This is a genomic window from Nocardia sp. CA-128927 (assembly GCF_050955855.1).
Taxonomy (GTDB): Bacteria; Actinomycetota; Actinomycetes; order Mycobacteriales; family Mycobacteriaceae; genus Nocardia.
This window is the reverse complement of record NZ_CP192087.1, coordinates 6,006,459-6,467,831: the sequence shown is the minus strand read 5'-3', so window position 1 is coordinate 6,467,831 and position 461,373 is coordinate 6,006,459. Positions and strand designations below refer to the sequence as shown.

General features: G+C 65.8%; 361 protein-coding genes and 13 pseudogenes (2 of these 374 running past the window's edge). 214 read left to right on the top strand and 160 right to left on the bottom strand.

The window, feature by feature from the left end; translation table 11 throughout:
* The 5 genes and pseudogenes from ACQPW1_RS30045 to ACQPW1_RS30025 all read left to right on the top strand — a co-directional run.
* Positions 1-403, top strand: the final stretch of a protein-coding gene (locus ACQPW1_RS30045; RefSeq protein ID WP_433655141.1) for a type I polyketide synthase. Its footprint begins 9,092 nt before the window's first position; the window shows 403 of its 9,495 coding nt (coding positions 9,093-9,495); its start codon lies off the left edge, out of view; the stop codon is at positions 401-403.
* 33 nt (positions 404-436) lie between these two features.
* Positions 437-11,755, top strand: coding sequence for a type I polyketide synthase (locus ACQPW1_RS30040; protein WP_433655140.1), 11,319 nt, complete (start codon positions 437-439; stop codon positions 11,753-11,755).
* Positions 11,756-11,807: 52 nt separating this feature from the next.
* Positions 11,808-18,462 (top strand): annotated as a pseudogene (locus ACQPW1_RS30035) (SDR family NAD(P)-dependent oxidoreductase).
* Positions 18,463-18,513: 51 nt separating this feature from the next.
* Complete coding sequence (locus ACQPW1_RS30030) at positions 18,514-24,108, top strand: type I polyketide synthase (protein ID WP_433655139.1); 5,595 nt, start codon at positions 18,514-18,516, stop codon at positions 24,106-24,108.
* Positions 24,109-24,198: 90 nt separating this feature from the next.
* Positions 24,199-25,236, top strand: coding sequence for an LLM class flavin-dependent oxidoreductase (locus ACQPW1_RS30025; RefSeq protein ID WP_433655138.1), 1,038 nt, complete (start codon positions 24,199-24,201; stop codon positions 25,234-25,236).
* A gap of 563 nt (positions 25,237-25,799) precedes the next feature.
* On the opposite strand, the gene ACQPW1_RS30020 is transcribed toward ACQPW1_RS30025, so the two are convergent.
* Both ACQPW1_RS30020 and ACQPW1_RS30015 read right to left on the bottom strand, forming a co-directional pair.
* The gene (locus ACQPW1_RS30020; RefSeq protein ID WP_433655137.1) at positions 25,800-27,359 is read right to left on the bottom strand and encodes an ISL3 family transposase; all 1,560 of its coding nucleotides are present in this window, start codon (positions 27,357-27,359) and stop codon (positions 25,800-25,802) included.
* Positions 27,360-27,470: 111 nt separating this feature from the next.
* A complete protein-coding gene (locus tag ACQPW1_RS30015) occupies positions 27,471-27,623 on the bottom strand; it encodes a hypothetical protein (protein ID WP_433655136.1) in 153 nt (50 codons plus the stop codon).
* A 75-nt stretch (positions 27,624-27,698) separates the two neighbouring features.
* Between ACQPW1_RS30015 and ACQPW1_RS30010 the strand changes: the two genes are divergently transcribed.
* From ACQPW1_RS30010 to ACQPW1_RS29995, 4 genes are all read left to right on the top strand, one after another.
* A complete protein-coding gene (locus tag ACQPW1_RS30010; protein WP_433665366.1) occupies positions 27,699-27,857 on the top strand; it encodes a helix-turn-helix domain-containing protein in 159 nt (52 codons plus the stop codon).
* Positions 27,858-27,945: 88 nt separating this feature from the next.
* Positions 27,946-28,374: a hypothetical protein gene (locus ACQPW1_RS30005; RefSeq protein WP_433655135.1), complete on the top strand. Its 429-nt coding sequence runs from the start codon at positions 27,946-27,948 to the stop codon at positions 28,372-28,374.
* Positions 28,263-28,829 (top strand): transposase, encoded by a 567-nt coding sequence (locus tag ACQPW1_RS30000; RefSeq protein WP_433655134.1) that lies wholly within the window; start codon positions 28,263-28,265, stop codon positions 28,827-28,829. Before ACQPW1_RS30005 ends, ACQPW1_RS30000 begins: the two co-directional genes overlap by 112 nt.
* Positions 28,830-29,717: 888 nt before the next feature.
* Positions 29,718-29,993 carry a hypothetical protein gene (locus tag ACQPW1_RS29995; RefSeq protein WP_433655133.1) on the top strand — a complete coding sequence of 92 codons (276 nt, stop codon included), beginning with the start codon at positions 29,718-29,720 and terminating at the stop codon, positions 29,991-29,993.
* A gap of 237 nt (positions 29,994-30,230) precedes the next feature.
* On the opposite strand, the gene ACQPW1_RS29990 is transcribed toward ACQPW1_RS29995, so the two are convergent.
* The gene (locus ACQPW1_RS29990) at positions 30,231-31,442 is read right to left on the bottom strand and encodes a PucR family transcriptional regulator (RefSeq protein ID WP_433655132.1); all 1,212 of its coding nucleotides are present in this window, start codon (positions 31,440-31,442) and stop codon (positions 30,231-30,233) included.
* 268 nt (positions 31,443-31,710) lie between these two features.
* Between ACQPW1_RS29990 and ACQPW1_RS29985 the strand changes: the two genes are divergently transcribed.
* The 5 genes from ACQPW1_RS29985 to ACQPW1_RS29965 all read left to right on the top strand — a co-directional run bounded on the left by ACQPW1_RS29985 (position 31,711) and on the right by ACQPW1_RS29965 (position 35,065).
* On the top strand, positions 31,711-32,151 hold the full coding sequence (locus ACQPW1_RS29985; protein WP_433655131.1) for a DUF6841 family protein: 441 nt from the start codon (positions 31,711-31,713) through the stop codon (positions 32,149-32,151).
* 62 nt (positions 32,152-32,213) lie between these two features.
* Positions 32,214-33,167, top strand: coding sequence for an alpha/beta hydrolase (locus tag ACQPW1_RS29980; protein ID WP_433655130.1), 954 nt, complete (start codon positions 32,214-32,216; stop codon positions 33,165-33,167).
* A gap of 100 nt (positions 33,168-33,267) precedes the next feature.
* Positions 33,268-33,930: a hypothetical protein gene (locus tag ACQPW1_RS29975; RefSeq protein ID WP_433655129.1), complete on the top strand. Its 663-nt coding sequence runs from the start codon at positions 33,268-33,270 to the stop codon at positions 33,928-33,930.
* Positions 33,931-33,965: 35 nt separating this feature from the next.
* Positions 33,966-34,334, top strand: a complete 369-nt coding sequence (locus ACQPW1_RS29970) for a helix-turn-helix transcriptional regulator (protein WP_433655128.1) — start codon at positions 33,966-33,968, stop codon at positions 34,332-34,334.
* Between the two features lie 137 nt (positions 34,335-34,471).
* Positions 34,472-35,065 carry a hypothetical protein gene (locus tag ACQPW1_RS29965; protein WP_433655127.1) on the top strand — a complete coding sequence of 198 codons (594 nt, stop codon included), beginning with the start codon at positions 34,472-34,474 and terminating at the stop codon, positions 35,063-35,065.
* 57 nt (positions 35,066-35,122) lie between these two features.
* Here ACQPW1_RS29965 and ACQPW1_RS29960 read toward each other — a convergent pair whose 3' ends face one another.
* From ACQPW1_RS29960 to ACQPW1_RS29935, 6 genes are all read right to left on the bottom strand, one after another.
* Positions 35,123-35,743 carry a DUF305 domain-containing protein gene (locus ACQPW1_RS29960; RefSeq protein ID WP_433655126.1) on the bottom strand — a complete coding sequence of 207 codons (621 nt, stop codon included), beginning with the start codon at positions 35,741-35,743 and terminating at the stop codon, positions 35,123-35,125.
* On the bottom strand, positions 35,740-36,339 hold the full coding sequence (locus ACQPW1_RS29955) for a Kelch repeat-containing protein (RefSeq protein ID WP_433655125.1): 600 nt from the start codon (positions 36,337-36,339) through the stop codon (positions 35,740-35,742). The genes ACQPW1_RS29960 and ACQPW1_RS29955 overlap by 4 nt, the downstream gene beginning before the upstream one ends.
* 14 nt (positions 36,340-36,353) lie before the next feature.
* Positions 36,354-36,692 (bottom strand): hypothetical protein, encoded by a 339-nt coding sequence (locus ACQPW1_RS29950; RefSeq protein ID WP_433655124.1) that lies wholly within the window; start codon positions 36,690-36,692, stop codon positions 36,354-36,356.
* A 184-nt stretch (positions 36,693-36,876) separates the two neighbouring features.
* The gene (locus ACQPW1_RS29945; RefSeq protein ID WP_433655123.1) at positions 36,877-38,151 is read right to left on the bottom strand and encodes a YhgE/Pip domain-containing protein; all 1,275 of its coding nucleotides are present in this window, start codon (positions 38,149-38,151) and stop codon (positions 36,877-36,879) included.
* A 3-nt stretch (positions 38,152-38,154) separates the two neighbouring features.
* Positions 38,155-38,952 (bottom strand): thioesterase family protein, encoded by a 798-nt coding sequence (locus tag ACQPW1_RS29940; RefSeq protein ID WP_433655122.1) that lies wholly within the window; start codon positions 38,950-38,952, stop codon positions 38,155-38,157.
* A gap of 390 nt (positions 38,953-39,342) precedes the next feature.
* On the bottom strand, positions 39,343-40,113 hold the full coding sequence (locus ACQPW1_RS29935) for a nuclear transport factor 2 family protein (protein ID WP_433655121.1): 771 nt from the start codon (positions 40,111-40,113) through the stop codon (positions 39,343-39,345).
* A gap of 139 nt (positions 40,114-40,252) precedes the next feature.
* Here ACQPW1_RS29935 and tnpC (ACQPW1_RS29930) point away from each other — a divergent pair, with 139 nt between their 5' ends.
* Together tnpC (ACQPW1_RS29930) and ACQPW1_RS29925 are read left to right on the top strand one after the other, a co-directional pair.
* Positions 40,253-41,824 carry an IS66 family transposase gene (tnpC, locus tag ACQPW1_RS29930; protein ID WP_433654008.1) on the top strand — a complete coding sequence of 524 codons (1,572 nt, stop codon included), beginning with the start codon at positions 40,253-40,255 and terminating at the stop codon, positions 41,822-41,824.
* A 219-nt stretch (positions 41,825-42,043) separates the two neighbouring features.
* Positions 42,044-42,520, top strand: coding sequence for a MarR family winged helix-turn-helix transcriptional regulator (locus ACQPW1_RS29925; protein WP_433655120.1), 477 nt, complete (start codon positions 42,044-42,046; stop codon positions 42,518-42,520).
* A 223-nt stretch (positions 42,521-42,743) separates the two neighbouring features.
* Here the strand turns inward: ACQPW1_RS29925 and ACQPW1_RS29920 are convergent, their stop codons facing one another.
* A complete protein-coding gene (locus ACQPW1_RS29920) occupies positions 42,744-43,328 on the bottom strand; it encodes a TetR/AcrR family transcriptional regulator (protein ID WP_433655119.1) in 585 nt (194 codons plus the stop codon).
* An 83-nt stretch (positions 43,329-43,411) separates the two neighbouring features.
* Between ACQPW1_RS29920 and ACQPW1_RS29915 the strand changes: the two genes are divergently transcribed.
* From ACQPW1_RS29915 to ACQPW1_RS29875, 9 genes and pseudogenes are all read left to right on the top strand, one after another.
* A complete protein-coding gene (locus ACQPW1_RS29915; protein ID WP_433655118.1) occupies positions 43,412-44,356 on the top strand; it encodes an NAD-dependent epimerase/dehydratase family protein in 945 nt (314 codons plus the stop codon).
* 109 nt (positions 44,357-44,465) lie between these two features.
* Positions 44,466-44,876 (top strand): annotated as a pseudogene (locus tag ACQPW1_RS29910) (transposase); the annotation flags it as partial.
* Positions 44,877-45,136: 260 nt separating this feature from the next.
* A complete protein-coding gene (locus tag ACQPW1_RS29905) occupies positions 45,137-46,447 on the top strand; it encodes a lipase family protein (RefSeq protein ID WP_433655117.1) in 1,311 nt (436 codons plus the stop codon).
* 45 nt (positions 46,448-46,492) lie between these two features.
* The gene (locus ACQPW1_RS29900) at positions 46,493-47,692 is read left to right on the top strand and encodes a phthiocerol/phthiodiolone dimycocerosyl transferase family protein (RefSeq protein WP_433655116.1); all 1,200 of its coding nucleotides are present in this window, start codon (positions 46,493-46,495) and stop codon (positions 47,690-47,692) included.
* Positions 47,689-48,885, top strand: a complete 1,197-nt coding sequence (locus tag ACQPW1_RS29895) for a nucleotide disphospho-sugar-binding domain-containing protein (RefSeq protein WP_433655115.1) — start codon at positions 47,689-47,691, stop codon at positions 48,883-48,885. Before ACQPW1_RS29900 ends, ACQPW1_RS29895 begins: the two co-directional genes overlap by 4 nt.
* The gene (locus ACQPW1_RS29890) at positions 48,882-49,874 is read left to right on the top strand and encodes a ketopantoate reductase family protein (protein WP_433655114.1); all 993 of its coding nucleotides are present in this window, start codon (positions 48,882-48,884) and stop codon (positions 49,872-49,874) included. The genes ACQPW1_RS29895 and ACQPW1_RS29890 overlap by 4 nt, the downstream gene beginning before the upstream one ends.
* Positions 49,875-49,911: 37 nt before the next feature.
* Positions 49,912-50,387 (top strand): annotated as a pseudogene (locus tag ACQPW1_RS29885) (IS5 family transposase); the annotation flags it as partial.
* 520 nt (positions 50,388-50,907) lie between these two features.
* Positions 50,908-51,675, top strand: coding sequence for an SDR family oxidoreductase (locus tag ACQPW1_RS29880; protein ID WP_433655113.1), 768 nt, complete (start codon positions 50,908-50,910; stop codon positions 51,673-51,675).
* A gap of 100 nt (positions 51,676-51,775) precedes the next feature.
* The gene (locus ACQPW1_RS29875; protein ID WP_433655112.1) at positions 51,776-53,332 is read left to right on the top strand and encodes an acetolactate synthase large subunit; all 1,557 of its coding nucleotides are present in this window, start codon (positions 51,776-51,778) and stop codon (positions 53,330-53,332) included.
* Positions 53,333-53,699: 367 nt separating this feature from the next.
* On the opposite strand, the gene ACQPW1_RS29870 is transcribed toward ACQPW1_RS29875, so the two are convergent.
* Positions 53,700-54,167: a DUF6632 domain-containing protein gene (locus tag ACQPW1_RS29870; RefSeq protein WP_433655111.1), complete on the bottom strand. Its 468-nt coding sequence runs from the start codon at positions 54,165-54,167 to the stop codon at positions 53,700-53,702.
* Between the two features lie 815 nt (positions 54,168-54,982).
* Here ACQPW1_RS29870 and ACQPW1_RS29865 point away from each other — a divergent pair.
* Positions 54,983-55,420 carry a DUF6841 family protein gene (locus ACQPW1_RS29865; protein ID WP_433655110.1) on the top strand — a complete coding sequence of 146 codons (438 nt, stop codon included), beginning with the start codon at positions 54,983-54,985 and terminating at the stop codon, positions 55,418-55,420.
* Positions 55,421-55,583: 163 nt separating this feature from the next.
* Here the strand turns inward: ACQPW1_RS29865 and ACQPW1_RS29860 are convergent, their stop codons facing one another.
* The gene (locus tag ACQPW1_RS29860; protein WP_433655109.1) at positions 55,584-55,724 is read right to left on the bottom strand and encodes a hypothetical protein; all 141 of its coding nucleotides are present in this window, start codon (positions 55,722-55,724) and stop codon (positions 55,584-55,586) included.
* Here ACQPW1_RS29860 and ACQPW1_RS29855 point away from each other — a divergent pair.
* The 6 genes from ACQPW1_RS29855 to ACQPW1_RS29830 all read left to right on the top strand — a co-directional run bounded on the left by ACQPW1_RS29855 (position 55,723) and on the right by ACQPW1_RS29830 (position 59,125).
* Positions 55,723-56,067 (top strand): hypothetical protein, encoded by a 345-nt coding sequence (locus ACQPW1_RS29855; RefSeq protein WP_433655108.1) that lies wholly within the window; start codon positions 55,723-55,725, stop codon positions 56,065-56,067. The genes ACQPW1_RS29860 and ACQPW1_RS29855 overlap by 2 nt on opposite strands.
* A gap of 298 nt (positions 56,068-56,365) precedes the next feature.
* Positions 56,366-56,896, top strand: a complete 531-nt coding sequence (locus ACQPW1_RS29850; protein ID WP_433655107.1) for a nuclear transport factor 2 family protein — start codon at positions 56,366-56,368, stop codon at positions 56,894-56,896.
* A 209-nt stretch (positions 56,897-57,105) separates the two neighbouring features.
* Positions 57,106-57,363 carry an SDR family oxidoreductase gene (locus ACQPW1_RS29845; protein ID WP_433655106.1) on the top strand — a complete coding sequence of 86 codons (258 nt, stop codon included), beginning with the start codon at positions 57,106-57,108 and terminating at the stop codon, positions 57,361-57,363.
* Between the two features lie 633 nt (positions 57,364-57,996).
* Positions 57,997-58,179, top strand: coding sequence for a hypothetical protein (locus ACQPW1_RS29840; RefSeq protein WP_433655105.1), 183 nt, complete (start codon positions 57,997-57,999; stop codon positions 58,177-58,179).
* Positions 58,180-58,311: 132 nt separating this feature from the next.
* Positions 58,312-59,025 (top strand): beta-ketoacyl synthase N-terminal-like domain-containing protein, encoded by a 714-nt coding sequence (locus ACQPW1_RS29835; RefSeq protein WP_433655104.1) that lies wholly within the window; start codon positions 58,312-58,314, stop codon positions 59,023-59,025.
* A complete protein-coding gene (locus tag ACQPW1_RS29830) occupies positions 58,937-59,125 on the top strand; it encodes a hypothetical protein (RefSeq protein WP_433665365.1) in 189 nt (62 codons plus the stop codon). Before ACQPW1_RS29835 ends, ACQPW1_RS29830 begins: the two co-directional genes overlap by 89 nt.
* A gap of 86 nt (positions 59,126-59,211) precedes the next feature.
* Here ACQPW1_RS29830 and ACQPW1_RS29825 read toward each other — a convergent pair whose 3' ends face one another.
* Complete coding sequence (locus tag ACQPW1_RS29825; protein WP_433655103.1) at positions 59,212-59,472, bottom strand: hypothetical protein; 261 nt, start codon at positions 59,470-59,472, stop codon at positions 59,212-59,214.
* Positions 59,473-59,566: 94 nt separating this feature from the next.
* Positions 59,567-59,986: an Hsp20/alpha crystallin family protein gene (locus tag ACQPW1_RS29820; RefSeq protein WP_433655102.1), complete on the bottom strand. Its 420-nt coding sequence runs from the start codon at positions 59,984-59,986 to the stop codon at positions 59,567-59,569.
* A 477-nt stretch (positions 59,987-60,463) separates the two neighbouring features.
* Between ACQPW1_RS29820 and ACQPW1_RS29815 the strand changes: the two are divergent.
* Positions 60,464-60,931, top strand: a pseudogene (locus tag ACQPW1_RS29815) (NaeI family type II restriction endonuclease); the annotation flags it as partial.
* On the opposite strand, the gene ACQPW1_RS29810 reads toward ACQPW1_RS29815, so the two are convergent.
* From ACQPW1_RS29810 to ACQPW1_RS29800, 3 genes are all read right to left on the bottom strand, one after another.
* Positions 60,906-61,976: a hypothetical protein gene (locus tag ACQPW1_RS29810; protein WP_433655101.1), complete on the bottom strand. Its 1,071-nt coding sequence runs from the start codon at positions 61,974-61,976 to the stop codon at positions 60,906-60,908. The pseudogene ACQPW1_RS29815 and the gene ACQPW1_RS29810 sit on opposite strands and share 26 nt — an antisense overlap.
* 71 nt (positions 61,977-62,047) lie before the next feature.
* A complete protein-coding gene (locus tag ACQPW1_RS29805; RefSeq protein ID WP_433655100.1) occupies positions 62,048-62,653 on the bottom strand; it encodes a hypothetical protein in 606 nt (201 codons plus the stop codon).
* Positions 62,654-62,723: 70 nt separating this feature from the next.
* Positions 62,724-63,551: a pentapeptide repeat-containing protein gene (locus ACQPW1_RS29800; protein ID WP_433655099.1), complete on the bottom strand. Its 828-nt coding sequence runs from the start codon at positions 63,549-63,551 to the stop codon at positions 62,724-62,726.
* Between the two features lie 57 nt (positions 63,552-63,608).
* Here ACQPW1_RS29800 and ACQPW1_RS29795 point away from each other — a divergent pair, with 57 nt between their 5' ends.
* Both ACQPW1_RS29795 and ACQPW1_RS29790 read left to right on the top strand, forming a co-directional pair.
* The gene (locus ACQPW1_RS29795) at positions 63,609-64,703 is read left to right on the top strand and encodes a nucleotide disphospho-sugar-binding domain-containing protein (RefSeq protein ID WP_433655098.1); all 1,095 of its coding nucleotides are present in this window, start codon (positions 63,609-63,611) and stop codon (positions 64,701-64,703) included.
* An 84-nt stretch (positions 64,704-64,787) separates the two neighbouring features.
* Entirely contained in the window at positions 64,788-66,785 is a 1,998-nt protein-coding gene (locus ACQPW1_RS29790; protein ID WP_433655097.1) for a hypothetical protein, read from the top strand.
* Here ACQPW1_RS29790 and ACQPW1_RS29785 read toward each other — a convergent pair.
* Positions 66,782-68,476 (bottom strand): hypothetical protein, encoded by a 1,695-nt coding sequence (locus ACQPW1_RS29785; protein WP_433655096.1) that lies wholly within the window; start codon positions 68,474-68,476, stop codon positions 66,782-66,784. The two genes, ACQPW1_RS29790 and ACQPW1_RS29785, sit on opposite strands and share 4 nt — an antisense overlap.
* A 172-nt stretch (positions 68,477-68,648) precedes the next feature.
* Here ACQPW1_RS29785 and ACQPW1_RS29780 point away from each other — a divergent pair, with 172 nt between their 5' ends.
* Complete coding sequence (locus ACQPW1_RS29780; protein WP_433655095.1) at positions 68,649-70,655, top strand: NB-ARC domain-containing protein; 2,007 nt, start codon at positions 68,649-68,651, stop codon at positions 70,653-70,655.
* A gap of 102 nt (positions 70,656-70,757) precedes the next feature.
* Here the strand turns inward: ACQPW1_RS29780 and ACQPW1_RS29775 are convergent, their stop codons facing one another.
* Positions 70,758-72,173 (bottom strand): FAD-binding oxidoreductase, encoded by a 1,416-nt coding sequence (locus tag ACQPW1_RS29775; protein WP_433655094.1) that lies wholly within the window; start codon positions 72,171-72,173, stop codon positions 70,758-70,760.
* A gap of 280 nt (positions 72,174-72,453) precedes the next feature.
* Between ACQPW1_RS29775 and ACQPW1_RS29770 the strand changes: the two genes are divergently transcribed.
* Entirely contained in the window at positions 72,454-72,804 is a 351-nt protein-coding gene (locus ACQPW1_RS29770; RefSeq protein ID WP_433655093.1) for an AfsR/SARP family transcriptional regulator, read from the top strand.
* Here ACQPW1_RS29770 and ACQPW1_RS29765 read toward each other — a convergent pair.
* A pseudogene (locus ACQPW1_RS29765) lies at positions 72,787-73,870 on the bottom strand (IS630 family transposase). The gene ACQPW1_RS29770 and the pseudogene ACQPW1_RS29765 overlap by 18 nt on opposite strands.
* Positions 73,871-74,093: 223 nt before the next feature.
* Here ACQPW1_RS29765 and ACQPW1_RS29760 point away from each other — a divergent pair.
* Together ACQPW1_RS29760 and ACQPW1_RS29755 are read left to right on the top strand one after the other, a co-directional pair.
* Complete coding sequence (locus ACQPW1_RS29760; protein ID WP_433655092.1) at positions 74,094-74,324, top strand: hypothetical protein; 231 nt, start codon at positions 74,094-74,096, stop codon at positions 74,322-74,324.
* Between the two features lie 269 nt (positions 74,325-74,593).
* A pseudogene (locus ACQPW1_RS29755) lies at positions 74,594-74,680 on the top strand (hypothetical protein); the annotation flags it as partial.
* 13 nt (positions 74,681-74,693) lie between these two features.
* On the opposite strand, the gene ACQPW1_RS29750 reads toward ACQPW1_RS29755, so the two are convergent.
* The 3 genes and pseudogenes from ACQPW1_RS29750 to ACQPW1_RS29740 form a co-directional block, all read right to left on the bottom strand.
* Positions 74,694-76,658, bottom strand: a complete 1,965-nt coding sequence (locus ACQPW1_RS29750; RefSeq protein WP_433655091.1) for a glycosyltransferase family 2 protein — start codon at positions 76,656-76,658, stop codon at positions 74,694-74,696.
* Between the two features lie 223 nt (positions 76,659-76,881).
* Positions 76,882-78,075 (bottom strand): annotated as a pseudogene (locus ACQPW1_RS29745) (IS110 family transposase).
* Positions 78,076-78,784: 709 nt separating this feature from the next.
* Positions 78,785-79,249, bottom strand: coding sequence for a nuclear transport factor 2 family protein (locus tag ACQPW1_RS29740; protein WP_433655090.1), 465 nt, complete (start codon positions 79,247-79,249; stop codon positions 78,785-78,787).
* An 832-nt stretch (positions 79,250-80,081) separates the two neighbouring features.
* On the opposite strand from ACQPW1_RS29740, the gene ACQPW1_RS29735 reads away from it, so the two are divergent.
* The 19 genes from ACQPW1_RS29735 (at position 80,082) to ACQPW1_RS29645 (ending at position 100,123) form a co-directional block, all read left to right on the top strand.
* Positions 80,082-80,297 (top strand): lipase family protein, encoded by a 216-nt coding sequence (locus ACQPW1_RS29735; RefSeq protein ID WP_433655089.1) that lies wholly within the window; start codon positions 80,082-80,084, stop codon positions 80,295-80,297.
* Positions 80,298-80,389: 92 nt separating this feature from the next.
* Positions 80,390-80,758, top strand: coding sequence for a lipase family protein (locus ACQPW1_RS29730; protein WP_433655088.1), 369 nt, complete (start codon positions 80,390-80,392; stop codon positions 80,756-80,758).
* Positions 80,759-81,571: 813 nt separating this feature from the next.
* Complete coding sequence (locus ACQPW1_RS29725; RefSeq protein ID WP_433655087.1) at positions 81,572-82,504, top strand: LysR family transcriptional regulator; 933 nt, start codon at positions 81,572-81,574, stop codon at positions 82,502-82,504.
* Between the two features lie 141 nt (positions 82,505-82,645).
* Positions 82,646-83,284 carry a response regulator transcription factor gene (locus ACQPW1_RS29720; protein ID WP_433655086.1) on the top strand — a complete coding sequence of 213 codons (639 nt, stop codon included), beginning with the start codon at positions 82,646-82,648 and terminating at the stop codon, positions 83,282-83,284.
* Positions 83,285-83,457: 173 nt separating this feature from the next.
* A complete protein-coding gene (locus ACQPW1_RS29715) occupies positions 83,458-84,123 on the top strand; it encodes a 7-cyano-7-deazaguanine synthase (protein ID WP_433655085.1) in 666 nt (221 codons plus the stop codon).
* 5 nt (positions 84,124-84,128) lie between these two features.
* A complete protein-coding gene (gene queD / locus ACQPW1_RS29710) occupies positions 84,129-84,494 on the top strand; it encodes a 6-carboxytetrahydropterin synthase QueD (protein ID WP_405164530.1) in 366 nt (121 codons plus the stop codon).
* Positions 84,491-85,243, top strand: a complete 753-nt coding sequence (locus tag ACQPW1_RS29705) for a 7-carboxy-7-deazaguanine synthase QueE (RefSeq protein WP_433655084.1) — start codon at positions 84,491-84,493, stop codon at positions 85,241-85,243. The genes queD and ACQPW1_RS29705 overlap by 4 nt, the downstream gene beginning before the upstream one ends.
* A gap of 1 nt (position 85,244) precedes the next feature.
* The gene (gene folE / locus ACQPW1_RS29700) at positions 85,245-85,862 is read left to right on the top strand and encodes a GTP cyclohydrolase I (protein ID WP_433655083.1); all 618 of its coding nucleotides are present in this window, start codon (positions 85,245-85,247) and stop codon (positions 85,860-85,862) included.
* A 14-nt stretch (positions 85,863-85,876) separates the two neighbouring features.
* Positions 85,877-86,605, top strand: coding sequence for a class I SAM-dependent methyltransferase (locus ACQPW1_RS29695; protein ID WP_433655082.1), 729 nt, complete (start codon positions 85,877-85,879; stop codon positions 86,603-86,605).
* Positions 86,589-87,875, top strand: coding sequence for a diaminopimelate decarboxylase (lysA, locus tag ACQPW1_RS29690; RefSeq protein ID WP_433655081.1), 1,287 nt, complete (start codon positions 86,589-86,591; stop codon positions 87,873-87,875). Before ACQPW1_RS29695 ends, lysA (ACQPW1_RS29690) begins: the two co-directional genes overlap by 17 nt.
* Positions 87,872-88,987, top strand: coding sequence for an aminotransferase class I/II-fold pyridoxal phosphate-dependent enzyme (locus tag ACQPW1_RS29685; RefSeq protein WP_433655080.1), 1,116 nt, complete (start codon positions 87,872-87,874; stop codon positions 88,985-88,987). The genes lysA (ACQPW1_RS29690) and ACQPW1_RS29685 overlap by 4 nt, the downstream gene beginning before the upstream one ends.
* Positions 88,988-89,036: 49 nt before the next feature.
* A complete protein-coding gene (locus ACQPW1_RS29680) occupies positions 89,037-90,050 on the top strand; it encodes an isopenicillin N synthase family dioxygenase (protein WP_433655079.1) in 1,014 nt (337 codons plus the stop codon).
* Positions 90,051-90,055: 5 nt separating this feature from the next.
* Positions 90,056-90,880: a 2,3,4,5-tetrahydropyridine-2,6-dicarboxylate N-succinyltransferase gene (locus tag ACQPW1_RS29675; protein ID WP_433655078.1), complete on the top strand. Its 825-nt coding sequence runs from the start codon at positions 90,056-90,058 to the stop codon at positions 90,878-90,880.
* A gap of 42 nt (positions 90,881-90,922) precedes the next feature.
* Positions 90,923-92,161 carry an ATP-grasp domain-containing protein gene (locus ACQPW1_RS29670; protein WP_433655077.1) on the top strand — a complete coding sequence of 413 codons (1,239 nt, stop codon included), beginning with the start codon at positions 90,923-90,925 and terminating at the stop codon, positions 92,159-92,161.
* A complete protein-coding gene (locus tag ACQPW1_RS29665; RefSeq protein ID WP_433655076.1) occupies positions 92,161-95,985 on the top strand; it encodes an amino acid adenylation domain-containing protein in 3,825 nt (1,274 codons plus the stop codon). The genes ACQPW1_RS29670 and ACQPW1_RS29665 overlap by 1 nt, the downstream gene beginning before the upstream one ends.
* A complete protein-coding gene (locus ACQPW1_RS29660) occupies positions 95,982-96,593 on the top strand; it encodes a thioesterase II family protein (RefSeq protein ID WP_433655075.1) in 612 nt (203 codons plus the stop codon). The genes ACQPW1_RS29665 and ACQPW1_RS29660 overlap by 4 nt, the downstream gene beginning before the upstream one ends.
* Positions 96,590-97,762: an MFS transporter gene (locus ACQPW1_RS29655; RefSeq protein ID WP_433655074.1), complete on the top strand. Its 1,173-nt coding sequence runs from the start codon at positions 96,590-96,592 to the stop codon at positions 97,760-97,762. The genes ACQPW1_RS29660 and ACQPW1_RS29655 overlap by 4 nt, the downstream gene beginning before the upstream one ends.
* 394 nt (positions 97,763-98,156) lie before the next feature.
* A complete protein-coding gene (locus tag ACQPW1_RS29650; protein ID WP_433665364.1) occupies positions 98,157-99,656 on the top strand; it encodes an ATP-binding protein in 1,500 nt (499 codons plus the stop codon).
* Between the two features lie 26 nt (positions 99,657-99,682).
* Positions 99,683-100,123 carry a response regulator gene (locus ACQPW1_RS29645; protein ID WP_433665363.1) on the top strand — a complete coding sequence of 147 codons (441 nt, stop codon included), beginning with the start codon at positions 99,683-99,685 and terminating at the stop codon, positions 100,121-100,123.
* 173 nt (positions 100,124-100,296) lie between these two features.
* Here ACQPW1_RS29645 and tnpC (ACQPW1_RS29640) read toward each other — a convergent pair whose 3' ends face one another.
* On the bottom strand, positions 100,297-101,688 hold the full coding sequence (gene tnpC / locus ACQPW1_RS29640) for an IS66 family transposase (RefSeq protein ID WP_433655073.1): 1,392 nt from the start codon (positions 101,686-101,688) through the stop codon (positions 100,297-100,299).
* Positions 101,689-102,581: 893 nt separating this feature from the next.
* On the opposite strand from tnpC (ACQPW1_RS29640), the pseudogene ACQPW1_RS29635 reads away from it, so the two are divergent.
* Positions 102,582-103,701: pseudogene (locus tag ACQPW1_RS29635) on the top strand (IS630 family transposase).
* Between the two features lie 47 nt (positions 103,702-103,748).
* Here the strand turns inward: ACQPW1_RS29635 and ACQPW1_RS29630 are convergent.
* From ACQPW1_RS29630 to ACQPW1_RS29600, 7 genes are all read right to left on the bottom strand, one after another.
* Positions 103,749-104,630 carry a formylglycine-generating enzyme family protein gene (locus tag ACQPW1_RS29630; protein WP_433655072.1) on the bottom strand — a complete coding sequence of 294 codons (882 nt, stop codon included), beginning with the start codon at positions 104,628-104,630 and terminating at the stop codon, positions 103,749-103,751.
* Positions 104,627-105,961: an MFS transporter gene (locus tag ACQPW1_RS29625; RefSeq protein ID WP_433655071.1), complete on the bottom strand. Its 1,335-nt coding sequence runs from the start codon at positions 105,959-105,961 to the stop codon at positions 104,627-104,629. Before ACQPW1_RS29625 ends, ACQPW1_RS29630 begins: the two co-directional genes overlap by 4 nt.
* A gap of 33 nt (positions 105,962-105,994) precedes the next feature.
* Positions 105,995-107,767 carry a sulfatase-like hydrolase/transferase gene (locus tag ACQPW1_RS29620; protein ID WP_433655070.1) on the bottom strand — a complete coding sequence of 591 codons (1,773 nt, stop codon included), beginning with the start codon at positions 107,765-107,767 and terminating at the stop codon, positions 105,995-105,997.
* A complete protein-coding gene (locus ACQPW1_RS29615; RefSeq protein ID WP_433655069.1) occupies positions 107,767-108,984 on the bottom strand; it encodes an FAD-dependent oxidoreductase in 1,218 nt (405 codons plus the stop codon). The genes ACQPW1_RS29620 and ACQPW1_RS29615 overlap by 1 nt, the downstream gene beginning before the upstream one ends.
* A complete protein-coding gene (locus ACQPW1_RS29610; protein ID WP_433655068.1) occupies positions 108,981-109,550 on the bottom strand; it encodes a DUF6790 family protein in 570 nt (189 codons plus the stop codon). The genes ACQPW1_RS29615 and ACQPW1_RS29610 overlap by 4 nt, the downstream gene beginning before the upstream one ends.
* 507 nt (positions 109,551-110,057) lie before the next feature.
* A complete protein-coding gene (locus tag ACQPW1_RS29605; protein WP_433654852.1) occupies positions 110,058-110,222 on the bottom strand; it encodes a hypothetical protein in 165 nt (54 codons plus the stop codon).
* Complete coding sequence (locus ACQPW1_RS29600; RefSeq protein ID WP_433654850.1) at positions 110,219-111,352, bottom strand: IS701 family transposase; 1,134 nt, start codon at positions 111,350-111,352, stop codon at positions 110,219-110,221. Before ACQPW1_RS29600 ends, ACQPW1_RS29605 begins: the two co-directional genes overlap by 4 nt.
* A gap of 883 nt (positions 111,353-112,235) precedes the next feature.
* Here ACQPW1_RS29600 and ACQPW1_RS29595 point away from each other — a divergent pair.
* A complete protein-coding gene (locus tag ACQPW1_RS29595) occupies positions 112,236-113,012 on the top strand; it encodes a transposase family protein (RefSeq protein WP_433655067.1) in 777 nt (258 codons plus the stop codon).
* Here the strand turns inward: ACQPW1_RS29595 and ACQPW1_RS29590 are convergent.
* Positions 112,974-113,429 (bottom strand): hypothetical protein, encoded by a 456-nt coding sequence (locus ACQPW1_RS29590; RefSeq protein WP_433655066.1) that lies wholly within the window; start codon positions 113,427-113,429, stop codon positions 112,974-112,976. The two genes, ACQPW1_RS29595 and ACQPW1_RS29590, sit on opposite strands and share 39 nt — an antisense overlap.
* Positions 113,430-114,049: 620 nt before the next feature.
* The gene (locus ACQPW1_RS29585; RefSeq protein ID WP_433655065.1) at positions 114,050-114,733 is read right to left on the bottom strand and encodes a GAP family protein; all 684 of its coding nucleotides are present in this window, start codon (positions 114,731-114,733) and stop codon (positions 114,050-114,052) included.
* Between the two features lie 226 nt (positions 114,734-114,959).
* Here ACQPW1_RS29585 and ACQPW1_RS29580 point away from each other — a divergent pair, with 226 nt between their 5' ends.
* On the top strand, positions 114,960-115,463 hold the full coding sequence (locus ACQPW1_RS29580) for a GrpB family protein (RefSeq protein ID WP_433655064.1): 504 nt from the start codon (positions 114,960-114,962) through the stop codon (positions 115,461-115,463).
* A 188-nt stretch (positions 115,464-115,651) separates the two neighbouring features.
* Here the strand turns inward: ACQPW1_RS29580 and ACQPW1_RS29575 are convergent, their stop codons facing one another.
* From ACQPW1_RS29575 to ACQPW1_RS29560, 4 genes are all read right to left on the bottom strand, one after another.
* Complete coding sequence (locus ACQPW1_RS29575; RefSeq protein ID WP_433655063.1) at positions 115,652-116,014, bottom strand: hypothetical protein; 363 nt, start codon at positions 116,012-116,014, stop codon at positions 115,652-115,654.
* Positions 116,015-116,273: 259 nt separating this feature from the next.
* Positions 116,274-118,340, bottom strand: a complete 2,067-nt coding sequence (gene mdoH / locus ACQPW1_RS29570; RefSeq protein ID WP_433655062.1) for a glucans biosynthesis glucosyltransferase MdoH — start codon at positions 118,338-118,340, stop codon at positions 116,274-116,276.
* A gap of 127 nt (positions 118,341-118,467) precedes the next feature.
* A complete protein-coding gene (locus ACQPW1_RS29565; protein ID WP_433655061.1) occupies positions 118,468-119,544 on the bottom strand; it encodes a hypothetical protein in 1,077 nt (358 codons plus the stop codon).
* A 537-nt stretch (positions 119,545-120,081) separates the two neighbouring features.
* On the bottom strand, positions 120,082-120,777 hold the full coding sequence (locus ACQPW1_RS29560) for a DUF998 domain-containing protein (RefSeq protein WP_433655060.1): 696 nt from the start codon (positions 120,775-120,777) through the stop codon (positions 120,082-120,084).
* 688 nt (positions 120,778-121,465) lie between these two features.
* On the opposite strand from ACQPW1_RS29560, the gene ACQPW1_RS29555 reads away from it, so the two are divergent.
* Both ACQPW1_RS29555 and ACQPW1_RS29550 read left to right on the top strand, forming a co-directional pair.
* Entirely contained in the window at positions 121,466-122,272 is an 807-nt protein-coding gene (locus tag ACQPW1_RS29555) for an SDR family oxidoreductase (RefSeq protein WP_433655059.1), read from the top strand.
* Between the two features lie 120 nt (positions 122,273-122,392).
* Positions 122,393-123,286, top strand: a complete 894-nt coding sequence (locus ACQPW1_RS29550; protein ID WP_433655058.1) for a helix-turn-helix transcriptional regulator — start codon at positions 122,393-122,395, stop codon at positions 123,284-123,286.
* Between the two features lie 467 nt (positions 123,287-123,753).
* On the opposite strand, the gene ACQPW1_RS29545 is transcribed toward ACQPW1_RS29550, so the two are convergent.
* Both ACQPW1_RS29545 and ACQPW1_RS29540 read right to left on the bottom strand, forming a co-directional pair.
* Positions 123,754-124,095 carry a hypothetical protein gene (locus ACQPW1_RS29545; protein ID WP_433655057.1) on the bottom strand — a complete coding sequence of 114 codons (342 nt, stop codon included), beginning with the start codon at positions 124,093-124,095 and terminating at the stop codon, positions 123,754-123,756.
* The gene (locus ACQPW1_RS29540) at positions 124,092-125,297 is read right to left on the bottom strand and encodes a helix-turn-helix domain-containing protein (protein WP_433655056.1); all 1,206 of its coding nucleotides are present in this window, start codon (positions 125,295-125,297) and stop codon (positions 124,092-124,094) included. The genes ACQPW1_RS29545 and ACQPW1_RS29540 overlap by 4 nt, the downstream gene beginning before the upstream one ends.
* A gap of 217 nt (positions 125,298-125,514) precedes the next feature.
* Between ACQPW1_RS29540 and ACQPW1_RS29535 the strand changes: the two genes are divergently transcribed.
* From ACQPW1_RS29535 to ACQPW1_RS29495, 9 genes are all read left to right on the top strand, one after another.
* Positions 125,515-125,877, top strand: a complete 363-nt coding sequence (locus ACQPW1_RS29535) for a hypothetical protein (RefSeq protein ID WP_433655055.1) — start codon at positions 125,515-125,517, stop codon at positions 125,875-125,877.
* A gap of 44 nt (positions 125,878-125,921) precedes the next feature.
* Positions 125,922-126,371: a DNA-directed RNA polymerase subunit beta gene (locus ACQPW1_RS29530; RefSeq protein WP_433655054.1), complete on the top strand. Its 450-nt coding sequence runs from the start codon at positions 125,922-125,924 to the stop codon at positions 126,369-126,371.
* On the top strand, positions 126,368-126,607 hold the full coding sequence (locus ACQPW1_RS29525) for a hypothetical protein (protein ID WP_433655053.1): 240 nt from the start codon (positions 126,368-126,370) through the stop codon (positions 126,605-126,607). The genes ACQPW1_RS29530 and ACQPW1_RS29525 overlap by 4 nt, the downstream gene beginning before the upstream one ends.
* Positions 126,604-126,912 (top strand): hypothetical protein, encoded by a 309-nt coding sequence (locus ACQPW1_RS29520; RefSeq protein WP_433655052.1) that lies wholly within the window; start codon positions 126,604-126,606, stop codon positions 126,910-126,912. Before ACQPW1_RS29525 ends, ACQPW1_RS29520 begins: the two co-directional genes overlap by 4 nt.
* Positions 126,912-127,709, top strand: a complete 798-nt coding sequence (locus tag ACQPW1_RS29515; RefSeq protein WP_433655051.1) for an SAM-dependent methyltransferase — start codon at positions 126,912-126,914, stop codon at positions 127,707-127,709. The genes ACQPW1_RS29520 and ACQPW1_RS29515 overlap by 1 nt, the downstream gene beginning before the upstream one ends.
* 168 nt (positions 127,710-127,877) lie before the next feature.
* Entirely contained in the window at positions 127,878-128,333 is a 456-nt protein-coding gene (locus ACQPW1_RS29510; RefSeq protein WP_433655050.1) for a hypothetical protein, read from the top strand.
* Between the two features lie 10 nt (positions 128,334-128,343).
* Positions 128,344-128,628: a hypothetical protein gene (locus ACQPW1_RS29505; protein WP_433655049.1), complete on the top strand. Its 285-nt coding sequence runs from the start codon at positions 128,344-128,346 to the stop codon at positions 128,626-128,628.
* 810 nt (positions 128,629-129,438) lie between these two features.
* Positions 129,439-129,663: a hypothetical protein gene (locus tag ACQPW1_RS29500; RefSeq protein ID WP_433655048.1), complete on the top strand. Its 225-nt coding sequence runs from the start codon at positions 129,439-129,441 to the stop codon at positions 129,661-129,663.
* A 135-nt stretch (positions 129,664-129,798) separates the two neighbouring features.
* The gene (locus ACQPW1_RS29495) at positions 129,799-131,091 is read left to right on the top strand and encodes a GAF domain-containing protein (protein ID WP_433655047.1); all 1,293 of its coding nucleotides are present in this window, start codon (positions 129,799-129,801) and stop codon (positions 131,089-131,091) included.
* A 10-nt stretch (positions 131,092-131,101) separates the two neighbouring features.
* On the opposite strand, the gene ACQPW1_RS29490 is transcribed toward ACQPW1_RS29495, so the two are convergent.
* The 3 genes from ACQPW1_RS29490 to ACQPW1_RS29480 form a co-directional block, all read right to left on the bottom strand.
* Positions 131,102-131,764, bottom strand: coding sequence for a CPBP family intramembrane glutamic endopeptidase (locus ACQPW1_RS29490; RefSeq protein ID WP_433655046.1), 663 nt, complete (start codon positions 131,762-131,764; stop codon positions 131,102-131,104).
* The gene (locus tag ACQPW1_RS29485; protein ID WP_433655045.1) at positions 131,761-132,657 is read right to left on the bottom strand and encodes an NAD(P)H-binding protein; all 897 of its coding nucleotides are present in this window, start codon (positions 132,655-132,657) and stop codon (positions 131,761-131,763) included. Before ACQPW1_RS29485 ends, ACQPW1_RS29490 begins: the two co-directional genes overlap by 4 nt.
* A gap of 153 nt (positions 132,658-132,810) precedes the next feature.
* Positions 132,811-133,119 (bottom strand): hypothetical protein, encoded by a 309-nt coding sequence (locus ACQPW1_RS29480; protein ID WP_433655044.1) that lies wholly within the window; start codon positions 133,117-133,119, stop codon positions 132,811-132,813.
* A 757-nt stretch (positions 133,120-133,876) separates the two neighbouring features.
* On the opposite strand from ACQPW1_RS29480, the gene ACQPW1_RS29475 reads away from it, so the two are divergent.
* The 8 genes from ACQPW1_RS29475 to ACQPW1_RS29440 all read left to right on the top strand — a co-directional run bounded on the left by ACQPW1_RS29475 (position 133,877) and on the right by ACQPW1_RS29440 (position 141,940).
* Positions 133,877-134,746: a MerR family transcriptional regulator gene (locus ACQPW1_RS29475; protein WP_433655043.1), complete on the top strand. Its 870-nt coding sequence runs from the start codon at positions 133,877-133,879 to the stop codon at positions 134,744-134,746.
* Between the two features lie 324 nt (positions 134,747-135,070).
* Complete coding sequence (locus ACQPW1_RS29470; RefSeq protein ID WP_433655042.1) at positions 135,071-136,186, top strand: polyprenyl synthetase family protein; 1,116 nt, start codon at positions 135,071-135,073, stop codon at positions 136,184-136,186.
* A gap of 12 nt (positions 136,187-136,198) precedes the next feature.
* The gene (gene crtI / locus ACQPW1_RS29465; protein ID WP_433655041.1) at positions 136,199-137,713 is read left to right on the top strand and encodes a phytoene desaturase family protein; all 1,515 of its coding nucleotides are present in this window, start codon (positions 136,199-136,201) and stop codon (positions 137,711-137,713) included.
* A gap of 10 nt (positions 137,714-137,723) precedes the next feature.
* Positions 137,724-138,695 (top strand): phytoene/squalene synthase family protein, encoded by a 972-nt coding sequence (locus ACQPW1_RS29460; protein ID WP_433655040.1) that lies wholly within the window; start codon positions 137,724-137,726, stop codon positions 138,693-138,695.
* Between the two features lie 8 nt (positions 138,696-138,703).
* A complete protein-coding gene (locus tag ACQPW1_RS29455) occupies positions 138,704-139,057 on the top strand; it encodes a lycopene cyclase domain-containing protein (RefSeq protein ID WP_433655039.1) in 354 nt (117 codons plus the stop codon).
* On the top strand, positions 139,054-139,383 hold the full coding sequence (locus tag ACQPW1_RS29450) for a lycopene cyclase domain-containing protein (RefSeq protein WP_433655038.1): 330 nt from the start codon (positions 139,054-139,056) through the stop codon (positions 139,381-139,383). Before ACQPW1_RS29455 ends, ACQPW1_RS29450 begins: the two co-directional genes overlap by 4 nt.
* Positions 139,380-140,954 carry an FAD-dependent oxidoreductase gene (locus ACQPW1_RS29445; RefSeq protein ID WP_433655037.1) on the top strand — a complete coding sequence of 525 codons (1,575 nt, stop codon included), beginning with the start codon at positions 139,380-139,382 and terminating at the stop codon, positions 140,952-140,954. The genes ACQPW1_RS29450 and ACQPW1_RS29445 overlap by 4 nt, the downstream gene beginning before the upstream one ends.
* A complete protein-coding gene (locus ACQPW1_RS29440) occupies positions 140,954-141,940 on the top strand; it encodes a DUF5914 domain-containing protein (RefSeq protein ID WP_433655036.1) in 987 nt (328 codons plus the stop codon). The genes ACQPW1_RS29445 and ACQPW1_RS29440 overlap by 1 nt, the downstream gene beginning before the upstream one ends.
* 66 nt (positions 141,941-142,006) lie before the next feature.
* Here ACQPW1_RS29440 and ACQPW1_RS29435 read toward each other — a convergent pair whose 3' ends face one another.
* Positions 142,007-142,501, bottom strand: coding sequence for a DUF6764 family protein (locus ACQPW1_RS29435; protein ID WP_433655035.1), 495 nt, complete (start codon positions 142,499-142,501; stop codon positions 142,007-142,009).
* 313 nt (positions 142,502-142,814) lie between these two features.
* On the opposite strand from ACQPW1_RS29435, the gene ACQPW1_RS29430 reads away from it, so the two are divergent.
* Positions 142,815-143,342 (top strand): MarR family winged helix-turn-helix transcriptional regulator, encoded by a 528-nt coding sequence (locus ACQPW1_RS29430; RefSeq protein WP_433655034.1) that lies wholly within the window; start codon positions 142,815-142,817, stop codon positions 143,340-143,342.
* Between the two features lie 185 nt (positions 143,343-143,527).
* Entirely contained in the window at positions 143,528-144,571 is a 1,044-nt protein-coding gene (locus ACQPW1_RS29425; protein WP_433655033.1) for a fused (3R)-hydroxyacyl-ACP dehydratase subunits HadA/HadB, read from the top strand.
* Between the two features lie 23 nt (positions 144,572-144,594).
* Here the strand turns inward: ACQPW1_RS29425 and ACQPW1_RS29420 are convergent, their stop codons facing one another.
* Positions 144,595-145,587, bottom strand: coding sequence for a hypothetical protein (locus ACQPW1_RS29420; protein ID WP_433655032.1), 993 nt, complete (start codon positions 145,585-145,587; stop codon positions 144,595-144,597).
* A 221-nt stretch (positions 145,588-145,808) separates the two neighbouring features.
* Here ACQPW1_RS29420 and ACQPW1_RS29415 point away from each other — a divergent pair, with 221 nt between their 5' ends.
* Positions 145,809-146,657, top strand: a complete 849-nt coding sequence (locus ACQPW1_RS29415; protein ID WP_433655031.1) for an HpcH/HpaI aldolase/citrate lyase family protein — start codon at positions 145,809-145,811, stop codon at positions 146,655-146,657.
* 104 nt (positions 146,658-146,761) lie between these two features.
* Here the strand turns inward: ACQPW1_RS29415 and ACQPW1_RS29410 are convergent, their stop codons facing one another.
* The 9 genes and pseudogenes from ACQPW1_RS29410 to ACQPW1_RS29370 form a co-directional block, all read right to left on the bottom strand.
* Entirely contained in the window at positions 146,762-147,505 is a 744-nt protein-coding gene (locus ACQPW1_RS29410) for a maleate cis-trans isomerase family protein (RefSeq protein ID WP_433655030.1), read from the bottom strand.
* Positions 147,506-147,568: 63 nt separating this feature from the next.
* Positions 147,569-147,943: an SDR family NAD(P)-dependent oxidoreductase gene (locus ACQPW1_RS29405; protein ID WP_433655029.1), complete on the bottom strand. Its 375-nt coding sequence runs from the start codon at positions 147,941-147,943 to the stop codon at positions 147,569-147,571.
* Between the two features lie 67 nt (positions 147,944-148,010).
* Positions 148,011-148,355: pseudogene (locus tag ACQPW1_RS29400) on the bottom strand (SDR family oxidoreductase); the annotation flags it as partial.
* Complete coding sequence (locus ACQPW1_RS29395; RefSeq protein WP_433655028.1) at positions 148,352-149,269, bottom strand: hypothetical protein; 918 nt, start codon at positions 149,267-149,269, stop codon at positions 148,352-148,354. The gene ACQPW1_RS29395 and the pseudogene ACQPW1_RS29400, both read right to left, overlap by 4 nt.
* On the bottom strand, positions 149,266-149,955 hold the full coding sequence (locus tag ACQPW1_RS29390; RefSeq protein ID WP_433655027.1) for a hypothetical protein: 690 nt from the start codon (positions 149,953-149,955) through the stop codon (positions 149,266-149,268). The genes ACQPW1_RS29395 and ACQPW1_RS29390 overlap by 4 nt, the downstream gene beginning before the upstream one ends.
* Positions 149,952-151,073: a Rieske 2Fe-2S domain-containing protein gene (locus ACQPW1_RS29385; protein WP_433655026.1), complete on the bottom strand. Its 1,122-nt coding sequence runs from the start codon at positions 151,071-151,073 to the stop codon at positions 149,952-149,954. Before ACQPW1_RS29385 ends, ACQPW1_RS29390 begins: the two co-directional genes overlap by 4 nt.
* Complete coding sequence (locus ACQPW1_RS29380; RefSeq protein WP_433655025.1) at positions 151,067-152,032, bottom strand: alpha/beta hydrolase family protein; 966 nt, start codon at positions 152,030-152,032, stop codon at positions 151,067-151,069. Before ACQPW1_RS29380 ends, ACQPW1_RS29385 begins: the two co-directional genes overlap by 7 nt.
* Positions 152,029-152,838 (bottom strand): oxidoreductase, encoded by an 810-nt coding sequence (locus tag ACQPW1_RS29375; RefSeq protein WP_433655024.1) that lies wholly within the window; start codon positions 152,836-152,838, stop codon positions 152,029-152,031. The genes ACQPW1_RS29380 and ACQPW1_RS29375 overlap by 4 nt, the downstream gene beginning before the upstream one ends.
* Positions 152,839-152,858: 20 nt before the next feature.
* Positions 152,859-154,472: a nitrilase-related carbon-nitrogen hydrolase gene (locus ACQPW1_RS29370; RefSeq protein WP_433655023.1), complete on the bottom strand. Its 1,614-nt coding sequence runs from the start codon at positions 154,470-154,472 to the stop codon at positions 152,859-152,861.
* Between the two features lie 252 nt (positions 154,473-154,724).
* Here ACQPW1_RS29370 and ACQPW1_RS29365 point away from each other — a divergent pair, with 252 nt between their 5' ends.
* From ACQPW1_RS29365 to ACQPW1_RS29355, 3 genes are read left to right on the top strand one after another with little or no spacing between them, the layout of a single operon-like run.
* Positions 154,725-155,843, top strand: coding sequence for a hypothetical protein (locus ACQPW1_RS29365; RefSeq protein WP_433655022.1), 1,119 nt, complete (start codon positions 154,725-154,727; stop codon positions 155,841-155,843).
* Positions 155,840-156,433: a GPS-CTERM domain-containing protein gene (locus ACQPW1_RS29360; protein ID WP_433655021.1), complete on the top strand. Its 594-nt coding sequence runs from the start codon at positions 155,840-155,842 to the stop codon at positions 156,431-156,433. The genes ACQPW1_RS29365 and ACQPW1_RS29360 overlap by 4 nt, the downstream gene beginning before the upstream one ends.
* A 17-nt stretch (positions 156,434-156,450) precedes the next feature.
* Positions 156,451-157,032 (top strand): neocarzinostatin apoprotein domain-containing protein, encoded by a 582-nt coding sequence (locus ACQPW1_RS29355; RefSeq protein WP_433655020.1) that lies wholly within the window; start codon positions 156,451-156,453, stop codon positions 157,030-157,032.
* Between the two features lie 55 nt (positions 157,033-157,087).
* Here ACQPW1_RS29355 and ACQPW1_RS29350 read toward each other — a convergent pair whose 3' ends face one another.
* Genes ACQPW1_RS29350 through ACQPW1_RS29330 form a run of 5 tightly spaced genes read right to left on the bottom strand, consistent with a single transcriptional unit; the run spans position 157,088 to position 162,780 of the window.
* Positions 157,088-158,497: an aldehyde dehydrogenase family protein gene (locus ACQPW1_RS29350; RefSeq protein WP_433655019.1), complete on the bottom strand. Its 1,410-nt coding sequence runs from the start codon at positions 158,495-158,497 to the stop codon at positions 157,088-157,090.
* Positions 158,494-159,639: an FAD-dependent oxidoreductase gene (locus tag ACQPW1_RS29345; RefSeq protein WP_433655018.1), complete on the bottom strand. Its 1,146-nt coding sequence runs from the start codon at positions 159,637-159,639 to the stop codon at positions 158,494-158,496. The genes ACQPW1_RS29350 and ACQPW1_RS29345 overlap by 4 nt, the downstream gene beginning before the upstream one ends.
* Entirely contained in the window at positions 159,636-161,024 is a 1,389-nt protein-coding gene (locus ACQPW1_RS29340) for an aldehyde dehydrogenase family protein (RefSeq protein ID WP_433655017.1), read from the bottom strand. Before ACQPW1_RS29340 ends, ACQPW1_RS29345 begins: the two co-directional genes overlap by 4 nt.
* Entirely contained in the window at positions 161,021-162,295 is a 1,275-nt protein-coding gene (locus ACQPW1_RS29335; protein WP_433655016.1) for an acyl-CoA dehydrogenase family protein, read from the bottom strand. Before ACQPW1_RS29335 ends, ACQPW1_RS29340 begins: the two co-directional genes overlap by 4 nt.
* The gene (locus ACQPW1_RS29330; protein WP_433655015.1) at positions 162,292-162,780 is read right to left on the bottom strand and encodes a flavin reductase family protein; all 489 of its coding nucleotides are present in this window, start codon (positions 162,778-162,780) and stop codon (positions 162,292-162,294) included. The genes ACQPW1_RS29335 and ACQPW1_RS29330 overlap by 4 nt, the downstream gene beginning before the upstream one ends.
* A 126-nt stretch (positions 162,781-162,906) precedes the next feature.
* On the opposite strand from ACQPW1_RS29330, the gene ACQPW1_RS29325 reads away from it, so the two are divergent.
* Positions 162,907-163,692: an IclR family transcriptional regulator gene (locus ACQPW1_RS29325; RefSeq protein WP_433655014.1), complete on the top strand. Its 786-nt coding sequence runs from the start codon at positions 162,907-162,909 to the stop codon at positions 163,690-163,692.
* 13 nt (positions 163,693-163,705) lie between these two features.
* Here the strand turns inward: ACQPW1_RS29325 and ACQPW1_RS29320 are convergent, their stop codons facing one another.
* The 3 genes from ACQPW1_RS29320 to ACQPW1_RS29310 are packed head-to-tail and all read right to left on the bottom strand — an operon-like array spanning position 163,706 to position 166,338.
* Positions 163,706-164,413 carry a hypothetical protein gene (locus ACQPW1_RS29320; protein ID WP_433655013.1) on the bottom strand — a complete coding sequence of 236 codons (708 nt, stop codon included), beginning with the start codon at positions 164,411-164,413 and terminating at the stop codon, positions 163,706-163,708.
* A gap of 15 nt (positions 164,414-164,428) precedes the next feature.
* Positions 164,429-165,109: an isochorismatase family protein gene (locus tag ACQPW1_RS29315; RefSeq protein WP_433655012.1), complete on the bottom strand. Its 681-nt coding sequence runs from the start codon at positions 165,107-165,109 to the stop codon at positions 164,429-164,431.
* A 14-nt stretch (positions 165,110-165,123) separates the two neighbouring features.
* Positions 165,124-166,338 (bottom strand): CaiB/BaiF CoA transferase family protein, encoded by a 1,215-nt coding sequence (locus tag ACQPW1_RS29310; protein ID WP_433655011.1) that lies wholly within the window; start codon positions 166,336-166,338, stop codon positions 165,124-165,126.
* 136 nt (positions 166,339-166,474) lie between these two features.
* Here ACQPW1_RS29310 and ACQPW1_RS29305 point away from each other — a divergent pair, with 136 nt between their 5' ends.
* Entirely contained in the window at positions 166,475-167,368 is an 894-nt protein-coding gene (locus ACQPW1_RS29305; RefSeq protein WP_433655010.1) for a hydroxymethylglutaryl-CoA lyase, read from the top strand.
* Between the two features lie 4 nt (positions 167,369-167,372).
* Here ACQPW1_RS29305 and ACQPW1_RS29300 read toward each other — a convergent pair whose 3' ends face one another.
* Genes ACQPW1_RS29300 through ACQPW1_RS29290 form a run of 3 tightly spaced genes read right to left on the bottom strand, consistent with a single transcriptional unit; the run spans position 167,373 to position 170,829 of the window.
* Entirely contained in the window at positions 167,373-168,779 is a 1,407-nt protein-coding gene (locus ACQPW1_RS29300; RefSeq protein ID WP_433655009.1) for an MmgE/PrpD family protein, read from the bottom strand.
* Positions 168,776-169,642 (bottom strand): cyclase family protein, encoded by an 867-nt coding sequence (locus tag ACQPW1_RS29295; RefSeq protein ID WP_433655008.1) that lies wholly within the window; start codon positions 169,640-169,642, stop codon positions 168,776-168,778. Before ACQPW1_RS29295 ends, ACQPW1_RS29300 begins: the two co-directional genes overlap by 4 nt.
* Positions 169,639-170,829 (bottom strand): CaiB/BaiF CoA transferase family protein, encoded by a 1,191-nt coding sequence (locus ACQPW1_RS29290; RefSeq protein ID WP_433655007.1) that lies wholly within the window; start codon positions 170,827-170,829, stop codon positions 169,639-169,641. The genes ACQPW1_RS29295 and ACQPW1_RS29290 overlap by 4 nt, the downstream gene beginning before the upstream one ends.
* A 137-nt stretch (positions 170,830-170,966) precedes the next feature.
* Here ACQPW1_RS29290 and ACQPW1_RS29285 point away from each other — a divergent pair, with 137 nt between their 5' ends.
* Complete coding sequence (locus ACQPW1_RS29285; protein WP_433655006.1) at positions 170,967-172,436, top strand: dihydroorotase; 1,470 nt, start codon at positions 170,967-170,969, stop codon at positions 172,434-172,436.
* On the opposite strand, the gene ACQPW1_RS29280 is transcribed toward ACQPW1_RS29285, so the two are convergent.
* Positions 172,437-173,330, bottom strand: a complete 894-nt coding sequence (locus tag ACQPW1_RS29280; protein WP_433655005.1) for a DUF4437 domain-containing protein — start codon at positions 173,328-173,330, stop codon at positions 172,437-172,439.
* Between the two features lie 81 nt (positions 173,331-173,411).
* Here ACQPW1_RS29280 and ACQPW1_RS29275 point away from each other — a divergent pair, with 81 nt between their 5' ends.
* From ACQPW1_RS29275 to ACQPW1_RS29265, 3 genes are all read left to right on the top strand, one after another.
* Entirely contained in the window at positions 173,412-173,981 is a 570-nt protein-coding gene (locus ACQPW1_RS29275; RefSeq protein ID WP_433655004.1) for a TetR/AcrR family transcriptional regulator, read from the top strand.
* Positions 173,978-174,721 carry a maleate cis-trans isomerase family protein gene (locus ACQPW1_RS29270; RefSeq protein ID WP_433655003.1) on the top strand — a complete coding sequence of 248 codons (744 nt, stop codon included), beginning with the start codon at positions 173,978-173,980 and terminating at the stop codon, positions 174,719-174,721. The genes ACQPW1_RS29275 and ACQPW1_RS29270 overlap by 4 nt, the downstream gene beginning before the upstream one ends.
* Positions 174,722-174,814: 93 nt before the next feature.
* On the top strand, positions 174,815-176,512 hold the full coding sequence (locus tag ACQPW1_RS29265; protein WP_433655002.1) for a threonine/serine ThrE exporter family protein: 1,698 nt from the start codon (positions 174,815-174,817) through the stop codon (positions 176,510-176,512).
* A gap of 9 nt (positions 176,513-176,521) precedes the next feature.
* Here ACQPW1_RS29265 and ACQPW1_RS29260 read toward each other — a convergent pair whose 3' ends face one another.
* Both ACQPW1_RS29260 and ACQPW1_RS29255 read right to left on the bottom strand, forming a co-directional pair.
* Positions 176,522-177,139, bottom strand: coding sequence for a class I SAM-dependent methyltransferase (locus ACQPW1_RS29260; protein ID WP_433655001.1), 618 nt, complete (start codon positions 177,137-177,139; stop codon positions 176,522-176,524).
* A 189-nt stretch (positions 177,140-177,328) separates the two neighbouring features.
* Positions 177,329-177,658, bottom strand: coding sequence for a hypothetical protein (locus tag ACQPW1_RS29255; protein WP_433655000.1), 330 nt, complete (start codon positions 177,656-177,658; stop codon positions 177,329-177,331).
* Positions 177,659-177,920: 262 nt separating this feature from the next.
* Here ACQPW1_RS29255 and ACQPW1_RS29250 point away from each other — a divergent pair, with 262 nt between their 5' ends.
* The 3 genes from ACQPW1_RS29250 to ACQPW1_RS29240 are packed head-to-tail and all read left to right on the top strand — an operon-like array spanning position 177,921 to position 179,917.
* Positions 177,921-179,231, top strand: a complete 1,311-nt coding sequence (locus ACQPW1_RS29250; protein ID WP_433654999.1) for a helix-turn-helix domain-containing protein — start codon at positions 177,921-177,923, stop codon at positions 179,229-179,231.
* Positions 179,228-179,812 (top strand): GNAT family N-acetyltransferase, encoded by a 585-nt coding sequence (locus tag ACQPW1_RS29245; RefSeq protein ID WP_433654997.1) that lies wholly within the window; start codon positions 179,228-179,230, stop codon positions 179,810-179,812. The genes ACQPW1_RS29250 and ACQPW1_RS29245 overlap by 4 nt, the downstream gene beginning before the upstream one ends.
* A gap of 6 nt (positions 179,813-179,818) precedes the next feature.
* Entirely contained in the window at positions 179,819-179,917 is a 99-nt protein-coding gene (locus ACQPW1_RS29240; protein WP_433654996.1) for an HNH endonuclease, read from the top strand.
* 20 nt (positions 179,918-179,937) lie between these two features.
* Here the strand turns inward: ACQPW1_RS29240 and ACQPW1_RS29235 are convergent, their stop codons facing one another.
* The gene (locus tag ACQPW1_RS29235; protein WP_433654994.1) at positions 179,938-181,167 is read right to left on the bottom strand and encodes an alpha/beta fold hydrolase; all 1,230 of its coding nucleotides are present in this window, start codon (positions 181,165-181,167) and stop codon (positions 179,938-179,940) included.
* A gap of 378 nt (positions 181,168-181,545) precedes the next feature.
* Positions 181,546-184,875, bottom strand: a complete 3,330-nt coding sequence (locus ACQPW1_RS29230; protein ID WP_433654992.1) for a tetratricopeptide repeat protein — start codon at positions 184,873-184,875, stop codon at positions 181,546-181,548.
* 323 nt (positions 184,876-185,198) lie between these two features.
* Between ACQPW1_RS29230 and ACQPW1_RS29225 the strand changes: the two genes are divergently transcribed.
* From ACQPW1_RS29225 to mug, 4 genes are all read left to right on the top strand, one after another.
* Positions 185,199-185,627: a hypothetical protein gene (locus tag ACQPW1_RS29225; protein ID WP_433654990.1), complete on the top strand. Its 429-nt coding sequence runs from the start codon at positions 185,199-185,201 to the stop codon at positions 185,625-185,627.
* 328 nt (positions 185,628-185,955) lie between these two features.
* Positions 185,956-187,080, top strand: a complete 1,125-nt coding sequence (locus tag ACQPW1_RS29220) for an FAD-dependent oxidoreductase (protein WP_433654988.1) — start codon at positions 185,956-185,958, stop codon at positions 187,078-187,080.
* 25 nt (positions 187,081-187,105) lie between these two features.
* Positions 187,106-187,234: a hypothetical protein gene (locus ACQPW1_RS29215; protein ID WP_433654986.1), complete on the top strand. Its 129-nt coding sequence runs from the start codon at positions 187,106-187,108 to the stop codon at positions 187,232-187,234.
* A gap of 153 nt (positions 187,235-187,387) precedes the next feature.
* Positions 187,388-187,951: a G/U mismatch-specific DNA glycosylase gene (gene mug, locus ACQPW1_RS29210; protein ID WP_433654984.1), complete on the top strand. Its 564-nt coding sequence runs from the start codon at positions 187,388-187,390 to the stop codon at positions 187,949-187,951.
* Between the two features lie 206 nt (positions 187,952-188,157).
* Here mug and ACQPW1_RS29205 read toward each other — a convergent pair whose 3' ends face one another.
* Complete coding sequence (locus ACQPW1_RS29205) at positions 188,158-188,745, bottom strand: CGNR zinc finger domain-containing protein (protein ID WP_433654982.1); 588 nt, start codon at positions 188,743-188,745, stop codon at positions 188,158-188,160.
* A gap of 78 nt (positions 188,746-188,823) precedes the next feature.
* Here ACQPW1_RS29205 and ACQPW1_RS29200 point away from each other — a divergent pair, with 78 nt between their 5' ends.
* Positions 188,824-190,242 (top strand): MFS transporter, encoded by a 1,419-nt coding sequence (locus tag ACQPW1_RS29200; protein ID WP_433654980.1) that lies wholly within the window; start codon positions 188,824-188,826, stop codon positions 190,240-190,242.
* A gap of 84 nt (positions 190,243-190,326) precedes the next feature.
* Entirely contained in the window at positions 190,327-191,448 is a 1,122-nt protein-coding gene (locus tag ACQPW1_RS29195) for an epoxide hydrolase family protein (protein WP_433654978.1), read from the top strand.
* A gap of 522 nt (positions 191,449-191,970) precedes the next feature.
* On the opposite strand, the gene tnpC (ACQPW1_RS29190) is transcribed toward ACQPW1_RS29195, so the two are convergent.
* Both tnpC (ACQPW1_RS29190) and ACQPW1_RS29185 read right to left on the bottom strand, forming a co-directional pair.
* Complete coding sequence (gene tnpC / locus ACQPW1_RS29190; protein WP_433654008.1) at positions 191,971-193,542, bottom strand: IS66 family transposase; 1,572 nt, start codon at positions 193,540-193,542, stop codon at positions 191,971-191,973.
* 44 nt (positions 193,543-193,586) lie between these two features.
* A complete protein-coding gene (locus tag ACQPW1_RS29185; RefSeq protein WP_433654976.1) occupies positions 193,587-193,991 on the bottom strand; it encodes a hypothetical protein in 405 nt (134 codons plus the stop codon).
* Between the two features lie 621 nt (positions 193,992-194,612).
* Between ACQPW1_RS29185 and ACQPW1_RS29180 the strand changes: the two genes are divergently transcribed.
* The gene (locus ACQPW1_RS29180) at positions 194,613-195,734 is read left to right on the top strand and encodes a tetratricopeptide repeat protein (protein WP_433654975.1); all 1,122 of its coding nucleotides are present in this window, start codon (positions 194,613-194,615) and stop codon (positions 195,732-195,734) included.
* 659 nt (positions 195,735-196,393) lie between these two features.
* Here the strand turns inward: ACQPW1_RS29180 and ACQPW1_RS29175 are convergent.
* The 5 genes and pseudogenes from ACQPW1_RS29175 to ACQPW1_RS29155 form a co-directional block, all read right to left on the bottom strand.
* Positions 196,394-196,807, bottom strand: a pseudogene (locus ACQPW1_RS29175) (alcohol dehydrogenase catalytic domain-containing protein).
* Positions 196,808-196,841: 34 nt separating this feature from the next.
* Entirely contained in the window at positions 196,842-197,720 is an 879-nt protein-coding gene (locus ACQPW1_RS29170) for a universal stress protein (protein ID WP_433654973.1), read from the bottom strand.
* 14 nt (positions 197,721-197,734) lie between these two features.
* Positions 197,735-198,121 carry a hypothetical protein gene (locus ACQPW1_RS29165; RefSeq protein WP_433654972.1) on the bottom strand — a complete coding sequence of 129 codons (387 nt, stop codon included), beginning with the start codon at positions 198,119-198,121 and terminating at the stop codon, positions 197,735-197,737.
* 244 nt (positions 198,122-198,365) lie between these two features.
* The gene (locus ACQPW1_RS29160; RefSeq protein ID WP_433654971.1) at positions 198,366-198,536 is read right to left on the bottom strand and encodes a hypothetical protein; all 171 of its coding nucleotides are present in this window, start codon (positions 198,534-198,536) and stop codon (positions 198,366-198,368) included.
* Between the two features lie 540 nt (positions 198,537-199,076).
* Positions 199,077-199,727, bottom strand: a complete 651-nt coding sequence (locus ACQPW1_RS29155; RefSeq protein ID WP_433654969.1) for a hypothetical protein — start codon at positions 199,725-199,727, stop codon at positions 199,077-199,079.
* Between the two features lie 675 nt (positions 199,728-200,402).
* Between ACQPW1_RS29155 and ACQPW1_RS29150 the strand changes: the two genes are divergently transcribed.
* On the top strand, positions 200,403-201,323 hold the full coding sequence (locus tag ACQPW1_RS29150) for a CAP domain-containing protein (protein ID WP_433654967.1): 921 nt from the start codon (positions 200,403-200,405) through the stop codon (positions 201,321-201,323).
* A gap of 251 nt (positions 201,324-201,574) precedes the next feature.
* Positions 201,575-202,570 carry a hypothetical protein gene (locus tag ACQPW1_RS29145; protein ID WP_433654965.1) on the top strand — a complete coding sequence of 332 codons (996 nt, stop codon included), beginning with the start codon at positions 201,575-201,577 and terminating at the stop codon, positions 202,568-202,570.
* 199 nt (positions 202,571-202,769) lie between these two features.
* Here the strand turns inward: ACQPW1_RS29145 and ACQPW1_RS29140 are convergent, their stop codons facing one another.
* From ACQPW1_RS29140 to ACQPW1_RS29130, 3 genes are all read right to left on the bottom strand, one after another.
* On the bottom strand, positions 202,770-203,441 hold the full coding sequence (locus tag ACQPW1_RS29140) for a DUF4232 domain-containing protein (RefSeq protein WP_433654963.1): 672 nt from the start codon (positions 203,439-203,441) through the stop codon (positions 202,770-202,772).
* 228 nt (positions 203,442-203,669) lie between these two features.
* Positions 203,670-204,548: an alpha/beta hydrolase family protein gene (locus ACQPW1_RS29135; protein ID WP_433654961.1), complete on the bottom strand. Its 879-nt coding sequence runs from the start codon at positions 204,546-204,548 to the stop codon at positions 203,670-203,672.
* Positions 204,549-204,686: 138 nt separating this feature from the next.
* Positions 204,687-206,780 carry an acyltransferase family protein gene (locus ACQPW1_RS29130; RefSeq protein WP_433654959.1) on the bottom strand — a complete coding sequence of 698 codons (2,094 nt, stop codon included), beginning with the start codon at positions 206,778-206,780 and terminating at the stop codon, positions 204,687-204,689.
* A gap of 218 nt (positions 206,781-206,998) precedes the next feature.
* On the opposite strand from ACQPW1_RS29130, the gene ACQPW1_RS29125 reads away from it, so the two are divergent.
* Both ACQPW1_RS29125 and ACQPW1_RS29120 read left to right on the top strand, forming a co-directional pair.
* The gene (locus ACQPW1_RS29125) at positions 206,999-207,850 is read left to right on the top strand and encodes an alpha/beta fold hydrolase (RefSeq protein WP_433654957.1); all 852 of its coding nucleotides are present in this window, start codon (positions 206,999-207,001) and stop codon (positions 207,848-207,850) included.
* On the top strand, positions 207,843-208,442 hold the full coding sequence (locus ACQPW1_RS29120) for a TetR/AcrR family transcriptional regulator (RefSeq protein WP_433654955.1): 600 nt from the start codon (positions 207,843-207,845) through the stop codon (positions 208,440-208,442). Before ACQPW1_RS29125 ends, ACQPW1_RS29120 begins: the two co-directional genes overlap by 8 nt.
* On the opposite strand, the gene ACQPW1_RS29115 is transcribed toward ACQPW1_RS29120, so the two are convergent.
* On the bottom strand, positions 208,393-209,406 hold the full coding sequence (locus ACQPW1_RS29115; protein WP_433654953.1) for a zinc-binding dehydrogenase: 1,014 nt from the start codon (positions 209,404-209,406) through the stop codon (positions 208,393-208,395). The two genes, ACQPW1_RS29120 and ACQPW1_RS29115, sit on opposite strands and share 50 nt — an antisense overlap.
* Positions 209,407-209,467: 61 nt before the next feature.
* Between ACQPW1_RS29115 and ACQPW1_RS29110 the strand changes: the two genes are divergently transcribed.
* The 5 genes from ACQPW1_RS29110 to ACQPW1_RS29090 all read left to right on the top strand — a co-directional run bounded on the left by ACQPW1_RS29110 (position 209,468) and on the right by ACQPW1_RS29090 (position 215,465).
* The gene (locus tag ACQPW1_RS29110) at positions 209,468-209,776 is read left to right on the top strand and encodes an ArsR/SmtB family transcription factor (protein WP_433654951.1); all 309 of its coding nucleotides are present in this window, start codon (positions 209,468-209,470) and stop codon (positions 209,774-209,776) included.
* Between the two features lie 290 nt (positions 209,777-210,066).
* A complete protein-coding gene (locus tag ACQPW1_RS29105; protein ID WP_433654949.1) occupies positions 210,067-210,705 on the top strand; it encodes a DUF998 domain-containing protein in 639 nt (212 codons plus the stop codon).
* 382 nt (positions 210,706-211,087) lie between these two features.
* Positions 211,088-212,554 (top strand): condensation domain-containing protein, encoded by a 1,467-nt coding sequence (locus ACQPW1_RS29100; RefSeq protein WP_433654947.1) that lies wholly within the window; start codon positions 211,088-211,090, stop codon positions 212,552-212,554.
* Positions 212,548-214,002: a condensation domain-containing protein gene (locus tag ACQPW1_RS29095; RefSeq protein WP_433654945.1), complete on the top strand. Its 1,455-nt coding sequence runs from the start codon at positions 212,548-212,550 to the stop codon at positions 214,000-214,002. The genes ACQPW1_RS29100 and ACQPW1_RS29095 overlap by 7 nt, the downstream gene beginning before the upstream one ends.
* A complete protein-coding gene (locus ACQPW1_RS29090) occupies positions 214,002-215,465 on the top strand; it encodes a condensation domain-containing protein (RefSeq protein WP_433654943.1) in 1,464 nt (487 codons plus the stop codon). The genes ACQPW1_RS29095 and ACQPW1_RS29090 overlap by 1 nt, the downstream gene beginning before the upstream one ends.
* A 15-nt stretch (positions 215,466-215,480) precedes the next feature.
* On the opposite strand, the gene ACQPW1_RS29085 is transcribed toward ACQPW1_RS29090, so the two are convergent.
* Positions 215,481-216,176, bottom strand: coding sequence for a hypothetical protein (locus tag ACQPW1_RS29085; RefSeq protein WP_433654941.1), 696 nt, complete (start codon positions 216,174-216,176; stop codon positions 215,481-215,483).
* 534 nt (positions 216,177-216,710) lie between these two features.
* On the opposite strand from ACQPW1_RS29085, the gene ACQPW1_RS29080 reads away from it, so the two are divergent.
* The 6 genes from ACQPW1_RS29080 (at position 216,711) to ACQPW1_RS29055 (ending at position 224,038) form a co-directional block, all read left to right on the top strand.
* Positions 216,711-217,973: a lipase family protein gene (locus ACQPW1_RS29080; protein ID WP_433654939.1), complete on the top strand. Its 1,263-nt coding sequence runs from the start codon at positions 216,711-216,713 to the stop codon at positions 217,971-217,973.
* A 124-nt stretch (positions 217,974-218,097) separates the two neighbouring features.
* Positions 218,098-219,576 (top strand): cellulase family glycosylhydrolase, encoded by a 1,479-nt coding sequence (locus ACQPW1_RS29075; protein WP_433654937.1) that lies wholly within the window; start codon positions 218,098-218,100, stop codon positions 219,574-219,576.
* Positions 219,577-219,617: 41 nt separating this feature from the next.
* Positions 219,618-220,610, top strand: a complete 993-nt coding sequence (locus tag ACQPW1_RS29070) for an SGNH/GDSL hydrolase family protein (protein ID WP_433654935.1) — start codon at positions 219,618-219,620, stop codon at positions 220,608-220,610.
* Positions 220,611-220,644: 34 nt separating this feature from the next.
* On the top strand, positions 220,645-221,844 hold the full coding sequence (locus tag ACQPW1_RS29065; protein WP_433654933.1) for a phthiocerol/phthiodiolone dimycocerosyl transferase family protein: 1,200 nt from the start codon (positions 220,645-220,647) through the stop codon (positions 221,842-221,844).
* Entirely contained in the window at positions 221,841-223,037 is a 1,197-nt protein-coding gene (locus ACQPW1_RS29060; protein ID WP_433654931.1) for a nucleotide disphospho-sugar-binding domain-containing protein, read from the top strand. The genes ACQPW1_RS29065 and ACQPW1_RS29060 overlap by 4 nt, the downstream gene beginning before the upstream one ends.
* Positions 223,034-224,038 (top strand): ketopantoate reductase family protein, encoded by a 1,005-nt coding sequence (locus ACQPW1_RS29055; RefSeq protein ID WP_433654929.1) that lies wholly within the window; start codon positions 223,034-223,036, stop codon positions 224,036-224,038. Before ACQPW1_RS29060 ends, ACQPW1_RS29055 begins: the two co-directional genes overlap by 4 nt.
* Positions 224,039-224,118: 80 nt before the next feature.
* On the opposite strand, the gene ACQPW1_RS29050 is transcribed toward ACQPW1_RS29055, so the two are convergent.
* Positions 224,119-225,000: a transglutaminase-like domain-containing protein gene (locus ACQPW1_RS29050; protein ID WP_433654927.1), complete on the bottom strand. Its 882-nt coding sequence runs from the start codon at positions 224,998-225,000 to the stop codon at positions 224,119-224,121.
* Between the two features lie 309 nt (positions 225,001-225,309).
* On the opposite strand from ACQPW1_RS29050, the gene ACQPW1_RS29045 reads away from it, so the two are divergent.
* Positions 225,310-228,690, top strand: coding sequence for a condensation domain-containing protein (locus ACQPW1_RS29045; RefSeq protein WP_433654925.1), 3,381 nt, complete (start codon positions 225,310-225,312; stop codon positions 228,688-228,690).
* Positions 228,687-231,491 carry an excinuclease ABC subunit UvrA gene (uvrA, locus tag ACQPW1_RS29040; protein ID WP_433654923.1) on the top strand — a complete coding sequence of 935 codons (2,805 nt, stop codon included), beginning with the start codon at positions 228,687-228,689 and terminating at the stop codon, positions 231,489-231,491. Before ACQPW1_RS29045 ends, uvrA begins: the two co-directional genes overlap by 4 nt.
* On the opposite strand, the gene ACQPW1_RS29035 is transcribed toward uvrA, so the two are convergent.
* Entirely contained in the window at positions 231,484-232,887 is a 1,404-nt protein-coding gene (locus ACQPW1_RS29035) for an aldehyde dehydrogenase family protein (RefSeq protein WP_433654921.1), read from the bottom strand. The genes uvrA and ACQPW1_RS29035 overlap by 8 nt on opposite strands.
* A gap of 304 nt (positions 232,888-233,191) precedes the next feature.
* Between ACQPW1_RS29035 and ACQPW1_RS29030 the strand changes: the two genes are divergently transcribed.
* The 14 genes from ACQPW1_RS29030 to ACQPW1_RS28965 all read left to right on the top strand — a co-directional run bounded on the left by ACQPW1_RS29030 (position 233,192) and on the right by ACQPW1_RS28965 (position 250,701).
* A complete protein-coding gene (locus tag ACQPW1_RS29030) occupies positions 233,192-234,301 on the top strand; it encodes a sugar phosphate nucleotidyltransferase (protein ID WP_433654919.1) in 1,110 nt (369 codons plus the stop codon).
* 1 nt (position 234,302) lies between these two features.
* A complete protein-coding gene (locus ACQPW1_RS29025) occupies positions 234,303-237,068 on the top strand; it encodes a nucleotide sugar dehydrogenase (RefSeq protein WP_433654917.1) in 2,766 nt (921 codons plus the stop codon).
* Positions 237,061-238,047, top strand: a complete 987-nt coding sequence (locus ACQPW1_RS29020; protein WP_433654915.1) for an NAD-dependent epimerase/dehydratase family protein — start codon at positions 237,061-237,063, stop codon at positions 238,045-238,047. The genes ACQPW1_RS29025 and ACQPW1_RS29020 overlap by 8 nt, the downstream gene beginning before the upstream one ends.
* Positions 238,044-240,272 (top strand): aminotransferase class I/II-fold pyridoxal phosphate-dependent enzyme, encoded by a 2,229-nt coding sequence (locus tag ACQPW1_RS29015; RefSeq protein ID WP_433654913.1) that lies wholly within the window; start codon positions 238,044-238,046, stop codon positions 240,270-240,272. The genes ACQPW1_RS29020 and ACQPW1_RS29015 overlap by 4 nt, the downstream gene beginning before the upstream one ends.
* Complete coding sequence (locus ACQPW1_RS29010) at positions 240,269-242,104, top strand: beta-galactosidase trimerization domain-containing protein (protein WP_433654911.1); 1,836 nt, start codon at positions 240,269-240,271, stop codon at positions 242,102-242,104. Before ACQPW1_RS29015 ends, ACQPW1_RS29010 begins: the two co-directional genes overlap by 4 nt.
* Positions 242,101-243,171 carry an alcohol dehydrogenase catalytic domain-containing protein gene (locus ACQPW1_RS29005; RefSeq protein WP_433654909.1) on the top strand — a complete coding sequence of 357 codons (1,071 nt, stop codon included), beginning with the start codon at positions 242,101-242,103 and terminating at the stop codon, positions 243,169-243,171. Before ACQPW1_RS29010 ends, ACQPW1_RS29005 begins: the two co-directional genes overlap by 4 nt.
* A gap of 92 nt (positions 243,172-243,263) precedes the next feature.
* The gene (locus ACQPW1_RS29000; RefSeq protein ID WP_433654907.1) at positions 243,264-244,199 is read left to right on the top strand and encodes a 3-oxoacyl-[acyl-carrier-protein] synthase III C-terminal domain-containing protein; all 936 of its coding nucleotides are present in this window, start codon (positions 243,264-243,266) and stop codon (positions 244,197-244,199) included.
* Positions 244,200-244,222: 23 nt separating this feature from the next.
* Positions 244,223-245,620 carry an ATP-grasp domain-containing protein gene (locus ACQPW1_RS28995; protein WP_433654905.1) on the top strand — a complete coding sequence of 466 codons (1,398 nt, stop codon included), beginning with the start codon at positions 244,223-244,225 and terminating at the stop codon, positions 245,618-245,620.
* Positions 245,613-246,926, top strand: coding sequence for a diaminopimelate decarboxylase (gene lysA, locus ACQPW1_RS28990; protein WP_433654903.1), 1,314 nt, complete (start codon positions 245,613-245,615; stop codon positions 246,924-246,926). Before ACQPW1_RS28995 ends, lysA (ACQPW1_RS28990) begins: the two co-directional genes overlap by 8 nt.
* 4 nt (positions 246,927-246,930) lie before the next feature.
* Positions 246,931-247,215 (top strand): acyl carrier protein, encoded by a 285-nt coding sequence (locus ACQPW1_RS28985; RefSeq protein ID WP_433654901.1) that lies wholly within the window; start codon positions 246,931-246,933, stop codon positions 247,213-247,215.
* A 56-nt stretch (positions 247,216-247,271) separates the two neighbouring features.
* The gene (locus ACQPW1_RS28980) at positions 247,272-248,105 is read left to right on the top strand and encodes a hypothetical protein (protein ID WP_433654899.1); all 834 of its coding nucleotides are present in this window, start codon (positions 247,272-247,274) and stop codon (positions 248,103-248,105) included.
* A gap of 18 nt (positions 248,106-248,123) precedes the next feature.
* On the top strand, positions 248,124-248,816 hold the full coding sequence (locus ACQPW1_RS28975) for a 4'-phosphopantetheinyl transferase family protein (protein ID WP_433654897.1): 693 nt from the start codon (positions 248,124-248,126) through the stop codon (positions 248,814-248,816).
* Between the two features lie 220 nt (positions 248,817-249,036).
* Positions 249,037-249,705, top strand: a complete 669-nt coding sequence (locus tag ACQPW1_RS28970) for a LuxR C-terminal-related transcriptional regulator (protein ID WP_433654895.1) — start codon at positions 249,037-249,039, stop codon at positions 249,703-249,705.
* Between the two features lie 39 nt (positions 249,706-249,744).
* Positions 249,745-250,701, top strand: coding sequence for an alpha/beta hydrolase (locus ACQPW1_RS28965; RefSeq protein ID WP_433654893.1), 957 nt, complete (start codon positions 249,745-249,747; stop codon positions 250,699-250,701).
* Here ACQPW1_RS28965 and ACQPW1_RS28960 read toward each other — a convergent pair.
* The 9 genes from ACQPW1_RS28960 to ACQPW1_RS28920 form a co-directional block, all read right to left on the bottom strand.
* Positions 250,698-251,351 (bottom strand): hypothetical protein, encoded by a 654-nt coding sequence (locus tag ACQPW1_RS28960; RefSeq protein WP_433654891.1) that lies wholly within the window; start codon positions 251,349-251,351, stop codon positions 250,698-250,700. The two genes, ACQPW1_RS28965 and ACQPW1_RS28960, sit on opposite strands and share 4 nt — an antisense overlap.
* A 27-nt stretch (positions 251,352-251,378) precedes the next feature.
* Entirely contained in the window at positions 251,379-252,041 is a 663-nt protein-coding gene (locus ACQPW1_RS28955; RefSeq protein ID WP_433654889.1) for a LuxR C-terminal-related transcriptional regulator, read from the bottom strand.
* Between the two features lie 261 nt (positions 252,042-252,302).
* Entirely contained in the window at positions 252,303-253,067 is a 765-nt protein-coding gene (locus ACQPW1_RS28950; RefSeq protein ID WP_433654887.1) for a thioesterase II family protein, read from the bottom strand.
* Positions 253,064-253,876: a PhzF family phenazine biosynthesis protein gene (locus ACQPW1_RS28945; protein ID WP_433654885.1), complete on the bottom strand. Its 813-nt coding sequence runs from the start codon at positions 253,874-253,876 to the stop codon at positions 253,064-253,066. Before ACQPW1_RS28945 ends, ACQPW1_RS28950 begins: the two co-directional genes overlap by 4 nt.
* Positions 253,857-254,972 carry a fatty acid desaturase gene (locus ACQPW1_RS28940; protein WP_433654883.1) on the bottom strand — a complete coding sequence of 372 codons (1,116 nt, stop codon included), beginning with the start codon at positions 254,970-254,972 and terminating at the stop codon, positions 253,857-253,859. The genes ACQPW1_RS28945 and ACQPW1_RS28940 overlap by 20 nt, the downstream gene beginning before the upstream one ends.
* Positions 254,973-254,984: 12 nt before the next feature.
* On the bottom strand, positions 254,985-255,665 hold the full coding sequence (locus ACQPW1_RS28935) for a TenA family transcriptional regulator (protein WP_433654881.1): 681 nt from the start codon (positions 255,663-255,665) through the stop codon (positions 254,985-254,987).
* A gap of 5 nt (positions 255,666-255,670) precedes the next feature.
* Positions 255,671-256,537 (bottom strand): aspartyl/asparaginyl beta-hydroxylase domain-containing protein, encoded by an 867-nt coding sequence (locus ACQPW1_RS28930; RefSeq protein ID WP_433654879.1) that lies wholly within the window; start codon positions 256,535-256,537, stop codon positions 255,671-255,673.
* Positions 256,534-257,424: a chlorinating enzyme gene (locus tag ACQPW1_RS28925; RefSeq protein ID WP_433654877.1), complete on the bottom strand. Its 891-nt coding sequence runs from the start codon at positions 257,422-257,424 to the stop codon at positions 256,534-256,536. Before ACQPW1_RS28925 ends, ACQPW1_RS28930 begins: the two co-directional genes overlap by 4 nt.
* A complete protein-coding gene (locus tag ACQPW1_RS28920) occupies positions 257,414-260,023 on the bottom strand; it encodes an amino acid adenylation domain-containing protein (protein ID WP_433654875.1) in 2,610 nt (869 codons plus the stop codon). The genes ACQPW1_RS28925 and ACQPW1_RS28920 overlap by 11 nt, the downstream gene beginning before the upstream one ends.
* 221 nt (positions 260,024-260,244) lie before the next feature.
* On the opposite strand from ACQPW1_RS28920, the gene ACQPW1_RS28915 reads away from it, so the two are divergent.
* Positions 260,245-262,623 (top strand): non-ribosomal peptide synthetase, encoded by a 2,379-nt coding sequence (locus ACQPW1_RS28915; protein ID WP_433654873.1) that lies wholly within the window; start codon positions 260,245-260,247, stop codon positions 262,621-262,623.
* Positions 262,624-263,512: 889 nt separating this feature from the next.
* On the top strand, positions 263,513-266,635 hold the full coding sequence (locus ACQPW1_RS28910) for a BTAD domain-containing putative transcriptional regulator (protein ID WP_433654871.1): 3,123 nt from the start codon (positions 263,513-263,515) through the stop codon (positions 266,633-266,635).
* Here the strand turns inward: ACQPW1_RS28910 and ACQPW1_RS28905 are convergent.
* Positions 266,607-267,650 carry a TauD/TfdA family dioxygenase gene (locus tag ACQPW1_RS28905; protein WP_433654870.1) on the bottom strand — a complete coding sequence of 348 codons (1,044 nt, stop codon included), beginning with the start codon at positions 267,648-267,650 and terminating at the stop codon, positions 266,607-266,609. The two genes, ACQPW1_RS28910 and ACQPW1_RS28905, sit on opposite strands and share 29 nt — an antisense overlap.
* Positions 267,651-267,889: 239 nt before the next feature.
* On the opposite strand from ACQPW1_RS28905, the gene ACQPW1_RS28900 reads away from it, so the two are divergent.
* Positions 267,890-268,735: a phytanoyl-CoA dioxygenase family protein gene (locus ACQPW1_RS28900; RefSeq protein WP_433654868.1), complete on the top strand. Its 846-nt coding sequence runs from the start codon at positions 267,890-267,892 to the stop codon at positions 268,733-268,735.
* Complete coding sequence (locus ACQPW1_RS28895) at positions 268,728-269,513, top strand: class I SAM-dependent methyltransferase (RefSeq protein ID WP_433654866.1); 786 nt, start codon at positions 268,728-268,730, stop codon at positions 269,511-269,513. The genes ACQPW1_RS28900 and ACQPW1_RS28895 overlap by 8 nt, the downstream gene beginning before the upstream one ends.
* Before the next feature lie 57 nt (positions 269,514-269,570).
* Here ACQPW1_RS28895 and ACQPW1_RS28890 read toward each other — a convergent pair whose 3' ends face one another.
* The 5 genes from ACQPW1_RS28890 to ACQPW1_RS28870 are packed head-to-tail and all read right to left on the bottom strand — an operon-like array spanning position 269,571 to position 273,979.
* Positions 269,571-270,248: a cyclase family protein gene (locus tag ACQPW1_RS28890; protein ID WP_433654864.1), complete on the bottom strand. Its 678-nt coding sequence runs from the start codon at positions 270,246-270,248 to the stop codon at positions 269,571-269,573.
* The gene (locus ACQPW1_RS28885) at positions 270,238-271,461 is read right to left on the bottom strand and encodes an argininosuccinate synthase domain-containing protein (protein WP_433654862.1); all 1,224 of its coding nucleotides are present in this window, start codon (positions 271,459-271,461) and stop codon (positions 270,238-270,240) included. The genes ACQPW1_RS28890 and ACQPW1_RS28885 overlap by 11 nt, the downstream gene beginning before the upstream one ends.
* Before the next feature lie 33 nt (positions 271,462-271,494).
* A complete protein-coding gene (locus tag ACQPW1_RS28880; RefSeq protein WP_433654860.1) occupies positions 271,495-272,382 on the bottom strand; it encodes an ABC transporter permease in 888 nt (295 codons plus the stop codon).
* Positions 272,322-273,080, bottom strand: a complete 759-nt coding sequence (locus ACQPW1_RS28875; RefSeq protein ID WP_433654858.1) for an ABC transporter permease — start codon at positions 273,078-273,080, stop codon at positions 272,322-272,324. The genes ACQPW1_RS28880 and ACQPW1_RS28875 overlap by 61 nt, the downstream gene beginning before the upstream one ends.
* A 2-nt stretch (positions 273,081-273,082) precedes the next feature.
* The gene (locus ACQPW1_RS28870; protein WP_433654856.1) at positions 273,083-273,979 is read right to left on the bottom strand and encodes an ABC transporter ATP-binding protein; all 897 of its coding nucleotides are present in this window, start codon (positions 273,977-273,979) and stop codon (positions 273,083-273,085) included.
* A 255-nt stretch (positions 273,980-274,234) separates the two neighbouring features.
* Here ACQPW1_RS28870 and ACQPW1_RS28865 point away from each other — a divergent pair, with 255 nt between their 5' ends.
* A complete protein-coding gene (locus ACQPW1_RS28865; protein WP_433654854.1) occupies positions 274,235-275,554 on the top strand; it encodes a hypothetical protein in 1,320 nt (439 codons plus the stop codon).
* 7 nt (positions 275,555-275,561) lie between these two features.
* Here ACQPW1_RS28865 and ACQPW1_RS28860 read toward each other — a convergent pair.
* The 4 genes and pseudogenes from ACQPW1_RS28860 to ACQPW1_RS28845 all read right to left on the bottom strand — a co-directional run.
* Positions 275,562-275,990, bottom strand: a pseudogene (locus tag ACQPW1_RS28860) (tetratricopeptide repeat protein); the annotation flags it as partial.
* A gap of 30 nt (positions 275,991-276,020) precedes the next feature.
* Entirely contained in the window at positions 276,021-276,185 is a 165-nt protein-coding gene (locus ACQPW1_RS28855; RefSeq protein ID WP_433654852.1) for a hypothetical protein, read from the bottom strand.
* The gene (locus ACQPW1_RS28850) at positions 276,182-277,315 is read right to left on the bottom strand and encodes an IS701 family transposase (protein WP_433654850.1); all 1,134 of its coding nucleotides are present in this window, start codon (positions 277,313-277,315) and stop codon (positions 276,182-276,184) included. Before ACQPW1_RS28850 ends, ACQPW1_RS28855 begins: the two co-directional genes overlap by 4 nt.
* Positions 277,316-277,360: 45 nt before the next feature.
* Positions 277,361-279,601, bottom strand: coding sequence for an ATP-binding protein (locus tag ACQPW1_RS28845; protein ID WP_433654848.1), 2,241 nt, complete (start codon positions 279,599-279,601; stop codon positions 277,361-277,363).
* Positions 279,602-279,805: 204 nt separating this feature from the next.
* On the opposite strand from ACQPW1_RS28845, the gene ACQPW1_RS28840 reads away from it, so the two are divergent.
* From ACQPW1_RS28840 to ACQPW1_RS28825, 4 genes are all read left to right on the top strand, one after another.
* Positions 279,806-281,482 carry a hypothetical protein gene (locus tag ACQPW1_RS28840; RefSeq protein ID WP_433654846.1) on the top strand — a complete coding sequence of 559 codons (1,677 nt, stop codon included), beginning with the start codon at positions 279,806-279,808 and terminating at the stop codon, positions 281,480-281,482.
* A gap of 60 nt (positions 281,483-281,542) precedes the next feature.
* Entirely contained in the window at positions 281,543-282,031 is a 489-nt protein-coding gene (locus ACQPW1_RS28835; RefSeq protein WP_433654845.1) for an OsmC family protein, read from the top strand.
* A 107-nt stretch (positions 282,032-282,138) separates the two neighbouring features.
* Positions 282,139-282,708 (top strand): hemerythrin domain-containing protein, encoded by a 570-nt coding sequence (locus ACQPW1_RS28830; RefSeq protein ID WP_433654843.1) that lies wholly within the window; start codon positions 282,139-282,141, stop codon positions 282,706-282,708.
* A gap of 189 nt (positions 282,709-282,897) precedes the next feature.
* Positions 282,898-283,770, top strand: a complete 873-nt coding sequence (locus ACQPW1_RS28825) for a TIGR03621 family F420-dependent LLM class oxidoreductase (RefSeq protein WP_433654841.1) — start codon at positions 282,898-282,900, stop codon at positions 283,768-283,770.
* 46 nt (positions 283,771-283,816) lie between these two features.
* Here the strand turns inward: ACQPW1_RS28825 and ACQPW1_RS28820 are convergent, their stop codons facing one another.
* A complete protein-coding gene (locus tag ACQPW1_RS28820; RefSeq protein WP_433654839.1) occupies positions 283,817-284,284 on the bottom strand; it encodes a VOC family protein in 468 nt (155 codons plus the stop codon).
* Between the two features lie 112 nt (positions 284,285-284,396).
* Between ACQPW1_RS28820 and ACQPW1_RS28815 the strand changes: the two genes are divergently transcribed.
* On the top strand, positions 284,397-285,383 hold the full coding sequence (locus ACQPW1_RS28815; RefSeq protein ID WP_433654837.1) for a helix-turn-helix transcriptional regulator: 987 nt from the start codon (positions 284,397-284,399) through the stop codon (positions 285,381-285,383).
* Between the two features lie 18 nt (positions 285,384-285,401).
* Here ACQPW1_RS28815 and ACQPW1_RS28810 read toward each other — a convergent pair whose 3' ends face one another.
* The gene (locus ACQPW1_RS28810; protein WP_433654835.1) at positions 285,402-285,875 is read right to left on the bottom strand and encodes an SRPBCC family protein; all 474 of its coding nucleotides are present in this window, start codon (positions 285,873-285,875) and stop codon (positions 285,402-285,404) included.
* A gap of 99 nt (positions 285,876-285,974) precedes the next feature.
* On the opposite strand from ACQPW1_RS28810, the gene ACQPW1_RS28805 reads away from it, so the two are divergent.
* Complete coding sequence (locus tag ACQPW1_RS28805) at positions 285,975-287,006, top strand: LLM class flavin-dependent oxidoreductase (protein WP_433654833.1); 1,032 nt, start codon at positions 285,975-285,977, stop codon at positions 287,004-287,006.
* Between the two features lie 5 nt (positions 287,007-287,011).
* Here ACQPW1_RS28805 and ACQPW1_RS28800 read toward each other — a convergent pair whose 3' ends face one another.
* From ACQPW1_RS28800 to ACQPW1_RS28780, 5 genes are all read right to left on the bottom strand, one after another.
* Positions 287,012-287,740, bottom strand: a complete 729-nt coding sequence (locus ACQPW1_RS28800) for a hypothetical protein (protein WP_433654831.1) — start codon at positions 287,738-287,740, stop codon at positions 287,012-287,014.
* 258 nt (positions 287,741-287,998) lie between these two features.
* Positions 287,999-289,681, bottom strand: coding sequence for a dipeptide ABC transporter ATP-binding protein (locus ACQPW1_RS28795; RefSeq protein WP_433654829.1), 1,683 nt, complete (start codon positions 289,679-289,681; stop codon positions 287,999-288,001).
* Complete coding sequence (locus ACQPW1_RS28790; protein ID WP_433654828.1) at positions 289,678-291,360, bottom strand: ABC transporter substrate-binding protein; 1,683 nt, start codon at positions 291,358-291,360, stop codon at positions 289,678-289,680. Before ACQPW1_RS28790 ends, ACQPW1_RS28795 begins: the two co-directional genes overlap by 4 nt.
* A complete protein-coding gene (locus ACQPW1_RS28785) occupies positions 291,360-292,352 on the bottom strand; it encodes an ABC transporter permease (RefSeq protein ID WP_433654826.1) in 993 nt (330 codons plus the stop codon). The genes ACQPW1_RS28790 and ACQPW1_RS28785 overlap by 1 nt, the downstream gene beginning before the upstream one ends.
* An 11-nt stretch (positions 292,353-292,363) precedes the next feature.
* Positions 292,364-293,266, bottom strand: a complete 903-nt coding sequence (locus ACQPW1_RS28780; RefSeq protein ID WP_433654824.1) for an ABC transporter permease — start codon at positions 293,264-293,266, stop codon at positions 292,364-292,366.
* Positions 293,267-293,532: 266 nt separating this feature from the next.
* Here ACQPW1_RS28780 and ACQPW1_RS28775 point away from each other — a divergent pair, with 266 nt between their 5' ends.
* The 7 genes from ACQPW1_RS28775 to ACQPW1_RS28745 are packed head-to-tail and all read left to right on the top strand — an operon-like array spanning position 293,533 to position 301,371.
* Positions 293,533-294,006, top strand: coding sequence for a MarR family winged helix-turn-helix transcriptional regulator (locus tag ACQPW1_RS28775; RefSeq protein WP_433654822.1), 474 nt, complete (start codon positions 293,533-293,535; stop codon positions 294,004-294,006).
* A 10-nt stretch (positions 294,007-294,016) separates the two neighbouring features.
* Complete coding sequence (locus ACQPW1_RS28770) at positions 294,017-296,614, top strand: MFS transporter (protein WP_433654820.1); 2,598 nt, start codon at positions 294,017-294,019, stop codon at positions 296,612-296,614.
* The gene (locus ACQPW1_RS28765) at positions 296,611-297,432 is read left to right on the top strand and encodes a YceI family protein (protein WP_433654818.1); all 822 of its coding nucleotides are present in this window, start codon (positions 296,611-296,613) and stop codon (positions 297,430-297,432) included. Before ACQPW1_RS28770 ends, ACQPW1_RS28765 begins: the two co-directional genes overlap by 4 nt.
* A gap of 14 nt (positions 297,433-297,446) precedes the next feature.
* Complete coding sequence (locus ACQPW1_RS28760; protein WP_433665362.1) at positions 297,447-298,448, top strand: FecCD family ABC transporter permease; 1,002 nt, start codon at positions 297,447-297,449, stop codon at positions 298,446-298,448.
* A complete protein-coding gene (locus ACQPW1_RS28755; RefSeq protein ID WP_433654815.1) occupies positions 298,445-299,485 on the top strand; it encodes a FecCD family ABC transporter permease in 1,041 nt (346 codons plus the stop codon). The genes ACQPW1_RS28760 and ACQPW1_RS28755 overlap by 4 nt, the downstream gene beginning before the upstream one ends.
* Positions 299,486-299,496: 11 nt before the next feature.
* Positions 299,497-300,336: an ABC transporter ATP-binding protein gene (locus tag ACQPW1_RS28750; protein WP_433654813.1), complete on the top strand. Its 840-nt coding sequence runs from the start codon at positions 299,497-299,499 to the stop codon at positions 300,334-300,336.
* 15 nt (positions 300,337-300,351) lie between these two features.
* Positions 300,352-301,371, top strand: a complete 1,020-nt coding sequence (locus ACQPW1_RS28745) for an ABC transporter substrate-binding protein (protein WP_433654811.1) — start codon at positions 300,352-300,354, stop codon at positions 301,369-301,371.
* Positions 301,372-301,429: 58 nt separating this feature from the next.
* Here ACQPW1_RS28745 and ACQPW1_RS28740 read toward each other — a convergent pair whose 3' ends face one another.
* A complete protein-coding gene (locus tag ACQPW1_RS28740; protein ID WP_433654809.1) occupies positions 301,430-302,098 on the bottom strand; it encodes a dioxygenase in 669 nt (222 codons plus the stop codon).
* A 1,064-nt stretch (positions 302,099-303,162) separates the two neighbouring features.
* Between ACQPW1_RS28740 and ACQPW1_RS28735 the strand changes: the two genes are divergently transcribed.
* The 3 genes from ACQPW1_RS28735 to ACQPW1_RS28725 are packed head-to-tail and all read left to right on the top strand — an operon-like array spanning position 303,163 to position 331,999.
* Positions 303,163-304,860 (top strand): fatty acyl-AMP ligase, encoded by a 1,698-nt coding sequence (locus tag ACQPW1_RS28735; protein WP_433654808.1) that lies wholly within the window; start codon positions 303,163-303,165, stop codon positions 304,858-304,860.
* Positions 304,857-306,194, top strand: coding sequence for a MupA/Atu3671 family FMN-dependent luciferase-like monooxygenase (locus ACQPW1_RS28730; RefSeq protein ID WP_433654806.1), 1,338 nt, complete (start codon positions 304,857-304,859; stop codon positions 306,192-306,194). The genes ACQPW1_RS28735 and ACQPW1_RS28730 overlap by 4 nt, the downstream gene beginning before the upstream one ends.
* Positions 306,195-306,217: 23 nt before the next feature.
* The gene (locus tag ACQPW1_RS28725) at positions 306,218-331,999 is read left to right on the top strand and encodes a non-ribosomal peptide synthase/polyketide synthase (RefSeq protein ID WP_433654804.1); all 25,782 of its coding nucleotides are present in this window, start codon (positions 306,218-306,220) and stop codon (positions 331,997-331,999) included.
* 55 nt (positions 332,000-332,054) lie between these two features.
* Here the strand turns inward: ACQPW1_RS28725 and ACQPW1_RS28720 are convergent, their stop codons facing one another.
* Complete coding sequence (locus ACQPW1_RS28720) at positions 332,055-333,311, bottom strand: lipase family protein (RefSeq protein ID WP_433654802.1); 1,257 nt, start codon at positions 333,309-333,311, stop codon at positions 332,055-332,057.
* A 469-nt stretch (positions 333,312-333,780) separates the two neighbouring features.
* On the opposite strand from ACQPW1_RS28720, the gene ACQPW1_RS28715 reads away from it, so the two are divergent.
* The 3 genes from ACQPW1_RS28715 to ACQPW1_RS28705 all read left to right on the top strand — a co-directional run bounded on the left by ACQPW1_RS28715 (position 333,781) and on the right by ACQPW1_RS28705 (position 336,818).
* The gene (locus ACQPW1_RS28715) at positions 333,781-334,089 is read left to right on the top strand and encodes a hypothetical protein (protein ID WP_433654800.1); all 309 of its coding nucleotides are present in this window, start codon (positions 333,781-333,783) and stop codon (positions 334,087-334,089) included.
* Positions 334,037-334,585, top strand: a complete 549-nt coding sequence (locus ACQPW1_RS28710) for an ATP-binding cassette domain-containing protein (RefSeq protein WP_433665361.1) — start codon at positions 334,037-334,039, stop codon at positions 334,583-334,585. Before ACQPW1_RS28715 ends, ACQPW1_RS28710 begins: the two co-directional genes overlap by 53 nt.
* 85 nt (positions 334,586-334,670) lie before the next feature.
* Positions 334,671-336,818, top strand: coding sequence for a DUF6461 domain-containing protein (locus ACQPW1_RS28705; protein WP_433654798.1), 2,148 nt, complete (start codon positions 334,671-334,673; stop codon positions 336,816-336,818).
* A gap of 314 nt (positions 336,819-337,132) precedes the next feature.
* Here the strand turns inward: ACQPW1_RS28705 and ACQPW1_RS28700 are convergent, their stop codons facing one another.
* A complete protein-coding gene (locus ACQPW1_RS28700) occupies positions 337,133-337,636 on the bottom strand; it encodes a DUF6299 family protein (RefSeq protein ID WP_433654796.1) in 504 nt (167 codons plus the stop codon).
* Between the two features lie 26 nt (positions 337,637-337,662).
* Between ACQPW1_RS28700 and ACQPW1_RS28695 the strand changes: the two genes are divergently transcribed.
* Complete coding sequence (locus ACQPW1_RS28695; RefSeq protein WP_433654794.1) at positions 337,663-338,079, top strand: hypothetical protein; 417 nt, start codon at positions 337,663-337,665, stop codon at positions 338,077-338,079.
* A 28-nt stretch (positions 338,080-338,107) separates the two neighbouring features.
* Here ACQPW1_RS28695 and ACQPW1_RS28690 read toward each other — a convergent pair whose 3' ends face one another.
* Positions 338,108-338,917, bottom strand: coding sequence for an AraC family transcriptional regulator (locus ACQPW1_RS28690; protein ID WP_433654792.1), 810 nt, complete (start codon positions 338,915-338,917; stop codon positions 338,108-338,110).
* Between the two features lie 376 nt (positions 338,918-339,293).
* Between ACQPW1_RS28690 and ACQPW1_RS28685 the strand changes: the two genes are divergently transcribed.
* The 4 genes from ACQPW1_RS28685 (at position 339,294) to ACQPW1_RS28670 (ending at position 342,446) form a co-directional block, all read left to right on the top strand.
* The gene (locus ACQPW1_RS28685; protein WP_433654790.1) at positions 339,294-340,496 is read left to right on the top strand and encodes an acyl-CoA dehydrogenase family protein; all 1,203 of its coding nucleotides are present in this window, start codon (positions 339,294-339,296) and stop codon (positions 340,494-340,496) included.
* A gap of 29 nt (positions 340,497-340,525) precedes the next feature.
* The gene (locus ACQPW1_RS28680) at positions 340,526-341,221 is read left to right on the top strand and encodes an SDR family oxidoreductase (protein WP_433654788.1); all 696 of its coding nucleotides are present in this window, start codon (positions 340,526-340,528) and stop codon (positions 341,219-341,221) included.
* 233 nt (positions 341,222-341,454) lie between these two features.
* Positions 341,455-341,694 carry a hypothetical protein gene (locus ACQPW1_RS28675; protein WP_433654786.1) on the top strand — a complete coding sequence of 80 codons (240 nt, stop codon included), beginning with the start codon at positions 341,455-341,457 and terminating at the stop codon, positions 341,692-341,694.
* Between the two features lie 8 nt (positions 341,695-341,702).
* Positions 341,703-342,446, top strand: a complete 744-nt coding sequence (locus ACQPW1_RS28670) for a TetR/AcrR family transcriptional regulator (RefSeq protein ID WP_433654784.1) — start codon at positions 341,703-341,705, stop codon at positions 342,444-342,446.
* Positions 342,447-342,463: 17 nt separating this feature from the next.
* Here ACQPW1_RS28670 and ACQPW1_RS28665 read toward each other — a convergent pair whose 3' ends face one another.
* Both ACQPW1_RS28665 and ACQPW1_RS28660 read right to left on the bottom strand, forming a co-directional pair.
* On the bottom strand, positions 342,464-343,540 hold the full coding sequence (locus ACQPW1_RS28665) for a sensor histidine kinase (RefSeq protein WP_433654782.1): 1,077 nt from the start codon (positions 343,538-343,540) through the stop codon (positions 342,464-342,466).
* Positions 343,533-344,228, bottom strand: a complete 696-nt coding sequence (locus ACQPW1_RS28660; RefSeq protein WP_433654780.1) for a response regulator transcription factor — start codon at positions 344,226-344,228, stop codon at positions 343,533-343,535. The genes ACQPW1_RS28665 and ACQPW1_RS28660 overlap by 8 nt, the downstream gene beginning before the upstream one ends.
* Before the next feature lie 143 nt (positions 344,229-344,371).
* Between ACQPW1_RS28660 and ACQPW1_RS28655 the strand changes: the two genes are divergently transcribed.
* The 3 genes from ACQPW1_RS28655 to ACQPW1_RS28645 all read left to right on the top strand — a co-directional run bounded on the left by ACQPW1_RS28655 (position 344,372) and on the right by ACQPW1_RS28645 (position 346,729).
* Positions 344,372-344,947 carry a M15 family metallopeptidase gene (locus ACQPW1_RS28655; protein ID WP_433654778.1) on the top strand — a complete coding sequence of 192 codons (576 nt, stop codon included), beginning with the start codon at positions 344,372-344,374 and terminating at the stop codon, positions 344,945-344,947.
* Entirely contained in the window at positions 344,947-346,269 is a 1,323-nt protein-coding gene (locus tag ACQPW1_RS28650) for a DoxX family protein (protein ID WP_433665360.1), read from the top strand. Before ACQPW1_RS28655 ends, ACQPW1_RS28650 begins: the two co-directional genes overlap by 1 nt.
* Before the next feature lie 82 nt (positions 346,270-346,351).
* Positions 346,352-346,729, top strand: a complete 378-nt coding sequence (locus ACQPW1_RS28645) for a nuclear transport factor 2 family protein (RefSeq protein WP_433654776.1) — start codon at positions 346,352-346,354, stop codon at positions 346,727-346,729.
* A 44-nt stretch (positions 346,730-346,773) separates the two neighbouring features.
* Here the strand turns inward: ACQPW1_RS28645 and ACQPW1_RS28640 are convergent, their stop codons facing one another.
* From ACQPW1_RS28640 to ACQPW1_RS28585, 12 genes are all read right to left on the bottom strand, one after another.
* Entirely contained in the window at positions 346,774-347,949 is a 1,176-nt protein-coding gene (locus tag ACQPW1_RS28640) for a glycosyltransferase (RefSeq protein WP_433654774.1), read from the bottom strand.
* Positions 347,950-347,964: 15 nt separating this feature from the next.
* Positions 347,965-349,299, bottom strand: coding sequence for a glutamate-1-semialdehyde 2,1-aminomutase (locus ACQPW1_RS28635; protein WP_433654772.1), 1,335 nt, complete (start codon positions 349,297-349,299; stop codon positions 347,965-347,967).
* 14 nt (positions 349,300-349,313) lie between these two features.
* Positions 349,314-349,904 carry a YdcF family protein gene (locus ACQPW1_RS28630; RefSeq protein WP_433654771.1) on the bottom strand — a complete coding sequence of 197 codons (591 nt, stop codon included), beginning with the start codon at positions 349,902-349,904 and terminating at the stop codon, positions 349,314-349,316.
* Between the two features lie 4 nt (positions 349,905-349,908).
* Entirely contained in the window at positions 349,909-351,300 is a 1,392-nt protein-coding gene (locus tag ACQPW1_RS28625; protein WP_433654769.1) for a glycosyl hydrolase family 28-related protein, read from the bottom strand.
* Positions 351,297-352,622 (bottom strand): Wzz/FepE/Etk N-terminal domain-containing protein, encoded by a 1,326-nt coding sequence (locus tag ACQPW1_RS28620; protein ID WP_433654767.1) that lies wholly within the window; start codon positions 352,620-352,622, stop codon positions 351,297-351,299. Before ACQPW1_RS28620 ends, ACQPW1_RS28625 begins: the two co-directional genes overlap by 4 nt.
* Complete coding sequence (locus ACQPW1_RS28615) at positions 352,613-354,004, bottom strand: hypothetical protein (RefSeq protein ID WP_433654765.1); 1,392 nt, start codon at positions 354,002-354,004, stop codon at positions 352,613-352,615. The genes ACQPW1_RS28620 and ACQPW1_RS28615 overlap by 10 nt, the downstream gene beginning before the upstream one ends.
* A 27-nt stretch (positions 354,005-354,031) precedes the next feature.
* Positions 354,032-355,036, bottom strand: coding sequence for a CgeB family protein (locus tag ACQPW1_RS28610; protein WP_433654763.1), 1,005 nt, complete (start codon positions 355,034-355,036; stop codon positions 354,032-354,034).
* Positions 355,033-356,286 (bottom strand): lipopolysaccharide biosynthesis protein, encoded by a 1,254-nt coding sequence (locus tag ACQPW1_RS28605; RefSeq protein WP_433665359.1) that lies wholly within the window; start codon positions 356,284-356,286, stop codon positions 355,033-355,035. The genes ACQPW1_RS28610 and ACQPW1_RS28605 overlap by 4 nt, the downstream gene beginning before the upstream one ends.
* A 61-nt stretch (positions 356,287-356,347) precedes the next feature.
* Positions 356,348-357,499: a glycosyltransferase family 4 protein gene (locus tag ACQPW1_RS28600; RefSeq protein ID WP_433654761.1), complete on the bottom strand. Its 1,152-nt coding sequence runs from the start codon at positions 357,497-357,499 to the stop codon at positions 356,348-356,350.
* The gene (locus tag ACQPW1_RS28595) at positions 357,496-358,587 is read right to left on the bottom strand and encodes a glycosyltransferase family 4 protein (protein ID WP_433665358.1); all 1,092 of its coding nucleotides are present in this window, start codon (positions 358,585-358,587) and stop codon (positions 357,496-357,498) included. The genes ACQPW1_RS28600 and ACQPW1_RS28595 overlap by 4 nt, the downstream gene beginning before the upstream one ends.
* Positions 358,588-358,616: 29 nt before the next feature.
* On the bottom strand, positions 358,617-359,459 hold the full coding sequence (locus tag ACQPW1_RS28590) for a glycosyltransferase family 2 protein (protein WP_433654759.1): 843 nt from the start codon (positions 359,457-359,459) through the stop codon (positions 358,617-358,619).
* Positions 359,456-360,553, bottom strand: a complete 1,098-nt coding sequence (locus ACQPW1_RS28585) for a class I SAM-dependent methyltransferase (RefSeq protein WP_433654756.1) — start codon at positions 360,551-360,553, stop codon at positions 359,456-359,458. Before ACQPW1_RS28585 ends, ACQPW1_RS28590 begins: the two co-directional genes overlap by 4 nt.
* Positions 360,554-360,636: 83 nt before the next feature.
* On the opposite strand from ACQPW1_RS28585, the gene ACQPW1_RS28580 reads away from it, so the two are divergent.
* Positions 360,637-361,209: a dTDP-4-dehydrorhamnose 3,5-epimerase family protein gene (locus ACQPW1_RS28580; protein ID WP_433654754.1), complete on the top strand. Its 573-nt coding sequence runs from the start codon at positions 360,637-360,639 to the stop codon at positions 361,207-361,209.
* Here ACQPW1_RS28580 and ACQPW1_RS28575 read toward each other — a convergent pair.
* The 4 genes from ACQPW1_RS28575 to ACQPW1_RS28560 are packed head-to-tail and all read right to left on the bottom strand — an operon-like array spanning position 361,193 to position 364,888.
* Complete coding sequence (locus ACQPW1_RS28575) at positions 361,193-362,221, bottom strand: NAD-dependent epimerase/dehydratase family protein (RefSeq protein ID WP_433654752.1); 1,029 nt, start codon at positions 362,219-362,221, stop codon at positions 361,193-361,195. The two genes, ACQPW1_RS28580 and ACQPW1_RS28575, sit on opposite strands and share 17 nt — an antisense overlap.
* Positions 362,222-362,223: 2 nt before the next feature.
* Complete coding sequence (locus ACQPW1_RS28570) at positions 362,224-362,874, bottom strand: PIG-L deacetylase family protein (protein WP_433654750.1); 651 nt, start codon at positions 362,872-362,874, stop codon at positions 362,224-362,226.
* Positions 362,871-363,668 carry a glucose-1-phosphate cytidylyltransferase gene (locus ACQPW1_RS28565; RefSeq protein ID WP_433654748.1) on the bottom strand — a complete coding sequence of 266 codons (798 nt, stop codon included), beginning with the start codon at positions 363,666-363,668 and terminating at the stop codon, positions 362,871-362,873. The genes ACQPW1_RS28570 and ACQPW1_RS28565 overlap by 4 nt, the downstream gene beginning before the upstream one ends.
* Positions 363,665-364,888, bottom strand: a complete 1,224-nt coding sequence (locus tag ACQPW1_RS28560; RefSeq protein ID WP_433654746.1) for a methyltransferase domain-containing protein — start codon at positions 364,886-364,888, stop codon at positions 363,665-363,667. The genes ACQPW1_RS28565 and ACQPW1_RS28560 overlap by 4 nt, the downstream gene beginning before the upstream one ends.
* Positions 364,889-365,582: 694 nt before the next feature.
* Between ACQPW1_RS28560 and ACQPW1_RS28555 the strand changes: the two genes are divergently transcribed.
* The 5 genes from ACQPW1_RS28555 to ACQPW1_RS28535 all read left to right on the top strand — a co-directional run bounded on the left by ACQPW1_RS28555 (position 365,583) and on the right by ACQPW1_RS28535 (position 373,472).
* The gene (locus ACQPW1_RS28555) at positions 365,583-366,971 is read left to right on the top strand and encodes a sugar transferase (protein ID WP_433654744.1); all 1,389 of its coding nucleotides are present in this window, start codon (positions 365,583-365,585) and stop codon (positions 366,969-366,971) included.
* A 30-nt stretch (positions 366,972-367,001) separates the two neighbouring features.
* Positions 367,002-368,327, top strand: a complete 1,326-nt coding sequence (locus ACQPW1_RS28550) for a polysaccharide pyruvyl transferase family protein (protein ID WP_433654742.1) — start codon at positions 367,002-367,004, stop codon at positions 368,325-368,327.
* A 96-nt stretch (positions 368,328-368,423) separates the two neighbouring features.
* Positions 368,424-371,117 carry a hypothetical protein gene (locus tag ACQPW1_RS28545; protein ID WP_433654740.1) on the top strand — a complete coding sequence of 898 codons (2,694 nt, stop codon included), beginning with the start codon at positions 368,424-368,426 and terminating at the stop codon, positions 371,115-371,117.
* A gap of 11 nt (positions 371,118-371,128) precedes the next feature.
* Complete coding sequence (locus ACQPW1_RS28540) at positions 371,129-371,992, top strand: hypothetical protein (protein WP_433654738.1); 864 nt, start codon at positions 371,129-371,131, stop codon at positions 371,990-371,992.
* A gap of 250 nt (positions 371,993-372,242) precedes the next feature.
* Entirely contained in the window at positions 372,243-373,472 is a 1,230-nt protein-coding gene (locus ACQPW1_RS28535; protein WP_433654736.1) for an acyl-CoA dehydrogenase, read from the top strand.
* A 36-nt stretch (positions 373,473-373,508) separates the two neighbouring features.
* Here ACQPW1_RS28535 and ACQPW1_RS28530 read toward each other — a convergent pair whose 3' ends face one another.
* From ACQPW1_RS28530 to ACQPW1_RS28515, 4 genes are all read right to left on the bottom strand, one after another.
* Entirely contained in the window at positions 373,509-374,384 is an 876-nt protein-coding gene (locus ACQPW1_RS28530) for a sigma-70 family RNA polymerase sigma factor (protein ID WP_433654734.1), read from the bottom strand.
* 12 nt (positions 374,385-374,396) lie between these two features.
* A complete protein-coding gene (locus tag ACQPW1_RS28525; protein WP_433654732.1) occupies positions 374,397-374,549 on the bottom strand; it encodes a hypothetical protein in 153 nt (50 codons plus the stop codon).
* Between the two features lie 41 nt (positions 374,550-374,590).
* Entirely contained in the window at positions 374,591-375,595 is a 1,005-nt protein-coding gene (locus ACQPW1_RS28520) for a LysR family transcriptional regulator (RefSeq protein WP_433654730.1), read from the bottom strand.
* 622 nt (positions 375,596-376,217) lie between these two features.
* Positions 376,218-377,573, bottom strand: a complete 1,356-nt coding sequence (locus tag ACQPW1_RS28515) for a hypothetical protein (RefSeq protein WP_433654728.1) — start codon at positions 377,571-377,573, stop codon at positions 376,218-376,220.
* 176 nt (positions 377,574-377,749) lie between these two features.
* On the opposite strand from ACQPW1_RS28515, the gene fabG reads away from it, so the two are divergent.
* Complete coding sequence (fabG, locus tag ACQPW1_RS28510; RefSeq protein ID WP_433654726.1) at positions 377,750-378,532, top strand: 3-oxoacyl-ACP reductase FabG; 783 nt, start codon at positions 377,750-377,752, stop codon at positions 378,530-378,532.
* A 135-nt stretch (positions 378,533-378,667) separates the two neighbouring features.
* Here the strand turns inward: fabG and ACQPW1_RS28505 are convergent, their stop codons facing one another.
* Positions 378,668-379,426, bottom strand: a complete 759-nt coding sequence (locus tag ACQPW1_RS28505) for a TetR/AcrR family transcriptional regulator (protein ID WP_433654724.1) — start codon at positions 379,424-379,426, stop codon at positions 378,668-378,670.
* Between the two features lie 139 nt (positions 379,427-379,565).
* Here ACQPW1_RS28505 and ACQPW1_RS28500 point away from each other — a divergent pair, with 139 nt between their 5' ends.
* A complete protein-coding gene (locus ACQPW1_RS28500) occupies positions 379,566-380,216 on the top strand; it encodes a carboxymuconolactone decarboxylase family protein (protein WP_433654722.1) in 651 nt (216 codons plus the stop codon).
* On the top strand, positions 380,213-381,634 hold the full coding sequence (locus ACQPW1_RS28495) for an amidase family protein (RefSeq protein WP_433654720.1): 1,422 nt from the start codon (positions 380,213-380,215) through the stop codon (positions 381,632-381,634). The genes ACQPW1_RS28500 and ACQPW1_RS28495 overlap by 4 nt, the downstream gene beginning before the upstream one ends.
* A 21-nt stretch (positions 381,635-381,655) precedes the next feature.
* Here the strand turns inward: ACQPW1_RS28495 and ACQPW1_RS28490 are convergent, their stop codons facing one another.
* From ACQPW1_RS28490 to ACQPW1_RS28475, 4 genes are all read right to left on the bottom strand, one after another.
* Entirely contained in the window at positions 381,656-382,012 is a 357-nt protein-coding gene (locus ACQPW1_RS28490) for a hypothetical protein (protein WP_433654718.1), read from the bottom strand.
* A 174-nt stretch (positions 382,013-382,186) separates the two neighbouring features.
* Positions 382,187-382,507, bottom strand: coding sequence for a hypothetical protein (locus ACQPW1_RS28485; protein ID WP_433654717.1), 321 nt, complete (start codon positions 382,505-382,507; stop codon positions 382,187-382,189).
* 196 nt (positions 382,508-382,703) lie between these two features.
* A complete protein-coding gene (locus tag ACQPW1_RS28480) occupies positions 382,704-383,666 on the bottom strand; it encodes a GlxA family transcriptional regulator (RefSeq protein WP_433654715.1) in 963 nt (320 codons plus the stop codon).
* A gap of 51 nt (positions 383,667-383,717) precedes the next feature.
* On the bottom strand, positions 383,718-384,119 hold the full coding sequence (locus ACQPW1_RS28475) for a nuclear transport factor 2 family protein (RefSeq protein WP_433654713.1): 402 nt from the start codon (positions 384,117-384,119) through the stop codon (positions 383,718-383,720).
* 359 nt (positions 384,120-384,478) lie between these two features.
* Between ACQPW1_RS28475 and ACQPW1_RS28470 the strand changes: the two are divergent.
* Both ACQPW1_RS28470 and ACQPW1_RS28465 read left to right on the top strand, forming a co-directional pair.
* A pseudogene (locus tag ACQPW1_RS28470) lies at positions 384,479-386,770 on the top strand (MMPL family transporter); the annotation flags it as partial.
* A gap of 87 nt (positions 386,771-386,857) precedes the next feature.
* Positions 386,858-387,682, top strand: a complete 825-nt coding sequence (locus ACQPW1_RS28465) for an MSCRAMM family protein (RefSeq protein ID WP_433665357.1) — start codon at positions 386,858-386,860, stop codon at positions 387,680-387,682.
* A gap of 4 nt (positions 387,683-387,686) precedes the next feature.
* Here ACQPW1_RS28465 and rph read toward each other — a convergent pair whose 3' ends face one another.
* Positions 387,687-390,320 carry a rifamycin-inactivating phosphotransferase gene (rph, locus tag ACQPW1_RS28460; protein WP_433654711.1) on the bottom strand — a complete coding sequence of 878 codons (2,634 nt, stop codon included), beginning with the start codon at positions 390,318-390,320 and terminating at the stop codon, positions 387,687-387,689.
* Positions 390,321-390,447: 127 nt separating this feature from the next.
* Here rph and ACQPW1_RS28455 point away from each other — a divergent pair, with 127 nt between their 5' ends.
* The 21 genes and pseudogenes from ACQPW1_RS28455 (at position 390,448) to entS (ending at position 409,695) form a co-directional block, all read left to right on the top strand.
* Positions 390,448-391,017, top strand: a complete 570-nt coding sequence (locus ACQPW1_RS28455) for a TerD family protein (RefSeq protein ID WP_433654709.1) — start codon at positions 390,448-390,450, stop codon at positions 391,015-391,017.
* 115 nt (positions 391,018-391,132) lie between these two features.
* Entirely contained in the window at positions 391,133-391,324 is a 192-nt protein-coding gene (locus ACQPW1_RS28450; RefSeq protein WP_433654708.1) for a DUF1059 domain-containing protein, read from the top strand.
* Positions 391,257-391,520: pseudogene (locus ACQPW1_RS28445) on the top strand (alcohol dehydrogenase catalytic domain-containing protein); the annotation flags it as partial. The gene ACQPW1_RS28450 and the pseudogene ACQPW1_RS28445, both read left to right, overlap by 68 nt.
* A gap of 49 nt (positions 391,521-391,569) precedes the next feature.
* On the top strand, positions 391,570-391,764 hold the full coding sequence (locus ACQPW1_RS28440) for a zinc-binding dehydrogenase (protein ID WP_433654706.1): 195 nt from the start codon (positions 391,570-391,572) through the stop codon (positions 391,762-391,764).
* A 32-nt stretch (positions 391,765-391,796) separates the two neighbouring features.
* Positions 391,797-392,294, top strand: coding sequence for a hypothetical protein (locus ACQPW1_RS28435; protein WP_433665592.1), 498 nt, complete (start codon positions 391,797-391,799; stop codon positions 392,292-392,294).
* 183 nt (positions 392,295-392,477) lie between these two features.
* Positions 392,478-393,119, top strand: a complete 642-nt coding sequence (locus ACQPW1_RS28430) for a TetR/AcrR family transcriptional regulator (protein ID WP_433654704.1) — start codon at positions 392,478-392,480, stop codon at positions 393,117-393,119.
* Positions 393,119-394,402, top strand: a complete 1,284-nt coding sequence (locus tag ACQPW1_RS28425; RefSeq protein WP_433654702.1) for a glycosyltransferase — start codon at positions 393,119-393,121, stop codon at positions 394,400-394,402. The genes ACQPW1_RS28430 and ACQPW1_RS28425 overlap by 1 nt, the downstream gene beginning before the upstream one ends.
* Positions 394,402-395,037, top strand: a complete 636-nt coding sequence (locus ACQPW1_RS28420; protein WP_433654701.1) for a TetR/AcrR family transcriptional regulator — start codon at positions 394,402-394,404, stop codon at positions 395,035-395,037. The genes ACQPW1_RS28425 and ACQPW1_RS28420 overlap by 1 nt, the downstream gene beginning before the upstream one ends.
* An 88-nt stretch (positions 395,038-395,125) precedes the next feature.
* Positions 395,126-396,259, top strand: a complete 1,134-nt coding sequence (locus tag ACQPW1_RS28415) for a phosphotransferase family protein (RefSeq protein ID WP_433654699.1) — start codon at positions 395,126-395,128, stop codon at positions 396,257-396,259.
* A gap of 50 nt (positions 396,260-396,309) precedes the next feature.
* Positions 396,310-397,395, top strand: coding sequence for a TIGR03857 family LLM class F420-dependent oxidoreductase (locus ACQPW1_RS28410; RefSeq protein WP_433665356.1), 1,086 nt, complete (start codon positions 396,310-396,312; stop codon positions 397,393-397,395).
* A 15-nt stretch (positions 397,396-397,410) separates the two neighbouring features.
* Positions 397,411-398,427, top strand: a complete 1,017-nt coding sequence (locus ACQPW1_RS28405; RefSeq protein ID WP_433654696.1) for an endonuclease/exonuclease/phosphatase family protein — start codon at positions 397,411-397,413, stop codon at positions 398,425-398,427.
* Between the two features lie 121 nt (positions 398,428-398,548).
* Positions 398,549-400,417, top strand: a complete 1,869-nt coding sequence (locus tag ACQPW1_RS28400; protein ID WP_433654694.1) for an ABC transporter ATP-binding protein — start codon at positions 398,549-398,551, stop codon at positions 400,415-400,417.
* Positions 400,418-400,422: 5 nt separating this feature from the next.
* Positions 400,423-402,156 carry an ABC transporter ATP-binding protein gene (locus ACQPW1_RS28395; protein ID WP_433654691.1) on the top strand — a complete coding sequence of 578 codons (1,734 nt, stop codon included), beginning with the start codon at positions 400,423-400,425 and terminating at the stop codon, positions 402,154-402,156.
* Entirely contained in the window at positions 402,153-403,283 is a 1,131-nt protein-coding gene (locus tag ACQPW1_RS28390; protein ID WP_433654689.1) for a FecCD family ABC transporter permease, read from the top strand. Before ACQPW1_RS28395 ends, ACQPW1_RS28390 begins: the two co-directional genes overlap by 4 nt.
* Complete coding sequence (locus tag ACQPW1_RS28385; protein ID WP_433654687.1) at positions 403,280-404,335, top strand: FecCD family ABC transporter permease; 1,056 nt, start codon at positions 403,280-403,282, stop codon at positions 404,333-404,335. The genes ACQPW1_RS28390 and ACQPW1_RS28385 overlap by 4 nt, the downstream gene beginning before the upstream one ends.
* Positions 404,332-405,174, top strand: a complete 843-nt coding sequence (locus ACQPW1_RS28380) for an ABC transporter ATP-binding protein (protein ID WP_433654685.1) — start codon at positions 404,332-404,334, stop codon at positions 405,172-405,174. Before ACQPW1_RS28385 ends, ACQPW1_RS28380 begins: the two co-directional genes overlap by 4 nt.
* On the top strand, positions 405,171-406,007 hold the full coding sequence (locus tag ACQPW1_RS28375; protein ID WP_433654683.1) for a siderophore-interacting protein: 837 nt from the start codon (positions 405,171-405,173) through the stop codon (positions 406,005-406,007). The genes ACQPW1_RS28380 and ACQPW1_RS28375 overlap by 4 nt, the downstream gene beginning before the upstream one ends.
* A 136-nt stretch (positions 406,008-406,143) precedes the next feature.
* Positions 406,144-406,551, top strand: a complete 408-nt coding sequence (gene panD / locus ACQPW1_RS28370) for an aspartate 1-decarboxylase (protein WP_433654681.1) — start codon at positions 406,144-406,146, stop codon at positions 406,549-406,551.
* Between the two features lie 37 nt (positions 406,552-406,588).
* On the top strand, positions 406,589-406,831 hold the full coding sequence (locus ACQPW1_RS28365) for a phosphopantetheine-binding protein (protein ID WP_433654679.1): 243 nt from the start codon (positions 406,589-406,591) through the stop codon (positions 406,829-406,831).
* A gap of 96 nt (positions 406,832-406,927) precedes the next feature.
* Positions 406,928-408,433, top strand: a complete 1,506-nt coding sequence (locus ACQPW1_RS28360; RefSeq protein ID WP_433654678.1) for a tryptophan 7-halogenase — start codon at positions 406,928-406,930, stop codon at positions 408,431-408,433.
* A gap of 2 nt (positions 408,434-408,435) precedes the next feature.
* Positions 408,436-409,695: an enterobactin transporter EntS gene (entS, locus tag ACQPW1_RS28355; RefSeq protein WP_433654676.1), complete on the top strand. Its 1,260-nt coding sequence runs from the start codon at positions 408,436-408,438 to the stop codon at positions 409,693-409,695.
* Positions 409,696-409,780: 85 nt separating this feature from the next.
* Here entS and ACQPW1_RS28350 read toward each other — a convergent pair whose 3' ends face one another.
* The 4 genes from ACQPW1_RS28350 to ACQPW1_RS28335 all read right to left on the bottom strand — a co-directional run bounded on the left by ACQPW1_RS28350 (position 409,781) and on the right by ACQPW1_RS28335 (position 428,396).
* Positions 409,781-414,337, bottom strand: coding sequence for an amino acid adenylation domain-containing protein (locus ACQPW1_RS28350; RefSeq protein ID WP_433654674.1), 4,557 nt, complete (start codon positions 414,335-414,337; stop codon positions 409,781-409,783).
* Complete coding sequence (locus tag ACQPW1_RS28345; RefSeq protein ID WP_433654672.1) at positions 414,334-419,637, bottom strand: amino acid adenylation domain-containing protein; 5,304 nt, start codon at positions 419,635-419,637, stop codon at positions 414,334-414,336. The genes ACQPW1_RS28350 and ACQPW1_RS28345 overlap by 4 nt, the downstream gene beginning before the upstream one ends.
* A 111-nt stretch (positions 419,638-419,748) precedes the next feature.
* A complete protein-coding gene (locus ACQPW1_RS28340) occupies positions 419,749-420,750 on the bottom strand; it encodes an ABC transporter substrate-binding protein (RefSeq protein ID WP_433654670.1) in 1,002 nt (333 codons plus the stop codon).
* A 38-nt stretch (positions 420,751-420,788) separates the two neighbouring features.
* Positions 420,789-428,396, bottom strand: a complete 7,608-nt coding sequence (locus ACQPW1_RS28335; RefSeq protein WP_433654668.1) for an amino acid adenylation domain-containing protein — start codon at positions 428,394-428,396, stop codon at positions 420,789-420,791.
* 314 nt (positions 428,397-428,710) lie between these two features.
* On the opposite strand from ACQPW1_RS28335, the gene ACQPW1_RS28330 reads away from it, so the two are divergent.
* On the top strand, positions 428,711-429,637 hold the full coding sequence (locus ACQPW1_RS28330; protein WP_433654666.1) for an AMP-binding protein: 927 nt from the start codon (positions 428,711-428,713) through the stop codon (positions 429,635-429,637).
* A 7-nt stretch (positions 429,638-429,644) separates the two neighbouring features.
* On the opposite strand, the gene ACQPW1_RS28325 is transcribed toward ACQPW1_RS28330, so the two are convergent.
* The gene (locus ACQPW1_RS28325) at positions 429,645-431,543 is read right to left on the bottom strand and encodes a sigma factor-like helix-turn-helix DNA-binding protein (protein WP_433654664.1); all 1,899 of its coding nucleotides are present in this window, start codon (positions 431,541-431,543) and stop codon (positions 429,645-429,647) included.
* 288 nt (positions 431,544-431,831) lie between these two features.
* On the opposite strand from ACQPW1_RS28325, the gene ACQPW1_RS28320 reads away from it, so the two are divergent.
* On the top strand, positions 431,832-432,824 hold the full coding sequence (locus tag ACQPW1_RS28320) for a sigma-70 family RNA polymerase sigma factor (protein WP_433665355.1): 993 nt from the start codon (positions 431,832-431,834) through the stop codon (positions 432,822-432,824).
* Positions 432,825-432,872: 48 nt separating this feature from the next.
* Here ACQPW1_RS28320 and ACQPW1_RS28315 read toward each other — a convergent pair whose 3' ends face one another.
* Both ACQPW1_RS28315 and ACQPW1_RS28310 read right to left on the bottom strand, forming a co-directional pair.
* Positions 432,873-433,823, bottom strand: coding sequence for a zinc-binding dehydrogenase (locus tag ACQPW1_RS28315; protein ID WP_433654662.1), 951 nt, complete (start codon positions 433,821-433,823; stop codon positions 432,873-432,875).
* Positions 433,824-434,048: 225 nt separating this feature from the next.
* Positions 434,049-435,353 carry an FAD-binding oxidoreductase gene (locus ACQPW1_RS28310; RefSeq protein ID WP_433654660.1) on the bottom strand — a complete coding sequence of 435 codons (1,305 nt, stop codon included), beginning with the start codon at positions 435,351-435,353 and terminating at the stop codon, positions 434,049-434,051.
* A gap of 171 nt (positions 435,354-435,524) precedes the next feature.
* Here ACQPW1_RS28310 and ACQPW1_RS28305 point away from each other — a divergent pair, with 171 nt between their 5' ends.
* Positions 435,525-436,268: a glycosyltransferase gene (locus tag ACQPW1_RS28305; RefSeq protein ID WP_433654658.1), complete on the top strand. Its 744-nt coding sequence runs from the start codon at positions 435,525-435,527 to the stop codon at positions 436,266-436,268.
* A gap of 42 nt (positions 436,269-436,310) precedes the next feature.
* A complete protein-coding gene (locus tag ACQPW1_RS28300; RefSeq protein ID WP_433654656.1) occupies positions 436,311-438,269 on the top strand; it encodes an alginate lyase family protein in 1,959 nt (652 codons plus the stop codon).
* 7 nt (positions 438,270-438,276) lie between these two features.
* Here ACQPW1_RS28300 and ACQPW1_RS28295 read toward each other — a convergent pair whose 3' ends face one another.
* On the bottom strand, positions 438,277-440,097 hold the full coding sequence (locus ACQPW1_RS28295; protein ID WP_433654654.1) for a glycosyltransferase family protein: 1,821 nt from the start codon (positions 440,095-440,097) through the stop codon (positions 438,277-438,279).
* A 94-nt stretch (positions 440,098-440,191) separates the two neighbouring features.
* Entirely contained in the window at positions 440,192-440,809 is a 618-nt protein-coding gene (locus ACQPW1_RS28290; RefSeq protein WP_433654652.1) for a TetR family transcriptional regulator, read from the bottom strand.
* A 171-nt stretch (positions 440,810-440,980) separates the two neighbouring features.
* Between ACQPW1_RS28290 and ACQPW1_RS28285 the strand changes: the two genes are divergently transcribed.
* The 7 genes from ACQPW1_RS28285 (at position 440,981) to ACQPW1_RS28255 (ending at position 448,704) form a co-directional block, all read left to right on the top strand.
* Complete coding sequence (locus ACQPW1_RS28285) at positions 440,981-442,192, top strand: phthiocerol/phthiodiolone dimycocerosyl transferase family protein (protein ID WP_433654650.1); 1,212 nt, start codon at positions 440,981-440,983, stop codon at positions 442,190-442,192.
* 222 nt (positions 442,193-442,414) lie between these two features.
* Entirely contained in the window at positions 442,415-443,164 is a 750-nt protein-coding gene (locus ACQPW1_RS28280) for an IclR family transcriptional regulator (protein WP_433654648.1), read from the top strand.
* A 155-nt stretch (positions 443,165-443,319) separates the two neighbouring features.
* Positions 443,320-445,032 (top strand): amino acid adenylation domain-containing protein, encoded by a 1,713-nt coding sequence (locus tag ACQPW1_RS28275; protein ID WP_433654646.1) that lies wholly within the window; start codon positions 443,320-443,322, stop codon positions 445,030-445,032.
* A gap of 113 nt (positions 445,033-445,145) precedes the next feature.
* Positions 445,146-445,961, top strand: a complete 816-nt coding sequence (locus tag ACQPW1_RS28270) for a hypothetical protein (RefSeq protein ID WP_433654644.1) — start codon at positions 445,146-445,148, stop codon at positions 445,959-445,961.
* Between the two features lie 224 nt (positions 445,962-446,185).
* Positions 446,186-446,467, top strand: coding sequence for a hypothetical protein (locus ACQPW1_RS28265; RefSeq protein WP_433654642.1), 282 nt, complete (start codon positions 446,186-446,188; stop codon positions 446,465-446,467).
* Positions 446,457-447,506, top strand: a complete 1,050-nt coding sequence (locus tag ACQPW1_RS28260) for a polyprenyl synthetase family protein (RefSeq protein ID WP_433654640.1) — start codon at positions 446,457-446,459, stop codon at positions 447,504-447,506. The genes ACQPW1_RS28265 and ACQPW1_RS28260 overlap by 11 nt, the downstream gene beginning before the upstream one ends.
* A 25-nt stretch (positions 447,507-447,531) precedes the next feature.
* Positions 447,532-448,704, top strand: coding sequence for an oxygenase MpaB family protein (locus ACQPW1_RS28255; protein WP_433654638.1), 1,173 nt, complete (start codon positions 447,532-447,534; stop codon positions 448,702-448,704).
* A 6-nt stretch (positions 448,705-448,710) separates the two neighbouring features.
* Here the strand turns inward: ACQPW1_RS28255 and ACQPW1_RS28250 are convergent, their stop codons facing one another.
* On the bottom strand, positions 448,711-449,436 hold the full coding sequence (locus ACQPW1_RS28250; protein WP_433654636.1) for an MspA family porin: 726 nt from the start codon (positions 449,434-449,436) through the stop codon (positions 448,711-448,713).
* Between the two features lie 188 nt (positions 449,437-449,624).
* On the opposite strand from ACQPW1_RS28250, the gene ACQPW1_RS28245 reads away from it, so the two are divergent.
* Complete coding sequence (locus ACQPW1_RS28245; protein WP_433654634.1) at positions 449,625-450,236, top strand: TetR/AcrR family transcriptional regulator; 612 nt, start codon at positions 449,625-449,627, stop codon at positions 450,234-450,236.
* 50 nt (positions 450,237-450,286) lie between these two features.
* On the opposite strand, the gene ACQPW1_RS28240 is transcribed toward ACQPW1_RS28245, so the two are convergent.
* Complete coding sequence (locus ACQPW1_RS28240; RefSeq protein WP_433654632.1) at positions 450,287-450,583, bottom strand: EthD family reductase; 297 nt, start codon at positions 450,581-450,583, stop codon at positions 450,287-450,289.
* A gap of 133 nt (positions 450,584-450,716) precedes the next feature.
* The gene (locus tag ACQPW1_RS28235; RefSeq protein WP_433654631.1) at positions 450,717-451,463 is read right to left on the bottom strand and encodes a helix-turn-helix domain-containing protein; all 747 of its coding nucleotides are present in this window, start codon (positions 451,461-451,463) and stop codon (positions 450,717-450,719) included.
* Between the two features lie 186 nt (positions 451,464-451,649).
* Between ACQPW1_RS28235 and ACQPW1_RS28230 the strand changes: the two genes are divergently transcribed.
* Both ACQPW1_RS28230 and ACQPW1_RS28225 read left to right on the top strand, forming a co-directional pair.
* Positions 451,650-452,606: an FAD-dependent oxidoreductase gene (locus ACQPW1_RS28230; protein ID WP_433654630.1), complete on the top strand. Its 957-nt coding sequence runs from the start codon at positions 451,650-451,652 to the stop codon at positions 452,604-452,606.
* 196 nt (positions 452,607-452,802) lie between these two features.
* The gene (locus tag ACQPW1_RS28225) at positions 452,803-453,942 is read left to right on the top strand and encodes a hypothetical protein (RefSeq protein WP_433654629.1); all 1,140 of its coding nucleotides are present in this window, start codon (positions 452,803-452,805) and stop codon (positions 453,940-453,942) included.
* Here the strand turns inward: ACQPW1_RS28225 and ACQPW1_RS28220 are convergent.
* Positions 453,939-454,409 (bottom strand): VOC family protein, encoded by a 471-nt coding sequence (locus ACQPW1_RS28220; protein ID WP_433654628.1) that lies wholly within the window; start codon positions 454,407-454,409, stop codon positions 453,939-453,941. The genes ACQPW1_RS28225 and ACQPW1_RS28220 overlap by 4 nt on opposite strands.
* Positions 454,410-454,477: 68 nt before the next feature.
* Here ACQPW1_RS28220 and ACQPW1_RS28215 point away from each other — a divergent pair, with 68 nt between their 5' ends.
* Positions 454,478-455,128, top strand: a complete 651-nt coding sequence (locus ACQPW1_RS28215) for a TetR/AcrR family transcriptional regulator (protein ID WP_433654627.1) — start codon at positions 454,478-454,480, stop codon at positions 455,126-455,128.
* A gap of 24 nt (positions 455,129-455,152) precedes the next feature.
* On the opposite strand, the gene ACQPW1_RS28210 is transcribed toward ACQPW1_RS28215, so the two are convergent.
* From ACQPW1_RS28210 to ACQPW1_RS28200, 3 genes are all read right to left on the bottom strand, one after another.
* Entirely contained in the window at positions 455,153-456,340 is a 1,188-nt protein-coding gene (locus ACQPW1_RS28210; RefSeq protein ID WP_433654626.1) for a DUF2306 domain-containing protein, read from the bottom strand.
* A 108-nt stretch (positions 456,341-456,448) separates the two neighbouring features.
* A complete protein-coding gene (locus ACQPW1_RS28205; RefSeq protein WP_433654625.1) occupies positions 456,449-457,111 on the bottom strand; it encodes a TetR/AcrR family transcriptional regulator in 663 nt (220 codons plus the stop codon).
* A 148-nt stretch (positions 457,112-457,259) separates the two neighbouring features.
* Entirely contained in the window at positions 457,260-458,156 is an 897-nt protein-coding gene (locus ACQPW1_RS28200) for a LysR family transcriptional regulator (RefSeq protein WP_433654624.1), read from the bottom strand.
* A gap of 94 nt (positions 458,157-458,250) precedes the next feature.
* Between ACQPW1_RS28200 and ACQPW1_RS28195 the strand changes: the two genes are divergently transcribed.
* Together ACQPW1_RS28195 and ACQPW1_RS28190 are read left to right on the top strand one after the other, a co-directional pair.
* Positions 458,251-459,105, top strand: a complete 855-nt coding sequence (locus ACQPW1_RS28195) for an alpha/beta fold hydrolase (protein ID WP_433654623.1) — start codon at positions 458,251-458,253, stop codon at positions 459,103-459,105.
* Entirely contained in the window at positions 459,102-459,923 is an 822-nt protein-coding gene (locus ACQPW1_RS28190) for an LLM class flavin-dependent oxidoreductase (RefSeq protein ID WP_433654622.1), read from the top strand. Before ACQPW1_RS28195 ends, ACQPW1_RS28190 begins: the two co-directional genes overlap by 4 nt.
* A gap of 10 nt (positions 459,924-459,933) precedes the next feature.
* Here ACQPW1_RS28190 and ACQPW1_RS28185 read toward each other — a convergent pair whose 3' ends face one another.
* Together ACQPW1_RS28185 and ACQPW1_RS28180 are read right to left on the bottom strand one after the other, a co-directional pair.
* The gene (locus ACQPW1_RS28185; protein WP_433654621.1) at positions 459,934-460,569 is read right to left on the bottom strand and encodes an O-methyltransferase; all 636 of its coding nucleotides are present in this window, start codon (positions 460,567-460,569) and stop codon (positions 459,934-459,936) included.
* A gap of 142 nt (positions 460,570-460,711) precedes the next feature.
* A protein-coding gene (locus ACQPW1_RS28180; protein WP_433654620.1) for a TIGR03084 family metal-binding protein crosses the window boundary here: on the bottom strand, positions 460,712-461,373 show its 3' portion. Its footprint extends 112 nt past the window's final position; only the last 662 of its 774 coding nucleotides appear in the window; its start codon lies off the right edge, out of view — the gene reads right to left on this strand; the stop codon is at positions 460,712-460,714.

Sequence of the window (461,373 nt, the reverse complement as noted above, 5' to 3'; positions counted from 1 at the left end):
GATATCCCCCGATCGAGCGTTCAAGGATGCCGGATTCGACTCGCTGTCGGGTACCGACCTTCGCAACCGGCTCAGTGCCGCCACCGGACTGCGCTTGACTCCGACACTAATTTTCGATTACCCCACACCGGCAACGCTGGCCACTTATCTCTGCGGCGAACTGGTCACCGGTCCCACCTTATCCAGCACCTCGCTCGACACCGAGTTCGACCGCCTCACGGCCGTGTTGTCCGCCATGGATCCAGCCGACAACGGACGCAGGCGGGTTCTCACCAAACTCGAAGCGCTACTGGCGCAATGGCAGCGCGAGAACACCGGCACCGGGGATGGGGTCACCGCGGCGCTCGACGCGGCGACCGATGAAGAGATTCTTGCATTTATCGACACCGAACTCGGTGCCTGACCGACTACCTGAGGCCAAGAGGAGTGACACCAGATGGTGGAACAGGACAAGCTCCGCGACTACCTCAAGCGTGTGACGGCGGAGTTGCATCACGCTCGCCAGCACATTCGCAGCCAGGAAGTCGCCAGACGAGAACCGATTGCGATCGTGGGGATGGCCTGCCGGTACCCGGGTGGTGTCAGTTCGTCACAAGAGCTGTGGCAGTTGGTTTCCGAGGGCGTGGACGCAACCGGAGACCTGCCGTCGGATCGAGGCTGGGATCTCGACCGCTTGTACAATCCTGATCCCGATTCTCCGGGCACGTCCGCCACTCGACGGGGCGGATTTATCTACGACGCCGGCGAATTCGATCCCGAATTCTTCGGGATCAGCCCCCGGGAGGCCGCGGCGATGGACCCGGCGCAACGGTTGTTGCTCGAGGTGGCGTGGGAGGCTCTGGAGTCTGCTGGGCTGGACCCGTTGCCGTTACGGGAGAGCAGGACAGGGGTATTCGCCGGTGCGATGGCATCGGATTACGGCCCGCGTTTGAGCGACGGCGACCGCGCCAGTGGCGGCTATCTGCTGACCGGCACGGCAAGCAGCGTTGTGTCCGGGCGGGTCGCGTACACGCTGGGGTTGCAGGGTCCGGCAGTGACGGTGGACACGGCCTGCTCGTCGTCGCTGGTGGCGATTCATCTGGCGTGTCAGTCGTTGCGGTCCGGTGAGTCGGACCTGGCGTTGGCCGGCGGGGTGACCGTGTTGTCCACGCCGGGACTGTTCGTCGAGTTCTCGCGCCAAGGCGGGCTGGCCCCTGATGGGCGGTGTAAATCGTTCGGTGCCGCCGCAGATGGCGCCGGGTGGTCTGAGGGTGCGGGTGTGTTGGTGTTGGAGCGTTTGTCGGAGGCCCGCAGGAATGGTCGCCGGGTGTTGGCGGTGGTGCGGGGTTCGGCGGTGAATCAGGATGGTGCATCGAATGGTTTGACGGCACCGAATGGTCCGTCGCAGGAGCGGGTGATTCGTACGGCGCTGGCCGATGCTGGGCTTGTTGCTACGGATGTCGATGTGGTGGAGGGGCATGGCACGGGCACCAGATTGGGGGATCCGATTGAGGCGCAGGCGATTTCGGCGACGTATGGTCAGGATCGGGCCGCGGATCGGCCGGTGTGGTTGGGGTCGGTGAAGTCGAATATTGGTCACACGATGGCTGCTGCGGGTGTGGCGGGTGTGATCAAGATGGTGCAGGCGTTGCGTCATGGGGTGTTGCCGAAAACTTTGCATGCGGATGAGCCGACTCCGTTCGTGGACTGGTCCGCCGGGGTTGTGGGCTTGTTGACCGAGCAGGAGGCATGGCCGCAGACGGGGCGTCCGCGTCGGGCAGGGGTTTCTTCTTTCGGGATTTCGGGGACCAACGCCCATCTCATTCTCGAGCAAGCGTCCCCTGACGAGGAGTCCGTCGGTGCGGCTCCTCCCGTTGTTGGTCTCGTGGCCGGTGAGGGTGGGGTGGATATCGGTGACGGTGGGATGAATGGCGTTGTGCCGTGGGTGATATCGGCAAAGAGCGCTGAGGGGTTGCGGGCTCAGGGGCGACGATTGTGGTCTTTCGTCGATGCTGATCCGGAGGTGGCTGTGGCCGATGTGGGTTTTTCGTTGGTTACCACCCGTAGTGCTTTCGATCATCGTGCGGTGATTGTGGGGTCGTGTCGACCCGATTTCTTGAGCGGCCTCGATAGTTTGGCCCGTGGCGGGTCGGCTCCCCACGTGGTCCAGGGTGTCGGGTCAGGTGTCGGGGGCCCGGTGTTCGTGTTCTCCGGACAAGGGTCGCAATGGGTGGGGATGGGTCGGGAATTACTGGAGTCTTCGCCGGTGTTCGCGGAGCGGTTGAGGGAGTGCTCGGTCGCGGTGGGTGAGTTCGTGGAGTGGTCGGTGTTGGATGTGGCGCGGGGTGTGGCTGGTGCGCCGTCGTTGGATCGGGTGGATGTGGTGCAGCCGGTGTTGTTCGCGGTGATGGTGTCGCTGGCGGCGTTGTGGCGGTCTTATGGGGTGGAACCGGTTGCGGTGGTGGGGCATTCGCAGGGTGAGGTGGCCGCAGCATGCGTGGCCGGGGCGTTGTCGCTGGAGGATGCGGCGCGGGTTGTCGCGCTGCGCAGCAAGGCGATTGCGCGGGTGTTGTCAGGTCGAGGCGCGATGATGTCGGTGGCGCTGCCGGTTGACGAGGTGGAACAACGGGTGGCCCGATGGGGTGGGCGTGTGTCGCTTGCGGCGGTGAACGGGCCTGGATCGGTGGTGGTGTCCGGCGGGGCAGACGAGCTCGAGGAATTGCGGGTGGGATTGTCCGACGAACAGATTCGTACGCGGGTGCTGCCGGTGGATTACGCGTCGCATTCGGCGCAGGTGGCCGATATTCGCGGCGAACTGTTGGAGGTATTGGCGTCCGTCACACCCGTGGAATCGACGGTGCCGTTCTATTCCGCGGTGACGGGGCAGGTGATGGACGCTCGGGATTTGGACGCACAGTACTGGTATACGAACCTGCGCGAAACAGTGCGATTCGAGTCGGCTACGCGCGCGTTGGTGACCGATGGCTACGAGGTATTCATCGAGTGCAGTCCGCACCCGGGTTTGGTCGTGCCGATCCGGGAGACGCTCGACGATCTCGGGTCGTCCGGTGTGGTTTCGGGGACGTTGCGTCGGGATGAGGGAGGGCCGGCCCGGTTCTATGCCGCAGTCGCCGAAGCCTATGTCCATGGTGTGCACGTCGATTGGGCCGCGGTGTTCACCGGCGCGAGCGCCCGGCGAGTGGAGTTGCCCACCTACGCTTTTCAGCGGCAGCGGTTCTGGCTGACCGGCGGTAGTGGCGTCGGCGGCATGTCCGCGGCGGGGTTGGGGGCGGCGGCTCATCCGTTGCTGGGCGCGGCGATCCAGCTGGCCGACAGCCACGGCGCGGTATTGACCGGAAGGTTGTCGCTCGGGTCGCATCCGTGGCTGGCCGATCATCGGGTGTCGGGCCGGGTGCTGCTCCCGGGGACAGCGTTTGTGGAGTTGGCTGTGCGCGCCGGTGACGAGGTCGGTTGCGGCGTAGTGGAGGAGTTGACACTGGAGACGCCGCTGATTCTGTCCGACACCGGGGCAACGCACATCCAGGTTGTCGTGGGAGATACCGACGGGGCTGGACGCCGAGCGTTGACGGTGCATTCTCGGTCGGTGGGCAGTGCGGCCGATACACCATGGGCCCGGCATGCCAGTGGGTTACTTGCGGTCGCCGCCGAGCCGGCCGCGGCGGAGTTCGATTTCGTCGAATGGCCGCCCGTCGGTGCGACGCCGATCGCCCTCGAGGGTGTGTATGACGGGTTGGCGCAAAGCGGTTATGGGTACGGGCCGCTCTTTCAGGGGCTGCGCGCGGCGTGGCGGCGTGGCGGCGAACTTTTCGCCGAGGTCTGCCTGCCCGATGGATTCGATCCAGTCGCTGGAGGTTTCGGTCTGCACCCGGCGCTGTTAGACGCGGCGTTGCATGTGGCGGTGGCGCAGAAGAGCGGGGATGTCGAGGCGATGTTGCTTCCGTTCACGTGGTCTGGGGTGTCACTACATGCGGTGGGTGCCTCGATGTTGCGGGTACGGGTCGCCACTATCGGCCGCGACACGGTGTCATTGCAGGCGTGCGATGGTGCTGGCGCACCGGTGATCTCCGTGGAGTCGCTGGTGTTGCGGCCGCTCGCAGCCGGGCAATTCGATTCGATAAGCGGTAGCGATCACGAGTCGCTGTATCGCGTGGACTGGATAGACCTGCCTGTGCCGGATCTGGCGGATGCGGGGCAGTGGGTGGTGGTGGGGCAGTCGAATGTGACCGCGGCACTGTCCGAAGCCGGTGTCGTGGTGCGGCACTGTGTGGATCTGTCGTCCGCTGCGGGGGAAGGGGGCGCCGATGTGGTGGTGGTCGATTGCCTGGCAGTCGGTTGGACCTCGGTCGATGTCGCGAGGGTAGTTCATGAAGTTCTGAGATTGGTGCAGGAGTGGTTGGCGCAGAAGCGGTTCGCTTCGTCTCGATTGGTTTTGCTGACTCATGGTGCGATGAGCACCGAGCAGGGCGACGACGTCACCGATCCGGCGCATGCGGCGATCTGGGGACTGGTGCGTTCGGCGCAGACCGAGCACCCCGACCAGTTCGTTCTGGTGGATCTCGACGGCGAGCAATCGGTCGCCGCGTTGCCGATGGCGTTGGCCGCCAATGAATCACAGCTCGCGCTGCGCGCCGGCACGATACGGGTACCCCGGCTGACACGTGCCGGGCGGGACGCGATGTTGGCGTTGCCCACCGACTCGGCGGGGTGGCGAATCGAATCCGGCACGCAGGGAACGTTGGATTCGCTTGTTGTTGTCGACTCGGCTGCCTCGGTCCCGCTGCTCGGCGGACAGGTCCGGGTATCAATGCGCGCGGCGGGCATGAACTTCCTCGATGTTGCCATCACGTTGGGCATGGTGCCTCGTGACAGGGTCATCGGTGCAGAGGGTGCGGGCGTGGTGGTGGAGGTCGGGCCCGGTGTGCGCGGGCTGGTGGTCGGTGATCGAGTGATGGGTCTGTTCGCGGGTGCGTTCGGCCCGGTCGCGGTGACCGATCAGCGGCTGCTGGCGCGTGTTCCTGCCGATTGGTCGTTCGTCACGGCAGCGTCGGTGCCAGTGGTGTTTCTGACCGCCTACTACGCATTGCACGACTTGGCGGATCTGCGGGCTGGTGAATCACTGCTGGTGCACGCCGCGGCGGGCGGGGTGGGTATGGCTGCGGTCCAGTTGGCCCGACATTGGGGTGCGCAGGTCTTCGCTACCGCGAGCCCACCGAAGTGGGAGACCGTGCGTGGGCTCGGTGTCGGAAGCGAGCGTGTCGCGTCGTCCCGTGATCTGGGGTTCGAGCAGCGGTTCCTGGATGCCACCGCCGGCCGGGGCATGGACGTGGTGCTGGGCTCGCTGGCGGGGGAGTTCGTGGACGCCTCGCTGCGCTTGCTGCCGAGCGGTGGCCGCTTCGTGGAAATGGGCAAGACCGATATCCGTAGCGCGGACGCCATCGCCGCACAGTATCGCGATGTCCGATACCAGGCATTCGACCTAGGGGCGGTAGATCCGGACCGAATCCAGAGCATGCTGGCCGCATTGCTGGAACTCTTCGATCGTGGGGTGCTCAACCCATCACCGGTGCGGGTGTGGGATGTACGGCGCGCGCCGCAGGCGATGCGGTATCTGAGTCAGGCGCGTCATGTGGGCAAGCTCGTACTGACCGTGCCCCGGTCGTTGGATCCAGCGGGCACCGTGTTGATCACTGGCGCCACAGGCACGCTGGGCGGGTTGGTGGCGCGGCATCTGATCACCGAATGGGGCGCGCGGCATGTGTTGTTGATCAGCCGCAGCGGACCCGATGCCTCCGGCGCGGGCGAACTGGTGGCCACGCTGTCCGGGCTCGGGGCGCGAGTTCGGATCGAGGCATGCGATGTGGCCGACCGCCCCGCCCTGGCCGGGTTGTTGAGCACGGTGCCGGTGGAACATCCGCTGACTATGGTCGTGCACGCGGCAGGTGTGCTCGACGACATTCCGGTGGAGTCGCTGACACCGCAACAGCTCGACAGAGTGCTGAGCGCCAAGGTCGACGGCGCGCTCAACCTGCACGAGCTCACGTGTGCGGCCGATCTGGCCGCGTTCGTGTTGTTCTCCTCGGTGGCCGCCACGTTCGGCACTGCCGGACAAGGCAACTACGCCGCAGCAAACGCGTTTCTCGACGGCCTGGCGCAGCACCGCAGAGCGCGCGGGTTGCCTGCTACTTCGGTGGCGTGGGGTCTGTGGGCAGAAGGGACGGGCATGACCGGGCACCTGACCGCCCGGGACCTCGAACGGCTCGCCGAGACCGGTGTGGCCCCCCTGGCCACCGAGCAAGGTCTGGCATTGTTCGATGCAGCCTTGCTAGGTGATGACGCGATGCCGGTGGCGGCCCGCCTCGATCTCGGTCCGCTACGCGCACGTCCAGATGACGAGCTCACCGCTCCGCTGCTACGTGGCCTGCTGCGCGGACCGACCCGACGATCCACCGCCGCCGCTGGCAGGGACAGTTCGTCGTCGCTGGCGCAGCGGCTTGCCGGGATGCCAGCGGATGAGCAGCAGCGAGCTGTGCTCGAGTTGGTGCGTGCCGCGGCGGCGGTCACGTTGGGGCACACAAGTCCCGAGGTGGTGCCCGCCGACAGGGCTTTCAGGGAGGTCGGGTTCGATTCGTTGACGGCTGTGGAATTGCGTAACCGGATCAGTACTGTCACCGGGTTGCGTTTGCCGTCGACGTTGATTTTCGACTATCCGACGCCTATGGCGCTCGCCCGGCATTTAGTGGTCGAGCTCGTCGGCGCGGACACTGCCGCGCCTGTGGTGGCTGTGGTGGCGGACGAGCCGATCGCGATTATCGGCATGTCGTGCCGGTATCCCGGCGGCGCGGATTCACCGCAGCAGTTGTGGGCGATGCTGTCGATGGCCACCGATGCGATCGGGGTCTTTCCCACCGGCCGAGGATGGGACCTCGACGGGTTGTATGACCCCGATCCTGACCGGTCGGGAAAATCGTACGTGCGCCAAGGCGGATTTCTCAGTGGCGCCGCCGAGTTCGATGCGGGGTTCTTCGGGATCAGTCCGCGTGAAGCCTTGGCGATGGATCCCCAGCAGCGGCTACTCATGGAAACAACGTGGGAGGCGATCGAACACGCTGGTGTGGTCCCGAACTCGTTGCGGGGCAGCAAGACCGGAGTGGTCGTGGGCATAATCCCCCAGGAATACGGTCCCCGTCTGCACGATCTGGACCGAGGCACCGACGGTTACCTCATGACCGGCCGTGCCACCAGTGTTGCCTCGGGACGGCTCGCGTACACCCTGGGGTTGGAAGGGCCTGCGGTGAGTGTGGATACCGCGTGTTCGTCGTCGTTGGTGGCGATTCATCTGGCATGTCAGGCGTTGCGTTCGGGTGAGTGCGAAATGGCGTTGGCTGCTGGGGTGACGGTGATGGCCAGCCCATTCGAGTTGCTTGAAATGAGTCGGCAGCGGGGGCTTTCGGTGGATGGTCGGTGTAAGGCGTTCGGGGCTGGTGCTGATGGTTTGGGTGTGGGTGAGGGTGTGGGTGTGTTGGTGTTGGAGCGTTTGTCGGAGGCCCGCCGGAATGGTCGTCGGGTGTTGGCGGTGGTGCGGGGTTCGGCGGTGAATCAGGATGGTGCGTCGAATGGTTTGACAGCGCCGAATGGTCCGTCGCAGGAGCGGGTGATTCGGGCGGCGTTGGCGAATTCTGGTGTGGCTGCCACGGATGTGGATGTGGTGGAGGCGCATGGGACGGGCACCAAGTTGGGTGATCCGATTGAGGCGCAAGCGATTCTGGCGACGTATGGTCAGGGTCGGCCGGTGGATCGGCCGGTGTGGTTGGGGTCGCTGAAATCCAATATCGGTCACACTCAAGCCGCGGCGGGCGTGGCGGGTGTGATCAAGATGGTGCAGGCGATGCGTCATGGGGTGTTGCCGAAGACTTTGCATGTGGATGAGCCGTCGCCGTTTGTGGATTGGTCTTCGGGGGCGGTGGGGTTGTTGACCGAGCAGCGGCCGTGGCCGGAGACGGGGCGTGCGCGTCGGGCGGGGGTTTCTTCTTTCGGGATTTCGGGAACCAACGCCCACCTCATTCTGGAACAAGCACCGACTGAGTCCGAAGTTTTCGACCGGACCGAGTCTGCCAATGGCGGGACGGTCGCCGATGATGCGGCGTCCGGTGCCGACGGAGTGGGTGCTGTTGTGCCATGGGTGATTTCGGGTAAAAGTGCTGAGGCGTTGCGGGCGCAGGCGCGACGGTTGCGGGCTTTTCTCGATGACGGTGTCGACTCGGGGATGGGTGTGGCCGATGTGGGTTTGTCGTTGGTGACTGCGCGTAGTGCGTTTGATCATCGTGCGGTGGTTGCGGGGTCGTCCCGGGAGGATTTGGTTCGGGGGTTGGATGTGGTGGCCGCGGGTGATGTGGCCGCCGATGTGGTAACGGGAGTTGTGTCCCGGGACCCGGGCAAGGTGGTGTTCGTGTTTCCGGGGCAGGGTTCGCAGTGGGTGGGAATGGGGCGGGAGTTGGTGGAGTCCAGCCCGGTGTTTGCGGTGGAGTTCGATCGGGTGTGTGGGGAGTTGGATCGGTGGCTGGGTTGCGAGGAGTCGTGGGGCGCGGGGGCGGGATCTTCGGTGCGGGAGGTGGTGTTGGCGGGGGATGGGACGCCGGAGGCGGGTTTGTTGGATCAGACGGTGTTTACGCAGGCGGGGGTGTTCGCTGTCGAGGTCGCGTTGTATCGGGTGTTGGAGTCATGGGGGATGACACCGGATTATCTGGTGGGGCATTCGATTGGTGAGGTCGCGGCGGCGTATGTGGCGGGGGTGTTGTCGTTGCGGGATGCGTGTGTGTTGGTGGCGGCGCGGGGCCGCTTGATGCAGGAGCTCGCGAGCGGGGGGGCGATGGCCGCGTTGGGTGTCGATGACGCGGAGGTGGCGGCGTTGCTGGCCGGTTTCGAGGATCGCGTGGGTGTGGCGGCGGTGAACACTCCGGGTTCGGTAGTCGTTTCTGGGGATGGTGAGGTGGTAGCCGATCTCGCCGCACGAGTCGCTGAGCGGGGTGGGCGGACCAAAATGCTGGGCGTGTCGCATGCGTTTCATTCCCCGCTGATGGATCCGATGCTCGACCCGTTCCGGGAAGTTTTGGCGGGGTTGGAGTTTCATGCCCCGTCGGTGCCGATCGTGTCGACGGTGACTGGTGAGTTGGCTACGGTCGAGCAGTTGTGTTCACCGGAGTATTGGGTGGATCACGCGCGTCGTACGGTGCGTTTCGCTGACGCGATCGCATGGTCGGTCGCGCAGGGGGCGACGGTTTTCTTGGAGGCCGGCCCTGGGGGTGCTTTGAGTGCTGCGATCACCGAATCGTTGCTCGATGGTGGGTCTTCGCTCGATGGGGAAAACGCGCATGACAATCAACAACGTTCGTTGGTGGTTCCGGTGCTGCGTCGCGAGTGGCCCGAGATGTTGTCGGTGTTGACCGCGGTGGCCGAAGCTTATGTCTGCGGTGTGGGTGTCGATTGGGCGGTGGTGTTCGCTGGTATGAACGCGCGGCGGGTTGAGTTACCCACCTACGCATTTCAACGGCAGCGGTTCTGGCTGGAATCGGTCAGCGCTGAGTCGGGCGCTGTTTCACCGGTGGCGGACGCGCAGTTTTGGGAAAGCGTGGAGCGGGAAGAAATCGAGGCGCTGGAGTCGACATTGGGGGTGCGGAGGGGGCAGTCGCTGGGGGAGGTGTTGCCCGCGTTGGCGTCGTGGCGTCGGCGCTGTCGTGATCAATCGACCGTCGAGTCGTTGTGGTATCGGGACAGTTGGAAACCGCTGTCCGACAGGAAAAGCACGACATTGTCGGGGACCTGGGTCGTGGTGGTTCCCGCTTTCCATAGTGGGCATGTGTGGGTCGCCGGTGCTGTCGAGGCATTGGCTGCCCGTGGCGCCGAGGTGGTGCGGTTGGTGGTCGAGAACGCCGATGTCGATCGTGCGGGCTTCGCTGAACGGATGCGCGATGCGCTGGCGGGCACGACGGTATTGAGTGGTGTGCTGTCGTTACTCGCGTTGGATGAACGCCGTCATTCAGTCTATCCGGCTGCTCCCCAAGGCTATGCCCTGACCCTGGCGCTGCTGCAGGGGATGGTCGATACAGGTGTCGACGCCTGCTTGTGGTGCGCGACGTGCGGCGCGGTGTCGGTCAGCGGGTCGGAAGCTCTGAATCATCCTGTCCAGGCACTGGTTTGGGGGCTGGGCCGAGTAGCGGCATTGGAGCAGCCGCAGCGGTGGGGCGGGCTCGTCGACCTGCCCGACAGTGTGGACGAGCAGGCGCAGGCACGACTTGCGAGTGTGTTGGCCGGGCTCGACCGCGAGGATCAAGTGGCCGTACGGAACTTCGGAACGTTCGGTCGCCGCTTGGTGCGCGCTCCTGCGCGGAAGTCCTCGACTGTGCGGGAGTGGAAGCCGTGGCGTTCGGTGTTGATCACTGGCGGCACCGGGGCGTTGGGGGCGCATGTCGCTCGCTGGTTGGCCCGCAATGGTTCCGAGCATGTGGTGTTGACCAGTCGCAGTGGGCCGCAGGCGCCGGGCGTGGCTGAATTGTCGGCCGAACTCATCGGTTTGGGGGTCGAGGTAACCGTCGCCGCGTGTGACGTCGCTGATCGGGCGGCCCTCGCGGAGTTGATCGCCGAGGTGTCGCCATTGAACGCGATTGTTCATACCGCAGCGGTATTGGACGACGGTGTGCTTGATTCGTTGACCATCGAGCAGGTTGATCGCGTGTTGCAGGTGAAGATGGACGGCGCATGGAATCTGCACGAACTCACTCGCGACATGGACTTGTCGGGTTTTGTGTTGTTCTCCTCGATGGCCGGTACCGTCGGAATGCTCGGCCAAGGAAATTACGCGCCGGGAAATGTCTATCTGGATGCGTTGGCGCAATGGCGCCGAGCGTCAGGGTTGGTGGCGACGTCGGTGTCGTGGGGATTGTGGGCCGGCGGCGGGATAGGTGACGACAAATCTTCTGAAACGGCGCATCGTCATGGGGTGCTGGCGATCGAGCCGGAATTGATGACCATGGCCCTACGGCAGGCCCTCGAGCAGGACGAAACGTCCGTGACCGTTGCTGGAATCGACTGGGAACGATTCTTCGTCGCATTCACCGAGACTCGGTCGAGCCCACTGCTCGCAGACCTGCCCGAGGCGGAGAGATTCGGGCAGTCGGGTACTGATGCCATAGGGATTGCTTCCGCGGGGCCGTTCTTAGCGGATCGTATTGCCGGCCTCGGCGCGGTCGCGGGTGAACAGATGCTGCTCGATCTGGTGTCCGCAGAAGTGGCCAGAGTGCTGGGCTACACCGCATCTCAGCGCATCGACATGGAGCAGGACTTCAAGAGTCTGGGGTTCGACTCGGTGACGGCCGTGCAGTTACGGAACCGGTTGACCGCGGCCGCTGGTCGGCCGTTATCGGTGACGTTGGTGTTCGACTATCCCACGATCAGCGCGCTGGCCCGCCATTTGTTCGGAGAACTGGCAGACGGTCGAACCCAGACGACCGAGCCGATGTTGGACGGATTGGAACGCTTGGAGATGGCGATGTCCGCCGACTCACTCGGGCTGACCCGGATCGCCTCGGACGAGCAGGGCCGTACAGCGATCACCGTACGACTGCGAGCACTGGTCACGAAGTGGACCGATATAGCCCTCGCCGAGAGTGCGACAGAGACCGAGATCAGCGCGGCGGACAAGTTGAAATCGGCATCCGAGGACGAGGTATTCGCCTTCTTTGGACAGTTCGGGATTTCATGAAATATCCACGATTCTCAGGAAACTACGCTTACCGGGTTTGGAGTGATATCGGATGGTGAACGAGCAGAAGTACCGTCACTTCCTCGAGCGCGCGGGGGTCGAGTTAGCGGACGCGCACAAACGGCTACGGGAAATCGAGGCAGCTCGGCGGGAGCCGATCGCGATTGTCGGTATGGGTTGCCGGTATCCCGGTGGCGCGGATTCCCCGAAGCGGTTGTGGGAGGTGCTTTCTGCGGGCATGGATGTGGTCGGGGAGTTTCCCGTGGGTCGTGGTTGGGACGTCGACGGGTTGTATGACCCCGATCCTGACCGGTCGGGTAAATCATATGTCCGGTATGGCGGATTCCTTTACGATGCTGCCGAGTTCGATGCGGGGTTTTTCGGGATCAGTCCGCGTGAGGCGTTGGCGATGGATCCGCAGCAGCGGTTGTTGCTGGAGACCGCGTGGGAGGCGGTCGAACACGCTGGTCTGGTCCCGAACTCGTTGCGGGGCAGCAAGACCGGGGTGTTCGCTGGGGTGATACCCCAGGAATACGGTCCACGTCTGAACGATCCGGACCGAGGCACCGAGGGCTACCTCTTGACTGGTCGCACCAGCAGTGTCGCCTCGGGACGGCTGGCCTACACCCTGGGGTTGGAAGGGCCGGCGATGACGGTGGATACGGCGTGTTCGTCGTCGTTGGTGGCGATTCATCTGGCGTGTGCGTCGTTGCGTTCGGGTGAGTGTGATATGGCGTTGGCTGGTGGGGTGACGGTGATGGCCAGCCCTTTCGGGTTGCTCGAGATGAGCCGCCAGCGGGGGCTTTCTGGAGATGGCCGGTGTAAATCGTTTGCCGCGTCGGCGGATGGGTTCGGTATGGCTGAGGGGGTGGGTGTGCTGGTGGTGGAGCGGTTGTCGGATGCGCGGCGGGAACGGCCACCATGTGTTGGCGGTGGTGCGGGGTTCGGCGGTGAATTCCGATGGTGCGTCGAATGGGTTGACTGCGCCGAATGGTCCGGCGCAGGAGCGGGTGATTCGGGCGGCGTTGGCCAACGCCGGTCTGGCTACGGCGGATGTGGATGCGGTGGAGGCCCACGGGACGGGCACGAAACTGGGTGATCCTATTGAGGCGCAAGCGATCCTGGCGACGTATGGGCAAGACCGACTTGCGGATCAGCCGGTGTGGTTGGGGTCGGTGAAATCCAATATCGGTCATGCGGCGGCGGCGGCGGGTGTGGCGGGCGTGATCAAGATGGTGCAGGCAATGCAGTATGGGGTGTTGCCTGCGACGTTGCATGTCGATGAGCCGTCCCCGTTCATCGATTGGTCGTCCGGCGCGGTGGAGTTGCTGACAGAGCAGCGGCTGTGGCCCGAGACCGCCCGCCCGCGCCGGGCGGGGGTCTCCTCGTTCGGGATCTCGGGGACCAATGCGCATTTGATCCTCGAACAGGCGCCTGCCAGTGACGCCGATGCTGACGGTGCGGCTCCCTCTGTGGTTGGCGGTGTCGTGTCGGGTGCGGGCGAGACGGCTGTCGGTGGTGTGGATGGTGTTGTGCCGTGGGTGATTTCGGGTAAGAGCGAGGATGCTTTGCGGGCGCAGGCGCAACGGCTGCGGGCTCGTGCGGATGCTGATTCGGGTGTCGGTGTGGCGGACGTGGGTGTGTCGTTGGTGGCGACTCGTAGTGTGTTCGATCATCGCGCGGTGGTGCTGGGGGAGTGCCGGAAGGATTTCTTGCGGGGTTTGGATGTAGTGGCCGGTGGGGGTGCGGCTGCTGATGTGGTGGCGGGAGCTGTGTTCCCGGGCGCGAGCAAGGTCGTGTTCGTGTTTCCTGGTCAGGGCTCGCAGTGGGTGGGGATGGGGCGGGACTTGCTGCAGGCAAGTCCGGTCTTCGCTGAGCGGATGGAGGAGTGTGCGCAGGCTTTGGGGGAGTTCACTGACTGGTCGCTACTGGATGTGGTGTGTGGGGTGGAGGGTGCGCCGTCGTTGGATCGGGTGGATGTGGTGCAGCCGGTGTTGTGGGCGGTGATGGTGTCGTTGGCTGCGGTGTGGCGGTCTTTGGGGGTGGTGCCTGCGGCCGTGGTGGGGCATTCGCAGGGTGAGGTCGCGGCGGCGTGTGTGTCGGGTGCTCTGTCTCTGCAGGATGGGGCGCGGGTTGTTGTTGTGCGCAGCAGGGCGGTTGGTGAGGTGCTGGCAGGGCGCGGTGGGATGGCGTCGGTGTCGTTGCCGGTGGAGGAGGTGGGTGAGCGGATCGCTGGCTGGGGTGCTCGGTTGGGTGTGGCGGTGGTGAATGGTCCGTCGTCGGTGGTGGTGTCGGGTGAGCCAGGTGCGCTGGACGAACTGGTGGCCGCGTGCGCGGATAGTGGAGTCCAGGCGAAGCGGATTCCGGTGGACTACGCGGCTCATTCCGTGGGGGTCGAGTTGATTCGTGATCGGATATATGAGGGGTTGGCCGGGATAGTTCGTGGTGTGTCCGAGGTTCCGTTCTATTCGAGTTTGACTGGTGGTTTGATCGATACGGTGGAATTGGATGCGGGGTATTGGTACCGGAATTTGCGGGACACAGTACGTTTCGATCAGGCTGCGGGTGCTTTGGCGCAAGATGGTCATAATGTTTTCATTGAGTGCAGTCCGCATCCGGGGTTGACGCTGTCGGTTGGTGACACGTTGGACCGTTTTGGAGTTCCGGGCGTTGTGGTGGGGTCGTTGCGTCGTGGTGAGGGTGGTTTGCGGCGTTTTCTGCAGTCGGTAGCGCAGGTGTTTGTGTGTGGTGTTGCAGTGGATTGGGGCAGTGTGTTCTCGGGTGTAGGGGCTCACCGGGTGGAGTTGCCGACATATGCGTTTCAGCGGCAGCGGTTCTGGCTGGGGGCTGGTTCTGGTGTTGGTGATGTGTCGCCGGCGGGGTTGGGGGTGGTGGATCATCCGTTGCTGGGTGCTGTGGTGGAGCTGGCTGATGGTGCTGGGGTGGTGATGACGGGCCGGTTGTCGCTGGGTTCGCATCCGTGGTTGGCGGATCATGTGGTGGCGGGTTCTGTGTTGTTTCCCGGTACTGGCTTTGTTGAGTTGGCATTACATGCTGGTCAGCTTCTTGGTTGTGGCGTGATTGATGAGCTGGTGATGGAGGCGCCATTGGTGTTGCCTGAGCGGGGTGGGGTCGATCTACAAGTAATGCTGGGAAGCCCGGATGAATCGGGACACCGTTCCCTGAAAATTCATTCCCGTGTTCAGCGGCCGGGTGGCGAGGTCTTCATAGACGAGGACGAGCCATGGATGCTGCATGCCAGGGGGACGGTGACATGTGACGCCAGGACCGAGGGTTTCTGGGATGTCGAGCAGTGGCCACCGATGGGCGCGCAGCCGGTGCCGGTAAATGGTTTATACGATGGATTGGCTGATCTGGGTTACCTGTACGGGCCGGTATTTCAGGGTGTGCAGGCGATGTGGCGAGACGGGGGGACGGTTTACGCTGAGGTGATTTTGCCCGCCGACACCGATACCCGCGCTGATGGGTTCGGTGTGCATCCGGCGTTGTTGGATGCGGCATTGCACCCGATGGGATTACCTGTCAGCGATGTTCGCCATGACAAGCGTTCTGGGGACAGCCATTTGCTGCCGTTCTCATGGTCTGGGGTGCGGCTTCACGCCTCCGGTGCGAGTGCCGCGCGGGTGAGACTGTTGATGACCGGTTCTGACACGGTGACCGTGACGCTCGCCGATTCCACCGGTGCCGTGCTGGCCACTATCGACTCGCTGGTGTGTCGCCCGATCGCCGCTGATCAGTTGAGAAGTTCCCAGAACCCGGTGGGTGATCCGCTGGTGCGGAACTCGTTGCTACGAGTGGATTGGTCACCGGTTTCCCTATCAGCCGCATCCGGTGAACGGAAGTGGGCGGTTCTCGGTCCGATCGTTCGCGGCCTGGACGATTTCGGGTTGTCTGGTAGCCCACGGTTCGCCGATGTCGCGGCGCTGGGCGTGGCTATCGAAGCGGGGCAGCCCGTCCCCGACACGGTGATCTTGCCGCTTATCGGGCCCGAGGGCGATGTGGTTGACAGGGTTCATGACGCGGTCAACGCGGTGTTGCGGACAGTGCAGGCCTGGTTGGCCGATTCGCGGTTGGCCGATTCGCGGTTGGTAGTGCTCATCCGGGGAGCCGAAACCCAGTTCGAGGATGCGGGTGCCACAGGGTTCGCGGCTGCTGCGGTGCGAGGGCTGATCCGCTCCGCGCAGTGGGAGAACCCCGGCCGCCTCGGACTCCTGGATCTGGGTGACACCGCCGCCGAGGCCGTTTCTGCCGTGCTGGCCGCGGCCCTGGCCAGCGGGCAACCAGAACTGGCTTATCGGGGCGGCACTATGCGCGCACCGCAATTGGTCCGGGCGAATGTCGCCGAGCGTCTGATATTGCCGGTGGGTACGTCGGCGTGGCGGGCTGGGATTACCGGTTCGGGAACGCTGGACGGTGTCTCGGTGGTGGCTTGTACGGAGGTGGCGGCGCGGCTGGGAGCGGGGCAGGTCCGGGTGGCGATGCGGGCCGCGGGCATGAACTTCCGTGATGTGGTGGTGATGAGTCTGGGGATGGCTCCGGATGAAATCGCCCAGGGGATGGGTCATGAGGGCGCCGGGGTGGTGCTCGAGACGGGGCCGGAGGTGACCGAGTTCGCCTGTGGTGACCGGGTGCTGGGCGTGGTCCCCGCAGCGTTCAGTTCGGTGGTGGTAGCCGATGAGCAAATGCTGGTACGGCTGCCCGCTGGATGGTCGTTCGAGCAGGGCGCCGCAGTGCCGGTGGCGTGGTGCACGGCATGGTTCGGGCTGGCTGATCTTGCCGGGCTGGCCGCCGGGGAATCAGTGCTGATCCATGCCGGCACGGGAGGTGTGGGCATGGCTGCGGTGCGGCTGGCTCAGCGGTGGGGAGCGGAGGTCTTCGCGACGGCGAGTCACGGGAAGTGGGACACGTTGCGCGGGATGGGTCTGGACGAGGACCACATCGGTGATTCCCGCACTGTGGAGTTCGAGGAACGTTTCCGTGCGGTGACCGGCGGACGTGGTGTGGATGTCGTGCTCAATTGTCTGGCGGGGGAGTTCACCGATGCCTCGCTGCGGTTACTGGCGCTAGGCGGCCGATTTGTGGAGCTGGGCAGGACCGACGTCCGCGACGCCGACCAGATCGGTGCCGACTATCCGGGGGCGTGTTACCGGGTGTTCGACCTCGCCGAGGCGGGGCCCGCGCGGATCAGGGACATCCTGAATGAGGCTGTGGGCCTGATCAGCCAAGGCCAGATACCGCCGGTTCCGATCACGACCTGGGATATTCGGCGGGTTCGGCAAGCGATGCGATGGATGAGCCAAGCCAAGCACACCGGCAAGATCGTGCTTGCCATACCCCCCACGCTGGATTCGCACGGGACAGTGCTGATCACGGGTGGCACCGGGACTTTGGGGGGAATTATTGCCCGGCATGTGGTGACGGCCTATGGGATAACGAATGTGCTGTTAGTCAGCCGCCGGGGCTGGGACGCGCCGGGCGCACCAGAGCTGTCGGCCGAACTGGACGCCTTGGGTGCCACGGTGACCATTGTCGCGTGCGACATCGCTGATCGGGCGGCCGTGGCCGAGTTACTGGCCGCGATCCCGGGCGAGCACCCGTTGACTGCGGTTATCCATGCGGCGGCGATTCTCGATGACGGCTTGGTGCCTGATCTCACCGCTGATCGAGTTGACGCGGTGCTGCGGCCCAAGGTCGACGCGGCTTGGCACCTGCACGAGCTCACTCAGGACAAAAATTTGGCGGCGTTCGTGTTGTTCTCGTCGCTATCGGGGGTGCTGGGCCTGCCAGGACAGGCCAACTATGCCGCAGCCAACACGTTCCTGGACGCGCTGGCCCAGTATCGGCAGGCGCTGGGCCTGGCCGCGTGCTCTCTGGCGTGGGGATTCTGGGCGCAAACCAGTGCGTTGACTGGTCGTCTGGGCCAGCTCGATCTGGTCCGGGGGAGCCGGACCGGCATCGTGGCGATAGCCACCGAGCAGGGGCTGGCTTTGCTGGACGCCGCACTGGGTTCGGGTGAAGCGAATCTGGTACCTGCCCGGCTGGAAATTGCGGCGCTTCGCTCCCAATCCGAAGCCGGGACACTCCCGCTCATTCTGCGGGGCTTGGCACGTGGCCCGGCCCGCCGTGCCGCCGCACCGGATACCACGGACGCGTCTTGGGCGCATCGCCTGGCCGTTCTGCCTGCGGATGAGCGCGCAAGGGCATTGTTCGAGCTGGTTCGGACCCAGGTGGCCACCGTGCTCGGCCACATCACCGCCGAGACGATCGACCACACGCAGGCGTTCAAGGACATGGGCTTTGACTCGCTGACCGCAGTGGAGCTGAGGAACCTGTTGACGGCGGCCACCGGGCTACGTCTGCCGCCCACCCTGGTATTCGACTACCCCACCATCACCACCCTGGCCGAACACCTACTGCGCGAAATCACGGGCACCGCACCGGCGCAGGTCGTGCCGACCACCACCGACGCCTTGCGGCACATCCAGACGGAACTCGATCGGCTGGAGCCCACCCTGGCGGTCGTGGCCGAAGACACCGAAGCGAGGGACCGGCTCGGCCTGCGATTACGCGACCTGCTGGTGAAACTCGGTGATTCGCGAGAAGCGTCTAACGGCAGAGGTGAAGCAGCCGAATTGAACGCCGCCTCGGACGACGAACTCTTCACCTTTATAGACGAACAGCTATGAACGAAGAAACCGCGAATGCTCCAGCGGACCGGTGTGAAAGGACCACGTGACATGGTAAACGAGGAGAAGCTCCGCGAATACCTCAAGCGGGTGACGACGGACCTGCACGCCACAAGAAAACAGCTGTTGGCGACGGAGAAGCAGGCTCGGGAGCCGATCGCGATCGTGGGGATGGGGTGTCGTTTCCCCGGCGGCGTAGCCTCTCCGGAGGATTTTTGGGAAGTAATTTCGGGCGGTGTGGATACGGTAGGGGCGTTTCCGTCGAATCGCGGTTGGGATCTGGCTAAATTGTATGATCCTGATTCTGTCAGATCGGGTACTTATTATGTACGCGAGGGTGGGTTTCTACACGATGCCGATTGCTTTGACCCGGAGTTTTTCGGGATCAGTCCGCGTGAGGCGTTGGCGATGGATCCGCAGCAGCGATTGCTCCTCGAGGTGGCATGGGAGGCGGCTGAGAATGCGGGCGTGGATCCGCTGTCCTTGCGGGGTGGCAAGGTCGGTGTTTTCGCGGGTTTGGGAGCACAGGAGTATGGCCCCCGTCTGCATGACTCGCTCGACGGGACCGATGGTTACCTGTTGACTGGGCGTACGGCCAGTATCGCTTCAGGTCGGATCGCTTATCTTTTTGGTTTGGAGGGTCCCGCGGTCAGTGTTGATACGGCGTGTTCGTCGTCGTTGGTGGCGTTGCATTTGGCGTGTCGATCGTTGCGTGCTGGGGAGTGCGATATGGCTCTTGCCGGTGGAGTGACGGTGGCTGCCACTCCGCTGGTATTTGTGGAGTTCAGTCGTCAGGGTGGCCTTGCTCTGGATGGCCGGTGTAAGGCCTTTTCGGCTGCGGCTGACGGTATGGGTGTGGCTGAGGGTGTGGGGTTGCTGTTGGTGGAGCGGTTGTCGGATGCTCGTCGGAATGGGCATCGGGTGTTGGCGGTGGTGCGGGGTTCCGCGATGAATTCCGATGGAGCCAGTAATGGTTTGACCGCACCGAACGGTCTCTCTCAGGAGCGAGTGATTCGGGAAGCGTTAGCCAATGCTGGAATGTCGACACAGGATATTGATGTGGTAGAAGCCCACGGTACGGGCACGAAGCTGGGTGATCCCATCGAAGCTGGAGCCCTGCTCGCGACCTATGGCCGGGATCGGCCTGTCGGCCGACCAGTATGGCTCGGTTCGGTGAAGTCGAATATTGGTCATACGGCTGCTGCTGCGGGTGTCGCTGGGGTGATGAAAACGGTGTTGGCGATGCGTTATGGAATACTGCCGAAGACGTTGCACGTGGATGAGCCGTCGCCATATGTGGATTGGGCCAGTGGCGCGGTGTCGTTGCTGAGGGAGCGGATTGCGTGGCCGGATACGGGTTCTCCGCGCCGGGCTGGGGTGTCCGCGTTCGGGATCAGTGGTACCAACGTCCATCTTATTCTGGAACAGGCACCCGATCCCCAGCCGGAGCCAAGCCTGACCGGGGCATCCGGTCTTTCCCGTGCCAGCCTCGCCCCCGTAGATGGGAGCGTGGTGGCGTGGGTGGTGTCGGGTAAGTGTGCCGCGGGGTTGCGGGACCAGGCGCTGCGGCTGGCTTCTCATGTGGATGCTGATCCGCTACTCGATCCGGTCGATATCGGGTTTTCTTTGGTATCGACCCGGTCTGCGTTCAGTCATCGCGCGGTGATCCTGGGGCGGGAACGTGCCGATTTCCTTCGGGGCCTGAAGGCCGTGGCCGATGGTGACATCGGTGTCGCCGCCAATGTCGTTCAGTCGGTCGCATGCAGGGAACCGGGTAAGACGGTATTCGTGTTTCCGGGTCAGGGTTCGCAATGGGCAGGGATGGGTCGCGAACTGTTGGAAACCAGCCCGGTCTTCCGCGACCGGATGCTCGCGTGTGGCGAGGCGTTAGCTCCTCATGTGGAGTGGTCGTTGCTGGATGTCGTCCGTGGGGTCGCGGGGGCACCCTCGCTGGATCGGGTCGATGTGGTGCAGCCGGTGCTGTTCGCGGTCATGGTGTCACTGGCGGCGGTGTGGCAGTCGCGGGGGGTGCAACCGGACGCGGTGGTGGGACATTCCCAGGCGGAGTTGGTCGCGGCATGCGTGGCGGGCGTTGTGTCGCTGGAAGACGCGGCGAGGATTGTGGCGGTGCGTAGCCAGTTGATCGGTGCGGAGTTGTCCGGTAGGGGTGGCCTGGTAGTGCTATCGGTATCGGAGGAGCGGGCCCGCGAGTTGATCGTGGCGTGGGGGCCTCGGCTGACTGTCGCGGCGCTCAACGGCCCGACACTGACGGTGATTGCCGGTGACTCGGAAACCTTGGACGAACTGATCGCTGCCTGCGAGAAAGACGGGGTACGTACCCGACGGGTCCTCATCGACTATGCGTCGCACTCTGATCACGTCGAGGTTATCCGGGACAAGATATTCGAACAGATTACGGATGTGGCGGTGCACCCGGCCCGGATCACCTGGTTGTCCACGGTGACCGGGCAACCGGTGGACACCGATGTGCTGGGCGTGGACTATTGGTATCGCAATCTGCGGGAGACCGTGCGCTTCGCCCCGGTAATCGAATCCCTGGCCAAGGACGGATATCGAATATTCATCGAGGTCAGTCCCCATCCGGTGTTGCTCGAGAGTGTTCATGACATCCTCGAATCCGCCACCTATCCTGCTGAGCCGGTGGTGGTGGGTAGTCTGCGGCGGGCACAACCGGAGGCTTTGTCGCTGTGCACCGCCCTCGCCGAGGTGTATACGCACGGTGCGTCCGTCGACTGGAGCACGATCTTCGCTGACACGGACGCCCGGCAGGTGGAACTACCGACCTATGCCTTCCAACATCAGCGATTCTGGCTGCAAGACGACCAGCCCCTGACCGTCGCCGCTGCCACGGCCCAGGAGACAGGCCTCTGGCAGGCAATCGACTGTGACGATCGCGCGACGCTCGCCCAGACACTCCACCTCACCAGCGATGAGGAAAAAGCGGCGCTGGACCGTATGGTTCCCGCGCTCTCGGCATGGCATCGTGATACTCGTGACCACAACGCCGTTCGGCAATGGCGTTATCGCGTTGCCTGGAAGCCCCTCGCCGACGGTATCGCCGCGAATTCTGTCGAACTCACCGGAGCATGGTTATTCATCGTCCCCGCCAGCCACATCGATCACCCATGGACCAAGGCGCTCACTGTCGCCTTGACCGACCATGGTGCCCACGTCGTCCCCGTTACCCTCACCATGAACGAGACCGATCGCAGCGCTATCGCCGATCACCTGGGGAACACACTTGCCAACCTGCACACGCCAGCGGAAGCGGTCTTGTCCCTGCTGGCACTCGACGAACAACCCCACCCGCGATATCCGGCGCTACCCAACGGTCTCGTGGCCACCGTCGGGCTCATCCAAGCTCTCCGAGACACGGCCACGCCGGCACCTCTCTGGCTGGCCACCCAGGGCGCGGTCAGTACCGTCCCCGCCGACCTTCTTACCCACCCCGGCCAAGCCCACGTCTGGGGCGTGGGCTTGACCGCCTGCCTGGAATACCCGGACACCTGGGGAGGGCTCCTGGATCTCCCCGACACCCCGACACCCACCGTCGTCGGGCGCACCCTGCGCGCACTCGCAGACTCACACCCGGAAGACGAACTCGCTGTACGCCCCACCGGTATCTATGGCCGACGGCTCGAGCACGTACCGGGCACCGACTCTGCCCCTACCCCCTGGGCGCCGTACGGAACAGTCCTCGTCACCGGGGGAACAGCTACCCTCGGCGGTCACCTCGCGCGCTGGCTGATCGGCAACGGCGCTCAACACATCATCTTCGCCAGCCGCCGCGAAGGCCCGCGCTCGTCAGTCGCCGACGAGCTACGCGCCGAACTCGCGGGCCTCGACGTCTCCACTGTCGTCACCGAATGTGACACGACCGACCGCGAGGACTTCGCGCGGCTGCTGGACAGCGTGCCCCAGGAATACCCGTTGGCAGCCGTGGTGCATGTAGCGGATGTACTCGACGAGGCCAGGCTGGACAGTCTTGTACCAGCCCAACTCGACGCAGTCGTCGGTTCGGCGGTGGCGACGGCCATGAACCTGCACTCTCTCAGCTCGGAGACCGGGTTGTCCGCTTTCCTGCTGTTGTCCTCCGCGGCTGGTCTCGTGGGCAGCCCCGGACAGGCTCAGCAAGCGGCCATCAGTACCTTCTTCGACGCCCTCGCCCAGTACCGCCGCATGCAGGGCTTGCCGGCCACGTCAATCGGATCGGGCCCGTGGGATGACCAGACCTTCGGCGGCGGTGCGCCGGAACGGGATCTGTCCCGGCAGGGAATCGAAGTCATGGCACCGCCGCTGGCCGTCATAGCGCTGCAACAGACACTGGATGGCAACGACACCGCTGTCACGATGGCGAACGTCGCCTGGGAGCGGTTCGCGTCTACGCTCACTCTTGTTCGCCCCAGTCCTTTACTCAGCGCACTTCCTGAACTGGCGCGGGAACATGACCCGGCCGAAACCCCTCGGCAGCTGGTTGATACTGGTGCGAGCTTCCGTACGCGACTAGCGGGACGCTCCGAGGCCGACCAACAGGACTTGCTCCTGGAGCGGGTTCGGGCCGATCTGGCGGCGTTACTGGGTCATTCCTCGATCGGTGAAGTCGCCGCCGACGAAGATTTCCTGAAAATGGGTGTTGATTCGATCATCGCGGTTTCGCTGCGAAAAAAGATCAAGGCAGCCACCGGGATCCAGCTTCCCGTCACTTTTACTTTCGACTATCCCACGCCGGCCGCGTTGGCCGCCCGGCTGCGGACGAAATTTGCGGAAACTATCTCGAACAGCTCGGCTGCCGATTCCGCTGAGGGTGATACCGGAAGTGTCGGACCCTTATTCGACTTGGCTATGAGCCAGGAGAAGTATGCCGAGGCGATGGACCTGCTGAGCGTGACAGGACGCATGAGGAAGAAATATCGACGGATATCGGAGTTGTCCAATCGCCCGTCTCCGGTTTACCTTGAACGCGGTGCGGAGGGGCCGATGATTATCTGCCTGAACACGGTAACCCCGACGAAGGGGCATTTTCATTATGCACGCTTTGCTTCCACGTTCCGTGGAATTCGAGATGTCGTTGTGCTCGACTCGCCGGGATTCATCGAAGGCGAGGAGTTGCCGGACAGCGTTGACGTGCTCGCGGAAACTCAAGCGGCGGCCGTCCTCGAATGTGCCGCAGGCAAGCCTTTCGTGCTGGTAGGGCACTCCTCTGGTGGTTGGATAGGGCATGCTGTCGCCAGCGGGCTGGAAGCTCGAGGAGTTCAACCAGCCGGGCTTGTATTCATTGATACTCGGTTTCTCGGTGGCATAAGCTTTGGTTTGGTCGGTATATTCATGTCCACCGTACTCGACTACTGGGGCGATTACTGGTCCGCTGAACACGCGCCTCTGTCGGCATTCGGGACCTACTTGGATCTGTTTGCGAAATGGAAAAGGCCGACTTTGACGACTCGGGTTCTGACGATTCAGGCGACAAAAAATCCTTTGAAATATCTCGATGTAGAATTGCTCATGCCAATGGATATTCATGTAAATGAGACGCGTGTCAAGATGGCTGGAGATCATTTCACTGTCCTGTTGGACGACAGGCTTTGTCGCGAAGTAGCGACATTGGTGGGCGAATGGTCCAAATAAGCAGGGATCATGAAAGTCATGAACGTGAAATCTTTGCGCCGTTGCTAACAATTTTATGCGTAATACTCAATCTGATCTAAGGAGACCAGCATGTCGCATTTTGGAGTCAGTATCCCGATGCGTGGTTTACCGATGCGCAAGATTCCCGAGTACGCGCGACGGGCCGAAGAGGCGGGCTTCCGTTCCCTCTGGGCTATTGAGGTGAACCGGAGTCCCTTCACTCAACTCGCCATGGCCGCGGCCGTGACGAGCCGGATCGGTCTCGGGACCGCGGTAGCCCAAGCGTTCCCCCATTCCCCTTTCGCGATGGCCAACATCGTCGCGGATATCGATGAGATATCCGAAGGGCGCGCTATCCTCGGCATCGGTCCCGGTGTCCCTGCTTTATTGAGGGTTCTACATTCCGACGATGCGCAAAATCTGGTCGGGAGGATGCGAGAGTTCATCGATGTCGTCCGCACTTCTTGGGAATATCAGAATTCCGAAGGCGACGTGTCCTGCGAAGGAAGACATTACAGCTTCCGGGGCTCTTCGATCGACCCCTTCCGCAGTCGTTCTCTCGCACGCCCGCGTATCCCCATGTATTTGGGAGCGATGGGCCCACAGATGTTGCGTCTCGCCGGAGAGAAGGCGGATGGCGTGATCGGTGCACTCTTGTCACCCAGCTACATCGAAGACCACATACGACCCAACCTCGCGCGGGGAGCCGAGCGTTCGAACCGGGACCCCGCGTCAATTGAAATCGTGTCGCTCGCGATCTGTGCCGTCTCCCACAACCGTGAAGAGGCGATGCGACGGGCCCGCCTCCAAGTCGGCGCTTACCTGGCCCTCCCCTCCGTGACCGACTCGGTCGTCAAGTTCTACGGTTTGGAACGGGAACAGGAAGCCTTACGTATCGCTCTCTACAAATCCGGATTCGCCGCTCTCGAAGAAACGGATGACAAGTTGGTCGAAGCATTCGCCGTCGCTGGCACCCCGAAGGAAGTAAAGGGCCAACTCAAAGAATATCAACGCACCAACCCGCACATCATTCTGCACGCTCCGTATATGTCACCCCTGACCGACGAAGAAATCGAGGATGGATTTCGTTCCATCCTCGACGCGTTCGCCGATTCAGGCCAGGAATAAGCCCGGATCGGGGCAATCTCGGTGCAGCGATGTCAGCCTGAGATATTGGACGGCGCGTCGTGGCGTGAGCTGATGCTCGGGCGATCTCGAGTGGTTGGTGTTAAAACGGGACGCCCGGTTTTGTCAAGTCAAGTGAATCCCTTATTCCTCCGGGGTGACGCTTCGCGGACGTGAATATGGTGTCGGGTGCCCGCGGATGCCGATGCTTACTTGGATGCGTGAGTCAGTCAATGAGCCAGGCGCTGAGGCCCGACCTCGAGGGGCACGACTGTTGCTTCGCGCACGCCGGTCAGAATTTCGGTTCCCTGATCGACACTCCGGGCAGCCCGCCCCTTGGAATGTGCGGAGCCGGTTGGAGGACAGGCAATTGAAGACGAAACCGGAAGTGATTCCCGACGAGGATCGCGAGCGGTGGTCAAGCGGGTCTGCGCGATCGACCGAACTCAACTCAACTCAACGATGACGGGAGCTAGTGCCTCGTCCAGATAGGTTCCCTCGGTAATGTCAACGGAACGCGAATCCCGGATCTGGCACAAATTTGGTGATTCGGTCGGTCGGGTTACTCAGTCGCTCAACAGGATTCGCTTCCGGAGTAGGTCTGGTTTCGCGCGCCCGAACATCTGGCGTTTGATCATCTTGATGCGGTTGACGTGCCCTTCGACCGGTCCACTGCTCCAGGGCAGGGTCAAGCCAGCGGTGACCGCATCGAGGTCGCGGCGCAGGCCGCGGACGAACGAGTGCAGGGCGGGCAAGTCGTCGGCATCGACGGCGGCCATCCATCGCTCCAGCTCACGGCCACGAAGGTGGACCATCATCGTCGCGAAGGCTCGGACGTGACCGGCCAAGGCGGTGAGCTCGGCGCTTCTGGCGAGGATCGCGTCGAGCCGCTGCTGATCGTCGGGATCGAGACGGGCAGGATCGCTCATGATCCAGCTCACCACGCGACGGACCGACGGTGGCTTGGAGACTGCGCGGGAAATGTGACCGGTGGTGCGGAATGGGTGCAGGTAGTTGAGCAGGATCTTCGGGCCTCCGCGGTAGCCGAGTTCCTGGATTTCGCGGAACAGCTGAGTTGCGTTGGTGCAGCCCTCATTCCATCGCTGCTGTAAGTATGGCTTGAACTCCTCGAGCAGACTCCGGCGCTGGCCAGTGCCGTTGTTGACCAGCAAGTCCTCGACGCTGGCGGCACGGGCGAAACGCCGCACGGTTCCTCGGGCAAGCCCGAGCTGGACGCCGATGGCTCGGATGCTCAGGCCGTCGCCGAGCAGTGCGTGGACTGCAGCGTAGCGTTCGCGGGTCCGGACAGCCCACTTGTCCGTCCTGTCCGTTGGTGGCTCGACCACGCCGGAAGTCATCGGTATTTGCTGCTGGCGCGCGATCATCGGCTCGACCTCGCACTCACCGACGGCCGTGGTGCCCAAGCAATCTCGGTGTCGGGCCACGACGTGTTCGACCGCTTCGCCGAGGTTGTGCCAGATGTGCCATCGGTCAGCGACTTGCAGAGCATCGGGTGCCCCGGCTCTCACGCCCTCGGCGTAGGCACCGGCGCGGTCCCGGCACACGATCTCGACGCCGGGATGAGCACGCAGCCACGCGGCAAGAGTGTCGGCGGTGCGGTCGCCGAGCACGTCAACCGGACGTCGGGTTTCGATATTGATCAGGATCGGTCCGTAATGGTGTCCACGGCGCAGAGCGAAGTCGTCGACCCCGAGTACGCGGGGTGTGACCTGGTCCGGATCGGGAAGCGCCCGGATCTGCCGCAACAGTGTCATCCGGCTGACCGTGGCTGCCAGATGACCGGTCATCCGGGCACCCGGACGGCCACCCAATGCCAGTGCGACCGCGCATAGCAAGCGCTGCAGCATGGTCATGCGTCGGGCATGCCGCCCCGCCAATCCTGGCAGTTGCTCGGCGAAAGTCCTCCTGCCGCAATCGGAGTTGCCGCAGAACAACCGCCGCACCCGCAACCGAATCTCCACCTCGCGGCCGGTGATCGCGGTGTCGGACAACCGCCGCCGGTAGCGACTATGGACCCGCTGCGATGACATTCCGCAGCCCGGACAAGCGGTTGCCTCGTCACGGGTGCTCACGTCGAGGATTACCCGAACCCCGGTCGAGGTCATGCCGTCGATTTGCAGCCCATCCAGATGGGGGAACAAGACCGCGAGCGGTCCAAGATCAGAACACCGGCGACATGATCGATCATCAAGCGCCCGTTGGCAATCCAGGTCGGGTCAATCACGCAAACCGTGCCAGATCCAGTATTCACGTGCTGTCGACAGGTAACCGGGTGTCGTATCGATCGGGTCCGGCCGGTCGGTGATGCTGCTGGCGGAGGTGATGCCGGTGGCTCGGAAGCCGGAAGTGTTTGTGCGGTCGGTGACCATGAAGAGGGTCGAAAGCTGGCGAAGATTTCTCGGACGAGTAAGCAGCCGGTTCGGATGCGGCGCGCGATCGTAGTGATGGCCTCGGCTCAAGGGCAGCCGGTGGGATTGATCTGTCGGTTGATGCAGGTCTCGGAAGGCTATGCGCGCCAAGTGATCCACGAGTTCAACGAACAAGGGTTCGCGGCACTGGACCCAAAATGGAGCGGGGCAGGCCGAGCAAGACCGACAAGATGACGCGTGAGCGTATCGGTCAGATCGCTCGGTGCTGTCTCCGTGATCCGGGGTGGCCGTTCTCGGTGGGAGCCTGTCCAAGCTCTGTGATGTGTTGCGCCAGAACAAGATTGCTGACATCAGCCGCGAGACGCTGCGCCAGATCCTCAAAGCCGAGAGGGTGTCGTGGCAGGCCACAGCGACCTGGAAAGCAGGCAAAGACCCCGAATTCACCGACAAGATGGCCCGAATCCTCGACCTCTACGACAACGCGCCCGCCGACGGGCGAGTGTTCTGCGTGGACGAGTTCGGGCTGCCGAACCTGCAACCGCGCGCCGGTCGCGGCTGGTATCCCCGACGCCGGCCCAAACGGCTGCGCGCGACCTATCACCGCACCCACGGGGTGCGCACCTGCTCGGCGCACTCGATTTGGCCACCGGCAAGATCTGCTGCCGCATCCGAGAACGCAAGCGCTGGCAGGAATTTCTGGCCTTCCTCAAGACCCTTCGCCAACGGTGGCCGGGCGAGAAGCTGCACCTGATCATGGACAACTTCTCCCCGCACAAGCGGGCCGAAGCCCAAGAGTGGGCCGCTGCCGACAACGCCGAGCTGGTGTTCTTACCCACCTACTCCTCGTGGCTGAACTGGATCGAGTCCGAGTTCGCCGCGCTGCGCTACTTCGCCCTCAACCGCACCGACCACCACAGCCACGGCGAACAAGACGACGCCATCGCCGCCTACATTCGCTGGCGAAACCAGCACATCGACCCAAACGCGACTTCGCCGTCAACTCCAAGATCCGGCTGCCCGATTACCTGCCCTACGTTGCTTGACGAGGCACTAGCCGCAGAGCGCGTGGTTCGCGCACATGGTGGCCGGCCGCTGATGGGGCGAGACATTCATCGCGCAAGGCAATGTGCACTTCAAAGGCGTATACAGCACCGAACAGGTCGGTCAGTACGCACACTATTGTCACGGCAGTACCCGCCGAGGTGACTGACGACGAGCCCGTCGTTGCAAAAGCGTGTCGGCCGAGCTGATCAGCTCGGCCGACAGCAGCGCTCATGCTTACGCGGTGGTGTAGACGCAAATGGCGAATGCGTAAAACCTTACTTGACCGACAGCCCGCCACCGTGCTGATCGGCGCGGGCCGTCACAGCACAGGGCGGCAGGGTCGTCATCCCATCCCGAGGGTACTGAGCACTAGTGAGGCAAACCCCAGGACAATGGCACCGCCAGCAACCACTGGAGCTATTACGGAGCCGACAAACGGAACCGCGAAGGGCAAAAGTGCAGCCCCGATAAGACCCCCAACGGTTACCGCCGTCGAACCCATCAAACCGACTGCTGATCCCATGCGCTTTCCCTTCCGTTCGTTCGCGACTCGAGGTGTCGATCAGAGAATAGCTAGAAAGGCAGAGCAATCCGCGTGGCTGTAAGACCGTGTCAAAATCTGGATCGAGGCAGGTCAGCGAGGCTAATGTCAGGTTAGGTTAACACCCAGGAACCATCCTCCTCCAAGTAACACTCCGATCTTCCGCGCAATCGCAGAATTCGAACCGATGTATCCGATCATCACCGGCCTACGATCAATCCCCTACTACAACTCGGCACCGGCAGCATCGCTGCCGGTGGAGCAGATCAGCAACCCGGCACCCCTATTACCGCACCGACCTTCCTGGACGCTGCACTGGCTGCACGTCGGTGTCACTGGACATGGTCCGGATGTCGTGGTTCTGTCCGGTGGGCCGGGCTGTTTTCTACCGCGAGAACGACGGGCTGGCACTTCGGGGGGATGCGGCGTGGTATCCGGAAACCAGGGGTGTTGGACGCTCTGAGGGTGGGCCGCACAACCTCGGTCAGGCAGTCGCCGATATCGTAGCGGTGCGGCGAGCCGGAGGTTTCGACGGCTGGGTTGTACTCGGCCATTCCTGGGCTCGGACCTGGTGCGTTACGCGCAGGATCATCCTGAGCGGGGAGATGCCGCCGAGCACGTATCCGGTCGTCCGTTCGGCCTTCGCCGACCGAGTCAGGTCCATTGTCGGCGTCGACGGGCACGGATTGCGCAAGGACCGCACCTGGTTCCAGGCATACGAGTCCTCGCGGTATCTGGAAGCCGACATCGAGATCGACGGGAACCAGGCGTTCACGGCGCACTGAGCGCGTCGTTCGTGCAGTGGATTCGCGAACCCGACGTGCTCCGCTGGCTGGCCGACTCCACTGTCGTCATGACATTCATTCCCCGCAGCATGACATCCGCCCGTCATGGCCACTGCGGCAACTCGTCGCGTTATCCCGCACGGCAGATTCGAGGAACTACCCGGAGTTGAGCACAACCTGTCGGTGCCTGCAATGGTTCGGTTTTCGGCGCGTGCGGAAAGGTTGCGTATCGAGAGGTCAGCTCTTTTCCGCGACGAACCCCTCTTCGTCATGCTGCACAACTGTCTCCACGGCGAGATACAGCTGAGCCGCATCGCGTGGGTCGGTCAATCGACGGCCGGTCAGCTCTTCCAAGTGCCGAAGCCGGTAACGCACGGTGTTGCGGTGGCAGAACAGCGCCGTAGCCGCCACATCGGTTGAACCACCGGCGGTGAACCATGCTCGCAGTGTCTCCAAGAGGGAGGCGCGTTCGTGCTCTGGCAGGGCGAACACTGAGCCGAGGACTTGGACTGCGAGGTAGCGGGCGGTATCGGAGGCGGTCGAGGCGAGTGTGGCGATCGGATCATCGCCATAGTGGCGAACCTCGGCGGTGCCGGACGACGCGCAGGCCGCCGCGATCCGCGCGCGTTGATGTGCGAGCCCAGCGTCGCTGATCTGCTCGAACACCGGGCTGACGCCGACCCCGGCGTGCTGAACTCCGGCGAGTGCCTTGTCCAGATCCTGCGCCGAAGCGCGCGGCCCCAGCGTCAGCACCGCGGCCAGCTGATCGGAGGAAACCCGCCACACCGAAGCAATGCCTCCGCGGGTTAGAGCTGAGGCGCAGATGTGGTCGGTCTCGGGTGCTGGTTCGTCCACGATCATCACCTGGAACTGTCCATGCTTGGCCAGGCCGAGAGCATCGGCTGCGGCCCATCGAGCGCCGAGCTCTGATCCGCCTTTGAGAAGGGTGTCGAGTTGGTGGTTGCGTTCGGTTTGTTGTTGACGGGTGCGCGATGCGACCGCCTCGCCGTAGGCCTCGCGCAGTTCGGTCGAGTAGTCGTCCAAAACAGTCCACAAGACGGTCGCCTGCGACAGGACAGCCTCGGCGTGGCGGCGATCGGCAAGGTCTGCCGTGGCGGCCAAGGTTTCCCAGATGAAGCGTCCGCCGATCCGGAACCCGTGCAGTACTGCCGACAACGGCACGCCTTGCTCCGCCCGCCGCCGCCCGAGTCCGCGCACCACCCGCGGGTCGAGCGGCGCTTCGCCGGCCAGGTACCGATAGAACTCGGTCAGCATGTCCACGCAGACCTGGTAAGCGTCCTCGGCCGGAACCAGCACACCCACCGCCAGTTCCGCCTCCGCGGCGATCACCCGCCGCGATAGCTCCGCCGCGAGTTCATCCACCTTCGTCAGCGCCGTCACACCGTATTCCACCAGCTCACGGGGCATGGCAGAAGCCCGAGCGGTCATGTCAGCACGATACCTTCCATCGATACTCAGTTCGTCCTCAGCGCGGGGTGTGTTCGCGGCCGCAGTGGCGATGAACGCTGTAGGCGCCTGGCTCCAGGCGAGCGCACAGACGGCTGAGGCCGATGATGCCGCCTGATTGTGCGTGCGCACAGATCGGGTTGGATTTTGCGCGCTCTGGCGCCAACGACCTTTTTGCACTGCCGTGGCATCGTCGATCGGGTAGGCAGACGTCGACCGAATGGATCGACTCATCGGAAGGGTGATTCGTATGGGTATCGACACGGCTGTGAAAGACGATATTTTAACATTATTCGACCGGTATGTCAGCGGCTGCGAAAAGATGGTTTTCGAGTACGGGGACGAAGAGGCCAACATTCGGGACCTCTGCCGGGACTGTATGACCTGGACCTGGACCGGAACGAACGAGTCGGGTTACCTGGGTCAAGCGGGTATCGACGCGAGGATCCCCTACTACATGGAATACATCGAGACCATGCGATGCAATGAATACGCGGGGCATACCATTACCGACCGCACGGTCGACCTGATTAATGATCGCGCCGCCCTGGTGGAAATAACGTGGAATCGCTACAACGGCGAAGGCAAGGTCTTCCATGTTATCCGCTGGGTGTATTTCGTGGTCAAGACCGACCTGGGCTGGCGCATCGATGCTTGTGCTTCGCGCCAAAATCCTGCACCCGTGGCTTGATCGTTCGTTCCGGCAGTCGGCACCACGATCTGCGAGCCATCGACATCGGAGGTAGTTGCGATATGGATCATATTCCGCCGCTCGATATCATCGCTTTGCGCCAGACGCTGGTCGCCAGGGGAGTGAACCCGAACATCAATCCGCCCGTTGCAGAGTCGCGGCAGGCTCAGGAAGCGTACGGGCTGTCCGCGCCGTTCCCCGACGGTATGGCTCGTTCGTCGTCGACGCTGGGTGGCGTGCCCACTGAGGTCCTGTACCCGGTGAGCGGGCGGACGCGAGGCGCGCTGCTGTACTTCCATGCCGGTGGCTATTCCAGTGGTAGCCCGGCCGGTCACGCGGCGCTCGTTGGCAACCTCGCACAGCGGGCCGGGGTAGCCGCCTACGTTGTCGACTACCGGCGCGCGCCGGAGAACCCGTACCCGGCAGCGGCCAATGACGCATTCGAGGCCTACCGCGGGCTGCTCGCCCTCGACGGCGTTACCGCCGACAGGGTGATCGTCGCGGGAGATTCCGCAGGCGGTGGACTTTCGCTGATCGTCGCGCAACGTGCCGCGGCCAGCGGACTACCGACACCTGCTGCCGCCTATCTCATGAGCCCATGGGCCGACCTCACCCAGTCAGGCAAGTCGTACGCCATATCGGCAGACCACGACCCGATGCTCAGCCGAACCGCGCTGTCCGATCTCGCCGATATCTACCTCGGCGACCACGATCCCACCGATCCGCTGGCCTCACCGGTATTCGGCAAGTTCAGCCACGACCTGCCACTGCTGCTTCACGTCGGCTCCGACGAGGTCTTGCTGAGCGATTCCCTGGCCGTCGCGTCCCGAGCCGCCCTCGGCGGGTCGGCGGTCACGCTCAAAGTCTGGCCGCACATGATCCATTGCTTTCCCTGGTTCCACCACGAACTCGCGGCAGGCCGCCAAGCAATCGACGAGGCCGCCGAGTGGATCACGACCATGCTGCCGGAACAGCAGCCGTCCGATCAGGAAGCGGTCGAATTGCAATCCGCCTGATCTCGACCATTCGGCGCGTGCGATGCCGATAATTGTTGGCGAGCACAGTCTTTGATCGACTGCGTATACCGGAACTCGAGTCGACAACATAGGGAACGGTATGGTAATTGTTCTGGACACCGACCAATTCGATCCGTGCGACCGGGCGGATGTGGTGGCGTCCGCCCTGCAGGAGGTGTCCGTGCCGGCGTACATCATGCACAGCCCCTGGCGCGGTTCGGTCTACGCGCGTCACGAAAGCTGGCAGTTCGGGCAGCTTCGTATGCATCGAGCTGTAATGTCCGGTTTGGCCGTGGCTCGAACGCCGAAACAGATTCGGAATTCACCTATTTCGTTGCTCGCGGTCCAACTACAGCAATACAGCAGTGTGCGTCTGACTTGCGCCGAGACTCAACATGAGATCGCGCCGGGTCAGCTGGCCAGCCAGGATCTCGATCTGCCGTACGAGATCGACTGGCGCGGTGGGCAAGGGCTGTCGGTGTTCGTCTCGCGCGAGCAACTGGGTCTGTCGGTCGAGACGATCCGCACCGCCCTGATTCGGCCACAACGTAGCCCGTTGTATCGCTTTCTCGCCAAGCACATGGCGCTGACCAGTGACGTCGGCGACAAAGATAGGGAGCGATGTCGGGGCTTCGGCTGTTGGCGATGCTTGTGTGGAGCTGGTGCGCGCCTTCCTGATGTCGGTAGCCACTCACCGCAAGGAAAATGGCACCGCTGTTCCCCAAGATATTTCGGTTACCCAGATTCGCGCATACGTGCGTAGCCAACTGTCCGATCCCGACCTGAACGCGGCCATAATTGCTCGCGCCCACAACATTTCGGTCCGCTATCTATACAAAGTATGCGCCCGCGCGGGACTCAGCCTCGAGAAATCGATCATTACCCAACGACTCGTGCGCGTCCGCGACGACCTCGCTCGACCCTACACTCGCCATCGGACGATCGCAGCGATTGCCTACAGTCCGAGGCCCTGCGCACTTCACCCGGCGATTCCGCGCCGCCTACGGCATGACGCCCAGCGACTGGCGACGAGAAGCCCTCGAACGGTCTGATCGCACCGAGGCGCCGCCGCGCCACACTTGGCAGCGGGCGTCTCGGCTCGTCGGCGTTGACGGCGGCTTCGAGGAAGATTGCGCATTGTCCAGATCGAAGCATCGTTGTGCATGAGCACAGAATTGGGTTGGGTTTGGGCGCCCTGGCGCCAACGACCTTTTTGCGTCGCCGTGGCATTGTCAATTGTGTAGTCAGATGCGTCTCGATCCAAGGAAATGCTAGTTGATCAGCGTCGAGTGAGAGGCAATCACATGAATTCCAGGAAATTCGTATCGACATCACTTGTAGCCATCGCGGCCACCCTCGTCGCAGCAGGCACCGCGCACGGCGAATCGGAAATTCCCTTCATTGCCGGCGGCAGTGATCGAGGTGTGAACTACACCGCCACCTTATCCGACGATCACCTCGGCGTGACCACGCACCTGAGCTCCGGCAAATTCGACGTGGCACCCGATGAACAGTCGGTAACGGTGACCGCAGCCGACGGTACTCTCCTGGCGCAATTACCCATTACATTCAATACTGCAGGACGTGAGGGTCGGCTGCTGCCCGAGATCGACAGGGACGGCACCACGCTTACGCTGCGTCCTGCTGGTAACCAGATCGCGGTTACCGATGTCGCATTCAACGACAGTATGCGCAATATGGTACAGCCACAGCTGAAGGACGCCGGTTTGATCGGCGGGCTGGTCTTCGGTCTGATCTGCGGGTTCGTGGGCGCCATCACCTTCGGGATATTGGGCCTGGCGTTCTTCATCGTCGGCGCGGTACCTGCCGCGATCATGGGTGCGGTCGGTGTGGGCGCCTTCTGCTTCTCCGCCTTCGGAGCCATGACCCCATTCTGATACCCGGTCAGTGCGAGGAACTGTATTTTCGCGTCGAAAGTGTCGGATCTTCTCGTATCAATGTTGAGCTGACAAATAGTCGATCTGCGCGATCTCTATTTGCTGGGCGGACACCATGGCCGACGCCAGCTGCTTGACCTCAGACAGTGACGCGTGGTCGGCGGCGAACTGCGCCATGACGATTCCTCCGTGGTGATGGTTCAGCATCAGGCGAAGGAACTGCTGGTCGGCATCGGCGGGTGTCATAGTCGCCAGCTCGGTCAGGTCCGGCCCGGACGCCATGCCTGGCATCACTTGCGGATGGAACGTGTCGGAGTGGTCAGGGTGCTGCCGATGCGGCATCCACGCCATGGGATGGCTTGCCTGTTCTGTCATGTTCCACAGCAACAGCCACCCCTTCAGCTGGCCCATCTGCAGTTGCTGCGCGGTGAGTATGTTGCGGGCAAGCACACGAATTTCCGGTGCTGCGGATTGCTCGAGGACGATTAATGACATCGTCACCGCTTGGCTGTGGTGTTCGGCCATATCCCGGGCGAATCCGATGTCGACGGGGCCGGGTTCGTGGGTGCTCGACGCCGATGGGCTCGGTCCGGTAGAACGGCCGATCCAGATACCCGCGGCGGTGGCTGTAAGCACCACGCAGGCGATGGCGGTCAGCTGACGCGCACGCACGGTCATGGAACGTAGACCTGCATATCGGCCTCGGGAAGATAGACGCTGTAGGACGCTCCGCCGACGATATAGATCTTCCCATCCGCTGCGACGCCCTGAATTCCGTGACGCCCGCGCTTCATGGGCTCTCGGGTCGACCATCTCAGCGAACGTGTGTCGAGTACCTCGTTATCGGTGAAGGACGGGCCGATTCCTGCACCACCGATGGCGTAGATCATGTCCCCGATCGGTACCACAGCGAGACCGCCACGCCCGTGTGGGATGAGTGCGATCGTGCTCCAGCTGCCTTTCGAGAAGTCGAAGACGTCGGTCGGGCGAATGAAGGCCGGTTGGACGACGAACCGGCCACCGACCGCGTAGAACTTGTCCCCGACGATGGCGGCGCCCAGATGCTCGCGTGGGTTGGGCAGATCTGGTAGTGCGGTCCAGGTGTCGGTTGCTGGGCATTCATCGAAATAGCCGAAAGCGAGGTAGTCGCGCTGCCCGCCCGCCACGTAGATCTTGCCGTCGCGCACAGCGGCACCGGTGGCGCCTCGAATCCGCTGCAGCGGCATCCGGGCACGCTCGGTGAGCTTGTTGGTTTTCGGATCGTATTGCCACACAAGACCGTTCGGGATCAGCGCGGCACCCTCGAGCCCCCTAAGTAGTAGATCTTGCCGCCCGTCGTCACGGCTTGCAGATGATGCACCGGCACCGGGAACGGAGCGACTTCGGACCAGGCGGCGGTCGGTATGTCGAATCGAAACTGCTTGTCGGAGAACAAGCCGACCTGGCCAGGTAAGCCGAGGCCACCCGCAACATAGATGTTGTCGTCTAGCATTACCGCCCCGACCTCCTGGATCGCGGCAGGAGGCGCCGGTGCCCACTGCCAGTCGGAGGTCAGATTGGCCGATGACGGCGGGGCAATCGCGCACGCCAAAGCTACGCACATGGCTTCGGTGAACAGTATCCGCATCGCTACGACCTCTCTGAGCAGGTCAACCAGCGTGGCTACAAGCATTCCCTAGCGAAATGCCGCTATGAATGTAGCCATGGAGTAGCGCTCGCTGGTGGATCGACGCGGACCGAGTTCGACGGCGTGGTCGAACCGCCCGGGTGGGGTCGACAGCGTTGCCCCGGATGTGGCGATGGATTCGCGCCTATCGTGCGGAGTCGATGGTTTCGGAAGGGAGGGGTGCGCTCTTCGCGAGGTCGGGGTGTCTGGTGAAGGACGGGACGCGGTCGAACAGGTGGGTGGCGACGAGTCCGGTGGTCGCTCCGATGCCGCCGACGATGGCGACGTGGATCCACGCTGTGCGCAGGCCGGACAAGGGGGAGGAGTTGTAGTACAGGATTGATCGCAGACCGGTGATGATCGGACGCATCGGTTCGAACGTGGCGATTACGCGGAAGAATTGGGGGATTGCTTGGAGGGGAATGGTTCCCGCCGAAGAGGTCATGGCGAGGGCTACGAAGAAGAACATGTTGACCAGCGGGGCGAAGGCTCCGAATATGGCGAACACCGTGAGTGCGCCGATGCCGATCGCGGCGATGGTTGAGGCCGAAAACAGGAACAGCTGCGTAGGTGCGGGGATCGGCATATCAAGTCCTTTGCCCGCGACGAGCTGGATGATGCCGGCGCCGAGCGGGGCCGCGGCGATCATCACCGACCATTTGACGAGCAGGATATGCAGTCGAGGCAAGTGGGTGTATTGGCGTCGCTGAACCTTGGGCCCCAGTTCACTGGGGGTGAAGCCGCTGGCTGAATCAACGATCGGGTGGATCACAGAGGCACCGACGAAGCCGAGCAGCACCAGCACCATGGCGTAGTAGAAGATGCTGGTGCCTGAACCTGTATGGGCGGGAAGGGGTTCCAGCGGAGCCGTGAGTACGGCGAACGGGGTAGCGAGCGCGGTCGCGGCCGACACGGTGGGCGGGTCGAGGGCAATGGTTTTTCCGAAACCCGTGTCGACCGCGGAGATCACGGGCGCCACTTGTCCGGTAAACAGTCCTGTGCTCATAGCGCCGGTTGCTGGGGCGGTGTCGAGGTGTACGACAGCGCGCGCGGGCGGTCCGGCGGCTACGGTTGTCAGGCGCGCGATCTCGGCGTTGAAGTCTGCGGGGATGCGCACTGCGCCGAAGATTTTGCCCGTGCCGATCTTTTGCTGTTCGTCCTGGGCGGTCATCGGGATGAGGTCGATGGCGTTGTGGTTCACGGCGCTCGAGATGGCGTCGCGGATTTGGTCGGCGGCGTTGTTGGCGGTGCTGGTCTGTGGTTCGACGACTATTCCGATCGGGAGGTCGCGTAAATTGCCACTGGGATTGATAGTGCCGCCGAGGTAGACGGCAGGCAACGCGGCGGCGAGTATGAGCAAGAGCAGCAGCGGCGGTAGCCAGGTCGCCGGGTGGCGAGCGAAGTCATGGGTAATTCTCATGGTTCAGCCCAGCCCGATGCTGGCCAGCTGGGTCGCTTGGGCGACAAGACGCCCAGTGCTATCCCAGACATAACATGATTCATCGACCCGCCGCCCTTCGATCAGATGAGCCTTCTGCAGAATCCGTACCGGTCCAGGTGCTGGCAAGGCGCGCACGTATGCGGACAGCTGCAGAGTGGGTACCCATCCGCCGTCAGCTATATCCAGTGTCGCGGGCGGGAACGAATCCACCGCGAACAATAGCGAGAAAGGATCGAAGCGCTCATTGTCGGGCAGTGTCAGCCATCCACGCAGTTCTCCGCGTCCAGTCGGCCCCTGTGTGACGAAGCGCATGCTGTCCGGGTCGAGTCGAGCATCGATCTCGGCCATGATCGCCGCCGGCATGCCATTCGGCATGGTGGAAGGAATTCTGGTGCAGTCCGCGAGGATTGCCTTGGTGGGTTCCGGCGCTCGTCGCCAGAATTCCTGAGTATCGGCTTTCAGGGTGCCCATGATGAGAAGTGCATCGACGCATATGATTCCGTGTTGGACCAGTCGTGCGCGCAGCTGGCTCGCACCGGTGCCAACGCGCACTACTTCGACCTCGATCTCGACCGTACCGATATCGGGAGGCCGCAGGTATTGGGCGGAAGCGGCGAGCACATCGGGGTGCGCCGACGCACCGGCTGCCGCACGAGCGACGATGGCGAGAAGGTAGCCGCCGTTGGGAACATGGCCGACAGTCCATCGAGAACTGACCTCGGCGGTAAAATGGCTCTGCGATTTACGTGTGACAGCGGTAACTGCCGAGAAGGTATTCATCAGGCCCCTTTCCTGTCTCGCTGTTCAACGCTGCGGCTCGCATGACTCCGGTGACAGATCGAGGTCGGTGAATTGCGCCTACCCCTGTCGCAATAACGGTCGAACAGTCGCGACGGAAGAGCTCTGGTTTTGTGTACCTACGATGCTGCCTAGAGAACTGCAGAAGGTCATTGGCGCTGGGGCGCGCGGAGACAGTGATGTTTTGTCGCCGGGCACAATCCGACTCCGCGAACCACCGTCGACAAGATCTAGCGGCAGGCATCCGGATGGATCCAAATCTGTGGGCGCCTGTCTCCCCGAGCTCTACCTTTGGTCGTCGCCGAACATCGTTGGACGATGTTGGTCGAATGGTCTCACCCCGGCCTCGGCGTGATCAGAGGCGACAGTAGGTCAGAACAGGGGGTTGCGGTGGGCGAGCGTGGCGGGGGTTCGGCGGATGACGTCCCAATGTTCGACGATCTTGTCGTCGGTGACGCGGAACAAGTCATAGAAGACGATAGAGATGTCGTCTCGCATTGCCTCGGACATGGTCAGGACGAATTCGCCGTCGGCCAGCGCGTAGTGCAGAACCGGGTCGTGTATGGGCATCCCGTAGGCGGCGTCCAGTTCGAGCGAGGCGCGCAACGCGTCGACCCCATCGGCGATGGTGGGATTGTGCTGTGCGAAGTGCTCGGTGGCGACGAATTCGCCGATGCGATCCAGTTGCCGGTCGAACAGGACGGTCTGCACGAAGCCCACGGCGACCTTGCGGCTTGCCTCGGTCAGTTCCGGGGCGGTGGCCTGAGTCGGGCCGTCGACTTGGGTCCGACCGCTCGTGGTGATGGTGACGACAGGTTGTCGCACCGCCCAGTGCTCAGCGAGCTTGCCCGCTTCCACACGAAAGACATCGAACGCCACCACCATCGGACCAACGGTGTCGATGTACTCGTAGACGCCGTGTAGCGCGACCATATCCTGATCGCCGATCACTCGCTCAAGTCGATAGTCGAAAATATGGGGTTGTTGACTGAGTACGAAGTGACGCAACCCGTTTGCACCACTCGGGGACTGTGCGCTGTTCTCGCGATAGTCAGGGGCAGCCCAGCGATCCGCCGCACTGAGATCCACGTCCACGAGCATTTCCTTGGCGGCCTGCACAACGATGTCCTTGTTTCTGTTCATCGCATTGCTCCGTTCGGTCGATGTTCGGAACACGGGCTGCCGTCGGCGGTAGGGGTCCGCGACCATTGGCAGTTCAGTTAGAGAATTAATCGTAAACATTCAGCCGGTTCGGTAGCTGGATGGTTGTCGGGGGCGTGCGGTGTCGCAGTTGGTGGTATCGGTGCTGGTGGTGCACGATGTGGGGGTGCCGGTTGAGCTGGGAGTCGAGGAGCTCAGAGAGCTTCTGGCGCAGCGTGATCGGCAGGTTGACCGACGTGATGAGCAGATCGCGGCGCTGACCGCGGCAGTGACGGCGTTGTCGGAGACGAATGCGGAACTGGTCGCTCGGGTAGCGCGGCTCGAGCATTTACTGACTCGGAACTCGGGTAACTCCTCGATGCCGCCGTCGCGGGACGACGATCCGGGCCACAAACCCCCGGCGGAGAAACAGAAGAAGCCGAACCCTGCTGTCCAGCAGCGTAAACGGGGCAAGCAGCCGGGGTCCCCTGGCACGAATCTGGCGTGGACCCAAGACCCGAACGCGACGGAAAACCTGTTCCCGCAAGGCACATGCGATTGTGGTGCGGACCTGGCCGGTGGCCAGGATCTGGGAATAGTGGACCGGTATCAGCGCCACGACATCCCGGAGGTGACCGTGCGCGTCACCCAGTTCGACTGCCACGAGGTCGCCTGCGGGTGCGGGCGCACCCACGCCGCGTCGCGCCCGGACGGAGCCCGGTCGGGCCCGGTGGGTTACGGCCCGAATCTGCAAGCTCTGGCCGTCTATCTCCTTGTCGTACATCATCTTCCGGTCCAACGATGTGTGGCGTTGCTGGCAGCGTTGACCGGTGCCGCACCGAGTGCGGGGTTCGTGCACGCCATGCTGGCCCGCACCGCGGCCACATTGGGTGCGGTGCAGGCACGCATCCGGGCGTTGATCGTGGTGTCGCACGTGGTGTGCTGCGATGAAACACCGATCCGGGTCGGCCCGGCCGCCCCGAAGGCGGGGAAGAAGAAAGCCGACAAGTATCTGCTGGTCGCTGCCACCGATCTCTATACCCATTACCTGCTCGGTGGCCGTGACCTCGAGACGTTCAAAGCGTTCGTGCTCAAAGACCTCGCCGCCGCCGGCGCGATCGTGGTGCACGACCGCTACGTCAACTACGACTCCGACCACCTCGGAGCGCTCATCCACCAGTTGTGCTGCGCCCATCTTCTCCGAGATCTCACCGGCGCGGCCGAGGTTTATCCCGACGCCGAATGGCCCACCCAGGTCGCGGACTCCCTGCGCGGGCTGATCCATCACGCCAATCTGGCACGCGCGGAGAACCTTTCGGCGATCGAGAAGGGCGCGGCCCAGGAGTTGATCACCCGGCTGCGGGACGGGGTGAAAGTCGGGTTGTCCGAAACCGTCCGCCACGGTGACCGGCCCGGGGAACGCAAAGCCCGCCTGCTGCTGCAATGCCTGCGCGACCGCGAAGCCGACGTACTGCGCTTCACGACCGACTTGCGCGTCCCACCCACCTCCAACCAAGCCGAACGCGACCTGCGGCCCGCGAAAATTCAGCAGAACATCTCCGGGCGCCTCACCAGCGAAGACCGCACCGAAGACCGGTGGCGCATCCGCGGATACGTCTCCACCGCCATTAAACACGGTCACGCAGCCCTCGACGTCCTACGCGACGCCCTGACCGGACGTCCCTGGATCCCACCCGATCCTGTCCCCGTCTAACCACTCCCAGACAGCAACCCGACCGCACACCGGCCGGGCACACCCTCACACCCGAAAACCGCAGGTCAGCAACGGCGCTGAATGTTTACAATTAATCAAGTGATTGATGATGTCAAGTGTGATAGCCACTACACCGCTGTATATCGTACAAGTGTCGTCTTCAGTTAAAGAGTTAACTTTTGCGTCATGATGTGCGTTGTCTGGTATAGAATCGGTGGCATGGGCAAACCGCCGTTGTTGAGCGACACGCAGCGTCAGTTATGGCAGAAGGTGGCAGTACTGCTGTTCGAGCTTCCTGCGGCGCTCGAGACTCAGTTGCAATACAGCGCGGGCATGACACATTTCGAGTGGAGCGCACTCGCGCTACTGGCCCAGGCGCCGGCTCAGACGCTTCAGCTCAGCGCGCTGGCCCGCGTGGCGCATTCTTCACTTCCCCGGACCTCGCAGGTGGTGACGCGGCTGGAAAAGCGCGGCTGGGTGCGGCGCGACCCGAGCCCGCACGATTACCGTGCGAGGCTGATTGTGTTGACCGATCTCGGCCGCGCCGAACTCGCGGCCGCCCGGCCAGGCCACCACCAGACGATCCAAGCCCTTGTGTTCAACGGACTCGACACCACGCAGGTCGAGCATCTCGATGCCCTCTGCGACCGGCTGCTCGGCAACATCGATACCTATCGCGACACCGCGGGGACCTGACCCGATCTGGTTGGTGCTTCAGGAGTGGGTCTTCTTCACGGCAAGCAGTAGTAAGCGAAGGTGGTGGTCGGGCGGGGCGCGGCGATGCGGATCCTGCCGCAGTTCGGTGTATTGGACCAAGCTGGTTGGCTGATGGTAGTCCGGTTCAGGATCCCCCCAGCGGCCGCTCGTGGAGCGTCACAATGTCATCGGTTGGCTACAACGGAACGGGATCACGGACCGGTTACATCTCGGTTGCCGCGATCGCGAGATCGACCAGATCCGGACGGACGTCCTCGAGCGGCTCGGTCGAGCATTCGGCACGCGCGATGATCAGCGCGCCTTCCACAGTTGAAAGCATGAGCGTGGCCAGCCGGGCAGCTCGGTCGGGCGGTGCGCCGTACTGCACCAGCGCGGCTGCCAGTGCGGCACGCCACTGCCGGTAGGTCTCGCGACAGGCGACGGTCAGCGCTGCGGATCGAGGTGTCGAATCCAGTGTCACCGCGCTGACCGGGCTCCCGCCGAGATAGCCGGTGCGCACCAGCCCTTCGCTCAGTCGGTCGGCCAGTAGTTCACAGAACTCGCGGGCATCGCCGGATCGCGCCATTGTCTCCCGGATGAGGTCGGTGAACTCCGCTGCGGACTCGGCGATCGCGGCTACCGCCAGCTCCTCCTTCCCGCCCGGGAACAGGTAGTACAAGGACCCGCGTGGCGCGCCGCTGGCGGCGACGATCTCGCTCATTGCGGTGGCCTGATACCCCTGCCGCTGCAACAGCTCGCGGGTGGCGGCCAGCAGGCGCCGCCGGGAATCGGATGGTGGGCGTGGCACAGCACACATCATACTATGTTGATCGTTCCACTTACTGGCGTACTCTGGGATGAGTCAATCGACAACGACTATGAGGAGGGCTCATGAAGGTCTTCGTCACAGGGGCTACCGGGTTCTTGGGTCGTCGTGTGGTACACCGGCTGGTCGGTGAGGGGCATGAGGTGGTGGCGCTGGTCCGTGGTGGCGGCCGCGAGGTGGAGGGTGCCACTGTCGTCACCGGCGATTTAACCGACGTGACACAGTGGCAGGACCAGCTGTCGGGTATGGATGCGGTCGCCCACCTGGGCGGCCTGGTCACGGCCTGGTCGCCCTGGCATGAGTACGAGAAGGCCATCGTGGTGCCGACACGCGATCTGCTCGTGGCGGCCGACGCCCACCACGTCCGGCGCTTCGTCTACATCAGTAGTGAGGCGGTACTGCAGCATGGCCAACCGCTGCTGGACATCACCGAGGCGCAGCCAGCGCCGGCGCACCCCAGTTCGGGCTATGGGCGCGCCAAAATCGAAGCGGAGCAGGCGATTCGAGCGCATCGAGGTTCCATAGAGACCATCGTGCTGCGGCCGCCCTTCATGTGGGGGCAGGGTTCGGCACAGTTGGCCGAGTTCGCCGCCCGTGCCCGAGCGGGCAAGCTACCGCTGGTCGATCACGGCACGGCCGCCTTCGAACATGTTCATGTCGACAATGTCGCCGCGGCCGTGGTCGCCGCGCTGACCGAAGGAACCTCGGGCGCTACCTATTTCGTCACCAACGGGCAATCCATGCCGATCCGCGAGTTCCTGGTCGGTGTCCTGGGCGCCCAGGGCGCGCCCATGCCACAGCGTTCGATACCGTCGCGCGTGCTGTATCCGGTGGCGCGTGCGAGTGAGTGGTTGTGGTCGAAACTGCCGCTGCCGGGACGGCCGCCGATCACGCCGTTCGAAGTCGAATTCCTATCGCTGCCAAGGCGTTACGATATCGACAAGGCTCGTCACGAGCTCGGCTACAAGCCGATCGTCACCTTTGCCGAAGGCATCGCCGCTCTCTCCTGACCACACCGCGCACCCATCAACACCTGCCGATGTTTCGCCGGTGTGGGGCGATTGCTTAGAGTGTGTCTTACGTGGTTGTGATTCGCTAGCTCGTGTTGGTTGATCTGTTGTGGTGGAGCAGCTTTCGCTACGGCGGGTGCCGGATGAGTTGTGGGCCTTGGCTGAACCGTTGATCCCGGGGTTCGCCCCTCGACCTCGAGGTGGTGGCGCCGCGCCAGTGGACGACCGCGCGGTGCTCACCGCGATCGTGTACGTGCTGACCAGTGGGCTGCGCCTGGCGGTATCTGCCACCGTCGTTCGGGGTCACGGTTCCCACCGCGCACCCTCGCTTCACCGACTGGACCAACGCCGGGCTGTGGCGCAGGCTACACCGCGCTGTCCTCGATGAGTTGGGCAGCGCGGGCTTGATCGACTGGTCACGCGCGGTCTGCGACGGCGCGTCCGTGCGGGCCGAAAAAGGGGATCCCTGACCGGCCTGAACCCGGTCGACCGGAGCAAGAGCGGATCGAAGATCCACCTGCGCAAGCTCGGAGGTAATGGCCGAAGGCCAGCCAGTTTCCGAGGATTGAGAATCAGTTCATCCAATTCGTACAGTGCCGGCCAGCTTCGGGCTACACACAATGGAGACACGGCAATTTACTGGCAACGATTGCTTTGATCTGTTACCTGCGTGGGATATCATCCAAAACACCTGATAGATGACCCAGATCCCCCGCCTACTGAACGCCGAGCGCATGCGAACCTGTGTTTCACGTTCCCGCGCCAAGCGCAGCAGCTATCTTGACCGAGCGTCATGCCCACCGCTCGAGCTCGAACGCTTTCCCGTGTTGTGCCGAATCGGAGGACGATATGAGCTTTCTGCCCGTCGGGAGTATCGCGGCTCGCAGGTTCACCTGGGCCGAAGCCCGCCGCACACTGGTAATTCCGATCGCCGGGATCGTCTGCGCGGCCTCGGTCTGGGTGGGCATATCGGCACATGCGGCGCCGCCCGATAACGATTCGTTCTACGACCCGCCCGCCGCTCTGGCGGACATCACCAACGGGCAAATCATCAGGCAGCGCGACACTACTATCGCGCAGGGCGGGATCCCGATCCCTGGCTTGCGCGGTACCCAGTTACTATACAAGACAACGGATTCCGCGGGTCGGCCGATCGCCACGGCGACGACGATCCTGATCCCTCCGGATGTGCGGCCAGGCGCGCCGCTCCTGAGCTATCAGTTCTTCGTCAACGGCCTCGACGCCTCATGCAACCCCTCGCGCCAGCTGACCGGTGGGATGGTGATGACCTTTCCCAACGATCTAGCGTCGGCTTTGGCCCGCGGATGGGTGGTGGCAGTGCCCGATTTCGGTGGGCCGTCGGTGGCAATCAACGCCTACCGGCTGAGCGGTCAAGCCGTGCTCGACGGTATCCGAGCTGCCGAATCGGCGGAGAATGTTCGCCTGTCCGGCCCTCGGACCGATGTTGTCCTGATGGGCAGTTCGGGAGGGGGCTACGGCAGCCTCACCGCCGCCGAGTTACAGCCGACCTATGCCCCCGAGCTATCGATTCGTGGGGTCGCCGCCGCCGAACCTCCCACCGATTTCGAGAAGGTCCTGCGCAATTTGGACGGGGCACCGTTCTTCGGTAACGCCGTGATCATGTTGCTGGAGCTGGTTCGGGAATATCCCCAGATCGACCTCAGGCAGTTTTTGAACCCCGAAGGCGTCTCCATGTACAACGAGTTACAGGGCACCTGCCTGCTCGAGGATCTGGCGCGCTTCGCCTTCCATCGTATTTCGGACTATTCCTCTGTCCCCGACCTGTATTCGGAACCCACGATATCGACCATGCTCGCCGAGAACCGCCTCGGCCAGCAGCGGCCGGCAATACCGGTCTACCTCGAACAGGGTGTGCTCGACGAGGTTGTTCCGCCTGGTCAATCGGCACAGCTCGCCGATCGATACTGCTCTATGGGTGCGGTCGTTCGACAGGTCACCTCCTTTCGCGGTGATCACAATACAACCGGAATATTGTGGTCGAACGACGCGATGAACTATTTGCAGAACAGGCTCGACGGGCAGGCGCCACCGACCTCCTGCCATCCGTGACCATTCCTCTTTTCCCAGCAGTGGCACCATGTGCGGAGGGATGAAATGAACACCGAGCAGTTCACTCTTCTGTTGGCCGATCCGTCCGACGGCGAACGCTATTTTCTGTCCGGAGATGCCCGAGTCGTGATCGCCGCGGTCGTCGGCGGAGATCTGAATGTCGCGCGTATGCTCGCGGCCTACGACGCGCTGGCGCTGGAGTATCCGGTGGTGTCGTGCCGTCTCGTCGACGCTGGTAAGGCGGGTGGTTATCTGGTGGCCGACGCTGGGACCGCGTCCTCGGTATCGGCCAGCGACGGAGACGACTACTGGAATCACGTCGTGCCACCGGTCGACAAGACGCGCAATATGGTTCGCCTCGACATCGTCGGATCCGGTCGGCGGTATCTTGTTGCCCTCGTCGCCCACCACGCGATCTGGGATGGGCGTCTAGTCGCCGAGGTCTTCGCGCGGTTGTGGTATCGCTATGCCGATCCCACCGCCGAGATTCGCGCCCCTCGCCTGCAGCACTGCGTTGAGCAGGTGTTGCGCGAACACGGATTCGCCACCGTGACGGCGGAGGAAGTCGACGATGTTCTGCGGCGTCGCGCAAAGCGGTACGCCACCGTGGCTCTCGAGCCCGGTTGTCCGGCGGGTCGGCACCGGGTGCGGTTGACCGAGACCGTGACCGGCCGGGTGATCGAGGCGGCAGAGAAGGCGCGCACCTCGGTGCACGGCATACTGTGTGCTGCGATACTCGTCGCCGAGCGCCGGTTCCTGGGCGGAAGCGATGCGTTGCCCATGGCGATTCGAACCTATGTCGACCTGCGCGACGTCCTGATTCCACCAGTCGCGTCCGCACAGGTGCGCAACCTGGTCGGATCGTCGTGGTCGCAGGCGATGATCGCCCCCCACAGCGAGATTCTCCAGGTAGCAGTCACCCTGCAGGAGCAACTCACCCGCGACCTCACCGGCGGTGTGCTCGGATTTGAGGCGGCCGATCCCGGACGAGACTGGAATCCGGCGGTCGATGTGTCCGGTGTATCCAATATGGGCGTCCTAGAGGACCTGCCGCCCGGCGATGTCACCATCACCGATGTGCGGGGGTTCACCGAAGACGGTGGTGTGCCGCCGTGGTGCTACTTCGTCAACACCTACGCCAACCGGTTGTCCATCGAGTTGGTCTGGTTTCCGGACACCATGTCCGCCGATACCGCCCAGCGGATTCTCGCGGAAGTGGCAGCACAACTGGAACTGAAACGATGACCGAGCCCGCGGCGCACATCGGATTCGCGGTGCCCTCCAGGTCGGGTCACTTCATCACCTCGCTGGCATTGGCCCGCGCGCTGATCTCGCGGGGACATCGTGTCACCTATATCGGCACCAACGATTTCGCGGACCAGATCACCGCGGCCGGAGCGTCGCTGATCAGATCTTCCAGCTACGGCAGGGTGTTCAGCGATCCCTACGCGCGCGGGGGACAGGTCGGCGCCTTTGGTGCGGCCACCGTGGAAGCGACGTTCGAGCTCGACAACGACCTCGTCCGATTGGCCGATCATTTCCGGACCGATCCGCTGGATGTCTTGTGCGTGAATTTCATCTCGCACCTCGGCTACGGTCTAGCGGAAACGCTGGGTATCCCCAGAGTCGGGCTGTACCCGACCTTCGCAGTCGACGACCAACTCTTCGCCCGAGTCTACGGTGCGTTCGATCGGGAGCCGGGCGAGCGGGCCGACCGGGACGCCGCCTGGCAGAGAGCAGGGATTTCGCCTCCGGAGACCATGTGGATCGTTCCGCCCGCCGACCGGCTGAACCTCGTCTCCATCCCGCGTAGCTTCCAGATATTAAGCGACCGTCTGGACGATACCTTCCGATTCATCGGTCCCAGCCTCGCCGGACACCCAGACATCGACGCCTGGCGGCCGCCGAATATCGGTCGGCCCAATGTATACATCTCGTTGGGCACTGTCTTCAACGACAATGTGCCGTTCTTCCGGCGCTGCATCCGCGAGCTCGGTGACCGCGACCTCAACGTCGCGATGTCCGTCGGATCCACCGTCGATATCGGCGAACTCGGGCCGATACCCTCGAATTTCGATGTACGGCCGCGTTTTCCACAGATCGCCGTGCTGCGTGGCAGTGATGCGTTCGTCAGCCACGTCGGCACGGGCTCGATGATGGAAGCCATCCTGACAGGCACCCCGATCATCGGGTTCCCGCAGAATCATGAGCAATCCCTGTATGCCGACAAGGTCGTAGAGCTGGGGCTCGGCCTGTACCCACGCACGATCGGGCATTCGCTACACGAACTCGTTGCCCGAACCCTCGATTCGGCGTGTTTCCGGCTCAACCTCAGCGAAATGCGCCGAAGATTGGAAGCCGAAGACGGAATCGCTGTAGGAGCCCAAGCCGTCGAAGCGCTCGTCGCGAATACGACGATCCCGCGGAGCGGAAGATGAAAATTCTGGTCGTCGGTGCGGGCGGCGTCGGTGGTTGTCTCGCAGGGATTTTAGCTTGCCGGTCCGAGAACACCGTGACGATTGTGACCCGTGGCGAGACGAAGGAGGCTGTCGAGGACCGCGGACTGGTGTTGGTCGACAACAGTGGACTTCGGAGCGTCCACAGTGTCGACGTCATCGGCCCCACCAACGCGGTCGGGGTGTCCGACGTCATAGTGTTGTGCGTCAAGACCTGGCAACTCGACTCAGTCCTCTCCCTCGTCACCGCGGCGATCGGACCGGATACGCTGGTCGTCACCACACAGAACGGTTTGAGTACCGGCGATTACGTCGCCGAGGTGATCGATCAGGCAGCCATCATCGTGGGGGCCTGCGTCATGATCGCTGAGCGGACCGCGCCAGGCATATTCCAGTGTCTCAGTTACCCGCCTCATCTCGAGGTGGCACCGTACACCAAGCCCGATGCCGCGCGGAGGCGACGGCTAGACACCGTCGTCGAAACTTTCCGCCGCGCCGACATCGACACGACCGTGTCGCCGAATCTCGAGCTCACCCTCTGGCGCAAACTCATGCTCACCGGATCGTTCGCCGGCGTCGGCGTACTGACTCGCAAGTCCGCTGGTGGAATTCGTGCCCACGCGCCGACCATGCGCCTGCTGCAGGAGGCCATGCGGGAGGTCGCTCTGGTGGCAAGGGGCTCGGGCGTCGCCGTCACCGATGACCACATCGCCATCGCAATCGGGCAGTTCAATCGCTTTCCGCCGACCAGTGTCACTTCCATGCACCGGGACATGGCCGCCGGAAGCCCCTCGGAACTGATCGATCTGAGCGGAGCAATCGTCTCGGCCGCACAACGCGCGGCGGTTCCGGCACCGATCCACACGCATATCCTCGAGTCCCTGCTGCCGCAAGAGTCGCGTGCCCGCGCAGGTACGCATGTTCCCCCTCTGCCCGCTCACTGTCAGCCGTCACGTATGTCCCCACGTTGAGGCGGTTTTTGATCGACTGGTCCGTGCGGGCCGAAAAAGGGGATCCCTGACCGGCCCGAACCCGGTCGACCGGGGCAAGAGCGGATCGAGGATCCACCTGCTGTCCGACCGTGCCGGCCTGCCGCTGGCGGTAGCGGTGTCCGCCGCCAACACCAACGACGCGGATGCTCTCAAGCCCCTGGTCAAGGCCATCCCGGCGATCAAGATCCCCCGCGGCCCGCGCCGCCGCAAACCGGGCAAGCTGCACGCCGACAAGGCATATGACCACGTCGAACTGCGAGAATGGGTCCGCGACCGAGGCATCGCGGTTCGCATCGCCCGCAAAGGCATCGAGTCCAGCCGCAACTCGGCAAACACCGATGGGTCATCGAACGCTCGATCGCCTGGCTGTTCGGCCACTACAGACTCAACATCCGCTACGACCACAAAGCCACGCATTTCATCGCCTTCCTCATCCTCGCCGCCACCATCACCTGCTACAAGAAACTCGCCAAGGCGAAACCAGCGACGTGAGACACGCTTTTAGCGATCTCGGGTAGTCAGGAAGTGCGCAATGAGAGATTTGACAGAGAAACGCAGATTCGGTGTCGAAGGTCGTGCGATGCACTTATCGCACTGCGACAGGACGTGGTGGGCGAGGTCGGCACGACGAGGGCTCGTCACGAGGCGTGGGCTAGCCTCAGATTGTGCCTGGCGACAAACTGGTGCCGGATCTGTGCGGTCCGGCGCCAATGACCGCCAGCGTTCCTTCCGGCACAATCGGAGGCACACATTCAGCTGGTAGTCTGCAAAGCTTCTATGCCAGACAGTCCGCACCAGGCTCGGCAAGCCGTCGAGGGAGACATGGGCGTGGATTTCGATGTTTTCCCTTATTTGAATGATCATCGGAGCCGGTGTGCTAGGCATAGCATTGGAGGAGCCGGATCGCCTGATATCCCCGGCCGAGCATTCGTATATCCCGGTAAGCGGGATGGCTTGCAGAGCACGACCCAGGCTACATAGTCGATCGGTATCGGAAGGGAGAAGTGTAACCATGACACACATCATCGACGGTTCTGTCGTCCTCATCACTGGTGCGAACGGTGGCCTCGGAGAAGAATTTGTCGCTCAGACTCTCGCCCGCGGCGCAAGGAAGGTTTACGCCACCGCCCGTACAGCACGCGATTGGAGCGATCCTCGCGTCGTGCCGCTCATTCTCGACGTCACTGACCCCGCCTCCGTAGCGGCTGCTGCCGAGGCCGCAACGGATGTCACTGCCGTCGTCAACAACGCAGGCATCAACTTCCCCAGCGAACTATCGGAGGCCGTCATCGACGACGCCCGCAGGATGTTCGATACCAACTTCTTCGGTGCCATCGACGTGGCCACAAGATTCGCGCCCACGCTGCACCGCAACGGCGGTGGAGTGCTGCTCAACGTACTGTCTCTGGCCAGCTGGGTGAGTATCGGCGGCGCCTACAGTGCCTCGAAGGCCGCCCTGTGGTCGGCAACGAACACGTTGCGCCTCGAACTAGCACCGCATGGAACGCAGGTCGTCGGGCTGCATCTCGGGCCCACCGACACCCCGATGAACGCGGGCTACACCGCACCAATGAACGACCCCGCCGACGTTGTGCGGATCGCGCTCGACGGCATCGAAGCCGGAGAATTCGAAATCCTTGCCGACGACATCTGCGCAGAAGTCAAGCAGAAGCTCGCAGCGCCAATCGAAACGATGTATCCGCAACTGGTCGAGGTTACTGGTGGGCGAGTTGGTGATCGCGACGTCACCCACCGTACCCAGGGTTCTTTGGTCAATTGATGAACCACGAGGAGTGCAAAACACAATTCGCGGTACCGGCTCGGTCCTCGTGTGAGCAGGAATCGGAATGTCAACCTCCTTTCGACGGAAGGACGTCACGATGAGCACTGGTGCGCACGCATTGATCAAAACCCTGGCCGACAGCGGCGTCGAGGTGTGTTTCAGCAATCCAGGCACCTCGGAAATACATTTTGTAACCGCTCTCGACACAGCGGCGGAAATGCGCGCAATCCTGTGTCTGTTCGAAGGTGTCGCCACCGGCGCCGCCGACGGATACTCGCGGATCGCAGAAAAGCCTGCCGCAACGTTGCTGCACCTCGGGGTGGGACTGGGTAACGGGCTTGCCAATTTGCACAATGCCCGCCGCGCGCACAGTTCCGTTGTCAATATCGTCGGTGACCACGCGACCTATCACCGGAAGTACGATGCCCCATTACAGTCCGACATCGAATCCCTTGCAAAATGGCCACAGGGATGGGAACGCGAATCCAAGTCGTCAGCCGACATCGGGCAGGATGCCGCAGACGCGGTGGCCGCGGCCCGCGCCGCACCGGGTCGTGTGGCGACGCTGATATTGCCCGCCGATATCTCCTGGAGCGATGGCGGCACGGTGGGCTTCCCCGTAACGCCTAAGCCTCCCGCCGCGCCCGACCCGGACGTCGTCGCCGCCATCGCCGACATCTTGACCAACGGCGGACCTGCGGCGTTGTTGGTCGGCGGCCCGGCTGCCCGGGCAGCCGGACTGGCCGCAGTCGGCCGCATCGCACAGGCGACAGGCTCCACCGCGTTTGTGGAGACTTTCCCGGCCCGGATGGAACACGGTGCCGGTGTCACGAACGTCGAGCGCCTCGGCTTTTTCGCTGAGGCGGCCATAGCGCAACTCGCCGGGATCAAACATCTCATCGTGGCGGGCACCCCGCCGCCGGTGGCGTTCTTCGCCTACCCGGACAAACCCAGCTACCTCGTTCCCGACGGAGCGACCGTGCACACACTCGCCACCCTCGACGACGATGTCGTCGCCGCCTTGGAACTGCTGGCCGAATACGTCGCCGCCGATAGCGCACCGATACCATCCGAGCCCGCCGTGCCGGCACTGCCCAATGGTGACGTAACCGTCCAGAACTGGGCCGACGTCGTCGCCGCGCTCCTGCCGCCGGATGCCATCATCTCCGACGAGGCCACCACCTCGGGCATCATGCTGCCTACCGCCACTGCGGGCGCACCCCGGCACGACGTTCTCACCCTCACCGGTGGAGCAATCGGACAAGGCTTACCCGTCGCGATCGGGGCGGCTGTCGCCGCGCCCGACCGACCGGTCATCGCGCTGCAAGGCGACGGCGGTTCCATCTACACCATCTCGGCGCTGTGGACGATGGCGCGGGAAAACCTCAACATCACAACGGTGATCCTCAACAACAGCGCCTACGCAATCCTGCGCATCGAACTGCAGCGCGTCGGTGCGGGGGTCGCAGGCCCGAAAGCGAACGACCTGTTCGACCTGTCCCGCCCGGCCATCGACTTCGTCAGTATTGCCGAAGGATTCGGCGTGCCTGCCACCAGGGCGACGACCTGCGAAGAATTCGCCGAACAGTTCCAGCGGGCTGTCGACGAGCCCGGCCCGCACCTGATCGAACTGATCATCCTGCCGACGGCATGACAGCAAGAGGATCTGCCCGGTCGGCGCACCTCGCCGAGCTCCAGAAAGAGCGGTTCGGCTTCGACGACCGGAAGCGTAGGCAATGTCTCGATATCGCGTCCCATTTTCGCACTGGGTAGTGGTCCAGGCCGTGTTGGCCCTTGGCCACCTGGAAGTACTCCTCGACCGCCCCTCTGGCTCCGGCGACGGCCAGGATCTGCTCGCGGGTGACGGTGTCGGGGTGCAAGCACAGGTAGTAGGCGATGACAGTGGGGTCGTCGATGGCGCGTCGCGCCAGCAGCGAGTATTCGTCACCCTCACGCGAACGTCGATGGCCCGGTACACCGAGCCATCGACGTCGTCGCCGAGGCCGCACAAGGGTGCTGAGTCACTGCTGTGTGCGTCCCTCAGCTGAGGTGATTTGCCGACGCACCGGCAACCACAACACCATCAACGGAAGGATGCAGACCAGGATAAGGGGAATGTCTCCGAGCAGGTGGGCGTGTTCGCCGGTCATCACGATCGCCATGACGACCATGGTGACGCAATGGGCGACATTGGCCACGATGGTGAAGTTGATGAACAGCCAGTTCTTAGCCGGGTCATCGGCCGCGAACCAGAGGAAGATGCCCCAGACGATGTAAATCGAGCAGAGCATGTTCTCCGTGGCGTCCTGATCGTGACCCCAGCGGAGCAGGGCATAGCTCAGGCTGCCGGGCTGGACCACGCCGGCCGTACGGAGAGCCCACGCGCTACAGAAGAATGCGATGAAAATGATGGCGATCACGCGAATTACGGTGGGAAACACGCGTATCGCGAAATCCGAGCTGATCTTTCCCGCCGAGCCCGCCGCCATAGTGCTCTCCTTGGATCCATAAGCGTAGTCAGGGTAACCACGACCGGTGACCGGCCGGTCTGCACGCTACCCTCGCAGTGGCGTCCGCTGAGGTTGCCGACAATGATTCCGCCGTGCAACCGCGTGTCGCCCGATTCAGATCACCTTTAACCTCTGGCTAGCGCTGACCGCGCACAATCCGGGCAAGATCGTGCCGGACCGGGCCATCGCCACCGCGGTCGGTGTTGACTGCGTCGCCGACCTGGCGTTGCTGCGCACCCAGCCGGTGCGTTCGGGTTGGTGGCTTCCGATAGTGCCTGCCGCGGCTGGGTCACCACCCTGGCGTCGGACGCGCCGAAAGGCCTGTCTGCCATCGTGAAGCCGCGCCGGTGCCCGTGCGGTGGCATGAAAAAGTGCCGGAACCGGTGCCCCCCGATCATGGCACCGACGCCGGGCATCCGGTGGCCATCGATCTGGACGCCACCCCTGCTCGACTGCCACAGTGACGGGAGTATGCCGCTACCACGTTCAAACTGACAGCTGAATTGTGTCCAGCGACAAAAGTAGGGTCTATGGGCGTGCGCGCACCAAAGACGGGGGGTCAACAACCTCGTAGTGCCATAAACCGATGAAACAGTTCGCAGTGCTACGCCTTTCGCAATGCTCTTAGAGTGACTCGAACCGAAATAATATTGTTGTATCCTGTAGGGGAGTGGAAGTCTGAGCAGACGGTCGATGCGAGCTGATTTGCACGCGAGAAACGGTCGATGTGTCCCCTCGGTGCAGTGACCAGCGGGACGTGATATTCGGCCTTCCTAGCCCGGAAAGGAAATTAGATGTCCCTATATAGTGCAGTCGAGGACGAGGTCAACAAATGGTATGACACCTACACTGAGCGATTCGAGACGCTGCTCGCAGAGCAAGGGCCTTTAGCGGAGATCCGGGCCTTCTGCATGGAAACCCAGACGCCGGGGGTTACTGCCACCACCGGCGACAAGCACCAGGGCCGATCTGATATCGAGGACAGGATCGCCTATTACACCGACCTCTTCGCAAGCCTCTGGCGTGATGGCTACGCTAGTGAGACTGTCACCGATCGGACCGTGGACGTACTCAACCCGAGGGCTGCTATAGTCCAGCAGACCTACACTCGTTATGACGGCGACGGCACGGTCATCCACACCGTTCGTTGGGCTTATTTCCTCGTCAAAACCGATGCGGGCTGGCGTATCGATTCTTTTGCGACCCGTGGTTCCGCCCCTCTTCGTACCTGATGCAACTGGACCAACGCTCGGCCTGAGCTTCGACTGCTTAACAGGGGGCTCCACTCCTTCGGCTTGATCTAGCGTCGGCCAATCATGGTAACGGCGCCTGACCTACGGCAGGATTGGCGAAAGGTGGGCAAGTCTGGCCCCGCGGTCGCAAAGAGGTGCCGCGTCACTGCTGTGTGCGCCCCTCAGCTGAGGTGATTTGTCGACGCACCGGCAACCACAACACCATCAACGGAAGGATGCAGACCAGGATAAGGGGGATGTCTCCGAGCAGGTGGGCGTGTTCGCCTGCCATCGTGATCGCCATGACGACCATGGTGACGCAATGGGCCAAATTGGCCACGATGGTCGATGAACAGCCGGTTCTTGGCTGGGTCATCGGCCGCGAACCAGAGGAAGATGCCCCAGACGATGTAAATCGAGCAGAGCATGTTCTCCGTGTCGTCCTGATCGTGACCCCAGCGGAGCAGGGCATAGCTCAGGCTGCCGGGCTGGACCACGCCAGCCGTACGGAGGACCCACCCACTACAGAAGAATACGATGAAATGACGGCGATCACGCGAATTACGGTGGGAAACACGCGTTGCGCGAAATCCGAGCTGATCTTTGCCGACGAGCCCGCCGCCATAGTGCTCTCCTTGGGTCCATAAGCGTAGTTGAGGTAGTCACGACCGGTGATCGGCCGGTCTGCACCGTACACGTGCAGTAATATCCGCTGACGTTGCCGACGACGATTCTGCCGTGCTACCGCGTGTCGACCGATTCAGACCACTTCTAGAACTCTGGCTGGTGCTGACCGCGCACAATCGTCGCTAATCAGCCGCACGGCAATCACAGGCGACGCTCGCGGCGGGGGCCCCGGTTCAGCGAGGCACCGGCAAGAGGGCGAGTGTCCGATGGGGGGACAGCAGTCGTGCGGCGGCGGCTTGTTTGTGTGCAGGCACAACAATGGGGCTGATACAGGCGGCCTCGCGCCAACGACGTTTCTGGGTCGCGGTGGCAGTGTTGAAGGTGGAAGCAGCCCCAATACTCGTTGCCGTGCAGGAAAGTCCAACCACATCAAAGGAGCGCGCGATGTTCAATGACGCTAAGGAGATCGTTAACGAGCTCTACTCGCGGATCGGCGTGGGCGACCCAGAAGCGGCGGCGGAGCTGTTCGCAGAACCGGTGGACTGGGACATTCCTGGTGCTCCCGGTGTGGTGCCGTGGATCGGGACCCGCCAATCGCGCGCCGAGATCGTCGAGTTCTTCACCAGCCTCGATACGAAGTACCTCATCCGGGACTACTTCACCATCGACCGGGTCGTCGCCGACGGCGACCACGCCGTCGCGATCGGTCGACTTCGAGCGACTGTACGCGACACCGGCAAGGTGATCGTTTCACCGTTCACCATTCACTTCACCGTTACCGGCGGCCAGATCACCCACTTCCTGATGTTGGAAGACAGCTGGAACGTGGCAGAAGCCTTCACCAACTGAGCAGGAATTCCAATCTGATAGCAGGTAGCTCGATCAGGGCCAACGGTAATGTCGACCGCCAGGTAAATCCCGGGGCTGCCGGCCTGCAGTGGGCGTGCCTCGGTGCGATTGATGCGAAGCCTGACCACCTTCACCGAACAGAGCTGAATCGTGACCGTCAGCGGTAATCACCCGCCAGCGTGGTCAATTCGTCGAGTGCCCGATAGGTTTTGTCTTCGGGTTCGCTGGGCAACAGCGTGTTCACCTGGTGTACGTCGGCCTCCGGTGGGGTCAACGCCATTCAACCCGGGATCATCAACGACACTGCGTCCTGGGACGGCAACACCGACGTGCTCGAGTCGATCAGTTCCCGCACTCCGACCGGCCGACTTGTCACCACGGCCGACATCGTCGACGCTACGGCGTTCCTGATCCGAAACCCGGCCTTGAACCGGGTGAATCTGACCGTCGACGGCGGAATGATGTAGCGAGCACGATTGCCCTGCTTCAGTACCGAGGACGTCGTCCAAAGGCAGTGCTGCGTGCACGTAGAGCGCCGAGCTGCTGTGCTCGCGCTCCGCGGGCGGCGGTCCCCATAGTCCCTCGCGGGATCGGCGAGCAGATGAGGCCAGGGAATCTATGGTCCACCGGGCCTCACGACTGCTGCAGTGCCAGGTGTTGATCGATTGGCGGAGAGCAGGTTACTGCGCGAACTGTAGGTATCTGCACCGCTGTGGCGGGCTTGCTGCGTGACCCGTGATCCTTCGATTTCGCTGGACGGGAATCGGCGCCCTCTCTCCCGGCCGACACGTCTTGGATGGGTATGGCCGAGTATGGCCAAAGAAATTTGGGCCCGATCACCTCCTGAATTTGGCGTTGTGACCGTTGACGGATTTGTGTACCGAAGCGGTTGGTTCGAGGTGGCAAATCGAGTAGTGAAAAGAGGGCCAATGTGTGTTGCCGCGAAGGTCGAAGGGGCCGCCTAACCTCAACTGATAGGACAGCCGATCCGGACTTACAGTTGATCTCAGGATGGGTTGGCCACCATCGGTTTTCGCGGAGGTGTCGTCACGGCAACCATAGTGATTCACCGGAGTGGATGCCTGGCTCCCTGTGGGCGCATGGTCAATGAAGACCTGTCCGATGACGACGACGACTTCGGCATGGTCATCCACGTACATCGCTATTCCTGTGGGTGTCGCACGGTACGTCGCGACTACCACGACGGCAGCGTCGGCGAGCGCACGGTGCGGCACGACGGTAAGAAGGTCGCGTCGCAGCTTAGGCCGGAACAAGGGTGTTAGTGCGGGGCAGCGGCAGACCGCGAAGGGCGGCAAGGGCATTCTATTCGAACATCTTCGGGGCCGATCGGTGCCCACGATTGTGACGAAACCTTATGTCGGCGTCTGCGGCTGTGGTCTGCGAATGCCGCGCGGATGCTGCCCGACGAGTCGATCTACTGCGAACAAGGAGTTATCGGCGTGCATGTAGGTTCCCCAGCCTTGGGCTCGAGCTCGAGCCGGTATGAGTCGGCGGCGGTAACTTCGTCAACCGAGCTACTTCGGATCATGATGCGTTCCCGTGTATTCGACCGGCGTGCCGGGATTCTTTTCCGGCAGGGGACGCCCTGCTCGTCCGGTCTGGTCGCGGTGCACATGGCCTGTCAGGCGCTGGCGACCGGGGAGTGTGATACAGCGCTGGCGGGTGGGGTGATGTTGATGACCTCGCCGGAGACAATGCACTACGAGGAGCAATGGCTGACCTCGAAACGAGGACACTGCTTCGCCTTCGATGAACGAGCTGACGGCTTCGTACGCGGCGAGGGCCGCGGGATGCTGCAGCTCAAACGGCTCGACGACGCGATCCGCGACGGTGACCGGATACTCGCGGTTGCTCGGGGTTCGGCGGTGACAAGCGACGGCCAATCCGAACGCCTGACGGCGCCGTCGACCGTGATGCAACAGGGGGCGTCCCGATTGGCACTCGCTCGTGCCGACGTCGTGGCAGGGCAGATCGGATCTGGTCGAGGCACACGACGCGGGAACACCGACCGGCGATCCGATCGAATACACCTCGATCAACACCGTATATGGCCGCGGTCCCGGCCGGTACGCCTTGGGGTCGGTGAAAACCCATTTTGGGCACTCTGAGCCTGCTCTCAATAGGCTAGCGCAACACTTGATTCTCGCGATGAACCGGGATGTGGTTTGTGATGACGAGGACGGCGTTGTCGGAAGCGGAGATCGATGAGGTGTGGCAGCGGTGGCGGTCGGGCCAAACGGTGAAAGTTCTTGCCCGCGAGATGCGTCGACATCCATCGACGGTGCGTGATCTGCTCAAACGGTGTGGCGGGGTGCGGGCAGCGCCCCGTCGCCGTGGTGAGTTGCGGCTGAGTTTGGGCTGAGTAGCTCGCCCGGCTGCGGGATGGTGCCCCCGCAGCGGCACGAAGTACTCCCAAGCATCAGGTTCTTCGGCGCCCTCGCCCCCGGGTACTTCAACCCGGGTGCGGGGACCACGGACACCCGGGCGAGGGCGTCGCGCAGGATCTCCTCGACCTCGGCGAACAATGGCCCGAGGTCGGGGGCGAGAACCAGCACCCGGGTATCGCAGCGGCCGAACGACCTGTTCCGGTGTTGTTTCAGGTCATGACGCTGCCTTCCTTGGAAAAGGACGAGCGCCGGGCCCCACTGGTCAAGCGTTGATCGCCTCACGGCGGTCGCTGTGTTCGATTTCGATCTTGCGTGGCTTCGCTTTCTCCGCAACTGGGATCGCCAGGCGCAGTACATTGTCGGTGTAGTCGGCGCGAATATGGTCGGTGTCGAGGCCTTCGCCGAGGAACAATTGCCGGCCGAACACACCGCGGGAGCGTTCCGCCGCGATCATCGATCGCCCCGTGTCCAGCTCTGGGCGTTCGGCTCGAATGGTCACCACGTTGCGCTCGATGTCCAAGTCCAACGACTTGGGATCGATACCGGGCAGATCGAACTCGACCAGGAACTCATCGCCCTCGCGCCAGGCATCCATCGGCATCACCGTGGGACGGGCCGCCGTGCCGAACACCTGTTGCGTGAGACGGTCCAGATCACGGAAAGGATCGGTACGCATCAGCATGGTCGCCACCTCCAACTCACTCCATTCTCTTCTCGTAGTTCCAGATAATCTGTGTCATCTGGCATAGGTTTGTTCTAGCACTATAGACAGGAGAGCGCAAGCACCTAGACTGGAAAATCGGCCACAGTGGTTGCGAACCTTGAGCGCGATCTCTGGCGTACCGAGAAAGAGCGAGATGCGGCCAGGAGCGCACTTGCGATGGCGAAGAGCAGGATTCGCGATCTCGAATCACAACATGCGGTCGAGGTCCCAAGGCGCCCCCCCTGCCGCACCAAGTACGCGACCGGAGCGGACCGCATCCGCCGTCGTTCCCCACGCGACTACCGCTGATCTCGACACCCTTGAGCGTGAGCTCCGCAGCGCGGACCCGGACGGACGCAAGATGGCGGCTGCGCTACGTCGCGCGCTGACTTCCCGCGGGATGGAAGTCATACCGGCCGATTCCGATGGGATCAGCTCAGTAAGGTCGAGCGAGCAACTATGGGCATTCGAGTCGAGCGTGAGCTGAGGCGTGAGTTCGGATTCGAGCCGGGATCGCGACTCGGCCTTGCACTCGGCGGCATCGAGTTCGATTGCAAGTACTCGATGAAGCCGACCGGATGGATGATCGCATCCGAAGCGCAGGGCAGCATCTGCCTTCTGCTCACCGCCGATGATCGAACGTCGACGTGGAGCGCCGGTCTCCTCCGAGCCGATCCGGAATTGGTCAGCAATCATAGAACCTCGATAGGAAGGCACCCTCACCGCGGAAGGCTGCAAGGGCATACGGTGCTGCACCGGCATGCCGCGTCGCCGAACAACGTCCTTGTGCACCTTCCACAGCCGGATATCGACGCGATCTTCGCGCCTCGGTCGGCCAAAGAGAGAATCGCCGAGTTGTTGCGGCGGGCGCAGCGCCAACCGATTTCACGCACTACAGCTACTGATGCGGTGCGATCGCATTGACATCGACGGAATAGGTATTTCCTGCGCACTTGACCGTCCATTTACCCATTAGGTCATCGATCGTCTTATTGCGCGAGATCAGGTGATAGGCCAATGATGCGAACAGGCGACTCGGAAGGTCCGATGCGTTCACCTGAAGTTGCCGGTCCTGATTACCGACTATCCAATGACCGTTGCCGGTCGGGGCTGCGGCGATCTCACAGCCCGGTAGTCGGGCAAGGGTACTGCAAATCCATGTAACGGTGTCCTCACCTGCAGCGCCGATGATGATGTCGGCTAGTTCGAGCCAGCGTCGCTGGGGTGCTCGTACACCCACGGCCAAATGCGTGTTTCTGCGAACTTTGGTATTGGTGTGCAGCCGCTCGGCTGAGAAGCGGGTGATGGTGGCAGATCGCTTGGCGTCCATTTCGACGTGCACTACATGAGCGTCAGCGCCGGTCAGCGGGGTCGGGGGTAGTGGGAGGGCTGCTATGTCGGCGGGATGGTCGGGCTCAGGCAGCCGCATCGTCTGATACATCGCTTCCCGCAACAACTCCGCGCTGGCGTCGGGCGCTGAGGTGGTCAGTGCCCCGATCGCCGCATACCTCTCCGGTTGATGGTCGTCTATCGCTTGACGCGCCTGGTCAGCGAGGTCGCTGTTCCGGTCGAGTAGTGGAGCCGTTGACAGCAACCGGGCAATTGGTGAACCCGGATCGACGGTGTGAACGGGTGCGGTGGCCAGCAACAGCGGATTTCCCAGTGCTGCTGAGTAGAACGGCACCGAACCATGATCTCCAACCACGAGATCGGCGGCAACTACGCCGGCCCGCCAGTAGTCGACGTCGTCAGGAACGTGAGCACCTGCCCGCTCTGCACCGGACAGATACTGGCTGACTTGCCATCGTGAATGATGTGCGCGAATGTTGGGGTGGAGGGCGAGCATGACTCGGAATTCGTCCGCGGGCAGTTCTGCGGTCAGTCTTCGGGGCAGGGCGGGGTCGGTGGCGAGTAACGAGTCTGGCCCCCACGTGGAGGAGATGACGACGAGCTTCTGCCCGGAAGTCAAGCCTAGGGCACGTCGATAAGTTGCGCGGAGCGGTCCGCTGGCGCGGAGCCGGTCGTAGCATATGTCGCCCGCTAAGAGCGTACGGGGAATGGCTTCAGGGCAAGCCTGTTGTAGGCGGTCGCGTTGTTCGGCATGGGATAGGACGATGACCGAGGGGACGACGCGTCCATTGTGCAGAAGCCAATCGGGTGATAAGCCGAAGACGCTTTGTTCTTTGTTCTTTGTTCTTTGTTCTTTGTTCTTTGTTCTTTGTTCTTTGTTCTTTGTTCTTTGTTCTTTGTTCTTTGTTCTTTGTTCTTTGTTCTTTGTTCTTTGTTCAGGTATTTATTGTATCCCATGCCATGTGGCACGACAAGTAGCGGAGCCTGGATTTCATGCAAGCTCCCCCCGTAGCTTGCCGATACCGCCAGATCGAATGATTGGGATACCGCAGCGTGCCAAGGTATCTCGATGGCGCCTCGGGTGTTGATGAATTCACTTGTGTCGGTATCGAACACTGAGGAGCCGGTTCGCGTGAAGATGATGCGGATCCGTGGATCCGGTGCGAGTATTTCGATCGTGTCGAACAAGCGGGTGGCTGCGGTTGTGTTGTGTACCACCGCGAGCACGGTTCGGCAGTTGGGATAGGTCGACCAGCGACTGCTGCTAGGTGATGGATGCTGTTCGACGGATGGCACAACGCATGATCGTAGCTGTGCAGCGGGCAAACGTTGTTCGTCCGCAGGAATGAGTCGGCGAGCAGGGAACTTATGGCAGTTGGGTGTCCGGACTGGTTCGTGACTGTTCCAGTTGCGCGGCGGTGATACCGACGGTGCTGGTGAGGTCGGCGCCTGCGAGTGCGGTGTTGCTGAGGTCGGCGCCGGTGAGGGTGGCACCGATGAGCTTGGCGCCGATCAGTCGTGCGCCGGTCAGCCTGGCGCGAGTGAGGTTCGCGCCGGTTAGATCGGCCCCGACCAGGTCGGCGTTGGTGAGATCGGCGTCGATGAGTGTGGCGCCGCGTAGGTCGGAGTCGGTGAGCTCGGCGGCCGTGAGTCGGACACCGGTGAGGGTGGTTTCGCGCAGGTTGGAGCGGGGGAGTCGGACTCCGGCGAGGTTCATCGGCGGCTCGGTCACGGAGGGGTTGCGTCGTTGAAGGACAGACAGGACCGCGGCGACGTCTGCGGGCAGATCTTCGTCCGGGTCCGGCCGAGAGCGTGGGCCTGCATGCTGACGCAGGAAGTCCGCACAGGTGTCCAGGACGCGAATGCGGTCTATAGGTGTGAAGTGCATGATGCGATCGAGCTCACGCACGCCGCCCGCCCGTACAGTCAAATCGGTGGAGCCCAGATGGCCGATGGCGGCGCTGAAGCTGTCGGTGTACTGCTTGTCCTTGTCCAGGTAGTGCTTTTTGATGCCGTACACGGCAACGGCGGCGGTCACGCCGATCCCGACCAACTGAATGAGTTGATTGCGAAAGCTTTCGGCGTTCTTCGCATCGCCGGCGAGCCACAGCGGACCTTGATAGGCGAGCCATGCGAGCGTGAAGATCAGGATGATGACCGCAGCAGTAGTCAGCCAGCGTTTCGGTTGTCTCATGTGGCCATTTCAGCAGGAGTTCGCCTCGAGCGTGTGGGCCGGGAGATGATGTCGGGCATGGGGATGCTATTCGTACCGTATTCGGCATGGGGACACGTAGCGCCGATGCTTGCGGTGGTCGCCGAGCTGACCGCGCGCGGGATCGCGGTTCGCGTGTTAGCCGGATCGGCATACCGTGGTGCGGTTGAATCCGTTGGCGCCGTGGCCGTCGTGCCGGAGGTTGAGCATGAGGTCCGGGTGCCCGCCGAATGCGGTCCGGCTGCGTGGGCGGAGCGCGGCAGGCTGCGTTATCAGCGGCGAATCGCTTGGGCGACAACCGAAGTCGCGCTGATCCGGGAGCTGCGTACGGACCCGCCCGACGTATGCGTGGTCGATCCGCATATGCCATGGGCGCATCGGATAGCCATCCGCTCCGGGGCCGCGGTGGTGCGGTTGTGGACCACACATGCGCGTCGATCCCGTGGCAACATGCCGGTACTGGTCAATGCATTGCGGGAATTGCAGCCTGCGCGCTGGCGTTTCGGGCAGGAGGTGCATTTCGTCGGGCCACTCAACGGTTTCGCGGGGCCGCTCAACGGGTTCGCGCCGGAGGGCGCCGATACAGAGATCGCCGAGTTGGCCGGGCTCGAGGGGCCGCTGCTGGTGGTGGCGCCCGGCACAGTCTTCGAGCGGTCCGCCACGTACTTTCGTGGCATCGCCGAGGCATTCGCCGGGTCGGAGTGGACCGTGCTGTTGGCTACTGCCTGGCTGCCGGTGCCAGAGGTGGGCACGCTGCCGGAGAACGTCCTGGCGCGGCAGTGGATACCGCAGTCCGCGGTGCTGCGCCGCGCGGATGTATTCCTGACCCACGCTGGAATGAACTCAGTACAGGAGTCACTGCTCGCTGGTGTGCCGATGCTGCTGGCGCCGCGCAGTCGCGAGCAACGGCAAACCGCCGCGCGGTTGCGCGCACTCGGTGTCGGCCAGTCGCTACACTGCGATGGAGGAGTTGTGCAGCAGGCGCTGCGACTGGCTTCGGATCCGTTGGTGCGCAAGGGATTGCAGCTGATACAGGCACGTATGCCAGAGTCCTCCGGGAAGGTCAGGGCAGCCGATCTGCTGCTCGAAATTGCCGACCCGGTCGGTAGCACGCGGTCGTGGCGGACGCCATGACGCGCGGTGCCCGTGGATCCGATGTCGGGTTGTCAGCGACCGGATAGGGTCGTATCGGCGTGGCGGACGAGGAGTGGAGCAGACGTGACCGGAGTGCACAGGGCACTACCGTCGAAACCGCTGTGCGTCGGGCGCGGGAACGAGCTCGATACGGTACGTGTCCTCGACGATCGAGCGGCGACCTCCGGTGCACCGCTGCTCGTCGCGATCAGTGGTGGCAGCGGGATCGGTAAGAGCACGCTCATCTTGACTCTCGCCTACGAATTGGGCGACTCGTATCCGGATGTTCTCTATCATGCGCTCGGCTCGGCCGGTGCGTACGGTGCCCCGTCCGCCGCCGATGTGCTGGCGGATCTGCTCGTCCAACTGGGCGTGCCGTGGCAGGGTCTGCCCGAACCAGCGCTGCGGTTGCCGGTGTTTCGATCGATGATCGCGAAGCGGCGGTTGCTACTCATTCTCGATGATATCGAGTCGGCAGGTCAGGTACTCCCGCTGCTCGGAGACGTGCGCAAGGCCGGGGTGATCGTCGCAGGCGAACGACACTTCGACCAGCTCAGGAACGAGGGCTTCCAGCCCCTCAGGCTGCGTGGGTTTCGCCAAGCCGACGCGGTCGACTACCTCGTCGCAATGGCCGGTTCCGTTGTCGGAGAAACTGATCCGGCGGTGCTGCATCGATTGGTCGCGCTCTGTGGTGGGGTGCCGTGGATGATCGCCGCGGCCGCCGCCCGGCTCGCCGATGGCGACGAACCAGCCGAGGACTATGTGGCTCGACTCGAACAGGCGGCCACCGAGGACGAGATCTCCGAGGATCTGCGGGTGGACAGCACCTCGGTCTTCGACGCCGTGTGCGAAGCGAGTTACCGCGGCCTGACCGAGAACGAGGCGCGCGCCTACCGGTGGTTGAGCTTGCTGCCCGGCCCGGAGTTCGACCACGATGCGGGCGCCGCGATCCTGGAGCTACCTGTTCCCCGGGCTAAACGGCTCATCCGTGAGCTGGTCGAGAGATCGCTGGTGCGGGAAGTGGACGAGGGACGTTTCGAGTATCCGCACGTCATGCGCAGACATGCGCTCGGTAAGTCACGCGAACAGGATCGAACGCCCACTCCGGGGATGCTGACCGAACGGGCGATCCAGTGGTATACCGAACGCGCGGTCGTGCTGGCGAACACGATCACCGCACGGCCGATCGCGGCCGCGACGCCAGCTCGCATTTTCCAGCAGAACGCGCGGGAGGATCGAGAGGAATCCGCAGTAGAACGCGCGTACAGCGAATTCGCCGCCCGCTGGCAGTCGTTCGTCGCTGTCGCATGGCGGGCGGTGGAACTGGGGCTCGAACAGGCTGCTCTTACCCTGCCAATGGCGATGTGGCCGTTCGCGTATCACACTGCCAGAGTCACCGACCTCATCGATGGTTACCGGGCACTGGCCGAGATGTCCGTTGATCCTGCCGCGAGGTGGGCGGCGCTCGATGACACCGCGACGCGCTGGCAGCTGTGGCGTGACCTCGGCGCCCTTTATGAACGCAGCGGTGAGCAGGGGGACCTGGACACGGCGGTGGAATACTTTCAGCGCGCCGCCTTGGTGGACTATCCGCCGGGGCGGGCGAGTTGTCTTGAGTGGCAGGCGATAGTCCGTGCGCGTCAGGGCCGCGCCGAGGAAGCTTTGTCCTTGGTTGACGACGCTTGGGCCGCTGTTCCACTGCTCGGCGACACTTTCCAGGAAGCGCGTTCCTATGCGCTTCTCCGGATGCACCGCGGTCGCTTCCTAATCGCGCTGGATCGGGGTGTCGCCGCTGAGCCCGACATTATCGACGCCGAACGCTATTTCGATTCGCAGCCGACCGACGTGCACAATGCCGCTCGGTGTCGCGCGTTACTCGGAGACAGCGCGGCGCAACGCGGAGCCACAGCCGAGGCCCGCGGACGGTGGGAGGAAGCGGTCGCGGAATTCGCCAGATACGGCTTACGCGCCGAGGCTGCCGCGACACACGACAAGCTCGCTGGCCTTGCCGAGCACGAGGGTCGGGAGGTCGACGGGCGGGCGCATCGAGAGCAGGCGCTTCGGTTGCGCATAGATATCTAGGTATGCACCGCGAGCTCGTAGCGGGCATTGCCGATTTCCAAGGTTGTCGCGAGTGCCATGTCCGTCAGTGGGTGCCCGGTGTCGATCCAGGCGAACAACGCGGAGGCAAGCGCGTCGACCGGTGCGCCGGGTGCGGAGACCGTGACGAGTTCGCCCGCGCGCGTCAACGCGATGGATGCGTCACCGTCGACGATAGCCGCGACCATGCAGAAAGGGTTGCGGCGCAATACTTCCCGCAGCCAGGCGGGTGCGTTACCCGCTGCGTCGGTGGACCTGCCGATCAACACGTCAGCGCGTTGGCGTAGTGAGCGCAGTGGGTAATCGATGGAGCAGCACAGATGCCAGGAACAGCCGTCGGCATTGCGACGGACGGCGTCGTGGCCGAACACGCTGCGATGAGCTTCGGCGGGATGCCGAACAACTCGGATCACTCGTTGCGGGTGATCGACATTGGCGACGACTCGGTCCGCGACCGAGCTGAGTGCGGCCGGGGGCGCCGGGGCGGGCAGTATCTGCGACAACACCTCTGCCGACGGCGGCGCGAGGTCGAGCAGCTGATAGAACAGGGACCGTAGCCGATAGAGCGCGCGACCGGGTTCCGTGGTGACAAGCGCGGCGACTCCGGTGAATCGCCGCCTGTCGTGGTCGGCGATAGCGGCGTCGAGGAGGTGGCGGTACGGACCTGCGGCGGGCAGACGATCGGCGGTCGCACCCAGCGCGGAAATAGCGGTGCCGTCCGGTACGTCAGGAAAGGTGGCGAGCAAGGTCGGCCGGCCGATCGATGCGCTATAGCCGGTGACCGAGCCGTTGTCGCCGATGACGACGTCGGCCGCGATCAATCCTGTTCTCCAGTCATCGATTTCGGGCAGGATTAGCAGGCCGCTGCGTAGGCAGTCGGCGAACCACTGACGGATCTGTCCTGGGCCGTGACGGTGGGAGATGTTCGGGTGGAGCGCCGTGGCTACCGCGTAAGAGTCGCGTGGAAGTTCGGCGAGCAGCGCGCGGAGCAGATCGAATCGAGTGCCCACGGCCGAGCTGGCAGACCACGTGGAGGAGACATAGACCAAGGTGCGATCGTCGATTCCGAGTGAGTCACGATACCGAGTTCGGAACGGCAGGCTCGCGGTGATCCGGTCGTAGCACGGATCACCTGCCACGAAGGCCGTTGGCAATGCTGCGGGCGCCGATTGCGCGAGTTGGCTGAGCTGGTCGGTGTGCGACAGCACCAGAGCGTGGGCGAAGGGCAGGCCGTCATGCAGCACCCATTCGGGCGACATGCCGAAGACGTTCCTGGTTCCTGGTTCCTGGTTCCTGGTTCCTGGCGAGTATTTAGTATATCCGATTCCGTGCGACAGGATTACAAGTGGCGCAAGAACTGTCGACACATTGTCGTGATGACTCGCCGATATCGCGAGATCGAATGGTAGATCCACTACCTCCGCCCACGGCAGGTAGATCATTCCTGTCGCGGAGATCTGCGCGACGAGTTCGTGGCGAAAGGGATCGGATTCTGTGGCAGTAAAGAACATCTGCACCCGCGGGTCGCTGTCGAACGCCGGAACGATATCCAGCAATCTGCTCAGCGTGGTGATGTTGTGGGCGATCAGCAGTACCGCGTGTCTCGCGGGGACAGTGGCCCACTCGCTGGCGTTGGCGTTGAGTGGCAGCACCAGGTGCGTTCGGCTCACCACGTCGTGTCTGCTCCTCCTCGAACCTCCGATCGCGCATTACGGTAGCCGATCAGAATATCTCGGAGCCAGCCGGAGCGGGTGGCACTGAACGGCGACGGATTTGCTCAGTGCGTTGTCCGCTGCGCCACCAGGTCGGACGGTAGGCTTCGAACGGCGAAGGGGAGGTGTGATCGTGACAGCAACGAGACGACCGATGCAGATCCCGTCACGTAACAGCAACCACATTGATCGTGAACCCGTGCTGGCGACCGCGCAGCAGCTCGTCACGGACAGTGCAGGCAACGTGACAGTGGTGTTCGCCGGTCTACCTGGTATCGGGAAGACCGCAACGGCAAGCGAACTCGCGCATCGGCTCCGGGATCGCTATGTCGATGGGTTGTTGTTCTGCACGCTGTCCGAGGGAGCCGACCATGAGGGCACGGAATCAGAGGTGCTGGCAGCGTTTCTCTCAGCTCTGGGTGACAGGCCGGAGGACATCCCGGATCGCCTCGACGCCAGGCATGGACGTTATCTGACGCGGACCGCAGGCCTGCGTCTCCTCGTCGTTCTCGATGGCGCGATGACCGCGGGACAGGTTCGGCGACTGCGACCGGCCGACGGGAAGTCGTTGACCGTGGTCACCGAACGCAATCCGGCTACCGATCTGAGTGTCGGTGGCGCAAAGGTTTTCGAACTCGATCCGTTGAGCGATTCGGATGCGCTCGACCTTCTCGGCCGGATCGTCGGCGCGGAGCGAATCGCCGAGGAGCAGGAAGCGGCAGCTCGTATTGTCGCGTTGTGCGACAACCTGCCGTTCGCGATCTGCGTGATCGGTTCACTACTGGCCCAACATCCTCGCCGTCGAATCGGTGTCCTGGCAAGCGCGTTGAACAATGAACATCGCCGCTCATCTGCTCTGTCGCTGTCACAAGTATTCGACGCGGCTTATCGGTCACTGTCGGGTCCGGCGGTTCGCTGCTATTGCGCTCTGGGAGCGCGTACGTACGACGGATGGATTCAGGAGGCCACGCTCGGGGCTGTCGTTGGGCTGGCGGATGACGAAATCACTTGGGCGATGATGGAACTCGCGGATCGCTACCTGGTCACCGAGCGAGATGGCGGCTACCGGGTGCGTGAGATGGTGCGCGTGCACGCCCGCGGCGTCCAGAACCGCGCAGATGCCAGCCTGACAGGGGAGGAGGACCGGATGCTCGCTTATTACGACCGAAGGATCATCGCCGCCGACGTGCTCCTGGCGCCGGGACGACCGTGGCGCACCCTGCTGTTTCCTGAAACGGACTTCCCCGGCCCGGACACGGCAGAATTCGAGAATGCCGCGACAGCGAGATCGTGGCTGCGATCCGAGCTCTCCAACATCAACGTCGCCCTCATACAGGCATTCGACGACGGTCGCGACGAACTCGTCGCGCGCTGGTGCGTGCTGCTCTGGTCGTTTCATGAGAAGGACAAGCACCTGGGCATCATGCGGACGATGCACGATTTGGGGATCGGCGCTGCGCATCGGTCCGGACGCGTCGCGGTGGACAGCCTCATCCGTACCCAGCTGGGCTTCCGGAGCTATTGGTTACGGGACCTCGCCGACGCGGCCGCCGCATTCGAGGGTGCGCTGCGAGTCGCGCGTTTAGTTGAAGCAGTGGACATTCGGGCGCAATTGAAGGCGTCCGCGCTGGAAGGGCTCGGCCTGGCGCAGTTGGCGCAGAGGGAGATCGAGCAAGCGCGGACCGCGCTCCGGCACAACTACGAACTCGCCGCGGCGATCGGCGATGTGCGTCGAAACGCCCTCGCCGCACTACATCTGGCAAAGGTCGAAGAACCCGACCGCGCTTACGTCCTATTGGATGCCGCGGCGCACGGGTTCACCGAGCTCTCGGGCGACGAGACGGAGAATCACGGTAAGGTGCTGACTTGGCGGGGCCGAAAGCTGGTCGAGCAGAACCGGTTCGACGAAGCCGAGCAGCCATTGTTACACGCTCTGGAGATCATGAGGTCTCGGCACCGCCGGTTCGACGAGGCGGAAGTTCTTGTAGCCCTAGGTGATCGAGCGCTCGGGTTGGCGGATCAGCGCAGCGCGCTCGGCCATTACCGCGCTGGGCTCGGCATCTACACCGAACTCTGTTTCGCAGAGCAGATGGCCGAAGTCGAAGCACTCATCGTCAGGGTGGAGCAGGGGTTGCCGTGACAGATCAGTGCGTGTGCAGGCGCCGGGCCCCGCGGCGGCATCGCGGGGCTGGCGTCGGTGACGGAAAGCAGGTGGCCGTGACCTGGTTGCGGTCCTGCCGCCCTACAGGGCATCCGTGCCCGGGAGCGGGAAGATATTGTGATTGTTGGCGCGGAACAAGTTCTCGGGGTCGTATCGTTGCTTGACTCGTTGCAGGTCGGCTAGGACGAGTGGGCTGAACAGGTTTTCGGCGAGTGCTTCGCGATGGGTGAAATTCGGGTACAGCAGGCTGGTGGACCATGGGCTGAGGTCGGTCATCAGCGCGCGTAATGTTTGACTGCCGGTCTCGATCACGTCGGGCGGTCCGACCGTTGCCGCCCAGACGGTGAAGGCGGCCAGGCGTGCGCCGGCAGTGCTGGGGAGCCCGGAGTCCTTGCCCAGCGCGCCGCCGAGGTGCCGGATCTCTACGACGGTGACCGGGTTTGCAGCGGCGGGGCCGACTCGCGCAAGCAGCGCGGTGATGGTGTCGGGAGTGAGCTCTGATAGCAGGGTGCTTTGGTCTTCGTAGGGCGCGGGGTCGGTGGGGTCCTGGTGTAGTTCGGCATAAGTGTCATAGGGCCGTGGCGCGATCGTGTCCGCGAGTGGTTCACCGATTCGGCGCAACGGGGAGAGCAGTTCTTCTGCGGCGGCAGGTGCGCCGATAAACGCCACCCGCACGTGAACGACGAACTTTCCTCGCAAGAGCTCCGGAAGGTCGGGCAGGGGCGGGAAATTCAGCAGGGCGACCGACACCGACAGCGCGTCTGGGGCTTGGGCCGCGACGTCGTGGTAGGCGCGCAGCACTGCTTCAGCCTGTTCGGCGGGGTAGAAGATCGCGCCTCCGTAGAACGTGCTCACGGGGAACAGCGCGATTTCCAGGGCGGTGACGACGCCGAAGTTGCTGCGCCCTCCACGTAGCGCCCAGAGCAGGTCGGGATCGGACTGCTCGGTCACGTGGCGCAGTCGGCCGTCGGCGGTGACCACATCGATTGCTCGGACGTGCTCGGAAGCCCACCCGTAGAGTCGGCCGAGTACCGGGCTGAGCCCACCGCCGAGCGTGTAGCCGATGACTCCGACACCGGCGCTGGAGCCGTTGAGCGGGGCCAGCCCGCTGCTTTGCGCCGGTCCGACGACGTCGCCCCACAGCGCACCCGCCTCCACCCGGGCGGTCGCGGTTGCCGGATCGATCTGCACCGAGTGCATGGCACGCGTGCTGATGAGCAGGCAGCCGTGGGAGGTAGTGGTGGGGAAGGGCTGGTGTCCGGTCGACAGGACACCGACCGGCAGTCGGTGAGTCGCCGCGAAGGCGACCGCGGCCTGGACGTCCCCGGGCGTCGCGGCGGCCACGACGAGCGCGGGGCGGTGCACCGAGCGCAGGTTGAACGCGGCGATCTCGTGGGAGTAGGTGGGATCGCTGGGGAGGGATACCGTGCCCGTGACCTGAGACCGGAGCGTTTGGACTGCTCCGGGCGGCAGGGTGGTGCTGGCGTCGTGGGTCATGTTCTGGGCCGTCCATTTGGTGAGGGTGGTCGAGGTGAAGGCGTGTGCCCCACGAGGTCGATCTAAGGCTGTGCCGCTGTTTCGGTGCTTTCCCGCCGCTGAGCGGAGGCTGTTGCAGCAGAAGGCAAGTGGCTCACGGACGGGGCATAGCATCGTCGGCCCCGTCCTTCTTACCCGGGTATCGGTGGGCCGGTTTCGTATTCGCACGGCATAGTGACGTATGCACTTTCGATTGCTCGGGCGCCTCGAGCTCACGGCGGCCGATGGATCTCCTGTTGCTATGTCGGGTTCCCTGGCTCGTGCGATAGTCGGTCGGCTCGTCCTCGCCGGCGGGCGGCCGGTTCAGCGCGACACCCTCATCGACGAGTTGTGGAGTGATCGTGATGTGCGGAATCCGGTCAACGCGCTCCAGGTTCAGATCACGAAACTGCGTGCCGCCCTTGCTGAACGCGGTGAAGACGGGCGTCTGGGTATGCGCGCCGGGGGATACCAACTCGCCCTCGGTGCCGGCGACCATGTCGACGTCATCGACTTCGAGGGCCGCGTGCGCAGCGGCCGGGAGCGGTTGCGTGCTGGGGCGTACCGGGAGGCCGACGAGATTCTCCGGACCGGACTAGTGTCCTGCGCCTGAAATTCGTTGAAGATATTTCGCCAGGGAGTTGAGGATTTCCTCGGCGGTCTTCTTCCATACGAACGGTTTTGGGTTGTCGTTCCATGTGGTGATCCATGCGTTTACCTGGCGTTCGAGTGATTGGACGCTGGTGTGCACGCCGCGACGCAGGAGTTGGTCGGTGAGGTAGGCGAACCAGCGTTCGACCTGGTTGAGCCAGGATGAGCCGGTCGGGGTGAAGTGCAGGTGAAAGCGCGGGTGTCGTGCCAGCCACTGGTAGACGGCCGGGGTTTTGTGGGTGGCGAGGTTGTCGCACACGATGTGCACGTCCAACTCGGTCGGCACTGCCTTGTCGATGGCGACCAGAAGCTTCTTGTACTGGGCTGCGCGGTGGTGTCGGTGCAGCTCGCCGATCACGGTGCCGTCGGCGACGTTGAATGCGGCGAAAAGTGTTGTGGTGCCGTGGCGTTGGTAGTCATGGGTGCGTCCTTTCGGGCATGCCTGGCATCGTCGGCGATACTGGCTGGGAACGGTCCAGTGCCTGGATCTGGCTCTTCTCGTCCACGCACAGCACCACGGCCCGCTCGGGCGGATTGTGGTACAGGCCAACAACATCGACGACTTTCTCCACGAACAGCGGATCTGTCGAGAGCTTGAATCCGTCCTGGATATGCGGTTTGAGGTCGAACCTGCGCCAGATCCGCCCGATCGTCGATTTCGACAATCCGCTGTGGGCTGCCATCGAGGCCCGCGACCAGTGCGTCGCGTTCACCGGGCTCGAAGCCAACGTGTCGGTGAGGACCTCTTCGACCTGGTCGAGCAGAATCGACGGCGGCCGACCCGGCCGCTGCTCATCGGCCAAACCAGCCAACCGCGAGGCCACGAACCGTGACCGCCACTTACCCACCGTGGGCGCCGATACCCCCAGCCGCGCAGCGACTTCGGCGTTGGTCGCAGGCTCGGCGCACGCCAACACGATCCGGCATCGCAACGCAAACGCCTGCGACGAACTCGCCGCCCGCGCACCACGGGCCAACGCCGCCCGCTCCTCATCACTGAGTACCAATTCGGCCTTCGGTCGCCCCATCACCAGACGCCGAACCTACGCCCCACCAACACATCCCGGAACTAATTCAACGAAGTTCAGGCGCAGGACACTAGTTCGCGTTGGTCACGCTGGATGAACAAGCTGTATCCGCGCGGTGAGCTTCTGGTCGAATTCACGACCGTTATCCCCCGGCTACTACAACCGACCCGAAATGAATGCCTAGATCTTCGACGCCGACGGCTTCTACCGGACCGCCGGCGTCATGGCTGAAACCGGGCCGGACCGGCTGGTATACGTGGATCGACGCAACAATGTCCTGACGTTGTCGCAGGGAGAGTTCGTCGCGGTGTCGAAACTAGAGGCTATCTACACCAGCAGCCCACTCGTTCGCCAGATCTACGTGTACGGTAACAGCGAGCGCGCGTATCTGCTGGGCGTGATCGTGCCCTCGTACGGTGCCCTTGCCGCACATCCGGACCCCACCGGGTTTTGAAGGGGGCGATCAATGAGTCGCTGCGGCAGATCGCCAAGCTGAACTCCTACGAAATCCCCGGTGACTTCCTGATCGAGTCCGAATCGTTCAGTGTCGATAACGGTCTGCTGTCGGGCGTCGGAAAGTTACTGCGCTCTGAGCTGAAACAACCGTACGGTGCACGTCTCGAACAACTCTACGCGGAGCTGGCGGAAGGGCACGAGGACGAGTTGCGGGCCCTCCGCCGCGAGGGCCGGGATATTCCGTTGCGGGAGCTGCTGAGCCGGGCTGTGCGGGCGTTCTCAGGCTGCGAAACAACGGATTTACGGCCAACTGTGCACTTCGCCGAGCTGGGCGGCGATTCGCTGTCGGCGCTCGCGCTGTCGAATCTCAACGCCGCGTTGGGCGACGCCTTTGAAGTTCGTATTCGGACAGCAGTGACGCCAGGGGCGCGGCGAGGTAGCGCAGTCCAGTGGCTGCGACACCGAGTTCGATGACGATTAGCAGCCCGTGATGTGCGCACGTGAATGCTGTCCCCGCCACAGCAAGCATGCTGGTGGCGATTATCGCTTCGACATGGGTGGCGGCGAATCCTCGCTGCCACGACGATGCGGTGTCGAACTTATCGGTGCGCTGCCAGGGGCGGTGGTGGGTGAAGATTCCAGAGACGACACCTACTGTGCGAATCCAACCCAGCGCCGCTGAGGAGAGCATGGCCAGTATCGTCTCGCGGCGTGACGCGCGCACGTGATAGCGCCACACACACCAACGCATAGCCAGGGAGGCGCTGGCGCCGAGCGCCAGCACCAGCCACAGTTGGGACGGAACAGGGGGCTGCTCTGCTCGTACGATCATTGTGGCCAGTACTATCAGCTGCAGCGGCACGGCGGCTGCGGCGAGCAGCTCGGCCGCTATGTCGAGGGCGAAGGTCATATAGAGGGTTTTCTGGAATCCCGACAAACCTCGCGCACCGCCCCACCTGGTGGGTAGATACAGCCGCCAGTGGCGTTTGAAGGCCTGCACCGGACCATAGGTCCATCGGTAGCGTTGCTTCTTATAGGCGGCGAAGGTCTCAGGCACTAGGCCCTTTCCGTAGCTTGTGCGCAGCATATATCCGGTGTATCCGGCAGCGTGCAGGCGTATCGATATTTCGGAGTCTTCGGTGAGTGCCCAATGTGCCCAGCCCCCGACTGTTTCGACCGCACGGCGGCGAAGTATACACGATGTGCCGGCTGGGAAACCGACACCGAATTCACTCGCGCTGCGGAAGATAGTCCTGAACCCGAACAGATATTCCCAGTGGCATCCGGTCAGGAATCGGTTGCCGGCCCAGTTGTGGAAGTCGTAGCTACATTGCACGAATGCCACAGCCGGATCGGTGAAGTGGCCGAGCAGATCGGCGAGGAAATTCGGTTCCATCCGATAGTCGGCATCGACCAGGGCGATGAACTGGGCCTCGGCTGATGTGTGCGCTAATGCGAAGTTCAACGCGCCAGCCTTGGCACCGCTCAACCCGGTGACGTGGTGGAAGTGAAACCGTGCGCCCAACCTCGCGCAATGTTCGGCGACCGGCCGCCACAGTCGATCGTCGTCGGTGTTGTTGTCCACCACGACGACTTCGAAATCGTCGTAGGCCAACCGGGCGAGCGAGTCCAGCGTGGCAATGACCACCCCGGGCGGCTCGCAATGACACGGCAGATGAATCGAGACCTGACCGCCGCTGGGCATCTGGGGCGCGACTGGCACGCTAGGCCGCCGCCAATCGTCGCGCAGCAACACCTGCATAGCCCGGTATCCTGTTGAGGCTGTCGAGGGCAGCACGACAATCCCCAAGACACACAGCGTGCCGAGCAGGATGCGGGTGAGGGTACTGACCTCGACCGTGGCGACGTAGCGGACGCTCCACGCCGCACCGACCAGCATCGAAAGCGCCGATACCACGATGAAAAGCGTGCCGGGTAGATGCGCTCGCCACCACCGCAGTCGGGGTGAGCACAGGCCACCCGCCGTCACCGCCATCAGAACGAGCAACCAGCTGCTGAGTCCTGCCACCGCCACCGCGACCAGGGTCGCGGTGATCCAGGTGCCCCCTACCGCCGCCCGATCACATTGATGGACCGGTCCGCCCCGCTCGCGTACGTATACATGGGCGGCGATGCCGATGACTGCGCCGAGTACAGCAACCGAATTGAATGCGAAAGCCGTAGTGAACAATGTCCCGATCACGATCCTCCTTGGTGACGGAGACGGATAAATTCGACATGTTCGAACACCAGAAGAGGAACTTCGGACGGCGAGCCACGAGATCGATTGCACGATGCTGCGCTGAGGGCATGTCTTACGGTCGCAGCCCATTCTCGCTGTGCAACCGGTAAATCTCGACAACCGACACGGCCCTCCCAGCTCGTGCGACCTGCTCGCGGGATAGTTCCAGGCGGGCGTGCTGTCCAATCGGGGCTAGCCGAAGGGGGTCGGTCCAGAAGAGTGGTGTCAGCGCGCTGTGCAGTCTCGCCATGTCCGATCTTCGTGCCGCAGCGGCGGCCGTTGTATATGTGTATGACCGGGTTCGCGTCGACATTCAAGCGGTCGTGTGTCTCGAATCTCGGTAGGGCTCTTTGGTTTTCAGCATGGCGTAGAGGGCATCGCAGCGTCGTCGGGCCAGGCAGATGAGGGCGGCGTTGTGTTTCTTTCCTTCGTCACGTTTTCGCGTGTAGTAGGCGCGACTGGCCGGGTCGTGCAGGGCGGCGAACGCGGACAAGAACAGGGCGCGTTTGAGTTTGTGGTTGCCGGATCGAGCGGGGTGCTCGCCGCGGATCGAGCTGCCGGATCGGTGGGTGACCGGGGCGATGCCGCGTAGGAGGCGAGGTGCCCGGCCGAGGCGAAGGCTGAGCCGTCGCCGACTTCGAGCAGGATGCGGGCTCCGGTCCTGACTCCGACGCCGGGCATCGAGGTCAGGACCTTGGCAAGAGGGTGATCATCTAGCATCCTCTCGATATCTTCAGCGACGCTCTTGCATTGCAGCAGAACAGTTTTCAGAGAATCGGCGAGTTTCGGCAGCACGATCTCGGCGGCGTTTGCGCCGGGAACGGTCACCGTCTGCGCGGGCAGCGCGGCCAGGATCTCCTCGACCAGCCGCGCGCCCATACGCGGTGCATGTCTGGTCGCGATCGTGGTGAGTTTGCGTCTGCCCGCCGCTCTGATTCCTTGCGGCCCGCCGCAACGCGACAGGATCTCCAGAACAGCCGGATGCGAGATACGCGGTCCCAGAACGCGTTCGAGCGCTGGGTGGATGCTGGTGAGCAGGCCGCGGATCCGGTTGCTGGTGCGTGTCGCCTCGCCTGCGAGGTCGTCGTCGAACCTGACCAGGACGCCGAGTTCGGTGAGGGGTTTCGTCGCCGGTGTCGACGCGGCGCAGTGTGTGGGGCATCGTGCGGGCCGCGTCGGCGATGATGTAGGCGTCGCGGGCGTCGGTTTTGGCTTGTCCTGGATAGAGATCGGCGATGCGCCGCATCGACAGGCCGGGCAGGTAGGCGACGTCGTGGCCGCAGGCGCGGGCGACGGTGACCGGTAGGGCACCGATGGTGTTGGGTTGGTCGACCACGATCAATAGCGGGCCGCGGGCGGCGAGCTGGTCGAAGACAGCCCGTAGCCGTGCTTCGTCGTTGGGCAGTGCCTTGTCGAACAACCGCTTGCCGCCGGTGTCGAGACCGACCGCGTGGTGTTCGCCTTTACCCACGTCTATGCCGCAGAACACGGCATACGCCTGTGCCATTTCGCTTTTCCTCATCGCGTCGCAAATCCGGAACGGTCGCCGATCAAGCGTCAACGCCCGGCACCCACGTTACGAAGAGACCTACGATCAGCCCTGTCCCCATTAGCGGTCCGTCGACGCCACCAGAACCCGGCGACACCACCCCCCGGATCATGCGAAAGACAGGGGGAAGAAGTCATACCGGGCCTGGCGACTGTGGCCCGGTCTCAGGGCCACGAATAAGGTAACGGGGGGATATGCCGGGAGTGTGTTCGGATATCGCGATGCGAAGCGGCCGGAACGGGAGCGTCGGCCGCCGCCATCAGCGGATATGTCAGTGCGGCGCTGTCGTGGCCGAGGCCAAGCGCTGGTGTCGACCGACATCCCAGGAGAATCTCATCTTCGGCAATGTGAAAGTCTGGATCAAGTCGTACCTCGAAGCTGGGTGTGGCGAGGTTTCTTGATCGTCGGGTTCAGCATGCGTAGTGAGCGGGTTGACAGTCGCGGCGAGAACCCCGGCCAGTACAGCACCCAATGAGTCAGGGCGTCTGCGCTTTCACGATGCCATCGATTGAGTGCGATCAACCAGCGGCACGCCGGACACGCCACCGCGTCGCCCGGCAGCCAACGTGGTGAAGCCGAGAGAGTGCCATTTGGAATCGATCGTGCGGCACACCGATGGCTGTAGTCGGCTGGTCGCGCGGAGGATCGGGTGGTGGGTTCGGGTTGGTCATAGCGGTGGTGGTGCTGGTAGGTCGTCGGGGTTGATCATGTCGAAGGCGATCAGTTGGGTCAGCGGGTTGTGGTAGATGACCCAGGTGGCGATCTTGCCCTCACGAAAGTGCAGGCGCAGCAGATAGTTGTTGCGGTAGGGGCGCCCGGTCGCCTGCACGACCATGTCACCTTCGAGTTCGACCACCCAGTTGTCCGGGTCCAGCATCGCCTCGATGCTGACCACGTTCTCGGCGTACTTGGAATACCGGGAGGTCGCCGACAACATCGAACGCATCGCGCCTTTGCCGGTGGCGTGGTTGGGGAATCCCGGCGGCTGGAACATGCTGCGCATCTCGACATCGTCGGTGCACAATTCGAGGACCCCGTCGACGTCTCGGGCCGAGGAGGCCGCCATCGCCGCGTTGATGGTGGCGAGCATGCCGGACCGCTCGTCGGTGACCGTATCGTCGTGCTTAGCCATGCCTTACCCTCCGTCTGGATCGGATGCATTCACTCCCGTGGAGCGGCGACGCCGTTGCTCACCGTAGCCCGGAGCAAGGTCGTCACGCCCGAATCGTGTCGTGGGTGTCTCCTGAAAGTTGCTGATCAGCGAGTGTGGCGGCCGTGATGCCGGAGCGCTTCGCGCTGCTCGGGTGTGCCCGAATCCGGATTGTCGGCGCGGTGTGGGTGGCCATCGTCGGTAGCGTTGATACGGTCCGTTTGGTGACCATCCCTCGGGTGTTGTATGCCTGCGCTGCGGTATTGGCGATCACGGGTTCGTTGACTGCGCTGTCGTCGGCTCCCGTGACGGCTGAACCGGTGGTTCCGTCGGACGGCCCGTTCTATGTGCAGCCGGAATCACTGGCCGGGAAGTCGATGGGTGAAGTCGTCGACAGTCGCCCGGTCCAGCTTCCGGATGTTCCCACCGCGGTGCGGTTCTCGGCGTGGCAGCTGAAATATGTCAGTCAGAACGGCACCGGAACGCCGTGGGCGACGATGGCCATCGTCGTGCGCCCGGATCATCGGACCGAACCGGCAGCACTACTGGCCTACCAGGCACCGATCGATGCCCTGGATTCGCGCTGCAATCCGTCCTATCAGCTACGTGCGAATGCGGGGTATCAGAACACGACTGACATGCGTAAACAAGTGCAGAACATCGGTGCCGTGCTGGAACGTGGCTGGACGGTGGTGGTCTCGGACTTCCTCGGTCCCGAGAACCAGTTCGGGGCGGGCTACGTCGAGGCCCGCAATACGGTGTCCGCGCCGCGGAGAATTTCGCTCCTGCGGGGCTTTCCAGGACTGCGACGCCGGTGGTGGTGTATGGCTATTCCGGTGCCGCGCGCGCTACAGAGTTCGCGGCCGAACTCGCGCCCGACTACGCGCCCGAGCTCGACATCCATGGTGTGGCCGCTGGAGGCTTGCTGCTGGCCGATGTCGCTGCGACGGCTGAGCTCATGAGGAGTGGATTGTTCTCTGGTATCAGCATGTCGGCCCTGTTCGGGCTGGCCGCGCCTATCCCGAGCTGAACATCGCGTCCTCTTTTCCTGATCCCGTTCTGCGACAGTCACTGTCGAGTCTGCGTGCCCCGCAACTGCTCTTGCGCTACGCTTTCAGCCGCGTGCAGGACTACACCGTCGGCGGCCTCTGGCCCCTGGACATCCCCGGAGTCGAGAACGTGGTGGAGGCCTTACAAGCCGGGCATTACGGGACACCCGTCGTGCCGATGTACGTGTATATCGGAATGAATGAAGAAATCGCGCCCGTCTCCGGAAGTGATCACCTCGTCGCGGACTACTGTGCTCGCGGAGTCGACGTCACCTACACGAAATACCCTGTCCTCGAACATGCTTCGGCCGAACTCGTCGCCGTCGGAGCAGCTGTGGACTGGCTCGCTCAACGACTGACCGACACACCTACTACTCCCACTTGCGGCGCACCCGAACACGCCAAGATCGGATTTCCAGGCACCGAGACCGGGGCAGCCTGATATTCGCGATCTCTGGACGTCCACTTAAGGCGCGGCCGCGGGAGCGGCAGTTGGTGAACGAGCGGTGCCGACCACCTGGTCGAAAGCCCGCTCCAACAAGGGCATCTGTACTGCCGTGCGAAACGGTTGGGTCGTATCCTGGCAATCGCACCATCGGCTTGGTCCAGGTAACCGGATCGTCGGGCGTGCACCCGGTATTGGGGCACATGATGTCGAGAGGCAGTGCCGGGGGCACGGGAGAACGTTGCCGCGATGCGATCGCCGTCCCAAGCAGGGTGTGGTCCCGGCTGGTGTCGACAATAGGGGCGCATGCCGCGCAGGCAACCGCAAGGACTCGGTGGTCGACGTGGAGGGAGAAGCTCGCGCCCCGAACCGCCGCCCATGCGCACTAGGAAGAATTCGCGTACTACAAACTCTGGGCGGACGCTTCGAAGGCGCGAATTCCGTTGCCAACCAATATGGTTCAGATGACCACCTGGCGCCGAGGAACCGATAATCATGACCGATAATGTGCGGCGCTCGGCCGCTGGTGGGTACGGTTGTGTGCGTCGCGCCCCGGGTTGCTCGGGTCGCTAACTTGAGCTTGCCGCAGATCAGAGTCCTGCCGTCGCGTCGCGCTCCGGCGGACGGTGGGGCCGTCCGTGGTTGTGCGCCAGGGCGTTTCGGCAAGCGTCAACGTTTCTCAGCTGGATGACAGCGCAATCGCGTTGTTGGACAGACGATTCGCAAACCTGATCGTGGTGCGCGTCGGTCCCGTAGAGTTTCGTCGGTGGTCGACTACTCGAACCTCGTCTGTTACCCGGTGTACGTGTCGTGGATCTAGATGAGGCGGTGACCGGTGTCAGGCTGCGCAACTTCGATTTCAATCTGCTGATCCCGCTGCACGCGTTGCTGATGGAGCGCAGTGTCACCAGGGCGGCGGAGCGGATGTTGATCGGCCAACCGGCGATGAGCGCGTCGTTGAGTCGGCTGCGGCGCGTGTTCAACGACCCGCTGCTGGTCCGGATCGGCCGCCGGATGGAGTTGACGCCCCTCGCGGAATCGTTGCTACCGCAGATCGATGATCTGCTGGCCGGGCTCAGATCCCTGCTCGGTACCGGGGCGCGTTTCGAGCCGGCCAGTGACCATCGGGTGTTCACCATCGTCGCTAGTGACTACGTGATCGCGGTATTGCTCCGGCCACTGATTCGGGAATTGGGGGTCGATACGCCGAACGTCCGGATAAAGATCGTCCCGGTGGGGCCCGCCATGGTCGACGAGTTGCGCAGGAACCGATACGACCTGTTGATCTGGCCGTCCGGTGTGCCGTTCGAGGAGTTGTCGGCCTTTCCGAACCTGACGCTGTTCACCGACGAGTTCGTCGCGGTGGTGGACGAGCATCATCCGGAGGTCGGGTCGGAACTGCCCACCGCTCAGTTGTCGGCGCTGCCCTATATCCGTGTCGGGGGCCCGAGCGTCACGGTGAGCGACGCGTACCTGGACGAGCGCGGCGTGCACCGGCAGGTGGCGGTCACCACGGAAAGCTTTCTCAGCGGGGCGGTCCTCGTGCCGGGGACCCGCTTGGTGCTGATCATGCAGCGACGACTGTACGAGCAGTTCGGCCGAGCCATCGGGCTGCGGGCGGCGCGACTGGATCCCGGCTACCCGTTGTTGACCGAAGCGATGTACTGGCACCCGGGTCATACCATCGACCCGGGCCATCGCTGGCTGCGTGAACGTGTCCAGCGACTGGCCGCGAACCTGTAAGGCTTCGTCATCGCGACGCCGTCGCCCATCGTTGCCGTCGATGCCTGCCATCGTCGGCATGTTACTTCTGCACGGCAGCACAGCTTCGTAATCTGGTGTCTTATAAGTCAATTCAGGAACACTATCTCGAATTGAGAATTCATGTCGACACCCGACGTCGTGGTGACGGTGTACGACGATGACCCACTTTCCCGCGCAGGCGTCATTGCGCTGCTCGAGCGGCGACGCGACACCGTCGTGCTGCTCGATCCCGACGCGGACGGCGATCGCCGGAACGGGAATGTGGGTCTGGTCGTCATCGACCTATTGGACGAATTCGCACTCGCCAGATTACGGAAACTGGTCATCGATACCGACCGAAGACTCGTGCTGGTCACCGGCGAGTTGGATGAGGCGCAGGTGCAACTGGTCATCGATGCCGGCGTGCAGAGCGTGATCTGGCGACATCAGGTGACCGCCGAGCGATTGGCGAAGGCGGTGGAGACGGCGTCCCGAGGGGAGGGACATATCCCCGGCGACCTCCTGGTCAAGGTGCTCGCCCAACTGCGCAGAATACGCCGCGACGGCGCCGAGAAATCGGCCGAGACCGGCGGGCCGACCAGGCGCGAGCTCGCGGTTCTGGAACTCATCGCGGACGGGCTGGATACCAAGGAAATCGCGGAACAGCTGTCGTACTCCGAACGTACGGTCAAAGGCGTGCTGCACGAGTTGACGACGCGGCTGCGACTGCGGAACAGGGCACACGCGGTCGCCTTCGCGGTCCGGGAGGGCTACATCTGAGCCCGGACGTGATTGCCCGAAAAGTCTGTCCGAGTGGACGTTTCGCTACCCCGCCCACATCCGACAGGATAGTAACCAGCGCGGCCTGAACAGGGCGATCGAAATCGGCTGCGAAATCGTGCTCGACATGCGGAGAGACGCTCGGTGGTCTCTCATTATGAATGGATCCCGAAATGCCGAAATCGGTGGTGTTGTTCTCTGGCGGTGTCGAGTCGACGGTGCTTGCCTATCAACTGCAAAAGCAGGGACATGATCTGCACCTGCTGGCAATCGATTACGGGCAACGTCATCGGAACGAGCACGCGTTCGCGCTCGGCACCGCCGAGCGGCTGGACGCTTCGTTCGACGAACTCGATGTGCGCGGTATCGGCGCGCTGCTGCCGGGCAATTCGCTGACCGATCAGCGGGTCGACGTGACCGATTACGAAGCGGCACCGCTCGGTGTGGCACATGTGGTACCCAACCGCAATGCGGTGCTGCTCGCCATCGCGGTCGCGAGAGCCGTTGTGGTGCACGCGGATCGAGTTGTCATCGGCTCGATCGCGGGCGACGCGCGCACCGGGGATTGCTCGAAGGATTTCATTGCCGCGTTCAACGCGATGGAGCGGGTGGTCACGGCGGACTTCCCCGAGCAGATCGCCGTGGTGGCACCGCTGATCGGCATGGAGAAGTTCGAGGTGATCCGTCTCGGTGAGTCGTTGGGGGTTCCGTGGGACGAGACCTGGAGTTGTTTTCGGGGTGGTGACGCCCAGTGCGGAACCTGCGCGACCTGCTATGACCGCCGGTCCGCATTTCGTAAAGCAGGAGTGGACGACCCCACTCGTTACCTGAAGGACTGATCGCAATGTTACGTATCACCAAGGACTTCCAGTTCTCGGCGAGTCACCGGCTGGATCACCTGCCCGCCGACCATCAGTGCGCGCGGCTGCACGGGCACAACTACGTCGTGCAGTTGGAACTGTCCGCGGCCTCGCCGGACGACCTCAACGAAGCCGGTTTCGTGCGTGACTACGGCGATCTGTCGGATTTCAAGAAGTGGATCGACGCGGAAATCGACCATCGGCACCTGAACGACGTGGTCCCCGACCGGAATCCGTCGGCGGAGAACCTGGCCGTGTGGATCTACGAGATCTGGTCGGCCCGCTTCGCCGAGATCAGCGCCGTCCGGGTATCGGAGACGCCGAAGACCTGGGCGGAGTACCGCCCGTGACCGATCCGGCGGTGCTCGATCAGGGTGAAAAGCGTTCGGACCGTGCGCTTGTCGTCAACGAGATCTTCGGCCCGACGGTGCAGGGCGAGGGGCCGTCGGCGGGCAGGCGGTGCGGATTCCTGCGGCTCGGTGGCTGCAACCTCTCGTGTCACTGGTGCGACACGCCGTATACCTGGGACTGGCGCGGCGTCAGCGATGCCGGTGCGGCCTTCGACCCGCACAAGGAACTGACGGCGCGTTCGATCGAGGACGTGCTCGCGGAATTGCTCGCCATGCGGGTGCCCCTGGTGGTGGTCAGCGGTGGTGAGCCGATGGCGCAGCAGGACAGGCTGATTCCGTTGCTGCGGGAACTGTCGGTCCGCGGTATCGCGGTGGAGATCGAGACGAACGGCACGGTCATCCCGTCCGACGCCGTGCTCGGGCTCGGCGTGCGATTCAACGTTTCGCCGAAACTGAACCACTCCGGCGATCCGGAGCATCGGCGGATCAAGCCGGTCGCATTGCGGAAACTCGGCGAAACACCGGGTGTCGCATTCAAATTCGTGTGCCAATCGCTCGCCGATTTGGCCGAGGTGGCCGCACTACGGGACGACATCGGTCTCGAGAATATCTGGATCATGCCCGAGGGAAAGACTCAGCAGCAGATCGGCGACAACATGCGGACGATCGCTGACGAGACGGTGCGGCGCGGGTGGAATCTGACCACCCGGCTGCACATTCTCGCCTGGGGCGACAAGCGAGGAGTTTAGAATGGCTGTGACGCTGGAGCCGGAACATGTCGGCGATTATCAGGACGAGCCGGATCGCAATCCCGATCCGCTGGAAGCGATCGCCCGGAAACTGCTCATCGCCATCGGCGAGGATCCGGACCGGGAGGGGCTCGCACAGACGCCGCGTCGTTACGCGCGTTGGTGGCGGGAATTCTCCCAGTACGACCCCGGGAGCATCGAGACGTTGTTCGAGGGATTCACCGACAACCAACTGGTTTTCGTGTCGGACATTCGCGTCTGGTCATTGTGTGAACACCACCTGCTGCCCTTCAACTGCACACTGAGCATCGCCTACCGCAGCGACAAACGACTGCTCGGCCTGTCGAAGTTCGCCAGAATCGCACACAAGCACGCGCACAAATTGCAGGTGCAGGAACGCCTGGTATCCGATGTGGCCACCGAGATTTCCGACGTCACCGGTTCGGCGGACGTGGCGGTGATCGGCCGTGGCGAGCACCTGTGCATGACGATGCGCGGTATACGCACCGGCGCTCAGATGACCTCGGCCTTTTTCAGCGGAGTCTTCGAGACAGACGGCCCGGAACGGTCCCAACTACTTGCCCTGGCGCATACGTCCGGTGGTCAATCCCGTTGGTGAGAATGGACGAGAACATGAGCACCTCAGTCAGCGCCCTGCAGAACTTCTATCTTTCTCGAAATGCCGATGAGCCGAGCCTGTTCCAGGTATGGGAGCGGGGTGAGGCGCGCGGTGATTCCGTGACGCCGGCCACCTACTCGGCCGCCTATCGGGCGTGGATGCATTACAAGCTCGTAGTCGCGCTCAAGGAGAGCGAGACCGATCGGCTGTTGAGCCTCGGCAGCGGCAACGCGGCGATAGAGCGTGCCATCGTGCACGACGGCTACCGCGTGCTCGCCGTCGACGCGATGCAGGAGGCGGTCGAGCTGGCCCGCTCCAAGGGCGTCGACGCGGTGTGCGCGGATGTGCTGACCTGGTCGCCGGACGGCGCCTGGCCGGTGGTGTACGCCGATGGCCTGCTGGGGCATCTCTACAACGCCGACGAGGGCCTGCGGCCGGTGTTCGATCGGGTCCGCTCGTGGTTGGCCGAGAGTCCTGGTCCCGGCACGTTCATCGTGTCCAACGACAGCCCCGCCGAAACTTATGCGGCGCAGGCCGCGCCCGGTGTTCCCGGTTTTCACTGGCTCTCCGCGCACTACCTGCGCGCGGAAGCGTTGCGGGCCGGTTTCACCGAGGTCACCGTCGACACGTTCGACTACGACCGGCCGCTGTCGGGTCGGCGAACTCGCGCGGTGATCACCGCGAACCTCGAATCGCCCGCACCGGAGGAGCACGCGCGTCATGCCGATGAGCAAGGACTTTGAACGTCGCCTCGACTCCGTATTACCCACGGTCGCAGCACGTTTCGGCACGCCGTTTCACATCTATGACGAGCGCGGCATTCAGGAGACGTGCTCGGCGTTCGAGGCCGCGTTCCAGCACACGGCCTACCGTGAGCATTTCGCGGTGAAGGGGCTACCCAACCCGGTCATGCTGCGCATGCTGGCCGACCGCGGGCTCGGCTTCGACTGCAGCTCACTGCCGGAGCTGACCCTGGCCGCCCAGGCGGGCGCGGTCGGCCACGACATCTGCTTCACCTCGAACAACACCAGCCGAGTCGAACTCGAGGCCGCGCTGCGGCTCGGGGCGCTGATCACCGTGGACGACGTCACCGTGTTCGACAAGCTGGTGGCGATCGGCGACGTACCCGAAACCCTTTGTTTCCGAGTACATCCCGGCACCGGTGGCGCCGAGGTCGGTGAGTCGTACCTGGGCAAGGCCGAGTCGGCCAAGTTCGGTGTGCCGGTCGACCGGCTGGTCGAGCTGTGCGCCCGTGCGCGTCAGCACGGTGTGCGGTCGATCGGCCTGCACATGATGCTCGGCTCGGGTTTCCTGTCCTACCAACCGTTTCTGCGCAGCCTGGATCTGCTGCTGGAGCAGGCCGACCGGCTGCACGAATCCCTAGGCGTGGCCATCGAATTCGTGAATCTCGGTGGCGGAATCGGTATTCCGTACCGGCCGACCGAGGACGTGTTCGATCTGCCAGGGCTCGGTCGTGCCATTCACGACCGGCTGGCGCGGTGGGAGCGCCGCCACGGCGTGCCGCGCCCGCGGGTGCTGTTCGAGAGCGGACGCTTCGTCACCGGACCGCACGGCGTCCTGGTCACCCGGGTGGTCAACCGGATGAGCAAGGGCCGCGAGTACGTCGGCGTCGACGCGGGCATGAGCGCGCTCATGCGCCCGGCGCTGTACGGCGCGTACCACCACGTCACCGTGCCCGGCGGCGCGGACCGGCCGCTGGAGATCGTGGATGTGGTCGGGTCGCTGTGCGAGAACAACGACAAGTTCGCACAGCAGCGGGAGCTGCCCGCGACGCGTGAGGGCGACTTCGTGCTCATTCACGACACCGGGGCGCACGCGCTGTCCATGGGGTTCGCCTACAACGGCCGACTTCGCCCGCAGGAGTTGCTGTTTCGTCGTGACGGCAGCGTCGAGCGGATTCGCCGGGCGGAGAACGAGGGCGACTACTTCGCCACACTGGACTTCGCGCCACTGCGGCTGGCGCCGAGCGAACTGCCGGTGGGTGCGGTGTGACGGTCGGACGGGTGTGGGGCAGGGCGCAGCTGCTGGCGTTGGCGGCCGAGCATGGCCATGTGCCGCTTGACCTTTCGCTCGGCGTCGCCGCGGATCCGGAGCCGGTGCCTGCCGCCGCCGACGAGCGGCGGGGAACAGCCGCGCAGTACCCACCGAGCCGAGGCACGGCGGAACTGCTTGCCGCGGTGAGCGGATACCTCGAGCGCCGGTTCGGCGTGTCTGTGCCGGTGGACTCGGTGGCCGTCTGCGTCGGGGCCAAGGAGTTCATCGCCACGGCGCCACTGTTCCTGCGCGACAGCCGCGCCGGTACGGACGCTCGCGATACCGTGCTGATTCCGGCTCTCGGTTATCCGCCGTATGAGCTGGGTGCACGACTGGCCGGGCTCCGACCGTACCGGGTGCCGGCGGATTCCGAGTTCCGGATGCGCCTGGACCTGTTACCGGAAGATGTTGCGGCGCGGTCACTTTGCCTGTGGGTGAACAGTCCCGCGAATCCGACCGGCGTGCTCGAGCTGCTGACCCGGTGCGCCGAGTGGGGTAGAGAACACGGTGTGCTCGTGCTGTCCGACGAGGCGTACGCGGACACCACGTGGTCCGGCCCGCCGCGCACGATCCTGTCCGGTGGCTTGGCTGGGGTCTTGGCGGTGCACAGTCTCTCCAAGCGATCCAACGCACCGGGGCTGCGCGTCGCGAGCTACTCCGGTGATCGGCGATTGGTCGAGGAACTGGCCGACCGCAGGCGCGCGGCCGGTCTCATGGCGGCCGATCTCGCACAGGCGAGAGCGGCGCTGCTGTTCGGCGACGATCGGCAGGCCGCGGCGCAACAGGTACGCAACCGGCGCCGGGTCGCGGAGCTCGTCGCGGAGCTGAATGCCAACGGTCTGACGTGTACCGCGCCCGAAGGCGGCCTGTTCGTCTGGCTGAGTTTGCCGGACCGCGACGCCGCCGCCTTCGTGCGCGACGCGGCCATCCACGCGGGAATAATTCTGGCGCAGGGTGATTCGTACGGACCGGCGGGGCACGGACACGTGCGGATCGCCGCCGTGCACGACCGCGCCGTGGTCGCGCCTCGGCTCGCGCTGCTGTCGGAGCGGTTGGTCGGCGTGTCATGAGTTGGCCGAGTCGAACCCACATCCATCTGCACCAGTGAAGAGGAACCACATGACGAACGTCCTTCCTGTCCTGGACCTGCGGGATGCCGACCGGGGACCGTCGGCGCGTGCGCTGTTTCTGGCGCAGCTATCGGCCGCAGTGCACGACGTCGGCTTTTTCCAGCTCGTCGGGCACGGCGTCGACAACGGCGCCGAGATCCTGCAGCTGACCAGAGAATTCTTCGACCGCCCGGAGGCGGAGCTCGCCGAGCTGAGCATCCTCGGATCGCCGCACCTGCGCGGGTACTCCGAGGTCGGCCGGGAGCTCACCAAGGGTGCGCCGGACCAGCGACGCCAGCTCGACATCGGCCCCGAACGTGAGCCAGGGCCGGTCGGCCCCGGTGCCGCACCGTGGGCGTGGCTCGCGGGCCCGAACCAATGGCCCACCGCCATGCCGGAGCTCGAACCGGCGATCACCGACTGGATGGCCGCCCTGACGGGGCTGTCCTACCGGCTGCTCCGGCTCATCCTCGCCTCGCTCGCCGCGCCGGAGGACTTCCTGGACGACGTCGTCGCCCCCGATCCCCAGGTGCACATGAAACTGCTGCACTACCCCGGACGTGGCGACGAACGGCCGTCGGACGACCAGGGTATCGGCGTGCACAAGGACTACGGTCTGCTCACCCTGCTGTTGCAGGACGACCATGGCGGCCTGCAGGTCTCGCTGACCGAGGGCGAATTCCTGGACGTGCCGCCGATTCCCGGCGCGTTCGTGGTCAATCTCGGCGAGCTGCTGGAGGTTTCGACCCGCGGCTACCTGCGGGCCACCACGCATCGGGTGGTCAGCCCGCCGCCCGGGGTCGATCGCTATTCCACCCCGTTCTTCTACAACCCGCGGCTCGACGCGGTCATGCGTCCGCTGCACACCGACGCTGTCCAGAACGCAGCGGGCGTGGTGGCCGACCCGGAGAATCCGCTCACGGCCAGCTACGGGGCGAACGTGCTCCGCGGCATGATGCGGGCCTTTCCGGAGTTGATCGCGCTGCACCATCCCGAGGTGCTCGATCGCTCCGCGTCACGGTGATGGCGATGCCGAGCGAGATCCCCGAGGCCGTCGACGAGTTGTGGGAGCGGCGCGCAGACCTCACCGCGAGCGACCCGGCCGCGCTGCCCGTCGTCGTCGCGGCACTGGACCTGCTGGATTGCGGCGCGGCCGCGGTCGCGTGGGTCGAACCCGACACCGACCAGGTGGTCGTGGACGAACGGGCCCGGCGCGCTATCTTGTTGTCGTTCCGGCTGTTTCCGATGCGTGAGAGCGCGGTCGGACCGTTTCGCCAGCACGACCGGATGCCGTTGAAGTCGGCATTCCCCGGCGTCCGGCTGGTGCCCGGCGCCATCGCCCGCTACGGCTGTCACCTCGCCGCGGGCGTCGTGCTGATGCCGTCGTTCGTGAATATCGGCGCGCGGGTCGGTGCGGGGACGCTGGTCGATACCTGGGCGACGGTCGGGTCGTGCGCGCAGGTCGGTGCGAACGTGCACCTGTCCGGCGGGGTCGGGCTCGGTGGCGTACTGGAGCCGGCCGGCGCGGTGCCGGTCGTGGTGGAGGACGACGCGTTCGTGGGTTCGCGTTCGATCGTGGTCGAGGGAGCCCGGGTGCGGCAGGGCGCCAAACTCGGTGCCGGCGTGCTGCTTACCGGCACCAGCCGCGTCTTCGATGCCGAGACAGGTGCGGAACTGCCGCGCGGCGAGGCCCCGGCCTGGTCGGTGTGCGTGAACGCCACCAGGATTCGCGCGTTTCCCGGCGGCGATTTCGGGGTGCCCTGCCTGCTGGTGATCAACCGGTTGGCACCGGGCGAACGGCACGACAAGTTGCTGCTGGACAGCCTGTTTCGAGAACACGGCAGTGCCGCCTGAGTCGCTGCCCACTATCTGTTTCGACCGAGGAAAGAGCGCGTTATGAGCACTGATCGTCCAGCTGTCGTGTTGGTGGATCCGACTCGCAATGGTGCGGGCTACAAGACGGCCGCCCGCGACCTGGGGTTCACCGTCGTCTCGCTGTACACGTGCGAATACACGACCGCCGCACCGGATCACGCCGACGGAGACGACCTGACTTTCTACGCGCGCGACCCGGATCAGGCAGTGCGGGTGCTGACCGAAGCCGGATTGTCGATCCGGGCGATCGTGCCGGCGATGGAGGTGAGCACGCATCTCGCGGACCGGATCGCACAGCTGCTCGCGTTGCCGGGCAACGATCACTCGCTGGCCTGGGCGCGGCGCAACAAGGCGGCCATGCGCGAACATGCGCGCGCCGTCGGCCTGCGCATTCCGGAATTTCGCCTGGTGCATTCCGCGGCCGAAATCGTCTCGGCGGCTGCCGATATCGGCTTCCCGGCGATACTGAAGCCCACCGCGAGCGCCGGTTCCCGGGGCGTGACACTGTTGCCCGACGCCGAGGCAGTAGCGGACCTCGATCACCTCGAAACCCTCGATGCCTTCGACGTGCCCATCTCGGAATGGTTGGTGGAGCGCTACATTCGGGGCCGCGAGATCTCGGCGAACTACTACAGCTTCGAGGGCGAGCACCGCCTGGTCGACATGTGGGAATACCTGCAGCCCGACGATCGCGACTACGACTTCCCGATCTGGGACAACCTGCAGCTCGACGACACGCACCCCGAGTGGCACCGCGTCGACGAGTACGTGCGGACCGTCCTCGACGCCTTCGGTATCGAGCGCGGCCCCAGCCACGTCGAGGTCAAGTGTGCGGCGGACGGCATCTACCTGATGGAGATCGCCGCCCGCCTGCCGGGCGGTCCGATGGTCGGAATGTGGCTCGAGCACAGTGAGTTCCGTCCTTTCCACGACTCGATCCGGTGTTTTCTCGGCGCGCGTCCGCTGCTGTTCGACGCGCCGGTCGAGTTCACCGCCCGATGCGGTGCCCTCGCGATCCACAACGAGGAGGGCCCCGGCACCTTGATCGCCATCCACGGACTCGACGTGGTGCGCGACCTGCCCGGCATCGACGAGGTGCTGGTGGACTGTCGACCCGGTGACCACGTCCCGGTCACCAGGGACGATCTCACGATCCCGCTCGGATTCTACGTGTCGGGCGCGGACAGCGACGAGGTGTTGCGCACCCTCGCGACCATCCGCGCCGAGGTGTCGCTGGAAATCGCGCACGGGCAGGCATGATGACTCGGTTCACGGTGGCCCAACGGCGCTTGCGCGGTGAGGTGCGAGACCTGCTTTCCCGCAACAATATTCGGGCGGAGCTGGCCGGGTTGGGCAGCGCGGCCGAGGGGAGCCCCGAGCGTCATCCTCGGCTGCTGTATCGGCAGCTCGGCGCGGGCCGCTTGATCGCGCCGCACTGGCCGGTGCGCTACGGCGGCCGCGGGCTGGGGTGGGTGGAGGCGGGTATCGTCGCCGAAGAGCTTGCCCTGCACGGCGTGCCGGACACCGTGATCGTCAACGGGATCTACAACGTGGGGCAGGTCGTGTTGCTCGCAGGCACGCCGGCCCAACGACAGCGCGTGCTGCCCGGACTCGCCTCGGGGCGCAGTCTGGCCACCGCACTGCTCACCGAGCCAGAGGCGGGTTCGGACCTGGCCTCACTGCGCAGCGTGGCGACCAAGACAGCGACCGGGTGGCTGCTGAGCGGGACCAAGGTGTGGAACGCCAAGGCGCATCTGGCCGACCTGGCGATCTGCGCGGCCCGCACCGGCGAGGGCGACGGTTACGCGGGACTCAGCCTCTTCCTTGTTCCGCTGCACGCCAACGAGATTCGGACCACCGCGTTGGACACGATCAACGTCGAGACGCTGTACGAGGTCACCTTCGATCGGCTGCCGGTCGATGACGATCAGTTGCTCGGCCGGGTCGGGGAAGGGTGGCCACTGCTGGTCGGCGCGCTGACCTTGGAACGAGCCGGGCTCGGCTATCACGGGCGTGCCCGCCGGTGGCTCAACGCATCGGTCGAGCACCTGCGGCAGATCGACGGGCCCCTCGGCGTCGAGACCGACCATCGAATGTCAGGGCTGGCGCGCCGAACCCAGGCCGGTCGCGAACTGGCATGGCATGCGGTGCGGGTCCTGGCCGCGCAGGGAACCGAGGCCGCCGCGGTGCCTGCCGCGGTCGCGAAATGGTTCAACACCGAACTCGCCGCCGATATCGTCGACCATGCTCGTTCGGTCGACGGGGAGCTGTCCGGCGGTGCGGCGGAGTCGAGTTTGGTTGCGGCGCAGCGGGAAGCGGTGGGTCTCACCCTTGCGGCAGGTACCTCGGAAATGATGCTCTCGATCATCCAGGCGAACCTGCGCGGGCTACTCGGGGGCCCGGCCGACGGTGCCGCGCAACCGGCCGGAGTGCGAGACCTGTTGGGGGCGTTGCGATCCGCCTATCGGCTCGGTGACGCCGGGTCCGCGTCGCCCGATCTCGGCCGAGTGGCGCTAGGGCGCCTCGACGCCGAACGTGCGATCGGCGCGGGAACCGAAGTGCTGGTCGCGGCGGTGGAACACGGGTACGACAGCCCGTTGCGGCCCGGCCCGCTCAAGGTCGAAAGCCGACTCGGCGGCGGGTGGTCCGTCCGGGGGACCCGCTGGGCGCAGGCTGGTGGCGACGGCACCGGGCCGATCGAATTGCTGCTCCCGCTGGTGCTCGACGATTCGACGATCACGGTCGCGGTGGTACCGGCGACACGGACCGGCGTTGTCGTCGAGCCGGCGTGGGTGCCGGAGTCGCCGGTGTCGTGTCGAATTCAGCTCAACGATGTGCGGATCGAGCCGGGTGACGTGCTGCGGTCGTCCGACTATCCGGCGGCCCTCGCGCACGCCCGGCTGGTCGCCGCGGGGTATCTGCTCGGCGGCTGTCGCCGGATGCTGCGTACGGCATTGGAACGGACCGACTCTCGCCACCAATTCGGGCGTCCGCTGTCGGCGAACCAGTCGGTCGGGCACGCCTTGGCCGCCGCGTGGGCACGGACTCAGGGCGCCTGGCTGCTGACCGAACGACTGGCGGCGGATCTGAACGATGGTGTCGTCGCCCCCGAAGAGGTTGTCGGCGCCGTAGTCCTCGCGGCCGAGGCGACCGCCGAGGTGACCCGGCTCGCGACGCGGGTGTGCGGTGCCCACGGCCTCCTACGCCGGGGGCCGATCCAGGACTTCGCTCGCCTCGCGCGGTATCCCGCCGCGGCGCTCGGCGCGCTCGCTGCCATGCGCGCCGAGGCCGCCGACGGCACGGTGACGCTGCCGATCGATGCGGCCGAAACTGTTGATGCCGTTGTAGATTCGATGACATTCGCCGCGAACACTCCGGAATACCGGCTCGTCGAACGACAGGCGCGGCGGACGCCGACCGCGGTCGCACTCGTCTGCGGTGGCGAGCAGGTGGCCTACGCGGACCTGAACGCTCGAGCCAATCGCGTCGCGCACGCCCTGCGCGAATACGGCGTCGGACCGGACGTACCGGTCGGCGTCTGCGTGGAGCGGTCGGTCGATCTGGTGGTGGCGGTGCTCGGTGTGCTCAAATCCGGCGGCGCCTACGTGCCGCTCGATCCGGCGCATCCGCCGAATCGCCTGCGCGACATGATCGATGACGCCGACCCGGCCGTCGTGGTCACGCACGACTGGATGCGTGAGTGGCTGTCCGACGAACGCCTGCTGCTCTGCCTGGATACCGACGAATCGTTGCCGGCGCAGCCGGTCACCGACCTGCCCGATACGCCGCACCCCGGCAACCTCATGTACCTCATGTACACCTCGGGATCGACCGGGCGGCCGAAGGGCGTGATGGTGTCGCACGCGGCCATCGCCAACCGAATGGCTTGGGACCGGGCGACATTCGCACTGTCCGACGCCGACGCGGTGCTGCAGCTGACGTCCATGAGCTTCGACCCGTCGGTCTGGGAGATCTTCGCGGCACTCACCAACGGTGCCCGCCTGATCATCCTGCCGCCGAAGGCCAACCTCGATCCGCGGGCCGTGGTCGACGTCGTGCTGGCCGAGCGGGTGACCGCGCTGACGGCGGTACCGTCGCAGCTCGCGCTGTTGACCGAGCAGCAACCCGGTCTGCTGGACTGTCCGTCGCTGCGGTACGTGTTCTGCGGCGGGGATGTCCTCCCGGAAGCGCTGGCCCGGCGGTTTCCGCCGGACCGGTCGCCCACGCTCTACAACATGTACGGCCCGACCGAGGCCGCGATCGACGCCACCGCGTGGCGATCCGGGCGATTCGAGGGGTCGGTGCCGATCGGGTATCCCATCGACGGAGTGTCGGCGTTCGTGCGGGACGGCGAGCTGAACGAGGTCGGCGACGGGGAGGTCGGCGAATTGTGGATCGGCGGAGACGGATTGGCCAGGGGCTATTGGGGCCGACCGGCTGAGACCGCCGACGCCTTCCGGCCCGATCCAGCGGGTGCGCCGGGCTCGCGCGTCTACCGCACCGGGGATCGGGTGCGGCGCACGGCGGGCGGCCTGGAGTTCCTCGGCCGGATCGATCGTCAGGCGAAGATTCGCGGGCACCGCGTCGAGCCCGCGGAGGTCGAGGTCGCACTCCGGCGGTTGCTCGACCTCGCCGAGGTCGCGGTGGTCGCGGTGCACGGGCGGCTGTGCGCGTTCGTGGTCGGCCCGGCGGACGTCGACGTGCACGAGCTGCGCGCGCGGCTGCGCGGACGACTTCCGGATCACCTCATGCCTGCCCGCCTGGAGTCTGTCCCGGAACTTGTCCGTGGTCCGTCGGGGAAGGTCGACTACGCGCGACTGCGCGACCTGGCCGACCCGCCGATCGATCGGCCTCCGACGGGTAGTCCCGTCGATCGAGCGGAAGCTTTGACTCGACTTGTCGCGGAACTGCTCGGGCTCGCGGAGGTCACAGTGCACGACGAATTCTTCGCGCTGGGTGGGGATTCGCTGAGCGCCGCGCAATTGGTCACGCGGGCGACGCGAGACCTGAAGCTGCCGCTGACCCTGGACATGCTGCTGGACGCACCGGCACTGGGCGAACTCGTCGCCATGGCCGGCGCATGAGTGCGGCGAGCATCAGGCTCCTGTGTTTCCCCGCGGCCGGTGGCTACGGCGCACCGTATCGGGCGTGGCGCACGATGCTGCCCCCCGAGGTGGACGTTCATCCGATGGACCTCCCCGAGGGCTGCGCCGACGTGGATTCCCTTCTCGCGGCACTTGATTCGTCCGTCGTGGCCCTGGCCGATCGCCCGACGGTGCTGTTCGGCCACAGCTTCGGCGGTCTGGTGGCGTACGAACTGGCGCAGCGCCTCCGCGATGGCCTGCCGCTGGTCCGCCTCGCGGTCTCCGCCAGTGCGCCACCGCATCTCGCTGCCGTGGCGCGCGGCGCTTTCGTTGCCGACTCGGCTCGGGTGGCGGCGTGGTTCACGCTGGCCGACGGATACCGTCATCGCCCGCGTCCGGCGTTGGATTGCCCGATCTCGGTCTTCGGCGGGCTGAACGACGTGACCGTGCAACGCGCCGAACTTGCTGCCTGGCAAGAACATACGGTCGGCTCGTTCCGGCTGCGGATGCTGCCCGGCTCGCACGATCTGTTGCGGGAGGGTGGCACGTATGTGGCCCGGGCACTCGCCAGGGATCTCCTGGACGATGCCGGCCAGGCCGCCATATGAAGGCCGCCTATCGAGTGCTGTTCGCCGCGCCGGGCAGCGGCCGGCTGCTGTCGGCCAGTCTGGCGTCGAAGCTGCCCATCAACGCTTTCTCGGTCAGCGCACTACTGCTGTTGTCGCCCCGATACTCCTACGCCGCAGCGGGTTTGGTGATCGCTACGATGCTGGTGGCGAACGCGGCGAGCAGCCCGGCGCGCGGCAGGCTCGCCGATCGGCACCCGGTGCCTGTCGTACTCGGGGTGTGTCTCGTCGGCTACCTGATCGGCATCGGCGGACTCTGTGTCTGCGCGGCGGCCCGGCTGTCCCTCGGGCTCGTGCTGGCCTCGGCCGCGTTGATCGGGTTGTCGTTTCCGCCGGTGAGCATCCTGTTGCGCGGCCACTGGGTGGCGATCGCGGGGGAGGGGGGCCTCACCGCGGCGAATTCGGTGGAGTCCGCGCTGATGGACCTGACGCTCATCACCGGGCCTGCGCTGGCCGCCTGGCTGAGCGTCTCGGTCTCGCCGTTCGCGCCCTTCGTCGCGACCAGCGCGCTGATGGCGGTCGCGGTGGTATTGATGTCGACGGTGCGTGTCGGCCCGCACGCGCCGACGGAGCACACCGGCGATTGGGCCGGGCCGCTGCGGGTTCGGCCGCTGCGCCGGGTACTCGGCGCACTGCTGTTCTTCTCCGCGGCACTCTCGGTGATCGAGGTGGTGCTGCCCATCTATGCTCAGGAACACCACGTCAGCGGATACAGCGGCGGATTCCTCGCGGCCCTTTCGGTGGGCAGCATCGTCGGCGCGTTGGTGCTCGGTCCGATGTCCTCGCCGAGGCGACCGATACTGCCTGCACTACTCGGCCTGTTCGTCGTCGGCGCGTTGGTGCTCGGGTTCGCAATGACCATCGGGCCGATCGCGGTGCTGTTCATTTGTCCGCTGGCGGGATTGGCGATCGGAAGCACGTTCACCCACCTGTACACGGCGGTATGGACGGTGGGACCGGACGGCTATGCGAACGAAACGCAGGGTTGGGCGACCAGCCTCACAACGACCGGTTTCGCAGCCGGATCCGCCGCCGGTGCCGCGGTCGTCGGACTCACGGGTGCACCGACCTTCGTAGTACTGACTGCACCCGCGGCTCTGGTCGCGGCTGCACTGGTCCTCCGCAGTACACCCATACCAGTCATCCGTTAGGGGACCAGCTCATGGCAGGTCTACACGGAGGGGGAATCAGCAGCGGCCGGTCTGTCACAGGGAACGACAGTGCGCCGCCCTGCATTGGTCACGGATGAGTTCGGATCGACCGGGACCGGTTAGTATTTCGATACTTCGCGGTCCAGCAAACGGCTGTTGAGTGCGATGACGCGCGCCTAGGTGCGCCTGTGTCTGGATTCGGAGGTTTCTCTGTGGAGAGCCCGCGCTCCCCGCTTCTACTCCCCGTTGTGCGGTGGATCGACGCTGCAGCGGTGTCAATGTGCTCATCGGTGATTGGTCGACAACGGGTGCAACAGTGACAACCCGACCGGACCGCGAGCGCGGGGTCGGGCGCTTCACCGTGCAAACGTGGTTTCAGCTGGTTTTGGGCGTGATGGGGATCGTGGTCGTGCTCGCCGCAGCCGCGGGCGCGCAGGTGATCACGAACACCACCAACGCGACCGACCGAGTGCTCAACCAAACTCAGCCCGCCTTGCTGCAGGCCACCCGCTTGCAGAACGCGCTGATCAATCAGGAAACCGGCGTCCGCGGTTACGCCCTCACCGGTGATCGGCAGTTCCTCGAGCCCTACTCCGACGGGCTAGCGGAACAGGCCCGCGCCGCCGATCAAATCCGCGCCCTCGTGGCCGGATCCCCCGCACTGCTCGCAAACTTGGACGCAGTGCAGCGTGCCGCGGACAACTGGCGTTCCAACTATGCGCGCAACTCTGACGCCGGACCTGCGGCGTTGACCGCTACCTCAGCGCAGGGCAAGGCGCTCTTCGACGAACTGCGCACCCATTTCGATACGCAGGGCACCGATCTGTCCGCGGCGATCGCCGCGGACCGGCGCGCACTCGAACATGCCCGCTCCCTGCGCAACTGGGTACTCGCGCTCATGGTCGCACTCGCGCTGCTGACCGGGGCGATACTGACCGTGCTGGCACGTCGCCTTGTCGCCCGGCCACTCTCGGCCTTGGCGTCGGCATCGCTACGAGTGGCCGACGGGGATTTCGATCACCACATCGACATCGCAGGCCCGGCCGATGTCGCCACGGTCGCCGACACGGTGGAGCGGATGCGCCGAAGGGTGGTGTCGGAGCTGGCGTCCTCACGCGCGCAGGAAGCGGTTCTGTCGCAACAGAAGACAGAGCTCGACCTTCAGGCCGAGGAACTGCGGCGCTCCAATACCGAACTCGAACAGTTCGCCTACGTCGCCTCACACGACTTGCAGGAACCTTTGCGGAAGGTCGCCTCGTTCTGCCAGCTGCTGGACAAACGCTACGGCGACCAGCTCGACGAGCGCGGCAAGCAATACATCGACTTCGCCGTCGACGGCGCCAAACGCATGCAGGTCTTGATCAACGATCTGCTCACCTTCTCCCGGGTCGGGCGAGTCGCCGAAGCTACTACCCGGGTCGATTTGCGTGCCTCGCTGGATACCGCGGTAAGCAACCTCTCCTCAGTTGTCGAGGAGACCGGCACCCGGCTGGAGTTGCCCGCCCAGATGCCCGAGGCTGTGGGCGATGCGACGTTGCTGACGATGTTGTGGCAGAACCTGATTGCCAACGCCATCAAATTCCATGCCCCCGACCGTATCCCGTTCGTCCGAGTGGATTGTGAACTCGACACCGCATCGGGGATGTGGGGTATGTCGGTGACCGACAACGGGATCGGCATCGCGCCTGAGTTCACCGAGCAGGTGTTCATCATCTTTCAGCGCCTGCACAGTCGAGAAGAATACGGCGGCACCGGAATCGGTCTCGCCGTGTGCCGCAAGATTGTCGAGTACCACGGCGGCAAGATCTGGGTCGACACCGCGCACACTGAAGGAACCCGGTTCCGGTTCACCTTGCCCGTCGTCTCCGAGGACGACCCCGCTAACCTGGCCTAGCCGGCCGTTGAAGGAGTTCTGCTGTGATGATCTCTACCCGACCCGTCGATATCCTGCTCGTCGAAGACGACCCCGGCGACGAACTCATGACCCGGGAAGCGTTCGAAGAGCACAACATCGCCAGCAACCTTCATGTCGCGCGGGACGGGCAGGAAGCCCTGGATTTCCTTTTCCGCCAAGGCGATCACCTCGACGCCCCGCGCCCGGACCTGGTGCTGCTGGATCTGAATCTGCCCAAATACAACGGCAGGCAGATCCTGGCGAAGATCCGCGCCGATGACGAGCTGTCCGACATGCCGGTGGTCATCCTGAGCACCTCCTCGGCCGAGGACGACGTGCTGAGCAGCTACCGGCTGTTCGCCAACGCCTACGTCACCAAACCCGCCGACCTCGACCAATTCACCTCCGCCATCAAGCAAATCGACGAATTCTTCGCCCAACTTGCCCGTCTGCCTCGTCGCAGATAACTACCGTCCCCGCCACGACCAAGAACCCGGTAATCGGACCGGTACTGTCGGAGATCAACGCTGGCAAATGAACCGCGAAGTCGCTGTTACCGGTTTGGCCTGCCACCCGTGAAGGGAACCGATGGACGCTCGCACGTCACTGCCGAACCCACTCGAGTTCGACTTGTAACCATTCAGGCTGTGGCTGGGTTCCAAGGGTTTCCGCTGATGGTGGCGTGGAGACCATCCAGGATGGGGGCGCCGTTTTTGCGCATGGTGGAGATGTAGCTGCGGATTCGCAGCCACGCTCGTGCCCCGTCGCTCGAGCGATGGCAGCCTGAGATCTTCAGCTGGGTTTTGACGGGTCGAAGATCGCGCTCGGCCTGATTATTTGTGAAGCCGACCTGCAAGTCGCGGGCGAAGCGCAACACCTCGTCCTCGCGGGACTTCAACCTGGTCAACAGGTTCCGGGTCTTGGACTGTTTCAGGCCGGCGCGACGGGGATTATCGGACAACCCGCACAACACCGCATGGCGCCACCGGTGCAGCAGTGGGTCGAGGACCTCGGCCGCGATGGCCGACCGGCCCAGCGCTCGTGCCTGGTGGGCGGCGGTGTTGAGCCCGTACAACGCGTCCAGCGCCGCGGTGGGCCAGGCGTTGGACGGATCGGCCTCACCGGCGGCGACCAACTCTCGCGCGATGTGCGCCCCGCACAAGGCGTGGACGGCGCCAGCGTAGTCCTTGCCGTCATACACCGACAGCGAATCATGCACGCACACACCGGTATAGCCGGGCAGGATCCCGAATTCATCCACCGCGACCCGTCCCCGGGACTTGTGCAGGAAATAGGCGGTCAACGTCGCGGTCGAGGCCACGTGCAGCCACATCTTCGAGCCGTTGACATTGATCGAGGTCTCATCCACATGCAGCAGATACGCCGCCATCAACTGCGCCCGGATCAACGCGTCGGTGTCGGCAAGTGCCTCACCGGTCGCGGCGATCACCGAACTGATCCACCCCGTCGACGGCCGCGCCCCGGTCACATCCGCGATCAACTCCGCGGCCCGCGCCACCGGAACATGCTGATATACCACGAGATAGCAAGCCAACGCCCGAAGATTCGGGCCGTACTGAACCGGTGCACTCACCCCGTCCGGGGCCGTCGCCGCGGTGACATGACCGCACCCGCACCGCACCGAGTGCAGGCGGTGCTCGAACACCGACGCCGCGATCACCTCGGGAATGTCGACCACCTGCCGCGCAGCCACTTTCACCGACTCTCGACCAGCCAGACCGCCGCCACAACTACCACACGCACCCGGCACGTAATCGCAGGAATCATCGGCAATCTCTTTGCGACGCAACGTGACACCCTGATCGCCGGACTGCTTGCCCGGCTTACGACCAGCCTTGCGCTGCTGGGCACGAGACAGGCTGCGGTTCAACCGATCACCAGAGGGCGCACGGTTGGAGTTCTTCGAGTTCTGCTTCGACTGCCGCTCGAGCTCAACGATCCTGGCCTGCAACTCCCCGATCAACCGCGCCTGCTCGGCCACAACCATGAGCAGTTGCTCAACAGTGGGCACGGGATCGGACACCCAGCAAGCTGACCAGTTGCCGGGCCCATAGTCAAGCCGCCACACCACTCAAACCATCAGTCGCACAGGCTGAATGGTTACCTTTCCAGGCAAGGGGTTCACGGTAGGGTGAATTTCTATGAGAATCAGAAACCAATACCTAATCCATATTTAAAATAGCCTGAACCACTACGTTCTATTGGTAATATAGAAAGGAATTCCGGTGCGCATAATTCCAGGTGAATTGCCGGTTAGATTCGATCGAAAATTTCATATGAGCTATGTGGGAAGTCATGCGCAGTTGCTGTTTCGTAGTGGTCGGAGTGGTTATCATGGGGGGCAATCCCTCAGGTACGAGTCGGTAGTAGACATTCTATTCAAAAATGTTGCAGCCATTGCAGTAGCGGAGAGCTATGCCTCATTGGAGGTTTCGCTCGCGAATGACACTGAGATGGAAAGATTTCGTCAATTCATGAACTGCGAGATAGGGGACCGTAATCTCTATTCCCTGCGGGGTGGAACTATAGCTGGATACGTGCTTGCCGGTGCTCTGTACTGGGTCGATGACCCAGCAGGTTCCGTAGATGAATCCAGTATAATTGTCGAAACTCCGCAACGCTCTGAGAATATGGTGGTTATGGGTCATAAATGACAAATATTCGCCTCATGTAAGGCAAGGGTGATTGGAATTGGACGGCCTTAACTCTTTGGTTAGCCTGGATTTTTCACGAAATGTGATGCCCGGAGGTGTGTGAAAACGCGAAAGTGCCTGCCCTGCAATGCATAATGGGACTTCTCTAGGGTTTCATGACCTGGACGGGCTGAAGCTAGTGTCCTGCGCCTGAAATTCGTTCAATTTATTCCGGGATGTGTTGGTGGGGGCGTAGGTTCGGTGCGTGGTGATGGGGCGACCGAAGTCCGAATTGGTGCTCAGTGATGAGGAGCGGGCGGCGTTGACCCGTGGTGCGCGCGCGGCGAGTTCGTCGCAGGCGTATGCGCTACGATGCCGAATCGTGCTCGCCTGCGCCGAGCCCGCTCCCAACACCGAAGTCGCTGTGCGGCTTGGGGTTTCGGCACCGACGGTGGGTAAGTGGCGGTCACGGTTCGTTGCCTCGCGGTTGGCTGGTTTGGCCGATGAGCAGCGGCCGGGTCGGCCGCCGTCGATTCTGCTCGACCAGGTCGAAGAGGTCCTCACCGACACGTTGGCGTCGAGACCGGTGAACGCGACGCACTGGTCGCGGGCCTCGATGGCAGCCCACAGCGGATTGTCGAAATCGACGATCGGGCGGATCTGGCGCAGGTTCGACCTCAAACCGCATATCCAGGACGGATTCAAGCTCTCGACCGATCCGCTGTTCGTGGAGAAAGTCGTCGATGTTGTTGGCCTGTACCACAATCCGCCCGAGCGGGCCGTGGTGCTGTGCGTGGACGAGAAGAGCCAGATCCAGGCACTGGACCGTTCCCAGCCAGTATCGCCGACGATGCCGGGCATGCCCGAAAGGACGCACCCATGACTACCAACGCCACGGCACCACAACACTTTTCGCCGCATTCAACGTCGCCGACGGCACCGTGATCGGCGAGCTGCGCCGACGTCACCGCGCAGCCCAGTACAAGAAGTTTCTGGTCGCCATCGACAAGGCGGTGCCGGCCGAGTTGGACGTGCACATCGTGTGCGACAACCTCGCCACCCACAAAACCCCGGCCGTCTACCAGTGGCTGGCACGACACCCGCGCTTTCACCTGCACTTCACCCCGACCGGCTCCTCCTGGCTCAACCAGGTCGAACGCTGGTTCGCCTACCTCACCGACCAACTCCTGCGTCGCGGCGTGCACACCAGCGTCCAATCACTCGAACGCCAGGTAAACGCATGGATCACCACATGGAACGACAACCCAAAACCGTTCGTATGGAAGAAGACCGCCGAGGAAATCCTCAACTCCCTGGCGAAATATCTTCAACGAATTTCAGGCGCAGGACACTACGCGGCCTTTCGATTGTGGGCCGCGGGATTCCAGTAGCAGTTGGGTCTGCTGGTTGGTCGGAGTGGACCCAGTAGGCGGCTGGCTCACAAGGTGGCGGCGGTGCGGAAGCCGGCGTTGCCCATGGTGGAATCCGGGGTGTTCGAGGATCGGGCGGCGGTGCGGTATCTGGTGCAGTAGCTGTCGTGGCAGAGGTATGAGCCGCCGCGCAGGACTCGCGAATGTCCGGTTGCGGGGCCTTGCGGATCGCGAACGTGGCCCGCTCGGGCGTCGTGGGTGTAGGTGTTGGGGGAGAAGTGGTCGGCGCACCACTCCCAGACGTTTCCGGCTGTTTGCCAGAGTCCGTACCCGTTGGGACGGTAGGTGCGCACCGGTGCGGTGGTGTGGAATTCGTTCTCCTGCATGGTGGTTGGGAAGGTGCCCGACCAGATGTTCGCCCGCCACCGGCCGCCGGCATCCGGTGGTTCGTCACCCCACGGATAGCGGGCCCCGGGCAGGCCACCGCGCGCAGCGAATTCCCACTCCGCTTCGGTCGGGAGTCGACGGCCGGCCCAGTCGCAGTAGGCGACGGCGTCGTGCCAGGAGACCTGCACGACCGGATGATCGCCACGGTCGTCGATGCCGGAATGCCGTCCCTGTGGGTGCCGCCAGTTCGCTCCCCGTACCCCTATCCACCAGGGCGTACCCGTGGTGGGGCGGATGAGTTCTGTCTCGTCGGCGGCCAGCACGAGGTGGAACACGGCGGAGTACCCGAACTTTTCCGCGTCGGTTTCGTACCCGGTCTGTTCGACGAAGGTCGCGAAGGCGGCATTGGTGACGGTGGTCGTGTCGATCGTGAACGGCGAGAGTTCCACGGTGTGTACGGGTGTCTCCCCGTCGGCGTGGAATCCGTCGCGGTGTGGGTCACCCATCGCGAAGGTCCCGCCGGGCAGGTCTGCCTGTTCGATCGGGTGCCGGGCGGGGTTCATCCGGCCGCCGCGGGTCGGGCTTGCTCGATCAAGAGGGCGCGTTGCCGTTCGACATCGCGGGGATAGGTGCGATAGAGAAGGGTGCAGAAGGCGGCGTTGACGAGCATGAGAATGCCTGGGATCCAGAGCATTACGCCGCGTAGGCCGATCACATCGGTGAGCAGGCCGGCGGCGAGGTTGAACAGTGCGTAGGCGAGGGCTTCGAACACTGACAGCAGGAGCGCGAAGGCGGCGCCACGCATTTCGGGCGGTACGACGGCGGCCACGATGGGCCGGTTCACCCCGGGGTTGAGGCCCTGCATGAAGCCGAGCACCGCCCAGAATCCGGCGAAGACTTCGATGCCACCCCAGTCGTGCTGGGTACCCACCACCGCGACGACACCGAAGCCGAGCTGGGCGAACTGCAGGACGATGATACGGCCGATCCTGGGCAGCCGGCTTTGCAGGAAGTCGGTGGCCAGGCTGCCGCCGAAGGTGCCGAGCAGATAGCCGATGCCGAAGGGCAGGGTGACGATGGACGCGACCGCGGTGGTAAAGCCGTAGGTGTGGACCAGGAAGACGATGCCGAAGCTCATGATCAGCAGGTGACCCGAGATGAGCCGCTGGATCAGCATCAGGACGAAGGTGGGGATCCGGAGCATCTGCCGGACCTTGGTCCAGGTGATCCGGCTGTCCTCGGCCTGCCGGGCGGTCGGCGTGGCGATCTCGCTGGCGCCGACGGCGGGGTCGGTGAAGAACACGGCCAGCAGCACGGCGGTGAGCACGGTGACGGCACCCCAGGCGAAGAATCCGTAACGCCAGCCGTCGGGCACGCGGGACAACTGCCCGATGACCGGTCCGAGCACCGAGCCGAGGAGCGAGATCGCGCCCCAGGTGTAACCATTGGCGCGACCGCGCGCGGCATCGTCGAACAGATCGGCGGTGATTTCGCTGGCGATCGGCAGTGCCGCGGCGATGAACACGGCCGACACTCCGTACAGGACGATGAGCTGGGTGTAGCTCTGCGCGAGACCGGTTGCGGCGGTGGCGATTCCGGCGAGTCCGGAGGCCACGGCGAACGCGATCTTGCGGTTGGTCCTGCGCGCGACCCACGCCCACAGCGGCCCGAAGACGATGCTGATGAACTTCCCGATGGAGGTCAGGTAGCCGACCGCGGCCGCGGGCGCGGCCACCGCCTGGACGATGACCGGGGCGAGGGTGCTGAGCACACTTGATTCGTTGTTGTCGGCCCAGAGCGGAGCGACGACGAGGGCGAGTTTGCGCCAGCGGCCGGGGACGATCACCGGGGTGCCGGTGGTTGCCGGGGACGCCGGTATGACGATGTCTGTCAACGGAATACCTCACTGAGGGTGGTGGGGGACCGGTCAGCTTTCGGCCAGTGCCCGATCGAGCTGGTGCAGGGTTCGCCTGGTCAGCACCGGGGTGAAATCGGCCAGGTCCAGAAGGGTGACCGAGCTGGTCTGCTCGGCAATGCGGGTGATCGCGGGTCCGAGCGCGGCCTCGACGATCGCGCGGGCGCCCGCGGTGGCGAGGAGTTCGGTGATCGGCGTGTTCACCCCCGGTCGCCCGGTGGGGAAGTCCGCCGGAATCGGTAGCGGGGCAACGGCTTCCTGGTAAGCGCGCAGTTGAGTCCGGGCCAGTAGGTGCCGGGAATCGGCGGGCCCCTCGACGGGAAGTCCGAGGCGGGTGAACTGGGAATCCGGCGCGTTGTTCGCCCGCATGAGTTCCAGCAAGAGGTCGATCATCCGCAGTTCGAGGTCGTCGTCGATCATCGGATTCGCTTGGCGGGGATCGCTTTCCAGATCGAACAGGGCCGTGCCGAAATCGAACGGGTCGCCGACGGCGAACCCGGGGACGCGCAGCACCGGGACGTTCTTGGTGAACGGGAGCGGGCCGACCAACTGTGCGTTCTCCAGTTCGGCCGGGGTGAAACGGGATGCCATGTGCGTGGGCATCAGCGTGTGCTCGAACAGCGGCGCGTTGCCCGGCGCGGCCGGAGCCCGCAGGTACACGTACCGCCCGTCGGTGACATTGACGTGCCCGCCGAAGATCCCGAACAACGCCCCCGCTCGGTGCTTGCCCGGCACCGGGTCGCGCAGCAGCGCAAGCAGGGACCGGCCTTGCATATCCGCGGTCGGCTGGAGACCGAAGAAGTCCAGCAGGGTGGGGCCGAAGTCGATGGTCTGAACCAGTTCCCGGCAGGTGCCTGCTTTCGTCCGGGCCACCGGATCCCAGACGAACAGTGGCGTGTGGATGTTCTCGTCGTACCAGGGCTGTACGTTCTTGCCCCACCAGCCGTGCTCGCCGAGCAGGAACCCGTGGTCGGTGCAGACGATCAGCAGTGTGTCGTCCCACAGGTCGAGCTCGTCGAAGACGTCGAGGACGCGACCCAGCGACGCGTCGCACATCGTCAGCAGCGCGGCGTACTCGGCCCGCGCACGGTCCACGGTTTCCGGATCTTCGGCCACTCGCTTGTAGTCGGGCCACGCCGGTGACTGCCCCGCCGCGTCCAGCGCGGGATAGTGGCGCTGGAATTCACGGTGGGAGAAGTAAGGTTCGTGCGGGTCGAAGCACTCGATCTGCAGGAACCACGCGTCCTCGGCGTGATTGGTGCGGAGGAACTCGAGGCCGGCGTGCACCGTCCGGATCTGCGGGTGATCGGCCGGTTCGGTCAGGTACTGCCGGTTGACGAGATCCTGCCGCCACAGCTGGTTTCGGACCCGGCGCGGGCTCTGCGGTTGCGGTGGATCGGCGACCTGCCCCTTCCACGCGTCGCCCTCCTGCCCGCGGAAGAACTCGAAGGTGCGGAATCGGCTGTGGTATGTCGCTCCGCCGTCCTCCCAGTAGTGCGGATGGTCGGTGACCAGATGCGAGTAGACCCCCGCCGCGGACAGCAACTCCGGCACGGAGTCGTCGAAGGGTTCCAAGGGGCCCCAGGAACGGTGCAGGAAGTTGTGGCGGCCGGTGTGCATCTCGCGGCGGGCGGGCATGCACGGCATCGAGCCGCCGTAGCAGTTGTCGAATCGCACGGTGTGCGCGGCGAGCCGGGTGAAGTTCGGGGCGTGTACCCAATCGGCACTGTAGGGCGGCAGGAACCGGCGGTTGAGGCTGTCGAACAGCACCAGGACCGTGCGCATCAGTTGCCCGCCTCGGATGGTGCGGCCATCGAGGGCGCAGCTGTGTCTCCGGCCGCGGTCTCGGGCGTCCAGGAGAACGTGTCGCGCAACGAATTCAGGTACGAGGAGCGCGGTGTCAGCCACACGAGGGTGTTCCGGAACGCGACCTTCAGCGGATTGCGCCATTGCGCGACCCGCCCGGCCGCAGCGGAGGCCCGCGCCAGTTGCTGGGTGCGGCCACGCCGCGCCAGGTCGTAGTCGGCTATCACGGATTCCACGGTGGACTCGGTGGTGGCGAGCGCGTTCAGCGTCGCGGCGTCCTCCAGCGCCTGTGCCGCGCCCTGCCCGAGGTCGGGGGTGATCGCGTGCGCGGCGTCACCGAGCAGGATTACCCGGCCGGTTGCGTAGCTGGGCAGCGGTGTTTCGAGGGAGTAGATGTCGTGTCGCAGTAGCGATTTCAGGGGGGTGGCGGCGATCAGGCGGGGGATCGGGTCGTGCCAGTCGCGGAAGAGTCGCGCGACCGTGTCGATGTTCGCGTGGGCGTGGGAGTTCGGTGGGGCCGACAGCGTGGCGTACCAGTAGACCCGTCCATCGGTGAGCGGCATGACGCCGAATCGCCGACCCCGCCCCCAGCTTTCGATCAACGAGCGGCCCACTTCGATGTCGGCGGCGGCCTCGGCGGGTACCACGCCGCGCCAGGCGAGGTACCCGGCGTAGACCGGTCCCGGATGGTCGGGAAACAGCCGAGCCCGTGTCGGACTGGCGATGCCGTCCGCGGCGACGATGAGTTCCGCACCGAGCGTTGCGGTTTCGCCGGTGGGACGCCGGAACGTCACGGCGCCCGCGTCGGGATCCACCTCGGTGACCTGGTGGCCGGTGCGCAGGTTGGTATGCCGCAGCGCCCCGATCAGCACGGCGTGTGCGTCGGCCCGGTGCAGCATGTACCCGGAGACACCGAACCGGCGGACGACCTCGGTGACATCGCCGCGCAACAGCCACCTCCCCGATGCGGTCCGAATCCCCGTGGCGCCCCGCGCGGCGTCCAGCGACCGGAGCTCTTCGGCCAGTCCCAGCCAGTTCAGCGCTCGCACCGCGTTGGGTGCCAGCATCAACCCGGCGCCGACCGGGCGGAACTGCTCCGCCCGTTCCAGCACCGTCACCCGCCAGCCGGCGCGCTCGAGGCCGAGTGCCGCGCTCAACCCGCCGATTCCGCCGCCGATCACGATTGCCGTGTTCATGCCCGCCTGCTCCCGGCTGCGTGCGATGAGTCACTCATGCTGCTGGACAACAGCGTTGACGTCCCAGGCTGCTGTGTGGACAGTCGTTGGGCGCGGTAGGCGAGGGCGATCATGACCGCGGGGAACAGCAGATCGCAGACCAGAACGCCACCGGTGTTGCCGGGAGCGTGGTCACCGTGGGCGAACCACTGGTAGACGTGGCCGATCAGCGCGCCCCACAAAAACATTCCGGCTCCCAGACCGATCGTGATCCGCTCACGAGCCGAGGCCGAGACCGCACGGAAACCCATGACCGCAAGTCCGAGGTTGGCGAAGGCGATCTCGAACTGGAACGGGGTCGAGTCGAAACCGATCGCGGTGGCCATGACCTCCGGAACCGTGAGGAACGTGAACGTCATCCACAGGCTGCCGAAGCCGAGCGCGACCACAGCCCACCACCGCTGCCAGGTCTCCAACGCGGCTGCGCGAGAAGGACTATGTCGGGTAGCGACGAGCGCGCCGACGACCGCGACCAGCGGCCAGAACAAAGGGACTGAGGTCTGGGCGAGGTAAGCCATGCTGTTCATACCTTGAGTCTTGCATAGTTAATATTAACTACGCAAGACTCCTGCGTGGTCCGAATCCTGGATGGCGGTTCCGCCTGAAAGATCTTCTCCGCCATCGGTATCCGCTCCGCGTCGTTGCGCGATGGTTGGGCCCCGCATCAGGCCCATGGCAGCGGCCGGGCAGATCGACCACGCGATCCAGCCGCGCTGTCCGGGTCGACGACGTAGTGCCGCGTGGATCCCCCACCCGGCGGTGCCCCGCTCCCGCCCGCTACGCGGTGGGAATAGGGGCGAGGTAGAACCGCGTCGCCGCGATCCGCCTGTCCCGGATGATCATGATGGCGGTTCTCCTAGGACGGCCGGTACGCCATCGGGCCCGGTACCCGTCATCTCCCACTCCGACCACAGCTCGCCTTCGGACTCGGCCCGGCGCAGCACCCGGGCCTCGATGTCCGGGATGCGGGCCAGGATGCCCCGCCAGTTGGTGGGGTGGGGCGGGGATCCGGTCTGTTAATACTGCAACGACACTCAGTTGAGGGGGTGTCCGCGGCGTCGGTAGTGGGAGAGGCGGGCTTGGTATTGGCGGCGGCGTCGCCATCTCGACCAGGCCCAGGTGTGATCGGTGTCATGGTGGCGGGTGAGGACGAGTGCGACGAGTAGTCGGCGGATCTCCGGTAGTGTCAGCGCGATCATGCCTTCGTCGTGGTCGACGAGTCCCCTTTTGCGGCAATGGCTTTGGACGCGGCCAGCCAGGCCAGGGCGAGCATCGACAGGGTGATGTGGGCGTACCAGGCCCGCCAGGATCGGACCTGGTAGTGGTCGAGTCCGGCCTCGCCCTTGGCTTGTTGGAACGCTTCCTCGATGTGCCAGCGAGACCCGGCCGTGAAGGCCAGATCGACCAGCCGCGCCGAGGCTGGGCCGTAGCAGAGGTAGTAGGCGATCTCGGTCGGGTTGCTGATGCTGCGCCGCGCCAGCAGCCAGTGCCCGCGCCCACCTGCCCAGGTGCCCTCGATCTGGCGGCGCGCCCAGTCGAATTCCCGGGGCCCGTGCGCGCCGGCACCGACCGAGAGCCGCTGCCACGTCGAAGCCTTGAACTCGGCGACCAGGGCGTCAGCGCGGGCACTGCGGTCGGCGCGGGTGGTGATCTGCTGATCGCATCGGGTGGCCATCACATAGAACACGTCACGTTCTTCGAGCCAGTCACGCAGGTAACCAGCCTGGCCGTAGGCTTCGTCGGCGGTGAACCATCGAAACGGCACCCCGGCGGCGAGTATCCGCTCCAGCATGGCGATCACCTGCCGCGGTTTGGTGGCGAACTCGACCTCGTCAGGGATGCCCGCGCCCCGGCAGCGGTCACGGTCACCGGTCCACGACTGGGGCAGATACAGTTCCCGATCGATCAACGCGTGCCCGTGCGTGGACGCATACGCCAGAAACACTCCGATCTGGCAGTTCTCGGTGCGTCCGGCCGTTCCCGAGTACTGCCGTTGCACCCCAGCCGATTTCACACCCTTCTTCAGGAACCCGGTCTCATCGGCTGCCAGCACCGCCTCCGGATCACCGAGATGTTCGATGACGTAATCACGCACGTCGTCGCGCACACCCTCGACATCCCAGTCCGCCTTCCGCAACAACCGCTGCATCCCCTGTGGGCCTGCCTCCCCGGCATGCTCGGCCACGGTCCACCCGTTCTTGCGTTCCAGACCCGCGACCAGCCCCGACACATATTCACCCGCCCGAGCACGCGGCTCAGACCGCGTGAACCGGGCCCCGATCCTGCTCATCAACGAATCAAACTCCGCCACAACACGATCCAACACCACACAACAGAACTACCAGCAACTACTCAACTGAGTGTCGTTGCAGTATTAAGTCTCAGTTGATCCTGACCACGTACTTGCCCCGCCCGCCTCCAGCACCCGAACTACATCCTCGCCGCCTATATGGCCTCGGGCACATGACAACTCAACGCGCGCACATGCCGATTACAGGATGTCAACCCGATGCGATCGGAGGGCGGATTGGCAGCCTCCGGCATTCACATATCCGGTAGCTGAATAGCGGACGTTCCTCGGACAACCAACGGGGTGACGTAGGGACGTCACCCCGTTGAGTGCGGTTGCTGCGGTTCTGTTCTGATGTGTGGTTGTGCAGGTCACCTGCGAGACCACTCATCGGCGGATCCCGTCACCGGCCCCGATCGGAAGATGTTGATGCGGACGAATTTTGAGGTCACCGTAACGGGATGATGATAGGTTGCGGCGCGCCGTTTCGTGTGCTCGCACACGGGCGGGACCTAACCAGTCGATTACACACTCACTTCTTGTCGCCCAGAATCCAGTGTTGCTCCGGTGCATCTGTCTTGCGCTCGGCCATCACCCAACGCTCAGGGTGTTGCACAGGGCCCGCATCCCCGAATGCTGTCCTGTCTTCGTAGGGGGGCTCCCAAGTGAGCACACGCTCAGGATTTCCCTGCTCGAACAGGAAACCGTCCTCGGTCTGCCACACGGTCGCGTTGCTGGCGGTATTGCCGATGAGTTCAACGTACGCAGGCCCGCTGTGATGGGCGCTAGTACTGAGCCTTTTTCATCCTGCTTGATGCGGGACTGCGGGATCTGTTGCCCTGCAAGGTAGTTCGACTGGACGTATGGCGAAGCCCCTGGTAGATCGGTTGTTTACCACAACCTCCGAACACCAAGGGCTTCGATGCTTTTCTACCGTGCCGCGCTGCCGTTGTCACGTCAGACCCTCGACTACGTGGCCGGGGTGATCCGGCGACACCGTGGCGCGATCGGGTCGGTGTGGCGGCGGTTGAACCCGGGCCGGCAGGTGTTGCTGGTGCTGGCTTACCTGCGTAAAGGCGAAACTTTCGGTGATCTGGGAGCCGGGTTCGGGGTGTCGACTACGACGGCGTGGCGGTATGTCGAGGAAACCGTGGAACTGCTGGCCGGGCGTGCTGTGGGTCTGCGGAAGGCGTTGCGGCAAGCCAGGACTGACGGACATGCCTACCTGATCCTGGATGGCACGCTGATCGCTATCGACCGAGTGGCCGCGGATCGGCCGTTCTACTCGGGCAAACACCGCCACCACGGCATGAACGTGCAGGTGATCGCGACACCTGACGGTGACATCGCGTGGGTATCGGGCGCGTTGCCCGGCAGCGTGCACGATCTGAAGGCGGCCTGGATCTGGCGGATCTGCCACGAACTCGAGGCCGCTGGCTGGATCACCTTGGCGGACAAGGGATATCAAGGCGCTACCGCGCTGCTGACCCCGTACAAGGGTAAGAACAAGCCGGAATCCCAGAAGGCCGCCAACCGCGCGCACGCACGACTACGCGGCTGCGGCGAACGAGCCAACGCCCAGCTCAAGAGCTGGCGGGTGCTGCGGAAACTCCGCTGCTGCCCCGACAAAGCCGGACAGCTGGTCAAGGCCATCCACGTGCTACAGGATCGCGAAATCCGGACTGCCCGACAAGGATGAAAAAGGCTCACTGTAGTCAGACCCTACGGTGAGGGCGAGTTCTCCGTCGCTGCCTTCCTTGGCGTTCGCCAAGTGGTTACGCGGTCCGCTGTAGTGGCTTCCGCTGGTGTCGAAATACCACAATTGCTGCTGATCTTTGGTGTTGCAGTCGAACATACCGAGATTGTTGCGACGGTCGTAGAAAATCCAGGCCAGGCACAATCCTGTCTTCTGGTGTTTGATGTGGAACTTTCCTTCGGGAAATCCGTTGTTGGTAGCAGGTTCGGCGCTTCGCGCCACGATGTGGTCGGCCAGCCGGATCGGTGTCGACGACACAGGAGCGGTGATGACGGCCAGCGCGGCAGCCCCCATACCCGCACTGACTACCGTCGCTAACGTGTGTGTCACGACGGCTGAAACAATCCTGAGTACATCCATTGGACAGCGTCCTCCTTCTGATCAGCTCTTGTCTGCTCGCGTGTACTACGCCCGTAGCGACAGTCGAGGGACGCCCGCCGCCACACGCCAGCACGTATTCGTTGCCGCAGCGATTCCGGACCGGACGACACACCCGGGATAGCCAAAAACTGCGGTAGTCGAACTCGATACCAGCGCAGAAGAAGAAAAGGCCCGCTACACCACGAGGCCGACCGTGCCGCTCGACGACCGCGGCTACCTCGCGCTGTACCTGGCGTGACCGGACTACACCCGTGGGAGGCGAGCGAACCTCAACAGCAACGGTGCAACAGCCCGGCACGCTGCGCCGAGCGAGGTCAGAATTCGCGCAACTCGGCGGATGGACTGCCGAGGGTCTGCTGAGCCAATGCGACCGCTGGCAGGAGTGGATGGACGGAACGTACTTCGCCAAGTCCGACCGCCCCGCCTCGACAACCCGGAGCCGCCACCCTCGGCCTTCTAGGCCATCCGGTATTGCCGCGACCCGCGCGTTGGTCGGCCGTCCAAACTAGTTGGCCAACAGCGCTTCCTGGTGCGCGCTCATGCCGAGTTGCGTGCGTTCGCTGGAGATGCGCAATACGTGCGTACCCGCCCGGTTCCTCCTATAGCGACGAGTAGTTCCTGAGCGCGTCCCACACGAGCACGGCGCCGAAGATCAGGAAGAGGATGCGAACCGATATCGTGCCGAAGCGGTTCAGCGCTCGGACTACCGTGCGGTAGAACCGCTGCGCCCCGGCAGAGCGTCGTGTCGCGGTGAACAGCACCACAAGCGGCGGCAAGAGTGCGATCAGGCAATACGCGCCCACGATCAGGGGCCACAGCGCTGGCCGTGGTTCTCGCACTGAGAGCATCGCCAGCGCCGCCAAATACGGGACAGCGGTCGGTGCCTGCACGATGCCAACACCGGCACCTACCAAGCCGAGCAGCGCAGGTCTTCGGCGTGCCTCTATCGCCCAGGACGGCATCGCATCCACCGAGCCACTCGGCAGCCGGATGCCACCGAGAATGAGGAGAATTACGCCGACGACGAGTTCGGCCCAGTATCGAACGGTCGGCGTGATGTCGAAGTCGACCAGATCAGTCAGGAAGCTCAGTCCGAGGACAGTGCAGATGCCGAAAGCGGTTGTGGCGACGAAGATTCCCGCGATGAAGCTCAAAGCTCCCGGGACGGGCGAGCGACGGCTCAGGCGGCTGTCTACGACCACCCCAGCGGTGATCCCTACGTTCAGGACATGTAGGGAATCGAGGAAGGCGAACCCCGCAAGCGCCAGTAAGAAGATCAGCATGACGCAACCGACCCTACGGGAGGTGCCGGTCGATGCCGCCGTCGTGAAGGTCTGCCGGTAGACGCCATCGACGTACCGTTGGAGCTGTCGGGCACTTTAGAGTTGGTCAGCCAGACGCACTGAAATGCCACGTACCGCGTGGGCCGAATAGGCCATCCGGCAGCTGGTCAGCCGCACCGCACCCCCGATGGCGTATCGTATTTCGCCGAGACTTGGGAAGGTGCGCGTGAACGCTCGAGTGGAGATCGCCGAGTACGATCCGCAGTGGCCTATCACCTTCGATGAACTCGCCGGTGAGCTCGCCACCGCGCTCGGATCACTCGCACTGCGCATCGAACACGTTGGTAGCACTGCGGTTCCGGGCCTGACAGCCAAACCGATCATCGACATCGACGTGGTCATCGAGTCCTGGGACCTTCTTCCTGACGTCACCGAGTCATTGTGGCCGCTCGGCTACCAGCACGTAGGGAACCAGGGCATTGCACAGCGGGAAGCATTCATCACTCCGCCCGACCGCCCGGCTCACCATCTCTACGTATGTGCGGCCGACAGCGGTGAACTCGACCGCCACGTCACGTTCCGCAACGCGCTGCGCAACCACCCGGACACTGCCCGCGCCTACGCGCAACTGAAGAAAGACAACGCTCTCCGGTTCGGTGCCGACCGCGTCGCATACACCGAAGCCAAATCCGTGTTTGTTGAGGACGTGCTCACCCGGTCCCGCCTCTGAACACGGCTGTCAGAGAACACCATCAGAGCGGTGACCAGTTGAGCCATGCAATTCCGAGGTGGTGCAGCCGGACGAAGCTGCAAGCCCACACACGGTATTGCCGAATGCCGTGCGGTCCGAAGCGGCCGCGCGACCAGCCCGAAGATCAACGGCCCGAGAGCACTCGGACCACGTCGAAGGACAATGCATCATTGCCGCTGAGGCGCGGTCGAGCTCCATGCGAGGAGGAGCAAGACGGCGATGGCGGTCGTTTGCGACATCAGCTGACCCATGAGCGTGCCCGAGCTGATCATCGACCAAATAGCCCCGGCCAGGAGCGGGCAGGCGATGGCAAGACGGACAACTACGCGACGCTTTGTCCAGCGTTTCCGCGGGCCACGTGTCGCAGCCGGTTCCTGCCCGAAAACCGAAAGAAACATCACCAGGGCAGCGCCGATCATCGCGAAGGCACTCAGGCGAGTCGCCACATGATCGTTCAAGTCTCTGCTGCCAACCAACCTGGTCGACGCAGCTAGGTACAGGCCGATGACGACCAGCGTCGCAACCCACATGATTTGTGAATAGCGCTTCTTCCGCCCTGCTGACACTGTCGATCCCGCCCCACCTACACCCACAGCAGGAGCCTACAAGGCCGACGGTTGCACTGCACCAGCAAAGCGCGCTCATGACACCGGGCCAGGCCGCCCTTCGGATCGCAGAAGCCATCAAGAGCTGAAGCTCGCATGCGGTGCCCATAACGTCCTGTATTGCCGCGACCCGCGCGGAAAACCAGGGACAAACGCTGCCCAGCAGTTGTGCTCGCGACACTGCCTAGTTTCGGGTGAGCTGCTGGACGGGCATCGGCATCGGGACGGGATCGGGGAATCGGATTGCCAACGCCGACGGTGGGTTGTTGTGCCACAGCCGATATGGATCTCGAAGTAGAGCGAACTTCTCCGTTTCGGTCAGTGTTGCCGCCGTCCGGTCGCCGAGATACTTCTCGGCCGCCGCGGCGGCCTCGGTCCGTTCGTCAGGGGTCAGTGGTGCCGAATGGGCCAGGAACGCGCGATGCACAGCGATCGCGGAATCCTCGTGCAGCACAGTTTGCCACGCCGATACCGGGAGCTGCTGCCGGAGCGTGCGTGCTAGTTCTTCGGAGCGGGCGATGATCCGAGGCGTCTCATACTCTTCTGGCGTTCGCAGTATTCCCGCACGCCTGGCGAGCGCGCCGACGCGACAGGAATCAAACACTTGCGCAATGGGAATGGTGCAGATCCAGCAGATCAGTATCGGTGCCAGCCACCAGGTGGCCCAGGAGTCGGTGGCGATCAGTAGCAGCGCGGCTGCGATACCGAAGAGGGTGTGGCAGAGATAGATCCGGCGCGTTCCGTGGCTGAGCGCGGTGTTGACGGACCGCCTCGAGGTGGTCCAGCCGATATCTCGTCCGGCGGCAATTTCTACCACGTACAGCGCGTGTGTGAGCACCCGATTCGGTGTGTTGAACAGCCAGATCAGCTGATCGAGTATCCCATTGCCGAGGGCGGCGAGCAGTGGCGTGCGGCGCGGAGTTGTGGAACGGATCGAGATCCCGAATCCCACGGCGGGGACGCCCGCCCAGGACTGTCGAGTCGCGAAGTCCCACGCGAGAAGCGGGAGGACGACCGCGCCGGCCGCATAGCCGGGCGCATGCGCCGACCCGATGATGACAGCACTCAAAACCAGCAGTACCGGTGGCGACATGTCTCGCAGCGCGGCGGTCGCGAAGCGGATCCTGCTGATGAGAGCGAGTTTCGGCGTCCACAGCAGCCGCAAATTTACGAAGTCGCCCTGAAACCAGCGGCGGTCGCGCCGGAAGTATTCCGGAAGCGTGGCGGGGCATTCCTCGTAAGAGCCTGCCAATTCGGGCACCAGCCACACTTGCCACCCGGCCCGAGTCAACAACGCGGCCTCGACGAAGTCGTGGCTGAGCAACTCGCCGCCGAAGGGTGGTTTACCCGGCAGCGTCGGGAGTCCGCAATGCTGCATGAACGGCGCGATCCGAATGATCGCGTTGTGCCCGATGTAGGGGCACGCGCCGCCCTGCCAGACCCGTTCGCCCCATTGGATGATCCTGGTGTTACTGAAGATGGTGAACTGCTGCAAGCGCGCCCACAGCGTCCGGCCTTTCACATAGTCGGTGGCGGTCTGCATTATCCCCGCGCGCGGGTTGTGTTCCATGAGACCGACCAAGGCGAGCATGCACTCCGCTGTCATCAGGCTGTCGGCATCCAGGATCACCATGTATTCGTAACGGCTGCCCCATCTTTCGCAGAACTCGGCGATATTCGCAGGCTTCTTGCCCTTCTTACGGTGCCGCCGCCAGTAGTAGAGACCTTCGGCGGAATCAGCCACGTGCTGCCAGGCCAGCTCCTCCTCGACCCAACAGTTCGGATCGTCGGAGTTGCTGACCACGTAAATGTCGAACAGGTGCTCGGCGCCGGCATCTCGCAGCGACTCCCGCATGGCGGCGATATTGCCGAAAACCTCTGCTGTGTCCTCGTTTTTGATCGGCACGACGATGGCCGAGCGCACCGTCAATTCCGTGGGAGACTGCACCACATGCCAGGTCAATCCGTTGGCAGGGCGTCGCAGGGCCAGGGCGAGGGCACCGAGGAACCAGGTGTGCGCACCGATGCTGAGGAACACCGCGAATGGGATGAACAGCACGAGCACCGTCACCAGCGCGGTGCCGGACACTCCGGCGGCTCGGAGCAGGCGATGGTAACCCGCGAACAGCAACAGCAGGCTCAACGGCCACCCCAAGCAGATCACCACCAGACCAGCAGGCCGGGTGGCGGCCGAACGCACAGGGCTGTATTCGGAGAGCGGGACACTGAGCTGTTGCTCGTCAGCCGTCACGGCAGGTCCTCTACAGTTGGTCGAGCAGAACACGATGCGCGGTTCCCCTCGACACTGAGCTACCGACCGGAGCAACATGTAGGTAGTCAAAGACGTTAGCACGCAATGATTTCCGGTGCCCAGCTGTTCAGAATGTCAGCATTCGGTCGACGCTCGGGTGTAGTTCTGCGGCAAGGTCGATGAATTCCGCACGGTGGGATGCGGGAACATACTCCCGAAGAAGCTCGTGGAACTGGCGGCGGACGACTGAGATGTCGTAATGGGCGGCCATGTATTCCTGTAATCGTGATGCCCGTTTCCGGGCCTGGTCGAATGCGGCAGCGAACTCGGCGGTCGACAACTGCTCGAACCCGTTGACGAGCACAACGTTCGGTGCCAGTTCATTGGTGCCGCAGTCCGCTCGGCGCACGATGGCCGGTACGCCGAGGGTGATCGCCTCCGACGCCATGCGACCCCACGAATCGGTCATCGAATTGACTAGCATGACATCGATCGCCGCGTAGAAAGAACTCATCCAGTCGGGCTGATCGTAGTGGCCGAACCGGAGGTGTAGTCGAGCTGAATCGCTTGTCCCCGAACGTGTTTGCCAATCGATGCGGACCGACTCGACGCTCTGCCGGTCATCCGCCGGTATGGCACTGCACAACAAATGCGCGTCTATGCGCTGACGTAGGAACCAGGTGGCAATCTCGTCGATGCCCTTTTCCGGGAAGAGCCGGCCGCCCGCGCCCACCAAGATGTCGTCCTCGCCGAGCCCGAGACTGGCCCGCAGTTCGGTACGACCGGCTCGTCGGATCAGCATGTTGTGCGCCAGAGGCAGGATCTGGATATCCATGGTGCGTAGCAGCGGCACGTCCCGTACGAGATTATCGCGACCGGTGGTGGTGAAGGTGTAGGGCACGATCGTGTGCCCCGATGCGAAGAGTTCGGCGACAAACGATTCCGGTTGCAGGCCGGAAGAGATCAGCATGCGCACGGCGTTGGCAGCATCGTCGCCGAAGTGCTCCAGTTTCCATAGGACGAGCTGACCAGGCGGCAGCATTCGGAGCAGCGACAGGTTGCGCCTATAGAAGTTGCCGATACGCAGCCACATCGGGCGTTGTCGCTGTATTTCGAGATATATCTCCTGGTCGGTGCGGCGGTTCCATTCGAGGTCGTCGTAGCTGCTGGCGAGGCGTTCCCAAATCCTGGGCCGCGCGGACATAAGGTCTCCTCCCGGCCGACTCACCGTCGGCCATGGACCCGGAAGCGTAGCTCGATTCGATGCGGACTGACACCGTGAATGTCCCGTGCGCCAACAAAGTTCGCGCGAACACCGACAAGCCGGCGATCGATCTCGTCGACCACCTCAGCGATGAGTTCCTCGGTGCAGAGCAGTCGCCCGCGGTGCGGCGTTCAGCAGGGCACAGTCCATGGCCCCGTCGGTCGACCCTCGCAACTTCCGCATCTAGCCGACACCCCGTCGCGCCGGTCTCGACTTGACGCGCGCGGGGCGAGGCCGTGCGCCAACATGATCTCGGATTGAGCACTGGCGGCCGACTTTTCCGCCGAGAGCGGCTGACGTCCGGAAATCAGCGTAGACGTTCTGCATGCATCGCATCCGTCCAAGCTGACTTCAGTCAGGCTGAGTGAGCGATAATGCCGCGACCCGCGCGTCCGGTCGGCTGCAACCGGAGGGCGGCAGTCGATCTCGCGAACGTCCACTTCTTCGGGTCGATCGGGTGCGCTATGCCGCAGCGGATTACCTGGCCGAGTCGGCCAGAGATGCTGCGGGCGTGCCGCTATGTCGTGCTCGCGTGGTGACCATCCGCAGCCCCAGCAGGATCGGCCAGATCACCAGGGGGAAGGCGGCGATGCGCTCCCGGAGGCCGAAGTGCGCGGGGCCACCGAGCTCGGCGATCATCGCGACGGATGCGATGACCGCGATGATTCCGGCGATCACGCCCACCCAGCCCAGGAGCGACCAACCCGGAGCGCGTCGCAATGACAGGCCGAGCACGAGTATGGCCGCTTGACCGACCAGGATCGCGGTGAAGGAACCGATGACATGCAGTGGGGTACTGGTGTCTTCGGGATTGAGCCCGACCAGCAGCAGACCGAGACCGGATATCACATACAAGCCCAGGCCCACGCGAACCCCACGTGATCGGGGAAACGCCCCGCGGCCGAGCAACGCGCCCCCAGCCAGGCACACTCCGGCAATCACCCAGGACACGTTCGTGGCCGTATGCCACGGCGAGCACACCCATGCCTCGACTTGGTCGGAATGATGGCACGTGACCGCGCCGAGGTCGCTGATGGCGTAGCGGGTCCGGCTATAGGGAGTGGTCCACCGGCTTTCGGAGACGATCAGCATCACGAAGTACTGCACCAGCGAGATCCACGCGAGCGCGGCGACGAGCACCTTCCCGCTGCTGTTCGGTGACGATGAAGTCATCGGAACTCCTTGTCTCGGTGCCTGACGGTCCATCCCGCAGGCAAGTAAACAACCGTCCGCAAATGCGATCGAAAGATCGTTCCCGGATGAGTCAAACACCTGATGGCCACGACATTCGATACGAGGCACACGCCGGTGTGTCGGTGATCGAGCTGGTACTCCGGTGGATTGCGGCGACCGCCCGATGAAGGCGGTCTTGGAGGTTCTGAACCAGTGGAATGTGGGTGGTGATGACGCAGTCCGAACATCCGCACACAGCCGCATATCGCGCGATCAGCGGGCCGAGTGGTACTGCGGCACAAAACATCCGGCATTTCCGATGTGCGGATGTCCGGAGGCGAACGTCGATTCCACCGCGAGGAGAGCTGGGCAGACCGGCGGCCACCCCATGCCCGAATCCGCAACTCAGCCCCAACACGGCCTGCACGACCCCGAAACGATCAACCGGGAATCAAGCCGGTGGATCCGGGCTGAGTCAGCGCACCAGGCAAGAGGGGGTCTCACAGTACCTGTATCACCAGGGTCTCCCAGGCGTCCGAAACGCCTGTCAACCTTGGTTGAGCGCGAAAGCGCCGACAACACTCCATGGACACGCACTACAGCTTTACCCCCCCATCAGTTCAATTCAGCTGCCCCGAATGCGCGACCGGGTCGGCGCATTCTTCCACGACAGAAGCGACGGAGACCAATGGCGGACAACCAATTCACCACTCACGCAGACCTTTTCGATCTGAGTGGGAAATACGCACTTGTCACTGGCGGCACCAGGGGCATTGGGATGATGATCGCGCGCGGCCTTCTGCAGGCGGGCGCCCGCGTCGTCATCAGCTCACGCAATGAGGACACGTGCGCGGAGGCACAGCATCTGCTGTCTGAATTCGGCGACGTTCATGCAATCCCCGCCGACCTGTCCAGGCACGACGAGTGTCAGCGCCTCGCTGATCTTGTCGAGGTCGGCTCGGAACGCCTGGACATCCTCGTCAACAACGCGGGAGCGATGTGGCGCGAGCCGTTGGAGACGTTTCCGGACGAGGCATGGGACGCAGTGATCGACCTCAATCTCAAGTCGCCGTTCTGGCTGGTGCAGGCGCTGCTGCCCGCACTTCGCAGGGCGGGCACCGCCGGTGATCCCGCGCGGATCATCAACATCGGCAGTATCGCCGCCATCCACGTCGCCCAGTCGCCCAACTACTCGTACGCCAGCAGCAAAGCGGCACTCCATCAACTCACCAGAGTGCTTGCCAGAGAGCTTGGCCCACAGCACGTCACGGTGAACGCGGTAGCACCGGGAGTGTTCCCGTCGCAGATGATGGCGTCCACGCTCGATGCCGTCGGCGACACGATCGCGGCGGCGGCCCCTCTGCGTCGGCTCGGCCGCGACGACGACATGGCGGGTGTCGCCGTGTTCCTCGCTAGCCGGGCTGGGTCCTACCTCACGGGCACCATCATCCCGGTAGACGGCGGCATCGCCACGACCGCATCGGGTACCCCCTAGGCGTTGGCGCGAGGCTTTTGCCGGCGGCGACGGGCCCTCGTGAATACCTCCAAGTCGGGTCTCAACGGGGGGTACCAGCAGTACCTCCCTTCGCCCGCGGACAGGGCCTAGGGTGAAGGGGTGGTCAAGATCGATCTGCGCACTGAGATCAAGGAGTTCCTGAGCTCGCGTCGCGCGCGGATCGCGCCCGAGCGGGCCGGACTGCCCGCCTATGGCGGCAACCGCCGGGTCAAAGGTCTGCGCCGCGAGGAGGTAGCTCTACTGGCGGGGGTATCGGTCGACTACTACGTGCGTATGGAGCGCGGCAGCCTCACCGGTGCCTCCGACGGGGTGCTCGACGCGTTGGCCTCTGCCTTGCAACTCGACGAGGCCGAGCGCGATCACCTATTCCACCTTGCGCGGCAGTCCAGCGCGCCCGGCGGTCCACGCCGCCGGCGACTCGCCGTGACGGTGCGTCCGGCGCTTCAGCAGGTGCTCGACGCTATCACCGATGCGCCGGCGTGGATTTGCAACGGCCGTTATGACGTGCTGGCCATGAATCACCTTGCCCGCGCGCTGTATTCACCGGTGCTGGCCGACACGCGACGGCCGGCGAACACCGCGCGGTTCGTGTATCTAGATCCCGAAGCGGCAAAAACGTTCTTTGTCGACTATGACCGAATCGCCTGCGATGTGGCCGCGAAGCTACGCATGGAAGCGGGCCGCAATCCGCACGACGAGGAGCTGATCGCCCTGGTCGGTGAATTATCAACGCGCAGTGAACTATTTCGGCAGCGGTGGGCATCTCAGGACGTTCGGCTGCACCGGTCCGGACGCAAGCGTGTGCACCATCCGGTCGTGGGCCGGCTCGACCTGGACGTCGAGTCGATGGAGATGCCTGCCGAACCCGGCCTGCTCCTCAACGTCTACACCGCACCCGCGGGCACACCGACCGCTGACAATTTAGCGCTCCTGGCGTCGTGGGCGGCCACCCAGCAGACGCTGGCGACCGAGCTCGAAGCACACAACGGATAGTCCACCCCTTCAGCTGTACTAGTCAGCGGACCATGACGTGGGGCAACAATCTGCTGGAAAGTAAACACGGGAGTGAGACAAAAATCTGTGTGGACACGCGCGTGAACCGTTGAAGACGGCGCTGTGGCGGCGCGATGACACCCGACGCCGTGTCGGTGACGGGCTGATCCCATCACAGCGATGCCGGGCCAATGCAACTCGAATGCGATTGCGGAAACTGCTGCGCTGGATGGAATAGCAGTAGGGGGATGCCTACGACAACGCGCTAGTGGCCCGTCACGGGGCCTTGGCCGGGTAATCGGTCCAGGTTCGGATCGGTGAATCAGACTCACCAATCGACTGCTTCGACGGTATTGAATCCGTCCGACCACTTCAAGCGCCTCGACGAACGCTTCACGGCAGGACAGAACACTGGTTACTGGGAAACCACCGTCGGTGAATGCAACGTGCGGCTTGACGCACGGGGCCTATGTCCGATTTGTCGACGGGATGCTGCCGAACAGGTGCGCCTTCACTCTTCGGGAACCCGTGCGCCACGACGTGACGAGGCTCGCGGCCTCTCGCCCGGTCAGACCAAGGCCAGTCACCAACTCGATGGGCACTTCTGCCGCCGACCCGACAAGATCGACGAGTACGCGGTTACGGTGCTGGATAGCTGCGTGCACGTCGGACTGCGCCAACCGGAACCGGTCGGATCTTTCAGGCACACGCCCGCCCTCGGCGCGGGTGAACGTCTCGCCGGTCGCAAGCAGGGCGGAGCGGGCACTGTCGATCCGCGCCAGTGCTTCCTTCATCCGCTGCTCACTCACACGACCACGATATCGCGAGCGCACAGTCTGCGGTCGAGCTGCTGGACTGCCCGCGTGGTCGACCAGGGTGACAGCGCCTTGTGGCCGTCCTGGATCGCCTTCGACAGGCGCGGGCTGCGGTTTTTCCTGGTGAGGTCCGCGGCGTCGCCGACGACAGACGCTGCCTCCTCGATCTCGTCGAGCTGCACCAGCGAACGCTCCAACTCGAGCAGCGATATCGCACGGTCGCGGGTGTAGAGCGGATCCATGAGTACGAGTGAGCGCCGGGACGCATCGGCCGCCGCCGCCGGGTCTCCGAGGAGGTAGAGGCAGTTGCCCCGGTAGCTCTCGATCATCCCGGCGGAGACGAAATAGGCGCGGGACTCGCTCGGGTGGCAGGGCTGCAGGCCCTCGATTGCGCAGTCGGCTTCGTCGAGCGCGGCGAGACACGCTTGTTGCTGTTTGGCGCCCGCTGCGGCTTCTGCCGCGCGCATTGCCACGTAGGCCCGCAACCGCTGATCGTCGGTCTGTGCCACCCAACTGCGTGCGGCGACGGCGTGATCGAGGGATACGCGCGGGCGCTCCTGCCAGATCGCGAGTTGGGACAGATGACACAGCATGTACGCACCGAGGTCAGCGTCCTCAGCCTCGTGCGCATCTTCGCGTGCATCGTTGTAGAGCCGCGCCGAGGTTCCGTAATCGCCTTCGTCCCACGCAAGACATCCAGCGAACCCGGTCAGTTCGGCGTTCAGCGCCAGGACATGCGGACGCAGCTCGGCAGAACAGTCACTCAGCATGGCATCGGTGAGCTGTTGCGCGGAGATCACGAGGCCCTGAGCGGCGGGACTGCCGAGTTTGTCATCCAATTGCTGCGCGGCGTACAGCGCCGTTCGGACGTTCTCCACATCGGTGAGGTCCGCTTGCCCGGTGCCGGTCGCCAACCAGCGGACCCGCTCCTGATCCTCGAGTCCGATCGCAGCTAGCCCTCCGACGACAGCACCGACTTTGAATAGCTGCCGACGGTCCACTGGTTCCTCCTGGGGGCTCAACTGACTGGTTAGGCGCAACTGACCGCGAAATGCGGCGGCGACGGCCGGGGTCTGCCACGACAGCAACGTGTCGAGCGCTGCTTGCCAGTCGACCCGGATCGGCCGGCCTGCCTCCCAGTGCCGAACCGTTCGGCCGTGAACGCCGAGTTTCGCCGCAAATTGGGGCTGACTCATGTGGAGGACATTGCGCAGCGCAAGGCTCTCCTTGCCAGTCCATACACCGAAGGTAGCCATCCTGACCCCCTGGAACGTAGTGGTCAGGCCCACTTTATCGGCGAACGCCCGCCGCGCGCCCTCTAACGCCCTCATAGCGCCCTCAGGTACAGGGCGACGCTGGCACCAGCCCCGATGTCGGGTGCTGCCGAATCGAAACGAGCAGGAGGCGCGAGCGATGGGTTCGGACGACGAAGAAGGCCACGACCAGGCGACGGCGCAGCAGGTTTACTACGCGGACTTGTTCCACCTCGAGCAATTCGGCACGCCTGAGCAGGTCGCCGAGTTCTCGGCCGGTGGGCCACCGCCGCCCACAAAGGCGGACGGGATAACGGGCAAGATCCTGTTCTACGAGGCAAACCCGCCCACACTCGAAGAGTTCGCCGGGCTGCTCGAAGAGATGGAAATAGGCGGCTGGATCGCCAGCGAGATCCGGGAGAAGGTCGCGGGGCTGCCTCGTGCGGATGGTGTCGCTGAGCTGAAAGCTCGCATGGTCGAACGGGATACAGGCAACCAGCACGCACCGGCGGAAGCCGAGTGATCGGGATGGACAACACCAACACAGCCCAATCCAGGCGTGATGCGGTGTTGGAATCTGCTTGCCGGTTCTATGTCGTCACGTGCGGATTGCCCGCCGTTGTGCGGCCGGATTTGGGGCGGATCGTGTTCCGTGCCGGAACGGTCGGCGCGATCACAATGCCAGCCCACATCGGCGCACGGGTCAGAGTGTGCATCGAGGAGCGGCCCGGCTGGGCCTGGCCGATCGTTTCGCATCCACGCTCGAAACGGTGGACGTTCCTGGTCGGGCCGAACCTCCCCAGCGACGACGTTGCGTTGTTCGCGGAGATGTTCCGCCACAACGTATCGATCGCGCCGATGGGCGCCGAAGTCGCGCTGCCGTCACCGTTGCGTTCCGACGAGCTGAGCTGCCGAGAGTGGGTGTGTCAGCCCCGCGACGGATTCCGGCCGCCAGGCACCGCGGTAGTCGAGGCGATCCGCTGCTGCCTTTCCCCACACTGGCCGGTGGCCGGATGACGCCCAACGATCGGCCTTCGCTCCAGGCCCTCCTCGACGCGATTTTGGCGATCAAACCCCCACTCGATCAGGTCTTGGCGATCAAACCCCCACTCGACGAGGTCTTGGCGATCGAACCCAGCCTCGACCATGACGCGCTTCCCGATCTGCCGACTCTGGATGACGCGCTTGCCCGCGAATTTCCGCCCACCGCAACACCGTTCGACGTCAACACCGTGCAGGAGACTCCTCGATGATCGATGACAACCCGGCCCACGACGACACTCTCCACGTTCGTGCCGCACCACCCGCGGAGGAGCAGGGGTGCGCCGACGCGGGCGGCGGCGCACCCCGCAACAGCGCCTCGCACCTGGGGTGGCGAGTGTTGCTCGCCGCCTCGATCATCGGCGCGACGCTCACGATCGGTTGGCTGCTCATGCCGGTGACCGGATACGCCCACGGTGACGCGCAGACCGGCATCATCCCGGCAATCGTCTGCGCCGCAGCGGTCGTTCTGTGCGGGGTCAGGGTGCGCGTCGCGGCGAGGCGTGGGTACCGGTGATGGACCAGACATCGCCGCCAGCTCGGCCGCCGCAACCGTTCGACATCGATCTGGCGAACTCTGCTCGTGTGTGGAACTACTTGCTGGGCGGGAAGGACTTTCACGAGAGCGACCGAGACAGGGCCGATGAAATGCTTTCTCGCGCACCCGAAATCAAGACCGTGGCCTGGTTCGCCCGGAGTTTCACGCTCAAAGCGGTCCAGATGGCCGCGGACGCCGGTATCCGTCAATTCATCGACCTCGGCTCAGGTATCCCGAGCCCGCCCAACGTGCACGACGCGGCTCGGGAGATCGAGCCGACGGCGCAGGTGGTGTACGTCGACTACGACCCAGTCGTGCGGGCCCACTGCGACGCGCTGCTGGCCAAACCACGCGGTATCTCGGCACTGCTGGGCGACATCCGCCGCCCCCACGACATCCTCGACCAGATCAAGATCCACACCCAGATCGATTTCAACGAGCCCGTGGCCATCACCATGATCGGTGTCCTGCACTACGTGATGGACGAGGAGGACCCTGCCGGGATCCTCGCCACCTTCCGCGATCACATGGCACCAGGCAGTCTCCTGGCGATCACTCACGGCTCCTCCGATTCTGACCCGGAGATCCTCCGGGTGCTCACCGGCACCATCGGCACTTCAGCCCAGGTCACCTTTCGGCCCGCCGCGCAGACGGAGGCATTCCTCGCCGGCTTCGAGTTGCTTAAACCTGGTGTGGTGCCGGTACAGGACTGGCTGGGCCCCGGCCTGCCGGAAACCCGGATGGTGATGGACGGTGCCATCGGAATGCTGCCGTAGGCGGCTGGCGCTTCTGATGACCAGCAACGACACGGCTTCCGGGGTCCTGGTCACCACTGACGGGACCGGAGCACCTACGCCCGCTGGGTCGACAGCGGATTGCGGCCCCGAGCCCCACGGCAGTACTGAGCGGTACGAGGCCGCTCGGGGGAGAAGGAGTGAAATATCATGCGCGACAACGTTTTTAACAGGACATCCGGTCGGTTGATCATCGCGTGCGCCGCGATGGTTCCCATGTTCGTCGCCGCCGCGCTCGCCCCAGCTGGCGCGCACGCCGGGTACGAAGCCGCCGAGCGCGGTGGTGCCTGCGCATTCGCGTTCAACCGGGAGCCCTACCTACTGCACAATGCCGTCGTCGTGGGCGGCGTAGTGGAATGCAGTCCCGCCCCATTCCAGTTCTACATCGAGTTGCAGCTCTGGCATCGCTCGGGCACGAGCAATCCACGGCCGAAGGGGGACGCGGCCGTTTCCATGCAAATCCCTGCCCCGCGCCTCAACGTCGCCGCGATGGCGTTGGACTGCGTACCCGGCGTGTGGCAGGGCCGGATCGTCATGCGGGCTACCTGGGACACCGGGACCGATGAGGCCCGCAAGGAGACCCTGCCGACCTTCATCCAGTGCTAGGTTGACCCTGATGAAGCTGCTCTTTATCGGTAGCGGCCATGCCACCTGGTCACAGCGGTGGTTCCGGCTGCGCTTCAATCTCCGCTACCGGTTCCGGCGCGCCCTCCGCGAGCCCGGCTACACCGGCGAGAAGCAGTGCAACCCGAGCCGCGAATACGGCGGCTGGGTCATCCGCCCAGCCGCTGGCTGGCGACGCCTGCGATGGATAACCCCGCCACTGCACTACACGCGCGCCATCCCCGCTGACGACACCTACGGCGTTGGCTCGTGGATGCTGGAAAAGCTGGAGAAGTAGCTCCGGCCCCGGCGGAAAACCCCACCCGATACCCCTTCCGGTGGGGTTCCGACGCGTCCAGGGCCGGAATCACTCTGGCCTGATCAGTGCCCATGCCGAGCACCATTACCGCGTCTCGACCCGGGGGCACGGCATGCGAGCTTCAGCTCTTGAAGGTTTCTGCGATCCGAAGGGCTGTCACATACGTCAGCGAACGTACGCACATCAGCGTAAGACGTTCTGCGTCATGTCTGTACGCGCTGACTCAAGTCAGGACTAGTGAGCGATGATGCCGCATGGCGCGCGTTGGTCGGCTGTCCAAACTTGTTGGTCGGCACAGCTTCCAAACGGGCGCACATGCCGACTGCTGCGTGTCGTCCTCATTGGGGCGCAACCGGTTTGGTGTTGCAGCGTCCTTTGTCATGGGAACGTCTGCAGCGGTCGGTATCGGGCCGACCAGTAGGAGGCAACGCCACGTCCGACGACCAAGACACGCGCAAAGTCATTGATGTGGGCGTGATCCCGTCGACCGTGATCGAAGGCGACACATCGGCGGCGACGCCGGAGTCCGAGGACGGCGGCAGAGAGAACCATCCGGGGGCCAATGCGCGTCGATGTCGAATTCGCCACGACTAGGGCGACGACAGCCTGCGGTTGCCATCTGCGGCCATTGGTGATCGGGAAACCATGTCTGCCAATCCAATTCACAACAGCCGACACGTCAGCGCCGCCCGCCAGCCGTCCGCGCTCCTGATGGCAGGGCGGATCTCGGCCGCGCCTAGCCCGCGTCCTGGCGTGCGCCGCAGAGTTCGGTCCGTAGGGTGAGCTCTCGTGGAATCAGAGACCAAGCTCGAGGACTTACGGTCCGCGCTCTCGTGCGTTTACGAGAAGCTCGGCGCCGAGAGCCTTACCGAGCCCGACAGTGTCGAGCTGGTGGGCCGCGCCGAGGTGATTCAGGATCAGATCGACGCGATCCAGTATGTCATCGGCGACGAGGAGCTCGCACTCACGCCGAACCAGCCCGCGCCGCCACCTTCGAGCGATCGACTGTTCTGAATTGCCAGCGTCCATTCGCGTGATACCGGAGGCGGATCACGCTCGTGGCCGGGCGCGGTAGCGTTTCGCTGAGGTTGTTCCCCGTCGACGTTCGGGCGATCATTCGAAATACTTGCAGCAGAGAGGCGAGCCGATATGACGGCGGTAACCGGCCAGTGGCCGACCGATGGGGTGCGGACGGACGCCGAGCACACGGCCGAGCAGGATCTGCGCGCCCTGTTCGGGCAGTCCCTCCCGGGATTCGCCTCGTTTGCGGGCTCGGAGCATGTGCTGGAGACCGCGAATCCGGCGTTCCTCGCCGCGCTGGGTGCAGCGCGTGCGGGTACCGGGCTCGCGCTCGCGGAGATCGCTCCCGGGCTGGTCGATCAGGGTGTTATTGCGGTGCTGGACCAGGTATTTCGCACCGGTGAGTCGTGCACCAGCCGGGATGTCGCGGTCGGGCCGGCCGCCGGTGCGCAGGCGCGGGATGCCTTCTTCGATTTCACCTACGAGCCGCGCCGTGACGGTGCGGGTGCGGTGATCGGGGTCCGGATGATCGGTGTGGAGACTACACAGATCAAGCATGCCCAGCGGCTGATGATCGAGCAGCGTGCCTTGGTGGAACAGATCGCTCGGCAAGCGCCGCTGGCCGAGGTGCTGGACGGGATGGCGCGTTGCATCGAAGATCTCGCGCCGGAGCAGCTGCTCGTCTCCGTGCTGCTCGCTGATCGCGACGGTCGGCACCTGCGTCATGGTGCCGCACCGAGCCTGCCGGACTGCTACAACGAAGCCATCGATGGGATCGCGACCGGTGAGGGTGTCGGCTCGTGCGGCACCGCCGCGCACCGCCGCGAACCGGTCATCGTCACCGACATCGGCACCGACCCGTTCTGGGACGACTTTCGTGAGTTGGCCGGCCGGGCGGGACTGGCCGCGTGCTGGTCGACGCCGATCCTGGCCCGCGACGGTAGCCTGCTGGGCACGTTCGCCATGTATCACCGCGTTCCGCGCGTTCCGCAGGACAGCGACTTCGCCCTCGCCCGCGTCTTCGCCGACACCGCGTCACTGGCCATCGAACGCCACCACATCGAACAGGCGAAGGCGGCCGCCGAAGCACGCGCCGAAGCCGCCCGCGACGAGCTGACCCAAGCGCTGCGTGCGGAGAGCACGTTGCGCGCCGAGGCGGAGGAGCGAGCCGAGGCGGCCGCCGAACTCGCCGCCCGGATGCGCACCGCGGCGGCCGCGCAGGCCGCCGCACCGCACCCGGAGCGCTGTCAGCTCGGCGGTCCCGAAAGCTGCACCGCGGCGGCCGAACTGAAGATCGCCGATTCCTGGGGCGACGCGGCGTGGGGGTGCACCTCGCACGTCGAAGAAGCCATTCTCAACGTGCGGTCGGTGTTCATCGCCAGCGAGGAACTCGGCGGCTTGGCGGCTTATCTCAACCGCTGACCGCTCCGGATCAGGCGGGTCTCCCGCCCGGGTCTGCCCGCGAGCTGTCTCGGAACAGTCGCGGCAGGTAGTGCAGTATCAGGGCGGACCAGGTCAGGTGGGTCAGTAGCGGCGCCTGTATGCCGCCGGTGGCTCGGCGCTGCAGGCCGAACAGGGTGCCCATGAGGACTGAGGCCAAGACCAGTGCGGGATTGCGGGTCGCGGCGGTGGTGCAGGCGTAGATACCGGTCGAGACCAGGACCGGATGCTTGCCTGCGACCGAGTAGACCGGCCCGCGGAAGAAGATCTCCTCGGCAGCGCCGTTGGCGAGGGTGATCAGCAGTACCTGCGGCGTGGGACCTTGTTCGGCGTAGCTCAAGACGCTGGTGATTGCCTTGCGCAGGAAGGGAATTCGGCGGGCGATCAGGCCGCAGCCCCAGAACACGGCGAATGTCCCGGCACCGATCAGGACGGGACCGAGTACCGGGCGCCGCGAGTCGGTGTCCTCGGTGTGGGGCGTGCGTCCACCCAGTGTCCAGGTCGCCGCGGTGGCGAGGGTGAGACGGTAGAACCGGGCGGAATCAGGTTCGGCGGCGAACGAGGCACCGAGCAGACCGGTGCCCGCGAGCGCGACCGCCGCGACTCGACGTCGACGCGCGGCGAGCGGGCGAGCGGGTCCGGGTCTGCGGCTCATGCGGTCAGATCGGCTTCGGCGCGCTCGTCGAGGGCACGCCGCACGGCATCGTCGTAATCGAGCGGTTCGAAGGGCACCAGCTCTCGAATGCTGTTGTCCCGGACCACCACTTCGTTGGTCATCGAGTCGACGAGCGTGCGCCCCGTGGTGGTGTCGACATCGGTCACCAGCGACAGCCACAACGACGACAGCTGCGGGGAGAGCAGCGGAACGGGCACGACCACCAACGGCCGTTTCTCGATCCGGGCGACCCGGCGCAGCATGTCGACGTACTCGAGGACGTCGGGGCCACCGATCTCGAAGGTCCGCCCGGCGGATTCGGGCTTCTCCAGGACGCCGACCAGATAGCGGACCACATCGTCGATCGCGATCGGCTGGGTCCGGGTGCGTACCCAGCGGGGTGTGATCATGGCAGGCAGGTGTTCCACGAGTTGGCGGGTGATCTCCCAGGAGATACCACCGTGGCCGACAATGATTCCCGCCCGCAAGGTGGTGACCGGCACGCCGGCCGCGCCGAGCAGCCCCTCGACCTCGCGCCTGCTGCGCAGATGCGCGGACAGGTCGTCGTTGTCCTCGCCGAGGCCGCCGAGATAGATGATCCGAGGCACGCCCGCGTCGGCGGCGGCGCGGCCGAAGTTGCGGGCGGCTTCGGTGTCCCGGCGCTCGAAATCCGATTCGGCCAGCGAATGGACCAGATAGTAGGCGGCGGTGCAGTCGGCCATGGCGGTGCGCAGTGAGCCGATATCCGCGACGTCCGCGCCGACCGGGGCGCCGATGCCGCGATAGGACTCGGGGTGCCTGGTCATGGCGCGGACGGGATGGCCGGCGTCGGCCAGTTCCGGACATAAACGCCTACCGACGAAGCCGGTCGAACCCGCGACGAGCACTGTCATCAGAGCGTCCTGTCCGTAGTTCGGGCGTGGAGTCGATTGTTGCCGGGTGGGGAGAGTTACATTCGCCACGCTACTCAGGGCTGTCGGTCAGCGCATCAATTATGCATCGCTTGTGACAGGTCAGACATTGATCAGCTGTAGTCACCCCCGGCGCTAGGTCGAAATGCGTTGGAGATCGCTGATCAGCCAGCGTCCGTCGGGTTGCTCTTCCGCGGTGACGATTGTCGCGATCAGGGTAAGTGCTGGGTTCGGCGCGAGATCGCTGGTCGAGGACTGTTTGACATAGCCGATGCCGAGCGCGGTGGTGCCGGTGATCGCCCGCAATCCGCAGTTGAATTCGATCACCTCGCTACGACTATTGGTCGCAAACAGATAATCGCGGGTCGCGCGTTGAGTATCGATCAGCTGCTGGCGATGTGCACCGGTCGCGGAATCAATTGCTCCTGCGAAATACTCATCCAACGATTGAGCGTGATAGGTCAACGTGTGATTGATGTAGTTGTGAATAGAATGCAATGCGGCGATGTGGCGACTGCCGATGCGTGAGATCTCCGGAGCGAGGTCGGCCGCGGGCGCGCTCCTTGTCGTGATGGTGCTGACGGACGCTGCGGGGCGCTTGTGCTGGTACTCGCCGTGGTGGCCGTCTCGGCAACGACGGACTGTGCATCCCCGGGATTGCGGAGGAAAGCGGTCGAGCCGACGGCGATAGCGCTCAGCGGTAGCACGCTTGCGATAGTCGCCAACTTACGTCTCCCGATACGCCGCCGGGCAGGCTGAACTTCGGGAAAAGGAGGAAGTGATACCGGAGCGAACGGGGGTGGCTCGTTTTCGATCACAGGGTTTCCTCACTGTTGGTCGGCCGACCGCGCGATGGTACCCACGCCGGTGCGGCTCGGTGAAAGGTTTCATAAACTCCACGCCTCGCTGGGAAATTCGGTCAGGTATACGAACTATGCGTCGATAGTGAATATGTTCCGGTTTGCGAGGTCTGCCGATGGGTGCCGAGTGCTGGGTAGTCACCCCGAGACACTGGGCCTGCGATCGGTGAGCGGCACCCGCGCGAGTCCAGTCCGAGCACTCGCCCCCGACACGCGTCGGCCGACGCGCCAGAGTGCGTTTCGATGCACCGATTGTGCATCGATACTATGATCGGTTTCATGAAATCGGCCGCGGATGCCTCGCGCGCGTCGCCTGAATCGCTCGGCGACGCGAGCCTGAGGTGACCGGCCGCGGCGACTTCGACGAGGCGGCGGCCGAATATACGGTGGGGGTGGTGGCGAGCAGGCTCGGCATTCCGGTGGCGACACTGCGCAGCTGGAACAGGCGATACGGGCTTGGGCCGTCGGGGCATATGCCTGGCCGGCATCGGCACTACGCCCCGGACGACCTGGCGATGATCGAGCGAATGGTGGACCTGGTGCGGGCCGGCGCCAGTCCGGCGAGTGCGGCTCGGGCTGCTCGCGCGACCGTCGCGCCGGTGCTCGGTGACGTGGCGCCGGTGCTTGCCGCTGGGCGCCGGCTGGACGGAGTGGAATTGCTGGCCACGATTTCCGCTCATCTCGCCCGCTACGGTGTGGTCGCGACCTGGAACCGGCTATGCCGTCCCGCTTTCGCGGAAATCGTTGGGCGCCAAGCGCGCGACGGTGGGTTCATCGATGTCGAGCATCTGCTGTCCTGGGCGGTCGCGACAAGTCTGCACCGGACCGTTGCTATGCCCGGCCGCCGTGCCGAGCACAGAGCGATCGTGCTGGCCTGCACCGCAGACGAGAATCATGCGTTGCCGCTGGAAGTGCTGCGCGCCGCGCTGGCGGAACGCGGGCTGGTCGCTGTGTTCTTAGGGCCTTCGATGCCGGACAGCGCCTTGACGGAGGCGTTGTCGAGGCATGATCGGCCGCCGCTGGTGGTGCTGTGGTCGCAATCGGTGCCGACCGCGCGGGCCGGGGCGATTCGTGCGGCGACGGCCGGTTCGAGTTGTGTGTTGCCGGCCGGACCGGGCTGGTACGGCAGTGATCTGCCTGCCGGGGTTCGGCATGTGAATTCGCTGGAGGACGCGGTCGAGCAGATCGTGGGCGTGGTCGCCGGTTCCTGAGGGCGTCCGGTGGCGTGGTCCGGCGTGTGGCGCACTACATGCTTGTCGATTTGTTAAGTTTCTGAAATAGTCGGAGCGTGCGCATCGTTTCTGCATCATTTGACGTACGATGGATCGAGACCGGACTTGCCAGGGACTGTTCCCGAACGAGTCGATGCTGCGCGCGGTATGGAGTGGGGCCGCACCGCGCGGTGTGGCCCGCTGGTGTGCCGCAGACGCCCGTCGGCGGCGTCGAGATGCGTTGCGGCGGAAGTGATCAGGTCTCCGGCCCGATGACGATGTGTGCCGAATCCCGCTACCGGACGAGCGAAGGATTGTGAGGCTATGAGTGCCAAGCTTTTCGATACGAGTCCGCCGTCCATGAGCGACGCGAACGCGCTCGGACCCGGCGCGGGATTCGAGGCCTGGTACGCGGGCAATCGTGCCGGGGTGCTGCACGAGCTCGACACCTTCTTACGGAAGGTGGACATCGAGGATCTGCGCGACACGGGTGTCGACGCGATTCTGCGCCAGTACGTGGTCGGCGGCAAATGCGTGCGATCGACGTTCATGTACCTGGGTTGGTTGTGCGGTGCGCAGCCGGATCCGGCAGCACTGCGCGCGGCCGCGTCCTTGGAGCTGCTGCACGGCTTCGCGTTACTGCAAGACGATGTGATGGATGACGGCGTGTTACGGCGCGGATCGGCCGCCGCGCATGTGCGGCTCACCGACGGCCACCGCGAGCGTGGCCTGCCCGGCTCTGCTGCCCGGTTCGGCAATTCGGCGGCCATATTGCTCGGCGATATGTGTCTGGTGTGGGCCGAGCAGATGCTGCGGGACAGCGGGATTCCGGATGCGGCACTGCGACGAGTATGGGCCGGCTACGACGCCATGCGGATCGAGCTGGCGATCGGCCAGTTCGCTGATCTGGCCAACGACGTGCGCGCCACACCGACCATGGATTCCGTGCTGGCCATCGCTCGCGCGAAGTCCGGCAATTACACGGTGCTGCGACCGCTGGAGTTGGGCGCGACCATGGCCGGGTGTCCGGAACGGACGCTGATGATGCTGGCCCGCTACGGAACTCGGATCGGCGAAGCTTTCCAGCTCCGTGACGATCTACTCGGGATCTTCGGGTCTGCCGCGACCACCGGCAAACCGGAGGACAGCGACCTGGGACAGCACAAGGCGACCAGCGTTGTGGTCGCCGCGTTGGAGGCCGGGGGCATCGCGGTCCGGCGGGAACTGACCGAATTACTGAGTCTGCCCGAACTGGACGCGCCCGCGATCGCTCGATGCCGCGCATTGATCGCGGCCTCCGGCGCCCCCGACCGGATCGAATCGATGATCACGGATCGAGTGGCCGAGGCCCGCGCCGCGCTCGCCGACGCCGGACTCGACCAGGACCGATATTCGGCGCTGGAACAGATGGCGCTGCTGTGTACCGCACGGCAACAGTGACGAGGAGGATCGATGCGTACAGTGACGGGATCCAGCGACCACGTGGTGGTGGTGGGCGCGGGCCTGGCCGGCCTGTCCACCGCAATCCATCTCGCCGGACGGGGTCGGCGCGTCACGGTGGTGGAACGCGAGGCCGTGCCGGGCGGGCGGATGGGCCGCCTCGACCTGGACGGCTATCGAATCGACACCGGCCCAACGGTATTGACCATGCCCGAGCTGCTCGACGAAGTGTTCGACGCGGTAGGGGAGCACACCCGTGATCGCCTGAGCCTGCACCCGGTGACTCCCGCCTATCACGCGGTCTACGCCGACGGCCGCACCCTCGACGTGCACAGCGACCCGGACGCGATGGCAAAGGCGGTCACCGAATTCGCGGGCGCCGAGCAGGCCGCGGGATATCGGCGACTGCGTGACTGGCTGAGCCGGTTGTACCGCGCTGAGTTCGATCGGTTTATCGCAGCCAACTTCGAATCGCCATTGTCGATGCTGACTCCGGCGTTGGCCCGGTTGACCGCATTGGGTGGGTTTCGCCGCTGGGACCGCAAGGTCGCCGATTTCATTTCCGATCCGGACTTACGTCGAGTCTTCACCTTTCAGTCGCTCTACGCCGGTGTGGCGCCGGACCGTGCGCTCGCGGCCTACGCGGTGATCGCCCACATGGACACGATGTCCGGGGTCTATTTCCCGCAGGGTGGGATGCGCTCGGTCCCCGACGCGCTGGCCGCCGCGGCGGTCGCCGCCGGGGTGGAGTTCCGATACCAGAGCACGGTCACGGAATTGGTGCGCTCAGGTGGCCGCGTGAGCGCCGTGCACACGGACCAGGATGATCGGATTGCTTGTGATGCAGTGGTTTTGACCACCGAATTGCATCGCACCTACGAATTGCTCGGCCATCGACCGCGACGTCCCGGTGGGGTCCGATCGGCACCGTCGGCAGTCGTGCTGCACCTCGCCTGTGACCGTCAGCCGGATCTGCCGCATCACTCACTGCTGTTCGGCAGCGAGTGGGAGAGTTCGTTCCGGGAGATCATCGACGAGGGCCAGGTGATGTCCGACCCGTCGTTGCTGCTGACCCGCTCGACCGCGGGGGACCCGGCCCTGGCCCCGGCCGGCCGAGACCTCCTGTTCCTGCTGGCGCCGGCGCCCAATCTACAACGCGGACAGATAGATTGGCCCACGCGGCGAGGAGCCTACGCCGAGCAGATCCTCGATATCGCGCAGCGCCGCACAGGTTCTCGCTGGCCGGATCTCGAGGTGCTGCGGGTTGTCACGCCGACGGACTGGGCGGACCAGGACATGCTCGACGGCAGCCCGTTCGCGTTGGCGCACACATTTGCGCAGACCGGGCCGTTCCGCCCGGCCAACATGATCCGCGGCCTCGACAATGTGGTGCTCGCCGGCGGCTCCACCGTGCCCGGGGTCGGGATCCCGCCCGTGCTGATCTCCGGTCGCCTCGCCGCCGACCGTGTCACCGGACGCGCCGGTATCCGGCGCCGTGCCGCCTCGCCCATCCACCCTTCGTCCTGATCGGAAGACTATGACGCTCAGGGAACTAGCCGCGGCGGGCATCACCGATCCGTCGCTCCAAGAATCCTATCGATGCTGCCGTACGCTGAATGCTCAGCACGGCAAGACCTTCTTCCTCGCGACCAGGCTGCTCGCCCCCGACCAGCGGCCGGGCGTGCACGCGCTCTACGGATTCGCGCGCCGCGCGGACGACATCCTCGACGAGTTCGATCCCGCCCGCACGGCCGGCGATCGTGCGGCCGACTTGGACGCGCTCGCCGGGCATTTCGTCAGCGGGGACAGCGACGGCGACCCGGTGCTCGCCGCCGTGCTGCACACAGCGGACCGCTACGGCATCGAAGCACACCTGTTCGACGCGTTCCTGGCATCGATGCGGATGGATCTGACCATCACCGATTACCCGGACCGCGCCGCACTGGACACCTACGTATACGGGTCCGCCGAGGTCATCGGCCTGCAATTGCTGCCGATACTCGGAGTCACCGAAACCATCTCCGACGCTGCGCCTTACGCGGCCGCACTGGGTAAAGCCTTCCAGCTCACCAACTTTCTGCGCGACGTCGACGAGGACCTGGCCCGCGACCGGGTCTACCTGCCCGCCGACGAACTCGCCGCGCACGGTGTCGACCGAGACCTGCTGGCCTGGTGCAGCCGCCGTCGGCGAGCCGAGCCGCAGGTCCGGCGAGCATTGGCCGAGCAGCACGAAATCGCCAGGGAGATATACCAGTTCGCGCGCGGCGGTCTCGATCGACTGGCACCGCGCTCGCGTCCCTGCGTGGCGACCGCGTCGACGCTGTACTCGGAGATTCTGGCGCGCATCGAGGAGGCCGATTTCGAGGTCTTCGGCCGGCGCGCCAGGGTGGGCACCGGCCGCAGAGCGCGCGTCGGCGTAGCGGGCTTGGCGCGCGCCTGGTGGGCTCGGCATGCGCCATCGAAGTCGCCCTTGTCATCGGATATGTCGCGACCGCGCGAGCGGACCTAGGAGCCGATATGGCGCATTGGCAGTACCTCCTGATATTGGTCCTCTGCCTGGTACTGACGGCACCGCTGGAATTCCTCGGTCCGGGCGTCTATCGCCGACCACGGCTGCTACTGGCCGCGATCGCGCCCGCGCTGGTCGTTTTCGTGGTGTGGGATCTGCTCGCCATCGCAGGCGGGGTCTGGAGCTACGATCAGCGATTCGTCCTCGGTGTGCAGCTACCCGGATCCATGCCCGTCGAGGAATTCCTGTTCTTCCTGGTGATTCCGCTCTGCGGGCTGCTGACCTTCGGCGCCGTGGAGACGCTGCTCGCGCGCGGACGCCCGGCCCGCGCACGGATTCGGGATCGTGGGGCCCGCCGATGAGCGACGGGATCGGCTACACACTGCCCGCTGTGCTCGCCGTCGTGGCCGTCTGCCTGCTCGAGGTCGCGGTGTTGCGCACCGGACTGCTGCGCAAGCGCGCGTATTGGTTGTCGATGCTCATCGTTTTCGGATTTCAGATCCCGGTGGACGGCTGGTTGACCAGGCTCGACGCGCCGACCGTCCGCTACAACCCGAATCACATTCTCGGCCTTCGGTTTCCGTGGGACATCCCGATCGAGGACTTCCTGTTCGGTTTCGCGCTCGTGACGGCGGTGCTGCTGAGCTGGGAACGTGCCCGACAGCACCAGGAAGGACAGCGGCGATGACGGCAGCACCGATCGGCCGGGACCCGCGCCGCGTGCGTTATCCCGCACGGCCTGGCCGACGCGACGTCGGCCAGAACGGTCATCGCCCGGTGGCAGTCGTGGTCGGCGCCGGAATCGCGGGGCTGGCCGCCGCCACCGGACTCGCCGAACGCGGGTTCCGGGTCGAGGTGGTCGAGCGGGAGCGCTACCTCGGCGGCCGCGTCGGCGGCTGGACCGAGCAGCTCGCCGGCGGCGCGCCGGTCGGTATGAACCGCGGCTTCCACGCCTTCTTCGCCCAGTACTACAACCTGCGGAAGTTGTTGTCCCGCAGCGATCCCACGCTGTCCGCACTACGCCGGATCGGCGACTATCCGCTCATCGACGCGGCCGGCCGCCGGGATACTTTCCGCAACCTGCCGCGCACGCCACCGTGGAACGCGCTCGCCTTCGCGCTGCGCAGTCCCACCTTCCGGCTGCGCGACCTCGCCCGCATCGATGCGCGCGCGGCCGCTCCGCTGGCCGCGGTGTCCGTGCCGGATATCTATGACCGGTTGGACCACGTCGACGCGGAAACGTTCTTGCGGCACATCAACTTTCCGGAGGCCGCCCGTCATCTGGCGTTCGAGGTATTCTCCCGCAGCTTCTTCGTCGAGCCCCAGCACATGTCCGCGGCCGAACTGGCGACCATGTTCCACATCTATTTCCTCGGCTCCAGCGAAGGTCTGCTGTTCGATGTGGCGCGGGACAATTTCGATGCCGCCTTGTGGACGCCGCTCGCGGATCATCTCGGCGGTACCCCGACGCCGCATCGACCGGGTCGGGTCGAGTTCCACACCGGAGTGGCCATCACCGAGGTCGAATCGAGGGGAGCCGGATTCGTGCTGACCGCGGATACCGGCGCCACCCTCGAAGCGGACGCGGTGGTGCTAGCTGTCGACGCCGCCACGTTGCGCGAACTGGTGGCGCGGTCGCCGACCTTGGGAGATCCCGAATGGCGCTCGCGGATAGCGGAATTGGGTAGTGCGCCGGCGTTCGCCGTGCTGCGGCTGTGGATGAATCGACCGTTGCGTGCGGACCGGCCGGGCTTTCTCGCTACCGGGAATCTGGATCCGCTGGACAACATCAGCGTCCTCGATCGGTACGAGCACACGGCCACGGACTGGGCTCAGGACAACGGTGGCAGCGTGGTCGAATTGCACGCGTATGCGGCGGCTGATCAAACGCCCGCGCCCACAACGCAGCTGGCGATACGGGACAAGCTGGTAGCGCGTCTGCACGAGATATATCCGGAATCTGCCGACGCCCAGATCGTCGGCGAGCACATGCTGTGGCGTCAGGACTGTCCACGGTTCGCACCCGGCGACTTCGCGCGGCGTCCCGGGGTGCGTACCCCGCATCCGCGGCTGATGCTCGCCGGTGACGGCATCCGGGTGGAGCTGCCGGTCGCGCTGATGGAGCGGGCGGCGACCACCGGCTGGCTTGCCGCCGATTTCTTGTCCCAGGAGTGGGGCGGCGCTGGGCATTCGTTGCAGACCGTGCCGGCCCGCGGTCGATCGACCCTGCTGCGCAGCTTCGCGGAAAGGCAGTCATGATGGGTAATAGTTCACCGCTGCAACGGTTTTCCCCGGAGAAGTGGTCGCGGCAACGACCCACTTACCAGGATGCGGATCCGCGAATCATCGCGAGCGCGCTGCGGTGGTCTCAGCAGTTGCCGAGCGGCAATTGGTATGCGTTCGCGGCGAGCCGGAGCATCCGTGGCGACCGGCCGTTCGGCACGACGATTGCCGGCGTCGAGATCGTCGCGTGGCGCGATCGCGAAGGCGCGCTACAGGTGGGCCCCGGGGCTTGCCCGCACCTCGGCGCGCCATTGGACGCCGCACAGGTCGATGACGCCGCACTGATCTGCCGCTGGCACGGGCTGCGCGTGGGGTCCACCGGCGACACCGCTCGCTGGTGCCCGTTTCCCAGTCATGACGACGGGGTGCTGGCGTGGGTACGCCTGGACGCGGTCGGTGGCGAGACACCAACGGACGCACCTATTCTCGGCGCACGCCCCGCCGATTCGACGATACACGCGGTAACCCGGTTGACCGGCACCTGCGAACCACGCGACATCATGGCCAACCGCCTGGACCCGTGGCACGGCGCGTGGTTCCATCCCTACTCGTTCGCTCGCCTGGACGTGACGCAGACGCCGCGGCGCGAGGGCATCACCGAGGAAACCCACCGGTTCCTGCTCACGGTGACCTTCCGGGTGACGCGCCGCCTCGGGGTCCCGGTCGAAGCCGAGTTCACCTGCCCGGACCCGCGCACCATCGTGATGCGCATCATCGCCGGTGAGGGTAAGGGCAGTGTCGTCGAAACCCACGCCACACCACTGGGTTCCGGACCGGACGGACAAGCCCGCACCGCGGTGGTCGAGGCCGTGATCGCCGACTCCGACCGCGCCGGCTTCCGCTTCGCCCACCATGCGCTTCCCCTGCTGCGCCCGCTGATGAACCATGCCGCCAACCGGCTGTGGCGCGACGACATGGCGTACGCCGAACGCCGATACCAGTTGCGGCAGCAGCGTTTTTGAGTGTCCTCCGACAGGGGAGCAGGTTGCCGGTGCCAACGAGCCGCCCGGCAACCTGCCTGTCGAACGTCAGCCGAGCGACAAACAACCCTGGAAGGTCTGGAAGTCGCCCGCGAAGCCGAGCCCACCGGAACACGTCGGGCCGGTGACGCCGTTGACGAGCACACTGGCACCCGGCCCGGCGATACCGATGGCCAGGCCCGGCCGTACGCCGATCGTGGTCACGGTAGCTCCCGGTCCCACCGCGATCGCGGCGGGACCGGACAACTGTGCCGAGCTCGAGGTCGCCGACCCACCGTTCTGTGCGATAGCCAGCGACAGACTGGTCGGTGCCGCGTCGGCGGAAGCCGAGCCGTTGAGGCCATACGCCGCAGCGGCCCCGCCGCCCGCGCTGGTCGCGGAGCATTGCGCGCCCGCGGCCGTCACCGAGGTAGCCGCGGCTCCCGGTGCCGGGCACGCGGTATCGGCGGCCGCGGCCTCGGGGGCGACCAGCGCAAGCGCGCACACCGCGGTGCCCGCCCCGATGAGAGCTGCCGCGCTGCGGCGAGTGAATGAGATGTTCATGCTGTTCTCCTGCGGTGTGGCCGCCGGGTTTCACAGGGCTGATACGGGCGTCCAGCCCGACGGCCACGCCGAAATCTGTTGTGCGGTTGAGGATCACCGCGGCGGCGCATCCCGGCGCGGTATCTCCACTACCGTAGCGAACAAACGATGCAAAATCGATGCATTGGCCGGATTGGTTCGGGCTGCTGACATAGGTCGGAGATCGAGGTCGATGGGGGTGGCGGCTTCGGCGTCAGCGCGGTACTCTTGACAACTCTCTCAGAAACTTAATTGTTAAGCAATGGAGGTAACTGGCGGGGTTAGTCTTACCGTTGTGACAGAACCTGACTGGACGGTGCAGGGTTCCGCTTCCGCTCGGGAGGGGCAGCGCGAATCACTGGAGACCGAGATCGCGGCGGACATCCGCGCGCTGACCGCGATCTCTGACCAGCTCGGTCATGTCTTTGCCCGCTCGAACAATTTGCGCCCCAACGACTTCCGGGCGCTGCTGCACATCGCCACCGCCGAGTTCGCGGGCCGGCCACTCACGCCAGGGCAGTTGGGCCGCTTGATGGGCATGAGTTCCGCCGCGGTGACCTACTTGGTAGAGCGGATGATCCAGTCCGGCCACCTTCGCCGCGAGACCGATCCGACGGATCGCCGCCGGATCATCCTGTATCACGACGAACAAGGAATGGCCGCCGCCCGCGACTTCTTCCTCCCGGTAGGGGCCAGTACCCGATCGGCCATGGCCGAACTCCCGGACCAGGATCTGCACGCCGCACACCGCGTGCTCACCGCGGTGATCGCCTCGCTGCATACCCATTTCGACCACGTGATCGCGTCACCGGGGCCGTCGTAGGTTCTCATATCGGCGCAGGCTGGATCGGCGCGGAAGTGTTCGAAGGCGTCGATTCTGACGATCCGGCCGACCGAAGTGTGGCTTGAATCACAATCGTTGAGGGAGTTGCTGGGCCGGGCAGTCCGGGGTGCTGGCCCATGCGACTACTACTCGACATGGTTGACGCGAAATGAGAGGCCTCGGCAGTGGAAATCGATACCCCGCGTACGTTGGAAACCGAACCGGTAGCGCGTATTCGGGCGATCGTCGGACGCCATTATCGAGTGGACGACTACTACGAGGTCGGCCGCGAGAAGATCCGCGAATACGCGCGCGCGGTGCAGGATCACCACCCGGTGCACCGGGACCTGACGGCAGCGGTCGACTTCGGCTATCCGGACCTGGTTGCGCCGCCGGCTTTCATCTGCCTACTCGGCGGCACCGTACAGAAGATCTTGACCGACGTGCTCGACGGCTACAACTTGACCACGGCCATCCAAACCGATCAGACGATTGATTTCGATCGCCCTGTCCTCGCCGGTGATCGACTGACCAGCAACCTGTCGCTGCAATCGTTCCGGCAGGCCTTCGGCGGTGATCTCATGGTCGTGCGCAACACGGTCACCGATCAGCACGGTGCGCAGGTGCTGGTCGCGGATACCGGGCTCGTCGCTCGCTCGGCGCCCACCGAGCGCGACCGCGCGGTCGCCGGCGCGTTGACCGCGTTGGTGCGCGGCGATGTCGTTTCGGCCGCCGGTCCGATGAGTACTTACACCCCGATCGACGAAATGCGCTGGCCCCGACCGGAACCGCATCGAAGCCGGCGCGCGCTCCCGTTCGCCGCAACGCTGGTCGGCACCGAACTGCCGCCCGGATACGTCGATGTCTCCCTCGGCGATCTGGTCAACTACGCAGGCGTGTCCGGTGATCCGAATCCGATTCACTGGCACGCGGATGCCGCCAGGATGGTCGGACTGGAGGATGGTGTCATCGCGCACGGGATGCTTTCGATGGCTTTCGGCGCCGCCTTCGTCACCTCGTGGTTGGGTGACCCGGGCGCTATCCGGCAGTACAGCGTCCGGATGACCAGCCCGGTCCGGCTCGAAGCCAACGCGCGGGCGCGCATCGAATTCCGCGGGCGGATCAAGTCGGTCGACACCGAGTCGCGAACCGCCGTGGTGGCACTCACCGCGTCGCAGGGCGGATCCAAGATCTTCGGTCGGGCCACCGCGACGGTCCAACTCCGGTGATCGCGTGACGGTTGCGCACGCGATCAGGAAGTGCCCGACAGGATTTGGGCGTCGGGTGCGGCCGCGACCCGGGCGACGGCGGCGCGGGCGGTCTGTGCATCGGTGAGTGGTGCGTCGGGCGGGTAGTAGTCGGCGGATCGGCTGCCGGCGAAATAGTCGCCGATCCAGCCGAGGGCGAGGGTGCGCAGGGTGGTGATGTTCACCGATTCCGGTGTGCCGCACAGCATGCTGCCGATCGTGTCGACGCTGGTCCCTTCGGCGTCGGTGTGCACGCCGGTGCTGATGCGGATGCCGAGGTAGGAGCGATGCAGCGTGGATTGCAGTGCGCCGGTGCCGCTGCCGAACGCGTTGCACAGCGACGGCGGACCGGAGACGGTGAGGATCGGCAGCGAAGTGTCGTCCAGGTCGGCCAGGGCTCGATCGGTGTTGTCGCCGACGAAGGACTTGACCGGGTCGAGCAGCACCAGCCCGCGTAGCCCGGTCCAGTTGCCGGGATGATCGCGGTGTAACCGATGGGCGACGTACTCGACGGCCTCACCGCCGGCCGAGTGGCCGACGAAGGTGTATTGCTCGGGCAGCCGGAGCTCGGGCCGGCCCGCGTGCGCGGCTGCTGCGGAAAGGCTTTGGGCGAGTGCGTTGCCGGGGTCGTGCGTGGTGGCGAAGAGCGTGGCGATCGCGCCGAGGAACTCGGTGTTGCCGGTGAGGTTCTGCAACGTGCAGCCCGCGAAGTCGATGAACGGCAGGCTCGGTGTGAAGACGAGATAGCCCGCCTCGGCGAAAGCGGTTCCGAGACCGGCGATATTGATATTGCTGCGGGCAAATCCGTGTTGCAACCAGATCAGGCCCTTGGGTGCGCCGGTGGGCAGCTGCCAGTCCACCGGAACCGGCAAAGTTGTTCCAGCGCAAGGGATGGGCATGGTCTCATGCCTCGTCGTGGATTCGGCGCGGGCCGTGGGTCCGGCGGCGAGGACGAGACACAGGGCGATGGCGGCGGTGGCCGGACCTCGGAGGTTCATCATGACTCCAGTGACGCGCACGCTGTTTCCTGATGCGAAATAGCGTTTCTTTCTTGGTGTCAATTAGCGCTCGAGTTCCGGGCGCTGTCAACTGCTCTGGTTCAATGTTTCGTCTAGGGAAACGCTGTTGCCAAACTGTCGACCCTGTGGGTACCGTCTGGAGAGCGTGCAGTCACCGATCTCCGGATGACGTGTAGGCCCCACGGACGGAAGGTGTGCCGGTGAGATCGGCGTTGTACGTGCCGGGCAGCCGCCCCGAACTGTTCGACAAGGCGATGTCGAGTGGTGCCGACGTGGTGCTCATCGATCTCGAGGACTCGGTTCCCCCGGCCGCCAAAGATCGGGCCAGGACCGCGGTTGCCGCCTGGTTGAGCGAGATTCGCGCGAGCGGACCACGGATCTGGGTGCGGGTGAACCCCGGCTCGATCGGCGAGGCCGATCTGGCGGCGGTGGCGGTGGCAGGTGTGTCCGCGGTGTGCCTGGCCAAGGCCGAGTCCACTGCTCAGGTCCACGTCGCGGGCGCGGTGTTGCGTGAGTTCGAGCCGTGTCCCGGCGGCATCCGGATCTGTCCGATATTGGAAAGCGCGTCCGCTGTGCTGGCTGCCCACGAGATCGCCGCCGCGCCACGCGTCGACCGTTTACAACTCGGCGAGGCGGACCTGTGCGCCGAGATCGGTGTCGATCCGAGCCCCGACGATCGAGAGCTGTGGGCAGTGCGCTCGCAGGTGGTGCTGGCCAGCGCCGCGGCGGGCATCGCACCCCCGCTCGGCCCAGTCCGCACCGATTTCGGTGACCTCGAAGCACTGAAGGTCTCGACGATGGCATTGGCGCGCATGGGCTTTCGAGGCCGCGCCTGCATCCACCCCGCCCAGGTCGCGGTCGTGAACGAGGTGTTCACACCGGACCCGGCCGACATCGAACAGGCGCATGCGCTTGTGGCCCGGTTCGACGCCGCGGGCGGGGCAGCGCTGGACGACGAGGGCCGCATGGTGGACCTGGCAGTGGTCAGGCGGGCGCGGCGCTTGCTGGCGAACTCCCGGTCCGGTGGCTGTGCGATTGCTCGTGATTGAAACGGGGAGATGGAGACGGCGATCCGCGGCTGACGTGGCGCCGACTGCCCGGGTAGTCAGGTGATTCGCGGCATCGTTACCGTGGTTTGTCGGCGAGATGGAGATCAATGATCGCGCAGCAGCGCACCAGCACCGTCGATACGATCGTGGATACCATTGTCGCGCAACGCCATCCACCAAGTCGCCGCATTGATCGCGATAACAGGCTTACCGAGCCAGCGCTCTGCCGCGTCGGCCAGGCCGACCATGGACAGGTTGGTGCCGCATTGGACGAGCGCGTCGATGTGATCGCCGTCGACCTCGCGCAGCGCATCGCGCAACTGTGCTTCGGTGACGTGGGCGATAGAAACCGCAGTGGGACAGCGCAGCCCCTTGATCGCGGCCACTTCGAATCCCAGCTCGCCGAAGAACCGCACTACGTTCTCGTCGCCGATCGGTTGATACGGCGTGACGACTCCGATGCGCGTCGCGTTGTTCAACGTCAGCGCTCGTCGGCACGCCTCCGCCCCGGTGGCCACCTGTAGCCCGGTCGCGTCGTGGATCTGCCGCACGAACTGCTGGTTGCCTTCGACACCACCCCAGAAGGTCTCGGCCGACATACCCATGACCATGTAGTCGGGCTCGCAGGTGAGCACGCGGGCGCACGTCGCGTCCATTTCGGCGCGGATCTGGTCGAGCAGCCGGTCCATGCCCGCGTCGTCACCCATGTTCTGGTCGCGGATATGGATGCGGCCGAAGTGCGTGGTAACTCCCGGCACGCCCATGCGGGCGAAGTCGGGTTCCACCACGGTATTCGTCGAGGGGGCCAGTACCCCGAACTTCGCTCTCCAGCCCAATACATCAGGCATAGTGCCGCTCCTGGTTCTCGATGCTGTTTCCGATACCGCCTGGGTGGCCCCGTGCCATGGTGTTCATTCGGCGAACAGGTCGCGCCGCCGCACCGGCGCAAGGGCGAATCGGCCGATCACCTTCGGTGTGGTCAGCCAGCGGACATGTGCCCCGTTGCGAGCGGGGGCGACAGCGCGTTCGGCCAGCCAGGGCGCCACCGTGTCGACCCGGTCGGCCAGAATGTTGAAGATCTTGCGCGCCTTGGCCAATTCCGCCGGATCGGCGTAGCCGTGGGTCAGCAGATCGGTGACCACCATGCCCGGACTGAGCAGGCCGACCGAGACGCCCGGCGGGACTTCCTTGGCCAGCGCTTCGGTCAGATAGGTGAGCGCTCGTTTGCTCGCGCCGTAGACCGACAGCCCCGGTACTGTGCGGCCGTCGCTGCCGAGGCCTTCCATATTTCCAGACGTGCCCGCCGCCGGCGCCCACCATGCCCGCGATAGCGACGGCGGCGCCGTTGATCGCGCCGACCAGGTTGGTAGCGACCACTTTTCGGGCCTCGTCGGCGGGTAGTTCCCAGACCGGGGCGCGGATGTGAGAGATGCCCGCGTTGTTGATCCAGACGTCGATCCGACCGAAGCGGGCCGCGGCCGCATCCCAGAGCGCTTGCAGCTCAGCGCGATCGGTGACGTCGGCGGGAATCAGCAGCGCGGTGTCGGGCAGGTCCGACCGCAGCCGATCCATCCGCTCGATGTCGGTGCCGCACAACGCGACTCGATGGCCACGATCGAGTAGCGCACGGGCGATGCCGAGCCCGATGCCGCGGGTGCCACCGGTTACTACGACGGTGCGCGTCGTTTGCTCGCTCATGTGCGCACCAGGACGCCGTGCAGCACAGCGCTGAGACTGTTGTGCTCGAACAGTTCATAGACCACGGCAAGCTCGGTACCTGCACCCATTCCCGGTGCGGCGTCCATCATGAATTCTCTTCCGTTGATCTTGCTGCCGTCGGGCAGGTGCAACACCGGGTAGTTGGCGCGCCCGTACGCGGTTGCGTTGCCCCAGGCACCGGGTCCCTCGTGGAAGGAGCGGACGCCGTCGCGGCGCACGGTCGCCTCGTAGGTGCGGTCGAGCGCTCCGTGCCAGGTAACGCGATGCTCGGCGGTCAACAGGCTCAGCGGAGTGATCTCGAGGTCGACCCGTACGGTGCCGCGGCGTTGCTGATCGACGCCCCACAACTCGCAGTCACCGGAATAGCAGCAGTCGTCCTTGGTGGGCAGGACGAACGGCGTGGCACCGCAGCGAGTTTCGCGCTCGACGAGTTCGTCGGCCAGGCCGGGGTCGCGGGTATAGACGCCGTTGAACACGCCGACCATGGCCGGCCCCTGGTACAGCACCGAGGAATACACCTGAGTATCGCCGAGTGTCTGATTCCACGTGTTCAAACCCGCCTGCCAGCCGGGACCGTAATAGTGGGCGTCGACGAATCCGCCGTAAGGCCTGCCCGCGCCGTAGAAGTCGGGACCGGTGTAGAGCCGATCGTCGTCGGAATCGACCACCCCGAAGGCGAACGGCGCCCCGAGCGCGAACCGCCCGGCGAACTCGCCACCGCCGGTGAGACCGCCGTCCATGTAGTAAGTCGTTGTCCCGTCGGCGAATACCGACGAACGGCGGATGTCCTCGAAACCACGCCAGACGCCGTCCGCGGCGAACAGTGATGGCCTGCCGACCCATTCGCCGGCGATGCGCTGCTGCCACTGGCTCGGCGCTTCGGCGGCGGTCATCCGAGCAGCTCCGACCGCACTCGCTCGGCTTGTTCGTCGCCGAGCAGGCGGGTCACCTGTGCCCACACCGGATCTACCTCCGGGCTGAACAGATTCGCGCGGTTGGCGCGGTCACGGGCGGCGACATCGCCGTCGACCGCGGGAACGCCCTTGTCTACCAGGGTGAGCCAGTGCTGGAGATAGTCGTCGACCGTGGTGCCGAGGGCGCGGAAGGCGGTTTCGGTGGCGCGGCACACGACCATCCACGGCGACATCATCGCCCGCTGCCGAGGCCCGACTGCCGCCGCGGATACCCCCTCGATCTGCCAAGCCGCCTCCAGCAGCGGGGTCAGCGGCAGGAACGCGGCATCGAGGTAGGCGAGGTGCACCGCGAGGTCGGTGCGGGGGATGAGATCGAGATGCATGGCGTGGTATTCCGCCGACCGCACCGAGTCCAGCGTGAAATGCGGGACCGCGGAATCGGCCGGCGTGAAGGCGAAGATCATATGGCTGTCCAAGCCGATCGCGGGGACCACCAGGTCGACGGTGACGAGCTTGTCGATCGGGTCACCGTGCAACACCCGGAGCCTGCCGACCGGCTCCGGTGACATCGGACTGGTCAGCGAGAGGTCTTCGGCCGTAACGAGTTCCAGAGCTGTGCTCAGCCGCCGCAGGGTGCGCTCGCTGAGTTCGGTGGGCAGGCTCATTGCGGTCGTCTTCCGTTGCGTGCCTTGTGCACCCAGGCCTGATCGAGTTCGGGATTGTCGCGGCGGGCGGGGGAGGCGATGACGGTGGCCGTGCGGCGCGGTCCGTCACCGGTGATGATGTCGTCGTCGCCGAGCCACCAGCCGTCTTTGATCAGCTGGGTTCGCCTGCGCCGGTAGGCGATCTGCAAAGCGTCGCTGCGTACATGCAGCTCATCGGCGAGGTCGAACGGGAGCAACTCCGGTCGCTGCGATTCGACCACCGGTTTGTCTTGCAGCAGAATGTCTTTGATTCTCCGGCGGGTGTCGGCGTCGGCCCAGCGGCCGGTGAAGAAGTTGCGGTAGCCGAGGATCTTGACCAGGGTGCGGTCCTGCGACAGCGGAATGTTGAAGTCGTAGAGCAGCAGATCGCCGATAGGCAGCCGGATATGTAGCTTGACCACGTTGGGCAGGTACCAGCCGTTGGTGACCGTCACGAATTCGGGCCGGGGCTTGTTCCGGAACAGCAGTCCCCACAGTCCGCTCGGCGGCGGCGGACTGAGCTGTATATCGGCCTCGGCGGACCAATCATCCTTGCGGATGGTGAAATTCGGTATCTCGGGTTTGTCCGGGTTGCCGAATCTGGTGCCGTGCACGAAGGGGGTATGTGAGGCGTCGACGACGTTCTCGAAGGTCCGTTCGTAGTTGGCCTCGACCTCCATCTCGAACTGGACCATCCGGAAGGCCGGATCGTCGTGCACCGGGATGTCCGGTATCGGTGGGCGTTGTGGTTCGGGCAGGTCACCGAGGAAGGCCCAGACCATGCCGTAACGCTCCTGGGTGGGGTAGGCGTCGACCCGGGCCTTCTTCGGGATGAGCCGGTCCTCGGCGTTCGCCGGAATCCGTACGCACGCGCCCTCGGCGTTGTACTGCCAGCCGTGGTACGGACAGGCGATACAGTCCCCGGTCAGGGTGCCCATCGACAGCGCACCACCGCGGTGTACGCACAGATCCGACAGGCAGACCGCGCTGCCCGCCGTGGTGCGATACAGCACGAAGTCCTGACCGAGGCAGGTCACCTTTTTCGGGGTCCGACCGACCCGGTCGGCGAATTCCAGTGCGTACCAGAAGTTTTTCAGCATTGTTCGGGCTCCGATAGTTGGGGTCGCAGCACACCCGCGTCGGTGAATTCGGCGAGTTCGGTGCGGGCCGTCGCCGAGCCACCCAGGTGGGTGCGCAGGAACGCAGAGCTCAGTCGAGCGAACGGCGCGAGCGCGTCCGCATCGTCCGGACCGTCGAGGAAGGCCCGTGCGGCGGTCGGATCGACGTCGGCGATGCCGAAATGGTTGGCCTCCGGTACGACCGCGAGCAGATGCTCGCCTGGTGGCAGTGCCTCGTCGAACGTCCTGGCCACCGGATCGGGGCGATGGTCGCCGTCTTCGCCGTAGCGATCGGCACTGCCCTTGATCACGCCGTCGTTGGTGCCGACCCCGAGCAGCACCGGGCAGTCGACTTGGGCGGGCAGCACGGTGCCTGCGGGCCAGCCGAGCATGGTCGCCACCATCGTGTGCGCGCCCCACGCGAAAACCGCGCGGACCGAAGGAAAGAAGCGCGCGGACTGCAGCACGACGGTTCCGCCCGCGGAGTGCCCGCCCAGCGCGACGCGATTCAGGTCGAGCGTGCCGGCCAGCGGGCCTTGATCGTTCAACTCCGCGACCGCGGCGAGGATCGCGCCGATCGTCGGGCAAGTGGGTCTGGTGCCATAGGCCTCGGGCCGGGCCGCGTCCAGGTCGACGCCGACGGTCAACCCCCGCTGACCACCGAACAATTCGGCTACCCGATCGAAAGTGACCACCACGAAACCGGTTTCGGCGATCGCGGTGGCGAACCTGCGATACGAGTCCTGACCGACGTTGACTCCGGACAGAAACAGCACCACCGGATACGGTGCGGCCGCCGGATCGGGTGCGAAGACTCCGGAGAGTCGTTCGGTGTCGGAGCCGGTGCTGATCGCGGGGTAGTAGACCTTCAGGTGCGCGGTGTCGAAGGGCGCCTCGCCCGCGGTACGCGCCGACCACCAGAGCGAACGAACGATACTCATGCGACCGGCCTCGGCAGGATGCGGTCGCCGCCCCACAGCGCACGCACCAGACGCTGGGTCAGGTCGGGCCCGAACATTCGCTCGCCCATCACATTCGCCGGATCGCGTTCGGCGATGTTGCGGCGGATCGCCAGATCCCGGTCGGCGAGTGCTGCGCGCCGTTCGGTGGGGACCGGTTCGGCGGCATCGACCCAGCTGAGCCACTGGTCGACCCGCGCGGTGAGTAGCTCGGCGACGGTGTCGCGATTGTCGCGGTTCGCCGGGAAGGAGTAGCAGTACGCGGTGGGGGACAGGCTGGCCCGGATGAACCCGGTACGGCTGGTGAACCAGGTGAAATCGGGATGTTCTTCCTTGAACGCCAACCACGGCGCATCGTTCTCGGCATAGTAGCTGTCGAAATAGGCTCCGTCGCCGACCAGATCACCGCGTGGGATCGCGTCGACGTAGAACCAGCCCTGCGGCCACAGCAGCAACGCGATGCCGAGATGCGGAACGCTGACCCGCGGACCGAGCCAGGCGGTGAGATGCAGGTTGACGAAACCGGTTGCGGGGTCGCCGATCCAGGAATGCACGAGCCAATCGATCTCGGGCCCGGAGTAGGCGGCCAAGCTGCCCGAAGGGCCGGTCGCCGGGTCGCCATAGCTGTCCAACTCCTCGGTGGACGGGTCCCGGGTGAGATCGAAGCGCTCGGCGATCCGGGACTTCAACCCGCGCAACAACTCCCGCCACTCCTGGAAGGTTTCGGTGACGTCTGTCCTGGCGGACGCGTCGACCATCTGCTCGACGTGTTGCACGGTTTCACTCATCGTCGCTCCGGGTTGTGTTGTCACTGAGCTTCTTTCGCCATGGTGTCCAGCGGCCAGGACGGTCGGTCGGCGACCAGATCGGTGCCCTTGGATACGTTGCGATGCACGGCTTCGGCGGGTCGCACGATCGCCCGCACACTCGTCGAGCCGGGGGGCACGCCGGTCACGACCGGATGGCTGATCACGCCGGTGAACGGTCCGCTCCACGCGGTCCAGAGCGTGAAATCCGGGCTGAGCGCATAGATTGCGCCGACGAGTCCGCCCGTTTCGGCAGTGCCCGCCGCCACTATGTTCAGCCTGTTTTCCGCCGACCGCTCCGCGAGTCCGAGCGGCAGTTCCCACGGTTCGGTGGGCGAGCAGGGCACCGCGACGACGTCCGCGTCCTGAACTGCGGCCAGGCGGAAGGATTCCGGAAACAGCGCGTCGTCTCCCACGACGAGGGCCAGTCTGCCCCAAGGCAACTCGAAGACGGTCAATTCGCCACCGGGGTCTGTGAGCCATGGATGGCGATTCGTCGGGTGCAGTTGTGCCTGGTGGCCGACCACTCCGTCGGCGTTGACCAGCACACCATGGTGCGCATCACCGGCACGCACGCTGAGTACCGCGTGCGCAGTCGTGTTGCGCAGTGCGCGAACGACTTCCGGAATCGGCACGGTCGCGAGTTCGGGCAGCACGATGAGGTCGACACCGTCGGCGGCGAGGGCGGCCAGTACTTCGGTGTCCGCCCCCGAAACAGCGGTCGACAGCGTCGGCGCCCCGGCCGGTGCGCGACGTACGCGCGCTGCGCCGGACAATGAGGCGTAGACCTCGGGCCTGCGTGCGGCCAGGATGTCGGTGCCGTCGCGGCGGCGCTTGTCGTCGGCCGTGGCGACATCGATATCGGCGACCACGATGGCCTCGCCGGTGACCGGTGCCATGGCGACCGGAATGCCGTCCGGGCCGACGATCTGGCTTTCGCCCGCGCCGTGCAACCGATCCGGCGGCACGCCGAGCCGGGCGGCGATCGCGGGAAGCTGCTCGGCCGGCAGGAGCGGGCCGACCTTGTTCGCCGCCACCACCCACACCCTGTTCTCGGCGGCGCGTACCGGAATGTGCAGGCTCGCCTCATCGATGGCGAACGAGTTGAGGCTGTTGAGCAGCAGCTGCGCACCGCGTAGCGCCAGCGACCGGGTGACCTCGTTGATCACGCCCTCCATGCAGGCGTACATGCCGATGCGGCCCAATGGTGTTGCGATGACCGGTGATTCGCTTTGCCCGGGATCGAGATAGTCGTTCTCCGCACCCATCAGCATCTGTTTGTCGGACTCGCCGAGCAGCTCGCCGTCGGGTCCGAACAGCAGACCGGTGCCGGTGGTGCGGCCGCCGGCGCGGGCGAGCGTGACGCCGATCTTCACGTAGAGCCGGTGTCGTCGTGCGCGCTGGGCGATCGCGGTGAGGAACGGGTCGCCGACGGTGCACGCCGTTCGGTGCGCGTGCGCGCGGTCCGCGTACCAAGATAGATGGTTACAGAATTCGGGAAGGACGACCAGTTCCGCCGCCGCGGTGGCGGCCTCGTCGATCATCCGGAGGCAGGCGTCGAGGTTGACCGCGACATCGGTTCCGGCGGCGAGCTGTGCGGCCGCGACTCGGGTCATGAACCAGGACCCTTCCACTCGAAGCTGTTTCGCAGGACATCATGTTTCGTACAACGAAACGATGTTTCCATCGTGGTCTCGATTCTGTACCCCGGCGAAGGATCTGTCCAGGGGTGGTCCGACATTTCACGCGGCCGTAATTCCCGGAAACGTCGCCTTTTTCGCTTGTCTTGACACTGGTCGGTGCCGCGGGTTCAATATGGCAATCGTGAAACTGCGTTTCCCTCAGTGGAACGCGAGTGGAGGTTGAGGATGACGAGGCATCGCGCAGGAGCGGCCGCGCTCTGTGCGATCGCGGCCGGGCCGGTAGCCGGTGGACAGCTGGTCTTGCTCGGAAAGCCGTTGGGCGGCACGATCGGCGTGCCCGGCGCGGTGGTCGGCTACATCGTGCTCACCGCCGTTGTGCTCGGTCTGCTCGCCGCGGCGCTCTGGCTGTGGCGGTTGCGGTCGTCTGCCGGAACAGCAAGTGCGTGTGGGGTTCTCGCGGGATTCGCGGTGATCGTCGCGGGCGCGGTCGACAGTGTCGTGGTGTTCACCATCGCGGTGCTCTTGGCCGGTGCGGTGACCGGGCCATTGCTGGCCGTGGGCCGGGCGCTCGCGTTCGACCTCGGGCGCGGAGGTCTGGTGCGTGTGCACGCGGCGGCCATGGTGGGGATGGCCGCCGCCGCGTGGCTTGCGGGCCGTTACTACGAGGATCCCGGCGGCGGGCTGATCATCACTGGTGCACTCACCTCCGTGCTGGGGCTGGTAACCGGGCTACTTGCGCGCTGCGGCGCCGGCGCGCTCCCGCCGGGACGCCTAGCGGCGATCGGTGTCGGCGTCCGCTCGGCGTTACCCGGGTATCTTGCGGCCGGAATCGCGATCGGCGGCGCCACGCTGCCCGCGCTGCACCTGTTGTTGTTCCGGTGGAACGAATTCGGGGCCGCGCAGTGCATGTGGTTGTCGGTCGCCGCCGCACCCGCGGTCGTCGCGATCATCGTGCCCGGGCGGCGACCGGATGCCGTGCCGGTGCTGTTGATCCTGGCGGCGGGCGGGATGGTGCTCGTCGCGACCGCGCCCGGGCCGGCGACGCTGATCATCGGTCTCGCGCTCACTCTTTCGGCGGGTACGCGGGCGGTGACGGCACTGGACGAAGGTGTGTGCCTGAGCACGGTGCGTGCCGAGCGAATTGCCGTCGCGGGCGTCACCGCCGCGGTCGCGGTGCTCTCGGGGGTGGCCGCGCTCGGAGTTGTCGATCTGCTCGGTCGGCTCATCGGCGCCGGATCCGCGCTGACCGTGTCGGCGCTCTGCGTGCTCGTCGTGGTGTGGTTGCCGGTCCGGCGCAGTGCCCGACAGCGGATGCGCGCGGCAGTCGAAAGCGGCGTGTCATGAGAATGCTCGCCGGTGCGACCCGTGCCGCCGTAGTCGGATTCCTCAGCGGATACCTGGTGGTGTCGCCGCTGACGGCCACCGCTGACGAACCGGCCGAAATCCAGGTCAGCACGACTGTCGACCTGGTCGAGGATCAACGAATAACAGTGCAGGGTAGGGGCTTTCAGGCGGGTCTCGCCGCCGTCGCGGTCGGCATGTGCAAACAGGGCTTCAGCAATGGGCTGAAGGACTGCGACTTGGACGGCGGCGCGGCCTTCGTCAATATCGGCGGCGACGGTACCTTCGGCCCGCTGACTTTGACCGCGCACCACCGATTCCACGACATCGACTGCACCGATCAGCCGTGCGTGATCGCCGCCGCGCCATTGCCCGGCACCGAACCACCCGCGATCATCGCGGCCAATTCCGCCGCGGTGTCGGTGGTTTTCGCCGGCTCGCGGCTACCGACGGCCGCTGCGGCACCCACCTCGACCGCGACAGCGCAACCCGAGGCAGACACCGAAGGGCCATCCACGGTGCTGTGGGCGGCAACCGCGGCCCTACTCGTCCTAGTCGCCGGCTCGGCGTTCGCCGATCGGCGGCGACGGTGAATCCATCAGGAGGAAGTATGAAGCACATCGCCACCAGACTCGGGATCCTCGCAGGCGTAACCGTCGCCGCGGTGTTCGGCGCAGGCCTCGCCGCGGCCGCCCCCGCATTGCAGGTGAGCCAATCCGCCGGACTGACTGCGGGGCAGGCGATCACGGTGACCCTGGACGGCCTGCCCGCGAACATGGCCGCCGTGGCGGTCGGCCAATGCAAACCGCAGATCACGGGTCCGGGGGACTGCAACTTGCCTGGTTCGATGCTCGGCGCCGCTGACGGGCAGGGCAATTGGCAACCCAACGGAGACAAGCGGTCGATCACTCTGGTGGCCAATGTCGGCGGCATCGACTGCACCGCCGCGCCCGGCGCGTGCACGATCAGCGTCACCAGCCTGACCAACGCCACCGAGATCATCGCCTCGGTTCCGCTGACCTTCGGACCAGCGGTGGAAACCCCGAAACCCACCGCGGCAAGCAGTGCGTCAGTGGACCCCGACGACTCGGACGGCAACACCGCCGCAGCGATCGGCATCGGTGTCGGCGCAGTGGTGATCATCGCAGCGGTCGTCCTCGTCGTCGCGCGCCGACGCGGACGGAACAACTGAGAGCACGGACGGCCCCGCGAACGGAGGTATCTCCGGAGGATTGCCGCGACCGCTGTCAACCAGGATAAGCGCCGGCCGGTAGACCCGCACCGCCCGCGCGAAAGGCGGCGGGTGCGTGGGTGACCGTGGTCTGGACGTATTCGAGCAGGCCTTCTTCGGCGTATTCGCGGCCGAAGCCGCTGTTCTTGGTTCCACCGAAGGGGGCGTGTAGCGACATGCCGGTGCGGTTGTGGGTGTTGATGAAGGTGAAGCCTGCTTCGATGCGGGCGGCGACGGCGAAGGCGTGTTCCTCGTCGGCCGACCAGACCGATGCCGCCAGGCCGAGTTCGGAATCGTTTGCGCGAGTGAGGACTTCGGTCTCATCGCGATAGGTGAGGATCGGGACAGCGGGGCCGAACTGTTCCAGGCGAACCAGGTCGGCGTCGTCGGGCACCCCGAGCGCGAGAACCGGGTCCAGGAAGTAGCCGTCGCTGGGCGGCGCGGCGGCGAGCGGAATGATGCGCGCGCCTCGGGTTTCGGCATCGGTGACGAGTCCGCGCACGCGTTCGGCGGCGGTGCGGGTGACCACCGGGCCCATGGTGGTGTTCCCGTCCATCGGCTCGCCGACGATCAGGATGCGTTGTGCGGCAGCAATATACGATTCGACGAACTCGGTGATCCTGGTCTCGGGTACGTATAGGCGTTTCGCGGCCATGCATACCTGACCTGCCGTGGCAAAGGAGGCGAGGACGAGTCGCTCGAAGTCGTTCGGCGTCAATGCGAAGTCGTCCAGGAAGATGGCCGGGTCGTTGCCGCCGAGTTCGAGCAGTACCGGGGTGAGCGCGCCGCCCGCGGCCGCCGCGATCGCACGTCCGGCCTGCTCGCCGCCGGTGAACGCGACCTTACGCACCAGCGGGTGAGTGACCAGCGCCCGTCCGGTATCCGCGCCGCCGTGCAAAACCGTTGTCGCGGGCAAGAGTTCGGCCGCCGCGGACACGGTGAGCGGCGCCAGCGGGGACGGTTTCAGGATCACCGAGTTCCCCCCGGCGAGCGCGGGCCCGAGCTTGAGCATCGAGAGGATGATGGGCGCGTTCCACGGCGTGATCGCGGCGACCACGCCGAACGCTCGCCGCGCCGGTGTGATTCGGCCCTGTGCATCGTCGGTGCCGCGAAGGTGCAGGACTTCGGCCGCGTGATCGCGGACCCAGCGCAGATAGGTTGCGGCGAAACCGATTTCACCGCGGCAGTCGGAAACCGGTTTGCCGGATTCGCGCGCCAGCAGCGCGGCCAGCTCGATCTTGCGGGCATCGAGTGCGTCCGCGGCGCGGCCGAGTACGGCGAGCCGAGTCGCGACCGGCTGTCGCGACCACTCGTGAAAGTCCCGGTGCGCGTTGCGCACTGCGGCGTCGACCGCTTCCGGCGGCGTCGGGTTCACCGTGCCGACGATCTCGCGCGGGTGGGCGGGGTTCTCCCGCTCGATGCTCACGGCCGCGGTCCGAGCGAGTCGAGCAGGCAGGCCCGACGCAGATACGCGCGGGCGGCGGCGGGGTCGGCGGCCAGCGCCCGCAACTGCTCGCGCTGGCTGCCGTCGGTTCCGCGCAGCCGGTTCCAGTTGTCATGGCTGGTCCGTTGCACGTGGTCGACCGCGACGGTACGGCGCTGTGCCGCAACCTCGTCGAGCCGTCCGTCCGGGGCGCCGCCGAGGATATCGGCCAGCGCGGTCGCGAACTGGACGGCGTCGTGGATGCCGCTGTTCATCCCCATTCCGCCGAGCGGGTTGTTGAGGTGTGCGGCGTCGCCCGCCAGCAGGACCCGGCCGTGCCGGAATCGTCCGGCGACTCGCTGATGCACCCGATACAGCGAGGCGTGCGCTATGTTCCACGGCCTACCCAAATCGGCGACCGCGTCCAAACGTTGTGGCAGTCTGCGCGATTCGTACTCGTCGTCGGTGTCGGCGGGAGTCGGCAGCAGCACCCGCCAATGGTGCGGGGTGCGCAGCAGCACCAGCCATTCGTCCGGGTCGAAAATGTAGTTGATCGGCGCGATGCCGGGCAGCGCGCGCTCCAGATCCTCCTCGACCGAGGCCACCAGGAACCGCTCCGGATAGGTGCTGCCATCGAAGGCGACGCCCAAACCGTGCCGGACCGCGGAGTGCGCACCGTCCGCGCCGATCACCCAGTCCGCATGAATCGGGCCCATGCCAGTGCTCAGCACCACTGAATCGTCGGTGTGGCGCAATCCGTTCACCCCGCAGCCGAAGCGCACATCGGCGGTAGCGAGGGCGTCCAGCAGGATCGGGGTGAGCTTGCTCTGCTCGCATTGCACCCGGAACGGGAACGGGGTGTCCTGGCTCAGCACGGCGAGATCGAGGGTGGCGATCTCGCCGCCGCGACGGTCGCGGTACTGAAAGGTCGACGCGACGATTCCCTTGTGCAGCAGCGTATCCAGGACGCCGAGGTCGCGCAGCATCTCCAGGGTCGGCGGATGGAACGTGGAAGCCCGCGACTCGGTGGCGAGCTCGTCGCCCTGTTCGAGCACGGTGACCGGAATCCCGCGACGAGCCAGGGTCAGTGCGGCGGTGAGTCCGACCGGCCCGGCGCCGACCACCACGATCGCCGGGGTAGTCATGAGGTGTGCAGTGCGAAGCGGCCCTCGACGCCGACGACGCGGGCGCCGGTGAAGAAGCGCAGTGTCTCGGCCGTGCCCTCCTCGCCGAGTCCGGACAGCCCCCAGGCGGGTCGTGGGGTCATCAGGTGCAGGCTCATGATCGAAGAACCGTTCACCTTCACCTCCCCGGCGCGGATCCGGCGCGCGACGCCGAGCGCTTGTTGTTCGTCGGCGCCGCAGACGTAGCCTTCCAATCCATAAGGGACCGCGTTGGCCAGTGCCACCGCTTCCCCGATGTCGGCATAGGTGACGACGCCGGCCACCGGGCCGAAGACCTCCGCGGTCAGGTCGCTGTCCAGAAGTGTTGGGGCGAGATAGTTTCCGGTCTCCGGCATGCTGCCGAAGCTGCGCGCCTCGCGGCCATCGAACGAAGCCCGCACGGTCTGCACATGTTTCGCGTGCAGCAGTGGTCCGAACTCGGTCAGCGGATCCATCGGTGCCCCGACCCGTAGCGCCGCGAGCCGCTTTCCGATCCCCTCGACCAGATCGCCCGCGCGCTCCGCCGGCAGGATCAATCTGCCCAGGGCGCGACACCATTGGCCGTTCAACGTGGTCAGCAGTTCGGCGGCGATCCGAGTGGCGGTGTCGAAATCGGCGTCGGGCAGCACCACCAGCGGATTGTTCCCGCCGAGTTCGAGCTGACACGGACGGAAGAGCGCGGCCGAGGCGGTCGCGATCGAGCGTCCGCCGGTGAGTCCGCCGGTGAACGAGACCGCCTTGATCCGGGGCGAGGCGGCCAGCTGCGCGCCGACCTGCGCTCCGCCCTGCACCAGCTGGAACATTCCCGCGGGCACGTGCTCGGCTATTGCCTCGGCCAGCACCACCGAACTGTAGGGCGCCAGTTCGCTGACTTTCAGGATCACCGGGCAGCCCGCGGCGAGGGCGTTGGCCACTTTGTGCGCGGCCATGGGCGCGGGCGCGTTCCACGGAACCAGGCACAGTGCCGGGCCGAGCGGTAGCCGATGCACTTCGACGCCGTCCTGGTCCTGGCGCAGTGCTCCGGCGCGGAGTTGTTCGGCCGCGAGCCGGAACGAGCCGGACACGATCGCGGCCAGCGGAACCGTTTGGCTGATAGGTACACCGGTTGCGCGGGCGTCCAGTTCCGCGATCCGTGGCAACCGCGCGTCCAGATCGGCGGCAATCGCGTCGAGCATGGTCGCATCGATCCGGCCGGCGGCGGCTTCGGCGACCGCGAGCGCACGCTCGACGCGGTCGGCTGCCGTGGCGACTGCTCGGGCGACAGGTCGGCTGGTGGCCGGATCCTGCAGTGCAACACCGAGATCGATGTCCGGCGCGCCCCATTCGTCGTCGATCAGGTCGGTGATCGCGGGTAGGTCGGTGCTCATCGGTCCGCGCTCGCCGGTGCGGTGGCGAACAACTCGTTCGCCTTGGCGTCGGTGACGATGCGGGCGACTTCGAGCATGCCGCGCTCGGCGGGGAAGGTCATCACCAAGCCCATCGCCAGGTCCCGCAGCGCCCGGCCCGCGACTCCGCTCATCGCCGCGGCGGAGGTCCCGCCGGCTTTGAACGCGCCGAGTGCGACCTGAAAGCAGGCTTCGGTGACCGCGCCTTTGCCCAGACGCCACTGGGTGAACACCTCGGGCTTGGGTTTGATCGGCGGTTGGGCGGTCTCGATTGTCAGCTGATAGCGCAACCACAGGTATGCGGTCTGCAACTGCTTGGTCATCTCACCGATGAGCACCTGATGTACCGGCGAGGAAGCGATCGGGTCGCCGGTGTCTGCGAAGGTCTTCGTGGTGGTCGCGGCCAGCGTCTCGTCGTAGACGTGCTGCGCGCACCCGGTGTAGACCGCCGCGATGGCGAGCTGGTTACCGACGAAACTGCCTCTGCTCATGGTGAGCATCTTGGTGAACGCGCCCGGCACTGCCAATGCTTCATCATCCGGGATGAACACCTCGTCCAGGCGGATGCCGTTGTTGGCGGTGGCGCGCATCCCGAGTCCGTCCCACGGGGCGCGCACCCCGACGCCGGGCGCATCCCGGGGGACGAAGAAGGTCGCGAGCCCTTCCGCGGTGTCGTATCCGTCGAGTTTGGCCGAGGTGAGATAGAAGTCGGCGACACCGGTCGCGCAGCCGAATGACTTCTCGCCCTGCAACATCCAGCCGCCGTCGACCTTGCGTGCGGTAGTGGCGATGGTGATGTTCGCGGCGGCGGTCTTGACCGCCTCGGAGGCGAAGTTCGCCAGCCAGCTGCCCTCGGCCATCCGGGTGAGCACCTTCTCGGCGAAGGCGCGCACGACCGGAATCTCGTCGTCGGCGAACAGTCCGGCGTCGATCGCCTCCAGCGGAAGCAGCCCGCGCGAGGCGCTGGTGTTGTGGAAGAAGAACGCCAGCGCGGTAGAGGGGCAGGCGGTGCCCATGGCGAACGTGGCCGCGGCCAGATCGCGGAGAGTGCCGCCCAGTCCGCCGAACTTCTCCGGCACCACCAGCCCGAGCAGGCCCGCGTCGCGGAGCAGCCCGACATGGCTGGGTGGAAAGACGCCGAGCCGATCGGCTTCCTCGGCGGCCGCGCGCAGCGCGGGTAGCACCGCGTCGACCCGTTGGGCGCGTTCGCGTTCGGCGTCGGTCATGTCCTCGACGAGTCGTTCACCGATCATCGGACTATCCCCTCGTGGTACGTGCGGTCGTGATAGATGAGTGGCGCGATGGGCCGCGGGGTGGCGGCGTCCTGCACCGCACCGACGATGATGGTGTGGTCACCGGCCAGGTAGCAGGCGGTGAGGGCGCAATCGAGCCAGGCGACGGCGTCGGTGAGGACGGCGGCGCCGGTATGTGCGGTGTCCCACTGTCCGGTGGCGAAGCGATCCGTCGCCGCGTTCCAGACGGTGGACGCGAAACGCCGGCCGATGTGTTCCTGATCGCGCCCGAGTACGTTGGCCGCGAAAATGCCACTCGCACGGATCATTCGGCACGTCGTGCTGGTGGAAACCAGGCATATCGAGATCAGCGGCGGATCCAGCGCCACACTGGTGAACGAGCTTGCCGTCATGCCGTGCCTGCCACCATCCGACCGGACCGTGGTGACTACCACGACGCCGCTGGCCCACTGCGCCAATACCGCGCGGAGATGATTGGGTTCCACCGCTGTTCCGTTTCGATAGTGGAAACACTGTTACGCACAAGGTAACGCCCGGCGTGGGGTCGGCGCAAGCGAACCGGGATGGCGATGGTGTTTCCCATCGGGAAATCCACCGCTTACACTCGGGGCGTGTCCGAAACCGAGTCCGACAACCAGAGCCGGTCGATCGCCGCGGTCGAACGAGCCATGGACGTGCTGTTGTTGTTCGGCCGCAGCGGCCGGGCCGATCTCGGCGTCACCGAGATCGCCACCGAGCTGGGCATCACCAAGGCCGCGGTGCACCGCATCCTCACCGCGCTGCGCAATCGCGACCTCATCGCGTTCGAACCCGCCACGCGCCGTTACGCGCTCGGGCATGCCGCCATCGCGCTCGGCCGGGCGTACCTGGCGCGCACCGACCTTCGGGTGATGGCCGCACCGGAGCTGCGCAGGCTGGCCGCGGTGACGGGGGAGACCGCCACGCTCTCGATCCGACGCGGCGACACCCGCATGTACGTGGATCAGGTTGTGCCGGAACAGGAATTGCGGATGGAGGTCGCACTCGGGGTGCCGTATCCGCTGTACGCGGGCAGCTCCTCCAAGGTGATCCTGGCGCTGCTGCGCAAGGACGAGATCGACGAGTACCTGGGCCGGCACGAGTTGACCGCGTTCACCGACGCGACGATCACCTCGGTGCGTAAGTTGCGCACCGAGCTGAACGCCACCAAGAAACGTGGTTACGCGATTTCGCTGGGGGAGCGGCAGATCGGGGCAGCCTCCATTGCCGCGCCTATCCTCGACCACGACGGCGGCGTCGTGGCCGCGATCAGCGTGTGCGGGCCGCTGTCGCGTTTCCAGCCACGGATGGACGAGTGTGTCCCCATGCTGCTGAAGGCGGCGGGAGCGGTATCTGCTCAGTTGGGTTACACGCCATAACCGTTGCGAGGACTCACAATTGCGCCCCGGGCTTGAGCACGCCCAGCGCCGCTGCGGCGAGCACGCTGCCCCAGATCAGCCACACGTACGGTAGGCAGCCGTCGACGCTGCGCCGCAGGGTGCGCTCGACAGGATCGCTGGAGCCTTCGGTCATCAGGGTGCCGAACGCGGGCCCGAAGGGGCGCAACGTCATTCGGATACCGAGTCCAGCCGAAACGGCGACCGTGTACAGCAGGATCTTGGCACCGAGCCAGCGTGGGTTGGTCGTCACACCGAACGGGTCTTGGGCCAGCAGGGCGTAGCCGCCGGTACCGGCCAGCACGGTGATGACCGCGAATCTGATGAGGAGATCGGCTCGCCGTACCGCGGCGCGCCGTCCGTGCGTGCGGTGGGTGAGCACGGTCAGCGTCAGCCATCCGGCGCCGAAGATCCACACCAGGACAACGAACCACCAAGGGAGCAAGTCGATTCCGAACACAGTCGCACCGTGCGGCTGCAATGCCATCAGCGTGACGCCGCTGGGCAGGAACAGGACGAGGCAGACCTTGGGTCCGAGATCCAGGCCGCTCATGATCGCCAGCGCCGTCGCGCGGGCCGAGGCGCTGAGCTCGGGATCGATCACGAACCGGCTGGAATAGAACACGCCGAGATCGCCGCCGAGCCAGAACACGAACAGCACCAGATGCAGCACGATCCACCAACCGTGCGGGTGTTGACCCATGGAATCCTCTTGTCGTTAAGTGAGTTCCGCGTCGGCCGCGGTCTCGGAAGTCGGTGGTGCGTGGTCGTCGACGGCGGCCGAGCGCAAGACCGCGAGGGCTTCGGCCAGACTCAGCACGTCGGCGTACTTGATGTCCAGATCGAGCAGGCTGGCCTCGTGCAGTGGGGCGGCGCGATCGCCGCAGGCGTCGGCGACGACCAGCGGCCGGAAACCGTGCTGCAGCGCGTCGGTAGCGGAGGCGCGCACGCATCCGCTGGTGGTGAGGCCGACGATGACGAGGGTGTCGATGCGCGCGGCGGTCAGCGTCGCGGCAAGCGGTGTGGCGTGAAAAGCGCTGGCGTACTGCTTGGTGATCACCGTGTCGCCGGGTGCCGGGGCGGGGTCGTTGAGGAAGTCGCCGAGGGGGTTATCAGCCTCGAATACCCGCAGCGCCGGCACCTTGCGGCGGAAGAGCCCGCCGTCGGGGCCGCCGGGCTCGAAGCGGACCCGGGTGAAGATCACCGGCAGGCCGGAATACCTTGCCTGTGAAACAATTTCGGCGGCGGCCCGCACGGCGGCATCGACGGGCGCGCGCAGCGGCGAGCCGTCGGTGAGATAGGCCGCGCAGATGTCGACCACCAGAACGGCGGGGGAGCGTCCCGCGCCGAGGCGGGCGCTGTAGCCGGAACGGCGGTAGTCGGCGGCGCGCTCGGTCATCGGTGCTCCGCTCCTCAGATGACGCCGTCGGCGGCGAGCTGTTCGAGGTCGTCCGGGTCGAGGCCGAGCAGTCCGCCGTAGACGTGCTGGTTGTGCTCGCCGAGTTCGGGGCCGGGATGCCGGACGGCTCCGGGGGTTTCGCTCAGCTTCGGGAACACGTTGTGCATCGGCAGTTCGCCGAACTCCGGGTGGGCGAGCCGGACAATCGCCTCGCGGGCGGCGAAATGCGGGTCGGCGAACATGTCTCGCGCGGTGAAGATGCGGCCGGCGGGCACGCCCGCGGTGTGGAGTCGATCGAGCAGCCGGTCGGTCTCGATGGTCGCGGTCCACGCGCCGATCAGTTCATCGAGCTCGGCCATCCGCGCGCCGCGGGCGATGTGGGTGGAATACCTTGCGTCGCCGGCGAGTTCGGGGCGGCCCATGGCCTCGGCCAGCCGGGCGAAGACGGTGTCCTGGTTGGCGGCGACCAGGATCATCTCGCCGCCCGCCGTGGGATAGACATTGCTGGGCGCGACATTCGGCAGCACCGGTCCGGTGCGTTCGCGCTGATATCCGGTGATCGCCCATTCGGGCAGTAGCGATTCCATCATGGCCAGCACCGCTTCGTAGATCGCCGAGTCCACCATTTGGCCGCGTCCGGTATTCGCCCGATGGTGCACCGCGGCGAGAGTGCCGATGGTGGCGAACACCGCGGCGAGCGAGTCGCCCAGAGAGATACCCGTTCTGGCCGGTGCATGGCCGGGATCGCCTGTGACATAACGTATTCCGCCCATCGCCTCGCCGATCGAGCCATATCCGGCACGCGGTGCGTAGGGACCGGTCTGGCCGTATCCGGTCACGCGCGTCATGATCAGTCCGGGATGATCGGCGCGCAGCCGGTCGAATCCGAGACCCCAGCGTTCCATCGTGCCGGGCCGGAAGTTCTCGATGACGATGTCGGCGTGCTCGATCAGCTGCCGTGCCAGTCGTTGCCCGGCGGCTTCGCGAAGGTTGCAGGTCACCGATTTCTTGTTCCTGGCCACCACCGGCCACCACAGCGACTTGCCTTGCGACTGGTCGCGACCCCACTGCCGCATCGGATCACCGGTTCCCGGGGGTTCCAGCTTGATCACCTCGGCGCCGAGGTCGCCGAGCAACTGACCGCAGAACGGGCCGGCGAGCAGCTGCCCCATCTCGACGACCCGCAGATCGGCAAGCGGCCCTGTCGATTTCGTCGATTCGGCTGCCATGTCGCAGTCTCCATCCTGTTGCGCACCCGGACGCTCGTGTCGATTTCGCGAGGGGCGGATCACGATCGCCGGAATTGGATACAATGTATCCCTGAGTGGAACAAAGTGGCAAGGTGGGTCGCACCGTGGAGGGCAAGTGAAGGTCACGTTGGTCGAGGTCGCGCCGCGGGACGGCCTGCAGAACGAACCGGAGATCGTGTCGGCGGAGGACAAGATCCGGCTGGTGCAACGCTCCGTCGACGCCGGTTTGCGCCGGATCGAGGCGGTCAGCTTCGTCGATCCGCGGCGAGTGCCGCAAATGGCGGACGCGGAGGCGGTCATGGCCGCTGTGCCGCGGATCGATGGAGTGTCCTATGCGGGCCTGGTATTCAATGACCGAGGCTTGGACCGGGCACTGGAAGCGGGCGTCGATGAGATCAATGTTGTTGTGGTGGCTACGGATTCGTTCAGCATGCGTAATCAAGGATGCTCGACCGCGCAGGGAATCGAGCGTTGGGCGACGTTGGCGGCGAGGGCACGGGAAGCGGGGCTGTTCCGCACAGTGACGATCGCGGCGGCATTCGGCTGCCCGTTCACCGGGGAAGTCCCCGAAGCTACTGTGCTGGAACTGATCCGCCGCGTCGCCGAGGCCGAACCCGACGAGCTCGCGTTGGCCGACACGATCGGCGTCGGCACACCGGATCGGGTGCGGGCGCTGGCGGCCGGTGCGGCGCGAATCGCGCCGGACGTAACCCTGCGATGCCATTTCCACAACACGCGAAATACCGGCTACGCCAATGCCGTTGCGGCGCTCGAGGCCGGAGTTCGCGTGCTCGATGCCAGCACCGGCGGCATCGGCGGGTGCCCCTTCGCGCCGGCCGCGACCGGCAATATCGCCACCGAGGACGTCCTGTACGCCCTGGATCGGATGGGCGTGCAGACCGGTGTACGGATCGAGCCGGTGCTCGAAACCGGTCTGTGGCTGGGCGAATTGCTCGGCAAACCGGTGCCCGCGCTGCTCGGCCGGGCCGGTCTGTTCCCGCCTCGCTGACCGATCAGGTCCGTAGCAGTGACATCAGCCCGACGAGGTCTGGTTGTTCGGCGAGATCGAGCACCAGTCCGGTGATCCGGTCGATGCGGCTCCCGGACAACACCTGCTCGGTGTTCAGGCGGAACTTGGCGGCGAGCTCGTCGGCGGACAGCGGATTTCCCGGACCGCCGCGGTTCACCTCCACTCGTTCGGTGCGCACGCGCCCGTCGCGCAGCCATGCGGTGAGCACCGCCGGGAACTGATGCGGGAATATGGCGTCGCACCGAGCGTCCGCGACGCAGGTGACGCGGCCCGCCAAGGCAAGCCGTTCCGGGGCGGCTGCCGCGGTGTCGGTGAAGTCCTGATGGAATACGCCGAGACCACCGCCGCCGAGCAGTGCGGCTGCAACGGTGTACGGACCGGAAAATGCCGCGTGGTAACCGGATTTCGGGTGCACCTTGTCCGCATGCGGTTCGCCGATGGTGCGCAGCACGACGGTCGGTGCGCCGAGTTCGAGACGATCGATGTCCTCGGCGGCGATGCCTTTGGCCCGTAATCGAAGCGCCGCGTCGATGCCCGCGTGCGTGAAGTGGTTGCAGGGATAGGGTTTGAAGAACACCGTCGGCAACTCCCACCGCGCACCGAGGCCGTCGAGAATCGCGGCCGGATTGCTCTGCTCACCGCAGAAGGCCTGGAGCAGGCCGAATCTCCCCTCGAACACGGTCGGCGGTCCGGTCAGCCCGGCGCACGCGAGCTCGGCCGCGACGACCGCGGCATGCGCGGCCCACCCGCAGTGCACCCGTTTCACAGTTCCACCGGTTCGATTGGCCTCCAGCAGTCCCGAACCCATACTCGCCGCGATGCCGAGCGCGTGCCCGACAACCGTCGCATCGGCGCCGGCCAGCATCGCGGCCGCCGCGGCACCGCCGAGCGTGCCGCAGATGGCGGTCGCGTGCAGTCCGCGTTCGAAGAAGATCGAATTGCCCAGTGCCGTGTCATAACCCGCCATACCGACCCGGACGGCTATCTCCACCCCCACCGCGACGGCATCGAGCAGGGCCGCGCCGCCGGCGCTGCGGGCCTCGGCGACGGCGAGGGCGGCCGGGACCACGGTCGCCGACGGATGCAATACCGACGGCAGGTGTGTGTCGTCGAAATCCAAGGCGTGCGCCAGGGTTCCACCGAGTAGTGCCGCGCTCGCGGCAGGCCATCGCCCCGGTAGCCCGAGTGCCGTCGACCGTGGTCTGCCACCCCACTCCTCGACCAGCGTCGCCACCGCGCGTGCGGCCGTTGTGTCGAGCGCGGCCACGCTGTTGCCCAGCACATCGAGGATTCGTCGTGCGGCGTCGGCGCGTAGCTCGTCGTCGAGGCCACTGTCGCGGGCGGACGCGGCGAAGGCGGCCAGCCGCTGCACGATCGTCGGCTGGCTCATCGACTCACCGCCGCGAGCGGTCGAACCGGCGAGCCGGTGCCGCCGACTATGCGCAACGGGGCGAGCAGAAAGGCGAATTCGCTGATCCCGCTCGCGGCGAGGTCTTCGAGCGCGAGATGTTCGATGATGTAGATGCCGAATTCGACCAGTAGAACTCGGTGCACGGGTAACACGCGGTGCCCGGTTCCAGGCGGAATGCACTCGTAGGCAGTGGTATCCGAACCGGTGGCGATCACGTCGCGAACGGCCAGCCAGTGCGCCGCCTGGACACCGAGTCCCGGCACGCCGGTTTCGGTGCCCAGGTATGCATGCGGATCATCGAACAGCCGCGACCAGCCCGTCCGAATGAGCACGACATCGCCTGCTCGCACCCTGACTCGCGCCTGCCTGGCCGCCGACTCCAGATCGTGTGGAGTGATCTCGTAACCGCCAGGGAGCGTGTCGATCTCGCGCAACCGGGCGATATCGAGCAGCAGGCCGCGACGCAGCAGGCCCGGCAGGTGCTCGGCGCCGTGCGTGCTGAACCCGCCGCCCCGCTGCGCCTTCTGCGCATCGATCCCGCCGTGCAACGCGCCGTTGTGGCTGACGTGGCTGAGTGCGTCGATGTGGGTGCCGACATGCCCGCCGGTGACGATGATCTCGTTCGCGGCCGAACCGCCGTCCGGGCGGACCGTGTCACCGTGCCTGCGCGCCAGGGTCATTCGGAAGCCGGGATGATTCGGTGAGCACGGCATGCCGGTGAAGAAGGGCTGACCCAACTCGATCAGCTGTAGGTTGCCGCGGACCGCGGTGATCAACGGATCGCTCTCGGCGGCAGCGTGTTCGGGTGCGGTCCGCTCCGGGGTGGGCTCGGTACTGCTCATCGAATCACTCCGGCGGATCGTAGCTCGGCGAGCCCGGCCTGATCGACGCCGTAGCGTTCGAGTACTTCGTCAGTATGGGCTCCCAAAGGGGGTCCGGTCCAACGTATTTCGCCCGGAGTGTCCGATAGTCGGAACAAGATGTTCTGCATGCGCACCTGGCCGAGCTCGGCATCGGGCAGGGCGATGATCGAGCCGAGGGCCCGGAACTGCGGATCGGTGAATACGTCGGCGGCTGTGTAGATCGGCGCTACCGCGGCCTCGGCCTGCTCGAACGCGGTCAGCACTTCCTCGGTGCTGTGCCGGCCGATCCAGCCACCGACCGCGGCATCCAATTCATCAGCGTGCGTTGCCCGTTCGGCACCGGTGGCGAACCAGGGTTGGTCGATCAGATCGGGGCGTCCCACCAGCCACAGCACCCGCTCGGCCACCGATTGCGCGCTGGTCGAGACCGCGACCCAACCGCCGTCGGCGGTGCGATAGGTGTTGCGTGGGGCGTTGTTCGCGGATCGGTTGCCCATGCGTGGTTGTAGTTCGCCGAGTTGGTCGTAGGCGATGATCTGCGGACCGAGCAGGGTGAGAATCGGTTCGATGATGGCGAGATCGATCTGCTGCCCGGTGCCGTCGCGTTCCCGCGCTCGCAAGGCCGTCATGATCGCGAAAGCCGTTGTCAGTGCCGCGATTCCGTCGGCGAGGCCGAACGGCGGCAGGGTCGGCGGGCCGTCCGGTTCGCCGGTCACGGCCGCGAATCCGCTCATCGCCTCGGCCAAGGTGCCGAAGCCGGGACGCCGGGCGTACGGTCCGAACTGGCCGAATCCGGTGACCCTGGCCAGGATCAGCCGCGGATTGAGCGCGCGCAGTTCGGGATAGCCCAGGCCCCATCGTTCCAGGGTTCCCGGGCGGAAGTTCTCGATCACGACGTCGGCGTCGGCGACCATGCGCCGGAAGATCTCCTGGCCGCGCGCTTCGCCGAGATACAGCGTCACCGACTTCTTGCCGCGGCCGAGCAGCTTCCACCACAGTCCGACCCCGGCACGCTGGGCGCCATGACCGCGCACCGGGTCGCCGCCAGGGTGTTCGATCTTGACGACCTCGGCGCCGAAGTCGGCCAGCAGCGTGGCCGCCAGCGGGCCGGCGAACAGGGTCGCGATGTCGAGTACTCGGATTCCGGCCAGCGGTTGCGGCACCATCGGTCCTCCCTTGCGCCGCAATCTGTTTCCCGCACCGAAACGTTGATGCGAACTCGCGGCGTTGACTACCAGCGCATCGTACTGCGAAGATCGGCGAATTGGAAACAGCGTTTCGTACAGAGAAACCGGAGAGTGTCGTGCCCGAACTCCTGATCCGCAATGCCCGTGTTGTCCGTGCGAGCGATACGTCGCCGGACAACGGAGAGCCACTCGACATCGCTGTCTCGGCGGGCGTGATCGAGGCGATCGGTCCCGATCTGCCCGCCGGTGCGCGGACGCGGGTGGTCGACGCGCATGGCCTGCTCGCCTTCCCCGGTGTCGTCGATGCGCATCAGCACTGGGGCATCTACCGCGACCTCGCAGCCGATACCGAGAGCGAAAGCCGCGCCTGCGCGCAGGGCGGCGTCACCACGTCGCTGAGTTATCTGCGGACCGGCCGCTACTACCTCAACCGTGGTGGTTCGTATCGTGATTTCGTCCCCGAGGTCCTCAACCGGATGGCGGGACGATCACTGGTGGACTACGGCCTGCATCTGGCTCCGATGACCGCCCAGCACATCGACGAAATCCCGTACCTGGTCGAGGAATTCGGTATCACCTCGTTCAAGATCTTCATGTTCTACGGCGGCCACGGACTGCACGGCCGATCATCGGACCAGTCCGACTTCCTGATGATCCCGCCGGACGAACGCTACGACCTGGCCCATTTCGAGTTCGTGATGCGCGGCATCCAGCGCGCCCGCGAACGATTCGGCGACCATCTCTCGTTGTCGCTGCACTGCGAGACCGCCGAGATCATGGCCGCTTACACGGCATTGGTCGAACAAGACGGCACGCAGAGCGGGCTGCGCGCCTATAGCGCTGCACGTCCGGCGCATTCCGAGGGGCTGGCGATCACCATCGCGTCCTATCTCGCGCACGAGACCGGCCTGGCCGACATCAACCTGCTCCACCTATCCTCGGCGAAGGCGGTCGACGCCGCGATGACGATGGCAAAAGCCTTCCCGCGGGTCAACTTTCGCCGTGAGGTCACCATCGGTCATCTGCTCGCCGACGTCGACACCGCGCACGGCATCGGCGGCAAAGTGAATCCACCGTTGCGCGAGCGCTCCGATGTGGAGGCGCTGTGGCGGCACCTGCTGGCCGGCGATATCGACTGGGTGGTCAGCGATCACGCGTGCTGCCGGGACGAGCAGAAGTTCGGTGCCGACCGTGCCGACGTGTTCCTGGCCAAATCCGGCTTCGGTGGCGCCGAATACCTGCTGCCCGGCCTGGTCGGCGAGGGACTGAAGCGCGGCCTGCCGCTGGGCCGGATCGCCGCACTGACCGCGGCGAACCCGGCCCGGCGCTATGGGCTGGCGGGCAAAGGCGACCTCGCCGCGGGGTTCGACGCCGATATCGTGCTGGTCGACCCTGCCGTGCGGTGGACGGTACGCGCGGCGGATTCCGAATCCGCCCAGGAATACACACCTTTCGAAGGCTTCGAGATGAATGCCGCGGTCACCGACGTGTTTCTGCGCGGCAGCCACATTCTCCGTGACGGCGAGTTGCACGGTGGCGCGCACGGCCGGTACCTGCGCCGCGGCCGGCCGTGCGCGGCGTTATGACTACTGATAGGTGGGGTCGGCCCACTGCCCGATGGAGCGCGAGCGGACCGGCTCGACCGGGCGCGGTGCGAGGCTGTGCGGCAGGTCCGGGCCCCAGTTGGTCGGTGTGCCCGACACCTCGATCTTGGCGTTGTCGGTATACCAGTCCACGAGATCGGCATCCGAACGCACGATCCACGTGCAGCCCCGTTCCGCGTCGGCGGTGAAGTCGCCGTGGCGGATGCGCGCGGGCCGCCAGAAATAGGTGCCGGGCCACATCTTGCCGAAGTTGTAGTCGAATCCGCCGTCGATACAGTACGCCTCCTCGCTGCACGGGTGATGGGCCAAGGGTTCTTCGCGCCAACCCGGCTTGGCCTTGATGAGACGGGTGTAGAAGCCGGTCTGCTGGTCGCGGTGCAGGAGCTTGATATAGAGCCCGGGGACCGGAGTGCCGCCGAGATCGAAGCGCATCGGGCTGCCGTCCTTGACGTCGATCCACGGCATCGTCGCGGTGTCGAGCACGACCAGTTCCTGGTCGGCGCGGACGAAGTCGCGGTCACCGTCGGCCGGCTCGAACCGGTGGTCTCCGCCTTCCCGAAAGAGCAGGATCTCGGTGTCGGCGGTGACGGAAATCGGCGGTGTCCATACACCTTTCGGTGCCATCCAGAAGCCCTCGGGGCCTAGTACGGTGTCGCCGATCGTGACCTGTCCGGACAGCACGAACCATTCGGTCTCGGCGTGCTGCACGCCGGCCGGCCGCGACCAATCGCTGGTGAAACGAACCTTGAGCGAGGCGGATCCGTCTTCCTCGTCGTAACTGAGGTTGCGTTGCTCGGCGCTGCCGGTGGCGTGCTGGAACTCGGCGGTGTGCTGGATCAGATCGCGTTCATCGATCAGTTCGACATGTGGACGCATGGGTCCTCCTCGGGCGAGCGGTAATACCGATACAAAATGTACTGTTTATTAATATTCAAAACAAGATGTATCGTTTATTGGGTGAGCAAGCCCGGACGCCCGGTCGGCCCCGCCGCCGACACCGAGGAGATCGTGTTGACCGCTGCCCTGGAACTTGTACTGACGGAAGGGGGTTCGGCGTTGACGCCGCAGCGCCTGCACGCGGTGACCGGCGTCGCCCGGACGACGATCTACCGGCACTGGCCGACGCCGCGCGACGTTCTCGCGGCCCTCATCTCGGTCGCTCCGCATCAGGCGGCGGAGCCGAGCGGCGACCCGGTCGCCGACCTGCGCGCCGAACTGGATCTGCTCTGTGATCGGTTGCGCGACAAGCCAGTTGGTGCGTTTCTGCGCGCGTTGGTCACCGCATCGTCGGCCGATCCGGAGTGCGTACCGCTGCGTCGACGTTATGTCTTGGACCTGCTCGCCCCGATCCGTAGATCGGTCCGCGCGATCGGCGTCACCGACGAAGGCGAGGTCGACGAGGCCGCCATGGCGATCGTTTCGCCGCTACTCGTCGACACGCTGCTGCTGGACCGAGCCGCCGGGCGGGAACGAGCCCACCGCGCGGTCGACGATGTACTGGCCCGGCTGGTGAGCTCGATCCGATGACCAACGCGGTCGGACCCCGAGCTGTCTTCGGTGTGATCGTGCCGAGCACGAATACCGTTGTCGAACACGATTATTGGCGGGCCGGACTGCCCGGAGTCGCCTATCGCGCCGGCTCGATGTACATCCCGGATCCGGTGATGAGCAACGACGACGACTTCCGCGCGCTGCTCGGCCAGATCCGCGCCTCGATCGACACCGCGGTGCGCGATGTGCTCACCGCCGAACCCGATCGGATGGTCATGGGCATGTCCGCCGAGACGTTCTGGGGCGGGGTCGCGGGCAACGCGGCGTTCGAGCAGCGACTGCGGGACCGGACCGGATTGCCGGTGACCACCGGGGCCAGTTCGTGCCGCGCTGCCTTGCGTGAACTCGGTTGCCGGCGCATCGCGGTCTTTTCGCCGTATCAGCCGGTCGCCGACGTCGAGGTGGGCCGGTTCTTCACCGAGGCGGGCTTCGACGTCGCCGCGATCACCGGACTGCGCTGCCCGACCGCCATGGACATCGCCCGGGTCGGCGGCGACCGGTTGCGGGAGATCGTCGCCGCGGTCGACGGACCGGACGTCGAAGCGATCGTCCAGGTCGGCACCAATCTGTCCTTCGTCGGACTGGCGGATCAGCTGGAAAGTGAACTCGGCAAACCCGTGGTCGCGATCAACGCCGCCACCCTGTGGCACGCGCTGCGCGAGCACGGGCTCGACGACCGGGTCGAGGGAGCCGGACAACTGCTGGGTGCACACTGACCGCACATGGCAACGGGAGTTAGTGTCGTCACAATTCGCGATCTTGTCATTGCGGACGGGTACTGAATAGCGATGCTGGTGTGAGCGGTGCACATGAGCGGTAGCACTGTCGAGGGCGGGCTCGAACAGCTTCCGGGCCCGAAGGTCGAGCACACTGCGGCGGCGTTCGCTGGTTTCATCATTCTGTCCAGGATCGGATTGGAGATCATGCCCAGGATGGGCCGTTTCCGTATCGGGCGCACTCCCGAACCGGCCGATCGGCCCGGGATCGGCGGGCGCGGCCGGTCCCGCGTGCTCGCACCGAAGCGGCGGTCTCGCACGTCGGTCACCAATACGGCGGACGGGGCCCGGCGTCCTGCTCGGCAGCGTCGACCACGGGTGACCACGGCCGAACAGCGGCGCGATATCGCACTGCTGCTGCGCGGAAGTATCTACGCGGGAGTGTCGCCGTCGCCGACAGCTACCGGAGAAGAGTATTCGCCCCGCCAGGTCATCGATTTCTGTCTGGATCTGGGCGAGGTGATGTTGTCGTCGGGAGCCGATGCGCGCAGTGTCGAGGTGGCCATTGTCGCGGTGTCGGCGACTTGGAATCTGGCGGCGGTCGAACTCGACTTTCCCGGCTCGTCGATCCACATGGTGTATGCCGTGCCCGACGAGCCGACCATCGCCGGATTGCGGGCTGTGCGTGACACGGGCGCCGACCTGCACCGGCTCAACAACGTGTACGGCGTTGTCGACGATATCGTCGGCCATCGGACCGACATGACTCGAGCCAGCCAGCGACTTGTCGAGGAGATGCGGTCGGATCCGCGATGGCCATATCGTGTTGTCGCGGGCGCAATGGGAGTTCTGGGCATTGTCGTCGCGCTGCAAGCAGGCGGGACCTACCGGTCGGCCGCCGGCGCGTTCGTGCTGATGTTCGTGCTGATGTACCTCGGTCGGATCCTCGGGAGACGTTATCTTCCAACATTTTTCGTCGCGGTAGCGCAAATGGCGCTGGCGACGACGGCCGGCAGTTTGGCGATGGCATACAGCCCGATCAATCCGGGCGAAGCGGCCAGTATGGTCGCGGCGTGTGTGGTGCTGCTGCTGCCACACCCGTCGATCGTCGCGACGGCGCAGGACGCGATATCCGGATTTCGGAGCCTGGCTCTGGTGCGCGGGCTGGGCATCGGCCTGGTGGTGCTCGGGATGGTCACCGGCATTCAGGCGGGCTTGATTTCGACCCGGTGGGCCGATCTCGAAGTCGATCCGTCGGCGATCCATTTGACTGGCTTGACGCCGTTCTGGGCGCTCTTTGCTTCGGCGATCGCGGCCGCGGCCAATGCCTTCGCTCAGGGGGCGACCGCGCGGGTGGTTCCTATTTCTATGGCGGTGGCGGTATTCACCCAGTTGATAGTGCAGTTGTGTGCTCGTGCGCACATCGGCCTGCAGATGTCGTTGATGCTCGGCGCGGCGATACTCGGCGCGCTCAGCACATGGACGGCCGCCCGGCTGCGCATTTCGCCGGCATCGATAGTTGTTCCCGCATTCTGCGGCGCCCTACTGCCATCGCTGACAGTTGCCCACTCATTACTGCAGTTCATCGGGCATTCGCCAGGATCAGGAGTGGCGTTCGCTCTTTCTGTACTCACCACCTTGGCCATAGGCGCGGGCCTGGTCTTGGGCAACATCGTGGCCACGGGTGGGGCGCGTCGTATGGTCAGCACTCGAACCCGGATCCGGTCGGCGAGCCTCGATACCGAGCCGCGAGCGACTGTCCCGGAGGCCGACGGGCGACTGGATTCGTAACCCTGCTCGTCATTCACCCTCGCGCGAGAATACCGCCACCAGAAAGTCGGACTCGTCGGTGAACGGGCGTAGGTCCCACGTCGAGAGCCGCAAGTCCACGGTGAGTCCGGCGGCCTCGGCGTCGGTCAGGAACTGCGGGAATTCGTAACCGCGATCGGCACCGAACCCCGCGATCACCCAGCCGGACGGCGCGAGATGGCGTGCGAATCCGGCCAGCACCGCCTGCCGGGTGGATGGCGCCACGAATGTCATGACGTTGCCCGCGCACACGACGACATCGAAGTCGGCGGCGATACCGCGGCTCGGCAAGTCCAGCTCGGCGAGATCACCGACTATCCAGGTCGGACCCGGATAGTCCTGCTCCGCCGCGGCGATCAACACCGGATCGACGTCGACGCCGACCACGACATGGCCGACGCGGTGCAGATAGCCACCCACACGTCCCGGGCCGCACCCCGCGTCCAGGACCCGGCTGCCGCGCTCGAGCATCGCGTCGACCAGCCGCGCTTCCCCGAAGATGTCCGTGCCGTCGGCCGCCAGAGCCCGGAATCGCTCCACATAGAACGTCGAATGCGCCGGGTCGGCAGCGGTGAGCTGTTCCCACTGACTGGGGGTGCGTCCGCTCATGGTCAGTTCCTCCTCGCTCGGGCCCGTGCCCGGTTCACTGTGCCACCGTCGTGCTGATCGGTAGCGCACGGCCCGCACGTGCCGGCGCTGGTGCGAAGACTCGGCAGGATCCGCTGCGCGGCGGCGTTTGGTGCGACCCGGTCTCACGGAAGTCCGGCGCGCGGACGGCTCGGTGTTCTCCATGGCGGATCACTCGGTCCCGGACGCTGGTTGTCGTTCGTCGGAATCCCGTTCGACCATGCGAGCTTTCAGCTCGGCGACACCGTCTGCGCGCGGCAGTTCCGCGACCTTCTCCCGGACTTCGCTGGTGATCCAGCCGCCCATTTCCATCTCGGCGAGCAGCCCGGCGAACTCTTCGAGTGTGGGCGGGTTCGCCTCGTAGAACAGGATCTTGCCGGTTACCCCGTCTGCCTTCCTGGGCGGTGGTGGCCCGCTGGCCGAGAACTCGGCGACCTCTTCGGGTGTGCCGTGGTGCTCGAGGTGGTACCGCCGTGCGTAGTAGTGCTGCTGCGGTGTCACCCCCCAACGGTGAACGCAGTTCGTCGTCCATACCCATCGCTTGCGCCTCCTGCTCGCTCATCGGTTGCAAAGCGCCCGACGCCGAGGCGGTGCACATCCGACGGACTCAATGTGGGTCGGTGTGTGGTGAGGGAAACGCCGTCTGCTGGGCGTCGGGGCTTATTCGAGCCTCGCTGACCAGGAGTTTCGATCCCAGCCACAGAACCGCACGTGAGCGATACGCTTGCGACACGGTTCGTTGTCGGCGCGAGCGGGGGCAGCGATGATCAATAACTCGTGGACGCGCGTTGAGGTCTTGGCGCTACGCGTTGATGCGCTGCGGCTGACTCAAGAGCATTTCGCCGAAAGGATCGGCTTCAAGCCGCCTACGATCCGGAAGTGGGAACGTGCCACCAAGGACCGGCCGGTCCGAGGAGAGTCCGCGCAAGCCCTGGACACTTTGCTGGCGCGGCTGGACGACGATCAGCGGGCGCGGTTTCGTGCGGCGACGGTTGAGCGTGTCGTCGTTGGCACAACTGCGGCCGGCCTGTCTGTCGACGGATCACTCGACGTACAAGAAGCCGAGGACGACAGGGTGAAGCGGCGAGAATTCGGAGTTCTCCTCACTGCGGTGCTGGTCGACAGTTCGATTTCCACCGGGAGTCGTATCGGGCTCGGCGATGCGCCGCGAGTCATCGAAGCCGTTGCACGGCTGAGGAGTCGCGAGCAGGCAATTGGCGGCGTGACTCTCGTCGAGGAGGCCGTTGCGTGCCTCGAGTTCGCGAAGCATCAGCTGGATACGTGCGCCTTTGACGAGAAGACCGGTAGAGCATTCATGAGTGCGGTGGGCAATCTCGCCACGACAACTGGGTGGCTTGCCTACGACGCAGATATGCATGGCCTCGCGCGACGTTGTTATGTCGATGCGTTCTCGCTGGCGAATCAAGCCGGTGACAACGGTCTGACGGTGCACGTGTGCCTCAATGCCGCGAGCCAGTTGATTACCCTCAGTCACAGAGGTCAGGGAAATCCGCACCGGGCGCTGAGCTTGGTTACCCGTGCGCGAGATCTGACCCGAAATGATCCTCCCGGCCGGGTCCACACGCTGATCGCAACGCGAGAAGCCCAGGCATACGCAGTCATGTGTGATCGAATCAGATTCGGGCGGGCAATTGCGAGAGCGTGGCGCGAACTGGATTTTGCGCTGGAGCACGAGTCGGTCGATGAGTGTGCGGAGTGGCTACGGTTCGTGAACTCGGCCGAGGTTCGGTGCCACGAAGCCCGCGGGTTCGGTGAACTCGGACAGCTCGCAAAATCTGCCGATTTGTCTGCAGGACTGGTGCTCGATCAAGCAGGTGTTCGCAACGCTGCGAACTACCGGGCAGGCTGGGCGGCTTCCCTGGCGAATGTGGGAGATATCAACGGTGCTGTTGCGCAGGGTCTTTCGGTCGTGGGTGACCTCGAGGGGGCGGTGTCGTCCACGCGGACATTGCGCCTGCTCGAGCCAGTTCGTAAGGCTGTGGGCGACCGGTCCGGTGACGAATTCCGGGAACGATTCGATGAGTTGGCGCGGAAGGCGGCGATCGCGGTATGAGCATCGGTCGAGCAGAAACACTGCACGGCATCGAGTTTCAGCATTGCACCGCCGTGCAGGCGCGTGAACAGCGAGACGTGGTCGAGGCGCTCTTTCGAGGCTCGTATGCCAAGTCCGGCAATGCGTTCAGCACGCCTGAGTCGTTCATGCGGCGGTTCGACAGTTACACCGATCCTGGTCGCAGCGGTGAATTCGAGCTCGTGATGGCTCGATTCGAGGGGAAGCCGTGCGGCCAGGCGTGGGGCTGGCCGCTGCCGGCGAAGGCCGCGTGGTGGGGTGGACTGAGTCTGGACGACGGTGATGTTGCGGCATTCACGGTTGAGGATGGTTCACGCACATTCGCGCTCAGCGAGATCATGGTGTTGTCCGAGTTGACCGGACGAGGGATCGCTCGTGCTCTACACGACGAACTACTCGGCGGTCGTCCCGAGCGACGTGCGACACTGCTGGTTCGACCCGAAAACAAGCGGGCGTACAACACCTATCGCAAGTGGGGCTGGTATCGAGTGGGGACGCTGCGGCCGAGCTGGCCGGACGCGCCCACGTTCGATGTTCTGATTCACGACCTCGGAGCTGCCTGACACGCCATGCCGGTGTCCAAGGGCAGGCTGACCGCGCCCGGCAACCTTCAGACCTTGTGCTGGCGGTGCAACCGCACCAAGTCGAACAGGGTCACTGCCAGCTGACCAGCTACCCTGACGACCCGTCAGATCCGGCCGCGGACGAGGTCGATCAACCGTCCGAGCACGTGATCGCTCGACGCGCGCAAGCCGTTGTGCTCGTACTCGTTGGTGATCCACGGCCGCAGCGTCGGGATCAACCGCGCGGTCTCTTCGGAAAACGCCCGCTCGACATACATGTCGTTGGCGTAGATCGCGGCCGCCGCCGGGACCGTGCACTCGCGCAGCACGTCGGCGTCATACAGCCGCGGCCACTCCTGTGCGGCGAGCAGCTCGGCGGTCTGCTTCATCGGCCGCAGACCGTGGACATCGTCGAAGACCCAGGGGAACACGTGCTCTCCGGTGAACAGCGTCCGGTCGGTGCGGAACTCGTCCGGCAGCACGCGCTCGGCGGACCAGCGGGTGGCGAATCCGTCGGAGAAGGACGACTCATGGATCACCGAGTACAGCGGATTGCGCGCGGTGAACGGCAGCGAGTTGGCGACGTCGTGCGCGAAGGCGGGGGACTTCGGGTCGCGTTCTAGCAGGTAGTGCAGCGCCTCCTCGCCGCCGCTGGCACCCAGGACGTACCCGAGCTGCCGGAACAACCGCGCGGTGAGCTGACTGCCGTCGGGCAGGACGACGGCCCCGTCGTCGAGCATCGGCAGCAGCGCCTCGACCCGGCCGCGATCACCCGGATAGCGGAGGTAGTACTGGCGGTTGCGCTCGATCAGGTTGGCGAACGTCGTGGTGTAGACCTCGTCGGGATGCCGCGCGATCGGCGGCAGCCCGCCGGTGAAGAAGGCCTCGGCCAGGCCTTCGGGAGCGAGGGAAAGGTACGCGAGCGTGCAAAACCCGCCGAACGACTGCCCGAGCACGCTCCACTTCTCGACGCCCAGCTGCCGCCGCACGAACTCCGCGTCGCGGACGATCGCGTCGGCACGGAAGTGGGTGAGGTATTCGGCCTGCTCGGCCGGAGTGCCGGACAGTGTGCCGACCGGCGTGGACCGTCCGGTGCCGCGCTGGTCGAGCATCAGCACCCGGTACTCCTGCAATGCCCGCGGCAGCCAGCTCGGCGCCCCGCGCGACGGCCGCGGCGCCTCGTGCCCGGGCCCGCCTTGGAGGTAGACGAGAAACGGCCGGCCGAGCCCGTCCGGATCGGCGATCTCCCGAGCGAACACGGTGATCTTCGGGCCGTCAGGGCGGGAATGGTCGAGGGGGACGGAGAACTCGTGCTCGGTGAGCACCAGGCCGGGGATGCGCACGCTGGTTGCCATACGGGCGATTCAACCAGAACGGGCGCGCCGTGTTCAGGCCGCTAGGTCGATCCGAGCAGTGGCACACCGCATGGAGGCATTGCTTCCCCGAACCGTATGGCCGCGTGACGATCTCCTCGCCGCGGCGTTGATGGCAGCCAACCACTCAACGTCCGGTATTCACCGGAAGTCGTTGCGTGTCAAGCGGTCCCGGCATAGTGGTATTTGGGTGTGCCAGGAGTCGATCGGGCCGATGATTTGGTCTTCTCGCACGTGTCCGCGGTCAGGACCGACAACACCGGTCACACACAGCAATTCCTACGCCAGCGCGGGACTGGCCAGCTCAGGTTTCAGTCCCAGAACACGGTATCGAGTCTTGGGATCGGGGGCAGTCGCCGATCATTCGTCGGTGTCAGCAGCGCGGCCGCCCCGTTCGCGGAGCAGGTCACCGAGGGAGGCCATGCCGTCGGGGTCGCCGGCGTCGGCGGCGCGTCGGTACCAGGTTTCTGCGTCGGTGAGGTCGCCGCGTTCGCGCAGTAAGTCGCCGAGGGCGATCATGGAGTAGGTGCTACCGAGGTCGGCGGCGCGTTGGAACCAGGTTTCTGCGTTGGTGAGTTCGCCGCGGGTCTTGAGCAGTAAGCCAAGCCGATTCATGGCGTAGGTGTTACCGGTACCGGTGCCGAGTTCGGCGCTGCGTTGGTACCAGGTTTCTGCGTTGGTGAGTTCGCCGCGGTCGTGGAGTAGGTCTCCGAGGGAGGCCATGGAGTAGGTGTTGCCGAGGTCGGCGGCGCATTGGTACCAGGTTTCGGCCTCGGTGAGGTCGCCGCGGTCGCGCAGTAGGTCGCCCAGGAAACCCATACCGTTGGCGTCGCCGAGGTCGGCGGCGCGTTGGTACCAGTTTTCGGCGTCGGTGAGGTCGCCGCGGGTCTTGAGCAGTAAGGCGAGTCTCTTCATGGAGTAGGTGTTGCCGAGGTCGGCGGCGCGTTGGTAGCAGTTTTCGGCGTCGGTGAGTTCGCCGCGTTCGCGCAGCATGTCGGCGAGGGAGGCCATGGAGTAGGTGTTGCCGAGGTCGGCGGCGCGTTGGTACCAGTTTTCTGCGTCGGTGAGTTCGCCGCGTTCGTGGAGCATGTCGCCGAGGGAGGCCATGCCGTTGGCGACGCCGGCGTCGGCGGCGCGTTGGTACCAGTTTTCGGCGTTGGTGAGTTCCCCGCGGTCGCGCAGTAGGTCGCCGAGGGTGATCATGGAGTAGGTGTTGCCGAGGTCGGCGGCGCGTTGGTACCAGTTTTCGGCCTCGGTAAGATCGCCGCGGTCATGCAGCAGGTCGCCCAGGAAGTCCATGCCCGCGGGGTCGTCGGCGTCGGCGGCGCGTTGGAACCAGGTTTCGGCGTTGGTGAGTTCGCCGCAGGTCTTGAGCAGTAAGCCGAGCCGATTCATGGCGTAGGTGTTACTGATACCGGTGCCGAGTTCGGCGCTGCGTTTGTACCAGTTTTCGGCGTCGGTGAGGTTGCCGTGTTCGTGGAGTAGGTCGCCGAGGGAGGCCATGGAGTAGGTGTTGCCGAGGTCGGCGGCGCGTTGGTACCAGTTTTCGGCCTCGGTGAGGTTGCCGTGTTCGTGGAGTAGGTCGCCGAGGGAGGCCATGGAGTAGGTGTTGCCGAGGTCGGCGCTGCGTTTGTACCAGGTTTCGGCGTCGGTGAGTTCGCCGCGGGTCTTGAGCAGTAAGGCGAGTCTCTTCATGGAGTAGGTGTTGCCGAGATCGGCGGCACGTTGGTACCAGTTTTCTGCGTCGGTGAGGTCGCTGCGTTCGCGCAGTAGGTCGCCGAGGGAGGCCATGCCGTTGGTGTCGCCGGCGTCGACGGCGCGTTGGTACCAGGTTTCTGCGTTGGTGAGTTCGCCGCGGTCGCGCAGCATGTCGCCGAGGGAGGCCATGGAGTAGGTGTTGCCGAGGTCGGCGGCGCGTTGGTACCAGTTTTCTGCGTCAGCGAGGTCGCCGCGGTCGCGCAGCAGGTCGCCCAGGTAGCTCATGGCGAAGCTGTAGCTAGTTTCGGCGGCGCGTTGGTACCAGTTTTCGGCTTCGGTGAGGTCGCCGCGGTCACGGAGCAGGTGGCCCAGAGAGGTCATGCCGTAGGTGTCGTCGGCGTCGGCGGCGCGTTGGTACCAGTTTTCGGCCTCGGTGAGGTCGCCGCGGTCACGAAGCAGGTGACCGAGGGAAATCATGCCGTAGGTATTGCCTGTGTCGGTGGCGCGTTGGTACCAGTTTTCTGCGTCGGTGAGGTCGCCGCGGTCACGTAGCAGGTGACCGAGGGAAATCATGGCGCCAGTGTGGTCGAGGTCGGCGGCACGGCGGTACCACGTTTCGGCCTCGGCGAGGTCGCCGCGGTCACTCAGCAAGTGGCCGAGAGAGGCCATGCACGAGTCGTCGCCGGCATTGGTACCGCGGCGCAATAGCTGATCAGCCACTGCGTAGTGGTGCAGTAGGTGCGCCTGGCGACCGATCGCCCAGATGATGCGGATATCTGTCTCATCGGCGGCGATGTCCCAAAAGGCTTCCGGGACGTTTCGTGCAGCGTGGTTCTGTCCCTCGTCGGCGGCGACCAGGTAGTCGAACGGTCGGTAGCCGCGAGACTTGCCGAGGGACTCGGTGGTCAATGCCGCGACGCGGCCGACGTCCTCTGCCGGTTCACGTGCGCTCTTGAGGGCATTGTTCACCTCATCCTGGGTGGGATCGAGGTCAGGTCGTTGCTGGGCGAGACGCTTCAGGGCCAGTTCGAGGAGGGTGACTTCGGGGATCGGGTCCGGGTGTCCGATCCGGGTCCAGTCGATGGCGACCTCGATGACGGCGCGGAGGACGGGAGCTTTGTGGCGGGCGACGTCATAGCGGCGCAGAAGTTCCGGCGCGCTGGACAGCATCTCGGCCAACCCATACCGGTCGAGATCTAGCGCGGGGTAGTTTGTCGCCGCGATGGCTTGTTCGGCCGGATTCTCACTGGTCGAGGCAAGTTCGATTTCGAATGCCTGGTTGAGTACGACACGGGTATGGCGAGTGAGTTCACCTGTGCTGCCGCGTAGACGCTCCAGAGCTTCGCTGCGCAAGGTCGCAGCCACCACGGTCCGTGCTGGTCGGTCGGTCAGGTGCGCCAGCAGTGCGGGTGTCAGAGGCTGCTCAGTGGTGAAGAAGTCCTGCACGTCGTCGAGCCAGATGACGATGTCGTCGGTCGTGTGGGTGAAGCCCGGATGCTCCGGTATCCGATACAGCGTCTCCGGCAACGGAACTATTACCCTGGCCTGCGGAAGGGTGCGGAGGACGGCCTCGAATACCGTGCGGGTCTTTCCGACCTTGGAAGGTCCGGTGAGTATCACCATCCGCTGTTCGGTCAGCGCGAGGTCTAGCCGGGTGTCAACGTTGTCGGCGGTGCGCGGAACGTAGGCGTCATGCTCCTCGCCGGGCCCGCTGTCTTGCCCGTACCGGTTCCTCGTAGCGCCGAGCCGGTATGGGTTCAGATTACAGACCTGCGGTAGGCCTCCGGTGCCGTCGAGTTCGCTGACGAACCCCGCCCATCCCTGCAAATTGGCGGTCGGCGTGGAAGGCGCTACTTCCGCAGGACGCGTGTAAACCGTGACTTTGGCGTTTCCTGCGCTAGTGACGTTGATATTGCCTGTTCCGTCTACCTGAACCCCTTGCTCAACCGCAGCAGGAGGATCTGCGGGACGCTTGTCGGCATCGCTGTTCACGGCACCGGTCCTTGCGTCGCCGGGGCACCGCAACAGAGGCGGAGCCAGTCGACAGAACTTGTCACAGCCAGCTTGGGTTGCACAGCAGGGGAGTCGTTGGTTGCTGCACCGCGTGCCATGGGTGTCGACGATTTCCGCATTGCCCGCCCCCGCTCGTAATCGCTGATGCACTGGAATCGTAGAGCCGGGTACGTCATAGCGCGGAGACGATGCTCAAAAAAAGATTCGCAAGCTGTGGGTATCGGTCGTTCGATCGACAGTGCGGGGGTGGGATGGTGGCTAAGCTGCTGTCACTGTGAGTTTTTCGGTGAAATGGGGTCCGCGTGGACGAGATCGTGTTGGCAGCGGGTACCGCGTTGACAACGGCGATGACTACCTCGGGTTGGGAATTGCTCAAGGCTTCGGTGGTGGGGTGGTGGCAGCGGTTCCATCCCGAGGACGCCGAGCAGGTAGGCACGGACCTGGACCGGTTGCACCAGGACGCAGTCGCTGCGCGGGACAGCGGTGACACAGTGCTGCAGGAGGCGCTGGTGTCGGACTGGCGGTTGCGGCTGCACCGTCTGGTCAACGGCAACCCTGAGGTGCGTGATGAGCTCGAGCGGCTGCTCGACGAGCAACTGACCCCTGCGCTGGAGGAATCCGATCAGCAGCGGGTGAGGTCTCTGGTTCAGAAGACCAACGTAGCGGGATCGAACAACATCACCGTGGTCAGCGGTCGGGACACCCGCTACAACAGCCCCCCGTCTGCCTGACCGTCCCTGAAACCGCACTCTGATCAACTCCCCTGCCGGGCCATGCTGCGGGGTGCTGGCGCATCTCGTGGGCTAGCACCTGCACCGCTTCCCTGATCGTCGCAACACTGGTCACTTCCGCGCGGCAGGCGAGTCGCCGACGAACCCCTTGCTCGTGTGCTGTGGAGAACTGCAGTGGGGCTGGGGGATTCGGCGCAGGTGTGACCGGTGTCGCGAACATCGACGCGGTGAGTGCGGGACGATTCAGCTTGACACGAACTAAGTTCGTTGAGTAGAACTTAGTTCGTAAGCAAGAACTGGGTTCGTTTCGATGTTGTGGAGGTGCGTGATGCGAGGTTCCGTTGTCGGAGCCGGTCTGGGAGGTCTGGCTCTCGCGCAGGGTTTACGTGGCGCCGGGATCGAGGCGCAGGTATTCGAGCGCGACCCGGGGATCGTCGCACGATTCCAGGGCTACCGGCTGGTGCTGAACCCGACCGGTTTCCAGGCGGTGCGTAACTGCCTACCGGAGCGCTGGCATCCGCTGCTGGACGAGATCGTCATGGATGCTTCGGCTGAGCAGTTGATCCTGGACCCGCAGCTGAACGAGATCGGCAGGCTCGGTGCGGGCCGGACCGGGATCGTGGTCGATCGTCAGGTGCTGCGGCACCTGCTGCTGACCGGGCTCACCGTGCACACCGACGCCGCACTCACCGGCTACGAGGTTCTGGCCGACGGCACCGTTCAGGCCGCGTTCGGTCGCCGTGACCCGGCCATCGCGGATCTGCTCGTCGGCGCGGACGGGGTGACGTCGGCGGTGCGTGGGGTGCTCTCGCCGCAGACCGTTCCGACCGATACCGGTGTGCGGTTCGTCATCGGCCGCACCCCGCTGACCGACGAGTTCGCGGGCCTGTCCAAGGCTTACGGCTCGAAGATCGCCGGCGACGGCGTCAGCCTGCTGCTGGGCGCGATGCGCTTCCGTACTCCGCCGAAACAGGCCGCCGAACAACTGGCCCCCGAAGTCGTCCTGCCCGACATCGGCGACTACGTGCGCTGGGCCATGATCCTGCCGCCGCACGGCTCGCTCGAGGATCTGAGCGCCCAAGACGCCGTGCTGTCGCGGATGCAAGGCTGGCACCCGCTACTACGCGCGCTGATCGAGCAAGCCGACCCGGACAACAGCACACTGCTGTCCATCCGGGTGGTCAAACCCGGAAAGCGTTGGACCCCAGGCCCGGTCACGCTACTCGGCGACGCGATCCACGCCACCTCCCCGACCGGCGGCAACGGCGCGAACACCGCGCTACGCGACGCCGACCTGCTGCGCCAGTGCCTGATCGAAGCCGACCAAGGCCGCCAAGACCTGCACACCGCGGTCGACGAATACGAACGGCAGATGTTCGACTACGGCGCCGAGGCCGTGCAGAGCAGCCTCGACAAACTGCCCGCCTTCGCCCCCACGGCGAAACTGTCCTGACCCCGGCATCCAAAGGTGTGAACTCGTGCGGGAACAGGTTGTGCCGTCACCGGAGGCTGCGCATCGGGTCGCGGTCCTGAGTTTGGATGGTGTCGGGACGTTCGAGTTGGCGTTGGCGGACGGCGACTTCACCGGCCCGTACGTCGTCGGGTAATCGACCACGAGTCCCGCACTGTTCTTCGAGAAAACGTGCTCGATGAGACACGCCGCCACGTTCCGGCCTCGTCGGTATTGGACCAGCGAGTGTTGTGTCGTCCTTGGCGTAGCCGCAGCAGGTGGCCGGCCGGGCACCCGGCAGACTGAGGGGATGGGTTCTGGTTCGTCAGCTCGGCCGTCGCCCGCGGATCTGGCCGCGGCGCAGGACAAGACTATTCCCGATGTGATCGGGCCCGGCTTGCATGTGCTGTTTTGCGGAATCAATCCGGGCCTGTGGTCCGGGGCCACCGGATATCACTTTGCTCGTCCGGGAAATCGGTTCTGGCCGGCACTGCATCGATCCGGCTTCACACCGCGCCTACTGCGGCCCGACGAACATCGAGAACTGCTGGCGCTGAGCTTGGGGATAACGAATGTGGCCGCACGCACGACCGCCAAAGCCGAGCAGCTGACCGCCGACGAACTGCGCGCCGGTGGACGCGCCCTGGTCGATCGGGTCGAGCAGTATCAACCTCGAGTGCTGGCAGTACTCGGTATCGGTGCCTACCGCACGGCTTTCGGTCGTCCGCGCACCACGGTCGGCCCCCAACCCGAGCGGGTCGGTGCTACCGCGGTGTGGGTGCTGCCCAACCCGAGTGGGCTCAACGCCCACTACACGCTCGACGCCCTCGCCTCGGAATTCCGCGCGCTGCGCGAAGTGGTCGAAACCGGCTGACCTACTCCGCGCGAATTCGCTTAGGTGCAGGCCTATTTCGTCGATCGCGTGCTTGGCGGAACGTGTCGAAACATCGAGAAGTCTCCGCCACCGCCCTTTTCCCATTCAGCAAAGCTTTCCGACGATCACACCGTGGCCGGTTAATGTGATATCGCCGCACTCGGTCGGCACCGGGAGCCGACCTGGCAGGGGGCATGTGCCGACACTCAGCTCGGGCTCTGCCGACTCCGGTAGGCCGCGACGCTGGCCCGGTGCGCGCAGGTTCGGGTGCAGTACTGCTTCGAGCCGTTGCGCGAGAGGTCCGCGAAAGTGGCCCGGCAGGTCGGTCTGGCACATACGCCCAGACGAGTCGGACCGAGCGTGGCGATCACGGAGGCCAGTGCGCTGAGCGTGGTCGCGGCAAGGTGCGCCGAGTAGCGGTCGGTGTCGGAGGTGACCTCGGTCCACCAGCGGTCGTGATCGTGGCGCAGCGCCGGGGTGGCGTGGTTGCGACGCAGGCCGCCATTGATCAGGGCTGCAGCCCCAACCGGGTCCGTGCTCGCTTGTTCGAGCACGGCACGAACCGTCTCGCGCAACGAGCGGACCTCCGCTAGGTCGGCGCGGGTGAGACGCTGCCGCACGCCGTCTGCGGCCGAACTCGGCGACTCGACCGGTCCGGCGGGGGAATGCTCATCGCGGAAGTCCCGGAGCTGCTCCACGGTCTCGAGCGCGTCCTCTCCCTTGATCGGCCTCAAGGTGTTGGCAAGATCGACGGCCGTCTGCACCGCCGATGGGCTGTAACACGCATCAAGCATTTGACGTGTCTCCTCGCTGTTCCGTATCGTGACACCCATAGTAGCTTTCACATGTCACAACATGCTGGGGAGACGACGATGACGCAGACAATCCCGTCTGGCGGGACCCTCAGCAGCGAATCGAACCACGCCCCCGACGGGCGCTGGCTGGGGCTGGCCCTGGGGATACTGGTGCTGCCACAGTACGTAGCACTGGGAGCACCGGCGGTGGCGCTGCCGGCCATCGGCCGCGGGCTCGCGGTGCCGTTCGGGGCCACGGCATGGATCCTCACCGCATGGTCGCTGACATCCGCGCTCGCGATGCCGGTCGCGGGTCGGCTGATGGCCCGGTGGAGCCCCTTCCGGGTACTCGTCGCCGGAGTCGTAGCACTCGCCGCGGGCTCGGCGCTCGCGGGAGCAGGCCCGACACTGCCGGTCGTGATCGTCGGTCGACTGATCGGTGGCGCCGGAGCGGGTGCGACCGTGATCGCCGTTTTCGCCGTGGCCACCGCCCTTCCCGGGCGGGAACGGATCCGCGCGCTGGGAATCATCGCAGCCGCCAGCGCGACGATGTCGGCGTGCGGGACCCTGCTGGGCGGGGCGGTCACCGCATGGCTGGGGTGGCGTGCGGTGCTCGCGATCCCGGTCCTCGCACTGCCACTCCTGCTGATCGCATTGGCGGGTAGGCGCACGTTAACGCGGATCGGTGGCGGCGAGCGGGACGGCTCGGCCGGGCGACTCGACATCGTCGGCGTGGCCGTGCTGTCGGTACTCGCCGGCTCGTTGATCACGTTGCTGCAGGCACACTCGGTCGGCCTGCCCGCTCCGGTTACGCTCGCCGTGGCTGCCGCCGGGGCACTCGCCGCGGTGGGACTGTGGTGGCGCGTGCGACGCACGCCCGACGGGTTCGTGCCTCGGCGGGTGATCGCGGCCCGCGGCTTCCTGTCGGCCGGGCTCGTCGGCGGGACGATCTTCGCCGGCTACTACGGGGTGCTGTTCCTCGCCCCGTCCCTGATCGAGCAGGCCACGGGCGGTGGACCGCTCGAAGCCGGCGCGCTCTTGGTCCCGGCGGCCGCCTGCTCGGTGCTGGCAGGACGGCTGGTCGGCGCCTTGACCGACCGGTTCACCGGTTGGCAGGTGTCGGCCGGGCTTGCGGCACTCACCGTCGTCGGCGTGCTCGTGGTCGCGGTCTTCACCGGGCCGATTCCGGTTGTCGTCGGCGCGGCGCTGACCGTGTGTGGCTTCACCGGCGCCCAGGCCGTACTGGTTAGCCTCGCACCGGAACTGGTCGCCGCGCCCGACCGCGACACCGCACAGGGCCTGCTCAACTTCATGATCTTCCTGGGTGGCGGGATCGGTCCGGCCGCTGTCGCGGGCCTGTCCAGCATCGCGTCGGTGCCGGTGGCCCTCGCCGTGCTCGCGGCATTCCCTCTGGCCGGACTCGTCCTCAGCCTGACCCGGCGCCCTGGTGCCGGCCGCCGACCCGAACCTGACCACACGCGTGGAAGCCAGCGATGACGGTCCACCCCTCCGAGCCGGTCGACGGCTTCACCCTGACCCACACTCGATCCGATAAAGCCTTACCGAGGAAGAGAGTCCGCTATGTCTGCCGAGCCATTCGAGGTCAGCATCACCGAAGCCGAGATCGCGGACCTGCGTGAACGATTGCGACGGACACGGTGGCCCGAGCCCGAGCCGGTGGACGACTGGTCACAGGGTTTGCCGCTGGCGTATGCGCAGGAGCTTTGCCGCAGCTGGGCCGAGGACTACGACTTCGGGTTCGCCGAGCGGCTGAACGTTTTCCCGCAGTACCGCGACACAATCGACGGGCTGGGCATCCACTTCCTGCACGTCCGCTCGCCGGAGCCGGACGCATTCCCGCTGGTGCTCACGCACGGGTGGCCGGGTTCTGTGCTCGAGTTCCTGGAGGTCCTCGGCCCGCTGACCGACCCGCGCGCGCACGGCGGAGACCCGGCGGACGCGTTCCACGTGGTCGCGCCGTCGTTGCCCGGGTACGGCTGGAGTGACAAGCCGTCGACGACCGGGTGGGGCGTCAAACGCATCGCGCGCGCCTGGGACACGCTGATGCTTTCGCTCGGGTACGAGCGGTACGGCGCGCAGGGCGGTGACTGGGGTTCGGCGGTGTCCGGCGCGCTGGGCGAGGTGGCGCCCGAGCGGGTCGCCGGCGTGCACCTGAACCTGGGGTCCGTGGCGGCGGGCACGTTCGACGACCCGACGCCCGCGGAACTGGCGAACCTCGCGGCCGAGAAGGAGTTCCGGCGCACCGGCCGGGGGTACTCGGGCCAGCAGGCGACCCGGCCGCAGACGCTCGGCTACGGCCTCACCGACTCCCCGGCGGGCCAGGCCGCCTGGATCGCCGAGAAGTTCTGGGCCTGGACGGACAACAACGGCCACCCCGAGGACGCGTTGTCGCGGCAGCAGATCCTCGATGAGATCTCGGTCTATTGGTTCACCGCGTCGGCAACGTCGTCAGCGCGCCTGTACTGGGAGAGCTTCGCCAACTTCCGGGACAAGGTCACCGCGCCGTCCGGGCTGTCGGTCTACCCGCGCGACATAACCCGCCCATCGCGGCGGGAGGCCGAGCTCCGGTTCACCGACCTGCGCTGGTTCGAGGAACTGCCGCGCGGTGGCCACTTCGCCGCACTGGAGCAACCGGAGTCGCTGGTCGAGCAGGTGCGCGGGTTCTTCCGCCTCTTCCGCTGACTGCCCGTTCCATCCCCGGGAGGCCCGCGCCCGGGGGATGGCACGCCGATCGGTCCATTGTGCAGCAATATGATTCGGCATTACCTCGATTGGCTGATCGCTGAAATCGTAGGCGGCAGCAGCCGAATCGCCGCTCTGAATCGCGTCAGCGACGCCGTCGTTGCCATTGCCAGATCCCGTGGTCGAGATCTGTCGGTGAGACGTTCATTGCCTCTGCCGCGGAGCGAACTGCCTCCACTGCGAACTGCGATGTCACCTGGGCGCGGGGTACTCGCAGGGTGTCCGCGACGAATCGCATGATCATTCGGTCAGGTTTCACGCCGGGGAGTCCCGCTAGCATCTGGACGTAGTGCCAGGTGATGCCGGACTTTTGCCCTGAGACGTTCAGCCAGGATTCTCGAATCTCGTTGAGACGCATTGGGCGCTCGGCGGCGTAAACATTCAGCGCCGTTGCTGACCTGCGGTTTTCGGGTGTGAGGGTGTGCCCGGCCGGTGTGCGGTCGGGTTGCTGTCTGGGAGTGGTTAGACGGGGACAGGATCGGGTGGGATCCAGGGACGTCCGGTCAGGGCGTCGCGTAGGACGTCGAGGGCTGCGTGACCGTGTTTAATGGCGGTGGAGACGTATCCGCGGATGCGCCACCGGTCTTCGGTGCGGTCTTCGCTGGTGAGGCGCCCGGAGATGTTCTGCTGAATTTTCGCGGGCCGCAGGTCGCGTTCGGCTTGGTTGGAGGTGGGTGGGACGCGCAAGTCGGTCGTGAAGCGCAGTACGTCGGCTTCGCGGTCGCGCAGGCATTGCAGCAGCAGGCGGGCTTTGCGTTCCCCGGGCCGGTCACCGTGGCGGACGGTTTCGGACAACCCGACTTTCACCCCGTCCCGCAGCCGGGTGATCAACTCCTGGGCCGCGCCCTTCTCGATCGCCGAAAGGTTCTCCGCGCGTGCCAGATTGGCGTGATGGATCAGCCCGCGCAGGGAGTCCGCGACCTGGGTGGGCCATTCGGCGTCGGGATAAACCTCGGCCGCGCCGGTGAGATCTCGGAGAAGATGGGCGCAGCACAACTGGTGGATGAGCGCTCCGAGGTGGTCGGAGTCGTAGTTGACGTAGCGGTCGTGCACCACGATCGCGCCGGCGGCGGCGAGGTCTTTGAGCACGAACGCTTTGAACGTCTCGAGGTCACGGCCACCGAGCAGGTAATGGGTATAGAGATCGGTGGCAGCGACCAGCAGATACTTGTCGGCTTTCTTCTTCCCCGCCTTCGGGGCGGCCGGGCCGACCCGGATCGGTGTTTCATCGCAGCACACCACGTGCGACACCACGATCAACGCCCGGATGCGTGCCTGCACCGCACCCAATGTGGCCGCGGTGCGGGCCAGCATGGCGTGCACGAACCCCGCACTCGGTGCGGCACCGGTCAACGCTGCCAGCAACGCCACACATCGTTGGACCGGAAGATGATGTACGACAAGGAGATAGACGGCCAGAGCTTGCAGATTCGGGCCGTAACCCACCGGGCCCGACCGGGCTCCGTCCGGGCGCGACGCGGCGTGGGTGCGCCCGCACCCGCAGGCGACCTCGTGGCAGTCGAACTGGGTGACGCGCACGGTCACCTCCGGGATGTCGTGGCGCTGATACCGGTCCACTATTCCCAGATCCTGGCCACCGGCCAGGTCCGCACCACAATCGCATGTGCCTTGCGGGAACAGGTTTTCCGTCGCGTTCGGGTCTTGGGTCCACGCCAGATTCGTGCCAGGGGACCCCGGCTGCTTGCCCCGTTTACGCTGCTGGACAGCAGGGTTCGGCTTCTTCTGTTTCTCCGCCGGGGGTTTGTGGCCCGGATCGTCGTCCCGCGACGGCGGCATCGAGGAGTTACCCGAGTTCCGAGTCAGTAAATGCTCGAGCCGCGCTACCCGAGCGACCAGTTCCGCATTCGTCTCCGACAACGCCGTCACTGCCGCGGTCAGCGCCGCGATCTGCTCATCACGTCGGTCAACCTGCCGATCACGCTGCGCCAGAAGCTCTCTGAGCTCCTCGACTCCCAGCTCAACCGGCACCCCCACATCGTGCACCACCAGCACCGATACCACCAACTGCGACACCGCACGCCCCCGACAACCATCCAGCTACCGAACCGGCTGAATGTTTACTCGGCGGCGTCTCGAAGATCCTGCGTAGTGACTACGATGTGGCGGCTTAGAGCTTGCGCCGCTTCGTGAACGGCGACAGCCTTCAGCGGCGCGCCAGCGTGAGTGGAGATCTTGTTCTGGTTTCCGATCCGGCGGGCCCAGGCGGTGGGGTCGCCGACTTCGTGGAATGTTGCCAGGAGCGCATGCACGCCGTCGGTATACGGGTCGTGGCCTCGACTTCTGCGGAAGTCGCAGTACCTATGGATGACCTTCTCGACGCTGGGGTAGGTGACACCAGTCGACTGAACCGAGTCGACTACGCAGAGAGCTAAGCTGTTCGGATATCCCAAGGGCGCTTTAGAGTCACGGAACTGCTCGCAGTTATCGGCCAGGACGCGAACCTGCTCGACTGTCGGTGGCATACCGTCAGGCTCTCACGAGTTGGGCGCCACTCGACCCTCAATCCGTGAGGTTCATTCAGCGGAGTCCCGTGTTGCCGACGGATGGGGCCGAACGACTCGGTCGGGCATGCCGTAGGGCCCTATGGCCGACGGTGTGCGGCGGAAAGACTGAGCACTGGGCACACGTTCCGAAGTGACGCAATGAATCTCCCATCGATCCGGAAATCCATGACCGGCATTCATGGATCGGGTCAGGTGTGAATCGTTTATTGCCGGGATCGATGAGTCCTGACAACCGGTTCGATCCGCGCACCCGGCGGAATCGAGGCGACACCTAGGCGCCTGGTTCTCGACCGGCAGGCCGAGTCGGAAGACCGTCCGAGAGGAGACATGTCATTGGGAACACCAATCGGCTGCTGATGCCGGCAGCGGGAGTCACATCCTCGAACGAATCGCAGTCGATCATTGCGAGCCGCTGCGAACTCTGTAGTGGCACAATTAATTTGAGAGGAAACATGTCATGGTGTACCAATCGCCTGCTGATTCCTGTGGCGGGCCGTTGACCCTACTGATCGGTCCCGCCGCCGTCCTCGCCGACCGAATCGGTGCCAATCGCTATGAGCCGGTACAGATCCGGTAGTGATGTCGATTCGGGATCGGTTGCGGGCGAGGTGTGCCCGGCTGCGGATGCGGCTGGCCCGCTACTGGCAGGTGAATGGTGATCTCGACGAGGCGGTCGGGCACGGCCGCGGCGCGCTACGGCTGGCCAGGGCCGCCTCGTCGGGGCCCGCGCTGCTGGTTGCCGAGGCAGCGTTGACGGTGGCCGGGATCGAGCTGGACCGTGCCGAATACCCGGTCGCGACAGCGCATCTGGTCGAAGCCGTACGGTGGCTCGAGCGGATACCGGAGAGCGCCGAGCGGGACCGGCTGCTCGCCCGGGTCCTGGTGGCGCTGGCCGATTGCCATCGCCGCACCGGCGACTACCGGCAGGCCGAGCACGCCCTCGGCCAGGCGCTGCTGTTGGCCGAAGCCGCTGGCGGTGCGTTGCTGGGCGCTGTGCTCACTCAGCTCGGCATCACCGCCAAGGAACTGGGCGCCTTCGACCGAGCGGCGCAACATTACGCCCGTCTCCGGCAGTTCTACGACGAAACTGGCGCCACCCCAGCTGAATTCGCCGCCCTGAGCCATAATCTGGCCGGACTCGCCCATGCCCGTGGCGACTACTCGGACGCCGAAACCTATGCCCGCCGCGCGGTCGACACCCGCCGCGGTACACCGCGCACCAATCCGGTCGATCTCGCCCAAGACCTCGCCGTTCTCGCAGCGGCTCTGGCCGGCCAGGGTCGCCACGAACAGGCCCGCACCCTGCTCAACGAGGCTCTGGCGATCTGCCGGACGGCACGTCCACCACGCCACTACGAGATCGCCGTCCAGCTCCACAACCTCGCGGCCATCGAACAGACACTCGGCGACACCGACACCGCCGACCGCCACTACCGGCAAGCCCTGGCCATCAAGGAACGCCTCCTCGGCAGCGACCACCCCGAAATCGCGCTGCTCACCAACAATCTCGCGACCCTCCTACACCAGCAAGAGCGTTATACCGAAGCTGCCGCGTACCACCGCCGCGCCCTGGCCATCGCGACCCACACCTTCGCACCTGAGCACCCCGTCGTCGTCGCCATCCGCCACAACATCGCCCGCGCCGATGCCGACCAGTTGAGCGGTAGCCCCCCGCTCGCACGAGTCCTGCCGGACCCGTGAACCGCACGCGTGCCGGACGACATTGCTGCCCGCCTCACACAGGACCTCTGCAGTGACAGCCCGACCGCGAACAGTCGCTGAATGACGTGATCGCGCCCGGTCGGCGATCAGCTCGAGCACCTCGTTCGGTTCACTGCCGCCCAGCAGTTCGGTGGCCACGTCCTGGGTCGCCTCGAGCCATTGTTGACGGACGCGGGACTGTTCGTATAGGCGTGCGTTGGCGATGGCGGTACCGGCGGATCCCGAAGGCGCGGTGGTCCAGGTGCTCGACGACGTTATACCTGGCGGCGACATGCGGGACTACCTGCGTGAGTTACCGGCGAGAGCATCGCTGAAGGACCTTCGGCTGGCAATGCAAACAGAAGACAGACTCCACACCTGGGCGGAAAGTCTCTGCGCCGCGGCCGAGATCGGGGTACCTCCCACAGACCGAGCGGCCCGGGAATGGATTGAGGCCATTGCGGCGGCGGTCCCCCGAGTGTTGCTGTTGATGACCATGCGAGGCCGCCGACTCCCAACTGACCGAGCCTGGACATGCCTCGAGTTGCTGATGATTCGAAGCATGCTCGAACATGTCCGAGAAGCAATTCCGGACGCCGAATGGAGACTGCTCTACGAACCGGTCTCGCCTATCCTTCCTGATCCGGTTCGTAGCTTCCTTATGCCGTAAAGAAATAGACGGCTAGAGGAGCACTGCTGTGTTGTGTGCATGGGCCGGGTGAGCCTCGAATTCCTCGGACAGTGCTTCGCCGGTGTGCAGCCGCCTGACCGTAGCGGCCTTCCTTGCAGAATCGGCACGTACCGCAAGCCGAGATACACGAGATCAGGACGCGGTCACCGACTTTGCGGGAGCGCACACCGGCACCGACTTCGGTCACCGTGCCGACCGCTTCGTGACCGAGAATGCGTCCTGGGATGACGTCGGGGACATCGCTTTTGAGGATGTGCAGATCGGTCCCGCAGATTGTGACCGCGTCCACCCGCACGATCGCGTCGGTGCTGTGCTGGATCTCGGGGTCGGGGACTTGCTCCTAGCTGGGTTGGCCTGGGCCACGAAAAGTCATGGCATACATGGGTTTTCTCCTATGGTGAAGGGTGGCCGGGAGGTCAGTTCGGTGGGCGGGCGACGATGACCGGGCAGTGCGCGCCGTGCAGCACCGCTTGGCCGACCGAGCCGAGGGCCATCCCGGGGAAGCCGCCGTGGCCGTGGCTGCCGACAACGATCAGCTGGGCGAGTTCGGCGGTTTCGAGCAGATACTTGGCAGGGTGCGCTTGCGCGATGAGCCGGGATACCTGAACGTCGGGGTATTTCTCCTGATAGCCCGCGATGGTCTCGGCGAGCAGTGCCTCGGCCTCCTGGCGCATGTCGATGCGCGGGATGTAGTGGCTGAACCCCGACCAGGTGAGAACCGCGAGCAGCGGAGCATCGCGGCGGGACGCTTGTTCGAACGCGACGTCGAGCGCGTGCGCACCGCCCGCGGAACCGTCGACGCCGACGACCACTGGACCGTGCGCCTTTTGGGGTGTGTCGGCTGTCGCCGCGGGGATCACCGCGACCGGGCACAGCGCGTGTCTGGCCAGTGACGTGCTCACCGACCCGAGCAGAGCCCGGCCGGCAGCGCCGTATCCGTGGGTACCGACGACGAGCAGTCGCGCGTCCGCGGATCGATCGCGCAGCACCGGAATCGGTGCTGCTGCTACGACAAACGTGTCGATGTCGAGGTCGGCGATCGGTGCGGCCGCCTCGGCGGCGGATTCGCGTGCCTTGTCGGTGATCATGGCGCCGGCTCGGCGGTAGTCGTCATAGTCGATGCGGGTGAAGGCCAGGCTGGGACCGAAGTCCGTCGGGACGTCGATCGAGTACACGATGTGCAGCGGTGCGCCGCGGCGTGCTGCGTCGCAGGCGGCCCAGCGCACGGCGTCGATCGCGGCCGCGGAGCCATCGGTACCGACGAGGACTGGATGGTTGAGAGTGTTGGGGGACATCTGATTTCGACTTTCTAGACGTGGTGTGCGAGATGGTCGTGCTCGACGTGGGCGAGGCGTTCGGCCCAGGCGCGGACCCGCGCCAGTTCGCCCGCGCCGAGGGGTCCGGTCATCCCGTCGACGAGGAAGTCCATCGGATCGCCGGCGAGCTCATACCCCAAGCGCCGCAACCGTTTACCCGCACCGCGTGCGGCAGACCCCGGCAGCCAGGACGGCTTGGCGATCTTGGTGCTGAACGCCGCCGCCCGGCTGCCTGCGGGTACGGGCAGCGCCGCGTCGAGCCATTCCCGAATGCCGATGTCGATCACGACCGGTGCGTCGGTGCGTCCAGCGGCGTCGCGCCGGGTTCGCTGCCTGCTCAAACGGAGGAAGTATTCGACGATCACCGAGCCTCTACGCATTACGCACCGGCCCTATAACGAACCCCGCCGTCCGACGTAATAGATGCCGCGCCAAACGGGCAACCCCGTCCTCTATCGCCATGGAGACCTCCAGGATCGTGTCAGGCGCGAGTTGTGCGCAGCAACTCCGACGCCTCATTGTGTTCGACACGACCCGTGCGCGGTATCGGCTATACGCAGGACACTGCAATCGCCGCGTGTAGGCATCGCTGCCGGAGTGGCACCTATACGAATCCCGCCATAATCACGCGGCGGAGCCCACTGCCGGTATCAGTCGGTCACCCGGCAATTCTCTCCCGAGATCTGCGGCTTGGGGGACAGTGCTGTCGGTGGAGGCGTGGTCGTAGTTGGAGGTGCCGCTGTCGTTGGAGGTGCCGATGTCGGTGGAGGTGCCGCACCAGCTTTTCTCGGGCATGGTGGCAATAGTTCTTGCTGTACGAGGATCTCCATCGCGTCCTTCGCTGTGTCCAGCGAACTCGGCGCCGTCCCGGCTAGCACCTGACGTCTGCCGCTTTCCTCTAGGTCGGTCACCTTCAGCGGCGTGCACGCTGACGACAGCTTGCTGCCCGGTGTCGCCGGGTAGGGGAGTCCGTCGGGGGTCAGGCAAACGCGGTAAACCGTTTCGTCGGATCGCTGGTCATGGGCCGACCCGCGCTGAATCACCACCGATCCGTTGGCGGCGCCGACGTAGTAGTTCCAGAACAATGTCCGGTAGCCGAACACCAAGCCGGCACCGACAGCCACCGTCACCGCGAGCAGGACCGCGAGTCGGACCAAGCGCCGTCCGCGAAACAAGCCCTGACTGCGCGGCGCTGGTGAGCCAGCCGCCTGTCGCATCGGTGAGGGCGGCGGTGCTGGTGGTGGTGGCTGTATGTATGCGGCCGTCGTCGCGACGGGCAGCGGTTTGGTGACGACCCCCGCGCGCGTCTCGCGTTGTGGCTTCGAACGGATACCGCTATGCGGCAGATGATTCGGGTGATGTCCGCGAGGGGGTGTCGTCGGGTTGTGGTTTGGTCGATGTGGCGTGGTGGCGGGGCTGGGGAACAGGGGTGTGTCGGCGAGGTCGCCGGTGCGTTGGTCGGGGGAGTGGACCTCGGGCCGGGGTGGATCGCCGGGTTCGTGGTCGAGGTGTTGCTGGGTGAGTTCGCAGACGCGGCGCAGGCTCATCGGGGACTATGCGGGAGCTTTCGGGGGCGGCTGTGCGCAGGGTGTAGGCGAGGTCGGCGACGCGGAGGCTGGTTTGTGCCAAGCCTGGTTTGTGGGTGTCGCGTACGAGCAGGCAGTAGGCGCGGTCGGCGCCGAAGAACGCGCCGTGTCCGACGTAGGCGAACAGGATCAGCAGGCCTCGGCCGTGAGCACTGCCGGTCCGTTGTATGTGGTGGGCGAGGAAGTGGTCGATGCGGTCGATGTGTTCGGCGGCGGTGGTGTCGGCATCGAAGAGCCACAAGACATTTCCCGCGGGTAGGGCCATCCCGTTGGGGTTGGTGAGGTAGCGGCGTAGTTCGGTGGCGGTGTTGGTGAACGCGGGCGCGGGGTCGAAGGTGTCGAGCCGGGGCCAGTGACTCGCACCGCAGAGGATGGCGACGGTTCTGGTCGGGTCAGGCACGATCGCTCTCGTGGTCAGTGGTGGAAGAACTCGCGCAACAGTTGTTCGGTGCGGGCGTTGGCGGGGCCGGTGATGGTGAGGGTTTCGGACAAGCTGTCGGAGAGGTCCCCGCATTGTTCATCGGCAACCGAGGGTTCGACATCGGGAGCCGCGGTCGATGGGAACGATCAGCGGTGAGCACATCGGTGCTGAAGTCGAATGTGGCGTGGGGTGGCGGTCGAAGTCGCGAGATTCGGCGTTCCATCTTGTGGGCGGTTTCCGGCGCCAGATTCGTTTGGGTAATCGAGTCCATTTTGGACCGTGCGCTGGGTTGATGGACTCGACCTGCTCCGTATGGGTCGTTTTCGACGCAATCCGCTCCCCTCGGCGAAGCGCATCACTCGATCACGCGATGGCCGTGCTGCCACGAATTGTGTTGATTATCAGCAGGATCCACGGTGGGCAGGACGGTCCGGCCGCTGGATCGCGGTGGCGGTTTCAGGCTGACCTTGACTCGCATTACCGAGACCTAATGTAACTCGGCAGACGCGTCATCGGCCTCTACGCTTCGGTACTGATCAGCATGTGGATCAAGGTGGCTTCAACGCTGATCGGAACTGGATCAGAGCGAGTACGGAGAATTGTGAGAATCGTGGTCACCTCCATCGAATCGCCAAATGTCCAGCGGGAGCGGCTATGTCGATGAATACAGGGTTGAAGATGCGGAGTGCGGTGCGGGCGCTCGTCGGTCGGCGGTCACGGGCCGCGTTCGGCGCGGTGTGCGCGGTAGCTGTTGTCGCGGGTGGAACGATGGTCGGCCCGGCCGCCGCGGAGCCGGACGAGACGGTGACGGGGACCGTCGAGTCGCCGAATGGCCGCTGGCCGGTCAATGTGCGGTCCGGTCCGAGTCTGCGGAGTTCGAAGGTCGGCCGAGTTCGGCACGGCAACCGGGTGACGATCGTGTGCACGGCTCGCGGCGACCGCGTCAAGGGCAAATGGGCTGCCACCGACGTGTGGGACAAGCTCGACAACGGTCGGTGGATCAGCGACGCCTTCGTCGACACCGGAACCGACGAACCGGCGGCACCCGACTGTTCGGGCGGCGATCCCGAACCGACGAAACCAGAAGTGCCGACAAAACCAGAAGTGCCCGAGGAGCCGACGAAACCGGAGGAACCCACGAAACCGGACCCGGGGGAGGGTGCGACGGCGTGGGAGCAGCAGATCCTCGACCTCACCAATGCCGAGCGAAGGAAGAAGGGTTGTCAGCCACTACGACTGGATGAGCGGTTGACCCGGGCCGCGCGCCTGCACAACCAGGAAATGCGCGACCGAAGGTACTTCGATCACATCAGCCCCGATCCCAGCCACCCCTACCCCGAGCATCGGGCGAAGGCACAAGGCTACCGTGGTGAGGTCTCGGAGATCATCGCCCTGGGAGCAAGTAACCCCCGAGAGGCCATGCAGGGCTGGATGAGCAGTTCGGGTCACCGGGAGGAACTGCTCAAATGCTCCTGGACATCGGTTGGTATCGGTGCCCTGAAAGGCACTACCGGGCGCGGAAATTCGTTGCTCGACACGGGACCGTGGTGGACTCAGATGTTCGGTGCACGCTGACCACGGCTTGCCGCAGCGCCCACGCGCGCGTGTTGCGGCACTTGGGATCTCACGTTGCCGGCCGGAGTGGACAACTTTGTCGCCTATATCGTTCAGCTTCGTCGCCATAATCGGATTGTTAGGTCGACTTTATGCGAGTTAAGGGACCGAGATGTGTTGTGTCACAGGTAGTCCCGGCAATGAGCGGAGTTGCCCGCACGGCTTATAACGTTGCGGAATCGAAGCGGTAACAATGCGAGCAGATCGGGATGATGAGCGAAGAGCAGAAAGGCACCTCTGAGGAAAAGGCCGGCCTCAAACCGTCGCAGGTGACCGCGGCAGCGCTTGCGGCGGTCACTGCGGCTTTCCTGGGATCGACGCTGGGGGTGGCCGGCACCGTGGCGGGTGCCGGGATCGCGAGCGTGGTGTCCACGGTAGGTGGTGAGCTGTACCTGCGCTCGATGCGCAAGACGAAGGAGGCGGCGCAGCGCACCAAGGAGATGGCGCTGGCGCGGGCTGACTCGAGTACGCGGGAGCAGGTCGGGCCGGTTCAGCAACCGTGGCAGGTGTCCGGACAGCGTATGGTCGGCTACCCTCCGAGCGCGCCGCACCAGGCAGGGCGTAGGAACGATGTGCGTCCAGGAGCCGGTGCCGGGTACCAAACCCCGTGGGGGCAGCGACATCCCACGTACCACACGGCGCCAGGAATCAGTGCCGGACGGCCCGTCGACGGGGACCCCACCGTATTCATTCCCCGGCTGAATCGCGAGTCGCCGGTCGAGGGTGCCGGGACCGGCGAAGAGCAGGCACGTCGCCGGTACAGCCTGCGCTGGCCGTTGATCATCGGCACCAGCGTGGTGGGGTTCGTCATCGCGATTCTGGCGATCACCGGCTTCGAGGGCGCCATCGGGAAGTCGATCTCGGGCGACGACGTCACCACCGTCGGCCACATATGGAGTGGTGGCGGGGGTGGCCAGCCTGAGCAACCGCCGACGAGCGGAGACAACGAGCCAAGTCAGAGCCGGGTGCCGACGACCACGACCCCGCAGAACGGCAGCGACACCGAAAAACGGCCGACGACTAGCAGTTCGACACCGTCGACGAGCGTGCCGAAGTCATCGACGCCGTCGACAAGCGTGCCGAGGTCAACGAACACATCGCGGACCCCGAGCTCCCCGCCGAGCAACAGCAATAACGCCCCGGGCGGTGGGGACCAACGCCACGGTTCGGATGGGGCGTCGGAGGCGCCTAAACCGAACGTCCAGTAGTAGCCGCTGGGCGCGCGTGGAATGAGTTCAGTGCGGCACGGTCACCGGCTCAACGCAACTTTCGGCCCGCGCGTACGCGGGTTGCTCCCGGCCGCAGTGGCCGGGATTGCGGCAACCGCAACGGTCTGGCACGGGAGAGGTTTGCTGTGGTTTCCCAGGAGCGGGATGGCCGCACCCATTCGACGGAAGGAAACAGGGCCTACAGCGGGGTGATCGCTCGGACGACGAGCATGCGCTGGGGGCTGGGGCAGATCAGGTTGTCCCAAGGGAGCCATAGTGATTCGGTGTTGTCGGGCGGGTAGACGCGCAGGGTGTTGGTGCGTAGGGCGGCGCACTCGTTGATTTGCTTGGGGTAGGAGATGAATTCGAATTGGGCTGCGCCGCCTGGGGGGAGTGTGACCGGGGCAGGTTTGGGTGCGTCCGGGCCTTGGTCTCGAACGGCGGGTTCGCCTACCGGGTCACCGGTGGGGCCGTTGGTTTGCGAGATGCCGGGGAATCCTTGTAGGACACAGGTTCGCGAGGTGGAGTTGATGAACCTCAGGAACCAGGTGCCGCCGATCGGGCCGCCGACGCCCTTGTCCAGGCGAAGTTGGGCGGTTATGCATTTCGGGGGCGCGGTGTCGGCGGGCGACGGCGGGTCAGCGACGACGGTTCTGGTCGTGGGCACGGCGGTGGTCTCGGGGGCGGCGGTGGTCGCGGGGACGCTGCCGCCGGGCTCACTCGTGTTTCCCGGTTGGGTGGGCTGCCCGGTTTGCGCTGAAGGCAGCGGGGTTCGGGTCGCCGGGGTGGGCATCGAGGTTGAGTCGCAACCGCTGGCGGTGATGGCGATGCCCACCGCGAAGCCGGCGACGATCAGTGACTTGATCCGCATGAGGTCCCCTCGAGTTCGGTTACTGCAATCGTTCGGTATGCAAGCTGCACATCGGGCCTGGTCAGTCCCCGTTACGTCACGCGTCGGCACGGATCTGTGTAATCGTCTGCAAATCAATGCAATTCGCCGTAGCTTTGCCCGAAACTCCCTGCTCCGGAAATGTTCGAACAAAGTGTTAACGCCAGCCCGTGCCCCAGAAAGTGGGGGCCATACGCGACGGGTCACGCTTCAGCGGAGCATTGCCGCATGGTCGAGAATGGTTTCGCGTGCGGCGCGCCACGCCGGTGACGTCACGTCGGCAAACTCGCCATGACCGATTCCGTCGAGGATCTGTAGGTCCGCGGACTCGCCCGCGCTGGTGGCGGCGGAGACATAGCGTCGGCTCTGATCAGGTGAAACGACACGATCCCGGTCGCCGTGCAGGGCGCTGATCCGTACTCCGTGGGGTAGGTGCGCGATAGGTGAAGCCAGCTGATAGTGGTCGGGAACATCGTCCGGCAGGCCGCCGAGTAGCTTGCGCACGAACCCGTCGCGTCCATTGTTCACCGCGAATACCAGATCCAGCACCGCCGCCATCAGTGTGGCACTCCGAATACGCACTGCCGCAATCGTTTGCCTGTTGTCGGTGAACCCGGTGTGCCGTCCGGCCGCCCACGCCGCTAATTGCCCACCCGCTGAATGCCCGGCCAAATGGACCCGCTGCAGATCAATTCGATTGCCGGACTTCGGGTTCACGATGGTGGCGAGGGCCGTCAGGGCGTCATCGACGTCGGTGAGCGTGACAGGCCATCCACCGGCGCCATCGACTCGCCGATACTCGATGTTCCACACCGCGACGCCCCGTTGGGCCAGCGACAATGCCAGCGGCGCAACGTGTTCGAGCGTTCGATTCTGCGACCATCCGCCGCCGTGGATCAGCACGACTACGGGGTATGGTCCGACTCCGGTCGTGGGGAGATACAGGTCGCCGAACGTGTCCGGGAAAGTGCCGTAAGCGATGCGCAGCGGGCTGGCTGGTGCCGGATCGAAGGCTATCGCGGCGGGGAAGGCCTGTTCGGTGGCGGTGTGTCCGGCTATGCCGACAACGATCGCCAGCACCGTTGCCACGGCGAGTCTCCGGGCTCGACGAGCGGCGCCCCCGACCACGATCGAACCCACCTCCGAGACACCGACGACATCGTTGACAACCTACGCGCAGCTGGAATGTCGCGCACTACGGTGCGGATCGAGATCTCACGGCGGTGGCTACCACCAACCGAGCAGCGGCTGCAGCTGGCGGCCCAGCTCGTCGGCCAGCGAGCGAGAGTAGCTGGCGGTCAGGTGATGTTCGTCGTGGTAGATGAGGATATTGCCCTCGGAGACCGGGCACACCGCGGTCTCGCAGACCGCGTCGGTGAGGTCGACCGGGAAGACGTTCGGGAACGCGGCGGCAGGCTCCAACTCCGGATCGATGGGATCGAGTGCATCCGTGCGGGTCATTCCACAGCCGATTCGATCCCCGCCCTTGGCCAAGCAGTCGATGGCCTTGTATCGGACGCCGTCGCTCCGAAGCCACGGTGTGTCTCGAATCGCGATCACATTGAGGTCGCGTTGGCCGAGCGCCGACCAGACGTCGAGGTACTCGGGCGGCGTCTCGTCACCGATGTCGTCGCGCGGCCGGGTACCGGTGGTGAACACCCAATCCGGTCGATCGGCGGCGAGCTGTTCGATCACCTGCTGGGACCACTCGCGGCAATCGGGGATCAGTTCGCCCTTGTACATCGCGTCCTCGGCGAGGTTGAGCGGGCAGCCCATCTTCAGATAGACCTGGATGCGGAAGGGATGTCGGTCTGCCAATGTTTGCAGCGCCGGTATCCAGTGCTCGGCGTGCGAGCTGCCGACCACGGCGAGGGTTCGGTCGGCGCTCGGGTCGCCGTAGGTGCAGGTGATGATCTCGGCGTTGTCCCAGTCAGCGATGCAACCGTCCATGCTGGGTGGCGGCACATCGGCGGGTGCTTCGAAAACCGTTGGCCGCATTCGTGCGTGTGGTGCCGATACACCGGACGCGAGGGCCTCTGCTCCTGGGTAGATGGTGGGATTCAAGGCTTCGACCTGCTGGGGCGGATTGAATCCGACCGCCACATGCCAGATGGTCGTCGCCGCGATCATCGGAACGGCCGCGACACACACGACAACGGTGGCGGTGCGCCGAGCCGGCACCGAGTGATTCGGGATATCGGTGCGCTGCGAGCGCAGTCGCAACGGTTCTTCGACGACTCGGTGGGTGGCCCAGGCCAGGACCACGGACGCCGCGATGATGCCGAGACCGCCGAGCAGTCCGGCACTGGGGTGGCCGAGTTCGGCGAGATAGAAGATGAGGATCGGCCAATGCCACAGGTACAGCGGGTAGGCGATGTCGCCGAGCCAGCGGACCTGAGGGGTCGACAAGAGCCGATTGAACAGCGGACGCTCATCGGCGGAGACATTGTTGCCCGAGATGATCAGCGCCGCCGCGGCACCGACGGGCAGCAGGGCGGCAGGACCTGGGAAGCGGTTGGCACCATCGAGGATCAACCATCCGCACAGCGTGACTCCGGCCAGGCCGAGTCCGGCCAGAGCGACTCGTAAGGCCTTCGGCAGACGCAGATATGGGGCGGCGATAGCCAGGCCCGCGCCGACGAGTAGTTCCCACGCTCTGGCGAAGCTGTCGTAGTAGTTCCAGCCCTGATGGGTCGCCGTCCCGATGGTCGCGATACCGAACGACACGACAGCCGCCACGACGACCACCCCGCCCAACACGGGCCGCAGCCGTGCTCGCCCGATGCGACGGCACACCCAGGCAGCAGCCGCGGTCACGACGAGGGCGACAAGGTAGAACTGGCCCTGTACCGACATCGACCACAGGTGTTGCAGGGGGCTTACCGATGGATCCGCGGCCAGGTAATCCGACCACGTCAACGCGAGTCGCCAGTTCTGGTAGTAGAACATCGAGGCCAATGTCTGCGCGGCCACGTCCGACCATTGGGTGTAGGGGCGCAAGGCCACGGTTGCGGCCACGATCGCGGCCAACACAACCACCATGGCGGGAACCAGTCTGCGAATCGTGCGCCGCAGTGTCGGAACTACGCCCACCGATCCGCTCGATTCGGCCCGGCGGATCAGCAGTCCGGTGAAGAAGAACCCGGACAGGACCAGGAAGACATCCACACCACCGGAGACCCGACCGAACCACACGTGGAACACCACCACCAACGCGATCGCCAGTCCACGCAGGCCGTCCAGGTCCGCGCGATAGCCGATCGCTTCGGATTTGCCAGTTCTGGTGGAGTCCGCCCGGCCAACACCGATGTTTCGGGTCAAGGCCTCTCCCGTCGTGTCTTGGCGCGGGCAACGGCAAACCGGGGCGGGTAGACGGGCTCACCGTGTGGAAGGGCCCATGGCGAATGTGGAATGGACACTGTACGAAGGTTACGTCGATGACGTCGCACCGCCGAATCCGCGTCCGAAGGGTTGACGCCCGAGGCTAATGCTATTAGCTTTAAGGCTAACGAAGTTAGCTTTTCTCGGAGGGTAAGACCATGACGCAGTATGTGGACATCGACGGCGGCCGGATCGCGTACGACGAGATCGGCACCGGCCCGCTGGTGGTGCTGTCGCACGGGATGGGCCTGGACCGGCATGCTTATCGGCAGCTGATCCCGCTGCTGGTCGGTGCCGGATACCGGGTGGTCAACACCGATATGCGTGGCCACGGCGAGTCGAGCATGCAGTGGGCCTCGGTGACCGGCAAGGAGGCCATCAGCCGGACCGACGTGGCCGAGGATCTGCTCGCGGTCATCGAGAAGCTGGGCGGTGGGCCCGCGGTCATCGTCGGGAACTCGCTCTCAGGCGGATCGGCCACCATCGCTGCCGCGCGGCGGCCGGACCTGGTGCGCGCGATCGTGGAGATCAACCCGTTCACGCTGACCCAAAAGACCGATATCGGAGCGCTTTTCACCAACTCGCGCCACCGGCGCGGCATGTTGCCGCTGATGGGCACGATGATCTTCAAGAGCGTCGGCCAGTGGTTGAAGTACCTGAGCGTGGCCATTCCGGTCAAGCCCGCCGACTACGACGAGTACCTGGCCGCGGTCGCGGCGAAGCTGCGCGAGCCGGGCCGGATGGCCGAGTTCATGAAGACCGGTAAGTCGACGCCCGCGGACGCGGAAGCTCAGGTGCCCAACGTAACTCAGCCCACGCTGATCATCATGGGCTCCGCCGACCCTGACTTCCCGAGCCCACAGGCCGAAGGCGAACGCATCGTCGCCGCGCTGCCGGCCGGGTTGGGCAGCCTCGCCGTGATCGACGGCAGCGGACACTACCCGCAATTCGACGCCGCCGAGCGGACCGCCGAGGTGATCCTGCCATTCCTGAAGGAACACCATGCCTAGGGTGGGCCTGAGCAAAACCGACGTCGTCGCCGCCGGGGCAACTCTCGCAGACGACGTCGGTTTCGCCAACCTCGCACTGGGCACGCTCGCCGAGCGGCTCGGAGTGCGCACCCCATCGCTGTACAAGCACATCGACAGCCTCGCCGACCTGCGGCACAGCATCGCCACCCTGGCCATCACCGAACTCGACCAGCAGGTCCGCGACGCCATGCACGGTCGCTCCGGAACCGAGGCGCTGGCCGCGTTCGCCAACGCCTTCCGCGACTACCTTGTCGCGCATCCAGGCCGCTACGCCGCCAGCATCGGGGAGGAGTACACCGGACCGGAAGATCCCATGCTGCACGCAGGTTCACGGATAATCGAGTCCCTGGAAGCAGTCCTGCACGGCTACGGCATCGACGAGAAGGACATGGTGCACGCGATGCGCGCGCTACGCGGCGCCCTGCACGGATTCGCCACGCTGCAGACGTCCAATGGCTTCCAGTGGAGCGAAGACACCGACGACAGTTTCGACTGGATGATCCGGTTCATCGACCAGGGGCTCACCCAAATCGGTTCCCGCGCAACGCCGCAGAACGGGCAGGATCGGTGACAGCGATGGCGATCTTGCCGCGCGGTCGTCCGCCGACAGTGCCACCTTCCAGCAGTGTGTGCGCCTGTGCGATGTCGGCCAGCGGTAGCACGGCGCCGAGCACCGGCCGGAGTTTGCCCTGGTCGACCAGCTTGCCGAGGGCCTCGAGCTTCGCCCGGCCGGGGCTGACGAAGAGGAAGTGGTAGGTCGCGTTCACGCCCCACGCGGCGAGTAGGTTCTGCGGTTCGGGGATGTCCACGATGGACACCACACGGCCGCGGTCGGCGAGGACCTCCGGGCTGCGGGCGAGGGTGTCCCCACCCACCGTGTCCAGCACGACGTCCACCCCGCCCAGCGCGCGGACCTGCGGCACGTAGTCACCGGCCGAGAAGTCGATCGCGATGTCGGCGCCCAGCTCGGTGACGAACTCGTGATCCCTTGCCCGCGCGGTGGTTACCACCTCGGCGCCCAGCGCACTGGCGACCTGGACGGCGATCGAGCCGACCCCGCCCGCTCCGCCGTGCACCAGGACTCGTTCCCCGGCCCGCACCCCGGCGCGTTCGACCAGCGCCTCCCACACCGTCACCCCCACGAGCGCCAGAGCGGCAGCCTCGACGTGCGACAACTGTGCGGGCTTGCGGGCGACCAGGGCCTGGTCGACCACGTGGAACTCGGCGTAGGTGCCCTGCCCGGCGAAGATCGGCGCCAGGTACCAGACCTCGTCGCCCGGCTCGAAATCGCCTGCCCCAGGGCCGGTTTCGACCACCACGCCGGACGCGTCGTTGCCGATCACCGCGGGCAGCGGTACCTGGTCGCGGTAGTCGCCGCGCCGGGTCTGCAGGTCGAGCGGGTTCACGGACGTGGCCAGCACGCGCACCAGCACCTGGCCGGGTCCGGGAGTGGGTCTCGGCAGGTCTCGAGTGGCGAACGCGGTGTCCGCGGCACCGAAACGGACGAGTTCCACCACACGCATCGAAGTCGACATGCGCCGACCTTAGATCGATATATCGCGAATCGTCAATATGTCGGTGAGTTACGATCGCCAGATGTTCTCGGAGGAGGAGTTGCTGGCTGTGTTCCGGGCACTGTCCAACCCGACCCGCCGTCAGATGCTGGTGTGGCTCAAGGATCCGATGAGTTTCCCCGGCCAGGAGTTCGCCGACGTCGAGATCGGTGTCTGCGTGACCGACATCCAGCGGCGGGTAGGTCTGGGGCAGTCGACCACCTCGCAGTACCTCGCGATGCTGCGGCAAGCCGGGCTGGTCGTCGCCACCCGGCGAGGCAAGTGGACCTACTACCGCCGCGACGAGGCGAACATCGCCCGCCTCCTGGAGACCCTGCGCGACGTGTTCTAGATTCGATGCCGATGCGCGGACGGCATCTTTCGGCGTACTCCACCGGCGTTGCCGGGCGCGTGGTCGCCGTTGGCGAACCACTGGCAGCGATAGCATCAGCACGGCTACCCGTGCGGCTCGTCGGGTTGGCTGTCGACCGGCGAGGTCAGTGATCGAATCCAGAAGTCGATGAAGGCTCGGCTGCACGCAGCCCGGCCCCGGCAGCGAGGAGAACGATGCGCACGACAACGTCTCAACCGGCCGCCGCGAGTAGCAGTGGCGGTGAGGTGGATCGTCGCGACCGTCCGGCGGTGACCGTCGGCGCGCTGCTGTGGGTCGCCGTCATTCAGTACTTCGTCGTGCTGCTGGTTGTGCAGAGTCGATGGACCACGCCCTACAGCTGGGCACGGAATGCGATCAGTGATCTGGGTGCGGCGACCTGCCGCTATTCCGACTCCGTCGAGACGTGGGTGTGTTCGCCGTGGCATCGGACCGCGAATGTCTCGTGGTTGCTCACCGGCGTATGCATGGCACTGGGCGCACTGCTGCTCGCGAAGAGCTTTCCGGCATCTCGCACCGCGCGCATCGGAGTGGGCCTGTATGTGCTCGCGGGCTTGGGGATGGTGGTGGTGGTAGTCAATCCTGAGGACGTGCGCGCCGGCCCGCATGTCCTCGGCTCTCTGATCGCGATCATCGGCGGCGAGGCGGCGATGATCATTCTCGGCGTCGCTCTGCTGCGCGCAGGGTACGCCCGCGGGCTCGGGCTGCTGGGCGTCGCGGGGGGAACGATCGCAGTCATTGCGATGGTGTTGACGTTGGCCCGTGTCGGCGGATCCGCCTATTTCGGTTTGTGGGAACGTATCGCCGGGTTCCCAGTGCTGATCTACGTCATCTGCTGTGGTTTGCGACTCCTGTTCGACCGTGTCCGACCTCGAGCCGCGCGCCAGTAACGAGAATGCTGCTTTATGCTGCCTATTAAGGCAAATGTTTGGCTAATACGAATGCTGTTCCACCCGTTGGTTGTTTCGCGACGGTCCTGGACGCTATTTACGTCAAAACTCTGAGGTAGATGCGTTCATGGGTGTGAACGGAAGTTCACGCTGGATAGCTTTGTGTGGTATGGCTATGTCTCGACCTTCCTGCTGTGCATATTCGGTATACTTCTAGTTACCAGTTTGGCGTCCTGTCGAACTCGAAATCACCGACCTGCGACGTCGGTACAGGTCGATCCGAGCTCGAGCCGCGACCGATATTGATCCGAACGGTCCGCGGTGTGTTGATTGCAGTCTTGTGTCCGGTTCGGTCGAGCAGATCGAGGGAAGGGGCGTGCGTATGGAGTTCACCGAACTCGCCGAATGCTCGATTCCCGTCGGCCGGATCGTGGAGTGGCTACCGACCTCGGCGACGAAGTGGGTCGATTGGCCGCCGGATCCGCGTGCCGTCTCGTTCAACCAGGAACAGCACCTGCGGAACGTCCTGGACCGCCGCCGACGGCGTGTTCCCGAGCAGAGCTGGCTGGGGCAGGTATTCCGTTTCGATCTCGCGCTCGACGAGCGGGCATGGGCGACCGCCGTCGACAGGTGGATCGATCGTCATGAGGTACTGCGGACTCACGTTGCCATCGAGGTTGGCCGAAGCACTCGCTACACGCTGCCCCGCGGGGATGTCCGAACCTGTCGCCGCGAGACGAGAGCCGCGCGGGCCGCGAGATCGCCGCGTCTGCACATCCAGCGGGTGCTCGACGAATCGACGTCGCCGCTGCGCTGGCCTGCCTATCTGTTCATTACCGTCGATCACGGGGACGGCTTCACCGTGGTTTTCGGCGGTGACCACGGACTGATGGATGGCTACTCGGTCGTGCAGGTCGCGGCCGAACTGCATGCTCTCTATCGCGCGGCGAGCGGAATCGACGCGCCGTTGCCGACTGTCGGAAGCTATCTCGATTTCGGCGAACGAGAACGGCTTGCCGCGGTGGCGATAACGGCGGCCGACGCCGCGGTCGGCGTGTGGCGTGAGTTCTTCGCCACGGCGTCCCGGAACGGCGAATCGTCCACTGGTTCACCGACGTTGGGGACGGGAATCAGTGCCCGTCCTCTCGATGGCCGCCCGGCCGCCACCGCCCGGGTAGCGCAACGGCACCTCGCCGTGGATCTGCTGGACGCGGACCAGGCCGAGGGGGTCACGCTGTTCGCGCACGAACTCGGACAAGGATTCAACGCCGCGTTGCTCGCCGCGTTCGCCGCGGCCGCCGACGAACTCGCCGATGCGGACGACTTTCGCACGGTGCTGCCGGTGCACACCCGGACAGATCCGGCGTGGGTGCATGCCTTCGGCTGGTTCGTCGGGCTCCGCCCGTTCCAGCTCAACAGCGCAGGAGTCACCGGGCTCGGTCGGCTGATCGAGCTGGCCGGGCAGGAACTGCGCCGCTGCCAGGGCGTCGCGGACATTCCGTTTCCCCGGGTGTGCGAACTGCTCGGAACTCGGCCCCGTACCTCTTTTCTGCTGTCCTACATGGACATTCGTTCGCTACCCGACGCTGACCGCTGGGCGGGTTGGGACGCTCGGTGCGTGCGCAGCCGCAGCTACTCGTCGGACGAGTTCTATTTCTGGCTGGTGCGGGGGCCGTCGGGGGTCACGCTGAGTGCGCGCTATCCGCGAACGGCGCGAGCGGCCCGCGAAGTCGAGCGGATCGTGGTGCGGTTGCGCGCGCTGCTCGGCGAGTTCGCTGAGCGCGGCGACGCCCGCCTTCCGGCCGCAACCAAGGCTGCCGCGGCGAAAGGAACAGAACTCGTATGGTGACGACTCGCGTCGAGGACATCAGCATGATCACGGTCGGCGAGTGGACGCCACGAGGTGGCGAGCTGGTCGAGTTCGTCCCGGTCACCCAGAGCCGGGAAGCGGCGCGGCGCGCGCCAGTCTCCCCGGCGCCGGTGTCGTTGCTACAGCAGTCGCACATTCGCAACAAGCTCGCAGCCGAGCGTGCCGGCGGTGCGCCCGCGTCGTCGCTCGGGGGCGTCTGCACGATGACCGGCCGGCTGGACCGGGCCGCCGCGCAACAGGCCGTCACCGCGTTCGTGCTGCGGCACGAGACGCTGCGCTGCTGGTTCGCCGTCGAGGAAGCGGACGGCGGATTCGCGCTGACGCGGCACCTCGTCCCGTCCGCCGACGTCGCCTTCACCACGGTATCCACCGGAATGTTCGCCGCCAGCGCGGACATTCGTGTGGCGGCCGGTCGCCGATTCCGCACCGATACGAACCCGGTGCGCTGGCCCGCCTTCGTTTTCGGGGCGATCGACCATGGTGACGAGTTCACGCTGTTCTTTTCGATGGATCACTCGTCTACCGACGGTTACTCGATACTGCTCGCCTTCACTGAACTACACGCGCTGTATCGGGCCTACAGCACCGGCACCGCCGCGGATCTACCGGAGACCGGAAGCCACCTCGACTTCTGCCGGGCCGAAAGTCGAGTGCTCGAGCAACTGGACCTCGAAGCACCCGCGATCGAAGAAGTCCTCGCGCTGTTGCGCGACAGTGCCGACGAGTTCCGCCAGCTCCCCCTGGATTATGGGCTCGCACCAGGTCAGACGGCGGCGCGAACGGACACTCGGCTGGCGATTCTCGATGCGGACGAGGCCGACGCCTTCGCGGCGGTGTGCCGGGCCAACGACGCGTCGTTCGGTGTGGGCCTGCTGGCCGCGCTCGCCATCACCGACCTCGAATTCGCCGGTCGGACAAGCCATCACAGTTTCCATGTGGTGAGCGCCCGCACCGATCCGGCGTATCACGCCGCGCAAGGCTGGTTCGTCAACTATCTGCCGATCGGTCTGACGGTCGGTCGAGACGCGCTGTTCACCCACGCCGCGAAGGAAGCGGCGGGTGCGTTCAACCGGCTGAAACCCCTGATCGGGGTACCGATCCTGGGACTGCTCGGTGCCTCGGGCGCCCCGCTGGCATCGTTCGCGTCCCCACCGATGGTGTCGTACCTGGACTATCGCAGGTTCAGCATCGCGTCCATGCCGGATGTCCACTCGATTCACTCGCTCACCACCGATAGCGTGCTCGGCCCGGTTGCCCAGGTCTGGTTCAGTCGCGAGGCGCACCACACGGTGATTCTGGTGAAGCATCCCGACACCGCGGTCGCGCGCGAATCGGCGGGTGGTTACGTGCGCCAATTGCGAAGAGTCGTACACGATGTGGCGCACACCGGCGACTTTCATGCCGTCGCTCCCGCGCGGAAACCCTGATGCGACTGGGCTACCTCGAGCAGTGGACCGCGGTGCCGGGCACGGTGCTCGAATGGACCGTGCTCGCGGATTCGGAGCTCGTCGACTCGCCGGTGCCGCCGACCGGCAATCAGCTGATGCACCTTGCCGCCGCGCGGACCGCATGGCTCGCGGTCATGTTCGATGTCCCGGGGCCGATCGACCGCCGCGCGCTCGAGATCGCGTTCGCTGTCTGGACAACCCGCCACGATGCGCTGCGTTGCGGCTTCGTGCGCGCGGACGGTCCGGGGCCGGTGTCGATGCGGGTCGGCGCCGGGATCCGGCTCGAGGCACGGCCCGACGTGCCGGTCGGCACCGCCGACGAGCTGCGTACGGTGCTCGGCGCCCGTTTCGACGAAGCCTGCGACCCGTTCCGGTTCGCCCCCTACACACTCGCGGCGATCAGCCGACCCGGCGGCTCGACGGTAGTGTGCGCCTTCGACCACGCCGTCTGCGATGCCTGGTCGATGACTGTCGCCGCGACAGAGCTGGATCAGCTGTATCGCGCCGCTCGTGCGGGCGGCAGGCCGGGGGCGCGGACCGCGGCCGCGCGGCTGCCCGCGGCGGGCAGCTTCCTGGCGTACTGCGCTGCCGAATCCGCGACGCAGATATCGCGCGACGACCCGCGCCTGCGGCGCTGGCGCGACTTTCTGGGCGAGGCAGGGAATGACGTACCGCATTTTCCGGACGACCTCGGGCTCGCGCCGGGCACCACCGCACCGATGGCCGGGGACGTCCGGACGATTCTCGATGCGGCCGATGCCGATTCGCTCGAACTGCGGTGCCACGATGACGAGTACTCGGTATTCGCCGCGTTGCTGGCCGTGGTCGGACAGGCCGTCGCCGGGCAATCCGGCCGCGCACGGACGCTGTTGCTCGCGCCGGTGCATACGAGGCGAGAACCACTGCTGCACAATGTTTTCGGGTGGCTGGTGGGTAACGCGCCGATAGTCGTGGACACCGATGCCGTCGATTTCACCGCGTCGGCCCGCGCCGCCGATGATTCGATCCGCGCGGGCAGAGTGCTCGCTGAGGTTCCGCCTGCCCGGCTACTCGGAGCAATGGGTTCGGACCTGCGCCTGAATCGGGCGGACCTGTTCACTGTCTCGTTCGTCGACTACCGGAGGTTGCCCGGCGGATCCCGGTATCCAGGGTCGGCGTCGGCACCGCGGAACTGTGTTCAGTTGAGTCGCGGTGGGCAGGCCGACGACGTGCAGATGTGGTTCAGCCGCACCGACGATGGCCTGTCGTTGCGGACCCGCTTCCCCCGTACCGCCCTCGCGCAAGCCAGGATTCGGGAGTTCCTCGACCGGCTCACCGCTGGTGTCCAGGCGGTGCGCCGCGCCGATGTGCGCCGGAGCGGGCTTTCGTACAATGGCTCGGGGCGATCGATCGGAGTGGCGGTCGGTCCGTACGTGTCGAACCCACGCCGCATCGAGCGATAGCGCCCCGGGTCGAGGTCAGGCGGGCGGCGGCAGCGCGTCCGCGAGGTTGTTGCGGAAGGCGTACTCGACGCGCGGGTCGCCGGGCAGCGACCACTGCGGCCCGGTGAAGTACCTGGCCGCTTCCTGATCGCCCTTGGTGAGGTACTGCATCCAGCCCAAGGTGAGCGGCGCGAACGCGTTGGTCGCCGGGCCGTCCATCGGAGTGTTGTGGTTGGCGCCCCGGACACATGCCAGGTACGCGGGGGCCCGGAGCGCCGTCTGATACCCCAGCCACCGAATGAGATACCAGTGCCACAATACGGCGTCCGCGCAGCCGGTGAGATACAGAGTGGGTACATCGAACAGGAAGCCCGCCGCGACGGGGGCAGACTCGGTGGGAGCCGTCCCGATGATGCGGAATGCCGGGTCGATCTGGTGATAGACGTCCGGCGGGATCACTACGCCGAACGCGGTCGCGCTGCCGCCCGCGGAGTGCCCTGCCATGATGACGCGACTGAGGTCGACCTTGCCGCGCAGCGGGCTGCTCGGATCATTGGCGGCGCCCGCCAGGGTCTGCGCCGCCATCAGCGGTATCTCCGTCGTCGAGTTCCATAGGTCGTGCGGCATCGCGACGACGTATCCGTAGCTGGCCCAATACCGCGCGCTGGCGGCGTACCACGCGGGATCGGCCATGATCCCGGGCGCGTAGATGATCGCAGGAACGCGATCCATCGTCGCGATGTCCGACGGGTAGAACAGGCCTACGCCGACTGGATTCTCAGTCCCCGAGGGAAATTCATTGCTACAAGATAACTTATCGTGATTTCCGAGATTATTCTGCAACAGGTTGCTCCAAAACTGTCCCCAGGCCGACGAGTCGCAATCGTGTATGGACATCGTCTCGGCGGTGGGGTGTGGCCCGGGCTCGCCGACATCGCTCAACGGTCGGCCGCCAGGTGCGAAACCGTCGTCGGCCGAGGCTGTATCCGGCATGAGGCCGAATGAAACAGCACACAGCACGGCAACGGCCATGGTAAACCCGATGGGGGCTCGGTGTCGCATTCGCGATGAGTGCACGGTATGTCCTTTCTGATGCCAAAGTAATTTAAATGAATCGAGTCACCAGAATGCTACGTAAATGACACGTATGTTGAACGACACAAAAAGTCTTGCTGCGCTGGAGGAGGCCTTTGGTAATGTCTCTACAGGCACGTAGCTGATCATTTGCACAATATAGGTCCATGCCCTCGTTTGGATGGAGCTTCGGTGGAAAATGTGTGCTCGTACTCCCGTACCCGGCGTAAGTTGTCAGGTCGCGTGGTCGCCGGTGCCGTCACGGCGCTGGCGATCGTGGCGTCGGGAATGTTGCCTGCCGCAGCCGATCCACCGACACCGCCGGGCGCGGTGACCTTCGTCGCGGACGGCGATCCCTGGTACGACGACCCGCCGAATCTGGCGGCGCTGAACAACGGCGATGTGATCCGAACCCGGGTCGTGCAGTCCAGATGGGCCGTCATACCGGTGCCGATCCAGACCACCCAGATCCTGTTCCGCAGCACCGACTCGCACGGTAACCCCATCGCGACCGCCACGTCGGTCCTGATTTCCGGGGTTCCGGCCGCCGGTGCGCGTCCGGTGATTTCGTACCAGGCGATCATCGATGGTCTTGCCCCGCAGTGCAATCCGTCCCAGGAGCTGCAACTGGGCACGCTGAACGAGATGTACATCATGTCGCCGCTGCTCGCGGCGGGTATGGCGCTGGTGGTGACGGATTTCAACGGAAAGTACAGCGCGGTCGACGCGCCGAGCGAAGGCCGGATGGTGCTGGACGGGATCCGCGCCACCCAGCGCGCAGGCCTGGGGCTGGAGAACTCGCCGGTCGCGCTGTACGGGTACTCCGGCGGTGGTAACGCCTCCCTGTCCGCGGCGGAACAGCACCGTGACTATGCGCCGGAGTTGGCGATCCGTGGCGTCGCCGCGGGCGGCGTCCCCGGTGACAAGGTCGCGCTGGCGCCGTACGCGGCGAGTCCGGCCGGTGGCCTGTACAGCGGCTGGTTGTGGGTCGGGCTGCTCGGCCTGGCGCGCGAATACCCGCAGGTGTGGGCGGGTTTGGACCGCCACCTCACGCCGGAGGGCAAGCAGACGGCCGCGCTGCTGAGCGGTACCTGCACCTACTCCTCCAACGACATCGTGCTCCGGCATCCGATCGGTGCCAGCCTGATCGACCCGGGCGCGGCGTTCGCCGATCCGGATATCCGTGACCCGCTGAACGAGGCAAGCTTCGGCAGGCCGGGGAACACGCCGGATGTCCCGCTGTTCCTGTGGCATGCCATGAGCGATCAGGTGGTGCCCGCCGACATCGGCATGGACCCGGTGGTGCGGAACTACTGCGCCACCGGCGGGAACGTGCGGTACTACCGGGTCGCGGCGCTGGAGCACTTCACGTTGACCGCGCTCGGCACGGTCGGCGCGGTGCCGTGGCTGATCGGATTGGTGAACGGTGCTGATCCCGGGCCGACGAACTGCTGATGTGGTACTGCCGCAACAAGATTCATGCATGCCGGGTCGGTCCGAGTCCATCCATCGGAGGGCAGAGGTGAGGTGTTCGATGCGGAAAGCGATGACAGCTGGTTTTCGACCGAGGGCGAAGTCGATGGTGCGATCCGGGGTGATCCTCGGCACCGTGGCCTGCGCGGTGGTTGCCTCGGTGGCCGGTGTCGGTGCGGCGGGGGCACAGGACTTGGCACGCACGCCGGTCGCGGGTTCGGTTGGCCACGCCGGAAAGTGGATGGTCGACGGCGCCGGTCGTGTCGTGATCCTGCACGGCGAGAACGTCGCGGTCAAACGTGCCCCGTACAGCCCGTCCGCGGGCGGATTCGGGGATCGGGACGCCGACCTGCTGGCCAACGAGGGGTTCAACGCCGCCCGGCTCGCGTTGTTCTGGGCAGCGGTGGAGCCGCAACCGGGGCAGTACGACGATGGTTACCTCGCCGATATCGCCGGAACTGTGGGCATGCTCAATGGTCGTGGCATCGGCACCGCCCTCGAGTTCCATCAGGATCTCTGGTCTGCCAAATACGGTGGTTCGGGCGCGCCGGACTGGGCGTCGATCGAGGACGGATTCCCCAGCGTCCCCGGCAATCCCGCTAGCGGCGCGCTCACCAACACCGCCTACTGGCAGGCGAGTGAGAACTTCTACAACAATCGCCCGGGTCCGGACGGTGTCGGTATCCGTGATCGTTTCCTCGCGATGTGGCGGCATGTGGCGGCATACTTCTCCGGCGTCGCGGGCATCATCGGATACGGCCCGCTCAACCAGCCGCCCGCCGGGTCCGCTTTTCTGCCGTGCTTGGTCAATGCGTGCCCGCCCGCAGCCGTCGATCATATCCAGGCGTTCGGTCGTGACGTCACCTCGGCTATTCGTGCGTCCGACCCGGTTACCCCGATCTGGTTGGGCGGGCTGATCACGTCCAGCTTCGGCTCGAACCCGCAGCTGGGCGCGCCGCCGGATTGGAACGTTGTCTACGGGTTCAATACCTACTGCGTCGTGGCGGCTTTCGTCGGCACGAGTATCGGCTGCGGGCCGCAGTGGGACGCGAGCGCCGCGCAAGCGCAGGGCTACTCCGACGCCACGCAAACACCGGCGGTCGCTACGGAGTTCGGCGCGACCGGTTCCCATGAAGCGCTGACCGAGAACGCGGCGATCTTCGACAACCGGCAGGTCGGCTGGTTCCACTGGACTTACCTGGGTGGCGATCCGGCGACGATTTCGGCGGACTCCGGTGCGCAGGCCATCTCCGTCAATCCGAGCCTGCTCGACGCACTGGCGCGGCCGTACCCGCAACTGACCTCCGGTATCCCGGGTCCGTGGCGGTTCGACCCGGGGACAAAGCAATTCGACTACTCCTGGAACACCGCGCGGGCCACCGGCGACGGTGGATTCCCGGCCGGCGCGCAGACCGTGATCGCGACGCCGTTCCGCCAGTACCCCGGCGGCTACCACGTCCAGGTCGCCGGTGGTCGCCGCGTGTCGGAACCCGGTGGACAGCTGCGGATCGAGTCCTGTCCAGGAGCCGGACAGGTCTCCGTGACGGTGCAGGCGGGCGAGGGTCCCGATAACCAGGGCTGCTGACGCCGATCCGCACCGCCATGAGTCGAGGAAGGAAGACACCGATGAACTTCTCGCGTATCCGGTTGACCGCCGTCGCGGCTTTGGCGGTGACCGGCATCGTCGCCGCCCCGCTGCCGTCGGCTTCGGCTGACGGCAGCGGCGTTCGGTACGTCGCCCTCGGCGACAGCCAGTCCATCGCGGTATATGGCGGCGGTGGTGGTCCGTTCGGTCTGCCGGAGTTTCAGCAACAGCCGAAAACCGTTCCGCCGCCGAATCCGGCGGTGTGCGCGCGGACGAACTACGACTGGCCGTCGATCCTGGCGGGCGCGTGGGGTCTCGGCGCACCGCAAACAGGCGATTGGGCGGACTACGCGTGTCAGTCCGCGACGACGGATATCGAGCCGGTGAACAACCTGCGCACCCAGATCGATCAGTCGATCGTGGACGGGATGCTCGGTCCCGCAACCAAACTGGTGACCATTCAGATAGGCGGCAACGACTACTGGTACGCCGGTCAGCAATCCAGCTACGTCTACACGATGGCGATATGCATGATCGACATCGTGCGCGGTTGTGACGATCGAACCGATCCCAACCTCTACATCGATGCCAACGCGATCACCGGCGCCAACCTGGCCCACCGGCTCACCGCCGGATTACGGGGTGACTTGATCGGCTCGATCCGTGCGGCCGCGCCCAACGCCGCCATCAAACTGGTCAGTTATCCCGACCCGCTGCCGCCGGTCGGCGTCCCGTTCATCTGCACCCATGTCGTCGGCGTCCCGATCCCGTGGCCGCAGAGCCGTTCGGCTTACGCGCACAAGCTCTCCGACGCCGTCGAGTCCGCCCAGCACGACGCGGCCGACCAACTCGGTCTCGGATTCTGGTCACTGCGCCCACCCGCCAGCGGCCACGACGTCTGCGCCGCCGATTCCTACTGGACCGGCGTGGCCGACCCCGGCCAGCCCTTCGCCCCGTTCCACCAGACATTGCAAGGGCATGCCGTCGAGGGCACGTACCTCAATGGACTACGCATCGCCGATGGGATCGCCTGACCGATCGCCGGGATCGGCTGCGCGGAAGGATGACATGAACACCCACATCGCATCTGTGCAATTGGCCGACTTGTCCTCCGGCGAACGCTACTTTCTGGCCGGAGACGCCCGGGTCGTGATCGCGGCGACCGTCGAAGGCGCGCTGGACGTCGACCGGATGCGCGCGGCGTACGACGCGCTCGCGCTCGAATACCCGGTGGTGTCCTGCCGATTCGTCGACGCGGATGAGGGCGGCGCTCGCTTGGTGACCGGTGCCACGACCGCGACGTCGGTATCGACGGCTGACCGCGACATCTACTGGGATCAGCCCGCGCCGCCGGTCGACAAGGCGCGCAATATGGTTCGGCTCGACATCATCGGATCCGGTGGCCGGTATCTCGTCGCCCTGGTCGCCCACCACGCGATCTGGGACGGCAGGCTGTGTGTGGAGGTCTTCACCAGACTGTGGCACCGCTACGCCGACCCGTCCGCCGAGATACGCGCGCCTCGGCTGCAGCACAGCGATCAGCAGGTGTTGCGGGAACACGGATTCGCCGCGGTGCCACAGGCGGAGGTCGACGAGGTGCTGCGCCGCCGTAGCCAGCCGTTCGCCACCGTGGCACTCGAGCCCGGCACACTCGCAGGTCGGCATCGGGTGCGGCTGACCGAGGCGGTGACCGGACGAGTGCTCGACGCGGCGGCGCAGGGGCACCCGTCGGTGCACGGGATCGTTTGTGCCGCAGTCCTACTCGCCGAGCGCAGGTTTCTGGGTGAAGCGGGTGCGCTGCCGATGGCGATCCGAACCTATGTCGATCTGCGCGAGGTACTGATCCCGCCGGTGGCGTCGGCCGAGGTGCGCAATCTGGTCGGCTCGTCCTGGTCGCGCGGAATGGTCGCGCCGGACAGCGAGGTTCTCCCGTTGGCGGTCGCCCTGCAGAAGCAACTCACCCGCGATCTCACCAGCGGGGTGCTCGGATTCGAGGCGGTCGATTCGGCGGATCGATGGAATCCGGCCGTCGATGTCTCCGGTGTCTCCAATATGGGTGTGCTCCCCGATCTGTCGGCCGGCGCCGTCACCGTGACCGATGTCCGTGGGTTCACCGAGGGTGGTGGCGTGCCGCCGTGGTGCTACTTCGTGAACACCTACGCCGACCGGTTGTCCATCGAGTTGGTCTGGTTTCCCGACACCATGTCCGCCGATACCGCCCAGCGGATTCTCGCGGAAGCGGCGGCACAGCTGGAGCTGACACGATGAGCGGGCATGCGGCGCACATCGGATTCGCGGTGCCCTCCAGGTCGGGTCACTTCATCACGTCGCTGGCATTGGCTCGCGCGCTGACCTCGCGGGGGCACCGTGTCACCTATATCGGCACCAACGATTTCGCGGACCAGATCACCGCGGCTGGCGCGTCCCTGATCCGATCTTCCAGCTACGGCAAGGCATTCAGCGATCCCTACGAGCGCGGGGGACAGGTCGGCGCCTTCGGTGCGGCGACCGCCGAATCGAACTTCGAACTCGACAACGACCTCGCCCGCCTGGCCGAGCATTTTCGTGCCGATCCGCTGGATGTGCTGTGCGTGAACTTCATCTCCCACCTCGGCTACGGCCTGGCGGAGACCCTGACGGTGCCGCGGGTCGGACTGTATCCGACCTTCGCGGTCGACGATCGGCTCTTCGCCGGGGTGTACGGCGCGTTCGAGCCAGAGCCCGGCGAGCGGACCGAGCGGGCTGACACCTGGCGTCGAGCGGGGATCTCGCCACCGGAGAACATGTGGATCGTGCCGCGCGCCGACCGGCTGAACCTGGTGTCCATCCCGCGTAGTTTCCAGATCGGAATCGAGCACCTGGACAACACCTTTCAGTTCATCGGCCCTAGCCTCGCCGGACACACCGAAACCGAGACCTGGCAGCCGCCGAGTACGGACCGGCCGAACGTGTACATCTCGTTGGGCACCGTATTCAACGACAACGTGACGTTCTTCCGGCGCTGCCTGCGCGAACTCGGTGACCGCGATCTCAACGTGGCCATGTCCATCGGATACGCCGTCGACCGTGCGGAACTCGGACCCATACCCGCGAATTTCGATGTGCGGCCGCGGTTTCCGCAGATCGCGGTGCTGCGGGGCAGCGATGTGTTCATCAGCCACGTGGGTACGGGCTCGATGATGGAAGCCATTCTGACCGACGTGCCGATCATCGGCTTTCCACAGAATCACGAGCAGTCGCTGTACGCGGGCAAACTCACCGAGCTGGGACTCGGCCTATACCTGCAGGACACCGAGTCCTCGTTGGACGATCTCGTCGCGCAAACCCTCGATTCGGCGCGGTACCGGAGCAATCTCAGGGAACTGCACGGGCAACTGGAAGCCGACGATGGAATCGCCGAGGGCGCCAAGAGCATCGAGACATTGCTCGCGAGTGCACCGCTGCTCAGGGGTAGCGGATGAGAATCCTGGTCGTCGGTGCGGGTGGCGTCGGTGGTTGTCTCGCAGGGATTTTCGCGGCCCAGCCGGAGAACTCCGTGGCGATCGTCGCGCGCGGCGAGACCAGGCAGGCGATCGAGGACCGCGGCTTGGTTTTGGTCGATGACGCAGGTCGGCAGTGTGTGCACCGTGTCGAAGTGATCGGCCACGCCGATGCCGTCGACGTGTTCGATGTCGTGGTGCTGTGCGTCAAGACCTGGCAGCTCGATTCCGTGGCGTCACTCGTGTCCGCGGCGATCGGCCCGGACACGCTGGTCGTCACCACCGAGAACGGCTTGGCCACGGGCGATCACGTGGCCGAGTCGATCGATCCGGCAGCGATAGTCGTCGGTGCCTGCGTCATGATCGCCGAGCGGAGCGCCCCGGGGGTCTTCCACTGTTCCAGTCGCCCACCGCGTCTCGACCTGGCGCCGTACCGCACGGCCGACGCGGCGCGGACCAGCCGACTCGACGCCGTCGTCGCGACATTCCGCCGAGCCGGTGTCGACGCGATCGTGTCACCGAATCTCGAGCTGACCCTGTGGCGCAAGCTCATGCTCACCGGATCATTCGCCGGTGTCGGTACGTTGGCCGGCCGGACCGCGGGCGAGATCCGCGCCCACGAACCGACCATACGGCTGCTGCGGGCGGCGATGCGGGAGGTCGCGCTGGTCGCCCGCGGCTCGGGTGTCGCCGTCACCGACGACGACATCGATACGGCGCTCGGACAGTTCGATCGCTTTCCGCCGCTCGGCGTCGCCTCCATGCAGCGAGATATGGCGGCCGGACGGCCCTCGGAACTGTTCGACCTCAGTGGGGCGGTCGTCTCCGCCGGACGACGCGTCGAGGTTCCGGTGCCGATCCACACGCATATTCTCGAGACGCTGCTCCCGCGGGAATTGCGTGCTCGGGCCGGCACGGATGCTCCGGGGCTGCCCGCCGAATTGGCTGCGGTGATCTATGCGGACCGGACGGCTCGGCGATAACCGCCCCGCGCCAGCCGTCCCGCGAGCTCGGCCGACCATGCTCAGGGCCTGTTCGACGCGAGGACGGAGCAGCGGATCGGTCAGGCGGTGCGCAAGAGGACGCGGACCGGGGCCAGTCCCGCTGGGGAGATGGTTGTCACGGCTTCCGGCACGCGCAAGGTGACGTCGTCGAACAGGCCCGCGATCTGATCCGACGTGAGGTCCGCGGACTGCAGATGTTCGGCAAGCCCATCGAGTTTCACGGCGAGCTCATCCGTGTCTTCGGGTTCATCATCGAGCAGTCCCCAGATGTCCCACAGGAGCATCTCGTGCTTGTTCAACGCCGCGAGGTCTTGGACGAGGTTGTGCGTCAGCTGGGGCCAGCTGCGCATGAACGGTTCCGGTCGATCCGGCGACACTACGAACCGGCTCGGGTCCGATACTCCGGATCGGCATTCCTGCCAGGCTTGCGGGCCGGTGATGAACATGTCCCTCGGCACGTCGAGCACGTCGAGAATCTTGTGCTCGGTGAACTGCGGATCGACCAGCCGCCAACGGGATTCGGCCGCGTCCCACACCTCGGCGACGACGTGGTCCATCGTCCAGTCCGGCATCAGGTACTTGCCGAAGCCGACGCGTGCGCGCGCCGGTATGCCGTGATGGCGCGCCATCGCGATGAACAGCAGGGTGGAGTCGCGGCAGCAACCGACGACGCGGTCGGTCGGCGCGCGGTCACTGCCGGGCGGCGCGGAGCTGAGTTCATGGAGGCGGGTGAGTAGGTCGTCGGCGTAGCGCAGGTCGATCTCGCGGACCCGTTTGGCGGCGAACCCGTGCTGGGTGATGTCGCCGTTCGCCGTGTAGTGGAACACGAGCCCCGTGGCGGCCGAATGGATCCCGGCCAGGTCGGCGGGGACGTCGTCTAACCACCACGACATCGCGCGCGGGTCGGTGAACCGGCTCTGGGAGGCGTATGACGTTGTCAAAGCTCGATCACCCTACCGTTCTACGAAGTTGAAACCCCGAGTTTTGCACGGCACCAAATGTATTGCGCCGAACCCCTATTCGCGCGAACCCGGACGGCTCGATCGACCATAGCAGAACGGGTACCCGTAGCCGTTCATCCAGCTCTATTGCGCGCCCGTCCGAGCCTTATCCGGTGCTGCTCGCGCGCGGATACTCATCTCATCGACAACCTTCACTCGATTTCGTGCGCCCGAGATCAAGTGACACGCAACGACTTTGGCAAGCACTGCCCAGTGCAGTTTCCCGACGTATGACGGTGGGTCCTGAGCATGACTGAATTCGCGATAACTCAAACGGAGGCGCTGGACGCCGTGCAGCGCATCATGGCCGATGTGCTCGGCGTGGACAGCGCGAACCCGGCCGAGAGTTTCCACCATCTGGGCGGTGACTCGCTGCGCGCGTTGAAGGTGGCCGGGCGGATCGCGTTCGAGTTCAGAACGTCCGCCGCGGTGGACGGGACGGTGCTGGAAGCGCTGCTCGACGGCGTAACCGGTGAGTCGCTCGCCCAGATCTTGTTGAATTCGATCGAGCAGGAGGCCGCCGAGGAGCAGCAGGACGCGCCGTCGCGGGAGCTGTCCTACGGCGAGGAACGGCTGTGGATGGCCCAGCAGTATCAGCGGGACCGTTCGACGTACCACTCTGTCAGCGGTTTCCGGGTGACCGGGACGCTCGACCTCGCGGTTCTGGACCGGGCCGTCACGGCTCTGGTCGATCGGCACCCGGCGTTGCGGACCCGGTATTCGGCAGATCAACCGGCGGTGGAGCCGGACAGCATCGGCTGGCCATCGGTCGACATCGTGCATCATCGCGAGACGGTGCCGTGGCTGGAGGCCTGGGCGGTGGCCGAGCGTGACGTCCAGGATCCGTTCGATCTGACCAGCGGCCGCCTGTTCCGGGTGCGTACCTATCGGACGGGTGAGCGAGAGTGGTTGCTGCAGCTGGTCATCCATCACATCGCGATCGATGGCTGGTCGATGGACATCATCTTCCGTGAACTGGCGGCCCTGTACGCCGGGGATGATCCTGGCCGCGGCGAATTGGCCGGCTATCGGGACTTCGCGCGCTGGCAGCGCGGGCCCGCGGGGCTGGCGGCGGAAGCGCAGGCCTGGGCCGATCGGCTGCTGCCGCTGCCGGATCGGATCGATCTCGGCGACGGGCGTAAGCGGACGCCGACCCGATCGTTGGCGGGGGAGGTGCTGTACACGGAGCTGCCGCGCGACGTGGTGGACAAGCTGAGCAGTCTGGCCGCCCAGACCCGGACTTCGATGTTCGTGGTGCTGCTCGCGCTGCTGCATGTGTGCCTGGCCCGGCGCACGCGGCAGTGGGATGCGTTGATCGGCACGGTGGTCGCGGGCCGGAGCCGTCCGCAGGACCACGAGACCGTCGGCTACTTCACCAATACCGTGCCGGTGCGCGCGTCGACGTCACCCGACGCCGCGGTGACCGAGCTGATCGATTCGCTGCGCGACGAGTGGCGATACGTGCTGACCCACCAAGGTGTTTCGCTGGAGGAGCTGGCCGTTCGTACTCGCCAGGCGCCGGACCCGGCCCGTACCCCGCTGGTCGATGTGGTCCTGGTGGTGCAGAACAGCGACGACGTGCCGCTGATGCTCGCCGATTGTGTCGCGGAGCCGGTGTGGATGCACACCGGTACCGCCAAGTTCGATCTGCTGGTCGACGCGATACAGGTTTCCGGTGAACTGCTGCTGAGCTGGGAATACGCGACCGAGGTGCTCGACGCCGCAGAAGCGGCCGAGCTGGCGTCCGCCTTCGAGCAGCTCGCGCGGGCGCTCCCGGCGGACGGCGCGATCACCGTGCGCGACCTGCTCCGCCCGACGCCTGCGGAGGTGGTGCGGATCGATGAGGTGAATGCCACCGCTCATCCCGTTCCGTCGGGTATAGACGGCCTGTTCGCGACAGTCTTCGCGGGCCACCCGGACGACATCGCGCTGTATGCATCGGCGACCGAGGTGACCTATCGCGAGCTCGGGCACCTGCGTGATCAGGTCATCTCCTGCCTCGTCGACCGTGGGGTTCGTCCCGGAGACGTTGTCGCGATGGATATTCCGCGTTCGCCGCTGTCCGTGGCCGCCACGTTGGCGACCTGGTCGGTCGGCGCGATCCTGGCGCCGGTCGACCCGAGCTGTCCCGCAGAGCAGCAGGACCGGCTGGTACGCGCCTGCCGCCCAACAGTATTGGTGGGTGGTCAGAGCGCGGGCAGCGAAGGACCAATGGTGATTTCCGCCGAGGACGTCGCGGCGGCGGCGCCGTACACCGGCGCGTCGGTCCCGCGTAGGCCGGACGACCCGGCGTGGCTCGTCGCCACACTCGGCGCGACCGGTGTGCCCGAAGTGGTCGCGGGTAGCCATCGCAGTCTGCTCAACCGCTGTGCTTGGGCCTGGGCGACTTTCCCTTACGAGACAGGCGAAGTGGCTGTGCTGCGCGCCGGTCTCGGACCCGTCGACACCCTGTTCGAAACGCTGGTGCCGCTGCTAGCCGGGGTTCCCGTCGCGGTGCTCCCCGATACCGCGGACACTCGGATGCTGGTCGACTCGGTACGCCGGTATGGGGGTACCAGATTGCTGGTGACGCCGTCGTTGATGTGGACGATGCTGCAGTCGATCCCCGATATGTCCGAGGCGCTGGCTACGCTGCGGGTGTGCGCCTTCAGCGGCGAGACACTCGACGCCGACCTGCTTGCCGGGGTTCAGCAGGCGCTGCCCGAATGCCGGTTGGTCAATCTGTACGGATGTGCCGAGGTAGCAGGGCTCGCCACCTACGCCGAGGTCACCACGCAGCCGGCCCATACGAACGTCCCGATCGGCAGGCCGATCGGCAACACGGAGGTGTTCGTGGTCGATGAGCAGGGTGAACTGTCCCCGCCCGGGGTGGTCGGTGAGTTGGTGGTCGCGGGTGCGCCGGTCGGCCTCGGCTACCTGACCTACGGGAACGTGGTGCGCTCCGGCGGATTCCGGACCGGCGCCCCGGCCGTGCACGGCGTCGTCGCCTTCCGCACCGGGGATCGCGGATGGCTCGACGCCGCAGGGCAATTGGTGGTCGCGGAGCGCCAGGTCACCGTGCGTGGCTGCCGGGTCGAGCTCGGTCATGTCGAGACGGTGTTGCGGTCTATCGAGGGCGTGTCCGGGGCGGTCGCCTGGATGGAGTCGTCGCCCTCGGGTGACCGGATGCTGGCTGCCGTTGTGCCACAGCGTGATCAGCTGCTCTCCGGTGACGGTATGCGACTGAAGTTGCAGTACCGGGTGCCCTCCTACCTGGTGCCCGTGCGAGTGATCGTCATCGACGCGTTGCCACTCACCGTGCGCGGCACCCTCGACCGCGCCGCGCTCACCGTACTGGCGGCGCAGGACAGCGAGACGGCGGGCCCGATCGAGGTTTCGCCGACGGAGCAACGCCTCCAGAAGATCTGGGCGGAGGTCCTGCAAGACGAACTGGCCGGTCCCGACGACAACTTCTTCGCCCTCGGCGGTGATTCGCTGGCGGCGAACGCGATGCTGACGGCGGTGCTGCGCGAGTTCGGGACCGAGCTGTCCCTCGGCCGGTTCCTGATGCAGCCGACGATCCGCGGCATCGTGGATCAGCTCGTCGACGACGGCGCGGTGGTCGGGGTCGGCAGCGGAGACCTGACGTGAATCCTGTTGTGCGGGATCCGCTGTGCATCCGGGTGCAAGGGGCCAGCGAGAACAATCTGCGGTCGGTCACCGTCGAGATCCCGCGCAACGCGATCACGGTGATCACGGGAGTGTCCGGCAGCGGGAAGTCGTCGCTGGCCTTCGGCACCGTCTATGCCGAAGGCCAGCGCCAGTATCAGGAGAGCCTGTCGCCCTACCCGCGGCGCGGTTTCGATCGGATCCCGAAACCCAAGGTGGACAGCATCACCGGGCTCGGTCCGACCGTCGCGGTCAAGCAGCACCTGGCCGGGCGCAACCCACGCTCGACGGTCGGCAGCATCACCGAGGCCGGGGACTTCGTGCGGGTACTCTACGCGCGGGCGGGCATCCACACCTGCGGCGGATGCGGCGCGGATGTGCTGCCGCGCAGCACCGAGGAGCTGCTCGAACAGGCGCTGGCGGCGGTGCGTGGCGGGCCGACCAGATCGGGACTGGTGCCGCGGTGGTTGCTGCCGGTCGACGATGGCAGTGCGCCCCTGGATGATTCGTACGCGGTCGAGGTAGTCGATACGGAATCGGCAGCGTCTATCCGCCATCGTGTCGCCGCGCTGCGTACCCGTGCCGACGCGGTGCTCGTGGTCGAATCGCAGGGCGCGAGCCCGCTGTATCTGGCGACCGGCCACATCTGCGCGCGCTGTGGCCGCACGGCGACCGCGGTCTCGCCGCGGTACTTCAGCCCGAACACGCCGGACGGCATGTGTCGCGGCTGTGAGGGCCTCGGCACCCGCATCGCGCTGTCCGCGGACACGATGGTCGCCGATCCGCACGTCTCGATTCGGGCGGGTGCGCTGGCGTTCTACGGTGATCGGCGCAACGACCCCAAGAAGACGTATTGGCCGGTGCGTGATGTTCCGGACCTGGTCGCGCTCTTCGGCGCCACGCTCGACACGCCATGGAACGAACTACCGAAAGCCGTGCGCGACGTCATCATGCACGGCGCGACGGAACGACCGTTGCCCACCGAGATCACGGCATTCCTGGCCGAACGGACCGAGTCGGGACTGCTGCCGGAGCTCGACCGGCTCTCCCGGGCGGCGTCCGGCGACGGCAAGAAGCGCTACCACCGGTTCATGACCGCCGAGCCGTGCACCGAGTGCGGCGGCACCAGGCTGAACGCCGCCGCGCGCGCGGTTCGCCTCGCCGGACTCGATATCACCGAGGTGCAGGCGCTGCCGATCGCGGAGCTGCCGCACTGGTTGGACACGGTGCAGAAACAGGAAGTCTCCGAGCTCGTGGCGGAGGCGGTCGACGAGATCATCCGGGAACTGCGCCGCAGGCTCTTTCACATCTGCGAGGTCGGGCTCGAGTACCTCGCGCTGGACCGGCAGATGCCCGCGTTGTCCGCCGGTGAGGGCCAGCGGTTGCGCATCGCCCGGCAACTCGGCTGCGGGCTGGTCGGTGTCGTGTATGTGTTGGACGAACCGTCGGTCGGCCTGCACCCCAGGGACACTCGCAAGCTGATCGACAGCCTCCGCCGGTTGCGCGACGCGGGCAACACGGTGATCGTCGTCGAGCACGATGCCGAGGTGATGCGCTGTGCCGATCACCTCATCGATATCGGTCCCGGGGCAGGCACCGCGGGCGGTCAGCTGGTAGCGGCCGGTTCGCCGGACGAGGTGATGGCGCAGTCGGACTTGCCGACGGCCAGGTATCTGCGTGGCGAGTTCGTGCCGGGCAGCGCGCGGACCGACCGGCGGGCGCCGGATCCGGCCGCGCAGCTCGTCCTCACCGGCGCCCGGTTGCACAACTTGCGCGATATCGACGTGGCCATCCCCGTCGACGTGTTCACCTGCGTGACCGGGCCGAGCGGCAGCGGCAAGAGCTCACTGGTGAAAGGCATTCTGGAACCCGCGGTGGCCGCCGCGATCAAGGGCGAATCGGGCTCCCTCGGTGCGCTGGACGCGCTGCGCGGTCACCAGGTCTTCGGACGGGTGATCGGCGCCGCGCAGGATCCCATGGGACGCTCCAGCCGATCGATACCGGCGACGTATATCGGCGTCTTCGACGAGATCCGCAGGCTCTTCGCCCGGCTTCCGCTGTCCAAAGAGCAGCGGTGGAACATCGCGCACTTCTCGTTCAACGCGGAGTCGGGCCAGTGCCTGACCTGTCGGGGATCCGGCGAGCTGTCGATGGCATTGCACTTCCTGTCGGATGTGGTGGTGCCGTGTTCGGCGTGTGCGGGCCGCCGCTACAACACCGACGTGCTCGCCGCCAAGCTGGACGGCTTGTCCATCGCCGACGTGCTCGACCTCGAGGTGTCGCGGGCCGTCGACTTCTTCGGCGACAAGCCCAAGATCGCGCGGGCGCTGCGCATGCTCGATGAGGTCGGGCTCGGCCACCTTCGACTCGGGCAGAGTTGCGCGACGTTGAGCGGGGGAGAAGCCCAGCGGCTCAAGCTGTCTCGCGAGCTGCTGCACGACACCGACGCGACGCGCACGCTCTATATCGTGGACGAGCCGACCAGCGGGCTGCACGCCGCGGACGTGAGCCTGCTCATCGACCTGCTGCACCGACTGGTCGACCGCGGCGACACCGTGGTGGTCATCGAACACAATGTGGACGTGATCGCGGCCGCGGACTGGATCATCGACCTCGGTCCCGGCGGTGGCGCCGACGGCGGCCTGCTCGTCGCGCAGGGCACGCCGGAGGACATCGCCGATGATCCGCACAGTGCGTTGGCGCCGTTCTTGCGTGCGGCGCTGGCCGGATCCGCGGCCCGGCGGGCGCAGATCCGGCACAACGGTGCGGCGGCGGTCAGCTGAGGCGGACGTGGGTGACCCGCACCCGCGTGTACTCCAGCAGACCCCAGTAGCCGTACTCGACGCCGATGCCCGAGGAGCGAATCCCGCCGAAGGGGACGTTGTGGCGCAGTTCGCCGTGCGTGTTGACCCACACCGTCCCGCATTCGAGATCGGCGGCTACCCGCCTGGCCTGGCTTTGCGTGCCCCAGACCGAGCCGCCCAGGCCGAAGGATGTCGAATTCGCCCGTGCCACCGCGTCATCCAGGTCGTCGTAGGCGATGACCGGCAGTACCGGACCGAACTGCTCCAGTACCTCTAGCCGACTGCCGCGGGGGACATCGGTGACGATGGTCGGCGCGTAGAAGTAGCCCGGTCGGTCGAGGCGATGTCCGCCCGTGACCACGGTGGCGCCACCCGCCGCGGCCTCCTCGGCAAACGCCGCGACATGGGTCAGGTGGCGGTCACTGACGAGTGGGCCGAGCTCGGTGTCCGGGTCCATGCCGTCGCCGACCACCACCCGCTCGGCCTCATCTCGAAGTGCCGCAACCAATTCCGCGCACACAGACCGGTGCGCGTAGACGCGCTTGACGGCGCTGCAGTACTGACCGCTGTTCTCGAAAGCGGCCCAGAAGAGCCGATGCGCGATCTCGGCCACCGGCGCGCTGGGCAGGATGATCGCGGCGTCGTTTCCGCCGAGCTCCAAGGTCGGCTGCTGGAGTTTGCGCGCGGCCGCCTCGGCGATGGCGGTGCCGGTGGCCACCGAGCCGGTGAACGAAACCTTGTCCACGCCAGCGTGTTCGACCAGCCACCGACCTACCTGGCCGGAGCCGGAGACGACGTTCAGCGCGCCCGGTGGCAGTGCCTCCTGCAAGATCTCGCCCATGCGCAGACTCGAAAGTGGGGTATCCGGTGCGGGTTTGAGCACCACCGTGTTACCGGCCAGCAGGGCGGGCGCGATCTTGCACACCGCGAGAATGATGGGGAAGTTCCACGGCGTGATGGCGGCGACGACGCCGTGTGGTCTGCGGTGCAGCCGGATTTCGGCGTTCTCGTCGCCCAGGTCTTCGACGGCGAGGTCCAGTCGGGCGGTGTCGGAGAACCAGTTCGCCGAGAGCCGAACTTCGGCCTGCGCCTTGGCAAGTGGCTTGCCTTGCTCCCTCGTGAGCAGCTGGGCGATCTCGGGTACCGCCGCCCCGAGCGCCTTGGCGCAGGCCTCCAGGTGCTCCCGGCGCGCGTCGTGCGACAGCGCGGACCAGGCGGGGAGAGCCCGCCTCGCCGCGGTGACCGCGGCGTCGAGCTGTGCGGCCGTGCATTCGGGGGCTGTCGCGAATACCTCCGCATTGGCAGGGTTTTCGACGGGAAGATGGTCTGTCGCGGCGACCGACTGGCCGCCGATCGTCATGTGTGTCGTTGGCATCTGCGGCTCCACCGGTCCGGCCGATCTCTGACGTTCTTGTTTATCAAAGGATCCGCTCTCGCTGCCGTGCGTGCCGAGCCGTGCATCGAGCCGGATTTCGGTCACGGTCGCGCCCTCGGCTCGGCGCGACCGTGTCACGGCCGGGTTCAGCAGCGGTGCCGGGCATTTCGACTATGGCCGTATTTCCAGCTCGGTCGCGCGCCCGTCGGAGACTTACCCGATTATGCGTCCGTGCCGATACTCGATTCAGCACACAAAGTTCCATCACGAGCATCGTTCACTGCGGTACCGGGCAGGAGAAACTGTGCATGCCATCATTTTGGCCGGCGGCAAGGGCGCGCGCCTGCTGCCCTACACCAAGAATCGGCCGAAGCCGCTGATGCGGCTCGGCCGGTATTCCATTCTCGAGGTGATGATCCGGCGGCTGCGCGCCTGCAATTTCGATCGGGTCACCTTGTGCATCGCGCACCGCGGCGACATGATTCGCGAAGAGTTCGGCGGCGGCGGGCACCTGGGTTTGACCATCGATTACTGCACGGATCAACCGCCGTCCGGCACCGCGGCTCCGCTGCTGCTGGTGCCGGAGTGGGACTCGCCCGCGGTCGTGATGAACGCCGACATTCTGACGGCGATCGACTTCGCCCATCTGCATCGGGTGCACGAGCACAGCGGGAGCGCGCTGACCGTGGCGTTCCAGCGCAGGCAGGTCCCGGTCGATCTGGGAGTGCTCCAGGTCATCGATGGGCAGGTGCACGCGATGTGGGAGAAGCCGTCGCTGGCGATCGACGTGTCCTCGGGGATGTATGTGATCGATCCTTCGGTCAAAGACTGTGTGCCGGACGGCGAGACGGTGGATATGCCCGATGTGATCGAGGCGCTGCTGCGCAAGGGGGAACGCGTCAATGCCTACGGCTTTCGTGAGGAATGGTTCGACATCGGCACACCGACCACCTATAAGAATGCCGAACGGGAATTCATGGCGAAGCAGGGACACTATCTCTCGCCCAGTACAAGCGCACGGTCCACGACGCTCGACGGGGCGAGTGCCGAGGTCATGTTGTTGCCGACGTGGGCAACAGGCCGTCCGCAGCTGGGCATCCTTCCGGTGCACGGAGGCGCACGCAGGCGATCCGGTGCGCAAAGTCCGATCAACGAGGTGAATATGAATGGTCTGGTCGCGATCATCGGCAGGTCGATGGGACACGTGCTGGCCTGTCCGCCGCTCGCCGCGACCGATGACTTCTTCGGCCTGGGCGGCGACTCGCATCGGGCGATGCAGGTGGTTGCCGAGCTCGTCACCACCTATGGCCCGGACGACTCCGCGCTCGCGGAGAAGTTACACGAAGAACTCGTCTTGACAATGTTCGACGACAGTACGCCGCAAGCGCTGGCGACCGTATTCGGGAAGTATTGATATGGAACGTTCGATACTCGACTATCTCCGAGATAACGCCGAAAGGGATTCGGGCGCAACAGCAATCAGCGCCGGTGCGCCCGCGGGCTGGGAATCGGTAACCTGGGCGGAGCTGCACGATGCCGCGTCGGCGGTGGCCGGGCGGGCCCGCGCCTTGCCGGCCGGGGACGGTCCGGTGGTGCTCGTCGTGGACAACAGCATCGCCTGTGCCACAGTACTTCTCGGGCTTGCCATCGCCTCGGTCGACCTGCTGCTGGTCGAGTCGGCCAGCTCGTATCTGACCGACGAGCGGTCGGCGATCGCCCAGGCCGCACCGTCGGCGGTGGTCGGGCCCGCGGAGTTCGCGACGACCGCTTCGGCACGGTTCACCTTCGTGAGCTTCGACGAGCTGATGGCTGGGCCGCTGTTCGATGCTCCGCCGCAGCGTGACTCGATGATCCACCAGCTCACCTCGGGCTCCACCGGCGAACAGCGAATCGTCCGCCATGGCCTGAACAACGTTGTGCGCGGCGGGCTCATCTATCGCGACGTGCACGGGTTGACCGAGGCCGACACGCTGTTCGTGACGGTCCCGCTCGCGCACTCGTTCGGGCTCATCGGTGGACTGGCGGCCGCGCTGGTCTCGGGCGCGCGACTGCTGACGCTGACCCGATTCAACCTGCGCGTGCTGCTGGCAGGCGTGCACGACGGGGCGACCGTGCTGCTGAGCACGCCGCTCGGCTACGAACTCATCGCAGCGGTGAGCAGACCGGAGGGGCCCGAGAACAGACTGCGCCTCGCGCTGTCCTCGGGCGGTCCACTGTCGCTATCGGTGGCGGCGAAAGCCTCGGAGTGGCTGGGTGTTCGCGTCCACCAGATATACGGCAGCACCGAAACGGGTTTGGTCGCCTGTGCGCACGATCGCCAGCAGCCGTGGCCGGATGGGTCGGTGGGCACATTCGCGCCGGGCGTCGAATGGCATATCGCGCAGGATGATTCGGCGGACGGAACGGGTCGGCTGTTCGTGCGGACCAGCACAATGTTCGACGGTTACCTGGATGCCGCGCCGACCGGTGACGGTGTCTACGACACCGGCGATCTGGTGCGGGTCGACGAGCAGGGCCACGTGTTCGTCATGGCTCGCAAGAACACCTTCATCAACGTCGGCGGCCGGAAGGTCAACCCGCGCCGGCTCGAGCGGGTGATCGGCGAACAGGCCGGAGTCGTCGAGATCTTCGTCTACGGCGCCGAATCCGACGGTGGCGAACAGGAAATCCACGCGGCCGTCGTGCTCGCGGGCTCGACCGGCGTGCCGGAGCTGCTGGGGTTCTGCCGCTCGCGGCTGATGGCGTACGAGGTGCCCCATCGCGTGCACGTGGTGGCCGAACTGCCGCGCACCGCCCTCGGGAAGGTGCACCTGAACCGGCTCATCGACGAGGTATCGGCGAGCGAGCGGACCGAATCCAAGGGAAGGCAGGACATGACCAAGCCCATGGGCGACTATGTCGCCGTCGTCGGCCTCGGCTACGTCGGACTACCGCTGGCGCTGTTGCTCGCGCGGTCCGGCCAGCGGGTGGTCGGCGTCGACCTCGACCCACAGGTGCGCGCCGCCCTCGCGGCGGGCAATCCCCGGTTCGTCGAGCCCGGCGTCGCGGAGTTGCTGAATTCCGTTCCGGCCGAACGCTTCACGGTGACCGACCGGTTGCCCGACCTGGCACCGCAGGCGGCCATCATCTGCGTCGGCACGGCGGTCGATCCGGCGACCAGCGAGCCCGATCTGGGCCATCTGCGGTCGGCGGCCGAGCATGTGGCCGAACACATGTCGGCGGAAACGCTGGTTGTCGTCCGCAGCACTGTGCCCGTCGGTACCTGTCGGAACACGGTGTTGCCGATGCTGCGCGCGGCCGTCGAAGCGCCGATGCTCGCGATGTGCCCGGAGCGGATCATCCAGGGTCAGGCGGTGCGCGAGATCGAGTCGCTGCCGCAGATCATCGGCGCGGTCGACGAGCGTTCCCGGGAACGCGCCGCCCAGCTGCTCAAACCCGTTGCGGCCGACCAGGTGCTGGTTTCCGCGCTGGAGACCGCGGAAATGGTGAAGCTGGTGTGCAACGCGCACACAGATCTCATCTACGGGTTCGGCAACGAGGTCGCGCTGATGTCCACGGCGCTCGGCATCGACGCGAACGAGGTCATCGCTTCCGCCAACCTCCGGTATCCACGGCCGGACCTGTCCCGGCCCGGCTTCGTCGGCGGTAGTTGCCTGATCAAGGATCCGTATCTGCTCATGCACGCCGCCGAAGCGGCGGGCTACCGGCCGTCGATGGTGGCGGCGGCCCGGTCGGTCAACGAGCGAGTGCCGCAGCACGTCATCGATTTGGTGCTGAAGGCGTTGGCCGCGACCGGGCGGGCGCCGAGCGACGCCAAGGTGCTGGTGTGCGGGATCGCCTACAAGGGGCGTCCGGTCACCGATGACGTGCGGGGCGCGGCCTCGGTGGAGATCGCTGCGGCGCTACGCGATCAGGTCGGTGTCCTCGGCGGCCACGACTTCGTGGTCGCGTCGGACCGGATTGCCGGTCTGGGCTACCAGCCGATGAACTTGGCGGACGGGCTGACCGACGCCGACGCGCTGATCCTGCTCGTCGACCATCCCGGCTATACGGAGCTGACCGCCGAGCTGGTGGGTTCGCGGATGCGCAAGCCCGCGATCGTCTTCGACATGTGGGGTCTGCTCGACGGGGAACTGTCCGGCGTGCCGGACCTCGACTACCTGAGGTTGGGCCGTGGCTGAGCGCGTATTGATCACCGGCGGAGCGGGATTCGTCGGACTGCACCTGGCCCGGCGACTGTTGGGCGACGGCACGGAAGTCGTGCTCCTCGACGACTTCTCGCGCGGCCGCGCCGACGCCGATCTCGACGAGCTGCGCACGCATGTCGAGATGGTCGAGCACGACCTGACCGCGCCTATCCCGGATGGCCTGCTGGGCGGCACCTTCGACACCGTCTATCACCTGGCGGCCGTGGTCGGCGTGCGGCAGGCGAACGAGAACCCGAGCCGCGTGCTGCGCACCAACATGCTGGCCACGCTCAATCTGCTCGACTGGTGCGACACGCGATCGCCCACGGCGCTGTTCCTCAGTTCGACCAGCGAGGTCGCCGACGGCGCTATGCGATTGGGGCTCAGTCCCTTTCCGTCGCCGGAGCAGCTGCCGTTCGTGCTGCCCGATCCGCGCGCGCCGCGCGCCAGCTACGCGCTGAGCAAGATCGTGTCGGAAACCCTTTTCCTGCAACGCAGTTCGCGGTTCGGGATTCGGGTCGGCCGGTACCACAACATCTACGGCCCGCGGATGGGCTATTCGCACGTCATTCCGGAATTCATCGAGCGCGCGCTGACCGGTGTCGACCCGTTCACGGTGTACGGCGACGCGCAGACCAGGGCGTTCTGCTATATCGACGACGCGGTGGACGCCACGATCGGTCTCACCCGGGTCGACACCGACGATCCGATCGTTGCCAATATCGGAAACGATCGGGAGGAGATCAAGATTCGTGAGCTCGCCCGGCGGGTCCTGGCGTTGGCTTCGGCCGCCCCCGAGCTCGCGGTGTTCGATCCGCCCGCGGGCTCGCCCGATCGCCGCCTGCCGGAGCTGTCGGTGTTGCGGCAGGTCATCGGGTATGAGCCGAAGGTGGATCTGGATGCAGGGCTGCGCGCGACCTTCGATTGGTATGCGCGCCATCGGCGAACGAACACAGATCGAGATGGTCGATGACGAAGGTTCTTGTCACCTTCGGTGGGTATCCGTCGGCGCATTCCGGCGCCGAGCGGATGGCCTGGCGGACCAGTGCGCAGCTCGCCCGGCGAGGACTTGCCGTCACCGTGCTGACCGACTCGCGGCCGCCGACGGACCTGGACACCGGTGCTGCCCGGATCGTTCAGTGCGACAGTCAGTTCGGATCGTGGCGGCCGGATGTCGTGCACGCCTACGATCTGGCGAAGCCGGAGTACGTGGAGAAGGCGCTCGGGGTCGCGCGGCGCACCGGCGCGCGGTTCGTCCTGACGCCCGCGACCGCGCCGGAACTGTGGCCCGACACGGCACTCGGCCGCGCCGCGTGCCGCCGGGCGCAAGTCATCTATGTGCTGACCTCGGCCGAGGCGCAGGTGCTTTACCCGTTGGGTGCCACTCCGGATCAGGTGCGGCAGATCCCACACGCTGCCGATCTGCGCGGCAATCCGGATCCCGTCGGATTTCGTCGGCGGTTCGGATTACGTGGGCCCACTGTCGTTTTCGCCGGTCGCCGCATCCCCTCGAAGGGGTATGCCGAGCTGCTCCAGGCCGCGCCGCTGGTGTGGCGGGAGTTGCCGGAGACTGAGTTCCTCTTCATCGGGCCGAACGACGAGACCGCGGCGACCGTGTTCCGGGCCCATCTCGATCCGCGGATCGTCGACCTCGGCGTGGTGGACGAGCAGACCAAGCATGATGCGATCGCGGCCGGTGCCGTGCTGTGCCTACCGACCAGGGCGGACGTGTTCCCACTGGTCTTCATCGAAGCGTGGGCATGCGGAAAACCCGTGGTGACCGGCGACTTCGTGGGGGCCGACAGCGTCGTCGAACACGGCGTCGACGGCTTGATCATCGCACCGCGTCCCGCGGAGATCGCGCAGGCGCTGCTGCGGCTGTTGTCCGACAACGACATTCGGCGTGCCATGGGGCGCGCCGGGCAGGCCCGTGTCCGGCAGGAGTTCACCTGGGACAAGGTGGCCGCGAGCGTGGCAGCCGGCTATGTCGATCCGACGAAAACCCTGGAAACGGAGGCGATTTCGATGTCGCAGACGACGGTGGCGCCCGAGTGGCAGGTAACTCTGGCGGACAACACCATCGATCACGAAGAGATTCAGGCGGTTACCGAGGTCCTGCGGTCGCGGTGGCTGTCGCCCGGAAAACAGACCCGTGCGTTCGAACGCGAATTCGCCGAGGCGCTGGGGTGTTCGGACGCGGTGGCGGTGAGCAGCGGGACCGCGGCCTTGCATCTGGCGATGCTCGCCCTCGGCATCGGGCCCGGCGACGAGGTGATCGTGCCCTCGCTCAGCTTCGTGTCCGCGGCCGCGATGGTGGTCTTGCAGGGCGGCACTCCGGTTTTCGCCGATGTCCGCTCGGCTACCGATCCGACCATCGATCCGGCCGACGTGCGCGGGTTGATCACCGGCCGGACGCGGGCGATCGTCGCGATGCACTACGGCGGGTATGCGGCCGATCTGGCTGAACTCACCGGCATCGCTCGCGAATACGGCATCGCGTTGATCGAAGACGCCGCGCACGCACCGGTGGTGGGTGTGCCGGGCGAGATGCTCGGCACGGTGGGGGATATCGGCTGCTTCAGCTTCTTCGCGACCAAGAATCTCACCACCGGGGAGGGCGGCATGGTGGTGGCGCGGGATCCGGCTGTGCTGGAACGCATCCGGGCCGCCCGCGCGCACTGCCTCACCGCGTCCACGTGGGATCGGTTGCAGTCCGGTGCGGCCGATTACGACGTTCCCGCCGTCGGCATGAACTATCGGCCCACCGAGATCAGTTCGGCGATCGGGCGCATCCAGCTGCGTAAGCTCGCACACGATCGTCGGTATCGAAGGGTGCTGGCCGCCGGTTATCGCGAGCGGCTCGCCGCCGTTCCCGGCGTGGTCGTTCCATTCGCGGAACACGAGGGTGATTCGGCGCTGCACCTCATGGCGGTGCTGCTGCCGGTCGGGGTCGATCGAGACGCGGTGCGAACGGCGCTGCGGGACGCGGGCATTCAGACCTCGATGCACTATCCGCCGACCCATCAGTTCAGCTTCTATCGGCACAACGTCGACTCGGCCCGTCGCCCGTTGCCGATCACCGAGAGCATCGCCGGGCGGCTGCTCACCTTGCCGCTGCATGCCCGAATGTCGGAGCAAGATGTGGCACTGGTGGTGGATCGGCTGTCCGACACCATCATCGGTCAGGCGAGGCCATGAGTTTCGAGGTCCGCGATGGTCGGCTGTTCCGGGCGGGTCAGCCCTTCCTCGCTTTGGGAGTCGATTACCACCCGTCCGCGGCGGGGTGCCGGATCTGGATCGACTGGGATCTCGGTGCGATAGCGAAAGACTTCACCCGAATCGCGGAGTCCGGTCTGAATACGGTGCGGTTCTTCGTGTTCTGGCGTGACTTCGAGCCCGAACCGGGGTGCGTCGAGCCGGACATGCTCGACCGGCTGCAAGCCGTCGTCGCCGCCGCGGCGGCGACGGGTCTGGCCTGTGTCGTCTCGCTGTTCACCATCTGGATGAACGGGCAGCGGCTGGATCTGCCGTGGCGGCAGGGCCGGAGCCTGTGGCGCGACAGCGAGATGCTGGACCTGGAAGCAGGTTTCGCCAGGGCCGTGGCCCGCGCGCTGCGGCATTGCGACAACGTGCTCGCCTTCGATCTCGGTGACGAGATCGGCTGCGTCGACCCGGTCGAAGCGGCATCGCTGACCGCGGCCGAGGTGACCGCCTGGCACGCGCGGCTGGCGGCGGTGTTGCGCGAGGAGGTGCCGAACGTCCTTGTCCTACAGGCGAACGACGTCTCTGGGGTGCTCGGACCGTCGCCCTTCGGTGCCGACAACAGCACAGCGCTCGATCTGATCGGTATCCACGGGTTTCCGGTGTGGTCGGCGGGGTCGATCGAGTCGACGCTGTCGTTCAAAGCGACCAATCTGACCCCGTTCCTGGTGCGCTTCGCGGCCGCCTACGGCGTCCCGCTGGTGGACGAGCTCGGCAGTTACGGGGTCGACGACCTGACCGCGGCGGCATATCTCCGGGCCTCGGCGGTGTCGGCCATCGCGAATGGGGCGTCCGGGGTCGTCGTATGGTGTTGGCAGGACATCGCTTCGGACGCCGAGCCTTACCAGGATCGTCCGGCGGAACGGTTCGTCGGGCTGCATCGATTGGACGGCACGGCCAAGCCGGTGATGCGGGACTACCGCAGAATCGCCGGTGCAGCAACGGAACTCGTGCTGCGACGTCGGCGGCCGTCCATCGCGGTATATCTGCCGGAGCGCGTCCGCGCCGCGGGCGCCTCCTATCTGGACAACGGGGTCGGGACGGTGGCGACGTTCTTCTCCTACCTGCTGCTCAAACGCGCGCACCTCGAATTCGACATCGTCGCAGGAGATCTCGCTGGCTACGACCTCGTCGTCTGTCCCTCCGTCGGACACCTCACGCTGACGGATGTGCGACGCCTGCACGGCGTGGTCGACAGCGGCGGCACCGTCTACTGCTCGCTGGGTGACCATCTGCACGGGTTCCCCGGCGAAGCCCTGGTCGGCGCGGAGATCACCGACTACGCGATGCCGACCGAGCAGACATCCGCTTTCCGCTGGGATGCGGACGAATGGGCGATCGATTGGGCGGTGACGCAGACGCGAACCACCACGCTGCGCGCGACCACCGCGAAGGTGCTCGGTCGCTATCTCGACGGCTCTCCGGCGCTGCTGCACCATCAGGTGGGCAATGGTCAGTTCCTCTTCACCAACGCGCCGTTCGAGCGTCAGCTCGATCGACCGGGCCGCCTGACCGTCGGGCCCTGGGAGCGTTTCTATCGTCGGATCGCCGAGATCGCGGCGATCGCCCCGGTGGCCGACTGCGCCGATCCGGACGTGGAGCTGCTGTCCGGCGACGACGGGTGCTTGATCGTCATCAATCACGGTGCGGCGCAGAGCAGTACGCGGATCCGCTGGCGCGCCGACGAGACCGAGCAGACCATCCGGCTCGAATTGGCGGCCAAGGACTGGAAAGTCGTGCAACCGCGGAAAGGCGGGGACCGTCGATGAAAGGCGTTGTCTACCAAGGCCCCTATCAGGTGAAGGTCGATGAAGAGCTGCCGATGCCGTGTGTGCTCGATGCGCGCGACGCCGTGATCCGGGTGACCCGCACGGCGATCTGTGGCTCGGACCTGCATCCCTATCGGGGCGAGATACCGGATTTCGCGCCGGGCACGGTACTCGGTCACGAATTCGCCGGTGTCGTCGTCGAGGCGGGCGCGGATGTTCCGTTCGCAGTGGGGGATCGGGTGTTCGCCTCGGATCTCGTTGCCTGCGGACGATGCCCGAACTGCGCCCGCGGCTGGCATTACCACTGCGCGCAAGCGAGCCTGTTCGGCTACTCCACCGTGGTCGGCCCGTCGATAGCGGGTGGTCAGGCGGAGTATGTCCGCGTTCCGTTCGCGGATGTCGTGCTGGCGCGTTCGCCGGACGATCTCACCGACGAGCAGGTCCTGTTCGTCGGCGACGTGCTCACCACCGGGTATGCCGCGGCAGCCGGTGCCGAGATCAGTCCGGGCGATGTGGTCGGGGTGGTCGGCGCCGGTCCGCTGGGTGTGCTTGCGGCCATGTGCGCCTCGGGGCTCGGTGCGGGCGCGGTGATCATTGCCGACCCGGACCCCGCCAGGCGGGCCACGGCCGTCTCGCTGGGCTTGCGCGCGGTGGCCCCGGATGAGCTCGGCGCCACCCTGAACACCATCTCGGACGGGCGGGGCGCCCGCGCGGTGATCGAGGCCGTCGGCAACGATGCGGCGCTGACCTGCGCGCTGCACAGCGCCGGGCCGCGGGCCACGGTGGTGGCCGTCGGGGCGCACAGCGCCGCGGCCATGCCGTTCCCCAGCGGGCTCGCCTTCACCAGGGAACTCACCGTGCGGTTCACCGTCGGCGATCCGATTCGGCATCGCGAACACGTGCTGCGGCTCATTCAAGACGGTCTCATCGATCCCGCGCGGATCATCTCGCATCGGCTGCCGCTGTCCGACGCCCAACAGGGGTACGCGCTGTTCGACAGCCGAGCGGCGTTCAAGGTCGTCCTCACGGTCGACCGTCCAGGTATGACCGTTCGAGCAGGCCGATAGCGCGCCCGTCCGAGACTTACCGAACACCAGTGACTTCGGCGATATTCATTGAACGAATCCCTTTCGGAAAAGGGAAGGAAAGGTGACACGCGATGACCAGCCTGGAGGACGTGTCCATCTATCTGCCGCCCAAAAGCATTCCCATCGACAGGGCGCTGTCGGATCTCGACGTGCCGGACGCGCAAATCCGGCTGTTCCAGCGTTTCTACGGTTTCTCCCATATTCGGCGAGACCCGGAGACCCCGCTGGTGGATCAAATGCTGGCGACCGCGGCGGGGCTGACGGCACTGCGCGGCCGGGAAGAGCACGTGCGTTACGTCGTGCAGGCGCTGACCATTCCCGTGTGCGCGCCCTATCCGGAGAATCCGGTGCACGAGGTCCGCCGGGCACTCGGCCTCGACCACGCCATGGCGTTCTGCCTGACCCAGCACGCGTGTGCGACCGGGCTGCTCGCCGTCGACGTGTGCGGCAAACTCCTTGCCGGAGACGACGATCCAGATGCCATGGCATTGATCTTCACCGGAGAGAAGGCGTATACCGCCTACGCGCAGCGCTACATCGTCGACACGGCCGTGATGGGCGAGGGAATGGCCGCGGTCCTGGTGCGCCAGGGCGGCGAGCGGGATCGGTTGCTGGCCTTCGCGAGTCGCGTGCACGGACAGTTCAATGCCGCGCCGTGGCTGCCGAACGAGTTGGCCAGGGAATTCGACCGGATGTACCCCGAGGCCCTCGCCGAGGTGATCCTTGCCGCCTTGGCCCAGGCGAATCTCACCTTGTCCGAGATCGTGCTGATCTTGCCGCACCACGTCAATCACAACTCGTGGAAACGGTTGTCGAAGAAGATCGGTATGCCGATCGAGCGGATCTTTCTCGACAACCTCTCGATCATGGGGCATTGCTACTGCGCCGATTCCTTCATCAACTACCGGACGGTGCGGGAAGACGGCCGACTCCGCCGGGGCGACTACTACATGATGGTGTCGGTCGGGCTCGGCGCGACCTTCTCCGCGATGGTTTTCCAGCACTGATGAAACATCCAGGAGGAGTTGCCATGTCGATGGTGACCGATGACTTCAACGCCAGATTGAAATCGGCCGTGGTCGGCACGCCGGAGGCGAGCCTGGTGTTTCTGGGCAACTTCGAGGTCGAGGGGCAGTGGGCGATCGGCGAACCCGCCTTGCCCGGTATCGCCTTCAAGGCGGGCCGAGCCGTCGTCAATCGGATGGACGAGTTCGCGCTGCTGCTGGCGACCAAGAGCGACTACGTCGTGCTCAAGGACGCTCCGGACGAGGGTTATCTGCGCTATCTCGCCGACCTCGGGCTGGAACTGCCGCGGATACTCAGCATGCGTAGCCAGGATCCACAGCGCATGGTCACCGAGGACGCACTGGCCGATCCCGCGATGATCGCCGGTCTCGCGCGGCTGGCGAGTGAGGGCTGCTGGCTTGCGCCGCACGGGGTTTCGACGCTGGAGGAACAACTCGCCGAGCGATCGGGGCTGGCGCTGGCCGCACCCGGCGCCGCGATCTGCAAGGCGGTCAACAGCAAGATCTACAGTCGGCGGCTGGCCGACGAGCTCGGCCTGCGGCAGCCGCGGGGCTGGGCGTGCGACACGTTGGCGGAGCTGGAAGAGGCCGTCGCGGGTGCGCGAGAGCTGCTTGCCGCGGGTCGCCGGGTGGTGATCAAGGACGCATTCGGCGTGTCCGGCAAGGGAATCGCGGTCGTCGACACCGAACATCGCCTAGATCGGCTGCATCGGATGGTCACCCGGCACGCGGAACGCTCCGGCCAGCAACGGGCCGGTCTGGTGGTCGAGGAGTGGGTCGGCAAACGCGGAGATCTCAACTACCAGTTCACCATCGGCCGCGACGGCGCGGTCTGCTTCGACTTCGTCAAGGACGCATTGACCGAAGCGGGCGTGCACAAGGGACATCGGTTTCCGGCCCAGCTCACCACGGCGCAGGTGGACGAACTGGCCGAGGCCGCACGGCGCATCGGTGCCCGGCTGGCCGCCGACGGCTACTTCGGCGTGGCCGGGGTCGACGCCCTGGTCGATCCCGAGGGCGGGCTGTTCCCGGTGATCGAGATCAACGCGCGCAACAACATGTCCACCTATCAAGTCCTGGTCCAGCAGGCCTTTGCCGGGACCGGGAAGGTGGCGCTCGCCAGGCACTACGGCCTGCGGTTGACGCGCGAACTGTCCTTCGACGCACTGCGGCGGCAGTTGGATGGTGTGTTGTTCGACCGGAGCACCGGAATCGGGTTGCTGGTCAACAACTTCGCCACCGTGAACGCGGCCGCCCCGGTGCCCGGCACGGCGCCGGAACGGCCTTTCGACGGTCGGTTGTACGGACTGGTGGTCGCCAGGTCGGCCGAACAGCTGGCGGCCATGGACAACGAGATCACGGCTCGCCTCGCGGTCGTGCATGGAGGCAGTGGCGATGACTGAGTTCGAGGTACAGGGCATACCTGTCACGGAACTAGCGCGGGATTACGGCACACCGCTTTTCGTCTACGACGGTGATGTGCTGGTCGACCAGTATCAGGGGTTGCGCCGACGGCTGCACCCGAAGCTGGAGTTCTTCTTCTCCCTCAAAGCCAATCCCAACGTGTCGATCTGCGCGCTGCTGCGTGCGCAGGGCGCGTGCGCGGAGGTGTCGTCGCTGGCCGAGCTGGTGACCGCGCGGCGGGCCGGAGTTCGCCCGGCGGACATCGTCTTTCCCGGTCCGGGGAAGAGTCCCGGCGAGCTCGCCGCCTGTTTGGACGAGGATGTCTTCGCCATCATCTGTGAATCGCTGGGTGAGTTGGCGTCGATCGATCAGCTCGCTCGCCTGCGCGGCAAGGTCGCCCGGGTCGCGCTGCGGATCAATCCCGCGTTCACCGTCAAGGGTTCGCGACTCACCATGGGCGGCAAGCCGAGACAGTTCGGCATCGACGAGGCGCAGCTCGACGAACTCGACGATCTGGCTACGCGATTCCCCGGAGTTCAGTTGATGGGCGTGCACGTCTATATGGGTACGCGGATTCTCAGCGAGGACGTCGTTGCCGAGAACACCAGTCGCATCATCGAATTGGCCGAGCGGGTCGCCGCGCGACTGAACTTCCCGCTGGAGATGGTGGATATCGGCGGCGGTCTCGGAGTGGCGTACTTCGATGGCGAGCGGGACATCGATCCCGCGGTGCTGGCCGACAAGCTCAACCCGATCATCGCCGAATACGCTGCCCGAAGACCGGAAACCCGGCTCGTGATGGAACTCGGCCGGTACCTCACCGCCCTCGCGGGCACCTATGTGGTGCGCGTGCGCTACGTGAAAACCTCGATGGGACAACGCTTCGCGATCACCGACGGCGGCACCCACCACCATATGGCCGCGGTCGGCATCGGCTCGTTCGCGAAGCGGAACTTCCCGATGCGGGTGCTCAATCGGGTGGGGGAGACGCCGACCGAGAGCTGGAATGTGGCGGGGCCCTTGTGTACTCCCAACGACACCCTCGCGAAGGACATCGCGCTGCCCCCGGTGCAGCCCGGTGACCTGCTGGGTGTGCTCCGGTCCGGCGCCTACGGCCCGACCGCCTCGCCGGTGTTGTTCCTCAGCCACGGTGCGCCCGCGGAGGTGCTGGTCCAGCGCGGCCGGTCCTACCTCATCCGCGATCGAGACACGGTCGATGACCTGCTTCGTCCGCAGCATCTGCACGACTTCTCGGCGCTCACCGTGCCAAGCCAGCCCACCGATCCGGACGACCGAAGGAACTGAAACGATGGACCAGCAGGCTGTCACCGCAGGTGCCCCGAACGAGAGTCGGGCCGAGGTCGCCGACCAGGTTGTCGCCATTCTCGCGAAAATGGTTCGGCGCAGCCCCGATTCGCTCGAGCGCAGTACCCGGCTGTTCGAAGATCTCGAGCTCGATTCGACCAGTGCCCTCGAGTTGCTGATCTTGATCGAGGACGGGATCGGCGTCGAGTTCGACGAAGACACACTGGAACCGGAGCATTTCGAGACAGTGGCGTCGCTTATCGCGTACGTCCTCGAGCAGCTGGGGTAACGGCAATGTACCCCGCGACCTCCCTCTCTCGGCGAACCGGAAACCGCAGCGCCGCAATGCCTTTGCGGCTAGCAGGCATCGAACACCGCGTGTTCGGCGAGGGCAAGCCCTACACCCCCGTGCTGCTCAGCTACTTCGCGGACCTGGCCGATCAGTTCAAGCAGCCCTATTACGAGGACTACTTCGCCCGTGCGGCACCGAACTCCTTCACCGAGATGGCCGCCGAAATCCTGCCCGCGACAACGGCTTCGGACGAGCCGTTCGACCTGGTGGTGGTCGCGCACACCACACCCGATGCCAGACCGGGGCGGCCCGCCTGCTATCTGTCGCACGCGCTGACCGGCCGGGCACTGGCTTTCGCGGTGTCCGAACAGGGCACCGCGGCGCCGTTCACCGCGATCCGGCTGGCCGGTGACTACGCCCGATCCGGCGGGTTCAGCCGGGCGCTGGTGCTGATCGTGGAGCAGAGCTTCCTGTGGAACGGGGCCAAAACCGAGCTACCGGCGGGAACTCGGATGCCTGGCCGGGACTCCGCGGTCGCGGTGGTGTTGGCCGCCGATGGCGGGCTCGGCCCGGTGTCGGTGCGGCACTTCGCCGATGTGGCGGCGGGCGAGGTGGGCCAGGCGGTGACCGCGGGGTTGCGGGATCTGGCTGCGGCTGACCTGCCGATAACGACGATTGCCGGGGTCGGCGTCAATGGTGAACCCGCCGTGGACTATCCGATCCAGCGAGCAGCCGAAGATCTTCCGTGTACGGGGGTGTGGTCGGCCTTCGCCGAAGGCCTGACGCGGTGGACGTCGACGGGGCAGCGCGTGGTGCTTGTCGACTATGACCCGACATTGCGTTACGTGTCGCTGTGTGCGGTGGACGTGCCTCCGGGCGAGGCCTGAGTCTTCTCGGCGCTTTCGATGAGCGCACTGTCGCCGGACGAGATCCATATCTGGACCATTGCGTTGGATATGCCGGGGCGCGCGGTCGAGATGCTGTCCGCCGCACTGGCCGACGAGGAACGTGCGCGCAGAGCGGGCCTGCACGAGGTGGCCCAGCAGCGGCGATTCACCGCGGCACGGGGTGCGGCCCGGGTCATCCTCGGCGGGTATCTCGGCGTGCCGCCGCAGCAGTTGCGGTGGCGCGTCGGGCGATGGGGCAAGCCGATGATCGCGGGCGGATTGTGCTTCAGCCTTTCGCATTCGGGGAACCGTGCGTTGCTTGCCGTAACCGGCGGCCGCGAGGTCGGGGTGGATGTGGAACGGCGGCGGGACGACTTCCAGGCCGTGCGGTTTGCCGCCAGGTACTTCCCACCGGACGAACGCGAGCTGGTACGGAACGCGGAACGGGACGGCGACCGAGGCTGCTTTGCGCGCCTGTGGACTCGTAAAGAGGCGTGCGTCAAGGCGGCTGGTGTTCGCCTGGGTCAGGGGTTGAAGCTGCCGGTGGCGGGCAGCGGCGCTGTCTTGTCGGTGCGCGATCCCGCGGGCGTGATTCCCGGTTCCTGGCTGGTCCGTGACGTCGCGGTGGGCGAGGGCTACGTGGCTGCGGTCGCCGCGACGGGCGGTTTGCCCTACCGCACGATTTCCCATCAATGGCGCCCGGATGCTTGAATCACCGATATCACCGGCTGATTAGGCACGGTCGTGCCAGGTATTGCGGCGGCATTGTGCCGTCATGCGGTCTCGGTCGGCTACGCCATATGCAGAGCCAGGCATCACGGCGAGCTGATAAATTAATTTTCAGCGGCCATTGCTTGCCGGGAAGTTATTCTTCGAGCAGAGCTGGTCGCTCGTGCCGCAGGTGATCGAGAATTGCTGATAGGGGACTACGGTGACCGAAGTTTCTGTCGACTATGCCAGAGCCGAAATGGCCCGCCCATTGATCAACGCCATCCTCCTCGGGAATGAGGTACTGCGCCGGGAACTGGGCGTCATACTGCGCCGCCTGCCCACGGTCGGCGCCGTGCATCAGTGCCAGGACTGGACGGAGGTGGAGCGGTACCTGCGCCCCGGCGCGGTCGACGTCCTGATCGTGACCGGCGCCGACGCCCTTCGGCTGCGCACGTTGGGGCGCAACAATTCTCGTCCCAAGGTGCTCATGCTCATCGACGAGTCGCAGGCCGCGAATCCCGGCCCGCTGGCGAACCTGCCGGTGGACGGGTACCTGTTGCGGCAGGAGTTGTCGCCGCGGTCGCTGCACGACGCGTTGCGCCGAATGGCGGCCGGGGAAATCCCGATGCCCGCGATTCTCGCGCGGCAACTGCTCGGGCGGGCGGTGTCGGGGGAGAACTTGCGTCCGGTGTCGCTGACCGCCAGGGAAAACGAAACGCTCTCCCTGCTCGCCCAGGGAATGAGCAATAAGCAGATCGCGCGGTGGCTGAAGATTTCCGAACACGGCGTGAAACGTCTGGTCGGCAGCGTATTGCTGAAACTCGGTTCGCCGAACCGCACCACCGCGGTCGTCACCGCCATGAAATGCGGAATCATCGACTTCCATTGAGTTGAATTCCATGAGCCACTATCGATGTGACCGGAGGTAATGACCGTGGTGCTCCATCCGCAGACGGAAGCGGTATTGCAATTGATGATGGCGGCGTATCCCGATCTCGGCGTCGGTGTCACCGACGCCGTGGCGGCCCGACGGGCGCTGAGCCGGACCAAGCAGCCGCCGGGGCCGGAACTGTCGCGGGTGCAGGACCGGGTGATCCCCGGCGCGCCGGGGATTCCGGTGCGGATCTACTGGCCCGCATCGGGTTCCGCGCCGCATCCGGTGATCGTCTACTTTCACGGCGGCGGTTTCGTCCTGTGCGGTCTGGACAGTCATGACGCCATCTGTCGGATGCTGGCCGCCGGTGTTTCGGCGATCGTGATCGCGGTCGACTATCGCCTTGCGCCCGAACACAAGTACCCCGCCGCGGTCGAGGACGCTTACCGCGCGGTCGCCTGGGCCCACGCCAACGCGGCCGAGCTCGGCGGCGACCCGGAACGGCTCGTCGTGGCCGGTGACAGCGCGGGCGGCAACCTGGCGACGGTGACCTGCCTGCGTGCGCGGGACAACGACGGGCCGCCGATCGCGTTCCAACTGCTGCTCTATCCATGGCTGGATTTCCTGTCCGAGTTGCCGTCGCGCCGGGACAACGCCGAGGGCTACTACCTGACCGCCAACCATCTGCGGTGGTTCGAGCAGCAGTATCTGAACGAGCCGAGCGAGGCGGCGCTGCCACATGTTTCGCCGCTGCGGGCGCCGGACCTGGCCAAGCTGCCGCCCGCATTGGTGATCACGGCGGAATACGATCCGCTTCGAGATGAGGGGGAGGCGTACGGCCTGCGGCTGTCCGAGGCCGGTGTGCCGACCCGGACCTATCGTGCCGATGGCCTCTTCCACAGCTTCCTCGCGATGATGGACTTTCTGCCCGGTGCCCAGGAGGCGGCCGAGATCGCTTGTGCGGCGGTGCGTTCCGCGGTTTCGGTCGCTGCGCTGAGCTCGGACGCCTAGCTCCCGGTGGCGGGCACCGGGTGACCGTTGCGGTCCGGCTCGGCGCCCGGCACCAGCATTCCCCACTGACCGGCCAGGGCGATCGCCTCATGCCGATTCCGCACCCCCATGCGCCGGTAGATGTCGGAGAGGCGGCGGAAGATCTCCCGCTGTGAGTAGCCCTCGTTGCGCGCGAGGCGCACCACCGACGTGCCCTGCGCGAGGGCGCGCAGCCACCGGATCTCGTCCGAGCGGAAGGTGTCGTGATCGGGTCCTTCCAGGGACGAGTTCGCCAGCGACTGCACGATCCGGGTCGGCAGCACGGTCTGCCCGGCGATGGCCGAGCGGACCACCCGCACGATGTCGTCGGGATGCGAATCCCATTGCACCGCAGCATGAGCGCCGGCGCGCAGGGCGTAGCGAAAGTCCGCGATCCCGGGTGACAGCAGTACGGTCACCACCACCAGCTCTGGAAACGTGGCGATCAGCTCGCGCAGGGGGAGCATGTCCGCGGTGTGTACGGTCACCACCGCGGCGTCGAGCTGGTTGCGGCGAATCCAGGAGATCGCGGACTCCGGCCCGGCCACCTCGAAGCCGCCTTGCTCGAGGACGGCGGCCAGGCCCGCCCGAAACGTCGGCACGTGATCGACGACAACTACCTTCTCTGTCATGACTGCTCTGCTTTCATTGCCCGCCACCTAATCGGCCAAGGGGTCGGTCGGCCAGATGGCCGCCAGCGCGGGCGATTCGAGGGGTCCGGCTGTCTGCGCGTCGAGACCCGGTGGAGCGTCCATGTCGTCGTCTTCGGTCTGCGAAACGAGTTGGCCGAGCAAGGCCGCGCGGGTGAGTTCGGCCTTGTTCCCCACGCCGAGCTTGGAGCGGATGCGTCGCACGTAAGTATCGACGGTGTGTGGACTGATGCCGAGCCGAGCCGCGACCTGCCCATGGGTCAGGCCGTGTGCGATCTGCCGGAGCACCTGTTCTTCCCGTCCGGACAGTCGGCGGCCGGTGGTCCTGGTGCGTTGCCGAACGAGCGGCGGCGCGGCGGCGGTGCGGACCGGCGTTCCGGCGGTGACGATCCGCACCGCCCGGACGATGCTCTCGCCCGGCGCGGACTTGCTGATCACGCCCGCCGCTCCGGCCTCCAGATACACCTCGTCGTCGTTCGCGGCTTCGTTGTTGAGCACCAGTACCGCGGTGGACTTCGCGGCCTCGGTGATGGTCGCCAGGTCCTGCGCGTGCGGGATGGCCGCGGCGTCGATCAGCGCGGCGTCGGCCAACCAGGACGGGTCTTCGTCGGGCGAGGTGCGCACGGCGACGACCTGGATCCCGGCGGCGGTCAGTGTCTGTCGCAAACCCATGAGGAACAGAGGTGAGCTGATGAGTAGATCGGTCCGAATCACTAGAACTCCCGCCGTATGACGCGCCTTCGGTTGCAATACCCTCCTGCATCGCGGACTGGGTGAGTGGTGGTGTGTCGTGCCCGCGAACGGTGTGTCGAATCGCAGTGGGTCATGAACGGAAGTGTGCTGACCGCGCCTTGCAGAGTGCTCGACGGTTCGCTGTCAGCGGCAGGTGAGACCGCGTGCCGCCGTGCTCGAGCCGACGCCGCTAGCGCGTCGTCAACCTCGGTCGTACATGCCGACGCACAGCGTCTTCACCAGTTCCGGTGGCGCGTCGATGAACCGGTCGTGCGGACCGGCGAACAGCTTGAAGGCGGTGTCGCCGCAGACCGGCCAGCCGCCCATCTGGTCGGGCGGCACCTCGCAGTCGTCGGTCCAGCCGATGGCGGTGATCGGGCAGCTCACCCGCGGTGGCTCGGGGACGACGTAGCGTCGGCTGATCTCGACGTCGGCGCGCAGCATGTCGAGGTAGATGGACACCAACTCCGGGTACGGCTTGTTGCCCTGGGCGCGGATCGTCGACTCGAGCTCCATGGCCAGTTGGGTGTCGTCCATGCCGAGCATGCGCCCGGCCGGTCCGTCCTGCGGCGCCTGCTGCGACGAGACGTACAGCCGCGTCGCCGTCGGCCCGCCGCGCTCCTGGAGTTGCGCGGTCACCTCGTAGGCGAGCAGCGCCGACCAGCAGTGGCCGAAGAACGCGAACGGCACATCGAGATACCGCTCGAGGCCCGCGATCATGTCACGCGCCAGTTCCCCGAAGGTGGTAGGCATCGGATCGGCGAACCGGGACAATCGGCCCGGCAGCTCGACCGGCAGGAACTCGATGCCGTGCCGCTGCTCGGGCCAGTTGCCGAACACGCCCGCGCCGAATCCGGCATGCGGGACGCAGAACACCCGCCGGGCCGCGGTGGGTGACGGCGTCCGCTGGAGCCAGACGCCGTGGCCGGTCGCGGCCCTGCGGGCGTTGGGTTTGAAGTCGGTCATGTCACGGCCTCCCAGCTGGTCGTCTCTTCGAGCAGGTGGGGGAGATCCTCGTGCACCGCGCCACGGGGTACCGCGGTGCCGAGCACGCGAACGCGTTCCCCCATGTCCCACACCTGAAGTCGGCCGCCGCGCTCGGACAGCTGCACCGTGTCGAGGCGGTCCTTGCCCAATCGCTGCGCCCAATACGGGGTGAGCTTGCAGTGCGCCGTGACGCACACCTGGTCCTCGTCCACCCCCAAGGCGGGGAAGAAGGTCCGGGAGGCGAAGTCGACACCGTTGTGACCGCGCGCGGTCACAATGTGTCCGCGATACGGCTGCCGGGCCAGCGCGGCGAAATCCGGGTCGATGGCCCGCACGGCCGCCATCGACTCGACCTCGATCAGGATGTCGTCGCTGGACACCGCGCAGGCCACCGCGTCCGTGCCGAGTGCCTCGAGCAGCCCCGGCGGCGGTTCGCAGGGGGTGAGTGGCGCGGTCGGCAGATCGATGGCGATCAGGTCCGCGACCCGTTCGGCGTGCAGGACGCCGTTGTCGGACACGAACGTCAGCCGGGTCCGTGCGCTGTCGGCGAGCAGTACCCGAGCGCTGGCGATCGTCGCGTGTCCGCACAGGTTGATCTCCTTGTGCGGGGTGAACCAGCGCACCCGGTACGTCCCGGCCCGCATCGGGATGACGAAAGCCGTTGTCGGCAGCCCGATGCGGTGTGCGATCTGTTGCATCTCGGCCGGGAACTCCGCCGCTTGCACCACTGCCGCCGGATTGCCCGCATAGCGGGCGTCGGCGAAGGTATCAACGATGTGATGGCGCATTTCCCAGGTCCTCCTGGTTGGACAGGCTTCGGAACATCAGGTCGATCGCGGCACCCATGCCCCAGACCTCCCGGTACGGCGGCCCCTCCGGGCCGGTGTCGATGTCGCGCTGGCGTGCGTACGCGGCCGTGGTCCACTCCGGTGTGGACGGATACCGGTGGTGGTAGTCGTGATTGGGCAGATCCCCGACGACCACCAGCAGCCGGGACGGCAGGTGGTAGCAGAGGTTCACCGCCGTCCACCGGATCCAGGCCAGCGGTCCGGTCCCGCGGGCCGGCACCGCCGACCCGCAGAACCTGGCCGAGGTGTTGGCTGCGGTGTAGAACCGGTGTCCGAATTCGGGATTGCGCGGTGCCAGCCATTCGTGCTCACCCAACCGGTCCAGCAACGCGCTGAGCTGGGCGAAGACAATGACCGGCAGCACGAACGCGAGCAGCAGCACCAGCCCACCGTGCGGCAGCCAGAACGGCAGCGACAGCCACCAGCCGAGCCACCCGGCGAACCCGAGGATCCGCTTCGGCCGCCCCTTCAGACTGCTGACGAACCGGCCGCGAAAGCCGTTCCAGTAGAAGACAGGTGACAGGAACACCACCCACGCCCGCCGCCACAGCGCCGTCCTGCTCAGTCCCGGCCGGAACCCGAGATCGCGCAGGAACTGCACCGGCGGGTCGGCCTCGGTGGCGAACACCTCCCGCCGGTGATGGTTGTCGAAGTGCTCCTCCTTGAAGTCCCGGAAGGTGTGGAAGACCGACAGCACCGTCACCACCTCACCCCAGAACGCGTCCCACCGTTTCGCGCCCGAGAACCGCCGATGCAGCGCCTGGTGCGCGATGACCAGAACCATCACCCGCTCCCCGTTTACCGTGAGCAGCCAGCCCACCGGCAGCACGAGGAACCACAGCGGAAACATCAGTGCCACAGCGAGAGTCGACAGGGTCAGTCCGCCGAGGAACACGGCCAGGGTCATGGCCAGATAGCTGGCCCAGGTGTGCCGGATCAGCGGTCGCTGCCCCGGCAGGGCCCGGCCGGTCTGCCAGGTCCAGAAATGCTGCGTCCATTGCGGAAAGCGCAGGTAGGTGACCCGTACATCGTCCACGTCACACCTCGATCAGTTGGTTACTCCGACGCCGGTCGCCGCGGCGAGCCGGTCGAAGAACGCCGTCCATAGCTGCCACATCTCGTCGGCGGCCTGCAGTACGGCATCCTCTTGCTCGACGCTCATCCCGGTCAGCAGCGCGTGATCGGCCTCCTCGACATGGTCGGGTTCCTGCTGCACGTGAATGGCGACCCACTCGTTGTCGGTGCTGCCGGTGGTTCGCTCGATCGCCTTACCGATGCTGGACACCATGAGCAGGTCGGTGTTCTCGGTGGCGAAGATGAACCCGAGTGAGCTCTCCGGCGCCCGCGACGCGCGGCGATAGCCGTCGACCAAGGCGGCCGTCTCCGGGTACGGCGCGGTCCCGGTGACCCGATCCCGGTCGAAGCCGCACTTGGCCATCGAGTCGGCGTAGATCACCTCGTGCGCCTTGGCCACCACACCACCGCCGGCCTCCTGATTCAGGATCCGGGTGATCGCGCTCTTGGCGGCGATGTCGGGCAGCACCGCTACGCAGCGGGCGAGGAAGGTCGGAAAGTAGTGCAGCGGATGCCACCACTGCTCGATGAGGATGGCGGCCTGCTCCTTACTGAATTCGACGTTGTCCACCGACGCGAAGAACGGGTGGTCACGGAATGTTCGGTACACCGGGCTGGCAGCGAGCCGGTCACCGATCGAGAGCCTCGTGGTCATGGTTGTTACTCCTTGCTGTCGGATCGGTCGAGGGTGAAGTACCGCAGCAGTTCGAGGGTGTGCGGTAGCACGGCAGGGTCCTTGCAGGCGCGCGCGAGCGCGGTCATCGTGTCCCAGGCGAAGTTCTCGCCGCCGTCCCAGCGGAAGTGGGTCTTGATGACGATGGCGAATACCTCACGGACGTTGTCGATCGTGAGGATGTCGGCCAGACGGAACAGGTCGGCTCGACGGTCGTCGGGCAGCGGCGGGCGAGCCACCCGCGACTGGGTCGGGATCCGGTCGTCGGTCTCCGCCTCCGGCACATCGACCAGCGGCCTGCTGCCCGGCCGATCGGCGAAGTCGAACATGAGATGGACCCGCGTTGTCCTGGAAAGCGAAGCCACCGAATGGATTTGGGCCGCGTCGAAGTGCCAGACCTCGCCCGCCCGCATCCGATAGACAACGTTGTCCTCGCTGAACAGGCAGTTCTCGTGGGTGACCAACGGAATGTGCAGTCGATGCGCAGGCCGCTGGTCCTCGGGCAGATCGGTCAGTTCCAGGAAATCGCGATGCGGGATGATCACGGTGTCCAAAATCGGTACCAGCCGGACGAATTGGAGCCGGGACAGATCGGCCAGGTTCGTGATGAGCTCCTGCAGATACGGGAGCTGGCGGCCGTATTCGGTGAAGGTCGGCCGCTGGTCGTAGGAGTAGGTGGTGACCAAACCGGTGCCGATGTCGCCGCCGGTGGCCCACAGCATGGCGTTCTTCCACGGGCCGCCGATGAGGTAGTCGCTGTAGGCCTCGGAGTATCGGAACGATTCCGCGTGCGCGAGATCCTTGGCCAGGCGCTCCTCGTCGAGCGGAATGGTCGACACGTATCGGGTTTTCATGGCGCCACCTTCGTCACGGGAGTGAACGGCTCACCCCAGGCGTTTTCGTGCGCCATCCGGTTGAGCCCGTATTGGTCTTCGCCCGCCACCAGCACCGAGCCGTGCTTGTCGAGCTCGAAGTGATGACCGAATTCTTCGAATCCGGTCATCCCGCCGTATACCTGGACGTGGGTCGGCACCACCCGGATCGCGAAGCCCATGCGCTGGCGGCGACTGATGTTGGGGGCGGAACCGTGGATGGTGCGCGCGGTGAAGATGAAGAACTGACCGGCGCGCATCTCCAGGTATCGGACGTCCTGCTGGTCCGGGTCCCAGTCCTTGTCGATCTTGATGTCGTCGTAGTTGTAGCCGAAGAACGAGTTGTCCCGGGCGGCACTGTTCCACGACATCGGCGCGTGCTCGTCGTAGCGCCATTGCCGATGGCTGCCGGGGATGACCTTCATGCACCCGTTGTCCTTGGCCGCCTCGGTGAACGCCACCCAGCAGGTCAGCTCCATCGGGACGCCCGGCGAGTGCTCGGTCGCCGCCAGCATCCCCTCGCTGGTCTCGCCGATCGCGTAGGTCTCGACCTGGTGCCACCCGGTGCCGGAGTCGCCCGGATTCTTGGGGAAGAACTCGGTGCGCCAGCACAGGATGTGCTGGCCGATGATCGACTGCATCCGCCGGACGATCTCCGGTTCGGTGATGAGCTTGCTCAGCGCAGGGATGTCCAGGTGCCGGTCATAGTTGACCGGATTGTCGAAGACTTTGCGGGCGTTGTTGGCCGGGTCGAGCAGCGCCTTGCGTTGCGTCTTCCACCACGCGGTCATCTCCTCCGGTTCCCACAGCGTGAACGGCCCGATGTACCCCTGCTCGGCGAACGTTTTCGCATCGTTGTCAAGATCCACGGTTCGAGTTCCCTTCCGCGCCGACACGTTCCAGCGCAGCGTCGAGCTGCGCCGCTGCCTCGGCGACGTGTTCTGCTCTGATGAACGTCTGGTGCTCGCCGGCGATCGGGATGATCGTCAACGGACCGGTGCACAGCTGTTTCATAGCCGCGGTCAACACCGCGCGACGTTGCGGTCCGGCCCCTTCCGCGTCGAAGAGATGCACCGGTCCCGGGTATGGTTTCGGCTCGTAGCGCATGGCCGCGTTCATGCAGGCCCGCGCGGTGTCCAGCACGGTGCGCAGGTATCCGGTCGAGGCCTTGCCCGCGAGGGGGGCGCCCATCAGCTGGAGCCAGGTTCGGCCCGAGGTCAGCTCGACCAGTTCGGCATCGGTGGTGGCCGGGTCGTCCAGCCGGGCGGCCACGGTGTCGAGCAGGTCGAGGAACGGGGTCTGCGCCATCGGCAGCCCGGTGATCGGATCGATGACGGGGTTGGCGTCGAACATGCCGAGGAAGGCGACGACGGCGCCCGCGGCCCGAAGTTGCTGGGCCATCTCGTAAGCCAGCACGCCGCCGAAGGACCAGCCGGCCAGCCAGTACGGTCCGTCCGGCTCGACGGTGCGCAGCTGTTCGACGTGGATCCGGGCGATATCGGCGAGCGTGCTGCCGAACTTCGGTGGGTCGCCGGTCCAGCCGACACCGAGCAGCCGGACCGGCGCTGTCGAAGCATGCGCCAGCTCGCGGTAGGCCAGCAGCTCCCCGCCGAGGGGGTGCACGAAGTAGAGGCTGCGGCCCGAAGGGCCGGGGCGGAGCGTGACGATCTGCGACGATCGGTCCGATGCCGGAAGCGTTGCGGTTGCGCCCAATGCGGCGGCCAGATCGTCGACTGTGCTGTCCTCCAACAACATCGACAACTCGACCGGGCGGCCCAGGATCTGTCCGAGCTCGGTGACCACCCAGGTGGCCAGCAGTGAGTCGCCGCCGACGTCGAAGAAGTCGTCGTCCCCGGCGAATTCGTCATGGCCGAGTACCCGGGTCCAGATGTTGGTGATGAGGTCGGTGAGCGAGGGCGCGTCCGCCGACAGTTCTTCGGCTGGCGCGGTGGGCAATTCCAGCTCTGCCAGGGCGCGCCGATCGATCTTCCCGGTCGCGGTCCGCGGCAGCGCCGCCACCTGGACGTAGCGGGCGGGAATCAGATAGGCGGGCAGCAGATCCCGCAGGTGCTCGGCGATGTCCCGGTGTGCGACAAGGCCATCGGTCTGCAGGTAGCCGACCAGCACCGACACGTTGTCGGCGACCTCGCGCAGATCGACTGCGGCAGCATCGATTCGAAGGTGCCGCATCAGCGCGTGCTCCACCTCGCCCGGCTCCACCCGGAATCCGCGCACCTTGAGTTGTCCGTCGGCGCGACCGATGAACTCGTAATGACCCGCATCCGATACGCGCACCAGGTCACCGGTGCGGTACAGGCGCTCGCCCGCCTCGAACGGGCTGGCCACGAACCGTTCCGCCGTCCGGGCGGGGTCGCGCAGATACCCCTGGGCCAGGCCGGTTCCGCCGACGTACAGCTCACCGATGTCCCCGTCGGGCAGCGCGCACAGCCGCTCGTCCAGCACCCGGCAATGCACCCCGGTCACCGGCCCGCCGATGCTCGGGACCTCCGGCCAGTCGGCCGGTCCGGCGGGCAGCGTCAGGCTGGTGACCAGGTGTGCCTCGGTCGGTCCATAGTGGTTGTCCAGTCGGCAATCTGGCAGCGCGGTGAACAGTTCGCGGATGGCAGGGGTGATGATCAGTCGCTCACCCGCCGTCACCACGTGCCGCAACGACGCCGGGCCCACGCCGCGGCGACCGGCCTCGACGGCCATCAGCTGCAATGCCACATACGGCAGGAACAGTCGTTGAATCCCCTGGCGCACAATCGCATCCAGCAGCGCGGCCGGATCGCGGCGCACCGCTTCGGATGCCACGACCAGGCAACCGCCACCGGCCAGTGTCGACAGCACCTCCTGGAAGGTCACGTCGAAGGAGATGGCGGTGAATTGGAGTGTGCGCAGCCCGGTTTCGCCGCTGTCGAGTTGCCAGCGGATCAGCCGGGACAGTCCGCGACGCGTCATCGCGACGCTCTTCGGGATGCCGGTCGAGCCGGAGGTGTGCATGACGTACGCAAGCGAGTCCGGGTTGATGGGCGGCGCGGTGAAGCTGCGCGCGGGTCCATCCGGGTCCACCACCTGGACTTCGGTCGGCAGTCGATCCCGGCCGCTGCGGTCGGCAACCGCGATTCGGCAGTCGAGCCGCCGCACGATCGTCGCGATGCGGGCATCGGGGGCGGTGCTGTCGAGTGGGCAGTACGCGCCGCCCGCCGCGAGTACCGCCAGCATGGCGACCACCGTGTCGGCCGACCGGTCGAGTAGTACGGCCACCGGACGCTGTGGCCCGACCCCGGCCACCTGCAGCCGGTGCGCCAGCGCGTCGACCCGGCCGACCAATTCGGCGTAGGTCAGCGACTCGTCCCCATCGACCAGCGCCGCCCGATCACCGGCGGCCCGGGCCCGCGCTCGGATCAGGTCGAGGGGGAACATGGCCTCGGGCTCGGCGGCTGCCGATCGTGTCACGGTTTGCATGCCTCGCCTTTCGATCGCGAGCCGCCGAACGCGGCCGCTGCCAATTGCGTACTCCGACAGTAATTTCCGGTGACGGCGGCCGAGCAGTCACGTGAAAGGGCGACGACACCCGGGTGTTGTCCGGTAAATCCGGGACAGGCAACTTTGCTTCCCGGGCCGGAACCTGGAGTGACTGCCTTGTCCGCTGAGAATCCAGCCAGCCCTGGATCATTGGAGCGTCCATGACACCTGAGTCCACCGCCGCCTCGGCACCGATTCCGGTGTCGCCCCACCCATCCGGCTCCGGTCGCCGCGGGCTGGCCGGCACCGAGACCGATATCTCGACAACAGTGGAATGCGTTGGTCCCCTGGCTGTTCCGGCCGACTTGCCGGATCGGCTGCACGTGCTGGCGTCGGCCGCGGGGACGAACGATTTCGTCGCGCTGTCGATCAGTGCGACGGTGCTGGCGCGGCGGCTGTCCGGGCCCGGTTCCGCACGCCGGGTGCGCGTGATCCAGGGGCCACGCGAAGCTATCACGCCGGTCCCCGCCGATCCGAGCGCCAGCTTTCGCGTGGCACTGCGCCAGGCAGGCGAGCTACCGTTCGCGACGGTTCCCGCTACGACCACCGGCCAGCGGGTCGATGTCACCCTCGTGGTGTCGGAGGACGGCGGACGCCTGTACGCCGAGAACATGACCAGCTCGGCCGACGCGCCGTCCGCCCTGACCTGGGCCCAGACGTTTCTACAGCTGCTGACCGGCCTGGCCCGCGAGCCCGACGCGCCGATGGCCACCCGCCCGCTGATCGACGCCGCCGAACGTGTGCGCATCCTGCACGACCTGAATCCCCACCGCCGCCCCGACATTCGGTATCGCACGATGAGCGAACCGTTCGAGGAACAGGTGGAACGCACCCCCGACGCGATTGCCCTGCTCGACGAATTCGGTACCGCCGTCAGCTATCGCGAGCTGAACACGCGCGCGAACCGGCTCGCGCACCTGCTGCTCGGCCGGGGTGTCGGACCTGGTACCCGCGTCGGCATCTGCCTGCGGCCCGGCATTCACCAGATCGTCGCCATCTACGCGACGGTGAAGACCGGCGCCGGTTATGTGCCCCTCGATGCCGAACTGCCCGACGCCCGCTTGGCCTTCATCCTCGACGACGCCGCGCCGACCCAGGTGCTGACCGATCTTGGCTGCCGGGAACGCATTCCGGCCGGACCATGGCAGGTCACCGACGTCGAGTTCGAGCAGGCCTACGCCGACTGCGCGGCCACCAACCCGGTCGTCGACGCCAACTCGGCCGGGCTGCTGCACATCCTGTACACCTCCGGCACCACCGGCAGGCCGAAGGGCGTCGCTTACCCGACCATCGGGGCGCTGGCGAATCTGGAGTGGCTACAGGGGCGTTACCCGTTCGGCCCCGACGATTGCGCGTTGTTCAAGACCTCGGCCGGGTTCGACGTCTCCATCTGGGAGATCTTCTGGCCGCTCTATCACGGTGCGCGCCTGGTGATCTGCCGCCCCGGCGGGCACCGGGACCCGCGGCATCTCGCGCGGCTGGTGGAAAGTCATTCGGTGTCAACGATCTTCCTGCCGCCGACCGTGATGAGCCCGTTCCTCGAGCAGATCTCGGCACGGCGGGCGGGGGGACTGCGCTGGGCATTCTGCGGCGGTGAGCCGGTCACCCCGCGCATCAGGGACACCTTTCACGCCACACTGCCGCACACCACACTGCTGAACTGCTACGGACCCACCGAGGCAGGCAGCGTCGTCGACATGCCGCTGTCACCCGATCCGGGTGCTGTCGTGGTCCCGTTAGGACGTCCGGCCAGCAACTTTCGGCTCACGATCCTGGACGAGAACCTCGAGCCGGTGTCCGTCGGGGTGCCCGGCGAGGCATACATCGGTGGTGTCGTCGGCCTCGCGATGGCGTACTGGCGCGCGCCGGGCCGCACCGCAGAGCGATTCGTCGCGGACCCCTCCGGCCCGCCCGGATCGCGCATGTACCGCACCGGCGACCTGGTCCGGTACCGGGACGACGGGGTCCTGCAACACCTCGGCCGGATCGACCGGCAGATCAAGATCCGCGGGCTGCGTATCGAACCCGGTGAGATCGAGTCGGTGCTGGCCGCGCACCCGGCGGTTGCCGACTGTGCGGTCGTCGCGCACGGCACGCCGGTGCGGCTGCTCGCGTTCGTGGTACCCACCGGCGGGATCGACGTGGATGTGGCCACCATCGGGAAGGCCGTGGCCGACCTGCTGGCCGAGCACATGCGGCCCGAGTGGATCGTGCCGGTGCCGAGCATCCCGGCGAACGTCAACGGCAAGATTGACCTCAGTGCGCTGATCGCGGTCTGGCAGGAACGGATCGACCGCGAACGCGAAATCGTGCCGCCCGCAGACGAGTTGGAGGCGGCCCTGGTCGACATCTACCGGCGGATCCTGGAGATCGACACGGTCAGCGTCCTGGACACGCTGACCCAGCTCGGCGGCAACTCGATGCTCGCCTTCAAGCTGCTCGAGGAGTTCGTAACCAGCCTGCACGCCCAACCCGACATCAAAGTCCTGCTCAGCGGTACCGTCCGCGGCGTCGCGGACTCGATCCGGGCCGGCTCATGATGCTTCAGTTATTTTGAACTTATGTGCCCTCGCGTACCGTGAAATTCGGCGCCTCGCGGAAGTCCCTGTCGTTTTAGCCGAGGTGTTCGGGCTGCTGAGAGGAGTGAGCATGTCGATGCTCGATTTCGATTCGCTGGATATCGCGAAGGCCGACCCGTCTACGGCAGAGTAGACAGTCGACTCGCTGGGATCGATCACTTTATCCTCGAGGAGTTCATTTCATGCCGATTCGGATCACCGACTCCGCGATTCACGCTGTCCATTGTGAACGTTGCCGCGCCTGCTGAGGCTGCATCCGCCGGTGATCGATAGAGTGGGCCGCAGAGCCGGTGCTGCGAAATGCGTTGTGTCAGAGTGGTATCCACTGTTGCAAGGGCGGTAGGCGCCGAAGGGTGCACCGTGCCGGTCGGGCGCGGTGCGCCCAGCATCCGGGTCGCGGCCCAGCGTGCGGATGAACTGATCATTGGTCCGGATCGTGCGGGGCCGCCGACGCGGAAACAGTTCGGTTAGCCGAACTGCACCACCGTTCGCGCCGGACGTGTGACAGGACGAGAGCTTCTCTCCTGTCGCTGTTTTCGCGATCGATCGGTTGGGGCTCACCTCGTCGCGAAGTCCCGGTGCTGGTCAGTGCCTCAGGTCCGGGTCTGTCGGCCCACCGGCGGGTGACCGTCGCACGGTTGCCGGAGTGAACTACGGCTGCTGCGCCCACCGGTTCCATCGCCGATCCGGCGCGGTGCACCTCGGTAGCCGTTAAGCAGGGCTGAACAGTCTGCGGCACAACCGATCTCGACACGGTACAAACGAATGAGAACGAGGTAGAACACGGTCTACGCACGGGGACGGTTGCCATCACCCCCCATCGGGCCTTTTCCGAAATCGGGGTATCGAAATGAGTCGTTTCACAGAGTTGAATGTCACCGTTCTCGGCCGTTTCGTGGCGCACATGGGGTCTCGCAGACTAGCAATGGGTCCGCCTCGGCAACGTGCCGTACTAGCGCTGTTGATCGTGCACAGCGGTCACGTCATTTCCACCCAGCAGATCACCGAGGAGATTTGGGGCTTCGCACCGCCGGGTCGGTCGACGGCGACCTTGCAGACTTATGTATCCAGATTGCGCAGGAGCTTGACCGATGCACATCCCGGCGTCGACACCGGCAACCCGGTAGCACACCGCGCATGTGGTTATCAGCTCCTCATCGATCGGGACTGTATCGATTCGTATCGGTTCGAGGAGGCAGTGGCGGCGGGACAAGAATCCCTGCGGCACGGTCACTTCGCGGTCGCGCAACAACGACTGATCGGGGCCCTCGAGTTGTGGCATGGCACGCCGTACGCCGAGCTGGCCGACTATCGGTTCGCCGCGGACGAGGCAGCCCGACTCGAACAGATCCGGCTGAACGCCGTCACCGGACACGCGGAAGCCACGATGGCACTCGGCCAGCACGAAAGAGTGATCGCCGCGCTCGACGACGAAGTGCGCCACCATCCGCTGCACGAACCGATTGTGCGACAACTCATGTTCGCCCTGTACCGGTCGGGTCGCCAAGCCGACGCGCTACATGTCTACGAACGCACGCGACGTCAGCTCGCGGACGAACTCGGTATCGATGCCAGCAATGAACTGCAAGGTCTCTACGGGGCGATCCTGCGCCACGACCCGACTTTGAAAGCGAATGGCGGACAATCGATCTCGGTCAGCGCGGGGGACCGAGATCGCCCCTCGGCGAACCCGCCGTGCCGCCGGGCGCTCGCCGGACGTGACCAGGAACTGTCGAAGCTGGAGCGTGCCGCCGCGAGCGTGCGCAACGGTTGTGGTCGAACGATCGTGCTGGCAGGCGAGGCCGGAATCGGCAAGACCCGTTTGCTGATCGAGCTGGACCGCGGCCTGCACGACCAGCCCATCGACGTGGTGTGGGGCAGCGGTGTCCAGGTCGACGGCGCACCGGCACATTGGCTGTGGGCGCAGGTACTCCGGCAGCTCGCGACGATCCGCCCCGCGGCCTTCCGCCGAGCCACCGCCGACTCGGCGCCCCTACTGGGTCCGCTGCTGCCCGAGCACATTCCGGCGCCGGAACCGGCCACGGTGCCGCTCGCGCATCAGGCCGACACACGTTTTCGCATGCACGACGCGGTGTGTCGGATCCTGCTCGAACTGGCGTCCGAACATCCCTTGACGATCGTGCTCGACGACCTACAGTGGGCCGATCCGCCCTCGCTGGAGCTGTTCCGGTTGCTGGCCGGGCGGGTACGCCATGCGTCACTGCTGGTCGTGGCGGCGGCGCGAGACACCGAACCCGATTTCACGCCCACGCTGCGGCATGCGCTGGCCTCGGTGTTGCGCGAGCCGACATCGGACACGGTGCAACTACGCGGAATCGGCCTCGAAGCCGCGGGCGCGTTGGCCGCGGCGGTCGGCGGACGTGAGATCGCGCCGGCATTGCGAAATGCGCTGCACGCCAGAACGAACGGCAATCCGTTCTTCCTCACCCAACTGTTGTCCTCGTTGGAGCAGCATTCGCCGGTGACCAAAGCGGAGGTCGACCGTCTCCTACTGCACGATGTGCCGTTCGGCGTGCGCGAAGTGCTGCATCATCGGTTGTCGAAACTCGACGCCGACACGCTCACGCTCCTGCAGTGCTGCGCGGTCATCGGCACCGACATCCCGGTGCCGCTGCTCTCCTCCCTCTACGGCGCCGACCCATCCATGTACCACCAGGTGGAAGTGGCGGTGCGCGCCAACCTGCTCAAGGCCGATCCCGAACGGATCGACGTCCTGCACTTCACCAACGCGCTCGTTCGCGACGTGCTGTACGAGGAACTGGCATCGGCCGAAGGTGCCTGGCTGCACGCCCTGGCCGCGGAGGCCTTGGTCGAACAACGCACGACCCCAGACGAATACGCGGAACAGATCGCCATGCACTCGTGGCACGCCGCATCCGTCCTCGACACCGCGGTGGTGCTGGAGCGGCTCGCCGCGGCCGCGGAACAAGCCGAACACCGCCTTGCTTACCGCGAAGCGGAGACCTGGCTCCGTCGTGCGGTGGAGCTGGCGCAGACGATCCCGTCCGATCCGGCGATCGCCGGATGGGAACGCCGGGTGCAGTCCCGGCTCGGGCAGCTGTTGACCGCGACGCACGGCTACCCCGACGCGGCAGCGGGACAAGCCTTCTCGCGCGAGGAGGACCTGTCACAGGTCACCGGCGTCCCGGATCACCCGGCGGTGCTCTTGGGTGTGTGCGTCGCCCATGTGGCTGCCGGGCGATACGGCATGGCGAACGAGGTGGCCGAGCGGCTACGCGGTATCGGTAAACGGACTGGCAACGTCATCGCGGTGGTGGGCGGACGATACGGTCGCGGCATGGTCCGTTATGTCCGCGGCGATGTCGCGGGTGCGCTGCGGGCGTTCACGTCCGCTATCCGCCACGCCGACGACATGATTCAGCATTACCAGGTCGATGAACTCCGGCGGATCTTCCAATTCGACCCTCGGGTGATCTGCCGAGCCTACGAGCTGATCTGCCACTGGCTGGTCGATGATCCGGCGAAATCCACTGCGCGACTATCGGAGATCGCCGCGCTGACCAAGGGCGGTACGCCCCTGGAACGAACGCTGTTCCTGTACATGGATGCGTTGACGGGCGTCTTGTCGCACGACGTGGATCGGGCGTGGCGCTCGAGCAGTTCGGCGCTGAACCTGATCGAAGCTCATAACCTGCGGTACCGGGGTGACATGACCTCGGTGCTGCACGGCTGGGCACTGGCTTACCGCGGCCGTCCGGACGACGGAATCACCCTGATCAGTTCGGCGCTGCGTCGGCTCGACCAGGCCGAGACCGCGGTCCGACTGCCGCTCAACCTCGGGCTGCTCGCGATGGCCCAGCACCGCAGCGGGTACCTCGGCGCGGCACGCCGATCGATCTACATGATGACCAGGCAGATCGAAACTCGCGGCGAGTACCTCTATCTGCACCCGCGGATGCCGTTCACCGGCTTGCGAGAACAGCTCGGGTGAGCTCCGACAGCGGTCGGCACACGCGTGACCCCTCGAAGCGGGCGGTTCGGGAACGACGAAGGTCGGTGACTGCGAGACAACGACGCAGCCATCGGTCGGTGCCGTTGTATCGAGCCTTGAACAACGTGCGTCCATGAACCGCCGTGCGATTGTCGATGACGAGCAGGTCTCCGGCCTCGAGCACGGCCCCCGACAGGGAATCGGCCTGCAACCTTTCCATTTCCGCCAATGCTTGCCGGGCGATCTCGTTCCGCGGTTCCATCGCATGGAAATCCAGCACGAACTCGCTCCCGTCGGAGCGCGCCACCGGCAGCCAGGGGGACCACCCGGTCGAACCGTGCTTGCGAAACGAACTGCTTACCCGGATGCGGAACCACGGCTCGTGCAATGCGGCTCGGAGGTCAGCAGGGAGGGCGGCGACGACCGGGCCGATGCTGCCCAACAGGGTGGATGCCACTCGATCATGGTCGGGTCGTAGGCAGAGCAGGGTCACCAAGTCCGGCTTGTATGGATGAAAACCGTCTTCGGTATGCAGATCGAGGTGAACTGTTCCGGAGTTCTCCTGGCTCTGCGCCGCGCTCTTCATCGGGACGATGTCCTGTACCAGGCGGCCGGATTTCTCGTCGGCGTACGAAATCACGTCACCCAATCTGGAGCAGATGGCCAGCTGCAGGAGAGTGGATGCTGGCAAGCTGTGCCAGTCGGGTGCCAAGTCCTCGGCGGTCGGTGTTGCGGGAATCTCGGCATCCAACGGAAGATTTCGAATGAGCAGGCCGCCGTGTCCATTTCCTTGTATCCGGAATCGACTGAGCACTCGCAACAGCGATTCCGGCAGCTTGCCCCCCAGTAGTTCCGCGGCGAACAATAACGCCGGACTGTCCAGCGATCGGCCTGCGGCGGTCGCGGAGATCCTCGCACATTCTCGGCGTACACCCGCCCGCTCGCTGCTGGTCAGGGTGATCGCGACATCGTCGAGCGACTCGTATCGAGTCTCGGATCGCGCAGCATTCAACATTTGTTGAACTCCTTCTCCACCCGTCAACATGTTGTCCAGTCCACGCTATCTCAGGTTGCCAAATTCGCGGGCGAACGTAAGTTCGGAAAAAGGTATAGGTCCACCGGGTATGCCCGAATGGGCAGTTCCCGGCACGATAATTATTCTGACACACTCGGGTACGGTAATCGGCCGTGCGAAGGCGGCCGAGGTTAATTGTTGAGCCGACAATTCGCGTCGATATTAGGAGTGCGGTAGCCGTGCCTGACGACTTTGCGCAACCACTGTCCGCAGCAGATGTCTCGGAATATGAACGCAACGGACTTCTCTTGCGAGAGAAAGATATTCTCACCGAGGGTGAGATCCAGAACCTGTTGGCGGTGATCCCGGAGGTCCTCGACACCAGGGGGCCGGAGGTGGTCCTGGAACGTGACGGCGAGACGGTGCGATCCGTGTACGGCGTGCACCGTACTTTTCCGGCGGTGCGGGATCTGGTCGTACACCCGAAGCTGATCGGTGCCGTCCGGCAGATCCTCGGTGGCGATATCTATGTTCACCAATCGAAGATCAATATCAAGGCCGCATTCTCCGGTGATCAATGGGAATGGCATCAGGACTACATCAACTGGCTGCGAGCGGACGGGATCCCTCGGCCGAGTCTGATCAATGTGGCGATATTCCTCGATGAGGCAACCGAATTCAATGGTCCGCTGATGTTCATTCCGGGTTCGCAGCGTATGGGGTTGCTGCCGGGGGCGGATCGAGCAGGCATGCCTGCGAGCTACGAAGATGCGCCGAGCTGGGTGGACACGTTGACCGCCGACGAGAAGTTCAAGGTGGATCGCGATACCATTCGGACTCTTGCCGAGAAAGACGGGCTGTTCAGCGCGAAGGGCGGTGCCGGATCCGCGCTGTTCTTCCATTCGAACATTCTGCATGCCTCGCTGCCGAACATCTCGCCCTTCGATCGGAAGGTGCTGATTCTCGTTTATAACCTGGTCGATAATGCGCCCGGGGATGTCGATACGCCACGTCCGGATTTTCTTGCCGAGCGCTCGCCGGTCGCCCTGGTACCGCGTAACGGTGAAGAGGTGACCCATGAGTGAAGTGGTCGATCCCGATCTCGTCGAAGAGATCAGCCGCGGTTTGCTGGCGACGCCGACTGATCATCCGACCACTCTGGACGATGTGCCCGGCTGGTTCAGTCGAACCGATCATGACCTGTTCGGCTGGATACTCACGGAACTCGCCGACGATCTGCCCAGGGGAAACATCGTAGAATTGGGTACATACCTGGGCAAGAGTGCGATTTACCTCGGGCACTCGTTGCGAGAATCGGAAGAATTGTTCGTCTGTGACCTGTTCGGTTCGGATGTTTCGCGGAATGCGATGTCGTCCAGTGCGCGGGCGTTCTACTCCGAGCCGTTTCGGAGCACCTTCGAGCGCAACTACCTATGTTTCCACCAGAAACTGCCCGTTATCGTTCAAGCGCCCACGAGCGAGATCGTGAAGTATGTAGCGCCGGGTTCGTGCAGATTCGTTCATGTCGATGCTTCACACGAGTACGACAATGTGCACGCCGATATGCACGCGGCTCGCAGCCTGCTGATGACCGGCGGTGTGGTCGCCTTCGATGACTACAGAGCTGAACATACGCCGGGGACGGCCGCTGCTGTCTGGGAGGCCGTTCACTCCTGGGGTCTTCAGCCGATCTGCCTCACCGAAGACAAGTTCTACGGCACGTGGGGAGATGCGGCAAAGCTACAAGAGCAGCTGATCGGTGTGCTTGCTCGAGATGACGCATATACGGTTGCGACCCATCGCATCATGGGCCACCGGATCGTACGAGTGGTGCGCAGGCGCGGTCGGTCGGCGTCGCACTGACATCGGTTGATCTGCGGCAGCGGTGAAACGACTCCCGCTGCCGCAGATCTGATCCGCCTACTGAGGTTCCGGTACCAGCGCGTACGCCCGGATGGGAAAGGTACCCATCCCGGCGACCGCGATCGGCGCGCCATGAAACCGGAAGTGCTTGTCCGGCAACAGGTCCAGTCCGGTCATATGCTCGATGATCGGGATTCCGGCGGCCAGCAGCCCGGTGTGCGCCGGTCTGCTCAGGTCGGCCATGTCATCGATGTTCACCGAGTCGATTCCGACGACGGCCGGGCGGAGTGCGGCAATCCATTCGGTAGCTTCGGCCGTGAGAAACGGATGGCTCGGGTCGGCGTACTTCGCGGTGCCCCAGTGCCGGTCCCAGCCGGTGTGCACGAGAACCGCACCGCCGCTGATCTGGTCCCGGAAGGGGGAGAGCTCCGCGACACCGACGCCGCGATGTTCGGCCCGGATCACGATGCCAGGCAGATTCACCAGTCGGGACAGTGCGAGGCCGCTGAGATCGGCGCCGCCGCTGAAGCGATGAAAGGGTGCGTCCAGGTATGTTCCGGTATTGGCCACCATCGAGATGCGCCCGATCTGGAACTCGGTGCCGGGCGCGTATCGGTCGCGAGAGTCGTTGCGGGACATATGGTCCACGATCTCGGGCCCGGGCAGCCCGGGATAGGTCACCATGCCGTCCTCGACGACGTGACTGAGGTCGATGACCCTGGTCTCACTGCTCATTGTGCTCACCTCGTACGGCGTCGGTCATGGTTGCCTGGGTGAGCCAGGGGCTGTACGAATACCCCCGCATCCACCGATGGAAGTTCTCGCCGAAACGGGAGTAATACAGTCCGTGTTGCGACTGGAGTCGGAGGACCTGCACCGTGCCGCGCCGCAGTCGTAGTCGCACCACTCCCGTCAGCGGTTCGTCCAACTCCGCCAGGCAGTGCGACAAGCTTTGTGCCAGATGGCCGTACCAGCCTCCGTGTACGACTAGATTCGTCCATTCCTGAGCCAGCGTTGTCCGGATAGCGTGCTCCCGCATGCCGTACACCGCATTGGCCAGCGCGCGATGCGCGGCGGTGATCACGGCGGCCGCGGGCGCCTCCCGGATCTCGTGATTCTTGACGCCGAACGGCGTGTCCTCCAGCCCGGAGAACCGCCCGACGCCGTGCTGGCCGCCGAGTTCGTTCAGCGTCGACACCAGATCGCCGAGTGCGACCGGTTTTCCGTCCATTTCGGTCGGCTGGCCACCGGTGAAGGCAAGGTCGAGCTCGATGCCGCCGTCGGGGCAGTCGTCGATATCGCGGGTCCAGGTGAAGACGGTCTCGTCGAGGATGTTCTCCGGGTTCTCCAGCGAGCCGCATTCGATGACGCGCGCCCATGGGCTCGCGTCCACGCTGTGGATTCCGGTTTCGAAGGTAATGCCGGCGTCGTGCAGCGACGCTACCTTGACGTCACGCGGGACATCCGACCCGAGAAACGGTGCCGCGATGACCATCTCGCGATCCAGGGCGGCGATGGACGCGCTGAGCCGAAGCGAACTGTTCTGCATATACGTGGCCGTATGTGCGACGGCATCGCACCCGAGTTGCCTGGCCGTGGCTACCGCGACCTTGGCCATGAGGGGCCGGGTCAGGGTCGAACTCACCGGGAACTGGCCCTGGTAGTAGGCATCGGCGTGGATCGCGGCGGGCAGGTACCGGGTGAAGAACTCATGGGATGCGTCGATGGAGTGCGTGCTTACGCCGAACTTCGCGGCGCGCCACTTCACCACGTCCGAGTCCACCTCGTAGGCATCACCGATGCGCACCTGCAGAGCGGTCACTTCGATGTTTCTGCGGGCAAACCACTGCAACAGATAGCTGCCGTCCACACCCCCCGAATACATGACCAGCACGTGCCGGAGCCCGGCGTTTTCCAACTCGTCCAAGGAACTAATGATTTGCGGCATCGCTACTCCCGTCGGAAACCCACACAGCTTTCGTCATCGGCTGAGGTCCTTGTCCAGCCGCCAACCGGAGAAGATGAGCCCGCCGACGACCATGAGGAGCAGGTAGCTGATGTGCCCGATCAGGGCGAGTCCATAGTTGCCGATCGTCAACGCGCGGATGAGTTCGATCGAATGGTACAAGGGGCTAATTTGAACAATCGCCTGAATCCACGATGGGTATTGATCAATGGGAAAGAACGTACCGGAGAACAAGAACAGCATCGTTTGCACTACGGTAATGATGTCGAAATCCTGCCAGCCACGCAGCAGCGTGCTCACGCCCATGCCGACGGCGCAGAAAGCAGCGTTGACCAGGATCGTTGCCAGAAAAGCCGCGAACGCGTTGCCGACATCGACGAGCCCGGTCACCGCCATGACGATCACGAAGATGCCGCTGAGCATCGTGACGCGGAATATGTTCCAGATCAAGTCCGCAAGCACCAACTCGTACGAGTTGACCGATGTCGAACAGATCATTCGGAATATCCCGAGATGGCGGTGCCGGGCATAGAAACTGAAGACCGATGCCGAGATCGCACCGGTCATGCAGGAGACGGCGAGCATGCCGGGGGATACGAACTGGACGTAACTCAGTGCGTGTCCGTCGACGATGATCTTCCGGTCGACGAGACTGCCCACGCCGAGACCCAAGGCCAGCAGATAGAGCACTGGCTCGGCGACCGCGGACAGCAGGATTATCCCGAACAGCGATGCCGCCCGCGAATGGAAGAAGCTGAGCACGATGGCACGTTCGACCACGGCGTAGACGCGGGTGCCGGAGATACGAACCGAAGGAGCGGTGATTGTCATGGCTGCCTGCATCAATCTGTGAGGCGTCGTCGGAAGGTGAGGTTGGCCAGTAACCAGCCGGCCGCCAGCCACGCAAGCAGGTAGGCGACATGCCCGATGACCTGCGTCGGGGTAGCGGTCCCGAAGGTGAAGGCGCGCAGCAGATCTACGCCGTGCGTCAGCGGTGAGATGTACGAGATCGGCCGGATGAACGAGGGGAGTTGGCTGATGGGGAACAGCACGCCCGAGAACAGCACGGCAGGCAGGATGACGAAGCGAGTCAGCAACAGGAACCAGTCCTGGTCCCGGATCGTCGCCGAGAACGCCGTCGTCGGTGCCGCGATCGCCAGCGAGAGCAAGCCGCACACGAATGGCGCGGACAGCACCAAGCCGAGCGTGAGCCTGCCGAACACCGCCGCGACGATCAGGAAGGCGGCGACGGCTATCTCGGTCGCGACCAGCACGTAGAGCAACCACCCGAGGACCATGTCCTTGGTGCGCAGCGGCGTCGCGCGCATGGCGTGAATGCCGCCGACCCACTCGAATTCACTCAGCACGCCGTACGTCGATTCGCTCGCACCGATCTGAAAGGCGGTCGAAGCCAGCAGCCCCGGGACTATCCAGGTCAGATAGTCGTGGTCGCCGATCGTGCCGACATACCCGCCGACGCCCAATCCCATGCTGACGAGGAAGAGGACCGGGAGCACGAAGAACGAGAAGGCCGAAGCGCGCCAGAGTCGTTGGTAGAGGCGTAGATGTCGTTCCAGGACCGCAATTGCCGGGTATGTCATGGTTATTCCACCAGCGTCCGTCCGGTCAAACGCAAGAAAACGTCTTCGAGCGTGGATCTGCGAATGAGCACGCGCGATGGTGACAGGCCACGGCGGTGTACTTCGTTGACCGCGTCCTCGCCGCGTGCGACATAAAGGATCAGCCGATCGGACAGCAGATCGAAATGCTCGCCGATCCCGCTGAGCAGGGCGACCGTCTCGTCGGTCGGATTATCGGCGAACCACAGCTCGACGACCTCCTGGCTGGCATTCTCTTTGATCAGCATCTGCGGTGTGCCTTCGGCCACGATCCGGCCGTGATCGATGATGACGATCCGGTCGCATAGTTGCTCGGCTTCGTCCATGTAATGCGTGGTGACAACCTGCGTGGTTCGTTTTCGCTTGAGCTCGAGGAGATGCTGCCACACCACGTGCCGCATCTGCGGATCGAGACCGGTCGTCGGCTCATCCAGGAACACCAGGTCGGGCGAGTTGACCAGGGCGCGAGCGATCGCGAGTCGCCGCTGCATGCCGCCCGACAGCTCCTCGGCCTTGCTCCCCGACCGGTCTTCGAGCTGCGCGAACTGCAACATCTCCTGTGCGCGCTGCTTGGCATCGGACCTGGAGAATCCGAAATACCGCGCGTACGTGGTCAGGTTCTCGACCACGGTGAGATCGAGGTCGAGATTGTTGGCCTGGTGCACGATGCCGAGTCTGCCGCGAATTCTGGATGCCTCGCGGCGGGGATCTCTACCCAGCACACGCAGCGTCCCGGTCGTCGGCTGCGAAATGCAACTCAGCATTCGCATCGTGGAGGACTTACCGGCACCGTTCGGGCCGAGTAGTCCGAAGCATTCGCCCGAATACACATCGATATCCACCCCGGCGACCGCGGTGAGATCGGCAAATCGCTTCGTCAATTCACGGCCATGGACAGCCATACCGTCGAGCGGTGGTCCATACTTCGTGTCCAAAGTGATAGCCTCCTCATCCGTCAAGCGGGATCGGTTTTCCGGTAATCCAAGCGTCGTCAGGTTAGTTGGCGCGGCATTCGCCGGGGAAGGTGTCGTACCGGAGAGTTCGGACGGAAGGGTATGCCCGAATGGGCATCCCGCTGCCGCCGCCGATCTGGCAAACTTCGGGGACGGCGTCCGTGGAGAGGTCTGGTTGGTGACATGTCGAACTCAGTTGATCTCATTGTGCCGAACGGCGCGGAATTCAATCTCCGCAATTTCACGACTCGATTGAATCGAGAGGCCGAGCGCAGCTTTATCGAGGCCGGCAATATGTTGGTGGACCAGGCCGTGTTCTGGAGCACGGGACCTCGGATTCTGCTGCTCCCCGAAGGATTCGACCGGGACTGGTTCGCCGATGTGCACCGGGCACTGGGGGTGGCGCCACCGCCGGTCGTCAGCCCGGTGCCCCGCACGGGTCGGCTGGTCGCGGATCTGCTGGCCGACGAGGCGGCGTTGGCACGGTTACGTGGGCTTATCGCCGAACGCCACACGCGGATATGGTGTTTCGGCGTCGCCCCCGCTGTCTACCAGCTGCTGGCCTCGGTCGAGGCCTGGGGTGTCGACGTCGAACTCGATGGGCCCGCGAAAGCGGACTACTGGTCGAGCCTGTACCTGGACAACAAACTGAGCTGTTTGGATCTGGCCGGAACGGTTCCCGGGTTTCGAGTGCCGCCCGGTGTCACCGTGACGACGTCGGAGGAGCTTGAAGGTGCGTTGCACACCGTCCTCACCCATGGCGGCCGCGCGATCGTGAAGAGCATGCACGGCGTGAGCGGTGACGGATCGACCGTCGTGCAGTCCGACGGACCGTCCCTCGGTGCTTTCTGGGGCGAGGTGCTGCACGATCCCTTCCTCCGTACGTTCCCGCTGTTCGTGCAGCGCTACCTCGAGCACGCGCAGGATGTGGGTTGCCCCGCTGCCGATATCGAGGTCACCGATGCCGGTGTGCGGACCGTTGTGCTGAGCGCGATGACCGTCAATGTGAAGCGCTACGAGTCGGTCTCGGTGGGCGAGCACTGCGTGCCCGGTGATCTTCGAGAGCGGTTGCGGGCACTCGGGAATGCGGTCGGGCAGGCTGCTCACGCTCTCGGCTACCGCGGCTGGTTGTGTGTTGACTGCATTGTCGACCGCGATCGGGAGCTGTATGTCACGGAGATCAATGCGCGACGCAGCGGTGCCATGCACCCCATCGCGCTACTGGACCATTGGGACGGGCAGTCGCAGAGAGGCCTGATAGCGCATTCCCACGACAGCGTTCCCGCGCGATCCGACTCCTATGCCGAACACATCCGTCCAGTCTTCGACGAGCTGTGGTCGCGCGGCGTCCAAGCGGTGCCCACGGCCGTCCGGGGGCTGACCCGAGCGGTGCCGACCTTTGCCGTGACCGTCGTGGCCGAGGACATCGAGGCGGCCCGTTCGATCCTCACCGACATCCAGGCGAAGGTGCACGACGGCGAACGGAGTGGAGCCGTACGTTGACCTACGGCTATCCGAGCCGGTGCGTGGGAGTCGAGCTCGGGGGCTCCCGCGCTTGTGCTTCGAGTGCTACGAGATAGGTTGTCGCGGCATCGGTTTCGGATGCGTCGAGGCTGCGGTAGATGTCGATGGCGTGGCGCAGGTGGGTTGTCGCGGTGTCGGTGTCGCCGACGGCGGCTCGGCAGCGTGCGATGCCTTCCAGTGCGTGGGCATACGCGATTCGGCTGTCGATGTCGCTGGCAACAGTCGCCGCGTCGGTGAACACGGTCAGCGCCTCATCCGGTTTGCCGGACGCCAGCAGTGCCTTCGCGGTATTGGCGAGTGCGTCGGCTTCGCCGAGACGGAAGCCGGTCTCCTGGAACAGGATCAAGGCTTGCTGGGAGAGGCTGGCAGCCTGCCTGTGGTCGCCCGTTTCCTGGCATACCGTGGCGAGGTTGTTGAGGCTGTTGGCTTAATACTGCAACGACACTCAGTTGAGGGGGTGTCCGCGGCGTCGGTAGTGGGAGAGGCGGGCTTGGTATTGGCGGCGGCGTCGCCATCTCGACCAGGCCCAGGTGTGATCGGTGTCATGGTGGCGGGTGAGGACGAGTGCGACGAGTAGTCGGCGGATCTCCGGTAGTGTCAGCGCGATCATGCCTTCGTCGTGGTCGACGAGTCCCCTTTTGCGGCAATGGCTTTGGACGCGGCCAGCCAGGCCAGGGCGAGCATCGACAGGGTGATGTGGGCGTACCAGGCCCGCCAGGATCGGACCTGGTAGTGGTCGAGTCCGGCCTCGCCCTTGGCTTGTTGGAACGCTTCCTCGATGTGCCAGCGAGACCCGGCCGTGAAGGCCAGATCGACCAGCCGCGCCGAGGCTGGGCCGTAGCAGAGGTAGTAGGCGATCTCGGTCGGGTTGCTGATGCTGCGCCGCGCCAGCAGCCAGTGCCCGCGCCCACCTGCCCAGGTGCCCTCGATCTGGCGGCGCGCCCAGTCGAATTCCCGGGGCCCGTGCGCGCCGGCACCGACCGAGAGCCGCTGCCACGTCGAAGCCTTGAACTCGGCGACCAGGGCGTCAGCGCGGGCACTGCGGTCGGCGCGGGTGGTGATCTGCTGATCGCATCGGGTGGCCATCACATAGAACACGTCACGTTCTTCGAGCCAGTCACGCAGGTAACCAGCCTGGCCGTAGGCTTCGTCGGCGGTGAACCATCGAAACGGCACCCCGGCGGCGAGTATCCGCTCCAGCATGGCGATCACCTGCCGCGGTTTGGTGGCGAACTCGACCTCGTCAGGGATGCCCGCGCCCCGGCAGCGGTCACGGTCACCGGTCCACGACTGGGGCAGATACAGTTCCCGATCGATCAACGCGTGCCCGTGCGTGGACGCATACGCCAGAAACACTCCGATCTGGCAGTTCTCGGTGCGTCCGGCCGTTCCCGAGTACTGCCGTTGCACCCCAGCCGATTTCACACCCTTCTTCAGGAACCCGGTCTCATCGGCTGCCAGCACCGCCTCCGGATCACCGAGATGTTCGATGACGTAATCACGCACGTCGTCGCGCACACCCTCGACATCCCAGTCCGCCTTCCGCAACAACCGCTGCATCCCCTGTGGGCCTGCCTCCCCGGCATGCTCGGCCACGGTCCACCCGTTCTTGCGTTCCAGACCCGCGACCAGCCCCGACACATATTCACCCGCCCGAGCACGCGGCTCAGACCGCGTGAACCGGGCCCCGATCCTGCTCATCAACGAATCAAACTCCGCCACAACACGATCCAACACCACACAACAGAACTACCAGCAACTACTCAACTGAGTGTCGTTGCAGTATTAACCTAGACGGTGGCCGATTTCCCGGAACTGGGTCACTGCCTGTTGGATCAGGTCGGCGGCCCGACTGTGCTCGCCGATGTCGCGGCTCACCAGGCCGAGGTTGCCGAGGGCGATAGCTTCGCCGTCGCGATTGCCGACCTCCCGGAACATCGCCACCGCACGCAGCAGGAAGTCGGTGGCCTGTCCGTAGTCTCCGGTCTGGAGGCGCACGGCGCCGAGCATGCCGAGCGCGCCGGCGGTGCCGAGGCGGAAGCCGTTCTCGCGGAAGAGAATCAGTGCTGGTTGGATCAGTTCCGCGGCCTGCCCGTAGTCGCCGCTGTCTCGGAGTACGCTGCCGAGTCTGAGCATGGTGTTGGCTTCGCCTATGGGGTTGCCGGTCTCCCGATACAGAGTGCGGGCCTGCTGGAGCAGGTCGACCGCCTGCTCGTAGTCACCGGCGTTTCGGTGTAGGCCGCCGAGGTTGGCTAGAGCGTCGGCTTCGCCCACGGGGTAGCCGGTTTCCCGGTAGAGGGCGAGGGCTTGCCGGAACAGGTCGACAGGTTGCTTCCCGATGTGGCACTGCACGATACCGAGATTGGTTAGGGCATTGGCATAGTCGACGCGATTGTCGAGGCAGCGTGCGGTCTCGGCGGCGCGCTCGTGCAGTCCCACGGCCGAGGACCACGGGCCGTCGCGCTCCAACAATGCCGCCAGCACCTCGGTCAGCGAGACCACCCGCGCGGGATCGCGGTCGGCGGTGTACTCGACGCAGGCGAGCAGGTTGGCTCGCTCGGTCCGCATCCACACCAGCGCGGGCATCTCGTCGTCGAACACCCGCACCAAGGCACCGGTGCTGTTGCCCTCGGTGGGGCGTGGTCTGCGGGTGAGCCATCGCTCCGCGCCAGCGGCGGTGCGCTGGTAGTAGTCGAGCAACCGACGCACGGCTTCGGCGGCGTCGCCGGGTGCGGCCGTCGAGGCGAGGGCGCGCGCGTATTCCCTTACCAGGTCGTGCATTTGGTATCGGCCGGGTGTGGTCTCCTGGATGAGGTTGTCGGTGTAGAGCGCGTCGAGGTCGGCGCGTGCTCGGGCGAGTGGGATGTCGTTGAGTGCGGCGACGGCGTAGGCGTCGAAGTCGGTGCCCGGGTGCAGTCCCAGTGTGCGGAACAGGTGCTGTCTGTCGGGTGGCAGATTGTCGTAGGAGGCGGTGAAGGCGGCACGCACCGCGCGTTGGCCGGCATCGAGTTCAGCGAGTCGGTCGTGGGTGGCGCGGAATTCCTGGGCGAGGCCGTCCAGGGTCCAAGCAGGGTGGTGGGCGAGGCGACCGGCCAGTAGCACGATCGCCAGTGGCAGGTATCCGCACAATCGGACGATCTGAGCGACGGCTGCGATGTCATCGCCTTGTGGGTTGCGTTGGGCCAGTTGGCAGAACAGGTCGATCGCGTTGTCGGGCTCGAGGGTGTCCAGTGGCAGGGGGAGGGCGCTGTCGAGGGCGATGAGTCTGCGGCGGCTGGTGATCAACGTGAGGCAGTCCGGTCCGGCCGGTAGTAGGGGTTCGATCTGGTCCTGGTCGCGGGCGTCATCGAGGACCAGCAGTACCCGTTTGGTGGCGACGCGGTCGCGCCAGAGGTCCCGGCGTGCGTTGAGGGAGTCCGGGATGTGGCTGGGGGCGATGCCGAGGCCGGTGAGCAGGGTGGCCAGTACTTCGGCGGGATCGGCGGGTACCTGTCCCGGGGTGTGGGCGTTGAGTTCGACGAAGAACCGGCCGTCGGGAAACCGGTCCGACAGCAGATGCGCCGCCCGGGTGACCAGCGTGGTCTTGCCGACGCCTGGCATGCCGTCGACGGTATGGATGCAGACCACCCGACCAGGTCGGGCCCCATCCAGAATCCGCTGCACCTCGGCCTCGCGTCCGACGAAGGTCGGGACGTCGCGGCGCAGCGAGGTCAACACCGTCGGGCGGACGGGCTGAGTGCTCGCCGCTTTCCACAACCGCCGCCAGGCCGACCGGTTCGACAACACCGACGGCAACGGACCGGAGGTCTGCCGGGCCAGCGCGATCAACGTCACCAGCACCGGATCCAACGATTCGAAACGAGACGGCACATTACGCCCGCTGCGCCAATCGCTGATGCGCTGCATCAACGACCGCGGACTCTGCGTCGGAGTGCGAGTGGCTTTCATTCGTGCCTCGGTAGCCACCGCGACCCGCTGCAACGTGGGATTACCCGCGGCTACCCAGAGCTCTTCCAACCGGGTCACGAACAGCGCCCGTGGCGAGGAATCCTCGCCACCACCGCCATTCCGACCGGTCTCTCTCCTCTCGCCACGCACAGCAACACACAATAAAGGCCCGGTCCGTGCGCTGCGGAGGCAAACTCGTCGCCTCGGTTCCGGTCGGCCGCGGGTTCCCGCGGCTGTCCTGCCCGTGGTTGCATGTGGGGGCGCAGGACGAGGTGGAGGATCATGGGATACGACTGCACATTGCATCTGGTGGACGAGGGCGCGATCCGGGAGCAGTTCGTGCCCCGGTTGCTCGGAAGTTCGACCGAGCCGACCGCGTTGGATCGAGTGCATCCGGGCGCTGAGGACCTTTGGCGGCAGGTGCGGGAGCTGCTGCTCGGCGACGACGGGCGGGCCGCAGCGGCGGCCGTGTCCGTTGCGGCGGTCATGTTCAGCGCTTCGATGCTGCCGTACCGGTACGAGCGAGGACTGGCGCTGAGCCTCGCATTCGAAGCGGGGCGGGTGTTCCCGGACGCGGTGTTCGTACCGAAGGCCGAGTACGCGCCGGACAGGCTGTTCACCGAAGTTGTTGCGGCACATCCGCAATTGGGTGGGCGGTTCTCGTCGGGATGGTTCAGCGGGAACTACTCGACGGGCCTGTATGTGCCCGCGGATCATGTCGCGGAGGTGCTGGCGTGGGTAGAAGAGCAGCTCGTGCCAATGCCGAAGGGCGAGCAGCGGAAGTACCGGGGGATCGTCGCGACGCTGCGGGCGGCGGTCGATCGCAAGCTGGGGTATTGGGAGGCAACCGATCTCGCGGTGCCCGCGGCAGGTGAGTTCCCGGGCGATCCGGAGCTGATGTGGGCGCAGTACCTGGGCAACGACGGAACTCCGGCCGCCGCAGTGGAAACCGCGCCACCCTCACCGATCGCGAGCGTGCTCGATGACATCATCGACGGATTCCTGCTGTCACACAGTGCAGGTAAGACGCCGCGGGTGGAACTGTGGGATCTCGACACCTGGCCGCCGCGGTTGTCGTTGCAGCGCAACGAATTCTGGGTAGCGGCGGCACGATCGCCCAGTGGCGGCTGGCTCGCGCAGTCCACCGCCGACACTAAGGCGCGTCCGCGCGTGTTCGGGCCGATCCTGGTGGATGGCGCGGAGGATGCGCCACGAGTACTGCCTGTCAAGGGGCCGGGCGAGGGCGACCTCTCCGCGCGCGAGTGCTACTTCCTCGGCACACGTCCCGTGGTGTTGCACGAGGTGAAGACGCACCTGTTGAGACACGGCGGCCTGAATATCGGGGACCCGCTGCCCGGTCCGCTGTGGCTCGCGGAATCCGGTGCGTGGGAGCAGATTCCGGGCATCCCGGATGCCGCCGTGGTGCAGAGCGTGCTCGGCGACGCCGAGCGTCCGATGACCGGGGCCGCCCGCCTCGCGGACGGCAGCACCGTATTGGTCTGGGACGGAAACGGTTACGAACTCGACGCGGCGGGCACCGGCTGCGTCCGCACCTTCGAGATGGGTGCCCAGCGCTCGCGCGTCCACTTCACCTCGGTGCCCGCGGGGGACGACGGATTCTTCTATCTGTCCGATCGCCACCTGTACGAGATCCATCGAGGTGGTCGACCGATCCGCCATGTCACAGCATGGACGAACATGATGGCCGTGCGTCCGGGACCGGACGGCGGTCTGCTGCTGAAGTTCGGTGGCAACGACGAGGGTGACGTCGGGGTCCTCTACTTCCCGGACACCGGCACGTACATCCCGCTGCCGCCGGAGACGTTCGACGATCGGGACAGCTACGCGGCCCTGTACTGGAGCCAGTCGGCCGCTCGAATCGTGGTGGTCGGCGGCGGTTACGTCGCCGTCCCGGTGGAAGCTGTTCTGGCACAGCCGAGATCGGCGGCGCCGGAGTAATCCGACTATGGTCGGAGGATCTTCTGCTCGACGGCCCCGGGGCTGACGGCGAAGAAGTTGATGTCGAGGAGGGATATCGGGGTGGCCAAGACGCACGACTATGAACTGGATGTGACCTGGACCGGCAACACGGGTACCGGGACCAGCGGTTACCGGGACTTCGAGCGATCACACACCATCAGCGCGGACGGCAAGCCGGTGATCCCCGGCACCGCGGACCCGGCGTTCCGCGGCGTGCCGGAGCACTGGAATCCGGAAGAGTTGCTGGTCGCCTCCCTGTCTCAGTGCCACATGCTGTGGTTTCTCGTGTTGTGCGCCCGAGAGGCAATCGTGGTCACCGAGTACACCGACCACCCATCGGGCACCATGGTCGAAACACCCGACGGTGGCGGTCATTTCTCCGAGGTAGTGCTGCGCCCGCAGGCACGGATAACGGATCCGCAGCACACCGATCGCGCGCTGGCCCTGCACGATCGCGCTCACGACCTCTGTTTCATAGCCAACTCGATCAACTTCGAAGTCCGCTGCGAGCCGCAGATTCTGAGCTGACGCGGGTAGCAAGAGCGATACGCTATCGTCAAGTCCTTGCCGGGCATGCAAACTGCCCCATGCCCGGCGTTCAGTGCTGACCTGAAGAGCGATACCTGGGAGGATTCGTGGACATTACCGACCTGATCCTCGACGACCACCGTGAGCAACGGCGGCTCTTCGCGATTCTGGAGCAGATCGACCGTGCGGAGACCGGCGTGCTGTCCGCGATCTGGGGCAGGCTGGCCGCCTTCCTCGAGCTGCACGCGCTGGCGGAGGAGGAGATCTTCTACCCGGCGCTGCTGCAGGTGGGTATCGCGGCCCGGCGCACGGCCCGGGTGGAGGACGAGACATTCGACGCTATCCACGACCACAACGAGATCAGGGACGCGATCGCCGAAGTGGCGCAGCATCAGGTCGGCACCGATGCCTGGTACGCGGCCGTGGCGGCAGCAAACCTGGCCAACAGCGATCACATGGCCGAGGAAGAACGCGAAGGCCTCACCGACTTCCGCCGCCTGGCCCGGCTGACGCGCCGCCATCAGCTGGCCGTCGCCTTCGCCGCCTACGAGGCGCGGAACTACGCCGGCGTCGAGCCCGTCGACAAGGACCCCGCCGCCTACGTCCGAGCGGCCGAGCAGAAGCTGCGACCGCCCGTGCGCGGATCGCTGAATGTCGGCGGCCTGAAACAGAATTGACCACTGGTATTCCAGCCAGCTGGCTGCTGTCATCCAGCTGGTCGACGGGGGCGAAAAGCATCGTCCCGCAATAGATTCGTGGGTCCAGGTGTTTCAAGCCATTGGTGCCCGCGGATTTTCGCTCGCGCGGGCTTGGTCGCTAGTGGGCGGCGCATAGCCGAGCTAGCAGAGTGAAGATAGGAATGAGACATGGCTGAATTCCGCTTCGGCGTCAACATGGCGTTCCCGGGCACGCGTGCCGAGTGGGTGGACAAGGCGCGCCGCGCGGAAGCGCTCGGTTACGACGCTTTCGCGGTGCCGGATCATCTCGGCATGCCCGCGCCGTTTCCGACGTTGCTGCTGGCAGCGGAGGCGACCGAGCGAATTCGGTTGACCACCTTCGTGTTGAACACCCCGTTCTACAATCCGGTGCTGCTGGCCCGGGATGTTGCCGCGCTGGACCAGTTCAGCGGCGGCCGGGTCGAGCTGGGGCTGGGCGCGGGCTATGTGAAGGACGAATTCGACGCCGCCGGTATCCCGTTCCCCAGCGCGGGCGCTCGCATCGACCACGTCGAGCAGACCGTGCTCACCCTGCGCAAGCTCTACTCCGACCCCGACTACCAGCCCGCGCCCGCTCGTCCGGAGGGCCCGCCGGTGCTGATCGCCGGATCGGGAAATCGGTTGCTGGGCATGGCCGCTCAGCATGCCGACGTGGTGGGCCTCCCCGGAGCCGCCTTCACCGAGTCCGGTCTGATGCGGGCCGCAAGCGCGGAGGAGGTCGGCGAACGCACCGAGTACGTGCGCGGTCTGCTCGGCGAGCGTCGCGAGCGGGTGGAACTCAACCTGTTGGTCTGGGCGGTAGCCGCCCCGTCGGAGCGTGACACCCTGGGTGACCGGGTGCGCCAGCTCCTGCCCGGATTCACCGACGATCAGATCGGCGCCGCACCCGCGGTCATGATGGGCACGCCACAACAGATCGCCGACAGCGTGCGCGAATGCCGAGAGCGTTACGGCATCACCTATTTCACGGTGGTGGAACCGGATCTGGAGCGATTCGCACCGGTCATCGAACTGCTGAAATAGCCGCTGCCCGGTGGGGTGCGGCCGGACAAGCCGCACCCCTGGAAGATCAGGCCGGGTTGTCCTCGGCCGCGACGTCGACGATCCAGGTGACACCGAAGCGGTCGGCCAGCATCCCGAAGGCGGGCGCCCACTGAGCGGGCCCGAACGGCTCGATCACGGTCGCGTCCTTGGCGAGGCCCTCCCATATCGGGGTGACCTCGTCGACGCTCTCGCCGCCGACGGAGAGGAAGAACGGCTCCTCGGTGATCGTGGTGCCGTTCTCGCGACGCGTGGTGGGCTTGCCCGGCACGGCAGGAACGTCCTGACCGGGCACGTCGTAGGCCATCACCCGGAACCCGTTGTCGGCGACGATCTGGCCGAACACGACGTTCGTGGCGCCGGGCAGTTCGGCGGGCATCCCGAAGTCGGCGTAGGTGGCGATGGTGAGCTGCCCGCCGAACACCGACTGGTAGAACTCGAGGGCTTCGCGGGCTTGGCCGTGGAAGTTCAGGTGGGCAACAGCGTTGAGCGACATAGTGTTCCGGTCCTTCACGGGTGGGTTCGTCACCGGTGACTTCCGGCGACTGAGTTCACGGTGTCACCAGTACCGGACAGGGAACGTCCGCTACTCGTGGCAGCCTGGAGACATGCCCCTCGCTTCCTCGACGACGACCTCCAGCAGACTGCTCTCGCTGTTGTCCCTGCTGCAGGCCCGCCGCGACTGGCCGGGTGGTCTGCTCGCCGAGCGGCTGGGCGTCAGCGACCGGACGGTGCGCCGCGACGTCGACCGGCTGCGCGAGCTCGGTTACCCCGTGCAGGCGGTCAAGGGACCCGATGGTGGCTACCGGCTCGAGGCGGGCCACCACGTGCCGCCGTTGCTGTTCGACGAGGACCAGGCGGTCGCGCTCGCGGTGGCGCTGCGGATCGCCGTCGGGACGGGCGCGGGCATCGAGGAGGCGGCCGCGCGGGCGTTGGCCACTGTGCGTCAGGTCCTGCCGTCCCGGTTGCGTCAGCGCGTCGACGCACTGGAGATCAGCGCGGCCGAGCGCGGTGCCGATCCCCAGGTCGACACCGGTGTCCTACTCACACTGAGCGCCGCCGTCCGCGCCGGAGAGGAACTGCGGTTCGACTATCACTCGCCCGGCCGCCCCGAAGACACCGAGCCGCGCCCGCCCCGCCGGGTACAGCCGCACCACCTCGTGGTCCGGACCGGACGCTGGTACCTGGTCGGCTGGGATCCCGAGCGCGCGGACTGGCGGATCTACCGCGCCGACCGGATGACTCCGCGTGTCCCGAACGGACCGCGCTTCCCACCCCGCGAGGTGCCGGACGGCGACGTAGCCGTCTTCCTGTCGGCCCAGTTCAAGGGCTCCGAGAGCGCGGACACCTGGCCTTGCCGCGGCGAGGTGATCCTCGATCTCCCCGCGACGGAGGTGGCACCGTTCGCAGGCGACGGCATCGTCGAGGAACTCGGCACCCGAACCAAGCTGACCACAGGGTCCTGGTCCTGGGCCGCCCTCGCCGCAGCGCTGGCCCGCTTCGACACCGAGATCGAAGTGATCACCCCGCCGGAGTTGCGTGCGGCATTCGCCGAACTGTCCCGCCGCGCAGACCGTGCCGCGGGAACCGGATAGCCCGCCGAACTGCTGCCGTCAGTCGGAATCGCTGTCGACCTGAGCACGGATCCAGGCGAGATTCGCGCGCATACCGTCTGCCCATTCCGCCAACCGCCGCGCGATGATCCGCCCTTCGAGGTCTGGTGTCGCGGTGATCGCGGGAGTCAACCCCGACGGGGCAGGACCCATGCGCGCCCACTGCCGCACGATCACCCCGGCCCGCGCCGAGTCGATCTCGAAAGCCCAGGTGGCACTGGTCCCGTCGTCGGGACCGAGCACTCGCCAGACCCAGCGACGCTGAGGTTCGACTTCGACGACTTCGCAGACGGTTTCCCAGGATCCGAGCGCAGGATGATCGTTTCGGCCACGAAACCGCGCCCCCGGCTCGACCCGGTCCGCGGTTCCCTCCCATTCGACCGACGCCAGTTCGGTAGAGCACCGTACCGGCAACTCGATGTCGGTGACCAGGGCCCAGGCGGTCTCGCCGTCGCATGGAATCCGTTCCGCCACTTCGACAGTGGGACAGTCTCGATAGCGCATCCACACCCTTCCCTTCGGCTTCGATCCGAACTCTCTATACGCTATTGCCACTATGGCCGAGGAGGCACGATGCGTATCGGTGTGCTGATCGAACCACGACTGCCCGGCGCCGTGGAGTTCGCCGTCGCGGCGGAGCAGGCCGGGGCGTCGTCACTGTGGGTCGCGGAGGTGTGGAGCTATGACGCGCTCACCGGACTGGCCTATCTGGCGGCCAAGACTTCATCAATCCGGTTGGGGACGTTCGTAGTTCAGCTCGGATCGCGCACGCCCGCGCTGTTGGCGACGTCGGCCCTGAGCCTGCAGGAGCTTTCCGGCGGACGATTCGACCTCGGTATCGGTGTTTCCGGGCCGCGCGTCATGGAGGGGTGGCACGGCGTCCGGTTTCGCCGTCCGGTGCAGACCACCCGCGAGACGATCGAGATCATCCGGACGGTGAGTCGCGGCGAACGCCTCGAGCATCCCGGTGCGATCTATCCACTACCGCTGCCGGACGGACCCGGGCGGGCATTGCAACCGATGATTCGCCCGGCCCACGTCCCGATCTACAACGCGGCCATGGGTCCCCGAAACCTGCGGCTGACCGGCGAGCTGGCCGACGGCTGGCTCGGCAATGCCTTCATCCCCGAAGCCGCCGAGGTCTTCCTGGACCCGTTGCGCGAGGGCGCAATTCAGGCCGGCCGCACACTATCCGAGCTCGACCTGGTAGCGCCGGTCGCCGTCGAGATCACCGACGACGACCAGACGACGGCCCAGGCGATCGACAAACACGCCGAGGGATACGCGTTCACCATCGGTGCCATGGGCGAAGGCGGCCGAAACTTCTACAACGATGCCTTCACCCGCCTCGGTTTCGGCACGGCGATCGAGCAGGTCGCCGAACTGTGGCAGTCCGGCGACAAAGCCGCCGCGCGCCGCGCCGTTCCCCGCGAACTCGGTGAACTGACCAACCTCATCGGAACTCCGACGCGGATCGCCGAGCGATTGACTCACTATCGCGCCGCCGGAATTACCAGCCTGCTGGTCAAACTCGACGGCGATTACCAGCACCAGCTGTCGACGTTACGTCAACTGATCGCCATCGAATCTCGCGTCGCGGATTGACGCGTTTACTGCGCCTTGCCCAGACCGAGGTCGGGGAGCAGCGTGAACGCGCCGGGCGGGCTCGGTTCGGCAGGCTGAGGTGCCTTTGTCTTGCTGCCCGGTGTGATGGCGGTTGTGGTGAAGGTCGGTACCGGGGACGGGTAGCACGACACCGGAACGTTTACCGGGAACGGACCCGCTTGCGCGTTGACGACCATTGTCAAGCCCGGATTGGCGTAACTGGTACCGGCCAGCGTGGTCGTGATCGAACCGGAGTTACCGGCCGTCACGTTCACGCCGAGTGTCGGCAATGTGAACGTCGAACCACCGGGGAGCCGGTCGGTAACTTTGATTGCCGCGTTGCCACCGCTGGTGTCGATCGTGGCTTTGACGGTGCCGCCGGACAGCGACGAGGACACATAGGTGGAATTGGTCGGGAACGGGGCAATCAGTTTCAGATCACGGACGTAATTGATTTTGTATCCGCCCTGATTGCTGGGAATCTGTCCCTGGCCGGAAACCAATGTGATGGCCACCGCGGCACCGGGCGGCGTGGTAGCCGGTGCGGTTCCGGTGACCTGCATGGTCATCGTGGATTCCTGCGGGGAACCGATCGGCGGCTTGGCCTGACACTTGAAGTTGACGGTCACCGGGTCCGCCGAAGCGGGCCCCGCCAACAGCGCGGGCGCAAGCGCCAGCGAGGCGAGAGCCGAGATTGCGGAAATACGAACAAGTTTTGCCGAATGTGTTTTCATCACCATTCCTCGTGAATATCGTGAGCGCACGGACGACCGCAATGAGCCGGACGTGACAGCGAGTAGTGAAGAAACAAACCAACCATCCGAAATTCGAATGCTTCTGATTTGGTACAACGATTATGTGCAGAGTGCACGGTGCAGATAAAGCAGACTGACTGGGGATCTGACTGGGGAATCCCCACCCACGTTTCTCGTGATTAGCCCTTGCGGGCAAGGCATCTGGGCCAGATTGGGAGTCGAGAGTCTTCCGCACCGTCAGGAGGGGCGTCGCGCGGCCATCATGTTGTTGGGAACCTTCGACACCAAGGGGGAGGAGTATGCGTACGTCTGTGCCCACTGCTCCCGACGACGTTGCTGCGCAGCGGGTTCGGCGACCGGCACCGCCAGCAGCAGGCGCTGGGTATAGGGCGATCGAGGTTCGGTCAGCATCTGTGCGGTGGGACCTTGTTCGACGATGGCACCATCGCGCAGCACGACGACGTGGTCGGCCAGTTGTTGGACGATGGCGAAATCGTGCGTGATGAACACCGCCGCGAATCCGAGTTTGGACTGTAGCCGCCGGATCAGCGCCAGGACCGACGCTTGGACGGCCGCATCGAGGGCGCTGGTCGGCTCGTCCAGCACGAGGACATCGGGTTGGACGGCCAGCGCGCGGGCGATGGCAACGCGCTGGCGCTGTCCGCCGGAGAGCTGGCGCGGGTAGCGCGTGATCAACTCGGGGTCGAGCGACACCTCGTCGAGGAGTTCCTCGGCTCGTTCGCGTCGCTGTCTGCTGTCGAGCGTGGTGTGTACGAGCAGCGGTAGTTCGATCGTTTGCAGCACCGTGTGCTGCGGATTCAACGAGGACATCGGGTCTTGGAACACCACGCCGAGCTGTTTGCCGAGGGCCCGGCGGCTGCGCTTCTGCAGCACCGGAATCGGCTCACCGTTCAGGGTGACCCGGCCCGCGGCGGGGGTGACCAGCCCGCACAGTGCGCGGCCCAGCGTCGACTTTCCGGCACCGGACTCGCCGACGAGGGCCACGATTTGATGTTCGCGGACAACGAGATTCGCGTCCCGCAAGGCGGTGAACCTGGCACCTGCCTTGCGGTAGTCGACGGTGAGGTGCTCGACTTCGATGACCGGCTTCGCCTGCTCGGTAACAGAACTCGGTGTCGGCGACTCGAGCTGCAACACCGCTTCGAGTAGCGTTTTCGTATAGTCCTGCTGCGGGGTGATGAGTACTTGCCGAGCCGGCCCCGCCTCGACCGGACTGCCGTTGCGGAGCACGACGACGTCATGGGCCAGGTCGGCGACAACGCCCATGTCGTGCGTGATCAGCAGAATGGCGATGTCGTTGTCCTGCTGCAGCTCTCGAAAGAGCTGTAGCACCTCGGCCTGCACATTCGCATCGAGTGCGGTGGTCGGTTCGTCGGCGATGATCAGTTGCGGATCGCGGGAGATCGCCATCGCGATCATGGCGCGCTGCAACTGACCGCCGGAGATCTCGTGCGGATAGCTGGCCGCCACCCGCTCCGGATCGCTGATCTTGACTCGGTCGAAGAGCTCCAGCACCAACGAATCAGCCTGCGGCTTAGTGTATTTGCGGTCGGTGCGGATCACCTCGCGCAGTTGCTGCCCGATCCGGTACACCGGGTCGAACGCCGCCGCCGGATCCTGGAACACGACCCCGACATCGCTCCTACGTACCTGCCGGAGCGCTTCGGGCTTCATCCCGAACAGGCTCTTTCCCGACAGCGCCACGGTACCGGCGGTTGTCGAGCCCGGCGGCAGCAAGCCGAGCACCGAGAGGGCGGTGAGTGACTTGCCGGAGCCGGATTCCCCCACCAGCGCAAGGGTTTTGCCGCGCTCGATCTCGAAACTCAGGTCGCGCACAATGGTTCGGTCATTGATCACGATACCGAGCTCGTGGATTGCCAGGACCGGCGGTGTTGTCATTGCGCGAGCGAGACTTTGAAGTACACCGGGTAGGCGGGGAACGGCGGCACGTAGAAGTTGCGGACGGCACTGCCGTAGATGAAGGTGTTCACCGAGTTGATCAGCGGAACATTGGCGACATCACCGGTGACGATCCGGTCGATCTCCAGCCACAGTTCACCGGCCCGCTTCGGGTCGACCTCGGCGGTGGCGCGCGCGATCAGGTCATCGACCCTCGGATTGCTGTAGCGCGAGATGTTGAAGCCGCCATTGCCGATCTCCGAGGTGCCGAAACTGGGCTGCAACATCGAAGCGGCACTGGGGAAGTCGGCCTGCCAGCTGGCCAGCGCCAGGTCGTAGCCGGAGCCATCCTTGTGCATGGTGACATCGTCGTAGCTGGCGTTGTCGAGAGCCTGGATGGTGACGCGGATACCCGCGCGGCGCAAGCCTGCCTCGATGGCCTGACCGCCCGCGGAGTTCGTCGCGTCGTTCTTGGTCACGAGCACGAGGTCGATACCGTTGGGGTGTCCCGATTCGGCGAGAAGTTGCTTCGCCTTCTCGACGTCACCCGTCGGTTGTGCCGGGAAAGCGTCGAACTTCTGGTAACCGGGGATCGCCGGTGGAATGTTGGTGGTCGCGTAGTCGCCGCGGGACTCACCGCCGAGCGAGGTTCGGAACGCCTGCTTGTCCGTCGCGTAGAGGACGGCCTGACGGACCTTCGGATCGTTGAGCGGTGACGTGCTGACGTTGATCTGTAGCTGATAGAGCGATCCGCCACCGGCCTCGGCTATCCGGTCTTTCGCCGAAGGATTCGAACGAACCAGCGGCAGTTGCGAAGCGGGCACGAACGAGGCGGAGAACGCCGTTTTGGCCGCACCCGTATCGGCGATCAGCTCCTGGCTGATCGTCGTCTGCTGCATACCGAGCTGGAAAATCACGCGATCGGGACCGGCCGTCCGCACGGTATCGTTCTTCGGATCCCAGTTCGGATTTCGCACGAGGACAACCTCGGAGGCTTTATCGAACTTCTCGACCTGGTAAGGGCCGGATGCGATGGGCGCCTGGAAGTACGTCGCCGGGTTGTCCTTCGCCCTCGGCACGGGCGTGAACGCCGGTTGCGAAGCGATCCAGGGGAAGTCGCCGAACGGCTTGTTCAGGTGGAAGATCACCGTCTTCACATCGGGCGTCTCGATGGAGTCGAGCGACTTGCCGCTGTACGGACCGTCATACGCTTCACCACCCTGGAGCAACGTGCGGTGGTAGGTGAAGCCGCCCGCCAGCAATGGCGCGAACGAACGCTCCAGACCGTACTTGATATCCGCCGAGGTGATCGGCGAACCGTCCTGGAACTTCAGGCCGTCTTTGAGGGTGTACTTCCAAGTGCGTCCGCCGTCGGTGGTCGTGCCGGTATCGGTGGCGAGATCCGGGATCGGCTTCATCTCCTTGCCCGGTTCGGCCTGCCAGGTGGTGAGCCGCCGCGCGATGAAACTGAGCGAGGTGATGGCCAAGTTCGTCGACTTGGCCGGATCGAAGTTGAAGTCGGTATTCGACGACAAGATCCGCAGCGTCCCGCCCTTCTGCGCCGGGACGGATTGGGTGGTGCCCCGGGCGCCGTCGGTCGGGTTGGCATTGCAGGACGTTACCGCCAATGCCACGGCCAGCGCGGCGGCGGCGAGCGCCGACTTCGATTGTTTCTTCATCACTTCACCCTGGGATCGAGCAGTCCGAGAACCGCGTCTATGAGGAAATTGGCGACCAGAACGATCGCGGCGGAAAAGATGGTGACCCCGACGATTACCGGGAGATCGACGGTATGGACCGCATCGATGAGGAGGCGGCCCAGGCCGGGCATGCCGAAGACCTGTTCGGTGATGACCGCCCCGCCCAGTAGCGCGCCGAGATCGACCGCGAACAATGTCAGAATCGGCGCGAGAATGTTGCGCACCGCGTGACCGAAGACAATGCGCCGCTCAGCCAGGCCGTTCGCCCGCGCGGTGCGAATGAAGTCCTCGCGGAAGATCTCGATCAGCTGGTTGCGCGAAATGCGTGCGTACATGGTCGCATTCACGAGCGCGAGCACGACCCACGCCGCGACCAGGTGCCAGGTCCACTGCACGACGCCCGAGCTCAACGGCACATAGCCGCTCACCGGAATGACGTTGAGCGTGAACCCCAACAGCAGCACCACCAGGAGACCGAGCAGATACGTCGGTGTCGACAGGCCGAGTGCGGCGAACGAGGTGACGGCTCGATCGGTCAGCTTGCCCTGTCGCCGGGCCGCGACCAATCCCGCACCGACACCGAGGATCAGCCACAACACTCCCGCACCGACCGCGATGGACAAGGTGATCGGGAAGCGCTCGAAGATCAGCGAGGCCACCGTCTCGTTCTGCTGAAAGGAGTAGCCGAAACACGGTGCGGCGCAGTGGATCGTCGCCAAGCCCGACCCGTAACTGCGACCGGCTACGACACCGGCGATGAAGTCGAAGAACTGCTGGTACCACGGATGGTCGAGGCCCATATACAGCTGTGCTTTGAGCAGATTATCCGGGGTGCAAGGCTTTCCGCACGCGAGCTGAGCCGGATCGGCAGGCAGCAGGTAGAACACCGCATAGGTCGCGAACGCGACGATGAGCAGCACGCCGAGCGCGACCAGCAGCTTCACCGCCACCGACGACAGTAGACGGTTCATGATCGTCCACCTCATGCCGGGTTGAACGCATTCCGTAGACCGTCACCCACGAGGTTGAACCCCAATGTCAGCAGGACCAAGGCGATTCCAGGAAAGATCAGGAACCACGGATCTGTTTGCACCCACGCGACCGCGTCGCCGATCGACCTACCCCACGACGGCGTCGGCGCGGGCACGCCCACCCCCAGAAACGACAGTGACGCCTCGGTCGCGATGAGCCCCGGCATGCTCGTGGTCGCGAAAACCACAACCAGCGCACGCAGATTCGGCAGCACCTCGCGGGCCAGGGCATGCAGCGGCGAAACTCCGATCACCAGCGCGGCTCGGACAAAGTTACGGTTGCGCAGCGACAAGGTCTGCGCCCGAATCACTCTCGCCATTCCGGGCCAGCCGAAGATGCCCACGATGAACACCACGAGTACCGGGCGCGGGAAGGTGGCAGGCAGCACCGCGCTGAGCGCGATCATGAAGAGCAGGGCCGGAAATCCGAAGAGCACGTTGATCGCGCCGGAGAGGATCCGATCCACCCAGCCGCCGAGGAATCCGGCGGTCACGCCGATCACGAGGCCGAGCATGGTCGATATGGCCAGCGCACCGAGCGCGATGAACAGCGACGTCCGGGTACCGGCAACGATGACTGCCAACAGATCTCGACCGGTCAACGGCTCGACACCCAACGGGTGCGCGGCGCTCGCACCGCCGAAACTGCCGGACGGCACGCTCTGCGCGTCCAGGGTCTTGGCATGGAATGTGTACGGATCGATATCGAGCAGGCCGTTGATCAACGGCGCGAAAGCCGCGACGACGACGAAGAACCCGACCACGATGAGGCCGAACATGCTCCAGCGATCGCTTGAAAACTGATACCAACGCGACCGCAACGAGCTCCTCAATTCATCGGATGTCTGCGTCACTGTAGGCAAGGAGCTAGGGGAGATCTACCGATTCCATCAGCGCGATCCTAATTCGGCAGCACTGCGCAAAAGTGCTTTCTATCAGCGTGTTTCGTCACATGGAGGTGGATCCGGAGCTGCGGCAAGGTGGGCGGGCAGGCTGCCGCGGTGGATCGGCGGCATGCATAAAGCCATGGCGTGTCCGGTGGAGTCGAATGTATAGTTGGCAGAAGCAACTAGTTATTGGAGCTAAGCAAGTCTCGTAGTGCGCAAGAAGGTGAATCGCGATGACCGCTGCCGGTGCCGTCGACGACGCCGATCGGCTCGGCGCGCAGCTGGTCCGGTTCGTGCGACTGATCAACCGGACGAAAACGCAGCTGTCCAAGCACGGGCCGGACGGCTTGGAGCGGCTCGCCTACGCGGTGCTGTTCTGCCTGGTGCACGACGGTCCGCAACGTACCGGCAAGCTGGCCGATCAACTGCACTCGGAGATCTCCGCGATCAGCAGGCAGACCAGATCCCTGGTGGAACACGGCCTTATCGAGCGCCGGGCCGATCCGGTAGACGGTCGCGCGTGCGTGCTCGCGGCCACCGCGGAGGGCGTGCGGGTCTTCGAGCGCAACCGCCGACAGCGCAACCTCTGGATAGCCGAACTCCTTGCCGACTGGCCTGTCGAGCAACGATCCGTGCTGATCGACCTGCTCGACCGATTCAATACCGCGATCGAAACCACCCCGCTCAGTGTCGCCGACCCCAAATAGGTTCTGAAATATGACGAATCCGACCACCCAGGCACCGCCGGACTCGACTGCCGCTGTGCGAGCGTCGCTCTCGCACCGGCAGATCATGACGATCCTGTCCGGCCTGCTGCTCGGCATGTTCCTGGCCGCACTGGATCAGAACATCGTGAGCGTGGCGATCGTGCGGATCGCTAACAGCCTGCATGGTTTCAACGAACAAGCCTGGGCCACCACGGCCTACCTCATCACCGCGACCATCAGCACCCCGCTGTACGGCAAACTCGCCGATATCTACGGGCGGAAGCCGTTCTATCTCACCGCGATCGGGATCTTCGTGCTCGGCTCGGCCGCGTGCACGTTCGCGACCTCGATGTACCAGCTGGCCGGCTTCCGCGGCTTCCAGGGGCTCGGCGCGGGTGGTCTGATGTCGTTGGCGTTCACCATCATCGGCGATATCGTGCCGCCCCGCGAACGGGTGCGTTATCAGGGCTACTTCATGATGGTCTTCGGTAGCGCGACGGTGCTGGGCCCGGTCCTCGGCGGCTGGTTGTCCAGCTACGACAGCCTCGGCGGGATCGACGGCTGGCGCTGGGTGTTCCTGGTCAACGTGCCGATCGGCGTGATCGCGCTGGCCGTGGTCTTCCGAGTGCTCAATACGCCACATCAGCGACAGAATCATCGGGTCGATTGGTACGGGGCGGTGGCGCTGGCGATCTGTGTGGTGCCGTTGCTGATCGTCGCGGAGCAGGGGCGCGGCTGGGGCTGGGGGTCGAACCGCGCGATCATCTGCTACGTGATCGGGGGCGTCGGACTGCTGCTGTTCGTCGTCATCGAGTATCTGATGAAGGACGCGGCGCTGATTCCGTTGCGGCTGTTCAAGAGTTCGACGTTCAGCGTCACCATTGCCGGTGGCTTCATCGTCGGCGTCGCGATGTTCGGCGCGCTCTCCATGGTTCCGCTGTATTGGCAAGTGGTGCGCGGCTATTCGCCGACGAAGGCGGGTCTGCTGATGCTGCCGCTGGTGGCGGGCATCATGATCGGTTCACAGATCGCCGGGCGCGTCACCAAGATCACCGGCCGATACAAGTTCCTGCCGGTGGTCGGCACCTTCGTAATCGCGTGTGGCGCGGCGCTGTACGCGCAGGTGCTCTTCGACAGCCCGGTGTGGCAGCCGCTGCTGTACAGCGGCATCATCGGGTTCGGTCTCGGTGGCTGTATGCAGACGCTGATCATCGCGGCACAGAACGCGGGACCGCCCTCCGATATGGGGGTGTCCACCGCGTCGGCGACCTTCTTCCGGCAGATGGGCGGCACGCTCGGCGTCGCGGTGTTCCTGACGATCATGTTCAACCTGTTGCCGCACAAGATCATCGATGCGTTCGGCGGGCGGCTGCCGCCCGGATTCGCGCCTGACCAGCTCGACAGCCTGCAGAGCAACACAAGCGGTATTGCCGCACTGCCGAGCGAGGTAAAGCAGCCGATCCTGATCGGCTTCACCGATTCCCTGCACGGGGTCTTCTACTCCGCTGCCGCGGTGGCGCTATTGGCCTGTGTGGTCCTGCTTTTCATGAAGGAGATTCCGCTCCAAGATGCCGGGGCGCCGACTCCTGAGCCGAGTAAGAAGGTCGCGGCGAGCGCCGACTCGTGGGACGAGGCGCAGGTCTGGGAGGGTGCCGCCCAAGCGCTCAGCCAACCCGAACCGGTGCTGGCCGGCGCGGTCGGGCGCAGCAACGGCAGCCGGGCACAGCTGAGTCCGGGGGCGGTGACGCAACTGGCCGCGGCGCGTCCGGCGGCCGAGTTCTCCGCTCCCACAGGAGAAGCCGGTTCGATCGGCGGCAGCGTCCATCGTGAAGACGGTCACGCGGTAGCCGGTGCCGCACTGACACTGATCGACCAACGCGGACACCAGGTTTCGCGCGCAACCGGCGGTTCCGACGGCAGCTACCGCATCGACGCCCCTGCCGCGGGCAGATATGTGCTGATCGTGTCGGCGAGCGGGCTGCAGCCCGCGGCGGTGAACGTCACCATCGGCGAGCAGCCGCAGGCGCTGGACCTCACGCTGCTGGGATCCGGTGAACTCTCCGGCGTGGTGCGCACGGCCGGGCGCCATGCTCCCATTCCCGCCGCGACCGTCACGCTCACCGATATGCGCGGCGAGGTCGTCGGCGCCGCGGTCACCGACGCGGACGGCGCCTACCTCTGCCACGGCGTGCTCTCGGGCACCTACACCCTGGTGGCAGCCGCCGAACGCATGCGGCCCATTGCGATCACGCTCACCGTGCCCGACAGCGGACTGCTGCACCACGACGTCGAGCTTTCGCCGATGTCGGTGCTGGCCGGGTCGGCCTCGGCCAACGGACGGGTGGTGCCGGACGCATCCGTCACGGTGCTCGACGCGACCGGCGAACCGATCGCCACTACCCGCACCGACGAGAACGGCCAGTACGTCCTGCGCGATCTACCCGAGGGGCAATACACCGTGGTCGCCCGCGGCTATCCGCCCGTGACCAGCCAGGTCACCCTTGCCGGTGACGAGATCACGCACGATGTGCGGTTCGGCTACGAGGATGTGGAGGCGGTCGGCGTGACCACGGAGGATCCAGGCGTCTCGGAAACAGCTCGGCCATGACTGGGCTGACAGCGCGCATTCACACCGCGGACGGTTGGCCGGTGCCGGATGCGGTTTTGACGGTGACCGATATGAACGGCCGCCAGATCGCGCGGGCGGCCGTCGACGCCACCGGGTCGGCGCGCACCGAGCCGCTACCTCCCGGCACGTACACCGCCGTCGTGACCGCCCCCGGCTTCCGGCCGGTGGCGCAGATGGCCCGCGCCGCCGGCGACGGCGGGGGCAGGCTCGGTGAGATCACCATGGAACCGGAGGCGGGTGTGATCGCCACCCCGCCGCCTGGGCCGTGGACCATCGATCCGGTGCACTCGACCGTGATCGTCACCGCACGGCACCTGGGCATCGCCAGCATCAAGGCCCGCTTCGCCGAGGTCAACGGCCGACTGAACATCGCCGAGACATTCGACAAGTCAACCGGTTTCGCCGAAATCAAGGCCGCGAGCATCGACACCGGTATCGGCATGCGCGACGACCACCTGCGCTCCTCGGACTTCCTCGACACCGAGCGATACCCGGTAATCAGCTTCACCGGCAACAGTTTTCGCCGGACCGGCGGCGACACCTGGGTAATGGCAGGCGAACTCACCCTGCACGGTCAGGTCCACCCGATCGACCTCGATGTCACCTACGGCGGTTGTGGTCCCGATCCGTGGGGTGGCGTCCGCGCCGCCTTCCACGCGGAAACCCTGTTGCACCGCAACGATTTCGCCATCGACTACAACGTCCTCGTCCGCGCGGGCGTCGCCGCCGTCGGCACCACCGTCAAGATCGACCTCGATATCGAAGTGGTACAGGGCGAGCAGCTGCCGCAGATGTAGCGAACTATCGGCGGCTGCGCGTTCCCGCCCGGATCGCCGCGCCGTGTCGGCACCAATGGTGCTGCCCACCGGCGCAAACGGCCAGCCACCCCGTCGGCTCGCGCGCGTTGACGTTCCCGACCGTGGTGGACGCCCTGCTCCACTACAACCCCGTCGATGTCGATCACTCCGTGGTGCGCGAACTGCGAGTGCCGCGCACGGCGATCGGCGTGCTGGCCGGGATCGCGCTGGGACTGGCCGGTTCGATCATCCAGGGCGCCACTCGAAACCCGCTCGCGGACCCCGGGCTGCTCGGCGTCAACGCGGGCGCGGCCCTGTTCGTCGTGCTCGGAATCAGTGTGCTCGGCCTGAGCTCGGTGACCGGCTACGTGTGGTTCGGCTTCGCGGGCGCCGCGGTCGCGGGCGCGATCGTGTACTTCGTCAGCTCGCTCGGCCGCGACGGCGCCACGCCGATGAAGCTCGCGCTCGCGGGAGCCGCGGTGACCGCCGCCTTGCAGTCGGTGACCAGTGGGCTGCTGCTCACCGACACCACCACCTTCGATCAATACCGCTTCTGGCAGGTGGGCTCACTCGCCGAGCGCGACCTGCCGACCATCGGCCAGGCCGTGCCGTTCCTCGCGGTCGGCGTCCTGCTCTCGGTGATGTCGGCGCGCATGTTGAACGCGCTGGCGCTCGGCACGGATGTGGCTCGCGCGCTGGGCCAGAACGTGCTGGTCGCCCGCGGTACCGCCGCGCTCGCGGTGGTCATCCTGTGCGGCGCGGCGACGGCCATCGCCGGGCCCATCGCCTTCGTCGGCCTGATGGTCCCGCACGCGGCCCGGCTGATCACCGGTCCCGACCATCGTTGGCTACTGCCGTACTCCGCGGTGATCGCCTCGATCCTGCTGTTGGTCGCCGATGTGCTCGGCCGCGTCATCGCGCGACCCGCCGAGGTGCAGGTCGGTGTCATCACCGCGGTCATCGGCGGGCCATTGCTCGTCGTGCTGGTGCGCCGCCGCAAGCTGGTGCAGACATGACCGCCGTCGATGCGGCCGCGCTGGCCGCCGTCGTCCGCGCCCGACGCGGTGGCGCGACTCGGGCACGGCTGGTCACGCTCGCATTGTTCCTCGCGCTGCTGGTGGTTTTCGCGCTGACGCTCACCGTCGGCTCGTATTCGGTTCCGCTGAGCGAAGTTCCGGGCATTCTGTTCGGTGGCGGCGCCGAGCAAGACGCGTTCGTGGTCACCCAGCTGCGGTTGCCGCGCGCGGTCGCGGCCACGCTGGTCGGTATCGCGTTCGGCATCGGCGGCACGCTGTTTCAACGCCTGCTCCGAAACCCACTGGCGAGTCCGGATGTGATCGGGATTTCCCAAGGCGCGAGCGCCGCTGCCGTCGCCGGTCTGATCGTCTTCGGAGTGTCCGGCGCGACGCTATCGCTGGCCGCCTTCATCGGCGCGCTCGGCACGGGCGCGCTGATCTACGGCCTCGCGCGGCGCGGCGGGGTGAACGGCTTTCGCCTCGTGCTGGTCGGTGTCGGTGTGGGCGCGGTGCTGACCAGCGTCGTGTCGTACCTCATGACGTGGGCCGACGTCGCGCTCGCCCAGCAGGCGCTGGTCTGGATGATCGGCAATCTCAACGGCCGCAGCTGGAACCAGGTGCTGCCGTTGGCAATCGCGCTCGCGGTGCTGGTGCCCGCCGCGGTACTGCTCGCCCCCGCGCTCAACGGCTTGCAGCTCGGCGACGACGTCGCGGCCGGTCTGGGCCTGCGCGTCGAGTACACGCGGCTGCTGTTGCTGCTGATCGCCACCGCCAGTGTGGCTTTCGCGACGGCGGTGGCCGGTCCCATCGCGTTCGTCGCGTTCGTCGCGAACCCGATCGCCACCCGGCTGACCGGCGGCGGGCGTACCGCGTTGGTGCCTGCCGCGCTCACCGGCGCGCTGGTCACGCTGGCCGCTGATTTCGTCGGACAGCATCTGCTCGGCGCGCAACTGCCGGTCGGGGTGGTGACCGGCGCGGTCGGCGCGCCGTATCTGCTGTGGCTGCTCGCCGCGGCCAACCGCGCCGGGCGAGTCTGAAGGGGCTGGGCGTGTCTGAAAGGGATAGCGTGACACCAACTCTGCACACCGAGCACCTGCGGCTCGGCTATGGCCCGGTGACGATCGTGGACGACCTCACGGTGCGGATCCCCGAGGGCCGGGTCACGATGATCGTCGGCACCAACGCGTGCGGGAAATCGACCTTGCTGCGCGGCCTGGCGCGGCTGCTCGCACCCGCCCACGGCGCGGTCTATCTGGGCGGCGAGCCGATCTCCTCGTTGCGCAGCAAGGATGTCGCGCGGGTGCTGGGGCTGCTGCCACAGTCGCCGGTCGCGCCCGAGGGCATCACCGTCGCGGACCTGGTCGGTCGCGGTCGCTATCCACATCAGGGCATGTTTCGCCGATGGTCGCCCGACGACGACGCGGCGGTGGCGCGTGCACTGCAGGTCACCGACACCGTCGAGCTGGCGGCGCGCTCGGTCGACGAACTCTCCGGCGGTCAGCGGCAGCGGGTGTGGATCGCCATGGCGCTGGCCCAGCGAACCCCGATCATGCTGCTGGACGAGCCGACCACCTTCCTCGATATCGCCCACCAGGTGGAGGTCCTCGACCTGCTCGCGGACCTCAACAAGATCGACGGCACCACGGTGGTGATCGTGATGCACGACCTCAATCTGGCTGCCCGCTACGGCGATCACCTCATCGCCATGAAGAGCGGCCGGATCGCCTGCGAGGGCGCGCCATCGGACATCCTCACCGCGGAATTGGTCGAGGACGTCTTCGGCATGCCGTCCCAGATCATCCCGGACCCCGTGTCCGGTACCCCGATGGTCGTCCCGATCGGACGGCATCGCTCCGGCCGGGCCGCCGCGCCCGCAACCCGGTCTTAGGAAAGGAAGCACAGAATGGTCCGATGGACGAAAGCGGTGGTCGCGGTGGCCGCCGTCGCGCTGCTCGCCGCGTGCGGGTCCGATCCCGCCACCACCCCCGCGAGCGCGGGCGATACCGGTCACGGTGACAAGAATGTCGCCACCGGTGGCGCACAGTTCGCCACCGCCGATACCGAGACCGAGAAACTCAAGGCGGACGTCGGGCCCGGGGTGTTTCCGCGCACGGTCACGCAGGCCATGGGTCTGACTCGGATCGAGAAAAAGCCAACGCGGGTAATCGTTCTCGACTCCGGCGAGTTGGACGACGTCCTCGCGCTCGGTGTGACACCGGTCGGCATGGCCACCACGGCCGGACAGCAGGGGGTGCCGTCGTATCTGGCCGACCGCGTGCAGAACATCGCGACGGTCGGTCCGACCAACACGCTCGACCTCGAGAAGATCGCGTCCTTGAAACCGGACCTGATCCTGGGCAGCAAGTTGCGCGTCAACGATCTGTATCCGCAGTTGTCCGCGATCGCGCCGACCGTGTTCTCCATCCGGCCGGGCTTCCCGTGGAAAGAGAACTTCCTGCTGGTCGGCGCCGCACTCGGCGCGGAGGAGCAGGCGACGAAGCTGCTCAACGACTATCAGGCCAAGGCGAATCCGGTGAAGGCCAAACTGCCTGGCGCACCGACGATTTCGCTCGTGCGCTTCATGAGTGGCAACATTCGCCTGTACGGCAACAAGTCCTTCATCGGCGTCATCCTCAGCGATGTCGGCCTGCCGAGGCCGGCGAATCAGAACGTCGATGAGCTGGCGGTGCAGATCTCGAAGGAGAACATCGACCAGGCCGCCGGTGACTGGATCTTCTACTCGAGCTATGGCGCGGACTCCTCACCGGACCAGAAAGCCGTGACTGCGGGCCCGATCTGGCGGAACACGAGCGCGGTCAAGGCCGGGCACGCGATCGCGGTCGACGACGAGGTGTGGTTCCTCGGACTCGGTCCGATCGGCGCGATGCGGGTGCTCGACGACCTCCTCAAGACCCTGGCCTGAGCGTCTCGCACCACTGAGCCGAACTCCCTTGCTGTGCAGGGGAGTTCGGCTCTTCTCGTCAGCGGAAGTTCAGAATGAAGTCGAACGTCCCCTCTTTCCCCGCGGGCACGGCGCGCACCGTCATCAGCAATCGCCGGTCGAAGATGGAATCGGTGTTGTTTCGTGGCTCACCGGGGAAGTACAGCTGGGTGGTCAGCACCCGCTGATTGGGCGCCTGCACCTGGACATGGATATGCCGGGTTCGACCCGGGTACAGACCCGGCACGATGGTCGACAGACTGAACCGGCCATTCGCGTCGGTGTACTGATGGCCACGCCAGTTGAAGCCGGAGTTGTCGTAGGCGCCTGCGTTATCCGCCTGCCAGAAGTCGAGCAATGCCCGGTCCACCGGGCGGCAGGAACGGTTGAACACGTAGCCGCTGACCGTCAGGCGGACACCCGGCGCGCCGGGTAGCACCAGATCGCTCCGCAGGGGCGAGTCCGGCTTGAAGTAGGGGCCTTCGGTCTGTGCGATGGTGGCCGCGTCCCCGTCGTGGCAGGCGGGTGTCGGCTCGAGGTCGTCCGGCAGCGCCTGCGGGCTCTCACCCGGGTTACCGCTGCTGGTCGCGGCAGCGGCGGTCAGCGCGGCAGCGGCGGGTACGGCCAGTAGGCCTAGTTGCAGCAGGCGTTTGCGAGTGATCGCCTGGGGGAGTTCGGCGTCGTTGTCCGGAGCATGGTCGGTCGTCATGATCTTGATCTCCTCGTGGGAAAACGGGGTGGGCCGGGGTGTGCGGGGTTCGCATCCGGCGTTCGCGCCGTGTGCCTGTGGGCAGCGGTAGCGGACAGCTTTGGCGGTGACTTCGCCGCAGACGTGCCGCCGACGGTCCATCACGTGGCGTCGGCTGGGGCTGTTCCAAACACGTTGTCAGCGAATACATTTCGAGCTCTAATGTGACAGAAACGATAGGTCGCGCACGGCGGCCGGGCAAGGTCTGGATCGCTGACGCCGGATAAAGCGCGCACGCCGACGTCTCTTCGCAGGCGGGATCCGTTGTGTCATAAGGAAACTGGCGATGGCCATGCGTCCGGCGTGCGGACCACAGTGACTCCCCAGTTGTCGCGTAGCGCTCGGCAGTCCATCGATACCGACCCTTTGGTTGCGCCTCTGGACATCACGAGCTTCGAAATCCATGGGAACGTGAAGAATTGCGCTATAGCGACCCGAGTATCGCGCCGTCACCGGCGGAAGTCTTCGTCACCGAGTTCTCGACAACGATCGGATAACACCGACAGTGACACGTTCGGGAAAGCGGGCCAATTCCCCTGATGTGTGCATCAGAACTGCTCACCGCAGCTTTGTGGATTCGTCATCGAACTCGACCCATCCGCGACACGCGCGGCGACGAACTAGGAGGAACACTCGACCACTGCCGTTGTGCCTCACGATGAAAGGAGAACACGTGCTACGCATCAGCCCGATCCGCCCCGCTGTCCCATTGCGCCGCTCATGCCATGTTTTCCGAGACTTTCAACCGAAGCGAATCGAGGGCGCGCGGGGCTGGTAACCCATAGTGGCGTAACGATTTTCGATGTCGGAGATGGTGACATTCGAATGCTGACCGGGCTCGGCTCGGTCTTCGGGTCCGGTAGACATGGTCACAAGACCAATTTCGAGCGTCGCTCGGACGATCGGATCTGTGCAAGGATGTTCTGCGCACGGAGCACGTCCGCACCCGCTGTCGGGGTGCCTGCTGCAGGCCTGAATATCGTTCGTCCAGTGTGGCTATCGCTGAATTGGGAGGTCGAAGGTCGATGAGTTACCAACAACTATCGGGGCGCCCGTCGACTCTGGCGGACATCCTGGTGAGTCGCGCTGCCGAACAACCCACGCGAGTCGCTTATACGTTTCTCGACGGACGCGGTCACCGCGAAGTCGAGGATTACGCACTCCTGCTGGGTCGCGTGGTCGGCTTGGCGGCCCGGTTGCAGGAAATCAGTGCGCCGGGCGATCGAATCCTGCTGCTCTGTCCACCGAGCCTCGACATGGTGCACGCATTCTTCGCCTGTCTGCTGATCCGACGCGTCGCCGTGCCGCTGTATGTGCCGACCTCGCAACGACATTCCGACACGGTGCTGGCGATCGCGCGAGACAGTGGCGCCGTTGCTGTCATCGCGCCGCAGTCCGTCGCGTCCGTGGCTCGTGACCTGCTCGGTTGGCCCGACGAGAAGATCATCGACAGCGCGTCGACCGAAGACGGCAGCTCCTGGCGGCCGCTCGACACGCCGCCCCCCTCGGCCGATGACGTGGCACACCTGCAGTACACCTCGGGTTCCACCGGATTCCCGAAAGGTGTTGTGGTGCGTCACCGCAACCTCATGCACAACCTGGAGTGTCAACGGCGCGCCTTCGGCCACACCGAGCGCAGCTCGGCCGTCCATTGGCTGCCGCCGTCGCATGACATGGGCATGATTCTGGGCATTCTCTCGCCGCTCTTCGTCGGATATCCCGTGACGCTCATGTCGCCGTTGACATTCCTGCGTAATCCGCTCGTCTGGTTGCGTGCGATATCGGAGAACGCGAATACCACTGCGGGCGGGCCTAATCTGGCATATGGAATTTGCGCCGAGCGAGTTTCCCGCGCGGATGCCGAGCAGCTGGATCTGTCGCAGTGGGATGTTGCCTTCGTCGGTGCCGAACCGGTCAATCCGATTGTCCTGCGGACCTTTGCCGACAAGTTCGCCGTGAGCGGATTCCGCCCGGAGAGTTTCTTCCCCGGCTACGGGCTGGCCGAGGCGACTTTGTATGTGAGTGGTGGACCCGTCGGCTCGGGCCTGCGCACGCGTTCGTTCGCGAGCGAGGAACTGGAAAAGGGCTTCGCCGTGGAACAGTCGAATGGTCGAGAACTGGTCGATCTGGGGCCGGTCGGAGCGGGCACCGCGGTGCTGATCGATCCCGAGACACTTCGACGATCGGATCCAGGGCGGGTCGGCGAAATCTGGCTGTGCGGTGAAAGCGTCACTTCGGGCTACTGGAACAAAACCGAGGAGAGCGACCAGGCATTCTCGGCAGAGATCGCGAATGCGGAGGGAACACCGTATCTGCGTACCGGCGATCTCGGATTCATGGTCGACGAGCATCTCTTTGTCTGCGGCCGCCTCAAAGAAGTCATGATCATCAACGGGCGCAACTTGTTCCCGCAGGATATCGAGTGGAGTATCGAGTCCACCCATCCCAGACTTCGCCGTGGTGGCTGCGCCGCACTGTCGACCGAGATAAACGGCGAAGAGCGTCTGATCGTCGTACAAGAACTCGACGAGGAAATCGCGAACGACAGCGTCGCCGCCCTGGAGGAGTCGATCAGATCGGCGGTCAGTCGGGACCACGCCGTATCGCTGTATCGAGTGATCTTCGTCGACAAGGGCAAGGTGCTGAAAACGACCAGCGGCAAGATCCGTCGATCGCACCTGCGCCACTTGTACGTCAACGAGTCCGAATCGAGGGCCATATGAGCGAGCCGCGGGGCGACGCCGACACCACGACCTTCTTCCTGGAATGGGCGAGGCAGCGCCTAGGACTCGAGTCCGTGGACCCGCGGACACCGCTCACCGCACTCGGTCTCGACTCGGTCAGGGCCGCCGAGCTGCTGACGATCCTCGAGGACCGATTCGGCGTCGAGGTATCCGCCGAAGACATCTACGGCGGCATGTGTATCGCCGACGTGGTCGAGGAGGTTGCCCGACATCGTGACCCCGGCGTCCGGGTCGTCGCGGCGACGAGCGGCTCGACCGTGCAGTCTTCGCAGGTCGGTACGGGCATCGAGTTCGGTCTGTTCTTCTTCGCCAGCGACGCGCAGCATTCCGGTGCGCAGCGCTACCGGCTGTTGTTCGACAGCGCCCGCTTCGCCGACGCGCACGACTTCACCTCGATCTGGTTGCCGGAGCGGCATTTCCACAAGTTCGGCGGGCTGTACCCGAACCCCGCCGTCCTCGGTGCGGCGCTGGCGGCGATCACCGAGCGGGTGCGGATCCGGGCGGGCAGTGTGGTGCTGCCGCTGCACAACCCGGTGCGGGTCGCCGAGGACTGGTCGGTGGTCGACAACCTGTCGGACGGCCGGGTGGACGTCGCGTTCGCCACGGGCTGGAACCCCGACGATTTCGTACTGGCGCAACACAATTACCGCACCAGGGTCGACGTCATGCGATCCGGCATGCAGAGCGTCCAGCAGCTGTGGCGCGGTGAGCCGATCTCGCTGCCGAACGGCGTGGGTGAATCGCGATCGGTGCGCATCTTCCCGACCCCGATCCAGCCGGACCTCGCCACCTGGGTGACGTGCAGCGGCGGTGTGGAGCGCTTCGAGATGGCGGGCGAGCTCGGCGCGAATGTGTTGACCGCCTTGCTCTTTCAGAGCGTCGAGGAACTGGCCGACAAGATCACCGCTTACCGCAAGGCACGCGCCCGGCACGGCCACGAGTCCGGCGGAAAGGTCACGGTCATGCTGCACACCTTCGTCGGCGACGACGACGCCGTGGTGCGGCGGACGGTGCAGGGACCTTTCAAGCGCTACCTCGCGGATTCCGTCGATCTGTGGCGTCGTGGTGCGGAGGCCCTCGACGGCCTGGACGACAGGTCGCGAAACAAGGTGCTGGACTTCGCCTTCGAACGGTACTACCGAACCAACGGACTGTTCGGCACCCCTGATTCGGCGCTGCCGATGGTCGAAAGCCTGCACCGAGCGGGCGCCGACGAGATCGCCTGCCTCATCGATTTCGGCGTGGCCGAGTCGACTGTGCTCGACAGTCTCGAGTCGCTGGCCACGCTCGCGAACAAAGCACGTTCTCTTTGAGCTTCGGATCTTCAGGAGGCGGGATGCCCGACCATCGTTCACCCCTGCATGCCCGTGACGGCCATCCGGCTACCTATCCGCTGACCGCGGCACAGCGTGCGATTCAGTTGTTGCAGCAGTTGGCCGGTGCCACACCGGTGTCGAACGCGCTGTACGTAGAGCTCGCCGGTGAACTCGACGCCGCGCTGCTGAGCGTGTCGTTCGGGCAGGCGCTCGACGAATTCGAGGCCGGTCGCGTGCGGGTGATCGAGGTGGACGGACAGCTGCGGCAGGTGGTGGACGAAACCGCCGACAGCCCGGTGCGGACCCTGGATTACACGTCGGCGCCCGATCCTGTTGCCGCGGCGCTGGATTGGATGCACGGCGATTACCGCGCACCCATCGACCTGCGGCACGGCCCGGTGGTGCTCGGCGCGATAGTGCGGGTCGGCGAGCGGCGGTGGTTCTGGTACCTGCGTTCCCATCACATCGTGTTGGACGGTATCGCCGCGCTGAACATCCTCACGCGCAGTGCACAGCTCTACACCGCTGCTCTGGCGGGCAAGGAGCCTGGGGGACAGGCGATTCGATCGCTGGGCGAAATCGTCGCCGCCGACGAGCAGTATCGCGCCTCGCAACGGTTCGACGACGATCGGGTGTTCTGGTCGAAGTATGTGGCAGAGCTCCCCGAGCCGGTAACCCTGACCGATCGGGTCGCCCTCGCCGAAGAGCACCCGCTCTCGGTCAGCGCTCTGCTGTCCACCGAAACCGACAACGCGCTCCGTACCGCCGTCGCGACGCGATCGGTCGGACCGTCGGTGTTCCTGCTCGCCGCGTTCGGTTTGTACCTCGCGCGCATGACCGGTTCCGACGATGTGGTGCTGAGTTTGCCGGTGTCCGCACGGGTCACGGCATCCATGGGGCGCTCCGGCGGGATGACCGCCAACATTGTGCCGTTCCGGATCACCGTCACACCCGACCGCACCATCGGGTCACTGCTCGCGGAGACTCAGCGCACGCTGATGGATGTCCTTCGCGGGCAACGTTATCGGCACGAGGACATGCTCAAGGACTCGGAATCGGTTGCTGCCCGACACCTTCCGCAGGCAGCCGGTCCGATGGTCGACCTGATGATCCTCGATACGAAGATCGTCCTCGGCGACATCACCGGCCAGTTACAGGTGCTGACCCCGGGATTGGTTCCCGACCTTTCGGTGAACGTCTACCCGGCCGTCGGTGGCGAAAGCACCCGGGTCGACTTCTTCGCCAACCCGAGCGTCTACACGCCCGACCAGGTCGCGTACCACCACCGGCGGTTCGCGCAGTTCCTCGACAGCTTCTTGCACAGCGTGATCACGGATTCCGGGATCCCGGTGCGCTCGGTGGAATTGCTCGAGCCCGACGAGCTCCGGTTGTTGCGGGAGTCTGCTGCCGGTGGTTCGGGGCCCGCGCTGGTCACGTTGCCCGACATGCTGTCTCGGGTAGCGGCCGCGCACGCGGATCGACTCGCGGTCCGCGATGTCACGCATGCGTGGACGTACCGAGAGCTGGATGAGTGGTCGAATCGGTGTGCGCGGGCGTTGATCGACTGCGGTGCCGGGCCGGAAACCACGGTGGCGGTGGCAATTCCGCGCTCTGCGGCGTGGGTGCGTGCGGTATGGGCGGTCGCCAAGACCGGTGCCGCGTTCGTGACCGTAGATCCCGCCCATCCGGTCGAACGGAATCGGTTCATCCTCGCCGATTGTCCTGCGACGATCCTGCTGACCAGCAGCGAAACCGCATCGGACACAACGGGCTTGGACGGGCCCGGAGTTCGTGTGGTCGATATCGACCGGCTCGAACTCCGCGAGGGCAACGCCGCCCCGATCGCCGACGCGGACCGACGCGGCGCGGTACGGATCGGCAATACCGCGTACATCGTGTACACCTCGGGCTCGACGGGCACACCGAAAGGTGTCGCCGTCACCCATGCCGGACTGTTCGGAGTCTCGGACACCCTCGGTCGGCAGTATCAACTCGACAGCGACTCTCGCGTATTGGCCGTCGCTGCCCGCACTTTCGACGCGGCGGTGTTCGAGTTGTTGTCGGTGGTACCGGTCGGGGCGGCGCTGATCGTCGCGCCGAGTGATGCTTTCGCCGGTGCGCCGCTGACGGAGTTGATGCGCGCCGAAGGTGTGACACACGCGTGTTTGACTCCCGCCGTCGCGGCCACGCTCGATGCGCGGCAACTTGACGATTTGCGAGTGCTCATGGTGGCGGGCGAAGCGTGTCCGCCTGCGCTGGTGCAGCAATGGTCCGGTAGCGACGCCGCCGGTGTTCGCCTGCTGTACAACCTGTACGGGCCGAGCGAGACCACGATCTGGGTCACCAGCGCGGCGTTGCGTCCAGGGGACGCCGTGTCGCTCGGTACGCCGATACCCGGAGTCCGGCTGGCGGTGCTGGATTCGTGGCTGCGGCCGACGCCACCCGGTGTCGCGGGCGAGTTGTATGTGGCCGGTCCCGGTGTGGCCCGCGGATACCTCGGCCGGGTGGGGTTGAGCGCGGCCTCGTTCGTGGCCGACCCGGACGGTCCGGCCGGTGCGCGGATGTACCGCACCGGCGACATGGTGCGCTGGGAGCTCCGTGATGCCGACGACGCGACGCTGAGCTTCGTCGGCCGCGCCGATTCGCAGATCAAGATTCGTGGTCAGCGCCTCGAGCTCGGCGAGATCGAAGCCGCGCTGACCGGCCTGGACGAGGTGCAGCATGCCGTCGTCACCACGTTCGGCGGACATGCTGACGAGGCAGGCGCGGCATGGGTGGCGGCCTATCTCACCGCCACACCGGGTCATGCCGTCGATGCGGCCGCGGTCCGGCAGGCGGTCGCGCGCCGACTGCCGTCGTACATGGTCCCCGAAACCATCACGGTGCTCGACGAATTGCCGATGACCTCGAGCGGCAAGCTGGATCGCCGCGCCTTGCCGACACCGCGGCGAGTGGCCGCGACGTACCGAGCCGCATCGTCACCGTTCGAAGAGATTGCCGCCGCCGCCTTCGCCGAGGCGCTCGGGGTGGACCGCGTCGGTGTCGACGACGACTTCTTCGCGCGCGGTGGGCATTCCATCTCGGCGACCCGGGTGGCGGCGCGATTGGCCGAGGTGACCGGCCGCGCGGTCGGCGTCCGTGACATCTTCGACGCCCCCACTGCCGCCGGAGTGGCTCGGGTGCTCACCGAACGCGAGACCGGTCCGGAGCGGTCGAAGCTGATCGTCCGCGCGCGGCCCGCGCGAATTCCGTTGTCGTTCGCGCAGTTACGCATGTGGTTCATCAATCGGTTCGAGCCCGAATCGCCGACCTACAACATCCCGCTGGTATTCCGGCTGGCCGGATCGCTGGATACCGAGGCGTTGACCGCAGCGCTCGGTGCGGTGGTCGCGCGCCATGAAGCGCTGCGGACCCGCTATCCCGAGCTGGACGGGGTGCCGCATCAGGAGGTTGTGCCGAGCGCGGCGGCCGCTCCGGTGCTCGAGCTGACTGTCGTCGAACCGGCGCAGTTGAATGCGGCGGTGGCGGAACGGGTCCGGCGCGGATTCGACCTGCTGGTGGATATGCCGCTGCGGGCCACCGTGTTGCGGTGCGGTCAGTTCGAGCACGTCCTGGTGTTGGTCGTGCATCACATCGCCGCGGACGGCTGGTCGATGGCGCCGTTGCTGCGGGATCTGTCGACGGCCTATGCGGCACTGCGAGTGGGGCGGGAGCCGGGCTGGGGTCCGCTGCCGGTGCAGTACCCGGATTACGCACTGTGGCAGCGTGAACTGCTGGATTCGGAGTCCGCCGCCGAGAGTGCGCTCGCGGCTCAATATCGTTACTGGGAAGGGGAATTGGCCGATGCGCCGCAACCGATAGCGCTGCCGACCGATCGGCCGCGCCCACCGGTGGTGAGCAACCGCGGTGACGTCGTCGAATTCACGGTGGACGCGCCGCTGCGGGAGGCGGTGTATCGGCTCGCCCGTGAGCGCCGGGTCAGCGCATCGATGGTATTGCAGGCGGCGGTCGCGGTGCTGATGTCCCGGCTGGGCGCCGGTGCGGATGTCTCGATCGGCGGTCCGGTCGCCGGGCGTAGCGATGAGGCACTGCGGGAGTTGGTCGGGTTCTTCGTCAATACGTGGGTGTTGCGGGTGGATCTGTCCGGTAACCCCCGTTTCGATGAGGTGCTCGACCAGGTCCGCCGAAAGGCTTTGACCGCCTACGAGAATCAGGACGCGCCGTTCGAGCGGCTGGTGGAACTGATCAATCCGGCCAGGTCGACGGCCTACAATCCGTTGTTCCAGGTGTCACTCGAATTGCAGAACGATGGCCTGCCCGCACTCGAGCTGCCCGAACTGGCTGCGGAATTCCTGCCCTTCTCGACCGGTAGTGCCAAGGTCGATCTGCATTTCGACCTGCTCGAAATCCCGAGCAGCGCAGAGACTCCCGCGGTGCTGGTCGGCCGGATCGAATACGCCACCGACCTGTTCGACCGAAACACCGTGTCCAGCATCGCTGATCGCTATCTCCGTGTGTTGCGCGCAGTGAGCGCCGATCCGGCGGAAGCGATTGCCGATATCGGCCTCCTGGCCGACACGGAACGCAAGCAGCTGCTGACGCAGGGGGACTCGCGGTTCGAGACCACGGTGTCGGATACGACGATCGGGGCAGTGTTCCGCGAGCGCGTCGATTCGGCGCCGAACGCGGTTGCGCTGCGGTTCGGTGACGAAGAGCTGACCTACGCGGAATTAGCTGTGCGCGTTGATGGTTTGGTGCGGGTGTTGGTGGGTCGCGGCGTTGGTCGGGGTTCGGTGGTGGCGGTGGCGTTGCCGCGGTCGGTCGATTTGGTGACTGCGGTGTTGGCGGTGGTGGTAGCCGGTGGTGCGTATCTGCCTATCGATCCGGACTATCCGAGTGGGCGTATCGAGTTCATTCTTGGTGATGCTGACCCGTTGTTGGTCTTGACGACGGTTGCTGTGGGTGCGGGCTTGCCGTTGGGTGAGCGGCCGTCGCTGTGTCTGGATGATGAGTTGTCCGGTGGCGGTGAGTCATTCGGTTTGCCCGTGTTGTCGCCTGATGATGCGGCGTATGTGATCTATACGTCGGGTTCGACGGGGCGTCCGAAGGGTTTGGTGGTCGAGCACCGCGGTGTGGTGAACATGGCGGTGTATGGGTGGCCTGGTGGGCCGGGCACGCGGGTGTTGTTGCATTCGTCGATGGCGTTCGATGCGTCGGCGTATGAGTTGTGGCCTGCTTTGCTGGCGGGATCGACGATCGTCATCGCACCGCCTGGCCGATCGGACATCGCGGAGCTGAGCCGGACCATATCTCGGCATCAAGTGACGGCGTTGTACGTGACAACCCCGTTGTTCGAGATACTGGCGAGCTCAGGGCCTGAGCTGAAACTGGATTCGGTACATCGAGTGGTCACTGCCGGTGACGCGTTGCGATCCGTCGCGGTCGCCCGCTTCCACTACCGGTGGCCGGGCATCAGTGTGGTCAATGCCTATGGGCCGACCGAGAATACGGTGTGCGTATCGACCTATGAGATCCCCGACTCGCCGGAGTGGGCGAGCGGGGGCAGCGTGCCGATCGGCACCTCGGTCGGGAACATGCGCGTATTCGTGCTGGATTCGCGGTTGCAGCCGGTGCCGGTGGGTGTGGCGGGCGAGTTGTATGTGGCCGGAGTGCAACTGGCGCGTGGGTATCGGAATCGACCGGGCCTGACCGCGGAACGGTTCTCCGCGTGTCCGTTCGGCGCCGGTGCGCGCATGTACCGGACCGGTGACGTGGTGCGGTGGACGCGCGCTGGTGTGCTGGAATTCGTCACTCGCGCCGATGAGCAGGTCAAGGTACGCGGGTATCGGATCGAGCCGGGCGAGGTCGAGTCCGTGTTGACCGCACACCCGGTGGTTTCGCAGTCGGTGGTGATCGCGCGTGAGATCGGTTCCGCGACAGCGGATGCGGTGAGCGTGGTGGACAAGCGGTTGATCGGGTACGTCGTGCTCGATCGCGCGGATGCGGTGCGCGAAGAAACCGTTCTCGCCGACGAGATCCGACGCTTCGCCGCAGATCGGCTGCCGGAGTATATGGTCCCGTCGGCAATCGTCGTACTCGGCACCCTGCCATTGACGCCCAACGGAAAGGCGGATCGACGCGCGCTGCCCGCGCCGACCTTCGCCGTGGCGGACTCTCGCGCCGTGCTGACGCCGGTCGAGGAGATCGTCGTCACCGTGTTCGCCGAGGTGCTCGGTATGGATCGAGTCGGGGTCGACGCCGATTTCTTTGCGCTGGGCGGGCATTCGTTGTCGGCGATGCGGGTGGCCTCGCGGATGACCGCGGTGCTGGGTATCGAGGTGGGCGTGCGCGATGTGTTCGAGGCCCCCACGCCCGCTCGGCTCGCACAGGTACTCGCCGAACGCGGAGCCGACTGTGAGCCGGCCCGGCCGGAGTTGACGGTTCGCGAGCGGCCCGAGCGGATGCCGTTGTCGTTTGCCCAGTCTCGACTGTGGTTCATCAACCGATTCGAGCTGGACTCACCGGCCTACAACATTCCGATGGTGCTGCGCTTGCGCGGGCCGTTGGATCGGGACGCATTGTCCGCGGCATTGACGGATGTGGTGGCGCGACACGAGAGCCTGCGCACCGTGTTTCCAGATGCGGACGGGGTGCCGTTCCAGCTGGTCCTGCCAGTCGATCAGGCCGCGACAACGATCGAGACTAGTGCAGCCGCCCTCGGTGAACTCGAGCAGACCCTGACGGGTCTCGTGCGGCGCGGATTCGACGTGTCGACCGAGATGCCTTTGCGGGTTACCTTGTTGCGCAACGGTTTCGACGACCACACCGTGGTGCTGGTGTTGCACCACATCGCCGCGGACGGTTGGTCGATAGCGCCGTTCGTGCGAGACCTGTCGGCCGCGTACACCGCGCGTCGGCAGGGACAGCCACCGCAGTGGGCGCCATTGCCGGTGCAGTATGCGGACTTCACACTGTGGCAGCGTGCGACCTTGGGTGCGGAGTCCGATCCGGACAGCATGCTGGCAACCCAATTCCGTTATTGGGCAAGCGAACTGGCGGACGCACCGCAGCCGATAACACTGCCGACGGACCGCCCCCGCCCGCCGACCGCCAGTAATCGCGGCGACGTCATCGAGTTCGCCTTCGAGCCCGCGCTGTGCGAGGCGCTGTATCGGCTCGCCCATGAACGCCAGGTGACGGTGTCGATGCTGTTGCAGTCGACGCTCGCGGTGCTGTTGTCCCAGGTCGGTGCGGGCGAGGACATCAGCATCGGTGGTCCGGTGGCCGGGCGTACCCAGGAGGCGACGCACGATCTGATCGGCTTCTTCGTCAACACCTGGGTGTTGCGGGTGGATCTGTCCGGTAACCCTCGCTTCGAGCAGGTGCTCGACCAGGTCCGCCGAAAGGCCTTGACCGCCTACGAGAATCAAGACGCGCCCTTCGAGCGGCTGGTCGAACTGCTGCAACCGACGCGTTCTCCGGCGTACCACTCGCTGTTCCAGGTGTCGTTTGCGTTGCAGAACAACCTGTTACCCGATCTGCACCTGCCGGAACTGGAGGTCGAGATCGTTCCGGCGATCACCGGCACCGCCAAGTTCGACCTGCACGTCGATGTGGTCGAACGGGTGAATCCGGCTGACAACGCCCCCGTGCTGTCGGGCCGGATCGAATACGCCACCGATCTGTTCGATCGCGCCACCGTGACGGACCTCGCCGCTCGTTATCTGCGGCTGCTGGACATCGTCACCACGGACCCTGGAATGCCGATCGGCCGGATAGATGTTCTCGCGCCCGAGGAACGCGACCGGTTGCTGCGGATCTGGAACGACACCGCGGCACCGTTGCCGGAGGCGAACTCGCTTGCGCACCTGTTCGATCGACAGGTAGCGGCCACGCCGGACGCAGTTGCGGTCGCGTACCCGGACGGCGACATCACGTATCGCGAATTAGCTTCGCGGGTAGACGTTTTGGCGCAGGAGCTGGTGAGTCGGGGCGTTCGTCGCGGCTCGGTGGTGGCGGTGGCGCTGCCGCGGTCGGTGGATTTGGTGACTGCGGTGTTGGCAGTTGTGGCGGCCGGTGGTGCGTATCTGCCTATCGATCCGGAGTACCCGAGTGGCCGTATCGAGTTCATTCTCGGTGATGCCGATCCGTTGTTGGTGTTGACGACGGTTGATGTCGGGGCGGGTTTGCCGTTGGGTGAGCGGGCGTCGCTGTGTCTGGATGTGGCGGATCTTGGTGGTGATGTGGTTGGTCTGCCGGTGTTGTCGTCGGCTGATGCGGCGTATGTGATCTATACGTCAGGCTCGACGGGGCGTCCGAAGGGTGTGGTGGTCGAGCACCGTGGCGTGATGAACATGGCGATGTTCGGCTGGCCGGGTAAGCCGGGCGAACGGGTGTTGTTGCATTCGTCGATGGCGTTCGATGCGTCGGCGTACGAGCTGTGGCCCGCCTTGCTGGCGGGGTCGACGATCGTCATCGCACCGCCCGATCGGCTCGACCTTTCCGCCCTGATGCGCACGGTATCCCGTCACCGCGTCACGACAATGTTCGTGGCCACCGCGCTGTTCGAGACGCTCGCGACCGCGGGGCCCGAACTCGAGGCTGCTCCGGTGCGTCAGGTCGTCACCGGCGGCGACGCCTTGAGTCCGGCCGCAGTGGCGCGATTCCGGGATCGCTGGCCGGGCGTCGATATCGCGAATGCCTATGGGCCGACCGAGAACACGGTATGTGTGTCGACCCATGAGATCCGCGCTTCGCAACGGTGGGCGACCGATGAACGAGTACCGATCGGTGCTCCGGTAGCGAATGTACGTGTGTACATTCTGGATTCGCGGTTGCGGCCGGTGCCGGTGGGCGTGGCAGGCGAATTGTATGTCGCCGGAATGCAATTGGCGCGCGGCTATGCGGGGCGGCTCGGCTTGACCGCGCAGCGGTTCGTGGCCTGCCCGTTCGGTGCTGCCGAGCGGATGTACCGGACCGGCGACGTGGTCCGGTGGACCCGCGGCGGGGTGCTCGAATTCGCGGGCCGGGCCGACGACCAGGTCAAGGTGCGCGGGTATCGGATCGAGCCCGGCGAGGTCGAGGCCGCATTGGCGGCGCATCCGGCGGTATCGCGCGCGATTGTCGTCGCCCGCGCCATCGCAGCCGCCGACTCAGACGCTGTCGTCGACAAGCAGCTGGTCGCCTACGTTGTGCGCGATCGCGAAACGACAGTCGGCGACGACAGCGACCGGGCGGCCGATCTGGTCGGTCATTGGCGACAGGTCTACGACAACCTGTACGCGGGCAAGGAAAGCTACCTCGGCAACGGCCGTGAATTCGCCGAGCCGATGGCGTTGGACGCCGATTTCGGCGGCTGGAACAGTAGTTACTCCGGCGAGCCGATTCCGGTGGCGCAGATGCGGGAGTGGCGGGACGCGGTCGTGGACCGGGTGCTCGAGTTGCGGCCCGCGCGGGTGCTGGAAATCGGTGTCGGATCGGGATTGTTGATGTCGCGACTGGCACCGCAGTGCGACGAGTACTGGTGCACCGACTTCTCCGCAGCGACCATCGGGAATCTCCGATCACGGCTGCACGAATCGGCGGTGGACTGGGCGGATCGGGTGCGTTTGCGCGTGCAGGCCGCCGACGATGTCACAGACCTGCCGGTCGACCGATTCGATGTCGTGGTGCTGAACTCGGTGGCACAGTACTTCCCTAATGCCGCCTACCTGATCGACGTGATCGACAAGGCAATGGGTTTGTTGCTGCCCGGTGGCGCGTTCTTCGTCGGCGATATCCGCAACCTGACGCTGCTGCGGGAATTCGCCACCGGCACACAGCTGGCCGGTGGCGGGGACGATGACACGGTGGCGGCGGTACGGGAGCGAGCACGCCGCGCATTGACGGCCGAGCAGGAATTGCTGGTCGCCCCCGAGTTCTTTATCGCCTTGCGGGACAAAGTCTCCGGCGTGGCCGCGGTGGATATCGAGTTGAAGTACGCGCCGGTCGACAATGAGCTGACGCGGTACCGCTACGACGTGGTTCTGCACAAGGCCCCGGCGCGGGTTCAGTCGCTTGCTGGACTGCCGCAGCGTGACTGGGCCGAATTCGGTGACCTGCCAGGGCTGCGTGCTCAGTTGGTCACCGAACGGCCCGATAGCCTGCGAATCATCGGAATACCGCAGGCCGGAACCGTTCTGGACGTGGCGGCGACTCGAACCGTGGACGCCGCGGCCGAGCACGCGCGGGTGGCGGATCTCGATCTGGCCAACCAGACCACCGCGGTGCTGCCACACGAGATCCGATCGCTCGGAACGGAATTGGGCTTCACGGTCGCCGTCAGCTGGTCGCCGGTGGCGGGCCGGATGGACGCGGTCCTCGTTCGTGACGCCGACGAGACGATGGTATTCGACGACATCTATCTGAGTACGGGGCCGCTGGATTCGCTGGCCACCTACGTGAACGATCCCGGCATCGCCGACCTGGTCGCCGAGATCCGGGAATTCGCGGCAGATCGATTGCCGGAGTTCATGATTCCGGCGGCCATCGTCATCCTCGACGAGCTGCCGCTGATGCCCAACGGCAAGGTCGACCGTCGCGCCTTGCCCGCCCCGCAGCTGATCACCTCGACCTATCGGGCTCCTTCGACACCGCTGGAAGAGATCGTCGTCGCGGTATTCGCGGAGGTACTGGGCGCCGACCGGGTCGGCGCCGACGACGACTTCTTCGCGCTGGGCGGGCATTCATTGTCCGCGACGCGGGTGGCGTCCCGCGTGGCGACGGCTACCGGTCTGACGGTCGAAGTACGCGACGTGTTCGACGCACCGACTGCTGCCCGACTGGCCGGCGTTTTGGCAGTGCGGTCCACCGAGACCGTGGAACAGCCGAACGTGGCGTTGGCACCGCGGGATCGGCCGGACCGAATCCCGTTGTCGTTCGCGCAGTCTCGCATGTGGTTCATCAACCGATTCGAGCCGGGCTCACCCGCGTACAACATTGCCATGGTGCTGCGGTTGCGTGGGCACCTGGATGCGGCGGCGTTGTCCGCCGCGATCGGTGATCTCGCGGCTCGGCACGAGAGCTTGCGCACGGTGTTTCCCGACGAGAAGGGGATACCGTGCCAGCGGATTCTGCCTGTCGCGGATATCGCGCTGGAGACTGCCGATTCGATCGAGCTGACGCATCAGGTTACGAGTATCGTGCGGCAGGGTTTCGATGTGTCCGCGCGGCCGCCGTGGCGAGTCACGCTGCTGCGCAGCGGATCCGATGACCATCTGCTGGTTGTGGTGCTCCATCATATTGTCGCCGACGGATGGTCGATAGCGCCGATGGTGCGTGATCTGTCGCTGGCGTACACCGCGCGTCGGGCGGGTCTGGTGCCGAAGTGGGCGCCGTTGCCGGTGCAGTACGCCGATTACACGTTGTGGCAGCGCGAGGTGCTCGGCGTGGAGTCCGATCCGGAGAGCGTGGCCACGCGTCAACTCGCTTATTGGACAACGCATTTGGCGGGGCTTCCGGACCGATTGGAGCTGCCTGCCGATCGGCCGCGGCCGATGGAAGCGTCGCAGCGTGGTGGTACGTATACGTTCACGCTGGATGCCGTGTCGGTGGCCGGGTTGGGCGCGGTGGCGCGAACCCATCAGGTGACAGTGTTCATGGTGCTGCACGCGGCGTTGGCGCTGTTGTTGTCGCGGTTGTCGGGCAGCGCCGATGTCGCGGTGGGCACACCGATCGCGGGGCGCGGTGCGTCGGCGTTGGACGGCCTGGTCGGCATGTTCGTCAACACGCTGGTCCTGCGTACCTGGGTCGACGCGGCCGGTTCGTTCACCGACCTGCTCGACCAGTGCCGTCGGGTGGACCTGGACGCGTTCGCACATGCGGACATTCCCTTCGAACGCGTCGTCGAGGCCATCGACCCACCCCGCAGCCAGGCCTACCATCCGTTGTTCCAGGTGCTGCTGGCCTTCCAGAACCTCGATCTGGACCCGACCCTGGCGCAGCTGCCCGGGCTAGAGGTCGAGCCGCTGCAGAGCCTCGATATCGGGGTCGAACGATTCGATCTCACCATCACTGTCGCCGACCTCCAGGGCAGCACCACCGCCGATAGTGGGGTGCCGATCACCATCAGCTTCGCGCTCGACCTGTTCGATCGGTCGACGATTGCCGCGTTCGCTGACCGCCTGCAGCGCACGGTGCGTGCGGTGGTGGTCGATCCGACGATCGGCCTGCGTGGTCTGGACCTGCTCGCGCCGGACGAGCGAATGTTGCTGCGCCATTGGGGCGATGGCGGCACCGGTCCGGAGCCGCTCGGATTGGCCGAGATGCTCGCGTGCGCCGCGGTGGAGTTCGCGGCCCGGCCCGCAGTCGTGGACGCGGGGCGAACGTGGACGTATCGGGATCTCGATGAGTGGTCGAACCGGTGTGCGCGGGCGCTGATCGACCAAGGTTCCGGTCCGGAAACCGTTGTGGCGATTGCCATTCCTCGGTCGGTGGCTTGGATGCGAGCGGTGTGGGCGGTCGCCAAGACCGGAGCCGCATTCGTCTCCATCGATCCGGCGCAACCGCAGGAGCGCAATCGGCTCATCCTCGCCGATTGCGCGGCAACTGTACTGCTCACCGCCGGAGCAGCAACCGGGGAAGTACCCGGGATTGTCGTGGTCGATCTGGACGGGTTCGACCTGTCCGCATGGAATGCTGCGCCGATCGGCGATGGCGACCGGCTCGGCTCGATGCGGCCGGACAACACCGCTTACGTCGTCTACACCTCAGGGTCGACGGGCACACCGAAAGGTGTTGCCGTCACCCATGCCGGGCTCTCCGCGGTCGCTACGGCTCAGCATCGCGACCTTGGGACGAACGCCGAGTCGCGGGTATTGGCTGTCGCCGCACGCACTTTCGATGCGGCGATCTTCGAGCTGCTGCTCGCCGTACGGGTCGGCGCCGCGCTGATCATCGCTCCCGGCGACGTTTTCGCCGGGCCGCTGTTGACCGAGCTGATGCGCGCCGAGGGTGTGACACATGCGTGTTTAACTCCAGCCGTCGCGGCTTCGCTCGATGCGCGGCAACTCGATGGTCTGCAAGTCCTCATGGTGGCGGGCGAAGTGTGTCCGCCTGCGCTGGTGCAGCAATGGTCGGGTAGTGACAGGACGGTACACAACCTGTACGGGCCCAGCGAGGCCACGATCTGGGTGACCGGCGCGGAATCGGTTGCCGGTGCGCCGGTTTCGATAGGTGGCCCGATTCCCGGTATCCGTTCGATGGTCCTGGATGCCTGGCTGAACGTGGTGCCACCGGGCGTGGTCGGCGAGCTGTACGTAGCCGGTCCCGGCGTGGCCCGCGGCTATCTCAATCGTGTCGGCACGACCTCGGCGGCCTTCGTGGCCGATCCGTTCGGGCCTGCGGGGTCCCGCATGTACCGCACCGGCGATCTGGTGCGCTGGCTGCCGGATGGCGTCGAGGGCGGGGCATTGATCGTCGTCGGCCGCGCCGATTCCCAGATCAAGATTCGCGGCCAACGCCTGGAACTCGGCGAAATCGAAACCGTACTGGCCGAACTCGACGACGTACGTCGCGCTGTCGTCACGCATGTCACCGACGGTGCGACCGCACGGCTGGCCGCGTACGTCACCTTGGCAGCGGGCCAGCTCGCTGATCCGGTCGCCATCCGGCAGGCCGCGGCGCGGCGACTGCCGTCGTACATGGTCCCCGACACCGTCACCGTCCTCGACGAGTTGCCGCTGACCTCGAGCGGGAAAGTGGACCGGCGAGCGCTGCCGGAACCGGAGTGGGCGACCGCTACGTACCGGGCGCCCGCCACCGCCACCGAAGAGATCGTGGCCGCGGTATTCGCGCAGGTCCTCGGACTCGACCAGGTGGGAGCCGACGACGACTTCTTCGCCCTGGGTGGCGACAGCATCGTGTCGATTCAGTTGGTAGCGCGAGCGCGGGACCGCGGTGTGGTGTTCACGCCGCGGCAGGTCTTCGAGGCGCGGACGGTCGCCGCATTGGCGCGGGTGGCCGAATCGGTCGAGCAGACAACGATTCTGGCGGAGTTGCCCGGTGGCGGCGTCGGTACGTTGCCGCTGACCCCGATCGCCCGGTGGATGGTCGAGCAGGGCGAGTTCGGGCGGCTGAATCAGACCCTGGTGCTCACGGCGCCGGTCGGTTTGGATCGGACCGGTTTGACGGCGATCGTGACCGCGCTGATCGACCGGCACGACATGCTGCGAGCCCGGCTGTGGCACGACGGCCGAGACTGGCAGCTCGAGACGCGGCCGAGTGGGACGGTAGACGTCGAGTCGCTGGTGCATCCGGTCGTGATCGCCCCGGATATCGATCCGGAGCGCCGCCATCGTCTCGTGACGGCGGAGGTCGATGCGGCGCTGAATCGGCTGGATCCGGCCAACGGTGTTGTATTGCAGGTGCTTTGGTTCTCTCCTGCCGACGCGTCACAGGCCGGTCAGCTGATCATCGTCGCGCATCACCTTGTGGTGGACGGTGTTTCGTGGCGCATCATGCTGCCCGACCTGATGTCGGCGTGGCAGCAGTACCGTGCCGGTGGTGTCGTATCGATGCCGCCGGTGGGGACGTCGATGCGGCGTTGGGCCCACGGCATGGTCGAAGCGGCCGAGTCGCCGCAGCGGGTGGCGGAACTGCCGCTGTGGCAACGGATCGTCGACGGGCCGGACCCGCTGCTCGGCTCGCGGGCAGCGGACCCCGCTCGCGATGTCGCAGGCGCGATACATCTTCGGCGAGTGCAGGTTTCGCCGGAGATCACCGAGGCCCTGCTGACACGGGTGCCCGCGGCTTTCCACGGCGACGTACAGGACGTGCTGGTGGCCGCGCTGGCCTTGGCCGTGATGCGCTGGCGGGCCGGTCGGGGAGTGTCGGAGTCGTCGACGCTATTGCGGCTGGAGGGCCACGGGCGCGAAGAACAGGTCGTCCCGGGTACGGACCTGACCACGACGGTCGGTTGGTTCACGACTGTCTATCCGGTCCGGATCCATTTGGCGGGAATCGATCTCGACGAGGCCTACACCGGTGGTCCGGCCATCGAGCCAGTGGTCAAGAGCACGAAGGAGCACCTGCGCGCGATCCCGGACCACGGCATCGGCTACGGACTGCTGCGCTACCTCAACCCGGAGACCGCGCGGGCCTTGCCTGCCGGGCTGCCCGCGCAGATCGCCTTCAACTACCTCGGCCAACTGTCGCCGAGCCGATCATCCAGCGGGACAACCACATCCGAGTTCGCCGCCACCGACGCACTCGGCGCGCCGATCGCCGACGAGGACCTGCATGTCCTGGCGACAGCGGTCGTCGATATCACCGCGGTCGTCACCGATGGGCGCTTGTCGGCCACCTTCGGCTACCTCGAAGCCGTGCTCGACGCGGCGGAGGTCGACGAGTTGGCCCAGTTGTGGGTCGACGCGCTGCATTCCGTCGTCGCTCGGCTGCGCCAGCCGCACGCCGGTGGGCACACGCCCTCCGACTTCCCGTTGGTGCGGGCGACACAAGCCGACATCACGACATGGGAGGCGCGCTACCCGAGCCTGGTCGACGTATGGCCGTTGTCGCCGCTGCAGACCGGTCTGCTGTTCCACGCCCGGCTGGCCGAGTCGATGGTGGACGTATACGCGGTGCAGCTCGCGATCACGCTCTCCGGAGCGGTAGACGCTGAACGACTGCGCCACGCGGCCGAGGCGCTGCTGGAGCGGTATCCGAACCTGCGGGTGGCGTTCAGTGCAAACGCCGAGGGCGACGGCGTGCAGATCGTCGCCGGTGACGTGGTGGTCCCGTGGCGCGAGGTCGACCTGCGCGCGGAGCCCGAATCCGCGCTGGCGGAGGTGCTGGAGCGGGACAAGGCCGAGCCGTTCGACATCGAAACGGCGCCGCTGATGCGCTTCACCCTGATCGCGGTGTCCGAGGATCGGTTCACGCTGTTGCTGTCCTACCACCACGTGCTGTTCGACGGTTGGTCGATGCCTTCGCTGTTGCAGACTCTGCTGGCGGAGTATGCGGCGCCGAACAGCACGGCCTTCGCCGAGCCGGCCGGTTCGTATCGGTCCTACCTCGACTGGCTGGGCCGACAGGATCCGGAAGCCTCGCTGCGAGTGTGGCGACACGCGCTCGACGGTGCCGAGGCGACGCTGTTGGCGCCGCACGCCGCGTCTCCGGAACCGACGGCGCGAATGAGCTCTGTCGCAGTGGATCTCGACCACGGGCGCACCGAGCGGTTGCTCGCTGCGGCATCGTCCGCCGGGGTCACGGCGAACACCATGTTCCAGGTGGCGTGGGCCATTGTCGTGGGGTATCTGGCCGGGCGCGACGACGTTGTATTCGGTACGACGGTGTCCGGGCGGCCTGCGGATCTGCCCGGTATCGAGTCCGCGGTCGGCCTGTTCATCAACACCATCCCGGTGCGGGTCCGCCAGTTCCCCGGCGAGCCGATCGCCGCGGTGCTGAACCGGGTGCAGGCAGAGCAGTCGGAGTTGCTGGGACATCATCACATCGGCCTGACCGATATCCATGCCGCACTGGATGTTTCGGCCATGTTCGATACGGTTCTGGTGTTCGAGTCCTATCCCGTCGACGAGGCCGCGCTCGCGGCACAGTCGGCGGCGATCGATGACATGAGTGTCGAGGATCTGCGGTCGAACGACTCCGCGCACTATCCGCTCGCGTTGGTGGTCATCAAGGGACAGCCGTTCCGGGCGCAATTGCAGTATCAGCCCAGCGTATTCGCTCATGAGTGGGTTCAGGACTGCGCCGATCGGCTTGCGCGCGTGCTGGATGCGATGACCACCGGTTCGTCGGTCATGGCGGAGTCGATCGACCTGTTGTCTGCTGCCGAGCGGGCTCTGCTGGTGCCGGTGCGGGGTCTCCCGGCACAGTCGCCGGAACTGTTGGCGGACCTGCTGGTCGCCGGAGCCTCCATCAACCCGGCCGCGCCCGCCGTGGTGTCGGGTGCGGTGACACTGAGCTTCGGTGAGCTGGACAGTTCTTCGAACCAATTGGCGCGGTTGCTGATCCACCGCGGCGTCGGGCCGGGCGATGCGGTCGCGCTGGCGATGCCCCGGGGTATCGAGTTCCTCGTCGGATTGTGGGCGGTGACCAAGGCCGGTGCGGCCTTCGTACCGATCGACCCACGCCATCCGCTGGATCGAGTAGTCGGCATGATCGCCGATTCCGAGGTGCGCCTTGCCTTGTCGGTGGCAGCCACGGTCGCCACGGTGCCGGGTACGATCGATCGGTTGATGCTCGACGAGCCGGATCTGCCTGCGCGCCTTGCGGAGTACTCCGCGACCGCAGTGACCGACGCGGTCCGGGTGCGCCCGCTCCGGCCGGGACACACCGCTTACGTGATCTATACCTCCGGGTCGACGGGCACCCCGAAGGGTGTCGTCGTCACCCATGACGGCTTGGCGAACTTCACTGCCGAGCAGCGCGAGCGCTACGGCGTGGACCCGGCCGCCCGGGTATTGGCAGTATCGGCACCGGGTTTCGATGCGGTGATGATGGAACTGCTGATGGCGCACCCGAACGGGGCCGCACTGGTGGTGTCGCCCCCGGATATCTTCGGCGGTGCATCCCTCGCGGAAATCGTTCGGCAACAGCGGGTCTCGCATGCCTTCGTGACGACGAGCGTGTTGGCGACCATGTCGCCCGCCGGACTGGATTCACTGCGGGTGCTCGTCACCGGTGGCGAGCGCGTGCCTGCGGAACTGGTGGCGGCCTGGGCGCCGGGCCGGGAACTGTACATCGCGTACGGACCGACCGAGACGGTCATCGTCACCACCATCAGCGATCCGATGGATCCCGCTGCGCCGGTGACCCTCGGCGGGCCGATCCGCGGCATCGAGGCAATCGTCCTGGACGCACTGTTGCGGCCGGTGCCGATCGGCGTGCGTGGTGAGCTGTATCTCGGCGGCATCCAGCAGGCGCGCGGCTACTCGAACCGACCGGCGCTGACCGCCGCGTCCTTCATCGCGAATCCTTTCGGCCGCAGCGGTTCCCGCCTGTATCGGACCGGCGACCTGGTCTGCTGGAACGCGCGGGGTGACTTGGAGTTCCTGGGACGCAACGACTTCCAGGTGAAGGTTCGTGGCCAGCGGGTCGAGCTGGGTGAGATCGAGGCGGTGCTCGGCGAGCAGGCGGGGGTGACCCGGGCCGTCGTGGTGCATCACCCGAAATCCGATCGGCTCATCTGCTATCTCGTCGGCGCCGATCTCGACCCGGAGCAGGTGCTGGCCGCTGCCCGGCATCGACTGCCCGCGCACATGGTGCCCGACGCGTGCTCGGTCCTGCCCGAGCTGCCGCTCACCGTCAGCGGCAAACTGGATCGCGCGGCATTGCCGGAACCGGAACAGCCCACCCGGGCCTACCGCGCGCCGTCGACGCCGACCGAGCGGATGGTGGCGGACGTGTTCGCCGAACTGCTCGGAGTCGACCAGGTCGGCGCGGACGACGACTTCTTCGCGCTGGGCGGGCACTCGCTGTCGGCGATGCGCGTGACGTCGCGGGTGTCCGCGCTCGCGGGTGTTCGGATCGGGGTGCGTGATGTGTTCGAGGCGCCGACGCCCACGCGGTTGGCGCGGGTGCTGGATGCCGGTAACGATGGTTCGGCGGAGCCCGCGTTGGTTGTTGGGGAGCGACCTGAGCGGGTGCCGCTGTCGTTCGCGCAATTGCGCATGTGGTTCATCAACCAATTCCATGGCGCATCGGCTTCGTACACCATTCCGCTGCTGTTGCGGTTGACCGGTGAGTTGGACACGGCGGCGTTGATCGCCGCGATCGGCGACGTGGTGGCCCGGCACGAGAGCCTGCGCACGGTATTCCCCGACGCGGAGGGGACGCCGTTCCAGCAGGTGCTGCCCGCCGAGCGGGCCGCGGTCACCGTCGAGATGCGGTCGGTAGATCCGGCACAGCTCGACGCTGCCGTTGCCGAGTCGGCCCGGCACGGGTTCAACCTGTCGACCGAACTTCCGCTGCGAGTTACGTTGTTGGAAAGCGGTTCCGGTGAGTACGTGCTGGCGATGGTGCTGCATCACATTGCCGCCGACGGGTGGTCGATCGCGCCGCTGGCGCGGGACCTGTCGACGGCTTACGCGGCGCGTCGGTCGGGGCGGTCCCCGCAATGGGTTCCGTTGCCGGTCCAGTACGCGGACTACACGCTGTGGCAGCGGGCAACATTGGGAGCGGAGTCCGATCCGGAATCGACGTTGACGCGTCAGCTCACCTATTGGACAACGCAATTGGCGAGCTTGCCGGATCGGTTGGAGTTGCCTGCCGATCGGCCGCGACCGATGGTCGCTTCGCAAGCCGGTGCCAGCTATTCGTTCGTGCTGGACGCCGGATTGTTTGCCAGGATAGGCGAATTGGCGAATGCGCAGGGCATGACGGTGTTCATGGTCGTCCACTCGGCGGTGGCACTGTTGCTGTCGCGGTTGTCCGGCACCGGGGACATCGCGGTCGGCACGCCGATCGCGGGGCGGGGTGCGGCGGCCTTGGACGACTTGGTCGGCATGTTCGTCAACACGTTGGTGCTGCGGACGCAGATCGACGAGGCCGGTTCGTTCACGGATCTGCTCGATCAGGTTCGACGGGTGGATCTCGATGCCTTTGCCAATGCCGACATTCCGTTCGAGCGCGTGGTGGAGGCCATCGATCTGCCCCGGACCCAGGCGCACCATCCGCTGTTCCAGGTGATGCTGGCCTTCCAGAATCTCGACCTGGATCCGGCCGCCGCGCAACTGCCGGGGATTCGGGTCACGCCGATGAACCTCGGCGCCAGTGTCGAACGATTCGACCTGTCCATCACTGTCGCCGACATCCCGGACTCGAATGGCGATATCCCGGTCAGCATCGGTTATGCCACGGAACTGTTCGATACGTCGACGGTCGCGGAGATGGCTGGACGGCTGGAGCGCATCCTGCTCGCGGTGGTGGCCGATCCCGCGGCGCGACTGTATGAGTTGGACGTGCTCGATTCGAGCGAGCGGAAGTCGTTGCGGGAGTTGGGCGATGGCGGTGCCGGACCGACTCCGATCACGCTGAACGAGATGCTGTCCCGGGTGGCCGCGGAGTTCCCGGATCAGCTGGCGGTTGTCGACGCGATGCAGCGCCTGACCTATCGGGAACTGGATCGCTGGTCGAATCGATGCGCGCGGATGCTGATCGACCAGGGCGCCGGACCGGAAACGGTAGTGGCGATTGCGCTTCCGCGCTCGGCGGCCTGGGTGCGGGCGGTATGGGCGGTCGCGAAGACCGGTGCCGCCTTCGTATCCGTCGATCCGACCCATCTGTGGGAGCGGAACCGGTTCGTCCTCACCGACGTCGCCGCGACGGTCGTGCTCGCCGATGCTGGATTATTCACCGGCACAACCGGATTGGACACGGCGGAGTTGAACGCCGCCGGAATTCCGGTGATCGATCCGGACCGGCTCGAGCCACTCGGGTACAGCGACGCACCGGTGACCGATGGCGATCGACGCGGTGCTGTGCGGTCGAGCAACACCGCCTACGTCGTCTACACGTCGGGGACGACCGGTACGCCGAAGGGTGTCGCCGTCAGCAACTCCGGGCTGGCCGCTATCGCGACCACGCAGTGCCGGCAGTTCGATCTCGGCGCAGATTCCCGCGTATTGGCTGTTGCCGCACGTACTTTCGATGCGGCCGTGTTCGAGTTGTTGGCGGTGGTTTCGGTCGGTGCGGCGTTGGTTGTCGCGGACAGTGACGCATTCGCCGGTGCGTCGTTGACCGAGTTGATCGACGCCGAGGGGGTCACACATGCGTGCTTGACCCCGGCCGTGGCGGCCACGCTGGATGCCGGGCGGCTCAATGGTTTGCGGGTGTTGATGGTCGCCGGTGAAGCGTGTCCTCCTGCGCTGGTTCGGCAATGGTCCGGCACCGACGCCGCCGGTGTTCGTCAGTTGTACAACCTGTACGGGCCGAGCGAGTCCACGATCTGGGTCACCGCGGCCGAACTGTGGGTGGGCGAATCGGTTTCGTTGGGTGGGCCGATTCCCGGAGTCCGGTTGACGGTGTTGGACGCGTGGCTGCGTCCGGTACCGGCGGGCGTGGTGGGGGAGTTGTACGCCGCTGGTCCAGGTGTGGCGCGCGGATATCTCGATCGGGCGGGGTTGACCGCCGGATCGTTTGTCGCCGATCCAGGTGGGCCTACCGGGTCGAGGATGTATCGCACGGGAGATCTGGTGCGGTGGACCGGTGAGCGTCGCAACTTGATGTTCGTCGGCCGCGCCGATCGCCAGGTCAAGATCCGGGCTCAGCGCCTCGAACTCGGTGAGATCGAAACTGCGTTGGCGCAGCTGGACGAGGTGCGTGACGCGGTGGTCATCACGCACACCGCCGACCACGAGCCAAGTGGGACAGTACGATTGGCCGCCTACGTCACCGCGGCGCCCGGGCACCTGCCCGACCCGATCACGGTCCGGCAAGCCGTCGCGCAACGGCTGCCGTCGTTCATGGTCCCCGACACCATCACCGTGCTGGCGGAACTGCCGCTGACCTCGAGCGGCAAGGTGGATCGACGCGCATTGCCCGCCCCGGAGTGGGTGGTGGTGACGTATCGGGCCGCCTCGACGCCGTTCGAGGAGATCGTGGTCTCGGTGTTCGCCGAGGTGCTGGGCGTGGGTCGGGTCGGGGTCGATGATGACTTCTTCGGACTCGGCGGGCATTCGCTGTCGGCGACACGGGTGGCGTCCCGGGTGGCCGCGATGACCGGCACCGAGGTGGGCGTGCGGGATGTGTTCGACGCGCCGACGGCGGCTCAGTTGGCCCAGGTGCTCACCGAGCGCTCGACCGGCGGCGCGGACCCGGTGTGGTCGAAGTTGGTGGTTCGCGAGCGACCCGAGTACCTGCCGTTGTCGTTCGCGCAGTGGCGGATGTGGTTCATCAATCGGATCGAACCGGACTCACCGGCCTACAACATCCCACTCGTGCTGCGGTTGACCGGCGAGTTGGATATCGCGGCGATGACCGCTGCCATCGGTGATGTGGTGGCGCGCCACGAAACCCTGCGCACGGAATTCCCGGACCGGGACGGGAGTCCGTACCAGCGGATCGTGCCGGTAGCCGAGGCCGCCGCCACGGTCGAGGTGCGGACCGTCGACGCGGCCGAAATCGAGCACTCGGTGCTGGCGCTGATGCGGCGTGGGTTCGATCTGTCGAGTGCGCCGCCGTTGCGGGTTACTTTGCTGCACAACGGTTCCGATGAGTATGTCCTCGTCCTGGTCATCCATCACATCGCGGCGGATGGTTGGTCCTTGGCGCCGTTGGCGCAGGATCTGGCGCTGGCGTACTCGGCGCGCCGGACGGGGCAGGATCCGGAGTGGGCGGGACCGTTGCCGGTGCAGTACGCGGACTACGCGCTGTGGCAGCGTGAGGTGTTGGGTGCGGAGGCCGACCCGGAGAGCGTGTCGGCGGGTCAGGCCGGGTACTGGGCCGGGCAGTTGGCGGGCTTGCCGGATCGGCTGGAGTTGCCTGCCGCCCGGACGCGTCCCGCGGTGGCCTCGCAGCGCGGTGGCACGTATTCGTTTGCGCTGGACGCGGAGACGGCGGCCGGGCTGCAGCGTGTCGCGCAGGCGCACCACGCGACCGTGTTCATGGTGATGCACGCGGCACTGGCAGTAGCGCTGTCGCGGTTGTCGGGCAGTCGCGATATCGCGGTCGGTACGCCGATCGCGGGGCGGGGCGCCGCGGCGTTGGACGGTCTGGTCGGCATGTTCGTCAACACGTTGGTGTTGCGGACCCAGGTCGATGACGGCGGCTCGTTCAGTGATCTGCTGGACGAGTGCCGTCGGGTCGATCTGGAAGCGTTCGCGCACGCCGAGATTCCGTTCGAGCGGGTAGTGGAAGTGGTCGATCCGCCACGAACCCAGGCGCATCATCCGCTGTTCCAGGTGATGCTGACGTTCCAGCACCTCGACCTCGACCCGACGGACTCGCTGTTGCCGGGGATTCGGTGCACACCAATGGATCTCGGCATCGGGGTCGAACGGTTCGATCTCACCGTGTCCGTTTCCGATACCCCGGACGCCACCGGTGGCCTGATGGTCGGGGTGAGCTATGCCCTCGATCTCTTCGATCAGGAGACGATTGCCGCGTTGACGCGGCGGTTGCAGCGAATCATCGGTGCCGTGGTGGTCGATCCCGCAGTGGGACTGCGGGATATCGATGTGCTCGATTCGAGCGAGCGAATGTTGTTGTCGGAGTGGGGTGATGGCGGTACGGGCCCGGAGCCGGTCACCTTGACCGAGATGCTGGGTCGCGCCGCCGCCGAGCACGCGGACCGGCCTGCGGTCGTCGATTCCGGGTACGAGTGGACGTATCGGGAGCTCGATGAGTGGTCGGATCGGTGTGCGCGGATACTGATCGAGTCGGGTGCCGGACCGGAAACCGTTGTAGCGGTCGCTATTCCACGATCGGCGGCGTGGGTGCGCGCGGTGTGGGCGGTCGCCAAGACCGGTGCCGCGTTCGTGTCCATCGATCCCGCCCAACCGGCCGAGCGCAATCGGTTCATCCTCACCGATTGTGCTGCGACCATCGTGCTTACCCACGATGAAAACAGCTCGCGGGCAACGGGATCCGCTGGGTCGTACGGTGCCGGAATTCGGGTGGTCGACCTGGACCGGCTCGATGTTTCCCGGTGCAGCGCCGCACCGGTCGGTGATATCGACCGGGGCGCGACGCTGCGGTCGGTCAATACCGCCTATGTCGTCTACACCTCGGGGTCGACCGGTACGCCGAAGGGGGTGGACGTCACCCATGCCGGGTTGGCCGCCGTGGCCGCGGTCCAGTGTTCGCGCTATCAGCTGAGCCATGACTCGCGCGTATTGGCCGTTGCCGCACGCACTTTCGACGCTGCGATGTTGGAGATGCTGTTGGCGGTACCGGCCGGTGCCGCATTGGTTGTCGCTCCGGACGATGTCTTCGCCGGGGAACCTTTGGCGGAGCTGATGCGCGCTGAGCGCATCACGCACGCCTTCCTGTCCCCGGCGGTCGGCCTCTCGATCGATCCCGACGGGCTCGATGACCTCCGGGTGGTACTGACCGGCTCCGAGGCCTGTCCGCCGGAGCTGGTGCGGCGGTGGTCGGGCACCGACGCGGCCGGTGTCCGCAGGCTCTACAACCTGTACGGGCCGAGTGAGTGCACGATCTGGATGACCGGTACGGCGTTGGCTGCCGGTGACCCGGTGTCGGTGGGTGGTCCGATTCCCGGAGTTCGGTTGGTAGTGCTGGATTCGTCGTTGCGGCCGGTACCGCCGGGTGCGGTCGGCGAGCTGTACGCGGCCGGTCCCGGTGTGGCGCGCGGCTATCTCAACCGGCCGGGGTTGTCTGGGACGTCGTTCGTGGCCGATCCCTTCGGGGCATCGGGGTCGCGGATGTATCGCACCGGAGATCTGGTGCGGTGGACGTCCATCGGCGGGTTGGCGTTCGTGGGCCGCGCCGATTTCCAGGTCAAGATTCGAGGTCAACGACTGGAACTCGGCGAAATCGAAGCTGCGCTGACAGGTTTGGACGAGGTGCAGCATGCGGTGGTTACCGTCCACACCTCGGGTACAGGTGCGCGCTTGGCCGCCTATGTCACCACCGCGCCATCGTGCCTCCTCGATTCGGCGGCGATCCGGCAGGCGCTCGCACAACGGCTGCCATCGTTCATGATCCCCGACACCGTGACGGTGCTGGATGCGTTGCCGCTGACCGTGCACGGGAAGGTCGATCGGCGTGCGCTGCCTGCGCCGGAATGGGTGGTCGCGACCTATCGGGCACCCTCGACGCCGCTCGAGGAGATCGTGGTCTCGGTATTCGCGGAGGTGCTGGAAGTAGACCGGGTAGGGGTCGACGACGACTTCTTCACGTTGGGCGGAACCTCGATGGTCGCCATGAAGTTGGTGTCCCGCCTTCGGGCACGCACCGGGACCGCCGTTCCTTATCGGCTGCTTTTCGCCGATTCGACACCGGCCTCACTCGCGCGGTACCTGGCGAAACCGCAGTCCGAGATGGGCGTATCGCTCGGCGTGCTGACGCCGCTGCGTTCGACCGGGCACAAGGCTCCGTTGTTCTGCGTCCATCCAGGTGGTGGCCTCGCGTGGGTATACGGCGCGCTGGCGGGCCACCTGGACCTGGATCGACCCGTATACGGTTTGCAAGATCCCTACATCGTCGAAGACGGCCCCCGGCTCGAGTCGGTGGACGCGTACGCCGAGCGTTACGTCGAGGAGATCCTGAAGTCGTTCCCCGACACCACCTTTCACCTGCTCGGCTGGTCGCTGGGTGGGAAGATCGCGCACGCCATGGCGGCGCGACTGCAACAGCTGGGGCACCCGGTCGGCCTGCTCGCCCTCGTCGATACGGGTATCGCGGAGAATCTCGAGCAGATAGCCGAACCCGATGACGCGCAGGCAAACCGGGCGTTGGCCGAGTTCCTCCGTGGCTGGCGGGACTTCCTCGGGATGACCGACGATCAACAGCCCGACGATCCGGCCGAGCTGTTCCCGCTGCTCGCGGAGCGACTCAGCAGCGAAGGCATCCTGACCCCGCAACAGGTGGAGCGGGTAACGGAGAGCTTCATGGCACCGGTGCCGCACACCCCGAGCTACTTCGACGGCGACGCCGTGCTGTTCGTCGCCAACCGCGAGTCGTATCGAGACCAGATCGCCGGAACCTGGCGTGGGCATATCACCGGCGCCGTGCACGAGATCCCGATCGACGAATGGCACACGGGCATGATGAATCCGAAAGCCGCCGGCGAAATCGGCCCGATCCTGAATACGCTGCTCCGGGACCGCGATCAGGAGATGTGAGACCCGGTCAGCGGCGATCGGTGACGTTCGCCGCTGACCGGCACACCTGCACTGCTCAGGAGCACGTGGTGGGTGCGGGAACCCCGTTGAATCGGTCGTTGAGCCAACGCTGCCCCTCGGTGAGCCCGACGATCGGCGAGTTGACTGTGTGTCCGATGATCGAGCCGGGTAGGACCATGGGGAGCGGCAGGTCGACCAGGTCGACCGTGGCGCCTTTGTCGCACCAGGTGCGTGCGAGCTGCCGGTTATCAGCAGGAGGTACCAGGTCGTCATTGCTTCCGGTCACCAGCATCACCGGCGCGGTGGGTCCGGCGCGGCCGAGCGTCATCTCCGCGAGCACCTGAGCTGTCCGCGGGTCGGCTTCGAGGACCTGTGCCATCGAGCGGCCGTCCTTGGTCAGCGAATTGGACGGCTGGAAGCCGTAACTCAGCATCGCCCCACCCACGCATTGGGCGCTGGTCGTATCGAGGAATTGTCGGCCCTTGTCGTTGAGCATCTCGTCGACCGCGGTTTCGACCTCCGGATAGGAGCTGATCAGCGACTTCAGGAAGAACCCACCGGCGCCCAGCGACAACCCGCCCTCGGCGTACCGGAACAAGTTCAGCTGCGAGACGGGTGGCGCACCGACGTAGGAACCTCTGAGATCGAGCTCAGGCGCATACGATCCGACGTGCTCAGCAGCGGCAGCGACAGCGTGCCCGCCCTGTGAGTAACCCCAGAACGCGATCGGCCCGTGTGCCGGAATACCGGTGTCGGGCAGCCGCTGCGCGGCCCGCGCTGCATCGATCACGGCATTCCCCTCGGCCGCGGTGATGAGATAGGTGCTGGGGATGTAATCGGTGACCACCACCGCGATCCCCTGCATCAGCAGCGCACCGATGAAGACCGCCTCGTACTCGGTGGCGATGTCGAACGGCGGGTAGTGGGTCAGCGGGCGCTGAATCAATTCCGAAGTGCGGCAATGCGGCGCGATCCCGTGGGTGCCGACCGCGAAGCTCACCAGTGGCCGCTCGCCGGAGCCGCGCCACGGCGGAATCGGGCTGAGCACCGTGCCGGTCGCGGTTGTGGGCGCATCCTTGGCGTCGGTCGTGCGGTAGACGATTCGCTGAGCCTTGGCTGGAAATGGTCCAGCGTCGATCGGCACCGACAGCGCGACCGGTAGCGGCTCAACACTGACGATGTCGCCTGGTGTCGGCGGGGTGGGGAAATCGTCGGCGACCGCCGTTATCGGCGTCCTCGCTGAGATGCCCACCAACACCAGGGCCGTCAACCCAGCCGACACCGCGACAATGCGTCGAACCTTGCCAGCCATGGGCAACTCGTTTCACTCCGAAAGGAAACGCCTGGTCAGACGGAGAATAGTCCGCGCAGTCGGCAGCGAACCGCAAACGCGCCGACATCCTCCGCACCGTGTCCCCAGCTCGACGACCCGACACCGGTCGTCGACGGCATCACCGTGCAGGCCTGGCTCAGGATGGGCGGCCACAACTCCGGGGTAGTTCTCGCTGCGCCGAACTTCGGACAGTAAGACGCCGTCTGCGGTGGGCTGCTTTCCGAGTTCGCTTCTTACAGAGGCTGTTCGGCATGGCGATCGCGTCGACGACCAGGTGGAGGGTAGTGGGGGTGCGGAACCTGCTGGGCCGCAAAGCATTCCAGCAGAATCAAGCGGATTTTAACCCTCGCTCTGCAGGGTTCGAGCAGGGTATCAATGTTTTGAGCTTCGAAGATCGGACGATGTCGTCATCGATCGACGCCGACTGCTGATCAGCCATGATCTCGCGGTGGTCGCGGAGCTGGCCGATCGGGTGCTGGTCATGAAGGACGGGACGGTCGTCGAGCAGGGGAGTACGCGCGACGTCCTGACTCGACCGACGCACAGCTACACGAAACGATTGCTCGCAGCCGTTCCGTCGGCCGACTCACGCGGTACATCGCTGTCGATCCCCGATGATCCGTCGGCCGATATCGACCTCCACGACCGCCGACCACTGCCGCCTCGCACGGTGGACGGGACCCGAATCGTGTTGTCGGTGCAGGATCTTCGGAAGACCTACGGCACCCGGCGCGTCCGCCCGCACCGTAGTCGATGACGTCAACTTCGACCCGCGCTACACCGTCGAACGCATCATCGGTGAAAGCCTGGACACCGTCGGCATTCGAGGCCGCGAACGGGCGAACCGCGTACGAGAAGTACTCGACGCCGTGCAACTCCGCCGAGACCTCCTCGATCGCCACCCCCGCACCCTCTCCGGTGGACAACGCCAACGCGTTGCCATCGCTCGTGCCGTCGCACCCCGTCCGGCCCTGATCGTCGCCGACGAGCCGGTATCTGCGCTCGACGTCTCGGTGCAAGCCCAGATACTCGACCTACTCGCCACGCTCCAAGCGCAATTCGGCACCGCGCTGCTGCTCATCTCGCACGACCTCGGCGTGGTCCACCATGCCGCGGACCGAGTGGTCGTCATGAAAGGCGGCCGCATCGTCGAATCCGGTGATTTCTCAGCGATATTCGACTCCCCGCAACACGATTACACCCAAAGACTCGTGGCGTCGGTGCCAAGACTGCCCGGCCCGGTGCGTTCCTAGCTTGTGCACCGGGCAGCTGGCTCGTGCTCGACCCCTCGGTCTTAGGTACATTCGGGGCGCACGGTCGGCAACGAGGTGGGGGACAATGACGGATATTCCGGACTCGGTCATCGAGGAGCTCGGATCGGCTGTGGTCGAGACGATGCGGGCGGTGCGGCCACGGATACCGGCGCCACCCGCGGCGAAGCTCGGTCGATTGCGGTTGTCGAGCGACGAATTCCGGTCGTATCCGGTCGGCGAGACGGGGATTCGCGCCGAGCTGTCCAGGCTCGGACAGTTGCTGCCGGAACGGATACTCGGCGCGCTCGAGTTGCTGGTCGCCGAACTTGCCGTGCCCGAGGTGCCGAATCTGGCTGCGCTGGTGCCTGTTCCGGAGGACGGCAAGGCCGTCATGGTCGGGTACATGATGGACTCCAGTGAGACGACGACGGCGGTAGACAAACTCGAGGCCTTCCGGCCTGGTGCGCTGGCGTTTGTGGTCGAGCTGGCCACGCGGCTGAGTGAACATTCCGACGTTGTCGCACAACTGAACTCGGCTGGGAATCTCGATTCTGCCGTCGCGCTCGATGAGGCCGGCGTCGCGGCGGCGCATGGCGCGGCCTACTTGGCGCTGGGGGTCGCGGTGGCGACGATCGTGCTGCGAAATCTGGGCGAGGGCGATGATCCGGCGACGGTGGTCGGCGCTGCCTTGACCGCGGCGAGTCCACTGCTCCGGGCGGTCCCGATGCCGGCCGAGTACGCCGCCGCGCGCATCGCGAAGATCCGCGACGAGTATCTGTATCCGCGCTATTCGTCAGGCACCGTGCGAGCCCGCGACCATCGGTTCGCACTGACCGAGTCGGACTTTCCTGCCACCGCCGATTTCCGCGACAACGGTCTGGTGGCTGTGGTCCCGGACGGCATAGTGGTGCGGACCGGAACTGCCGATGCCGCCGTCTATGTGACGGTCGAGGTGCTGGAAGACCCGCCGGTCGACGGCGACATGACCGTTTGGGACGAGGTGGTCGAGGTCGCTTGGACCGCAGCCCGCGGCCTGGCGTCGATACTCGGTGCGCCACGATCCGCGGGCGAAACCGGTTCGCTCGAAGAACTGACGCCGCCGTGGCCGGGGAACTACCGCGTTCGGGTCCACGCCACCAACCGTGACGAGGTCGACGGTGAGGAGTCCTACCGGCTGACTGTTTGGCAGTCACCGGTCACCGACACGGTCGTGCACAAGCGAACCGATCGGCTCGGTCACCGGTTGCGCGGCGAAGTTGAACCGCCGGTCGTGGCCAAGCCCGAGGACGCCTATCACTGGGTGGAGAAGTCCGCGCTCGCGGAAGCCGGGACGATCACCGTTGTCGCTGCGGGTGATCCCGACACTGTTGTTCGTGCCTTCGGCGGCGACCCGGCCATCCCCGAGCCGATGGAGGAACTCGAGGAAGGTGCCATGGAGCGCGGCGATCCGTGGATCGCGGTGGCGTCCATCACGGACGCGGTGCTGGCGGTCGAGTACAACGGCTATCAGGGTAGTCACGGCCCGGAACTGAGCGCGGTGTCCAGTGGTACTCGCGCCGCGTCGCTGTACTGGAACGTCAACGGTGTGACCAGGTTGTCGTTCGCCGACGACGGCCGGATCGTCGCGGCATTCGAACTCGGTGAGCAGCAGGACGATCCCGCGCTGGAGCCGATCCTGCGCGACCTGGATTTCGGTGACTACCGCCACCAGATCGCCAAAGGACTTGTCGCAGTAGAACGTTTCACCGGTAGCGCATTCGCCGAAGGCGATCTCAACCGGGTGGAGTCCGCCGGAATCGGCTTCGCCGTACTCCCGTTGCTCGGTGAGCTCTACCCGGCGTCGCGCCGATCGGATGGATCCCGCGCGAGCCGAGGGCACGGTCCCTTGGGCGCCGACACCGACCTGCTGACCGACCTACCCGCCGACCGGCAGCAAGCAATGGCGTGGTGGGCCGTCCGCCGAGCCGCCGAGTTCGTGCACCTGGCCGACGACGCCGATGTCGTCGCGTGCATCGAAACTCGGACCCTGACACCGGAAGCCGAACTGCGCGTACGTAAATCGTCCGTCGGTGACCAGCTGAACTACTGGTTCTGGTCCGCACTGCACCAAGCCACCAACCTCGACCCCCTGGCCGCCGCGGTAGGCGCCCTCGACGCCGCCCGCTACGTCTGGGGCCCCGCAGTAGCCGACTTCGTCGACGAAGCCCGAACCGCCCTCGCCGATTTGCGCTAGCCCAGCTACCGCATCGACGGTTTCAGGTCAGTTCTTGGAGCTTCGCTGTGAGGAAATCGCGTTCAATGGTGTTGCCGGTGAGCAGGATTGCTTCCTGGTAGGCGGTTCGAGCTCGGGCGGTGTGGCCGAGTTCGGCGAGGAAGTGGGCGCGTGCGGCCGGGAGGTAGCTATAGCCGACCAGTTGGGGTTTCGTGGCCAGTTCCTCCAGGGCGGCCAGACCGGCGACGGCACCGTCGGCGAAGCCGAGAGCTACCGCGCGATTGAAGTCTATGCCGCAACATGGTTAGGCAGGGGGTGTCGGGTGTGCGGAATGGTCAGTGCTGCAGGGTGATCGGGGTGTTGGCGAGTTCGGCTTCGGTGGGGTTGCCTTCGGCGTCGTAGAAGAGCCAGACACTGGTGAATGTGGCGGGGCCGGGCTCGAATGAGAAGAACCCGCCCGCTGGGAAGTGGATGGTGTAGGGGTGGGCGACGCCGTCACAGGTGCCCGGCATCGTGGTCGACGGTGAGGTGACGTTGTTGTCCTTTTGGTTCAGTACGGAGTCGCCCAAGATGATGTTGGTCGGACCGCCGCTGCAGGTGTAGGTGCCGGTGACTGCCACGGTGCCGTCGGCGGCGAGGTGCTGGTCCGGAGGTGTTCGAACATCACATGACTCCTGTTGTGCAGGAAAGGATTCGAAGAGAATGGTGCCGCAAGCGTAAGCGACGAAACCCGGCGCACCAATCCCCGAAAAGTACGGTCGCGGACCTGTCCCAACTGGGTCGTTAGTGGACCGATAGCCCCTGATGAGCGTTGGGCGGCAACCTTTGTGGCGTACCACCCAGTAATCCGAGAAACGGGAACATCATGACTATCTGCCTCAACACCATTCGCAAAGCGGCCTTCGCCATGGTCGCGATCGCGGCGGCGTTCTTCGCCGTCTCGGCGGGCGCGGGCGTCGCGAACGCCAGCGGGATCTACTCCGAGATCAAGTTCACGCCGGGCACCGACCACGGCACCGTGACCGGCTACATCAACCGCGGCTACACCGACGTGTGGGTGCTCGACGCCCGGGCCGGCCAGGTAATGAGCACCGACCTCATCTCGCATTACACGTCCGCGTCCGGTACCGCCCGCTTCGATATCGCGGCACCCGACGGTCAGGTGATCTGCCGGGACAACACCTCGAGCCAGATCCGGCTCCCACAGACGGGCCGGTACCACGTGACGCTCACCTCGTGGGCCGACGACGCCTCCTACACGATGAACGTCAGGATCGTCTGAGCCCCAGTAAATCCGCACGCCACTGGCCTCACGATCCGAATGCCACCCGATCGTGCCGGCCAGGGCTACGCGGAGGACGGCCGAAGTGCGCTTTATAAGCGCGGCGGAAGTGGCTGGTGTCGGCGAAGTGCCAGCGCGCTGCGACTTCGGCGACTGTGCCGGTGTACAAGAGGTCGCTGTGCGCCCGTTCGAGGCGGCGTCGTCGCACGTAGGACATGACGGATTCGTCTGCGGTGGCGAACGCGCGATGCAAGGTGCGCACGGAGACACAGAGGGCTCGGGCGATCACCGTGGGGGATAGGTCGCGGTCCTCGAGGTGTTTATCGGCGTACCGGGTCGCCGCGGCGACGACAGATTCCGCGAGTAGCGGCTCAGCAGGCGGGGCGTCGCTCGCGATGACGCCGGCCAGCAGCATCAGCAGAGCATCTCGGGCAGCGGCGGCGCTCGCGCCGTTGAGTTGGCTTGTCAGCGCCTGCGCCATATTCACGTGCGCCAGTAGTAGCCGCGCCGCCGGGGCTGTTCGGGGGACAACGGTCAGCGAAGGGAAGGCTCGGGTGCGGATGTGCTCGACGAGGGCGGCCCGTGGAAGGCTCAATGTCATACACGTGGTGGGTTGGGTGAACGCGAATTCCCATGGGGTGCTGAGGTCTCGGACGCAGAGCATGCCGGGCCGGATGTCGGCTTGCCGGGATGCGTCGGCGACGCGCAACGCACCTTCGCGGATGATGTGGACAAGGACCTGAGCGCCGTCGGTGGGTTCGTCCCCGCCCGAGGAGCCGGCGAGTTCGTCGGTGTACTGGTCGCTGACGCCGACGTCGCCGACTAGGCGGCGTTGCACGCGTGAGCGGTAGAGGCCATGTGCGTTCGTGTGCGGGAGTGTGAGGTTGCGTACATGCGGGAGGTGACCCATGTGCTGTCGCCATTCCCGGCGCAGCAGGTCGTGCCGGTGGGGATGGTGCAGTGGGACTTCGATTTTCGCGCGGTGTTGCCGCACGGGAGAACCGTCGGTGGGTGTCGGGCCGGGGGCTGGAAGAGCCCGGGGGTGACCGGTCCCCGGTTCATCGGGTCGAGCTGGCACTGAGGTTCCCTCTTTCCGGCACGTACGTTCCTTTCGATGCTGCCATCGGCGCCATAGGTTCGAGGCAGCGAGCGCACCGTCCGGAGTTGTCGGGAGTTGCCGCAGTCCGTCCCGTTAGTTTTCTTCAGGAGCCTAAATGAGCGTCACCCCATTCTCGCCGGTCGGCACCACCGCCGGTGAGATACAGCCCGATCTGCTGGCCGCGGCGGGACGGCTGGTACCTACTCTCGCGGAGCACGCGGAGAAGGGGGAACGGCTCCGCCGGGTAACCGACGAGGCCGCTCATGCACTGCGGGCGGCCGGAATGTTTCGCCTGGGCACGCCGCGCTGCTTCGAGGGATACAGCGCAGGGGTACGTACGTGCATGGAGGTAACCGCCGAACTGGCGCGCGGCGACGCTTCGTCCGCCTGGATCGCCATGGTCTTCACCGGCGGCAGCCTCATCGCCGGACTGATGGATGACCTTGCCCAGGAGGAAGTTTGGGGCCAGGACCCCGATGCCGCGTTGGTGGCGACGCTGACACCGTCCGGGTCGAGCGTGGCGGTCGACGGTGCCGTCACCGTCAGTGGCCGGTGGGGTTTTGCTTCGGGAGTCGATCACGCTCAGTGGGCGGTCCTGGCGGTCGCGCCCGTGGCCGGCTCCGCGGAACCGCCGCTGATTGTCCTTGTGCCGCTGGCAGATCTGACGGTGGAAGACACCTGGCATGTCGCGGGAATGGCGGGCACCGGCAGTAACACCCTCGTCGCCGACGATGTTCTGGTTCCGGCGCATCGGATCATCAATATGGGTGGCGTGCTGGCCGGAGCGTACGCAGAACGTGCGCAGGAGGCGCGGTTCAGGGTCGCGGTGTCGTCGCAACTCGCGTTGGTTGTCGTCGCACCGATGCTCGGAATGGCCCGCGCCGCACTGGAACTGACGGTGCGGACCGCTCAGCGCAAGCCCATGTCGCTCACCACGTATGCGCGCCTGGCGGACTCGCCCAGTGTGCAGCTTGCCGTGGCCGACGCCGCGTCCTTGATCGACACCGCGCACCTGCACGCCTACCGGGCCGCCGATGATCTCGATCGGGCCGCCGAGGAAGGTCGCCAGCTCGCGGTGGCCGAGCGGGCCCGCGTCCGGATGGACACCGCCGTCGCCGCTGTCCGCACCCGCGAAGCAGTCGATCGCCTCGTATCCGTAAACGGCGCAAGCGGATTCGCCATGTCCAATCCGTTGCAGCGCATCTGGCGCGACATCGGCACCGCCTCGCGCCACGGGGTGGTCAACCCCGACCTGGGCCGAGAAATCTACGGCCGCAGCGTCCTCGGTATCGATGATCAGCCGACGTTCATCATCTGACCGACGACAACGAAGAGGCAAGAGGGCACATGGCGAACATCGTGATCGTCGGCGGTACCAGCGGGGTCGGGCTGGAGCTGGCGAAATACCTGGCACAGCAGGGTGATTCAGTACTGCTGACCGGCCGGGACCAGGAACGCAGCGCGAAGGTCGCCCACGAGGTGGCGCGCGAACGCTACGACGTGCGTGGCATGGCCGTGGATCTGAGCAGGCCGCACGAGGTCCGGGAGGCGCTGGCCGGAATCGAGCGGGTGGACCATCTCGTGATCACTGCGGTGGAACGCGACATGAACAGCGTGCGCGACTACTCGGTGGACCGCGCGGTCAACCTGGCCACGTTGAAGCTGGTCGGCTACACGGCCGTGATCGGCGCGTTGCACGAGGTGCTGGCGCCGACCGGTTCGGTCGTGCTCTTCGGGGGAGTCGCGAAAGACCTGCCATACCCGGGCTCTACTACTGTCTCGGCAGTGAACGGCGCCGTGGTCGGCATGGTGCGCACCCTGTCGTCGGAACTGGCGCCGGTGCGGGTCAACGCCATTCACCCCGGGATCATCAGCGACACCGCGTCCTGGGAGGGAAACAACGAGGTGCTGGAGTCGATCCGCTCCCGCACCCCCACCGGTCGGCTCGTCACCATGGCCGACATCGTCGACGCCACGGTCTTCCTGATCCGGAATTCGGCCGTGAACAGGGTGAATCTGACTGTCGACGGCGGCATGGTGTAGGTAGCTGGGCGGTATCAGGACTCCCGCAAACCGTCCAGCGCCCTATGGGCTCGGGGTCTCGCGATCGAGTCGAGTTCGTCCAAGTTCTCTGCGGGAGAACCCTTCTCGTGAAGATTCCGATTGCGGTCGCTCGGATATGAGCCGATTGTTCTGCGATCATGAATCATGGGTAACAATCACGTTTACAGCAGGCGAACTACGCACGAGCTGACCGTGTCGAGGTAGGTGGTCCCGTGCACGACGAATCCGATGTGGCGCAGGCGCAGGTGTTCTTCGACCTGCTCAGTGCCGAGGCAGAGACGCTGAGCGCGTCGATTCGGGCGACCGCGACCCTGCGCGGGACCCCGCGCTCGACCACGGAGGGGCGGCGTCTGGAACGGGATCTGCGGGAGGTTCGCCGCTGCCTGGATCGCCTTCGCGACAACTTTCCCGAAGTGGAAGGGGGAACGAACTTTGTTCGTGTCGAACTATAGTTCAGGGTATGGCAACCGACCCCAGACAGCGCCGGGCGGCCCGGCACGCCCAACCCGACACCGCGTCGGCGCAGCCGCCCGCGCGTAAGGCGCCCATCACGGTCGAGCGGATCACCGATGCGGCGTTGCAGGTGGTGGCCGCCCAGGGGTACGACGCGCTGACGATCCGCAGCGTCTCGAATGTGCTCGGCACGGGCCCGTCCTCGCTCTACGCCCACATCGTCAACAAGGCCGACATCGATGATCTGCTGATCGGCTGGGTGTGTGCGCAGATCGTGCTGCCCACACCCGATCCGGCTCGGTGGCGCGAGCAGATCCGCGACGTGTATGCCCAGATGCGCGATCAATACCTGAAGTACCCGGGGATCTCCCGTGCCGCGCTCGCGATGGTGTCGACGAATCTGGAGACCTTGCGCGTGAGCGAAGGGATCTTCTCGATCCTGCTCGCCGCGGGCATCGAGCCCGAGACCGCGGCCTGGGGCATGGACGCGCTGTCGCTGTACGTCGCGGGCTACGCGCTGGAGGCCTCCCTGGTCCAGCAGCGGCAGGAGTCCCCGGACGCGACCTGGGTGTTGAGCCGGGAGGAATTGGTGCGCCGCTTCAGCGCGCTCCCCGAGGCCACGTTCCCGAACACCAGAAAGCACGTGACCGAGTTGACCTCGGGCACCGGACATCAACGCTTCGACTTCGCCCTCGAGCTGCTCATCGATAGCCTCGAACGACAGGCTTTGCCCCACGCTGCCACGAAATGACGAAGCCGGAACCCCGCTTAGGCGGGTAGTTGCACGGTGACGCAGAGGCCGCCGGCGGGGCGGGGGATGAGGGTGAGGGTTCCGGCGTGGGCCTGGGTGATGCTGTTGACGATTGCCAGGCCGAGGCCGACGCCTGCGTGGTGGGTGCGGATGCGTTCGGTGCCGCGATGGAACGGTTCGACGAGTGTGGCGATCAGCTGTGGGGTGAGGTGGTTGCCGGTGTTCTCGACAGTGAGCACCACAGTCCCGGGATAGACGTTGGTCGTGACCCACGCGGCGCCGTGTTCGGGCAGGTTGTGGACGATCGCGTTGTGTACGAGGTTCGTCGTCAGCTGCAGCAGCAGGGCGTGCGAGCCGACGGTGCGGGCCATGTCGCCGAACGTCTGGAGGGTGACGCCATGCTTTTCCGCGAGGAATAGCAGCGTTTCGGTCGCTTCTTCCGCTATCAGGGACAGGTCGACGTGTTCTTGGGTGAAGGACCGTTGGTCGGCCCGGCTGAGCAGGAGCAATGCTTCGGTGAGGTCGATTGCTCGGGTATTGACGGCGTGCAGGCGCTCGACCAGTTCGCCGGCGTCGCGGTTCGGATCGGTGCGGGCCACGTCGAGCAGAGTCTGCGTGATCGCCAATGGGGTGCGCAGTTCGTGGGAGGCGTTGGCGGCGAATCTCTGTTGTTCGGCGTTGTGTGCTTCCAGCCGGGCGAGCATGGTGTCGAAGGCGTCGGCGAGTTCGCGGAACTCGTCTTGGTCGCCCGCCAACCGGATCCGGTGGGAGAGCGACCCATTCGCGGCCATGCGGGTGGCGTCCGTGATGCGGGTCAGCGGGGCGAGCATGCGCCCGGCGAGAATCCATCCCCCCACGAGACCGAACACCAGCAGGAAAGCCAACGCCCAGGCCACCTTCGGGCCGAACGCATTCAGCAGGTCGGAGCGGTCGGGTCCGCTGCCGGGGACCCGGGTCCGGAACTCACCGTCGGGCACGTAGCGCAGCAGGTACACCCACACGACCGCAAGCAGCAAGGCACCGGCGACCATGATGAATCCGGCGTAGCTGAGGGTGAGCTTGAGGCGAACACTCAATCCAGGGGCCCTATCCACGGTCGCCTCCGTCCCGCCCGGTGTCCGATTGCGTGCTGATGCGATACCCGACGCCGGAAACGGTAGCGATGATCCAGGGTTCGCCGAGCCGTTTACGCAGGGCTGAGACGGTGATGCGGACGGCGTTGGTGAACGGGTCCGCGTTCTCATCCCACGCCCGTTCCAGTAGTTCTTCGGCGCTGACGACACCGCCTTCGGCCGCGATGAGGACTTCGAGCACGGCGAATTGCTTCCGGGTCAGCGCGACGTAGCGGCCGTCGCGGAAGACCTCGCGGCGGAACGGATCCAGCCGCAGGCCCGCGATCTCTCGCACCGGTGGTCTGTTGTGCGCGCGCCTGCGGTCGAGTGCTCGGAGCCGGAGTACGAGTTCTTGGAGCTCGAAGGGTTTGGTGAGGTAGTCGTCGGCGCCGAGCCCGAACCCGGTCGCCTTGTCGTCGAGCCGGTCGGCGGCGGTGAGCATCAGGATCGGCATGCCGCTGCCGGAAGCGACGATGCGTTCGGCGATCTCGTCGCCGGAGGGGCCCGGGATGTCGCGGTCGAGGACGGCGATGTCGTAGGCGTTGACGCTCAGCAGCTCCAGCGCGGTATCGCCGTCACCGGCGGTGTCGGCGGCGATCGCGGCCAGGCGCAGGCCATCGCGGATGGCCTCGGCCAGATAGGGCTCGTCCTCGACGATCAGCACGCGCATAGACTCTCGATACTGCCAGCCGGAACATATCGTCGGCGTATCGAAATCCGCATACGTGCCGGCAACACCGCGCTGCCTTAGCTGAAGGCATGAATCACAGTGAACCAGCGCGAAAAGCGACTCACCGTATCCGATCGACTGTCTTGGCTGCCGTTGTAGTCGGCAGCGCGGCGCTTGTCGGTGTGCTCGTTGTCCAGTCGCTACCGTCCCTATCCTCCTCGATCGCATGGCCTTTCGACTTTCCGCGCGGCGACCATCATGGTCCAGCTGTCGATGATGGTGCGGTTCCGGCCGACGTGTCGGTCTTCGACGACGAGATTCCGGCAGTGGTCAACCTCGACCCCGATTTGCTCGGTGCCCTGCGCCGAGCTGCTTCGGATGCCGCGGCCGACGGGTTGGCGTTCGTCGTCAATAACGGCTGGCGTTCGCCGGAATACCAGGAACAGCTACTGCGCGAGGCGGTCTCGAAGTACGGCTCGGAAAGGGAAGCTGCCCGATGGGTGGCCGCCCCCAACACCTCTGCGCACGTGTCGGGGGAGGCGGTCGACGTCGGGCCCGCCGCGGCCGCGGCGTGGCTGTCCAGGCATGGTGCTGAGTACGGGCTGTGCCAGATCTACACCAACGAACCCTGGCACTACGAACTTCGCCCCGAAGCCAGCGAGGACGGCTGCCCGCCCCCGTATGCCGACCCCACCCAGGATCCGAGGATGCAGCAGTGATCACCGACGTGCCCGACACCATCACCGCACGGGCAGGCTGGAACCCGCTGACGCGGATCGCGTTGCGCTTCTGCGTCGTCTACTTCGGCCTCTTTTGCCTGCTCCTCAGTTACATCCCGTTCGCGCTGCTCGGCGTCCTCGGCCGCTGGATCCGCAGATACATCGAACCGTGGAATATGGGGCTGACGGACCCCGTCACCGGTTGGGTGGGCCGCACGTTCTTCGGCGTCGACGCGGTGCAGCACAAGGACTCCGGTGCCGGTGACCAGGCGGCCGTCTGGGTGCTGATGCTCTGTGTCCTGGTTGTCGCGGTGGTCGCCACCGCGGTGTGGACGACCGTCGACCGCCGCACCGCGCACCCTCGCCTGCTGGCTTGGTTCACGCTGTTCCTGCGGATGATGCTGGGCGCGACGATGATGGGGTTCGGGTTCGCCAAGCTTTTCCCCACCCAGATGCCCGGCCCCACACTGGCACAACTGTTGCAGCCGTACGGCGATCTGAGCCCGGCCTCGGTGCTGTGGCTACAGATCGGCAGCTCCTATCCGTACGAAATGACCCTCGGCGCAGTCGAAGTCGTGGCCGGGCTGCTGCTGTTCGTGCCGCGGACCGCGGTGCTGGGTGCCGCATTGACGCTGGCGAGCATGGCTCAGGTCTTCCTGACGAACATGACTTTCGACATACCGGAGAAGCTGCTCGCCTCACACCTGCTGCTGATCGCGCTGGTCCTGCTCGCCCCGTACTTTCGGCAGTTGATCAATGTGTTTGTGCTGCAACGCATGTGCGAGCCGCTGACGCAACCCTCGCTGTTCACCGACAAGCGGAAGAACCGCATCGCACTGTGGATTCAGGTAGCGCTCGGCATCTGGGTCGCGTTCGGTGGCGGCTATGACCGCTGGGTGGTCTGGCAAGAGCAGTACGGTGCGGGCAGTCCCAAGTCCGAGCTGTACGGCATCTGGGACGTGCGGGATTTCACCCTCGACGGACTGTCTGTGCCGCCACTCACCACCGACGAGAATCGTTGGCAGCGAATTGTTTTCGACGACCCAGAGGCGGCAACCTACCAACGGATGAACGGTGAACTGGTGCCTGCGCGCGCCGCCTTCCGCCCCAACGGACAGCTGGAACTCGCCACGACCACCGCCGAACACCAGCCACCATTCGCGACGCTGTCTACTGAGCGACCCAGCCCAGACCGGCTGCTACTACGCGGGAAACTGAATGACCGCACGGCGGTGATCACCCTGGACCGCGTGGATCCGAACAGCTTCACCTTGCGCAGCCGCGGATTCCACTGGGTGCAGGACTACGCGTACTTCCGCTAGTCGAGAGTCGGCTGCCGTCTGTCGACGAGCAAGAGTCCGGCAGACTGGAAGCAGTTGTCGGATATCGGGTGAGGATGGCGGAATGACTGACGTGAATGGTGCGCTCGAGGCTTTGATCGATACCTACTGCGCGGGCTGGAGTGATCCAGATCCGGTGCGACGGCGCAAGTTTCTCGGCGAGGCATTGGCGGAGGGGGCGACGTACACCGATCCGACCGTGCACACCGCAGGGATCGAGGAGCTGGCGGCGCATATCGATGGGGTGTTCGCGCAGCAGCCCGGGATGCGGGTGATCCGGGTCAGCCAGGTAGACGCCCATCATGAGACGGCCAGGTTCGGGTGGCGGCTGATGCTGGCAGACGGTACGGCGTTGCCGGACGGCGTGGACTTCGTGGAGATCTCGGCGGAGGGCAGAATCCGCAAGATCGTCGGCTTCTTCGGCGCATTGTCGAGCAGCTAACGCGGGTCGGGCCGTGCCACCGCGCGGCCGCTGAGCCGCGCAGCTCAGCTCGGCCCGGGACTGCTGGAAACGTCCATCTGACAACCGATGGTGTGCGCGACCACATCGCGGATGTTGGCCCGGAATGCGTCGGGGGAGAACGTTTCCGCGTGTGTGCGGATAGCGATCGGGTCGTAGCGAGTCGGGTCGGCATCGCGCAGGAGGCGGGCCAGGCCATCGATAACAGTTGAGTCGTCGCCTGATTCGACGTGTTCACCGGTCAGGCCCGGCAGGACGGTATCGAGTGCGCCGCCCGTGCCGACGGCGAGCACCGGTGTGCCGCACGCCATCGCTTCGACCGGAACGATGCCGAAATCCTCGATGCCGGGCATGAGTACGGCGCGGCAGCGGCGATACATGTCGAGTAGCGCTGCGTCGGAGGCGGCACCGAGGAAGGTGGTTTCCGGTCCGGCGATCGTCTGGAGGTACTGGCGGTGCCTGCCGTCGCCGAGGATGACCAGTCGGCAACCGGCCCGCTGTGCCGCGCGGATGGCCAGATCGGCCCGCTTGTAGGGGACGAGTCGGCCGGCGAACAGGAAGAAGTCCTCGCGGACGATCGTGGGGTCGGGAGTGAACCGGTCGATGCGCACCGGCGGACTGATCACAGTGGACGGCAGGCCCCACCAGTCCTGAATGCGGGCGGCGACGGCATGCGAGTTGGCGATCACCTGCGCCAGCCGCGGCGCGGCCCGCAGCTCCCCGCGACGCGCGAGGTGGCCCAGCCCGGCCAGGGCGTATTGCCCGGCCCGGCCGCCAGCCTCTTGGGCGCGAAACTCCTTGTCCCAGGCCCAGCGTGCCGGGCTGTGTACGTAGGCGATCACCGGTGCGTCGGTCGCGAACACGGCCTGCGTGCCGAACGCGTGGTGGCTGACGAGGACCGCGTCGAAGCCGTCGGCCAGCGGCAGGCGGCGCAAGACCCGGGGCACGAAGGGCAGCAGGGGAGCGTGCGAACGACCGCCCAGTGCCGCGTGGGCGCGGCTGAGCCAGCTGTCGTGAATCGAATCGGGCGTGCAACGCGCCGGTCCGACCGCCGCCGCGAGCGAGCCGTAACCCTCCGGGCTGACGATCGGCGCGAACACCGAGGTGTTCGCCCACGTTTTGACGAACTCCGCGACCACCGCCTCGGACCCGCCGTATTCGGTGAATCGCTCGTGCACGAGGGCGATTCGGGGCGCTGTCATGAATTCTCCGTTCAGTTATGGCGTGGGAAGCCGCCGCGGTGCGGCCGTCCGCCGGATCGCGGGCGCGACCGGCAGACCCGCCAAAAGCCCAGTGACACTGCCTTGTTCGAGCGCGCGCCGATAGACCACGGCGGCCTCCCGGCAGGCGGCGGCCGTCGCGTCGATATCGTCGTCGGTGTGCGCGGCCGAGGTGACGAACGACTGCCCGAGCACCCCGCGCGCCAGCAGCTCCTGCAAGAACAACGTCCGAAGTGCTTGCGAGGGTGCGCCTTTCGGATTCCGGGTCACGTAGATCAGGCACGACGGCCGCCCGACCACCTGTAGGTAGTCGGCGATACCGAGGTCGGCGGCAATCGCATTCACCGCCGCGGCCAGCCGTCGACCGGCCCGTTCCATCCGCCCGATGGGATCGGTGCTCGCGTACGCGTGAACCACCGCGCGAAACGCGGCCAGCGCCGCGGATTCGGCCCCGTGCGTAGTCGACAACAGAAACACCCGGTCCCGATCGGTGCGCAATCCGCCGAGTTCCATGAACTCGCGTTTACCGGCCAGCGCCGAGATCGGAAAGCCGTTGCCCATCGCCTTACCCCAGCAGGACAGGTCCGGGCGCACGCCGTAGACCTGCTGCGCCCCACCGGCCGACCACCGGAATCCGGTGATCATCTCGTCGAACACCAGCAACGCCCCGTACCGATCACACAGGTCGCGGACACCGTGCAGATAGCCGGGTTCGGGTTCGGCCAGTGCGGTGGCCGCCTCCATGATCACGCAGGCGACGGGTACCGCGGCCAGCACCTCGGCGAGTGCGGCGAGATCGTTGTAGGCGAACTGCACCGTGGCGGTGTCGTCGATACCGCTGTTCATCGCGGTGGTGCCGATGAACCAGTCGTCGACGGAGAAGAACGGCTGCGCGCACACCGCCACCACGCTGCGCCCGGTGGCCGCGCGGGCCAGTCGGACCGCGGCGGTGGTGGCGTCGGAGCCGTTCTTGGCGAACTTCACCATGTCCGCGCCGGGCACCAGGGACAGGAAGTCCTCGGCGGCATGCAGTTCCAGCTCGGTGGGGCGGGAGAAGTTCACCCCGTCGGCGATCGCGGCGGTCACCGCGTCGAGCACCGGCCGGTAGCCGTGCCCGAGGGTCACCGACCGCAAACCCATGCCGTATTCGACGTATTCGTTGCCGTCGCTGTCCCACACCCGACAGCCACTGCCCCGCACCAGAATCGGCGCCATCTGCTCGGGGTACTGATCAGCGCCTCGGGCATAGGTATGCGCACCGCCGGGCACCAGATCATGCAACCGCGCCTGAATCTCGTTGCTACGCGCAAAGTCGCGTCGGCCACTGTTCATGTCAGCCTCTCCACTCAGCATCCGCGTTCGGTGAAGGCCTTCAGGTAACCGGCGGACTGGCGGATGTACATCCACGTCCAGAACGCCGGACCCGAGGGACTCGGACTGGCGACCATGGTCACCGCACCGCTGAAACACTTCTGCACGATGTACCGTGCTCGGGACACGTGCGGCGTGAACGTCACCACGATGATGTGCTGCCAGCCGTATTTCCGTGCCCTGCGCCCGATCTCCTGCGCTTCACCCTGCGTCGTCCATGGGTCCGGCACGAAACAGCTGACCTGGAAGTCGAATCGGCCGTTGCAGTACTTGTCCATCGCGGGATCGTCGGCACCGGTGGATCGGGAGATCAGCAATTGCCGCGCATAGCCCCGTTGCGCCAGATCCAGCCCGACGTCGAACCGCTCGTACGGGGTGCCGCCGAGCACGACGATGGCGTCGGCGGGACGCAGCGGATCGACTTGTGGCCGTACGTATACCGGCCAGCCCAGCGCCGCGATCAAACCTATGACGGCGATCAATGCGCTGGCGCCCAGCAGAATTCGCCGAAACAGCCGCGGCGCACGCCGGGTATCAGGCGCCCAGTCGATCACCGTGTTGTTCATCGCGTCACCGCACCGGTCGATCCCGGCCGAGGGCTGCGGCGGTGATCGCGCCCGAGGTGGACACCGACAGCCGCCAGTACCCCCCGTCCGAGTCCTTGAGCACGATCCCGCCCTCGGCACGGTCGGAAAGCCATGCGCCGCTGGACAGTACGGCCGCCGACACCGCGCCGTCGGCCGCCTGCACCTGGAGGATGTCGGTGTCGGGGCGACCGGCCTGGGCGACGGTGGTTCCGGCAAACCGGGCTCCGAACATCCGATCGCGCCCGATCACGTGCCAGCCATCGGGGAACACCGCGGGATCGATATCCCGGGCCGAGCTCGAAATCAGGTTCACCGCAGTACCTTCCGGGCAGCCCTGATGGTCGATGCGCAGCTCGGTCGGTGGCTTGTCGAGATCGGGGTCGAACTGCACGTTCGCCAGATAGGGCTGGCGGCAATACGCCAGGTCCAGGCAGAGGGTCCGGGCCGCGATCTTGCAGTTGACCATGCCGAACTGGGCGGGTCCGCCGTGTGCGCGGGTGCCGATCGACAACGCCGTGTCAGCCCCTTCGAACCAGACGTTGGTCAACCACCAGGCATTGGCGGCACCGTCGACGACCAGGTGCCGGTCGGTGGTGCGCGGATCGGTGTCGGAGACGAATTCGACGTTGCTCAAGGCCAATCCGGCATTGTGGTCATTGCCGGTGCCGAGCACGCTGATCCGGTTGTTGGTGAACTTCGACGAGGTGACGTAGTTCTGGATGCACGAGGTCACCAGGCCGTAACCGAAATTGTTGATGTCGCAGTTGACGAACGCGGTGCCGCCGGTGTTCTGATCCAGCACGACGCCGCGCTGCTCGACGTAGCGCGGATGGTTCGAGCTGAGGTGATTGCCGCGCAGCACCACGGATTCGAAAGAGCAGCGGAAGCATTCGGACAGCGACACCGCGGTGACGGTCGGGTTGGACACGAAGATGCCGAGGCGACCGAAGCGCACCCGCTGCCGCTTGTGCAGCGCGATGAGTGTCCCGTCGCCCTCGTAGTTGATCATGGTGACGTCGCCGCCGTCGCCGAGAACCGTGGCGTAGTCGGGTAACTCGGGCCAGGACGTCACCCGGTACTGCCCGGCGGGCAGATACAGCACCAGTGGTCGGTCGCCGACGGCCGCCGCTCTGGCGATGGCGGCGGTGTCGTCGGTTTTCCCGTCGCCGACCGCGCCGAAATCGCGGATGTTGCGGGCCGAGGGCGCGTCGTTCACGTGCGGTGAACGGAACTCCGGATCGGATTCGGACCGAGCCGCGCATGCCGCCAACGGCACCGCGGCGGCCACACCGAGTGAACCGGCAAGCAGGCGACGGCGATTCACGGACTCGGTGGGCCCACCCGTGCCGATCGGGTCGCTGCGCGATTCTGTCATGTTCGCAACCTTTCGATCAGCCGCAGTCGCGGATCGGCCGGTCTGGAGACGGCGATGATGCCGATCAAGGACGAGCCCGCGGATCCGAAGGTCGCCAGCGCGCCGCGGACCTGCGGCGCGGTGCTGGTGCCGAGTTCGACGACGCCCAGCGTCGCGTCGCCGCGCGGTGCGATCGACAGCACATCGGCGGCCGCGGTGACCGGGGCTACCTCCACCACGACATGGTCGAAGTCGCCGCGCAGGTCGGCCAGGACGGTGCCGAATCGTTCGGTGGTCAGCGCGTCCGGTGTGTCCGCACCGATCGCGCCCAGCGGCAGCACCTGAATACCGCTGTCGGGCAAGAGCACTACCGCGTCGCTCAGCGCGGGGCCACCACGCAGCAGCTCGGCCAGCCCTGGACCGGTGTGTGCCAGCAATTGGCTCGAGCTGCCCGAGCCGGTGGTATCGGCGTCGACGAGCACCACCCTGGCACCCGCGTCGGCCAGCGAACGGGCCAGTTTGGTCGCGATATCGGGGGTCGACTGTGGTGAAAGGCTTGTCAGCACAATGAGTTTCGGACTCTTTCCGGCGCTGTCACCGGCCAGGCGGGTGCGCAGTCGCCGCGTCTCGCCCACTTCCCCCGGCAGGCCGATATCGAGGATCGCCAGAATCGGTACCGCGGGGGAGTCCGGGCGCGACGACCCCGCCAGCACCGCTTCCAGATCGTTGGAGGTGCGCAATCTGCGGTCGGTGCGTTCGCGCAGCAACGCCGCCGCGAAACCGAGCGCGAGGCCCGCCAGCAGGCCGAGCGCGAGTAGCCGGGTCCGCTTGGGACCGGTTGGCGCGGACGGCAGTTCGGCCCGGTCCACCACCGCGACCCGGGCGGCCGGGGCCGCACCGAGCTCGGTGGTCTCCAATTCGTCTACCAATCGCCGGAATTGGGCCACCACGGCGTCGGTGAGATCACGCGCCTCGGCTGCGGTACTCGCGGTGACACTGGCTTGGAGGACCGAGGTGGCCGGCGGTGAGCTGGCCGAGATCCGGGCGCGCAGCTCGCCGCCGCTCATGTTCAGGCCGCGATCCTGGATAACGTGCTCGGCGACGGTGGCGCTGGTGAGCAGATCCAGATACGACCGCACCCGTTGCTGGGCAGCCAGTCCGCCCTGGTACGAGTCGTTCACCGAGGTGCCCGTCGACATCGAGACGTACATGCTGCTGGACGCCTTGTACGTCACGGGAATCGTGTGCGCGTAGCCAGCGGCGGCGGCCAGGCACACCAGCAGCACGGCGAGGAAGGTGAGCCAACGCCGTCGGACGATCCGCACATACTCGATCAAACCCATTGCCCAGTCCTTTGTGTTACGGGGACAACGGATTCGGCCCGCTCCCACGATTGCCGCGCCGATAACTGTCCGCGCGAACCGCGGTACAAACCCACCAGCAGATAGATGAACCACACCAGCACGACGGCCTGGAGATACTTGCCGAGCATCTCCATGCTGCCGAGAATGCCGCGCTCGAAGATGACCGGTATCTCGATGAGCGCCAAGCCGAGCACGACGAGGGCGATATGGCGCGAGTACAACGCTCGCGCCCAGGTCACCAGCAGCAAGAAGGTGAACCCGACGCCCGCCACGATCCCGGTGTACCCGCCGAGCAGGTAGCCCTCGCTGATGCCGCCCTCGGCCAGCGACACCGACACCTGGGTCATGTCCACCGAAGCACCCCGCACCTCGGCGGCCCAGGCGGTCCCGGAGCGCAACTTCTCCGCGCCGAGCAGCTGAGCGGGAATCAAGCTGCGTGCCGCGTTCTCGGCCGCTTCCTGCGGTGACAGCCACGAGCCCGGCGGCGCGTAGTACACGTCGGTCGCGGCCTCGAGGAGGTCGAACCGGCGCAGCACGCTGAGCATCGGCTGGACACCGGCCGGGTATGCGGAGTCGGTGGCGGCGGACTCGGCTTTCACCTCCCCGGTGGCCTTGAGCGACTGCAACCAGCCGAAGCCGCCGATGCCCATGATCGAGACCAGCAGAATGGCAACGACTTTCGTCCGGGTCCAGCCGCCCAGCGCGAACCGCACCCCGATCGCGAGTGCGGCGCCCATGATCGGCGTCTTGGATTCGACAGCCATGGTCCAGAGCAGCTCACCGGCCAGTAGCAGACCGACCGCGATCGTTGTCGCCTTGGCCTTGCCGAGCCGGACGAAGACGATCAGGCCGATCGCGCCGACGGTCCCCAGCATGGTCACGAAAGTCAGGGCCGGGCTGGTGCTTTCGACTTCACCCGCCTTGCCCGCGGTCCCGGTGGCGACCATGGCCAGCCGCCCGAGTGTGCCGAGGCAGTAGAGCGCGCACAGGGTCGGCACGAAGTTCGGGTCCTCGGCGATCACGGCACGCTGCGGACTTCGACGCCTGTATCGCATCCAGAACGCCAGAGCGACAACGAATCCCGCATAGACCCACAGCCCGAACACAATGGGCCGGAGCACCATGGCGATGCCGTAGTCATACCCCAGTGCTGCCAGGCGTGGGTCGGCGACGTTGTCGCCGAAGCGCGGTTCGGGCTGCACCCAGAGCAGCACAATGGGTCTGGCGAGATAGGACATCGCCCAGTACAGCGCCTGCGCGATGAGCAGCACCCTGGCGACGCCGGGGATGACGATCGCGGCGGCGACCATCATCACCAATGCCGCGGCGATCGCGGCCAATTCGGGTACGGCGCCCGTCATCGCGGGTCTCCCGCAACGCATCGAGGCTCAGGAGAGTGCATCGATGATCTCCTCCGCTCGGTCGACGTAGCGGTGTCGCTCACCGGTGATCCGCCGATACCCGGCGGCCGCGACCTGCGCCGCGGCATCGGGACGGCTGGTGCACCAGCCGAGGATCTCGCGCAGCTCGGCGCGATCGGAGAACAGAAAACACTCGGTCCGTTCGTCGAGTAGCTCGGCGTGCTCGTCGGTCCGTTCACCGACGAAAAGCCCTCCTGCGGCGGGTATTTCGAATGACCGGCAGGTGTGCGTATCCCGGTTGTCGGAATTGAGCAACACCAGGTTCGCGGTGATCGACGCGACGGCCGCAGCGAAACGCTGGCCGTACACCGCACCACCTACCTCGGCCGAGGTAGCGCCCAACTGCGGCACCCGCCGCCATCCCGGCCCGTGCACCAGGAACTCGGAGCCGTACTCCCGGGCCAGGTCGATCATCAGCGCATGGCGGTCGGGGCGGCGGGCACCGATGAAACCGGCCAGGAAGCGGCGCGAGCCCCGGCGGGCGCGCGGGTGATGCCAGGCTGGATCGTAGGCGCTGCGTACGAACTTCACCGCGGCCGCGCCCCGTGCGAGGAGTTCGGGCACATTGTGGCGCTTGGTGGTGACAACCAGGTCCCACGCGGATTCGTGCGCGAGATAGTCGGGGCTCGTGTTCTCCGGATTCGACGCGTCGTCAGGGCTGTAGTGCACGTGCAGGGCAGCCGGTGTATCCAGCAGGCGCCGCTGGTCCAGATGCACCGACTTGAACGCGAAGAGCATGTCGGGCTTGAATCGTGCGGCAACACTGTCGATTTCGGCGTGGATCGCCGCCGTCGTCCAGGGCGCCCGCCGACCCGCGGCCTTCGAGAACAGCCAGCTCGGCGACAGCCGCGCGGGCAGCGTGACCGCCGTGGAATCGATCACGACCACGTCGTGTCCGGCTTGCTGGAAGCCGTCGGCCAGCGAGCGGGCGTTGCTGCCCGTCCAGTCGTCACCGATGTAGAGAACCTTCACCGCACACACTCCCTGGCCGCCCGCGGTGACACGCTGTCGCCGCGCCGCTCCCGCACGATCAGCTGCCGAATCCGCAGCAAGTACCACAGCGCGACGGTGAATTCGGTGAGCACGGTGCCGTACGCCAGCGCCCACACCGAGTTGTTCTGGAACGCGACGACGAGCGCGGACGCCGCCACGCACGTGCCGATGATCGCGCCGATCAGTACGCCCGCGGTGTCCTGCCGGACGGGCAGCAGTGCGGTGATGATGAACGAGGTCACCGTCATCGCGGGCAGGATCAGCACCTCCACCCGCAGCAGCGGTATCGTGCCTGCGAATCCGTCACCGAAGATCAGCCGGATCAGCGTCGGCGCCAGTACCCACAGCCCAGCCGCCGCAATACCGGCGGCACACACGCACGCGGTCAACACCTGTAAGGCGTTGCGCCAGAACTGATCATGCGCACTGCGCCGCGCCATCCGTGGCAGGAACGCGAAACCGATGGTGTCGAGCAGGGATTGGATGGCCCGGACCAGCCGGTCACCGGCCGAGTACAGGCCGAGCGACGCCGCGTCGAGCACCGCCGCGTAAACCACCGGCGCGCCCTGCCCGTAACCGGTGACCAGCAATCGAGACGCGAATACCGGCGCACCCAACCGCAGGATCTCGCGCACCGCACGCGGTCGGGCCGGCCGCCCGAACCGGCGCCACGCGTCCACCCAGGTCGCCGCGACGGTGATGCTGGCCGACGTGAGCAGGCACAGCAGCGCCAGCGACGCGCTCGGCCAGCGCGGCAACAGCAGCACCAGCAACAGCAGATAGACGACCCGTCCGGCACCCTGATACACCGCCGACGCCCCGAACCTGCCCTGCCCGATCAGCAGCCAATCCTCCGAGATCGACCAGAAACCACCGGCGAACAGGCCCAGCAGGACCATGTGCAGCCGTGCGGGCGCCCCGGCCAGCAGGCCGACCGCGAGCAGCGCGCCGAGGCACCCGAGAATCGTCAGCCGGATCGCCAGATAGTCGCCGCGCAGCTGCTGGATTCGCGTTGCGTGCGTGCGCATTTCGGGCACCTGCGCGGCGAGGAAGGACGTGATACCCAGATCGACCACCAGCGACCCGATGAAGTACGCCGACATCCCGATCGCGAGCAGACCGAGCCCTTCGGCGCCGAGCACCCTGGCGATGATCGGCAGCGTCACCACCGTGATCAGGTACTGGCCGTACTTGCCGAAGCTGACGAAACCGATGTCACGCAGGACCACGACGAGGCCGCGCCAGCGACGCCGAGGTCGCGCGGCGGATCGGACGCCCGTGTCGTCGATGTCAACCACGGCGTGCCTCCGCTACCGAGGTCAAGAAGTCGCCTGCGATTCGGGCGGATTCGGCGATATCGAAGCTGCGGGCCCGAAGTTCACCTGCGGCAGCGAGTTCGGTGCGCAGCGCGGGATCGGCGATGAGCGTATCCAGCGCGGTGGTGAGTTGCGCCGTATCCGCACCGTCCACCAGGACACCGCTCACGCCGGACTCGATGATCTCGGCGGGACCGCCCGGCCGGGTGGCGATCACCGCGCACCCCGCCTGCATGCCCTCCACGACGACCTGGCCGAAGGGTTCGGTCAGGATCGAGCAATGCACCAGGATGTCGGCTTGGCGCAGGTAGTTTCGCGGATCGTCCACGTGACCGGTGAAGGTCACCGCCAGTCCCAGCTCGTCGGCGAGCCGCTCGAGCTCGGCCCGGTACGGCTCCTCACCGAAGAAGGTGCCACCGACCAGGAATACCTGACGCGGCGGGACTTTCACGGCCGCGAGGGCGCGCAGGAAGACCTCGTGCCCCTTCCACGGCGTCAAGCGGCCGACCATCACGACGACCACGTCGTCCGGTAAGCGTTGCGGCGCACGAGCTTCAGGCGGTTTCGCGTCGATTTCGATGCCGGGATAGACCACCGCGACCGGCCTGCGCCAGGTGATCAGCGAGCTCGCGGTCGAGTGGCTGTTGACCAGATAGCCGTCGCTGACCACCCACCCGAGCAGCCGGATGACTCCGGCCAGCCAAAGGCCGAAGTACTGGGCCGAAACCCGGTCGTGCACAGACCAGATCAGCGGAACCCGTGCGCGCCGCGCCGCGACGGCGCCCATCAGCATGGCCTTGGTGCTGCCCGCGACCAGTACTTCCACCTCGAGCCTGCGCGCCTTCAGCCCGAGTCGCAGCCCGAGCCGTACCAACCCGATGCCGCCGCCGACGAGGCGCCGGATGCCCGCTCCGTCGATCGTCATCGATCTGCTGTCGAAACCATTGGACTGCAACAGTGTTCGGATCCCGCGGGAGCGAACCCGGCGGACCATGGGGCCGCTGTCGGTGAACAGCATCACTGGTTCGACGGCCGCGCGATCGTCCAGCGCAGACAGCAGCCGCATGGTGGCGAGTTCCGCACCGGACGGCGCCGCGGTGTGCGAGAGGAACAGCGCCCGGATCATCCGCACAGCTCCGTGTACAGCGCATGGTGCCGCGCGGCGGCGGCCGCCCAGGAGAACGATTCCGCGTGTGCGCGACAACGATCGGGCGCGGGTACCGCACCGTTCAGGGCGGTGACGACGCGCGCCGCGAGGGCGTCCACGACACCGGCGGGCACGATCAGCGACGCATCCAATCCGCGCACCGCGTCGGGTAGGCCGCCGCAATCGGTGACGATCGGTGCGCGCCCGCAGGCCAGTGATTCGAGGGCGATCAGCCCGAACCCCTCCAGTGCCACCGATGGCACCACGGTGAACTCCGCCTGCTCGTACCGTGCCGCCAGCTGGTCATCGGTTACTCGCCCGTCGAAGCTGATGGAGCTCTGTAGTCCGCTCGAGCTCACCTGCGCCCGCAGTTCCGGCTCGGCGGTGCCGGTGCCGATGATCACCAGCCGGGTGCCGGGATGTGTGGACAGCACCGCGGGCCAGGCCTGGATCAGCCGGTCGATGCCCATCCGGCGCTCCAGCCGCCGGATGCACAGCACGATGCGCTCACCTGTCGCAGCGGGCCGCGGCGTCGAGGTGAATCGGTCGAGATCGACACCGGGCGCGATGATGTCGATGCGGTCCGCGGGCACTCGGTAGTCCGTCACCAGGGCGTCGCGGAAGTACTCGGACAGCACGACGAATCGGTCGGCACCGGCATAGCGGGCCCGCTCCACGAGATACTTTGCCCGCGCGATGAATTCGGGCGCACCGGCCATTCGGCTCTCCGCGGCCCATGGCCCGTGGAAGTGCACGACCAGCCGATCACCGTGTCGCGCACCGGTCATCGGAGGCCCGTACAGGCAGAAGTGACGATCGAGGATCGTGGGGCGCCGAGCGCCGCCGGGCACCCTGGCCGCGGCGCTCGGACGCGCCAGGACGGATCTGCTCGCGCGGTGCAGTGTGGAGCCGCCGGTCGCGCCCCACGATCGGCCGCCCGGCGGCGGATCGCCGAACGCAGCCGCCGATACCGTTGTGCCCGGGTGTCGCTGTAAGGCACCGAACAGATCCGTGAAGTACCGATTGAGTCCGCCCGGTTCCGATCCGAACCATTCGGCGCCGGTCATGTGGACTGAGACCGGCTCGGTGCGCGCGGTCACCTCGGTAGCCTTTCTGAGCGGCCTGGGACAGTGATCGCACGGGCCCGCACGTTCGCGCGGTGCAGGGCGGTCCGCAGCAGGCGGGTATCGGCGGCCAGTAGATCGCGGTAGCGGATGTGCTGTGGGTATTCGCCCGCGATGCGGTGATGGAAACGCAACAGCTCGATCAGTTTGCTGGCCGTCGAGGTCTGGCTGCACAGGTTGAACGTCGAATTGCGCCACGCGGCAAGGACTCCCGGCATACCGAAGAAGCGACCGAGCGAGGCGATGCGGGCAAACAAGTCCACGTCCATCGGGAACACCAGATCGCCGCGGATGCCGCCGACCCGATCGAAGTGCTCGCGCCGGAACATCGCCGCCGCGGTCGGTCCGAATTCGGCTGGCCCCGCGCGCACGATCGTCCGCACTACGGCGCCCGCGGTCTGCGCGCCCAGCAGGCCGGGCAGCCCGAGTCCTGACTCGACTACCGCACCACCCTCATCGATCACCTGGAACTTGGCCGAGCTGATGGATATCGCGGTGTCGGCCATCACCTCGAGTTGTGCCGCAAGCGATCCCGGCAACAGCACGTCGTCGGCGCACACCACCTTCACCAGCCGCCGAGTCGATCGCTGGATCGTGGCGTTCCAGTTGTCGCCGATCGGGAGCACGTGGTCGTTGCGGAAGATCCGCACCCGCGGATCGTCGAAAGACCTTGCGATGGACTGAGTCTCATCGGAGCTTGCGTTGTCGAGCACGACGAGTTCGGCATCGATGTCCTGATCGAGAATCGACCGCATGGTTGCCGCCAGCGTTCGGCCCGCGTTGTAGGCGGGGACGCAAATGGACAGGTCGGTCATCGGTCGGTTCCCTCGTTCGGTGGTGCGTATTCGGCGGACATCCAGTGGCCGGACAGCTCCGGAAAGCGCGTCTCGAGCTCCGGCAGCAGATCCGGCAAGGTCAGCAGAACGCGGTCGGGTGCGGATCGCACCAGCTGCGCGGGAGAGATGATCGGGACGTCGGTGCCGGGCATGCGTCTGCCCTGTTTGGCGGGCGACGCGTCGGCCACCGCGTGCACCAGGCCGCGGTCGATTCGGGCCAATTCGAACAGCGCGACCGCGCGCGATGCCGCGCCGTAGGCGTAAACAGAACAGCCATCGGCGATTTCGGCTTCCAGGCGACGGCGTAGCGATGTCGCGTGCGCGGTGGCGGCGGACTGTAGCCCGCCGACTACCGCTGGATCGGTGAGCCCGGCCTCCGTGGCGAGGATCCGCCGTACCGCGGCATCCGGTTCGCACGCACCGTGTACGGCCGCGATCAGCACGGTGCCGCCGTACAGCTCGAACTCCCACGCGGTCGCCGCACTCATCCCGGCCTGGTGCAGCAACCGCACCAGCGTTGTCAACGAGTAGTAGGCGAAGTGACCGTGGCGCAACGCATTCCACTGCCCTTGCCGGACGATCGCGTGCAGCGAGTGGAATTGCAGCAGCAGCACGCCGTCCGGCGCGGTGGCCTTTGCCCGCAGCGCGAACGCGCCGCGCTGGTCCGGTTCGTGCATGATGCCGAAGCAGTCGAGGACCACGTCGGCTTCCTGTTCCAGTGCCGTGTATCCGTGTTCGGCGAGGTGGGGGAGCCAGCTGCCGCCATGCGGGCTGCCGAATTCGCGCACCGTCGCACCACGTAACCACCCGTCGGACCGGACCCGGGCGACCGCCGCGGCGGCCTGGTCCCGCAGGGCGCGCGGTTCGACGCCCCGCGGTTCCGCGGTCCGGGTGTCGTCCTCGGCCAGCTGGGCCAAACCGCATGTCGCGCACAGATCCATGGCCAGGGGATGAGCGGCCTCGTCGGGGCGGACCGGCGCGTCGGCGAGCGGGAAGTCGTCGGCGGCGGGCATCCGACCCAGGTCGAGAACCCGGCGTAGGTCGCTGTCTCCGCATGCTCGGCACCCGGTCATCGGCGTCTCCCCATCGACGCGCAACGTGTGACGTGATCTGCGAACGATGGCGCGCGAGGGGTGTCGTCGGGCACGATGGCCGGGTGCTTATCGAGCCGACCGATCTCGCTGACGTCCTGGTCCTCGTTCCGGAGCCGTTCCGGGACGACCGCGGCCTGTTCACCCGCACCTTCGACGCGGTCGAGTTCGACGACCGGCTGGGTGCGCCGGGGACGGCGGCGAGGTTCATCCAGGATTCCCAATCCCGTTCGGCCCGCGGCGTGATCCGCGGGATGCACGGGCGATCCGGGCTCGGCGAGGCGAAGCTGGTGCGGTGCGCGCACGGCGCGGTGCACGATGTGCTGGTCGATATCCGGCCGCAGTCGCCGACTTTCGGACGGCAGCAAGCATTCCTGTTGGACGACAACGACTTTCGGCACCTGTACGTGCCGCCGGGATTCCTGCACGGTTTCCAGGCGCTCACCGAGGTCGCCGACGTGTGCTATCGGATCGACCGCCCGCATGATCCGGCCGAGGACATCGGCGTCGCCTACGACGATCCCGACCTGGCCATCGCCTGGCCGGAGCCGGTGACGGTGGTCTCGGCCCGCGACGCGGCCGCGGGCAGCTGGCGCGCGCTGCTCGCCGCGCTGCCGCACGCTACGCACCGATCCTGACCCGGTACAGGGAGTCATCCAGCACCCCAGCGTCTTTCAGCGTGTTCAGGCGTGCGAGACGAGTGAACTTCGGAAAGAAGGCGTCGGCGGTCAGGCCGCGCGCGAGGTACTCCCGATACAGCTCGGCCGCGCCGTCCGGCACGGTCCATTGCGCCTCGAACGCCAATTCCTCGCGAGCCTTGGTGAAGTCGACCCGGTAGGACCGCGAATCGGATCCGGAGGTACCGGCGATAACCAGCTGAGCACCGGGTACCGCCTCGACGACCGTCTGCGCGATCTCGGCCACGGTCAGGTTGTTCGCCTCCGTGCCGACGTTGTATGCGACGCCGTGGATGGATTCGACCGGTGCGACGAGGCAGCGGGCGAAGGCACGCGCGATATCTTGCGCATGCACGAGCGGCCGCCACGGCGTGCCGTCCGAGAGCACCTTCACCTCGCCGGTCAGCACCGCGTAGCCGACGAGATTGTTCAGCACGATATCGGCACGCAACCGCGGTGAGAACCCGAAAGCCGTTGCGTTACGCAGGAATACCGGGGCGAAGCCGGAATCGGCGAGCGCGAGCAGATCGTCCTCGACGCGAACCTTGCTCTCCGCGTAGGGCGTCAGCGGCCGCAGCGGCGCGTCCTCGGTGACGAGCTCATCGCCCGCCGCGCCGTACACCGAGCAGGTCGAGGCGTACAGAAACCGCCGGACCCCCGCCTCCTTGGCCAGCCGAGCCAGCCGCACCGAGGCGTGATGGTTGATGTCATGAGTGATCTGCGGCGCGAGTGCACCGAGCGGATCGTTGGACAGGGCGGCCAGATGTGCCACCGCGTCGAAGCCGACCAGCTGATCGACCGTGACGTCGCGCAGGTCCACGGCGAGCCCGGGCGGATCGTCCGGTGCCGCGCCGAGCACACAGTCGGCGAAGTAGCCGATATCCAGCCCGGCGACCTCGTGTCCTTCGGCGCGCAGGATCGGCACCATGACGGTGCCCAGATAGCCCTGATGTCCGGTGACGAGCACGCGCATCTTCACACACCTCCGAAACTTACGACGGCCTTCTCGACCAAGAACGCCTCGGCGTATTCGGCGTGGCACTGCACGCCACGCACCCGGGCCGAGGCGAGAAAGGCGCTCTCGTCGAACCAGTCCCGATCCTGTTGCGACGGATAATGTTTCAGCAACAGCCGGGCCTTCGCCTCGGCGATGCCGGGCGGCAGCGGATGAAAGAGGGTGGGTCGCGCGGTTTCGGTCTCCCACTTGAGGATCTCGTAGCCGAGCACCAGCTGATCCCGAAACTCGGTGGGCACCAGCTCGGCGAGCAGCCGGTGGTCCTGGTGGGCGTCGCCGCGATGCGGGGCGAACACCAGATCCGGCTCGCCGCGGCGGCGCAGGGCGGCGACCTCGTCCTTGACCCGATCCCAGTGCGCGGGCGCGCGACCGTCGGGCACGTCGAGCACCGTGAGTTCCAGTGTCGCGGTGCCGCAGAACGCCTCTAGTGCCGTGCGTTCCTCGTCTTCTCGGCGGGTGCCCGCGCCACTGAGGACAAGCGCCCGAACCACCAGCCCCGGAATACGGTCCACCAGGGTCAGCAGCGTGCCGCCGAAACCGATGGCGATGTCGTCGCAGTGTGCGCCGAGCACCGCTATCTCGGTGATCCGTTCGGGCAGTAGTGCTTTCACGACACCGCCTCGAAGGCGTCGCTGCCCTCCCAGATCATCCACGGCCGGTCGCCGCGGTGGTAGCCGTCGTCGAGTTCGGCGCGTTCCTTGAAGGTGTCGGCCGGTTTCCAGAAGCCGAGGTGCTGGTAGCCGAAGAGCCTGCCCTGGCTCGCCAGGGTGCCGCAGGCGTCTTCGACCAGATCGCCGCCGGGTGGCAGCAGTTCGAACACCTCCTGGGTCAGCACGAAATAGCCGCCGTTCTCCCAGATCGGTAGTTGCGCAACGGGTGTGATGTTCTTGATCTCGCCCGCGGCGTTGATGTCCACGCAGTGGAACGACGACTGGGGTGGGACGATCAGCATCGACGCGGCGGCGTCGGTCGCGGTGAACTTGTCGATCATCAGGTCCAGCGGCGCATCGGTGAGGACGTCGGCGTAGTTCGCGAGAAAGTACTGCTCACCGGCCAGGTGCCCGCGGACCCGGCGCAGCCGCTCGCCGATGGCGGAGTCGACGCCGGTGTCGACGAAGGTGATGGTCCAGTCGCTGATATCGGACTGCAGCAGCTCGACCTGGCCGTCGCGGATGACGAAGTCGTTGGAGACCGACTCCTGGTAGGTCAGGAAGTAGTTCTTGATGTGGTTGGCGCCGTAGCCCAGGCACAGGATGAAGTCCTTGTGCCCGTAGTGCGCGTAGTAGCGCATCACATGCCAGATCAGCGGGCGTGGGCCGACCATCTGCATGGGTTTCGGGATGACGTCGTCGGTGCCGTTGCGCATGCGCATGCCGTAGCCACCACAGAACAGGACAACCTTCATGAGAGCTCCGCGCGACGCAGGGTGGGCAGTGGGTAGACGAGTTCGCCACCCCAGTCGCCGATGTGGCGCAACTGGGCGGTGATCTCGTTTTCGAGATTCCAGGGCAGGACCACCACGACGTCGGGTTTGTCGGCGTCGATGCGTTCGGGTGGATGGATCGGAATCCGGGTACCGGGGGTGAATCGCCCGTGCTTGTACGGGTTTCGGTCCACCGTGTACTCGAGCAGGTCGGTGCGGATACCGCAGTAGTTGAGCAGGGTGTTGCCCTTACCCGGTGCGCCGTAGCCGACGACGCGTTTGCCCTTTTCGCGCGCGTCGAGCAGGAAGCGCAGCAGGTCGTGGCGGACCGCCTCGGTGCGCGGGCGCAGCGAGTGATACCCGCTGATGTCGTGCAATCCGGCCGCGGCTTCCTCCGCCAGCGCCGCGGCGACCCGGCGACCAGGTAGCGCGACCGGTTCCGGCCTGGCCCAGATCCGGAGCGAACCGCCGTGGGTGGCCAGGCGTTCGACATCGACAACGGCCAAACCGGCTGTCGCGAGGGCGCGCTGGGCCGAGAGCACCGTGTAGTACTGGAAGTGCTCGTGATAGATGGTGTCGAACTGACCGAGCCGCACCAGATTCAGCGCGTGGTGCACCTCGATGGCCAGCCACCCGTCGGCGGTCAGCAGCTCGCGCAGCGATCGCGTGAAGCCGAGCAGGTCGGGAACGTGAGCGTAAACGTTGTTGGCCACGACCAGATCGGCGGGTCCGTGCTCGGCGCGGATCTTCGCGGCCAAGTCCTCGTCCAGGAACGCGGTCACAGTCGGCACGCCCCGCTCGAGCGCCGCCGCACCGACGTTCACCGACGGTTCGATGCCGAGGCACGGGACGCCTGCGGCGACCACATGCTGCAACAGATACCCGTCGTTGCTGGCCACCTCGACCACCAACGAGCGCTTGCCGAGTTCGAAGCGGGTAATCGCCTGATCCACGAAGGATTTCGCGTGCCGCACCCAGCTGTCGGAGTAGGAGGAGAAGTAGGCGTACTCGGTGAAGGTGTCCTGCGGCGTGATGAGGGCCGGGATCTGCAGTAGCAGACAGTTCGGACACACCCGAAGATGTAACGGGTAACTCACTTCAGCAAGATCGAGTTCATCTGCTGTTAAGAAACGCTCACAAGGTGGACAAGCGCCCAAATCAAGCACACTCACCGAACTCGACTCACATAGCCGACAAATCACGCGCGTACTCCACTCGGATCGACCGAACCGGAAACTGCCGACGCCGGAACAATTTCCTCCTGAGCTGCAACGAACAAATCAGGCGCCGCCGGACATGCTCACACGATTCGGGTCGATAGGCAATACTTGTACCTGCAATTTACAGGAATTGGCATACTTCCAGCAACGCTCACGCATCCGGGGACCCTCATCACCCTGCGATGCCTCGCGCAACTCTAACCGCATCCAAACCAACGGGCAATAGGTATGTTTCACCCCTGGTAGACGCCCACCTTGGTAACGATCACTGCTCGAAAGTCTCGCTCTTAAGTTCTATCTGGAATCAAAGCTTCAATGGAGGTGGTTGGACTAATCGGTCAAACCAGTGGCCAGGGAGTTTTTCGCAAAGCCATAGCTATCGACTCTGAATGTGATGTGCATCGCAGTGGATTCCACGCCGTTCTCATCCCCTCGAGGATCTGCAACACTCGCTTCGCGGTTCTGTTCATAAGCAATTTTCCGCTGCCGGTCGGGGAAGGATCTTCCGTCACACTCGGGAGTCAGATGTCGCTGCGATCTTGGTTGCCAGGACCTTTATCGCTGTGCTTGTCGATGAAATAGGAACGTGTCCATGCGTTTAGATATGCGCAGGTCAGGCGTTGTTGTTGGACCGCCTTCGGCCGCTCGTCGTGGCCGGCGCCCCGAGTACGTCCGCGTGTTGCGCGCCACGGACTTCGCCGTCGTCGGCGTGACAGTGCTTGTGGCGCATCTGATTCCGTCGTCCACCGCGGACGTGTTGGGGTCCGGCGTGCCGCACGTCGCGCTGACCGTGAGTATTGTCCTGGCGTGGCTGGCCTTTCTTCAGCTGTTCGACGCCCAATCGCCGCAGGTAGTGGGTGCCGGGGCCGAGGAATACCGGCGGGTGCTGTCGGCGACCCTGTACCTGTTCGCGCTCATCGCGACCGCGTCAGTCGCCTTCCGGCTGGATGCCACTCGCGAGTATCTGGTGGTCGCCCTGCCACTCGGGCTACTCGGCCTGCTCGGCGCTCGCGCATTGTGGCGCAAGTTGTCCACGTACTACGGCCTCGGTGTCCGGCAGCCCATCTCGGTCCTGGTGGTCGGCAATCGTGCGGCCGCACAGGCGGTCACGTCGGCCTTCGCCGGCGATCCGGCGTCGAGTTATCAGGTCATCGGGGTGTGCACGCCGGATCCGGCCGGCGCCGATGCGCGCGATATCGATGCCGCGGGTCGTAGTGTGCCGACGGTCGGCGATCTCCGATCGGTGCCCGCGGCGGCATTTCGGACCCGCGCCGATGCGGTCGTGGTGACCGGGGGCGATGTGTGCGAACCGGACGACTTCCGCAGGCTCGCATGGGATCTCGAAGAGCTAGGCGTCGAGCTCATGGTGGCGCCGGGGCTGGTCGACATCGCCGGGAACCGGATGACCAGGCAGTCGGTGTCCGACATGACGGTGCTGCACATCGGCAAACCCAGGCACCCGCACGCGCAGTCCCTGGGTAAGACCATCTTCGATGTGTGTTTCGCGGTTACCGCGCTCGTTGCCACCGCCCCGACGTTGCTCGCCATCGCGTTGCTGATCAAACTCACCAGTCGAGGCCCGGTGTTCTATCGCTCCGAGCGGATCGGCATGCACGGCAAGCCATTTGCCATGATCAAGTTCCGCAGCATGTACATCGACGCGGACGAGCAGGCGGCCGCGCTGATCGAGAAGTCAGGCGGCAATCCGGTCTTCTTCAAGCTCGAGCACGATCCGCGTATCACGCCGCTCGGCCGTACCCTGCGCAAGTACAGCCTGGACGAGCTGCCCCAGTTCCTCAACGTGCTGCGCCGGGAAATGAGCGTGGTCGGCCCACGACCCCAGGTGCAGCGCGAGGTCGACGCCTACGATGACATCATGCGGCGACGGCTGCTCGTCAAACCCGGAATCACCGGGCTGTGGCAGGTCAGTGGCCGATCGAACCTGTCACTGGAGAGGTCCATGCGGTTGGACGTCTTCTACGTCGACAACTGGTCGATGCGACTGGACCTGGCGATTCTCGCCAATACGATTACGACCGTGGCCAGCGGCGACGGGGCCTACTGAGATGCATGATCTGTGGAAGGCGTTGCCGGAGTGAGTGATTCCAGTACGGCGGCAGGCGCCGGTCGGATCCGGATACTGGTCGAGAACGGTGAGTACGCGCTGCGCAATCGGGGTGACATCGCGATGATGGCGGTCACCGTGCGGCGATTACGGGAACGCTGGCCGGACGCACACATCGGGATGCTGACCGAGCAGCCGCGGTTGCTGCGGGCGCTGCTGCCCGATGCGGAGCCGATCCACCCCGGATCGGACAGGCCGTGGGAGAACGACGGACGATTCGCGCGGGCTGTCGGGGTGACGTTGACCGGGCCTGCGGCATTGCACTGGCGGGCAGTTTCGGATGTGCCGAAGGAGCGACTGCGTCGGCTTCGTGACGCCTTTCGGACCGGCGGCGGTAGTGACCTCGCGTCGTCGTCGGACCCCGATCTGCCGCCGGTCCCGGCTGCGGTCGAGCAGGCGGACCTCGTGATCGCGCAGGGAGGTGGATATCTGACCGACATCGACTTGTATCAGGCGCATCGCACCCTGAACCTGCTGGAACACGCTATCTCCCTGGGCATTCCGACGGCAATGATCGGACAGGGCATCGGTCCGATGCGCAACGCACGACTCCTGCGACGAGCGGCGGCCGTGCTGCCGGGTGTCGACGTCATCGCCCTGCGCGAGGGTCGGCGCGGACCAGGACTTCTCGCCGATCTCGGGGTGGCACCCGAGCGAATCCTGGTGACCGGTGACGACGCGGTCGAATTCGGTCACCACCTGCGCCGCGCCGATATCGGTACCGATATCGGCCTGAGTCTGCGAGTCGCGGACTACTCGAAGATCGGCGCGCCGACCCGCGCGGTCCTCGGCTCCGTATTGCGCACGTGTGCCAGGGATTTCGACGCGCCACTGGTGCCGCTGATCATCTCCGAGTACGACTCCGAGGATCGCCGTGCAACGCAGCCACTGCTCACCGGCGCCGCCCGCACCCGCCCCGCCGTGCGCCGGAACGGCACGCCCGAGGATGTAGCACGACAGCTCGCACACTGCCGCATCCTCGTGACCAGCACCTACCACCTCGCGGTATTCGCACTGTCCCAAGGCATTCCGGCGATTGGGCTTTCCTCTTCGCAATACTATGACGACAAGTTCCACGGCTTGGCGGGCATGTTCGGCACCGGCCTGCGCATCGTCCGCCTCGACGACCCCGCACTCGAGCAACAGCTGACCCGCGCCGTCCACGAGCATTGGGCGGCAGCGCCAGAACTTCGTGATCCGTTGCGGCACAAGGCGACCGAACAGATCGCGGCAGGCCGTACCGCCCTGGCGCGGATCTTCGACCTCGTCGACGGTGGACCTGTCACTATCCGTTGAGCGGACCGTTTCCTTTCGATCACCGCGCATTCTGGTCATCCTTTCGTGACGGCGCTCGTGGAGGACGAGCGGAACCGCGAAACGAGGGGACCAGCAATGCCCGACGATATTCGGATCGAAACCGACCAGCGCAGCGCCACGGGAGGCACGCCGCCGCCGTCCAGGCCACCCCTGTTGACGAGCGCGACCCGCCACATCGACAAAGCTACGTTGGTTCCGTTGAACGTAGAGGTGCCACAGTCCGGTCAGGTGCTGGCGAAGTCCGGGTTCGTCGGTCAGCTCGGATTGCGGTCGGGTGAGGTCGACGCGGTTCGTGCGTTGCTGGGAACGGCGGACGACGCCGTTGCCGCGGCCGCGGTTCCGTCGACGGTAGGGGAGGGGCAACGCGACGCGATGCTGACTCTGCTCGGCTCATGCGAGGATAGGGCCCAAAACCGGCCGTGGGCAGACGATTTCGCGGAAGTGCCGGTGTCCGGGTTGCTGGCGTTCGGGCACGCGCTGGTCGCGGTGCGCCGCGAGCAGGTCGAGGCGGCGAGCCCGGCGGAGCTCGAGGACGCCCGGACGTCGCTGGCCGCCGCGATGGCGGCGACGCAGGGATTCGCGATCGTCACCGCCGAGACCCCGTTGGGCATGCTGAACCTGGAGCGGCTGGAGATGACACCGGCCGGAATGGAACGCGGTGAGCTGGTCGCGACGGTGCCGTTGGCACCGCTGGAGGAAACGGCCGTCGTGCACAAAGAGTGGTCGGTACAGACGAAGGAGTTCACCTCGATCGTCACCGACTCGCTGGAGGAATTCAGCGAAACCGGCGTCACCGACAACACCGAGCTGGCGCAGTCGACGAGCTCGCAGACCCAGCACTCGAACCAGTTCAACGTCACCGGGACCGTCTCCGGCGGTATCCCGGTCATCTCGGGTTCGGCCAGCAGCGGATTCACCTCCCAAGGCTCGGAGTCCACGTCAGCAAACGACAGCAGGAAACACGCCAAGACCCTCACGGAGAAGGCGTCCAGCCGGTCCAAGCAGGAACACAAGGTCACCATTTCGACGACGACGGTGACCGGCACGGAGATGTCGACCACGCGGAAGGTGCGCAATCCCAGTGCCACCGAACCGATGCGGATCGACTACTTCAGCATGATGCGCAAATGGCAGGTCCGGCTGTACCGATACGGTCTGCGGCTGACCTACGACATCGTCATTCCGGAACCGGGTGCGGCGATGCGCGCGACCTACAAGCAACTGTCCGAGTTGCGGGAACGGCTGGGGCCCTTCGATTTCCCGGTGACCCACGACGAGATCACCGAAGCGGTCCGGCCGGGTGAGACGCAGCCGCACTACCTCGTCTTGGCCGACCGCTACGACGCGCAAGGCTTGTCGCTTCCGCCGGCCTCGCTCGAGCCACAGACGTTCCGGGTCGAGTCGGGTGGTGGCGAGGGACGGACCTCGGCGACGATCAAGCTGACCGTGCCGAACGGGTACGAGATCGTGGACGTGACCCTGGCCGGCCGGATGACCTCCTACTCGGGCCATCTCGGTCAGTTCACCGTCGAGGGCACCTCGGTCGATTTCGAAGAGAAGTTCGGCAACAAGGCATTTCCGCCCGGCTTCGTCTTGCAGCGCGACACCGGCGGCGCCTTCCTCCAAGGTGCGACCGGGTCTCCGACGGTCGTGCTCACCTTCGACTGGGTTTCGACACAGACATTGCAGCTCACCGCTCGGTTGCGGCCGCTCGGCCGCACCTACCAGCAGTGGCAGATCGATGTGTGGACCGCGCTGTTCAATGCCGCGCAAACGACGTACTTCGCCGAACAGCAGGACATCGCGGCCAGGGTCGCGGCGCTGGAAGAGCGGCTGAACAAGGTCGACACCCTGACGCTGCGCCGGGAGGAAAGCGACGAGATCATGAAGGGGGTCATTCGATTCATCGCGGGCCAGAGCTACCGCTACATGTCCGCGGGCGCCGAAACGGCATTCGACAAAGCCGCCCTCGACAGCAACGGTGCTAGCCGAGCCGAGTACGGCATCGGGTTCGTCGCCAATGAACTGAAGATCGCTGATACGGATATGGCCGCGGTCCGCCAGCACGAGCAGATCGTGCGAATGATCAACCAGGCCATCGAGTGGGAGAACGTGGTCAGCTTCCTGTACTCCTATTTCTGGGATACCCCGAAGAGCTGGGACTTCATCCGCGATATCCAGCATCCCGACGCCACCAGGCAGGCGTTTCTGCGGGCCGGTGCGGCACGGGTGGTGCTCACCGTGCGCAAGGGTTGGGAGGAAACCTGGCTCCGGTTCGCCGAAAGTGGTTTCACCAACCCGAAATTCGATCCCGACGTCAGGTATCTCAAGATCGCCCAGGAGATCGCGGCCTACGATGACCGCAACTACCCGGGCCTGCCGCCGGCCAACCCGGCCCGCACCGCGACCCGGCTGCAGGACTCGGTGTACGCGGCGTCGGCCGCGGTGCTGCGGGCGAGCGAGAGTCCGGTCACCATCAAGGTCGACACCACGTCCGGGTTCGTGGTCGGGGAGCCCGTCGTCATCGACTCGGCGGACAAGCGCAACGCCGAAAAGGCGGTGATTCAGGAATCGCAGCTCGTCACGTCGATCCTCGACTCGAACCGCCTGGTCGTCGCGAAACTCAAATACGACCACGACGGCTCGGCCATCCCGTTCGCCGTCGTCCAGCCGGGTGCGAAGGGCGCGCTGATCGCCGAGTGGAACGAGTACACGCCCACGTCGGGCACCGATATCGAGGTCGGCAGCGACCTCGGCACGATCGCCTGACGGGAGCCGAGATGGACACGCCGCCGACAGCCCCTGCGCCAGGGGTGTTCCGTCCGCCGCCGCCCGTGCCGGGCAGTCTCGACGCTGCCCGGCAAGCGGGCCGCAAGATCGGTGTTGCCTATGGCGAGTTCGATTCCGCGGTAGAGGAATTCATGTCGCGGGTCAACTACCACGGGGCCTGGGGTGCCTATCGCTCGGAGTGGGAGAAGGAGAAACCCGAGCGGAAATTGAAAGTACTCCTCGAAATGCAGCACGAATACGACGCCTTGCCGAAGTTGCCGCCGACCACCAGCCTTGCCATGGCCAAGGCGCTACGCGAAGGATTCCGTGAGGGTGCCAAAAACGGTTACGAGGCAGCGCGTTTCGAGGCGCTGGTGGTCTGGGTCTTCTGTGAGTTCGCCAAGGATTACGCCCTCGCCAGGGCAGCCGTTCCCAGCGTGCATCATATCGGCGCGGCGGCCTCGTCCGCACGAGACTGCACCGCCCACACCGCGTCTCGGGCCATCCTCGAGATGACCGGCGTCGAGGTGTCCCCGGAGAAACTGGTAGCCCGCTTCGGCATACCCACCGAATCCGTCGACACCGGCTACCGGGTTGCGGTTGCCTACGCCCGAAGTTGGTTCGAGCGACTCGGTTTTCGTCTCAGCGACCTGCTCGATTTCGAACAGGCTATTCGACGCCGGGCGGTCGGCCGCTACGCCGTGTTCTTCCAGGGCAAGGGGCATGTCGTATTCGGTGAGATCACCGCGACCGAAGTGCGGCTCATCGATGACCAGAGCAAGGTGGTGTATCGATCGGTCATCGAGGCGCAGAACGGGACCGGCTACCAGATCGGTGGCGCCTACAAGATCGAGTCGGTCGCGATACCGCAGTGAACTGGGGTTACTGCGGTCGACCAGGGCGTGCTGAGGTGACTGCCCTGTTCGGCGACCACCTCGACCGTGGCCTGCAGCAGGGCGTCGCGGCGGTCGACACCGGCGCTACCGAGGGGCCGCGCTGGTTGCCACGACCCCGTCGAGTTCGATTGCTACGCGCCGGTCGACGACCCCGTTACGCTGCGCTGACCGTGCACTTACGCCGAAGGGACTAGCCTCGGCGAGTGGTGGCGCGGAAGAGCCCTCGCAGGTGGCCGAACATGCTGTGCCCCAAGGTGATATCGAAACCGTGGAGGAAGCAGTGGTTGCGGCTCGGCTACACATCAGCACAGAATTCCCCGCACTGCTCGAACGGATCGATGCGCTCGGCGAGTCCGTCGAAGCAAACGCGGCGGCGGCCGACAAGCTCGGCAGGCTGACCGACGACACCGCACAGTCGTTGCTGGCCACGGGGATCGTCCGCGCCGGTCTGCCGGAGAATCTCGGCGGTGACGAATTCTCCCCGCGCCAGTTGATTCAGACGATCGAGCGGCTCAGCTACTACGACGCGGCGGCCGGATGGACGATGATGGTGCTGCAGATGGTTACCGGCAGCACCGCGGCCTACCTCGGTGCCGAGGCGGCCGCCGACCTGTTCCCCGATGTCCCGGCGGGTGCGCACGCCTTGCTTTCCGGCCATGGCACCCGGCCCGGCCGGGCGGTCCCGGTGGACGGCGGCTACCTGGTGAGCGGCGAGTGGCAGTTCGCCTCCGGGATGGCGCTGGCCACCCACATCCACAGTGCGATTCAGGTCGAGGGGACCGGCGAGCCTCGAATACTGGCGATGCCCAAGTCGCAGGTAAATCTGGTCGACAACTGGGACGTACTCGGCCTCCGTGCGACGAGCAGCATCGACTATCACTGCACCGATGTGTTTGTCCCGCAGACACATACGTATCCCGCGACGACGATGGTCCCCGCCAACGGCGGCGCGATCTATCGCATCGGCGTGGTGAACATGTCCGCGATTGTGCACACCGGCTGGGCGCTCGGTGTCGGTCGGCGGCTGCTCGACGAAATGAAGCTCTACGCGTCGAAGAAGTCCGGCACATTCCATGCCGCCGTCGACACCGCGCAGTTCCACGCCGCGTACGCGAAGGCCGAAGCCACGCTGCGCGCGGCACGCGCATGGGTGATGGAGGTCTGGCAGGGGAACGAAGAAACCCTCGACGCCGGTGCGCCGCTGAGCACCGAACAAGAGACGCTGATCCGGCTGGTACTCAACCACACCACATGGACCGCGCACGACGTCGGCCAGACGGTGCACCGCTGGGCCGCGACGACGGCGATCCGGCGCGGTCCGATCGACCGGTTCCTCCGCGATCTCGGCACCGGCTCCCAGCACATCACCTCGGGTCCGGTGGTCCTGCAGAACTGCGGAAAGTGGCTCAGCGGAGCACAATCGGGAGCGCACTGGGAGTTCCTCGACCTGGTCGAGTGATCGGGCAGTGGTCGTACTGCCATCGACCAACTCGACTCAGGCCGGGTCCAGCGGCTGGATGGCGGCGAGCTTGGCCGGGTCGGTGACGATGTGGATGGCGGTGATCCGGCCCTCGGTGACCGTGAATGCGATGATGGAGATCGGGGTTCCGTCTGCGCGCCAGGACATTTGGCCGGGGAGGCCGTTGACCAGCACGGGTCGGTGGCGTGCGACCTCGCCGCCGAACAGGCGAGCGCCGGAGGCGACCGCGGTGGCACCGAGCTTGACGATCACGCCGTCGGCGGTGTCGACGGTCAGCTTCACGTTCGGGTCGAGGACACGCAGCAACGCTTCGAAATCACCGCCGAGGGCGGCGTCGCGGAATGCCTGGACGACCTCTCGGTGCTCGCGATCGGTGCTCGCCGACCGGTCCGTGCTGCGCACCTTGCGGCGGGCCCGGCTGGCGATCATCTTGCTGGCATCGGCGGATTTGCCCAGGATCTGGCCGATTTCGTGGAACGGGACCGCGAACATGTCGTGCAAGACGAACGCCAGCCGTTCACTCGGGGTGAGCGAGTCGAGCACGACGAGCAGGGCGAGTCCGACCGAATCGGCCAGCGCCACTTGCTCGTCCGGCGCGGGAGCGTCATCGGGAGTTACCACGAAGTCCGAAAGCTCTGGGTCATAGGTAGTTTCGGGGTGGGCGTGGCGAGAGCGCAAGAGATCGAGGCTGATTCGGCCGACCACGGTGGTCAACCAGCCCGCCAGGTTGGCGATGGTTGCCGCGTCCTGGCGGACCAGGCGCATCCACGCTTCCTGGACCACGTCCTCGGCATCCGCGTGCGAGCCCAGCACGCGGTACGCGACGGCGCGCAGCCGATCGCGCTGGGCTTCGAACGCCTCGGTCACCAGATCGGATGGGGGAGTGGTCACGGCTGACGCTGCTCACGGAGCGAGATCTGGTTGCCGTCCGGGTCCACCGCCTCGACGCGGATCCCGAACGGGTAATCCTCGGGTTCGGAAGAACTCCAGCGCGCGGTCTTGATCGGTGACGTAGATCGTCGCGTACATGATGTTGGTCAGCATCGTGTTCTCCATCAGTCGTAAGTGTGACGACCGTTCGTATTCGATCGTCACACCTATGACGAGCGCTGACCGGAGAAGGTAACAGGGCCATGTTCAGGATGTGGCAGGGGAGTGGCCGGGTGCTGAGTGGCCGGGCGCTGGGCCGCCAGCAGTCCTGCGGCGCCGAACTTTCGGACGAGTTCGGCGTCGGTGATGACTTCGAGGAACTTCGCTACCTGTACTGATTTGTCTCGCGCGTGCACGGTCAGTTCCCGGTGGATGGGGCGGGACAGCCGAATGATGGACAGTAGTCTTGGCGATCCGTGCAGTGCCATCCTCGGCACCAGTGCGACGCCGACGCCGTGTTCGACCAGACTCAGGGCGGTCGACACGTCCGGTGCGCGGATGGTGAATCGGATATGTACCCCGGCGCGGCCCGCCTCGCGCGAAAGGGTGTCGGTGAGATCGGAGTTCGAGCCGCAGCGGATCCATGGTGCCTGGACCAGTTGTTGCCATGAACCGTCGAAGTTGGTGCGTTGGCTGGGGTGGCAGACGACGACGAGTTCTTCCTCGCCGAAGCAGTGGACGAGCCGTGAGCTGGACTGTTCGAGTGGGCCGACGGCGAGGTCCAGTGCGCCTGCTTCGAGGGTTGCGTTCAGCTCGCGGAGATCGGTGAACGCTCGAACGTCGATGCTGTCGATATCGCGTTCGTTTCGCATTCGATAGATGAGTGGTGGCAGCAGTTTCTGGGCGATGGTGGGCGTCGTTCCGACGGTCATAGTGCCGTCGCCGAACGTCTGCCCCATGGCCACCGCCTGGCGGGCGGATTCGACGACATTCGATGCCTCGGCGAAGAACGCGGTGCCGAATGTGGTGAGTCTCGACCGGCGTGACTGCGGATCGAATAGCCTTCGGCCGAGTGAGGCCTCCAACGCGTCGATCTGTTGTGACATCGCGGATGGCGTTATTCCGAACCGCTTGGCGGCGGCCGATAGTGAACCCAGTTGTATCGCGCTGACAAAGTAGTCGAACTGTCGCAGTGTGATCGAGTTGGCAGTGAGCACAGGGTATTCAGACATCGGCAACCTTCGTGTCCAGCCGTCGGCCGTCTGTAGCGCCTTCGGTCAGCATTGAAAATATGTGTTATTCCGTCACCGAGTCATGGCACGCGCCAATCTGCACGGACCGGAAATCACCATTCTTCGGCGCACAGTTCGTTCGTCCTATGAATTTGGTGCGAGGAGTGCTCGAAAGGGTGGTCTTCCGGTTGTTCCGCCGGTTTGTGCAAGGAGTATCTACTAACGGTGATAGTTACGTCAAACCTGGCGTTACACTAAAATCATTTGTTGCGCAGGTCACTCTGACGCCTCGATTGCATTACTTGATTCGACCATCTCACCTGCGGGTTACTCGGTTTGTGAGGTATCGGCGCCAGTTGCTGAGGGTCCTTCTCATTGCTTCCACGTCCGTATTCCAGCGAGGTCGGAAGTGATTAAGCACAGCTAAATTGTGCAATGAAACAACCGAATTGTGCTTTGAAACAAGAGGGTAATCATCGAACCGCTGTGCGGCCGAGATCGGGTGCTGCACTCGCCGGATTCCGCGACAGGTGTCGGCGTTTGAATCCGGTGCGAAACCGGTAGCGGACTAACCGGCGGATCCGGGCTCGCCCAACCGTGGTGACTGGCGCCTTTTGACCGGTCAATCGTGCCGGTGCCAGGTGCGCTGGTGTTCGCGATGGGTCGACAGCACCGCGGTGTCGGTGAGCACGGTGTCGTAGAAGTCGAGATCGATGTGCTGCGCCTGGAGGTAGTTCATGATCCAGATGCTCGGTACGGTGCCGGGGAACTTGCCGAACGTTTCGTCGATGTAGGTCGCCTGCAGGGTGAGTAGTTCGCGGAACCGCCTGTCCCACGGCGCGCCCGCCGCGCGGACTCGGGGAGTGTCGGCGAACGGGCCCGGTGTTTCCGGGTGATAGGGCCCGCCGGGGCCGAATTTGCGCTCGGCCAAGGCATTTACGGCTTCAGCCATCGACCCGTAGCGCGGTCGGCAGTACGCCTCGAACACGCCGGGCAAACCGGTCGGGTTCGGCAGCGCCCAGCGGGGATCGGTGTCGTAGCGGAAGCCGAGCCCGGGAATGTCGGGGTGGCCGCTGGCGCCGAGCATGGTCAGCCGGTCGATGCCGTCGAAGCTCCATCCGCCCAAACCCATCGCGCCGAGCAGCAGGTGGCCGTTGTGCGTCGCCGCCATGAGCTCCGCGCTGGCTTCGGCCATCGAGTACTGCTCGACGAAGGACAGCGGTAGCGGCTCCGTGAAACGCAAACGGTCCCGGTACTTTTCGATGCCGGGGATCTCACGGTTGTGCACATCGTCGTAGATGGCGAAGCCGTTCTGGGTGAAGAAGGCGATATTGGCCAGCGTCTGCTGGGCGAGGTCGGCCACCGGGATCACCAGCAGCGAGCCCGGGTAGTTGGCGATCCAGGTGTTGTGGCCTTCGAGGTAGGGCTCCTCGCGTGGGATGTGGATGCGCTGATCGGACAGTTTCACCACGCGCGAGAGCAGCCGGTTGAGCTGGGTCTCGGTGGCACCGTCTCCTTCGGCGTAGACGTTGTCCGGCGTGGCATCGCGGGTCGGCAGGAAGTAGGTGCCCGTGTCGTCGGTGCAGAAGAACTCGCTGGTGTGGAAGCCAGCCGCCGAACCGAAGGCGCGGCCGGTGGGCGAGCCGGCGTAGTTCGGCGCCTCGGGCTGGTAGCCGGGGTGGTGGCTGATGCCGAAGTGCCAGCCGGTCCAGCCTGCGACGGTGTTGAGGACCAGTGCGCGCTCGAGATCGCTGAGCGGCTGCGGCTGGGACTTGCTGCGGAAGGCGAGCGGGCCCGCGGGGATCGCGCCGCCGACCGGGAAACGTCGGGAGCGACGCCCGTAAATCGCATCCAGGAGCGGGAATCGAGCCAGCTCCTGCAAGGCGGCATGATCGGCAGCGGTCAGCTCGAGCGGCGGAAGCCCTGATTCGCTTCCGCCGAATTCCGGACGCGGCAGCCCTTTATCGAAAGTCGACATACCACCACTCCTCGAGGCGAATACAAACTACTGTTCTCGACCTTATACCTGAATGTCATGTCGACGTTTGTGATTTAATGCACTCCGCATAGATTTTGTTTGCCGAAGGATGGGTACGTGTGTTCGGCTGAATTGTGGCTACCAATCCGATGGGGCAGACAAAGGAGGCGTCTCGCATGTTCGATCTGAATGGTAAATCGGTTGTGGTCACGGGGGCTACGAAAGGTATCGGCTACGGTATCGCCGAGGTATTCGCCGTCGCCGGGGCGAATGTCGCGGTGGTGGCCCGCACAGCCGAGGAGGTGGCGTCGGCGGCAGGCAAGCTCGACGCGTGCGGACCGGGCCGGACGTTGGGGGTGTGTGCCGACATCGCCGATCCCGAATCGTGCCGTGCGATGAGCGCCGAGGTCGTCGCGGCGTTCGGCGGTATCGATGTGCTGTGCTCGAATGCGGGGATCATGCCGCAGGCGCCGTTGGCGACCATGACGGCGGCGGATCTGGCCGCGGTGCTCGACGTCAATCTCGCTGGCACGATCTTCGCGGTGCAGGCGTGTCTGGCGCCGCTGACCGCCTGCGGCGCAGGCCGAATCGTGCTCACCTCGTCCATTACCGGACCGATCACCGGGTATCCGGGCTGGTCGCACTACGGCGCATCGAAGGCCGCGCAGCTAGGGTTCATGCGGACCGCGGCTCTCGAACTCGCGCCCCGCAAGATCACCATCAATGCGATTCTGCCCGGCAATATCCTTACCGAGGGACTGGCAGAGATGGGGGAGCAGTACCTGGCCGGTAGGGCTGCGGCCATTCCGGCAGGCACCCTCGGCTCGCCCGCCGACATCGGACATCTCGCGGCTTTCCTGGCCAGCTGGGAGGCCGGGTATATCACCGGTCAGGCCATTGCCGTCGACGGCGGGCAGACGCTGCCGGAATCGTTCGACGCAGTGCGACCCGCGGAATAGCCGAGGAATGTCGGCCGGCCCGGGAATCTTGTCGAAATCAGCGACAACTGCTGAATTCCATCGAATACCTGCGGCCATTTCGTTTTGCCTAACGACACATTGATGTGGAGATTGCCGAGTTCTACTATCTGATCGCTACTCCTCACGGGGGCGACGCGCAGGGATCGTATCGGGGTCGAACCCCATGCCGACCATGACCGTGCACAGGTGTGCGTGGTAGAGATCGTCCACGTTGGTGATGAGGCGCGGCAGATTGCCCCATAGCTCCGTGATCAGGAATCCGAGGATCGATGCCCACGCGTTGTTGCCGACGGCGGCCACCTTGCTGAGCTGCTGGGTGTCGGAATCGGTGATCGTTTCGGAACCGCTCATCGACAGCAGGTAGCGGCCGAGCTCGCCGAACTGCACCGGCTCGGGGATGAAGCAGCGGCGGAGGTCGGCGGCACCGGTCAGCACCGCGGTCGCGTAGACCCCGGCGAAGATGTGCATCGCCCGGGCGGCGGCGGGTCCGGTCGCCGATTCGACGGCGTGATGCCCGGGGATCGGCGTGCCGAAGATCAGCGCGAACTCCTCGGAGCTGGACAGCGCCCACTGGCGCGCCGCCTGGGCGATCGCCCACCACTGGGCTGTCGGATCGTCGTCGCGATGTTGCTCGTACGCCGCCTCGACGGCGTCACTCCAAGACGTATAAGCATCGACGCAGAGCGCATCGATCAGTGCCGATTGACTGTCGAAGTAGCGGTAGATAGCGGCCGAGGACATCCGCATATCGCGGGCGATGGCCCGCAACGACAACTCGCCCGCACCGCCGTCGGCCAGCTGTGCCCGGGCACGATCCTTGATCTCGGCGACCATATCCTGCCGTTTTTCCGCGCGGCGTGACAGCGGCGTCATCGGGTGACGGCCTCCTGTTTCTCTTTGATTCGGCTCCGGACGGACCTATTGACACTCTACGTCAGCGCTGCATACTCTGCGATCAGAGTACACTTTGTTATCGCCGATAACATTTGGCGAAGTTCGACAGGAGGCCCCCGTGAACGGCTCGAGCACCGCTGGATCGGCGACAAGTTTTCGCAAACGCACCTACAGCCTGTCGTCGATGGCGCGCGAAGCCCGCGTTCTCACTCGGCGTGGACGCACGGCGCGGACTGCCTGGCGACCTGATCGAGTCGAGCCGTTGCTACGCGAGCAGATGATGTTCGCCGTCTCGATGGTCAACGGCTGCACCTTCTGCGCGTATGTACACAACTCCTCGGCCTTGAGTGAAGGCGCCGAGCGGGCGCAACTCGCCGAACTCGTCGGCTTGGACCCGACGACCACCACCGACGATCGACTGATCGCCGTCGCGTGGGCGCAGAGCCGTGCGAGCGCGAACCTCGGTCCGGCCGCCGAATGGCTCGATGATGAACTGCGGGCACGGTATTCACCGCAGCAAGTGCAGGATTTCGACACGATCGTGCGCTTCATGACCCTGAACAACATCGCGGGTAACACCGCCGAGGCGCTGATCCGCCGGTTGCGTGGCAATCCCGTCGAAAGCAGCGGAGTGGCAGCCGAAATCGTGATCGGTGGCGGCTATCTCCTCGGCTCACTACCTACCGCGGTGATAACGGCGCTCCGGCAACGGCATTCGCCCGCCGCCGCGATCCGCGAGTTCCGCGCCCTGGACGGAGCGCAACGATGACTGAGACGATTTCGGCGTTCTGCGACGCCACCGAACAGGCGCGCATGATCGCGGACCGCGAGATCACCGCCGTCGCGCTGACCCGGCTCACCCTCGACCGAATCGCCGCTCTCGATCCGATCCTCAACGCGTTCACCTGCGTGCTCGGCGAGTCGGCGCTGAACGAGGCCGCCGCACTGGATGCCGAGTACGCCGCGACGGGGCGCACCCGCGGCCCGCTGCATGGCGTGCCCGTCGCGATCAAGGACGACAACGACGTCGCCGGGGTGATCACGACATTCGGCGGCAGCGCAACGTCGAAACCCGCGGCACGGGATGGCGAAGCGGTACGCAGGTTGCGCGCCGCCGGTGCGGTGATCATCGGCAAGACCACCCTGCCCGAATTCGGGGTGATGCCGTTCACCGAGTCGATCGCGTTCGGGGCAACGCGAAACCCCTGGGACCCGAGCCTGTCGGCGTCGGGATCCAGCGGCGGCAGCGCTGCCGCCGTCGCCTCGGGCATGGTCGCCGCGGCCATCGGCACCGACGGTGGCGGTTCGGTCCGATTGCCCGCCTCCTACTGCGGATTGGTCGGCCTCAAGCCGCAACGCGGACGGGTCTCCACCGCACCGACCGTGGATCTGTGGCGGATGCTGGGAACAATAGGTCCACTCACCCGTAGCGTCCGCGACTGCGCGTTGCTGTGCGATGTCATCGCGGGCCAGTCACCAACGGACAAGTGGACAACCCCGGCGCTGGCCTCCCCGCTGTCGGCGGCGATCGACGCCCCGTTCCGGCGGCTGCGCATCGCGATATCCGAGCGGCATCCAGGCCGGTACCCACACGCCGACGCGGAGACCCTCGCCGCCCTCCATGCCACCGCCGACGCGCTTCGCGAACTGGGCCACGTCGTCGAACCGGCTGAACCGCGCTATCCCGCCTTCGTTGCCGAATTCATTGTGCTGATGCTCGGTGGTGTCTCGGACGAAGCCACCCTGGTCGACCATCCGGAACTCATCGAGCCGCGCGTCCGGCAACTGCTCGGCGTAGGTAAGTTGTTCAGCGGCAACAAGATCGGCGCATGGGCCGAACGCCGGGCAGTGGCGAAGTCCGAGCAGATCAACAGATTCTTCGATTCCTACGATCTGCTCTTGACGCCCACCTCACCCACTCCGGCCGTCCCACACGGCGGAGCCCAGGGCAACATCGCCGCCGTCATGAACCGAGGTCGCGTGGTCTCCGCCTTCACCGCCGTCTGGAATATCGCCGGTAACCCTGTCGTCGCGCTGCCGACCGGATACTCGGCCGCGGGCCTGCCCCTGAGCGCCCAACTCGTCGGACCTGTCAACGGCGAACCCGCGATCATCGAGGTGGCCGCGCAGATCGAACGCGCACGCCCCTGGTCGCACCGGCGGCCGACGCCGAGGGTGGCCACATGACAAGCACAGGTGATAGTTGCGTTATCGCGCGGTGAGGATGAGGGCGCCGAGTAAAGCTAGGCCGAAAGCGGTCAAGACGGTAAGTGCCAGTGCCGGAAGCAGTCTCGGGCCGACGGCTCGTGCGATGAAGTAGCCCGCACCGGCACCGAGCGCTGCCAGGATCAGCCCCTCGCCTCTGACCAGGTAGAACACCGATGCCCCTGCCGCATTTCCCGCCTCTTCGACGCCCCGCGCATCGTCACCGAACGGAATCGGAAACCGATAGACGATCCCGACCAGGGCCGCCGCGATCGGTGCGGTCAGCACGGCGACGATCACACCCCACACCGCCACCGCCAACCGTGCGGGCACACTCGCCCGACCTTCCTCGATCTCCATGCATGCCCACTCTCTGCTCGCCGTAGCTGAATCGTAGAGTTGCTGATCCAGCGCAGGGTGTCGCAGGGGCAGGTGGTCAGGGTAGCGAGAGTTCGATGCTGAACCCCCGCTAACGGGAGATCAAGGGGCGGCAATGTGACTGCTTGCCCTGTCGCTGTCCGACGGGTCGCGGGCCTATTTGACGATGGTGCACTTGAGCGATTTGGACGCCTTCTGGCCGTTTTTGGCGGTGATCGTCACGCTGACCTCCGCGATCTTGCCGACCAGATCAGCGGTTGCGTTGAACTGGGTCTGCTGCGCGTCTGCGGGCCAGTCGTAGCCTTCGGGGTACGTGGGCAGCCAACTCGGCCAAGTCCAGGCATAGGTCGCGTCACTGGGCTGCACGGGCTGGTCGTTGTCGTCGATGGCAACCGCGCTGATCATGACGGGCCGACCTACGGCGAGTTCCGCCGTATCACCGTTGACGCCTGCACCACCGAGAAATTGGATCTGCATTCTTCGCTCCGTTCATCCTTGATGAGAGTGCCCTCACGCCGCCACAATGCAGCCGATCAGGTAACCGGCGAGTACCGGTGCTCTCGAAATGCCCGGCACCACTTCATGATCCACGCGACTCGCGCATCAAGTCCCGGTATCCGCAATCTTCGTCAGCGCAAGCGCGGACTCGCCTGGGCGACACGCCCTGCCGCGCTCACCTGCCTCGAGGATGAGTGGCGAAGGTGGCGCGGTACTCCTTGGGGGTCACGCCGACGATGCGGCGGAAGTGCTGGCGCAGTAGCGGTCCGGTGCTCATCCCTGTTGCGCGAGCGATCTGCTCGACGTCCAGAGTGGTGTCTTCGAGCAGGTGTTGTGCGTGCCGGATGCGTTGCAGGGTGAGCCAGCGGTGCGGGGTGGTGCCGGTTTCGGCGGTGAATCGGCGGAGCAGGGTGCGGGTCGACAGGTGGGCGCGGCGGGCCAGTTCGGCCGTGGTGTGTTCGACGGTCAGGTCGTCGAGGATCTCGTCCAGGACGGGTTGCAGGCTGGTGTCGGCGGTTTCGGGTACCGGCCGGTCGATGAACTGCCGTTGCCCGCCCTCTCGATGCGGTGCCACAACCATTCTGCGCGCGATCAGATTTGCTGCGGCCGAACCGATTTCGCGTCGGACCAGATGCAGGCTGGCGTCGATGCCCGCGGCGGTGCCCGCGCTGGTCACAATGGATCCGTCGTCGACGAACAGCACGTCGGGATCGACCTCCGCACGCGGAAATCGACGCCGGAAATCCTCGACGTAACGCCAATGGGTGGTGCACCGCCGGGCATCCAGCAAACCGGCGGCACCCAGTAGATAGGCGCCGCTGCACACCGACAACAGGGTCGTTCCCCGGGCGTGTGCGGCGCGCAGCGCGTCGAGGACGATCGGTGAATAGGTGCCACGCACCGCGGCCGCCGGGACTACTACGAGATCGGCATCGGTCAGGCCGGCCAAGCCGACCGTGGGAACAATCGCGAAACCTTGGTCGCAGCGCAGCGGTGCACCGGGGCGCTCACCGCAGACCCGGAAATCGAAGGACGGGCCGCCCTCCGCCGTGCGGTCCACGCCGAAAACCTCGCAGACCACACCGAGTTCGAACGGGGTGAAATCCTCGACCACAATCGCGGCGACCGTGTGCAGCATGGGGCTACGCTAATCTCGGCTTTCGATGGTCGGCGGCTGCGCCACGCGGTATTACCGCGGGTCGGTGACGGTTTCCGCGCGGTGATAGAGCTTGGCCACGATCATCCAACGGCCCTCGACCAGCAGTAGATTCAGGAAATCGACCATGATGTTGTCGTTGAGCCGCAGCCGCACTTTGGCCATCGCCATCTCCGGCGAGAGCATATCGATCCCGAGCACGAAGTCGTCGCGCGGCGCGTTGTTCTGCTGTGGCGACTGCCGGGACTGCATGAGCGCGCGGTACTCCTCGCGCGGACGCACTACGACAACACCGTCCTGGGCGGAGTAGAGCACCGCCGCAGGGTGGAATACCCGGTCGAATAGGCCCATGTCCTGGGTGTAGAGCAGATCGAAGTAATCGTGGAGTAGCTCCTCGATCCCGACGGCGGTGCGGGTCGCGTCCGTGGTGGTCACGTCAGATCTCCTCTTGGTTGCCGACGACGATTACGGCAAGTTTTCAGCAATCGCATTGGCGGCACCAGCAGAGAAAACGTCGATCGCCGACAAGAAAACGCCATGCCCTGAGCATTCGAATGCCAGCGGCTTCGGCAAAGCTGCCTGCCGAGGGCGGCGTTGATTCGGCGTGCAGTAAGCTCTCGCAACTAGAGGTTTCTCCTCCGTTTACGGCTCTCTATCGATCTCCCAGCCCTACCCGTGCGGTAGGTGGATAGAGGACGTCCGGGGGAGCTGTTCGCAGGCAAAGCGGGCCGCGAAGGTGCTGTACACGGGCCCTGAACTCAGCACAATCCGGTTACCTCTAGGAGAACTCAGTCGTGTCCGTGTACCTCTACAAGTGGGGCAAGTTCGCGTTCCGCCGCAAATGGATAGTGCTGCCGCTGTGGCTCTTGTTCCTCGGCGTGCTCGGCACCGCGGGCAGCTTGCTGAGCAAATCGATGAGCGACGAGTTCAGCATGCCGTCGCTGCCGTCGGAACGCGCCACCGAAATCCTGGACAAGCAATTCCCAGGCATGTCCGATCAGTTCGCCATCGATGCCGTCAGCGGTGCCTACGTGATCAAGGCGCCCGACGGTACGAAGCTGACCGATGCGAAGAACAGCGCCGCCATCGACGCGCTGATCGCCGGCCTGAAGACACTGGCGGTCGACGACGGCAAACACAAGCTCGTCACCGAGAAAGCCGCTGCGGCACTGAAGAACCCGGTCGAGGCGACCAAGGCGATGGGGTGCCTGACCGCCGCCGACCCGGCCGTGTGTTCCGGCGCGCCGCTCAATGTGCTGAGCAAGGACGCCCCGGCCACCGTCGCCGTGCTCTCGGTGCCGTTCGACATCGCCTCGGCGATGGACATCACCGACGACGAGCGGCGCGCGGCCTACGACGTGGCCGGGCCCGCCCGTGAGCAGGGATTGACCGTCGAGATCAGCGGGCCCATCGAGCAGAAACAGGAGCAGCCCAGCGGCCACGCCGAGATGATCGGCATGGGTGTGGCGCTGGTCGTCATGGTGGTCGCCTTCGGCGCGATCGTGGCAGCGTTCGTGCCGATCATCACGGCCATCGTCGGCCTGAGTGCCGCGATGATGGCGATTTCGCTGAGCACCTCGATCATCGAAGTTCCAAGCTTCACAACGTTTCTGGCATCGATGATCGGTATCGCGTTGTCCATCGACTACGCGCTGTTCATCGTCTCCCGCTACAAACACGAACTGCATGTCGCGGACAGTCCCGAAGAGGCCGCGGGCATCTCGGTCGGCACGGCCGGATCCGCGGTGGTGTTCGCCGGTCTCACCGTCATCGTCGCCCTGGGTGCGCTGAGCATCGTCGGGGTGAACTTCCTGACGTTCATGGGCCTCGGTGGCGCCGTCGCGGCCTTCTTCGCCGTGCTCACTGCCATCACCCTGATGCCTGCTCTGCTAGGCGTTTTCGGCCGTTTTCTGTTCAAGCCGAAGCTGCCGCTGGTCGCCCGGCACGACCCGGAAGACGACACCTCCGTCACCAACGGCATGCGAGTGGGCCGCCTGATCGGCAAGCGACCATGGATCGCACTGGCCATTGCCGTTGCCGCACTTGCCGCATTGGCCACTCCGGCGCTCGACCTGCAGTTGGGACTGCCGGGTGAGGACAGCTTCCCGGCGGAGTCCACGGTCCGGCAGGCTTATGACATCCGCACGGCGGGTTTCGGCGAAGGCAGCAACGGCGTCCTGACCGTGGCCGCCGACCTGGCGAACGTGCCGGAAGGCGAGCGGGAAGCCGCGGTCACCGCGCTGCGCGACCGGCTCGCCGCGTTCCCGGAGATGGACTACGTCACCAAGCCGCAGCTCAGTACGAACGGGCTCGGCGTAATGCTCAGCGGTGTCCCGAGATCGGGGCCGAACAACCAGGCCACCAAGGATCTGGTGCGCGACGCCCGCGATGCCGAAAGCGCACTGACCGAGCGATACGGCATCGAGTACGGCATCACCGGCACCACGGCCATCTACGCCGACATGGACCACGTGCTGCTCGGCAAGATCGTCCCGTACCTGGCGATCGTGGCCGGAGCGGCCTTCGTGCTGTTGATCTTGGTGTTCCGGTCCATCCTGGTCCCGCTCACCGCGGCGCTCGGGTTTCTGCTGTCCATGGCGGCCACCTTCGGTGCCACCGTATTGATCTTCCAGGAAGGCACTTTCGGCCTGATCGCCGATCCGCACCCGATCATCAGCTTCCTGCCGATCATGTTGATCGGGTTGGTGTTCGGGCTCGCCATGGATTACCAGGTGTTCCTGGTGACCCGCATGCGCGAGGAATACGTGCACGGCAAGTCGCCGAAGGAAGCGATGATCGCCGGTTACCACCACGGGGCGCGGGTGGTCACCTCGGCGGCGATCATCATGATCTCGGTGTTCGGCTCGTTCCTGCTGGAATCCGATGTCACCGCCAAGTCCATGGGCTTCGCGCTGGCCTGCGGTGTCGCCATCGATGCCTTCGTGGTGCGCATGGTGCTGGTTCCGGCTCTGCTGGCGATCATGGGTAAGGGGGCCTGGTGGATTCCGAAGTGGCTCGACCGTGTGCTGCCGGATATCGATGTCGAGGGCTCGAAGTTGCGAAAGTTGCACCAGCCGGAGGTCGATCATGCCGAGCCGGATCCCATTGTCGCCGAACCGGTGCCGGTGCCTGTCGCGGCTGGTATCTCACACGCGGCCACGAACAACATTGGGATGCAACGGTTGTCGGGCGTGGCCAGCGAGCCGATCGTCGCCGCAACGGGCGACCGGACGATCGGTGGCAGGATCGGCCGTGCCAACGGGCGCGCGGTACCGGACGCGGTGCTGACACTGATCGACCAACGGGGACATCAGGTTTCGCGTGCGACGGGTGGTAGTGACGGTACCTACAGCATCGAGTCACCCACGCCGGGAGCCTATGTCCTGATTGTCTCGGCGAGCGGTCACCAACCGGCCGCACTGAATGTCACTGCCGTGGACGGTTTCACGCAGCATGTCGACATCACGCTGCAAGGCGACGGCGAGTTGATGGGTGTGGTGCGCACGGCAGCACGCGAGCCGGTGGCAGGTGCCACGGTCACCGTTACCGACCTGGGTGGTGAGGTCGTGGGTGCCGCCGTGACGGCGACGGACGGCGCGTACTCCTGTACCGGCGTGCTGGCGGGAACCTACACACTGGTGGCGGTCGCCGAACGAATGCGACCTACCGCGACGACCCTGACCGTGCCGGACACCGGCCGCTTCCGTTTCGACATCGAGCTGGCGCCGATGGCAATGCTGTGGGGAACGGTCCGTGCCGACGGCCGAGCGGTGCACGGCGCCCTGGTCACCGTGCTCGACTGGTCGGGTGCGGCCGTCGGTACCGCCCGGACCGACGCGGACGGGCGGTACGCGGTGGCCGACCTGCCCGAAGGCGAGTACACCGTCGTGACTCGCGGCTATCCGCTGGTGACCGGCCAGGTGACCATCACCGGCAGCGAAGTCGACCACGACGTCCGGCTCGGCTTCGACATCGACGAATTCGCGGAGCTGTCATGAGGTTTCACTCGTCCGGCGGCGACAGGATCTCGACGTATCCGTCCGTGCCGTTCACTCGGATGCGTCGCCCGTCGCGGATCAGCTCGGTGGCGTGCTCCACGCCGACGACGGCGGGCAGTCCGTACTCGCGGGCGATCACCGCGCCGTGGGTCATCAGGCCGCCGACTTCGGTCACCAGACCGGCGATCGCGACGAATAGTGGGGTCCAGCTCGGATCGGTGTAGGCGGTGACCAGGATGTCGCCCGCTTCGAGGTCGGCCTGCGCGATGTCGGACACGACGCGGGCGCGACCCTCGATGGTCCCGGCGGACACCGCCATGCCGGGCAGTGCACCCGCGGGCAGGTCCGCGCGCCGATACGCTCCGGTGAGGGCCTCGCCGTCGGAGGTGAGCACCCGTGGCGGGGTGAGTGCCTGATACGTACAGAACGCCTCCTTGCGTTCGTCGATGAGTTCCGCACTGGCGCTTTGTGTTCGGACCACCTCGCTGAGTTCGTCGAACCTGAGGTAGAAGATGTCTTCGGGCTCACGAAGAACGCCCGCCGCGACCAGCCGTTCGGCTTCACGCAGCAGGGCCTGCTTGTAGACGAAGTAGCGGCTGACCATGCGGTACTTCGGATACTCGCGATACCCGGAGAACATGCGGACGCGGTCGATCATCCGTTCGGTCTCTTCGGCCTTTCGCGCCCCGTCGGGCAGGGCGCGCAAGCGTTGCAGGAGTTGCTCTTTCGTCTGCTCGGCGTCGCGAAGGCCGTCCGCGAAGCGCTGCCTGCCCGCGCCGGGCCCGAAGTTCTTGATATTGCCGAGGATGGTCGGCACGAGGGTGGTGGGGCTTTCGCTCCAGCGTGGCCTGGTGATGTCGATCTCGCCGGCGCAGCGCATGCCGTACTTGTCGAGGAAGGCCTCGATCGCGGCGCGTGCCTCATGGCCGCCGGGGTATTCGGACAGCTTGTCCAAGAAGGTGTTTCCCGCCGGTCCTGTCTGCTCGACCTGTTGCAGGTAGGCCACGACCTCCGGATGTGGGCGGATCACATCGGCGACGTCCAGCAATGCCAGGCCCATCTCCGATGTCACGTTTCCGGGAACCGACTGGGTGAGTGCGTCGGCGGCGTTCTTCTCGCCCAGCCATTCCTGCAGGCGATCGTTGAGCCAGAACGAGTCGTCCATCGCGGCCGTGATCACCTGTAAACCCCGCGGGGTGAACAGGACTCGCTGCAGCTCCTGGATATCGGTCCGGATGAAGTCGAGCAGACTCGGCCCTGACTTGGTCTGGATGTCGCGTTGCAAGGCGGTGAGGGAGGCTTCGCTGTTGGCGATCAGCTCGGTGACGATGTCGGGGTCGTTCTCGATGGGCGCGGGTGCCGCGGGCGGTGCGCTGGCCGAAACCTGTTCCGGCACTTGATGAATGAAGTCGCCGCGGTCGATCACGGTTTGCAGCGCGTCCCCGATCAAAGGATCGGACTTGCCGAGCGCCGCGACCAGACCGGCGCTGGTTTTCGGCGACGACATCGCCTTGGTGACATCCACGAACAACCGCCCGCCCGCGTCGCGCATCGGCGCCCGGCTCGTGAGCTGCCACAGCGAGATCCCCAACGGCTTCATCGCATCGGTCATCATCTGCTGATGGCCGACCGAAACGTAGACGTGGTTTTCCTCGTCGGCCGCAAGGGGAATCGGGAACAGCGTGGTGATCGGCCTGCTCTGCACGATGCGGATGTCGTCGCCGTCGAGGCACCATTCGATGTCCTGCGGGCTGCCGAAATGGGTTTCGATGCGGCGGCCGAGCTGCGCGAGCCGGAGCACCTCGGCATCGGTTAGCACCGGTTCGTTGCGGCGCTCCTCGGCGATCTCCTGCACCTGCGTTCCGCCGGTCGGCGCCGGTTCGACGGAGAGCTTCTTGGTGGCGATCGTCCGGCCGATGACGTTGCCGTCGCGAACCCGATAGACGTCGGCGTTGACCAGGCCGGAAACGAGGGCCTCGCCGAGGCCGAAGCCCGCGTCGATGGAAACGACGGTCCAGTCGGAGGTGAGGGGGTCGGCGGTGACCAGGATGCCCGCGGCGCGCGGGAACACCATCCGCTGCACCACCACCGCCATCTGAATTGCCTTGTGGCCGAAATCGTTTCGCAGGCGGTAGGTGACGGCCCGCTCGGTGAACAGTGAGCCCCAGCACCGGCTGACGTGTTCGAGGATGGCCGCGGATCCCACGATGTTCAGATAGGTGTCCTGCTGGCCCGCGAAGGATGCGGTCGGCAGATCCTCGGCGGTGGCACTGGAGCGGACGGCGTAGGCGCCATCGGCACCGAGTCGGGCGTGCGCGTCGATGATCTCGGCCGCCACATCATCGGGAAGGACGAATTCTTCGATCGCGCAACGGATTTGCTCGCTCAGTGCCTGAATCGCCGCGCGATCGTCCGGTTCGAGGCGCGACAGCTCGTCGAGCCGATCCTCGATCGATGGAGCGTCCCCCACGGTCCGCGCAAAGGCATCCGTCGTCACGCAGAACCCGTCCGGCACCTCGACACCCTCGATCCGCGACAGCTCACCGAGGTTCGCATCCTTGCCGCCGACGATCGCGACCTGCGTCCGGTCGATCTCCCCGAAGCCGAGCACATAGGTCATCCCGCTACTCCTCACCATAGATCGGAGCCTATGCCGGTTCATGTCCGGTTTGCCTCTTTGTCATCTTTACGGCATCTTTACAGGTGGTGCGCCGGGAAGTCTGGTCGGCAACCCGGCCTGCGGTTGCGGGTCGGGCCGTTCGGTCGTGGGGAGTCACCAGGTGCGCACACACAAGTCTTTGTCTATAGGTGGCGCAGCATTGGATTACGTCAACATGGCACTGGGCTGGGACCCGGTTCGTCGACGCCGCTGGTTCGGCACCCGGACCAAGGACATCGACCTGAATGCCGCGGCACTGTTGTTCACCGACGATCACATGGTCGATGTGGTCTACCACGAACAACTCGGCTCCGCCGACGGGGCGGTGCGGCACCTCGGCGACAGCACCACCGGTGAAGGCAAGGGCGACAACGAGATAATCACCGTCGACCTCACTCGATTGACACCGGAAGTCACCACCGTGTTCTTCATCGTGACCTCCTACACCGGCCAAACCTTCGAACAGATCGAGAACGCCTTCTGCCGCGTGGTCGACGGCGTATCCGGCACCGAGATCGCCCGCTACGACCTGACCGGCGGCGGGCCACACACCGGCCTGATCATGGGAAAGCTGTTCCGCTCCCAGGGGTCGTGGCAGTTCGACGCGATCGGCGAGGGGATCTGGGCGCGCCATCCCGTCGAAGCGGTTTCCCAACTGACAACCTTCGTCGCTTGAGCCTGGACGTCGGCATCTGGCCCTCGGACTACTCAGCTGTTGCGGATCTGGCCTGGCGGGCGGTCGGCGGGGCTACCGTAGGGAGCGCAACACGATTGAACAGGAGGTTCGTCCGATGACGAGGAAAGTAGCCGACTGCCGCAAGTTCCCCAGCGAGACGAATTGCACGCTCACCATCGCAGGCGAGGAAGACGAAGTTGTCCAGGCCGCCAGTGAGCACGCGGTCTCGGTACACAAGCATGAGGACGGTCCCGAGCTGCGGGAGCAGATTCGCGGAACGCTCGAGGACGAGAAGGTCGCGACCTGAATGTGACCGTCGGTCAGCGGGTTTGAACCTGGAGCGCGCGCGGTCGTTAGTCCCCGGTCGCGGCGAGGTGCTGATCCGGGTCGATGTCGCCGGTGTGAATCCCCTTGACTACCTGCTTCGTTCGGGTCTGGTCGCCGGACTCGACGGCGGGCGTCCGTTTCCCCGCGTGCTGGGTGTGGAGGCAGCGGGAACCGTGCTCGCCAGGGGCGAGGACGTCGACGGGCTCGAGGTCGGTGACGCGGTCGGTGTCCGATCTGGGTGGGCGTTTCGTCGAGCGTCGCCTCGACCGCGTGAATCTGGAGCGGTCCGCTCGGCTGGCCCTGGACGGAGTCCTCACACCTGTGATCACCGCGGTCTATCCGCTCGCCGACGCCCCGGCTGCCCTCGCGACCGTCGAGAGCGGCCACACTGCGGGCAAGGTTGTCATCAAGGTGGCATGAGAAGTAGTTGCACTTCAGTTCTACTTGCATTCGTGAGAGAAGATGTTTGCTGGCGCTTCGAGAGAGACTCGTATGGGCCGCTGATCTGGGTGATTTCACAGAAATCGGGGCAGGTGCAAAAGGGGCTTCTAGTGCCCGTAACGGATGGGTTCGGTAACAAGCCTGATCTGTGCGCGATGTGTTCTGAACAACACCTACTCAGGAGGTTCGGAATGTTATCTGCGAAACGGCTTGCCGCCAGCGCTGTCGTTGCCACCGCAGGGGCGGCCGCTGTGCTCGCTGGTGGTGGCGTTGCCCAGGCTGACGTGCCGGTATGGCAGGCCAACTGTCACGTCTACAATGTCTTCAACACCGGTGGCATGGCCAATTGCGAGCTGCCGACCTGGCATCAGGTGAAGCTCACTTGCGTTGCGTGGCCCGTCCCGTTCACCTACTGGAAGTACGGCCCGGTGCAGTATGGGCAGAATCAGTCCTGGGCCAGTTGCGATTCACTGAACGCGATGGTTGGTATCGAGGTTATCCAAGCGTAGGCGTGCTCGGGTGCGCCAATATGCCGGTTATTAGCCAGAAGTCATTGTGTTTAAAGGCATTCCAGATGAACGTCTTTACCAGGATGAACTCGGGCGCTTCGAAACCGGTCGGCGCACACCAGTAGTCGCCCGAGTCGCCGACGAAGTCTCGCGCTGTTAGGTCGCATGACCTATGGTTAGGTCATGCGACCTAACGAGGCGGCGACGTTCACCGAGATCGCGCGCCGCGCGCAGATCGTCGGGTGCGCGATCGAGACCATCGCCGAGCTGGGGTACCACCAGGCGTCGGTGCGCAAGATCGCCGAACGGGTCGGCGTGGCGATGAGCGTCGTGCAGTACCACTTCGGGAACAAGGACGAGCTGGTCGCGGCGATCGTCGCGGAGTTGTACCGGTCGGTGCTCGAGGTCATGCTGCCCATGGTCGAGTCGGAAGAGACTGCGCGGGGCCAGCTTTCCGCCCACATCCGGGCGCATATGAAATGCATCGCGACGTACCGCTCGCAGCAGATCGCGCTGATGGAGATCGGCTCGAACTATCGCAGCAGTACCGGGCAACGCCTGCACGAATCGAGCGTGGATCTCGAACCCGCTCAGCTGGCGGACCTGGCGAAGCTGGAACTCGAAACGATCTTCACTCGCGGTGTCGAGACCGGCGAGTTCCGTGCGTTATCCCCGACATTCATGGCTACCGCGGTGCGCGGTGCGATCGGTGCGGCACTGCTGCGATCTATGGGGGATCCCGATTTCGATGTCGTCGCCTACGGCGAGGATCTGGTCGAAGCGTTCGATTTGGCCACCGAACACTCGCAACGGGGGAGGCGCTAATGGCGCGAATTGTGATCGCGGCGTTCGGATCACGCGGGGACATCGTCCCGTTGACCGACTTCGGCTGCCGACTGCGGAACGCGGGCCACGACGTCGTACTGACCGCTACGCCCGACCTCGTCGACGAGATAGTCGGCTGCGGGTTGCAGGCCATTCCGGTCGACTTCGAGCTCGAACACGGCCTGGACGAGGAGAATCCGCTCAGGGCCGCCAAGGAAATGGTGCTGCCGAAGGGGATGCGCAAACTCGGCGAGAACCTCCTCGCGGCACTGCGCGACGTGCCCGCCGACGTGCTGCTACTCTCCCCGTTCGCCGAACTCGCCGGACATCCTCTTGCCGAGGCTCGGAACATCCCGAGCATCGGCGTTCGCCTGCAACCGATCTCGACGACCGCGGCCTTCCCGCCGTCGCTGCTCGGAGCGTGGTCGGCCGGGCCGGTGCTGAATCGCGGTGCCGGACGGTTCGCCACCGCGATGTTCGATCGGATGTACGGCAAGACGATCGCGGGCTTCCGCGACCAGCTCGGCTTGCCGACAGTGCCGCAGCGGATACTACGACGCCAGCGGACCGACGCCGAATGGCCTATCCTGCACGGCTTTTCGCCCAGCGTGTTGCCACGCCCCACGGATTGGCGCGACGGACTCGGCGTGGTCGGCTACTGGTGGCCGCAGCGGCCGCTCGGCTGGGAGCCGCCCGGGGAGCTCGTGTCGTTTCTCGAGTCAGGATCGGCGCCAGTGTTTTTCGGCTTGGGCAGCCTCATGCTGGGCAAGAGCGAGGCCACCCGGATATCGGAGCTCGTCGCCGCCGCGCTGCGCAAAGTCGGCATGCGCGGCGTGATCCAGGCGGGCGGGGCCAACCTCGCTGTCATCGACGACAGCATCTTGACCATTGGCACCGTCCCGCACGATTGGCTGTTCGAAAACGTTGCGGCGGTGGTGCATTCGTGCGGGGCGGGCACCATGGCAGCAGGCCTGCGCGCCGGGCTACCTGCCGTCGCAGTGCCCTCACCGGGCGGTGATCAACCGTTCTGGGCACAACGACTTCGCGAACTCGGCGTCAGTTCGGCAACTGTGCCGCGGCCCAAGCTCACCGCGGAACGCCTCGCCCGCGCCCTTGACACCGCACTCACCGAACCTACCCACCGAACAGCGGCCGAAGAGCTGGCCGCCCGTATCGCCGACGAAGACGGTGCCGCGAGCGTGATCACCGCAGTCGAAGAACTCGTCAGGGCTCGAGCGGTGCCGGAGACTGTGCATTCGAGACGAGTGGAGTGGACGCGCTGATGGCCGAAGGGAACTCGACGATGCAATCGGCGGCCGGAACTCGACTCAATCGCCGGGGCAGGGAAACTCGGCAGCGGCTGCTCGACGTCGCCATCGCCTGTCTCGCGGAGGGAACCGGTGACTCGTTGTCGGCGAATCGGGTGGCTCGTGCGGCCGGGGTCAGCTGGGGGACGTTGAAGCATCAGTTCGGTGATCTCGACGGACTGTGGGCTGCGGTCCTCGTCGAACTTACAGATCGCAGCGGCGCGAACAGCCCGGAGGCCTGGCCTCAGTTCAGCGGGTCGATCCGGGAGCGGGTGCAGGAAATGGTCGATGCCATCTGGACCATCCTGCACACGCCGGAAGGACGCGCGGTCGAGACGCTGCGCGCCGGGCTGCCTACCGATCGGGCGGAACGTCTTTCGGCTTTCCCACAAACCGCAGCGGCCATGGCCGGGTACGAAGACGCCTGGCTCCGGGCTTTCGAATACGCCCTGGTGGACCTGCAACTCGACCCGGACAAGGTGCACCGGATCGAGTGTCTGATTCCACCGGCCATACGCGGCATCAATAACGAGCGCCGCCTCGCTTCCGCTGCGGACGTGGCGAGTGCGCGTCAGGGGCTGGTCGACGCGATCGCGGCCTACCTGCAGTAACTCCCATTCATTGAGAACCCTTGTTGACAATGGTGCGCGGGGAAGTCCATGGTTGCGAACAGCTTTCGCATCTTGTCAGGAGTGACCCATGTCTCCATCCCCGGCCGAACCGGGCATGCGCCTGCAGCGCAGCAGCCGCGACGCCAGCACGCTGATCCCACGCCTCACCGAATGGCTGGCTACGCAACTGCCGGTAGACGCCGACCCGAATGTCACCCTGCAAACCGGCATCGACAGCAACGGCATGTCAGCGGAGACACTGGTGTTGAACGCGACCTGGACCGAAGCCGGAGCCACGCAGGCCGCCGACTTGATCGCTCGGATGGTGCCTGCCCCCGGCGACTTCCCGATCCTCGAGAACTACAGCCTGCCTGATCAATTCGATGCCATGCGCATCGTGGCCGAGGCGAGCGACGTCCCCGTCCCGCGGGTGCGATTCATCGAGCCGACCGGCAAGGTGCTCGGCACACCCTTCCTCCTGATGGACCGCGTCGACGGCCTGGTGCCGCCCGATGTCATGCCCTACACCTTCGGCGACAACTGGCTCTTCGACGCGAGCCCCGAGCAGCAACTCCGGTTGCAGCACAGCACGATCGAGGCGCTCGCCAAGCTGCACGCCATCCCGGACGCGCCGACTACCTTCGCCTTTCTCGACCCGCGGCAACCGGGTTCGAACCCACTGGAACGAACCCTGAACCGCGCCAAGGGCTGGTACGAGTTCGCGGCCCGCGACAGTGGCACATCACCGTTGGTGGAACGAATCCTGTTGTGGCTCAACGCGAATCTTCCCGAGACATCGCCCAGCGAGACTGTCCTATCGTGGGGCGACGCCCGCATCGGCAACTGCATGTACCGGGACTTCACGCCCGTCGCAGTACTCGACTGGGAACTGGCCACGATCGGCCCCCGAGAACTCGATTTGGCTTGGCTTGTGTTCGCGCACCGCGTCTTCCAGACGATCGCCAACACCTACGGCCTGCCCGGCATGCCGGACTTCCTGCGCGCGAAGGATGCGAAAACGGCCTACCGCGAGTTCTCCGGCGTGGAAGTCGGTGACCTCACCTGGTACACGCTGTACGCAGCCCTCAACTACTGCGTCGTCTTCATGCGCTCCGGCGGACGCCAGGTCCATTTCGGTGAGATGGCACGTCCCGACGACATCGAGATCCTCTTCCATCACAAGCCGCTCGTCGAAGAACTGCTCGCCGAGATCGGCGCCTAGCACCCGCCGTTCATCGACCCGAAAACTACCTGGGGAGCAGCACTCTCGTGATAGAGCAACTAAACGAACTGGCCTACTACTGCATCACCCGGCACCCCGCCGATGCCCGGGTGCTCTTTCCGGAGGCGCGCACCGCGGAACAGCTCGGTCTGGGCTCCTGCATGATCGGTGAACGAATGACGGTCAAGGACTCCGCGGTCCTGTCCGGTGGCATCGCCGGTTGCACCACCGATCTCGGAATCGCCGCGGCCGCAACGAATCACCACACCCGGCACCCGATGGTCACGGCGACCATCGGTTCGACCATGCAGGCCATCACCGAGGGCCGGTACGCCATGGCATTCGGCCGCGGCATGGCGGCGAACTGGAAGGCGATCGGCCTACCCGCCGTCACAGAAGCCCAACTCCGCGACTTCGTCGGCATCCTGCGGCGCCTCTGGGCGGGCGAGACGATCATCAATCACAAGGGTCCCGCCGGTTCGTGGCCCGTCCTGTATCACCAGAACGGCCTCGAGGACTCGCCCCCGATCGGCTTCGTCGCCGTCGGCCCGAAGACCCTCGAACTGGCCGGCGAGATCGGCGATTTCGTCGTCCTGCATACCTTCTTCTCCAACGAGGCCACCACGAAATCCGTTGCGGCGGTTCGCCGTGGCGCCGAACGAGCAGGCAAGGACCCGGACAACGTCCGAATCTGGTCCTGCCTCGCGACCGCGAGCGACGCACTCTCCGCGGAGGATCAGCTGCGCAGGCGGACCGGCCGCCTGGTGACCTACCTGCAGGCCTACGCCGACATCCTGATCACCGCCAACGGCTGGGACCCAGAGGTCTGGGAACGGATCCGCGGCACCCAGCTGTACCTCGACGCCGCGGCGGCCGGACCCATCGACGCGTCCGCCTCCGTCGAGGTCCTGGAGCAGTTCGACGCCCTCATCCCGGACGAATGGCTCGCCTCGGCCGCGTACGGCACGCCGGAGCAGTGCGTCAAGAAGATCTCGCGCGAGTACGACCTCGGCTGTCACTCCGTGATCATGCACGGAGCCAGCCCACACGAGCTGGCATCGGTGGTCGCCGCCTACCGGGCCGACCGACCCACCCTGCGCAGGGCCGTGTCAGCGAACCCCGGAAAGTTCCGGTGAGGCCATGATGGGTTGATGACGCGAAACTATGACGGATTGGGTTCGCCAGAGGCCGGGGCCGCCGCGGCGCGGGAGATTCGGGTGCTCGCCTTCAACACCTGGCACAGCGGTAGCAAGGTCGCGCACGGCACCCAGCTGATCACCGATCTCATCCTCTCGACCCGGGCTTCGATCGTGCTGCTGTCGGAGGCGACCGACGCGACCACGGCCGTCGCGGCCGAATTAGCCAGGCGCGGACACGAATTCAACGCGGTCAGCTCGCACGACACCGGCATCCTGACGGTGTTCCCGGTCGAGGACAGCGCCGATATGCAATGGATGGTCAAGGCGCGGTTGAACATCGACGGAAGGCGCGTCACGGCCTACTCGGCGCATCTGGAGTTCCGCTGGTATGCCTCCAACCTGCCCCGCGGCTACGGTCCGGGTGTCCCGGCGCCGGGTGAGTTCGCCGAGTACAACTTCGAGAAGCTGCCGGGCGGCCCGGTGCCGGACCCCGCCGCGATCCAACGCGTCAACGCGGCCTCGAAGCGCCCCGAGGTCATCAGCGTGTTTCTCGCCGACGCGAAAACCGAACTCGCCCAGGGGTCTTCGGTCATCATGGGTGGCGACCTGAACGAGCCGTCGCTGCTGGACTGGACGCCCGCCACCGCGAACATGTTCGACCACAACGGTGTGGTGGTGGCGTGGGAGTCCACTCGACGGCTGCACGATGCCGGGTTCATCGATGCCTACCGATCGATGTACCCCGATCCGGCCACCCACCCCGGACTCACTTGGCCGTCGGACAACGTCGAGGTGGATATCGCCGAGCTCGCCTGGGCTCCCGAGGCCGACGAACGCGACCGCGTCGACTACATCTTCGCCCGCGGGGACGCCCTGACGCTGGCCACCGTCGGCATCGTCGGTCCGCGCGAATCCATCGTGCGCGGCACCCGGCAGCTGGAAATCACCATGGACGATTTCGCCGCCACGCCATCGAGGTGGTGCAGCGACCACAAGGGCGTTCTCGCGATATACCAGCTCAGCGACTAGGCGCGTGACCTCGCGCTCATCGCCGTCCACTGTATTTAGCCTGTCCTTACTATGTGCAAGTATGTAACCGATATGTAAGTAGAGAGGTGGCCCGCCGGGCACCGGTGCAGGAGGACACCCCATGACACAGACTGTCGCGACCGATGCGGAAGGCTCCGCGGTTGGTCGAGGACAGTTGGCGGCGATGTTGCGGCCGGTGCGGGGTCTGCTCGTCGGGTCGATCGCGCTCCAACTGATCGCCGCCGTCGCGACCATCGTTTCGTTCATCGGGTTGAGTGAAATCCTGACCGATCTGGTCCGGAACGGTGCACCCGGTGGCATACCTGCCGCGGCGTGGGTTGTGGTGATCGCGGGGTTCGTGGTGCCCGCCGCCCATGGATTGTCGTTCGCGCTGAGCTTCGCGGCGAGCCGCCGGGTCGAGTTCGAGACTCGCCGTGACGTCGTCGCACACCTGCAACGTATTCCGCTCGGCTGGTTCACCGAGCACGGTTCGGCCCGGGTCCGCAAGACCGTCGGCGCCGATATCGCCTCGCTCAGTGCGCTTGTCGGCGAGACCATTCCGATCCTGCCGCGACTGCTCACCACGACCGTGCTGGCCACCGGGTATCTGGTGTGGGTCGATTGGCAGATGGCGCTGGTTGTCCTGATTCCGGCGGCCGTGGCCACCGTGCTGCTGACCCGGCAGCGCCGCAACGCCACACCCGAGGAAACCGAGCACGAGGATGCGGCGCGGTTGCTGGCCGCCCGGACCACCGAACTCGCCCAGGGCATCTCGGTGTTCAAGATGTTCGGTCAGGCCGAGCGCGGGACCGCGCGATTCGATGCGGCCGCGGATCGGTTCGCCGAGACCTACCTGCGCGCCGAAGCGGTCGAGGCGCGACGCAGCCGCGCGACCACGATCCTGTCCTCGTGGCTGGTGACCATCGTGGTCACGGCGGTGGTCGGCACCGCCTTCACCGCGGCAGGCTGGATCGACGGTGTGGACGTGGTGCCATTCCTGTTGCTGTCGTGGATCGTTTCCCGCGGTACCTGGTCGCTGCCGCTGGCGTTGCAGGTTCGGCGCCGCAGCCGCGCGGTCGCGGCGGCCGTCGGTGCGATCTTCGCCGAGCCGGTCCTCCCGGCCGCCGGGCAGGCGGCGGAGCCGGTCGACTCGGCACCGGCCGTCGAGTTCGCCGATGTGCGATTCGGCTACCGGCCGGACGCACCGGTGCTGCACGGCATCGACCTGCGCTTGGCGCCGGGGACAGTGACCGCCCTCGTCGGCGCGTCCGGTTCCGGCAAGTCGACGCTGGCCCGGTTGCTGCCGCGTTTCTGGGATGTCGACGGCGGCGCGATCAGCGTGCACGGCCGCGATATTCGGGGCTACCCGGCCGAACAGCTGTATCGCCACATCGCGTTCGTCTTCCAGGAGCCGCAGCTGCTGCGCCGCTCGATCGCGGACAACATCCGCCTCGGCCGCCCGGACGCCGACGCTGCCGCGATCGCCGCGGCCGCCCGCCTGGCCTGCATCGACACCCGCATCGAGGAGCTGCCCCGCGGCTACGACTCGGTGGTTGGGGTGGATGCCGTGCTGTCCGGCGGCGAAACGCAGCGCGTCGCGATCGCCAGGGCGATCCTGGCCGATGCCCCGATCCTGGTGCTGGACGAGGCGACCGCCTCGGCCGACCCGGAATCGGCGGCGCAGATCCACGACGCGCTGTCGAGCCTGATGGCGGACAAGACGATTCTGGTGATCGCGCACCAACTTCCGAGCATTGTCGGGGCGGATCAGATCGTCGTGCTGCACGAGGGCCGGATCGAAGCGTCCGGTACGCACGCCGAACTGCTCGTGACGAACCCGCGATATGCCCGGATGTGGGCCGCCGCGACCGGTGGCGAGCCGACCGAATCGCCGGACACCGGCGCGGAGCTGGACCTGGCGGTAGCGCCGTCGGAGCCCGGCTGGGCGCGCGAGATGACGGTCAATGGTGCGGAGGCGACGCCACGATGATGCATTTGTCCGATGGGGTTGTCGCGGAACCAGTTCGGTTGCGGTTGCGCCGATCACTCGGTCTCGTCGCGGCCGCGGCGGTGGTCGAGGGCGGTTGTTTCGTTCTGCTCGTGCCGCTGCTCGGCGCATTGATCGATGGCAGGTTCCCGGCCGCGTGGTGGTGGGCGGCGGCGCTGGCCGGGTTGCTGGTGCTCGCGGTCGTCGCGAGCCAGGCGGCCTCGGCCCGCCAGCGCGCGGTGACCAGCGCGATTGTCGCGTCGCTGCAGCACCGGCTGGCCGCGCACGTGGTGCGCTTGCCGCTGGGCTGGTTCGGCCCGGCGCGCACCGACGCGTTGGCCAGGCTCACCAACGAGGCGACCAGGATGTTGGCCGCGACGATCAATGGTGTTGTGGCGGTGAACATTCGAGCGGCGGCGTTATCCGCCGTCGTCTGGTTGGTGCTGGTCGTGGTGGATCCGGTGACCGGTGCGGTAGCCGCGGTCGGCCTGGCGGTGCTGGTGGCGCTGTACTTCTGGGCCGCTCGGGTGCTGCGCGGCGCCACTGCCGCGGACAACGCGATGACCGAGGAGATCAACGGTGAACTGCTCGAGTTCGCCCAACAGCAGTCGGTTTTGCGGGCCTACGGCCTTACCGGGCAGGCGAATTCGGCGATGATCGCGGCGCTGACCCGGGTGCGGGCGGCCTCGGCGTCATACTTCCGCGGCGCCGTCGCCGGGTCGGTCGCGTTCCAGACGGGCACCGCGCTGTTCGTCTCCGCGATCCTGCTCACGGCGCTGCACCGAGCGAATTCCGGTGCGATGGATGGGGTTGTGGCGCTGACCGTGATCGTGCTCGCCGCGCTGCTCGTCGATTCGACCGCCGCGCTCGGCCGTACCGGCGGCGTCATCTGGGCCGCCGAACGGACGATCGCCGAGATCGCCGAGATCATCGCGACACCGGTTCTGCCGGAACCGGATACGGCCGCGGCGGCTCCCGGCGACGCGTCGGTCGTGTTCCAGGACGTGGTATTCGGCTATGCGGCCGGTCGGCCGGTGCTCGACGGTATCTCGTTCGAGGTGCCGCATCGTTCGGTTTGCGCTGTAGTTGGCCCGTCCGGTTCGGGCAAGACCACGCTGGCGCGACTGGCCGCCCGGTTCCGCGACGTCGATGGCGGCGCGATCACTTTGGGCGGCACCGACATTCGTCAGTTGCGCACCGCGGACCTGATGGCGCGGATGTCGATGGTGTTCCAGGACGTCTACCTGTTCGACGCGACGATCCGGGAGAACGTGCTGATCGCCCGCCCCGACGCCACGGCGGCGCAACTGGCCGAGGCGGCGCGGCTGGCCAGGGTGGACGAGATCGTGGACCGGCTGCCGCGCGGTTGGGACACCACCGTCGGCGAGGTCGGGTCCGCGCTGTCCGGCGGTGAGCGGCAACGGATCTCGCTGGCTCGCGCGCTGCTCAAAGACGCGGACGTGGTATTGCTCGACGAGGCCACCTCGGCGCTGGACGCCGAGAACGCGGCGGCGATCCGGTCCGCGACCGAGGCTCTCACCCGGGATCGCACGGTACTGGTCATCGCGCACCGCCTGGAGACGGTGCGCACCGCCGACCGCATCGTCTTCCTCGAGCACGGCCGCGTGGCCGAGACCGGCACACATACGGAACTGCTCGCCCTCGGCGGGCGCTACGCGAGCTTCTGGCACGAACAGGAACGGGCACAACGGTGGAAGATCGGCGCGGGAGCCCCGGTATGACGGGGGAGCGGCAACCCATCGCGACAGCGGAACACAGCGTTATCACCGCCTCGGCGCCGACCACGCCGGTGGCACCGGAGGCGATCGCCGAGACCGGCGGCGAAGCGAAGGCGCGATCGGGGCGGGTCACCACGAATACCGCGCGAACGGCCGGATTGTTCGTCGTACTCGGCATTCTGGTGCTGGCGTGCGTGCTCAGCTTGACCGTCGGATCGCGCGATATCGGGATGCACATCGTGTGGGACGCGCAGTGGAACTACGACGGTTCGGCGGATCAGCTGGTGGTGCGGTCCTTGCGGGTGCCACGGACCCTGCTGGGTCTGGTCGTCGGTATGGCACTGGGGGTTTCCGGGGCGCTGATCCAGGCGATGACCCGAAATCCCTTGGCGGACCCGGGCATTATCGGGGTCAACGCGGGTGCGGCGTTCTTCGTCGCGCTCGCCGTCACGGTGTTCGGGTTCACCAGCATCTGGTCCTACGTCTGGTTCGCGTTCCTGGGCGCGGTGGTGATCATGCTGGCGGTGTACGCGCTCGGCTCGCTCGGCCGCGGCGGCACCACGCCGATCCGGATCACCCTCGCGGGCGTGGCGCTCGGCGCGGTGCTGACCGGGGTGACCAACGGGCTCATGCTGTTGGACCCGACGACCTTCGATCATCTGCGGAGCTGGAAAGCCGGTTCGATCGCCATCTCCGATCTGAGCATCGTGTGGGCGGTGGCCGGGTTCGCCGGGTTGGGGCTTGCGGTCGCGGCGGTCATTGCGCGTCCGCTCAACGCGATCGCGCTCGGCGAGGATCTGGCCCGCTCGCTCGGTGCCGATATCAAGAACACGCGCCGTCTCAGCGTGCTCGCGGTGACGCTGCTGTGCGGTGCGGCGACGGCGGCGGCGGGGCCGATCGGCTTTGTCGGGCTGATGATTCCGCATGTCGCCCGCTGGATCGTCGGCCCGGATCAGCGCTGGATTCTGCCGTACACGCTGTTCGGAGCGCCCGCGTTGCTGCTGATCTCCGATGTCCTCGGCCGGCTCGTGGTGCGCCCGGCAGAGTTGCCGGTCGGCATCGTGACCGCGTTCGTCGGTGCGCCGGTGCTGGTTGTGCTGGTCCGTCGCAAGAAGGCGAGCGGACTGTGACAACAGATGCCCTCATCGATTTCGGCCGCCGGGTCGCGATAGTCCGGGTCTCCGAGCAATTCTCGGCGCGGATCGGGCTGCGCGTGGTCGCGGTTGTCCTGGTGCTGCTCGGGCTGACCGCCGCGGTCGCGGTGCTCGCGCTCGGCACCGGTGATTACTCGATCGCGCCCGGCGAGGTGCTGCGCGCGATCTTCGGTCACGCCTCGCCCAAGGTCGAGTTGGTCGTCATGAAGTGGCGGATGCCACGGGTGCTGCTGGCGATCATGCTCGGTGCGGCGCTCGGCGCCAGCGGCGCCGTCTTCCAAGCGCTGACCCGCAATCCGCTGGGTAGCCCGGACATCATCGGCTTCAACACCGGCGCCTACACCGGTGCGCTGGTGGTCATCCTGTTCACCAGCGGCGGCTACTACCAGACCGCGCTCGGCGCGCTGGTCGGCGGAATGGCCACGGCCGTAGTGATATACGTGCTCGCCTTCAAGAACGGTGTGCAAGGGTTCCGGCTGATCATCGTCGGCATCGCGATCAGCGCCACGCTGCATTCGATGAATGTCTGGCTGATCGTCAAGGTAGATCTGGCGGCCGCGATGTCGGCGGCCGTTTGGGGTTCGGGTTCGCTGGCGACCCTGGACTGGGCGCAGGTCGTGCCGGTGACGGTGGTGCTGGCCGTGCTGCTGCCGTGCGCGGCGCTGCTGGCCTACCGGATGCCCATCCTGGACCTGGGCGACGATGCCGCGCGTGCGCTCGGTGTCCGAGTAGAGCCGACGCGGCTGGCGCTGATTCTGGTCGGCGTCGGGCTCACCGCACTGGCCACCGCCGCGGCCGGGCCGATCGCGTTCGTCTCGCTGGCCGCCCCGCAGCTGGCGCGCCGGTTGACCAGAACCGCGACCGTCGCCGTGCTGCCCGCCGCGGCGATGGGCGCGCTGCTGCTTGTCACGGCGGATTTGCTGGCCCAGCGCGCGTTTTCGCCGACCCAGCTGCCGGTCGGGGTGGTCACGGTGTCCATCGGCGGTGGGTATTTCGTCTGGCTGCTTGCCCGGGAGGTGCGACGATGAGTTCGGCTGCTTCGAGATTGTCTGCGGACAATGTCACCATCGGCTACGAAAAGCGGGTGATCAGCGAGGATTTGACCGTCGCGATCCCCGATGGCGCGTTCACCGTGATCGTCGGCCCGAACGCGTGCGGGAAATCCACTCTGCTGCGGGCCTTGTCCCGACTGCTCACCCCGGCCGCCGGTCAGGTGCTGCTCGACGGCAAGGCGATTTCGTCGTATCCGGCGAAGGAGGTGGCCAGGCGACTCGGCCTGCTGCCGCAGACTTCGGTTGCCCCCGAAGGTATTTCGGTATCCGATCTGGTCGCGCGTGGTCGCTACCCGCATCAGCGGCTGATCCGGCAGTGGTCCAAGGCCGATGAGGTGGCGGTGGTCGCGGCGATGGCCGCGACGGGCGTCACCGAGCTGTCCGCGCGGTCGGTCGACGAGCTGTCCGGTGGTCAGCGCCAACGGGTGTGGGTGGCGATGGTGCTGGCGCAGCAGACCCCGCTGATGCTGCTGGACGAGCCGACGACCTTCCTCGATATCGCGCATCAGATCGAATTGCTGGAGCTGTTCACCGATCTCAACCGCGATGGTGGCCACACCCTCGTCGCGGTCCTGCACGATCTCAACCACGCGTGCCGCTACGCCGACCACATCATCGCGATGAAAGACGGCGCCATCGTCGCCGAAGGCCCACCGGCGCAGGTGATCACGGCCGAGCTGGTCGAACTCGTCTTCGGCCTGCGGTGCGTGATCATCGACGACCCGGAATCCGGTACCCCGCTGGTGATTCCGCGCGCACGGGCGCGCGACCGGCGGCGCGCCGCGGAAACCTCGACCCGAAAGGAACTGTTGTGAACCAAGTGCACACGCCCGGCCTGGAGACGGTCAACGTGGTGCAGTACGCGCTGCACCCGCGGGTGCTCGAGGTGCTGGACTCGTGGCGGCTCACCCCGCGGATGCAGCGGATTCTGCTGGGTGGCCCGGAGTTGGAGGCGGACTTCCCGTTCATGCCGATGGCTCCGGACGACCATGTGAAGCTGTTCTTTCCCGACCCAGCGACCGGCGAGCTGATCATGCCGGTCATGGGACCGAAGGGGATGGGTCCGCGCCCCGATGGCCGACGGCCGGAGTTCCGCGACTACACCATTCGCGCGTTCGATGCCGAAAAGCGGGCGGTGACTATCGATTTCGTGCTGCACACGCATGGCGTGGGTGGCAGCTGGGCGGCCGCGGCGAGCCCCGGTGATCGGCTCGGCGTGGTCGGTCCGCGCGGTTCGCATATCTATCCGGTCGGCTACGACACGTATCTGCTGGTGGCCGACGAGACCGCGCTGCCCGCGCTCAGCCGCTGGATCGAGGAACTGCCCGCAGGCAAAGAGGTGATCGCGTTCGTCGAGGTCCGCGACGCCGCGGACGAGATCGACCTGCCCGCCGGGGCGCAGGTGCGTTTTCTGCACCGCAACGACGCCGCACCGGGTACCACCACCTTGCTCGCGGATGCGGTCCGGGAGCTGGCGCCGCCGACCGGGCGGTTGTTCGCCTGGGCCGCGGGGGAGGCCAACTCGCTGAAGCCGATCCGCCGCTATCTGGTCGATGAGCTGAAGTTGACCAAGGACCAGATGAAGATCGACGGCTACTGGCGGTTGGGCACGGTCAACCTGGACCACCACGCCGAAGACGAGGACTGACCCCGGTCTATTTAGCCTGTCCCGAAATTAGTTGCCGTGGGTAGCGACCTTAATGAAAGTTAGTGTAGCCTAAGCGGTGTGCCGGGACGGGTATGCATGCCGTCTGAAACATGAATTATCCAGTGGGAGAGAGTGAATGCTTCGGACGCTCGTCAACGGGAAGATCCACCGCGCGACGGTCACCCAGGCCGATCTGCACTACGTCGGCTCGGTCACCATCGATGCCGACCTGATGCGAGCGAGTGATCTGGTCGAGGGCGAACAGGTGCACATCGTCGATGTCACCAACGGCGCCCGCCTGCAGACCTACGTGATCACCGGCCCCGCGGGCTCCGGCGTGATCGGCATCAACGGCGCCGCGGCACACCTGGTGCACCCGGGCGACCTGGTGATCATCATGTCCTTCCTGCAACTCGATGCCGCCGAGCTGGTGGCGCATCAGCCGAAGGTCGTGCACGTCGACGCGGACAACCGGATCGTCGCGCTCGGCAATGACCCGGCGGAGCCGGTGCCGGGTGCGCTCGGCCAGCTCTCGTCCCGCTGAGCCCACCGCTAGACCGAACGAGGAGAACGAGGAACGCATGTCCGAAGAAGCCACGACCGTCATCGACCGGGTGTCGGTGATCGCCGATATCGCTGCCGCACTGGGGATTTCCCCGGATGAGCTCACCGAGGAGACGAACCTCCTCGATGCCGGTCTGGATTCGGTACGGCTGATGTCGCTGGTCGAGCGGTGGCGGGCGGGCGGTGCGCCGCAGGCCGACTTCGTCACGCTGGCGTCCGAGCCGGTCCTCGGCGTGTGGCTGGACGTCATAGCCCCCTGACCGTTTGTCCGCCAACCGCGGTTGTCCGCCGCCGCTGGTGACCCCGATGTGGTGCCCCGATCGGCGGCCCACCGAGTTCGATGATGAGGAAAGCGAATGGGCGTAGTCGAGAAGGTTGACGTGGTTGTCGTCGGCGGTGGGCCCGGTGGCTCTACCGTCGCGACTTTGCTGGCGCAGAGCGGGCGATCCGTTGTCCTGCTGGAGCAGGAGCAGTTCCCGCGGTACCAGATCGGTGAATCATTGCTGCCCGCAACAATTCACGGCGTGTGCCGCCTGCTCGGGGTGGAGCAGGAGATCGAAGCGGCCGGCTTCATGCACAAGCGTGGCGGCAGCTTCCGCTGGGGAACCAGTCCGGTGCCGTGGAACTTCCTGTTCGCCATTTCGCCCGAGTTCTCGGGTCCGTCGTCGTTCGCCTACCAGGTGGAGCGGATGAAGTTCGACGAGATCCTGCTGCGGCACTCGGCGAAGTCCGGGGTGGACGTTCGCGAACAGGCCAAGGTCACCGACGTGATCAAGGATGGCGCCGGTCGGGTCATCGGGGTGGACTACACCGACGCCGCGGGTGTCGCCCATCGGGTCGAGGCGCAGTACGTGGTGGATGCCAGCGGCAACAAGACCCGGCTCACCAAACACAGTGGGGCCGAGCGTGTTTACGCTGACTTCTTCCAGAACGTCGCGCTGTTCGGCTACTTCAACGGTGGAAAGCGTTTGCCCGCACCGGATTCGGGCAACATCCTGTGCGCGGCGTTCGACGAGGGCTGGATGTGGTACATCCCGCTGACCGACGAACTGACCAGCGTCGGCGCGGTCATCGCCAAGGAACACGCCGCCAAGGTGCAGGGTGATCAGGAGGAAGCGTTGCGGCGCTTCATCGGCCGCTGCGGGATCGTCGACGACATGCTCGCCGACGCGACCCGGGTGACCGAGGGCACCTACGGCGAGATCCGCACCCGCAAGGACTACTCCTACGCCAACACCAAGTTCTGGGGCAACGGCATGGTGCTGGTCGGTGATGCCGCGTGCTTCATCGACCCGGTGTTCTCCACCGGTGTCCACTTGGCCACGTATTCCGCTGTGCTGGCGGCGCGTTCGATCAACAGCGTGCTCTCCGGTGAGCTCACCGAGGAACGTGCCTTCGGCGAGTTCGAGGGCCGCTACCGGCGCGAGTACGCGGTGTTCTACGAGTTCCTGTCCGCGTTCTACGACATGGAACAGTCCGAGGACTCGTACTTCTGGCGGGCCCGCAAGGTCACCAAGATGGACCGCGACGATATGGCCGCGTTCGTTTCGCTGGTCGCCGGTGGCTTCTCCGGTGAGAACGCGCTCACCGACCCGGACGCGATCATCGGCAAGTTCGCCGCATCGACCGACGCACTCACCGCCGCCGCCGTGAAAACCGGTGGCATGGATACCGATTCGGGCCAGCGGATGAAGCATCTGTTCGGCACGACCGTTGTCCGCGAGGTGATGGAAGAGATGAACGCGCTGCAGGCGCGCGGTGCGACCGGTGCCGCGACGGTGGAGCCGCCGTTGCTCGACGGCGGCCTGGTGCCCTCGGCCGACGGATTGTCCTGGGCCGAACCGGTTTCGGTGTCCAGCTGACGATGAATCGCACGTCGCCGCGTAAGTTCGCCATCGATCTGACGCCATTACGGACCAGTCGGGAGTTCCGCACGCTGTTCGTGGCGCGGACCATTTCGGTGTTCGGTATCGGATTCCTGATGGTGGCCTTGCCGATTCAGGTCTACGGCCTGACCGGCTCGACCGCGCGGGTGGCCACCATCGCCACCGTGATCGGTGTCTCCGCGTTCGGCGGCACCCTGATCGGTGGCGCATTGGCCGATCACTTCGACCGGCGCACCGTGATCGTGCTGGCGCGTGGCAGTGCCACGGTCGGTTTCGCGGTACTCGCCGTGAACGCGATGTTGCCGTCGCCGCAGCTGTGGCTGATCTTCGTCGCGGGCATCATCGACGGTGTCGCCGGTGGTGTGTCCTCGACGGCCCTGGTCGCGGCGACGCCCGGGCTGATTCCGCGCGACAAGCTGGCGGCGGCCGGTGCGCTGATGGCACTGACCGTCGACCTCGGTTCGATGGTCGCGCCCGCGCTGGGCGGTGTGCTCATCGCCTGGGCCGATGTGACGGTCAACTTCTGGTTCGCCGCGGCCGCCAGCCTGGTGACCACGGTGCTCATCGCCCGCCTCGATCCGATGCCCGCGCGGCGCACACACACCGAATCACCGTTGCGGGCCATCGTTTCCGGGTTCAGCTTCGCGTTCGGCCATCCGGTGACCGGCGGTGCGCTGCTGGTCGGCTTCGTCACCATGCTGCTGTCGGGTTGGTCGGTGCTGGTGCCGGAGTACGTCGCCGAAGTGCTGCACGGTGGTTCGGCCACCGCGGGGCTGCTGTTCGCCGCGCCCGCGGTCGGCGCGGTGCTCGGTTCGCTCACCTCAGGGTGGACCGGCAGTATCCGCCGTGGCGGCCAGGTCATCTTCGCCGCGACGCTGGTATCCGCGGCCGGGATGGCGGGCGCCGGACTGTTCGGCGTCACCGCGGTGGCGTTCCTCGGCCTGCTCGCGCACGGCGCGGGCCGGGTGGTCGGCGATATCGCGCGATTCGCGGTGGTGCAGGCGCACACTCCGGACGAGTACCGCGGCCGGGTGTCGGGGGTGTGGACGGCGCAGATCACCGTCGCCGCTGCCGCGGGCGCGGTCGTCGCCGGTGTGGTGTCGGGTTTCGTGCCGGTCCGCCAGGTCTTCGTGGTTTACGGCGCGGTGGGCTGTGTGGTCACCGTGGCGCTGTGGTTGCTGCTGGCGACTCTGCGGCGGCTCGACAGCCGCGATCCGGTCGCGGTAGAGCCGGGATAGTCTCGCCGAGTCACAACAATCTGGCGAGTCACAACAACAAACACGAAACAGCCCGCACCCGTGAGGGTGCGGGCTGTTTCGCGTTTCAGAGATCCCAGTCCGCTTCGAACTCGTCGATCTCGTCCTGGGTGAGCCCGCTGACAACAGTGTCGGACGGTGTCAGCTCGACGGCGTTGCTCTTGCCGAGGTAAGTAGACAGTCCATCCAACGCGCGCAACCAGTTTCGGTGTAGCTCCGCGACGGTGTCGGCGGCCAGCAGGTCGGCGGGCCAGGACCATTCCGCACGGATGACGTTGCCCGTCTCGTGCGGGACCGTCACCGCAGTGATGACCAGGGCGTGGCTGCACGGCATCGACGGGTCTCGGCGAACCTGCAAGGGACGATCCGGATCGACGGGTGTCCACGGGTCCGGATCGGCAGTGCCGGTACCCCGTTTACCGAGGTAGTTGAACAGCACCTCGGCGCGCGCTTCGGCAAGGCGGGCAGCGGGATCGAACTCGCGCAGGATGCCGTAGCCGATGCCGTTGTCGGGCGCGGCGCGCAGGCTTTCCTTGGTGAGCTTGAGCGCACTACCCGCCGCGGCGCCACCGAGCAGCGCCTCGGCCAGGTCCACATCGCGCAGATCGACCCGCACCGGATAGCGGCTGGTGAACCAGCCGACGGTGCGGGAAAGCTCGACGCCCTCGGTGATCGTCTCCTCGCGGCCGTGGCCTTCGACCTCGAAGACGAAGCCCGCGCCGCCGTGCGCGGTGACCGCGACGGCCAGCGCGAGTGCGGCGACCAGACCGTCCTGCACGCCCGCATTGAATCGGCGGGGCAGTTCGGTCAGCAGCGGCTCGGCTGTGTCGGCCGGGATATCGACGGTCCGGATCTGCGCGGTGGCCACCAGATCGCGCCGCTCGTCCAGTGCCCGCGCGGCAAGCGTCTGCGTGCCGTCGCGGTGTGCGGTTTCCTGCCAGTAGCGCAGCTGGTTGTCGATATGCCCGGTGCGCCCGAGCTCGTGCAGCGACTGCGCCCAGCGCCGGTACGACGTAGGTACCGGCGCCAGCCGGATCGGTGCGCCCACCGCCGCGAGTTCGTATGCGGCGCAAAGATCGTCCAGCAGCACCCGCCACGAGACGCCGTCGACGACGACGCGGTGGATCAGCACGGCGATCCGGGGTAGCGCACCGGATCGGTAGCGCACCAAGACCGTTCGCACGACTGCTCCGGTGGCGAGGTCGAGCTCGTCGGCCAGCCGATCGAGCAGGTGCTGTTCGTCGCCCGGCGCGTCGAGCAGCTGCTCGGAAACCGTTGCCGCGTAATCGACTTCCTCGGGTGCGGCGACCGACAGCATGTCCCCATGCCGCCGGGTCCGCAGCATGTCGTGCGTATCCATCAGTGCGGCAACAGCTTCGGCGAGGGTGGTCAGCTGGACCGTGGCGGGCGCGTTGAGCACCATCGAATGCGAGAAGCGGTCGAGCGGTCCGCCGTGGGCGAGCGCCCCTGCGATGATCGGGGTATGCGGAATCTCCCCGATGCCGTACCCCGCGGGTTCGGCCACTGTTGATGTCGACGCCGCTAGCCTGCCCCGTACCGCGAGCGCCGCGGGCGTGCGGCATTCGAACACATCCCGCGGCGTGGTGCCGAGGCCGAGTTGTTTGAGGCGAGCGGACAAGCGGATCGAGACGATGCTGTCCCCGCCGAGGTTGAAGAAATCGTCGTCCGGACCGACCGCGGCCAAGTCGAGGATATCGGCGAAGGCCAGGCAGATATCGCGCACCAGCTCGTCGGCGATCGGCGCGCCGCCCGACCCTCGGGTCGGCTGCGGCTCCGGCAGGGCGGCCCGGTCGACTTTCCCGTTGGGGCCCAACGGAAGTTCCGCGATCCCGACGAACGCCGCCGGAATCATGTAGTCGGGCAGCACATCCGCCAGCGTGCGCCGCAACGCGTCGATGACCTGCGCGTCCCATTCGGTGTCGCGGCGCACCAGGTACGCCACCAACCGCCGGGAGCCGTTGCTGCCGGTGCGCACGTCCGCGACCACCCGGTCGGCGTCGATCTGCTCGGCGACCGCGGACTCCACCTCGCCGAGTTCGACGCGGAAGCCGCGGATCTGCACCTGATCGTCGGCGCGGCCGATGAAGTCGAGCTGACCGTCCGGCCGCCAGCGCACCAGATCCCCGGTCCGGTACAGCCTTTCGCCGGCACCGTAGGGATTCGCGATGAACCGCTGCGCGGTCAGGCCGTGCCGCTCGTGGTAGCCGCGCGCCAGTTGCGGGCCGCCGATGTAGAGCTCGCCGGGGTGGCCGATCCCGCACGGCGCCAGCAGCGCGTCGAGCACGTAGAGCCTGCCGCCGTAGGTCGGACGGCCGATCGTTGGCGTCGGCGCGTCGGCGGCCACCGCGAAGCCGGAATCGACGCTGGCCTCGGTCGGGCCGTACAGATTGAACGCGGTCAGCGCGGTGTCCTGGTGCAGGCGTGTCCAGAAGCCGCTCGGCACCGCCTCGCCGCCGACCGCGAGCCGGTCCGGGCGATGCTGCCCGGCCGCGAGCAGGCCGTGGTCGAGATACTGTTCCATCAGTACCGGCACCGCGTCGATGTAGTCGATCCGGTGTGCGCGTACGTATGCCACGACGGCGGCCGCGTCGAGCGCGGCGTCGCGCCCGAGGGCGTGCAGTTCGTTGCCGTCGAGCATCCACATCAGTGGGCCGATCGAGGAATCGAAGGCGAAGCTGTAGGTGCTGAGCACCCGCAGCGGCCGCCGCGCCGCGGTGTCGATCGTGTAATGGCGATGGGAGCGAAGGAGATTGCGCGGACCCCGGTGCGCGACGACGACACCCTTCGGGCGTCCGGTCGACCCGGAGGTGTAGATGACATAGGCGCTGCTGTCCGGGAGCACCGGACCGCCGCGGTCCGCGGACAGCACCGGTTCCGCCGACAGGTCGGCGAGGTCGCCCTCGATATCGGCGCGGGTGAGCACCGCCGCCGCGGCGGAATCGTCGAGGATATGGCGGACCCGTTCGGTGGGGTAGGCCGGATCGACCGGCACGTATGCGGCGCCCGCCTTCCAGGTCGCCAGGATCGCCACGACCATGGCGGTACTGCTCGCCAGGTGCAGCGCGACTCGATCCTCGACCCGCACGCCGTCGCGAATCAGCTTGCGGGCCAGCCGGTTCGACCGCTGGTCGAGTTCGGCGAAGCTCAGCGACTCGCCCGCTACGGTGATCGCGGTGGCCTGCGGCCGATCCCGCGCGGTGGCCGCGAACACCTCGATCAGGGTCGCGTCGTCGGCGGGGCCCACCTCGGCGCCGCTCCACCGGTCGCGCAGCAGCGCGAGTTCCTCGGGCGCGGCCAGCGGCAGGGCGCGCACGGTGTCGCGGGACCGTGCCGGTGCGACGAACGCCCGCATGAACCGGCGGATCGATTGGAGGTGCCGGTCGAGCTCGTCGGCAGTGTAGCGGTCGGCGTCGGCGTCGCATTGCACCCGCAGATCGCCGTCGGGGGTCGCCGAGATGGTGGCCGAGAGATCCTGGACCGGTCCGCGGCACAGCGACCGGATCGTCGCCCGCAGCGGGCCGAAGCGGACCTCGTCGCCGAACGGTTTGACGTTGACCACCGGCCCGATCCGGTCGGTGAATCCGCCGGCCAGGCGGGTACCGTCGCCGATCGGGGTGCCGCGGAACCGTTGGTGCGGTTTGATCGCGGCCATCGCCGCGTCGGCCTGCCGAACCAGCTCGTCGGGCCGGGCCGACGGATCGATGTGCAGCGCCAGCGGCAGCAGGTTGACGTTCATCGTCGGTATCCGGGCCGCCACCGAGCCGAGGCGATTCATCACCGGGTAGCCGACGGTGATCTCACGGCGCGCGGTGTGCTTGGCCACATAGGCGGCGAACGCGGCGATCGCCACCGTGCCCCATGCGGTGCCGGTCTCCTCGGCGAGCCGATTGGCGTCGGCGAATGCGTCGGTGCCAAGGGTGATTTCGGCGGTGCGGGCGCGCTGAGCCAGTCGTTCGGCGCCCGGCTGGAGCACCACGCCCGGCCCGATCGACCGCAGCTGCTCGGCCCAGAAGTCGGCGTCGGCGCGATGCTGCGGCGAGTCCAGGTACTGCTGCTCCTCGTCGAGCAGTTCGCGCAGATCCGTGAAGCCGCCGCGTGGTTCGCGGCCCGCGGCGAGTGCCGTATAGATCAACCCGGCCCGCCGGAACAGCAGGTTCACCCCGTAGCCGTCGAGCAGCACATGGTGGCTGCGCAGGTACCACAGGTGTCGATCGGGTGCGAGCCGAATCAGCTCCTGCCGCAACGTCGGACCGGTGGCGACATCGTGCAGGGCGGCGACATCGGCGGCGACCAAGCGGGCGAACGCGGCCGCCGGGTCGGCCTCGGCGGACAGATCGAGGAGTGCGCCGAGCGGGCCGATCGGCGTACCGGGCTGCTGGCCGAACCGTTCCGCACCGGGGTCGACGCGCATCGACAGGCAGGTCGCTTCGGCAAGGGTGCGTTCGGCGGCCCGGCGGAACACGGCGAGGTCGAGCTCGCCCTCGATCTCTACGGCGGTGGCGATATTGAAGATCGGGTTGGCCGGTTGTAGCTGCTGGGCGAACCAGATCGCGCTCTGACCGCTCGACAGCGGTAGTCGATCGGTCATGACGGTGTTGGTCATCGGGACAGCTCACGTTCTAGCTCGAGGCCGTAGCCGTCCACGGCGGCTCGGTCCAGCAGCTGGTGGTGCGTGGTATCGACGTCGACTATCCGGACCCGGCCGTCGACGAATTCGTCCCACTGGTGGGCATTTTCGGCGGTGAGCGTCCGGCCGCGCGGTGCCGCGGCGGTGGCCCGCACGAACAACACATCGCCGCGGTAGGTCGGATACTGCGCGGCGACCATCACCTCGAGGCTCCAGACGCTGGTGCGAATGACGGCCTCGAGGGTCGAGGTTTCGAAGTCGGCCAGGAAGTTCGCCGACCCGCGGATCCGCTCGACGGCGTCGGCGATCGACAGCCTGCCGAGATCATCAGGGGCAACGGCCATTCCGAGCGACAGCAAGGCCGCGGCGGCCGGGGCCATCTCCGTTCTGCGCTCCACGTACCGCCGGGGTGGCTCGGCGGCCGAATCGAGCATGACCACTGCCGGAACACTGAGACCGCGCGCCTGAAGTTCGGCCGCGACCGCCAGTGCGACGTTGCCGCCGAACGACCAGCCGACCAGGCGGTAGCGCTCGGCGGGTGCGGTCGCGACGAGCAGATCGGCATACTCGCGGGCCAGCTCGCGCAGATCGGTGGACACATCCTGTTCGCCCGCGATGAACGGTGCCTGGATCGCGAACACCGGGGAGGCTTCGGGCAGGTAGCGGGTCAATTGTGTGTATTGCCAACCCAATCCGGCACCAGGGGGCAGGCAGCACACCGGGTCACCACCGGTGCCCAGACGCAGGGTCAGGATCGGTGCGGTCATCTTCGCGTGGTCACCGGAGTCCTGGCGGTCGAGCTTCGCGGCCAGCGCCGCGGGACTGGGATGGGTGAACAGCTCGGCGATCGGGACATCCAGCCCGAGCCGATCGCGCAGGGCCCGGCGCAAGGTCATGATCAGCAGGGAATGCCCGCCGAGGTCGAAGAAGCTGTCCTCGACGCCGGTCGGCCGCCCGAGCACGTCGGCGAAGACGTCGCAAAGCTGTTGTTCGCGTTGCGATTCCGGTTCGCGCCCACCCGCGCCGACGGGTTCGGCGACCGGCAACGCCGCGATATCGAGCTTGCCGTTCACCGTCATCGGAATCGTCGCGATAGCGGCGACCGCCGCCGGAACCATGTACGCGGGCAACAGATCAGCGAGCTGCCCGCGCACCGTCCCGGTGGTCTCCGGCGCGGCATCGGGGGCGAGCACGACGTAGGCCAGCAGCCGGGTGGCGGACTCGGACTTGTCCGCGATCACCACGGCCCGCTCGATGCCGGCCAATCGGGTGATGGCCGAGGCGATCTCGTTGGGCTCGACCCGGTAGCCGCGAACCTTGACCTGATCGTCGCCGCGGCCGTGGAATTCGAGATTGCCCGCCGGGTCGAGCCGGACCAGGTCGCCGGTCCGATACATCCGTCCGCCGGGCACCGCGGGGTCGGCGACGAAACGGTCGGCGGTCAACCCGGCACGATCGAGATAGCCACGGGCCAAACCTATTCCGCTGACATACAACTCGCCGATCTGCCCCGCCGCTACCGGTCGCAGCCAGCTGTCGAGCAGGTAGGCGTCGGTGTTGAAGATAGGGCGTCCGACGGTCGGCGTGGCACTGTCCGCGGTGCCGCCGCCCAGGGTGTTGATGGTGTACTCGGTCGGGCCGTACAGGTTGTAACCGTAGGTGGAGTCGGTGTCGCGCAACTGATTCCACACACCGTCACCGACCGCTTCGCCGCCGAGCAGGACCAGTGCCGGGCGATGCCGTCCGTCGCCCTGCTCGAGCAACCCCTCGGTGATGAGGTGTTCGGCGTAGGTCGGGGTGACATTGATGACGTCGACCTGGTGCGCGTCGCAGTAGCGGACCAGCTCGACCGGGTCACGGCGCAGCTGCTCGTCGCAGATGTGCACGGTGTGCCCGAAGGCGAGCCAGAGCAGCTCCTCCCAGGACATGTCGAAGGCGAACGAGACGGTGTGTGCGATGTTCAGTTGCCGCCCACCGGCGAGTTCGATTGCCGGAGCGAAGATTTCGCGCATGTGGTTGAGCTGCATATTGGTCAGCCCGGCATACGGTGTCACCACGCCCTTCGGTGCGCCGGTCGAGCCGGAGGTGAAGATGACGTAGGCGGGATAGTCCAGCCGGGCCGGGTTGGTCCTGGCGAATGCGCCGAGTTCGGCATCGGTCAACGGTGCCGGATCGGCGGTGGCGACCTGGGCCCGCACCGGCGTGCCGTCCAGTACGAGGATCGGCACCGCGCGGTCGGCGAAGCGGCGTGCGGTGGCGGTGGTGGCCACCACGACCACCGGTGCGGCGGCGTCGAGGATGGTGAGCAGCCGCTCGTCGGGGTGTTCGAGTTCGAGCGGCACGTAACCCGCGCCGGTGCGCAGCACCGCGAACAGTGCGACGACCATCTCGATGGTGCGCGGGATCGCCAGCGCCACAAAGGCTTCCGGACATGCTCCGGCGGATTTCAGTACCCGCGCGAGGCGATTGATCTCGGCGTCGAGTTCGGCGAAGGTGAGCCGCCGCTCGCCGAGTACCAGCGCATCGGCCTGCGGCGTCGCGAGTGCTTGCGCCGCGAGCAGATCGGCGATGCTGTCGGTGCCGACCGGGCACGCGTGCCCGCGCAGCACCGCACCGCGGATGCCGCCGACCTCCAGCCTGGCCAGCGGCACGGTCATGGCCTGCTCGTTCGTCGCGATCAGGGTCAGCAGGCCGAGGAACTCGTCGAGGAAGCCCTGGGCCTGGTCGGCGTCGATCAGGTCGGGGCGGGACTCGAGTTTTACGGTCAGCCTCGGCCCCGGCGTGACGACCAGGTTGAGCGGATAGTGCGTGTAGTCGAGGGAGGTGCTGCCGATGACGCCGTATTCGGCGCCGAGTTCGCTGTCGGCGATGAAATTCTGCAGCACGAACAGCACGTCGAACAGCAGACGGTGGCCCGCGGCCTCGGTGATCTGGGCCAGCGGCAGGTACTCGTACTCCATCCGGTCCAGCCGCTCGAGTCCGGTCTTGGCGAGCAGCTCGGCCAAGGTGGCGGACGGCTGCAGGAGTACCCGCACCGGGACGGTATTGAGGAACATGCCGATGGAGCTGTCGATGTCGGCGATCTCCGGCGGGCGCCCTGCGACGGTATTGCCGAAGACGATGTCGCCGCGCCCCAGATAGCGCGAAATCGTCAGTGCCAGCACGGCATTGAGCACGGTGTTGAGCGTGACCGCATGCTGCCTGGCCCGTTGCTCCAGCGCGTCGGTATCGGCGGCGGACAGCGTCGTCCTGCGCACCTGCGGCATGACCCGCACGTCCAAGGGCGCGTTCGGGCGGACCAGACACGGCTCGGTGAGATCGGCGAAGGATGAACGCCAGTACTCGCGCGCCGTCGCGATGTCCCGGGCGTGCAGCCAGCTCAGGTACTCGGGGAAGGCGAGATGCGGGCTGGTGTCCTGCGTGAGATCGGTGTAGTACGAAAGCAATTGGCTGATGAACGGCCCGTTCGACCAGCCGTCCCACAGCAGGAACTGCCGGTTGATCGCGAGCACGTCGCCGGCGCCGGTGCGGTGAATCAGCAGCGCGCGCCACAGCGGCGGCCGGGCCAGATCGAAGCCGGTCGCGCGATCGCGCGTCAACGCGTCGTCGAGCGCGCGGGCGCATTCGTCGACGCCGAGGTGCGACAGGTCCAGCACGCTCAGTGGCACTTCCGATGCGTGCGCGATGATCTGCACCGGGTCGGACCGGCCGCCGTCCACGACACCGGCGCGTAGGCTCGGGTGCCTGCGCAGCAATGCGGCGAAGGCGCCGCGCAAGGTCTCGGCGTCGAGTTCGCGGTCGAACTCGAGGCTGAACTGTGCGGTGTAGATATCGGCGGCCGCCGAGTCACCGGCGAAACGGGATTGGAAGTACAGACCCTGCTGCAGCGGCGACAGCGGCCAGATATCGTCCAGCAGTGCAGAACTGGCCGCCTGTACCGCGGTGACCTCGCCGACGGTCAGGTCGACGCGGGTGAGGTCGGCGGGCACCAGATTCACCTGGTTCGCCGGATCCGCCACCAGTTCGGCCAGCTGCTGGATCGCTCGCTCCCACGCGTCCGCGAACTCGCCGACGACATCGTGGGCGGTACCGGGGGCCGCGTCCAGGGTTACCGCGAGCCAGTGCTGATCGGCACTCTGTTCGAGGACTGCCACGAGCGAGAGCGGACTCGCCGATTGCGACGCGACCGGATCGACGGCCACGCCCAACGCGCTGTGGTCGACGATCTCGAGGGTGATATCGCCGATCGTGTTCGCGTCCAGCGCAAGTGAAGTCTGTGGGTTCAGGTGGCGCAGCAGCGCGTAGTCGACACCGGCCAGCGGCTGCGCGCGCAACTGCTGGCGCGCGTCGGCGAGCGCGAGGATTGCGTCGGTCTGCGGGGTCAGCGCGACCGGTGCCACCACCTGGAATCGGCCGACCAGCCCGGTCCGGTCGGTGGCCGAGGTGGCTCGGCCGTCGCGGACCAGATCGACGACGAGCGCCGCACCTCCCACGGTGTGCGCGGTGGCGATCGAGGTGGCCGCGAGCAGCGCGGATTCCAGCGGCACCGCGAGGGCAGCGAGATCGGCGGCGAACCGGTCGATCGGAATGCGCAGGCGGACCGGCGCCGGATCGTATTCGGCAGCCGGCACGTCGCCGAACGGCCGCGCCGACGCCGCGCTGATCTGCTGCCACTGTGGCAGTAGCGCAACAAGTTCGGGGTCGGCCGCGGTATCGGACGTCCACTGTGCGTAGTCGCGCAGGGTGCCTGGCACGGCCGCGATCTCGATCGGGTCTCCCCGCTCGGCTCGGCGCAGCGCGGTGCTCAGTTCGTCGAACATGACCGCCAGCGAGAACGGATCGGCGGCGAAGGGATGCACGGCCAGTGTGAGGGTCCCCGGCTGGTCCGGGTCGCCGGTCAGCCAGTTCGCGGCCACCATGATCGCGTCCTCGGCGGACAGTCGCGCGCGTGGATCGTCCGCCGTCGCGGTGTGCAGCTCGGCGGTGATCGTGCCGACCGGCAGCACCTCGAGGTCCCACAGATCATCGACGATGGCGGTGGCGCGCAAGCGCAGTGCGTCGTGGCGGTCGACGAGCGCCTGGACGGCGGTGTGGATCGCGCGTTCGCCGAGCCCGGGTGGCGTCGGCACCCGCAGGGTCAGCATTTCGTCGAGACCCGGTGCCCGGCCGCCACTTCGGCGCAACAGATCTTCGACACCGGGCAATGGTGCCAGCGGCCCGTGCGCCGGGTGGGTCGGTGCGATCGCGGCGCGAAGGTCTGTCGGATTCTGCGTCAATTCTCCACTTCCGTTCAGCTGCCCGCGGTGCACGCACCGCGGGCAGCGCGGCACCGCGCTGTCGCAGAATTCGGTCGCGCGGTGCCACAGGTCGGTCGATTCAGTGCCGGATCAGGCTGCGGGGGTGAACTTCTGCAGCGCCGCCCGCATGTCTTCGAGCTGCATGTTCGCGGCTTCGAAGGTGTAGGTGTACGGCGTGCGAAGCGGGAACAGGTTGCCCGCCTTGACCGCGGGCAGCGCCTTGAACACCGGCGAATCGAACAGCGCCCGGGTGCGCGCGGTCGGCTGCCCCTGGATGTCGGCCTCGTAGAAGATGGCGTTCGCGGTGGCCAGGCGTGGGATGTCTTCCATCGAGATCGGCTGCTGGTAGCGGGCAGGCTGCGGATCCGCGCCGGCCCAGTAACTGAATCCGGCCTTGCTCAGCCGCTCGTGCACCAGCGACTTGCTGGTCGCGATCTGGAAGTTGCCCGCCTGCGCGGAACCTTCGGCATAGACCACCTGTCCGACCTTGGCCAGCTTGTCCTTGTTGGTCGCCGCGATATCGGCCCAGGACTTATCCAGGTCGGCGAGCCGCTGCGTGGCGTCCGAGCTCTTGCCGAGTACGTCGGCCACCTTCGGGTAGTTCGTCCAGGCCGCGGTCGGTTCGGCGGCTTCCAGGGCGACAGTTGGTGCGATGTCCTGCAGGGCTTTGAGATCCAGGTTCTTCATGTTCGGCCGGACCATGGTGACGATCAGGTCCGGGTTCAGCTCGACGATCTTCTCGAGATTCACCGCGGTCTCGGGGCCGCCGACCGTGGGCACGTCCTTGACCTTCGCCAAGGCGCTCGGGCTCGCGTTGTTCTTCCCGTCGTCGAACATGCCGACCGGGGTGACGCCGATATCGATCGCAAGGGTGCCGACCAGCCAACCCGTCACCACGCGCTTGGGCTGGGTGGGGATCGTGACATCGCCGAGCACCGTGCCCGAGACGACGCGCGTCGCGGAGCTGGAGCTCGGCGAATCGGATCCGGAATCGCTACCGCAACCGGCGATCAGACCGGTGACCGCCAGCACGGCGACCAGCGCACGAGCGCTAGGACCGAAGCGGATACGGGGAACAGCAAACCTACTCATGTCTCTTCCTTCATGCCATCAAATAAGGTTAGGCTTATCTAACCCGAAATCGTTGCCTTTGTCAGATTCGTCGTCTCCAGCAGTGCCTGGGCCCACAGTTCGGCGATGGTCGCCAGCTCGCCATGTCGAATGACCTTCGGCAGGAAGGTGAACCGCGCGCGCAGCACCGTCTTCGTCCCGGCCGACTCGGCGCGGACATGGATTTCGAGCGGATAGTCGACCGCGAGGTCGGCGTTCGGTGCCACCGAGACCGCGCGTGATTCGGGGGCCACTCGCCAGTCCTGCGCCGCACCGAACTCCACTCGGCCCAGGTAGTTGAACAACACCTGCGGGCGGGGGAGGGCAGCGAGAATGCGGGCGGTGCGGGGGTTTTCGTACCGGAGCATGCCGAACCCGATACCGCCGTCGGGTGCCGCCGCCATGGCCGCCGCGGTCGCGAACACGGCGGTGTCGGTGTCCTCGTGTGCGGGCAACCGCACCGGAGTGACGTTGGCGAGCCAGCCGACGGTCCGGGTGAGATCCAGGCCGTCCAGCCCGTCCCGGCCGTGCCGCTCCACATCGACGACCAGCGGGTGATCCGCACTACCCGCGTGGACGCGCCAGCGGGTGATCGCGATGCGCAAGGCCGCGAGCAGCAGATCGGGGGTGGGTATCGGGCGGGCGGGTGCGAGCACGGCCGCCGTGACCTCGGCGCCGATCTCGACATCGAGCTGTGACAGATCACCCATGGTGCCCGAATTGTACTGTCCGGCAATGAGATCCGCGCCCGGCGCGAGAACCTCGCGCCAATGCGTGAGTTCGCGCAGCCGCTGTGGCGATTGTGCCTGCGCGACAAGGGCTTGCGCGTAGCTGCGCAGTGACACCGGGACCGGATCGAGCGGGGCGCCGGAGCTACCCGCGTGGGCCAGATCCTCGAGCAGAATCCGCCAGGACGCACCGTCGACCACCAGCTGGTGCGCGACGATGATGAGGAAACCGCTAGCGGTGGCGCCCTGGTCGACACGGACGAACTGCACGACGATGCCCGATTCGGGATCGAGCCGGTCGGCGGCGGCATCGGCGAGGTCGGTCAGCGTGTCCGAAATCGGTGCCGTCCCCGCCGCGGTCGCATCCTGCACCAGATTCTCGATCGGTACGGTGCCTGCCGGGTCGGTGCGCAATGTCCACACCTGCTCCTGCACGCGCGTCGATCGCAGGCGCAAGGCATCGTGGCGGGACACCAGCGCGGTGACGATCGAATGCACCGTTGTCAGATCCGTCGCGGGTGGAATGCTAACCACCACAGTGTGATTCAGCCGTTTGCTCGAACCGTGCCGCTGGGCCAGCTTGCTGACGATCGGGGTGAGCGGTACGTCGCCGACGGTGTCGTCGTGGGCGATCTCGCGCGCCACCGTCGCGGCAGCCGCCATCGCGCGCACCGTCCGGTTCTCGAACACCTCCCGGGCGGAGAGCTCCAGACCGCGTTTGCGGAGGCGGCCGACGAGGCTGAGCGCGACGATGCTGTCACCGCCGAGTGCGAAGAAGTCGCCGTCCGGGCCGACGTTCTCGACGCCGGTGATTTCGGAAACCGCCTGTGCCACCAGGGTTTCCCGCTCGTCCATCGGTCCGGTCTCGGTGGTCGCGGCCGGTTCCGGGGTCAGCGCGGCCAACGCGTTACGGTCCAATTTGCCATGGGCCGTCACCGGGAGATCGTCGACGACCAGTACCGCGGCCGGGACCATATGCGCCGGTAGCGTGCGGGCCAGCTCGGCGGTGATCTCCGAGACATCGAGGGCGCCTTCCACCGGCACCGCGTAGCCAACGATGTTATGCCGACCCGTGGCGTAGGTGTGCACCAGCGCCGCCGCCTGCGCGATACCGGGGAAGTCGAGTAACGCGGTTTCGATCTCACCGAGCTCGATGCGCTGCCCGCGGATCTTGACCTGGTTATCACCACGACCGGCGTACTCGAGCACCCCTGACGGGTTCCAGCGCCCGATATCGCCGGTGCGGTACAGCCGAGATCCATTCGTCGCGAACGGATTCGCCACGAAATGTGTCGAGGTCAGTGCGGGACGTCCCAGGTAGCCGCGCGCGAGCTGCACGCCGCCGAGATAGATATCGCCGTACCCGCCGACCGGCAGCGGCGCCAGATCTCGGTCCAGCACGTAGATCTGGGTGTTCCAGATCGGGGCGCCGATCGGGACCACCGTGTCGTTGCTCGGCAGCACCTGTGCCGCGGTGACTTGGACCGTGGCTTCGGTGGGGCCGTAGAGGTTGTGCAACTGTGCGGTGAGCCGTTCGTGGAACCGGTCACGCAGGGCTGGGCTCAGCGCCTCGCCGATGCACAGGACCCGAGTGAGATCGGGCAGTGGTTCTGCGGCGAGGGCGGGTTCGGCGAGGAACGCGCCGAGCATGGAGGGGACGAACTGCACAGTGCTCACCCGAGTCCGGCGGATCAGGTCCATCAGATAGGCCGGATCGCGATGCCCGTCGGGCTCGGCGATCACGACGGTCGCTCCGGCGATCAACGGCCAGAACAACTCCCAGGTCGAGACGTCGAAGGTGACCGGTGTCTTGTGCAGCACGCGCTCATCTGGTCGAAGGTCGTACTCGTCCTGCATCCACAGCATGGAATTGACGATGGCGGTGTGGGACACCACGACGCCCTTGGGTCGTCCGGTTGAACCGGACGTGTAGAGCACATAGGCCGCTTTGGACGGCGAATGAGTGGTCACCGCGGCAGTATTGTCGTGGGTGCGTGCTCGTGCCGCGCTCTCGCCCCTGGCCTTGCCGGTGCTGTCGACGAGTAGCAGTTCGATATCGCCGGTGGGCGACTGTTCGGTGCTCGGCCGGTCGGTATCGGCGTCCAGCGGTCGGTCGGTGACGAGCAGGCTCGGCCTGGCATCCTCGAACAGATACCTGAGGCGTTCGGCGGGGTAGGCACGGTCCACCGGAAGGTACGCGGCGCCACAGCGGTGCACCGCGAGAACGGCGACGAACAGCGCGAACGAACGGTCAAGTGCCACCGCGACGATGTCATCGGCGCCGATCCCGCGTGCTCCGATCTCCTCGGCCAGGACAGCGACCGCGCTGTCCAATTCTCGATAGGTGAGCTGGTCGTCACCGAACGTCAGTGCGGTCCGGTCGGCGTGGATCAGGCAGCTGCGGGCGATGAGGTCGGACAGATTCAGGCTCGGGTCGACCTCGGCGTGGGTGTTGTTCCAGCCGTGCAGGATTCGACTGCGCTCTGGCGGCGCGGTCACCGATACCGAACGCAGTGCGGCGCCGGGATCGGCCGTGACCGCGTCGATGACGAGCAGTAGGCGATCAGCGAGCGTTCGGACAGCCGACGGGTCGAACAGCGCGGTCGAGTACTCGATCCGCGCGGAAATCCCCTGCCGGTCCGGCCTTTCCAGGAAATCGAAGGTCAAGTCGAACTTGGCCGACCGGACCGCGGGCGGCCGCACCTCGGCGGTGAGGCCCGCGAAATCGGGCATGGTGAGCTGTTGGCGGTACTGGACCATCGTCTGGAACAACGGTGTGCGCCCCGCGAGTCGCGGCTGGCCGATCAAATCGACGACGACGTCGAACGGTAGGTCCTGGTTGTCGAACGCCGCCAGATCGGCACTCCGGACGCGTCGCAGCACCTCGGTGAAGTCGGGGTCGCCACTCAGATCCAGGCGCAAGGCGACGGTGTTGGTGAACAGTCCGACGATGGACTCCATCCCCGCGCTGCCGCGACCGGACACCGGCGTGCCGACGACGATGTCGCGACCACCGGTCGTCTTCGCGAGCAGCACCGCAAGCAGCGCGTGCACCACCATGAACGCGGTGGTGCCGGTATCGCGGCCGAGCCGGGCGAGCGCATCGGTCCGGGCGGCATCGATACGGAATTCGACTGTGTCGCCGGTGAAGTCGGGCTGATCGGGCCGCGGCCGATCGAACGGCAGGCCGATCTCCTCGGGTGCACCGGCCAGGGTGTGTACCCAGAACTCCCGTTGCGCGCGGAGCGGATCGTCGTCGGTGCCTGCCACGAGCTCCCGTTGCCAGACAGCGTAATCGGCGTAGTCGGGGGAGGGCGGTTGCCATGACGGTGCGCCGCCGAGTATCCGCTCGCGATAGGCGATGGTCAGGTCGCGGAAGATGATCGGCACGGACCACTCGTCGCCTGCGACGTGATGGATACCGATCAGCAACGTATGCCGGTCCGGCCCGGTGCGCAGCAGCGTGGCGCGGAAGGGCGGCTCGGTCTGCAGTCGGAACGGTTGTGCGGCAAGCTGTTCCACGTCCTGCACGACGGTGTCGAGGGTGCTGTGCACATGTCCGAGCTCGACGGCCTGTCCGGGGGCAAGGATGCGTTGGACCGGTTCGCCGTCGGTTTCGACGATGAGGGTGCGCAGCGCGGCATGCCGGTCCGCGAGATCGGTCAAGGCCGCGGCGAGACAGCCGATGTCCAGTTGCCCGGTCAGGTCGAGGACGAACGACAGGTTGTAGGCCGCCGACCCGCCGACGATCTGCTCCACCGCCCAGAGTCGGCGCTGACCATAGGAGAGGGCAACGGTCGGTCCGTGCGTCCGGGCCAGCAGCGGTGGCAGGCTCGGTGCGGCGCTCGTATCGGACGCCAGCTGGTCGGCGAGTTCCGCGACGGTGGGGTGGTCGAAGATCATCCGCACCGATATCGCACGGTTCAGCTCGGCCTGGACCCGCATGACGACGCGGGCCGCGAGCAGCGAATGTCCGCCGCGCGCGAAGAAGTCGGCTTCGACGCCGAAGTCCGCGACGTCGAGCACCTCGGCGATGATGCGCCACAGGGTGTGTTCGAGGTCGGTGCGTGGCGGTCGGGTCGACGCCACCGTCGCAGGCCGAGTGGTCAGCGCCCGCCGGTCCACCTTGCCGCCGGGTAGTCGCGGGATCTCCTCGATGATGTCCACCGCGGGCACTAGATACGCGGGCAGCCGATCTGCGAGGTTGCGGCGCACGGTGCCCGCGTCGAGGCCGTCGCCGACCACGAACGCCCGCAGCGCGACCGCACCCGTCGCATCGGTGGTGGCCACGGTCGCGCAGGCGCGCACGCCGGGGACGGTGGCCAGCGTCGCGTCCACCTCGCCGGGTTCGACCCGATTGCCGCGAATCTTGACCTGCTGATCGGCGCGGCCGTGGTACTCGAGCACGCCGTCGGCCCGCCAGCGCACCAAATCGCCGGTGGCATAACGCCGTTCACCACCGGAATGCGCCACGAAACGGGTTGCGGTGGCTCCCGGGTTGCGGTGATAGCCCCGGGCCACCTGCGGCCCACGCACGTACAGTTCACCCACCGCGCCCGGCGCGACCGGGCGCAGATACTGGTCCAGCACCTGGAGCTCGACACCGGGAACCGGTGCGCCGATGGCGACATCGCCCGGTGCGAGGTCGTGCCAGCTGACATCCCCGGCGACTTCGGAAGAACCGTAGGAGTTGATGATTCGGACGTCCGGGTTACCCGCGCGCAGCTGCGTCACGAGCGCCGGGTTGGTCGGTTCGCCGCTGAGAATCCAGGTCGACACCGCCTCGCGCAGCGACGGATGATGCGCGATCAGTTCGGTGGCCAGCGTCGGCACCGCGGTCAGCTGGGTGACTTGCTCGTCGAGCATGAGCCAGGCCAGTGCCCCGGTGTCGCGCAGTTCGGTGTCGGTGGCGATGACGACCACCGCGCCTGCGGCCAGTGCGCCGAGCAGTTCGGTGCTGCCGTCGATGAAGGCGAACGAGCTCTTGGCGAGCCGGATATCGGGTGTCGCCGAACTCCATTGCGCGACAGCCCAATCGATGCGCCGGTGCAAGGCCTCGCGGGTGCCGAGTACCCCCTTCGGGCGACCGGTCGAACCGGAGGTATAGACGAGGTACGCGGGGTGCCGCGGATCGAAGTCCGGAGTAGGCGGCTCGGCGGCATCCGGCGGCAGCTCGGCGGGCTGGATCGACGGAACATCGGTGTCGAGTGCGCCGATGACGAGCACCGGCGCACTGTCGGCGACGATGTGCGCGATGCGTTCGCGCGGGTAGCCGAGATCGATCGGGACGTATACCGCACCGACCTGAAGGGTCGCCAATATCGCTGCGGCGTAATGGAATCCGCGGGGCAGCGCGATCACCACGCGGTCCTCGGGACCAACGCCGCGGTCCCGCAGCTCGGCCGCGAGCCGGGCGGTGGCGACGGTGAGTTCGGCGTAGGTCCACTCCGTGCCGGCGCAGCGGATCGCCACCGCCGCCGGGTCGGCCGCGTGCGCGGCGACCGCGCCGGCCACCGTGCGGACCGCGTCGGGGGTGTCGTTACCGCGTTGCCAGCGCGCGAGGGCGGCGCGTTCGGTGCCGGTCCGCAAGTCGAGGTGCACCAGCGGTGTCTTCGGCTGCTCCGCGACGAGCTCCAGCAAGGCCTCGAATCTGGCTGCTATGACACCGATCTCGTCCTCGGTGAACACCGTCGGGTGGTAGAAGAGATGGATCGCGAGGGTGGGCGCGAGCATCACGGTGACGGTGAGCGGGTAGTGCGTGAAGCCGCGTGGCTGTACCGAGGTGATCTTCAGGCCCGCGTCCGCGGTGACCGCGTCGAGTGCCTCGCGGGAATCGGGGAAGTTCTCGAAAACCAGTAGCGTGTCGAAGAGTTCGCCATGTCCGGCCACCCGCTGGATCTCGGGCAGGCCGAGGTGTTGATGATCCATTGTCGCGGTGTTGGTTTCGTGCGTGCGACGGACGACATCGGCCAGGCTGTCCTGCGGCTGGGTCCGGACGCGCACCACCGCCGTGCCGAGGAACAGGCCGATCATCGACTCGATGCCGTCGAGTTCCGGGCTGCGTCCGGAGACGGTGGCGCCGAACAGGGTGTCGGTGGCATCGACGGCCTGACCGAGGACGAGACCCCATACCGCGGACATGATCGAGTTGACGGTGACGCCGAGGTCACGGGCGCGTTCACCGAGCCGGGACTCGATGTCGGCGGCAAGCTCGAGCGTATGTAGTTGCGGGGGAGCGGCTTTGCGCGTCGCACCGGCGGGCGCCAGCATGGTCGGCCCGGGTATCGCGTCCAGTGCCGTCTGCCAGGCCGCCAGGGCCCGCTCCTGGTCGTGGTCCTGTAGCCAGCGCAGGAAGTCCCGATACGGTCGCACCGTGGGGAGGGCGTCCTGGTCGGCGTTCATGTACAGCGTGAAGAGCTCACGCACGAACAGCGGATACGACCAGCCGTCGAGCAGGATGTGGTGATTGGTCAGCAGCAGGCGGAACCGGTCCGGGGCCAATGCCCCGAGGGTGAAGCGGATCAGCGGCGGGGTCGCCAAGTCGAAACGGTTGCCCAGGTCGGCCTCGAGGATCGCGGCCCATCTACGGTCCCGGGCAGCGCTATCCAAATCGCTGAGATCGATGAAGCGCCAAGGTATTTCGACATGTGAGGCGACCAATGCCACGGGCTCGCCGGACTTGCGGGCGCGGAAACAGGCCCGCACGTTCGGATGCCGGTCGAGCATCGCGTTCGCGGCGGCCCGCAGGCGTTCGCCGTCGAGCGGGCCGGTGATCTCGATGGTGGCTTGCATCGTATAGACGTCGAGGTCCGGGTCGAGCGTGCTGACGAACAGCAGCCCCTCCTGAAGCGGAGTCAGCGGCATGATGTCGACGATCCGGCTGCGCGGCTGCTCGGTCATGCTGCCGCACCACGCTGGAGCAGAGCGCTTCTCATATACATCCAGACCTTCCGATACGTGATCGATTCAGCAAAAGATTAGTTTAGGCTAACTTATCTCCGGCATCGGCTGGATCGGGTCGGCGTGGTGGTTCCGCCGACGGGACGCCCGTTGTGGCCGCGCCTCGCGGCCGGTCGGGACCCGGGTACTGGGGAAGTCTTGGGGATTCGACACATCCCACGAATATGGTTAGGCTTGCCTTGCCTACGTGCCTCGGCGGTATGCAGCTGTAGTCCGATTTCTTTTGATATCGGGGGGGAGTTTGGTCTGAGCCGATGACAATGCGGGTTGCGAGCGCGGTCGCGACCGCCGCCGATGCGTTCGCCGATCGTGCGGCGATCAGCGACGGCGACTGTCTGCACGACTATGCCTCGGTGTGGGAAGCGATGGAGTGCTTCGGCGCCGGGCTGACCGAGGCTCGCGTCCGGCCGGGCACCCGGGTCGGGATCTACGTCGGATCGGGATACGAGGCGCTGCTGGCGATGCTCGCGGTCGAGCAGATCGGTGCCGTCGCGGCGCCATTGGACATCTGCGACCCGCCGGAGCTCACCCGTCGCAAGATCGCCGAGATCGGTATCGGCCACCTGATCGGTCATCGCCGGGACGAACACATCCTGACGGAGGTCGTCGACGAAATCGACGCGCTCGGACCGACCATGGTGTCGGTCGCGGGCGATTACACCTTGGCGCGCTTGGCATCCGGCCGCACCGAACCGGACGGGCGCGACGGCTTCGCGTTCTGCCTCCCGGACGGTGCCGGTGCACTCGAGGTCGGTAGCTCGGTGCTGACGGCGGCGGCGCTGGAAATGCGCGACGACATCGATGCCACCGTCAGCGACGTCGTCGCGGTGACCGAACCACTCACCACGCGGGTGGTGCTCACCTCGGTCCTGGCCACCTTGCTGGCCGGTGCGTGCCTGTCCGTGCGCCGCTGCGGCGGCGCGAATCCGGCGTGGATCGCCGAGCAGTTACACAGCGACGAGGCCTCGATCCTGCTCTGCTCGAACGACAGACTGATGGCGCTGCGCGGGGCGGGCGTGCGGACGACCGGGCCGCTGCGGGTGCTGGAGTTGACGGAGGAACGCGCCTGCGTGCGCGCGTATGACGGTCTCGGCGGTCGATATCGGGCGGAACCGTTGCCCGAGAGCGCCGACCGAGTGCGGTACGGCACGCACTCGGGGGCGTATCCATGCCGCGGTTGACGGCGGCTTAGCGTGCGATGAGGTCCGCGAGATCGTCTTCCTTACGCGCACGCAGTGTTTCGACGATCTCGGCTGTACTCGCCGTGCCCGGCAGCCAGAGCGCATCCGCCAACGCGGCCGTCACCGCTGCGTCGTCCAGCGTCGGGTCGGTACCGTGGCCGGTCGCGGCCAGCGCCACCCGCAACGGATCGGTGTCGGCGGGCGGAGTCGCCGCGCGCACGTCGAACTGTGCATCGGCGTCGAGCGCGAACTCGACGAACACCTCGTCGCCGGGGCGTAGGCCGAGATCGTCGATGAACCGTTTTATGGTGCCCGAGCGGGCCTGCACACCGACCCAGATGATCGACTGCGGGCCGAGCCTGCTCGTCAGCTCCAGTGAACGCCCTGGGCCTGCGCCGATCAAACCCGCAAGGGCGGAGGGCAGATTGAACGCCGAACCCTTGACATGCGGTGCGGCAAGGGTGGTCCGCCAGCGCAGCACGGCCCCCTCGCGATAGAGGTGCCGGGTCTTGGTCGGCGACTTGCGTTGTCGGTAGGACTTCTCCCGTCGCGCGACGATCCCGTTGACCGTGGCGAACTCGCCCGAGGCGGCATAGGTGCGCACGCTGTGCTCTTTGACGTCGAAGGTACCGGTCAGCCGGTGCACCAGATCCTCGATCGCGATCCCCTCGGGGTGCTCGTCGAGCAGCTCGCCGATCTGCCGGTGGATGGGGATGTAGCGTGCGCCACCCCATCGCGCCAGCGCCCAGCGGAAGCGGTCGGCCTTGACGAAGCGCTCGTCCGAGACCAACGCGTTGCGCACACTCGACACCGATCGGGGCGGGACGATCGCCGCCTGAATCTCCTCCAGCTTCAACGGTGTTCCGGCCAACGCGAGAACGGCTGCGGCGCTGTCGGTTACCGAACTCACGCGGGCGAGCACATGCTCATCGAGCATGCGATACCCGCAATAGGCGACCCACTCCGTCGCTTCGGGAACCGGCACGCCGAGCGCTTCGGCCAGCGTGCCGACGTGCACCAGCCCTTCGTCGGTCGCGTGCCGCGCCAGCAATTCTCGGGTCCGGCCGCGCGCGGCCTCCATGGTCTGGGCGACCACCCAGCCGTCGACGATGTCCACCCGGGTGTCGAGTCGGGCAAGCGCGAACCACACGGGCGTCCCGGTGGCGGGCAGTAGCACGTCGAGGTCGGGGTCGGCGGCGACCAGCCGGGCCAGCGCGGCGACCGGCTGTGCCGCATCGGTCAACCCGTCAGCGGCGCGGCGCAGGAACAGGGAGGACTGGAACGCGGTGTGCATGCGGTCGCGCAGGCGATTGTCCAGCTGATTGACCCGCTCGCGCGAGACGCCCAGTGCCGCACCGCATTCAGCGAGTGTGCTGGGGTGTTCGGCGAGGAGGCGGGTGGTCAGCAGATAGCGGTCGCGGTCGTTCAGTGTCGCCGTGATCCGGTCGAGCTCCGCGACCGTCGCCGGTGTCGACGCGTCGACGGTGGCGCTGTGGCGCACCAGGGCCGCAACGATTTCGGCCACGATCGAGGGGCCGACACCGCGCAGTGCGGCAAGGCTTGTCGCCGAATGTTGCCCCAGTGAATCGGCCGCGCTGTCCAGCGCGGTTCGAGCGCGCGCGGACAGGCCGAGTTCGCCCGGATCGGTACTCGCGTAGGGGAATGCCGCGGCGAACGCGATGTCCTGATGGTTGTCGAGGAAAACCGTGGCAAGCCGACGGCATACTTCGTCCAGGTGCTCATCGGGTACTGCCGCGCCGGCGGCTGTCGACATCCACGCGTTCGGCATCAACTCGCCTTCGCCGAGCAACGGCGGACCGGCACGATGGTCGGCAAGCCAAGGTAGTACATCGAGCCAGGACCGTCGCGCCAGATCACCGATCGTGAAACGGGGTAACGCGCTCAACTACTGCTCCGGTTGCGGGTTCTGCATAGAGGTTTCCGAAAAGTATAGGCTACAGCCTCTGAAGGCACTGGTAGGCGGGCTGCGACACGGTTCGACCGGCCGCCGTGTCGAGGGTAGCTGGCCTTCGGGGAAGGTCGCCGAGCGCTACCCTGACCTGGGGTTCGATTCCTTCTGCGCCGCGTCCCGGTCGTAATGGGTGACGGTTCCGATCGGCGGGACGAATCCGGCAAGGAGCATGCGCGTGGCAAACAGGCAGCGGACAGATCGGTCGCGGCCCGGGCCCGGCGCATGACGTCGCGGCTGCGGTCGGCGCCGAGCCAGGACCGGTTCGCCGCGGAGACCGAGCGGTTCCGGCGAGAGTTGTTGGCGCACTGCTATCGGATGGTCGGCTCGGCGCACGACGCCGAGGACTTGGTGCAGGAGACCTACCTGCGGGCGTGGCGGTCCTACGCCGGATTCGAGGGCCGGGCGTCGATTCGGTCCTGGCTCTACCGGATCGCCACCAACGTCTGCCTGACCGCGTTGCAGTCGCGGCGTAGTCGGGTGCTGCCCTCGGGCCTGACGGGGCCGTACGATGGACCCGATAGGCCGCCGAACCTCGTTGCGCCGGGCGAGGTTTCGTGGCTGGAGCCGCTGCCGGACGCGTTGCTCGCCCCGGCCGACGACGATCCGGCGGTGGTGGTGGTCGCCCGCGAGTCGCTGCGGCTGGCGCTCATCGCCAGCCTGCAGCACCTACCCCCGCGACAGCGCGCGATCCTCCTGCTGCGTGAGGTGCTGGCGTTCTCGGCGGCCGAGACCGCGGCGATCCTCGGCACCACCACCGCAGCGGTCAAAAGCGGTCTACAGCGGGCCCGCGCCCGGCTGGACGAACTCGGGCCGGAACCCCTCCTCGAACCGACCGACCCGCGGGCACGTGCGCTGTTGGCGGGGTACATCGCGGCCTTCGAGCGGTCCGATGCCGGTCTGCTGGAACAGGTCCTGCGTACGGACGCCACGCTGGAGGCGACGCCGTTCCGCGACTGGCAGGCCGGTCGGACGAGGTGCATCAGCATGCTCGACGAGTACGTGCTCGGCGTGCCCGGCGACTGGCGGATGCTCGCGACCACCGCCAATGGGCAGCCTGCCGCGGTTACCTATCGGCGCGACGCGGACGGCAGGCTCCGGGCTTACGGTGCGGTGGTGTTGGAGCCCACCGCACCCGGTGTGTCCGGTGTGATTGCGTTCCATCATTCCGCGCTGATCACCACCACATTCGGCTTCCCGGACTCGCTCGCGGACTGACATCGGCACGCGGGGTGGGCGCATCCTTGCGCCCACCCCGAGCCGTGCTCAGGGCAGCAGGGCGAGCTTACCGACGGTCGCGCGGCCTTCCAGATCCGCGAGAGCCTTTGGGCCGTCGGCCAATTCGTATGTGGTGGGCTGTTCGGGAGTGAGCACACCGGCGGCGATGAGTGCGAACAGCTCGCCCATGAGCTCGCCGAAGATCTGCGGTGCGGCCTGGATCAGCACACCGATGTTGAGACCGATGAGGTGGACCTGGTGCCGATACACCAAGTCCCAGTTGGTGATCGATGCCTCGCCACCTGCCAGCCCGTAGACGACGACCCGGCCGGTGACCCGCTTTGCTGCGGCCAAGCTCGCACCAAAGATGTTGCCGCCAGCTGACTCCAGCACCACATCGGCACCCGCGCCGCCGGTCAGCTGCAAAACCTCGGCGGCGATATCGGCAGCGCGGGAGTCCAGAACGTGGTCGGCCCCCAATGTCCGCACTGTCTCGTGCTTTTCGGGCGAGGCGGTGGCGATGACCGTCGCGCCGTAGTGCTTGGCCATCTTTACTGCCGCCTGGCCGGTCGCGCCCGCCGCGGCCTGGATCAGCACGGTCTGCCCGGCGGCGACGTGCCCGAGAGTCCGCAATGCGGCCAGCGCCGTCGGCCAGTTCACCACCAGGCCCAGCGCCTGCGCCGCGGTCCAGCCATCGGGCACCGGCACCGCCGCGGGCAGCACCATGTACTCGGCGAAAGCGCCGTATCCGACGCCGACGACGCAGGTTCCGAGCGTCAGGCCGGTCACCGCCTCGCCCACCGCGACGATCTCACCGGCGGCCTCGAAGCCCGCCAGATACGGCGGCTGCAGACCGTCCGGGGTCGTGCCGCGGGTCTGCGAGATATCGCGGAAGTTGACGCCCGCGGCGGCGACCCGGATCAGCACCTCATCCGGTCCGGGGAGCGGTACCGGCGCATCCGTGACGAACCGCATGTCCTGCGGGCCGTTCAGAGACATCTGCCGCAGGGCACGCATGGTGAAGGGAAGGCTCAAGACAATCGGCTTTCTGCTCGGCTTACGCGATCGAGCCCGGCCTGGTGCGCCGCGCCCACACCATGTAGACCTCGGCCCCGGCCGAAAGGGATCGACTGAGCTCACCTACCGGTTCACCCTGCATGGCTGAATGCGTCATCCCGGTAAGCGGTGGTGCTGCTTACCGGGATGACGCTCGATGTGGTGACGTCAGCCGTGCACCGGGAAGTTGGCGCGGATGACGCCATGCGGGTCCCGGGCCTGCTTAATCTTCCGAAGCCGCGCAAGGGTTTCCGGGTCGAAAGCGTCCGCAGCAGACTCGCCGGGGGCGAGGAAGGTGTACGGCTTGGACCCGGTGATGTGCGGACCGAGTGCGCCGAGGATCTCGCCGAACCGGGTCCGGACGTCGTTGCTCGGGTTCGGCAGGCCGAGCAGGTAGAGCGCGTACGGTTCGCTGACCGGACCGCGGGCGCCACTGTCGGGGCGGGCTTCGGCCAGCGCGCCGCCCAGATTGCGGATCTGGATGTTGAGCAGCGGTGCGGTCGGCGCATCGATGAGTGTCTTCACCACCGCGTCACCGAGATCGGTGAGCAGTTCGCCGCGCGACAGCGACGGGCTCGGGTCGGTGGGCTCGGCGGTGATCTGACCGATCTGTGCGGGGGTCAGCGCGCCTCGGGTGTCGGCGATGATGCCGTCGATGCTGTCCAGGCGATGGGTCAGCTCGCGGCCTTCCGCGGGATCGCCGAGGTAGGCGAAGTCGAGGGCGACGGTCGGCGCGAGGCCGGGAATCTGGTAGCGCTGCAACCAGACCGACAGCTCCGGGGACGCGTCGGTGGTGAGTTCGGTGAACAGTTCGAACGCCTCGCGGGTGCGTTCGGCCGACCACATCACCCCGCCGCCGTACAGCTGCGGCAGCGGGAACAGGTCGAACTCGATTTCGGTGACGATCGCGAAGTCGCCGCCGCCACCGCGCAGCGCCCAGAACAGCTCCGGATCGGTATCGGCGGTGATGCGGCCGCGCTGGCCGGCCGCGTCGACGATCTCGAAGGCGCGCACCGCGTTCGCGGCCCAGCCGTGCTTGCGGGCGAACCAGCCGAAGCCGCCGCCGAGGGTGTACCCGGTCACTCCGACCACCGGGTTGCTACCGGCTAGCCCGGTCAGTCCATGTGCGGCGGCCGCGGCCTGCACCGCGCCCCACTGCGCGCCGGTGCCGACCCTCGCCACCTGACGCTCGGCATCGATCTCGAGGTGATTCAGTGCGCCGGTACGGACGAGAATCGCGTTGTCGATATCGCCGGTCGCGCCGTGCCCGGTCGGCTGTGTCACCACCTGACGACCCGCACGACCTGCGTACTGCAGCACATCCACGACATCCTGGGCGTCCGCGACCTCGACGACGGCCGCCACCGACTGCGCTACCGCCACGTTCCACGGCCGCGCCGTCTGCTCGAATGCCTCGTCACCCGGCAGCAGCACACTCCCACGAACCGCACTGCGTAGATCCTCGATACCCATTGTTCTGCCTCACTCAATGTTTCCTATTACGTTGCTGCCTGGATGACGATATGCGGCGGGCAAGTGTGACATCCGAGCCGACCCATAACGATCAGTCCTGCTCAGAGCCGTCCACGACCTGGTCGGTCGGCACCGCGACGAACTCGTCACGCCTGTGGGAGGCTGTGCCGCATGAAATCTGGTTGCCCGGACAAGATCTCGTTCTGCGTCACCTGCAAGAACCGGCTCTGGCAGTTGCAACAGACGTTGCCGGTCAATCTCGAAACGGTGCTGGCCGATGGCCGGTCGGAGATCGTGCTGGTGAACTACAACTCCGACGATGATCTCGAGGAGTGGGTGCGGCAGTTCGGTGCGCACATCGACAGCGGTGTCCTGCGGTACATCCACGAGGGGACCGAGCAGTTCTTCCATTGCTCCAAGGCGAAGAATCTCGCGCACTTCGCCGCCACCGGCGATCTGCTGGTGAATCTGGACGCTGACAACTTCATCGGTGACACCATCGTCAGCTGGCGGGCGGTCTGGGCGCAGCACGGCGACACGGTGATCCAGAACCGGTACGAGGACGGATCGGACGGCACGTACGGTCGAATCGGTTTGCCCCGTACCCATTTCATGGCACTGGGTGGGTACGACGAAGAGATGTACCCCGTCGCGGTGCAAGATCTCGATCTGGTCGAACGGGCGCGGGCGTCGGGCCTCGAGCACCGGCAACTCGTGCAGGGCGGGTTGCCGGCCATCCGGAACAGCATCGAGGAGAAGATCCGTTACTGCGGCACCGACCTGACCTACCAGGAGATGCAGGCCGCCAATCTTGCGCGGATGCGGGAAAACCTGAAGCGCGGCGACCTCATCGCGAATCGGACCCGTCGCCCGATGAAGGTCAAGCTCAACTTCATTCAGGAGATAGAGGTGTAGTCCACTGAGCGCGTTCGGCGAGCAACCCCCAATATGGTCCTCGTGCAGCCTGCGACGACATTCACGTTCTACCGGACCATCGGCAACGACCTGCCGCCACGGCATCGCACCGGCCAGTCACTCGACAACGTCCGATTCATTCTGGAGAACGAACCAAACTTTCCGGGTTGCACCAAGCGCTGGATGGTGAACCGCATCGTCCATCGCGCGGACGAGGATGCCGTCTTGGCGATGCTCGAGGACTACGAACAGCCTTATCTGCGAATCCCTTTCGATCTCGACGAGTACGCGGAACAGGACTGGGATCTCGACTGCTTCCCCGATCCGACGCTGTTCTACTCGGCGGAGTTCGATGGCTGCCACGCGCCGGACAGGCGGTGGGCCGAGCATCGTGCGCGGCGCCGCAAGGTCGTCTACGCGATGAACGTGAACGGCGCACGCAATCTCGCGCTGCGGGAAGGTCGACGCACCGCCCGGTGGGTCCTGCCGTGGGATGGCAACTGCTTCCTGACCGAAGGGGCCTGGAAGGCAATCACCCGGTCGATCGAAGAACATCCGAGCGCCAAGTACATTGTGGTGCCGATGGCCAGGCTGTGCAGCAACGACGAGCTGTCCAGTCCGACGGTGGCCGCGCACGCGACCGAAGAGCCGCAGGTGATGTTCCGCGCCGACGCCGTCGAGGAGTTCGACGAGCGGTATCCCTACGGTTGGCGCAACAAGACCGATCTGCTGACCCGCATCGGGGTCGCCGGGATCTGGGATACCTGGTCGACCTCACCGTGGGATCTGCCCGCCAACCCACCGTCGGTGGAGGCGGGCCAGTTCATCACCGCGGGTTGGGTGGCCAGGCTGGATTCGGGCAACCCCGGACAGGAGCGCGGTCCGAAATCCTTGCTGCACCGGGGGATAGCGCGGACGGCCGCGATCCTGTCGATGATCGACGAGCTGGACAGCTCGGTGCTGAGCGCCCGGGTCGACCCCGGCGAGCCGGTGTACTACCAGCCCGAACGGCTCGACTGGCTGCGCAGAGAGGTGGTCGGCAACGCACGTGAGCTCACCGCGGACCTGAAGTCCCACGCTCAGCAGGCTATTGGCCGCGGCACCCAGTCCGTGACACGCAAGGCCACGGTGGCACCCAGCGGAGACATTCACGACTACACCTCGGATGACCGGACCGGGCTGCAGCGGTTGTTCGACGACAGCACCCTGTGCGCCCTGGCATGGGAGACGACCAAGGATCAGTGCTACGCCGATCACGCGGCGGCACTGATACGTTGCTGGTTCGTCGACCCGCAGACGCGGATGAATCCGCACCTCCGATATGCCCGAGTGCGTCCCGATCAGGCTTCGCAGCACGGCATCAGCGACGCGAAGGACCTCTACTACTTCCTTGACGCCGCACGCACTTTGGAGCGATCGGGCACCCTCGGGGCCGACGATGTCGCGGCCCTGCGCCGCTGGCTGACCGAGTACCGGGACTGGCTGGTGACCAGCGACCACGGCGTTGACGAACGGCGAAAGCGCAACAGCCACGGCACTTTCTACGATTTGCAACTCGGCGCGGTCGCAGCGTACCTGGGTGACGCGGCGAGCCTCGTCGGCGTCTTGCGCCGGTTCCGGGAGCGGCTGCGTCTCCAGTTCGCCGTCGACGGCTCCCAGCCGCTAGAACAGGTCGGTCCTCATCTGGGGCACCACACTTGCTTGTCGCTACAGGGCTGGATCGGACTGGCCGGGCTCGCGCGGTGGTGCGGTGCGGACCTGTGGCATTACGAGACCGCCGATGGCCGTGGGATGCGCCGTGCGCTGCTGGCGGGCTTGAATCCCGCGGCGCCGTGGATGAATGGCGACCTCGATGCCCATCGACTCGCGCCGATCCGAATGGCCTACGAGGAGCATTTCGGCGAGGGCAACACTTCCCGGGAAGTGGTTGCAGCACGGTATGTTTCGAATCCCGCGGTGTTGGACTCGTCCTACGGCATCAGGCCGTACTGGTTCCTGTGAAGGGTTCTCAGATCAGTACGTGGTCATGTGGACGCCCGACGAAGGCGAACTGGGCGGTGCGCACCAGTGCGTTGTCGGTTGGTTGCCAGGTGTGCGCGGTCAGATCGTCGGTGCGCCAGTAGATGAAGTTGAAGCGGTCGGTGGCGTAGATCTTGATGCCGTCCGCGTTGAGCTGGGCGAGCAGTGCGCTGTCCTCGGCGAGGCTGACGTCGGCGAACTTGTAGTGGCGCAATAGATCTGCTTTGCCCAGGAACGTGCCACCGTGCAGTCGGTTGACGTAGCGGTGCTCGTAGCCGGGCAGTCGCAGCATCGTGGTGTTGTCGCCCGCGAAGTAGGCGTAATGCGCGCCCTTGCCGACCAGTTCGGCCTCGGTGTAGTCGAAAGCGCGGACCAGGTCGGACAGGTAGTGCGCGCCGTAGAGGTCGTCGTCATCCATCTTGGCGATGAAATCGCCTTCGGCGGCGTCGATTCCGAGGTTCAGGCAGGCGCCGAGGGTCAGTGTGTCGGCGGCACGCAGCACTACGACATCGGAGATCCCGGCGGCCACCGCCTTCTCTCGGACGGTGGCCGGATCGATGTCGAGGCCGTGCAGAATGACGATGAGCTGCAGCGGGCGATGGACCTGTCCGGCCACCGAGGCGATGGCGTGGTCGATCTGTGCGGTGCGCCTGGTGGACAGCACCACCGAGATCGGGCGAGATCGGGTGGGCACCGGGAGGCCTGCGGTGCGCAGGATCTGGTCCACCCGATGTGAGGTCAGGTGGCTGTCGTGGACCGCACGCATGGCCAGATGTCCTTGGCGTGCACGCAGTTCCGGGCTGTTGAGGAGGTGCTGGATCTGGTTGAAGGAAGCCAGTTCCGTGTCGACCATCGGGATCAGTGCGCCGAAAGTATCGCGGATGGCCGTCGACGGAGTGGACACGATCGGGGTGGCGCAGGCGGCGAGTTCGACGACTTGGCGGTCGACCGGCGAGTCGAGATCCGAGTGCACGGACAGGAATACCTTGTACATCGAGTACACGGTGGGCAGGTCGACGTCGACTACGTCACCGACGATGTGCGGCAACAGGTTCGGCGGCCAGTGGTGTCGGGCGTCTTCGGCGAAGATGTGCAGGCCCGTCCGGCACAGCGGCCGCAGGACGGTGTCCAGTTGTTCGCGGAATCCCGGATCCTCTTGGCGGGCATACGGACCCGCGTAACCGATGTCGTGGCTGCGATCGAACTTGCCCTGGACCGGGTTGTACAGCCGGGGCTGCGCCGCCGGTGCCAACATGGCGACTCGATCGTGTCCCAGTGCCGCCCGGCATTCGACCACCATGTCGGCAGCGGCGGTGAAGACGTGGTCGAACAGCCGCGCCACGTCGGCGAAGGCATCGAAATCCGAACGGGCACAATCAATCCAGAACACCGTCGGGATTCGCTCGGCCCGGCACCGGTCGATCACGGAGCGAAGTTCGGACTCGCCAGCCGACCAGCGATCAAGCCCCGTGGCCGCCACGAACAACAGGTCCGGCCGCCGGTCCGGGAGCACAGTCCGCCATTCGTCGGGGCCGAATTCGGCCTGATCCCACTCGTAACCGAACGTCGAGCGTGCGTCGTCGGTCAGGATTACCGCAACTGCCAGCTCGGGTCGCGCGATCGGTCCCACCGTTCGCGGCGTCGCGGGTATGTCGACTACCGGCGTCCCGAGCGGCCCCTCGATACCCAGTTCTCGCTCCAACTCGCGGATGCGTTGGTGCAGCCGCTCGATGGTCCGACGATCCTCCGGTTGCCAGTTGACGGGCCCGAACCGCAGGAATGTCGGTTCGTCAGCAGGCCCATGGCTCATCGGTGGCACCTCAGTTTCGTCCTGCTGGCATCGATCATTACCCGAATCGGAATGCATCATTGCCATTGTTGCCGCTGGTGAAACTATGGCAACTTCAGAGCGTCCTGAGCTCGTCACAAAGGCGCCGATAGAACGAGAGCGCGGGCGGAGCGTCGGAAGCACCACTGGGCGCACCGGATTCGATCCACTCGGTGAAGGTCGCGAACAGGACCGTGCTGGCGACGGCGAGCAAGAACCGCACTCGCGAGCGTTCCGTGGCGGGGATCGTCGCGAGCAACCCGTCGGTCCGCGCGTTCGTCGCGGCCGTTGCCGCCGCCATCAGCTGTGGCGATGACGTGATGGTCTCGTACACGCTCACCGAGGCGGCGAGGTCGGGATCGTCGTCCAGATCGGCCAGCACGCTGCCGAAGACCTGCTCGATGTCGTGCATGCGCACCTCGTGCGGATCCATCCGCGCGAACATCGCGTCGACGGCGTTGCTGAACGCCCACCGGTCGTAGACGAGCGCACTGTCCCTGGTGGCGAAGTAGCGGAAGAACGTGCGCGCCGACACCCCGGCACGCGCGGCGATGTCATCGACGGTGACCTGGTCCGCGCCTCGTTCGACGGCCAGTGCCACCGCGGCCATATGGATCTCCAGCTCGGTCTGCCGCCGTCGGCGCTCCCGCAGGTCCGGGCCGCGGCGCTCGTCGGCGGCGTCTGTGTGCTGCATCACTCCAGCCTAGCAAAGTGGCAGAAATTACCCATATGGCAGGCATTGCCACTATGGCAGAGTCTGCCATTCGTGCTTAGCCTGTGGGTAGCCGACCTCCCCTGCCAATGCCGCTAAGGGCCGGATTCGGGCTTCTCTAACCCCTCTGGTGAAGTCGAAGGAGCCAGTTTCATGACGTCGTCACAACTGTTGGTTCGCCCGCTCGCGCCGAGCGAGGTGACGCATTTCCGGTTCGGGCTCTACGTGGGGTATGCCGCGCGAGTTCGCGGCAAGCTCGACTCGGCCGCGCTGGCACAGGCGTTCGCGATCCTGCGCGAGGCGTACCCGATCCTGTCCGCCCGGCTGGTGCTCGACCATGTGAGCCAGCCGTCCATCGAAGCCGCGCCGGAACTGTCCGCCGCGGTCGATGAGGTGACCGGCCCCACCGACGAACCGCTGTTCGGACTGCCCGACCTGGCCGACCGCGCCGCAGCGATCCACACGGTGCGCGGCAGCGACGACACGGCCACGGTCACCCTGCTGACCCATCACGCCATTGCCGACGGCCACCACTCGCTACACCTGCTATCCGAACTATGGCACCTCTATACCGCTTGTGTCGCAGATGAATTGACCGCGCCACATCGCCACGACTACCCCCATTCCCTCGAGCACCTGCTCGATCAGCGCGGCATCGATGTCGGTCCGACCGTGCTGCCGGACGAGAACGTACTCGGCGCCCTCGCCGACGTCGATATCCCGTCGACCCCGCCCGAACGCGTTCGCACTCGTCTCTCCGCCGCCGACACCGCCGCGCTGCTCGCAGCCGGGCGTAGCCAGGGGACCACGATCAATGGCCTCGTCTCCGCGGCCCTGCTGGCCGCCACCGCCCAAAGCCGCGGCGTCGACATCGCCACCTTGCACTACACCTATCCCGTCGACCTGCGCTCCAGACTCACCCCGCGGGTCGGGTATCCCGAGGGCACCAATGTCCTTGGTATGGCCTACTTTACGGCGGATTCGCACGCCGACGACGACCTCCTCGCGCTGGCCCGAGCGATCACCGGCAACCTTCGCGAAGGAGTCGCCACCGGCGCCGTCTTCGCCGGCAGCTCCCAGTTCATGGCCGCCGCCACCGCGCAAGGGGATTCGATCAACCCCGCGGAGTTTCTGTCGACAATGGTGATATCGACGAATTGGGGCGTCATCCCGCACTTGCCGACCCCGCCCGACCTCACCATCGAAGACTTCTACCCGGTCATGCCGAGCAACCCCATGACAGCCGTCGCCCCCTACGTCATCACCACCTATGACGGCCAGCTCACCATCGACACCTCCGCTCGCTCCGCCGAGACGAGCCAACTCCTCGCCGATCAGCTGCACAGCTTGGCTAGGGCATTCTGATTAGGGCAGCATCTTCGAGGCGGAATTGCCTGCGGTATCAGAGTTTCGGCATACGAATCTATCGACCGTTCGCCCTTCGCATCTGGGGAGCTCCGAGCCGAAAGGTCTTTCTGTACAAGGATGTTCGGCAGTGCGGTAGCCTGAATGCATAGGTCGGTCCCGCCGTCGATTGGTTCGGTTGCCGCAAATGCCTCCTGATACGAAAGTCGGAGGGGGGTCTCGGTGCAGGAGAAACTGACTTCGGTCGACAAGGTGCTCCTCGTGCTGAAGGCCCTGGGTGACTCGTCTTATCCACTGCAACTGCGCGAAGTCGTGGAGCTGGTCCACCTCGCGAAATCAACGACCCACCGGTTGTTGGCGGCCCTGGTGCGTTATGACCTCGTCGTCAGGGTTGGCGAGCGCTACCTGCTCGGCGACGGCGTAATCGATTGGGCCGTAACGATGAGTCGGGATGATCTGAGCCTGCGATCCACGGTCCTGCCGCATCTCATCGACCTGCACAACTCGACCCAATCCGTGGTTTTCCTCGGCGTGCTCGGCGACGGCGGCGTCCACTACGTATCAAGTCTGTTCGGCCACACCGTGATCAAAACGCCGTCCCGCCAACGCGATTGGGCACCGGCCCATTGCACCGCCGTCGGAAAAGTATTGCTGTCCGGGCTGCGGCGCCGACCCGACGCCCTTCCCACCTACCCGTTCATCGAAGTCGCGTCAGCCGGTGCGAGGTCCGCGTTGGCCGCCGAACTGCGGACCATCCGCCGGACCGGCTTCGCCTACAACCGCGAGCAGTACGCACCCGGCGTCGCGTGCGTCGCGGTAGCCCTGCCCGACACCGATAGCGGCATCCACGCCGCCATCGGTGTCTGCGACCGAGCCGACCGCCTGCGCCCCTTGGAAGTCCTCGGTAACTTGCGCCGAACCGCCTTGATCTCCGCCATCGCCATGCACCCCGGAGTGCCGAACAGGGAATGAACCGGTGCCGCTGGCGGGCGCGATACGTCAGCGTCCGCCGCATTTCGTGAGCCGTGTCTCCAACCTCGTAAAGGTTGCGTCAGGGTTGTTTCTCGCGGGGTTGGTGCGATCTACGGTGGCATTCAGGACATGGGTGTCGGAGTGTGGAGGTCTGGTTGCATCAGCAATTCTCGGTCGCGGCTCTGGAGTTACGTGGCCGGACGGTGCAGCGCACCGTTCGGCATGGGGTTCCGGGGCTGGTTCGGGCGGTGTCGATGGCAGCGCCTGCGGCGATCGCGGTATCCGATGGTTCCAGCGAGCTGACGTATCGGGAGCTGGAGTTGCGGTCGGATCGGGTGGCGCGGCTGCTGCGCGCTACGGCTCCGCATGGCCGACCGGTCGCGGTCGCGGTTCCGCGCGGGCCGGCGCTGCTCGTCGCGTTGCTCGGGGTGCTGAAGGCGGGCCTGCCCTATCTGCTGGTCGACCCGAGCGAATCCTCGGCGCGGATGCGGCAGGTCACCGAGATCGCTGATTGCGCAGTGGCATTGGTGACGGGCGCCGGTAGGGAAGCGGTCGTCGAGTGCGGTTTGCGCGCCGTGGACATGCCTCGTGAGTCCGACGCGGACGAGCTGGACCCGCTAGCCGAGGTGCCGTCGGATCAACCGGCGTATGTGCTGTTCACGTCGGGATCCACGGGCACGCCGAAGGGCATCGTCGGGGCCGGTCTCGCGCTGTGCAACCGCCTGGAATGGATGCGCGACACCTATCGAGTCGGTGCCGCCGACCGAATCCTGCAGAAGACCCCGGTCACTTCCGATATGTCCGGATGGGAGCTGCTGCTGCCGCTGATCGCGGGGGCGCGCTGCGTCTTCCTGCCATCGGGGGAGCACCGGGATCCGGTGGCGGTGGCCCAGGCAATCGTCCGGCATCAGATCACCATCTGTCATTTCGTTCCGTGCATGCTGCGGGAGTTCCTACGGTGGCCGGACGCGGCCGCGTGCACTTCGCTGCGGCACGTGTTCTGTAGCGGTGAACCACTACCAGCGCCGGTGGCGCGGCAGTTCGCGGCGACGCTGCCCGCGGCGCTGCACAATCTGTACGGTCCGGCCGAAGCCGCGCTCGACGTGACGGCGTGGACCTGTCCGGCCAGGCCGGAGGACATCGGCTCGGTGTATATCGGCCGTCCGATCGACAACTGCGTGCTGAGCGTGCTCGGTGCGGACGGCGAGCCGGTGCGGCCGGGTGACGAGGGCGAACTGCACATCGGTGGCGTCCCGCTGGCGCAGGGCTATCTGAACCAGCCGGACCTGACGGCGCGCGCGTTCGTCACGGCGCCCGAAGGTTCGTCTGTTCCTATGCTCCATCGAACCGGAGATCGGGTGCGGCTGGTCGACGGCGAGTTGGAGTACCTGGGCCGCATTGATGACCAAGTGACCATCTGTGGACAGCGGATCGAGACGGGCGAGATCGAACGCTGTCTGCTCGCGGATCCGGAAGTCGCGGCCGCCGTGGTGGTCGCGGTCGACGTCGATGGCGACACCACCATGGTCGCGTGGATTCAGCCCGCCGATCTCGACTGCGAACCGGATGGTTTGTTTCGGCGGCTGCGAGGCTGTCTCGGCGGGCAGCTGCCCCCGGCGGCTGTCCCGAGCCGCTTCGTGCGTACTCGCCGGATTCCGTTGACTCGCAACGGAAAACAAGACCGGGCACAACTGCGTCGCAGAGCGGTCGAGCAAGTGCACGCGCGCCCGGCGGCGATTTCACAGGCAGGTGGTGCGCAGGGGGCATCGCGACGTCTAGCGCGGAGCGTCGTGGGCGCCCACTCCGAGCAGCCGGCCGCGCGCGCCGGACTGGTCGAGGGGCGCTGGTCGGCCCAACGAACGGCGTAACCGGCGCTGACTCACGCGGCCACCCGGGAGGCCTCGCTTACAGAGACCTTGCTCGGCTGAACTCGAGTAGTCATACGGTGTTGCCAGCGGGGCGGGTCGCAGATGCTGGATGGATGCAGAAGTACTGGGGATTGTTCTGGGCGGTGACGGGTTTGGTGATCGTTGTTGCCGCGCTGGCGATTTGGGGTGATCTGGCGGCGTCGACGGTGATCGGGGGCGGGCTGGGGTTTGTTGCGTTCTTCTGGTTCGTCGCGGTGTTGACCGTGCCGTGGAACCTGTATTTCGGTGCGCGGCAAGTAGCGCATCGGCTCGAGAAGGCACGCGAGCGGGAGATCGTGGCGCCGGTGGGGCGGGCGCGAGAAGTCGAGACCTTGGCCAAACGGCTGCTGCTGGTGGCGATCGGGTCGCATGTGGTGTCGGCGGTCATCGCCGCGGTGGTCGCGTTGTGCACCGGCTACGAGATCGGCTATTACGTCGCCGGGTTCTTCCTCGTGACCGTGCTGATCCGGCCTGCGGCAGCGTATTTCGCTTACCTGCGGGCCCGGATCGCGGCCATCTCGCTGGAGGCGGCCTATCCGCCGGACGATGTGCGCACACTGCTCGAACAGGTGCGGTTCCTGACCGAGCGGCTCGATGCCGCCGAGTCGCACGCCGGTGCTCGAGCCGAGGCCGATGCGCGTCAGGTCGACGAGCTGCGCGATGAGGTGCGGCGGCTGGATCAGCGGGCCCGCGAGGAACAGCGCACTATGCGCGAGGTCGTGGCCCGCGACCAGGCCGAGGTAGTCGAGCGGGTCGCCGCGGTCGACCAGCGTGGCACCGCCATGGTGGCCCGCTTTGATTCCGCGCTCGACGGCATTACCGATCAGCAGGAGATCCTCGCGGGCTTGCGAGCTTTCGCGCGTCTGATGCGGGAGGCGCCCTCCGTGTAGCCCCGGGGACCTCCATGTCGATCTGAAATGGTCCCAGCCCACGGACTCTCGCGAAGCATCGCTGGAAGGCGGTGTGGGAAGCCCGCATTCGGAGGACAACTGGTTGTCCTGCCAATTCTCGGCGCGTCCGCCCGCAGCCGCTGGGACACTGGCGGTGTCGGGCCTGTTGAGCGTTTCCGGGTCGCGGCGCAGGGTGCCGATCGTGTGGACAGGAGCGTGATCGCATGTCGCAGAGGTCGAATCAGCGTGGCTCGAGGGGAGAGGGCGCGGTACTCCTAGCCGCCGGTCTAGCGGATCTGGCCCTCAGCCGGGTCGGGCCCGTGGTGGACCGGGCGCTCGGGTTCTTGCGGCGGTCGGACCTGCCGGGGCTGGCGGGTGCGGCGGAGAGCGACCTGAAGGCGCGCGGGCGGTTGGCGCTGGACCGGAATGCGCTCTTGCCGCCCGCTCATCTGGAGATTCTCGCGCAGCAGGTGGTCGCGCGCGAGAACGGTTCCGGTGCGGACTGATCGGTACGACGCCTGCGCTTTCAAGGCTCGCGTCGACGACATCCTCGAGGAGTTCGTCGGACGGGAACGCGACCAACTGCTCGATATCGATCCGCGCCTACTTCCGGTCGCCGACCAGCTCGTGCTGGCGAGCGGGCAAGGCAAACGGCTGCGCGCGGCGTTCTGCTACTGGGGTTGGCGCGCGGCCGGACAACCGGACAGTGACGCCTTCGTAAAGGCCGCGGCCGCCTTGGAATTGGTGCACGCGGCGGCGAGCGTGCACGACGACATCATCGACGACAGCCCGCTCCGGCATGGGTTGCCCACTGCGCAGACCGCCCTGCACGCACCGCGGCAGCGCACGCCCGCGTTCGAGCAGACCGGAAAGGCCCTCGCCATGCTGGTGGGGGATCTGCTGATGGCGTTGGCTGGTCAGCTGTTCGTGACTAGCGGTCTGCCCGCGGCCTACCTGTCACGGGCGCGCCCACTGTGGGCGGTGCTGGCCAGGGAGCTGATCGCCGGGGAGTGCCTCGAAATCCTTTGCACCGGTGCGGTTCCGGATGTGACCGAGTCGCTGAAGGTGGTGCGATACAAGACGGCCAAGTACACCGTCGAACAACCACTGCTCATCGGAGGCGCGCTGGGCGGTGCCGACGGACGGCTGCGGAAAGCGTTCTCCGCGTACGGATTACCGCTCGGTGAAGCGTTCCAGCTGCGTGACGATCTGCTCGGCTTGTTCGGTGACGAATCCCGCACCGGCAAGGCGAATCTCGACGATCTGCGTGCCCGCCGCCCCACCGCGCTGCTCGCCGAAACATGGCGGGCGGTGGACAGCCTGCAGCGCGAACAGTTGACCCGGCTACTGGACTTGGCCGAACCCGACGACGCGGACCTGTGCGCACTGCGCGACCTGATGACCGAGGTCGGCGCCCCCGACCGGATCGAGCAGATGATCACCGCCAGGGTCGAGGAGGCCACGCACGCCTTGTCCGGGGTGCCCGCGCCCGCCGCCCGCGCGCTGACCGAGCTGGCCCACGCGGCGACCACTCGCCGCTACTGATTCGCCACCGACGCAAGGAGTCTCGATGAGCTACACACAGGAGTCCATGGACGCGCTGCGACTGCACGGTGACGAACTCGCCGATGCCACCGTGGCCACCCTGTTCGAGCGTGGGGAGGTCGGCAAGTTCAACACGCTGATGCGCTATGTCTCCGCCGCCGGTTCGCCGCTGCCCGACGACCTGCCCGACGTCGCCCGCGAGTACCTACAATCGACCGCCGCCCCGCCCTCCTGGGTGGACTGGGACGAGATGGAGAAGGCCAGGCTGTTCTTCATCGACAACAACGTGCACATCTCCACCGCGCTGTCTTTCGCGGCTATGCCTGCGTGCTACGTCGTGCCGCCAGTCGCGAAACTGTTGTCCGCCACGCACTCCCTGGAGTATCCGTCCAAACGCATGGCCGAGACAGGGCAGTTCACCGTGTATCTCATGCAGCCGGACGCCTTCGAGGCCGGTGGCCGTTTTGTGCCCGCCGTCCAGAAGGTGCGGCTGCTGCACGCGGCCATTCGGCATCACCTGGCTCGTGAGAACCGTTGGGACACAGCTAAATGGGGGACACCGATCTGCCAGGAGGACATGATCGGTGGCCAGATGCTGTTCTCCATGCTTGTCCTGGACAGCCTGCACCGGTTGAACATCCACATGAGCGTGGACGGCGCCGAGGCCTACTTCTACGCCTGGCGGGTGGTCGGTGCGATGCTCGGCGTCGATCAGGAGCACGCGCCGAAGGACGTGGAGTCGGCGCGAGAATTCCTCGACCTCTACATGATTCGGCATATGGGTCCGAGCGCGGAGGGGGTGAAGCTCACCCGCCAACTCATCGATCTGTACGAGGAGGTCGTGCCCGGCACGCTCTTCGACCCGGTGGTCGGCGCTCTCATCCGCTACCTCGTCGGCGACACCTGCGCCGACTGGCTCGGGGTGCCGCGCACCGCGTGGGACACCGCGATCAAGGCCGCGCCCGCGCTGCTCGGTGTGCTCGAATCCATCGAGGACGGTTCACCTTTGGGGGAGTGGGCGCTGGATCGGCTCGGCCACCTCACCACCTGGTTCGAGCTCAGTTCGCTCACCAGAGGCCGGGTTATGCAGTACGCGATCCCGGAAGAACTCAAGTCCGACTACGGGGTCTCCTCGTCGGCGTCGCGCGCCGGTCGCTGGACGCCACCGGAACCCGCCGTCTTTCGGTCGGGAAACTGAGACCGCTTACAGCGGGATCGGGTCGCTGTAGACCGTGCGTTCGGTATTGCCTGCCGCCGTGGCGAGGGTCAGTTTCGTGTAGAGCCGCGCCGTGACTGGCCCGATGGCGCCGTCGACACTCAGGTGAATGTCCGAAAGATCAAGGTAGACAAGCTGACTGGTCAGTGAGAGCTTCGCGATGCTTTTCTCGGTGATCGATCCGGGTGTCACCGAGAACGTGACCTCCTGTGCGGGCAGCACGGTGGCCGTGACCCCCGCGCTGGCGCCGACCGAGGGGCTGATGCCGATCGAAGGACTGGTGCCGAGGGTGAGCGGCACCGTCACTCCGGCATTGACGCCGCCGTTCACGCCGATACTCGGGGTATATACATCGACGCCGATATTCTGCAGCGACCAAGGCACGCCGACCTCGACGCCGATGTCGAGTGTCGCACCGCCGAGGCTGGCCCCGGGCGGCCCATCGACCTGCCCGATCGCCACGCTCGATACGAATCCTTCACGGCTCAGCGGATTTCCGCTCAGCGGCGGGACGCTTCGCGCGGTGGTGTTCGCCTCGGTCACCATCAGCTGAAAGCCGTCCAGTGTTGCCGCGGACACTTGGTGCCGAATCTGCAGCCCATATTGCGCCGGGTCCACGAATTGCGCGGCCGCCACCGGCTCCGCACCCGCCGTGGCCACTACTGCGCCGACCAAAACCACAAGCTTCTTCTTGTCGAACAGAGATCGGAACATCGTCGGCTTTCCTTCCGGCGGATATCGCACCGCGAGCAAGACGGGTACCCACTGGGTCGCCGATTGCCAATAGGTTGCGACAATCGCCTGAGAAAAACTGTACAGGCGTACGTATACGTTGTATTGGAGTTGTGAGGCAGCCCATAGCGGCACTGGAACACCGGAGACGGAAGGGGCAGAGGTCGAACGTGGCACCGCAAAGTCAGCAGGTCGACGGACGACGGGCGCGCGGGCAGCAACGGCAGGAACTGCTCCTGGCGACCGTGCTCGAGCTGGTCCGTCAGCGCGGGCTGGCCGAGCTGACCATTCGAAACCTGGCCACCGCGGCCGGGGTCTCGCTGGCCTCGATCACCTATCACTTCCCCACGCGCCCCGAACTCGTCCTGGCAACCTGCGTCGAGGCCATGCGTCAGGACCTCGCGATGGCCAGGCGGGCGGTACAGGAACTCCGGACCGCAACCGATCTGCGAACGATTCCGATCGACCAGTTGGCCGAGTGGTTGCTGCGGCTGTCGAGCGGCCAGGAGGGTCCGGCGATGCCGCTGCTCAGTTTCTACCTGGAGATCGCGCGCCAGCCTGCCCTGGCCGCGGTAGCGACACAGTGGATGGACGAGATCCGTGAGGTCATCGCCGACGTGCTCGCCGAACTCGGCGCCGACGAGCCCGCCTCGGGCGCGGTCCTGCTGCACTCGACGCTCGCGGGTCTGCGGTTGCCACTGTTGGCTCGCCCCGATCTTGACGTGGTGCAAACCCACAGTGCCGGCCTCGCCCGCCTGCTGCACTGGATCATCGGGCGATAAGCCTCGGCCACCCGCGATGTCCTGGACGGGCAGCCGAGGTCGTCAGGGTTTCACATCGCGTAGTGGATGATCTGCGCCCCGCCGGTGGCGTAGTTCGGAACGTCGGCGACCACGGCCTGTCCCTCCGGCGACGCCATCGCCGCACCCATCGCCTCCACCGACTCGAACTCGGCCTCCCAGATCGCGTAATACGGGCTGTCACCGTCGACCGCGGCGACGTCGAGGCTGTACCGCATCGTTTGCAGCCCAGGCAACTTCGCCGTCAGCGGCAGATGGGTGGACAGGTAGTAGTTCTTGAAATGGTCGGTGTCGGCGGGTGGGGGATAGAGCACGGTAAGCCGGTACACGGAGGTCTCCTCGCTAGGTATGCACTGCCATCGCGGGCCGACTGGCATCGGAGTTGTCAGGGCAACTCAGTCCGAATTCTGGTGTGCACGCGCGCGAGGACGATGTTGCAGATGTGGACATCCGCAGGTCCGGCTAGTCCGTGCCGCCGCTGTCGGGCAGAGCGATTCCGTAGCGACTGATCGAGCGGTAAAGGGTGGTCCGGCTGATCCCCAGCCGTTCCGCGGCCAGTCGTTTGTTGCCCTTGCTGGTGCGTAGCGCTTCCACGATGGCGTCGCATTCGGCCTGCTCCAACGGCGTCAGCGAGCGCCGGACGACCGGAATCCGGTATCGGGCTTGCAGATCGGTCGTCGTCACATCGCCGACCTTGCGTTCGGCGATGAGCTGACGCACCACCCGGGACAGCTCACCGAGGTTGCCCGGCCACGAGTACCGGGCCAGGGTGGCCAGCACACCGGGCGTGAACCGAAGTTCCGCTGCCGCACCGTATTCGGTGAGCATCGATTGGACGATGCCGGGAATCTCGCTGCTGCGGCTACGCAGCGGACCGAGTTCGACGGACTCGTCACACAGCGCGACCAGATTGCGGTGCTCGCCGTGTATCTCGCTGACGAGGCCACTGGTGAGCACGAACCGAGCGTGGCTCGCGTCCAGCGCACCCGACACCCGCCGGGCCACCGCAGCGGGTAGTAGATGCATATCTTCGATCACCACAACGGTTTTGGCGTCCAGGCTGCGGTCGAGTGCTGCCAGCCAAGGCCTTTCGCCAACGGTGAGGGTGTCGGTGGCGTCGTGCCAGTCCGCGGCCTCGGTCCCTAGGCGGCGGCGCACGGCGGTGGTTCGTCCGGTACCCGGTTCGCCGCTGATCAGGAGCGACCGCACTTGGGGCGGCGTGCGCGGGGTAGTCGGCCGGGCCTCGGCCGGGGTGCGCAGCGTGAATACCGCACCCTTCTTCGTCGATCCGATTTTCCGGACGGCCGAGGCAGGCCCGGGTACTACTGGGGCGTCAACCCGGCGGCGTCATCGACGCTGCCTGCAGGCATATGTTTCGACGGTCCGGAGACCGAGGTGTGGTTCGATCCGTGGGCCGGCTACCTGGAGTCCCACGGCGCATCGTTCAACCTTCGGCACACGCTGACGCGGCTGAATATGGACAACGGCCGGATCACCGGCGCCACCGTGCAGGATCCGTCCGGCCGCACGATCGATGTGGCAGCGGATTACTTCGTCGTGGCGATACCGGGCGACAAGATGCAGAATCTGTTCACCCCCGACCTGCTCGCCGCGGACGGCGGGCTCCACGATGCGTGGAATGTCGTACCGGCCTACGAAACCGGATTCCAGCTGTTCTTCCGGGAGCTCGACATCACCCTGGGCGCCATTGCGCCAGAGAACGGGTGGTACATGTTCCTCGGCGGCGTGAATGCCATCTGGCAGCGAGATCTACGCCAGTACGGATCCGGCCAAGCCGGTGCCGCGTTGGATATCGAGATATTCTCCACCTCACTGTTTTCCGTTCCGGGAATCGTGTACGGCAAACCGATGCTGCAACTCACTCGCGAGGAAACCATCGTCGAGTTGCGTGAGAATCTCATCAGGTATGCGGGCATGGCTGACGCATTCCGGCCGGGCAACTTCGTCGGCTGGACACCACACACGACGCTGCAATGGTCGAACTCGGGGTGGGAGGTGACCGATACCCGGGCCGGAGACGCGCTCGGAAATGCCGGGCGTCGACCGCGGCCTTCCCCTATCGGGAGCATTCCCAACCTGTTCCTCGCGGGCGGTTCCGTGCGTAACTCGACCTCGGTCGACTCCCGGGAGAGCGCGATGGAGACCGCCCGGATCGCCGTCAACGGGATCCTCGACCAGTCCGGTGTTCGCGAGGACCGCTGCTGGTTGCCGGACTACTCGCCGCCGAAACTGCTCGAGGGAATCCGGGCCGAGGACGACCGGCGCTATGCGGTCGGACTGCCCAACATCTTCGACGTGGTCGCACCCGCACCGATGCTGGGCGCGCGCTAGCCACCGACCAACCGTGTTCAGATCCGATACCTCTTGCAATCCAACAGAAATGCGAGGCTCTACATAGGTAATTCGCTTCAAAGTCGAAGCTCGAACTGAGAGAAAGCACGTTTATATGTTCACCATTGCCAGAGTCTTGCGATACCGTCACCGTCGATCACCCGCCGACCGCCGCCGGAAACGTTCCGGCACATTCTTGGCATTCGCCGCCGTAGCGATTGCTGTCATCGGTTCGCCAGGCGCCGCAGTCGCGGTACTGGAATCACAGGAGTGGGAGCCTAGTTCCTACGATATCGACCCGGACGACTATCCGGTCCGGGTCGCAACGCCCGCCGATTCGGGGCTGGAGCGCAATGAATTCGGCGATCTGGGCATTTCCTGGTGGTGGCTCAAGGATCCGGCAAACCCACAACGGATGATCGTGGTCGTTGAAGGGGAACCGTTCTGGGGCGCAAGGGGGATCGGCAAGGGCGGGCCGATAGCGTGGGGGATAGGGCAGCTGACCTACGACAAGACTCCGCAATTCCCGCTGATGAACGGGGTGACCTCGTTCAAGAACGGGCTACCGGTGGGCGGCTGGCCGGACTGGGCAACCGCCGACGGCAAACCAGGATTACGCAGCGCTACCTACAACATCAACTATGCCGAGGACTCCAACAGCTGGCATGTGCAGGGATCCTCACCACTGGCCAGCGCCGACTTCACCGCGACCGAGCCGGTCGCCGGGCCGCACGGTTTGATCAAAGTCGGCGGCGACCCCGGCACGGATTCGTTGATGGACGAGATCGTGCTCAACAGCAGGGCAACCGGGTCGGTGACCATTGCCGGACGGCAGATCGACATCACCGGTTGGCGTGCGGGCTACTGGCGGATGCGGATAATGGGCAGCATCGCAGACAGCCTGCTGGATCCGAACAAGTCATGGGGCGGTTGGGAATACGCGCCGGTGATGGAGCCGGACGGTGGGGCGAGCGAGTACTACGGCATCCTGCGTAACGACGGACGTTACTCGGGACCGCTGATCGACGCGCGCCCGTCCGGAACGCGGATCTGCGCGAAAACCACCCTCGAGTTCGGCGACTATCGAGAAGGCCGACCGGCGTTGGGTCAGCTCACGCCACCATTCACACTCCACACCATCCCCGGTTGGATCAAGGTGAAATGCGCACCCGGCCAAGATGTTCAGATGGAAAAGACGTTCTACACCGACTCGACCGACTACGTGTCGGGTGGAATTCTGGACGCCACCGAAATGCCCGTGCACACCGTGCCGGGATCATTCGGCACCTACGAACATATGCGGTGGGGCTACTACAAGATGAAGCCGCAGCGCTAACTTCCTCGGCGCTCGCGTGCCGCACTGGTTTCGCGGGCGCCGTTGATGACCAGCGGGTGGGCCGGGTCGACCTCGGTGTGCGACGCGACGGTGTAGAAGCGCACCTCGTGGCCGTCGGGGTCGTGCAGTTCGGGCAGGATCCAGCCGATGGTCGCGAAATGCACACCGGCATGCTGCTCGCCGAGCGCCCTGAGGTGGTCGGCGAGCGCGCTGATCGCCGCCTTGTCCGGCACGCCGATCGAGAAGTAGTCGAATCCGGCTGCCGCAGCCGCCTTTTCGGCATCCAGCCGCAAGGCGAGCATCGGACCGCCCGCCGGGTGATGCAGGCTGACACCCATGAGTACCTCGTGCTCGTGGAACTCGATGTCGACTTCGTAGCCCAGCCGCGTCCGGTACCACTCGATCGATCTGTCGAGGTCGGACACGGGAAGTTTGAGGTGATGCACGCCGGCCAGAATGGGCACCATGACGTATCCTTTGCAGTAATAGTGCTTTAATGCAGTATCACTGCATCGATACAGTAAGGGTGCATCGAGTGGGCGACGGTGTCAAGAAGCAATCTCCGCTGCGGGAGGCGCGCAAGGCCGAGACCGAGCAGAAGATCCTGGACGCGGCGGTCCGGTTGTTCCTCACTGACGGCTACGTCGCGACCACCCTCGCGGATGTCGCCGCGGCCGCCGGGGTCGGCGCACGCACGGTGTACCTGCGGTTCGGCACCAAGGCCGAGCTGCTCAACCGGGCGATCGATGTCGCGATCGTCGGCGACACCGAGGCTGTCGATCTCGCGCACCGCGACTGGCACATCCGCGCCGCCACCGCGCCCACCCTCGACGAACGAATCCGCACCTACGCCGAAGGTTCCCGCGGATTGATGGAACGCGCGGCTCCGCTCATCGCGGTCGCTGTCCAGGCCGAAGCCAGCGAACCGCTCATCGCCGCCGCGGCGAAGGCCGGTCGCGATGCCACCCATGCCAACGTCGCGGGTATCTGGCAGCAGCTACATGCCGACGGACTGCTCGCTCCCGGCATCGACCTGGACTGGACCATCGCCACCATCGGCCTGCTCAGCCAAGCCGAGACCTACATCCTGATGACCCGAACCCTCGGCTGGAAGCCTGCCGCCTACCAGCAATGGCTCTATGACACTTGGCTTCGCTTCGCTACCACGCCAACGAGTGTGACGTAATGCTTTGTAGTGCAGGATGATTCACTAGATATCGACCAGCGCATCAGGGGTGTGCAGTGGCGTGCGTGCGGGACGAAGTCGTTGCACAAGGGGCTGCCAGAAGGTGGCGTGCCGCATCACGACCATCAAGTAGGCGGTGAACAGCGGTGCCGAGGCTCCCATCATCCCGGCGATCAGATAAGCCTCGGCCGGTGCCACGAACGGCGCGACGAGTGACCAGAGCACGTTCAATGCGATCGGAGCGGCGCACATGGAAAGGAAGAAGATCTGCCAGTCCTGCGCGGCAATGAACTCACCGGCGCGGTGGGTGCGCCACGCTGCTACGCCGAACCAGGCCAGCAGCGCGGCGATCGGCAGGAACCGGATGACGGTCCACGCTGTGTCGTTGGTGGTGTTCAGGCCGTTCATTCGGTCGATCACCAATATCGTATTGGCAACGCCCGCAACGACAACGACGCCGAAGATTCCAGGATGGACCACAAGTGTGGGCGGGGTACCGGGTGGCGTCGCAGGGCGGTCGGACAGTGCGCGCGCCGCGATCGCACCCGCCGGGGTGAGCAGCACCAGGACCACGGTGCCCAACCGCAGGGCCATCAACTCGTTCATCCACGGGAACACATTGCCGAGCACGAACCAGGACAGGCGCAGCAGTGGTGCGCTGAGCAACATGGCGAACATGAACATCATCCAGGCGCGGTGCGCGCGAACATCGCCGCCACGGATTGCCAGATACGCCAAAATCGCTGAACCACTGGTCAATACGTTCAAGCCGATCAGCTGGATCGTGGACGCGAGCCATCCGAGATGTGCCGAATTCGGTGGCGCCTGAGCGAGTAGCACCGCACCGGCGACCATGCTGATCGCGACCGACCCCAGGGTGATCTTCCCCAGGCGGCGATGCAGCTGCCAGTGCCGCTCACGGATGCGGCGGCTGAACTGCACCAGGCACGCCAGCATCGCCAGCGCACCGAAGGTGGTGTGCGCCAGCAACGCGATCCGCGCATCGTGATAAGCCGCGCCTTGCGATGCTTCGACCGATTCGGGACCGAGCGCGAAGTCGTCGGAGACCAGCCCCGAGGCCACCACATTCTGCAACCGCGGCGAGGCGGGAACGAAGTCTTTCCACGCGTACTCGATGGCCAGCGGTGCATACGCCAGGGCGCCGATCGCCACGATCGACCACAACGTCACCTGGATGCGGAGCCTCGACATGTTCGCCTCCCTCTATCTCACGTCTATGCAACAAAGGTACCTATCGCTGTTGCATTTGTATAGACAGGTCGATGTTCGCCGCCGCTATCGGCGATTCGTGGGCGTGAGCTATCCCTGCTGAGGACGTGGTCCGAGGACCATCGGGGCGAGGGTGCCCTCGATGTAGCGGCGCACGGCGGGTTCGTCGTCGAGATTGATCGCCCCGCCGGGTAGCAAGATGAATGACGCGAGGAGCCGGGCCACCGTTTCACCGGCGAGTTCGGCATCGACATGTTGAGCGACACCTTGGGTCTGCGCATCCGCCAGATCAGCCGCGATGATGTGTGCCACGATGCGCAGCATCCCGGCATCCCCGGCCAGGCCCGCGTCGATCAGTGCCTGCGGTTCCATCCGCGCGGTGCGCTGCACGATCGGATGACTGTGCGTCAAATGCAATGCAAGAGAACAGGCTTCGATAAACCGGAGATAGGGATCGGTGATCGATCCGGCGGCCTCGGCGATCCGCGCCGCGATGCGCCAGCCCTCTCGCAACGCGAGCGCCTCGAGTAGCCCGTCCCGATCACCGAAGTAGCGATACACCGTGGCGCGATTGACTCCGGCGCGGCGGCTCACCCGATCCATCGTCAGCCCGTGCAAACCCTGCGCCGCCGCCTCGGTTACCGCCGCATCCAGCACGCGCCCGCGAGTGCCGTCGCCATCCTGCTCGATAGCGGACCCGGCGACGACACCCGCGGCGGCGGCGGTGAGGAAAATCTGCACGTCGGTGCTCATCCGCCCATCGTGGCACCGCTGTTCCGGCCATACAACATCCGCGTGGGCGGATGTCGCATGCGTTGCTCGTGGCGTGGGCGCATGTTCGAGCAAGTCGTGAATTACGCGCGCGAAACGGGCCTACGGACCGAGCGCGCACTCGATCGGGTCAAGTGCGCTCAGCGATCTCGTCCGCGACTTCCGCGATGATCTCGATCGCCCGCGCCGCGAGTGGCGAGTGCGTGCGATGTGCCTGCCACAGCAGGAAGATCTCGCGGGGCGGGGGTGCGGGCTCGAGCCGATGGACGCACAGCGACGGATCGGAATCGATGTCGGCACCGCGGATGGCGAGTTGCGGCAGGATCGCCGAACCCATGCCTGCCCGCACCATCGACAGCACGGTTTCGTTGCCCGCGGTGCGGCAAACGATCTGCGGCCGAACGCCATTGCGGGCAAGTGCCTGCTCCATTCGAGCCTGGTCGCAGATCGGGGGGTGCGCGACCATCGGTGCGCCGTCGAGCAGCGCCGGATGCACCGGACCGTCGGGAAAGGTGCCGCGACGGGCTATCAGCAGGTATGGATCGTCGAACAGTTTGCGATGTTCGACCTCGCCGTCGACGCGGCTGTCGAAGAACATCAGGTCGAGGTCCTGGAGATCTGGCTGGTCCGTCTCCTCCTCGAACAGCCTGATGTCGCAGCCGGGATGCTCGGCCCGCAGTCCGCGGATGACCAGCGGCAAGATCACGTTGGACACGCTCTGGAAGGTACCGATATCGATCCGGCCGTCCCCGGCCTTGAACCGGTCGATGGCTACCGTCATCGCCTCGGCCTTCGCCAGCAGCTCGCGTCCGTGGGCCAGCACCACCGCGCCGAGGGGAGTGATCCGCACTGGCTTCGGCCCGCCCGGTCGGTCGAAAACCGCTCCGCCGACGGCTTTTTCCAAAGCGGCGATCTGCTGACTCACCGTCGACTGGGTGTACCCGAGCCGCGCGGCCGCCCGCCCGAACGAGCCCTCGTCGGCAACGGCGGCCATCGTGGTGAGATGCCGGAGTTCAACGTCGGACATGAACCCACCGTAGCCGGTTACATCGCGGATTGCGATTGACTTGATCGGAAACTATCGCTTTTAGCGATGGAGTATTCGGCCTACCGTGAGTCTCATGAACGAAAACCTCTCCAACGGCGAGCAGCTCCTCGAGATCAACGATGCCGAGCTGTGCGTCGAGACCTTCGGCAACCCCGCGAACCCGGCCATCCTCTTCATCGATGGTTCCACCGCCTCGATGCTGTGGTGGGAAACCGAACTGTGCGAACAGATTTCGCGCGGCGATCGGTTCGTGATCCGGTACGACAACCGGGACACCGGCCGATCCACCAACTACCCGCCCGGACAGCCGGGCTACCGGTACACCGATCTGGCCGCGGACGCGCTCGGCATCCTGGACGCACTGAATGTCGACCGCGCACATATCGTTTGCCGATCCATGTCCGGCGGAGTCGGGCTCCTCCTCGGCGTGGACCACCCCGATCGCGTGGAGTCACTGACGTTCGTCTCCACCTCCACGGGCGCGGACGGACTCCCGCCCTCGTCGCCCGAACTCGCCAGCGCCATCCCCGCCGAACCGGACACCGCCGATTCCGGCGCGGTAGTGGAATACATTGTGGCGTCGGCAAAGGCGTGCTCGGGCGGCTCGCCCTACTTCGACGAAACCGCCACCCGCGCGCTGGTCGAACGGGATGTCGCCCGCACCCGCGACATCGCGGCCACCCTCGGCAACCATTACGCGATGAGTTTCGACGGGTCGTCCCGCGATTTCGCCGCGATCAAGGCGCCGACCCTGGTGGCGCACGGCGATCACGACCCGGTTCTCCCGCTCGCACACGGACATTCGTTGCGTGACGCGGTTCCCGGCGCGACGTTGCTGATCCTGGAAGGCGCCGGACACGACCTACCGAAGCCGGTGTGGGACGTGTTCGTCCCGGCTCTGCTCCAGCACACCGGCGGCCGGGCGTGACCGGGCTGCGGTCGGCGCTCTGGTTGCCGATCTTCGACGAGCTCGCCGACCCGGTGGTGGTCGCCCGGCTGGCCGCCGAGGCGGAGGAGGCGGGCTGGCACGGCATGTTCGTGTGGGATCACCTGCGCTGGCGGGCGCCGGTCCGGCAGGTGGCCGACCCGTGGATCACGTTGGCCGCGATCGCCACCGCCACCGAGCGGCTCCGCTTCGGTCCCATGGTCACACCCATTGCCCGGCGCAGACCCGCCAAGCTCGCCAAGGAAACCGCGACGCTGGACCGGCTCAGCGGCGGCCGCCTCACCCTCGGCGTCGGTCTCGGCAGCGATCGGTTCGGCGCCGAGTTGTCCGCAACCGGTGAGGAACTCGACGATCGGCGGCGGGGTGAGATGCTCGACGAGTCGCTGGAGATCCTCACGGCAGCGTGGAGCGGTGAGCCGGTGCACCATCATGGTCGGCACTACACCGCCGATGGAATCTCCTTCCTGCCCAGGCCGATTCAGCATCCCGGCGTACCGGTATGGGCCGCGGGATTTCCCGGCAACGCGAAACCGATACGCCGCGCTGCCCGACACGATGGCTTCTTCCCGGTCAATCTCGAACACCCGGACCAGCTTGCCGAGGTCGTCACCACCATTGCTGTTCTGCGCCAGGGAAAGACGACCCCGTACGACATCGCGATCGCCCTCCCGCCCGGTGCCGATGCGGCGCCCTACGTCAAGGCGGGCGCCACGTGGTGGCTGGCGGAATTTGCACCGGACACGGTGTCGCTGGACCAGGTGCGTGGTGCACTCCGCGACGGCCCGGTCGACATCGAGTGACGACGAGGTCTTAAGCCACCTTGACGCAGAGTTCGGTGCCCCCGTGCAGCGGCAAGGTCACCGACAGGAAGCCGTTGGCCGGATCGCTTACGTAGGCAAGGAAATCGGGTTCGGCATTGTCGTTCATGACGTAGGCGCCGATGCGCAGTTGCGGGGCGATGATCTCGATGACCTCGCGGGCCAGCGACGGTTCGGTGCCGAGCCAGCCGTCGATCAGTGCGAAGTCGACCGGACCGCCGAGGTCTCGCAGTGTGGTGCGCGCATCGCCCTCGCGGATCTCGGCGTAGTCGGCGAGTCCGGCCTCGGCGAGATTGCGCTGGGCGGTGGCGACCTTGGCGGGCACGATCTCCGATCCGATCACCGTGCCACCGCCGTTGTCGCGCACGGCGGCCGCGGCGTAAAGCGTCGACATGCCAACGGAAGTCGCGAACTCGACGATCCGAGTGGTGCGGATGCCGCGGCACAACAGGTAGATCAGGTCACCCTGTTCCGGGGCGATGGAGTAGCCGTACTCGCTGTAGTCGTGCGGATCGCGCTCACGACCGGCGGCGGGGTCGTCGGGCCGATACTGTTGCGCCGCAGCGAGTCTGTCGATGACGGCGTTGACTGCGGGGTCGCGGAGCGGGCGGTGGGTGTCGGTCGTCATTGGATCTCCTAATCCGTTGCGGCCCAATGTAAATCGAGGCCTCCACGCTTTGCCTAGCGGTAAGGTAAGGCTAATGCGGCGGATCGGCGGCAGACGGCCGACCATTACCGTGAAACGGCCAACCTGCCTTCGCGCTTCGGCGTCAGAGGAAGATGCGGGCGATCTCCAGCCACTGCTGCGCGTCTTCGCCGACCGCCGTGAGGTCGGTCTGGGCCAGGGACCTGCGTTGGGTGACGCGAAGGCAGAAGTCGACGGCACTGCCCTGAACCCGCTGCGCGGCATCTGCCGGGCCCCATGCCCAGGTTTCGCCGTCGGGACCTGTCAACTCGACCAGGAATGGCTCTGTGGGAGTAGGCAATTGGGCGGTATAGAACGACAGCTCTCGTCCCTTCACGCCCAACGAGGCCACATGCCGGAGCCGACTCGTCGGACGGTGAGCGACCCCCACCGCATCGAAGATGTCCTGCCCGTGTGCCCACGTTTCCATCAGTCGAAGCGGCACCATCAGCGCCGGGGTCAGCTGCGAGTCGTACCAAGGAAACGCATGGTCGAACGGGATGTCGCTGAGTGCCGCCGCCACCTCGATGCGACCGGCGCGCCATTGTGCCAGGAGTTCCGATCGGGGTTGGGCGGCTCCCGCGGCGGCGTCGAGATCGCGGTGTCCGGGGCCTTCGGCCGCCGCGTGCTTCAGTACGGCGTCGAAATCCGCCGGGGTCCCGAGGGCGATGAGCAGGTTCGCGTCGGTCGACGCGAGATGAGCGATCTGGTGCGCGATCGTCCACCCCACGGCAGGCGTGTCCGTGG

Bases quoted from the DNA above. Each gene is read 5' to 3' on its own strand.
- ACQPW1_RS29205 (WP_433654982.1), bottom strand. From the start codon at position 188,745: ATGCTTGATGCGTGTTACAGCCCATCGGCGGTGCAGACGGCCGTCGAT.
- ACQPW1_RS28195 (WP_433654623.1), top strand. From the start codon at position 458,251: ATGAACGAAAACCTCTCCAACGGCGAGCAGCTCCTCGAGATCAACGAT.
- ACQPW1_RS29855 (WP_433655108.1), top strand. From the start codon at position 55,723: ATGACGACCATGGTGACGCAATGGGCCAAATTGGCCACGATGGTCGAT.
- ACQPW1_RS28805 (WP_433654833.1), top strand. From the start codon at position 285,975: ATGCGTATCGGTGTGCTGATCGAACCACGACTGCCCGGCGCCGTGGAG.
- ACQPW1_RS29890 (WP_433655114.1), top strand. From the start codon at position 48,882: ATGAAAATTCTGGTCGTCGGTGCGGGCGGCGTCGGTGGTTGTCTCGCA.
- ACQPW1_RS28875 (WP_433654858.1), bottom strand. From the start codon at position 273,080: ATGACATACCCGGCAATTGCGGTCCTGGAACGACATCTACGCCTCTAC.
- ACQPW1_RS29835 (WP_433655104.1), top strand. From the start codon at position 58,312: ATGCTGCCCGACGAGTCGATCTACTGCGAACAAGGAGTTATCGGCGTG.
- ACQPW1_RS29795 (WP_433655098.1), top strand. From the start codon at position 63,609: ATGGGGATGCTATTCGTACCGTATTCGGCATGGGGACACGTAGCGCCG.
- ACQPW1_RS29260 (WP_433655001.1), bottom strand. From the start codon at position 177,139: ATGAGCGGACGCACCCCCAGTCAGTGGGAACAGCTCACCGCTGCCGAC.
- ACQPW1_RS29360 (WP_433655021.1), top strand. From the start codon at position 155,840: ATGAGAATGCTCGCCGGTGCGACCCGTGCCGCCGTAGTCGGATTCCTC.
- ACQPW1_RS29245 (WP_433654997.1), top strand. From the start codon at position 179,228: ATGAGCATCGGTCGAGCAGAAACACTGCACGGCATCGAGTTTCAGCAT.
- ACQPW1_RS28315 (WP_433654662.1), bottom strand. From the start codon at position 433,823: ATGTCTCTGAACGGCCCGCAGGACATGCGGTTCGTCACGGATGCGCCG.
- ACQPW1_RS29070 (WP_433654935.1), top strand. From the start codon at position 219,618: ATGAACTTCTCGCGTATCCGGTTGACCGCCGTCGCGGCTTTGGCGGTG.
- ACQPW1_RS28595 (WP_433665358.1), bottom strand. From the start codon at position 358,587: ATGACCGGCGCCGAATGGTTCGGATCGGAACCGGGCGGACTCAATCGG.
- ACQPW1_RS28890 (WP_433654864.1), bottom strand. From the start codon at position 270,248: ATGAGCAGTGAGACCAGGGTCATCGACCTCAGTCACGTCGTCGAGGAC.
- ACQPW1_RS29000 (WP_433654907.1), top strand. From the start codon at position 243,264: ATGACCAGCCTGGAGGACGTGTCCATCTATCTGCCGCCCAAAAGCATT.
- ACQPW1_RS28360 (WP_433654678.1), top strand. From the start codon at position 406,928: ATGGGCGTAGTCGAGAAGGTTGACGTGGTTGTCGTCGGCGGTGGGCCC.
- ACQPW1_RS29340 (WP_433655017.1), bottom strand. From the start codon at position 161,024: ATGAGCACCGACCTACCCGCGATCACCGACCTGATCGACGACGAATGG.
- ACQPW1_RS29120 (WP_433654955.1), top strand. From the start codon at position 207,843: ATGCCTAGGGTGGGCCTGAGCAAAACCGACGTCGTCGCCGCCGGGGCA.
- ACQPW1_RS29090 (WP_433654943.1), top strand. From the start codon at position 214,002: ATGCGACTGGGCTACCTCGAGCAGTGGACCGCGGTGCCGGGCACGGTG.
- ACQPW1_RS28670 (WP_433654784.1), top strand. From the start codon at position 341,703: ATGGCAACCGACCCCAGACAGCGCCGGGCGGCCCGGCACGCCCAACCC.
- ACQPW1_RS29170 (WP_433654973.1), bottom strand. From the start codon at position 197,720: ATGTCCCCCAACACTCTCAACCATCCAGTCCTCGTCGGTACCGATGGC.
- ACQPW1_RS29865 (WP_433655110.1), top strand. From the start codon at position 54,983: ATGTCCCTATATAGTGCAGTCGAGGACGAGGTCAACAAATGGTATGAC.
- ACQPW1_RS28380 (WP_433654685.1), top strand. From the start codon at position 404,332: ATGAGTTCGGCTGCTTCGAGATTGTCTGCGGACAATGTCACCATCGGC.
- ACQPW1_RS28330 (WP_433654666.1), top strand. From the start codon at position 428,711: ATGACAATGCGGGTTGCGAGCGCGGTCGCGACCGCCGCCGATGCGTTC.
- ACQPW1_RS28745 (WP_433654811.1), top strand. From the start codon at position 300,352: ATGGTCCGATGGACGAAAGCGGTGGTCGCGGTGGCCGCCGTCGCGCTG.
- ACQPW1_RS28770 (WP_433654820.1), top strand. From the start codon at position 294,017: ATGACGAATCCGACCACCCAGGCACCGCCGGACTCGACTGCCGCTGTG.
- ACQPW1_RS29405 (WP_433655029.1), bottom strand. From the start codon at position 147,943: ATGGAAGGCCTCGGCAGCGACGGCCGCACAGTACCGGGGCTGTCGGTC.
- ACQPW1_RS28350 (WP_433654674.1), bottom strand. From the start codon at position 414,337: ATGACCAACACCGTCATGACCGATCGACTACCGCTGTCGAGCGGTCAG.
- ACQPW1_RS28265 (WP_433654642.1), top strand. From the start codon at position 446,186: ATGTCGCAGAGGTCGAATCAGCGTGGCTCGAGGGGAGAGGGCGCGGTA.
- ACQPW1_RS29620 (WP_433655070.1), bottom strand. From the start codon at position 107,767: ATGCGCACGGTCCTGGTGCTGTTCGACAGCCTCAACCGCCGGTTCCTG.
- ACQPW1_RS29945 (WP_433655123.1), bottom strand. From the start codon at position 38,151: ATGAGAATTACCCATGACTTCGCTCGCCACCCGGCGACCTGGCTACCG.
- ACQPW1_RS30010 (WP_433665366.1), top strand. From the start codon at position 27,699: ATGGCCTCGGCTCAAGGGCAGCCGGTGGGATTGATCTGTCGGTTGATG.
- ACQPW1_RS29880 (WP_433655113.1), top strand. From the start codon at position 50,908: ATGACACACATCATCGACGGTTCTGTCGTCCTCATCACTGGTGCGAAC.
- ACQPW1_RS29010 (WP_433654911.1), top strand. From the start codon at position 240,269: ATGAGTTTCGAGGTCCGCGATGGTCGGCTGTTCCGGGCGGGTCAGCCC.
- ACQPW1_RS28515 (WP_433654728.1), bottom strand. From the start codon at position 377,573: ATGTCGACTTTCGATAAAGGGCTGCCGCGTCCGGAATTCGGCGGAAGC.
- ACQPW1_RS29270 (WP_433655003.1), top strand. From the start codon at position 173,978: ATGACCAACGCGGTCGGACCCCGAGCTGTCTTCGGTGTGATCGTGCCG.
- ACQPW1_RS29610 (WP_433655068.1), bottom strand. From the start codon at position 109,550: ATGAACAGCATGGCTTACCTCGCCCAGACCTCAGTCCCTTTGTTCTGG.
- ACQPW1_RS29940 (WP_433655122.1), bottom strand. From the start codon at position 38,952: ATGAATACCTTCTCGGCAGTTACCGCTGTCACACGTAAATCGCAGAGC.
- ACQPW1_RS29615 (WP_433655069.1), bottom strand. From the start codon at position 108,984: ATGAACACGGCAATCGTGATCGGCGGCGGAATCGGCGGGTTGAGCGCG.
- ACQPW1_RS29410 (WP_433655030.1), bottom strand. From the start codon at position 147,505: ATGCCTGATGTATTGGGCTGGAGAGCGAAGTTCGGGGTACTGGCCCCC.
- lysA (WP_433654903.1), top strand. From the start codon at position 245,613: ATGACTGAGTTCGAGGTACAGGGCATACCTGTCACGGAACTAGCGCGG.
- ACQPW1_RS29365 (WP_433655022.1), top strand. From the start codon at position 154,725: ATGACGAGGCATCGCGCAGGAGCGGCCGCGCTCTGTGCGATCGCGGCC.
- ACQPW1_RS28950 (WP_433654887.1), bottom strand. From the start codon at position 253,067: ATGACCGACTTCAAACCCAACGCCCGCAGGGCCGCGACCGGCCACGGC.
- ACQPW1_RS29750 (WP_433655091.1), bottom strand. From the start codon at position 76,658: ATGGGCTGCGACCGTAAGACATGCCCTCAGCGCAGCATCGTGCAATCG.
- fabG (WP_433654726.1), top strand. From the start codon at position 377,750: ATGTTCGATCTGAATGGTAAATCGGTTGTGGTCACGGGGGCTACGAAA.
- ACQPW1_RS28765 (WP_433654818.1), top strand. From the start codon at position 296,611: ATGACTGGGCTGACAGCGCGCATTCACACCGCGGACGGTTGGCCGGTG.
- ACQPW1_RS28490 (WP_433654718.1), bottom strand. From the start codon at position 382,012: ATGGAGATCGAGGAAGGTCGGGCGAGTGTGCCCGCACGGTTGGCGGTG.
- ACQPW1_RS29150 (WP_433654967.1), top strand. From the start codon at position 200,403: ATGTCGATGAATACAGGGTTGAAGATGCGGAGTGCGGTGCGGGCGCTC.
- ACQPW1_RS29195 (WP_433654978.1), top strand. From the start codon at position 190,327: ATGTCTGCCGAGCCATTCGAGGTCAGCATCACCGAAGCCGAGATCGCG.
- ACQPW1_RS29985 (WP_433655131.1), top strand. From the start codon at position 31,711: ATGGGTATCGACACGGCTGTGAAAGACGATATTTTAACATTATTCGAC.
- ACQPW1_RS30020 (WP_433655137.1), bottom strand. From the start codon at position 27,359: ATGACCTCGACCGGGGTTCGGGTAATCCTCGACGTGAGCACCCGTGAC.
- ACQPW1_RS29420 (WP_433655032.1), bottom strand. From the start codon at position 145,587: ATGAACCTCCGAGGTCCGGCCACCGCCGCCATCGCCCTGTGTCTCGTC.
- ACQPW1_RS29960 (WP_433655126.1), bottom strand. From the start codon at position 35,743: ATGACCGTGCGTGCGCGTCAGCTGACCGCCATCGCCTGCGTGGTGCTT.
- ACQPW1_RS28840 (WP_433654846.1), top strand. From the start codon at position 279,806: ATGGGATACGACTGCACATTGCATCTGGTGGACGAGGGCGCGATCCGG.
- ACQPW1_RS29660 (WP_433655075.1), top strand. From the start codon at position 95,982: ATGAGTGCGGCGAGCATCAGGCTCCTGTGTTTCCCCGCGGCCGGTGGC.
- ACQPW1_RS29145 (WP_433654965.1), top strand. From the start codon at position 201,575: ATGAGCGAAGAGCAGAAAGGCACCTCTGAGGAAAAGGCCGGCCTCAAA.
- ACQPW1_RS29240 (WP_433654996.1), top strand. From the start codon at position 179,819: ATGCCGGTGTCCAAGGGCAGGCTGACCGCGCCCGGCAACCTTCAGACC.
- ACQPW1_RS29695 (WP_433655082.1), top strand. From the start codon at position 85,877: ATGAGCACCTCAGTCAGCGCCCTGCAGAACTTCTATCTTTCTCGAAAT.
- ACQPW1_RS29035 (WP_433654921.1), bottom strand. From the start codon at position 232,887: ATGCCAACGACACACATGACGATCGGCGGCCAGTCGGTCGCCGCGACA.
- ACQPW1_RS29060 (WP_433654931.1), top strand. From the start codon at position 221,841: ATGAGCGGGCATGCGGCGCACATCGGATTCGCGGTGCCCTCCAGGTCG.
- ACQPW1_RS28930 (WP_433654879.1), bottom strand. From the start codon at position 256,537: ATGAAAACCCGATACGTGTCGACCATTCCGCTCGACGAGGAGCGCCTG.
- ACQPW1_RS28425 (WP_433654702.1), top strand. From the start codon at position 393,119: ATGGCGCGAATTGTGATCGCGGCGTTCGGATCACGCGGGGACATCGTC.
- ACQPW1_RS29980 (WP_433655130.1), top strand. From the start codon at position 32,214: ATGGATCATATTCCGCCGCTCGATATCATCGCTTTGCGCCAGACGCTG.
- ACQPW1_RS29250 (WP_433654999.1), top strand. From the start codon at position 177,921: ATGATCAATAACTCGTGGACGCGCGTTGAGGTCTTGGCGCTACGCGTT.
- crtI (WP_433655041.1), top strand. From the start codon at position 136,199: ATGCGTACAGTGACGGGATCCAGCGACCACGTGGTGGTGGTGGGCGCG.
- ACQPW1_RS29760 (WP_433655092.1), top strand. From the start codon at position 74,094: ATGGCTGAAACCGGGCCGGACCGGCTGGTATACGTGGATCGACGCAAC.
- ACQPW1_RS28775 (WP_433654822.1), top strand. From the start codon at position 293,533: ATGACCGCTGCCGGTGCCGTCGACGACGCCGATCGGCTCGGCGCGCAG.
- ACQPW1_RS29265 (WP_433655002.1), top strand. From the start codon at position 174,815: ATGAGCGGTAGCACTGTCGAGGGCGGGCTCGAACAGCTTCCGGGCCCG.
- ACQPW1_RS29295 (WP_433655008.1), bottom strand. From the start codon at position 169,642: ATGAGCAGTACCGAGCCCACCCCGGAGCGGACCGCACCCGAACACGCT.
- ACQPW1_RS28960 (WP_433654891.1), bottom strand. From the start codon at position 251,351: ATGACAGAGAAGGTAGTTGTCGTCGATCACGTGCCGACGTTTCGGGCG.
- ACQPW1_RS28755 (WP_433654815.1), top strand. From the start codon at position 298,445: ATGACCGCCGTCGATGCGGCCGCGCTGGCCGCCGTCGTCCGCGCCCGA.
- ACQPW1_RS29390 (WP_433655027.1), bottom strand. From the start codon at position 149,955: ATGAGCCTGCCCACCGAACTCAGCGAGCGCACCCTGCGGCGGCTGAGC.
- ACQPW1_RS28920 (WP_433654875.1), bottom strand. From the start codon at position 260,023: ATGCAAACCGTGACACGATCGGCAGCCGCCGAGCCCGAGGCCATGTTC.
- ACQPW1_RS30030 (WP_433655139.1), top strand. From the start codon at position 18,514: ATGGTAAACGAGGAGAAGCTCCGCGAATACCTCAAGCGGGTGACGACG.
- ACQPW1_RS28400 (WP_433654694.1), top strand. From the start codon at position 398,549: ATGACACAGACTGTCGCGACCGATGCGGAAGGCTCCGCGGTTGGTCGA.
- ACQPW1_RS29740 (WP_433655090.1), bottom strand. From the start codon at position 79,249: ATGGCTAAGCACGACGATACGGTCACCGACGAGCGGTCCGGCATGCTC.
- entS (WP_433654676.1), top strand. From the start codon at position 408,436: ATGAATCGCACGTCGCCGCGTAAGTTCGCCATCGATCTGACGCCATTA.
- ACQPW1_RS29435 (WP_433655035.1), bottom strand. From the start codon at position 142,501: ATGAACATCTCATTCACTCGCCGCAGCGCGGCAGCTCTCATCGGGGCG.
- ACQPW1_RS29515 (WP_433655051.1), top strand. From the start codon at position 126,912: ATGGACCAGACATCGCCGCCAGCTCGGCCGCCGCAACCGTTCGACATC.
- ACQPW1_RS29180 (WP_433654975.1), top strand. From the start codon at position 194,613: ATGTCGATTCGGGATCGGTTGCGGGCGAGGTGTGCCCGGCTGCGGATG.
- ACQPW1_RS29455 (WP_433655039.1), top strand. From the start codon at position 138,704: ATGGCGCATTGGCAGTACCTCCTGATATTGGTCCTCTGCCTGGTACTG.
- ACQPW1_RS29095 (WP_433654945.1), top strand. From the start codon at position 212,548: ATGGTGACGACTCGCGTCGAGGACATCAGCATGATCACGGTCGGCGAG.
- ACQPW1_RS28565 (WP_433654748.1), bottom strand. From the start codon at position 363,668: ATGAAGGTTGTCCTGTTCTGTGGTGGCTACGGCATGCGCATGCGCAAC.
- ACQPW1_RS28740 (WP_433654809.1), bottom strand. From the start codon at position 302,098: ATGACGACCGACCATGCTCCGGACAACGACGCCGAACTCCCCCAGGCG.
- ACQPW1_RS29235 (WP_433654994.1), bottom strand. From the start codon at position 181,167: ATGGCAACCAGCGTGCGCATCCCCGGCCTGGTGCTCACCGAGCACGAG.
- ACQPW1_RS29160 (WP_433654971.1), bottom strand. From the start codon at position 198,536: ATGCCCGAGAAAAGCTGGTGCGGCACCTCCACCGACATCGGCACCTCC.
- ACQPW1_RS28390 (WP_433654689.1), top strand. From the start codon at position 402,153: ATGACGGGGGAGCGGCAACCCATCGCGACAGCGGAACACAGCGTTATC.
- ACQPW1_RS28295 (WP_433654654.1), bottom strand. From the start codon at position 440,097: ATGAGCCATGGGCCTGCTGACGAACCGACATTCCTGCGGTTCGGGCCC.
- ACQPW1_RS28945 (WP_433654885.1), bottom strand. From the start codon at position 253,876: ATGCGCCATCACATCGTTGATACCTTCGCCGACGCCCGCTATGCGGGC.
- ACQPW1_RS29220 (WP_433654988.1), top strand. From the start codon at position 185,956: ATGCGAGGTTCCGTTGTCGGAGCCGGTCTGGGAGGTCTGGCTCTCGCG.
- ACQPW1_RS29895 (WP_433655115.1), top strand. From the start codon at position 47,689: ATGACCGAGCCCGCGGCGCACATCGGATTCGCGGTGCCCTCCAGGTCG.
- ACQPW1_RS28495 (WP_433654720.1), top strand. From the start codon at position 380,213: ATGACTGAGACGATTTCGGCGTTCTGCGACGCCACCGAACAGGCGCGC.
- ACQPW1_RS28220 (WP_433654628.1), bottom strand. From the start codon at position 454,409: ATGGTGCCCATTCTGGCCGGCGTGCATCACCTCAAACTTCCCGTGTCC.
- ACQPW1_RS28540 (WP_433654738.1), top strand. From the start codon at position 371,129: ATGGACACGCCGCCGACAGCCCCTGCGCCAGGGGTGTTCCGTCCGCCG.
- ACQPW1_RS29450 (WP_433655038.1), top strand. From the start codon at position 139,054: ATGAGCGACGGGATCGGCTACACACTGCCCGCTGTGCTCGCCGTCGTG.
- ACQPW1_RS28430 (WP_433654704.1), top strand. From the start codon at position 392,478: ATGCGACCTAACGAGGCGGCGACGTTCACCGAGATCGCGCGCCGCGCG.
- ACQPW1_RS29375 (WP_433655024.1), bottom strand. From the start codon at position 152,838: ATGAGTGAAACCGTGCAACACGTCGAGCAGATGGTCGACGCGTCCGCC.
- ACQPW1_RS29115 (WP_433654953.1), bottom strand. From the start codon at position 209,406: ATGTCGACTTCGATGCGTGTGGTGGAACTCGTCCGTTTCGGTGCCGCG.
- ACQPW1_RS30040 (WP_433655140.1), top strand. From the start codon at position 437: ATGGTGGAACAGGACAAGCTCCGCGACTACCTCAAGCGTGTGACGGCG.
- ACQPW1_RS29310 (WP_433655011.1), bottom strand. From the start codon at position 166,338: ATGGCAGCCGAATCGACGAAATCGACAGGGCCGCTTGCCGATCTGCGG.
- ACQPW1_RS29770 (WP_433655093.1), top strand. From the start codon at position 72,454: ATGTCGGGTTCCCTGGCTCGTGCGATAGTCGGTCGGCTCGTCCTCGCC.
- ACQPW1_RS29820 (WP_433655102.1), bottom strand. From the start codon at position 59,986: ATGCTGATGCGTACCGATCCTTTCCGTGATCTGGACCGTCTCACGCAA.
- ACQPW1_RS29965 (WP_433655127.1), top strand. From the start codon at position 34,472: ATGAATTCCAGGAAATTCGTATCGACATCACTTGTAGCCATCGCGGCC.
- ACQPW1_RS29345 (WP_433655018.1), bottom strand. From the start codon at position 159,639: ATGACTACCCCGGCGATCGTGGTGGTCGGCGCCGGGCCGGTCGGACTC.
- ACQPW1_RS28420 (WP_433654701.1), top strand. From the start codon at position 394,402: ATGGCCGAAGGGAACTCGACGATGCAATCGGCGGCCGGAACTCGACTC.
- ACQPW1_RS28865 (WP_433654854.1), top strand. From the start codon at position 274,235: ATGTCGAACTCAGTTGATCTCATTGTGCCGAACGGCGCGGAATTCAAT.
- ACQPW1_RS28635 (WP_433654772.1), bottom strand. From the start codon at position 349,299: ATGAACAGTGGCCGACGCGACTTTGCGCGTAGCAACGAGATTCAGGCG.
- ACQPW1_RS30025 (WP_433655138.1), top strand. From the start codon at position 24,199: ATGTCGCATTTTGGAGTCAGTATCCCGATGCGTGGTTTACCGATGCGC.
- ACQPW1_RS28290 (WP_433654652.1), bottom strand. From the start codon at position 440,809: ATGCAGCACACAGACGCCGCCGACGAGCGCCGCGGCCCGGACCTGCGG.
- ACQPW1_RS29440 (WP_433655036.1), top strand. From the start codon at position 140,954: ATGGGTAATAGTTCACCGCTGCAACGGTTTTCCCCGGAGAAGTGGTCG.
- ACQPW1_RS29670 (WP_433655077.1), top strand. From the start codon at position 90,923: ATGAGCACTGATCGTCCAGCTGTCGTGTTGGTGGATCCGACTCGCAAT.
- ACQPW1_RS29540 (WP_433655056.1), bottom strand. From the start codon at position 125,297: ATGAGTCAGCCCCAATTTGCGGCGAAACTCGGCGTTCACGGCCGAACG.
- ACQPW1_RS29200 (WP_433654980.1), top strand. From the start codon at position 188,824: ATGACGCAGACAATCCCGTCTGGCGGGACCCTCAGCAGCGAATCGAAC.
- ACQPW1_RS29575 (WP_433655063.1), bottom strand. From the start codon at position 116,014: ATGTGGGTTGCGACGCTGGTCGTCATCGGCCTGTACCTAGCTGCGTCG.
- ACQPW1_RS29385 (WP_433655026.1), bottom strand. From the start codon at position 151,073: ATGCTGAAAAACTTCTGGTACGCACTGGAATTCGCCGACCGGGTCGGT.
- ACQPW1_RS28965 (WP_433654893.1), top strand. From the start codon at position 249,745: ATGACCGTGGTGCTCCATCCGCAGACGGAAGCGGTATTGCAATTGATG.
- ACQPW1_RS28695 (WP_433654794.1), top strand. From the start codon at position 337,663: ATGACTATCTGCCTCAACACCATTCGCAAAGCGGCCTTCGCCATGGTC.
- ACQPW1_RS29535 (WP_433655055.1), top strand. From the start codon at position 125,515: ATGGGTTCGGACGACGAAGAAGGCCACGACCAGGCGACGGCGCAGCAG.
- ACQPW1_RS28790 (WP_433654828.1), bottom strand. From the start codon at position 291,360: ATGAAGAAACAATCGAAGTCGGCGCTCGCCGCCGCCGCGCTGGCCGTG.
- ACQPW1_RS28895 (WP_433654866.1), top strand. From the start codon at position 268,728: ATGAGTGAAGTGGTCGATCCCGATCTCGTCGAAGAGATCAGCCGCGGT.
- ACQPW1_RS28270 (WP_433654644.1), top strand. From the start codon at position 445,146: ATGCAGAAGTACTGGGGATTGTTCTGGGCGGTGACGGGTTTGGTGATC.
- ACQPW1_RS29065 (WP_433654933.1), top strand. From the start codon at position 220,645: ATGAACACCCACATCGCATCTGTGCAATTGGCCGACTTGTCCTCCGGC.
- ACQPW1_RS28955 (WP_433654889.1), bottom strand. From the start codon at position 252,041: ATGGGTTTGCGACAGACACTGACCGCCGCCGGGATCCAGGTCGTCGCC.
- ACQPW1_RS28365 (WP_433654679.1), top strand. From the start codon at position 406,589: ATGTCCGAAGAAGCCACGACCGTCATCGACCGGGTGTCGGTGATCGCC.
- ACQPW1_RS28575 (WP_433654752.1), bottom strand. From the start codon at position 362,221: ATGCGCGTGCTCGTCACCGGACATCAGGGCTATCTGGGCACCGTCATG.
- ACQPW1_RS28820 (WP_433654839.1), bottom strand. From the start codon at position 284,284: ATGTCGCTCAACGCTGTTGCCCACCTGAACTTCCACGGCCAAGCCCGC.
- ACQPW1_RS28480 (WP_433654715.1), bottom strand. From the start codon at position 383,666: ATGCTGCACACGGTCGCCGCGATTGTGGTCGAGGATTTCACCCCGTTC.
- ACQPW1_RS29680 (WP_433655079.1), top strand. From the start codon at position 89,037: ATGACGAACGTCCTTCCTGTCCTGGACCTGCGGGATGCCGACCGGGGA.
- ACQPW1_RS28705 (WP_433654798.1), top strand. From the start codon at position 334,671: ATGACGGATATTCCGGACTCGGTCATCGAGGAGCTCGGATCGGCTGTG.
- ACQPW1_RS28720 (WP_433654802.1), bottom strand. From the start codon at position 333,311: ATGGCTGGCAAGGTTCGACGCATTGTCGCGGTGTCGGCTGGGTTGACG.
- ACQPW1_RS28545 (WP_433654740.1), top strand. From the start codon at position 368,424: ATGCCCGACGATATTCGGATCGAAACCGACCAGCGCAGCGCCACGGGA.
- ACQPW1_RS29775 (WP_433655094.1), bottom strand. From the start codon at position 72,173: ATGACCCACGACGCCAGCACCACCCTGCCGCCCGGAGCAGTCCAAACG.
- ACQPW1_RS29950 (WP_433655124.1), bottom strand. From the start codon at position 36,692: ATGCGGATACTGTTCACCGAAGCCATGTGCGTAGCTTTGGCGTGCGCG.
- ACQPW1_RS28185 (WP_433654621.1), bottom strand. From the start codon at position 460,569: ATGACGACCGACACCCACCGCCCGCTCCGCGACCCCGCAGTCAACGCC.
- ACQPW1_RS28335 (WP_433654668.1), bottom strand. From the start codon at position 428,396: ATGACCGAGCAGCCGCGCAGCCGGATCGTCGACATCATGCCGCTGACT.
- ACQPW1_RS28980 (WP_433654899.1), top strand. From the start codon at position 247,272: ATGCCTTTGCGGCTAGCAGGCATCGAACACCGCGTGTTCGGCGAGGGC.
- ACQPW1_RS29505 (WP_433655049.1), top strand. From the start codon at position 128,344: ATGAAGCTGCTCTTTATCGGTAGCGGCCATGCCACCTGGTCACAGCGG.
- ACQPW1_RS29315 (WP_433655012.1), bottom strand. From the start codon at position 165,109: ATGACCGAGCGCGCCGCCGACTACCGCCGTTCCGGCTACAGCGCCCGC.
- ACQPW1_RS28590 (WP_433654759.1), bottom strand. From the start codon at position 359,459: ATGACCGACCTGTCCATTTGCGTCCCCGCCTACAACGCGGGCCGAACG.
- ACQPW1_RS29510 (WP_433655050.1), top strand. From the start codon at position 127,878: ATGCGCGACAACGTTTTTAACAGGACATCCGGTCGGTTGATCATCGCG.
- ACQPW1_RS29870 (WP_433655111.1), bottom strand. From the start codon at position 54,167: ATGGCGGCGGGCTCGGCGGGAAAGATCAGCTCGGATTTCGCGATACGC.
- ACQPW1_RS28200 (WP_433654624.1), bottom strand. From the start codon at position 458,156: ATGTCCGACGTTGAACTCCGGCATCTCACCACGATGGCCGCCGTTGCC.
- ACQPW1_RS28785 (WP_433654826.1), bottom strand. From the start codon at position 292,352: ATGAACCGTCTACTGTCGTCGGTGGCGGTGAAGCTGCTGGTCGCGCTC.
- ACQPW1_RS28795 (WP_433654829.1), bottom strand. From the start codon at position 289,681: ATGACAACACCGCCGGTCCTGGCAATCCACGAGCTCGGTATCGTGATC.
- ACQPW1_RS28415 (WP_433654699.1), top strand. From the start codon at position 395,126: ATGTCTCCATCCCCGGCCGAACCGGGCATGCGCCTGCAGCGCAGCAGC.
- ACQPW1_RS28680 (WP_433654788.1), top strand. From the start codon at position 340,526: ATGGCGAACATCGTGATCGTCGGCGGTACCAGCGGGGTCGGGCTGGAG.
- ACQPW1_RS29645 (WP_433665363.1), top strand. From the start codon at position 99,683: ATGATCTCTACCCGACCCGTCGATATCCTGCTCGTCGAAGACGACCCC.
- ACQPW1_RS29395 (WP_433655028.1), bottom strand. From the start codon at position 149,269: ATGACCGCCGCCGAAGCGCCGAGCCAGTGGCAGCAGCGCATCGCCGGC.
- ACQPW1_RS29075 (WP_433654937.1), top strand. From the start codon at position 218,098: ATGGTGCGATCCGGGGTGATCCTCGGCACCGTGGCCTGCGCGGTGGTT.
- ACQPW1_RS28995 (WP_433654905.1), top strand. From the start codon at position 244,223: ATGTCGATGGTGACCGATGACTTCAACGCCAGATTGAAATCGGCCGTG.
- ACQPW1_RS28800 (WP_433654831.1), bottom strand. From the start codon at position 287,740: ATGAAAACACATTCGGCAAAACTTGTTCGTATTTCCGCAATCTCGGCT.
- ACQPW1_RS29565 (WP_433655061.1), bottom strand. From the start codon at position 119,544: ATGTCCGCGCGGCCCAGGATTTGGGAACGCCTCGCCAGCAGCTACGAC.
- ACQPW1_RS28255 (WP_433654638.1), top strand. From the start codon at position 447,532: ATGAGCTACACACAGGAGTCCATGGACGCGCTGCGACTGCACGGTGAC.
- ACQPW1_RS29720 (WP_433655086.1), top strand. From the start codon at position 82,646: ATGTCGACACCCGACGTCGTGGTGACGGTGTACGACGATGACCCACTT.
- ACQPW1_RS29485 (WP_433655045.1), bottom strand. From the start codon at position 132,657: ATGACAGTGCTCGTCGCGGGTTCGACCGGCTTCGTCGGTAGGCGTTTA.
- ACQPW1_RS28985 (WP_433654901.1), top strand. From the start codon at position 246,931: ATGGACCAGCAGGCTGTCACCGCAGGTGCCCCGAACGAGAGTCGGGCC.
- ACQPW1_RS28310 (WP_433654660.1), bottom strand. From the start codon at position 435,353: ATGGGTATCGAGGATCTACGCAGTGCGGTTCGTGGGAGTGTGCTGCTG.
- ACQPW1_RS29630 (WP_433655072.1), bottom strand. From the start codon at position 104,630: ATGAACCCCGCCCGGCACCCGATCGAACAGGCAGACCTGCCCGGCGGG.
- ACQPW1_RS28815 (WP_433654837.1), top strand. From the start codon at position 284,397: ATGCCCCTCGCTTCCTCGACGACGACCTCCAGCAGACTGCTCTCGCTG.
- ACQPW1_RS29875 (WP_433655112.1), top strand. From the start codon at position 51,776: ATGAGCACTGGTGCGCACGCATTGATCAAAACCCTGGCCGACAGCGGC.
- ACQPW1_RS29800 (WP_433655099.1), bottom strand. From the start codon at position 63,551: ATGAGACAACCGAAACGCTGGCTGACTACTGCTGCGGTCATCATCCTG.
- ACQPW1_RS29665 (WP_433655076.1), top strand. From the start codon at position 92,161: ATGACTCGGTTCACGGTGGCCCAACGGCGCTTGCGCGGTGAGGTGCGA.
- ACQPW1_RS29990 (WP_433655132.1), bottom strand. From the start codon at position 31,442: ATGACCGCTCGGGCTTCTGCCATGCCCCGTGAGCTGGTGGAATACGGT.
- ACQPW1_RS29335 (WP_433655016.1), bottom strand. From the start codon at position 162,295: ATGATCGGTGAACGACTCGTCGAGGACATGACCGACGCCGAACGCGAA.
- ACQPW1_RS29125 (WP_433654957.1), top strand. From the start codon at position 206,999: ATGACGCAGTATGTGGACATCGACGGCGGCCGGATCGCGTACGACGAG.
- ACQPW1_RS29110 (WP_433654951.1), top strand. From the start codon at position 209,468: ATGTTCTCGGAGGAGGAGTTGCTGGCTGTGTTCCGGGCACTGTCCAAC.
- ACQPW1_RS28485 (WP_433654717.1), bottom strand. From the start codon at position 382,507: ATGCAGATCCAATTTCTCGGTGGTGCAGGCGTCAACGGTGATACGGCG.
- ACQPW1_RS28625 (WP_433654769.1), bottom strand. From the start codon at position 351,300: ATGACAGAATCGCGCAGCGACCCGATCGGCACGGGTGGGCCCACCGAG.
- ACQPW1_RS28615 (WP_433654765.1), bottom strand. From the start codon at position 354,004: ATGACGGGCGCCGTACCCGAATTGGCCGCGATCGCCGCGGCATTGGTG.
- ACQPW1_RS28320 (WP_433665355.1), top strand. From the start codon at position 431,832: ATGACGTCGCGGCTGCGGTCGGCGCCGAGCCAGGACCGGTTCGCCGCG.
- ACQPW1_RS28210 (WP_433654626.1), bottom strand. From the start codon at position 456,340: ATGTCGAGGCTCCGCATCCAGGTGACGTTGTGGTCGATCGTGGCGATC.
- ACQPW1_RS28905 (WP_433654870.1), bottom strand. From the start codon at position 267,650: ATGTTGAATGCTGCGCGATCCGAGACTCGATACGAGTCGCTCGACGAT.
- rph (WP_433654711.1), bottom strand. From the start codon at position 390,320: ATGGTGAGGAGTAGCGGGATGACCTATGTGCTCGGCTTCGGGGAGATC.
- ACQPW1_RS29655 (WP_433655074.1), top strand. From the start codon at position 96,590: ATGAAGGCCGCCTATCGAGTGCTGTTCGCCGCGCCGGGCAGCGGCCGG.
- ACQPW1_RS29445 (WP_433655037.1), top strand. From the start codon at position 139,380: ATGACGGCAGCACCGATCGGCCGGGACCCGCGCCGCGTGCGTTATCCC.
- ACQPW1_RS28640 (WP_433654774.1), bottom strand. From the start codon at position 347,949: ATGACAGCGCCCCGAATCGCCCTCGTGCACGAGCGATTCACCGAATAC.
- ACQPW1_RS28600 (WP_433654761.1), bottom strand. From the start codon at position 357,499: ATGATCCGGGCGCTGTTCCTCTCGCACACCGCGGCGCCGTCCGGTGCG.
- ACQPW1_RS28685 (WP_433654790.1), top strand. From the start codon at position 339,294: ATGAGCGTCACCCCATTCTCGCCGGTCGGCACCACCGCCGGTGAGATA.
- ACQPW1_RS29915 (WP_433655118.1), top strand. From the start codon at position 43,412: ATGAAGGTCTTCGTCACAGGGGCTACCGGGTTCTTGGGTCGTCGTGTG.
- ACQPW1_RS28465 (WP_433665357.1), top strand. From the start codon at position 386,858: ATGCAACGGTTGTCGGGCGTGGCCAGCGAGCCGATCGTCGCCGCAACG.
- ACQPW1_RS29925 (WP_433655120.1), top strand. From the start codon at position 42,044: ATGGGCAAACCGCCGTTGTTGAGCGACACGCAGCGTCAGTTATGGCAG.
- ACQPW1_RS28620 (WP_433654767.1), bottom strand. From the start codon at position 352,622: ATGGGTTTGATCGAGTATGTGCGGATCGTCCGACGGCGTTGGCTCACC.
- ACQPW1_RS28735 (WP_433654808.1), top strand. From the start codon at position 303,163: ATGAGTTACCAACAACTATCGGGGCGCCCGTCGACTCTGGCGGACATC.
- ACQPW1_RS29935 (WP_433655121.1), bottom strand. From the start codon at position 40,113: ATGAACAGAAACAAGGACATCGTTGTGCAGGCCGCCAAGGAAATGCTC.
- ACQPW1_RS29490 (WP_433655046.1), bottom strand. From the start codon at position 131,764: ATGAGCCGCAGACCCGGACCCGCTCGCCCGCTCGCCGCGCGTCGACGT.
- ACQPW1_RS28450 (WP_433654708.1), top strand. From the start codon at position 391,133: ATGACGAGGAAAGTAGCCGACTGCCGCAAGTTCCCCAGCGAGACGAAT.
- ACQPW1_RS29370 (WP_433655023.1), bottom strand. From the start codon at position 154,472: ATGACCCGAGTCGCGGCCGCACAGCTCGCCGCCGGAACCGATGTCGCG.
- ACQPW1_RS29495 (WP_433655047.1), top strand. From the start codon at position 129,799: ATGACGGCGGTAACCGGCCAGTGGCCGACCGATGGGGTGCGGACGGAC.
- panD (WP_433654681.1), top strand. From the start codon at position 406,144: ATGCTTCGGACGCTCGTCAACGGGAAGATCCACCGCGCGACGGTCACC.
- ACQPW1_RS29520 (WP_433655052.1), top strand. From the start codon at position 126,604: ATGATCGATGACAACCCGGCCCACGACGACACTCTCCACGTTCGTGCC.
- ACQPW1_RS29590 (WP_433655066.1), bottom strand. From the start codon at position 113,429: ATGGATGTACTCAGGATTGTTTCAGCCGTCGTGACACACACGTTAGCG.
- ACQPW1_RS28725 (WP_433654804.1), top strand. From the start codon at position 306,218: ATGCCCGACCATCGTTCACCCCTGCATGCCCGTGACGGCCATCCGGCT.
- ACQPW1_RS29675 (WP_433655078.1), top strand. From the start codon at position 90,056: ATGCCGAGCGAGATCCCCGAGGCCGTCGACGAGTTGTGGGAGCGGCGC.
- ACQPW1_RS29025 (WP_433654917.1), top strand. From the start codon at position 234,303: ATGGAACGTTCGATACTCGACTATCTCCGAGATAACGCCGAAAGGGAT.
- ACQPW1_RS29560 (WP_433655060.1), bottom strand. From the start codon at position 120,777: ATGACTTCATCGTCACCGAACAGCAGCGGGAAGGTGCTCGTCGCCGCG.
- ACQPW1_RS29380 (WP_433655025.1), bottom strand. From the start codon at position 152,032: ATGAGTATCGTTCGTTCGCTCTGGTGGTCGGCGCGTACCGCGGGCGAG.
- ACQPW1_RS29055 (WP_433654929.1), top strand. From the start codon at position 223,034: ATGAGAATCCTGGTCGTCGGTGCGGGTGGCGTCGGTGGTTGTCTCGCA.
- ACQPW1_RS29165 (WP_433654972.1), bottom strand. From the start codon at position 198,121: ATGCGTAGAGGCTCGGTGATCGTCGAATACTTCCTCCGTTTGAGCAGG.
- ACQPW1_RS28975 (WP_433654897.1), top strand. From the start codon at position 248,124: ATGAGCGCACTGTCGCCGGACGAGATCCATATCTGGACCATTGCGTTG.
- ACQPW1_RS29320 (WP_433655013.1), bottom strand. From the start codon at position 164,413: ATGGGTCAACACCCGCACGGTTGGTGGATCGTGCTGCATCTGGTGCTG.
- ACQPW1_RS29140 (WP_433654963.1), bottom strand. From the start codon at position 203,441: ATGCGGATCAAGTCACTGATCGTCGCCGGCTTCGCGGTGGGCATCGCC.
- ACQPW1_RS29100 (WP_433654947.1), top strand. From the start codon at position 211,088: ATGGAGTTCACCGAACTCGCCGAATGCTCGATTCCCGTCGGCCGGATC.
- ACQPW1_RS28205 (WP_433654625.1), bottom strand. From the start codon at position 457,111: ATGAGCACCGACGTGCAGATTTTCCTCACCGCCGCCGCCGCGGGTGTC.
- ACQPW1_RS29555 (WP_433655059.1), top strand. From the start codon at position 121,466: ATGGCGGACAACCAATTCACCACTCACGCAGACCTTTTCGATCTGAGT.
- ACQPW1_RS28405 (WP_433654696.1), top strand. From the start codon at position 397,411: ATGACGCGAAACTATGACGGATTGGGTTCGCCAGAGGCCGGGGCCGCC.
- ACQPW1_RS29585 (WP_433655065.1), bottom strand. From the start codon at position 114,733: ATGCTGATCTTCTTACTGGCGCTTGCGGGGTTCGCCTTCCTCGATTCC.
- ACQPW1_RS29355 (WP_433655020.1), top strand. From the start codon at position 156,451: ATGAAGCACATCGCCACCAGACTCGGGATCCTCGCAGGCGTAACCGTC.
- ACQPW1_RS28305 (WP_433654658.1), top strand. From the start codon at position 435,525: ATGAAATCTGGTTGCCCGGACAAGATCTCGTTCTGCGTCACCTGCAAG.
- queD (WP_405164530.1), top strand. From the start codon at position 84,129: ATGTTACGTATCACCAAGGACTTCCAGTTCTCGGCGAGTCACCGGCTG.
- ACQPW1_RS28730 (WP_433654806.1), top strand. From the start codon at position 304,857: ATGAGCGAGCCGCGGGGCGACGCCGACACCACGACCTTCTTCCTGGAA.
- ACQPW1_RS29280 (WP_433655005.1), bottom strand. From the start codon at position 173,330: ATGCGTCCACATGTCGAACTGATCGATGAACGCGATCTGATCCAGCAC.
- ACQPW1_RS28250 (WP_433654636.1), bottom strand. From the start codon at position 449,436: ATGTTCCGATCTCTGTTCGACAAGAAGAAGCTTGTGGTTTTGGTCGGC.
- folE (WP_433655083.1), top strand. From the start codon at position 85,245: ATGGCTGTGACGCTGGAGCCGGAACATGTCGGCGATTATCAGGACGAG.
- ACQPW1_RS29715 (WP_433655085.1), top strand. From the start codon at position 83,458: ATGCCGAAATCGGTGGTGTTGTTCTCTGGCGGTGTCGAGTCGACGGTG.
- ACQPW1_RS29045 (WP_433654925.1), top strand. From the start codon at position 225,310: ATGACTGAATTCGCGATAACTCAAACGGAGGCGCTGGACGCCGTGCAG.
- ACQPW1_RS28835 (WP_433654845.1), top strand. From the start codon at position 281,543: ATGTCGAGGAGGGATATCGGGGTGGCCAAGACGCACGACTATGAACTG.
- ACQPW1_RS28585 (WP_433654756.1), bottom strand. From the start codon at position 360,553: ATGACCGGGTGCCGAGCATGCGGAGACAGCGACCTACGCCGGGTTCTC.
- ACQPW1_RS29300 (WP_433655009.1), bottom strand. From the start codon at position 168,779: ATGAGCCAGCCGACGATCGTGCAGCGGCTGGCCGCCTTCGCCGCGTCC.
- ACQPW1_RS28630 (WP_433654771.1), bottom strand. From the start codon at position 349,904: ATGAACAACACGGTGATCGACTGGGCGCCTGATACCCGGCGTGCGCCG.
- ACQPW1_RS28855 (WP_433654852.1), bottom strand. From the start codon at position 276,185: ATGATCGCGCTGACACTACCGGAGATCCGCCGACTACTCGTCGCACTC.
- ACQPW1_RS29975 (WP_433655129.1), top strand. From the start codon at position 33,268: ATGGTAATTGTTCTGGACACCGACCAATTCGATCCGTGCGACCGGGCG.
- ACQPW1_RS29595 (WP_433655067.1), top strand. From the start codon at position 112,236: ATGCTTTTCTACCGTGCCGCGCTGCCGTTGTCACGTCAGACCCTCGAC.
- ACQPW1_RS29605 (WP_433654852.1), bottom strand. From the start codon at position 110,222: ATGATCGCGCTGACACTACCGGAGATCCGCCGACTACTCGTCGCACTC.
- ACQPW1_RS28910 (WP_433654871.1), top strand. From the start codon at position 263,513: ATGAGTCGTTTCACAGAGTTGAATGTCACCGTTCTCGGCCGTTTCGTG.
- ACQPW1_RS28660 (WP_433654780.1), bottom strand. From the start codon at position 344,228: ATGCGCGTGCTGATCGTCGAGGACGAGCCCTATCTGGCCGAGGCCATC.
- ACQPW1_RS28825 (WP_433654841.1), top strand. From the start codon at position 282,898: ATGGCTGAATTCCGCTTCGGCGTCAACATGGCGTTCCCGGGCACGCGT.
- ACQPW1_RS29085 (WP_433654941.1), bottom strand. From the start codon at position 216,176: ATGGATCGCGTTCCTGCGATCATCTACGCGCCCGGGATCATGGCCGAT.
- ACQPW1_RS29470 (WP_433655042.1), top strand. From the start codon at position 135,071: ATGAGTGCCAAGCTTTTCGATACGAGTCCGCCGTCCATGAGCGACGCG.
- ACQPW1_RS28525 (WP_433654732.1), bottom strand. From the start codon at position 374,549: ATGGAGAACACGATGCTGACCAACATCATGTACGCGACGATCTACGTC.
- ACQPW1_RS29840 (WP_433655105.1), top strand. From the start codon at position 57,997: ATGGTCAATGAAGACCTGTCCGATGACGACGACGACTTCGGCATGGTC.
- ACQPW1_RS29290 (WP_433655007.1), bottom strand. From the start codon at position 170,829: ATGGTGCCGCAACCGCTGGCCGGAATCCGAGTACTCGACATCGCGACC.
- ACQPW1_RS29185 (WP_433654976.1), bottom strand. From the start codon at position 193,991: ATGCCACCGACAGTCGAGCAGGTTCGCGTCCTGGCCGATAACTGCGAG.
- ACQPW1_RS29015 (WP_433654913.1), top strand. From the start codon at position 238,044: ATGACGAAGGTTCTTGTCACCTTCGGTGGGTATCCGTCGGCGCATTCC.
- ACQPW1_RS28340 (WP_433654670.1), bottom strand. From the start codon at position 420,750: ATGAGTAGGTTTGCTGTTCCCCGTATCCGCTTCGGTCCTAGCGCTCGT.
- ACQPW1_RS28885 (WP_433654862.1), bottom strand. From the start codon at position 271,461: ATGCCGCAAATCATTAGTTCCTTGGACGAGTTGGAAAACGCCGGGCTC.
- ACQPW1_RS28915 (WP_433654873.1), top strand. From the start codon at position 260,245: ATGACACCTGAGTCCACCGCCGCCTCGGCACCGATTCCGGTGTCGCCC.
- ACQPW1_RS28935 (WP_433654881.1), bottom strand. From the start codon at position 255,665: ATGACCACGAGGCTCTCGATCGGTGACCGGCTCGCTGCCAGCCCGGTG.
- ACQPW1_RS28520 (WP_433654730.1), bottom strand. From the start codon at position 375,595: ATGTCTGAATACCCTGTGCTCACTGCCAACTCGATCACACTGCGACAG.
- ACQPW1_RS29005 (WP_433654909.1), top strand. From the start codon at position 242,101: ATGAAAGGCGTTGTCTACCAAGGCCCCTATCAGGTGAAGGTCGATGAA.
- ACQPW1_RS29860 (WP_433655109.1), bottom strand. From the start codon at position 55,724: ATGGCGATCACGATGGCAGGCGAACACGCCCACCTGCTCGGAGACATC.
- ACQPW1_RS29850 (WP_433655107.1), top strand. From the start codon at position 56,366: ATGGGGCTGATACAGGCGGCCTCGCGCCAACGACGTTTCTGGGTCGCG.
- ACQPW1_RS29525 (WP_433655053.1), top strand. From the start codon at position 126,368: ATGACGCCCAACGATCGGCCTTCGCTCCAGGCCCTCCTCGACGCGATT.
- ACQPW1_RS28285 (WP_433654650.1), top strand. From the start codon at position 440,981: ATGACGTCGTCACAACTGTTGGTTCGCCCGCTCGCGCCGAGCGAGGTG.
- mug (WP_433654984.1), top strand. From the start codon at position 187,388: ATGGGTTCTGGTTCGTCAGCTCGGCCGTCGCCCGCGGATCTGGCCGCG.
- ACQPW1_RS28645 (WP_433654776.1), top strand. From the start codon at position 346,352: ATGACTGACGTGAATGGTGCGCTCGAGGCTTTGATCGATACCTACTGC.
- ACQPW1_RS28505 (WP_433654724.1), bottom strand. From the start codon at position 379,426: ATGACGCCGCTGTCACGCCGCGCGGAAAAACGGCAGGATATGGTCGCC.
- ACQPW1_RS30015 (WP_433655136.1), bottom strand. From the start codon at position 27,623: ATGGTCACCGACCGCACAAACACTTCCGGCTTCCGAGCCACCGGCATC.
- ACQPW1_RS29650 (WP_433665364.1), top strand. From the start codon at position 98,157: ATGGGGATCGTGGTCGTGCTCGCCGCAGCCGCGGGCGCGCAGGTGATC.
- ACQPW1_RS29460 (WP_433655040.1), top strand. From the start codon at position 137,724: ATGACGCTCAGGGAACTAGCCGCGGCGGGCATCACCGATCCGTCGCTC.
- lysA (WP_433655081.1), top strand. From the start codon at position 86,589: ATGAGCAAGGACTTTGAACGTCGCCTCGACTCCGTATTACCCACGGTC.
- ACQPW1_RS29900 (WP_433655116.1), top strand. From the start codon at position 46,493: ATGAACACCGAGCAGTTCACTCTTCTGTTGGCCGATCCGTCCGACGGC.